The following is a 461373-nucleotide window of genomic DNA, read 5'->3' on the forward strand; positions in this document are numbered from 1 at the left end:
GGTCCTTCAGCAGCCTTGCCGAGAACCTCAGGTGCAGCAAGGAATTCAGTGCGCCCAGCGCCAGTGCCGCCAGGCCAACCCCAAAAAGGATGGCCACAAAAACCACAAGCGCGTGCTTGTCGCCGGCCATCAGGCCCCGGTCGATGACAAGCTTGGTCAGGTAAGGCGGCACAAGCGCCGCACCTGCCGCCACAAGGGATAACAGAAACAGCATTGCCAGCGGCCAGCGGTATGGCGCGACCAGCGGCACCAGCCACGCCGCCTCACGGGTGCCGAAGACCCGGTTGAACACCCCACGCAGCAGCGAAGGCCGGGTCGACATGGTCCCGGCCCGGTCTGCTCCTCTCAAGGAAACTGCCTGTTTCATCCGTGTTCCTTGTTTGCAACCTCCCCATTGTCATCCCCGCGAAATCGGGAACCCGGTAATCACCGGCAATGAGATGGGAGCACTTCAGTCGCCACCAGGAATACCGGGTCCCGATTTGCCGCTGACGCAGCAAACCGGGACGACAACCGGGATCCTCGCAGGTTCGGTTCTCTCCTAGCTTCCGGTGCTGATCACCTGCATCGTACCGGCGGCCATGTCGCCGCCCGAAGGCAGGAGGATTTCACCGATACGTTCCAGGGTTTCTGCATCATAGACGCCAATGTCGTCATTGGTGCCGCCGACATAGATCTCCTTGCCGTCGGACGAGATGTTCACACAGTAATAGGTGTGTGGCAGGTCGACCCGCTTGATCAGCTCTTTCTTCTCGACATCATGCTTGGAAAGCTGGGTGTAGACACCGTAAAGCTTGCTCTTGTCGTTGGGGTCACGCACGGCGGAGAACATGATCACTTCCAGGCTGGCGAAATCCTGGATATCGCTTTCCCCAGTCGTCAGATCGACCGACTGGTACCCCCAGACGAAATCGGCAATCTCGCTCATCGACTCGTCGGTGAACTTGGCGGCCGAATAAAGCAGCATGAACTCGTCTGCCTGTGTACCGATAGGCCAGAAGGCAAGGACGTCCGGCGGAGAATAGGTCGGACGGTCCCAGGTGGCATTCTTGATCTTGATGGAGATTTCGCCGGTCTTCGGGTCAATCGCATAGATCTCGTGCCCGGCGGCATAGAGCATGCCGTCGCGCCCGGTTGCCATCACCGTCATGCGGCGCGGGCTCGGGAACGTACGGGCCGGTTTGGCGTCAAGACCGGCTGCTGTCTCATAGACCGCGATTTCCGGTTCAAGAACCTCGTATCGGTCTGCAAGCAGCCGAACCGGATTGCGCACCGTGTAGACCTCCTTGCCATCCTTGGAGACGGCCAGCGAGGCGATCGACTTGCGCCGGATGTCGCTTTCTGACTGATGCGCGGAAAACACCGTCTCGCAGGTGGAAAGGTCAATACCGAAAACATCCTCCCAGCGATTGCCGAGGATATAGGCGATCTTGTTGTCGGGCGAGACAACGATGACACCGGGGATCAGGTTGAAGTCGAGCTTGCAGTCGGTCTCTATCGTCCGTGCCTTGGCGTCGATCACGTAAAGCCGGTCGGGCTTTGCGGCCGTGACAATCAGATCCTTGGCGAGGGCCGGCAGAGCGGTAAGGCTCAAGGCCAGGGCTGCGCTTGCCGCAGCAATAAGGTTTCGCATCGGGTTTCTCCGAATATCTTGAAGGGCGTCTGCCGGTCAGGTTTCGCTGTCGGACGGGAAAACCGTTCCGAGCGAGCGCCAGTCCTTGCCGGCATTGTCGGCATCGGCGTTCCAGTCCCGATAGGAATTGATCGTGTCCGGCACCTGGGCCGGCCACCAGCAAGGGTCCGAGCAGCCGTAAAGATCGGCCTCCATCGGTTGGCACAGGGCGGCGACACCGCCGAACGGGTCGACTTCCCAGCCGGGATCGAGGGTCGATGTGCAGCCAACCACAACGGTCTGCATGGCCCGCACTTCGTCCATCTTGTCGGTTTCGACCGCAGTGACGACGCGGTCGGCTTTCTGGTTCAGGGGTTTCAAGTGTCTCATTTGCCGAATGCCCTCCGAGGCATGATGTGATCCGAAAAGAAGGCCGGAGCGCCGGCGATCAACTCGCCATAGACGCCGATGCCGAAATCCACCCAGTCGCGCATGAGGTCGCAATAGTGGTAGGTCGGCTTCATCGGATCGGAGAAATGGGCGTAACTCTCGTGGTAACAGCCACCCGCGCAGATGTTGCGGATGCGGCAGGTGGAGCAGCCCTTGTCGGTGCGGTCCGCCCGGTCCTCGATGAAACGGGCGAGCTTCTGCTTTTCGATGCCGCCGTCGACCGTACCATAGGTCTCCATGTCGGACCCGGTGAACCGATGGCAGAGATTGAGACCGCCCTCGTGATCAACCGCCAGCATGCCGAGCCCTGCCCCGCAAGGCAGTGCCTTTGACCGGCCTTCGTAAAGGTCGTTCATGAGCTGGTGCATGTTGGAAAAGCCGATGTTGCGGCCAAGAAGCGCTTCATCCCGGTAGTGCCGTCCGAGACGTTTCATCTCGTCGAACACTGTCTGAAGCTCGTCGCCGGTCAGGTTGAACGGCGCGATGGGACCGGAGGTCACCGGCGAGAAGCCGACTTCATGAAAGCCGATTTCGTTTTTCAGGTGATCCCAGATCTCGTAGACGGCAGTCACGCCATGGGTCAGCGTCACTCGCCCGCCGACCGGGCGGGAGGTGTAGCGTTCCAGCAGCATCCTGGTCTTGGAGGCAACGACGTTGTAGGTGCCCTTGCCGCCTACGGTCTTGCGGTTCTTGTCGTGAAGCGCCTTCGGCCCGTCCATCGAAACGGTCAGACCGAACCGGTGGGTATTGAGCCAGTCGACGATTTCCTCGGTCAGAAGCGTCGCGTTTGTCGTCAGGGTAAAGTCGACACGCTTGCCGAGATTGCCGAAGCGGTCTTCCGCATAGGCAACGACTTCCTTGATCAGGGCCAGGTTGCTGAGCGGTTCGCCGCCGAAGAAGACAACATTGTAGCTGTCCCGGTCGGGGCTTTCCGCCAGCAATAGTTCGATCGAGCGCTTCGCCGTCTCGAACGCCATGCGCCGGCCCTTGGACGGCGTATCCAGATCCTCCTTGTAGCAATAGGTGCAGGAAAGATTGCAGCCCGTGTTGACGTTGAGAACGATCGTCGTCAGCGGGAAGTTCTGGATATGGATAGGCGGCCGTTCCGCCCGGGGCGGGCGGCCGTCGGTGATAATGTCGAGATCGAGAAACGAACGGATTCGCTCTGTCACCTCGAGCGGATCGACCCGGCCGCTGAACCGTTCCCGGACATCGGCTTCGGAAACCCTGGTCCGGTCTCTGAAGAGGTCGATCACGTCATTGTCGAGCCGGTCGATCTCGAACAGAGATGTCGTCGGCACGTGGAAGAGCAGATGGCGTCCGTCCACTTCGACCCGGTGCGCATTCTGCGGCTGAAAAAAGAGATATCCCATGATTACAAACTCCTGTTTCAGCGGATCGGGGGATCGTTCCAGCGCTGCACCGTGACGATGAGCTGACCTTCGCCGGTCGCCTCGCCGCTGGTTGCCAGCACCTTCAGATTGCCCGCATTGTTGGTGGAGAACGGACGCTCGGTATTCGGACCTGCAACGCCAGGCATGAAGATGCCGAGCGTTTCATCCATCACGCCTGCATATTCCGTATCTTTCAGGTGCTCGGCCTCTTCGTTGAAAGGCGCAACCGACCAGGATGCCGGCACGGAGCCGATGCGGATATCGTCCTCGGTCCCCGGCTGACCGTCCGGACCATTCCAGTAACCGACCGCATCGAAGCGGGCGGGAACCTTGCCGGCAGACCCGCCACCGCCGCCGACACGGGCAACGGCAAAGGCCGGCTCCACCTTGAGGCTGTCGACATGGCTATAGACCGCCAGCGTCTCATCCGTGGTGACGTCTCCGGACGCAACGGTGATCAGGCCATCGGTATCCGCCGCGGGAGAGACTTCAATTGCGGATCCATAGGCGTTGGTAGCGCCGCCGGTGGCTTCAAGCGCACCGCTGAGGGCAACATCGCCAAGCCCTGTGCCGACGATCTGGACCGTAGCGCTGCTGCCGGCCGGAACCGTGGACGGAACGACGCCGACGATCGCAGGAGCACCGCCAGCCCTGGCCGCCCTGAACGCACCACCGAGGCTGTCTTCGGCATGCAGGAACTGGCGGCCGCTCAGGCTGCTGCCGTCTTCGGAGATCGCCAGGATCTGCCGGTACTTCGTTCCGCCGATGTCCAGGTTGGCGCGCCATTCGTAGCCGGTATAGACGTTCAGCTTGCCCTCAAGGGTCAACTCCTCGCCGCCGACGGTCATCAGCGTACCGGAAACCGTATAGGGCTGGCTGTCACCGGAAACCTCAAGCGTGCCGTAGGCCTCGCCCTTCTCCGGCAGGCTGGTTGCGAACACCCAACTTCCAGCGGCCTCAGGCTTCTGTGCCTCGAGCCACGTGTTCCAGGCGTCGGACTCGAGCGGATAGCGCTCAGCCAATAGCGGCACCACTTCCTCGCGAGCCAGTTTCAGCCATTCACGATCACGCCCGAGCGCCTGATATTCCAGGGTTGGCCATTGACCGACATGGAAATCGATATGGAGCGCCCATTCCTCCTGGGTGCGCCGCTGAAGCTTGAAACGAGCGGCTGAATGGCAACGAGAGCACATTTCGCCGAGCGGGGCCTCGACCTCTTCCATATGCGCAGGTTCACGTTCCAGAACGTAACGCAGCCCTTCGGTCTCGCTGGGGGCAAGACCTTGCGTGTCCGATAGGTAGTGCACCAGCTCGCTCTGCACGGCAGGCTCTATTTCCATGCCATGGAAGAGCCGCATGCGCACGATGGTCATCAACCAGCCTTCCGGCGTCTTTCGCTGACCGCTGATGCGGCTGAGCGCACCATTGTCGTCGGCCATGTGACAGCCGCTGCAATTTTCTTCCAGAAGCGTGGCACCGTCCTGCGCCCCCGCCGGAAGAGGCATCAGAAGCATGAGTCCGGCAAGGCCGGCCAGATGCCCCTTTCGCATTCGTTTGATCATGCTGTTTCCCTCGTTTTGGTCTGCTGTTGTTTTGTGCGGCTCAGCGAGCCATGCAGTAGTCCGCGGCTCTCGAGCCAGCCGAAGGCGGCCTTGAGCGCGGGAGACGGTGCGCCTGGCGGCGGCTGCGCCAAGGCTGAAGACGGAAAGAAAGGCTTCAGGTCGCCCACCGGAATGCCCGCGACATAAGCAACGCCGCCGGGATCCTGCGGCGTCACCAGCACTTCGCGCTCGACCAGGCGGTTACTTTCGACGACAACGCGCTTGTGCAGGCTGGTTTCGAACACGGTCGGATGGGACGGTTCGTCATCCGGCCATGAGACCCGTTCCGCCCAGAAAGGATTGCCGGAAAGGCCTGTTTCCAACCGGTAGAAATCGCGCCCTGTTCGCGCCTGACGCCAGAAGGTTTCCACGACGCGGTCCCGGTAGAACCGGGAGGCAAGACGGCTTCCTTTCTCCACGTTCTCGAGAATGGTCAACACGCTCGGCACCGCAGAAAGTGCGGACGACAGGGCCCAGAACAGGCCGTGACCGGACAAGGGATCGATAGCAACCGCGGCATCGCCAACAGGGATTACCGGCAGCTTCAACCATGGAGCTGCCAGAACAAGGCCGGCCGAGCGGGCAATCAATGGGTCCTGGAAGACGAGGTCAGAGAACCGGCCAGCAAGTTGGTCCTGGGAAAGGAAACGGGCCATTCGGTCCCGCAAGGCTGCTTGTCCGGCTCCAGCGAGATCATCCGCGCCAACGGAAATCTGCAGCCAGCGGCCAAAACCCGGATCTTCCGCCACCCAGAGCCAGCCTTCAGGGGTGGCCTCCACATGGGTACCGGCGGCACCTGCAGCTTGCGTGGCCAATCCTGCAATTGCCAGGGTCTGTGGTCCCTTGAGGCGCTGGCCGGTAGAAGTCTGCCGTCCGCGTGCGTCGATCAACAGGCGTGCGCGAACCTCCTCACCAGTCGTAAGCTTCAACACGACGCCCTGCTGTTCGTCGGATTTCAGGATTCGGCCAAGGCGCGCCTGCCGGGTCTGTGCGCCTGCCTCAATAGCTGCACGCCTCAGGGCCTCGTCGAAGACATGACGTCGAACCAGCCGCTCGCCATTGGCCGTTCCGGTGAGGCCAGCCCATGTCACGTGTCGGGGTAAGGGGTCGCTGGCAGCACCCAGCGTGTTGCCAAGTCCCTTGGCAATAAGAAGCTGCGCCACCCGCTCGCCGAGGCCTTCCAGCCTGGGCCGGCAGGTTGCCGGGTCGATCAGGAGCACGCTGAGCCCGGCACAGGCCAGCTCACGCGCTGTGAATGCACCGGCGGGTCCACCGCCGGCCACTGCCACATCGATGCAGGTCACCAAATCTGTTCCCTCGTCCGGACGCCCAAGTTTTCAAGGTGCTGAACCGGATCTCTCTGTACCTGCCATTAGAGAGAGGGCTTTTTCGTACTTCTCGACAATTTCGGCCAATCTTTGCTGGCCTATTGAAATCCCGAACTGGTCAATTGCAACAACTCCGGAACTCTGCTGTAGTTGAAGCTTCCACTTGCCGTTTACTGCGGCAGGTGGGCCAAGCGGGACTTTCGGGAGAGGCGGGGGTCATGCCAACAGGTGCCACGATCATCGCAGGTGCCTTGAGCGGTCTGCAGTCAATGCTGATCGACAAGGGGCTGGAGCCGGCAGCTCTGGGACGCCAGAGCGGCGTGCCTGTCGACGCCTGGCAGGACGCACACTTCGAAATCCCGCTTTATGCGTTTGTCGAGATCTACGAGCACGGCGCCGCCATGCTTGGCCAGCCCGGCATCGGCTGGCAATCAGGCCCCAGGCTCAATCTTCACGACCTGGGCGAACTGGGCGAAGCCCTTCTGACTGCGTCCACCGTCGGTTCTGCTTTGCGCACGTTCGAACGCTTCATCAAATTCATCCAGAGCGAGACGGATCTGCAGCTGACCGTTGAAGACGGCGTTGCCACTCTCACCTACCGTATCCTCAATCCGGATATCTGGCCGCGCAGGCAGGATGCGGAATTCACGCTTTCCGTCCTGACAGAGCTCATCCGGCGTGGTGCCGGACCCAACTGGCAACCGGACCTCATCTGCTTCGAACACACTGCGGCGCGCCCGCTGTCGATCTGGGCGGAAACCGCGGGCAGCTTCTGCCTGTTCGACTGTGAAACGAACGCGCTCAGTTTTCCAGAAAAGGTCCTGTCCGCCTCAATGCCACGCGACAGTGGCGGTGGTCATCGCAACGCCCTTGCCAGCTTGAGCGAGGCACTTGCCAACAAGGCCCGCACCAAGTCTTTGACCGCACGCACACGCACAGCCATCTACGAAGGGCTCGGCGCCGGGACGTCCGACCAGGAAGCCGTTGCCCGGCGCCTCGGCCTGTCGCGCCGCAGCCTGCACAGGCATCTGGGTGAGGAAGGCTTGCGCTTCTCCACTCTCCTGGACGACTGCCGCTACCGCATAGCCCGCCATGCCCTTGTCGACACCAGCCATTCCCTGGCGCAGATCGCTTTCGAACTGGACTATTCCGACCAGACCGCTTTCGAGCGGGCGTTCAAGCGCAAGACCGGCATGACACCGAAGCAGTATCGGCAAAGCTACGGCCGAACGCCTGCGCGCTAGCTGACGCCTGAAAGACAGACCAACGACACGTATCTCGCCTCCACGCCACTTACAGCGCCCCTGCAAGTTCGGGATGCGAATAGGCCTGCGGGTAAGGCATTGGCCGGAACGGCCCTAGCGGCACGACGTTGTTCCAGGAGCGCCCGAAATACCCCTGCCTGCAATGGACAAGCGAAGAACTGTCGGCAACACCCGGCAATGCATGCACCCGGCACAGCCAGTGCCAGAGATTGGGATAGTCCAGGATCCGCGCGCCGTTCAACTTCATGCGCACAAAATAGACCGGGTCGTGCCGATAAAGCGTCGGAAACAGCCTCAGATCGGCTTCCGTAAAGCTCTCCCCGGTGAGAAACGGTCCACCATTCGCTGCCAGCCGGTCTTCCAGCTCTGCCAGCATGGTGAAGTAACTTTCGTATGCTGCCGCATAGACGCTCTGATCGGAAGAAAAACCGGCCTTGTAGGCACCATTGTTTATGCGTGTGTAGATTGCCTCGTTCAGGGCATCGATCTCCGACTGCAAATCCACATCGTTCGGATAAAGGTCAGGCCTTTTTTCCTGGACTATCGTACTGCCCAGCGCCCCCGCATGCGCGTTGAGCATGCGGATGATCTCGGCGCTTTCGTTGTTGACGATGCGCTGTTGCTTCTTGTCGTAAAGAACCGGGACGGATCGTTCATCAGATCCTTCGGCGCGGTATATCTGTTGCACCAGGCGCAGCCCCTCGCCCGTCGCCGTTTCCTCAGTGCATTCCGGCAAGGGCGTCCCCGTCAGGCTCGCAATCCGTCCGGGATTGAATTCCCAAAGGTTCTCCCCTGCCGGATCGTCTTTTTCAGTCCGGCCCGGAAAGGCGACATCCATGGAAACACCGGACTGAAGCCCGAGGATGTTTCGGGCAAGGGTTACACGGTGGCACCAGGGGCAATTGAGCGCGACAAAGAGATGATATCTCCCGGGTTCGGTCGGGAAATCCGCATCGCCGATAGCAGACCGAAAGCCGCTGACACCGCGCACGAACTCTCCTTGCGCACGTCGGCTGGCCACATCAGACTGGTTTTCTTCCTTGGACAAATCGGCATTCGGCTTGGGCATCATCTTCCTCCGGGGCTGTCAGTCTAGAACCAACTAGCGGCCGGGAGCAAAACCGCACCCGGCCGCTTGTTGCTGTTATCCGCGCAGGCGATGGTGAAGAATGATCGGCACTGCCAATTCCTCTTCATCACTCAGGTGGCGCGCCAGCAGGCTTTCAATCGTCCCGGTTACCGGCTGCAGCTTGCCGGCTTCCTCGCGCGCCTGCGCTTCGTCCAGCTGGACCAGCTTGATGGCGCGATTGGCGGTTCGCGAGAGCTGGAACAGCATCGTATCCAGCGCCCCGTGGTCCTTCTCCAGGATCTCCAGTCCCTTCTCGAAACGCGGGTCGGCCTCACAGAGTTCCGGAAAGTAGCTCTTGTCTTCCCAGGTGTGGTGGCCATGGAGATTGCGTACCAGCAGATCGCCGTAACGAGAGAGCCTTGCAGCAAAATCGTCCGGGTCTCTCAGCTTCTCCAGATAGGCTTCCGTTTCGAGACGAACCAGTTCCGCCAACTGCCGGAACATCACATGTGCCCCCAGCCAGTTGCTGGTTTTCTCCTTGAAACCGGGATGTGCCTCCCAGGTATCGCGCGGATACGCATCCAGCAGAATGCGCATGTCCGCGGGCATTTCCGTGGTGCGAATTTCAATATCTGCGTTCATGACGTTTCCAATCTGATTGTTGGCGGGCCGGATAAGAAGGCACCTGGCGTGAAACGATCCGGCACTTCAGGTCTTGCCACAGATAGGAAGTTGCATTTTTCATAACCAGATATCAAAATCAGGGATCAACGTTCTGATTTGGAGAACACTTGGGACAGATAGAAGACCTGCGCCTGTTCGTTCAGGTGGTTGCCAGTGGCAGCATCTCGAAAGCCGCTGGAGAACTCGGCATTGCCAAGTCGGCCGTCAGCCGTCGCCTGTCCCTCCTGGAAGATCGCTATGGGACCCGTCTTGTCGACCGCTCGCCCGGCCACTGGGACCTGACCGAGCCCGGGCGCGAACTCTTTCAGCGCGCGAACCGCGTCGTCAGCGATGTCGACGACATCGAGGACGATTTCCTGAGCAGCGGAACATCCCCTTCCGGACCCTTGTCGATTTCCATACCCAGAGATTTCGGCCACGGTTTCCTCAATGCGGCGCTGATCGATTTCCAGGCTCGTCACCCGGATATCCAGCTGACCGTGGATTTCGATGACCGGCTGGTCGATCTGGCCAGAGAGAACTACGACTTTGCGGTCCGTATCACCGAAACACGGCCCGAAGATGCCATCACGCTGAAACTGGGTACCGTGGAGCATTGCCTCTTTGCCAGCCCCGACTACTTGCGCCAGCACCCTGCGCCGCAATCGATCGAAGATCTGCAGCAGCACCGGCTTCTTCATTTCGGCTGGGCCAGGCGGATCGTTTGGGAGTTCCAAACGCAAAAAGGAAAGCGCCAGCAACTTGAGTTTCAGCCCGCACTCAATTCCAACAGTGGCGCGTTCCTGCTGGATGCAACCATCAAGGGGCATGGCATCAGCAGGCTGCCGGATTTCATCGTGACGGGCGCACTGGCAGCCGGAAAGCTGGTGCCCCTGCTACCGGACATCGCTGTGCCGGCATGGGGCATCTATCTGCTCCACGCCCGCGAGCGTCGTCTCAATCGCCGTATGCGCCTGTTTGCGGAGGAGATCCGGGCAGCTTGTCTTTCCGGCCTTGGCAACGAGCCGCAAGTCCCTGCCCCGGACTGAAACCCTTCCGCACTGAACCCATTGCAGCGCGAAGTCTCGATCAGCCACGCCCCACGAACGGCATGCCGGTTGCCATCACCGTCAACGTCAGCACATTGGCATCCAGCGGCAGGCTGGCCATGTAGGTGACGGCATTGGCGACGTGGGCCGGGTCAATGGTCGGCTCGGAAGCGGTTTCGCCATTTGCCTGCAGGACACCACCGCTCATCTTGGTCGTCATGTCACTGGCCGCGTTGCCGATGTCGATCTGGCCACAGGCAATATCGAAGGGACGTCCATCCAGTGCGGCCGATTTCGTCAGGCCGGTAATGGCATGTTTGGTCGAGGTGTAGGGAGCCGAATTCGGTCTTGGCGTCGTGGCCGAAATCGAACCGTTGTTGATGATGCGCCCGCCTCTTGGTTCCTGCGCCTTCATCAGCCGGAAGGCCTGCTGGGTGCACAGGAAGGCACCAGTCAGGTTTGCAGCCACGACAGCGCTCCATTCCTCGAAAGAAATATCTTCCAGTGGAACGGACGAATTCGAGATCCCTGCGTTGTTGACCAGGAGATCGAGCCTGCCGAAAGTCTTCGAGATCTCGTCAAAGAGCGCCTTCACAGATGCCGGGTCACCGACATCCGCGGCAATCCAAGAGACTTCATTGCCGCTGTTGCGGGAGAGTTCGGTCGCAGTCTTTTCCAGGACATCCTTGCGGCGGCCAGTGATCAGAACCCGCCAGCCGGCGCGGCTCAAACCAGCGGCAACTGCCTTGCCTACCCCCGTGCCGCCACCGGTCACAAGCGCGATCCTTCCCTTCACGTCAAATCCGTCTGCGGTCATGGATTTCTGCCTTCCAGTTCATCTTCGATATGTATGCGGATGATGTCGTCAAAGCTTGCTTCCGCCTGGAACCCAAGCTCCAGCGCACGCCTAGCATCGAAATTCCTCGGCCAGCCCTCAACGATACGTGCAATAGCCTCATCCGGTTCCCGGCGGATCAGCCTGACAGCCTTTTCCCCCGCGACCCGCCGCAAGGCCTCGATCTGCTCCCCGACAGTGGCGGAAAGACCCGGCAGCGTGACCGTTCTGCGTGGACCGATCCCAGCAGCGTCCATCCGTGCGGCATGAACGAAAAAGCCGACCGCGGCACGTGGGCTGGCAAACCAGTGGCGTACGCTGTCATCCACCGGCAGAACAGCTTCCTGCCCGGCAAGCGGCTCGCGCATGATGTTGGAGAAGAACCCCGAGGCCGCCTTGTTTGGCCTGCCCGGGCGAATGCAGATGGTCGGCAGGCGCAGGCCTATGCCGTCGAAAAAGCCCTTGCGGGAATAGTCGGCCAGCAGAAGCTCGGTGATCGCCTTTTGCGTGCCGTAGCTTGTCAGCGGCGTTGTAAAGAATTCATCGCCAATCTTTTCGGGAAACGGCTGACCGAACACTGCAATCGACGATGCGAAGATCACCTTCGGAAAATACGGCTCCCGTGCGCCTTCGATCCGGATCGCCTCAAACAATTCACGGCTGCCGTCGAGATTGACCGCATAGCCCTTTTCAAACTCCTGCTCCGCTTCGCCGGAGACGATCGCCGCCAGGTGAAAGATGACATCGGGGCGCGAAGCGACCAGCGTCCGGGCGGCTCCTGCCTTCGAAAGATCCACAGTGACTGCCTCGGCAATACCGGGCAGCGCCGCTGGTGCGGTTGGCGAAACAGCATCGGCCAGCGTCAGCCGGGATACCTCAAAACCAAGAATCTCCGGCTGCGCAGCCAGCTTTTCAACCAGCTTGCGGCCAACCATACCGGCAGCGCCGATGACGAGAACATGCATGGAGGGTCTCCGCGGAACTTGATGGCAGGAACGTTCCTCGGGAGACTTGCGGAGATTGGACGGAAGGGCAAGGCGGATTAAGCGGAAAGGTGTTCTCCCGGCCGAAACACAACCTGAAAGAATTTACATTCGGCCAGTGAGCGGCCCGAAAAAAAAGGTTATCCCCCTGAGCCGCTTGCGCAGATCAGGGGGACAACGCGGTGGCTCAACCCGCCTTGATGAAGTTTTCCAATTTGCCCAATGTCTGCTGTCCAAGTTCCACAGCGCCAAAGCCCTTGGCTTCCTGAAATTCCGCAGCAGTGCTGAAGACCATCCCGAGCGTGACCTTCGTTGCGCCGTTCTCTTCCTCGAACGAGGCCCAGGCGTCGGCATGCTTCGGGCCATTCTCGCCCCAGAGCAGCGTATAGCTGAGCCGTTCATTTGGCCGAACGTCCGTATAGAGATGGTGGTTCGGAAAAACCGTACCGTCAGGTGCGATCATGTCGAACACCCACTCGCCCCCTGCGCGCAGATCAATCCGGGTGGTGCGGCAGGAGAAGCCGTCCGGTCCCCACCATTGCGGCAGGGTTTCGGGGTTCATCCAGGCGCCCCAGACAACGGACCGCGGTGCACGGATCACCCGCTGCAAGATCATCGTGCGCTCGGCAGCGCCTGCCAGATTGTCCAGGCCCGCATTGAAGCCGTCCCGATATCCGCCTTCCATATTCGCGGCCAGCGAGGAAAGCTGCACGGTCACGGACAAGCGGCTGCTTTCACCCAGATCCGCGATCGACGCCGTAACCAGCGCGACGGACTGAGTTTCACCTTCGCACGAAATCACCTCGTAATTCACGCTGCGCAGAGGTGGCTGAAGGTCCAGCCAACCGCATTCGCAGCGCATATCCGGCTGACCATCCACCTTGCAGAGCGAAATTTCGCGTCCGCCCACCCTGGTATCGGCTTCGAGAAATTCCACGGTAACGGCAGGTGACGGTGCCGCCCAGACAGCTCTTGCCGCCGGAGCGGTCCAGGCCTGCCAGAGGGTTTCGGCAGGGGCGGCCATGTCGCGCTCGAAGACAAGCGTCGCAAATCCGTTTCTTCCCTCGCCAGCCGCGTTGGAGGCAGTGTTGTTCAGAACCACGCTCTGCGTCATTCTCCGTTCTCCTTCATCACGTTCATTACAAACGCATCCAACCTGTCGAGGCGAGCCTCCCAGATGGCGCGCTGTTCATCGATCCATGTCCGCACCGGCTCCATGGCCTCCGGAACGATGGCGCAGGTGCGTATGCGTCCATCCTTGGCGGTGGTGATGAAACCTGCCTCCTCCAGCACGGAAAGGTGCCTCATGACCGTCGGCAACTTCAGCCCGGTCGGCTCCGCGAGGTCCGTCACCCGCGCCGGGCCACTTGCGAGCCTTGTCAACATCGCGCGGCGCGTCGGGTCGGACAGCGCGTGGAACAACAGGGAGAGATCAGGATCATGCTTAGCCATATTGCTAAGTATTTCGAAATTCACATCAGGCGCAAGAAAAAACTTCGTCAATTGGCTAAGTTTCAACCTGCAACAGTCAACAGAAAGAAACAAAAGTCTTTTAAATCATATGTTTAGAACAGAACCCTGAAAACTAGCCGCAAGAACGAACCTGGCCATTCTGCCGTCCGTCCCCCTGGCTGCAGAAGCCAACGTCCATCGCACCCCGTCATCCCATCAGCAAAACCCGAGCCGGCATCCACAGCCCCATGGCCGTCATCATCAGGCTTTCGGTCAATGAAACAAAGCCGAGCGGAACGGAAGAACTGCCGCCGACGCAGGCGCATTTCAGTTCCCGTTTCTCCAGATAGACCGCCTTGAATATGCTGATAGCGCCGATAAGGCCAATAAAGAAGGAAACCGGCGCCGACAGCCAGACCAATGCACCGGCCGTCATCAGGATACCGGCGAAGGCTTCGGCATAGGGATAGATCCTGGAATAGGGAACCCAGCGCCGCGCCAGCAGGTCGTAGTTGAGAAACATCGTGGAAAAACTCTCCACGTCCTGCAGCTTCTGGATTGCGAGGATTGTCATGGAAAGCGACACGAACCATTCCAAGGCCCGCAAGCTGAGCAGGGTTCCATATTGATGCCAGGAGAGGCCAAGCGCCAGAAGCAGGGCCACTGAAAAGATGGCGATCACGGGCCGATAGGTCGTGTCGCTACGCTCTTCCTCTGGCGGATCAAGTTTGAAATAGACGCGCAAGGAGTCATAGCCCCCGATCCGCTGGTTGCCGACGAAGGTTTGTGGGGTCGTCTCGACGCCGTGTTTTTCCATGAAGGCGTCTGTCTCCTCACGGGTGGTGAGGTGATGATCTTCAACCTCGAAGCCCTGCCGTTCCAGAAGGTCCTTCGATTTCAGGCCATAGGGACAGATGTGGCCGGGCATGACCATTCGGTAAAGCCTGGCGGTCTTTTGCTCGTCAGTGCCGTTCATCGGAAAAGCTCCTCAGTCAAACGGGATCCGACCGGGAAACGACCACTCACTTCGACATGATATTGATTGCGCGAGCATGCCTGTTCCGCACCGGCCGGCTGTAGTTTTCTGACAGGCAAACGCGGCGAGCCACGGATGGTTGCGAGGCTCAGCCTCCAGCTGGCTTCATCGCGCTTTCCAGCACGTCATAAACCTGGCCCTCGCCCATCTGGCTGACATTGAACCTCAGGAACCCGGTCATCGTCTGCGAAACACTGAAGACGTTGCCGGGGGCGAGCACGACGTTCCGGCGCAGCGCGGAGCGGGCAATGGCGGCTGCATCCCGGCCGTCCGGCAGACTGCACCAGAGGTAAAAGCCACCCTTGGGGCTGAGCCAGGGCGTTATACCAAGCCGTTCCAGCCTGCCGGCAACCTCACGCCGCTTCTTCGCAAGGCGCACCCGCAAGGCTTCCATGTGCTTGCGATAACTGCCGTCGCTCAGGACGCCATAGACAAGATCGCTCGCGACCGGTCCCGGGCCACCGAAATTGGTGGCCACTTGCAGGTCAACAAGAGCCTCGATCCAGTCCGTTCGAGCGGCAATGTAACCGCAGCGCACGGAGGCAGACAGGGTCTTGGAAAAGCTGCCGATGCGGATGACACGCTCCAGTCCATCGAGAACGGCGAGGCTCGGCAGGGGGTCTGGCGCAAAGCTGCCGAAAATATCATCTTCTATCACCACCAGGCCGTGGGCTGTCACAAGGTTCAGGACCTTGTGCGCAACCTGGGGCGAGATCGTCGCGCCGGTGGGATTGTGAAGGCCGGAATTGGTGATGTAGAGCTTGGGCTTGTGCCGGGTCAGCGCTTCTTCGAACAGCTCGGTATCCGGTCCGCTGCGTGTGAACGGCACACCGGCAACCTCCACCCTGTGCGCCTTCAACAACGCTTGAAAGTTGAAGTAACACGGGTCATCGACCAGAACCGTGTCCCCCGGCCGCAAAAAGAAGCGGCAAATGAGGTCGATGGCCTGTGTACCCGATGGCGTGAGCAGCACCTGGCCCGGGTTCACCTCAAGGCCTTCTTCGGAGAACTGCCGGGCGAGCAGGTGGCGCAGGTTCAAAGCACCCCGTGTTTCGCCATAGTCGAACAAGTGGCCACCGCCGGTACGCGCCAGCGCTCGCAAGCCACGCTGCATGGCCTCGCTTGGCATCCAGTCCGCCGGCAGCCAGCCACAGCCGGGCTTCAGTACATCCGGCCCGGCATCGAGCGACTGGCGCGACACCCAGAACGGGTCGATTTCCCGGTCAAGCTGCGGTCCGACGTCGGCGACCGAGAACGGACGGGCGGCATCGGCAACATAAAAGCCGGAGCCTCGACGGGCATAAATGATGCCCTCTGCCGCCAGCCTGTCGTATGCGGTCACGACTGTTGACGGCGACACCCGCATGGTCGCGGCAAATCCGCGGATGGACGGCAGCTTTTCACCAGGTTGCAGCAAACGGCTGGCGATCTTCCGCTTGACGGCTTCCATTACCGTGGCCGTCCGTGTGTCCTGTTCCATTCGTTTGTCCGCTGAAGTGTATGGCAAGTGTGTACAGTACAGTTTTACAAAATTGTATTGCACTGTCTCTGTCCTGACCAGCCCCTCCGGATTATTCCTGCCCCTTGCAACGTGTCGTCATGGACGTTCAGGAAGGGGCTACGTTCGGCAAGCCTCGCTTTGTCTGCCTGCTTCTCGGCTTCGCAAGAGAGCAGCACGGATGCCGCAGCCTCCCTGACACGCCAGGAACCTTGAAAAACAAGACAGCAGAAAGACCAGACATGCAGGCATCGATGGCAGGATGGGGCAGCGGGCTCCTGGGCGTCCTCATTTTCAGTGGCTCCCTGCCGGCAACACGGGTTGCGCTCAGTGGTTTCAACCCGATGTTCCTGACGTCCGCCCGTGCCGTTGTCGCGGCGCTCCTTGGCATTGCCTTGCTGCTAGTGCTGCGGCAGGCCCGGCCGGAGCGGCGCGACGTGATCTCGCTGCTGATTGTTGCAGCCGGTGTCGTCGTCGGCTTTCCGCTGCTGACGGCGCTTGCCCTGCAACATGTCACTGCGGCCCATTCGATTGTCTTCATTGGCCTTCTGCCCCTGGCAACCGCCCTGTTCGGCATGTTGCGCGGGATGGAGCGCCCAAAGCCCCTGTTCTGGGTATTCTCCTGTACAGGCAGTGCGGCTGTCGGCGCCTATGCGCTGTCACAAAGTGCAGACCTTTCACTCAAGGGCGATCTCCTGATGCTGGCGGCGGTCATTGTCTGCGGCTTCGGTTATGCAGAAGGTGGCGCCCTCTCCCGCCGCCTTGGCGGCTGGCAGGTCATTTCCTGGGCGCTTGCCCTTTCGCTTCCCGTCATGGGAACACTTGCACTGCTGACATGGCCGGACAGTTTGACAGGTATCGAAATGCCTGCCTGGGTCGGGCTCGGCTATGTCTCGATTTTCTCGATGCTTGTGGGCTTCATCTTCTGGTACCGGGGCCTCGCCATCGGCGGCATCGCAGGTGTTGGCCAGTTGCAACTGCTGCAGCCCTTCTTCGGGCTGATGCTGGCCAGCCTGCTGCTGCATGAACCGGTGTCTTCAATCATGCTCCTCGTCACCACCCTGGTGGTGGGCTGCGTTGCCGGCGCCAAGCGCTTCGCCTGAAGCCTCTTTTTTCCGGCCCGCCGCACACGTCTTTCCCAACCGGAATTCGCTTCCGCCCCCCGGAGAATTTTGCAATATGGTTCCGTATCGTGAAATTGCCTCCGCAGGGGCGTACCGGCGGATTTCGGCTGAATTGACTTAAAGGAAAAATGACATGGGTTTCTTTGATTTCGTGAAGGATGCGGGAAAGAAGCTGTTCGGCGATGACGAAGCGCCGGAAGCAAGCGCTGGAGCCATCGAAAAGGAAGTTGCCGACCTCGGTCTCGATGGCGACGTCAAGGTTGAAGTCAGCGGCGACACCGTCAAGATCGCAGGCGCCGCCCCCACCCAGGAAGCCCGTGAAAAGCTGATCCTTGCCGTCGGCAACGTGCTTGGCATTTCCAAGGTCGAGGAAGAAATCACCGTCGAGAGCAGCGAACCGGAAGCCAAGTTCCACACGGTGGTCAAGGGCGATACGCTTTGGAAGGTTGCCGAGGCGGCCTATGGCAACGGCGCAAAGTACCAGGCGATCTTTGAAGCCAACAAGCCGATGTTGTCCGATCCGGACAAGATCTATCCGGGTCAGGTGCTGCGCATCCCCGCGCTCTAAGACCGAATTTCCGCAAGCCACGGCGTCCCCGTGGCTTGCCTCCTTTTCCCGCCGTTACCCGTTGCGCTCCATGTCCGCCCGCAGGGCCGGCACCGCTCAGAACCTCTCTCCAGGTATATTTTCCGAGACGCCCGGTCCCCATTCGTCTGGGGCAATCTGGCAGCTGCGCCCTCGACTTTTCCGCTTTTCAAAAGGCAGCACAAAACTGCCGGATAGAAATCTGAGTATTTTTTTCAAGTTTTTTACAAACCAGCCTCGACACCACCCGTAAAATTATGATTATAAAGCTCAAGTTTTCTCATTCAGTGGATTTGGGGCGGTTTTCGGATGGTGCGCCGGCTGAGCCACAGGCTTGTCCAATCGGTAATACTTCTGTTCCTGGTGTCCGTTGCCGGCTTCGCCCTGTTGCGCCTGTTGCCGGGGGATTTTGCTGAAGTACTGCTGTTGTCCCAGATGGACGGCACCTTGCCGGATGCGGCCGCGGTCGAGCGATTTTCAGCCGAAAACGGCTTTGACGATCCTCTGCCCGTTCAATACCTGCGCTGGCTTGGCAATGTGCTGACAGGGGATCTCGGCACTTCCTTCGTTACCGGAGAAAGCGTTTCCGCCGATATCCTGCTGCGGATACGCCAGTCACTGATCCTGGCACTGCTGTCGATCGGCCTTGCCCTTGTCCTTGCAGTGCCGATCGGCTGTTTTTGTGCCTATCACGCCGGCGGCCTTTCGGATCGTCTATTGGCGGCGGCAAGCGTTGCCGGCCTGTCCATTCCCAATTTCTGGTACGCGCTGCTGCTGGCGCTTCTGTTCTCGCTTACCCTCGGCTGGCTGCCGAGCTCGGGCCACGGCACGATTGCACATGCGGTGCTGCCGACGCTGGTCATCGCGACCACCATGACCGGCGTGATTGCGCGCTTCGTGCGGGCCAGGCTCTTGGACGAGTTCCACCACGCCTACATCCGCACGGCCAAGGCCAAGGGCCTCAGCCAGACTCGGATCCTGCTGCATCACGCCCTGCCCAACATCCTGCCTTCGCTCCTGACCCTGACCGGGCTGCAATTTGCCCGCGCCTTTGACGGCATGATTATCGTGGAAACGATCTTCGCCTGGCCGGGCATCGGCAGCCTGCTGGTCGCTTCGCTGCTCAACCGTGACTACCCGCTGATACAGATCTGCTTCCTGGTGATCGCCTGCGGCTACGTCATCATCAATCTCCTGGTCGATTACCTGGTGACGCTGGCAGACCCGCGCGTGCAGGAGGCGATCTGAATGGCAAGATCCCGACGCCTGTTTCAGACAAGACCTGATGCACAGAGCCGAGAAACGCGTGCAGGACTGCTGGCCCTTCTCATAGTTCTGATCGTGCTGGCACCGCTCGCAGCGCCCTACCCGCCGGACCAGATAGACATCCTGAACCGTCTTGCGCCTCCGGGCTGGCAGCATTTTCTGGGCACCGACCAGATGGGCCGTGACGTCTTTTCCCGCCTCCTTTACGCCGGCCGCCTCACAACCGGCGCGGCCCTGCTGGTGGTGCTGGCGTCCGCGCTCACCGGCACGCTGCTCGGCTGCATCGCCGGCTATCTCGGCGGCTGGCCGGATCAGCTTCTGATGCGCTTTTGCGAGGGACTTTCTGTCCTGCCAGCACTGGCGATTGCCATGATCATCGCCGGTGTCATGGGGCTTGGCCTTGCCGTCGTGCTTCTGGCGCTCACCGCCGTGCACTGGACCGAATATGCCCGGCTGGTGCGCAACATGATCCTGGTGGAACGGGCCAAACTTTATGTGCAGGCGGCTGAAGCGCTCGGTTCGTCACGCAAACGCATTGTCCATCGCCATCTGCTGCCGAACATTACGGCGCCTCTCCTGACCATGGCCGCCTATTCGCTCTCCTGGGTCATTCTCTCCTTTGCCGGGCTCAGCTTCCTTGGCCTTGGCGTGGAACCTGGAACAGCCGAATGGGGCCGGATGATCGCCGATGCGCGCAACCACATGCGCAGCCATCCGCATCTCGTCCTCGCCCCGGGCCTGACGATCACCGCCTTCGTCATGCTGGTGAACCTGCTGGGCGACGGCATCGGCGATCGGATGCGCGCCCGCCACACCAACCTTTTGACCCTTCGAAAAACAATTCTCAAACCAAGGAGCTGATCCTCATGATCTCCCGCAGAACCCTGGGCCGTCTTGCCGTTTCCGTGGCAACGGCCGCCATGCTGAGCCTGCCACACATGCCGGCGCAGGCCGAAGGCAGTTCAACACTGACCGTTGCCACCATGTGGGAAGCCCTGCCGCTGTCGATGAAACCGCGCCGCAGCCGGTTCTTCAACGAAAGCGAGATACTGGACACTCTGGTAAAACTCGATTTCGACATGAAGCTTGTGCCCGGTCTTGCCACGTCCTGGGAACGCGTTTCACCCAATGTCTGGCGCTTCCAACTGCGTGACGGCGTCACCTTCCATGACGGCAGCGCTTTCGACGCGGAAGCCGCAAAGTTCTCGCTGGAGCGAGTGATCGCGTTGCTGCCCTATGCATCCGACCTGCTCAACATCAAGGAAATCCGTGCCGTTTCCGGCCTTGAACTGGAAATCGAGACCAACGAACCTTTCACAGCCCTGCCAAACCAGCTGACCGACGCCATCACCGTCATCTACGGCAAGGCCTCGTTCGACGAGAACGGCGAGTTCGTGAAGCCTGTCGGCACCGGTCCCTGGGTGTTCAAGGAGTACCAGAAGCAAGACCGCACCACCGTTGTACGCAACGATGACTATTGGGGCGAAGTACCCAAGCTGGAAGAAATCGTCTACCGCTACATCCCGGACCACAATGCCCGCGCGCTGGCCCTGGAAACCGGCGAGGTCGACTTCGTCGTCCACCTGTTGCCTTCCGATGTGGAACGCATGAAGGCCGACGAGAAATTCGAAGTCTATGCCGAGCCGAGCGCCGGTCTTTATTACGGCGCTTTCAATGCCGGTGAAAACAGCGTGCTGCATGATCCGAAGGTCCGCCAGGCGGTCAACCTGATGGTTGACCGGGAAATCCTGGTCAAAGGGGCGCTTGACGGCATCGGCAAGCCGGCCTGGACGTTCTTTCCGCCGGAATTCCCGTGGGCCGCACCGGAACTTTCAGCCTATTCCTTCAACCCGGAAAAAGCAGCCGGGCTTCTGACCGAGGCCGGTTACGAGAAAGACGGCACCACCTGGCAGAAGGACGGCGAGCCTTTGAGCCTGCGTATCCTCAGCTATTCCAGCCGCGCCGAAATGGCCACGATCAGCGAGACAATGGCCGCGCTTCTGCAGCAGCAGGGCATTGCCACGAAGCTGGAAATGTACACCTGGGAAGGCATGCTCGATCTTGTCAAGCAGAGCGACTATGACGTTTCCGTCGTCTTCTGGACCCCGGAAATGACCGGTCATCCGGATCTGCACCTGAAGTCGCAGTTCCATTCCAAGGCGGGCCTCAACTACCAGAACTGGTCGAACCCGGAATTCGACGCGCTTGTCGACAAGGGCCGCACGCTGGAAGAAGGTCCGGAAGCTCTGGAAATCTACGCCAAGGCACAGGAAATCCTGCAGACCGACGCGCCGATTATCCCGCTGGTTCACAAGATCTATGTAGCTGCCTCTAGCGAGAACGTCAGTGGCTACAAGGTCCATCCCTCCGGCTTCTTCTACAATTTCAAGGCCGTCAGCAAACAGTAACTGCGCCTGACCTTTGCCCGGACGGTTATCCGTCCGGGCCTTTCCGGGAGACCCGAATGGCATCCTGCCTTTTTCTGAAACCGATCAAGGGCGCCGGCAACGACCTGCCCGATGTTGGTGATTATGTGCCCGACATCGACGTGATCGGCCATTACGACCTCGAAACCGCCGACCTGTCGCGCTATCCTGCACTCTGCCTGCCGGCCCATCTCGACCAGCGATTTTTCGGCAGCCTGACAGCGAAGATCGAACAGTTTCTGGATGCTGGCGGCACGCTGGTATTCAACGGCCATGTTGCCTGGCCAATGCTGCCCGAATTCCAGCCTTTCGTTCCCCTGAACCGCTTCTCGCTGGAAGACCTGCAAATCCACCGGTTGACCGACCACCCGGTGTTCGAAGGCGTTTCAACCGAGGAATTGACCTTTCGACGGGGCGTTGCCGGCTTCTACGCCCGCGGTTTCAACCCGCCACCGGAAGGCGCTGTTAGCCTTCACGGTGTCGGTCCGGACCACCTGCCCTGCGACTGGGTCTATGAGCGCCCGTCCGGCGGTCGCATCTTCATGCATGCCGGTAATGATCTTTGGATGTACGTCGGCTCCAGCGACACAACGGCGCGCATTGCCCCGCAACTCTGCGCCTGGGCCAGCGGAAAAGGACCCCAGCAATGACCACGCTCGCAGTGCTCGACGCCGGCACCTACTACCATCATCGCACCATTTACGAGCCACGCTACCGCGACTTTTTCGACGAGATCATCTACACGCGCGAGCTGCCGGAAGCAGATCTGTCCGGCGTCGACACCCTGCTTGTTTCCTGCCGCACCGATCCTTCGGTGCTGCGCCCCCGACGCAAACAAATCGCCGACTTTCTGGCAAGCGGCAAGACCGTTGTCGCCATGGGCTCCACCGGACATCCGGACTGGTTGCCCAATGTGAACTGGACGGACACACCGACCAATTTCTGGTGGTGGAAGGAAGGCGGCGAGATCGGCCTGAAGTTGGCAACACCCGACCATCCCCTCTTCAACCAACTCTCCCTGGCCGACGTCACCTGGCACTATCATGGTTATTTCCAGGTGCCAGACGGGGCGCAGTCGCTGGTCGATGTCGGAGATCTCGGCTCGATCTTCTACGAGGACACGGTTTCCACCCCTGGCCGCCTGCTGATCACGTCCCTCGACCCGATGTACCATCACGGCAGCTACTTCATGCCGGCGACAACCCGGTTTCTGGACGGGTTCCTGCCGTATCTGAAAGGGACTACCGCAGAGCTTGCGAAAACGACATAGGCCTCCTGCGCGCAGCCCGTTCCGCTGCGTTCCCGATGCGCTTCAAGTGAAACGACATTGTCAGAATTCGTCATGATTGTTCAGAATTGGTAGGTGGAACCAGCCAGTCGATCCCCGGTATTTACGAATATGTTGAGCGGCACTCACCTGTGTCGACGAAGTACATCAGGAACATACCGAGGAGTGGCGGCAGAGAAATTGGTTTCCGGCAATACCCAAGTCGCAGCTGGAAAAGACCATTCTCGTCCCCCCCACACGCAGATCCTGCGCTTAGACCGCCTCTCTTTTCCTGACGCTCTGACGATGGCGCTTGTGTCCCACGCCGCTCTGGCCGGCGACGCACTGCCAACTGGCGGTGCGTTCGCTGCCGGCACGGGCCGTTCGTGGATCTCTCACCTCGTCACAGGGTAAGCGCCCGGTCTGCACCACCCTGTCTCGTCAGCGGATACGGCCAGCCCTAGTCTGCCAAACCTTCGCGCGCCAGGGCATCGCGGACAGCCTGCCGCCCTGCAACGTCATCGGAATGTCGTTGCAGGGCTGGCCAGTCCGCAATCGAAAGCTTCTGATCGTCAAGCCAACGGCAAACGGTAAACAGATAGGCGTCGGACAGCGAAAAGGCTGGGCCCGTCAGGTACCTGTGCTGTTGGAGATGTCGCTCAATCACATTCAGCCGCAGCGACAAGTGCGCGCGGCCTGGGGACAGAAATGCCTCCGGCGTCTTTGGGCGAAACAGCGGGCTGAAGCTTTTGTGAACCTCGGTTGCAATGTAATTCAGCCATTCCAGGGCTCTCAGGCGCTCCAATGCTGCGTCCGGCAACAGGCCGGCCTCGGGACGGATCATGTCGATATATTGCAGGATCACGGGGACTTCGGTCAGAAGTTGGCCCTCCTTCAGTTCGAGTGCCGGAACGTACCCTTTGGGGTTGATCCGGCGAAAGTCGTCCCCTTCTTCAGTCCGTCGTGATTTGTAATCGACTTTTATCAATCGAAATTCCAGACCGGCCTCACGCAGAGCGATATGCGGTGCCAGCGAGCAGGCTCCCGGCATGAAATAGAGTTTCATTCCGATTGCCCTCCAGATCCCATGTCAGGAATGCCATCCAGCAGGACGAGCGCAAGGTCATAAGCCCGTCCGTTCGCTTCCTCCATCCTGTGTCCCAAGCCATGCAGGTCAGCAGCCAGAAACTGATCGCCGGGTGAAAGCAGCCGCGTGTCTCCATCGCTCGTTTCAATGCGGACCAAGCCACCGAGAACGGTTCCAAGAACAGGTGCAGGCGCGCAATGCCATTCGTCCTTGTAGCCGGGGGGGTGATGCATCATGAGAACGCCGGTTGCATCCATGGTTTCGGTGACACTGTAGCCCTTTGGCGAAGGCGGCGTGAAATCACCCTCCGAAAGCGTCCAGAACTCATCCGAAAAATGGGAGCCGCCGTTTGCGCATGCGCAGATTTTGACGAATTTCATTCTCTTGGTTCCTGTTCGAAACGTGTTGCGCCCGTTGCAGCCCGGGTTACCGACATGCCGGGCTTGCACCGGCCCCGGGCGGCTACATCAAGTGGATGCGTTTGCAGGGACGGACCCTCCGTTGTCGGCATGAACCTTCCGCGCTCCGTGGTCGTCAGAAGGTAAGCCACGCGTCGTTTCAGCGGCGATCCCGGCGGCAATCCTGTTGGCTGCGATCCCGGCGGCATCAAAGTAACCAGTGAAAATCGGCTTGAACCCGGTGAACCAGAGACCGGGATTTTCCGGGTCACGCTCGCCCATCGGGTAATGCGGCACCCCATTGGTGTCGAGCACGTCGAGATGTCCCAGCAGCGGTTCCAGCCCCGTGCGATAGCCCGTTGCCGCGATGACAACGTCGGGTGCGCAGCTTGAGCCATCCGTGAGGATGACGTTGTCCCCCTCGAAGCGGTCAACACCGGGAACCACCCGGAACCGCCCGGTCTTCAGGGCGGCCACAAATCCCTCATCGATCGCAAAGGTGACACCGTCCCGCAAAAGCCGGGTTCCGCCTCCTTCTGGATGGGTGCTCAGCCCGTATCGGCGAAGATTGCCAAGAAAAACCCGCTCGGTCAGCCGAAAGGCCGGATCCAGAACCCAGGCAGGAAGGGCCGCGAAAACCCGGGCCAGTCGGTGCAGCGGAAACCCGAAGATGCGCTGTGGTACGACTGCAGGCCCGTAGCGGACAGACACGATGACCTCTGCCGGGCGGTGCCGCGCGAGATGGTTGAGCGCGTCCGTGCCCGAATTCCCGGCGCCAACAACCAGAATGCGCTTGCCATCGAAGCGGGACACATCACCGAGGTTCGCCGTGTGCAGCAACTCGCCCGAAAACTGGTCGCGCCCCGGCCAGTCCGGAATGTGCGCAATGTTTTCGCGGCCCGTCGCGATTACCAGATTGTCTGCCTGATAGTCACCGGTCGCGGTGGAGACGTGCCACCCGTCTGGCGTACGGGCGACACTGGTTACCTTGCCACTGTATCGGACATGTTTGTCCAGTCCCGCTACATAGGCTTCAAGAAATTCCACTACGGTGTCACGCTTCAGAAAGACGCCATCGGTCTTGGGCGCCTTCCGGCCGGGCAGGCTGGCAAACTTGCGGTGTATGTTGAGCCGAAGCGCCGGATGCCGCGCCCGCCAGGGTTCAGCAACCCGGTCCCGTGCTTCCAGCACGGTGACCGGCAGGCCACGATCGGAAAGAGAGCGTGCCACGGCAAGACCCGAAAGTCCTGCTCCGATGACAAGCGTGTTGCTGTGTTGTTGGGACTTCATGATCAGTCCTTTCGGTGTCTTCTCAGCAAATGCTGAGGAAATTCAGGGTCACGCAGATGTGCGTATTGTTCGAGGCCCAAATCCTGCAGGAGATGGTCCGAAAGCCGCGAGAGGTCTCCGAAATTCCGGCGAAAGCGTCGTTGTTCGCGCGCTTCTCTGATCCGTTGCCAAAGGCTCTTCACGCGACTTGAGACAGTCCTGTGCACCCCGTCGACGAACGGCAATATCATCGTCATGTCATGTATCCTTGTCGGTGCCCGGTCAGATCCGGGCTATGAAATACGCGTTGATGGGATCGTGCGGCAGCCGGTGGGTTTCGACCGATGCGAAGCCGGTTTCGGCAAGGTACTCTTCGGCTGTCTCCACTCCCCACATCGCCCCCAGACCCGGACCACCCTGGCCGATGGAGACGGGTGTGCAGTGCATGCTCGAGATCGTGTACAAGAGCGGCGCGAAGGGATTTGCGATGTTCTTTTCAAGATCGCGCGACCCACCGATATCCTGCATCAGGAAGACGCCGCCCGGCCGCATTGACTGCCGTACGAGACGCAGAAACGCCTTGGGATCCGCCTGGTCGTGAACCGCATCGAAGGCGGTTACCAGATCGAACCGGCCCAACTCGTTTCCGGTCGACAGATCACGCACTTCGAAGTGCAGGTTCTTCAAACCTTTGGTTCTGGCTTCAGCGGCCGTCTCTGAGAAAGCGTCCTCGCAAAGATCGAAACCGTGAAAGCGACTGTTTGGATAAACGCTCGCCAGCGCCATCATCGCCAGACCTCGTCCGCAGCCGAAATCGGCCACGTCGATGCCGTCCTCCAACCGTTGGATCAGGCCCGGGACTACCGGCAGGATAGCGCTCACAAGGTTGGCGACGACCAACTGCGCACTGTCCTCGGCCATCACCTCGTGAAAGCGATCGAAATGGTGGTAGCAAAGGCCCTCGCCACTGCGGAAACGCTCCAGTAGTTCGTTTTCGATGGACGCCGCGATGCTGATGAACTGGGTCGTGACGGCCATGTTGTCCGGGCTGGCGCTACGGGTCAGAAACGCGGCATGCTCTGGCGGCAACGTGTAGCTTCTCGCCCGCGGGTCATAGTCGACGACACCCGCCGTCACCATCACGCCGAGCCATTCACGCAGGTAGCGTTCGTTGACAGCGGCCTTCTGCGAAAGCACCTGCGAATTGAGGCCGGGGTTGGCCCCAAGCGCATCGAACAGTCCTGCGCGGTGCCCGAGAGAGGTCATGATCGCGAGTGCCGCTTCGTTCAGCGTACCGACAAAGCGTTCGGCGAAGGCTTCGGCTTTCGCTTCGTTGAATGCAAGATTTGGGTTCTGGTAGGTCATCCGATGCTCCTGAAGTGGTAATGTGCAGCACGATCTGCCGCTGTCCTGACCATGGAGATGGACCAAATCCGCCAAGCACGTTAGAAGTGAAAAAGAATGAAACGGTGATAATCAGACTAAAGTTGAGGGGTTTTGTGCAATATGAGCTTGAACACGACCGTTATAGGAACACGCTTGACCGGAACGTCCGTGCTGTTCTCGATCCTTGACGTGCTGGCCTCCGTGGGTCGCGATTGGGAAATGTTGCACGGCTTGCCTGCGCAATCGCCGGTGTTTCAGGTCAGCCTCAGAACCCTCGATGGCGCACCTTATTGGGACGTGAACGGGCGCAAGATCACACCTGACGGGATGCTGACCGAAGCGCCGGAACCCGACTTGATTATCGTGTCCGATTTGCACCTCGACCCAAATGGCCACCTGCCGGAAGAGTTTAACCCGGTCGCGGACTGGCTCAGTGAAGCCTACGCACGCGGCGCAATTGTCACCTCCGTCTGCTCTGGCTCGATCCTTCTGGGTGCAGCAGGATTGTTGGACGGCAAGGAAGCGACGACGCATTGGGGCTATGCGGATATGCTTGGACGAAACTTCCCGAAGGTGAAGGTTTGCCGTGAACGCATTCTCGTCGCGGCGGGGGACGGTCACCAGGTGGTCACCGCAGGTGGTGCCTCGGCGTGGGCTGATCTCATGTTGTATCTGATCGGACGGTTCGCCGGAACAGAAGAAGCCCGCAGGATCGCGAAGATCTATTTGATCGATCCACATGACCAGGGCCAACTGACATACGCATCCCTTGCCTCCGGGCGACAACATGATGACCAGCTGATTGCAGAGGCGCAGGTCTGGGCCGCACGAAATTACCACAGATCAAGTCCCGTAACCGCCATGGCGGTAATGGCCCAAATGACCGAGCGCGGGTTTCTGCGTCGCTTCAGGAAGGCGACCGGACAGGCGCCAGCCGACTATGTGCAGACTTTGCGTGTCGAGGAAGCCAAACAGCTGCTGGAGACGACGGCGATGTCGATCGAGGAAATCTCAGCCGAGATCGGATACACCGAACCCTCGAGTTTCCGATCGGCATTCCGAAAGCGCGTCGGGACCTCGGCGTCTGCTTATCGAAAGAAATGGCAAGCGTTGGTTCCGGTTTCATCCTGAGTTTGCTCCCTATCCCTTACGAGCTGGGCCACCAGGTTTGCATCGCCATCTCTGCTGTTCCAGGCAACTGCCGTTCATGCGCATCGCAGCACGTGGCGAAATAGGCAAAGCAGTCTTTCGCTGCGAAGGACACCAACGGTATGTCTGGCTCAGGAACCGGTCGTCCGAAGGCCTGCGGCAGCAGGCAGGCGGAGGGGTTGAACGACAGCTAGCCGTTCGGCCACCAGCTGAAGCTGCGCGACGACACCAGATTCCTGATTGCCATCCGGGCTGCCGTCTTGCTGACCGTCAAGGCTAGCCGCATTGTTTGACAAATCATCAAATATTGACGTTACGGAAGTTATCGAATAAGTTGTAGATATAAGATTTATATCGTTTTTAAATATGGAGTTCGAGATGACGTGGAATATGCACACGTTTTTTGCAGTACTCTTTACCGCGACGATCGCCTTCACGACCATGTCTACGGTTCCGGTTGAAGCCTGCAACCCGAGATATCAGCGCTGTTAGTACAGCTGGTCTGGAGCCTTGTCCGTTTCAAAGGTTCGGCACGTTCAAGGCTTTCTCGAACTGGTGAGGAATAGGCGTGTCGTTCTGGTCGGGAAAGAAAGAGTCGCTCAATCAAAGCCTGGTGGAGATCACCTTCAGAGCGGTGCTCTCCGGCCTTGTGATCGTGTTTTTCGCGCAATTCCTGATCGCAAGGGTCGACAACCAAATCGAAGTCGCGTCGAAACGCGATGCGCTGAACACCTTCAGGAACAGCCATTTATCCAAGCTGACCACGCGGTTTTCAGACGCTTTTCTGGCCCTTGATTGTACGCGAAGCGTCAGCACCCTTTCGACGAATACCTGCAAAAGCGATATCGCGACCTTCCTGACGGAGTTGAATACGATTTTCCTGGAACTCAAGGCGATCTACCCGACTTCCGGGTTCCCGAAATTGGTCGAGCTGCAAGACCAGGCAGACCTGATGTACTCAACACCGTCGCAAGTGACCCAGCAGAACATAGACGGCTTCGCAGCCACCTTTGGAGCATCGCTGCACGAGATGGCGCAGAACTTCAGATAAGAAAGGATGCCTGATCATGAAATGTATGTTTCACAGCTTGCTTTTTATCTGCTCAATTTCTGTCGCATGTGCTCAGGACCCGACCGGCGATATTCCCGAAGGAGCACGCTGGGTCGTTGGCGGCACGTTCGCGCTGTCCAAAATTGGCGACAACGAGCTCAGAGGCAGCAAGAGTTATTCGGGCGCAGAAAAGGAGGCAAACAGACTTGCGACTTTCCTGCCCGGAATGACGATCATGTTCAATCTGGAAAGAAGCACGGTACCGGGACGATCAGAGTACCTTGAGGGCACCACACACTACGGGATCCCCGTAGCGGTTCTGGCCCGCGACATATCGGCAAACGACTTTGGAAACCGCGACACGACAGATGTGGTCACGCATCAATCCTATACGGGATGCCGGGATCTTGCCTGTACGCTGGAGGCTGAAGTCGGCATTGGCTATTCCTTCAAGATTGAAGAAGAAGACGATGAAAGGCTGGTTCTGTACAACCCGCAATCGGAACTGCGGATCATACACACTCTGGACGCTTTCGATCAGAATGAAGCGCGGGGATATTCCACACGCGTCAAGGACAGAGTGCACCCGCGCCTGAAGGTTCACGACGGATATGCTTCAGAGATTTCAACCGGTTGCGGGCTGACACGCCCGGTTCAACCGCTGATCAAGGTGCCGAAAGATCAATACGATACTCTGCCTCTGACCTGGGAGGTCAACAGCCTGAACTGGTCGTTGAAAGCGCTGGAGCTGTTTGATGTCGGCACGGTCGAGATGAACCCGGAAGGCACGCACTACGTCGGACGGCTGAATTCCGAGCTCGGGGTCGGTACCGAATCCGATGAGGGTCCCGTGGCGCTTGACTTCACTGTCTTTGCCTATCGCGATTCCGAATGGACAAATCCGGACTTCTATAAATTTGGCGGGTTGGCGCAGACCGTTACCTGCCGCAAACGCAACCCGATCGCCGGTCAACCTCTGCCGCGCTACGTCAAGAACGCCTTTCTCTATTTCGATATTCAGGAAGGCGAGCAACCCCAGGACTTTCCGCTGGACCCTGTCCAGTTGCCTGACCAGTTCAAGGACAACAAGGAACTACAGGACGAATTGCGAACCTATCTGCCCCGCGCCTTTTTCTACAGCGTGAACAACGCAAGGCAGTACAAAGAGCTGTTTGAATACATCGTGGAGGACACAAACATCGCCTTTCCGTCGGCAGTTGCCAACGTGATTGCGCGACTGAACGCCACCTGCGGACCTCAGAGCCGTGCCGAATGCGCAGATATCGTGGATCGTGTCGGCGCTTTGAGAAACGACTAGCAAGACATACCGCCGCAAGATTTTCACCTGGATCGTTCAGTAGGTCACGGCAATCGATGCCGAAGTGCATCCAGGACCAGCTTGAAGACGGGAAGGTTCTGTCGCCGGGTCGGGTAGTAGAGAAAGTAACCGTCGAAATACGGAGACCAGTCGTCGAGAAGCAATCTCAGATCACCAGACTCAACGTGTGGATCTGCAAGACTGTTCGGAACAAAGGCGACCCCCAAGCCATTTAGCACGGCGTCCATCATGGCGTAGGAATTGTTGAAGGTGAGTTGGCCGTCAACACGAACATTCACTTCCTGCCCCTCCTTCTCGAACTCCCAGGCATAAAGTCCGCCACGTGTTTCGTGCCGCATGTTGATGCAGTCATGATCGAGCAGATCACGCGGATGTTCCGGGCTTTTCCGCGACGCCAGATAAGCGGGAGAAGCCACGGCGACCATGCGCCAGTCAGGGCCGATGCGCGCGGCAATCATGTCTCTCTCCACACTTTCGCCCAAGCGCACTCCAGCATCAAAACCGTCCTCCACGATATTGCGAAAACCACTATCCAGACTGAACTCGATCCTGATGTCGTGATGGTGGTGAAGGAACGGCTTCAGCTTTGGCCAGACGACCGTTTGAAACGCGTGATCAGAAAGCGTCAGCCGGATTGATCCGGACGGCTTTTCACGCAAGGCCAGCAGTGCTGCAACTTCGTCCTCGATCTCTTCCAGTCGCGGCGCGACGGTTGCCAGCAGACGTTCGCCGGCGGGTGTGGTCGCTACATTGCGCGTCGTGCGGTTCAAGAGGCGCAGACCCAGGTTGGTCTCCAACCGCTTGATGGTGTGGCTCAATGTCGATTGCGCCACGCCAATCCTTGCGGCGGCGTTGGTAAAGCTCCGCTCTTCCGCAACGATGCGGAACCACATCAGATCATTGAAATCGGTTTTTGACATGGCGGCATCATTAATCGACCTGATCGATTAGTCCATGCCGTTTGTGACAGCTAATCACATAGACCGTTCGTCTCTATCTTCCCGGCAATACAAGAGACCGGAGAACCTAAATTGAGCGATGCGAGTGTCACCACGTCCCAAAGCCAGCCTCTTGCAGCCTGGGGTGCGGTCCTGTCCATGGCGCTTTGTGTCGCCATGCTGATCGCGTCGGAATTCATGCCGGTCAGCCTCCTGACGCTGATGGCGGAAGGACTGGGCTCGAGTGAAGGCCAGACGGGTCAGGCGATTTCGATTAGCGGATTATTCGCCGTTGGTGCGAGCTTGCTGATCACGACCACCGCGGGCCGCTTGAACCGCAAATGGGTGATGGTCGCATTGACCGGGCTGATGTTGATATCGCTGGTGATGGTTGCAATGGCACAGAGCTTTGCTGCGCTGATGTTCGCCCGCGCGCTTTTGGGTATCTGCATTGGTGGTTTCTGGGCCCTGGCAACTGCTGTCGTCATGCGGCTGGTTCCCGAAGCAGACGTTCCGCGTGCACTTTCGCTGATGTATGGAGGACAGGCAATCGCCGCGGCCTTCGCAGCCCCGCTTGGCAGCTACCTGGGAGATATCATCGGCTGGCGTAACGTCTTCTGGTCGCTGACACCCGCCGTCGCAATCAACCTGATCTGGCAACTGGTAGCGCTTCCTTCATTGCCTGCGCGCCGCAGTCGGAGTTTTGGAGCCCTGGTCGCGGTGTTGCGCCGCCGCTATTTCCTACGCGGCATCTTAGCGGCGATGCTGTCCTGGGGCGCAGCCTTCACCATGTTCACCTACCTGCGCCCGTACCTGGAACAGGTAACGCGGGTCGATGTGACCGCTTTGTCGATCCTTCTTCTGTTGCTGGGGGGCGCGGGCTTCGTCGGAACCTGGGCGGCGGGTCGTTTCATCGCGGGTAACGTGGCACGGCAATTGAAGTACCCGGCACTTATCATGGGCACAGTTACATTTGGCCTCCTGTTCACGGGAGGCTCGCCACTTCTGACCGGAATTCTGCTCTTCGTCTGGGGCGCGATGAACACCGCCATGTCTGTCATCTTCATGACCTGGATGGCGCAGAGCGTCGATGACGCTCCGGAAGAGGGCGGCAGCCTGATGGTAGCCTCGATCCAGGCCTCGATCCTGCTGGGCGCAGTCGTCGGTGGGGCGTTGCTGGACAGCTGGTCTATCACCGCAACCTTCGCCGGCAGCGTCATCCTGTCCGTCGCTGCCGTCGCCGTGATTGGCAACGGTCATCTCCTGCTCAAGCCCCAATCGGAAAAGCAATGAACCAACCGGAGAAAAAATGATCGACAAATCCAACGAACGGACCGCCGGCACGACGCTCGGTCGTCGTGCCATGCTGAAGATGACTGGTGCGGGTGTCGCCGCCATCGGCATGGCTTCAGCAATCAACATTTCAATAGCAAGGGCACAGACCATGACAGAAGTTTGGGACAAGACCTTCCCGCAAAGCGACCGTGTCGATCATGAAAAGGTTCGCTTTACCAACCGCTACGGTATCACCCTGACCGGTGATCTCTATTTACCCAAGGACCGTGCAAAGAGCGGCCTGCCAGCCCTGGCCATCAGCGGTCCGTTTGGCGCCGTCAAGGAGCAGTCCTCAGGCCTCTACGCCCAGACCATGGCCGAGCGTGGCTTCGTAACCTTGGCCTTCGATCCGTCTTACACCGGCGAGAGCGGCGGCGAACCGCGCAACGTCGCCTCGCCCGACATCAATACCGAAGACTTCATGGCAGCGGTCGATTACCTTGGCCTGCGTGGTTCAGTGGACCGCGAGCGTATCGGTGTTATCGGCATCTGCGGCTGGGGCGGCATGGCTCTGAATGCCGTCGCGGCTGACAAGCGTGTCAAGGCAGTCGTGGCCAGCACCATGTATGACATGACCCGTGTCATGTCCAAGGGTTACAATGACAGCGTGACCGCTGAACAGCGTGCGGCAACGCTGGAACAGCTGAGCCGCCAGCGTTGGGAAGATGCTGAAAACGGTGTCCCGGCAATGCAGCCGGCATACAACGAGCTACATGGTGGCGAGGCGCAGTTCATGGTCGATTACCACGACTATTACATGACATCGCGCGGCTACCATGAACGTGCGGTCAATTCCGGTAACTCCTGGACAATCACGACGCCGCTGTCCTTCATGAACATGCCGATCCTCAGCTATATCGCAGAGATAGCGCCACGTCCGGTCCTGTTCATCCACGGCGAGAATGCCCATTCGCGCTATTTCAGCGAAACCGCCTATGAAGCAGCAGCCGAACCGAAGGAGCTGCTGATCGTTCCTGGAGCTAACCACACGGATCTCTACGACAAGGTGGATGTAATTCCCTTTGACCGGATCGAGACCTTTTTTGAACAGGCACTCGCCTGATAGAGGGTCTGCCTCGCCACGGAATATCCGGGCGGGGCAGATCTGTGCCTTGTGCTGACATTCATCATCATCGCTGGTTCAGATTTTCAAGCTCTAACAGGTCCTTTTTTGCTCAGGACTTGCAGGTCAACTCCGGGCTGGTATTGCCGCTGCCTCCAGCACCGACAAATGTCAGCTACGCCATGGCTGAACCCGCAAGCAGGCAACCCGCTCCCGAGTCTTTTCAGCATCGCCCCTCGTCATACCCTTGCCGCCCCTGTACCCTACCCTTCATCCTCTAGACAGGATGATCCGGTAACGCCCACCACGGGAGGCGGTCGTGATTCAGCTTGCTTCGGTTTTTGCAAAACCCCTTTTGGGGAAACTTGGTGTCAGTGATGAGGCCAGGGAGCGGTTTGTGGCGTTACAGAAGGCCGTGACAGGGGAAACGGGCACGGCCTGGATCCCGCTGTCCCGACCTTCCGCAACACTCGATTTTTCCACGCACCGGCAGATGGCGTCCGACATCCACAACACCGGTGAAATCGGCCCGGAAAAGGAACCCGTGACCTGGAAGGAGTTCGTCTGGACATCGGACCAGACAATCAAGGACTGTGTCCTGCACAAGATCTCCTGGAGGTTCTACGAGAACGGGCTGATTTGCCTGGAGGTTTGTGGCAGCAAGGATGCGGTGGGGCTGGATGGCAGTGACCTGATCGGCCACCGGCTGGAGCTGCGCGACGATACCGGTTTTCTGATCGGCATCTGGGCCGCTGCCTTCCTGATCGTCAAGGACACCGAGAGGCGCAGTTTCCAGACGTCGACCGAGGATGACCACAAGCTGTTGAAACTGCATTTCGGCAAGCTGGCCGAACAGCAGACCGGCATCGCTTTCCGCATCTGATGCTGCCAGAAACTCGACCGGTCTGTCCCGCCAGATGCTTCCTCAGGCGGGGATCAGCGTTTCGGCGATGGCCCTTGCGGTTCTGGAGGCGGCCGGCATGCCGCGCACCTGTGCGGTAGCGATAGCGCCTTCCTTCAAAAGGGCAAGCTGTTCGGCAAGGGCTGCCGGGTCTTCAGCGCCGGCCTGACGACACAGGGGCTCAAGGTAATCGACGATCCGCTGTTTGTGCTCGGCCGCCGTGCGGTGGATCGGGTGCTGATGGTCGCCGAATTCGCTCGCCGCGTTGATGAAGGCGCAGCCGTTGAAGCCGAGCCCCTTGAAGGCACGGCCGTTGAACCAGTCCTCCAGCGCGTCGAACATGGCCAGAAGCCGTTCTCGCGGCCGCGGCGAGGCTTTTTCCATTTCGCCCATCAGCCAGTTGCGGAACTGCTCGTCCCGGCGGTTGAGCGCGGCCAGAATAAGCTCCTCCTTCGAGCGGAAGTGTTTGTAGAGCGTCATCTTGGCCACCCCCGCCTCGGCGAGGATCTTGTCTATTCCGGTCGCATTGAACCCGCGGGTGTAGAACAGCCTGAGCGCTGTATCCACGAGCTCGTCTCGGCGTGATTGCACCATCATCTCCATATACAGACAGGTTTGTCTACTTTACTATCCTGTTCGCCCCCTTCTCGTCCATCCTCACACGAGGTTATCACGGCTTATTGACATATAGACAGACCTGTCTGTATAAATTTCCTCAACGTCACGTTTTCGATAAGGGAGGCGGTAGTCATGTCCGGAAGTCAGATCGCGGTTCACATTCTTGCAGACACCGGCATTTGTTCCGGAAAACGGTCTCACTGGAACTTCGTGGCTCTTGCCAGCTGGTCTGTATCCAGTGCGCGCTCTGAACTGGCGCAAGGTCAAGCCCCTGTCCTGGCGCAACGTGCAGCAAGAGGGGTCTGACGATGGCGAGTGTCATTGCCGCCTTTGCGCACACCATGGCCGCTACCGCAGGACTGACCATGACCAGCGACGGCAAGCTGGTCGCAGCAGATGGAACCGTGCGCCATGAGGTGCGCACCGAGGACGGCCGCATACCGGACACAGCCCACTTCGAGCTGCTCGACTGGATACGCAGCTGGTATCCGGATGAAACAGGTCTGGTATTTGCCTATGCGCAGAATATCAAACCGGATGATCTCGGCGTTCTGGGTCTTGCCATCAAAACCGCGCCCACTCTTCGCACCACACTGCAATTGATCGAGCGCTACTTCCGGCTGGTGACCGACACCGCGGTATATTGCCTGGAGGAAGACGGGCCACTTGCCGTCTTCTCCATTGCCGGGCAGACCTCCCCTCAGCCGATCCTGCATCTTCGTAACGAATGTGCCCTTGCAGGCTTTGCTCATAATCTGGTGTCTCAAGTCGGTCCGCGCCTGAAAATTCAGGCTATCACCTTTCGCCATCCCTGCCGGGGCGATGCAGAGCGCTACGCGGCGTTTTTCGGCTGTCCGGTCCGCTTCGGTGAAGCGCAAGACGCAATTATAATGACCCAGCCGATGCTGGACCTGCCGAACCGGCTTGGAGATCAAGGCGTCTGCACTTTCCTGACCGATCATCTGGAGACGGAAATCGACGCCCTGCCTGCCGGCAGCGCGTTGACGCGCGATCTTCTGAACCGCCTGACGAAAACACTCAGCAGCGGCGTACCGTCCGCGGCTGCCATCGCGCGTGATCTCGGCATGAGCGAGCGCACCCTCTATCGCCGCCTGGCGGAGGAAGGGCTGACCTACCGCGACATGCTGCGCGAGGCACAGACGAAGCTGGCCCGGGAGCTGCTGGCAGGCAGCAGCTGTTCCATTGCCGAAATTGCCTTCCTCACAGGCTTCTCCGAACAGAGCACCTTCACCCGCGCGTTCAAGCGCTGGGTCGGCCAGCCACCGGCGCAATTCCGGCAACACAGCGCAACCGTCTGAGAACACACCCGCCCGACGCACTGGCTCGCGGCAACGGTCGCGGCCAGATCTGGCAAAACCCGAAACATTCGCAAATCCCGGAAGAGCCCGGCCAAACATGGCCAGGCTCAACCTGTTTTGCTGCCTTCTGGCAGGTCAGAACAGGCTTGGCAGATAGGGCCAAAACAGTGGCAGGCCCGGCCGATACCAAGAAGGCACTCCTCGCGTATTCAAAAGTCATCGAACGACGGAGCGGTCATCACCGGGCACTTTCCCGCAGCGCTCCAGGGCTTTTGAGACAAGGAGCGCCACATGATTATCGAACAGATCACGGCCCGCAGTCCGGCCAGGCATGACCATGCACCTTCGACTTTTCCGGCAGCGCTGCCGCATTCGGATAACGTGGCCGACAGCAACGCCTATGGCCGGACGCTTTCCATCGTCGCCCACGACCTGCGCGGCCCCCTTGCCAACCTCTCGCTGTTGATCGAGCACATTGCCCAATGCGCAACCTGGGAAGGTCAGCCCGCGATTGCGGATAACGCCGCAAAGGCCGACCGCATCCTCCAGCACCTGACCGGCAGTCTCAGCGCCCTGGTCAAGCGCGGCAAGGAAGGACGGGATCCGCTCTCCTGTGTGATGCGGCCAGTTGATCTGACCGAGGTTCTGGCGCTGGCGGTCGCCGTCAACCAACCGCGGGCTCGCCGCCATGCGGTCAGTCTGGAAATCGTATCCCTATCCCCCTGTCTGATCTGCGGCGATGCGGAGCTGTTGTTCGAGGCTTTCGACAATCTTATCGGCAATGCGGTGCGCCACAGCCCGGACGACGGCACCGTTCTTTGCGCTATCTCCCGGGAAGATGACGGTAATGTCTCCGTACGTATCAGCGACCAGGGTCAGGGCTTCACCGCTGCCGATCTTGCCCGGGCCTTCCGTCCCTTCACCCAGCTGTCCGCAAAGGCCGCCCGGCCTGGGCCGTCCTCGGGACTTGGCCTCTGGATCGCCCGACTGATCGCCGAACGCCATGGCGGCAAGATTGCGGCTCAGAACGGAGGCGGAAGCAGCAATAGAGGCGCTGTTCTGACCGTGCGCCTGCCGACCTTACCCGCAAATGATGCGAAACCGGCTTCAGTCCGCCGGAAGGTTCCCGAACGTGCCAGCAAGGCACCGGACCACGCAACTATCTGACCTCAGCTTTCTGACCTCAGCTTTCTGACCTCAGCTTTCTGGCACCGGCATGCCGGTGCCGCCCCCATGGAACGTGGCCAAATCCGACGCCAACCCGGCCCTGCGCCGGGAACGGGAGAGCCGTGCCTTCAGGCACCCGGTGATCGGCCGCGAACCTGACAGCGTTTCAAGTTGATGCGCTGCCCATCGCAACCCTGTCCAACACAAGCAATGGAGACTTCATATGGACAACGAACATGACAAGGCCTGCGCCTGCTGCGTAACACCTGAAACGGTTGATCACGCCCGCCGCCGCCTGCTTGCCGGGGCAGCCGGTGCGGCAACCGTGGGTGCCGTCGCCATGGCCACCGGTTCCGCCACCGCTGCAACAGAAGAAGCCCGTGCGCTCTATGCCGATCCGGAAAAACCGGGCCTGCCGCAGATCGACATGGAAATCGAAGCCGGCCGCACCGCGCTTGTCGTCACCGATCCGCAGATCGACTTCCTGTCCGAAGACGGCGTCACCTGGGGTGTCGTTGGCGAAAGCGTCACCGAGCAAGGCACCGTCGACAACATCGAACGCCTGTTCAAGGCGGCCAAGGCTGCCGCGATGCCGGTGTTCATCTCGCCCCACTACTATTATCCGCACGACCACAAGTGGCAGTTCGAAGGCACCTTGGAAAAGACCATGCATTCCATCGGCATGTTCGATCGCCCAGGCCCGCTCTCCCTGGAGAATTTCGAAGGGTCCGGCGCCGACTGGATGCCGCAGTACAAGAAATACATCGAGGACGGCGAAACCGTCATCTGCTCACCGCACAAGGTCTACAGCCCGGCGCAGAACGATCTGAACCTGCAGCTGCGCAAGCGCGGGATCGACAAGGTGATCCTGGCCGGCATGTCCGCAAACCTGTGCACGCAGGCCCATCTTTACGAGCTTCTGGAACTCGGCTTCGAAGTGGCCGTGGTTCGCGATGCGACCGCAGGCGCCAAGGTGCCCGAGGGCGACGGCTACCTCGCCGCCATCATCAATTTCCGCATGGTCGCCAACGGCGTCTGGTGGACCGACGACGCAGTCGAACGCATCGCCCGTTCCGCCTGACCGCCAGCTCTCTCCTCAAAACCGACTACCCCAACCCAAGACTGGATCAAACCGATGAAACTCAAATTCGCCCTTCCGGCCCTGGCCGCAGCCCTTGTTCTGTCCACCGCCGCCCTTGCTGCGGACGAATACAACGTTGCCAACGGCCTCACCCTCAACGGCAATCCGCTCGGCATGCACGGCATCGACCCTGTTTCCATGTTCGCAGGCGCAACCCCGGGCCTTGGCGATGCGGTCCACACTTCCAGCCATGATGGTGTCGACTATTATTTCGCCACGGCCGAAACCAAGGAGCAGTTCGACGCTGCTCCGGAAAGCTTCCTGCCGCAGTTCGGCGGCTTCTGCGCCTTCGGCATCTATGTCGGCAAGAAACTCGATGGCGACGTCCGCTTTGCCGATATCGTCGACGGCAAGCTCTATCTCTTCGTCAACGCGGTCATCTTCGACAAGTACCTGGAGCAGAAGGACGAGGTTCTCGCCGGCGCTTACGCCAAGTGGCCGGAAATTCGCGAGACAGCCATTGGCGATCTCTGATCACACATGAAGCCAAACAGAGACGAGCCCCGACCGGGGGCTCGTCTGCCGTTTTGGTGGTCGATAGCCTTATTGAGCTGTCCAGCCACCGTCGACGGGGATTGTCACGCCCGTCACGTTGTGCGCCACCGGGCTGCACAGCCAAAGCGCCAGCGCACCGATTTCAGACGGGTCGGACGTGCGGTGGGAAGGCTGTTTTTCCGCCAGAAGATCTGCAACGCCCTTGTCGCGATCGCCGCCATGAAGGGCGGCGCGGGCTGCCACCTGCGGCTCGATGATTGCGGTTTCCGTCCAGCCGGGCGCGATACAATTGACCGTCACCCCACCCGAGGCTCTGGAACCGCTTGCCGCATATTCAAGCGCGGCCACCTTGCTCATACCGACGACACCGAATTTCGAAGCCACGTAAGGCGCCTTGTTGACCGAGGCGACCAGCCCGTGCACCGAGGCAATGTTGATGACACGGCCAAAGCCGCGTTCGGCCATCGCCGGCAGGGCAAGACGCATCGTATGGTAGACGCCTGACAGATTGACGCCGATGATGGCATCCCATGTGGCAGCATCCGCCTCGGCAAAGCTGACAGTCTTCTGGATACCTGCATTGTTGACCAGGATATCCGGGCCGCCCCAGGCGGCAACGTCCGCCATCATCGTCTCGACAGCCGCCACGTCGCGCATGTCCGCAGAAAAGAACCGGGCGTCCGGTGCCCCGGCAGCCTTGATCTCTGCCACAGCCGCTTGCGCCTCTTCCAGGTTCGCCAGACCGTGGACGGCAACGCGTGCCCCTGCCCCCGCCAGTGCCTTGGCAATCGCCAGGCCGATCCCCTGAACGGACCCTGTGACGAGAGCTGTTTTTCCGGTGAGATCTGTCATGCCGTTTCCTCCGCTTCGAGCTGTTGTCTCAGGTACGTTTTAAGGATCTTGCCGTAGTTGTTTTTCGGCAGGGCAGCCGGGAAATGATAGTGTTTCGGCCGCTTGAACCGGGCGATCCGGTTCAGACAGAGCTTGTCGAGCTCAGCCTCGCTCACGCTCTGGCCCGGGTGACAGGCAACAAAGGCGACAACGATCTCTCCCCACTCCTGGTCCTGCCGGCCAACGACTGCCACCTCGTGCACAGCCGGGTGTGTCAGCAGCACCTCTTCGACCTCGCGCGGGTAGATATTGGAGCCACCGGAAATGATGACGTCCTTGGACCGGTCCTGCAGCGTAACGTAGCCGTCCTCATCCATCCGGCCAACGTCTCCGGTCCACAGCCAGCCGTCACGGATGGTCTGGGCTGTTGCCTCCTCGTTTTGCCAGTAGCCCTTCATCACCGTATCTCCGCGCACGGCAATTTCCCCGACTTCACCGCGTGGCAGCTCCCGGCCTTCGCCGTCGACGATCGCAACCCGCACGACGGACTGGGCCGTGCCGACGGAATTCAGCCTCTCGCGCCAACGTGGATGGGTGCGGTCACAAACTTCGGCACGCGGCAGTGCGGTGATGCCCATCGGGCATTCGCCCTGACCGTAGATCTGCACGAACCGTGCGCCCATCACTTCAACCGCTTCCAGAATATCCGCCTCATACATAGGCCCGCCGGCATAGACGATGGTCCGCAGCCCCCGGCCAGTGCCCCCCGAAGCCTTGGCGACATCCACCAGGCGGCGGACCATGGTGGGCGCGGCAAACATGGAGATGGAGCCGATCACAGGCGCGATCTGCAGGATTTCGGCGGCATCAAACCCGCCGCTGACCGGCACGACGTGACGCGCCCCTTTCATCACGTGCATGAAATTGTAGAGCCCGGCACCATGGCTCATCGGCGCGGCATAGAGGATCGCATCCTGCGGCTTGACGTCATCGACATCGACAAAGTAGCTCAGCGCCATCGAAGCAAGATTGCCGCAAGTCAGCATCACGCCCTTGGGCCTGCCGGTGGTGCCGGAGGTATAGAAAAGCCAGGCAAGATCTGCAGGATCCAGAGGTTCCGGCGTGGTGTGCGGTGCTGCCTGGCACATGGCGCCGAATTCAGGGCTGTCGAGTGAGACAAGACCCACGCCCTCCGGCAGATATGGCGCCAGAAGTTCGGCGGTCTTTTTGTCGGCGAACACAAATTCTGCACCGGAATTCTCCACCATCCAGGCGGCTTCCTTTTCGTGCAGCTTGGCGTTTATCGGCACGGCTGCGCCGCCACGCCACCAGATGCCGTAAAGCGCTTCCAGATAGCGCGTGGAATTTGCGGCAAAAAGTGCGACCCTGTCTCCCTTGCCGATGCCGTAGCCGGCAAGCGCAGCGCTTATGGCCCCGGCACTACGAGCAAACTCCAGATAGTTTGCCTTGCGCTCGGTCCCCTGCAGCAGCGCCGGGCTCTGCGGGTTTCTCGCCGCGCTCCGGTATAACCATTCTGCCGGATTCATCCTGTTTTTCTCCCCCCGATACGCCGTTTGGCGCAGTGCGACCGCGTTGGTCCGCCATCCCGCTTTTCTCATCCTGAGGAAGCGCCGAGCGCTGTCTCGCAGGACGGGCGGCATATTGCGGACAAGCAGCCCATCCTTCGAGACGCGAGCAAGGCTCGCTCCTCAGGACAAGAATGACCGACCGGGCATGCCCTCCTCCGGACACACCCCAGCCGGTCTCCTCCCGGCACCTCCCTCATCCCTTCGGCTCGCTGGTTCTTCCGGACCAGATGTGGTTTCCAGAAAAACGGCCGTGCGGGACAGCTATCTGATACTCTTCAGACCCTTAGAGCGAAAATTCCGTCAAAACACGTAACGGGGAGCCCATGGACGACTTCGCAGCGCTTGCTTTCGACAATGCGCCCGTCGGCCTGGCCTTGACGGAAGAGCGGCAGATCCGACGCTGCAATGCGCGTCTTGCCGATATGTTCGGCTTTGAGCCGGAGGAACTTTCCGGTGCCTCGCTGTCTGTCCTTTATCCCTCTTCGGAAGAGTTTCTCCGCATCGGCAAGATCGGACTGGAACGGATGAAAGGCAGTGGTCGCTACCGGGACGAACGCATCATGCGTCGCAAATCCGGAGATCTGTTCTGGTGCCGCGTGCGTGGCCAGTCTCTCAACCTTGAAGCCCCGTTCGCACGGGCGGTCTGGAGCTTTGCCGACATTTCCGAAGACCGGCCACTGGCTGAAATGAGCCTGCGAGAACGCCAGGTGGCCAAACTGCTGGCCGAAGGAAATACAACCAAGGAAATCGCCCGCCTGCTCGGGCTGTCACCGCGCACGGTCGAGGTCCACCGGGCCCGGCTGATGAAGAAATTCAGCGCCCGCAACAGCCTGGAACTCATCGCTCATATTGCGGGCATTCCGCTTTAGCGCCACTCTTGGGCAACAACTGCCGGGAGAACTGCGATGGACAAATGGGTGCGGGACGCTGTCGCCAGGATTAACGCGGATGCGCATCGGTCCGCCGACACGCATCTGTTCAAGCTGCATGGCCTCAGTTGCGCCGGTGTCGATATCTATCTGAAGGATGAAAGCACCCACCCGACCGGCAGCCTGAAGCACCGTCTCGCCCGGTCGCTGTTTCTTTATGCGCTGTGCAACGGCAGGATCCGCGAAGGCACACCGGTGATCGAAGCCTCGTCGGGCAGCACGGCCGTTTCGGAAGCCTACTTTGCGCAAATGATCGGCGTTCCATTCATTGCCGTGGTGCCGCAAAGCACCGCCCACAGCAAGATCGAGCAAATCCGGCTTTACGGCGGTGAACCGCATTTCGTCGGGTCAGCGCCCGAGATGCACGGCGCGGCGGTGGACCTTGCCGAACAGCTCGGCGGGCATTTCATGGACCAGTTCACCTATGCGGAGCGGGCAACCGACTGGCGCGGCAACAACAACATTGCCGAAAGCATCTTCAACCAGATGGAATTCGAGCCACATCCTGTGCCGAAGATGCTGGTGATGAGCGCCGGCACGGGTGGCACATCCGCAACGCTTGGCCGGTTTATCCGCTACCGGGGCTACGACACCGGCCTGACCGTGGTCGATCCGGAAAACTCGGTCTTCTATGATGCCTACCGTACCGGGAACCACGCTCTCACCGAAAACTGCTCAAGCCGGATCGAAGGCATTGGCCGGCCAAAGGTGGAACACTCGTTTCTGCCGGACGTCATCGACGACATGATCAAGGTGCCCGATGCCGCAAGCATTGCAACGATCCTGTGGCTGGAGAAACTGATCGGCCGCAAGGCGGGCGCTTCCACCGGCACAAATCTGTGGGGGGCGCTGCAAATCGCCGGCCGGATGATCGACAAAGGCGAGACAGGCTCGATCGTCACGCTGATGTGCGACAGCGGTCAGCGCTATCTCGATACCTACTACAATCCGGGCTGGGTCACGGCGAAGTTCGGCGATATCTCGCCCTACGAAGAGGAACTGGCACGCTGGGTCTAGACAAGGAGCAGGGCTGAGCGAGAAGGCAGGCCAAAGGAATGTCGTTCACTTTCACCGCAGCTAGCTCGCCACCCGCATCCTGTAGGCTTCATACGTCAGGACGTTTGCCCCGCTCTTCTTGGCTTCATACATGGCCTGGTCCGCGTGGGTGATCAGCGATTTGGCATCATCTGCATCATCGGGATAGAACGACACCCCGATGCTGATGCTGATGTTGATATCCTTGCCCTTGATTTCCATCGGCCGCGAGACCTCCCGGTAGATGCGGGTGGCACAGGCCAGAACATCCTTCTCTTCCGCATAATCGCCGATGATCACGGCAAACTCATCCCCGCCGATCCGGGTCACGACATCCCCTTCGCGCGTGCAGCGCTTGATGGTGGAGGCAACGGCCTGGAGCAGCGCGTCACCCACCGGATGCCCGTGGCTGTCGTTGACCGGCTTGAAGGTATCAAGGTCCAGCATCATCAGTGCAAACTTGCGGTTATCCCGATCTGCAATGGCGACGTTTTCCGCAAGGCTCTGGCTGAAATGTGCCCGGTTCGAAAGGCCTGTCAGATGGTCGGTCATCGCTAGCCGCCTGACAGCTTCTTCCGTCTTCTTCAGACGGGTAATGTCCGAATGCGTGCCGGACATGCGCAAAGGCTTGCCGTCTTTCGTCCATTCGACCACACGTCCCCTGTCGAGAACCCAGACCCACCTGCCCTCCTTGTGGCGCATGCGAATTTCGTTGTCGTAGGCTTCCCTTGCTCCGGAAAACACCTCTGCCAGCTTCTGCTCAGATTTTTCCACATCGTCCGGATGGGTCAGCCGGTACCAGGTCTGTCGGCTGAGCGGCTGCAACTCGGCCAGCGAATAGCCGAGAATTTCAGCCCAGCGTTCGTTGTAGACCACCTCCCCGGTCTGAACGTTGCATTCCCAGGTCCCGACGTTGGTGCCGAAGATGATCTCCCGCAAACGCTGCTCCGAGGATCGCAGCCGCTTGTGCGCGGTGTGTCTTTCAAGCAGCAGAAAACTGACGACGACAAGCGACAGACCAAGCGTGCCGACCAGGCCCAGCATCCACTGGTTCCGGGCGTTATAGGCAGAGGAAAGTTCGGCGCTCTTGCTGTCGACCATTTCCTCCAGGCGGTTCTTGTAGTGCCACAGTTCTTGTTCCCGCTGCCGGTCGTCGGAAATATCGTGCACCACGGAAAGCAAAGCCTTCCTGTCGTCGTAGTCCACCGGAGTTGAATGAACTTCCACGCTTCGAACGGAGCCATCTGCCAGCTTGTGGCGGAAGATGAAGAAATTTCGGTGTTCAGCCTTGGCAAGTTGACGTTCGGCTTCAACCTGCTCGGCCGTCAGCTGATTGATGTTCTGAATGGACATGCGGCGCAGCGTATCCCGGTCGAACCCGTAGAAGTCTGCCGCGGCATTGTTGGCATCAAGAATGCTTCCGGTATCCGGATCGATCAGCATCATGGTTGCGCTGTGACGCAGAAAGAACTGATCATAGGACAGGGATACCTGCTCGGCCTGGGCAGGCGTCGCCAGCCAGGACAAAAAGACAATCATTGCCGTTTTCAGCAGTATTTCCCCAAATTTCGTCAACATTTACCGCCTTTTGTTGCAGTAAAGACTCATCAGATTAAATTTTCGAGAACAAAAAACGTGCAATTGACCGACTTCCGCAACGACACGCGTATTGGTTTACCCAACGGGAAAATCGGTCAAATGTCGCCTCGCCCCATTCCGGTCCCACTCCGCCAGTATTCCGGCTTCAGATCTATGGGAGCTCTCACATGAAGCGGCGTACATTCCTGTTCGGAACCGGACTTCTGGCAGCAGGAGGCGCCTACGCGGCACACACCCTCCCCGCTTATCGGCTGCAAACCGGGTTGCAGCTCGTCAGCAAGGCAATTGCCGGACCGTCCACGCCGCCCACTGATGCAACGTCAAAAAGTTTTGCTTTGCCCAATCCGTGGGCGGGACAGCTGATTGAGGCGGCAGAAAGCCAGATCGGCGTTACGGTGGTCTACGATCCGGCCTATGTCTCGCTCCCGTTTCCAAATGGCGACCTGCCGCGCGAACGCGGTGTATGCACCGATGTGGTCGTCAGAGCCTACCGCGACGCTTTCGGCTACGATCTTCAGTCGGCCATTAATGCGGACATGAAGTCGGACTTTTCGTCCTATCCAAAGATCTGGGGTCTCAAACGCCCGGACAGGAACATCGACCACCGGCGGGTGCCAAACCTGCAGACCTTTTTCAGACGAAAAGGCGCAGCTCTTCCGGTCACTGCAAACGCCAAAGACTATCAGCCCGGCGACGTTGTTTCCCAGATGCTGCCTGGAAACCTGCCGCACATGGCGATTGTCAGTCACCGTGCCTCCGCAGACAGCGAACGACCAATGGTGGTCCACAACATTGGTGCTGGAACGCAGCTGGAAGACCGGCTGTTCGATTTCGAAATCACCGGCCACTACAGGTTCAAACCCGCCTGACGCTCCAGGGCTGAAGTTTGCCTTTGACGGGGGTCACCCCTCCGTAAGCGTCATCAGAATGTCCGCATACCAGGCGCAATTGAGGCCTAGCGCCTCATCCAGCACGAGATCGCGCGTGCCGACATCGAGGCGGGCGGAGTGAACGCCAAGCAGTTTCCACGGCAGTTCGCTTGCGCTGTCTGCCGTATTGCGCATGACCACCGGAGCCCCACTTGTGCCGCGATGCGTGCGGGCATCGGTCAGGAAATAGCCCATGCCCTGAAACCGGAAGCCGAAGGAGGAAGCCACGACCGCGTGGCGGACCACCGGCATGTGATGGAGCGTGTCATGAAACCCGAGCGGGAAACCGACAACCAGAATGGATGATCCGATCTCGACATGCTCTTGCGGGTCACTCAGGTGTTCGGGCCCGAAAGCCCGATAGACGATATTTTCAGGTAGCGCTGCCCGGTCAATCTCGATCACCGCAACGTCGATATCGCCTGCAGTGTCCTCTCCCTGGCGCCAGAGGCTTTTGCCATCCCGGAAAAGCGGGATCGAAAAAGCGATGGAGTCAGCGAGGTTTTCAGGATCGTTGTGGAGTTCTATTTCGATACGGGAGGGATGATGCCCGCTTGGCTCATCCACCATGACATGCCGGCTGGTCACGAGAAACAGGCGCTCATCACGCGCAAAGAAAAAGCTGCTGGCGTTCGTGAGATAGGTCTGGTCATCAAAGGTGGAAATACGGGGCGAGGTCAGCAGGACAGCGTCGATCATCGTCAATCGGTTCTCCAAAATAGCGGGAAGCCTTGCACACATGGACAGGCTGCTTGCTCAGCCAGCATAGGGCAGTATCGGGAAAACGACAGAGCTCCGGGTTTTGTTCCCGTCAGGAGACATTCGCAGTGCCGGAAACCTGCGGTGGCCGGGAAGCGGCCCAGGCCCCCTTGTCGCGCAGATCCAGGATAACCTCGCGCAGCAAAGCGTGCACCGCTTCCAGCGCCCGCGTCACCGATCGTCCACTCGGCGACATCAGATGAGCCCCGCGCCACAGCCCCGGCGCGGCAATGCGGCTGACACAAAGGGAACCTGCTGCCACCTCCTCCGTCACCGCGTAGAGCGGCAGGATCGACGGGCCAAACCCGGCCGCCACCAGGCGTTTGATGTTGTTGAAGGAGTCGATTTCCATCGCGATTTCTGGTGCAAAGCCCAGCGCCTGGAACGTCCTGTCAATCAGCACCCGCAAGCCGTGCGCTCCGCTTGGCAGCACCATTGGCACGTTGTCGAGTGCCTCCATGTTCATTTCCTGCGGACGTTCGGCATCGGCGGGCCACAGAACCACAAGCTCTTCTTCAAGCAATAATTCAGACCGGATGCGTGCATCCTTGGAACGGCTGTAAAGCACGGCAAGATCGATCTTGCCTTCGCTCAGCCAATCGCCAACAAAACCGCTCATGGCCTCGGTAATATTGAGCGTGATCCGCGGAAAGCGCTCACGCGCCGCCAGGATCAACGGTAGAGACACCATGGCACTGATCGTGCCCGGCAGGCCGATCCGCACGATGCCGGACGGATCGGTTTCCAGATTGCGGATATCGTCTTCCGTGCGCGCCAGATCCTCCAGAATTGCCCGCGCCCTTTGCAGCAGCAGCTCTCCCGCCTCCGTGGGCGTGACACCGGAGCGACTGCGCGTCAGCAGCCTGGTGTCAAGCTGCTCCTCCATGTTCTTCAGGTGCAGCGACAGGGCCGGTTGCGCCACATGCAGGCTTTCGGCAGCCCGCGTAAGCGAACCCTGCGCAACGATTTCCAGAAAATAGCGGAGTTGGCGGATGTCCATGGCAACAAGTTAGCATATAAAATTTATATGATACCAATCCAAAACATATATTTGTTCAATAGCAGTTCAGCGGCTTAACTGCGGTCAACAAACACGCCAGACGAAAAGCCCACATGACAAGCCAACCTGATAGCTACCAGGACATTCGTGACGGCATCCGCGCGCTATGTGCCCAGTTTCCCGCCGAATACCACCGCAAGATCGATGAGGACCGCTCCTATCCGGAAGAATTTGTCGACGCCCTGACACGCGAAGGCTGGATGGCCGCACTTATCCCGGAGGACTACGGCGGATCGGGCCTCGGGCTCACCGAAGCTTCGGTCATCATGGAAGAAATCAACCGTGTAGGCGGCAATTCCGGCGCTTGTCACGGCCAGATGTACAACATGAACACGCTCGTGCGGCATGGCTCGGAAGAACAGCGGCTGAAATATCTGCCGAAGATCGCAAGCGGCGAATTGCGGTTGCAGTCCATGGGCGTGACCGAGCCGACCACTGGCACGGACACCACCAGGATCAAGACCACCGCCGTGAAGAAGGGCGACCGCTACGTCGTCAACGGCCAGAAGGTCTGGATCAGCCGTGTGCAGCATTCCGACCTGATGATCCTCCTGGCGCGCACAACGCCGCTTGCCGACGTGCAGAAGAAATCGGAAGGCCTTTCGATCTTCCTGGTCGATATCAGGCAAGCCATGAAATCGGGCATGGAGGTTCGCCCGATCCTGAACATGGTCAACCACGAGACCAACGAACTCTTCTTCGACAATCTGGAAATCCCGGAAGAAAATCTCATCGGCGAGGAAGGAAAAGGCTTCAAATATATCCTTACCGGCCTCAACGCCGAACGCACGCTGATTGCCGCCGAATGTATCGGCGATGGCTACTGGTTCACCGACAAGGTGACTGACTATGTGCGAGAACGGGAAGTCTTCGGCCGTCCCATAGGCCAGAACCAGGGCGTCCAGTTTCCCATAGCTGAAGCCTATATCGAGATCGAGGCGGCCAACCTGATGCGCTACAAGGCCTGTAGCCTGTTTGATGCCGGCGCTCCCTGCGGCGCGGAGGCAAATATGGCCAAATACCTGGCCGCAAAGGCAAGTTGGGAAGCGGCAAATGCCTGCATCCAGTTCCATGGCGGCTTCGGTTTTGCCTGTGAATATGACGTCGAGCGCAAGTTCCGCGAGACGCGGCTCTACCAGGTAGCACCAATCTCCACCAACCTCATCCTGTCCTATGTTGCCGAGCATGTGCTTGGCCTGCCGAGGTCGTTCTGATGGTGTTGCCGCTGGAAGGATTGAACGTCGTCGCCATCGAACAGGCGGTGGCTGCTCCCTACGCCACGTCCCGGCTTGCAGATGCCGGAGCGACAGTCACAAAGATCGAACGGCCCGAAGGTGATTTTGCCCGGGGGTATGACGACGTAGCCAAGGGCCAGTCGAGTTACTTTGTCTGGCTGAACCGGGGCAAGGACAGCATCACGCTGGATCTTGGTTCCGACACGGGCAAGGAAAAGCTGGCGCAGCTGATCGCAGACGCCGATGTCCTGATCCAGAACCTCAAGCCTGGCGCCTTGGCCCGCCTTGGTTTTGATCCGGACAGGTTGGTGCTGGATTATCCGCGCCTTATTACCTGCTCCATCAGCGGTTTCGGCGAAACCGGACCGATGGCCGACCGCAAGGCCTATGATTTGCTGATCCAGGCTGAAACCGGTCTTTGTTCGATCACCGGCGGGCCGAACGAACCCGCGCGTGTCGGCATTTCCCTTGTCGACATCGCCACCGGGGCAACGGCCTACACCGCCATTCTGGAAGCCTTGATCCAGCGCGGGGTCACCGGCAAAGGCACGCAGATCTCGGTTTCCATGTTCGATGTTCTCGCCGACTGGCTGACCGTCCCCCTTCTCAACCATGAAGGCGGCAAGAGCCCCCAGCGGGTCGGCCTCGCCCATCCTTCGATTGCGCCCTATGGCGTCTTCCAGCCAAAGGAAGGTCCGGCAATTCTGATCGCCATTCAAAGCGACCGGGAATGGAGGACCCTTTGCAGCGACTTCATCGGAAAACCCGAACTCGGCACCAATCCAAGGTTCGCAACAAACGTCGCGCGGGTGAACAATCGCAGGGAAACGGATGCCGCTGTTGGCGAAGCCTTTGCGAAATTTGATGCCGAAACGGCCATCAGGTTGCTGACGGAGGCTAATATCGCATTGGCCTCCGTCAACGATATGGAAGGCCTGTCGACCCATCCGCACCTGAGGCGTATCACCGTCGACAGCCCGAATGGCCCGGTCTCCTTCCCCGCCCCTGCGGCCATCTTTTCGGGCGAACCGCGCAGCTACGGCCCGATCCCGGCCCTCAAGCCCCTGGAGGCGTGATCATGGACCTCGACATCGACCACCTGCGCAGCTGGATAGGGCGCGAAGACAGCGCCTCGGAGGTCTTGAGCCCCGCACTGGTTCGCCAGTTCAACGCGACCTTTGACCGGACATCAGGTGAAGCTCCAGGCGATGTCGCGCCGCTGCTGATCCATTTCTGTCTTGCTCAGCCGACCGTTCAGACCGCCGGTCTGGGACCGGACGGTCATGCAGCCCGTGGCGGCTTCCTGCCGCCCGTGCCCCTGCCCCGGCGCATGTGGGCAGGCGGCGAGTTTACCTTCCAGGGTGACATCCGGATTGGCGAAGAGGTCCGGCGGGTATCAACCGTCAGGGATGTGGTCCTGAAACAGGGCCGCACCGGGCCACTCTGTTTCGTCACGGTCAATCATGAAGTCACTTCTGACGGTCGACCTGTCTTGAACGAGCGTCAGGACATCGTCTACCGGGAGGCGCAGAACGTTGCGGGCATGAAGACGACCCCGGCGCCTGCGACGACTGGAGACGACGTCATGCAGATCACGCCATCGGCCGCTTACCTCTTCCGCTATTCGGCCATGACCTTCAACGGGCACCGCATCCACTACGACAAGGACTATGTCCGCGACGTGGAAGGCTATCCAGGGCTTATTGTTCACGGTCCCTTGCAGGCAACACTGCTTTGCCAGTTCGCTGCGGATCTCAAGGAAAGAGCACCGAAAACATTCCGGTTTCGAAGTCTGTCGACCATATTCGACACTGCGGACTTCACGGTGAACGCGCAAACGGAGGGAGAAACCATGAAGCTCTGGACTGCGCAGCTTGGCGGCCCGGTTGCCATGGAGGCCACGGCAGCATGGTAACGGCAGTCAGGACACCTCTGTTCGTGCCGGCAAATAGGCCCGACCGATTCCCCAAGGCAGCCGCAACCGAAGCCGACGCGATCATCCTGGATCTGGAAGACGCGGTCCCCGCATCGGAGAAAGAGGCCGCCCGCACCAATCTGACAATCGGCTTCACCGAAAAACCTGTCATCGTGCGCATCAACGCCGTTGGGACTTCGTGGCACCCGGAGGATGTAATGGCTCTTCGCAAGCTGGCACCGGATGCCGTCATGCTGCCGAAGACGGAGGCTCCCGGAGAGATTGCCACGCTCCACACTGCCCTGGGTGGCTCGGTCCCGGTTATCGCGCTCATTGAAAGTGCCAGGGGGCTTGCCAATGCCAGGAGCATTGCAAGCACCGATGGGGTGGTTCGACTGGCTTTCGGGTCCATCGACTATTGCGCCGATCTAGGCTGCGCGCATTTGAAAGACGTGCTCTTGCCCGTTCGCTCCGAACTGGTTCTGGCGTCCCGGCTTGCCGGCATCGCGGCCCCGATCGACGGCGTCACAGCACAGCTCGACAACCCTGCGCAGACATTTGAAGACGCCTGCCATGCACGCGATCTCGGTATGGCCGGCAAACTCTGCATTCACCCAAGACAGCTTGCCGAGATCAAACGCGCCTTCGCCCCGAGCCTCGACGAAATCGAGTGGGCCAGGCGTGTTCTCGCCTCGGGTGATGGCGCAGCCAATGTCGATGGCGCAATGGTCGACGAGCCGGTCCGCATCCGTGCCCGGACAATCCTCGCCTCCACGCAAGAGGCCGATGCATGAGCCTGCCGCAGATCGTCCTGATCCCGGGGCTCCTGAACGATGCGGATCTCTGGCGGGATCAGATCACCGGTCTCGCTGACATTGCTCGCCCCCGGGTTGCCGACATAACACGCGGTAGTTCGCTGGGGGCTCTGGCGGAGATGGTTTTGGCCACCAGCGAGGACCGCTTTGCACTGGCCGGGTTTTCGCTCGGCGGTATCGTCGCTCAGGAAATCCTGCGCCGCGCCCCGGAACGCGTGACCCATCTCGCCCTCCTCGACACCACCATGCTGCCTGACACGCCGGAACGCGCCGCAGAGCGCGAACAATTGATTGCCCAAGCGTCGAAACCGGGCCGTTTCCACGGCTTCGGCAGAAAACTCGCCCAGTCCTATCTTGCCCCGGAAAACCGGGACAATTCCGACATGATCAATCGGGTTCGTGCCATGACGCAGCGGCTTGGCCCGGACGTCTTCATTCGCCAGACCCGCATTGCTCGCCCCGACAGCCGCGCGTCGCTCACCGGCATTATCTGCCCGACACTGGTGCTGTGTGGCAATCATGATCAGTTGACGCCGCCGGAGCTTCATCGGTCCATGGCCAACCTGATCCCGTCAGCGGACCTTGTCGTCCTGGAACACAGTGGCCACCTGACACCGCTGGAAGAGCCGGAAAATGTTACTGATCACCTGAAACGCCTGCTCCAGCGCGACCCTGTCAGGAAGTGACAGCAGGCAATTGAAATTCTAGCGTGCACCGGGTGCTCTATACCTATATCTTTCCCGAAAATTAGTCGGGAAAGTTTTTGAATGCCAACGATTTACCAGCTGAAGTCCCGTTTTCAGGACCTGCTTCGCCCCGTGTGCAGATCGCTTGCGGCAAACGGGGTGACGGCCAATCAGGTAACCCTGGCCGCGCTTGGCCTGTCGATTGGCGAAGGCCTGCTGCTCTGGATCTTTCCCGGCGCTTTCCTGCCCCTGATCCTGCTGCCGCTGGTTCTGTTCATACGCATGGGCCTCAATGCCATCGACGGCATGCTCGCGCGGGAACACGACCAGAAATCCGACCTTGGCGCGGTGCTCAACGAACTGGGCGATGTGCTGTCAGACGCTGCGCTCTACCTACCCTTTGCACTCCTGCCTTTTGTCGATGGGCCGATTGTCGTCGGACTGGTCGTGCTTGCCGTCATCGGCGAAATGACCGGCGTGATCGCAGTCCAGATCGGTGCAAGCCGCCGGTATGACGGCCCCTTCGGCAAGAGCGATCGGGCAGCCCTGTTCGGTCTTTGCGGGTTCCTGATGGCCTTTGGACTGACCACGCCTCTCCTTTATCAGATCCTTTTCAGTGTCGGGCTGGCGCTGTCCGCGGTTACCATTTTCAACCGCGCCAGGGCGGCAATCAGGGAGAAACAATCCGCATGAACCTCCTGACCATCCATTGGGCCCTGATCGGCATCTGGGCCGTGCTGTGCGTTGCCAGCGCCATCGTCTTCGTGATTTCGAAACGCTCCGCCAAGAACATGAGCGAACTGGTTCAGCGCACCGTCAGCTGGTGGGTGATGGTGGCAATCTTCACCGTCTCCTTCCTGGTCAGCAACACGGTCTCGATCATTGTTTTCGCCCTCATCAGCTTCCTGGCGCTGAAGGAGTATTTCTCGATGATCCCCACCCGCCGGGCTGACAGGCGGGTGCTGTTCTGGGCGTATCTGTCGATCCCCGTGCAGTACTTCTGGGTCTACGACAGCTACTATGGCATGTTCGCGGTGTTCATCCCGGTCTACATGTTCCTGTTCCTGCCCTTCGTCAGCCTGCTGACCCAGCAGACCGAGGGCTTCCTGCGCGCTGTCGGCACCCTCAACTGGGGGCTAATGCTATGCGTCTTCTCCATCAGCCACGCGGCTTTCCTCCTGATCCTGCCGGCAACCGAGGCCAACAGCACCGGCGGTCCGGGTCTGCTGCTGTTCCTCCTGTTTCTGACCCAGTTCAACGACGTTGCCCAATACACCTGGGGCAAACTGTTTGGCCGTCACAAGATCATTCCGGGCGTCAGTCCCAACAAGACGTGGGAAGGCTTTCTTGGCGGCGTTGCAACCACTTTCGTTCTGTCCCTTCTGACGGCACCGCTGGTCACGCCCTTTGACATGATCCATGCCGCTGCCGCCGGCCTGCTGATCCCGGTCGCAGGGTTCGTTGGAGATGTCACCGTCTCGGCCCTGAAGCGGGATCTCGGGGTCAAGGACACCGGCAGTCTTATTCCCGGTCATGGTGGCATCCTCGACCGGATCGACAGCCTGACCTACACCGCGCCGCTGTTCTTCCACTTCACCCGCTATTTCTATTACTGAAGGGGGATGTCAGGATGACCGCTTTCACTCCGCGCACGCAGTCGGCAGGCTTCTCTTTTTCTCTTCTCCAAGCCCACGCGCCTCTCCTCTCGTCATCCCGGCCAAGCGCAGCGCGAGCCGGGATCGGGGAGCCTTTCAATCGGCTGAAAGGTTCAGCCACTGATCTTGCGCCTGGGTTCCCCGGCCCCGGATCTCCGCTTCGCTGCGTCCGGGGTGACCGAGGAGAGGACGACCCTGGAACAAGCGCTCGACCGTCAGCATTCAGGAACAATCACTAATGCTCCAGAAGATCTTCTACATTTTCGTCAAGATCGCGGTCCTGTTCCTGCTCGGGCTGAACGTGCGTCGCAAGGAACTGCTGCCGGCCAACGGTCCGGCGATCATTGTTGCCAACCACAACAGCCATCTGGATACGATGGTGCTGATGGCCTTGATGCCCCTGTCGAAGCTGAAGGACATCAAGCCGGTTGCGGCGGCAGATTATTTCTTCTCCTCCCCACTCAAGGCCTGGCTGTCGGAACATGTCCTCGGCATTATCCCGGTGGAGCGTGGCCGGAAAGAGAAGAACGTCGACCCGCTGGAAGGCTGCTACGAGGTTCTGCGTCAGGGCAAGGTTCTCATCCTGTTTCCGGAAGGTTCGCGCGGCGAACCGGAACAGATGACGGATCTCAAGAAAGGCGTTTCCTTTCTTGCCGAACGGTTCCCGGAAGCACCGGTCGTGCCCGTCTTCACCCACGGCCTCGGCAAGGCCTTGCCGAAGGGGTCGTTCCTGCTGGTGCCGTTCTTCTGCGATATTTTCGTCGGGGAACCAATTACTTGGAACGAGGACCGGACTCATTTTATGACCGGGTTGAAGGAGCGCTTTAACGCACTCTCGACGGAAAAGACCTTTGCATCCTGGGAATAGTAAGTTGGCACTTTTCTGCCTGGCTGCGCTCTGGAGCTTTGCCGAGGCAACGCTGTTCTTCATCGCTCCCGACGCGCTTTTGAGCATCATCGCGCTTCGCTCCCTGGGCAAGGCCATGATAGCGGCGCTTCTGGCATCCTTCGCGGCCGCGTTCGGCGGTCTGTTGGTCTGGACCTGCGCACAGCATTTTCCGGAAGAAACGCTTCAGGTGCTGCTGCTTGTGCCCGGGATTTCGGGATCAACATTTGAAATGGCCAGGCAGCTGTTGCAGGCAGGCCTGTTCGAGGGATTGCTCGGTGGAGCCTTCAGCGGCATCCCTTACAAGGTTCTTTCGGCTGAAGCGGGCTACGCCTCGATCCCCGCACAATCGCTTTTTCTTGTCTCGCCGGTGGCACGGCTACCAAGGTTTGTCCTTGTCGCCTTGATTTCCTGGTCAGTGTCCCGGCTTGTCGGTGCCCGTCTCAGCGACAGGAGAAAACTCGCCCTTTGCCTTGCAGTCTGGCCATTTGTCTATGCCAACTATTTTCTCACTGCGGGCTGGTGAGCGGGCACGCGTCCCCTCATCCCACTTGTGACAGCAGCACCCCGCCAAGTGCCGCCGTCAGCAGCACCCAGATCAGCCCCATGTGAAACCGCAGGAGCAACAGGCCACACAGGGCCGCGAGGACCGGCACGCGCCAGTCGAGGTTGGCAAGGTCCGGGATCCAGAGTGTCACGACACCCCACTTTGTCGCCGTGACCTCTTCGAAGAAGACATGCAGCGCGAACCAGACCGACAGATTGAGCACGACGCCGACCACCGCCGCTACGATGGCCGAAAGTGCCGACTTGAGCCTCGGCTGCGCCGAGATCCATTCGATGTATGGCGCCCCGGCAAAGATCCAGAGAAAACAGGGAGCAAAGGTCGCCCAGAGCGCAACCAGCCCCCCTGCGAGGCCAAGCAGAAGCCCACCTTCGTGAAAGGCCGCCAGAAAGCCGACGAACTGGGTCACCAGAATGAGCGGCCCCGGTGTTGTTTCCGCCAGACCCAGCCCGTCCATCATTTCACCGGCGCTCAGCCAGCCGTGAATGGCGACGACGTCCTGGGCCATATAGGCAAGCACCGCATAGGCGCCGCCAAAGGTGACGACAGCGAGCTTTGAAAAGAACCAGCCGATATCCGCCAGCAAGGGCACGTTGCCGGCCAGATCCAGCAGCGCCAGTGGCGCGATCCAGATGAAGGTCCAGAGAAACACCGTGCGGAGTGTTTTCGCAATCGGTCTGCCAATCGCAACACCAGGCTCACCGTGGCTTTCAGTCTGCGCCACGCTGAACGCGGCACCGTAAAGACCGGCGGCCAGAACAATCAGCGGGAACGGCAGAGCCAGAAAGAAAATTCCGACAAAGGCCAGAGCTGCAATGACCCATTGCCGCCTGATGGTGAGTGCCCGTTTGGAGAGGCGCAGCAACGCCTCCAGAACCACGATCAGGACGGCTGCCTTGATGCCCAGAAACAGCTGACTGACCAGCGGCACATTGCCGAAGGTTCCGTAAACCGCGGCAAGTGCGAAAATTGCGAGTGCGCCGGGAACGACAAACAGAAGGCCCGCCAGCAAGCCACCGGCAACGCCGCGCAGTTTCCAGCCACAGTACGTCGCCAGTTGCATGGCTTCCGGACCCGGCAGCAACATGCAGAACCCGAGAGCGTTGACGTAACTTTTTTCCGAAAGCCAGCCTGTCTCATCAACCAGCTTGCGGTGCATCAGCGCGATCTGTGCGGCCGGACCACCGAAAGACAGCAGACCAATGCTGCCAAAGACGGACATCAGCCGCCGCCAGGATGCTTCCTGGTCGAAAGCTGTTCCATCCTTGCCCGGAGCGCCTTCACCAGGTGCATGATGTGCGGTCAACGTGTCAGCCCTTTTCGTCGCAGACAGCCTGTCGTGACCTTCCTCTAACGCATTCGGGATGGAAGGGTAACTGCAATCCTTACCCAAATGCCGTCAGACCTGAACCGGTACAACACAGTGGCAGGCGGTAGCGACCAGAGCCTGTATCAAGCGCTATCCCTTGACCGGATAGCGGTCAGGCTCCTCGAAGACATCGATCACCTTGGTTCCGGCCTTGATAATCGCACTGTGCTCCGCCCCACTGGGAATATCGTAGACAGCGCCCGGACCCATCGTCCTTGTTTCACCAGCGATGGTGAATTCGATCTCGCCGCTCAGGACAGTACCCCATTGCGCCAGATGCGAATGCGGCGGCAGGACCATGTCTTTCACGAAATCGAAAAAAACGACCAGTCCGGCGTCCGAGCGCACTGCGTAGGATCTGACAACGTCCTCGGGAAAGGGAACATCGAGAGCTGGAAACTTTCGGATGAAATCTGGAAGCTGCATGGACCTCTTGCCTCAAACGGATGGTGTTGAGGCAAGTCTGGACCAGGTCGGCCTATCCGTTCAAGACATCCTTCACAGTCGTCGCAAGCTGCTTCAGCGTGAAAGGCTTGGGCAGGAAGAAGAACTGTTCGCCCGGTGGCAGGTTTTCCTCGAAGGCGTCCTCGGCATAACCGGACACGAAGATGATCTTGAGGTCCGGACGGGTCTTGCGCAGCTCGACCAGAAGCGTCGGCCCGTCCATTTCCGGCATGACCACATCGGAGACCACGAGGTCGATCTTGCCGTCTGTCTCTTCCATGACCTCCAGCGCCTCGTTGCCCGAGCCCGCCTCGTAGACGGTGTAGCCACGCGACGCGAGGGCACGGGCGCCAAAGGCACGCACGGCCTCCTCGTCTTCCACCAGCAGGATCGATGCGGAACCGGTCAGATCCTTGACCTTTTCCGGCTCGACTTCCTTCGGCTCCGGCTTTTTCTTCTCCACGACCTTCGGAATGTGGCGTGGCAGGAAAAGACGGAACGTCGTGCCGACATCGACTTCGGAGGTACAGAAGATGAAACCGCCGGTCTGTTTGACGATGCCGTAAACCGTCGACAGGCCAAGGCCCGTTCCCTTGCCGACTTCCTTGGTGGAGAAGAACGGATCGAAGATCTTCTCCATCACGTCGGGCGGAATGCCGTGACCCGTGTCGTCCACCTCGACAAGGGTGTACTCGCCCGGTGGCATGCCGCGGATGTTGTCGAACTGAGTGCTTTCGGCTTCGTTGACGTTGCGCGTGCGGATGGTCAGACGGCCACCGTCGGACATTGCATCGCCCGCGTTTACCGCCAGGTTGACGATCACCTGCTCCAGCTGGTTCAGGTCGGCCATGACCGGCCACAGGTCCCGGCCGTGGATCACCTTCAGTTCCACCTTCTCACCCAGCAGGCGGTCGAGCAGGATGGAGAGATCTGCCAGAACGTCGTTCAGCTCCAACTGCTGCGGACGCAGCGTCTGACGACGCGAGAAGGCCAGAAGCTGCCGCACGAGGCCGGCTGCACGGTTGGCGTTCTGCTTGATGTTCATGATGTCCTGGAAGGACGGATCGGTCGGTCTGTGGCTTGCCAGGAGCAGATCCGAGAAGCCGATGATCGCAGTCAGGACGTTGTTGAAGTCATGCGCGACGCCCCCGGCCAGCTGGCCGATGGCCTGCATCTTCTGGCTCTGGGCGAACTGGGCTTCCAGGGCTCGCTGCTGGGTGGTTTCAAGCGCGTAAACGATGGCGGCTTCGCCGTCACCCTCACCTTCCTGCACTGCGGAGACGTAGAAGGTTGCTGAACGCGGGTCATTGCCCTCGACCAGGGGAATGTCTATCGGCGCAATCTCGCCGATCCCGTTGGCAGCGGCCTGGAGAGACTTTGCCAGTTCCTGCCGCCCGCTCTCGGCCACATAAGCCTCCAGCTTGGGAGATTCGTCATCCGTGTCGACCGCACCGAACAGCTTCAGGAACGGCGCGTTGGTTCTCAGGACCCGGCCTTCCTTGTCGAGCGAGGCAATGGCGATCGGCGTGTTGTTGAAGAAACGGGCAAAGCGGACTTCAGCCGCCCGAAGCGCCTCGGAGGCTTCCTCACCGCGAGACCTGTTGAGAACCAATGTGCGGCTGTCACCCGGCTGGCCGTTTTCACCGAAAGGCACACGGTGGAGCAGTCGCACCGGCAGGCCGCGTCCGTTGCGGGTGACGAAGTCGAGATCAAAGGTTTCGCTCTTGACCTCGCCCGCCTGACCCTTGATCGAGCGGATCAGCTCGGTGCCGTCGCCGCGCACGATGCTCGAAAGATCGAGGTCGCCCGCGTCGAACTGGGCAAGATCGTAGCCAAGCCAGTCGGCCAGGGTGGCGTTGAGATAGACGATGCGGCCTTCCGCATCACAGGAAAAGAAACCGGCCGGCGCGTGATCCAGGAAATTTATGACGCGCTGCAGTTCCTGAAACGAGTTTTCCTGTTCGGCCCGGTCGCGGGTGATATCGGCCAGCTGCCAGACCGCCATGGGCTTGCCGCCACCGCGTTCCTTGGACACCTGCAACGGGCGGATCGACACCCGATACCAGCGCGCAGCGCCGTCGGCCCTGCCGAGCGGGAACGGCATGCGGATCTCTTCTTGCGCCCTGCGGCTGTCGCGCATGGCCTGGGACAGGCGGAAAATGGCGTCGGCGGCATCCGGATCGGAGGAAAACACACGCTCGACCACACGGATGTCGGCAGCGGTTTCAGCGCCGGTCAGATCCGCATAGGCCTTGTTGGCATAAACAAGCCGGCCGTCCAGGTCGGTAATGAGCGCTCCGTCTTCAAGGGTATCGACAAAAGCGGAGGCAAGCGGATTGGCTTCGCCTGGGCGGGCCGACAAACGCAGAAAGCCTATGGCTCCGGCAAACAGGCAGAAAACGCCGACGACGGCCAGGATACCGAGCAGCGCAAGAATAAACGGCTGCGCCACTTCGCGGTCCATGACCGCAAAGGCAGCAGCAGCGCCGACGAGCAGCAGTGCGAGGCCTATGAGAAGGCCTATATTACCGGAACGTTCCGGGCGGCTGATCATCGGCCCGCTCGGCGTCCCGTCCATGTCACTCATCAATCCTGTCTCCCGGGCCCGATTCGGTTCTTGAAGGGGCCGTACATAAGCATTCTGTGCTTAATAGCCGATTTCAACTGATATGCGACCAAGTCCTGTTGAAATTCACCTGTTTGCCGCGGACTTTTTCAGTCCGCTATCCTTGAGAGCAACTTAGTTGGCGCGCCAGGATGCGCGCTTGCGCATGCGGAAGACGAAGCCGATGACTTCGGCAACGGCCTTGTAGTGTTCTTCCGGAACTTCCTGGTCAATCTCGACTGTCGCATAAAGCGCGCGGGCCAGAGGCGGATTTTCGACGACAGGAATATCGCTTTCCTTGGCGAGCTCACGGATTTTGAGCGCGACCGCATCGGTACCTTTCGCAAGGCAGAGCGGTGCTCCCATGCCTTCTTCATACTTCAACGCCACAGCATAGTGCGTCGGGTTGGTCACGACCACTGTGGCCTGCGGCACCGCCGCCATCATGCGCTTGCGCGACCGCTCCATGCGCAGCTGGCGGATCTTGCCCTTGACCTGCGGATCACCTTCGGTCTGTTTGTATTCTTCCTTGACCTCGCGCAGGGACATCTTCTGCTTGTTGAACCATTTGTTGCGCTGGTAGATGAAGTCGGCCGCGGCAACCACCGTCATCACAGCCAGCACGGCAGCCAGAAGCTGCAGGATCAGGATCCTTGCCTCCTCCAGGATGATGTTCGTATCGGCGAACACCATAACTTCCGCTTCGTCGCGGTGCGGCCACATCACCGCCACCATGATGGCGCCGACAACGGCGATCTTCACCATCCCCTTGGCAAAGTTGACGAGACTGTCGGCGGAAAACAGCCGCTTGAAACCGGAGGCCGGTGAAACCTTCGAGAATTTCGGCTTGATCGTTTCCGCGGTCAGCAGTGGCTGATGCTGGACGAGATTGCCCGCCACAGCCATGATCACCAGCGCCAGCAACGGAATGCCGACGATAAGAGCCACCGACTGCCCCGTGTCCCGCCACAGGGCTTTCAGTGCGTAGCCGTCCACCGCAATCTGGTGGGCATGCTCCATGTAGCCCTTCATCAACTCGCCCAGCGACACGGCGGTGCTAGGCGCGAAAATGGCAATCATCAGCGTCGCACCGGCCAGTGTGAACCAGGTGCTGACTTCCTGAGATTTCGGTACGTCCCCCTTGTCATGCGCCTCTTTCAGGCGCTTGTGCGTGGGGTCCTCTGTTTTTTCCGAGTCGTCGGTATCGTCAGCCATAGCGCAGCGCTACCCCACGATGAACTTGCCGAGCGATTCCTGAAAATGATCCAGATAGAACATCATCAGGGTTGCGATCAGCACCATGAGCAGGAACAGCCCGATCGCGATATTCACGGGCATGGCGATAAAGAAGATCTGCATCTGCGGCATCAGCTTGTTGAGCAGGCCAAGGCCGAAATAGAAAACCAGACCGACCACCAGAAAAGGCGCGCTCATGCGCACCGCGATGGAAAACACATGCGCAACGGTTTCCGTAGCGTTCTGTGAGAAGTCCCCGACCGGCGGAGCAAGGCCAGGCGGAAAAATCGTGAAACTGTCGTGGAGCGCCGCGATCACCAGGAAGTGGCTGTCGCTGACGAAGACCAGCGTAATACCGAGAATGGACAGGAAGTTGCCGAACAGTGCCCCCTGCTGGCCCTGGTTGGCGAAATCCGTTCCAAGCGCGAAGGCAAGGCCGGACTGGTTGGCCATGATCATGCCGGCGATCTGCAAGACGGACGTGATCATCTTGGCGCACAGGCCGATACCGAAGCCGATGGCCAGTTCTCCGAACAGGAGCGCAATCATGCGATAGGTATTGGATATCAGGTCGGCAGGGTAATACTGCGAACCGACGGGGTAGAGAACAATCGTCAACGCCAGGGCAATGGTCAGCCGAAACCGTGTCGGGATCGTGCTTTCGCCCAGAGCCGGCAGCAACATGACCATCGTGCCCATACGTGCGAACATCAGCATGAAGATGGCTGCGATATTCGGCAGATAATCGAGCTGGATGGTCATGAAGGTCCACGTCCTAACCGGTGGTCAGGATCATTTCGGCAACCCTGCCCATGAAGGCCTCCAGAACCTGGCTCATGAAGGGCAGCGCAATCAGGATCGTCACGAAGATCGCGAGGATCTTGGGAACGAAAACCAGCGTCATTTCCTGGATCTGCGTCAGAGCCTGGAACAAGGCGATGACGACACCCACCAACAGACCGATGACCATGACCGGTCCGGCCACCAGGATCATGGTCCAAACGCCTTCACGGGCGAGATCGAGAACTTCACCAGCGGTCATCAAAGGCCCCCTTGCCGCATCGGATCAGATCGGCATCCGCATGATTTCCTCATAGGCGGAAATCACTCGATCGCGAACGGCGACCATCGTTTCCAGAGCAACTTCCGTTTCGGCGATCGCGGTGACAACGTCGACCACGTCAGCCTTGCCCTCGACAAGGCCGACAGCCTTGTCATCTGCGACACGGCCCTTGTCGACGACACCGCCGACAGCCTCTTCCACCAGCTTGGTAAAATCGAGACCGGCAGCTTCGGGAGCGCCCGCCTTGTCCTCGATCGCACGCGCCTGCTGCTGCAGCTTGGCGGCCATCTGGTAGGCATTATTTGCGATCGACGGAGTAGACATGACTAAGGCTCCCTTCCCGGATTAGGACTGCCGCTCAGGCGCGCAGGATATCGATGGTCCGCTGCAGCATCCGCCGCGTGGAATCGATGACGTTCAGATTGGCTTCATAGGATCGCTGCGCTTCGCGCATGTCCGTCGTTTCGATCAGCGTGTTGACGTTGGGCTGCAGCACGTAACCGTTGGCATCGGCCGCCGGGTGCCCGGGCATATGCACCGAACGGAAGTCCGTATTGTCTTCCGCGATCTTGCCAAGCTCGACCATATCAGCGCCCATTTCCCTGTCGAAATGGCTCTTGAAGGTCGGAATCTTGCGCCGGTACGGCAGTTCTTCAGGCGTCTTGGCAGTGGAGTTCGCATTCGCGATGTTCTCCGCGATGATGCGCATGCGCCCGTTCTGAGCTCTCAACCCGCTTGCCGAGATGAACAGGGATTTGATCAGGTCCATGTTATCGGTCCTCTAGCTTGTGCTGCCTTGCCTCATACACTCTTGGAAAGCGCGGTCCGGATCAGACCGAGCCCCTTGGTGTAAAGCGTTGTCGCAGCCTGGTAATCCATCTGGTTCTCGGTGATGTGCATCATCTGCTCTTCCAGATTGACGCTGTTGCCGCTCGGCGTGACTTCGAAGGTGTCGTCTTCCTCGATCTTGGCCGAACCGGTATTTCCCAGCTTCCCGGGAATGTGCCCGGCCACCGTCGTCGTCGTCGCCAGGTTCAGTGACTGCCGCCCGATGTGATCCTTGAAGGTATATTCCTTCACGTCCCGCGCCATGTATCCGGGCGTATCCGCGTTGGCGATATTCTGCGCCAGCACGCTCTGTCTCGTCTGGTGCCACTGCATCTTGGATTTCAATGCCTGGAACAGCGGCAGATCCGTTATGGCCATTCCGATTCACCATTCGTTAACCAACCCGGCAATGATTGCCGCTCAAATGGTTAATGAAAAGTTAACAGCCATTTACCTCTTCCGGCCCAAACCCTTCAAAAACCAGTGGAGGAGGCAACTTTCCTTTGCATTTCGCAAAAAGAGAGGCACCGCCAACAGGCAAAATTTGCCTGCCTCTGTTAACTTTAAGTCCTAGAGAGATTCGAAGCAGATCAGCAAGCGGCTGAACCGGTACCGACGGGGCAAAACATTCCCGCCGCAACGGGGAAAAACAAAAAAGCCGAGAGGTTTGCGAGACAGGAGCCTGCACAGGCTCAACCGCCGGAATTACTGGGGATAAAGGCAAACCTCCCCAATTGAGGCAAAAAACCGGAGTAACCGGCACACGCGATCAAACCGCAAGCGGGGCGGCACGAGGGTAAGATGTATAACTGGATTGAGACCACATTCAACGTGAGCGGGGGCATCACGCAGGCTATTGCAGTCATCCTGGCTTTGGCCGTCGTGCTGCTGCTGTTCGGACTGTTTATTTTCATTCTGAAGCGCCTGATGGGAGCAAGTGCTCCACAAAGCCGCAACCGGCAGCCCCGGATTGCCATCATGGACAGTGCTTCTGTCGACGCTCGCCGCCGGCTGCTGCTCATTCGCCGGGACAATATCGAGCATCTCATCCTGGTCGGCGGCCCGAGCGACGTGGTGGTGGAACAGAATATCGTTCGCAACACCCCGCTGGCCCAGGCCCGGCCCGGGCAACCGTCTCCCTCGAACATGCCGATGCCGGTCAAGGCCGCAGTCGCCCCAGGACCGGAGATCCCGGCCCGGCCCGACGACTTCCTCGAAGAACAGGAAGTCGCAGCGCCCGCAGTCCAGGCACGTACGCCGGTTCCGTCTGCCGCGCCGCTAGCGCAGCCGTCTCCACCGGCGCCACAGCAGGCCACCCCGGCACCGCAACCTGCCGCTCCGGTGGCACAGCCATCCGCACCGGCCTCACCTTCGTATCAGGCAGCAGCCACCCCGGTTGCCACGCCGGCAGCCCCCAGTGTGAGTTCGGCTGCACCGCAACGCAATTATTCGGAACCCGCTCCCTCCCGGCTTAGCGCCACGCGTGCGGCCGAGAGTGCTCCGGCAACCGTACAAGCCCCGACGCCCCCGGCCCAACAGGCAACGCCCCCCAAGACCACCCCCGACAAGCCGGAAAGCGGTGGAGGACTGGGCCGCGCGAGCGATCTGCTACGTGCCGCCACTCAGAACGGCTTCAACCGGGCCGCCACTAAACCAGCCGCTCCCGCGCCTGCTTCGCCGGAAGTTTCGCCTCCGCGAAGCACCGACGAAGGCAAGGTCGACATTGCTGCTGCCCTGGAAGCTGAGATGCAGGCAAGCGAACCTGCAACAGCACCCGTAAAAGCGCCGGAAGTGCGTCCTGCCGTTCCGGCTCCCTCTGCGCCGCAGGAAAGCAAGACAGCTTCCACATTGAAGTCCCTGGCACGCCCGTTCACGGCCCGTGATCGGCCTTCCTATGGCGGTACGATCTCCCCGCCCGCTTCCGGACCGGCGGCACGGGCCAAAACCGCTCTCTTGAAGCCGGTTGAGCAGGTTCTGCCGGAGCACAAGGTGGAGCCGGTGCTCGTTGCCGCAACATTGACCGCAGCATCCACACCTCAACAAGCCCCTGCGCAGGAAGATCCGGCGGAAGAAAGCATGCCGAAACCGGACCAGCCCGCCGACCTCGGCCAGGCGATGGCGGACACGGCGGACGAAAACGTCCAGATGGCCGATGCACAACACTCTTCAAGCGATGTTTCAGAGCCCGAAGTGACTGAAGCAATCGAACCTGCCGACGTCACGGCGGATGATGAAGCCCGGACAGCGGCTTACTTGGAAGGGGAAGGCGCCACAGCCGAAACGCAGTCGGTCGCAGAAGCCGCCCCTTCCAGGGAACTTTCGCTGGATATCGGCGATCTCCTGGAAGACGTGCCGGAAGCGTCCACCCCGGCTCAGGACAAGCCCGAAGCGTCTTCCGCAGCGGAAATGCCAGCTGACGAGGCATCTGCCGACGAGGCTGAAGAGGCGCAGGAAGAAACCGCAAGCGCTACTGCAACGGTCGCGCCGTCTGCTGTGGCATCGGTAGCAGCCCCTGCCCCGGTAACCAGCGGTCCCGTGACGAGCTCTGCACCACCGGTCAAGGCGCCCGTCAGGCCTTCCGCCGGTTTGGGCGACAGAAATCCGATCGAGGAAGAAATGGCGAAGATCCTGGACGAACTGGGTGGACAGTCAAACGGATGATGCGCTTGCAATCGCTCCTGCGGCCTGGCGGTCTGATCCGCCTGATGCTTTTGCTGACCGCATTGCTCGCGGTTCTGGCCGGACCGGCTGCTGCGCAAGAAATCTCGGTCGGTTTTGGCGATGACACCACCTTGACGGAACGCGCCGTCCAGATGGTTGTCCTTCTGACCATCCTGTCGCTGGCGCCTTCCATTCTCGTCATGGTGACCAGCTTCACCCGTATCGTGGTGGTGCTGTCGCTCTTGCGGTCTGCCATCGGCCTGCAGACGGCCCCGCCCAACATGGTGATGGTCAGCCTTGCACTGTTCCTGTCGGCCTTCATCATGATGCCTACCTTGCAGGCCTCCTATGATGCCGGCGTTCAACCACTCATCGACGGGGACATAGAATTCGAGCAGGCCTTCGAGCGTGCCTCCGATCCGTTCCGGACGTTCATGCTGTCCCAGGTCCGCGAAAAGGACCTCGCCCTGTTCGAGGAGCTCTCCGGCAGAGAAGAAGCACCGGAAGGCCCGGAAGACCTTTCCATGGCCACGCTCATTCCCGCTTTCATGATCTCCGAACTGCGACGTGCTTTCGAGATCGGCTTCCTGCTCTACCTGCCGTTTCTCATCATCGATCTCGTGATTGCATCCGTCTTGATGTCCATGGGTATGATGATGTTGCCGCCGGTGGTAATCTCTCTTCCGTTCAAGCTGATCTTCTTCGTACTTGTCGATGGCTGGAATCTGGTGGCAGGCTCGCTGGTCAAGAGCTTCGGCGGCGGCTAAAGCACCCGGCCAAGTCGTTAAAAGTAGAAGAAAATTAAGATAGGACTGTAATAGTTACAGCCGTGCGGGCCCGAATTGTGCCCCTTCGTTAATAGCGGCAGGACAGTGTTAAGAGAACAATTAGAACAGCTCGCCCGGATCAAAGAACCAGAGGCGAGATCAAAACTCATCCGCACGCTCGTCGGCGAATATGCGCGGTCGGAAGACCACGAGCCGACGGAGATGGAGCGGGAACTGTTTTCGCGAATTGTTCTCTCGGTTTTCGACCAGCTGGACCGCGCAGCACGTTACGAACTTGTCGTACGCCTTGCAAAAACCGACCGCATCATCCCCGACCTTGCGGACCGGCTCGCCCAGGAGGATTACGAGCTGTCGGAACCGGTGATCGAATGCTCGCCGATGATCAGCCAGAACGGTCTCATGCAGATCGCCAAAAACGGCGGCAACGACAAGCGCAAGTCAACGGCAAAGAGACCTGATCTTTCCGAAGAGATGACCGACACGATGATTGCGCGGGCCAGCCGGGATGTGGTCCACGAGCTCCTTCATAATATGGCAGCGCCCTTTTCTGTCCGAGGCACACTCGCCCTGCTGATCTTTGCAAACACGGAAGCAGACGTGCTCGCCGGCATTGCAAGGCGTGCGCTGGAAGACGAAGAATTTCTCCAAACCCAGATGGACATTCTGGAGACCAACTGTCCGCTGATCCCGCCTCCCCTCAAGAAGGCCCTGGAAACCGGCGAACTGCAGCGCCTGGCAAAGACCATCGAAGAACGACACGACGGCAGCATCGACCTCGATGGCATCACCTATTCGCGCCACGAAGCCAGCATCCAGATTGCCAACGGCGAGTTGTCCTTCGACGCAATTCTGCGAACTCTGTTCGAAGAAGGCCGCCTCGATGCGGCCATCTGGCTGATCAGCCGCAAGATCAACCTCGCCGACGAGGTTGTTTCCGACACGCTGAAATCCGATGCGGATGGTGCGATCATGCGCCTGATGCTGCAGACCGGCATCCATGAAAAGACCTATCGCGACTTCCTGAAAGCACGCTGCGAGTGGCTGGACCGGAGCACTCGGTCCATTCCCGAACTCGTCATGCGCTACAAGTCCGAACTCAAGAAACCGCATCAGAACCCTGGTCAGCCGCCGTCACAGTCGCTTCTGAAGGCAGTCACCTGACACGAGTGCGTGGTCAGCCCGCCGCCCTCGGCAAAGTCACGATGCCAGAAGATTTCTGTCCAGAAATGTCAGCAGGTTCTCGTGATGCTGGTTTTCTGCAGCACTGGTCGGGATATGGTCCTGGCCTTCGTAGATATGAACCTCCGGCTTCCGGCCATGGGCAAGAAGCCGCGCTTCCAGACGCTTTGTCATGTCCACTGACCAGACCCGGTCGGCCGACCCGTGACTCAGGAAAACCGGTCCGTCATAGCGTTCTATTTCGATCTGTTTCGTAGGAAGAAGGTTTTCGGAAGAGCCGCGCCAGGACCATGCCCGCTCACCGGGGTCCCATGGCTGCCAGCCTGGATCTCCAGCGTCGCGGTAAGCCTTGCTGTCGAACGCCCCGCACACAACGTCTGGCGGACTGTGCACTGCCACCGCGTCAGGCAGGCCGTCAAGACCCTCCTCCGCCATCAGGGCTGTCAGCAAAAGGGCATGTTCAGCCCCACGCGACACGCCGTAGAATGCCGCCTTTTCACCAACGGCCTCAAATGCACGCAGCGCCCGGAAGGCTTCCAGACTTCTGTCCAGTGACACGTTTTCAATGCTGCCGGCATTCCAGGCATTGCCCCCCTTCGAATAGCCGAAAGGAAAGGCCAGATAACCATGTGCTGCCAGGAGAACCGCATTTCGATGGCTCCAGCCTGACCATGCCCCCTCTGAGCCATGAAACACCATGACGGCAGGAAAGGGTCCCTCGCCTGCAGGACCATAGGTCGTGCCCCATTCCGGGATAAGACGCCGGACGATTTTCAAGGACATGAAGGAGTTCCTTTGTTCCGGTGTTCCAAAGCCATCGAACCGACACATCCACCGCTGCAAAGCGGATAGGTGGGGCCATGAGGCCGGATAATCAGGTTCTTTGTGAGAACGTGCGGCGGATCGCGACACGTGTGGAAGGTGAACGACCGCAACTGAACAGGAGTTGGCACCGGTGCGCAAGTCCCCCTGCAACCGGACAACATTCACACAGCGTCAGCTTCAGCCGGCATTTTCTTCCGTGACGGGCGCAGCGGCAGACTGATCCGGGCTGCGATCGGGAGACATGTACTGACGCCGGTATTCTTTCAGGAAGGTTTCCAGTGAATCGACATCGGCAAGCCTGTTGGCGACTTCGAGGAACTCGACACCCTGCGCCTCGATCGGCCGGGTCACGACCTCAAAGGACATTGCCTCGGGGCTGTCGGACATCTTGGACATGTACTTTGTCTGCAGGCGTTCCAGGCTGAGCTGGTCGCCCGCCAGCGAATAGGCGATGGCCGCCCGCAGGATGTCGCGGCGTTCAAGATCGTCGAGCGGAATGTTGTCGGACCAGCGCGAGCCATGCATCGCTTCCAGCTGTTCACCCGCATCCCGCCAGCTTTCGGCTGCCCAGAATGTATCTGCCCTCAACCTATCGACATCCGAGCCGCGCATGTTGCGAACCAGTTCCAGGGCAAGATCCGGGCGCCCGCTTTCGGTCAGGGCACGGGCTTCAACGATGTTGCGCTGACGCTCCAGGGTCGACGGAAGGCTCGCCTGCCGTGTCCGGTTGAGCACCCGCAGTGCTTCTTCAGCCTTGCGATCCATCAGGTAGATCGCCGCAAGATCCGCTGCAATCTGTGCCCGTGCCGCACCTTTCAAGCGGTTGTCAACCTGATGGCGCAGCAACTCGGTTGCCTGGTCCAGCAAGTCGACTTCCACCAGTCTCTTGGCCAGTAGGCGGACCATCTCGTCTCCCTGACGACCGATCGGCACAAGTTCGCGGAAATCATAAAAGAGTGCCAGCGCCTTCACCGGCTGCATCTCGTCCGCCTTGCCGTCCAGGAACAAGGCGTTGAAGAGGCCATTCATCTCTTCCTGCAGCAGCCGCGTGGTATCCGCATCGGGTTCAGCCTGAACGGCCGATTTCATGGCTTCGAACGCTTCGCGGTACTGGCCCTGCTCGGCATAGAGCTGTGCCAGGAACCTCAATGTCTTCAACTCGATTTCATCACCACGCCAGGACGTTGCCAGCCCGGCAAGCTGATCGATGGCCTGCTCCATGTTGAGTTCGCCATCCCGGTAACGGATCCGGAGCGCGCGGTATTCCGCTTCGGCCGCCCGCGGCCGATCGTCGGACCTGGTCACGAGATCGAACACGGTCAAGGCTTCCTGAGACCGCCCGGAGGCATCGGCAACACGGCCACGCAGGATATCGTAACGGGCAGCCTGCGTCCGGGTCACTTCGGCGGGCTCGATCTCGGCCAGCACGCTGTTGGCAACACCGAAATCATTGACCTCGACCATGGCCTGTGCGGCGGCGAGCTTGAATTCTGTCTGGATGGCTTCCGGGTAGTTGCCGACCACGGCACGTCCGCGCGGCATGGCAATGCGGGCGGACGTCCAGTTACCCAGTTTCACATCGACAATCGTCTGCCAGACAGCAGCATCGGGGCTGTTCTTCAGGTCTGGCCGGTTCAGATGCGCATAGGCCGCGTCGGGCCGGTTGGCCAGGGTCTGGGCCGCCCCCATCATCAGGTTGAAGGAACTGTCTTCGGCAAGTGCCGGCTCTTCTTCCAGCGCAAGCTTCATCAGCCCCAGCGCTTCCTGCGCAAACTGATGCGCCAGATAGAACCGCGACAAAGCCATCAAGGGTTTGCGGCGCTTGCCTGTCGGCGACTTCGCCAGCTTATCTTGCAGCTCCAGCAGGCGGGTGCGGTAAGCCCCCGGACCTTCGGTGCTCAGGGAAACGAACTCGATGAAATTGCTGTCTTCCGGATCGACGATTGTCTGGCTCGATCCGGATCCGCCTCGCAGATGCTGGCTGGAAAGCGCAAGACCGCCTTCCTTTTCGATGATCACGTCATCTCCAAGGATCTTCATCTTCAAGCCGTCAGACTTCGGCACGACGGCAATGCCCTGCGCGGAACTCAGGGCGTCCAGGTCGACAAATGTCTGAGGCTTCAACAGACCGCGTGGCGGACCGAAGCCGGTGACGAGAGATATCGTGTCGCCAACGAACGGGTCAGTAATCTGACGGATGTTCTGCGGATCCTGATAGAGCACACGCAGCACGGAGCCGCCATCGCCTCGCACAGTCCGTTCCAGCTGCAGCGGAATGGAGGGTTCCAGAATCAGGTCGCCAATAACGAGCGACCAGGCGTTGCCGTCAACACCCACCGTCGCCAGTACAGGATCGGTCATGTCCATCCGCAGGATCTGGTAATCGTCGAACTGCTGAACCTCGATCGTTTCCGCCGTTTCGGCCAGCGCCGAGACCATCCCCCGGGTGTCGATCGTGGCATCGGTATCGAAGATCAGCCAGATGCTGTCATTGCGCCGGAACACCGCGCTGGAAACCGGTTCGGAGAACGGAAACACAACGCGGACCGTGTTACCGATGCGCCGGGCTTCAGCAGAAACGAAATTGCGCACTTCCTCAGCGAAGTTTTCCGGCGGCTGCTCCGGTGAGGGACGCCCCTGGTTCAAATCCTGACCGCCGTTGGCGCGCCAGGTCTCCGGTGCTGATTGCTGCGTGCCGGGAAGCTGGATCCCGGCTGGAACGTCGCCGCTACCAAGCGTCGGCGTGTTCAGGATCTGCACTGGCGTTGCGCCATACGGCGCATTCGGCTGGCTACCCCGGTTGATTGTGTCGACCTGCTGCAGTGTCGGAATGCCGTTGTTTTCGGGCGCGGCTTCCTGTTGCTGGTCGCCGATCTGCTGCGTGGACAAGTCCAGCATCGGCGCTTCCCGGACGATTTCCTCATCCTCCGGCAGCACTTCGTTCAACGGCAAAGCACCGGGCTCAGCCTGGGCAACGGTTACCAGACCAGCGTTGGACGGGGCAACGGCGTCGTTTCCGTTGGTTGCTTCGGCCGCGGGAATGGCCGCTGTCGTCAGCAATTCAGCTGCGCCATCAGCCGAAATCGGCAGGACAGCGGTAGCAAGCTCTGGTGCAGGAAGCGTTTCGACCGCCAAGGCGGTCGGAGTGACGTCAACACCAGCGGCAGCGATCTCGGTTCCGCTACCTGGCCCTGGCAGCGCTTCTTCCCCGACCAACGGTTTGATGCGCGGGACCATGGCAAGCTGAGTTTCGGCCGGAGCGTTCGCACGTCCGGCTTCCGGATCGGGCTCGGCCGACAGTGCGGCGGACTGATCAGAATTTTCAACGGCTGACGGCTGGGGCACTTGCGGTGCCTCGGCCCCTTCATCCGTCTTGCCACCTCCCAGCGGAACAATCGTATAGGCCGGCGATTCATCGGCCTTGGATTCCTTCAGGACCCCGCCTCCGCTCGCCGTGCTCCCGCCGGACGTCGGATTCCCGCGCGGGTTCTTGACCTCACGCGTGTCGCGCAGACCCGGCGCGGTAATCATGTCCTTGCGGTTTTCGTTGTCCTCGACGGATAGTTCCTTGTTGATCAGCGCATTTGCCGGATCATTCACTTCCATGTTTTCCGGCGTCACGTCGATAACGTAGGTCTGTTCCTCCCGGAACGCCCGAATGTCGACCGACGGCTCGACGCGCATAAGGAATTTCAGCTTGCCCTGATCCAGGAAGGAGGTCGCGTCGATCACCCCTTGGGGCAGATGCGCGCGCAGGTGGGCAATGTCCAGCTGTGCCGGATGGTTGAACGTCACCTTGATGATGTCGTTTTCGCGCACGAAAGCGGTGTCGAACTTGATCGACCAGTCGAACACCAGACGGGTGAATGTCGGATGTTCACCCACATGCAGCGTCACCTCCGGCCCTTCCTGAGCCTTGAGTCGCGCCTGTTCGAGGGCACGAACCTTGCGCATCGCCTCTTCGGCACGCTTTGCAAGATCACGCACGACATCGTCGGGAAGTCCTGGCGGCAAGCCCTGCCAGTCCATCGGCAGGATATCGACAAACAGCTTTTCGCCGGCTTCCAGAGTATTGATCTGGAACTGGTTCTTCAGTGCAAAGCGGATGGCACTTCCGTCCGGATCTCGCCGGGCGATGGTCACGTAGTCGCCCAGGTCCAGCGGAACATCGTCAACGTTGATGTCGATCGGATCTTCAAATGAAATCCGCAGGACCCCGCCTGTGATGACCGCATCATAGATCGGAAGCAGCGTGCGGTCCTTGAACGTCAGGACGATACGGCCATAACCCTCCCCCGGAGAAACGGTCAGATCAACCGGTTCCAGATTGTCGGATTGGGCCAGCGCGGCACCCGTGACGCAGGCCAGAACAAGCCAGAACGAAACCAGCAGGCGCGCGAAAGTTCGCACCCTGTCCGAAAACGCGGGAGTTCCGCCGGTCTGGGATGTCAGGAACGGTCCTGGCAAGATGTTCTGTCCTCGGATGACGCCAACACACTATTGTTAGTCAGGTCTTGTTAACGTGCCCTTACGCGATACGCCGAAATCCGGTCTTCCCGGTCAGTTTGACGGAATTTTCGGCAAGGCCTCCGGCGCTTGCGCCTGTGCCTGCACCGGTTTTGTGTCCGCTGAGGGCAACGGAGAGGCGTTCGCGATTGCCACTGTCATGCGCTCGGCCGCTTCGGGATCCATTTTCCCGAGGATATCTGCCATCTTTCGAGGTTTCATCTGGCGCACCACCTTCAAAAGGACCGGCAGGCTCAAGCGATCGAAGATCCGGGCTGCATCTTTCGGCTTCATGCTTTCGTACATGGTCACGAGGCCGGCAATTTCGTTTTCTTCCTGCTCCTGCTTCTGTCCGACAGCTGCCTCGATGCGCTCTTCGAGCTTCTTCAGTTCATCAACGCGCTTTTGAATGCGCTCTTCGGTGGCCTGCAGAAGCTTTTCACGCAGGTCCAGCTGGCCTTCATGCTCCTGCAGCGACTCGCGCCGTCTGCCAAGACTTTCCAGAACAGCGCGCTCCGCGGCCGAACCACCGATTTCAAGACTGTCCGGAAGCACCGGCTGATCGGGCTGCCCGCCCCCCGGCGGCGGTGGCGGCGGCGGACCATCCGCGGCCATTTCAGCCGTTGGATCAGCCATGTCACCGCCGTCAGCCCCCGGCGTTTCCTGTGCGACTGCGCCATTGATGGGCAGGTTGCCGCTTTGCGGGCCCAGCGCGAAGCCAAGCAGCTTCAGGGCCAGCAGAGCGCTTGCCGAAACACCCAACAAAGGCAGCAGTCTCAAGTTCATGCAGCAGCACCGTTCCGTTTACGGAATTGTTCCAGCCGCGCCGTTGCTTCCGCCGCAGCACTGCGAATGTCGGAAGCCCGGCTGCTCCTGCGGCGCTCCGGCTCCACGGCCGGAGCTGCCTGGCCATAGCCTGCAGCCTGTTGCGCGTATTGTTGCGGTTCCGGTTGCGGCTGAGCCGCATAAGGATCGCTCCTCGTCACCGCCTCGCGCTGCGGCGCAGCCGAACGGGCCGCCTCCGCAATCTGCGAAATCCGCGTGAATACTATCTCACCTTCGCCGACTTGTTCGGCAAGAGTGTGAGACATGGTTTCCGCTTGCTTAAGACGGCTGCCAAGTGTCTTGTCAGCCTCCGCCGCGGTCGTCTTCAGACCGAGGATGGCACGCTCGGCAATTTCCGTGGCCGTCATGAGCTCCGAAATGGTCGCACGCAGCACTTCTTCGTCGGCCCGCAAGCGCTGCAGACGGCGGTTCAGCGTGAAGCAGTAGCCGATGGTAATCACCAGAAGAACCGCAACCAGTCCTTCAATGATCATTCCGAGTGGCAAAGTGCTCATTGGTCCCCCATTTCGCTTTGCATGGCGCGCTCGAAGGCGGCCAGCGTCATTTTTGGCTTGCGCAAATTCTTTGCGACACGGATGGCAATGGAATCCTCCACCTTGCCGAGCGTTCCCTCGGTCAGTGGAATGTTGCCGCATTTGATCGTCACCGGATCGGTCGGTTCCTTGTCGAAGACGAGCGTCTGGCCGACATCGAGGCTGAGCACCCGTCCGAGCGGCAGATAGGTCTCGTAAAGAACCGCATCGACCTCGACTTCCGCGGCATGAATTTCGGTCGCCAAATGGCCTTCCCAGATCGGATCCCGGCCGAATTTTTCCCCCATGAACATCTGCAGAAGCAGATCGCGGATCGGCTCCAGCGTTGCATAGGGCATCATGATTTCGACGGACCCGCCCCGGTCTTCCATGTCGATTCTGAGCTCGACGAGAATGGCGGCGTTTGCGGGCCGGGAAATCGCGGCAAAGCGCGGGTTCGTCTCAAGACGTTCCAGGTTGAAATGGACCGGAGAAAGCGGCGCGAAGGCGTGCTCGGCATCCTGAAGGATCAGCGCCACCATCTGCTGGACCAGACCGGTCTCGATCGTGGTGTAGGGCCGGCCCTCGACGCGCACGGCCGATGTTCCCCGACCTCCACCAAGAAGCACGTCGATAATCGAATAGATCAGGCTGGATTCAACGGTGATCAGACCAAACCCGTCCCATTCCTCGGCCTTGAAGACACCGAGAATGGCCGGCAGCGGGATGGAATTCAGGTAGTCGCCGAAACGAACCGAGCTGATGGAATCGAGCGACACTTCCACGTTGTCTGACGTGAAGTTGCGCAAGGACGTGGTCGTCAGACGCACGAGACGGTCGAACACGATTTCGAGCATCGGCAGACGCTCGTAGGAAACCATTGCCGAGTTGATCAGTGCGCGGATGCCGCTCTGGTCACCAGCAATCGTGTCCTCGATGTTGAAGCCGAGGAGGTTGTCGATTTCTTCCTGGTTCAGGACACGGTCAGCACCGCGCGTGGCATTTTCAAGGTCCGGTTCGCTGTCGTCGATCATGGCTGCCCACTGGGCCGCCATGTCGTCGGAACTGCCGGCGCCCTGCTCCTCTAGAGCAGCACCCCACGCCGCGGCGAGATCTTCGTCGTCGTCGCTGCCGGCACCCTGCTCTGCAAGAGCGGCGCCCCAGGCATCGGCCATGTCCTCTTCGGACAGGTCGTCATCGTCGTCGATATCAGCCATTCACAAAGTCACTGGACAAGGATTTCCTTGAACAGCACCCCTTCAACTTTCGCCGGATAAACCGACAGATTGATCCGTCTGAGCAATTCTTCCTTCAGGCGGAACAAACCGGCAGACCCTTCCAGGTCCGCAGGGCGAAGCTCGCGCAGATAGATCTGAAACGCATCCAGGATGCGCGGCAGATACGGCTGGATCTGATCGATCATCGCACGGTTCTCGACTTCCAGGGCAATCCTGACCTTCAGATAGGTCGTGCGCCCTTCCGTCGCCAAATTCACCGTCATTTCCGGAAGGTCATAGAAGACCACCGGCTTTTGCACTTCCTGCGGCGCTTCCGTCTCTCCGGGAACCGGTGCCGGTGCACTCGATCCCATCAGGAAATAATAGGCCGCCCCACCTGCGGCGAGCAGAACCACCAGACCGATGCCGCCGAACAGGATAAGCTTCTTCTTGCGGCCACCGCCACCAGCTTCAGCTCCATCCTCGCCGTCTTCTCCGGCTGCGGCGTTTTCGTCTGTCATTCCGCACTCCGATCTGCAGGCGCTCGCGCGCGCTTATTTATTACTAAAGTGTTAATGGTTAACGAATGGTTACCGAGCCATTAACGCGAGTCACCGGGCAAAAATTGCCAAGTGGTTAACTTCTGCCGGAATCTCTTGCCGCGTGCACCCGCCCCTTTTGATTTTTACCCAGATTTCCCAAGGATTTAAAAACTGGCACGCCTCGTGCATTAACCTTAACGAGCCAGCGGATCTGGGGAGATCGGCCGGCTTACTCGGGGAGCACGAAGGGAACCGTTCACTATGGAGAACGCTCAACTAGTTGCCTTATCAAGGCAATCGATCCTGCGGAACCATCTGGATGTGATCGCCAACAACATGGCGAACATCAATACGTCCGGGTTCAAGTCGCAGAATCTGCATTTTTCGGAATACATCATGCCGGTGGCAGACGGCTCGGCTTTTGAGCCGCAGGACCGCGCTATTTCCTATGTCGACATGTTCACGACACGGACCGACTTCACGCATGGCCCGATCAAGATGACGGGTAACGAATTCGACCTGTCCCTCAACAGTGATGGTTTTTTCGCGGTCCAGATGCCGGACGGCACCGAAGCCTATACGCGCAGCGGCGCGTTCAGGCTCGACTCGACCGGCCAGCTGATCTCGGCAGACGGCAGCCCTGTCATGACCGACCAGGGTCCGATCTCCTTCAACGAACAGGATGGCCGCGTCGAGATTGCCCAGGACGGCACGATCTCCACCCGTCTGGGCATTCGCGGCCGCATCAAGGTCGTCGACTTCGAAGACGTTCGGACGATGGAGAAGATCGGCAACACGATGTTCAAGGCTGATAACCCGATACCGGCCCAGGAAGTCCGCATGGTGCAGGGCGCCGTCGAAGGCTCCAACGTCTACGGCATCACGGAAGTCACGCGCCTCATCGAAGTGACGCGCGCTTACGACTCCACTTCCAAGATCGTGAAAGACCTGGATGAGTTGCGCCGGCAGGCGATCTCCACTCTCGGCAAGATTCAGGCCTAAGCGCCTTTAAGGGATCACTACCATGAAAGCACTTCATATCGCCGCAACTGGCATGAAGGCCCAGGAACTGAACGTCGAAGTCATTTCGAACAACGTCGCCAACATGCGCACGACAGGCTTCAAGAAGCAGCGGGCCGACTTTCAGGACCTGCTCTACCAGAACCTGCGTCGCATGGGCACGGAAACATCGGATTCCGGCACCATCGTCCCGACCGGTATCCAGATCGGTTCCGGCGTGAAGATCGCAGCCACCGGCCGCATCATGTCCCAGGGCTCTCTCGAGCAGACCGGCAAGGAACTGGATCTGGCCATCCGCGGCGAAGGCTTCTTCCAGATCGACATGCCGGACGGAACCACGGCCTATACCCGTGACGGTTCCTTCGAGCGCGATGCCAACGGACAGCTGGTGACCATCGACGGCTATTCCGTCAATCCGGGCATCACCATTCCGCAAACGGTCAAGGACGTCACCATTTCCAACACCGGTGTCGTTCAGGGCGTCGACCAGGGCGGCAATACTGTTCAGCTCGGCCAGATCCAGCTTGCCCGTTTCGTCAACAAGGCTGGTCTCGAAGCCATTGGCGACAACCTCTACCTGGAAACAGACGCCAGCGGCGCACCCGATACCAGCAATCCGGGCGACGAGAGCTATGGCACGGTGCAGCAGTATTTTCTTGAAATGGCCAACGTGGATGCAGTCACGGAAATCGCCGACCTGATTTCCGCACAGCGCGCCTATGAGATGAACTCACAGATCATCCAGGCAGCCGACGAGATGTATTCCACCACCACGAACCTCCGCTAAGACCGAGGCTTGAGACGATGATGAGACATCTGCTGAAAGTCGGGTTGCTGCTGGCGGGCTTGCTTTCCCTGCCTGCCCTGGCGGACGAAAAACCCGTGCTCCGGTCGCAGGTCATGACCCTGTCGGACATCGTGACGGTAGGCGACTTCTATTCCAATGCCGGGCTGCTGGCGTCCAAGCCGCTGTTCCGTTCACCGGATATGGGAACCTCCGGCAATGTGCCCGCGGATGTCGTCGCCGAACGCGCTCGCGCGGCCGGCCTCGAGACGGCAGGCACCGATGGCCTGCGAACCGTCGTCGTCTTTCGCGGGGCAACAAGGCTGAACCGGGACCAGCTTGCCGGCCTTGCCCGCAAGGCTCTGGCAGACCGCAATGCCGGCATTGATCCCGAGCGCCTGGATATCCGCTTGCTGCAGGCACCGGATCAGGTTCTCGCCGATCCCAAGGTACACGATCCGATCCGCATCGACCGGGTAGAATGGTCCCAGTCGAACGGCCGCTTCACCATCCACGCAGCCGTCGCGGTCGAGTTCGGAACCGAGCCTCTGACCCTGACCGGTGTTGCGACGGAAATGGTCGATGTGCTGGTTCTGGTGCAACCCGTGCGCCGGGGCGACATTGTTCGTGAAGAAGACCTGAACATCATTCGCGAAGCCCGCACCAAGGTACCGGCAGGTGCCCTCACCGAAATGGAAGACATTGTCGGCAAGCAGGCCCGCACCACCTTGCGTGCGAATTCGCCCCTGTCCCGAAATGACGTCCAGCGCCCGATCCTGATCGAACGCGGTGAGAAGATCACTGTCACCTATGTCATGCCGGGCATGAAGCTGACTTCACGGGCCCAGGCCATGGATACCGGCGCCAAGGGCGACGTGATCGACGTCATGAACCTGCAGTCGCGGCGCATCGTGCCGGCGACGATTACCTCCCGCGGCCAAGTACGCGTTCACGCCGCCAATCCGATTGTTGCAAGCTTGAACAGCGAGAAAAATTAAATGCTGAGCACCTTTCCCAGACACCTCCTGGCAAGCATCGCCCTTTCCGCCCTCGCCGCGGGTTGCGGCACTGCCGACAAACTCGCGAATGTTGGCCAGCAGCCAGCCCTGAACGCCATTCAGGATCCGACCACCACTCCGGGTTACCGGCCCGTGCAGATGCCCATGCCGGAACCGCAGCAGGCCCATTACAATCCGAATTCGCTGTGGCAGTCCGGCAGCCGCGCCTTCTTCAAGGACCAGCGCGCCAGCCAGGTTGGCGACATCCTGACGGTCGTCGTCACCATCGACGACCAGGCCGAGATCGACAACAAGACCGAGCGGAGCCGGTCTGAGTCCAGCGGTGCCGATGTTGGTGGCGCACTCGGAACGGCAATCGACACTATCTTCCTGCCGGCAAGTTCTGCCGCCAGCGACCTTGCCAACGTCAACAGCAACTCCAGCTTCTCGGGCGACGGCAGCGTTGACCGCAACGAAGTCCTGCAGACCACGGTCGCCGCCGTGGTGACCCAGGTTCTGCCGAACGGCAACATGGTGATCGAAGGCCGTCAGGAAGTTCGTGTGAACTTCGAAGTCCGCGAGCTGATCGTCGCCGGCATCGTCAGACCTGAAGACATTACGTCGGATAACCGCATCGCCAGCGAGCAGATCGCCGAAGCGCGGATCGGATATGGTGGCCGCGGCCAGATTACCGATGTCCAACAGCCACGGGTCGGCAACCAGGTGCTGGATATCCTGCTCCCCTTCTGATCCCCAACCTTTCACAGTCCCCCGGCCGAATCCGGCGACGCGTTCTAGAAGCGCCGCCGGCCCGGCTGATGACGGGCACGATGTCTCGCTCCCCGAGCATCGTGCCCGTTCTCATTTCCAGGCCGGAAAAGACCGTTTAGGGTGTGGCCCGTTACCTGATTTGTCGCTCATTCCGGAAGACCCTACCGCGTGACCACCACCCTCATCGTTCTCGCCCACCCTGCTCAGACTTCCTTCAACGCTGCCTGGGCGCGCGCAACCGAAGCCGCGTGCCGAGCTGAAGGCGATGAGGTGCTTTGGTCAGACCTCTACCAGCTTGGCTTTGATCCGGCGGAGCGCGCAGCGCACTATGTAGAGGAGATCGTCACCGAACCTTATGACGTCCTGAAAACGCAGGAAGCGGCCTCAAAAACCGGGAACCTTCCCGCGGTCATTACGGAAGAAGTCGAGAAGCTGCGCCAGGCGGACCGGATCGTGTTTCATTTTCCGGTCTGGTGGTTCGCCCCACCTGCCATCCTGAAGGGCTGGTGCGAGCGCGTGCTGGCCAACGGCGGCCTGCACGACACTTCCAACCGTTTCGATACCGGCCATTTCAGGAACAAGCCGGTTCTTTTCTGCGTCACGACCGGATCCAAGGCGAGCGAAAGTGCCCACAACGGCAAGGAAGGCGACATTCAGATGCTGCTTTGGCCGCTCGCCTACACACTGCGCTATCTGGGTTTCGATGTTCTGGTTCCCAGGATCGTCCACGGTGTTCACGGTTATCACAAGGGGGCGGCACGGGAAGACCTGGTAACGCGACTTCAAAACGAGATCGAAGGCCATCGGGAGACGATCGCAAGGTTCGCAACGCTGCCGAAGATCAGCTTCAATGCCGACAGCGAATTCGACCGCGCCGGCACCCTTAGCCCGGGTGCGCCATCTCACAGCCACTTCATCCGGCACGACCCCTGATTTTGCGGCAACCGGAAAAGACGAGACCGGATTTGTCCGCCCCCACCCCTCTTTTTCCTGTATCTGCCGGATGACGCTACCGCTTTTTCGGATAGAATGTCGGTAATCTTATATTGGCCCAGCGGGGATTCGATGCGCCTCCTTTCTGCATTCGTCTTTGGTTTTGTTCTTCTGTCCGCACCTTCTGCCTGGAGTGCAAGCTGCGGCAATGGCCCGGGTGGTTTTGAAGCCTGGAAACAGTCGTTCATTGCAAATTCCCAAAGCTACGGCCTTAAGAAAAGGGTCGTTGAATCGTCCCTCAAGAACGTGAAATACAACAAGAAGGTGGTCTCGCTCGACCGGAACCAGAAATCCTTCAAGCTCAGCTTCAACCAGTTCTATGCCAAGCGGGTCAACAACGCGATGATCCGGCGGGGCAAGCAGCTCGGCAAGACCTACGCCCGCATCTTCCGTGGCATCGAAAAGAAATACGGTGTTCCAGCACCTGTACTGCTGGCGATCTGGGGGCTTGAAACCAACTACGGCAGCTTCTCCGGCAACATGCCGGTCCTGCAATCCCTAGCCACGCTGGCCTATGATTGCCGCCGGTCCGATTTCTTCACCGCCGAACTGGTCGCCGCGCTCAAGATCGTGCAGGGCCGTGACATGCAGCCGGCCGAAATGAAGGGTGCCTGGGCCGGCGAACTCGGCCAGACCCAGTTTCTCGCCACCAGCTATGTCCGTTATGCGGTCGATTATGACCGCGACGGCCGCAAGGACCTGATCCGCTCCATTCCGGATGTGTTGGCTTCCACAGCAAATTATCTTGCCCAGAAAGGCTGGCGCCGCGGCCAGGGCTGGGGCCCGGGCACCGCCAATTACAACGTTCTCAAGCAATGGAACAAGGCCAGTGTCTACGTGGAAACGATCTCGGTCATGGCTGGCCAGATCAGCGAGTAGACCCCGCTCGACTCCCCATAAACCTGCTTGACAAAACTGACGATCCGGGCAGCAATTTGCGTCATACGGTTGTAATCCTTGCGGATCAAAACCGTGTGCCGCGGAAACATGCCGCCCGGCGGGCACCGGCAGCTGTCGGTCCGGCACGCACTGTTCCGCAAGGCTGAACAACACCAATCGCCGAGCGACCGAACAGGAGCCATTTCATGTCCAGTATCAAAGACTTTTCGATTTCACGGCGCACCCTTTTGATGGGCGCGGCGGCAACTGGCTTCACGGCAGCTCTGCACCCCTATTCGGTTCTGGCCAAGGAAGGTACGGCTCACCTTCGCCTGATGGAGACCACTGACCTCCATGTCCATGTTTTCCCTTACGACTATTACAGCGACAAACCTGTCGACACCGCCGGCCTCGCCCGAACAGCCACACTGATCCGCGATATCCGGAACGAGGCGACAAACTCGGTTCTGGTCGACAATGGCGACTTTCTGCAAGGCAACCCGATGGGGGACTATGTCGCCTATGAACGCGGCATGAGTGAAGGCGACCTGCACCCAGTCATCAAGGGCATGAACGTCCTTGAATTCGATGCGGCAACACTCGGCAACCACGAATTCAACTACGGTCTGGACTTCATGATGAAGGTGCTGGCCGGGGCCAATTTCCCCGTTGTCTGCGCCAATCTTGTCAAGGGCAGCACGCTGGCCGGCAACCCGCGAGACGACGCCCTTTTCCTGAAGCCCTACGTGATCGTTGAAAAACAGGTCACCGACGGTGCCGGCAAGTCCTATCCGATCAAGATCGGCTTCATCGGCTTCGTGCCACCGCAGATCATGAACTGGGACCGCCGCCACCTGGAAGGCAACGCCAATGCGCGTGACATTATCGAAACCGCCAAGGCCTTCGTTCCGGAAATGCGCGAACAGGGCTGCGACCTTGTAATCGCCCTCTCCCACTCGGGGATTGACGCCAACGATTATTCCGAAGGCATGGAAAACGCCTCCCTGCACCTTGCCGGCGTGGACGGGATCGACGCCGTCTTTACCGGTCACCAGCATCTGGTCTTCCCCGGTCCCCAGTATGAGGGGCTGCCGGGTATCGACAGCGAGAAAGGCACGTTGTTCGGCAAGCCTGCCGCGATGGGCGGTTTCTGGGGATCGCATCTGGGCGTCATCGACCTGATGATCGAGCGCGACGGCAACGGCTGGCGTGTCGCCAATTTCATGACCGAAGCACGCCCGATCTACGAAAAAGAAGGTCGAACCGTAACACCGCTGGTGGAGAGCCAGCAGGATGTACTCGATGCGGTGAAGGAAGATCACGAGGCAACCCTTGCCTATGTCCGCCGCCCCGTCGGCAAGACGTCGGCTCCCTTGCATTCCTATTTCGCCCTCGTGGCCGACGACCCGAGCGTCCAGATCGTTTCAAAGGCGCAGATCTGGTACATCGAACAGATGCTGAAGGGTACGGAATGGGAAGGCCTGCCGGTACTTTCCGCAGCAGCGCCTTTCAAGGCCGGCGGTCGTGGCGGCCCGGACTACTACACCGACGTTCCGGTCGGCGATGTCGCCATCAAGAACGTGGCCGATCTCTACCTGTATCCGAACACCATTCGCGCGGTCGCCATAAAGGGCAGCACGGTGAAGGAATGGCTGGAACGTTCAGCCGGAATTTTCCAGGAAGTCGAGCCGGGCAAGGCCGACCAGACACTGATCAACGCGGAGTTTCCAAGCTATAATTTTGATGTGATCGACGGTGTCACCTATCAGATAGACCTGAGCCAGCCATCGAAATACGACGCGAAAGGCGAGGTCCTCAATCCGGACGCCAGCCGCATCGTGAACCTGGAGTTCAACGGTGCACCGCTTGACCCTGAAGCAACCTTCGTGGTCGCGACCAACAATTACCGTGCAGGTGGCGGTGGCAATTTCCCCGGCATCAGCGACGACGTTGTCGTTTTCATCGGCCCGGACACCAATCGCGACGTCCTGGTGCGTTACATTGTCGAACAGGGCACGATCAACCCGTCGGCAGATGCCAACTGGTCGTTCAAACCGATGCCGGATACCAGCGTCCTGTTCGAAACCGGCCCGGGTGGCACGGAACACGCCGCCTCCGTGGAAGGTGTCCGGATTGAACCGGCAGGTGACGGCACAGGCGGCTTTGCCCGTTACAGGATCACGCTTTGAACGTCAGCACCTATTAACAAGCCCCGTTAGCCAAAATAGCGCCACAAAGAAATACAACCTGAAAGAGTTGTTTTTGTTCATTGTGGATTTTAGGGGCTGAAAATGCGCTATTTTTCTCTCGTTATGCTCGCCAGCATCCACCTGCTGGCGAGTGGCATAGACGCAAACGCTTGTATTACCTTCGCTCAAATGGACTTGAGTGACGTCAAATTTGCCGATGTTGTCGTTGTTGGAAAAATCCGAAACTACAAAATCGTTGAAGACCCCAAAGTCAGAGAAATCCAGAAAAAGCGCTGTGAAAACAAAAATACCGCGGACGACAGATACTGCAAAATGCGGAGCTTTCTTTCTGACTACGCCCAGTTTCAGATCGAAGTGGACACCGTGCTCAAAGGTGAGCCTGATGAGTCAGTTTCCGTGACGTGGGACAATTCGACCTTTGGTGAGCCGATCAGCCTGGGCGAAGAAAACGAGCGTTTTCTGATTGCGCTGAGAGCTGCGAATTCAAACATGCCGCCGTTGCGCGGACCAAGCGCCTTTATCTCCGCGAATCCAAGTCCGGAATTGCTGACGGTCTTGCAGGCGCCTTGCTCCTCCCCATTTATTTTCAAATTCCCCGGCGAAACAGCCTCCAAGGTCAAGGACATTCTGGACGGCAAAGATCCTGGCGACGCCGGAAGTACGACCCCAAGAAGCGGTCTCTATTGACGTTGACAGCATAAAAAAACCTTCCCACGAGGGGAAGGTCTTGAAAGTCGTTACGGATCTGCCGTCTGTGCGGCAAACCGGCCGTTTTCTGGAAATCAGTCGTCGCGATACACTTTTTCCCGACGCTCGTGGGCTTCCTGAGCCTCGATCGACAAAGTCGCGATCGGGCGCGCCTCGAGGCGCCGAAGAGAGATCGGCTCGCCGGTCTCTTCGCAATAGCCATAGCTTCCGTCTGTAATGCGTTCCAAGGCATCATCGATCTTCGAGATCAGTTTCCGCTGACGGTCCCTGGCGCGAAGTTCAATGGACCGATCCGTTTCGGACGACGCACGGTCGGCAAAGTCAGGATGGTTCTGGCTTTCCTCCTGAAGATTGGCGAGGGTTTCCTTGCTTTCCTTCAGGATCTCTTCTTTCCACACAAGCAGCTTGTTCCGAAAGTACTCGCGCTGCCTGTCATTCATGAACGGCTCGTCTTCCGAGGGTCGATATTCAGACTCAATTTCAACCGTCATCGATAGCTCCGGATTACCGTTATGCCGGGCGCAATATATAGGCGGTTCCGCCAGCGGACAACGGTTCATTTGCTAAAAATGGCGTCAAGGAAAGTTTATACCTTTCAAGACGTTGCGTAAATTTTGAACACTAAGCCGACAAATTTTGTCGATTTGTGTGCACGCTCAATCCTGGAATCGGCCGAGCTTTGCAAGCTCGACTTTGACCCGCAATTCGATCTCCTCGAGCACCGAATCAACCTCAGGATCACCACTCGACTGGCGTTTGGAAACCTGCCTGGCGAGCAGCTCCAGCCGGTCCTCCGACACGTGTCCGGCAAGCAGATCCGCCCGCACCGACTCCAGTGTGTCCAGCAGATTGTGCCCGTGCTTGGTAGCGCGGGATCGGCGCTCGGCGCGGTCGTCAACCTCCTGCAGGGCCAGCAAGGCATCCATGCCCTGAATGGACGCTCCGCCCGCGGTCTGGGAAGACTGTGAAACCTCCCCCCCAAGGTCCGGTGCGAACTGGTCGCCGCTTGAAGAAACGCTCTTCTTGGCGCCTCGTCCCTGAACGCCGGAAATGGGTTTATTGCCTGTAATACGCATGATCGATCTTCCAGTCGGACTGACGGCAATTCTGGCGCATGGGGTGGCTCTGCCCGTCAGATTCTGCCGAGAAGGGTAAATGAGTCCTTGGGGGTGAGGCAATATTTGCCGACCAACAGGTACATTTCTTTAACCTCAAGCGACAGTTTTGCGTGGATATGCTCGTGATCATACCAGCAAAGAGCCCGGATTTCCGCCACTTTTATGGAAAGAACCAACGCCTTTGTAAAAAGTGGCACGGCTCTCGCATTGCGCATTTCGAATATATGTATCCCGGCAGCAAAGCCGGAAACACGATGGCGGGCCAGATCGGTAATGCGAAAAATTGGTGAAATGATCTGCGGAGGGTTCAAGCGGCTGGCACTTCTGGGTGCTGCCGCCGCCGTTGCTGCAACAACCTTGCTGGCACCGGTACACGCCGCCTCCCGTATCAAGGATATTGCCGATTTCGAAGGCATTCGCGAAAACCAGCTCATTGGCTACGGCCTCGTGGTCGGCCTGAATGGCACCGGCGACTCGCTCAACAATTCGCCTTTCACGCAGCAGAGCCTGCAGGCCATGCTCGAACGTCTCGGCGTCAACACCCGCAACATCGACCTGAACACCAACACCGTCGCGGCCGTCATGGTGACTGCCAACCTGCCGCCCTTCTCCACACAGGGTACCCGGATCGACGTCAACGTCAGCGCCCTCGGCGATTCAGAATCGCTTCAGGGCGGCACGCTTCTGGTCACACCGCTGGTCGGTGCCGATGGTGAAGTCTACGCTATCGCCCAAGGTTCGATCGCGATCGGCGGCTTTTCGGCTCAGGCGGATGCCGCGTCGGTTGTTCGCGGTGTTCCCACCGCCGGACGGATCGCCAACGGCGGCCTTGTTGAACGCGAACTGGAATTCAAGCTGGCTTCGCTGACCACGCTTCGTCTCGCCCTGCGCAATCCGGATCTGACCACAGCGCGGCGCATCGCGCTCTCCGTCAACGAACTGATCGGCATGCCGACAGCCGAACCGCTTGATCCGGCAACCGTACGCATCGACCTGCCGCAGCAATATGATGGCAACATCGTCGACCTTCTGACGGACATCGAGCAGCTGATCGTCGAACCGGATCTGGCAGCCCGCATCGTCATCGACGAGAACTCCGGCATCATCGTCATGGGACAGGATGTGAAGGTTTCCATGGTCGCCGTTGCCCAGGGCAACCTGACCGTGACGATTGCTGAATCTCCGCAGGTCTCACAGCCGCTGCCTTTCGCAAACGGCCAGACCGCCGTGGTGCCGCGTTCCGACGTCACCGTGGATGAGGAAGGTTCCAAACTCGCCATCGTTCCACAAACCGTCACGCTGAAGCAGCTTGTTGATGGTTTGAACGCTCTCGGGATCGGTCCACGCGACATGATCTCGATCCTGCAGGCCATCAAGGCCGCAGGTGCCCTCCAGGCCGATATCGAGGTGCTGTGATGGCCGAGCTTGTTTCACCGACATCCTTTCAACAAAGCCCGCTGGACACGCTGCGCGGCGTTGACCGGACCAACAAGACGCGGGTTCGCGAGGCCGCCGAAGAGTTTGAGGCCGTTTTCCTGAACACCATGCTCCAGAACATGTTCACCGGCCTTGAAAACGGTGGCACCTGGGGCAAAGGCCACGGGGCGGATGCCTGGCAGAGCCTTCTGGTCGACGAATATGCACGCAACATCGCCCAAACAGGCGGCATCGGCCTTGCCGACAGCGTGGAACGTGAACTGCTCGCATTGCAGGAGGGGTCAAGATGACCGCACAACCCAACGCATCCACCTTTCCGTTTTCCCTTGAGCGGCCTACCAGCCAGCAGGAAGCCGAGCAGTTTTGCTCTGCCTTGTCCGGCACCATGGAAGCCCTCCTGTCCGTGATCGAAATGGAAACCGATCTGGTCAGGGCCGGTAAACTCCGGGAAGCCGGCGAGCTGCAGCCCGACAAGGCCCGGCTGATCCACGAATACACCCGCGGCATGATGACAGCGAAGGAACACGCGGTCGCCCTGGGCAATCTTTCCCCGGCATCCACCCAGTCGCTGCGTCGCCAGCACAGCGAATTCCAGCCGGTTCTGCGCATCAACCTGGCGGTGCTTTCAACGGCAAGAGACGTTGCCAATAACATCGTTGCAACCGTCGCGAAGGTCGCCGGCGCCAAGAATGCCAATGCACCGACCACCTACGGACGAAACGGTTCTGCGCCAACCGGACCGCAATCCGCTCGGGGCATCGCTGTCAATCAGTCGCTGTGATGATTGCTGATAGCTAGCAAGAACCACGCCGGGTATCCTGAAACGAAGAAAAGCTCCCCGCCGGGAGCTTTTCGTGTATTTATCCCCCTCGCGAAACCTGCCCAGAGGTTTCCCCGAACGGCAGGACGGGACTGCGAGAGCGAATCAGGAACAGGCGCAACCGGATAGATCGCAATCCTTAAAAGTCTAATCATTTCGTTAACAGACGATTCATTCCCTTACGTTATCTTTCCAGATTGATCGGGTAAAAGTTGTTAGTCACCCGGAGGAAAAGATGTTGGACACGGGATTGGCCCGGCCGCCATCGCCGACATATACGGCGATTACGCCGGTAGCGCGGGCTCCGGAGCGCAATGCTCCTTCAGTTGAGACGGACCTTCCGGTCGAAGAGACCGTAAGACCTTCTACCGAGACGCAAAACGCACAGCGCAGTGCGAACAACGAGCGCGACCAGCGTTCGTTTGGCGAACGGTTTTCTTCCACGGTCGAACGACAGAACATCATCGACCCGGAATACGACGCCCTGGTCTATGTCGCGACCAACACCGAAACCGGTCAGGTCGTCCGGCAGATACCTGCAGAGACATTGCTTCGTCTGCGGGCGTACAACGAGTCGATAGAAACCCGGCAAACCCAGCCCCAGGCAGAACCGGTTCAACGCGTTATCTGATCAGGCGCAGCCATCCACATACCCTGCCCGTTTCCCAGCGGCGCCCGGCTGTGCTGCGCCCTTGGCAGTCCCCTGCCTGCACGACTTTCCTCAATCCTCTCCCGCAGGTTTGCTGCCCTCCTCCAGCGACGCCTTCAGCTTCGCCCCCACACGGTCTTTGAACTGATCGCTTACAGCCTCCTCACGCCCCCTGACGCTTGCTCTATAAAGCTTGCTGGCAAACCCCACGTGCAATCTGCCTAACGCGTCTTGCCGGCGCATCTGTCTATCGTCCTCGATTTCGACACCTTCACCTGCCTCGTTCCGCACACGAGTTAACAAATCCGTCAGGTTTCAGACAAGCCGACCGCCTTTAGGGGAAATTTGTGCTGCCCGAGCACCTGGCAAGAGGCATCCTTCAAGCTTTCGCTGCGCCTTGTTAAGATCTTTACTCAGCTAAAATTAGTCTTTCAAAACAATATACTCAACTTTTTCTGGCAATGATTTTAGTTGCTCGGCTTAGGGGGCTGTTAAGGTTAATTTACGCTAACCATCTTTGTTTAGAACTTCTTACAAGAAAGCGCCGATAGATGTCCCTCGGACCCAGGAAGGGTCCTCGTATCTTGTACTCCTAGAAAGGACACAAAATGGCCGACATTACTCTGTCGAGCGCGGTTCGCGCGAACCTCAACACCCTTCAGTCCACCGCACAGTTCATGTCGGACGTCCAGAACAAACTGGCGACCGGTAAAAAAGTGAACTCCGCTCTGGACAATCCGAACAGCTTCTTCACGGCTTCCGGCCTGACCTCCCGTGCAAACGACCTGTCCACTCTTCTGGACGACATGGGCCAGTCCACGCAGACCCTGAAGGCAGCCGACCAGGGTATTTCGAGCATCACCAAGCTCGTTGAATCTGCAAAAGCAAAGGCCAACCAGGCCCTGCAGACCCAGAGCCAGTACGAGCGCAAGCAGTTTGCTGCTCAGTACAACGACCTGCTGACGCAGATCGAAGATCTGGCGAAGGACTCCGGTTATAAAGGCAAGAACCTGCTCGCAGGTGAAGGCAACGACCTGAGAACCATCTTCAACGAAGACTCCACTTCGAAGCTCGACATTGAAGCTGTTGACTACACGGACACCGCACTGTCCACCGGTCTGAACCTTTCCGACCTGGCAGAAGGCGAAGGCGCTTCCGCATCCCTGCAGCTGCAGGGCGGCAAGACCGTCATCACCCTGCAGGATTCTGGCGGTTCTGCTCTGAACACTTCCTCCACCCTGTCGGACTCCACTCTGATCTCCACGACCCAGAGCCTGTCCTTCGTCAACGACACTGCCACCAACCCGGCCGTGCTCTCCGGTGGTGTTTCCTCGACGGCTTCCGTTCAGGATCTGGTTGATGGCCTCAACGCCATTGCCGGTGTTCGTGCAGAATTCGACAACGGCACGGGCGAACTGACCATCTACTCCGATGAAGACTTCTACATCGGTGGCAACGGTTCTGCGACCACGAGCTTTGCAGGCACCCTCGTCGACGCGACTGCGTTCTCCTCGACCACGGATGCTCTGATCAACTCCGGTTCCTTCTCTGTTGGCGACACTCTGACGCTGACGGACGGCAACGGCTACGAGCTCGGCTCCTTCGAAGTTGAAGAAGACAGCACGGTTGATGATCTGGAAAACTTCATCAACGACTTCAACGGCGTCTCCGCTGACTTCGACACTGGCTCTGGCCGCATCACCATCACTTCGGAAACCGACTTGTCGCTGACCAGTGACAACGACGACTTTGCAAGCTCCGGCTTCACCGCAAACTCCACCGGTATCGGCATCTCGGCGATCTCCGACAGTGGCTTTGCGACGGATACGGACATCAACCGTACAGTTGACCGGTTGAACACTGCACTGTCGAACCTGAGAACGCAGGCTTCCTCCTTCGGTACCAACCTCTCCATCGTTGAAAACCGTCAGGACTTCACCAAGAACCTGATCAACACGCTGGAAGAAGGTGCTGGCAAGCTGACGCTGGCCGACACCAACGAAGAAGGTGCAAACCTGCTGGCCCTGCAGACTCGCCAGAGCCTGGCTTCTACCTCGCTGTCCTTCGCAGCACAGGCAGACCAGAACGTTCTGCGTCTCTTCTAAGCCAGACATTTCGGTTAGAACGACATTGGAAAGCGGGCCACGGCCCGCTTTTCTTGTTTCCGGATCCTCAAGCGCGTTTCCCGATCCAGCCGTTCGCGCCCGCGGAAAACTTTAAGCGCATCTATATTCGGCCCCACTCCCCAAGCTCACTCCCAAGACACGCCCCCAGCCCGAATCCTCCCCTCTTCACGAACATCGGTTTCAAAGCCTTGCCTGATCCCAATCGTTAAGATTCTGGCTCAGGTGGATATAAACGCAGCTCGGAGCCTGCGCCCATTCATTCAAATTGCCATGGCTGCTCGGGCCCTCTCTCGACGCCAGAGCAAACATGCAAGGCCGGCTTCGGCCTCCATGACGCCTCACATTGATTTTTTTGGAGATTGCCTGTCCCGCCAGAACCCGACGAGGACAAAACCCGCTGAACTCCGGGCTTTGCATCCCTGTCGCGGTAACCTGGCACCCTGCCCTCGCAGTAAAGACACTGGCACTTTTTGGAACCCTGCATCGGCACTTGAAGGCAATCGTCCTGACAGTTCAGACAGGGCGCAAAACGGCGTTAACCTCCTGATAACCCTATTTTTCAAGCGTTTAACCATTGATTAAGGTTAACGCTCGATGATCGGTCCCAACCTGCTCAGGAAGAGCAGTTGAAATTTGACCCAGGAAAGGGATAATTCGATGCGTGACATTACGCTGTCAGCCGCCGTGCGGCAAAACCTCCTCACACTTCAATCCACTGCAGACCTGATGTCGGGCGTCCAGAACAAGCTGGCAACCGGCATGAAGGTGAACTCCGCGCTGGACAATCCGAACAGCTTCTTCACGGCATCCGGACTGAACTCCCGCGCAGGCGATCTCAGCACCCTGCTGGACGATATGGGCCAGTCCCTGCAGACCATCAAAGCCGCGGACAAAGGCATTCAGACCATCACGGATCTGGTTGAAACCGCGAAGGCGAAAGCCAACCAGGCCCTGCAGACACAGAGCCAGTACGAGCGTAAAACCTACGCAGCACAGTACAACGCCCTGCTGGAACAGATCGAAGACGTCGCCAAGGACAGCTCGTACAAAGGCAAGAACCTGCTTGCAGGTGACGGCAACGACCTGACCACCATCTTCAACGAAGATGCGACCTCAAAGCTGACAATTGAAGCGGTCGACTACACCGACACCGCACTGTCCACCGGTCTGAACCTTTCCGACCTCGCAGAAGGCGAAGGTGCAACCTCTTCCCTGCAGCTGCAGGGCGGCAAGACCGTCATCACCCTGCAGGATGCAGGCGGTTCTGCCCTGAACACTTCCTCCACCCTGTCGGACTCCACTCTGATCTCCACGACCCAGAGCCTGTCCTTCGTCAACGACACTGCCACCAACCCGGCCGTGCTCTCCGGTGGTGTTTCCTCGACGGCTTCCGTTCAGGATCTGGTTGATGGCCTCAACGCCATTGCCGGTGTTCGTGCAGAATTCGACAACGGCACGGGCGAACTGACCATCTACTCCGATGAAGACTTCTACATCGGTGGTAACGGTTCTGCGACCACGAGCTTTGCAGGCACCCTCGTCGACGCAACCGCGTTCTCCTCGACCACGGATGCCCTGATCGACTCCGGTTCCTTCGCTGTTGGCGATACTCTGACGCTGACGGACGGTAACGGCTACGAGCTCGGCACCTTCGAAGTTGAAGCAGACAGCACCGTTGATGACCTGGAAAACTTCATCAACGACTTCAACGGCGTCTCGGCCAAGTTCGATGACGGCTCCGGTCGTATCACCATCACGTCGGAAACCGACCTGTCGCTGACCAGTGACAACACGGACTTCAACAGCTCCGGCTTTACCGCGGACACGGATGGCATCGTGATCGAAGCGATCTCAGACAGTGGGTTCGCAACGGATACGAACATCAACCGCGTCATAGACCGGTTGAACACCAGTCTGTCAAACCTGCGGTCCCAGGCTTCTGAATTCGGTACCAACCTCTCGACTGTTGAGATCCGGCAAGACTTCACGAAGACCTTGATCAATACTCTGCAGGAAGGTGCAGGTCTTTTGACCCTGGCCGACACCAACGAGGAAGGTGCAAACCTGCTGGCCCTTCAGACCCGTCAGCAGCTTGCTTCCACCTCTCTGTCCTTCGCCTCCCAGGCGGACCAGACCGTGCTATCCCTCTTCTAATTCAAAGAGAATCAGTCGGACGCACGACTCACAGACAAGCATCAGAAACGGCGGGCCACTGGTCCGCCGTTTTCGTTTACGCCGTGAATTACTGTCTGAACCCGAAATTTTTTATCATTGAGAATCAACATCTTAAAAGAAACCTTTTGGTAACTTTTATTTACGGGACGTTAATACGTGCATCAGTGATTAACTTTCCATTTAGATTTACGGCAAAGGTGCATGCTCGACTTGGATTACCCGCATGTTGCCTTTGGCGAGACCTGAATAGGGAAAGCGGTGAAGTCTGATGCCTGATATTGTTCTCTCCAGTGCTGTCCGGGACAATCTCCTGTCGCTGAAACAGACGGCGGATTTGCAGTCGATCACGCAAACGCGCCTGGCAACGGGCCTGAAGGTCAACACGGCGCTCGACAACCCGAACTCCTATTTCACGGCACAATCCCTGAACGACCGCGCGAGTGATCTGTCCAACCTCTTGGACAACATGGGCCAGGCGGTTCAGACGATCCGGGCAGCGGACAAGGGCATCACGTCGATCACCAAACTGGTGGAATCGGCCAAGGCCATCGCGAACCAGGCCTTGCAGACCTCCAGTGAATACGAACGCAAGCTGTTCACCAGCCAGTACAACGATCTGCTCGAGCAGATCGAGGATATGGCACGGGACTCCAGCTACAAGGGCAAGAACCTTCTTGCCGGTGCCGGCAACGAGCTGGAAGTTATCTTCAACGAAGACAGCACCTCGAATTTGACCGTTAATCCGGTAGATTTTACTGACACTTCACTCGATGACGGTCTCAATCTGGATGACCTGGATGCCGGAGGCACCGGCACCTCGTCCTTCAACCTCTTCAGCGGTACCACCTCCATTTCCCTGTCAGGCCTGCAAGCGTCCTCGAATCTGACGGACCTCGCCGACTGGGCAACCGGCAACGTTGTCAGCATCACGGATTCCTCCGGCACCACCAACCTGACGGTCGGTACCGACATCACCACGGTGCAGGACTACGTGGACGCATTGAACGATCTGAACGGCGTGCACGCCACTTTTGACGAAGCCACGGACTCCATCACCATCACGTCCGGTCTCGACAACCCTCTCTATATTTCCAAGGACAACACCGGTGGTGGCGCAGCGACGGACGGTGGCGACACCGGCGGCACAACGACCACGATGACGGTGTCTCCTCTCAGTTCCACGGCAACGCTGGTCTCCTCCGGCGGCTTCCAGGCCGGCGACACGATCACGATCACCGACGGCAACGGCTTCGAGCCGGCCTCTCTGGAGATCGACGAAGAAACCACGGTCAGCGATCTCGTGACCTTCATCAACAACGTAAAGGGCCTGGATGCCACCTTCTCGGGCGGCAGCATCAGCCTTATCGGCGAAGTCTCTTTCGACATTTCCAGCAGCAACAGCGACTTCAACCGAACGACGCTCGGATCGACGACAGGAATCGTGTCGCTGACGGCAGCGCCGTCCGAATTCAAGTCGGATACGGATATCGACCGAACGCTTCAGGCCATCAACGCGGCGCTCGACGAGCTTCGCAATGCGGCCCGTTCGATGGGTACGGCTCTTTCGACTGTGGAAATCCGGACCGATTTCACCCAAAATCTGATCAACACGCTGGAGGTTGGCGCTGGCCACCTAACTATTGCGGACATGAACGAAGAAGGTGCTAACATGCTGGCGCTGCAAACCCGTCAGCAGCTTTCTTCGACTGCTCTGTCTCTGGCCAACCAGGCAGATCAGAGCGTCTTGAGCCTGTTCGGTTAACACCGGCGGCAGTTATCATTAAGGTATCGGGGGCAAATCGTTAACGATTTCGTTAACGTTTCACAGCGATACTTCTGCGTGGAGGTCACGGAATGGCGCTCAAGGTCGAGCTGAAACCGGGCGAGCGAATTATCATTGGGGAAAGCGTTATCACCAATGACAATCAACGCACTCGCCTCTTTATCGAAGGCCAGGCTCCCATTCTGCGAGAAAAGGATATTCTCACGCCGGCCACTGCGGATACACCAGCCAAACGGGTCTACCTGGCCGTTCAGCTGATGTATCTGTCAACTGACTTGGAGAAGATACAGGAGAGTTACTTCAGCCTCGTCAATGACATAGTGAAAGCCGCGCCGAGTACGATCCCTTTTGTCACCAGGATTAGTAACGCCATACTAACCGGCGCCTTCTATAAAGCACTGAAAGAAGCACGTAAGCTCATCGAGTACGAAGGGACGCTGATCAGTCATGTACAAACAGGCAGCGCAGGCTTACCAGAAAACAAGCCAGGTGGCGATGTCACCGAGGGAGCTGGAAGCGAATCTGCTGATGAAGGCCGCAGCCCGGCTTCAGTTGATCAAGGATGAATGGGCAAATTCCTCGCTTGCGGAAAAAGATGACGCCCTGGTGTACAATCGCAAGCTCTGGACAATTCTCGTGACGTCCGCGACCAGTCCTGAAAGCGAACTGCCTCAGGACATCAAGAACAACATCGCCTCGCTGGGCGTGTTCGTGTTCAAGCAGACCATGACAGTCATGACGACTGACGACGAAAACAAGCTCGATACCCTCATCAGCATCAATCGCTCGATTGCCGAGGGTCTGAGGTCCTGATCCCGGCGCGGCCGGTTCAAGAACAGCCTCGGAAAACACGATAGAAGATCAAGAAAGGCCGCCAGGGTAACCTCGGCGGCCTTTCTCTTGACTGCAACGTTCACCTGCCCTCCTCCGGCAGAAACGGAGGAAGCCTCCACCGGAGATCAGCGGGTCCTCAAGCTGCGGGCAGGATTTGCAGCCATGAGATATTCAGCACCGGACCCGTGCGAGCCCGGCAATCCATTCAGAACCTCCGCGTTGGCCGGGCTTTGAAAGCCCAGCCTTCCGGAAGCCGGCCCTCACGGGACTACAGATTGCCGGCACTCATTTCCCGGGCGATATGATCGGCCTGACGGATGGCTAGTGCCACGATCGTCAGGGTCGGGTTTTCGGCAGCACCCGTGGTGAACTGGGACCCGTCCGACACGAACAGATTGGCAATGTCGTGGGTTTGCCCCCAGCGGTTGACCACCCCGTCCCGCGGATTTTCCGACATCCGGTTGGTACCCAGATTGTGGGTAGACGGGTAAGGCGGCGTCGGGAAGGTCCGGGTCGCCCCGACGGCATCGTAGATGGCCATTCCCTGCTTGTAGGCATGATTGCGCATTGCGACGTCATTGGGATGATCATCGAAATGGACATTCGCCACCGGCAGGCCAAAGCTGTCCTTCACATCATGATTGAGCGTGACCCGGTTGGTTTCCTGAGGCATGTCCTCACCGACGATCCACATGCCCGCCATGTTCTCGTAACCGTCGAGCGCACTTGTGAATTCCCGGCCCCACGACCCCGGATCAAGGAACGCCGCCATGAACGGCAGTCCAAGAGCCAGGGTTTCAAGTTCATATCCGCCAACAAAGCCACGGGACGGGTCGTGACGGGCTTCGTCCTGAATGATCCCCGCCATCGTTGTTCCACGCCACATCTTCACCGGCTGGTCGAAAATGGCATAGACCGAGCCTGTGGTATGGCGCATGTAATTGCGACCGACCTGGCCGGAGCTGTTGGCAAGACCGTCCGGGAACATGGAAGACGCTGAATTCAGCAACAGCCTCGGGCTTTCGAAGGAATTGCCGGCAACGCAGACGACACGGGCTTTCTGAAGCTGCAGATTGCCGTCCTTGTCGAAATATTCGACCCCGGTCACCTTGCCTGCATCGTCGTGCAGGATTCGTGCGACATGGGCCTTGTCGCGAACTTCCAGATTTCCGGTTGCCTCGCCCCGCGGAATATCCGTGTAGGCGGCGGACCACTTCGCTCCCCATTTGCAGCCCTGAAAACAGAAACCGGTCTGCTGGCAGGCAATACGCTCGTCGTAGTCGGCCGAGTTGATGGCCATCCGGCCTGTATGGACTTCCTTGTAGCCGAGCGCCTTGGCACCTTTTTCGAACACCAGGTAGTTGTTGTTGCCCGGCAGTCCGGCCCGCCCCCCTGTGCGCGTCACGCCCAGCTTTGTTTCGGCAAGCGTGTACCAGGGGTCCATTTCCTCCGCATCCAGCGGCCAATCGAGCAGATTGGCTCCCTGGACGTTGCCGTAGGACGTTTTTGCCTTCCACTCATGTGGCTGGAAGCGGATCGACGCCCCGGCCCAGTGAACGGTGGTCCCCCCGACGGCCTTGACGATCCAGGCCGGCAGGCCGGAAAAGTCCTTTGCAACCCGCCAGTCGCCCGACGTGGTTCTGGGGTCGACCCAGGCAAGCTGTCCGAAGCTTTCCCACTCGTCGTTGACATAATCATCCGGAAGATAGCGTCCGCCCGCCTCCAGAGCCACGACGCTTACGCCCTTCTGCGCCAGCTCGTTGGCAAGCACACCGCCACCGGCGCCCGTTCCGATCACGACAACAACCGTGTCGTCATTCAGGTCAAATGGTGCAGCCATGGTTTCCTCCCTAAGGCTCAAAGCCAGTTGATGTCGTTGAAGCCCCGGTCGATGTAGCCGCCCAGTTCGTAGGAAGCTCCCTCGTAGCCAAACAACGGCCAGACTGCTTTTTGATTGTAGAGACCCGTTACCAGTCCGCCCCTGACCCTTTGAAAGAACGGGCTGTCCTCCATGGACCGCAGCAGGTCCGCCCTGTCACGCTCCCAGCCGATCGCAAGATAGGAAGCATGCCCTCTCCCCTGGGCAGCTCCGTTCAGGGCCTCGATACCGGCCTCGATATCCTCGGCGTGGTCGGGCGTGTCATATCCCTTGACGGCAATGACATAGTATTCGTCGCCGACATGGTCGTGCGGGTAGATGTCCCGCGCCATCTGCACCAGCGTCGCGAAACTGTCCGGCTTGAGTGCCGTCAGCTCCGTCGCCCAGGCGCCGTCCCTTGCTGCCAGAAACCCGGTCCCGGTGACGAAGGCAGCGCCTGCCGCCGTCGCCCGGGCCAGAAGCTGTCGTCTGGTCAGACCTCTCGGACTGTTTTCGGTTTTCATGCTCTCCTCCCGTTCAATTCAATTCATTCGTATCGACCGCCGCGCTGAAGCACCTCGATCTGATAGCCATCGGGATCCGCAACGAAGAAGAAGCGCGCTATGACGTCTCCCGCCGGTGCGAAATCGACCAGTTTTCTTGGATTGAGACCTGCTGCTTCGAAGCGTGCGTGTTCGCTGTCGAGGTCATCGACACTGAACGCAAGATGCCCATAGCCATCGCCAAGGTCATAGGGTTCTGTCCGCCCCTTGTTGACGGTCAGTTCCAGCTCGAAGCCGGAGTCGCTGTTGCGCAGGTAGATCAGGGTAAAATCGGGAAAATCCAGACGATCCGCTACGGTCAGCCCGAATGCTTTTTCATAAAAGGAAAGAGACCTGTGCTCTTCCAGAACACGGATCATAGAATGTATTGCTTTCGCCACGCGTTACTCCGCTCTGCTTGTATTTGCATGACGGAAGCGTAGCGCGTGGCAACTATCGCCCGGGTAGTATGCTTATACTGCGAGCGGTAAAACTTGCGCTGCAGCGCAAAATGTCATTCAGCGGCAATCGAAGCCGCGTGCTGGTTCGACGAAATCTCGAGGAACTTCAGACAGGCGCAACGCAACAGCGATGTGAAATTCTTCGGTTCACCGCGCAGTTCGATCACTTCTGAATGCAGCGTCGAGATGAAATGTGGTGTCGTCACCCCTTCCGATGCGGCAATCTGATCCAGAATTGCCCAGAAGGAATTTTCCAGTCGGATGCTCGTGCTCTGTCCGTTGAGCCGCAACCGCCGGGTCTGGCTGGCATAGCGTTCCGGATCCTGTCCGGCAAATACGTGACACATCGGCTCTCCCTCCCATGGTGTCGATCTTTACGCGGTATGCCGCGATCTGTTTTTTGAAAAGGGATAATGAAAAGAACGCGCCGTTGCCAAAGGCCCCGGCGGCAAACCGGTTGGAACTGGACACCAGAAGATATCCGTCGGGAAGAAAGGCAACCAGGAGAGTGTTTCCCCAAAGGGGGAATATTTCAAGGCCTTTCCCGGCCTTGACCGGCAGTCCAGGCAGCAGTGAGCGAAGACCGCCCGGAGAAAAGCCGGAAGTTCCGTGCGATCCTAGAGGTAATCGGACAGGGTCAGATTGAACACGATCGACGAGGCCCTGTAGGAAACCTCGATATTGGTCTGCAATTGCAGGATCTCGGCGGCGACCTGATCCTGGTCGATACCCTCGATATCCGCGATCGTGCCTTCGTAGCTGCTCTTCATTTGCACGTGCCGGTCATCGGTCAGCGACACTGTCCGATGCGTGATGGCAATGTCCGTGGCAATATCGGTGATCCCGGACTGATCGACACCTGGCGGCTGCAAGGTCGTGCGCAGGTTGGTCGACAGGGTATTGTAATACTCTTCGTCGATAGTCGAGCCGCCCGAAAAATCCGCGGCAATGAAAGCCGCAAGCGACTGGACCAGTTCCTGCAGCGGTGTTTCATTGGCCCGAACGCCGTAGCTGACCGTGAGATTGCTGTCGATCACCGCGTTCTTGTCCGTGCGCGGATCGTCGGTGGCCGTGTTGCGGCCCGTATACCAGGCGACAGTCGTCGAGCCGCCACCGATCAGCGCGGTTGCGCTGTCGAAGGGAGGTCCGTCGACCCGCTGCGGCTCTTCCCCGCCGAACGTCCTGAAGAACTCTTCTGCCGCCCATTCGTCCGACACGGCGCGAAGGGTTGTCTGAGCCTGGTGCTCGATCTCCGCTTCCAGGGCATCGCGCAGGTTCTGCGCCGTTTCCTCAAGATCGGCGCCGATCGCGAAGGTTCCGTCTTCAGCCGTGCTGTTTGCTGCCGTCAGCTCGATGGAGATCGTCTCGCTGTGATCAGGCGGTAGGGAGAATTCCACCGTGATGGTCTCGCCAAGTTCCGGCTGACCGGTGAACTGAACGTCGAAGCTGTCCGGATCAGTGCCCGAAGGCCCGGTGATCGCGACGTTTGTCAGGGTCGAGGCAACCGATGCGATGTCGAAACCGAAATCATGTGCTCCATCTTCGGCAATGGTGAAGGTGGAATCCGTTGGCACGGGGCCGGCGTAGTTGGTTGTCAGCGCGGAGGTCGATGTGCGGCCATTGTTGCCGGCACCCAGATTTGCCTGGGAATACTCGCTCATGACGGTTTTCAGCCCGTCCCGGCCGTTCGCCCCTTCCAGAATGGCATCGATCTTTGCAACCGGGTCCTGAACGGCATCCGTGCCGCCAAAGACGTAAAATCCGGCGACTTCCGTGTTCAGGATGTTGAGCGCTTCGTTCAACAGCAGTTTGGCGCGGGACTGGGTCTGCGTCTGCCCGTCGTCCTGCAGCACGAAATCGTTGGTATCGAGCGCGGATTTCGCATCCTGCCGGATATCCTCCAGACGTTCCAGCGACATGGTCGAGGTCTGCAGGTGCAAGTTGGCGATGGTGATGGTGTCCTGGTAGCTCTCGATCATGCTGACTTTCTGGGTCAGCTGAATGTCCAGAAGCCGGCGGTCGCCTACTTCGCCGTATGTGGTACCGACCTTGCCTCTGGCGAGCTGGGTTGTCTTGCTTGCCAGCAGATCGTTGAGCTCGCCGAGCTGGCGGGTCAGGTAAGTCCGGGAGGTGGTGATATTCGAAACTGCCATAACGCACCCAACCTTAAACGATGTTCAGGAGCTCTTCGAAGAGATCCTTGATGGTCTGCATGACGCGGGCATTGGCCGCATAGGCGTTTTCCAGCTGAACCATGAAGGCCAGTTCGGCGTCGAGATCGACCGAGTAGCTCTGCTCGTAACGAATGGCGAGGTTCATGGTCAGCGCTTCCTTGGAATCCGCATATGTGGCTGCGTCTTCCGCCTGGTTGCCCTGAAACGCGACAGTCTGGTTGACAAAGCCCAGCAGCGTTCCCTGGAACGGTGTCGACGCGCTGCCGATACCCGAGCCCGGGTCATAGTGTTTCGTGCCGACGCTGAGAGCATCCGACAGGAACTGCGCACGCGCAGGATCGTTGGTCGTATTCGGTGTCGGCGTGGTCTGATAGTTCACCAGTAGCGCACTATCGGCCAGAAGATCCGGATTAACGCTGATTCCGGAGGCATAGCCGAGCCGCTGGCCACTGCCTTCAAGCGCATCGGTGAAGAGGTCCGTCCCAGCCCTCTGGTCAACGAAGATGGCAAGTCCCAGCCCCTGATCGGAATTCGCCGTCACGGTGACATTCGCACTCAGGCTTTCAACGCTGGTCGGCGCCGTGTTGTCGCCGAGAACCCGAAGGTTGTCCGACCCGTCGTTGCTGACAAGAAGACCGGTGCCGGCAAGTGCTGCGGTGATGTTGGTGATATAGGTTGCCGGTACACCGCTGGAAATGTCGATACCGAAGACCGTGTCGCCCGGATTTGCTGTAGCGGAGTTGTCCAGCGGCAGCAGGGCGGGATCGTCCACGGCCACGAGGGTGACTGTTTGCGGATTGCCGCTGCTGTCGGTGTAATCCAGCGTGATCGTGTTGCCCGGCTGAAGCGCGGACACATCGAGATCGAAACCGCTGTCCAGACCGACGGTCGCAGCTGTGCTTTCAACATTCACATTGGAAAAGGCAAGTGACAGTTCGGCAGCAATCGTGTCGAGCTGTGTCTGCGCCTCGACTAGGATATCATCGCGCAGTTCAGCAGTTGCCTGCATCGAACCAGATTTCGACGACGCGATGAGATCGAACTGGGTGCCGCCTGGCGTTCTCACCATCACCGAGTTGCCTGCCTGGCCCGGCTGCAGCAGATGCGTGGCATCGAAGGTCAGCGTCGATGCCTGGCCGTCTGCGTAAAGCTGGTCGCCGCTGGCGGTGCGGATGGAAATTGAATTGTTGTCGTTCTTGGTGACGTCGATATCGATATAACCGGACAACTGCTCAATCAGCCGGTCGCGCTCGTCTTCCATGTCGGCGGTCGAAACACCGGACTGGGTCGCGTTCTGGATCGCCTCGTCGATGTCTTCGATGCTTGAGAGCAGGCCATTCACGCTATCTGTCTGGGAAGCCAGTGCGTTGTCCGCTTCCTGGCGCAGGTCCGCGATCTGCTCATAGGATGAGTTGATTTCGCGCGCAAAAGCTTCTGCGGCCGAAACCACGTCCTTTTGAACGGCATAGTTGCCCGGATCGTTTACCAGGCCGGCAAGTGCTGCAGAAAGATTGCCTGCAAGGGACGACAACGAACTCTTGTCGTCGATCGTGCCGAAGATATCGTCCAGACGGTCGGTAAAATCCGCAATCTGCCGGGAGTAGCTGGTGTCGGCGAGAGAGTTGAAATAGTCGGACTGGATCTGCTCGTTGACAATCCGGCGCACTTCCGTCGCATTCATTCCGGCGACGTTGCCGTTGCCGTCGAAGTAGACATTCGCCGAAATTATTTTTTTCGAATAGCCGGCCGTATCCGCGTTCGCAATGTTGGACGCGGTGACGTCCAGCTGACGCTGATTGTAGGTGATTCCGAAAACCGCGGTATTCAGGGCACTTGTAAGACCCATGGCGGCTTCTCCTTCCTTATACGCGACCAGGCCAGGTGGCCGGCGGGTCAGTGCCCCGCCGGCCTAGGCGGTGTTACCGGACCATATTCAGGGCATCGTCGAGCATTTCGTCTGCTGAGGTGACGATCCTCGAGTTTGCCGAATAGGCCTGTTGGGTGATGATCAGTTTGGAAAACTCGTCCGCGATATCGGCGTTGGAGAGTTCCAGCTTCTTGGCCAGGATCTGCCCGCCTCCGGAAAGATCCGCGTCTCCCGATCCGGCTGTTGCCGCAAACGCGGCACCGTCAACGCGCTGCAGGTCCTGCTCGGCCTCGAACGTCGCAAGCGGGATCTGGTAAACGGGACGCTGCTGGTTGTTGGAATAGCTGGCAATGACTCGGCCGGAAGCGTCTACAGCCACCCCGATCAGCTCACCTGCAGGATAGCCATCCGGATCCAGCGACACGGAGCTGGCCCTGCCGTCCTTGTCGGAATACTGGGTCAGGGAGCCGTCGGCAAAGGAGAACTCGACGTCCGTTGCCGTTGTGCCGCCGATGGTCAGCGAGGAGATTGTAAAGCCGTCGCCCGTACCGTTCACTGCGGAACCGGCCATGGCACCGGCGGTCAGGGTCGTCATCTCGCCGGTATCGTCGAATTGGACGGTACCAACATCATACCAGGCATCGGTCGCATCGCCGCCAGTACCGATATACATCGACCAGGCGTCCTCAACGATGGGCGGGCCAGCATCGTAGTTCGCGGTCTTGGCATAACGGATTTCGACGTTCATCGCCGTACCGTTCTGATTATAGATCGTTGTGGATCCGCCGGAAATGGAGCTGTTCAGGAAGTCGGTTTCATCTGCAACGGCAACGTTACCGGCACCGACCGAAGCGTTCAGGAGGGCGGTGGTTTCATCCGTGCCATCATAGTCGGTAGTCGCGGGAACCCGTGGAAGGTTGGCCTGGTAGTCCACAGTCGTGGTTGCGGATGCTGCCAGCGGCTGGTTCTCGATCTGGATTACGGCTGGGTTGTCGCCGATCGCATTTCCGGTGTTCGGGTCCAGCGGGAAGCCCTGCAGGTAATAGCCGGAGCTGTTGATCAGATAACCTTCCTTGTCGCGCTCGAAGTCACCGGCGCGGGTGTAGTAGGTCTCATCTGCGAAGGTGGTCGAGCCATCGACCACGTCGGACGCCTTGGTCACGACGAAATAGCCAGCGCCGTTGATGGCCATGTAGGTATCGACGTCGACCGACGTGATATCACCCTGCACGGTGTTGGTGGCGCGGGATGTGGCGAAGGTGGTTCCGGAAACCTGCTGGGCCTGCTTGGCCCCACCCCCGGAAACCAGATCCGAAAAGGTCGTGTCGAGCCGTTTGTAACCGGTCGTCTGCGAGTTTGCGACGTTACCGGAAATATTCTCCAGAGCCGTAGCCTGCGCAGCCAGTCCGGAGACAGCCGAGTTGATAGCCCCATAAATACCCATTTGCGGTCCTCTTTATAGATCGGGCACTGCGACGCGGGCTTACGCCCATAATCGGCCTTCCTCCGCAAAGGCCGTGCCAGTTTGACAAGGACATAATTTATCGTTTTTTTTCATAAGCTTAGGGAATTTTCCTTTTCCAGAAGCGGAAAAAAGAACCCGGCAGGTCACGACCCGACAGGCAAAAACTTCCGCTCTAGCCGGTGGCAGATGTTCAAAATTGCCGTGCGCCGGCACTCCTGCCTTTTACGGGCTTGCACAGCCGCGCGCGGCCTGCCACCTTGCGGCCAACCTAGGAAAAACGGACGGCCAAATGCGCTTTGAAGGAACTGAAAGCTATATTGCCACGGAAGACCTGAGGGTCGCGGTCAACGCCGCAGTCGCCCTGGAGAGGCCGTTGCTGATCAAGGGTGAACCCGGCACCGGCAAGACCGTGCTCGCCGAACAGGTTGCGGTCGCCCTGAAAGCCCCGCTGATCGAATGGCATGTCAAATCCACCACCAAGGCTCAGCAGGGCCTGTATGAATATGACGCCGTTTCGCGCTTGCGCGACAGCCAGCTCGGTGACGAGCGCGTCAAGGACATCAACAACTACATCCGCAAGGGCAAGCTCTGGGAAGCATTCGACGCTGAAGAACGGCCGGTTCTGCTGATTGACGAAGTCGACAAGGCCGATATCGAGTTTCCGAACGATCTTCTCCTGGAACTCGACCGCATGGAGTTCCACGTCTACGAGACCGGTGAAACCGTCCGTGCAAAGCAGCGCCCGGTGGTCATCATCACATCAAACAACGAGAAGGACCTGCCCGACGCCTTCCTGCGCCGGTGCTTCTTCCATTTCATCAAGTTCCCCGATGCCGATACCATGGCGGAAATCGTTGAAGTGCATTTTCCCGGCATCAAGCAACAGCTCCTGTCGGAGGCGCTGCGCCTCTTCTATGACGTACGCGACGTCCCCGGACTGAAGAAGAAGCCCTCGACCTCGGAGCTGATCGACTGGATCAAGCTGCTGCTGAACGAAGACATCGATCCTGAAACCCTTCGTCAACAAGATAGCTCCAAACTGATACCGCCGCTGCATGGCGCGCTGTTGAAGAACGAACAGGACGTGCACCTGTTCGAACGCCTGGCATTCATGGCGCGGCGGGAACGGTCCTGAAGACCCGGGCCTGCCTCAACGTGAAAGCTGGTCGAGGCTGAGCGCCCGGGCGGCGGACCGGGCAAAACGCGATCTTCGGGTCGGGGTGACAAGGAGACTGACTTGGTGAAACAGGCCACCGCTCTTCTGGTGCTGGCGATGCTCACGCTGCCGATGGCAGCGAGCGGGCCTGTTCTTGCACAAGTGCCTCCCGAAAAGGACGCAGGCTGGCAAAGCGATGTCGGCGGATTGCGCCATTTCACCGGCCTGCGCTGCCCCGACATGATCGGCGATTACTACCGCATCAAGGTGATGGAGGGTGATGCCGTCAGCCAGGCGGGATGCATCTACACCGGCCGCGACGGCATTACCGCTGTCCTGCGCAAGCACCTGCAGGGCACTGGCCGCCGCGAAGCGCTGACATTTTCCCGCAATTACAAGGCAGCCGGATTCGAACCGATCAAGCTGACGGGCGCTGCCGCCTCCGGCATCTCGTTCCGGACCCGCAACTGGACGCCGACAAGCCTGTGCGAAACGATGTGGTACTTTTCCGGTGCCACATCGGACTATACATTGTGGCTGTCCTACACGCTGCCGACTCAGGAAGTGGAGATCGGACCGGCAGTAACCGCCTTCACCATGGCGCTTGCCAACCAGAACTGACCGGAAGTCCGGCTTTTGACCCGCCGGCACACTTTCCACTTTCAAGGAACCAGGAAAGACAATGCGGCTCCTTTTGTTCAGACACGCTAAATCAGACTGGGGCGACGCGAACCTGGCCGACATCGACCGGCCTCTGAACAGCCGCGGCAAGGCCGCCTCCGTCAAGATGGCCCGTTACATGAAGGAACAGGGCCTGCAGCCCAACCAGATCCTGTGCTCTACTGCACAGAGGACCCGGGAAACCCTGGCCCGCCTTCTGCCGACCCTCACACAGGAAACACAGATCCACCTGGTGTCCGACCTCTACCAGCAAAGCGAAGACGACTATGTCGGGCTGATCCGCCGCTATGGTGGCCGGGCCCAGAACCTCATGGTCATTGGCCATAATCCGGCTACCGAGGATACGGCGTTGAGCCTCAGCGGCACGGCATCCAGCGACGCGATTGCTGATATTCAGGAAAAGTTTCCGACTGGCGCTCTTGCCGTGATCGATTTCGACATTGCCGACTGGTCGGAGCTGCAGCCGAAGACCGGCCATCTGGAACGTTTCGTCAAACCACGGGACCTGAAGGAAGACCTCGACTAGAGCATCAGCCGAGTCCCGGATTGTACTTGTTCCCGCCTGCGCCTACATGAACGCGCTGGAGGCCCTTGTGAACCCATTGACGACACTTGCAGAAGAAACCCGGCTGACACTGGCCAATCTTGCCGATGCGGCAACCGATCTGGCAGTGCCGAGCGTCCGGCTGGGCGTGACCGGACTTGCGCGCGCAGGCAAGACCGTCTTTCTGACCGCGCTGGTGCACAACCTCGTTCATGGTGGCCGCCTGCCGCTCTTCAGCGCCGCTTCCGGGCACAGAATGACCGGTGCGAGGCTACAGCCGCAACCTGACGACGCCGTGCCGCGCTTCGACTATGAAGCGCACGTGCGTGCCCTGGTGAGTGAGCGTATCTGGCCGGAATCGACCCGTCAGGTCTCCGAGCTGCGCCTGACCATCGACTATGAGAGCGCCTCCTACTTCCACCGCAAGCTTGGTCCCGGCCGCCTTCATCTCGACCTGATCGACTATCCCGGCGAGTGGTTGCTGGATCTGCCGCTTCTCGGCAAGGACTATGCCACCTTTTCCGCCGAGGCAATGCGGCGCGCCCGGGCGGAAAACCGGGCGGACATCGCCGCGCCGTTTCTGAAAACCCTGGCCGCCACGGATGCGAACGCGGAGGAAAGCGAACCGGCGGCACAAGAGCTGGCGGCAAAGTTCAAAACCTATCTGGCTGCCTGCAGAGCCGACGCCCACGCCCTGTCCATGCTTCCCCCGGGACGCTTCCTGATGCCCGGGGATCTCGACGGCTCCCCGGCACTGACCTTCGCGCCGCTGAACATTCCGGCAGACGCCGCCCCGGCAAGGACAGGCACATTGCGGGCGATGATGGAGCGGCGATACGAGGCCTACAAGACCCACGTTGTGCGTCCGTTCTTCCGCAATCACTTCGCGCGCCTCGACCGCCAGATCGTGCTGGTCGATGTCCTTCATGCCCTGAACGCAGGGCCGCACGCGATTGCCGATCTGGAAACCGCCCTCACCGAAGTTCTCGGAGCTTTCCGTCCGGGCAAACGCAGCTGGCTGTCCTCCATCCTGTCGCGCCGGATCGACCGCATCCTGTTCGCGGCGACCAAGGCAGACCACCTGCACAGATCGGATCACGACCGACTGGAGCTGATCCTGAAGAGACTGGTTGCCCGAGCAGAAGAGAAGGCAACATTCAAGGGTGCGGAGGTCGAAGTGCTGGCCATGGCTGCGGTCCGTGCGACGCGTGAGGCAACGGTCAAACATCGCGGCGAAGCTCTGCCTGCGATCCTTGGAACACCGTTGCCGGGCGAACGGCTGAACGGTGACACCTACGACGGAAAAACCGAAATCGCCATGTTTCCCGGTGACTTGCCGGACGACCCTGAATCACTTTTTGGACAAGCTGACTCAGTTTCTGAAGCACTTCGAGCAAGCTTTCAAACCGCTCAGGCAGACCTTCAGTTCCTGAGGTTCCGGCCGCCGGAACTCGACAAGACCGCCGAAGGCCTGACTTTGTCTCTGCCGCATATCCGGCTTGACCGCGCCCTGGAATTCCTGATCGGAGATCGCCTGGCATGACCGGTTCCCAGCCCCCGTCCAATCGCAAACCGACCGCCTTCCGTCTCGATGATTCCAAGGTGCGGATGACCGATGACGAAACAAGGATGCCCTCGGCCGGCGAAGCCCTGGTCACCCAGGCCTTCATTGACGACGAAGAACCTCGCCTTCCCCGCGCTGCCAGCACTCCCAGATCCGGATTTCGGTTCGGCAAGTGGCTGATGATCGGCCTGTCCGGCCTCGTTTCGCTGGCTGTCGGCCTTGCGGTCGACAGCCTGATACGGGATCTCTTTGCCCGGACCGACTGGCTGGGATGGCTGGGTGTGGCTCTTGCCGTTCTGGCGGCCCTTGGCCTGCTCGGCCTGGTCATTCGCGAGATCGCGGGCCTCATGCGCCTTGGCCGAATAGACCACCTGCGAGACCGGCTGCAGAGCGCCGCCGAAGCAGATGACGCGAAGGCGGCATCAGTCGGCCTGAAGGAACTGCTCACACTCTACAAGGACCGTCCCGAAACGGCCCAGGGCCGCAAGGCGCTGGCAGGGCATATGCGGGAAGTCATCGACGGCCGGGATCTGGTGAAACTGGCCGAACGCGATCTGCTCAGCCCGCTCGACCTGGAAGCCCGGCGCATCGTGATGAACAGTGCAAAGCGCGTTTCCATCGTCACGGCCGTCAGCCCACGGGCACTGGTCGATCTGCTGGCGGTCCTTTTCGAGAACCTGCGCACGATCCGGCGCCTGTCCGCCCTTTACGGCGGGAGACCCGGCACACTTGGCTTTCTGCGCCTCGCAAAACACGTCATGGCACACCTGGCAGTGACCGGCGGCATGGCAGCAGGCGACAGCCTTGCCTCGCAGGTGCTGGGTCACGGTCTGGCGGCTCGACTTTCCGCCCGCCTGGGCGAAGGCGTGGTCAATGGACTGCTCACGGCCCGCATCGGCATTGCAGCAATTGCAGTCTGCAGGCCGGCACCGTTCGTGGCCGGCACTGGACCGACCATCTCGGACTTCATGGGTGAGCTTGTCTCGTTTGCCAAAAAAGAAGACCCGGCCGACAAGTCTTAAAGTTTAGATTTCAAATAATACACGGCATGGTTCTGCGCACAAAGCAACCAAACCGATTGCTATTTCTACCGATGACACATAAACGTTTCATTCGTTAAGGTTTCTGCGGACGAGCAGTGGCGTCTTCCTCGGAATACAACAATAATAGCCAGGTGAGACGTTAACTTGTGTAGCGACAGGCCGTTGCCAATCCAGACGAAATCCGCCCTTCAGCATCGCCGCCAACTCAAGGCTTTTCTGCTTTGCAGTTGCGCCCTGGTTTTGCTTGGTCCGGAAAAAGGCCTTGCCGGTGACATTACCATCGGCTCAGGCACCACGGTCACCACAACACAGACGCTGACGGACGTTGGCGATACCGGAACAGTCGAGAGCGGCGGCACCATCGAGGTTACCGATCAGGATGGCCTGGTTCTGGACAACGACGACCAGACAGCAACCAACAACGGCACCATTACAGTCACCAAGACAACAACAGGGATACCGAATTTCGCCGGTATCGGGTCCGATGAGGACAATGCCACCGTTCACAACAACGGAACCATTACTACCACGGGCAGCCGCGCCTTTGGCATTGCTGGAGACGGAGACGATTTCACGGTCACCAACTCGGGCACGATCACCACTTCGGGAGAGGAATCCGACGCCATTTTGTCCCTTGGCGCGAACACAAAGATCACCAACTTCGGAACGATTCTCACCACCGGGGAAGATGCCGATGGCATCAATGCGACTTCCAACAACCCAACGGTTTCCAATTCGGGTACCATTACTACCTCTGGCAAGGACTCGGACGGAATTCGGTCAGGGGGTACGGACGCGGAAATCACCAACTCCGGCACGATTTCCACAACCGGTGAAGGCGCCTATGGCATCAATGCCGTGGGAATCCGACCGACAGTTTTCAACTCAGGCACGATCACCACGACAGGTGACGACGCCTATGCCATCGACACCGATGAAGACGACGCGAAGATAACCAACACCGGAACGATTACAACGACTGGAGAGGACGCGGACGGCTTTGACAGCGACGGCGACGATGTCATCCTGATCAATACCGGTGTGATGACCATGTCCGGTACGCTGGCAGACGGCATCGACAATGACGGTGACCGCGCCGCGATCACCAACTCGGGCACCATCACCGTTTCGGGAGAAGACGCCAACCCGATCGAATCCAGTGGCGATGACGTCACCATCTCCAACAGCGGCACGCTACGTAACACTGGCACGATTTCCGGAGATCATGACGATGTCGGACATGGCATTGCCGTTGACGGCGACAATGTCACGATCACCAACTCCGGCGAGATCTACAGCAGCAACGGGTCCTCGATCTATGTCGATGGTTCTGATGCAACCGTTACCCTGAACAATGGCACCATACTTCAGGGTGTTCTGACCTTTACCGATCCGACCACAGCAACCCTGAACTACGCGACCGGGCGAACGGCGATCCTGACCTTCAGCAGCATCCCGGGAACGCTGACGACGGCAGGCCTCACTTCAGCGACCAACGGCAACACGATCACCATCCTCAATCCGGACGACTTCCGGCTGGACACGGTTGCCCAGACCTTCAACACCATGACGCGCGCTGTCACCGGCAGCCTTGAACAGCAGATGGACCTCAATCGACTGGGCGGCACGTCTTTCGTCGCAACCAACGGTCCGGCTCCAGAAGAGCAAAACGCCACCGCGCTTTGGGTCACGCCTCTTGGCGGTGTTTTTTCCAGGCAAGGCAGCGACGGGTTCGACCATACATTCGGCGGCATCACTGCCGGGGCTGAGAAGACATTCGCCGAAGGGCTTGCCGCCGGTATTGCCGGTGGTTTCACCATCGGCAGGACGACCAGCGACGGCGACATTCACTCGGCCTCCAGCTACAGCATCCACGCCGGTGGCTATCTCAGCCACTCCTGGCAGGCGACCTTTGCTCAATTCAGCCTTCTCGGCGGCTACCTGAAGAGCGATGAAGAGGTCACCGTCCTCAACAACATGGTTGTCGGTGGCCTGCAGGACCTTTCCATCGACTACGACTATGTCTACGTCACGCCCTCTGCACGCCTCGGCCATGCCTTCGCCCTGAGTGAGGGTACGCTGACACCCAGCGCTCGTGTGCGCTACTCGGGTCTCTGGCAAACGGGCGACGCCGATGAAAGCGCAACCGGCCTTTCGGTTTCCGGCCGGTCGCTGCACGTTCTGGAACTGCGCGCGCAGGCGACCTACGATCATGCCCCCATCGTCCAGAATGGCGGCACGCTCTATCTCAGTGCGAATGCGGGTATCGACGGCATCTTCACGCTAAACGACAGTGTCGACGGCACCCTGCAGGGAGCTGCCTTGAACCTGTCCGTCGACGACGACGATGCGGTGCTCCGCGGTTTTGCGGCAGCCGATGCCGTGTGGCAGGTCAATGACGGCACGAAATTTCTCGCCGGAATAGAAGGCGGTTACGACAGCGCCGACACACTATCCGCATCGGTTCGCCTGGGCGCCAAGATCAGTTTTTGAGGACTTGGGAAAGCCCCCTTCCCTCAAACGCTGTTCCGATGCCGGCCTCCACATCGTCGTGAAACCTGTTAGTCTGTCCCTGGGTCCGGATGGGCCGCGAAGCTTGCGCGAGAAAAACGGTCGTTGGGGTCTGGCAATTCGATGAAAACCGAAGAAACGTCAATTGAAGGCGTGATTGTCCATGACCTGGTCTCGCACATCGATGATCGCGGCAGTTTCACCGAAATCTACCGGGAGACCTGGCTCACCGGTTTCAAGTCGATCCAGTGGAACATCGTCACCTCGAAAGAAGACACATTGCGCGGTGTTCACGTGCACAAGGATCACTACGATTATCTGATGGTCCTGTCCGGAAAGATGCTGCTTGGTCTGCATGACATACGCCGCGACAGCCCGACCATTGGAACATCGCAGTTTCTCGATCTTTCAACGGAAAACAGACGAGCTGTTTCAATTCCGCCGGGTGTTTGCCACGGATTTTATTTTCCGCAAGCCGCGACGCATCTTTATTCCGTTTCCACCTACTTTGACCCGACGGACGAATTGGGCTGCAAGTTCGATTGTCCGGAACTGAACCTGTCTTGGCCAACGAAGGACCCTGTCCTTTCCGATAGAGACAGAACAGCCGACAACTATGCGCAGATGCTTGATAAATTCTATGCGGACGCCAATGCCTGATTACGCAGTCACCTGCAATTTCACATCGCCGGCTGTTGGACACAGCCATGACTGATATCGGTCTGGTTGGCTTTGGCCGGTGGGGAAAGCTCATCTTTCGCGATCTGCGCAGCTTGGGTGTAAACGTGCACGTGGCGGTGCCCGGTTCGGACAGCCAGCGCGCAGCCCGGGAGGCCGGAGCCGTTTCGGTGTGCGATAGCGCTGCCAAGCTTCCTGACTGCGCGGGATATGTCGTTGCGCCACCAACAGTGCTTCACGCGGCCTGCATCGACGCACTTGCACCGCGGAACCGGCCGATCTTCTGCGAGAAACCGGTCACCAACGACGCACAGGCGGCGCAAAGACTTGCCGATACGCTGCACGAACGTCTCTTCGTCATGGACAAGTGGCGCTATCATCCCGGCATTTTGAAACTTGCGGAACTGGCAAAATCCGGCGCCCTGGGCCAGATCGAAGCGGTGCGCACTTATCGGCTCGGCTGGGGCAATCCTCACAAGGATGTCGACAGCCTCTGGATCCTGATGCCGCATGATCTTTCGATCGCACTCGAAATCCTGGGAACATTGCCCAAGGCACATTCGGCGATCGCCCAGATCCCGGGCCTGGGTGGTGAGGACCTGATTGCCCGTCTTCAAAACGATGGCGAACCGCTCACCGTCACCATGGAGATCTCTTCCCTCCATCCGGCCCCAAAACGCTCCGCCGTCGTGATCGGCAGCAAGGCGGTGGCCCAACTGGCCTCATCCTATGACGATCGCATTCTCCTTGCCCCGAGAGATCAAGGCCAGAAGCCTCAGCAAATCGAGGTTGGCACGAAGATGCCTCTTCTGGCCGAACTGGAAGCATTCGTCGCGCATCTGGAAGGGGGGGCTGCTCCAAAGTCCTCGGCTGCAGAAGGCGCATTGATCGTCAGGCGCATTGCCGAACTCAGAGCGCTCGCAGGATTGCCGTGACCCATCCGCGCTTCACCGTCCTGCTGCCGGTCAACAGACCTCCCGCGCTTCTGCCATTCGCCGTCGAGAGTGTTCTGGGCCAGTCCCTGCAAGATTTCGAACTGTTCATCGTATGTGACGGCGCCCCCCAAGAGACCGTGCAGGAAGCGGAGAAGCTGGCCGGGCGTGACGAGAGGATCCGTGTTTTTTCCTTCCCCAAGGGAGAACGGCACGGCGAAGCTCATCGGGACACGGCTCTCAAGCAAGCAAACGGCAAATTTGTTGCCCAGATCGGCGATGACGACATCTGGTTTCCCGAACATCTGTCGGAACTGGGCCGCCTACTGCAAACCTGCGACTTCGGTAATCTGCTTCAGGCTGAAATTCTGCCTGACGGGGCGTTCAAGGTTCATATCGGAGATCTGTCGGACGCGGACACGCGCCGCAAGATGCTGGAGACGCGTTGGAACTTCTTCGGCCCGTCGACGGTTGGCTATTCCCTTGAGGCCTATCAGTCTCTGGATGTTGGCTGGAGCCCGGCACCACCTGACTTCTGGACCGACCTCTTCATGTGGCGGAAGTTTCTGGCACGCCCGGACTTCACCTTTGCAACACGGCCCACGGTTCAATGCATCAAGCCTTCCGCCGTGCACCGTCAGGACATGTCGCTTGCCGAGAGGCAGGGTGAAATGATGGCGCTGATGCAAAGGTTTGCCGATCCGGCGGAAAGGCAGGATTTCCAGACCAGCTGCAATGAAATGCTGATCAGCCACCTCAGGTCCGAAAGCCGGCAGCATGCGGACAACGCGGCCCGGCAGACGCAAACGGTTTCCGCCCAGCAGGGGAAGATCCGAGAATTGCAGGCCGAACTCGACCTGCAGAAACGCCGTTACGACGCAATCCTCGCCTCGTCTTCCTGGAAGATGACGGCGCCCTTTCGCAAAAGTGGCAAGCTGCTTCGTAAACTCCTGTCGAAGCGACCTTTTTGACCCCTCGACAGGCAACTGCCGGGAACTTACCTTTCGCACATGTTCATTACCTTCTTCACCGAACTGAAATCGGCCGGCATCCCGGTCTCGCTCCGCGAATATCTGACGCTGATGGAAGCGTTGGATAAGGATCTGGCGGAAAAGAGCGTCGAGGATTTCTACTATCTCGCCCGGCTCACGCTGGTGAAGGACGAGAGCAACCTGGACAAGTTCGACCGCGTCTTCGGCCACGTCTTCAAGGGGCTCGACCTCATGAGCGAGGTTGCCACCACCGAAATACCGGAGGAATGGCTGCGCCGCCTGGCGGAAAAGCACCTCAGTGAAGAGGAAAAGGCCCAGATCGAGGCACTCGGCGGCTTTGAAAAGCTGATGGAGACCCTGCGCGAACGCCTCAAGGAGCAGCAAAAGCGCCACCAGGGTGGCAACAAATGGATCGGGACAGCCGGCACGTCGCCGTTCGGTGCCTATGGCTACAATCCGGAAGGTGTACGCATCGGCCAGCACGAAAGCCGGCACCGTCGTGCGGTCAAGGTCTGGGACAAGCGCGAATTCAAGGATCTCGACGACACCCAGTTGCTAGGCACCCGCAACATCCAGGTTGCCCTGAAGCGACTGCGCAACTTCGCACGAACGGGTGCTGCTGAAGAACTGGACCTCGACGACACCATCCGCGCAACAGCCCACAAGGGCCTTCTGGACATCAAGATGCGGCCGGAACGCCACAACGCGGTCAAGGTGTTGTTGTTTTTCGATATCGGCGGGTCGATGGACGATCATATCCGGGTCTGTGAGGAGCTGTTTTCAGCCGCACGTTCCGAATTCAAGGTGATGGAACACTTCTACTTCCACAACTGCCTTTACGAGTATGTCTGGAAGGAAAACCGCCGCCGCCACACAGAGCGCATGCCGACGATGGACGTGCTGCACAAGTACCCAGCCGACTACAAGATCATCTTTGTCGGCGATGCGTCCATGAGCCCCTACGAGATTGCCTATCCCGGTGGCTCGGTTGAGCACTGGAACGAGGAAGCCGGAGCCGACTGGATGCAGCGGATCACCGGGCTTTACAAGAGCGCGGTCTGGCTGAACCCGGTTCGGCAGGAACACTGGCACTACACGCATTCCATCCAGATGTTGAACGAACTCATGGAAGGCCGCATGTTTCCCATGACCGTCGAAGGTCTGACGGACGCCATGAAGGAATTGGCCAGGTAGATTTTCCGCACAAAAGGCGCAGAAAGGGAACACATGGAACCGCCCCCAAAACCCGATCACCCTTTCGCGCAACCTGTTTCCCACGCAACCACCACCGGCATGTCCGGCGGGGGATTTTACAACGCCAACTCGGCTGCCCAATGGTCTGCCATCGAACAGATATTGCCACTCGTTGAAGAGGCGATTGCGAACCTGCCGGTTGAGGGTACCGGCCCCGTCGGCATTGCTGACTACGGCTGCTCGGAGGGCCGCAATTCTGTTGCGGTCATGAAACACGCCCTCCCGGCATTGCTTGCGCGCACTGAACGGCCAATCCAGACCATCCATTCAGACCTTCCCACAAACGACTTTTCTGAACTTTTCCGCAGTCTCAGACCGGATGGCGGCTCGGTCTTCGGGTCTGACAGGATTTATTCGGCCGCAACCGGTGGCTCGATGTACGATCAGCTCTGCCCGCCGCAGAGCTTGCACCTTGCCACCACCTTCAACGCCATCGGCTTTCTCTCCTGCCGCCCTGTCGACACGTTGCCCGGCTATATCCTGCCCAACGGCCCAAGTGTGGCACGGGCAAATGGTTATGTTTCCGAAGAAGACCGGCATGCCTTTGCCGAACAGGCGAAGAACGATATCGCCCGTTTCCTCACCGTCCGCGCAAGGGAACTGGTTCCAGGTGGCAAGCTGCTGGTTCAGGTGTTTGGCTCCAAAGGACCGGCTCGAACCTGTGACGGCCTTTATGATCTTCTGAACGACGCGGTTCTGGACTTCGTCGAGGCCGGAGACATCAGCAGGGAGGTCTACGACCGCTATTACCAGCCGGTGTACATGCGGGACCTGCAAGAACTTGCAGACCCGGTCACCAACGATACGTATGGAGCTGCCGGCCTCTATTCACTCGACCGGTCAATGGAGTACGAAATTGCGGTCCCGTTCGTCGACCGCTTCAAGCAGGACGGCGATCTTGACCGCTATGCCCGCGACTATGTCAATTTCTTCCGCGCCTTCACCGAAGCGGTGTTGCGCGCCGCCCTGCCTGAAAGCCCATCACGGAAGGATCTGATCAACCGGATCTTTGCAAGGGCCGAAGACCGCCTGAAGGCTGACACCAGCCTCTACCCCTTCCGTTATGCAGCCGTCGCCATGCTGCTGACGCGCAACGGCTGACGGCTGGGGTTCACGAGCCGATCGACCTTTCAAGGCCCTACAGCATCGAACGGCATGATCGCTGCTTGTCGCTCTAGCTGCGCAGCACCATGACCGAGCACGGTGCGTGGCGGACAATGTGGGCGGCATTCGAGCCGATGAAGTAGGTCGACAGGCCGGGCTTGTGCGATGTCATCAGCACCAGGTCACAATTCGCCTTTTCGGCTTCCTCGATCACTTCATGATACACCGACCCCATACGCACGGTCACATCGACAGTGCCTTCGGGAACGTCCAGATCAGATGCGATCTTGTCGAGGATTTTCGCGGTTTCCTCGAATTCCCGCTTTTGCCAGCCTTCCGGAAGCTGACTCGCCACGAAGCTTTGAACTTCCGGGCAAACCGCCATCAGGTGGATCTTGGAGCCATAGTCGCGGGCAAACTGCGAGGCTTTGGCAAGCGCCTCCGTGGCAAAGCCGCTTTCGGCCGGGTCAACGGGAACGAGGATTTTCTTGAACATGTCTTGTCTCCCCAAAAAATCAGGTCGACTTTTTGTGCGCCCGGAAAACATGCACCGCCATGACAAGGATCAATCGGCTTCGACACCGTCAAAGTATCGGCCGGGTGTCACGCCGAAGGCCTTCTTGAAGGTCGAGACGAAGGCACTCGGCCCCTCGTAACCGAGCTTGTGGGAGACGTCGGAAACGCTTCGCCCGGACGCCAGCAACTCCAGAGCCCGGAACAGTTTCACCTGGCGGCACCAGGTTCGGTAGCTGAGCCCCGTCTCCGCTTTTATGCGCCGCTCGAAAGAACGCACGGAAGTCGCACACCGGTCCGCGGCCTCGCTGAGCGAGGGAATATGTGCCGGGCATCGGACGACGCCTTCGCACAGGTCGCGCAGCCGGGCATCCTGCGGCATCGGCAGTTGCAGGGGTGCAACCGGCAGCATCTTCAGCTGATCCAGGATTACCGCGGCGATCCGTGCCGCCGGTCCCTTGTCCGTCTCGGAACGCGGATAGGACATGAACTCGAGAATGAGTGCCCTGAGCAGGGTCGTCACCTGCATCACCTGCGGTGTTTGCGGCAGATCCCTTGTGTAATCATACTGGACATAGATGTAACGCAGCTCCGTGTCGGTCAGATACCGGGTCTGGTGGCTGACCCTGGGTGGCAACCACACCGCCCGCTCGGGTGGCACGAAATAGGTGCCCATCTCCGTGTCGATGGCAATCGATCCCCTGATCACATGGAAGAGCTGCGCTGCATCATGCGAATGCCAGCCATTGTTCCGGCCCTGCAACTGGGTCCGCGCGTATCCGATAATCGGCGCGGCGACAGCCTCTTTTGGAAACTCGGCAAGTTCGGGATGAATGCTCATGCGCCGGATCGTATACCTTCACCCCGATATTGCACAGAGGGCCAATAGCACCGGCGGACCCGGCAACGCAGCACAATCGCGGCAACTATGCCCAGTTCCTGCCGGAAAGGTGAAAGGCTTTCCCTGCGCCAAGCCATGATCGACAAGGATCATTTCGCGTTTTTGCCGGATACCAAGCGCTGCACCAGCCAGAATTTGGCGCGTCGGAAACATCTCATGACAAAACAGCGCTAACACGCAAACCGCAATTGGCGTTAGAAACAGCTCGCAACTCTGCCGAACGTTTTCTTTTTCCACGGCCACACAATGTCTTACTTCACCCAGAATGCGCACCCGAACGAGGCGACCGGCTGGCGGTCTCCTGTGGTTCTCCTGATGATCATGGCAGGTGCCATGCAGCTCTCCTTTGCTGCCTGGTGGAACCTGATGAACAACTTCGCCGTCCAGGAGCTGGATTTCACCGGCCGGGAGATCGGCATTCAGCAATCGATCCGGGAAATCCCGGGCTTCCTGAGCTTCCTTGCGGTCTATCTCTTGTTGATGATGCGCGAGCAGACGCTCGCCTATGTGTCGCTGCTGCTCCTGGGCGTCGGCGTTGCCGTCACGGGCTATTTTCCGACCGCGATCGGCTTTTATGTAACGACGCTGATCATGTCGATCGGCTTCCATTACTATGAGACTATGGCGCAGTCGCTGTCGCTGCAATGGCTGCCCAAGGCAACGGCCGCTGCAAGCATGGGCAAGATCCTGGCCGTTGGCGCCTTCGCCCAGTTGATCGCCTATGGTGTCATCTTCCTGGCGTGGAAGATGTTCGAATTGTCCTTCACGGTGGTTTTCGCCATTGCCGGTGGCCTGACGCTGGTCGTTCTTGTTTTCCTGATTTTCGCCTATCCGCATTTCCGTGAAGGCGTGCCGCAGCACAAGAAGCTGATCCTGAGAAAACGCTACTGGCTCTATTATGCCCTCACCTTCATGGCTGGTGCGCGGCGGCAGATCTTTACGGTTTTCGCCGGCTTCCTGATGGTCGAACGCTTCGGCTATGACGTTCACGAAGTCGCAGGTCTGTTCCTCCTGAACGGCGCCTTCAATATGGTGCTGGCACCCAAGATCGGAAAACTGATTGTTCGCTTCGGCGAGCGCAAGGCGCTGGTTCTGGAGTATGTCGGCCTGGTCCTGGTGTTCATCTGCTATGCCTTCGTCACCAACGCGACACTGGCGGCCAGCCTTTATGTGATCGATCACGCCTTCTTCGCGATCGCCATCGCCATCAAGACCTACTTCCAGAAGATCGCCGACCCTGCCGATATCGCCCCCACCGCCGGTGTCGCCTTCACGATCAACCACATCGCTGCGGTGTTCATTCCGGTGGTATTCGGCTTCATCTGGCTGGTGTCCCCGGCTGCGGTCTTCCTGGCTGGCGCTGCCATGGCCCTGGTCAGCCTTGTGCTGGCAACGCTGATCCCGAGCAATCCGGAAGAAGGCCATGAAGTGGACTTCTGGTACCGCAAGCCTTCTGCCCAACCTGCAGAGTAAACTCTGTACCTGGACAAAACAAAACGCCCGCCGGAGTGATCCGGCGGGCGTTTTGTTTGAAATCCTGTCTGAACGGACCTGATCAGGCCTGCCGCTCAGGCACATGCACCACAAGGCCGTCGAGATCGGACGTCACCTTGATCTGGCAGGACAGGCGCGAGGTCGGCTTAACGTCGTAGGCAAAGTCGAGCATGTCCTCTTCCATCGGCTCCGGAGATCCGGTCTTGCCGCTCCAGGCATCATCTACGTAAACGTGGCAGGTAGCGCAGGCGCAAGCACCGCCGCATTCCGCTTCGATACCCTGGACCATGTTCTTGATGGCGTTTTCCATCACCGTAGAGCCTTCAGCGGCGTCAACGTCGGTCCGGGTTCCATCGGCGGTAACAAATGTGATTTTCGGCATATGTCGCGTCCAAGCCTGAATTTGCGGGTCTTCGAAGCACGACATAAAGATTTACGGCAAAAGGTCAAGGACCGTGCCATTTCCACGCGGCAATCTGCCTCTCCCGTTCTGGCCGGGGTCTGTCCTTTAACCTTCCAGAAGGTCCCGGATGTATCGGTTCGCCTCATCGACCGCCGCAATCAGGCCTTCTGTGGCCGTATCGGTGCTCGAGCGCATCTTGCCTTCCAGATTTTCGCAAACGATCGCGACCCGCTCCGCGCCGATGGCCCGGGCGGACCCTTTCAGGGTATGCACGAGGTCGAGGCGAACGGAATTGTCGGTTTCCTGTTTCAACCGCTCAAGCGTCGAGATGGACTGTGACTTGAACAGATGCAGGACCTGCACTTCTAGATCCCGGTTACCCAGCGTATTGGTTGCCAGTTGCACCAGATCGATCGGTGCCTCCGGACCGGCGCGTCCGGCGACGCGGGCCATGGAAGAAGGGGCCATAAGGGTGCTCCACATTACTCGATACCTGCCTGACGGCACCCCGCCGCAAGCTGTAGAGCCACAACAATGCGCCCCAAGCCCAAACACCCGGTTAAACCGGTTGCTCAAACCGTCCCTTTCGGCCCATGTCCCCAAAAAATTGATTTCATGGTTAATGCGTTTTAACGCAGGTTACGAAACAGGATTAAAAAAGTCCTTGCGTTTCCGCCGATTTCCTGAATCGCTAAAATTTTAATGATCTGATTCGCCGTTAACTTTTTTTGACTTTTTGACTTGCAGAAAGTGCTTCGATGGCGGCGGGCGTGAGCTTGCAGACCAGCCAGTCGGGCTTGATTGGGTTGGAAAACCAAGGCTCTGCCCAACCTGCATCGATGCAGGCGCGGATTGTACGTGCCGGAATTTCCCGGCCGTTGTCATCGAACAGAGGCAGCTTGCCCCCCGCCTGCCCGAGCCCTTTTTGCAACCAACGCTTTTGCGCAGCCGTCAACTTTCCCGCTTTGAGAGTAACTTCCAGAACCGTATTTTCAGCATCTGCCGATGCGTCAACCTGCTTTGAATCCGGCATCCAATCCGCCCCCTAAGTGACTCACGCTATTGCCGTTTCTTGTTCGTTAGGAGAGATTGTGCCATTACAGTTACTGATGCGGCAAGGTGGGGAGTGTACCGTCGAACGGAAAGTTCACGGTCGGTCAGCGGCGGCCCTCTCGCACGAACAGGTTTTGCGGCGTTGCCACAGCTGGGCAACGCTCGCAACGAGGACGCATCCGGTAGATAACTGTAAGGAGCTGCGCCAGCGGCTCTGCACGATTACCGGTGTGTAATGAGTACGGATGTGAGGCGACCCTAAATGGCAAATCCGACAAAGGCGAAAGATCCGGCAGAAGCGGCTCTCTCAGCAGTTGAAGAAGCCCTGAAACTTGATTTCGGCGGCCCGGATACCACAGAAACAACCTCCGCGGCAGAGGCTAGCCCTGCCCAGGCGGAACCGGCACGCCGGTCCCAGGGGGAAACGCGAGGCCAGTCCCAGCGCGAAGAGCAGCGTCAGTCAAGACGCCGTGGCCGCGGCGGACGCCCGCCGGCAGCCAACGACGATCGCCGGAACATCGGCAACCTGATCTACTCCTTGCAGCGCCGTCCCTCGTCCGCGCCGTTCTGGGGCGCCCTCGCCCTCAGCGCCCTTTGGGCCGCGCTTGGCAGCAGCCTCTTCATGACAGCGTTCCCCGACAAGGTCGGATCGCTGACCGATCCCCAGACGCTGCTCAGCTCTCCTGAAATGATCCTGGCCGTCGTCGGCATCGTCGTTCCGATCATCTTCTTCTTCGTCATGGCCATGATGATCTGGCGCGCGCAGGAAATGCGCATTGTCGCCCGTGGCATGACCGAAGTGGCCCTGCGTCTTGCCGAACCGGAAGACATGGCCAAGGAAAGCATCCTCAGCGTTGGCCAGGCCATCCGCCGCGAAGTCGCCGCCATGGGCGACGGCATCGAACGCGCGATCGCGCGCGCAAGCGAGCTGGAAGTCCTTGTCCATAATGAAGTGTCTTCGCTGGAACGCTCCTATAATGACAACGAACTGAAGATCCGCGCCCTGATCGACGAACTGATCAGCCAGCGCGAGTCCATCGTCATGAACGCCGAGCGCGTGCGCGAAACCATCGCCGGTGCCCATGAGAGCTTCGCCTCACAGCTCTCCAGCACCTCCGGTGAACTCGGCAGCACCGTGGACCATGCAACCCAGCGCATGATCGATGCGGTCAACAGCCGTGTTGAAGAACTCACATCCACCGTCGACAGCCGCATCGAGTCTCTCGGTGCAACGCTGAACGCCTCCGGCAATGAACTGGTCGACAGCCTCACGGTCCGCGCGGAAGACTATGTTGCCCGCCTCTCGTCTACCGGCAACGACCTGGTCGACAGCCTGGCGGAAACCGGTTCCACCATGTGGGAAACGCTCACGGCACGTGGCAACGAGGTCAACGAACGCTTCGCGGACACCGCGAACACCTTCGTGGAAACCCTGTCCGCTCGCAGCACGACGATCAACGAGACCCTGGCAACCTCCAGCAACTCGGTGATCAACACCTTGAGCGAAAAGGCGGACGAGTTCCGGCTCACCCTGGAAACGACCGGCAACAACGTCGGCGAAGTGATCACGGCGCGTGGCGAGGAAATCAACGCCAACCTGTCGCTCACCTCCGGCCGTCTCATCGACACCATCACCTCGCGCACCGAGGAACTGGTGGCAACCGTCGACAACCGCGTCACCACGCTGGACGAGTCCCTTGCCGAGACCGGCAACCGTGTGGTCGAGAGCATTTCCGAAAAAGGCCAGGCAGTTACCGACACCATCTCGATCCGGGGTGCGGAAATCGTCGAGACCCTGTCCAGCCGGTCTACGGAAGTTGCGGAAATCCTGCGCGGCACGGGCGAGAGCATCGTGGTCGATCTGTCGCTGCGCGGTGGTGAAATCGCCTCCAAGCTCGACGAAACCGCAGGGTCCCTCACCCAGACCATCTCCGTTCGTGGTGGAGAGCTGGCCGAGAAACTCGACAACATCTCCGAACGTATCTACACCGCCATCTCCATCAACGGCAGCGAACTGGACGAACGTCTGGCTGCCCGCAGCAACGAGATGGCCACCATCCTGGAACAGCAGACCATTGGCTTCCGGGAGACCCTGGAAAGCGTCTCCGGCGAATTCTCTGCGAGCCTCGGCGACCAGACCGGTGCACTTACCCAGAAACTGGCGGAAACCGGAACCCAGCTTGCCGAACTCATCGGCAGCCGCGGCGACCGTGTCGCCGGCGACATCAACCAGATCAGCGGCAAGATCGCCGAAACTCTGGAAGTACGTGGCCAGGCGCTGCAGGACGGCCTGTCGAGCCGCCTCACCGAGCTGGAAACCATCGTCACCGATCGCGGCGGCCAGCTGATCGACGCTTTCGACACCAAGACCCTGCTGTTGTCCGAAGCGCTGGATTCACGCCTGTCCACGCTGGACACGACGTTCGCCACCCGTATCGACTCCATGGACGCCTCTCTGGGCGATCGCATCGCGACAATGGATGCATCGCTCGACCAGCGCTATTCGGCAATCGATGCAACCCTGACCGACCGTATCGCGGCCATGGATGCGACCCTCGAGCAGCGTTACACCGCCATCGACACGACCCTGACCGATCGTATCGCCACCATGGATGCGACCCTCGAGCAGCGTTACACCGCCATCGACACGACCTTGACCGACCGTATCGCCACCATGGACAGCTCTCTGGAGCACCGCTTCACCACCATGGATGCGGGCCTTGGCGAGCGGATCGGCACCATGGACGCTTCGCTGGAACAGCGCTACGCCCTGATGGACGCCACCCTCACCGATCGCATCAGCACGCTGGACAATTCGCTTGAGCATCGCCTCTCGTCGATGGACAGCTCGCTCAGCGAGCGGATCTCCACGATGGACTCCTCTCTCGGCAGTCACATCAACACCCTGGACCTGACGCTCGATCAGCGGACCGCGGCCTTCGAGGCAACCCTGGAAGCCCGTACGCAGATCCTGTCCGATGCCATCGAGAACCGCACCACCGGCATCAGCGATGCGCTGGAGGAAAAGACCCGCAACATCACCGATGTACTTGCGGACCGTTCCGACGCCATCACGCTGCAGCTTGGTCAGCGCATCGAAGCGGCCGGCAATACCCTTGCCGAGCGCGCCGAGGAAATCGGCCAGTCCCTGTCGCAGCGCGTTGATACAGCAACGTCTGCAATGGCTGACAAGGCCGAGCTGATCTCCGCCTCCATGACCAGCGGTACCGACCGGATCGACGAGACCCTCGATGCGCGTGCACGCCAGATCTCCGAAACCCTGATTTCCCGCACAAAGGAAATCGCCAAGGCCTTTGTCGACGGTCAGGACGAGATGACCTCTGCCCTCGACAACCGTCTGGCGGAAGCAGGCAGCGTGCTGGGCAAGCAGAGCGAGCAGCTGACGGAATCCCTGTCCGAGCGGATCGCCGAGATCAACGTCTCCCTGGGTGCCAAGGTGTTCGAGGTTGCCGAAACCCTCGACAGCCGCGCCACCCAGCTGGAAACGCTGCTGAACGAGCGTCTGGAAAGCATTTCCGGCACCCTCACCGGCGAGAGCGAGCGTGCCCGTGACATTCTCACGGCCGTTATCTCCGAAGCCGGAGCAACGCTCTCCACCGAAAGCACGCGTCTGCGTGATGTGGTTCAGGAAGCGGTCACCGCCGCTGTCCAGACCCTCTCCGACGAACGCAATCGTACGGTCGAAATCGTCGACAGTGCTCTCAGCCAGGCGACGGAGAAGCTCTCCGGTGAAGGCGATCGCATGCGCCAGATCGTCCTGGGCTCCGTCGGCGAAGCTCGCGGCGTCCTGGTTGGCGAAAGCCAGAAGGCAGCCGATGCGGTTACCTCTGCAATGAGCCAGGCTACCGGCGCAATGTCCGGTGAAAGCGGCAAGATCCGCGAGCTGGTGCTCAGCGCGGTTGGCGATGCCGCCCGTGCCATGGCCGCCGAAAGCGAAAAGGCCCGTACACTCTACGCTGGCACCCTGGCCGAGTTCTCCGGTTCGCTGACCGGCGAAAGCGACAAGGTCCGCAACGAACTGTCCGGCCTGATTGCCGAAATCTCCGGTAACCTGTCCGCCGAAAGCGAGCAGGCCCGCATGACACTGGCAAAAACGCTGGAGGAAATCCGCGGCCAGATGTCGAGCGAAGCCGGCATGGTTCGTGCCCGAGTCAACAGCGCCGTTACCGAAGCAGCAGATCTTCTGGTCGGCCGCGGCAACGAGGTCGCCAACGAACTGCTGGACAAGGCAACCGCGCTCAACGAAGCCTTCGGCGCCCGTTCCGGCGAGCTGGCGAAGATCGTCGGCACCGACGGCAACGAACTCATCAGCGCCATCGAACTGCGTGCCAACGACCTTACCGGACGCCTGTCCGAGGTCCACACGGCGATCCTGGAAGCCATCACGGTCAAGGGCCGCGATGTCACCGATACATTCGCCCATACCGGCCTCGACGCGACCCGCTCGCTGGTGGAAGCCGGCGACCGTATCGTCGCCAGCATCAACGAGCGCAGCGAACAGGCAACCACCCTGCTCACCGACACCAAGCGTCGGCTGGAAGCGGACGTTACCGAGATCCTCAACAAGATCGAGACGTCCAACAGCAACCTGCAGGGTATCGTCGCGACTGCGGGCGAGAACCTCAACGAAGTGGAGGGCAATCTGGCCCGCCGCGCCGGCGAGTTCCGCTCTGCCGTCGACCGGGCGGTTTCGGAAACCAACTCCACCACGGCCCTCATCACCGAACAGGTTGCAAACCTGCGCGATGTGACGGACACCACGCTGGCGGACATCAAGAACCTCACCGGCCGCTTCGGCGACCAGTCGGAGGAACTGACCAAGGCAGCCCGTCACCTGGAAGACACCAACCGCTCCGTCGAGAGCCGTGTCTCCGAGCGCCGGACCGCGATCGAGGACGTTGCGGACACGCTTCTGGCGAAGACCGAAGCCGTCGACACGCTCATGCGCTCCTTCACCAAGACCCTGTCCGAAACGCTGGAAACGGCAGACGACAAGGCACGCGATGCAGCCAACATGCTGTCCGCGGCGGCTGAAGCAGCATCCAAGCAGGTGTCCGAGCAGTTCGAATCCATGCGCCTCACGGCAGGCATGGAGGGCCAGAAGGCCCGTGAAGCTATCCGCTCCGCACAGGACGACATCATCGCCGAGATGACCCGCACCGTTACCGAAGCGTCCGATCGCTTCAACGATGCGGCCGCCCGGATGCGCGATGTTGCCCGCGACGTTCACCGCGAGCTGGAAGCAACCCGCAGCGAACTGAAACAGGGTGTCCTGAACCTGCCGGAAGAAGCGGAAGAATCTTCCGCAGCGCTGCGCAAGGTGGTCAACGAGCAGATCCGCGCTCTGACGGAACTCTCCGAGATTGTCGCCAAGCAGTCCAACGCGCTCGACATCTCCCGGCCGCAGGCTCAGGCAGCAGTGGCAAGCGCCGCTCCTGCTCCTGCCCCGCAGCAGCAGGCTCCGGTGAACTATGCTCCGGCAGCCCCTGCCCGTCAGCAGAGCGCCCCGGCAAGCGAACCGCGTCCGGCACCGGTCCCCACTCGCCGGCAGCAGCCGGCTCCTGCCGAAACCACCAGTTCCGGTGGCAAGGGTTGGGTTGCCGACCTGCTGCGCCGCGCCTCGCGCGACGACGATGCCGGTTCGGACACGGACATGAGCCGCACGCCGCTGCACACGGTTGAAAGCCTCAACTCGCTGTCGGTCGACATTGCCCGCGCCATCGATCACGAAACCTTCGTCGATCTGTGGAATCGCTACCGCAATGGCGAACGCCACGTGTTCACCCGCCGCCTCTACACACTGCAGGGTCAGCAGACCTTCGACGAAATCCGTCAGAAGTACTCTCGCGATCCGGAGTTCCGCACTGCCGTCGAGCGGTATGTGGCAGACTTCGAGCAGCTCCTGGCCCAGGTATCGCGCAACGACCGCGACAACATGCTCGGCCAGACGTACCTGACGTCGGACACCGGCAAGGTCTACACCATGCTGGCCCACGCCAGCGGCCGGCTCGACTAAGAGACGGACAGTCAGACACGAAAAAGGCGGCCACTGGCCGCCTTTTTTATTTGCAGGGGCAAAAAACGGCCGCCGACTTCATCGCTGGACGCAAGCAACCCGTTCAAGGCCAATTACCTGCATGAGTTCAAAACGGCATCAATATCCTCCCAAGCGAAGCGGAGCGTCGGGGGACACCCGCATTTCCGCTTGGATAGGACTGCGGGCATTCCAAAGTAACGCCCGCACCGACCCACCAACGCTCTGCGAACGAGTAGGCCCCGGGTCTCACTTCGTTCGCCCGGGGTGACGCCCTGCCTGGATTGATCCAGGGACGCAAAGCGACCGACGCCGCTTGACTTGAAGATGCAAAACGGTTGTACCGTCAAATGCAATTCACTTCAGAGGTGAAGCTTGACCTATTACGTTTACATCCTGGCAAGCCGGATGAACGGCACGCTCTACATCGGGGTGACAAACGATCTTGCCCGGCGCGTTGAGGAGCATCGCGGTGGGGCAGGCGGCGATTTCACCCGCAAGCACGGCATCGGCAATTTGGTATTTGCAGAAGCGTTCGACGATGTGAGCGAAGCCATCGCCATGGAGAAACGCCTCAAGAAATGGCGCAGATCCTGGAAAGTTCAACTAATCGAGAAGTCCAATCCCGAGTGGCATGATTTAATGGCACCCTAACCCCGGTGTCACCCCGGGCGAGCAGCGCGAGACCCGGGGCCTACTCGTTTGCAGAGCGTATGAGAGTTGGATGAGGCGATGCCTCTTTCAAGTCGGACGCAAGATCCGGCACGCAATGCCGTCTTAGGGCATCGCCCGGCCGCGGGAAGTCGAATGACCACCGCCTCTCAATCGCTCACCCCGTCCAGCTCGTCCGAGAGGTTTTCCCGGATCCGCCGGGTAACCGCGAGAAAACCCTCGATTTCCGCTGGTGAGAGGCCGCTGAGCATTTTCTGTTCGACGGCTTTCAGCTTGGGAGCAAGATCCTCGAAAGCCGCGCGTCCTTCCTCTGAAAGCTGCAATAGAAAACTGCGGCCGTCGGCCTCGTTGCTTTCGCGGGTCAGAAAGCCACGCTCTTCCATGCGTTTCACGGCCCGGCTGACAACGACCTTGTCCATGCTGGAGCGTGCAACGATCTCGCTTGCCTGCAGTCCGCCAGAGGCCGAGCCGAGAATGGCCATAGTGCGCCATTCGGCAGGCATCATGCCGTAATCGCGCTGGTAAACCGCTGAAAGAGCCCGTGTGACGTCGGAATAAAAGACACGCACCCGATAGGGAAAAAATGTTTCCAGCTCGAAGTCGGGCAATGGCATCTCCGGCGTTTCGCTCGCAATCCCAATGGCTTCTTGGGTCTCGGTCTCCGGATCGGTCAGCTTGGTCATCGGCGCTCAACAGTATTGGTTAGGTCGTCTGCACGATTTTACGATTGACTTGGTTTCATGTGTAACTATTTTGTTGCATATGTAACTATGTTTGGCATCACGTTTCAAGTCCGGGATCATACCGGCAAGAACGGCCTTCATGAAATGAAGGGGAGGAGAAAATCGTGAAACAGTTGAAGTGTCTTTCCATTCTCGCAGGTGTGGCAGCGTCCGCATTGACCGGTTTCATCGCCAGCGCATCTGCCGACGAACTGGTTCTGTCGTCCTGGCTGCCGCCGAAACACCCGCTCGTTACCGACGTGATGGAGCCTTGGGCAGCAGAAGTTGCCAAGGCTACCGATGGCCGCGTAACCGTGCGCATTCTGCCCAAGCCGGTCGGCTCGCCGCCCGAGCATTTCGACCTTGCCGCCGAAGGCATCGTCGACATCACCTACGGCCTGCATTCCTTCACGCGCGACGACCGTTTCCTGCGTTCGCGCATTGGCCAGTTCTCCTTCATCGCAAACACCGCAACCGAAGGCTCCAAGGCCTATTGGGACGTCTATGGCGGTACTCTGGACGCGCAAGGTGAACACAAGGGCACCAAGCTGCTCGGCCTTTGGGTTCACGGCCCCGGCATGTTCCACAACAACCAGCGCAAGATCGAAAAGCCTGAAGATTTTGCCGGTCTGAAGATCCGCACTCCGGGCGGCTATGTTGCGGACCTGTCTCAGGAACTTGACATCATCACCCAGTTCATGGGCCCGGGCGAAGTCTACGAGAAGCTGTCCCGCGGTGTCATCGATGGTGTCACCTTCCCCATGGAAGCGTTGCAGGCCTTCAATCTGACCGACTACACCAAATACTCCATGAGCCTGCCGGGCGGCTTCTACAACACCTCCTGGTTCATGGTCATGAATGAAGATGTCTGGGACGGCCTGTCGGAAGAAGACCAGGCGGCCATCGACAAGATTTCCGGTGAAGCCCTTGCCGAAATGGCCGGCGGCGTCTGGGATGGCGCGGATGCCCGTGCGGCTTCCTACATTGCCGACAAGGACATTGAGGTCTACGACGCACCGGCCCCGGTTCTGGAGGCGGTCAAGGAACTTGCAGCCAAGCATGAAGCTACCTGGGCCGCTGCCGTTGCCGAAACCGGCTTTGACGGCACCGCCGCTCTGGCCGAGTTCCGCGACAAGACCGGCATCAAGCACTAAGCATGTCTGCCGAATCCAACGGCCAGGCCCCTCGCCGGATCGATACGATCCGGCGAGGGGCCGGTTTCCTGCTCGGGCTGGCCTGTTTATGTGTGCTGGCCGCCCTGATCGGGCTAACCTGTGTCGACGTCGTCGCACGCTATGCCTTCAACAGCCCCGTGAACGGTGCCTATGAGCTGACGGAGCTGCTGCTGGCCACGCTGATCTTCCTGGCCCTGCCACTGACGACCGCTGCCGGCGAACATATCGAGGTGGAGCTGCTCGACGGGCTCAAGAGCGTCCTTCTCAAACGGCTCGGCACCTTGGTTGCCGCTGTTTGCACGGTCGGTGTCCTGGCCCTGATCGCGTTCAAGCTGTTCGAGCATGCCGAGAAGATGGACCGTCGTGGACAAGTGACGGATTCCCTTCAGATCCCGCTCTCGCTGATCGGTTGGCTGGGAGCTGCCTCCTTCGCGCTCTCCGCCATCGCCGCCATAGTCTTCGCGGCCAGGCGATTCCGCGAAAAAGCTTGATACCAGTGAGTATTGAATATGCTTGAAGCTCTGATCGGTTTCGTTGCGCTCTTTGCGCTCGTGCTGCTGCGCGTGCCCATTGCCATTGCAATGATCATTGTCGGCACTGCCGGGTTCGCGGCCCTGCGCAACTGGAATGCTGCGCTGAACCTGCTCGGAAATGCGGCCTTCGAAACCGGCCTTTCGTTCACCCTTTCGGTGATCCCGTTGTTCATTCTGATGGGCAACCTCCTGACCATTTCCGGTGTCAGCCAGTCCCTGTTCTCGACCGCTCACCACATGCTTCACCGCATGCGTGGTGGCCTTGCCATGGCGGCCATTGTCGCCTGTGGCGGCTTTTCGGCAGTTTGCGGCTCGTCTCTGGCAACGGCCGCCACAATGTCCAAGGTGGCCATGCCTTCCATGCGCAAGGCAGGCTATGCCGACAGTCTGGCAACCGGCTCCATCGCTGCCGGTGGCACGCTTGGCATCCTGATCCCGCCTTCTGTCATCCTGATCATCTACGGCCTGCTGACCGAGGCCGACATCGGCAAGTTGTTCATTGCCGGCATCATCCCGGGCCTGCTGGGCGTATTGTTCTATCTCGGCGCCATTTACGTCACGGTTCTGCTGAAACCCGAGCTTGCGCCAACCGCGTCCGAAGACATGAAGCTCGAAAAGCGTGACGTCTGGGGTGTTCTGGCAGTTGTCGGGCTATTTGCCGTGATCATGATCGGCATCTACGGCGGCTTCTTCACGCCGACAGAAGCAGCCGGCATCGGTGCTGCCGCCGCCTTCGTGATCGCGCTCGTGTCCGGTGGTCTGACGTTTGAAAAGCTCTACACCGCCGCGCTCAACTGCGCGCGTACCACGGCGATGATCTTCGCGATCATCATCGGCGCGGAAGTCTTTTCCAACTTCATCAGCTATGCCGGTGTGCCTGACGCATTGTTGACCTTCGTTCAGTCGCTCGACGTCAACGCCTATGTCGTTATTCTGGTTCTGGTACTGATCTACGTGGTGCTGGGGGCAGTGCTGGAAAGCCTGTCGATGATCCTGCTGACGGTCCCGGTCTTCTTCCCGCTGGTCAGCTCGCTCGATTTTGGTGGCGGTTTGCTGGCAGATCCGGAGATGGTGCTGATCTGGTTCGGCATCATCGTGGTGGTGGTCACCGAAATCAGCCTCATCTCGCCGCCGATAGGCCTCAACGTCTTCGTACTTCGCTCTGTGCTGACGGACGTGCCGTTGAGGACGATGTTCGCCGGCATTCTGCCGTTCTGGCTGGCCGACATCCTGCGACTGGCGCTGTTGATTGCTGTTCCTCTGCTGTCACTGGCGCTCATCTGAGGCTTCACCAACCGGTGCATGGCCAGGAAAACCGAACTCCAAAGAATTGCCGGACGGTGGCCACACCGCCCGGCATACCTTTCATCAGGCCGCCAGCGCCTCTGCGTCGCTGCCGGCAGGAAGGTGGGCGGGACACGACGGATCGGTTACCGCCTGCCAGATGGCTTTGACCACATCTTCCGACCGGGTCGGTTCCTTGTCGGCATCTGCCATGAAGGCTCCCATCACCTCCTCGACAAAGGGCTTGTAGGCCGCAGGCGCCTCCATCGCGTCCGCCATCAACGCTCGTGCATTCGTGCCAAAGCTGGTCGAAGGTGCGCGGCCCGGCAAAACCAGCTGGACGCGGATACCAAGCGGCGCAAGCTCCAGAGCCAGGCAATCGGTATAGGCATTCACGGCCGCCTTGCTGGCGGTATAGACCGGTAGCAGCGGCAAGGACTTCAGCGTGACACTGGACGACACGTTGACGATAACGCCCTCGCCCTTCTCCCGCATCTGCGGCAGCACCGCACGGATCATCTCGAACGTCCCGAAGGTGTTGGTATCGAATATCCTGCGCACCACGTCTTCCGACGTTGCCTCGAAGGGCGACAACCAGCCAACACCAGCATTGTTGACCAGCACGTCAACCGGACCGGCGGCAGCCACCGCCTCGGCAATGCTGGTGTGATCTGTCACGTCCAGCGGCAGTATGCGCAAATGTTCGGAGGCCGGCAGCAAGGTGGCGTCGGGTTTGCGCATGGTCGCAACCACCCGCCAGCCCTCATTCAGAAAATGCCGCGCCGTTTCCAGCCCGAAGCCGGAGGAACATCCAGTAATCATGATGGTCTTCATGACAAAGTCTCCTGTTGTTGGATGCTCCCCATATCGACATGACGGACAAAACTTTCTATCATGAGAAGTCTCAGTCTTTTTATCGAAAGTCCGAAATGGCAGATCCCCTGTCCGAAGTGATCACACTTCTGCGGCCCAGAGCCCCCTTCTCGAAAATCGGGGAAGCCTCCGGCCCCTTCCGGGTGCGACGGGATGATGTCAACGAAGCGTTCTATTGCCTGGTGCTGATGGGGCGGCTCAACCTGGAAGTCGACGGTAGAGCACCGGTGATATTGTCAGCGGGTGATTTTGCGCTGCTGCCCGCTGTTGGCGGACTGACTGTCACCAGTCTCGATCCTCCACCACCTCCAGGCTATTTCAGCCAGCCTGTTTACGGGGAAGATGGTGTTGTGCGCGTCGGCATGCTGGACCCGCGTGAAACCCCGCCCCAGGTTCAGCAGCTGGTTGGCCATTGCAGCTTCGGCAGTCCGGATGCCGAGCTGCTGGTCTCTCTTCTGCCGGAGATGGTGGTTGTGCGCGGCGAAGATCGTCTGGCGTCGCTGGCAGCCCTGGTACGCGACGAGGCACGGGCCGATCGCCCTGCAAGGGATGTGGTGCTGGAAAACCTTCTACAGGTCCTCCTGATCGAGGCTTTCCGTTCAAGCGTCCAGTCCACCGCTTCCACCGGGCTTCTCAGCGGCCTGGCGGATGCTCGGGTGGCCCCTGCCCTGCGTGCCATGCACGGCGCGCCGCAACAGGCCTGGTCGATCCGGGCGCTGGCCGGCGAGGCAGGCCTCTCCCGCTCCGCGTTCTTTACCCGTTTCAACCGCATTGTCGGCCTGCCGCCAATGAGTTACCTGCTCAACTGGCGCATGACGCTAGCCAAGCACATGCTGCGCTCAGGTCTCCACAGCATCGGCGAGATTTCCAGCCGGACCGGCTATGGCTCCACCAGCGCCTTCAGCACAGCCTTTACCCGGCACGTAGGCTGCCCGCCCGTCAGATACGGCAAGGCAGGTGCAACGACCTGAACACCGTCTATTGTTCCGAGAAACCCTCCCAGGATGGCTTCACCCGGCGCGTAATCGGCAGAAATTGACCGGCTTCGTAGTAAAGGTTCGGCGATATGTATCGGGCGCTGACCCAACCTGTATGCCCTTCGAACTGTCCCTGGTACCAGATGCCGACCTTGTCTGCGCGGATCATGCAACCGGTCAAGGAGAGCGTGGCGCCGGCAGGCAACATACCCAGTACCTGCCCCCCCACATCAGGGCTGGAGCGGAAATTCACATTGCTTTTCACCCGGCCCGACGGGCCACCGTTTTCGCCAGCCCAGCTGTTTTTGGAAACAAGCCTGTTGTCCGAGCACCCAAGGACGTTCCCCATCAGACCCAGGGTTACAGGGGCTGAAACGACTTTCCTGGAAGCACACCAGCCCTGCAAGCCACCGTTGACCTCCTCGTTTCCGGGGCCCTGTTGCAGACAAAGAGGTTTGCCACGCCAGAGTGCAACGGACAGAGCCCCTTCTGGCGTCATCGACAGCTGGCACGAGAACGTATCGGTATAGAGAGTTGCCGTTCTGCCTTTCAAAGCTTTCAAGTCCGAAAGCGAGAACTCCGAGTTCATAAACTGAAACAGGTCGGCGACCTCGTAGTAGGCCTTGAAGGATCGCCCCGCCACGTTGACGGTGTTGCAGATTTCGTTGGCATCGTAGTCGACACCATCTCCCACATAGACAAGGTTTGCTTCAGCTTCGTTGGAAACGGGAGAAAAGCCGAGGTTCCAGGTGTTAATTCCGCCGCGCAGATAGAAGAAGCTGTCTGCCGTCGAATGCTTCAGGGCTTCCATCATCAGTTCAGGCGGATTGATGTTGAAGCCAATCAGCTTGCTGTATTGTTCGGTCACCTGATAGCCAAAGGCCAGGATCTTGTCGATACGCTCGACTTGCGCGCCCTGATTTCCGGCCAGATATGCCATGTGAAAGCCCAGTTCCGCACCTTTTTCAACGTAGCGGGCATCGCTGGCAAAGGGGTGCACCATGTCCACGGACAGAGAGAATGCCAGAGCACAGGCAGACACACAGCTGGTATTCTTCAGCACGAAGACGCCACCAATGTCCGGGTCCTGACTTTCAAGATTGTACCGGATGCTGTCAGCGATCTTGAACCCTTCGAGGAAATCGCCACCAGGACTGTTGAAAACGAGGTAGCGCATCGACGGGCCACTTATGCTGTCCAGAAAGGCAGACAACTTGCCGGCATCGCCCTTCACGATCGGGCCTGAAAGCTCGATCACATGCGTTGCCATTTCCGGTTCCGCAGGATAAAGCGCAAACTGATCGATCTGCCTAACCTCCCCGTCTTCCAAGTTCGGAAGCTGCGCCAGAACGCTGTGCGGTCCCTCAGGGGGATAGATAAGTTTGAGGCTTCTCAGGTGCGGCTCGAGATCCGGCCGCAGCCTGAATTCGGCTGCATTTGCAAAGGGCATGGAAAACACCCCCAGCAGAATTATGAAAAGCACGGCACCAGCCTTGCACCAGAGATCACCCGCAACTCTCGTCATGTCTCGTCTCACGTTGAACATTGGCCACCTGACTAGCAGGCAGCCGCCTTGTTCACTGCCCCCAGATAGGGAAGACGGCAACGATTATTTTTTCAGGACGCTGGATGTCAAACTGCATCAAGCAGACAAGCGCACACCGGAGAACGAGGATCATTCTCCGCCGCATGAGAGCCGGAGGTAACATGCGGATAAGGTTTCCAATTGCGGCTGTTAAGGGTACCCGCCTCAGACGTTCTGCAGCGTCCAGGCAGCCATTTCTGCAAACACCCGGTCCGCTGAAGCGTTCATCGCCTCGACCGCCTTGTCGACGGTCGTGCTACCGGAAGACGTTTCCGCCCGGAAGACCTTGTTGGCAACTGTGCGACCGTTGCGGTCGTTGACGATGCGGGCCGAAATTTCGACGACACCTCGATTGGCACCCGCCACCTGCAGTTCGAAGGCACGGATTTCCGTCTGAAGCTGATAATCGATCAGCAGGCCGTCGCCCGGCAGGCCAACCCCGCGCAGGCGGTTGGTGTTCTGCAGGGTTTCGACCAGTTTCAGCTGCACCACGTTGGGCAGCGTGTCGGCCCAGGCAGAATCCGGGAAGTAGCTGTAGACCGGCCCCTTGTCGACAACCGCGATGTAACTGGTGTCGAGTGCTTTCAGCGCCCGGGGTGCGGAAACGAGAACCTGAACACGGCTGGACCGGCCCTGAAGGCCACCGACGTCGGCCGCACCGATGCTGTAGTAGGCCGACGGCGCGGAACTGGCGCATCCGGACACAAGCACGCCGAGCCCGAGAGCGGTCAAGACGCCCCGGCGGGTCATGTCAGTGGTTGCCTTCGTCATACGCCCCTGCCTCTGCACATTCAGTCTCACCGGCGCCGCCCGCCGGAATATGTCGGCACATCTTCACCGCCGAAGATCACCCGGTTCGGACTGCGTTCAAAGCTTTCCGCCGCCCGCTGGATCGAGATCAGTGTCCGGTTAACCTGCGCCAGCGCCGCAGCGAAATCCGCAGAGCCCTGGGTCGCAAACTTGGAAAGCCCGCCGGCGATCGAATCTGCCCGGCTTTCAAACGCAACCGCAACCTTCCGGATTGCCTGCGCGGCCAACGTCGCTTCCTTGATCAAGCCTTCACCATCGCCGTCCACCATGGTGGAAACCTTCTCAACCAGGCTTTCGACGCGCACCGAGGTGGAATTCAGCGTCGCGGTCATCTGCTTGGCATCGGTGATGATCTGGTCGACGTCAGGTGTCCGCTTGGAGAGATCGTCCGTCATCTGCTGAACGTTGTCCGCAGCCTTGCGGGCACTTTCCAGGATGGCCGGAATGCCGTCTTCCGGGTTTGCAAGACCTGCTGTCGCCGTTTCGACGGAACCGACGATATTCGCAACCTTTTCCGGATCCACGGCCTTCATAAGATCATTCGCGGTCTGAAGCGTCGTCGCAAAACGTTCGGCAGCCGCCTGAACATCCGTTATCAGCGCCGCGATCCGGTCATCCTGGCCGCGAACCGTCGCTGAAACCGCCTCGAAGTTCTGAACGGTGGACTTGGTGGAAGCGATGATCTCGTTGATCTGCGTCTGCTGATTGTTGAAGTTGTCGATGATGCTGGAAACATTGTCGACGGCCTTGCTGACCTTCTGCGGATCGACACTCGCCACAAGCTCGTCGACCTTACCCAGCGATGCATTGAGGCTGTCGGTGAAGGTGCTGACATTGGCAACCACTTCCTCGACCTTCAGCGGATCAATGGCAGCGGCAATTTCCACGCCGCGCGTCATGATGGCATCCACCTTGACCACGACATCACGCCCGCCTTGCACGATATCCTTGATCGCGCCTTCCTGGTTCCTGATGTTTTCCACCACTGCATTGACGTTCTGCATGGTTTCGCTGGTGGAACTGATCAGCTTGTCGATGTCCCCGGTGCGCTTCTGCAGCACCTCGCCAAGGGCTGCGGCCCCTTGCACCACCTTCTGAACATCTTCAGGATCAACGGCGCCAACAATCTTGTGAACGCGATCCAGCCCTTCATTCAGGTTCACAGTAAAGGTCTGCAGTTCCTTGGCCGCGCTCTGGGCATCGGCCATCAGGAGATCGATGTCGCTGCTGGCCTTGCCGAGACTTGCAGAAAACTTGGAAAGGTCATCGACAATGGCAGTGACCTTGTCGGAAGGCACGGCAGCCAGCAGGCGTTCACCTTCCTGCACCAGCGTCTCAAGCCGGCCGGACAGGCTGGAAAACGCATCGGAAGCCTTGCCGATGCTGGCCATGAAATCCTTCACGCCATCGGAATTGGCGGCCAGCGCGGCCGAAAAGGTCTCTGCGTTGTTGACGATCTCGGTGATTGCTGGACCGTTGTCCTTCAGCAGGTCGTCGACCGTCTTCATGGTCGAATCCGCACGCTTGAGAACATCGCGGGCACCATCAACGATGTCATCGAAGAAGGACCGTTCGGCGTAGATGACCGGAACTTTGTCCTCGTCCTGGTCGTCGGCCATGCTCAGCAGAAGCGGCGATTCAGATGTTCCGCCACTGAGGTCGACATAGGCGACACCTGTCAGACCGGTAAAATTCAGCGTTGCCTTGGTATCTTCGCGCAAGGGCGTCGAGGGCTTGATGCCAACGGTGGCCACAACCTTGGTCGGATCCCCCGGTGCAAAGTCCAGCGATTTCACATCGCCGACCTTGATGCCGTTGAAAAGCACCTGCCCCCCGACCGGAAGCCCCGTCACAGGTCCGGGATAGACGATCTTCAGTTCAACATTCTGCCTGGATTCCGCGGTGACGGCGAGCCAATACACAAAGCCGAACGCACCGATCAGGATTGCGACCATGAAGGCGCCGATCAGAATATAGTTCGCGCGGGTTTCCATTCAGTCCAACCTATACTCGGCGCAGGGCCCGTTCACCCCTGAAGTAAGATTTAATCCAGGGATCATCATTTTTCATCATATCGTCCATCGTGCCGATGGCCAGAACCCGCTTTTTCCCAAGAACAGCAATCCGATCACAGATAGAATGCAAACTATCAAGATCATGGGTGACCATATAAACGGTCAGTCCGAGGGTCGAACTGAGATTTGCAATAAGCGAATCAAAGGCCGCCGCCCCGATCGGATCGAGTCCGGACGTCGGTTCGTCCAGAAACACCAAATCCGGGTCGAGTGCAAGGGCGCGAGCCAGGCTGGCCCTTTTGATCATTCCCCCTGAAAGTTCAGACGGCAGCTTGTCGGCGGCATCTTGCGGCAGCCCGACCAGTTCCAGTTTCAGGGTCGCCAGTTCGTCCATCAATTGCGGTGAAAGTTTCAGGTGCTCCCGCATCGGCACCTGAATGTTCTGCTTGACCGAAAGCGAGGAAAACAGCGCGCCCTGCTGAAAAAGCACCCCCCAGCGGCGTTCGATTGCCGTGCGTTCCTTCGGGCTCGCGGTCGACAGGTCGTGTCCGAAAACCGAAATCTGCCCGGTTCGCTTGGGAGTCAGGCCCAGGATTGTGCGCATAAGCACGGACTTGCCGGTTCCCGATCCACCGACGAAACCAAGCACTTCGCCCCGGCGCACATCCAGGTCGAGATCCTGCAGAATGATCTTGGAACCGAATCCAACGGTGATATCGCGCACGGACAGGACATTGTCCGACTTTTCGCCCGTCGCGGCGGTCTCTTTTGCAGGCGTCACGCTTTGGCTTGGCGTCATCGGTCGGTCAAACTCCAATCGCGGCAAAGAATATGGCGAAGAAACCATCCACCACGATGACTAGAAAAATCGCTTTCACCACCGACATGGTGGTGTGACGGCCAAGAGATTCGGAGGAGCCTTCGACTTTCAGCCCTTCCACACAGGCAATCAGGCCGACGATCAGCGCCATGAAAGGCGCCTTCACCAGACCCACGACCAGCGTATTGATCGTGATGGCCGCCTGCAACTGGGTCAAGAAGGCGGCCGGTGGAATGTCCAGATAGGCCCATGTCACGATGCCGGACCCCAGCAGTGCCGCGAGATCGGAAATGAACGTCAGGATCGGAAGAGCAATCATTAGCGCCAGAATTCGTGGCAAAACGAGGACTTCAGTCACACTGAGGCCGATGACATGCAGTGCGTCGACTTCCTCCTGCATCCGCATCGCCCCAAGTTCCGCCGTGAAGGCGGATCCCGAGCGCCCTGCCACCATGATGGCGGTCAGGATCACGCCGATTTCCCTGAGGACCAGGATGCCTGCAAGGTCGACCACGAAGATATCGGCACCGAATTGCCTGAGGTAGAAGCCACCCTGCTGCGAGATGATGGCACCGATGAGAAAACTCATCAGCGCGACGATCGGCACGGCTCCAATGCAGCTCCGGTCGAACTGAACCGCGATCGATATGCTGCGCAGGCGTTTGGGCTGCAGCAGAACTGTCGACAGAACCAGGCCGAGCGAGCCGAGAATATGCAGCATCGCCAGGGCGTCGTGATAGACGTCCACCATCTGACGACCCGTGGCTTCCAGGAAGCCGGCAATCGAAAATCCGTTCCTGTCAGGCTTGTATCTGGGAGGATGGTGGCTCTCGATTTCCTCGAACAGGGTCTGGCGGACGGGAGAGACACCGGTCAGGCCAACCTTGCGTCCCTCGAATTCCAGTCGGCCGCGCGTGCGGTGGATCAGCCAAGCGCCGCTCGTATCCAGATGCTCGATCTGGGACACATCGATGCAGGTCAGGCTTTTTTTGTCGATCGTGAGGCTGTTCAGCTCTTTTTCTGCGTCGGCGATGGTGCTGACAGTCCAGTCGCCGGAAAGGGCAAGGTATTGATGATCCGGCCCGTCTGCTTCCAGAACCATCTCCGGTGCGATGTTTTTTTCCAAGAATGCCATTCCGGCTGGCTGCCCTCTTGCCGCTGGTTCACCATCCCTCGTATACCTGATGGAGAAGTTCAATACCAACCGTCATTCACCATGAAGTTGGTAAACCCTCCAGCAGCCACTTGAAAGCTTAATCCATGGAAATTGCACGTCCTTACCTGTTGTTTCTCGGTGATGTTCCCGATGCCCTCGCCGCCAAGACCGCGATCGGCATCGTCGATTGGCGCAAGGACTGGTGCCTGGGCCAGGTCCGCATGCCCGGATGCGCCGCCGACACAGGCCTTGCCGACATGTCGATTGCAGAGGGGGCGGAAGCTGGCGCCAAGACGTTCATCATCGGAGCTGTGAATGCCGGTGGGCGCCTGCCGGAGCACTGGGTCGAATCTGTCGTCGAAGCACTCGATGCCGGCATGGACGTCGCTTCCGGCCTCCATGTGCGCCTTGCCAGCGTGCCGGCGATCAAGGAAGCCGCAGAACGGAACGGTCGACAGCTCCACGACGTGCGTCACAGCAGCATGGCTTTTGCCACCGGCAAGGGCACCAAACGCGCCGGCAAACGGATCCTGGCCGTCGGTACCGATTGTTCCGTCGGCAAGAAATACACCGCCCTTGCCATGGACAAGGCAATGAACGACCGGGGCTATTCCAGCACCTTCTGCGCCACCGGCCAGACCGGCGTGTTCATTTCCGGCCGCGGTGTCGCACTTGACGCGGTGATTGCCGACTTCATTTCCGGAGCTGCCGAGTGGATCTCTCCGGAGACCGATCCCGATAACTGGCAGATCATCGAAGGCCAGGGTTCCCTATTCCATCCGTCCTTCGCCGGCGTCACCCTTGGTCTTCTGCACGGCTCCCAGCCGGACGGTTTCATCGTCTGCCATGAACCGACACGCACCAAGATGCGCGGCGTCGAAGCGGCACTTCCGACGATCCAGCAGGTCATCGACATGACCATTGCCTGCGGCAAACTCACCAATCCGGACATCCGCTGCGTCGGTATTGCGGTGAACACCACCGCACTCGATGACGATGAGGCCCTCGCGTACCTGGCAAAGGTCGGCGAAAAGCACGGCCTGCCGGCAACCGATCCGGTCCGCTACGGCATGGAAGCCATCGTTGACAAGGTCTCGGCGGAATTCGGTGCGCCATGAGCCTTGAGGTCAGCATCGAAGCGCAACGCTTCGAAATCGCGGGAGGTTTCAGGATCTCCCGCGAGACCCGGACCCATGCCCAGGTCGTGGTCGTCACCCTGAGTGACGGCAAGGCAATCGGCCATGGCGAAAGCGTGCCCTATCCGCGTTACGGCGAATCGCTCGAAACCGTTCAGACGCAGATCGAGGAAATCGCGCCCCTTTTGAAAAACGGCCTCAGCCGGGAACAGCTTCTGGAGGCGATGCCCGCCGGAGCAGCCCGCAATGCCGTCGACTGCGCTCTTTGGGACCTGGAAGCAAAACGATCCGGAACACCGGCAACGGACATTGCCGGTGTCGGTCCGCTGAAGCCGGTCACGACAGCCTTCACCATTAGCGTCGACACGCCGGAAAAGATGGCTGAAAAGACCCGCGCAGCAGCTCACCGCCCGCTTTTGAAGATCAAGCTTGCCGGGCCCGGTGATGACGAACGGATTGCCGCCGTACGCCTAGCTGCGCCTGACAGCACCCTGATCGTCGATGCCAACGAAGCCTGGGACGAAAGCTGCTTTGAGATCAACATGGCCGCCTGCGAAGCTGCGGGCGTTGCCCTGATCGAACAACCATTGCCGTCAAAGAATGATGGCTTGTTGGCAGGGCTCGAGCGGCGTGTTGTGATCTGCGCGGACGAAAGCCTTCATCCGGGCAAGAGCATCGATGGGCTGCGCGCAAAATATGACGCGGTCAACATCAAGCTCGACAAGGCAGGTGGTCTGACGGCTGCGCTGAAGCTCTGCGATGAAGCGCGCGCCCGGGATCTCAAGGTCATGATCGGATGCATGCTCGGCACGTCTCTCGCGATGGCGCCTGCGGTCCTGATCGCCCAGAAGGCGGATTTTGTCGACCTCGACGGACCTCTGCTCCTGGCCGAAGACCGCTCACCGGGACTGAAGTTCGAAGGCAGCACGCTCTATCCGCCTCAGCCGGAGCTGTGGGGGTAAGCGCTTCGACCTCGGAGAACAGAAAAAGGACGGTTCCTTGTCATTGGGCCGGCGTTTTTTGTGGGCATGCGTATCTGCACTACCGAAGGGCGCTGAAATCCCTCTTCAGCGGGAGAATACGGACATTCCCCAACCTCACTCCGCCGCCATGCGACTTCGCAGCATTGGCGTCATCGCCAGTGTCAACAGCGTGCCGATTGCCGCAACCACGGACATCACGAAAAAGGGCCAGTCCGGATTGATCTCGTAAATGGCGCCGGAAATGCTGAGGCCGATCGCCATCTGGATGCCTACGGAAGTCGCAAGCAGCCCCTGCCCCGTTCCCGCCCAACGGCTCGGCACGACCCGTGCAAGGATCGCGACGGCCCCCAGATGGGCCGCGCCGAAAGATAGGCCGTGCAAAGTCTGCAAGGCAGCCATGGCGGGGAGCGTGTCGGCGAAGGGGAACAGCAGCCAACGCAAGGTTGCCGCTACCCCGGCAGCCAGCAGAAAGATTGGCGGATCAAACCGTTGCGCCAGTTTTCCGGCAACCGTGAACAGGGCGATTTCAGCCGCAACACCCGTCGCCCACAAGAGACCGATCGCAAAGTCAGGCACATCCATCGCCTGCCAGTAGAGCGTTCCGAAGCCGTAAAAGGCTGAGTGGCTCGCCTGGTACAATCCAAGCACCATCAACAACGGCCAGAACCAGACGCTTTTGAACGGCGTGTCCTTGTGGTTGTCCGAAGTCCCGTCAGCCGCTTCGGAAGGCGTTTCACCACGTTTTTGCCGGGGAAGCGACATGGCAACAGCACCCGTTGCCAGGGACGCAAGGCCGACGGCAACCACGATGAGCCAGGACGTACCTTCCGCAGCCAGCGAACCTCCGAAGATGCTGGCAACCACGAAACCGGCTGAACCCCATAGCCGCATGCGGGCGTAATCCGCTCCCGTATTGCGCTGGACATCCAGCGCGTAGGCATCGCTGAGCGGCACCACTGGCGCATTCATGACCATGTAGCCGATCACCGCGACGGACAGGAACACCAGCCCTAACGGCAGAAAGTAGAGCCCGATGAAAAACGCGGCGGCCAGGGCATAGATCAGGATCGACAGCCTGCGCTGCCCGGTGCGGTCGGAGAGATTCGACAGAAGCGGGCTTGCTCCGATACGCGCAATAGTACCTATCCCCAGAACAAGTCCGATCTCGGCAGCAGTCAGCCCGCGGAACCCGAGCACCACCGGAAAAAACGGCAGAAACAAGCCAACGCCAATGAAATGGCTGGCGAACAGGGCCGAGACACGGCTGCTGATACTGGAACGGTCGAGCGACATGGGATACCGGGCGAAGTAGCGCCCTAAAAGGATGTTAACGTTTTCCGCCTTACCTTGGGGGCGAAGTTGTCCGTGTTACGGCAATAAACGACCCTTAGGCAAGTTGAGATTCGCGTCCACATGAAAGCGGAAGCAGCACAGGAACAGCCGGAGCTGATCGGCGAAGCCGAATACCAGACTCTCGAACAGACCCTGATGGAGTCCGATCGCGGGCGCAGGTTTCTGAAAGAGTTTCTCAATCGCAACAAGACCCCGGAAACCACCGAGATCCTGACCGCGATTGGCCGGCTAGAGAAAATGATGACCCGGCAGCGCAAGGTGCCGGATCTCGACAAGATCCGTCTCGACATTGCCGACATGCACGAGGCTATCGAGCGTACCAAGGCCGAGATTGCCAACATCAAGGCGGAAGGCGAGGAAAGCAACCGCTTTGTCGACGCCTCTCACGAACTCGATGCCATCGTCACCCAGACCGAAGGCGCGACCCAATCCATTCTGGAAGCTGCAGAGCAGATTCAGGAGAAGGCCTGGGTCCTGCGCGAGAATGGTGCGGACGATGCCGTGTGCGACGACATCGATGCCAAGGCGACCGAAATCTTCATGGCCTGTTCCTTCCAGGATCTGACCGGCCAGCGGACCAACAAGGTTGTTCAGGTACTGCGCTATCTTGAAAGCCGCATCAACCTGATGATCAACATCTGGGGCATCCAGGAGCTGGAAGCCGAAGCAACGGCTGGCCCGGTCGACACTCGTCCGGATGCACATCTCCTGAACGGCCCGCAGCTTGCGGGCGGCGTTTCCCAGAACAACGTTGATGAGCTGATGTCCGTCAGCGACGACGTGTTTGACGCCGCACTGAAGGAAACCGGCGCGGAAGCAGCCCCGGCAGAAGCTCCGAAGCATGCCAGCGAAGCTGATGTTGATGCCATTATGGCAAGCGAAGCCGACGTCGATGCCATCATGGCCGGCGGTGACGAGCCGATGGACGCAGCCGCTATCGACGACATGTTCGCCTCCGCTCCTGCTGTCGACGACGAGGAAGAAGACGACGAATTCGCCGGTGCCGACCCGGACGCCACTCTGGATGAAGCTGCCATCGAACGCCTGTTCGACAGCGAAGTGGGTGGTGGCACTCATGAAGCGGCAGACGAAGCCGAGGCCGACGCCGAATGGGAGCTGACCGAGGAAGTCAGTGAAGAAGATGGTGAAGATCCGCTGAAGCAGCTGTCCGAAGCCGAGCGCCAGGCACTCTTCAACTAAGTCTGCATCCGGCAGGAAATTCGAAAAAGGCGCCCGTTGCGGCGCCTTTTTTGTTGCCGTTCCTATCGGTTCTTGCGGATGGAACGCTACGGATTTCCAGGATCGGTGAACTGAAAGCTGGCGATAGTAAGGTCGCGAAAACGGTTGCGCCTCGGCTCTCCGGTCCCGGCTCGCGCTATGCTCGGCCGGGATGACGATGGGGAGGCTGGTTTTCCGGGCAAGCTAAGGTTTGGCGCTTATTCCGCTTCTCACACTCCCCCCCTCTCAGTCGGTCATCCCGGTCGCAGCGCAGCGGAGGTCCGGGTTCGGAGAGCCGGGGTGCGTGAGCGGAAAACCCTTTGCCTCCGAGGTCCCGGCGCAAGGCCGGGACAGCAAGGTGGCGGTCAGCGGCCGAAATTGATCTTGGCGAAGAACTGTTCCGCCTGCAGACCAAGCTGACCGGCCTGGTCTTTCAGCGCCGTCGACATATCCTGAATGGTGCCGACAGCCCCCTCGACATTTTCGACCGACCCGCGCACAGCGGTAATCTCGTCGGTAAAGGCTTGGGTGCCCTGTGCAGCGATCTGGACGTTGGCCGAGATTTCTGCCGTTGCCGACGCCTGTTGCTCCACCGCGGAGGCAATGCCGGTCGCGATTTCGGACAGGGCACCGATTATCGAGGTGATGCCTTCGATATCCTGCACAGACTGTCTGGTCGCCTGCTGAATGCTGGCGACCTGTTCGGTGATTTCTTCCGTCGCCTTGGTGGTCTGGCTGGCGAGTTCCTTCACTTCGGCTGCGACAACCGCAAATCCGCGGCCCATGTCCCCGGCACGCGCCGCTTCAATGGTGGCGTTCAGTGCCAGCAGGTTGGTCTGTTCGGCAATTTCAGAGATCAGCCCGATCACTGATCCGACCTGATCCGCGAAGCCGGCAAGTTTCGTTACGGAGTCGTTTGTGCTGCGTGCACCTTCCACGGCCTTCAGCGCCATCTCGCGGGACTGGCCTGCCTGGCGACCGATCTCGGTGATGGAAGCGGACATTTCCTCCGTTGCCGTCGCGCTTGACTGGACACCGCTTGCGGTTTCGGCAGACGTGTTGTCCATCTTGACCATCCGCTCGCCGATGGAGCCCGTCTCGCGGCGCAGACTGCCCGAAGACACTTCAAGTTGTTCGGATGCCGAGCCAAGCGTGCCGACCGTACCGCCCAGAACGCCCTGAAACTCCTGGATGGCGGCCTTCAGTTCGGTCTCGCGTCCGACAGCGTCTGCCACCATTTTCTCGTGATAGGTGGAGATCGCGACATCCATGTCCAGCATGACCAGCTTCGTCATCACCTGCATGGCCCGAACGCGCTTGCCGGTCGACATGAAGCGCTTCTTCAGGACCGTCTCCGTCAGTTGCGTGAGGGCGAAGGAATAGCCACCGATGTACCAGCTGGGATCGAGGCCGATCCGCACATGTGTGAGGCCGATCTGCACAGCGCGCTTGTGGTAGGCTTCATCCGGGCCCGTTGCAAACAGCCCTTCCCAGTGGCTCATCTGTGCCTTCACCAGGCGCGACTGCTGGTTACCGACCAGTGCCGCCAGATGCGGCACGGTTTTAACGTGTGCGTAGAACCCGTCCAGAACGCTCGGCAAGGCTTCCTTGATTGCCGGCCACATGGACTGGGCCACAGCCCGATCCTCGTCCGTGAAACGGAAAAACTTCAGCCGATCTTTCAAGGTGTTTGTCTGCATGAATGCCTCTTGGATCAGCCGATGGAGGTCCGGTTTGACGGGCCCGTGAGCTGATCGCTCTTCAGTTGCCGGACCTCCGAGCCTCACAGTGAAGAGGCAGGAGATCCTGATTCAATAAAGCACGTGTCACCTGTTCCCTCGCGAACCCAAGTGGGCTGTTGAAAGGCACAACAAGGCGTTCCGCGCCATGCTCGATGCATCGGTACGCTGGCAATGTTCAGGTGATGAAAGGAGAAGACGCGGCGCCGTTGCCTGGCAATCCACGCTGGAATTCAATTTTCAGCAGCCCTGTTCGCGCCGTCCCGACGAAAAGGCAAACAGGACTGCCTGGTCCGGTCTCCTCCACCCGACTTCGGCAAGTCATGCTTGTGGAACCGCTCTAGCGGGTAGCCCCCTAAAGGCGCGTTAACGGGAAAGCGCAGTCTTTAGCATTTGTGGATCGATGTTTCCGCCCGTCAAAACGATACCGACGGTCTTGCCCCTGAAAGGCAGCTTTCCGGCCAAAAGTGCTGCAAGTGCAACTGCTCCGCCGGGCTCAACGACGAGCTTCAGTTCGGTGAACGCAAAGGCGACGGCAGCCAGAGCTTCCTCGTCCGTGACAGTCACGCCTTCGCCCGCTACGCGGCTCAGAATTGAAAAGCCGATATCACCCGGCGAATCAGACAGAAGCGCATCGCAGACAGAGCCAGTCTTTACGGCATTGGAAAGCCGCTCACCGGCGTCAAGCGAGCGCTTGTAGTCGTCGAACAGCTCCGGTTCAGCAGTATGGAAGACCGTACCGGGCGACTTGGCTTCCAGCGCCAGGGCAATACCGCTGGACAATCCGCCACCGCCGGTGCAGGCGAGCACATCGTCCAGTTGCAGGCCCAGCGCAGCTGCCTGGGCTGCCATCTCCAGTCCGACTGTACCCTGCCCTGCGATGACACCGACATCGTTGTAGGGGTGGACAAACGTCGCTCCTGACTTGGAACACAGGTCTCCTGCAATCGCGTCACGGTCTTCGGTCTCACGATCGTAAGTGATGACGGTCGCCCCGTAGCCGCGTGTGCGCTCCAGCTTGATCCTTGGAGCGTCGGACGGCATGACGATGGTTGCGGGCATGCCGAGCAGCTGCGCGCTTGCAGCAACGCCCTGCGCGTGGTTTCCGGACGAACAGGCCACAACGCCCCTGGGTCGGTCTGCCAGCGGGATGAGGCTGAGGCGGTTGAAGGCGCCGCGAAACTTGAACGAGCCGCTGCGTTGCAGGTTTTCCGGTTTCACGACGACAGTTGCCCCGGTTACCTCATCCAGCAACGGATGTCTCAGGAGCGGTGTCACCAGCGCCTCGCTTCGGATCCTCTCCGCTGCGGCTTCAACATCTTCTATGGAAACGGTTTTACCAGCCAACTTCGAACCTGCTTCAGACACAGGCAGCGATTGCATATTCGTCATCGGAACTCGCTCTAAACGTCAAACAACTGCTTGGAGGCCTGCCGCAGAAGCGTACAAGGCAATGCCTCGGCCTCTTTCAGGGCCGGGTCTCGATGCAAGTGTTTTCACAGGAAAGCGGGCAGTTCCAGCGGGAACTTGTCTTGGTGTCAATTTCGTTTGCCGCACTGCGCGACGTCATCGCACATCAGGGCAGCCGCCTTATTCGGCGGCTTTTCCCTGCGTCGTACGGGCGTTGTGTATGTCCTGGGCTTCAATGCAATTGTCCAGGAACTGGCGTGCGCTGGCCGCCCAGGTGTAATTCATGGCAATCGTGCGGCAATGTTCGCGTGGGATATCCAGCGCGGCTTCAGCCGCTTCGCGCAGATCTTCCGACAAGACACCCGCCCCCGTATCGCTGATGACGTCGAGCGGGCCCATTACCGGGAAAGCGGCAACCGGCACGCCGCAGGCCAGGGCCTCAAGCATCACGTTGCCGAAGGTGTCGGTGAGTGAGGGAAACACGAAGACATCCGCGTCGGAATAATGCCTTGCGAGATCTTCGCCCACCTTGGAACCGGTAAAATGCACCCCCGGGTACTCCCGGCGCAGACTGTCGAGCTGCGGGCCACCACCGACCACCACTTTCGATCCCGGCAGGTCGAGATCCAGAAACGCCTTGATGTTCTTTTCGATTGCGACCCGGCCGACATACATGAACACCGGGCGCGGCAGGTCGGCTGGCAGAACGGAACCCTCGTAAGGCTTGAACTGCTGCTCATCCACACCGCGCGACCAACGCATCAGATTGGTAAAACCACGGTCACGCAGATCCTGCTCCAGCGACCGTGTTGCGACCATGCAGCCGCAGCCGGAATTGTGAAACCGGCGCAGCCAGCTGTAGGACCAAGTCAGCGGAACCGGCAGCCGGGCTGAAACATATTCGGGAAACCGGGTGTGGTAACTCGTGGTGAACGGACGCCCAGCCTTCTTGGCGACGCTTGCCGCCAGAAGCCCGAGCGGGCCTTCCGTTGCAATGTGCAGATGCTCGCAGCCGTAATCCTCGATCTTCCGACGCACGATGCCGCGATGGGTCAACGACAGGCGAATTTCCGGATAGGTCGGACACGGCAGCGTCGTGAATTCCTGAGGGGTCAGGAATTCCACCCGCACACCGATCTTCTCGAGTTCTTCGGCCGTGCGCTCCAGCGAGCGAACCACACCGTTTATCTGGGGATGCCAGGCATCCGTCACAATCAGAATGGAACTCATGCGGCGACCGGTGCTTCCTTGGCTTTCGCCGGCACGGCCTCCTCCTGGGTACGGTCCACCCATCGGATCACCTCAAATGTTCCATCGTGGTGCTCGGCAACCGCAGTGCAGCTTTCCACCCAGTCACCCGTGTTGATGTAGTGAATGCCGTTCATATCACGGTCCGCGGCGTGGTGAATATGACCGCAAATGACGCCATCGACGCCCTGCCGGCGCGCCTCGTCGGACAGGGCTTCTTCGAAACGTCCGATAAAGCTGACCGCGTTCTTGACCTTCAACTTGGCCCAGGCGGACAATGACCAGTAGGTCAGGCCGAGACGGCGCCGGACCACATTGAGCCAGGTGTTGACGCCGAGCGCGGTCACATAGGCCTTGTCGCCAAAGAAGGCCAGCCACTTGGCATGGCGGATCACCACGTCGAACTGGTCACCATGAATGACCAGGTAGCGTTTGCCGTTGGCAGCTTCGTGAATGATACTGTCGGTCACTTCCACACCGCCGAAATGCGTACCGAGGAAGCTGCGCAGAAACTCGTCGTGATTTCCCGGAATATAGATGACCCGGGCTCCCTTGCGCCCCTTGCGCAGGATCTTCTGCACCACGTCGTTGTGAAGCTGTGGCCAGTACCAGGACCGCCGCAGACGCCAGCCATCGGCAATGTCGCCGACCAGGTAGATGGTCTCGGCTTCATTGTCCTTCAGAAAGTCCAGCAGCATCTCCGCCTGACAACCGCGCGTGCCAAGATGGACGTCGGAAATAAACAAGGCCCGGTAATGCCGCGATGCCTCAGCGGTAGACATAGCACTTCTCCAAATTCCCTTTGGAGCGCTATAGACGCGATTCAAGTATCACTATTATGACAAACGGCGTGACTTCGCCGGGCCTGTTTGTTTTCCAGCTTAATGATTAACACCGGCACGGATCGCGTATTGGCCTTCTTCACTTCATTCCGTTGCTTCACGAACATCTTGCGGGATGCTGACCGGCTCCATATGTCCCTGACGGCATTTGACAGCATCGGGTTTTGCCAGCCACAAAGCATGTCCAACCTGCATCAAGGAGAACGTTCATGGACCTCGGCCTCAAGGGCAAAAAGGCAATCATCTGTGCGTCAAGCCGCGGCCTCGGCAAGGGCTGCGCCGAAGCACTGGCGGAAGCAGGCTGCGACATCGTCCTGAACGGACGTAACGAAACGGTTCTGGAAGAAACCCGCACCCTGCTGCAGAACCGCTTCGGCGTGAGCGTTGCCGCCATCGCAGCGGATGTTTCCACACGGGAGGGACAAGAAGCGCTTCTGGCGGCCTGCCCGGATCCGGACATCCTGGTCAACAACAATGGTGGCCCACCCCGGCGCGACTATTCCGAGCTGGACCGTGCGGCGCTCATGGAAGGTGTGGTGCAGAATTTCGTCACCCCCATCGAGCTGATCCAGGCGGTTGTTCCCGGCATGAAGGAGCGCGGTTTCGGCCGCATCGTCAACATCACTTCGCTTTCGGTAAAGATGCCGATCGAAGGTCTCGATCTGTCCAGCGGTGCTCGGGCGGGGCTCACGGCATTCCTGGCTGGCGTCTGCCGCCAGCTTGCCCCCCACGGCGTGACGGTCAACAACTTGCTGCCCGGCAAGATGGACACCGATCGTCTGAAAGGCGGCTTCGAGCGCGCCGCGCAGCAGTCAGGCAAAAGCATCGAGGATGTCCGGGCGGCACAGGCAGCGGAAATCCCAGCAAGACGTTTCGGTTCAGCCGAGGAGTTCGGCCAGACCTGCGCTTTCCTGTGCTCTCGCCACGCCGGTTACATCACCGGCCAGAACATCCTGATGGATGGCGGGCTCTATCCGGCGGCGTTCTAAGGTCCTGCCGAAACAAAAAAGGCCGGAGCATATGCCCCGGCCTTTCCTGAGCGGCTAATCTTTCTGATCAGAACTTGTAGCGCAGCGCGGCAGAGATGATGTTGACGCTGCTGTCGACATCCCCCGAATAGGTACCGAATGCCGCATTGTAGTCCTGGTGACTGGAATCGATGTTGATATCGGTCGATTCCGGAATGATGTGCGTGTAGCCGACATCGAACGCCAGGTGCTCGTTGAAGGTATAGCTGGCACCAGCCGACAGCCACCAGCGGTTATTGTCCGGCAGACGCGTGGAGCGGATCTTTTCATCAATCGGCGAGATTTCGTAACCGACGCCACCGCGGAAGGTCAGCTTTTCGTTGAAGTCGTATTCACCGCCCAGAGAGAAGAACCAGCCGTCGTCATAGTTGAAGTGCAGGACGGTGGCCTCTGCGCCGGTTGCGTCGTTGATCGCACGTGGCGACTTGAGCCGGCTCCAGTTGGTCCATTCCACCGTTCCAAGAACGCGGATCTTGTCGGTCACCTTCTGTTTTGCGGAAAGGTTGATCATGTCCGGCGTAACGACACCCAGGCCGATCGCCGTTGTGACACCACCGGCGAACAGGTCGCCGTCGAGATCGTGACCTACACCGGAGCGATATCCAAGTCCGATTTCAGTCCCCTCGAACGGTCGCACCGTCAGACCAGCCGTCACACCGAAACCGATGTCATCACCAGTGATCTGGTTCGAACGGGGGAAGCCCGCTCCGGAAGTGGCGTCGGCGGATTTCAGCGACACGTCCAGGTATTGCGCCTGAACACCGATCGCGATCGCGAACATATCGTTGATCTGAAGCGCAACCGTCGGGTTGACGTTCAACGAGAACACGGAAGACGAACGGGAATAGAACTGGGCCGCCCAGTTCTGCTCCGGTTTTGTCGACAGGCCGAAGGGTGCGTTGATACCGACACCGAAGATCAGCTTTTCATTCAGCCGGTAGGCTGCGTACGAAGCGGGAATGAACGCGTCGGAAGCAATGTCGCCACTGCCGATTGAAGACGTACCGAGGAACCCGCCGGACAGCGTGCCGTTGATATCTGAACTTGGAAAGAGCCCCGTATTATGCGCTTCGATGGTGAGACCCTGCTGAGCGCCGATAAGCGACGCCGGGTTCCAGTACATCGAAGAGATCGAACCGCCGGACGTACCATACCCGGCAAAAGACATGCCCTGAAAGTACGAGCTCTGCTCTCTAAGTGCGAAACCACCTGCGAACGCAGAACTCGCAACCATTGATAGAGCTACAGCTGTAGAAGCAAGTAGAACTGATTTCTTGTTTACCCACGGCATTGAGTTTCCTCCCATCCCCTAGCCACCGGATGTGTGATGACAACCTGAGACAGGGTTTTAGGAGAATGCCGTCCGTTTCAACTGAATATTTACGTCAGTTATGCGGTCGTTTTTTCATGCTGCAATGCGAAATGCGCGGCTTTTCTGGTAGGTATTGCTGCGTAGACATTCAAAACACTTCAAAAACGACAGGTTCAGAGTCTCTTCGTCATCGCACCGACACACTTTCAGACATTTGCCTAAAAAACAGGCACCCGAAATGTCAGTTTCCGATAACGTAATTTAACAGTGAATCGTTGCGGCTTTGCCACAGGTTTCGTGACGGAATGTGGATCTTTTGTAGGACAAGTTCCTTGATATTCCTTGGTAAAAACGCCAATCACCTTTCCTAACGGAAACCGCGTCGGCACACCTTTGCGCGGTAGCCTTTCCTTTCGAAATTGAATTTTTGTCAGGAAGTTTGTCAGCAGGCGACGCGCCACGGTCCGGCCAATTACAGCTTTTCCGGCAAGGCGGGTTGCAAGCTGCGAACCGGTGGGTTGCACCGGCTCGCAGCAAGAGATGGTCTAAGACCGCACTCCATTCCTTGTTTGCAGCCTCAAGCGGCAAGCCTAGCTGTCGCGAGCTTCGAGAAAGCGGCGCATGGCAACGTCACTCCAGGGGGCAAGGCGTGCCCGCGCAGCCATATGACTGTCGTAGATCCTCTGGCTAAGCGCATCCTTGCTCGCGAACTCGGACAGCACGACTGCCGAAGTCTCCCGCAAAGCATCCAGAACGTCGTCCGGATAAGGACGGACGGTAACGCCGTCCTCTTCCTGCAGGAGCTTCAGTGCGCCTGCATTCTCCCAATCGCTTTCTGCAAGCGAGCGGCCGTTTTCTGCCTTGCAGGCCTCCAGAACGATGGCGCCAAGGTCTTCCGGCAGACCTTCCAGCGCCACCTTGTTGAACAGCGCTTCACCGGTGCCGTTGGGTTCATGGAACCCCGGCGTGTAGTAGGACTTGGCTGCTTTCTGGAAACCCATTGCCCTGTCCGACCAGGGACCCAGGAATTCCGTCGCATCCAGCACACCGCTGTCCAACGCCTGGAACAACTCTGCAGGCGGCAGGCTGACTGGCGTCGCTCCAAGCCGATGCATCACTTCGCCGCCAAGGCCCGGCATACGGATCTTCAGTCCCTTGAGATCGTCAAGAGTGTTGATTTCGCGCTTGAACCAGCCCCCCATCTGGACGCCGGTGTTGCCGGCCATTACGGGCCTTAGTCCGAACGGGGCATAAAGTTCGTCCCAAAGCGCCTGGCCGCCCCCCTGCTCAATCCAGGTGATATGCTCATGCGGCAGCAAACCGAAAGGGATCGCGGTGAAATAGACCGAAGCCGGGATCTTGCCCTGCCAGAAAAACGAGGCCGTGTGCGCCATCTGCGCCGTCCCCGCCGAGACAGCCTCGAACACGCCCAGAGCCGGCACCAGTTCCCCTGCAGCATAAAGCCGAACGCGCAGGCGACCGCCGGACATCAGCTCGATCCTGTCGGCAATGCGCTGCGCCGTGATCCCGGGCCCCGGCAGGTTCTTTGGCCAGGATGTGACCATCTTCCATTCCAGCGTCGCCTGCTCCTGCGCCACCGCCGGGGCGGCCAATGCGCTTGCACCGGCGGCGGCGGAAGCCCCCAGAAGTCCGCGACGGCTGATCCGTCCGGTTTCGGTTTTTGGCTGATCGGTCATCTCACTTGCTCCAGAACGCGTGGAAATGATGGACTGGCCCGTGACCACTGCCGATGAGAAGCGTGTCGGCAGCGGCGATGGCAGCCTGAATATAGGACTTGGCAGACCTGACCGCCGCTTCCATCTCCTGCCCCTTGGCGAGACCCGAGGCAATCGCGGATGACAGGGTGCAACCGGTGCCATGCGTGTTGTCGGTCTTGATCCGCTCTGACCTGAGCCAGACCGCATTGCCTTTGTGATCCAGAAGCAGATCGGCGCTATTCGCGCCAGACCCGTGCCCGCCCTTGAGCAGAACCGCGTTGGCTCCAAGACCAAGCAGACGTTCTGCCTGCGCCTGCATTTGCGTTTCGTCTGCGGCGACGTCGCCCTGCAACATGCGGGCAGCTTCATGCAGGTTCGGGGTAACAATATCGGCCAGCGGCAGCAGCAAGGCAATCAGCGTGTCGACCGCACTGTCGGCAAGCAACGGGTCACCGGAGGCAGCCACCATCACCGGGTCAAGCACAACCGGGCCAGTCTCATGTGCACGAAGCCCTTCAGCTACCACCTCGATCGTATCGACACGCGACAGCATGCCGATCTTTGTCGCCTTGACGGCAAGGTCGGAAAAGACGGCCGTCATCTGGGCCCGCACGAACTCCGGCGGCACATCATGGATGGCGCTGACGCCAAGCGTGTTCTGCGCCGTCAGGGCTGCAATAACACTGGCACCAAAGACGCCGTTTGCGGAAAAGGTCTTGAGATCAGCCTGAATGCCGGCTCCGCCGCCGGAATCCGATCCTGCAATGGTTACCGCAATTGCGGTCATGGGAACCTCCTGGGAGTAGATGCCGAAAAGGCGGCGTCAGCCGGTCTTGAGACGGGCTTCAATGTCGCGGTCAGTCAGGCAGTAGAGTGTGTCGAGCAACTCCGGCACCAGACTGCCTGGCCCGCCTGACCGGCTGGCCGCGATTTCGCCGGCAATGTTGAAGACGGACAGTCCGCAAGCAGCTGCAAGCGCCCTGTCCTTTTCGATGCTCAGGAACGCCGCCAGAACCGCACCGCCGGCACAGCCGGTGGCCGTCACGCGTGACATCAGCGGATCGCCGTTGCGCAGCAGGAAATCCTCGCCGCGGCTCTCGACCCTGTCTTCCGGGCCAGTGACCGCAAAAACCGTTCCGGCCTCGATCAATGCATCGGCATCCGCCCGCTCCGGCAGGAGAGCGTTGAGTTCTTCCGGATTGAGCCGCACCAGATCCGGCTTCAGGCCCAGCAATTCGCGTGCATAGGCGCAGCGCACGGGAGACCGGTTGACGAAAACCGGATCGACACAAACCGGACGTCCGGCAGTCCTGGCAGCTTCGATCGCTAGCGGAATGGCTGCACGGCGTTCCTCGTCAAGGGTGCCGAGGTTCACCAGCAGTGCATCAGCCCCACCGGCAAAAGCCGCAACTTCCTCCCGCGCGATGGTCATGGAAGGAACGGCGCCGAGCGCAAGCAGCACATTGGCGGTGAAACTCTGGGCGACCGCATTGGTGATGGCGTGAACGCGCGGCGTTTTCTGTCGCACCCTTTCCAGAAGGGTGAAGACCTGTTCGGCGCTCAGGGCTTGCGTGGAAGCAGCAACGGAAAGGCTCATGACGGCTCTCCTGCGACAGAAAGCCCGTTGCCGGTATTCCGGAAAGGACGTGTTGAAGGGAGTGGTGTGTGCATCATGATCTCAAATCCCTCCGCCGGTATCAGCCGGATCAGGTTCAAGGAGTTGGCAGGCCGCCTCTCAGCCCGGTCCAGAATGGCCAGGCACCCCCATGAGATGATTGCACTGCTAACAAGCCGGCCGTGCGATTGCAAGACCCGGCTTGTGCAGAGCGGCTACTCGGCAATTGACTGGCGGGAGGAGATAGGCGATGTCCTAGTCTGCTTTCGTGAATCTGTTGCCCGGCATGCTTGGCTGACCGAACAGCCCGGCTGATGGTTCAGGTGACACGTTCGCCCCCTTCAAACACCAACTGCCCGGAGCGCCCCATGGTACCGTTTTTCGTGATGATCAAATGCCAGTTGGGCAAGACCTACCAGGTCGCCAATGCGATCGCCGATGCGGAAATTGCGTCCGAAGTCTACTCCACCTCCGGCGACTACGATCTTCTGGTGAAATTCTATGTCGACGACGGTTCGGACATTGGCCACTTCGTGAACGAGAAGGTCCACCCGATCGACGGCATTCAGGACACCAAAACCATCATTACCTTCAAGGCCTTCTGAACTCAGACCCGGAAATTTTCCATGAAACTCATTAAAATCGCCGCCCTTTGCCTGCCCCTCGCTCTTGCTCCGATCGGATCGACCGCGTCCGCGCAAGGCATGCCGCCGGAGCAGATCAAGCAGATCCTGGACCTTACCAAGGCCAACTGGGTGTCATTCCGCGACTGGCAGGGCCAGGAGCTGATCTATTTCACCCACCTGGAATCCTGGAAGTGCGGCATCGACTATGTCTTCTACGGACTGAACGACGATCCGATTGAGCAGGAATGGCAACTGGAAGCCTGTGACCCGGACAACCAGAATGTCGTTCTGAAGGACAAGCCCTACCTGGAGCTGCCCCTGGGGTCGGCACAGTCGATCAGCGTGCAGCTGATCTTCAAGGACGGCACAAAGAGCGCTGTTGAGCGGTTCGAATACAAGTCGCAGTAAGGCCGATTTCGGAAACCACCCGCATTCGCCGTCATTCCGGACAAGCGCAGTAAAGCTGCGTGCCGATCCGGGATCCAGCGCATCAGCGTGAGCAAAGCGAACTCTTCTCTCTTTGTCTAATGCCGCGCCTAAAGCGCGAAATAAGTCTGGATTCCGGATCTGCGCACAGCATTGCTGTGCTTGTCCGGAATGACGGGGAAGACAGCAGGCCCCGCCCTCTTGTCTCCCCCCCTACGAACGCGAGGGCGATGACGCCCGGCGTGCCTTTGTCCGGTCCAGCCCGAGCTTGTGTTCGCGGTAGATGACGAAAATACCGGCGGCAATCACGATCAGCGCCCCCAGCACCACTGCAGGCAAAGGCGTTTCGCTGAACACCACCCAACCGACAATGATCGCCCACAGCATGTTGACATAGTCGAACGGGGCAATGGTGGAGGCATCCGCGAACCGGTAGCTCTGCGTCAGCAGGATCTGGCCGACACCGCCCGCAAGGCCGATCAGCAGAAGCAGACCTGCCGTGGGCAGGTCCGGAATGATCCAGGCCTGACCCGGCAGCAGAAAGCCCAGCGGCAGCGTGAGCAGCGACAATACGGACGACATGCCCGCAAACCAGGTAACGATCGTGGACGTGCGCTCCGTCTCGCACAATTTGCGCACGGTGATCATGGCGAGCGCGGCAAAGCCGGCTCCTGTCAGGCCGATCAGGGCCCCGATCATCGAGTTGCTGTCCAACTCCGCGTCACCCAGATGCGGTGACAGCACAACCAGAATGCCGACAAAGCCGACACCGACTGCGCTCCAGCGATAGACCCGCACCTTTTCGCCAAGGAGCAGAAACGCCAGCACCACCACGAAGAGCGGCGATGCAAAGCCGATCGCCGTCGCATCCGGCAAGGGCAGCAGAGACAACGCGGTGAAGCCGCAAACCATCGCCGTCAGGCCGACGGACGCCCGGGTAAGATGTCCCAGCGGGTTGGCCGTTCGAAAGGCGAGCCCCAACTCCCGGCGCATCGCCACCATGATCAGCACCGGAAACAGCCCGAAGAAATTCCGTGCGAACACAAGCTCACCGATCGGCACCGTCTCTGCGGCGATCTTGAGGGCCGTTGCCATGACGAAGAACACCATGGTGGAGGCCACTTTCAGCGATATTCCGATAAGAGGTGCCTGCCGGGTCATCCCGGTAGGCGCCGGAGGTCCGGAGAAACGGGACTTCTGGCTCAAGAACGCCATGACAACTTCCAGGCCCGGCGCTCTTCATGAAGCCACGGGCGGTGCGTCGGACCGCGGAACCGCCGGGACAGAAAACTGGCTTGAACGTCTTGCGCAGACCTGACCTTAAGCTTGCGCCCCCGGTTCAGGAGTGGTGCCACCGGCAACCGCGAGCTCCCGCTCGGCAATGGAGACCTCAAAGCCTTTCAGACGTTTGTAGATGGACAGGAGCTCGATGATCGTCGTCCAGGAATTCACCAGGAACTGGAAGGACGAGGACACCTGGCTGAAGGCCGTCAGGATTTGCTGCACGATACCAAAGGTGATCTTGCCCACCACAATCGTCGGAATGAGGATGAAATAGGAGAAGATGTTGTCCGACTGAAGGTAAATGCCGCGGGCCAGGTTAAAATAGAGATAGTGGAAGTAGAGCCGGAAATAGTTTTGACGGACAAAACCGAACAGCTCGCGCAAGGTCGCCGGATTGGCGCGATCTTCATGATCTTCCCCGTACACAAGTTCCTTACGGTAGGCTGCCTCAACGCGCTGGTTGTGGAACTCCAGTCCGGGCAGCTTGATGCCGACAAGGCCGAGCAAAACCGTCCCAAACAGCGACCAGATGATTGCCGCGGTGAACAATGGCGCTGGAATTTCGCCTACGATCGGCAGGGACGAGACGTGACTTGAAAGCGCAAACAGCACCGGCAAGAAGGCAATCAGTGTCATGATCGAGTCGATGAATGCAACGCCAAGCCCTTCCATGATGGAAGCAAAGCGCATCGTGTCTTCCTGAATACGCTGCGAGGCACCTTCGATGTGGCGCACATTCGACCACTTTTCGACGTAGTAGTCGTTCATCGCCGTACGCCAGCGGAAGACGTAGTGGCTGACGAAGAAGCGCGTGAAGATGTAGAGAATGACCCAGACCGATGTAATCTGCGCGAAGATCAGCATCAGGTTGTAGAAGTCTGCTGCGGTGACACCGCTTTCCTCTCCATTGAGCGCGTTTTGCAGCGTATCGAAGAACGGTCTGCGCCAGTTGTTGATCGCGACTGACACCTGAACGCTGTAGTAGGTCATGAAAATGATCAGGGACGAGCCCCAGATCGACCAGATCTGCCAGCGGTGGTCGCGAGAGAACATCCACCAGAAACCGCCGAAGAGCAGCGTGCAGATGCCGTAATAGATATAGAACCAAAGAAAATCAGGTGTGACGAAATAGGGCAGCCCGATGGGTGGCTGCTCACCCTGTGGCGGCGTGCCGAAGCCCAGTGTTTCTGTCAGTCCTTCAGCAAACCCGTACCAGGCAAGGATTGCGGCGAGTGACCAGAGTAAGGCAGACAGGAAGAAAAGTTTGGGCTTGGGAAAGAAGGACTGAAACAACGGGAGGATCCTATTTCTTGAAGCGGAAGGATTCGCGCCACGCACCGATGAACCGCAAGATTGCGGCAAGAACCGGATAATTCATACGTTTATTTAAAAGAAACCACAGACACAATCTTGAGAACCGGGCTTTACCGGTGTCAACTTGCTGCCTGAAAGATAAAAGGCGCCTCGAAAGGGCGCCTTTTTCAGTTTCCGTTATTTTGCTGCCTGGATGGCTTCCCACACGCGAAGCGGGGTCGCCGGCATGTCGATCAGCTCGCTGACCCCTGCCCCGTCCTTCAGCGCCTTCTGCACCGCATTCATGACCGATGCACAGCCGCCGATGGTTCCCGCTTCACCCGCGCCCTTGATGCCCATGGCATTGGTGGTCGAAGGAACGTTGCGAGTCTCGAAATGAATGTCCGGCAGGTCTGCCGCACGGATCATGCGGTAGTCGAGCAGCGAAGCCGTCAGAAGCTGGCCGTCTTTGTCGTAGATCGTCTGTTCGCACAGAGCCTGACTGAGTGCGGAGGCCGCACCGCCATGCACCTGACCGGCCAGAAGAAGCGGGTTCACCGTGACACCGAAATCATCGACGATCACGTAGTTGACGATGGCAACGTCACCGGTATCCGGATCGATTTCCACCTCGCACACATGGGTGCCGTTCGGATAGGTCGCCTCAGTCTGATTGACCTCTTCGCGGGCGGTCAGGGTTTCCCCGGCGCCTGCTGCAATCTCGGCTAGTGTCACCTGCTGGTCGGTTCCGACCACACGAACCATGCCACCGTCGAGTTCAAGATCCTCGATCCCGGCCTCAAGCCGGTCAGCGGCAAGTTCCTTCACCTTCTTGACCAGCGCAATGCCCGCATCGCGGACAGACGGCAGGCCGATGGGGATGGAGCGCGACCCACCCGTGCCGCCCCCCTTGCGCACCCGGTCGGTGTCGCCCTGGATAACGTCGATGTCCTCGATGGAGATGCCGAACTGTTCCGCGATCACCTGGCTGTAGGCCGTCGCATGGCCCTGGCCGTTGGTCTGCGTACCGATCAGCAACGTCAACGTACCCTTGTCGTTGAGCTCAAGGGTGGCTTCCTCGCTGCCAGGGAAGGCACAGGCCTCGATATAGGAACAGATGCCGATGCCGCGGTACTTGCCGTGCTTCGCGCTGTCGTCCTGCCGGGCCTTGAAGCCGTCCCAGTCGGCAACTTCCAGCGCCTTTTGCAGGTGGCCGGAAAAATCGCCGGTGTCGTACATTCGCCCGGTCTGGGTCGTGTAAGGCAGTTGCTCCGGCTTGATGAAATTGCGCTTGCGGATCTCTACCGATCCGACACCGGTTTCCTCTCCCGCCTTCTCGATCAGGCGCTCGATCAGATAGGCAGCTTCCGGACGGCCCGCGCCGCGGAAGGCATCCGTCGGCACCGTATGCATGTAGACGCCCTCGACCTTCGCAAAGACGGCCGGAATGTCGTAGAGACCGGAGGTCATCGATGTGCCGACGAAGGGAATGAACGGGCCGAACTGGTGCAGATAGGCACCCATGGCAGCCTTGACGTGCACCTTGAGCCCCAGGATCCGGCAGTCGGCGTCCAGCGCCAGTTCCGCGTGGGTGACGTTGTCCCGGCCATGCGCATCCGTCACGAAGTGGTCCATGCGCTCACCCGTCCAGCGCACTGGCCGTCCAAGTTCGCGAGCCGCGACCATGCTCAGTGGGTATTCGCGGTAGCAGAACATCTTGGTACCGAAGCCACCACCGACTTCCGGCGTGATCACCTGCAGTTTGTCAGCTTCCAGATCCAGAATGCTGCAGATGATGTCACGCAGTCCGTGACCGCCCTGGGTGCCGACCGTCAGCTTGAACCGATCGCTCGCAGCGTCGAATTCGGCAACGCAGCCACGCAGTTCCATGTAGTTGGCGACGATCCGGTTGTTGACGACGTCGATGGAAACGACCTTGTCAGCCTTTTCGAAGGCAGCGTCGGCCTTGGACTGATCACCCTGACCGTATGTGAAGGCAACGTTGGTGCCGAACTCCGGCCAGACCTTCACGGCGTCCGGTGCAAGGGCCTGCTCGATCCCGACGACAACGTCCAGCGGGTCGTAGTCGATTTCCAGCATCTCGGCGGCATTCCGGGCTGCGTTGACATCGTCCGCGACGATGAAGGCAATCGCATCGCCCACATAGCGTACTTCGTCGGAGCACAGGACAGGCTGATCGGGCGCTGCGAAATTGGAGCCGTCGATCTGCTTCGGACGCGCCCGGCAAGGCATCGTCCGGCCTTCCAGCTCGGCTCCGGTGAGCACCAGCCGGACACCGTCCATCTCACGGATCTCGTCCACATTTCCAAGGCTGATGCGCGCATGCGCCATGGCGGACCGAACGACGACCCCGTGCAGGCAGCCTTCCGGCATGTAATCGCCCGTATAGATGCCCTTGCCCGTTATGAGCGGCTCATCTTCCTTGCGGCGCAATGGGGCGCCAACACCGAACTTCGGAGTGACCATCTGGTTCATGAATCTGGACCTGCTTTTATTGGGAAGACTTTCCCTTGGGAAATATCCACGCGCCGGGAGCGCCGGTTTTGTTCAACATAGTGCCCGAAAGCCGACGTGGCCAGAGGTTTGGACAATTCTGCTTCGCACAATTGTTTTTCCGGGCAAGCTGTGGGGGCTGAGACGGCTTGCTCATTCGGTGCCAGTGGCCCATCCATCGACATGAGCCAGCCCCTCCCCTGAAGCATGCGATAGGTGGGTGAGCTGCTGTACACGCGGAGAAACGCTGAAACCAAGCCGCCTCTAGATGATTTCGTCTTCGTCGAACAGCGGATCGGCCTCAAGCTGGGAAGCCAGGCTGTCGAGGGTCGTTTCAGCGTCGTATCGTTCGTTGAACTCGGCGATATGAAACAGCCCGTCCCCTTCGTTGACCACCGGAAGGTTCGTTCTGCCCACAATGAGCCCACCCAGTTCGGCCAGCACGTTCCGTTCCTTCTCGCCGAACGGATCAGAGGTGATGCCAAGCAGCATACCGGGTTCGACAACATCGCCGACCGATTTGAACGGCCGCAACAATCCCCCGGCTGGCGAACGGACCCAGTAGCTCGTCTTGCTGAGGATCGAACGGGCCTTTGGCCGCGTGATGCCCTTGGCTCCCAACATCTTCAAGGACCGCATCACGCGCAAGACCCCGGAAACGCCGGCTCTGATCGCCATTTCGTCAAACCGCAGGCCTTCGCCCGCCTCGAACACCAGGACGTCGGTTCCCTTCAGTTGCGCGGCCTGTCGCAACGACCCATCGCGCACCTTGGAAGTCAGGATGACCGGAGCACCGAAAGCTTTCGCGAGCGACAGCGTGTCTGCACGTGAAGGCGAAACGCGGATCTGCGGCAGGTTGGTCCGGTGAATGGCCGCCGAATGCAGGTCGATGCCATAATCGGACCGGTTGACGATCTCGCTCATGAAAAGATGCGCCAGCCGCCCGGCCAGCGAGCCGCGCAGGCTACCGGGGAACGAGCGGTTCAGGTCACGCCGGTCGGGCAGATAGCGCGAATGGTTCAGAAAACCGAACGCGTTGACGATCGGGATGACCATCAGCGTGCCCTTCAGCTTGTCCAGTTCCTGGATTTCAAGCTGTGGCGCTTTCAGGACACGGCGTGCGATCTCCACACCGATGACCTCGTCACCATGCACGGCCGCACTGACGAACATGACCGGCCCGGGTTTGCTTCCATGCAGGACATGCACGGACATCGTCACGGGCGTGTGGTCCGACAGCACGCTGACCGGCAGATCGATCGTACGCCGGGTTCCCGGTGCGATCTTGTGGTCGCCGATCTCGAAGGCTTTCACTTTTGTGGTCAACCGCGTCCCTTGGTCTTGGTTTTGCCAACCTGGGCATTCTTGGCAATAAAGTCGATGATCTTGCCGGCAACATCAATACCCGTTGCCTTTTCAACGCCCTCCAGCCCGGGCGAGGAGTTGACCTCCATCACCACCGGGCCATGGTTGGACCGCAGCATATCGACACCGCAGACGTTCAGCCCCATGGTCTTTGCCGCGCGAATGGCCGTCGAACGTTCCTCGGGAGAAATCTTGATGGCGGCCGCACTGCCGCCGCGGTGCAGGTTGGAACGGAATTCGCCCTCCGCACCCGTCCGCTTCATGGCCGCAATCACCTTGCCGCCAACCACCAGCGCGCGGATGTCGGTGCCGCCGGCTTCCTTGATGAATTCCTGCACCAGGATGTTCACGTTGGCACCGCGAAACGCCTCGATCACCGATTTGGCAGACCGCTCCGTATCGGCAAGAACCACACCGATGCCCTGCGTGCCCTCCAGCAGCTTGATCACAACCGGCGCACCGCCAGCGGTCGCCAGCACTTCCTCGGTCATCTTCGGATCGTGGGCGAAGGTCGTTACCGGCAGGCCGATCCCGTCGCGGGCAAGCAGCTGCATCGACCGAAGCTTGTCGCGCGACCGTCCGATGGCAACGGATTCGTTCAGCGGGTAGACGCCCATCATCTCGAACTGGCGCAACACGGCCAGACCGTAAAAAGTGACCGATGCGCCGATCCTCGGAATAACCGCGTCGAAGCCGGTCAGCTTGCTGCCGTTGTAATAGATTTCCGGCCGCCGCGAGGCGATGTTCATGTAGCAGCGCAGGGTGTTGATGATTTCCAGTTCGTGACCGCGCTCCTCGGCAGCGTCCTTCAGGCGCTTGTGCGAATAGAGCTCGGGATTCCGTGCCATCATAGCAATTTTCATTGGTTCAAGTCCCTCGGTCTCAGCCTCGTTCCGACCGGTGTTGCGACACCGAATTTTCAGTGATTGTTTCCTGCCGCTTAAACGCGCAGCTTAGTGTTTTGTTGCCAGTGCGGGCTTTCCCGCCAGGAAAGACCGGCCCGCATGCACCAGCACGTTGTGCCGCCTGATCGCCGTCCGGCCGAGGATCATGTCGAACCCCATGTTCGACCTGTCCGCCAGCGACACATCCACATGCCAGTGATGTTTTCCAAGATGAAGTAACGTCCGGATGACAATGCGCCGCTCGGGAACACCGCTGGTGTTCTTGATGTTGCGCTCGTCCAGAACCGGAACCTCCGCCCGGAAATCGCTGTGATGACGCGAGGCAGGCACCCGGAAACGTACCCAGGTCCGGCCGTCGCGTTCGAACACTTCCTGTTCTTCGGCATGGAGCGCCGAGGTGCGTGCGCCGGTGTCGATCTTGGCACGCATATCGAAAACGCCCAGTTCGGGAAGGCTCACGATTTCACGCCAGCCGATGATATCGGCAGCGGCCAAGGGACGCCCCTTCTTAGCCATTGTCATTCAAAAAAACCCTGGAGCCCCCTTGCTGGGGCCTTTCCCAAACGACCTTGTTAACCGAGCATTGCATGGCCCGCCGGAGAGCGCAACTGAGGTTGCGGTCCGGTCTGAAAACAAGATTTCGGACGCAGCTCATCATCATGATTCACAGCGGCGCGCAAGCGAATTTGCGAGCGAGGTGCAACACCCGGATGACGCCCTACCGCTTGTACGGGTTCTTCGGGCTCCGGTCGTCAGACAGGCTGCGTCTCGTTTCGCGCGTCAACTGCTCGATGGCATCGGCAAGATGGACTTCCTGAATGTTGTAGTCGCCCCGCGCCACCCGGATCTTGTGTGCTTCCAGCATGACCTCGCCCATGGCCACGCCTTCCGGCGGTACGAAGCGATAGCTGGCCAGTTCGATCAGCAGCCCGAGCGGGTCACGGAAATAGATGGAATCCATGAAGCCGCGATCCTTCGGACCGCTGTGCGATATGCCGCGTGCATCAAGCCGCTCGGCAATCTGCCGAAAGGTTGCCTGCGATACGGCAAGTGCCAGGTGATGAACGCAGCCGATTGTCTGGGGAGCCGGCTCCGGGTCCGGTTTGCGGTCTTCGTTGGTGAAGATCGTGATGAGACGGCCATCGCCCGGATCGAAATAGAGATGGCTCTGGTTTTCATCGTCCAGATTGGGCTGCTCGAACACGAAAGGCATTCCCAGCAGCCCTTCCCAGAAATCGATGGAAGTCTGCCTGTCGGCCCCGACAAGAGTGATGTGATGCACGCCCTGCGTCTGGATTTTTTCCATGGAAGTCCTCCCCGTTCGGCGCAGTTTAAATTGCATCCGCTTGCAATGGCAAACTGCCGCCCTCTTTCCTTCTCAGCGAAAAGCGCTAAGCTTGTTTCAACTGCAACAAACAGCCTTATCCGAGTCTTGCCTGTGCTCCGGCCCCATTGCGCCGCCGCATCCGCATACCCTCCGGCAAGGATTCACTATGGACATGCCCACCCAACAGCCGGAGCCTTCCGAGGCAACCGGCAACCGTCTTCGGCGCAAGGTGACCAGCCTGACGGAGAACCTGCCGTCGAACACCATCGGCGCGCTCTGGATCCTTCTGGCCGCCTTTCTGTTCTCGATCATGGTCACCCTGATCAAGCTGCTCGGCAAGGACCTGACGGTGTTCCAGATCCTGGTGATCCGCCAGGGCATCATGCTTGCCATCGTTGCCCCGAAGATCCTCAGCGGATTGCCGACCTCCCTGGCAACAAAACGTCCCGGACTTCAGCTGACCCGTATCGTGGTTGCCGCGACCGCCATGCTCTGCGGCTTCACGGCCGTCATCGAACTGCCGTTGGCCGATGCCACGGCAATCAGCTTCTCCAAGACGTTCTTCCTCACGATCTTCGCCATCTGGTTGCTGGGAGAAACGGTCGGTGTTCACCGCTGGGGCGCAACCATCGTCGGCTTTCTGGGGGTTGTTCTGATGCTTCGCCCGCAAGGCGACGGGCTGATCGATCCCTTTGCGCTACTCGCCATCGCCGGGGCGGCCTGCGCCGGCCTGGTGATGATTGTCGTCCGCCTGCTGACGCGCACCGATCCCCCGGTCACCATCCTGACCTACCAGGCTTTCGGCGTCGGGCTGATCATGATCATCCCCGCTATCCTGACCTGGCAGAGCCCGACCCTGGCACAATGGGGAATTCTTCTTGGGATCGGCATCGTGTCCTGGGCAGCCCAGATGGCCAATATCCAGGCATTCCGCGCCGGCGAAGCCACCGCAATTGCCTCGCTGGACTACACCAGGCTGCTCTATGCCACCGTGTTCGGTGCGCTGGTGTTCCACCAGTGGCCGCGTGTGGAAACACTGGTGGGCGCTGCCGTCATCATCGCCGCGTCGATCTACACGGTCCGCCGCGAGGCCAAACGCGGCCAGAAACTGGCAAGGGCCTCGGACGGTCGCGGTTACAATAGCTAGTGCGTCAGGCAATTAGGTCCCCTGCCGGCTCAGGCAATAAGGTCGCCTGCCGGCTCAGGCAAGCACGTGCCAGAAATCCAGATCGACGCTGGCGGGATCAAACAGACTCAAAAGCGGCGCACAGGCCGCGTTCGACACATAGCCTCCGCAGATCTCCCTGGCAGCACCTTCCGTTTCCACAAAGCAGATCTCCGAATAGGTATCCTCCCCTGCCCGCGCCATCAGATGCGCCCTGGTTTCCGGCAAGGGGGCAAGATACTCCCTCTCGATCCGTCCGGACGCAGCCATCAGCGCCTCTTCTGAAAAGCTGCCGTCGTCCCTGGGACGAAACGTACCGAATTCGATGGCGGAAAATCCGTCCGGCACCGCTGTGAGGTCTTTCATCAGACGGTTGAGACACAGGCGAATGCTGCCGGGCTCCAGCAGTTCCATGAATGCCCTTGAGCTTGCTGCCTGCATATGCGCCTCGGACATGGCTGCGAAACTGGCCTCGTCCCTTGCCAGAATTGCATCGGCATAACCGCCTGTTGCATTGCCTAAGAAGCAGTGAAAGGCAATGCCTGGCTGGTTGCTCAGGAATTCCTTCTGCCACAGGCGGGCGGCCGCTATCAGTTCCGGCGCGCCAACGCCTGGTTTCGCCTCGTAGCGGGCAAACCCCATCACTTTCATCGGTCCCAGTTCTTTTCGCAGCATGAGATGTCCTTCCGTGTTTCTGCTGCCAGCTCTATAGAAGAGGTCAGAGACAGTTTTTGTCAGGGAGGTGCGTCTATGGTCGCCAGAAACTGGACCGCAGCGAGCGCCTTGCAGAAACCTGCTGGAGACCGACACCCATGCGAACCATCAGGCTGTTTTCCATCCTGGATACCCTGCGCAGCCGCAGAGGCGCCGTTCCGGCCGCCATGCTTGCGGAGCTGCTGGGCGTGACGGAACGCACCATTTATCGGGACATGGCCACGCTTAAGGCGATGGGCGCGCCCATTCGCGGTGAAGGCGGTGTCGGCTACGTTCTCGAACGCGGCTATTTTCTGCCGCCAATGCAGTTCGATCCGGACGAGCTGGATGTCATCCTGCTCGGCATTCGCATGGTCAAGGCACGTGGCGACAAAACCATGCGCGAAACGGCCGAGCGGGTGCTCGGCAAGCTTGGAGCAGTTCTGTCCGAAGGCGAACGCTCGCTGAACCGTCCGTTGCTTGCGGTCGGCAAGGCCTCCTCGGCACAAGGACATGACGCCCTGTCTCCGCTGCGCGATGCCATCCGCAAACGGCGCAAGGTGCAACTCGGCTACAGCGACCTGCAGGACCGCGTCAGTGAACGCCTCACCCGCCCGCTGGGACTGACCGCCTTCGAAAGTGTCTGGGTGCTGACTGCGTGGTGCGAAGTACGGAACGGCTTCCGGAATTTCCGGCTCGACCGCATCAGGTCATTTGCGATCACCGACACACGGTTTCCGAAAGAACCGGGCAAGGAATTTCAGGACTATTTGAAGACGCTGTGAGGCAATCACGCCGCTTCGTTGCAACGGGTTTATGCGACAGCAGTGTGACCGCTTGTCAGGTGGAAACCCGCTCTGCGTGACTTGAAAATTGTGCCGGTTTAGACAGAAAGCATTGCACGGAAGCGCTCGATTGAGAGCGCTTCCGGTGTTTTCAGGAACGGTGCGCTCAGGCGCTCCGGGCTTCCGCCGCTGCCCGCTTCTGGGCTTCTTCCTCGACCAGTTCCTTCTTCGACAATTTGCCGACCATGGTTTTCGGCAACTCGTCACGGAACTCATAGTCTCTTGGCAGTTCGATCGTCGACAGATGGTCCTTCAGGAAGGCCTTCATGTCATCGGCGGTGAGTGAATGGCCTTCCTTCAGCTTGATGAAGGCCTTCGGGCTCTGGCCGCGATAGGCATCAGGCACGGCAATGACGATGGTCTCGTCCACGGCCTCGTGCTGGTAGATCGCTTCCTCGATGACACGCGGATAGACGTTGTATCCAGAGCACAGGATCAGGTCCTTGATCCTGTCGACCAGATAGATGAAGCCGCCATCATCCTGATAACCGACGTCACCCGTATGCAGATAGCCGTCATGGGTGATGGTCTCGGCGGTCGCGTCCTCGCGCTTCCAGTAGCCCTTCATCACCTGGGGCCCGTGCAGCAGCAACTCGCCCTTCTCGCCTGCCGGAACCACGGTTTCGCGGTCCACGATGCTCACGAAGCGGGCACTGGTCCCCGGCACCAGCCTTCCGATGGAACCCGCCCGGCGGCTGTCGTCCAGCGGGTTGACCGCGGCAACTGGCGACGTTTCGGTGAGGCCGTATCCTTCCACCAGAATGCAGCCCGTGATCTTTTCAAAGCTTTCCTTGACCTCCACCGGCAAAGGCGCGCCGCCCGACAAGCAGATCCTGATGCTGGTGAGATCGTAATTCGCCGTCATGGGCGAGTTGTTGATGGCCGTGTAGATCGTCGGTACGCCCGGAAAGAGGGTCACTTTCTTGCGCTTGACCGCTTCGAGCAGTGACTTCAGCTCAAAGCGCGGCTGCAGCACCATTTCAGCGCCCAGAATGATTGACAGGTTCTGCCCCACCGTCATTGCGAAGACGTGGAAGAACGGCAGAACGCACAGCATCTTTTCTTGGCCCGGCCGCGCCTTTTCGAAGACGCAGCGCATCTGCTCGATATTGGCCGACAGGTTTCTGTGCGTCAGCATCGCGCCCTTGGGAACGCCGGTGGTGCCCCCGGTATACTGCAACACCGCAATATCGTTTGCCGGATCGATTGCGACCGGCCTGGGCTTGTCTCCCCTCGTCTGCAGGTCTTCGAAACGAATGTGGGCGTCATCACGGGGAATGTCCGCCAGTTCCTTTCGCTTGAACAGACTGAACAGCACCTTCTTGATCGTCGGCAGACACCAGGCCATCGGGCAGACAATGATCTTGTCGAGCGCCCGTTCCCTGCGAACCTCCTCGACCTTGTCGTAGATCACCTTCAGATCCATGGTCACCATGATGCGCACATCGGCATCTCGCGCCTGGAACGACAGTTCGCGCTCGACGTAGAGCGGATTGAAGTTGGCGACCGTGGCGCCGATCTTCAGAACCGCGAAATAGAAGATCGTGTAGAAAGGCGTGTTTGGCAGGCACAGGCCGACGTGAACACCCGGGCCGACGCCCATCGCCTGCAGTCCGGCAGCCGTCCTGTCGACCAGCGCGCCGAACTCGGCATAAGTCCACACCTTGCCCATGAAATCACAGGCAGGACGGGTCCCGTATTGGGCAACGGTCGTCTCGAGATACTCGTGTACTGGACGGGGCTTGAACGCCGCGTTCCACTCCTCCGCAGTCGTCATTACGTTCTCCAACGCGTTTTATCGCTTCACTGCGCGGACGGGCCTTTATCCTGAAATTTCGTGATCCGGACAAAATCCGTACCGCGAAATGGTCCTCCTCAAGGGCCCGGCCACCAATGAGGCGTCACCTCTTTGGGTCTCTTCTGACATGACGCAACCTTCCGTTCACGTCAACTCGCGACGTAACGACACCTCGTCGTTTTTTTGCGCGTGAAGAACCATCCGCTTAAGATAAGCCAGCTGAGCCGGTTGGCAATAGAGACGTCAAATCAAAAACTTATAGACAACTCCGCAAAACAGGCGGTTTATCTCTTTGGCCAGTTCCAGCGAGGTGTATCAGCGCTATCCACAACCGTCTCGCCAAGTTCCTTGCGCAGATCGTAGCGCATGCAGCCTCTTTCCGACGACAGCACGGACACCAGTTCTTCCGCATGGGAAACGACGATCACCTGCGTCTTTTCCGCGGCCCGTGCAATCAGCCGGGCGAGAGGCTCCAGCAATGCCGGGTGGAGGCTTGTCTCGGGCTCGTTCAGCACCACCAAGGGCGCCGGGCGCGGCGACAGGAGCGCCGCCGTCAACAGGAGATACCGGAGCGTTCCGTCAGACAATTCACTGGCCCGTAGCTCGCGCAACAGCCCCTTCTGCTGCATCAGCAGTTCAAAATAGCCGTCATTGACCGAAATCCTGACGGATGCTCCGGGGAACGCATCATCGACAGCCTCTTCCAGGGCCCGCTCGTCACCAATTTCCAGGATGGTCTGAAGAGCGGCTGCCAGATCCCCGCCATCCCCGCTCAGCACAGGTGTCCGTGTTCCTATCTTGGGAAACCGTGCGGGAGCGTCCCTGTCGGTGCGCAGGTGATCATAAAAACGCCAGGCGCGCATGCGCTCACGCATGACCAGAAGTTCCAGACCGTCTTTCGGATCGGCGGCATGGGTCATCATGCTGTCGAAGCGTGCAAGGTTCTGGAAAACCGGTATGCGCTGCCCGTGGGCATTGAGAACCCTTACCGTCGGGCCGTTTCTGGCTGCAATCTCGTTCGAGCGGGACAAGGCTTCGCCGGCCCACAGGGCCTCGGCCTTGATTTCCGGATCCATGGAAAACAGCGAACGCCCGGCGTCCGCCGGCAGACCGAGATCTATCGCATAGCCGTAGTCCTCATCGGCAAAGCCAAGCTTCAGACTGACCACACCCTTGCGCACGGTTCCCTGAACCGGCACTTCGCCCTGTTTCATTGCCCTGGAAAAAGCTTCAGGCCCCGCCCAGAGCGTCGAATTGAGGCCACCTTCCGCAGCCAGCGAGGCAATCGCCTGGCCTTGCGAGACTTCCGCCAGCAAACGGATCGACCGGTAAAGGCTCGACTTACCGCTGCCGTTCGCACCCGTCACCAGGGTGATGCGGTCGAGAGGCAAGACGATGTCGCGTAGCGAGCGGTATCCGGAAACGGCAAGAGTGAGGATCATCGAAAGACCTGTTTCAGCTCCCCTGATCCACCAGTTCGAGCTTGTTGACATCGAAGAAACCGAATTCGGTGATCTTCAGATGCGAAATGCCCGGCAAAGGCAGGAAGGTGTCGCGCGCATTCCGAACGCTGGAGCGAACCAGACCCATAGATTTTGTCTTGAGGAATTGCGTCACTGCTACTTTTAGGTGCATATCTTGGTGCAATACTCGAACGAAAGGTGTTGCCTTTGTATAACCCGAAAGAAGCGGCAGAAGACAGCCACGCGCTTCACCTGGCCATCCTGTTTTTTGTAGCTAGCGCTGTCGCGATCTCAATTTATTTCCACCACGACAGCGGTTTGAAGTACTGGCTTCTGAAGGGCTTTGGCGAAACCACCCCCGGCAAGGTTCTGGTCATTATCAACGACACGCCCGATGGGGACAAGGCTTGGGCGCATTATCGTTCCAATTACCGGAACACTTTCAAGAACTTCAAAAGCTGGCACGACGAAAGGATCGTCGTTGAAATCAACCCAACGAACGCACCGGCCCAAACTCTGGATTTCAGGATAAAGCCTGGGGAGATCATCCGAGAGACAGACGGCGCTCTGAACGTCACTTATTTGCCACTCAATCCGAAGATTGCCTATCCCACCCGCAGTTTGGACAGGTTTTCTCTCGACAGCCAGATCCTGTTCTGGTCCCTTGTTGCCGGAGCAGTCCTCCTGTTTCTGGCGTTGCGATCCGCGCGGAAATGGGCACGTTTTCGAGCACGATTGCGCCAGTACTGAAGGCGCGCATCAACTCCCCTGATCGATCAGTTCGAATTTGTTGACATCGAAGACGCCAAAATCGGTGATCTTCAGATGCGGAATGACCGGCAAAGGCAGGAAGGCGACCTGCAGAAACGGTTCGGCCAGCGTACAGCCGAGATCCTTGGCGGCGGCGCGCAGGTGCTCCAGTTCCTCCTTCACCGTTTCGAACGGCTCCAGGCTCATCAGTCCCGCCAGCGGCAGGGCAAGTTCGGCTTTCACACCATCCTTGTCGGCAACGGCAAATCCGCCCTTCATGGCGATCACCCGGTTGACCGCGTGGGCCATGGCTTCCTCATCCGCGCCAACCACGCAGATGTTGTGGCTGTCATGGCCGACGGACGAAGCAATTGCGCCCTGTTTCATGCCGAAACCATTGACGAAACCGAGGCCAATGTTGCCAGTGCCCTTGTGCCGCTCCACGACGGCGACCTTCAGCACATCCTGATCAAGATCGGCCAGCGTCTTGCCGCCGGTCACCGGCAAGGTGCGCTTCAGGTGTTCGGTGATGATCCTGCCCGGCACCACACCGATAACGTCGGCCTCGCTGTTGCGCGCCGGTATATCGAACTTTGACGCGGTGACCTGGCCGACATGCACGCTGTCGAGGCCAACCGGCGGGACGATGGTTCTATTTGCAAATGCTTCGTCCGTCGCCAGAACACCGCCGCAGATCACTTGCGCCACACGGCAATCGGCAAAGTCGCTCAACAGCGCAATGTCTGCGCGCTTGCCCGGTGCAATCACGCCCCTGTCTTTCAGGCCAAAGGCATTGGCCGCCGACCAGCTTGCGGCCCGATAGGCGTCCAGCGGACGGATACCCTTGGCGATCAGGCGGCGGATCATGCTGTCGAGGTGGCCTTCCTCGGCAATATCGAGCGGATTGCGGTCGTCCGTGCACAGCGCGACGAAAGCCGAAACATCCGGTGTCAGGATCGGAGCCAGCGCTTCCAGGTCCTTGGAAACGGAGCCTTCCCGCATCAGGATCGTCATGCCTTTGGCGAGCTTTTCCAGCGCCTCCTCGGCGGAGGTTGCCTCGTGGTCGGTGCGGATGCCTGCGGCCAGATAACCGTTGAGGCCAATGCCCTGAAGCAGAGGCGCATGGCCGTCGATATGACCGTCCTGAAAGGCGGCAAGCTTCGCCAGCACCTTGGGATCGCGCGCAAGCACACCTGGAAAATTCATGAATTCGGCAAGGCCGATCACGCTTGGATGATCGCGGAACGGCAGCAGGTCCTCGATCTCCAGGCAGGCCCCGGCTGTCTCGAAAGCCGTTGCGGGAACGCAGGACGAGAGATTAACCTTGAGGTCCATCACCGTTTCCAGCGAACTGTCCAGGAAATATCGGATCCCTTCGGCACCCAGAACGTTGGCAATCTCATGCGGATCGCAAATGGCTGTGGTGACACCGTGCGGCAGCACGCAGCGGTCAAATTCAAACGGCGTGACCAGAGACGATTCCACATGAAGATGCGTGTCGATGAAACCGGGAACGGCGGTCAGTCCGCTGCCGTCGATGGTTTCCTCGGCTTCATACTGCCCGTGTGTGCCGACGATCCTGTCACCGACGATCGCAATATCCGTTTCGACAGTGGATCCATTGACAACGCTGAACAGGCTGACGTTCCTGATCACCAGATCGGCAGGACGCTCTCCTGCCCCGGCAGCAATTGCCCGCTCCAGAAACGCTTCATCATGTGTGGCCGGCATTTTTTGTCTCCGATTCTCGTCCCTCCCCGACAATACGGATGTTGAAAGCTCCGGCAACGATTTCGCGAAGGTGTGTTAGGATGTCCTGCACGAAAGAGCTGAAACACGGATCGCCCGTCAATCCCGCGCGCACCCAGGCTGCGCGGATGTGCCAGACCGGCCCCTGCCGGAAAAATGTTACCGAGGCAGGCGAGAATTTTTCGTGTTGTTGCGCAGAGACTTACCGCGCCACAATATCGAAAACGTGCGTTGCAAAACAGATTGCGATTGACAGCCGGGCCACTTGGGCGAATAATTTTATCAAACTTATTTATTCTGGTGCCGCCGACGAGAGCAGGCAGTTCCTGGGGAGGAGCAAGACCGGTGGAGGACACGCCAAAAAGCGGCCGTGGTTCGAATTCCGCGCAATTGCGCCGGTACAACGAACGCATCGTACTTCAGATCCTTCGGCGTGCCGGTGAGGCCTCCAAGGCGGAACTCGCCCGGGCGGTACAGCTGACCAACGCGGCCATCGGCGCCATCATCCAGAACCTCATCGAGGAAGGGTTGATCGTGGAAGCCGGCAAGCGCCACGACGGCAGCCGCGGGCAACCGGCAACCATTCTCCGGCTTGCCCCGCGCGGCGCCTATTCCTTCGGGGTGCGGCTGGACCGGACCAACATGGAAACCGTGTTGATGGATTTTTCCGGCCAGCTGATTGCCCGCCGGCTTCATGACATGATCCTGCCTGCGCCCGAAGAGGCCATGGAAATCCTCAAGGACGATCTGGAATTCCTGCGCCAGCATCTGAGCAAGGAAGACCAGTCCCGCATCACCGGCATTGGCCTGGCGCAACCGTTCAACCTCGGTGCCTGGCTGCATGAATTGGGCCTGCCCCAGGCCGATTTCATGAAGTGGGAAGACTTCGACCTGACCGACGCCCTTGAAAAGGCAACCGGCCTGCCGGTGTTCAGCGAGAACGACGGCACGGCAGCCGCGGTGGCCGAACTCTTCTACGGTCTGGGCCGGCAAAACGACAATTTCGTCTATCTTTTCCTTGGACCTGCGATCGGTGGCGGCCTGATCCTGAAGGGCGATGTGGTGCGCGGTGTATCCGGCAACGCAGGCGACGTCGCCATGATCCCCGTCCCGCCAAGCACGTTGACCACCGCACCAAAGGCCCGCAATTCCTGGGACCTGCTGCTGACCCGCGCATCGCTGGTGGCACTCGCCCGGCACATGTCGCCGGAAGATTTTCCAAAGCTCAACCGTTCCGATTTGCAGCACGCGGTTGAAACCGGAGATCCGAAATACACCGAGTGGCTGGAAGACTGCGCCGAAGCGCTCGCACTTGCCCTGCGCTCGGCCTATGCGCTTCTGGATGTTCCGCTGGTCGTCCTCGACGGCGACCTTGGTGGCCCGTTCCCGGAAACGTTCCGGGCCGCCTTGAAAAAGGCCGTGGAAAAGGCCGCGCCTGAGAAACGCCATTCACCCGACATCGAAATCGGCAGCTTTGGCCACGACGCAGGCGCCATCGGCGCAGCCAGCCTGCCGCAATTCTTCAATTTCTCGCCCAGGGCAGCAATCCTGACGGGCGGGAAAGACACCGGACCCGCCGGGGCTGGCAGCTCGGAGGATAGAGCCAGCTTTCCGGCACGGGCAGCACGGTTGGGGTCACATCTGGCCACACCCAACCGTTCAACCTGAATTGGCCAGGGAGGAAAAACACAAATGATCCGCAAACTACTCGCGACCGGTTCCGTTCTCGCCGCCATGGCTGCCACTCCGGCAGTCGCAGCAGACATCTCCGCCTGCCTGATCACCAAGACGGACACCAACCCGTTCTTCGTGAAAATGAAGGAAGGCGCTACCGCAAAGGCTGAAGAACTCGGCATCGAACTGAAGTCCTTCGCAGGCAAGATCGACGGCGACCATGAAACCCAGGTGGCAGCGATCGAAACCTGCATTGCTGACGGTGCCAAGGGCATCCTGCTGACCGCATCCGACACGTCGTCCATCGTGCCGGCTGTCCAGCAGGCGCGCGACGCCGGCCTTCTGGTGATTGCACTCGACACGCCGCTCGATCCCATCGACGCAGCCGACGCAACCTTCGCCACCGACAACTTCAAGGCAGGTGAGCTGATCGGCCAGTGGGCCGCGGCCAGCCTGGGCGACGAGGCAGCCAATGCCAAGATCGCCATGCTTGATCTCGGCATCAGCCAGCCAACCGTCGGCGTGCTGCGTGACCAGGGCTTCCTGCAGGGCTTCGGCATCGAGCTTGGCGACCCGAACAAGTGGGGTGACGAAACCGATCCGCGCATCGTCGGCAACGACGTGACCGCAGGTAACGAGGAAGGTGGCCGCAAGGCCATGGAAAACCTGCTTGCCAAGGATCCGATGGTCAACGTGGTCTACACGATCAACGAACCCGCTGCTGCCGGCGCCTATGAAGCACTGAAGGCCATCGGCCGCGAAAACGACGTGCTGATCGTTTCTGTCGACGGCGGTTGCCCGGGTGTTCAGAACGTCAAGGACGGTGTTATCGGCGCCACCTCGCAGCAGTATCCGCTGCTGATGGCATCGCTCGGCATCGAGGCCATCAAGGCCTGGGCCGACAATGGCACCAAGCCGGAGCCGACCGAAGGCAAGGACTTCTTCGATACCGGTGTTGCCCTTGTGACCGACAAGCCGGTTGAAGGCGTCGAATCCATCGACACCGCCAAGGGAACGGATCTCTGCTGGGGCTAAGACACCCCTGGACGAGATCAAAAGGGGCATGGGCGACCTTGCCCCTTTTTTCAAAACCGGCGCAAAGAAGGTTAAACGGGCATGACCTTAGAAAGCAAAACGGCCAAGGGGCCGGCGGACTACGAATCCGCTGCCACCTCCGGACCGCAAGCTGTCGCCTCATTCGATGACGAACGTCATGGGATCGGGCAAAAAATCCAGCACACGCTGCACCAGACCCCATCACTGGTTCCGCTGATCGTCCTGGTACTCTCCCTTGTCGTTTTCGGGCTGCTGCTCGGATCGAAACTGTTCTCCCCCTTCGCACTGACGCTGATCCTGCAGCAGGTCCAGATCATCGGCATCGTGGCGGCAGCACAGAGCATCGTCATCCTGACCGCCGGCATCGATCTGTCGGTCGGCGCGATCATGGTGCTGTCCTCCGTTGTCATGGGGCAGTTCACCTTCCGCTATGGTTTGCCGGTGGAGGTCTCCATCGTCTGCGGCCTTATTTGCGGTACCTTTTGCGGGTATCTCAACGGCTTCCTTGTCGCCATCGTCAAGCTGCCCCCCTTCATCGTGACGCTCGGCATGTGGCAGATCGTGCTTGCCACCAACTTCCTTTATTCGGCCAATGAGACCATCCGGTCTCAGGAAATCGCCGAAGTGGCACCACTGCTTCAGTTCTTCGGCAACAAGGTCAATGTCGGCGGCGCAGTCTTCACCTACGGCGTCATCTTCATGGTGCTTCTGGTGCTGGTGCTGGCCTACGCCCTGCGTCAGACAGCCTGGGGCAGGCATGTTTACGCCGTTGGCGACGATCCGGAAGCCGCGCAGCTTTCGGGCGTGCAGGTGAAGAAGGTTCTGATATCGGTCTACATGCTGTCCGGGCTTATCTGCGCCTTCGCCGGCTGGGCGATGATCGGCCGCATCGGTTCGGTCTCCCCGACCACGGGGCAGCTCGCCAACATCGAATCCATCACGGCCGTGGTGATCGGCGGCATCTCGCTCTTCGGCGGACGTGGATCCGTGCTCGGCACCCTGTTCGGCGCACTCATCGTCGGTGTGTTCACGCTCAGCCTGCGCCTGCTCGGCGCCGATGCGCAGTGGACCTACCTGCTGATCGGCATCCTCATCATCGGCGCGGTCGCGATCGACCAATGGATCAGAAAGGTATCTGTGTAATGGAACCTGTCCTGCAAGCGCGTAAACTGGTCAAGCGCTACGGCCGTGTCGTGGCCATGGACCGAGCCGATTTCGAACTCTATCCCGGCGAGATCCTCGCCGTGATCGGCGACAACGGGGCCGGCAAATCCACCTTGATCAAGGCTCTCAGCGGAGCCGTGCAGCCTGATGGCGGAGAGATCCTGCTCGATGGCAAGCCCGTCCACTTCACCTCGCCCATCGACGCCCGCGAAGCCGGGATCGAGACGGTGTACCAGACCCTGGCCATGTCCCCTGCCCTGTCGATCACCGACAACATGTTCATGGGCCGTGAGTTGAAGAAACCTGGCTTCCGCGGCACCTGGCTGCGCCAGCTGGACCGAAAGAAGATGGAAGAGATCGCCCGCGAAAAGCTGAACGAACTGGGGCTGCTCACTATTCAGAACATCAACCAGGCCGTTGAAACGCTTTCCGGCGGTCAGCGGCAGGGGGTGGCGGTGGCACGGGCGGCCGCTTTCGGCTCCAAGGTCGTGATCATGGACGAGCCGACCGCCGCTCTCGGCGTCAAGGAAAGCCGGCGCGTGCTGGAGCTGATCAAGGATGTCAGGGCCAGGGGCTTGCCCATCGTACTGATCAGTCACAACATGCCCCATGTCTTCGAGGTTGCCGACCGTATCCACATTCATCGGCTGGGCAGTCGGGCTTGTGTCATCAAACCGTCGGACTTTTCCATGTCCGATGCGGTGGCGATCATGACCGGAGCCATGGATCCGCCGGACAGCATGGCGGCCTAGGCCAGGGTAGAAAAACGGGAGGTGCCTTTCATCCGGCGCCTCCTACCCGGGACCTCATCCCGAAGAGAACCGAAAGGCTCGTCCCGAAAGATGGGCAGCAAATTCGGTGCTTGTGGCCCATCCTTCGAGACGGGCCCATGGCCCTCCTCAGGATGAGGTGGTGGTTTGATAAGCCGCTGTAGGGAGGAGAAAGGTCATTCAACGGGTGCCATTGGCAGGCCTCGTTGGAACAAATAAGGGAGCGGGAGAATCCGGGTTCAGCACCTCTCCCACCCGAACCCTCGTCCCGAAGAGAACCGAAAGGTTCGTCTCGAAGGATGGGCGGCAAATTCAGCACCCGTGGCCCATCCTTCGAGACGGGCCTATAGCCCTCCTCAGGATGAGGTGGTGGTTTGATGAGCCGTTGTGGGGGCAGAGAAGACACATGCAACGAGCGCCATTGGCGCGCCTCGTTGAAACCAATAAGGTGGCGGGAGACACCGGGTTCAGCCCACTCCTACCCACACCCTCATCCTGAGGAGAACCGAAAGGTTCGTCTCGAAGGATGGGCGGCGAGTTCGGCGCCTTGCGGGCCTCCTTCGGATGAGGCGGTGGTCTCAAAGGCCGCTGCCGCGAAATGACACAAAGCCATGAATCCGCCGTCGATGCGGTTCCTGACAAACGACGAAAGACCAGAACGTATATGTTTTTGATTTGCGGCGAAGCACTGTTCGATCTCTTTGGAGAAGCCGGTTCCGGCGACAGTGTTTCTTTCGACGCCCGTATCGGCGGATCCCCCTTCAACGTGGCCATGGGGCTGGCGCGCCTTGAAGAGGGCGCCGGGTTTTTCGGCGGCATTTCACGCGATGCCCTTGGCGAACGTCTGGTCCAGAAGTTCCGCAGTGAAGGCGTTTCGGAACGCTATATCCTGAGGACTGACTACCTGACGACGCTCAGCCTCGTCCAGAAGGATGAGCATGGCTCTCCTGCCTATACGTTCTACGGCGAGAACGCGGCTGACCGCATGGTGACCGTCGATGACCTGCCGCAGTTCGACGAACCGCTATTGTTTCTGCACATCGGGTCCTACACGGCACTGGTCGAGCCGGTTTCGGCCGCCTTCAGGGCTCTGATCGAACGCGAGCGAGACCATACGCTGGTCTCCTTCGACCCGAACATACGCCCGACCGTGGTGCCGGACATGGCGCTCTGGCGCCGCAATACGGAAAGCCTTGTTCCGTTGACGGATGTCGTCAAAGTGTCGGACGAAGACCTTGCCCTGATCGCTCCCGGTGAACCCGTTGAAACCATTGCCCGCGCCTGGCTCGGCATGGGGGCTTCGCTGGTCATCGTCACACGGGGCGGCGACGGTGCAACCGCATTTGCCGAAGGCATCGAAGTCAGCCGTCCGGGCATCAAGGTAACCGTTGAAGACACCGTTGGCGCGGGCGACACCTTCCAGGCAGCCCTGCTTGCAGGGCTGAAACATCTAGGTGCAACCAACCGTGATGCGCTTGCAGCCCTTGACGCCGGCCAGCTAAATCGTCTTCTTGACTTCGCTGTCGGGGCAGCTGCCATCACTTGCTCCCGGAGGGGAGCGGATCTGCCGCGCAGGAGCGAATTGGAAAAAGAGTGGTCGGCCCTGAAATGAGGGGCTGACAAGAGAATTAAATCGATTTAAAAGGCAGTCGAAAACGGTCCAGGCCGGAGCGGCCCATCGGACTGGCAGCTGTGAGAAGGGATGTTTTATGGCGGTACGCGTCATTGAAGTTGAAGAATTCGACCTCGTCGTTTTCGGAGCCTCCGGAGACCTCGCCCACCGCAAGCTTCTGCCTGCCCTTTACCACCGCGACGCGGACGGCCAGATGCCGGAAAACGCCCGCATCATCTGCAGTGCTCGCCGGGACTATTCCGACGACGATTATCGCGACTATGCCAAGGCCGCGCTTGAAGAACACGTCAAGGATCTGGACGACGAGCATCTTCAGCAGTTCCTGAAGCGCCTGCGCTACGTCAAGATCGACATCGCCACAGGCGATGGCTTTGAAGATCTGAGAACCATCCTGGACGAACGCCCTGAAGTCATCCGCGCCTTCTATCTTGCGGTCGGCCCGGACCTCTTCGGCACAATCTGCGAGAACCTCGGCCGTATCGGCGTCGTCAACGATCATTCCCGCGTCGTCATGGAAAAGCCCATCGGCAAGGACGGCAAGTCCGCCAGGGCGCTCAACGACACGGTCGGTGCTGTGTTCAACGAACACCAGATCTTCCGTATCGACCACTATCTCGGCAAGGAAACGGTGCAGAACCTGATGGCCCTGCGCTTTGCCAATGCCCTGTTCGAACCGCTGTGGAACGCGGCCCATATCGATCACGTCCAGATCACCGTGGCCGAGTCGCTCGGCACCGGTGGCCGTGCCGGCTACTACGACACTGCGGGTGCCCTGCGCGACATGGTGCAGAACCACATCCTGCAGTTGCTCTGCCTTGTTGCGATGGAGCCGCCGGAAAGCATGAACGCCGACAGCGTGCGCGACGAAAAGCTGAAGGTTCTGAAAGCTCTTGCCCCGATCGACGAGCAGAGCATCGACAAGCTGACCGTGCGCGGCCAGTACCGCGCAGGGGCTTCGGCCGGAGGTGCGGTTCCCGGTTACCTGGAAGAGCTCGGCAACAACGAAAGCCGGACGGAAACCTTCGTCGCCCTGAAGGCGGAAATCGCCAACTGGCGTTGGGCCGGCGTGCCCTTCTACCTGCGCACCGGCAAGCGTCTGGCGCAGCGTGTATCAGAAATCGTCGTCCAGTTCCGCCCGATCCCGCATTCGATTTTCGACGCGGAAGCCGGGGCGATCACCGCCAACCGCCTCATCATCCGTCTGCAGCCGGATGAAGGCGTCCAGATGCAGATCATGATCAAGGACCCCGGCCCCGGCGGCATGCGCCTGCGTCAGGTTCCGCTCGACATGAGTTTTGCCGAAGCCTTCAAGGTGCGTAACCCGGATGCCTACGAACGCCTGATCATGGACGTGATCCGCGGCAACCAGACCCTGTTCATGCGCCGTGACGAAGTTGACGCCGCCTGGGCTTGGATCGACCCGATCCAGGCTGCATGGGCAGCCTCCAAGGAAACGCCGAAAGGCTACACCGCCGGCACCTGGGGTCCGTCCGCCTCCATCGCTCTGGTCGAGCGTGACGGCCGCACCTGGGCCGAAGACGACAGCAACTGATATCACTCGCGCAAGGCCCGGCCTTGCGCGTTTCCGGCCTCTTAAATCGATTAGAGAGCGGCAAGCTCGCCGCAACGCCCTATGTGCCGGACATAGGACCAGCCAGGCCGCGGCGCGGCTAGCAAAGGATTTGAAGCAATGACCATCCAGGATCGCATTGGCGACGTCACCGAACGGATCGTCAAACGCAGTCACGACAGCCGCTCAAGATATCTGGACCGCATCGGCAAGGCCGCCGACAAGGGCCCGCAGCGTTCGCGCCTGTCCTGTGGCAACCTCGCCCATGGGTTCGCCGCCTGTGGCCTCTCCGACAAGCAGGCCCTTTCCGGCGACGTGGTACCGAACCTCGGCATCATCACCTCCTATAACGACATGCTGTCGGCCCACCAGCCCTATGAGACCTATCCGGCCCTGATCCGCGAAGCCGCACACGAAATCGGCGCGGTTGCCCAGGTTGCCGGTGGCGTTCCGGCCATGTGCGACGGTGTCACCCAGGGGCAGGACGGCATGGAACTGTCGCTGTTTTCCCGCGATGTGATCGCCATGGCTGCTGCCGTCGGCCTGTCGCATCAGATGTTCGATGCAGCGGTCTTTCTCGGCATCTGCGACAAGATCGTGCCCGGTCTTGCCATCGCGGCCCTCTCCTTTGGCCATCTGCCGGCCGTGTTCGTTCCCGCTGGTCCGATGCCGACAGGCATTTCCAACGACGAGAAGGCCAAGATCCGCCAGCTCTATGCCGAAGGCAAAGTCGGCCGTGACGCCCTGCTGGAAAGCGAGTCCCGCGCCTATCATTCGCCGGGCACCTGCACCTTCTACGGCACGGCCAACTCCAACCAGATGCTGATGGAGATCATGGGCCTGCATATGCCGGGTGCCTCCTTCGTCAATCCGGGCACGCCCCTGCGCGACGCCCTGACCAGGGAAGCGGCCAAGCGCGCCATCGCGATTTCCGCTCTCGGCAACGAGTTCACCCCCGCCGGTGAAGTCATCAGCGAAAAGGCGATCGTCAACGGCGTTGTCGGCCTGCACGCCACGGGTGGGTCGACCAACCACACCATGCATCTGGTGGCAATTGCCGCTGCTGCAGGCATCAGGCTGACCTGGGACGACATCTCCGATCTCTCCGATGTCGTGCCGCTTCTGGCCCGCGTCTATCCGAACGGCAAAGCCGATGTGAACCACTTCCAGGCCGCCGGTGGCCTTGCCTTCCTGATCCGTGAACTGCTGGGTGACGGTTACCTGCACCAGGACGTGAAGACCGTCTACGGCACAGACCTCTCCGGTTACACCGTGGAAGCGAAACTCGACGCAGACGGCAACGTGCAACGCGAAGAGGTTCCTGAGACCTCCGGTGACGAAACGGTGCTGGCTCCCGTTGCCAAGGCCTTCCAGCCGACGGGCGGCCTGAAGATGCTCACCGGCAATATGGGCAAGGCCGTCATCAAGATCTCGGCTGTTGCCAAGGAACGCCACATCATCGAGGCACCTGCCCGCGTCTTCCACGACCAGAACGATTTCCTGACCGCCTTCAACAACAAGGAACTGACCGGCGATGTTGCCGCCGTGGTCCGGTTCCAGGGCCCGAAGGCCATCGGCATGCCCGAACTGCATAAGCTGACGCCCTGCCTCGGCATCCTTCAGGATCGCGGCCACAAGGTCGCCCTGATTACCGACGGCCGCATGTCTGGTGCTTCCGGCAAGGTCCCGGCGGCAATCCATGTGACCCCGGAAGCTGCGGCCGGCGGCCCGATCGCCAAAATCCGTGACGGAGACATGATCCGCGTCGATGCGGTGACGGGTAAATTGGAAGTGCTGGTCGACGAAGCCGAATTCAACGCCCGCCCGCTGGCGGAAGCTGACCTGAGCCAGAGCCAGTTCGGCACCGGCCGGGACCTTTTCGCCGCCTTCCGCGGTGCGGTTGGTTCGGCCGACACTGGCGCGCATGTGTTTGGTGAGTAAGGATCAGGTCCCGAACGGCCAGGTGAATTCGGCACGATAGAGTCTGCGATCTGCTCCGGCTGCTGCGGTCGGTGCAGGGACGACAAGAAAGAGATTTTGGAGGCGATATGGCCCAGGACATTGAAAAGATCGAGAAGGTAATGTGCGCGGCACCGGTGATACCGGTGCTGATCGTGGAGGATCCCAGGAAGGCCGTCGCCATGGCCGAAGCGCTTGTGCGCGGCGGCCTGCCTGCCATCGAGATCACCTTGCGCACGGCCCATGCCCTGGAAGCGATCAACGCGGTCAACGAGCACGTGGAAGGCGCGATTGTGGGTGCCGGCACGGTGCTGGACGGCAAGCAATATGATGCCGCCGTTTCTGCAGGTGCCCGTTTCATCGTCTCCCCTGGCGCAACCGCCAACCTGCTGGACGCAGCCGACCAGCACAGCGTGCCTCTGCTTCCAGGTGCAGCCACTGCATCGGAAGTCATGTTCCTGCTGGAACGTGGCTATGAGCGGCTGAAGTTCTTCCCCGCCGAACAGGCAGGCGGTGCGTCCTACCTCAAGTCTCTCTCCTCCCCGCTGGCGGCGGCCAAATTCTGCCCCACCGGCGGCGTCAGCCTCGACAAGGCTCCGGACTATCTGAAACTGCCGAACGTCCTGTGCGTTGGCGGTTCCTGGATTGCCGACGCAAAGGCGATTGCGGAGGACGACTGGTCCGGCATTGAAACCCGTGCAAAGGCGGCAGCCGCCCTCAAAATCTGATCAGCAACCAGCAGATCAGCAATTTCGAACGAAAAGAGCCGGGCGACGGATCGCCCGGCTCTTTTTCATCTGTTCGACGATCAGTGGCGACTTGCCCACTCATCGACTTCGCGCTCTGCTTCGTCGCGCGACTTGCCGTAGAGCTCCTGGATCTTGCCGGCAAGCTGGTCGCGATTGCCTTCGATCCGGTCCAGATCGTCGTTGGTCAGCTTGCCCCACTGTTCCTGGGCCTTGCCTTTAACCTGTTTCCAATTGCCTTCGATAATGTCCCAGTTCATTTTCATCACTCCAGTCAGGGTGCAGTCAGCTTCTCGACCGGAGGCTTCCGGCCAACTGCTGCATGTGTTGAGGTTTGAGAAAGTGACAGACGCCTGTTGAAGCCATCTGTCTCGGGATAGGCGTCCGGATATCGGGAAGGATCTCGATAGAACCGGACGCTGTGTCAGGCTGCCCCGGGTGATGACACCCGGAGCAGTCCACTACTCTTACTCAGCGACGTAGTCCGGCTGAGCTTCCAGTTCTTCCTTGGTGGCGCCTACATAGACGCGCAGGTCGGAACCGTCTTCGTTGCGAATGATCTGCAGCTCGTCAAAGGTGACGGCAACTTCACGCTCGCCGATACCCAGGAAGCCGCCAACATCAAGGATCACCTTTTCGATGGTACCGTCCTGGCTCACGATGAGTGAATCGATTTCACCGATGTCTTCATCGTTGGCGTCGTAGATGGTGGCACCTTCAAGATCGTCGGCCGTAAGTTCGGCAACGACCGCTTCGGTGTAGCCTTCACGCTCGACTTCGGCACGCGGCAGAAGCGCACGACCATCAGCATCGGTCTGGGGCGCCATTGCAGTTTCCGGAGCAGCCGTCACGCCGGCGTCGCTATCCTGGCTCATCGCGGTTTCGGTCGACGTGTCGGTTTCCGTCGTCATTGCCGTATCAGCAGGCTTCTCCATACCTTCAGAAGTCTGTGTGGCAGCCGTTTCCGCTTCGTCAGCATACGGGTTCTCATACGCCGCAGCATTGGTCAGCACGTCCTTGTTGGCGTTGACCACCAGGAAGTAGCTATCGGCGTCATCCTGCTCGCGGACGACCTTCAGCTGCTCCATCGGAAGGGCGATGTCTTTCTCGCCAATACCAAGGAAGCCACCGACACCCAGGATAACGGCCTTTACCGAGCCGTCGAAGCCAAGGATCACATCGTTGACTTCACCGATGTCGTCCCAGTCTTTTTCTTCGTCAGCCTGAGCCTGATAGTCTTCGTTGAACCGGTCATAGTTTTCTTCGACCGAGTAGATCCGCATGCCAATCAGATCAGATGCAAGAACATCACTCATGTTTGCAGACTCATTGAATTCATAAGTCTGGAGCGGTTTTACTTCGTTTGCCGCGTAAAGTGATGTTGTCAGCATCAAGGACATCGCGGTAGCGGTGATAATCCGTTTCATAATATTATTTCCTCTCACTGTGATTTCCCAAGCCGGCAACATCAGTATTGCTATTGATGAGGCGGTTACTGTGAGAACAACCGAGAGAGAAAGAAGTTCCGGATTAAAAACTAAATTTTTGAAAAAAGTGACAATCCCCTTTTCGAAGACAGGCCGAACACTCGCCCAGTCCCCAAGGTACGGATGGACGCGTGAAACCACCGCTCGCCGCGTTTCCTTCACGTCCTCGCGGGAAGTTCAGTCAATTGTGGGAAGTTGATTGGGACACACGCCGACCGCAGTATAAGCGGGCCATGTCAGACGCTCTGGGCTTCTTCGGTATCCGTTTCTGAGGTGACGTCGGTCTCGTCGTCGTCTCCGTGATCGTCGTCCTGCTCAAGCGTCCGATCCCACAAGAGACGCATGCCGGCAGAGGTGTCATTGCGCCAGGCGAATTCGGCGACGACCGGCCTTTCGAATTTTTTCATCGTCAGCAGAACTTCCTCTGGAAGCGCTGTCAGACCTTTGGCAGTTATGCGGCAACCGTTCTTGCCGGCATCAACGATCGTGCCACTGATTTCCGTAATTCCGTCCAAGTCCGCGATCTTTACCGGAATGCTGACGTTGTTCCGTTTCTCGCGGCGCTTGTCCGAAACGGATTTCTCGCTCTTGGCGAAGACCACAGCAGCATCATTGCCCTTCACGGAAGTGACGTGGGCCTTCACCAGTTTGCTAGCATCCTTGGGCCGAACCCCGATGTTCTTGTAAAGCTCGCCGATATCCGGAGAGGTCAACCGGAAGCCCCACTCGCTGACGTTGGATGCAACCGCGTTGATGACCGAGAGATTGTCGAAATCAACCACGAGGACTTCTTCCTCGGCATCAGGTTGATCGAGCAGATGGGTCAGACCGTGTGATTTGTTTTCGGAATTCATAGATTTAGTTTACCTTGAGCAAACTTTCATTTCACTTAAAATACAGTCAGACAATTCAATTTATCGTTGTTTTCCGCCAACTTCGGAGCTTTTTGCCCTGAACGGTGATCTACCCTGAGCAATTTTTGCAATTGGCGTTCCTTTCAAATGCGCGTTCAAATCATCCTCGCCTCTTCGGCTACCTTTTCTTGAATGCGCCCAACAGCCTGCCTCAACAACATTCGCAGGAGACTACCATGGCGAAATACATCGGACTTACATTTGCGGCCCTCGCAGGCCTCGGTTTTCTCTCCCAGGCTCAGGCAGAAGAGCTCTGTCAGGGTTTCGGCCCACAAACTCCACGCGATATCTCTCAGACTGCGGGGCTGAACACCTCCTCTGTCTCGATAGCGCCATCCGCCGACAAGCTGAACCTGTGCAACATCCACACGCATACCAACGCGGAACACAAGGGGCCTGGCTTCACCGTTTTTGCCGGCGATGGAGATCATGGCGGATACAAGTGCAACGAGACCGCCGACCTGACCGAGGCTGAACTGGCAGAACCCGCTGGGTCAGCTTTCCATGGCGTCAAGCCCGGCGACACGATCGAAGTCCACTGGGTGCATACATCCTGCAACATCACCCCGGGTGAAGGACTTGGCTCTTGCCTGAGCGATGCCTGCGCCAATCCGCAACTTCGTGTCGAGGCTCAGGTCTTCCTCGTCGTGAATGATCCCGAGGCACTGAGCTTCCTCGACTTCGATTATGACGGCAACATCGTGAATAGCCTGCATCAGGCCAAGTCATTGCCGGAAGGCACGGGCACACCGGTCACCTTCATCGGGTCGACAACAGGTCCCAGCTTCACCCAGTCGACATGCTCCCCGCTTCAGGTGACCTGGAGCGTGCATCCGCAATGCGCCAAGCTGGACATCAACTCGCTCAACGCCTGGGCGGAAAAAGGCAACGTCTTCAAGGAAGATCATTCCCACGGCATTCGCCAACTTGTGACAGCCCCTGAATTGCTGGCCCCGATTTCCAACTGATTGGCCTCAGCCGCCGGAATCCACCTGCCTGTTTCCGGCGGCATTCTCCTTGAATTTCCTCTCCCCCTCGCCGGGCGGGTATGCTAATGGATGCCCCGCGCGCGTCAGCGCGAAAACAAGCTGTTAAATCGATTTAAGAGGATTGTTCATGGCGCTAGAAGCAGCATTTGAGGCTCTCAACCGGCAGGCGGAACAATTGAAGGGTACCTCCCTGCGGCAACTGTTTGCGGCCGCCCCCGACCGGTTCGACACATTCTCCGCCAGGACAGACGACCTGTTGCTCGATTATTCCAAGTCCCGGATCGACGACAAGGCGTTCAACCTGCTGCTCGACCTTGCCCGCGCTGCGGATGTGGAAGGCAAACGTGCGGCCATGTTTGCCGGCGAGAAGATCAACGGCACCGAAAAGCGCGCCGTCCTGCACACAGCGCTTCGCAACCAGTCGGACCAGCCGGTTCTGGTCGACGGTGCCGATGTGATGCCCGATGTACGTGCGGTTCTGGACGCGATGGCAGATTTTGCCGAAGCGGTCCGCTCCGGCGATCTGACCTCCTCCACCGGCGACGCCTTTACCGACGTGGTCAACATTGGCATCGGCGGCTCGGACCTTGGGCCAGTCATGACGACAATCGCGCTCAGCCCCTATCATGATGGTCCGGAGCTGCACTACGTCTCGAATGTGGACGGCGCTCATATTGCCGATACGCTGGAAAAACTCGACCCGGCCACAACGCTGATCATCGTCGCTTCGAAAACCTTCACCACCATCGAGACCATGACCAACGCGCAGACCGCGCGCAAATGGATTGCGGGCACTCTTGGCGAAGAGGCTGTCGGCGACCACTTCGCAGCCGTTTCCACCGCCCTCGACAAGGTAGCCGCCTTCGGCATCGACGAAAGCCGCGTCTTCGGTTTCTGGGACTGGGTCGGCGGCCGGTATTCCGTCTGGTCGGCCATCGGCCTGCCCCTCATGATCGCCATCGGACCGGACGCCTTCAGTGACTTTCTGTCCGGCGCCCATGCGATGGACACACATTTCGCCGAAGCACCGCTTGAAAAAAACCTGCCGGTGCTGATGGCGTTGATCGGCGTCTGGAACCGGGACGCGCTTGGCCTTTCCGCCCGCGCCGTTCTGCCCTACGACCAGCGCCTGTCTCGCCTGCCCGCGTACCTGCAGCAGCTCGACATGGAATCAAACGGCAAGCGCGTGAAGCTGGACGGCAGTCCCGTGACCGAGGAAACCGGTCCACTGGTCTGGGGCGAACCAGGCACGAATGGTCAGCACGCGTTCTATCAGCTCCTGCACCAGGGCACGACTGTCATCCCGTGTGAATTCCTGATTGCCGCCAACGGCCATGAAGAAGACCTGAAACATCATCACGACCTTCTGGTTGCGAACTGCCTGGCCCAGTCCGAAGCCCTGATGCTCGGCCGGACGCTTGACGAGGCAAAGGCACTCCTCAACGCTTCCGGAATGGCTGCAGACGAAGTCGATCGTCTGGCACCCCACAAGGTGTTCCCGGGCGACAGGCCGTCCATGACCCTTGTCTATGACCAGCTGACACCCTTCGCACTCGGCCGTCTGATCGCCCTTTACGAGCACCGGGTTTTTGTCGAAGGCGTCATCTGGGGAATCAACTCCTTCGACCAGTGGGGTGTGGAACTGGGCAAGGAACTGGCCACTGCCCTGCTTCCTATGGTCAAGGGCGAAGTCTCTGCAGATTCCAAGGACGCCTCGACAAAAGGCTTGCTTGCCGCCCTGAAAAGTTGACGCGGGAACCACACCTTTGTTTACGCGTTAATACGTGAGGCGTTCTCGTCATAATTTTGCCCAACCGGCCCTATCTGGTTCACATCGTTGAAGAACTCTAATTGGTATTCACGATGAACACGGGCCGGCTGTGGCAAACAGAGATTGCCCCAACGTGCAAAGCAGCTTAGGCTTGGAAAGATTTTATACATTCGACCCGCCAAGGTTGCGGTCCGACAGGGAGACTGATTTCATGAAAAAACTAGTTCTGCTCGCAGCAGTAGGCCTTGCCCTGGCGGGCTGCCAATCCGATAGCTCACGCGACCGCGCCCTCGTAGGCGGTGGTCTTGGCGCGGCAACCGGTGCAGCAATCGGTGCTGCGGCAACCGGCGATGTCGGCGGCGCCCTGGTTGGTGGTGCAATCGGTGCAGCCGGTGGTGCAATTGTCGGCAGCGCAACGACTCCGAAGAATTGCGTTGCCTATGACCGCTACGGCAATCCTTACCGGGTCGCTTGCCCGTAATCGGGAGCGATCCTTTTTCGTTTCGGTAATAGACCGTTGGGAAGAAAACTATGAAGAAACTCCTTCTGATTGCCGCTTCGGCCGCATTTCTGGCAGGCTGCCAGTCTGACAGTCAAAGAGACCGCGCGCTTGTTGGCGGCGGTCTTGGCGCGGCAACCGGTGCCGTGATCGGTGCTGCCGCCGGTAACGGCGTCGGCCCGGCACTCGCCGGTGCGGCAATCGGTGCTGCAGGCGGTGCCATCATCGGCTCCGCAACGACACCCAAGAACTGTGTCGCCTACGACCGGTATGGCAACCCGTACCGCGTCGCCTGCCCCTGATCTCAACTGACCTGAGTCGATCGGGTCTTCACAGGTTTACGAAATGAAAAAGATCCTGCTGGTGGCCCTTGCGGCCATCGCCCTCGCCGGCTGTCAGTCAAGCAGCCAGAGAGACCGCGCGCTTGTCGGCGGTGGACTTGGTGCCGCGACCGGCGCCATTGTCGGTGCCGCTGCCGGTGCCGGTGCAGCTCCGGTTCTCGCCGGTGCCGCTATCGGTGCTGCGGGTGGCGCTGTTATCGGCGCTGCGACCACACCGAAAAACTGCGTGGCGCATGACCGGTATGGCAACCCCTACCGAGTCGCCTGCCCGTAAGGCCAGGTTCTCTGTCGTCCTGACCATCGTCAGAGCGGACGAATTTAACGACAATACCGGGCATGCCCATGGATTCATGGGCATGCCCGCTTTGCTTTCAGGATCTGCCTTGGATAAATCCGCCTTGGTAAGAAACTGTTAACCATAGATCTCCACCCTTGGTAGACACATGTTTTTCGCCAAGGGGTTCTGGATGAGATCCGTCCTTGCAGCCGCAAGTCTCGCCATTGTGCTGACAGGCTGCGCCAACACCGAAAGTCAACGGGACAGGATGCTGATCGGGGCAGGTCTCGGTGCTGCAACCGGTGCCACGATCGGCGCCGTTGCCGGTTCCACGGTGAACGCGACCCTTGCAGGCGCCGCTCTCGGCGCCGTCGGTGGTGGCCTGATCGGTGTCGTCACCACCCCGCGCAACTGCATTGCCACGGATGAACAGGGCACACCTTACAAGGTCCGCTGCCCGTAACCCCTTTCGCACAGCAAATAAGGTTTGATTGCTCCCCTGTGAAATCAGGAATGCAATAACCTGCGAAACAGACCGACATTTTCAACGCGAGTTGCGCCGAACAGCAGGTCACGGGCTCACCGCTGTCACGTCAGTCCAAAATCCCGTTGAGAAAGCAAAAAGCCGGCCCAACGGACCGGCTTTTCTCATCTTTGAAGCGAAGTCCCCTTATCAGGCAGCAGCGCTTTCCTTGGCCTGCTCAAGAGCAACCTTCGGATCGACGTAGGCATAGCCGAGAGCGGTTGCGACCGCCTCACATGTCACCTGACCGCCGATCACGTTAAGGCCCGGCAGGAAGTGCGGATCATCGAGCAGCGCCTTCTTGGCCCCCTTGTCTGCCAGTGCGAGAGCGAACGGCAGGGTGGCGTTGTTCAGCGCGTAGGTGGACGTCTTCGGCACGGCGCCCGGCATGTTGGCGACGCAGTAGTGAACGACTTCATCGATGATGTAGGTCGGCTCGGAATGCGTCGTTGCCTTGGAGGTTTCGAAGCAGCCGCCCTGGTCGATGGCGACATCAACGAGAACCGAGCCCGGCTTCATGCGGCTGACCAGCTCGCGCGAAACCAGCTTTGGTGCCGCCGCACCGGCAACCAGCACCGCACCGACGACCATGTCGGCTTCCAGCACATGTTTCTCCAGGGCAGCCTTGGTCGAATAGACGGTTTTCAGTGCCGGACCGAACGTCTGTGAGAGATTGCCCAGAACGGCGGTAGACCGGTCGAGAACGGTGACATCGGCTCCGAGGCCAAGCGCCATGGTAATGGCATGCGAGCCGACCACACCGCCGCCGATGACAACGACCTTGGCCGGTTCGACACCGGGAACACCACCCACGAGCGTGCCGGAGCCACCCTGGGCCTTTTCCAGCGCCTTGGCACCGGCAATCACCGACAGGCGGCCGGCAACCTGGGACATCGGCACCAGAAGCGGCAGACCGCCACGAGCATCGACAACGGTTTCATAGGCAATGCAGGTCGCACCGGACTTTACCAGGTCCGCGGTCTGCTCCGCGTCTGGCGCCAGATGCAGATAGGTGAAGAGAATGTGGTCGGGGCGCAGCATGGCGCGTTCGACGGCCTGCGGTTCCTTGACCTTCACGATCATGTTCGCGGCATCGAAGACTTCCTTGGCTGTCGCCAGGATCTTCGCGCCTGCTGCTTCGTAGTCGGCATCACTGGCGCCGATGCCGACACCGGCATTGGTTTCAACGACAACTTCGTGGCCATGAGCCACCATTTCAAGAACACTGTTCGGGGTCAGACCAACCCGATACTCGTGGTTTTTGATTTCTTTCGGCACACCAATGCGCATAACTCGACTCCTCTGGAAGCATTATTGATTGCCGATTATTTTACGCCTGTTTTCGTCGAATGTGCTTGCGTTCCCGGGGGACTCCATTCAAATACGCGCAATTTTATTGTGTCGAATTGATATTTCTTCAAATTATCTGCTATGTATTATCTTGAACTCGGCATTATGTGCGGTGCAGCAAAAATGAAACTCGATCGCCTCGACCAGAAGATCCTGAACGTTCTGCAAAGCGACGGCCGCATCGCCAACGCGGACCTAGCGGAAAAGGTGGGGCTTTCCCCTTCCGCTTGTTTGCGGCGCATGCGCGCGCTGGAGGAAGCCGGCATCATCGAAAAATACGTCGCGCTTCTGGACCAGAAGAAACTCGGCCGGCACATGGACGTTTTCGTGGAAATCTCGCTGACCGGCCAGTCCAAGGAAACGCTTGAGAATTTCGAACGCGCCGTGGCCCGGTCCGGCGAAATCATGGAGTGTTTCCTGATGGCGGGTGATGCCGATTACATCCTGCGCCTCTCGGCCCGGGACCCGATCGACTTCGAACGCATCCACCGCGACCACCTTGCCCAGCTTCCAGGCGTTCTCAGAATGAAATCGTCCTTCGCCATCCGGCCGATCGTCAGACGCACGGCGATTCCCCTGAACGGCGAAACATGAGTTCCCTTCAGGACCGGTCCACAACCAAACCGCCTGCAATTCCGCCACTAAATCCAGCGTCTCGACGCAGCCAGCACTGGCAGGTATAGTCCGCATCCATTCAAGTGCCCGGCTTTTCAAGGAACCCGCTCCGGTGACCCATACGATCACCCGTTTCATCGATACGACTTACCAGCTTGCAGAATGTCCGACTTGGGACGACAGATTGAACCGCTTGCTCTGGGCCGACATCCAGGGCCGCTCCATCCAGTCCATGGATTGGGCCAGCCGCGAGATCACCACATGGCAATTCGACAATGAGGTCGGTTCCTTCGGCCTGACGGATGACAATCGCCTGATTGTCAGCGTGTGGGACAAGATCGTTCTGTTCGATCCCGAAAGCGGTGCCAGCGAGGTTCTGGCGGAAGTTCAGGCGGATGAGCCGCGCACACGGCTGAACGACGGCAAGGTCGGCCCGGATGGGGCCTTCTGGGTCGGCACCATGGACACCAGCTCACCGCGTGAACCGATTGCCGGTCTTTACCGGGTCGACGGCAGCGGCGACGTTGCCGAGATCCGTGACGAACTGCAATGCTCCAACGGGCTCGCGTGGACGCCGGACGGCACCTACATGTACCACTCCGACACCTCCCCCGGCTGGATCGAATATTACGGCTTCGACCCGGAGACCGGTGCACTTGGCTCCAAGATGCTGTACGCCCAGCAGACCAACGACACCGGACGGCCGGATGGCGCAGCGGTCGACACCGAAGGCAACTATTGGAGCGCAGGGGTATCCGCCGGCGTGCTCAACTGCTTTGCCCCGGACGGCAATCTGCTTGCCGCCATCAAGCTTCCGGTCGACAAGCCCACCATGCCCTGCTTTTGCGGCCCGGATCTGGACCATTTGATCGTTACCAGCATCAAGCAGCCCGCCGACCCGACCGCAGTCGAACCCGACACATTGTCAGGCGGCCTGTTCCTGGTGGAAGGTCACGGCAAGATCGGCTTGAAGACCTACCGGTTCAGGACAGCAAAAAGCTGATCAAAAGCAACGCATTGGGCAAGTCGGTTTCTGTTGTAACCGGCTTCTGCCGCACATTTGGCCTGTCATCCGTTCCGCCGACCCGGGCACAACATCAGGGTGAAGATAAACATCCCTCCTCCTCAGGATGAGGGAGAGCCTTTGGCTCGGAGGCCATGCCGGGACGAGTTTTTGAGCGGCCCGCCTGACGATTGTCTGTCGACGGCAGTTGTTTAGGGCCGGTTATTCAGCATCCTTCGGAGGCTGGCAGTCCCTGAGAGCCTCGATGATCTGCTCCGCTTTCACACCCGGTACCTGGATTTTCGTTTCCCCGTAAAGGTGAACGACGGCCCCTTCCCCCTTCACCGATTGCTCGTTGAAAATGCGGACCGACTGGTTTTCGGGAATGAGCACGGCCATGGAGCCGTCCTCCATGCTGAGCAGGATGGAAGACGCAATCAATGTGCAAATCATGTTTCAGCCCCACAACTGGTCAGGTAACCGGCTTTCAGCCTGCTCCGGAAAACGGACAGAGGACCGATCTTGACCCAGTCACCTAGTAGCGGCAACCCCGCACCTTTACGGGCTTCCAGACTGTCTGGGCGGGTTGAACCAGCACCTGGCGGCTGACCGTCTGGTAAACCGCGGGCTTTTGCACCCGGTAGCTCGTGGCAGGCTGAACCAGCACCTTTTCCTTCACGGAGCTGTAAATGGCAGGCTGGCGTACAGCGACACGTGAGGCCGACTGCACGAGAACCTTCTGGCTGACGGTTCGATAAACAGCGGGGTTCTGCACCTTGCACAGGATGTTGCGGCCGTTAATGACCCGGTATTCCCAGCCGACGCTGGCGGGTTGAACCAGAACCCGGCTCTGCCGTGTCTGGTAGACGGCAGGCGATGTACGATAGCTGACCCGCTCCGGCTGCACCAGAACACGCCGGGCCTGATAACTGTAGACGGCCGGCTTCTGCACCACGTAGCTGGATGCCGGCTGGACGAGCACTCGCTCGTTCACAGTTTTGTAGACGGCCGGCACTGTGGCCTGTTCATAGCAGGACAGTGCCTTGCCTCCGGCCAGCACGGACGTGCTGACCAACGGACTTACGATCAGCGCGGCAAGCGCGCTCCAGAAGCTGTGACGCATGTACTTTCCCCCAGTCTGGCGCAGGAGATCTCCCGCAACCCTGACTTTAGGGAAGTTCCACAAGGCATTAAAGCGAAAAAGTTAATATCCGTTAAGAAACGGCCCTGACGATCTGCTGTTCGCCCTCTTCGTCATCAGCTTCAGCGCGGGCACTCTTCTCGTAGTCGGTGTCCTCGTTGATGATGTGACGGGCCTCTTCGGGGATCCATTCTCCCCAGCGTGGCTGCAGCTGATGGTCGACGGACACCCGGTCGTCGAAGACGAAACATTCGCCCTTCCAGAGGCTGTCGGCTTCCGGCACCTTCTCCAGATAGTTCAGGATGCCGCCTTCCAGGTGATAGACTTCCTCGAAGCCGTTTTTCAGCATCCAGGCCGTCGCCTTTTCACAGCGGATGCCACCGGTGCAGAACATGGCGACCTTCGGCTTTTTCTGAAGCTCGTCTTCGCCGTCCACCCAGGCCGGGAATTCCCGGAACGACTGGGTTTTCGGATTGAGCGCCCGCTCGAACGTGCCAAAGGCGAATTCGTAGTCGTTGCGCGTGTCGATGACGACGACATCCGGATCGGAGATCAGGGCATTCCAGTCTTCCGGCTTGACGTATTCGCCGACGATCTCATTCGGGTCGATCCCGTCAACCGCAAGCCGCACGATCTCCTGTTTGAGCCTCACCTTCATGCGCTTGAAGACATGTCGGTGGGTCCAGGCTTCCTTGTGGTTCAGCCCGGCAAGCCGCGGGTCCGACCGCAGATGCGCAAGGACCTCACGCACACCGGCTTCCGGCCCGCAAATCGTGCCGTTGATACCCTCCCCTGCAAGCAGCAGGCTCCCGCGCACATCCCGTTCCTCGCAATAGGCCTTGAGTGGACTGCGCATGGCCTCGAAGTCGTCGAGCGGCGTAAACATATAAAGGGCGGCAACGAGAAATTCGTTCATGGGGCTTGTTCTGTTTCTTGAAAGACGCCGGGCCCAAGGGGCAAAAGCACCACCCGGCTATTGGCGCCCTCTATACAGCCTAAGCCCCCCTTCTGAAAAGTCCGCAGTTTCTCGGACCCGGTTCTCTGCAGGCGATGCCGCCCTGCAGGTTTTGCTTGAGCACAACCGAACATGCGCCAGGGGCCATGCAACGCGGAACTTGCCGATTGAAGTTCCTCCAAAGGAACATCGCCCAAACCCTTCGGAAGAATCGAAGAATAGCGTCAGAGTAACAAATAGATCGGCAACAATTCGCCTCAACAAACCTCTCTACAGCGAAAGATGACATCGTTAGAAATACGAATGAATTCATATAGTTAAAAATCAAACCTCATCCGCTTTCATTTAAGGATCATTAAGCACGCAACCGTACCCTAACCCTGAATTGCCAACATGAGCGGGCGCACCAAGGATGACCCAGTACAAGGTCACCCCGACGGGGGTGGAACGGTTCTTTTCCGAACGGGACCTGATCGTCTCGAAAACAGACACGCGCGGGCGCATCACCTACGCCAACAACATCTTTCGGGATATTGCGGGTTTCGATGGCAAGGCTCTGGAGAATGCGCCGCACAGCCTCATCCGTCACCCGGACATGCCACGCTGTGTCTTCAAGCTGCTGTGGGACACGATAGAGGCCGGCGGAGAAATCTTCGCCTATGTGGTCAACATGTCCGCGAACGGCGATCACTACTGGGTGCTGGCCCATGTCACGCCGTCCTATGGCGAGAGCGGCAAGATCATCGGCTACCATTCCAATCGCCGGGTGCCCAACCGCCGTATCGTCGACGACATCATCACCCCGCTTTACGCCCAGTTGCGACAGACAGAACAGCAGGCGGACAACCGCAAGACCGGCATGCAGGCCGGTCACGATCAGCTGGTATCGATCCTTCAATCGAAAGGCGTGAGCTATGATGAGCTCATTCACACTCTTTAACGCCACGATCGCGTCGGGTGTCGCACTTGTGGGCGGCGCGGCGACGGTGGTCTGCGCCCTGCTGGGCCTGACCATGGCTACAGTCTTCTGTGGCGCCATCGTAATGCTGGCCATGCTTTTCGCGCTGCCCGCTGTACATCGGACCCGGCGGGGGCTTGGTGCTGCGACGGAGGTCTGCAGCCAGATCGGCTGGGGCAACTTCGAGGTGAGAGCCAAGGATTACACCGAAGCCGGTGAAGTTCGTGAGCTGATGACTTCCATGAACCACATGATCGACCGGACGGACGCCTTCCTGCGTGAAGCTGCCGCCTCGATGACGGCAATCGAGAACAACCGCTACTACCGCCGCATCCAGCCAGGTGGCCTTAATGGCAGCTATCTGCAGAATGCGGAAATCATGAACATGGCCATCGAGACCATCAAGGGCCGGGTCGGAGCCTTCCGCCAGTCGACGGATTCCTTTGAAAGCCAGATCAGCCAGATTGCCCAGAGCCTGATGGCTTCCGCCGAGCAGATGACAGGAACGGCCGAGGAAATGGAAACCTCTGCCGTTTCCAATTCGGAAGTCGTGACCGCCATTGCCGACGCGGCCGACCTGACAGCCGAAAATGTGAATGCGGCAGCATCTGCTGCCGATCATCTGTCCTCGACGGCCAGCGAAATCAGCGGCCAGATCGAACGCTCCATCGAAATCGCCCGTGCTGCCGTTTCCCAGGTCACGCAAGGCCAGGACAAGGCAAACAGCCTTCGGACTTCCGCCGAAGCGATCGGCGAGATCATCGACCTGATTTCCTCCATTGCCGACCAGACAAACCTGCTGGCACTCAATGCCACCATCGAGGCGGCCCGTGCCGGTGAAATGGGCAAGGGCTTTGCGGTGGTTGCTGCCGAGGTGAAGGAACTGGCAACGCAGACAGCCAAGGCGACACAGGAGATCACCCAGTCTTTGGAGGAAGTCGACGCGGCCAGCCGTGATACGGCTCAGTCCTTCGACACGATTTCCAAAACCATTACGGAAATCGAATCCATTACCACGATGATTTCCAACGCCTCGGTAAAGCAGGCGGAAGCGACACAGGCCATACAGGAGAACGTGACCAACACCGTGGCCTGCACCAACAAGGTGACCGGAATTGTAGACGGTGTCGCCCAGAATGCGGCAACCACTCACGCGGCCTCCAAGACCGTGCTGAGCTCCGCGGAAAGCATGTCCTCCAATGCCGGGCAGCTCACCGAAGCAGTGGCGGCCTTCTTCAAATCGCTGAAGAAAGGCCCGCTCGAGCAGCAGAACAGCGAAGCCGCCTAGGCACACTGGCTGTTAGGCAATCCAACCCGGGCGTTCGTGCCCGGATTGCCTCTTTTGGGGAATTGGGTCAAAGCCTCACACCTCTTATCTTCAGGACAGAGCCCACCCCTCACTGGACGTTCTGGAGGCCCACATGACCATTCTCGGCGACCTGCTGTCGACCATCTTCGAGCGCCGCTATCGCACAGCGGCGCCGGACCGGCGCGACAATCGGCCGATGGAGGATCTGGTCAGCGCACTTGTCGGCACAGCTGGCGACGTGACGGGCCTTGCCGCGGCCAGCACGCTCCTGCAGCGGTTTCAGGAAATGGAGGACAGCGACAAGCTACAGTTCTTCCGCCACCTTGCCCACGACATGAACATAGATCCGGCCGGCGTGCGCACTGCCCTTGATGCCTATGAGGCGAGCCCGAACCGGAAGACATACACGGCGTTCATGGCGGCTGTGGAGCCCAAGCGTCAGGAATTGATCCGACGGCTGAACCAGATTCCCGGTGCCACCGAGCAACTGGTGCGCATGCGCGCCGACCTCCTGCGTCTCGGCGGCGCCGATCCGGAATTGCAGGCGCTCGACCAGGATTTCCGACACCTGTTCATTTCCTGGTTCAACCGGGGCTTTCTGGTGCTGCGGCCGATCAGCTGGGAAAGTCCGGCACATATCCTTGAAAAAATCATCGCCTATGAGGCCGTGCACGAAATCACCAGCTGGGAAGACCTGCGCAGCCGCCTGGCCCCTGGCGACCGCAGATGCTTCGCCTTTTTCCACCCGTCCATGCCCGACGAACCGCTGATCTTCGTGGAAGTCGCGCTCACCGCAGACATCCCGGGTTCCATCCAGGACCTTCTGGCAGGTGACAGGGAACCCATCACAGCGGCCACGGCCCGTACCGCCGTGTTTTATTCGATTTCCAATTGCCAGGAAGGCCTGGCCCGCATTTCCTTCGGCAACTCCCTGATCAAGCAGGTGGCGGCCGATCTTTCGGCAGAATTGCCGGGACTGAAAACCTTCGTCACCCTGTCGCCGATCCCTGGCCTGACGAAATGGCTGTCGGCGGAAGGCATTGCTTTCCAGGACGCGGACCCGAAGTTGCTGCGCACCCTCGCCGCGCATTATCTTCTGTCAGCCCGCCGCGAGGACGGACAACCGGTTGACCCGGTGGCCCGCTTCCATCTGGGCAACGGCGCACTGGTGCATGCCGTCCACGCAGAAGCGGACACCTCCGCAAAGGGCCGTGCCCAATCTGCCGGCGTGATGGTGAATTACCTCTACGATCTCGGCAAGGTGGCCCAGAACCACGACCGCTATGCGGCGGCAGGGGAAATCGCCGCCTCTTCGGACATCAGGTCTCTGGACACGGCCGCAAAGAAACTGGATTTGCGCGAAGCGGAAGCTGCACAACAGGCCTGAAGGCGCAAGGGTCGGGAGCCAATCGCAGCACATGCTGCCGGTGCCCTGCCCGCCGAGCTAGCGCCATTCGTCCACCCTGGCGCGCTAACTGTCCTGATCAGAACGACAGCTGGAACCGGGCTCGACGCATCACTGGTCAACGCGATTCCCGCCGCCCCCTCCCCAACCGATAGCTATCGGTTCCGGCGTTTTCCTGACGCTGCCGGAAAGGTGGATTTCGGCTGTCTTGGCCTTGTCTTCGGCTTGAAAACCGTCAACTTGCAGGTGACGTGACAGTGCACGGGCGACTACTTCTGCGCTTCTTGGGTAACACCTAAGGAAAGTTGAAGAAGAAATCTCGCGTGCAGCAAAATTCTTTGCTAATCTGCGATTGGCGAAACGGGATCCATACCAATCTCGGATTGAAGCGGCCTCTGCACATCAGGGGACGCCTGTAAGATGTACCGGCGCGAAAAGCCGGCCGCTTTCCAGGCGAGCAGACCGTTCAATGGGTTTCTCGACGCCGGAAATTGTCTGAAAGGCAAAACAAAAAATGACATGTAAAGACAAGGCGGCAGGGATGAGCGAAGATCAATACACCAAAGAGCAGCTCGAATTCCTGGAAATATTTGAAATTGCAGCAAGATATGACTGTCTGTTCCTGCTCGATTTCCATTGCTTCGATCTGTTCGACCACGACCAGACCAGCCTGCTGAGCGACGGCGAACGTGCCCAGTTGGCGGCAGCGGCAAGATATGACATCTATGCCGAAGCCATGCAGAAGGGGTTTCTTCCGAAATCCAGTCCCTTTGGAGGCGTCCATGAGCATCAACACTTTTGTTGAGCCGCTACCCTTCTCGCTGATCGAAAACGGATTGGCGGGAGACAAGACGCAGTTTCTGTTCAAGACCTGGCGCGAAAACGAAGGCATCATCGTGCAGGACAGCCGCATGACGCAGCTGAGCCCGTATCTGCTGATGACGTTGCCGACCGCCGAGCCGGGCGACGTGCCGCCGCTGACCTTTGTGGGCAAGCACAGCACCTTCCGCCGGTTCTTTCCACAGGCTCTTGACCCGGAAACACCACGTCCGCCGACCAGCTTCCTTCCCTCAGTCTACCGCCAGGGCGTTGCTGATGCCTACCAGATTGCCATGGAAGGCGAGCCCTGGTTCGATATCCAGCGCACAGGCAACAAGCTGGGCGAAGGTGTGCCGGACATGACGCTGCAGCGTCTCCTCGTGAAATTCCGCACCAGTGCCGGGTTCACGCGGATTTTCTGCCTCATGACTTTGCTTGAAGTCCATTCGCGATCCTATCAATCAGATCGCACACATCGTCAGCTGTGTTCGCAACAAAAATCAGATTGGCATCCAGCGTACCAGGCAGCGGTTCAACCCAGTTCAGTGCATGAAAGTGTGCACGGGTAAAGCCGCAGTCGCGCCAGAAGCCGTCCATGAAGTTGAAACCCTGCACCCAGCCGTAATAGAAGCCGGCGCCCCACTCATCCAATGCCTCGATCTGGGCCATCTGGTTGAGCAGGCCGCCGAGCTTCGAACCGCGCCACTCCTTGGCAACTTCCGTTCCGCCCAGATATACAACGTCGCCGGTAATGCGCCGGCCAACGCGCGGCTGCTTGTCACTCAGCACAACCTTGCCGCCTTCCGCGTCCGGGTAGCAGCGATGAAAATACTTGCGCCAGAAATCGGTCAGCGTCATCGGATAGGCCATTCTGTCGAAACGGGCGCACACCCGCCCGACCATCCGGTCTTCCTCGTCCACCAGCGCCAGCCAGAATGCCTGTGAAGGCGTATAGGTGTTGAGACTGGGGGTGAAATGCCCCTCCAGTCGCTTCAGGCCGCTGGCCGCTGCCATGGCCTCGACAACATCGAAATCCGACCCGCGGCGCAGCATCAGCCCCAGGCGTTGAAACTCCCTGTCTATAACGCCCCAGGCACGTTTCAGCTGTGCCTTGTCCAACTCGAAATCCAGTTTATGCATGGATGTCCCGTCTGATGTTGCCCTTCATCCGCATCCTGCAAAGAGCGGCCGCGTCAAACGCGGCGATCGCCTTGTTTGCCAATAGATTAAATAGGCACCGATTTTCCCTGCTTGGCAGCACGTTAAGTTGTCTGCCAAGGCGGTCAAACAAGAAAAAATATCAAGGTTAAAACTTGCGGGTACCGGTTTGAAAGAACGGGAGTTTTCAACCGGAGATTCACAACCTTGGACAAGGCATGGAAAGGACACGCCTAGTACCACTGGGACGAACGACCACCTCGCATATGGAAAAGAACATTGCACCGAGATGCAGACACATTGCATTCGCTGCCAGAAGATGACGATTGTCAGTTGTGATCTGTTCCAGGACGAAAGGTCGGTTATGGATCTGCCGAAGCGCCGGCGCTTTCGCTGCACTAGGCGCGGCGGGGCGCGGGTGGAACCCGACCGAATTATCCGTCAAAGGATCATCGCAGCAGCTGGTATGGGCTTGAAAAGCGGAAATGATTCGGTCTGCCAAACAGAACTTTACTCAGATTAGCCTGAGAACATTAGCAGTTTTCACAAGGTTTTTGTGCCAAACTTGTTGATGACCACTATATATAGGTGACCGGACTGATTTTAACTGCATGTTAGGAATTGCCTCGTGCGACGGGGGCCAATGATCAGGAGCACCACCTCCGTAAATCATCGGCCCGCCTTTATGGCCCACAGGCTGGCGAACTCCAATTGCGGAGCCCTTCGAATGCTTGCCGTCGGAGCTTCGTCGTAGGCCAAATCACTATGGGAAAGTTCCCACCGCTTCACCATTGTCCGTGTAAACGTGCAATGCAAGACCAACGGCAGAAATTTCTACACATTTCGTGAAACAGGCATCTTCGCGCGTGGAACACCCCATGAAGCGAAGCGACCGTCCCCGCTTCCCTTCCACATGCTTGTCATAGGCCGACAGGTCGGTCAGCAGGCAGTGCGTTGCCGATCGATCGATCTTGATCACCTGCTTGTTGCCAAGGCCGCGCAGCACGCTTGTCTCCAGCGCCTGTCTCAGCGCTGTCGACCAGCTGCCCTCAAGTAATTCGCCATGGCGCGCCGATCTACTATTTTGGTTGGCACCACGCGTCAACTTATCGGGACAGACAAATAAATCCTATTGGTGCCAGACATGCTTAGGCATGCTTCAGGCAATTGGATTGGCCGTTCTCGATGCCCTGAACACGTCACCAGCAGCGGCCTCGTCAATCACCGAGGGTACTAATGAACAGGCGGACACGAGGGGCTCTATTTGCTGTCATGCCAGGTCGAACAGGAACTTGCAGGCGCACGGAAGGTCATTGATGCCGAGTTGTCCCAACCAAAATAGTAGACCGCCACGCAGGCAACTTCACTAGATATGCTAGCAACGAGCCTATGGGATTATTGATCGTCACGCCCTGTTATTGCGGGACGTAGAACATCAACCCAAAACCAACCGAAGCCGACTGCAAGAAGTAAACCTACAGCCATTAGAGCCATCGCGTGAATATAGCCCCAAACAAACAGCTGAAAATAAAGAAGCAATAGACCAGAGCTTCCAATTGCGAGCGAAACGATTGCAATCAATACTTTCCGCATAATGACTATCCTTAATTTTTCAATCCGGTAATTCTGAAAGACGCGACACGGATAATAGAATCTCGTTCAACGCCCCGGCCAATCTGGGCTGGGTTCTAGATAAACGGCGTGAAGATGATGTAAAGGTGTTTCACAGCTTCAGCACGTTTGCTCACTGTTGCCTGCCGCTTCGCATCACCGAACGAACCGCGCGACGCCGCACGCGATCTCAATGCTCACGGCGCAGGAATTGCGCTTTACCGCAATTTCTTCAGCAATTTCAAAGGAAGGTTGATGGTGGGTGAGTGGGGGCTCGAACCCCAGACCCGCTGATTAAGAGTCAGCTGCTCTACCAACTGAGCTACACACCCAAAGCGACAGGGCCGCGAGAACCGCGCGGCACGTCGGATGGCGGGTGTATATAGTGCGATCCGATTTGGCGCAACGGTTTTTATGACAATTTTTTATCATGGCCGGTCTGCGAGGAACGCAACCCGGAGAAAATCCGCAGCCGCCGGAAGGAAAGCTCGTTAACGCCGCCCAAAAGGCAACTTTCAGAAACATCTTCGATCTTTTGCGCAATTTTCGAAATTAAGGCTTGACCGGTTTTATCCGCCTGACTAGGGTGCGGCGCATCAAGACCGGGGCAGACGTGACGGGCTTGGGCCAGCTTGTTGAAGTCGCTGTCATATCGGCTTGCCTCAGGTTGGCGGGACAAACCCGGTTCCGGGAGTTCCACAACGACGTCGAACCGGGCCAGACGGCCTGCAGCATCAAAGGACCGGGACGACATGGCAATGTCGCTCATTCTAGTAGTAGTAGGAAAGCGCGCCTCCGCGGCGGGATAACCCCGTACGGACAGGATGGCGCGCGACCAAGGCTCCCAAAGGGGCCTTTTTTTGTACCCGCCTCCTGACCACGCATTTTCCACCACTGCCCGGATCTTTGACGCCGCATGCGTCAGGCCAGACAGACAGTGTTGTATCAGTCCGCGCCCGATCGGGCGGGATTGACAGAAGAACAAACAGTTATGTGAGCCAAAGCCTGATCCACAGGCGAGAATGCAAGGACGAAACGAATGACACGGGAAATGACCGGCGCCGAAATGGTCATCCAGGCGCTGAAAGACCAGGGAGTTGACACGATCTTCGGCTACCCGGGCGGTGCTGTGCTTCCCATTTACGACGAGATCATTCAGCAGGAAGGTCTGGAGCATATTCTCGTACGGCACGAACAGGGTGCAGGCCATGCCGCCGAAGGCTATGCCCGCTCCACCGGCAAACCGGGCGTTGCCCTGGTCACCTCCGGTCCAGGCGCCACCAACATGGTGACTGCCCTGACCGACGCCATGCTGGATTCCATTCCGCTTGTCTGCATTTCCGGCCAGGTACCAACCCATCTGATCGGCAACGATGCCTTCCAGGAGTGCGACACGGTCGGGATCACCCGCCCCTGCACAAAGCACAACTGGCTGGTTCGCGATGTCGACGACCTGCCGCGCATCCTGCATGAAGCCTTCTATGTCGCCACTTCCGGCCGTCCGGGCCCGGTTGTCGTCGACATTCCGAAGGACGTTCAGTTCGCGACCGGCACATACCAGGGCCCGACGCCGAACCCGGCTGCCGCGCACAAGAGCTACCGTCCGCAATTGAAGGGCGATGCCTCCAGCATCCGCATGGCCGCCGAATTGATGGCCAACGCCAAGAAGCCGGTTCTCTATACCGGCGGCGGTGTGATCAACTCCGGCCCGCAGGCCTGCCAGTTGCTGCGCGAACTGGTGTCGCTGACCGGCTTCCCGATCACCTCCACGCTGATGGGCCTCGGCGCCTATCCGGCGTCCGGCGACAACTGGCTCGGCATGCTGGGCATGCATGGCACCTACGAAGCCAACATGACCATGCACGACTGCGATGTGATGATCTGCATCGGGGCTCGCTTCGACGACCGCATCACCGGCCGGACCGATGCCTTCTCGCCGAACTCGAAGAAGATTCATATCGACATCGATCCGTCCTCCATCAACAAGACGATCAATGTCGACCTGCCGATCATCGGCGATGTCGCCCACGTGCTGGAAGACCTTGTGCGGATCTGGCGGTCCTCTTCGCTGAAATCCGACGCCAAGGCCATGAAGGACTGGTGGACGCAGATCGATCAGTGGCGCGCACGCAACTCGCTGGCCTACAAGCCGAACAGCGACGTCATCATGCCGCAATACGCGATCCAGCGGCTCTATGAACTGACCAAACACCGCAAGACCTTCATTTCCACCGAAGTCGGCCAGCACCAGATGTGGGCAGCCCAGTTCTACGGCTTCGAGGAGCCGAACCACTGGCTCACCTCCGGCGGCCTCGGCACCATGGGCTACGGCCTGCCGGCTGCCATCGGTGCGCAGGTGGCCCACCGCGACGCGCTGTGCGTGGACATTGCCGGCGATGCATCGATCCTGATGAACATCCAGGAAATGTCGACTGCCGTTCAGTTCGGCCTGCCGGTCAAGGTGTTCATCCTCAACAACCAGTACATGGGCATGGTGCGCCAGTGGCAGCAGCTGTTGCACGGCAACCGTCTGTCCCATTCCTACACCGACAGCCTGCCGGACTTCGTCAAGCTGGCCGAGGCCTACGGCGGGGTTGGGTTCCGGGTCGAAAAGCCGGGCGATCTGGACGGGGCAATCGAGGAAATGATTGCGGTCGACAAGCCTGTCCTGTTCGACTGCCGCGTTGCCAATCTGACCAACTGTTTCCCGATGATCCCCTCGGGCAAGGCTCACAACGAAATGCTGCTGCCGGACGAAGCCAACGACGAAGCGGTTGCCAACGCCATCAGCGCCGAAGGCAAGTCGCTCGTTTAAGGTGAAATAGGCAAAAGGACTTTAAGAAAATGAACGCACAGAATGTTGATGCGCCTTCCGCCTATTTCCTGGCCGAAGTCAGCAACGAAATCGAAACCCACACCCTATCGCTCCTCGTCGACAACGAGCCGGGTGTCCTTGCCCGCGTGATCGGCCTGTTCTCCGGCCGTGGCTACAACATCGACAGCCTGACCGTGTCGGAAACCGAACACGAGAAACACCTGTCCCGCATCACCATCGTGACCACCGGTACGCCGATGATCATCGAGCAGATCCGCCATCAGCTCGACCGGCTGGTGCCGGTGCACCGGGTGACCGACCTGACCGTTCGCGCCAAACGCACCAACCAGGACAAGCCGCTGGAACGTGAGCTTGCCCTGGTGAAGGTGGCAGGCACCGGTGAAAAGCGCCTGGAGGCCCTGCGCCTTGCAGATGCCTTTCGCACCACCGTGATCGACGCGACGACGGAACATTTCGTCTTCGAGATCACCGGCCGGACCTCCAAGATCGAGCAGTTCATCTCCATCATGAAACCGCTCGGTCTGGTCGAAGTCTCCCGCACCGGCGTCGCTGCCGTTCAGCGTGGACCGGAAGGCCTTTAAGAGATCGGTTTCTGATCGCAAGGCCCGTCGCATCCGGTGTGGCGGGCCTTTTTTGTTTTCCTGCGCATGTTGAGGCACGGCACACAGCAGAACGGGCGAACTCCCGCCGTCGTGTTCCTTGGCAACAGCCGAAGACTTGCCTACATGCATCGGACACCTCGAAACCGGACAGAACTACCGATGCCCTTCGATCTTAATTTCTATCTTGAGCGGATTGGCCTGGAGACGTGCCCGGCCACCCTGGACGGCTTGCGGGCCCTGCAGGCAGCCCAGATCAGCGCCATCCCGTTCGAAAACGTTCTGCCTTTTCTTGGCAAGGTTCCAGAGCTTGGCCGGGACAGCCTCTGGCAGAAGCTCGTTCAACACCGTTGCGGCGGTTACTGCTTCGAGCTGAACTCTCTGCTGGGTGACGCACTGGCAGCCATCGGCTTTTCCTCCCGGCAGGTGCTTGCCCGGGTGCGCATGGGGGCGGCGGAGGGTGGAGCACGCTCACACCTTGCCCATGTCGTGACGTGTGATGGCAGCGAATGGCTGGTCGATACCGGGTTCGGCGGCCAGGCCCCAGCCGAGCCTGTGCGCATTTCAGAGGAACGCCAGCAGATCCGCGACCAGGTCTACAGGATACGCTTTGAAGCTGTGTCAGGAGAGCACGTACTGGAACGACAGACTGAGGAGGGTTGGTTCGCGCTCTACGGATTTGACCGGGTAGACGTCCGCCCTGTCGACATTGAAGCCGCCAATTTCCTGTGCGCCGCCTCGCCCAGGCAGTCCTTTGCGGGCAGCATGAAATTCTACCGGCTGACGGATCGGGGTTTCATCAGTTTTCTGGACGGCCGGGCCCGGTTTGTCGGTGGCGGCAACAAGCGGGAGTGGCTGATCGAGGAAGCCGAAGACCTTGGCCGTTTCATGCGCAACGACCTTGGCCTCGGATATGACGACGACACGGTCCACGCCATTGCCTTGCGATTGAGGGATCTGCGCCGCCTCGACTGAATTGGGAGCAACAGCACCGCAATACCGAGAGGCCTGCGGCTTTTCCACAGGCCTCGCCCTCCCTAAAGCTTGCTCTCGATATTGATCGTCAGCGTCTTGCGCAAGGGTGCGTCGTCCGGTCCGGTCATCGGCGCGACGTGGTGCCAGGAATTGTAGGTCTTCACGAACAGGACACACTGGTTTTCCTCAAACGGGAACGTCTTCAGCGTTTCAACATCCTCGAGGGGCATCGCCTTGTTGATGTGGTTGAAGACCTTCGTCCGGTCCTTGGGAAGGCAAACCGCCGTGCCACCACCCCATGCGGGATCCCAGGCTCCCGGCTCCATCATGGACAGAACCAGCGTGATCAATTTATGCGGAGCGTCGGTGTGCGGCAGGATCTGACCGCCGTTTGCCGGCATCATCGAGAACTCGAACCGGGCGCTGATCTCGGTCTGGCGACGGAGGCGACTCAGCAGGCTGGCCTTCCGCTGCCCGTCCTTCGCAATCACCTTGAGCCTGCGCAGGCCCAGGTCGATATTGTTGGCGACCAACATATCCAGCACATTGTTTATGAAGTTCTCGGATTTCACATGATCGTAAAACGCTTTCCAATCAGGTTTTTCTGACAGGAACTTGTAGTAGTTATCCGGATTATTGATGTCGGACAGAGAATATTTGTGTCCGAGGTTTGGCATGTATTTGAACAGTTCCCTGTCAGGATAGCTCTCGACGAGTGACCGGTACATTTCCGGCGGCAATACATCTGTTACATAGCAAACGGGATATGGCTCGTAATCGAATTGAGGCCCGCTCAAATTCAACATGGATCGGGGTCCCTGCTCTCGCTTGGTGTTGGATATTATTCAAGCAGCCGGTTGGAGATCCGGCCGAAACGCGCCCCCGCCGCTTATTGGCACAGGCTGGCGTCCGTCAGCAACCGCTTTCACAAACACCGGGGTGACAAAACGCGCGGTGTCGGCTTGCGTTCCATCAAAATGGCGCCCTAGACGCGACGTGAACGAGCGCGTATACGACACGCGCGCTGTTAGCGCCGATCCGGCGCGATTCAAACCAATCAGACCAAAAGGCATTTCGCCATGATTCACGGTCTCTCCCGGCCGAAAAACCAGATCCGCTGGCTGCTGCTGGAAGGCATTTCGCCGACCGCGCGCGCGGTTCTTGAAAAACACGGTTATACAAACGTTGAAGTCCTGTCCGGAGCCCTGGAAAAGGACGCGTTGATCGACAAGCTGCAGGGCGTCCAGATGCTCGGCATTCGCTCCCGCACCCAGGTCACCGAAGAGGTTCTGGAAGCGGCCAAGAGCCTGGTTGCTGTCGGCTGCTTCTCCGTCGGCACCAACCAGGTCGACCTCAAGGGCGCGCTTACGCGCGGCATCCCGGTGTTCAATGCCCCCTTCTCCAACACGAGATCCGTGGCCGAACTCACCGTTGCCGAAATCGTCATGCTGATGCGCGGCGTCTTCCCGAAATCCACCGCGGCCCACGAAGGCCGCTGGATGAAAAGCGCTGCCGGTTCCCACGAAGTTCGCGGCAAGACACTTGGTATCGTCGGCTACGGCAATATCGGCACGCAGTTGTCGAACCTGGCCGAGGCCATGGGCTTGCGGGTGATCTACTTCGATCTCGTCGACAAGCTGCAGCACGGCAACGTGATGCCGTCCGAAAGCCTCGATGGCCTGCTGGCTGAATCCGATGTCGTGTCCCTGCATGTTCCCGATACGCCGGAAACGCGCGACATGTTCGGTGCTGACCAGATTTCGAAGATGAAGAAGGGCGCGTTCCTGATCAACAACGCCCGCGGAAAGGTTGTCGATATCGACGCTCTGGCCGCCGCGCTGAAGTCCGGTCACCTGGCAGGCGCTGCCATCGACGTCTTCCCGGTCGAGCCGAAGTCCAACAAGGACGAATTCCTGTCGCCTCTGCGCGGCCTCGACAACGTCATCCTGACCCCGCACGTGGGTGGTTCGACGGAAGAGGCCCAGGACCGGATCGGCGAGGAAGTCTCCAAGCGACTGGTGGAATACTCCGATGTCGGGTCCACCATCGGCGCCGTCTCGTTCCCGCAGGTTCAACTGCCCAAGGGCACGTCGGCCACGCGTTTCATCCAGGTGCACCACAATGCTCCCGGTGCCATGCGCACGCTGAACGACCTCTTCACCCGGCACAACCTCAACATCTGTGCCCAGTACATGCAGTCCCATCTGGACATCGGCTACGTCGTTCTGGATGTCGACAGCCCGGTGGAAGATCCGGTCAGCATTCTGGAAGAGATCCGCACCCTGCCCAACACCATCCGGGCAAGGCTGCTTAACCGGGTCTGATCGTCCTGGCCTTCAGAAACGACAAAAGCCCTGGAGCATTTCCAGGGCTTTTTCTTTTTCAAATGCTTTGGCTTACCAGATTGCTCTAATCCACCGTGACCGGACTGAAGACCCGGTTGCGCCCCTGTTTCTTGGCTTCATAAAGCCGAAGGTCCGCCTGCCGGAACAGGGCCTCCATTGTGTCGCCATCCTGCGGCGCACTGGCCAGACCGATGCTGACCGTTACCTTTTCCGGAAGATAGATCTTGCTGAAGCGCTCGATCGCCTTGCGCAACCGCTCGGCCATGGAGGTTGCGCCTTCCACCGACAGCTTCTCGCACAGAAGCACGAACTCTTCGCCGCCCACCCTGTAGAGGTGATCGTCGGAACGCAGGTTGTCGGCCAGAAGCCGGGCAACCATCTTCAGGATCTCGTCACCGGCCTGGTGGCCATGCCGGTCGTTCACCTGCTTGAAGTGATCGATGTCGATCACAAGCAGGGACAGGGGCCGGTTTTCCTGCAGGTTCTTGGCAAGGATCTTGGGCGCATTCTGGTCGTACTGGCTGCGGTGAAGCGTGCCGGTCAGGTGATCGCGAATGGAAGCTTCCAGAAGCTTGTGATAGCGCTCCCGGTAGGTCAGCACCTGAAACACGTCCTTGAAGGACCTGTTGGTGAGCCAGCTGCTCTCGTTGTCGAAATACTTCAGGTAGAGGATGAACAGCGCCGTATAGACCAGCGTAGCCACCATCTTGGCTGCCCAGCCGCCGACAAACACATGCCAGGGTGCACCGGAAACATAATGCAGCGCCAGGAAGAACCCGGCCTGGTCGAAAGTCAGCACTGCCGCGCCGCAGATCAGGAAACGCAGACCCAGGTGCCGCCCGACCCAATTGCCGATCCGCTCATAAAGCACGATGATCGCGATCGCGTCGACAAACAGCAAGATGGTGCCCCAGACCATCAGCAGTCCCATTTCATCGATAAAGGCGAAATCCGGATTGCGGCCGTCCGTGACCGAGATGGTATCGTGGTTCCGCAGGATCATCACCAGTGCGACGATCAGGAAGTTGCCGATCAACAGGCCGTAGATCGGCTGGCGGACGATCAGCGCATCCTCGCGGATGTAGAGCAGCAGGATCATCAGAAGCTTGCCGGAAAAGAGCACAGTCGACCCGGGGGAGACGATGCCGAACGGCAACTCGATGTAAAAGACGCTGGCGAGATATGTTTCCAGGAAATGCATCACACCAAGCGCGCACATGAAGACGCCGATACCGATCACCTGACGAGCCCGCAGAAGGCTCATCATGACGATGAAATAAACGGCTGCCTGGGCCAAGAGGAGGAGCGCGTTGGAGATGGCCATGGATTACCTGGTAGTTTTCTCGATCCGAGACCTCGATGTATGCATTGATTCTCGTTCGGATCGACACCGAAATCGGTTTCAGTCCGGAACAAGCTTAAGAATCGGGCCCCTTGCGGCCAGTCTTAGAGGAAACGGCGGAACCTGAAAACCTAGTCGTAATACTGTACTGCGACCTTGTGCGGGCTCGCCGAACCCTGCGTTGCAACACTACATGAGAGGCGGAAACCTGTCATTGCCCGCGAAAGCCCCAAGACGATGGAAACCAGACGCAACGTCAAACCGGCCCCGCCTGCCCTTGCACATCTTCCCGACAACCTGATCGTCTTTGATGGCATTTGCGTTCTGTGCTCCGGCTTTGCCCGGTTCGTCGCCAGGCACGACCGGACAGCAGGCTTTCGCTTTGTCGACGCCCACTCGGACATCGGTCAGGCACTCTACCGGCACCATGGGCTCGACCCGCAGAAGATGGAAACCAACATCGTTATCTGCCGTGGCCGGGCCTACACCAAAATGGCGTCCTTCACCGCAGCCATGAAAAGTCTCGGCTGGCCCTGGAAGGCGCTCACGGTGCTGGATCGTCTGCCGCGCAGGCTCGCGGACTGGACTTATGACAGGATTGCCCAAAACCGCTATCGGCTCGGCAGACGAACCTGTCCCCTGCCGTCGGCTGCGCTGAAGGAACGGCTCCTTGACTGAACTTTCCCGAAGGAAGCGGATTGTCGTACTCGGTGGCTATGGCGTTTTCGGCGGAAAGCTGGCCGAGGCGCTGCTCAGACACGAGCATCTGGAGGTCATCGTTGCAGGCCGCAGCCAACAAAAGGCTGAAGACTTCTGTCGCCGGCATGGTGGCACTGCCGCCGTTCTGGATCGTACGGCACCTGATTTCGCTGCTGCCCTTCTCGCCCTTCGCCCGTTCGTCACCGTCGACGCCGCCGGACCGTTTCAGGCCTACCGGCAATCCCCCTACGCTGTTGCGGAAGCAGCGCTTGCCGCCGGGAGCCATTATCTGGATCTTTCCGACGATGCCGGGTTCACCAGCGGTATTACTGTGCTCGACGAGCAGGCACGCTTGAGCGGACTGACCGTGCTGTCTGGCGTTTCCAGCGTACCGGCCCTCTCTTCGGTTGCGGTCGAAGCTCTTCGGCATGAGTTCTCACAGGTCGACCTGATCGAAAGCACCATCCTGCCGGGCAATCGTGCACCTCGTGGCCTCTCCGTCATCGAAGCGATCCTGACCCAGTCCGGCAAGCCCGTTTCCGTCTACCGCGATGGCGGATGGACAAAAGTCATCGGCTGGTCCGATCTCTCCCGGCGCTGGATCGGCCCTGAAGGCAGCAGCGGCCTTTCAAAGCGCTGGTCGAGTTTCATCGGCGCGCCGGATCTGACACTCTTTCCCAGGGTCTACAACGCCCGAACGGTGCTGTTCCGGGCGGGACTTGAACTCTCCCTCCTTCATCTGGGCCTCTGGGCTCTCTCCTGGCTGGTGCGTCTTCGCCTTGTCAGGTCACTGCAAGCTGCCGCTCCACTCCTTCGTACTGTCGCGGGCTGGTTCGAACGGTTCGGGTCCGACCGCGGCGGCATGGAAGTCCGGCTTGCCGGGCTTGGCAAGGACGGCCAGCCGTTGTCCGCCAGCTGGACACTGATTGCGGAAGCCGGCGACGGGCCGCATATCCCGGCAGTCCCGGGCGCTATCTTGTGCAAGCACCTTGTTGAAGGTGTTGTTCCAGCCGGAGCGCGGCCAAGCCTTGGTGAATTCAAGCTGGCAGACGTCGAGGAGGCCACCGCTCATCTGAACGTCCGCACCTTCACTGCAAAGCAGGCTGAACCGGTCTTGTTCCAGCAGGCACTCGGCAGCAGCACCTTCAAAGCTTTGCCTGAAGAGATCCGCTCCCTTCACACAGTGTTTGACCACCGGCAATGGATCGGTGAGGCAAAGGTCACGCGCGGCACCTCGCGGCTCGGCCAGTTGCTGTGCCGTATCGTCGGCTTTCCACCTGAAGCAGATGCCACTCCGGTGAAAGTGACCATCAAGCGGCAGGGCGACAAGGAAATCTGGCAGCGCAATTTCGGCGGCAAGACTTTCCGGTCCGTGCTCAGCCTGTCAGGTGCACCGGGCTCCGGCGTGGTTCAGGAGCGTTTCGGACCAACAACGTTCAACATTCACCTGAACCTGAAGGGCGATGCACTCGCCTATCCCGTTCGCAGTGGCAAGCTGTTTGGCATTCCCTTGCCGCGCTGGTTGTTGCCGATCAGCGAAACAGCCGAGACGGCACCGGATGGCATCTTCCGCTTCGACGTCGAGATCTCCCTGCCTGGTCTTGGGCGGCTCGTGCGATATCAAGGGTGGCTGAAGCCCCACCAACACTGAAAAACATTGTCTCTAGTGACAATTCCTCGTTTGACTTCAACGGCTTTTGACACAATCTTGCGAACCTGACCCAGTCTCTTAAAGCCAGATCAGAACCGTTTTCACCGGACTATCAATCATGCCTGCCGTTTCGCGCCTTTCCGTCAATGTCAACGCCATCGCCATGTTGCGAAATCGCCGGGATCTGCCCTGGCCGAGCGTGACTGGCCTTGCGGCCATCGCGATGGAAGCCGGCGCCAAGGGCATCACCGTGCATCCTCGTCCGGACGAACGCCATATCCGCAAGAAGGACGTGTTCGAGCTGTCCGAGCTGATCGAGGACCGGTTCCCGAACAAGGAACTGTGCCTGGAAGGCTATCCGGCCCCCGATTTCATGAAGCTGGTGGAGGAAGCTCGCCCCGAACAGGTCCTGTTCGTGCCGGACGACCCGCAGCAATCCACCTCGGACCATGGCTGGGACTTTTCGAAAGACACCAGCGCGCTGGAAACGGCGATTGCCGCCGCCAAGGAGTGGGCGGTTACGGTCTCGCTCTTCTGCGATCCGGACCCGGCTGTCCCCGAACACGCTGCCAGGCTCGGGGCGGAACGTATCGAGATCTACACCGGCCCCTATGGCGCCTGCTACGACGACCCGGCACGCGCCGAAAAGGAACTCGACATGATTGTCGCCACGGCGGAAGCCGCCCAGGCCTGTGGGCTCGGCGTCAATGCCGGGCATGATCTGACCGTCGAAAACATTCCTGCTCTGATGGCACGCGCCCCCTTCATTCGGGAAATGTCGATCGGCCACGGCTTTACCGCCGATGCGCTGATCCATGGCTTTGCCGAAAGCGTTGCCCGCTTCCGCCGGGCCATGGGCGAAATCTGATGAACGACACTTTGGCGAAGCAGGTCGCGTTTCTTCTGGAAACCGACAAGCTGAAGGAAGTCGTCCGGCTGAACCAGCTCACGGGTGGCGCCCGGCGCGAGACCACGGCCGAGCACTGCTGGCACGTGATCCTGCAGACGCTTACGCTTGCCGAGCACGCCCCTGCCGGCACCGACATCAACCACGTCGTCAAACTGCTCGCCGTTCACGACCTGGTCGAGATCGACGCAGGCGACCACTGGGTCACTGACGACAATCGGGCCGGCATCAAGGATCTGGAACAGGCAGCCGCAAGCCGACTGTTCGCCCTGCTTCCCTCATCGCAAGGCCTGGATTTCAAGGCTCTTTGGCTGGAGTTTGAAGCCAACGAAACACCGGAAGCCAAATTCGCCAACGCGATGGACGCGCTGCATCCGATGGTGTTGGTCTTTGCATCCGGCCTGGACGACCCGACCCATGAACCCATTTCCGCCGAAGCGTTGAAGCTGACGAAGGAATCCCGCCTGTCTCCCTTCCCGGGTCTTTGGGATTTTGCCCAGGACCTGCTGAACAAGGCCGTACGCGACGGCCGGCTGCTGCCCTGAAACATCCTTCCGGCTGCACCCCGCAGCCTTTTCTCGAGAACCGAAATGCCGATAGATCTTTGGCTCGTCTTTATTGCTGTCTCGCTCCTGCCTGCCGTCAGTCCCGGCCCTGCAGTCATGCTGGCCATTTCCAACACGCTCCGGTTCGGCCGTAACGCGACCCTCGCTTCCGCGGCAGGCAATGCCACGGGACTGGTAATCCTGGGATACGCGGTCGCCCTCGGCTTCGGCGCCCTGATGACAGCCTCCGCTGTGGCCTTCACGGTGCTGAAGGTCATTGGTGCCGCCTATCTCATATTCATCGGCCTCAAGATCTGGCGCGACAAGTCTGCCTTTCACGTGGAAGATGGTGTCCTGATTGCCCGCAAAAGCCCCAGAAAGCTGTTCCTGGAGGCACTGCTCGTTTCCGTCACCAATCCAAAGGCCATTCTGGTCATCACCGCGCTGTTCCCGCAATTCATGCGCGCCGACGGCATCGATCTCACGGAGATCTCGGTGCTGTCCTTCACCTACGCCGCATTGTGTTTCGCCAACCATGCCGCAATTGCCTACGCAGGCGGTCACATGCGCCGCTTCCTGACGTCTGCAAAGCGCATGCTGTGGGTACGCCGGATCACAGGCACGCTCTTTGTCGGCTTTGGTGCAGCACTGGCCGCTGCCAGCCGGTAAAAGGCGCAAACTGGTCGGTCGTTGGGGGATCACGATACGGGGCGAATCCGATAGGCTCGCCCCTAGCCTCCTTCAACCGGATCAGTCCCTTGCCCTTCAGGATCCTTACATTTTGCGGCAGTCTTCGTGCCGCATCGTCCAATCTGGCCCTGCTGAGCGCAGCAGAACGACTGGCGCCCGACGGGCTCGTTCTCAACCGCTATGACCGCATCGGCGATCTGCCGCATTTCGTGCCGGATCTGGATATTACCGACCACCTGCCGGAGATCGTCACCGACCTGCGCGAACAGGTTGCGCGCGCCGACGGGCTGCTGTTCGCCGTGCCGGAATACATGCATGCACTGCCCGGCAGTTTCAAAAACACTCTCGACTGGATGGTTGGTTGTCAGAAGTTTCCGGGCAAGCCGGTCGCCCTTGCCCACGTCACCTCCCGCCACGCCTTTGCCCCGGTTCAGCTGGAAGAGATCCTCCGGACCATGTCCGCCGAAATCGTCAGCGAAGCCGGATTTTCGCTTGGCCTCACCAGCAATGCCATCACCCCTGAGATGATCTGTACGGATGCCTCCCTTGCCGCGATCGTCACGCGACACCTGGACCGATATCAAACCTGGCTAAGCCGAGAGCGTGGCTGAACCCCCTTCGGAAATCCAGCCCGCCTAGTCTGCCGGATCGATCACCAGAAGAAGCCGCGGTCCACCTGCCAGAGTTGCGGCCGGAGACCGGTGCAAGAGAGCGGTTCTTTCGCCGCAAGACCATTGCCGGCCGCGAAAAACGGCAACGCCCCCGGGCGGCACCTGACGGATGCGACCAGGCTCCTCGGCCACATTTTCCGGCACATATTCCGTTCCCGCCCCGCGATACGTGCACAACAACCGGGCGCGAACATTGTCCAGGTGGAACTTCGGACACATGACGTCTTCCGAAACATCCAGCCGCAATCGCAGCAGACGCACTGTCAGCGTCTTTGCCAGCATCAGGGCAAGTGCCCCGACATCGCTTGCCAGCATGTCCCTCTCCCGACACGCAGGAAGTCCATGGCTCTCGCAAGCCGCCCGGACAGCCGCCTCAGCCAGATGCACAGGCACCACCGTGCGCAGGTCCGGCAGGTTGTCTTTCTGCAAGGCATTCACCCACCTCTGAAATTCGGGATCCGGCGTTCGACGCCAGATAGCGGCGGCGATGCCCGGATCGCGAATGTCGGCGAGAATGTCCGGATCCCGGCCGATAATCACATCCCGTGCGGCAGGCCCGTTCGAAAGGGAGCCCAACTTCGGTTCCAGCGCTGTCATGCTGCGCGGTCCGCATGGCGGAAGGCTGGAAAGGGATCCGGCAGTTGCGCAAAGGCCGAAAGTTCGTCACCCGCGTTTTCGCCGATCAGGCACGCGTCGAGCCGGCTTTTCAGAAGCGGCCAGTCGATGCCCGCACCGATAAAGACAATTTCCTGCCGCCGGTCGCCAAACGGTTCGACCCAGAGCGACTTCGCATAGGCCCGGGCGCGGTCGTCATCCGGCCAACGCTCCTTCGGCACCGACGCCCACCAGGTGCCAAGCGGACTGATGCTGGAGAGCGCCCCGGCCAGCGAGAACTCGATCACCCACTGCGGCCGGCTGCCGATCCAGAAATGGCCCTTGGCGCGGATTACCCCCGGCAACTGCCCGTTGAGCAGCTCATGGATCTTTTCCGGATCGAACGGCCGCCGTGCCCGGTAGACATAGGAGGCAACACCATATTCCTCGGTTTCGGGAATATGGTCGGCAAAGCCGTAAAGCTCCTTGGCCCACATCGGGTGTTCATGAGCCTTTTCAAAATTGAAGAGCCCCGTGTTCAGGATGTCGGAAGGCGAGACTTCCGAGTAGTCGGTCTCGATAATCTTCGCATCCGCGTTGAGACTGCGGATTATCTTGCGGGCAGCATCCACCTGTCCGGCCGACGCGGCACCCACCTTGTTGAGAACCACCACATCGGCAAACTCTATCTGGTCCGTCAGGAGATGCACCAGCGTGCGTTCGTCCTCCTCGCCCAGCGTCTCTCCCCGATCGCTCAGGAAATCATGGCTGGAGTAATCCTTCAGCAGATTGACCGCATCGACCACCGTCACCATCGTGTCGAGCCTTGCCACATCGGCAAGGCTGTCGCCGGCTTCGTCTCGGAATTCGAAAGTCGCTGCCACCGGCAACGGTTCGGATATCCCCGTTGATTCAATAAGCAGGTAGTCGAACCGCCCTTCGCCAGCCAGGCGGCGAACCTCGTTCAGCAGATCGTCGCGCAAGGTGCAGCAGATGCAGCCGTTGGACATCTCGACAAGGGTTTCTTCGGTCTTGCTCAGCTCCGCACCACCTGCCCGCACCAGGTCTGCATCGATATTCACCTCCGACATGTCGTTGACGATTACAGCCACCTTCAACCCGGAACGGTTGTTGAGGATGCGATTGAGCAAGGTGGTCTTTCCCGCTCCAAGGAACCCGGACAGAACGGTTACAGGCAGGCGTCGATCGGACATAAGGCCTCCAGCAAGTTTGATATGTTATGTTATTACATATCAAATCTGTACTTTATTGTCGGCGACCAAGGCAACCGTTTTTTAAGCCAGGGCGATCGAGGCTCACTGACGGCAGAACAATGGAAGGGAATTTCAGGCAGCAGATCAGGGGCGCTCATCAGTCGTCCGGTCTGCGAGGCCGGCGACCGGCCGGCCAGGGAAGCCGAACTGTTTCAGAAAGGCAGCGGCGCGTTGTCCGTCACTTCCTTCATGACAAAAAACGTTCGGGTCTGGCGCACACCCGGCAGCGCAATCAGCTTTTCGCCGTGCAGCTTGTTGAAGTCCGCCATGTCCCGTGTGCGGATCTTCAGGAAGTAATCGAAGTCGCCCGCCACCAGGTGGCAGTCGAGAACAAAGTCCGCCTTGCGAACCACCTCTTCAAACTCCGCAAAACTTTGTGGCGTCGACCGGTCCAGCACCACACCCACGATCACAAGGGCAGATCTGTCGACCTTTTGCGGATCGATATGCGCGCGCACGCCCTGAATGAAACCCTCGTCGAACAGCCGCTGCGTCCGTCTGTGACAGGTGGCCGGGCTGACATTTACCAGACCGGCAAGTTCGGCGTTGCTGAGACGGCCATCTTCCTGCAGCAGCTTGAGAATTTTGCGGTCAATCCGGTCGAGCTCACCAGCCATGGAAGAATCTTTCAGTTTTTTGACCTTAGTTCGATGATTGATGAATCAATATACGCTTCAAGTTCTCAATAACAGAAAAAATACATCAAACTTTGAAAGCACCTTTCTGAAAATTTCTGCAAGGCTCAAAGGGTCAACAATCAATCCGGTGTGCTCCATGAACCTCAGCAAGTTTGAACGCTATCCCCTCACCTTCGGCCCAACGCCCATCGAACCTCTACCCCGGCTTTCCGAAGCGCTTGGCGGCAAGGTGGACATTTATGCAAAGCGGGACGACTGCAACTCCGGCCTTGCCTTTGGCGGCAACAAGCTGCGGAAACTGGAATATATCGTACCCGACGCGATCGCTTCCGGCGCGGACACGCTGGTTTCCATCGGCGGTGTCCAATCCAACCACACCCGCATGGTTGCAGCCACCGCCGCCAAGATCGGCATGAAATGCGTTGTGGTGCAGGAAAAATGGGTACCGCACTACGATGCGGTCTACGACCGGGTCGGCAACATTTTGCTGACGCGTCTGATGGGGGCGGATTCCCGTCTGGTCGACGACGGTTTCGATATCGGCATTCGCCAGAGCTGGGAAGACGCAATGCAGTCCGTCCGCGATGCGGGTGGCACGCCTTACGGCATTCCTGCCGGGGCATCCGTCCATAAATACGGTGGCCTTGGTTACGTGCGCTTTGCCGAGGAAGTGAAGCAGCAGGAAGAAGAGCTTGGTTTCACGTTCGACTACATCATCGTCTGCGTGGTTACCGGCTCCACCCAGGCCGGAATGATCGTGGGCTTCGCCGACCAGAACCGGGCGGACCGCGTAATCGGCATCGACGCCTCCGGCACCCTTGACCAGACCCGTGCGCAGGTTCGCCAGATCGTCGACAACACGGCCTCCCTTGTGGAACTTGGCCGCGCGGTCCGGGACGACGAGATCGTGATCAATCCTGACTACGCCTACCCGGCATATGGTGTTCCCTCTGAAGAGACAAACGACGCAATCCGGCTTGCCGCCAAGACCGAGGCAATGATCACCGACCCGGTCTACGAGGGCAAATCCATGCAAGGCATGATCGACCTGGTCAAGCTTGGCAAGATTCCCGCCGGATCGAAGGTACTCTATGCGCACCTCGGCGGCGCCCCCGCCCTCAATGGCTATAGCTACTATTACAAGGACGGCTGATTATGAGCAGGCGGCCGCTGCCTTATCGCAACGGCCGACTTTTTTCTGCGGTCTGACAGGCGGTCAAAGGCCTGTCAGCTTCGCACCTTGCAATCGAAAGACGTGCCCTGAGGCCAGTCCACCATGGCCTCGTCTCCCTTGATCCAGAATAGAATGCCGAAATCGCCTTCGTAGCGCGCGCCGGATCCGCTCGGACCCTGCACCACGATCTCGGTCGTGTCACCGCGCTCCAACCGTGCAGACGGTGGCTCGGTATCGAAGAAGGTCGCCACGATCTCATCTGCCGGGTTTTCGTTGCAGGTGTAAAAGACCGGGGCCTGTCCCTTGATCAGTTGATAGCGCGCTGTCAGTTCCGCGATCCGGCGTTCATAGGCCGAGCGGACGCAGGAGAGTTCGTCGTCACTCTTCCAGCATTCGTCGCGCCCTTTCACCCAGCCGCGCTGATAGGCCTTCAGCGTGTTGAGTTCCTCTTCGGCGCCCGCATCAAGCGACTTCACGACGCCAACCGCACCTTCATAGATATCAGCCAGTTTCTGGTCCAGTGTTCCAAGATCATCATTCGAACAGACCAGCTTTTCGGCCGAACTTTCCGCCTTCGCACAATCGAAGGCCGGGCCGGCGGCCCAGGCCGCCGGCACAAAGGCGAACCCGGCAACAACGAGCCCAAGACCAACTGCAAAACCACGCATGAGAATGCCTCCCGAAAGACCTGTAACAACAGATCTAACGGATCTCAGGTTGATGGCAAGATTTGGGTCGCAGGCAGATATTCGACCACACGGTCAGACCGGCCTTCTGCATCCCCCCGGTTGGAGCGAGCCCAACCGGCGAGAAGTGCGCTATTCCAGCAAGAGGCCTCAGGCGGCTTCCGCCCGTTTGAGCTGCTGATGCTCGTCCTCGACAAGTCCGATTTTCCAGTAGCCGGAAATGTAGGTGTCCGCCTTCGGCACTTTCCGTTCGTTGTGAAGATGATCCCGAAGGGCCCGAATGACGGAGCTTTCACCTGCAATGCAGGTCTGGATTGTTCCCGCAGGCCATTCCAGAGATTTTACGAGGTCAACCTGCGCGGTTGAAGGCAGATGCGGCTTATCCTGGACCAGCCATCTGATTTCCACGCCTTCTGGTGCTGCAATCTCGCGCTTGTCGGCTTCTGACGGAACTTCGAACAGCACGAGACCGCTTGCCTCGCGCGGCATAGCCTCCAGCGTCGCTTCGACCACCGGCATTGCCGAAAGGTCTGCGGCCAGCAAATACCAGTCGGCATGAAACTCGGTGATTTTCGGCTGGCTTGGGCCGAGAAAGCCCAGGAAATCTCCCTCTGCCGCCCGCTGTGCCCAGCGCGTTGCAGGCCCTTCGTCGCCGTGAGCAACAAAGTCGATATCGAGTTCCAGCGTATCCCGGCGGAAAGAACGGACAGTATAGGTGCGAACCGGATGGACGCGCTCGGAAGGCCTGTCCGGCGCATAATGCGCTTCAAAGGCCTCGCGGCTTTCGCCGTCGCGCGGCAACAACAACTTGCAGTTCGCGCCCTCGTGCCCTTCGGGAAAACCCTGCAACTCCGGGCCGGCAAAGGTGACACGGATAAGATTTGGACTGAGGTAGTGCGTCGACTTGACGGTTAGAAATCTGGGCTGGCGTTTCGCAGGAGTGGCCAAGGAGGACCTCATAAATCTTGAGTTATAATCTCAAGATTTAACATCGACGATAGCCGATTTAAAGATCTGCCTTTCGGAAAAGTGTAACGGCGCCTTGCAGAAGGGACCTGCGCGGTTCCGAGCCAGGTTCGCGCTGCGCCTGACCTGGATGGCGCGTGCGCGGTTCATGTTATTCCGGAAAAAAGCCTGAGCCCGCCGATTGACGGGCTCAGGCCATGAAAACACTCGGCAGATCAGTCGCGGATGATCGGCTCTTTCAGATCGCCCGGGTTCTTCTCCTTGATGATGTCCCAATTGAGGGTCGCCTTGCGGATATATCCCGGCACATCTTCCTCGAACCGCTCCTGCACCTTCAGGGAGTTGTTCAGGTAAAGCTTGCCGTCGACGATCGACCAGGCTTCCGGCACCACCGGCACCTTGAAACCCATGGCGGCACCGAAAGCACAAAAGCCGCCGTATTGAGGGGCATATTTCGCCGGGTCGGCAACGAACTTGTCACGGTTTTCCGCGGACGAGAACTTCCAGGTCACATCGTCATACTCTGCGGTGAATTCATCGGAGCCGGCAACAGGCTTGCCGTCCGTGAAATAGGCAACCGGATCGGTGCCGCCGATTGCAGCCCCGCCTTTGGTAAAAGTGGTGATCTCATCAGCGGAAGCGGTAAAGGCAGCAGCGGAGAAGAGCGCGGTCAGTCCCAGCAGAACGGATTTGGACGTATAGAGCGGCATGTGCGTCTCCATTGGGGTGTGAATGGCGTGATCAGGTGAAGCCTAACGCTCCACGCGGAAAAAAACATGTCTTCTGCCGCAGAATTTGGCCAATCACCCTTGATCACAGAGCCGCTAACGGCGAGCGAGAAAATCGTGATGGCGGCTGTCTTCACAATCCGGGGAGGCCCGGCAGATCCGGGCGTGGTACGGGTTGGCGCGGTGCCACCAGCCCCAGCACCAGATAGATGGCCGTTTCTATGTCCCTCGTCTCGATCCTGATATTGCGGATCAGCAGGCGGAAATAGATGAGGCCGAGAAGCAAGTCGATCCGTGCTTCCATGTCAGCTTCGAACGGGGTCGCGATGAAGATCTGCCGCAGGACCAGACGTCTGGCAGCTTCCGCCTCATCGAGGACGCCGGCAAGGTCCGGCCTGCTTCGATAGGGAACCAGTGCCCGAACCGCCGCGCCCAACGCGGTATCCTGCAAGGCCGCAACGGTGTTCGACAGACACTGCCGCAGATCCTCCGCAACGCTGCCCCGCTGAGGCGGTGCCGGGTTTACGCTGGCAAGAGCTGCTTCGACAGACGCCGCAATCAGCGCCCCCTTGTCCGCATAGCGCCGGTAGACCGCCTGCTTGCTGGTGCGCGCTCGCGCCGCAATGGCGGCAATCGTCGTCTTTTCGTAGCCGTTTTCGGCAAGCTCAATCAGCGTGGCCTCCAGAAGCGCCTTGCTGACCCTGCCCTCCCGCGGCCGGCCGGCATTGCCTTCCTCAGGCATCTCCAGCCTCCGCAACCACAGCACTTTGAAGATTTGCCTCGTAGTCCTGAAAGCCATTCTCGATGCCGGTGGTCACGTTGACGATCCGCGCATAGGGTTTTGAGAAGATCACCGTGTCGCGCAGTTCCTCCCACAAGTGATGATAGGCGCGCATGTCGGAAAACCGGCAGATCGCGAAATCCGAAAACCCGCCAGCCAGGGCATCGGCGTCAAACCATTCGAAAGCAACCTCTGGATGACGCGCCAGGATTGTGCCGATCTGGCCGGCAATCTCGCCTCTTTCCTTGCGGCTGAGCGCCAGCCAGGCTGGTTCGAAAGCCAGATAGACGATGGCCGCCATCGGCAATGGCCGGATCGTTTCGCAAGACTGGATCACGTGCAAATTCCTATTTCGGTTCCCATTGGTACCGATTTATTCTTATTTCTCCCGCAAGGCAAGCCTGCGCTCTTGCCTTCCCCGCGCGGCCGCCGCAAGAAGAGCGCAAGCCATGAGCGGATTTCCGCTTCAGGCACCAGTAACGACGAGGAACACATGTCTGTTGATACCGATACGGTGAAACGCGTTGCCCGGCTGGCGCGCATCAAGGTGAGCGAAGAAGACGCGACCCGCATGACTGGCGAATTGAACGCCATTCTCGGCTTTGTCGAGCAACTGGACGAAGTCGATATTTCCGGCGTCGAACCGCTGACGTCCGTGGTTGAACAGACCATGAAAAAGCGCGCCGACGGCGTGACCGACGGCAACAAGGCTGCCGACATCACCCTGAACGCACCGGCCTCCGAAGATAATTTCTTCATGGTGCCGAAAGTCGTCGAATAAGCGGACCAACCCGGATGATCGCACCCGTTCCAGCTATTGCCGTCGAAACGCCCCTGTCTGCCGACATGGGTGAGATGATTGCCGAGCTGAACGACCTGCTGCTGACACTTAGCCCGCCCGAGGCCTGCTACCACATGACGGCTGAAGAGATGTCCGGCGAGGCAACGACTGTCTTCGTTGCACGGATTGACGGCAAGGCAGCTGCCTGCGGTGCCCTGCACCGGCACGCTGACGGCATTGCCGAGGTCAAGCGCATGTACACCAGACCGACCTTTCAGGGCCTCGGCCTGGGAAGCAGCATTCTGGACCGGATCATTGAGCTGGCAACCCGGGAGGGCATTTCCATGCTCGTTCTGGAAACCGGCGACAAACACCCGGCAGCCTGGCGCATCTATGAACGAGCCGGCTTCAGCCGCTGCGGACCGGTGCTCGATTATCCCGACAGTCCCTATTCCATCTTCTATTCCCGGCCGCTGGCGGCCGCCTGAGAGTTCAAATCCATGACCGATCTGACCAAACTGACCATTGCCGAGGCCCGCGAAGGCCTCAAAAACAAGGACTACACGTCCCTGGAACTGACCGATGCCTTCATCAAGAACATCGAAGCCGCCAATGAAAAGCTGAATGCCTATGTCACCGTGACCACCGACAAGGCGCGCGACATGGCAAAGGCATCCGACGCCAAGCTTGCCAAGGGCGAAGGCGGTGCGCTGGAAGGCATCCCTCTTGGCATCAAGGACCTTTTCGCCACCCAGGGCGTACACACCCAGGCCTGCAGCCACATTCTGGACGGCTTCAAACCCGCTTATGAATCCACCGTTACGTCCAACCTGTGGGCCGACGGCGCGGTCATGCTCGGCAAGCTGAACATGGACGAGTTCGCCATGGGCTCCTCCAACGAGACCTCCTATTACGGGCCGGTGATCAACCCATGGCGGAAGAAGAACTCGAACCAGGATCTCGTCCCCGGCGGGTCTTCCGGTGGTTCTGCCGCCGCCGTTGCCGCCCGCATGTGCATGGGTGCCACCGCAACCGACACCGGCGGCTCCATCCGTCAGCCAGCCGCGTTCACTGGCACTGTCGGCATCAAGCCGACCTATGGCCGTTGTTCCCGCTGGGGCGTTGTTGCCTTTGCTTCCTCGCTCGACCAGGCCGGCCCGATTGCTCACACCGTTCGTGACAGCGCGATCATGCTGAAATCCATGGCCTCCGTCGACGCCAAGGACACCACCTCGGTCGATCTGCCTGTGCCGGACTATGAAGCGGCCATCGGCAAATCCGTGAAGGGCCTCAAGATCGGCATTCCGGCAGAATATCGTCTGGACGGCATGCCTGCCGACATCGAAGCGCTCTGGCAGAAGGGTATCGACTGGCTGAAGGACGCCGGTGCGGAAATCGTCGACATTGCGATGCCGCACACCAAATACGCCCTGCCGGCCTACTACATCGTGGCACCGGCGGAAGCTTCCTCGAACCTCGCCCGTTACGACGGTGTGCGCTACGGCCTTCGCGTTCCGGGCAAGGACATCGTCGAGATGTACGAGAACACCCGTGCAGCGGGCTTCGGGGAAGAGGTCAAGCGCCGTATCCTGATTGGCACCTATGTGCTGTCCGCCGGTTACTACGATGCCTACTATCTGAAGGCCCAGAAGGTTCGCACCCTCATCAAGCGCGACTTCGACCTGGCCTGGGAAAACGGCGTCGACGCGATCCTGACCCCGGCAACTCCGTCCGCCGCCTTCGGCGTTGCCGACCAGGATCTTCATTCCGACCCGGTGAAAATGTACCTCAACGACATCTTCACCGTGACCGTCAACATGGCCGGTCTTCCAGGCATTTCCGTCCCGGCTGGCCTCGACAACAATGGCCTGCCGCTCGGTCTTCAGCTGATCGGCAAACCCTTTGAGGAAAGCACCCTGTTCCAGGTCGGTCAGGTCATCGAAGATGCCGCCGGCTCGTTCTCACCGGAAGCCTGGTGGAACTGATCCCGTTTGTTGATATGCGCCCCGGACCTTTCATCGGCCCGGGGCTGCACACCCGATTTTCTCCGGTCCGTCACAGCCTGACCATAACATTGCCGTCGCTTTGAGCCGGCAGTCCGCGCCAGAGCATGTTCCTGGCGTGAACTGGGTTGGAGCAAACGTCGCTCCATCGTCACGACATGGCTCAAACGTGGCATTGAAGCCGCGCCCTTTCATCGTTATTCGCTGATGCTTGCGGCTCCTCATACGAACCGGATGGATTGCCGGGTCGAGCCCGGCAACAACGGAGCGTGGATTATGGGTTTCAATCCAAGGCAGAGCGAAGTTCGTTGATTTGACTTCCAGGCCTTTGTTGCCATCCGCAATTCCAGCATCGACGTCTGGAGCAAGCCGTGGCATGACGGGCTGACAAGGAAAAGAACGCGCGACCAGGATTGCCGGCAACACCATGCATGACATTGAAACCCTCGTTATCGGTGCCGGTGCCGTTGGACTTGCGATTGCACGTGAGCTGGCGCTGACCGGCCGCGAGGTCATGGTGCTGGAACAGCATGGCCTGATCGGATCGGAAACCAGCGCCCGCAATTCGGAAGTCATCCACGCGGGCATCTACTATCCCACGGGCAGCCTGAAGGCTCGGTTTTGTGTGGAGGGCAAAGAACGGCTTTACCGGTTTTGTGCCGAGAATGGCGTCGGTTTCGAGCAGATTGGAAAACTGATCGTTGCGTCCAATAACGATCAGTTGGAGCAACTGCAGTCAATCCGTAGCAAAGCGGCGGAAAACGGCGTTACAGATCTCGTATTCCTGGACCAGGACAGCCTGAACGAAGCCGAACCGGAGCTTGCCTGCATCGGCGCACTGCATTCCCCCTCCACAGGCATCGTCGACAGTCACGGTTTCATGCTGGCTCTCCAGGGAGAGCTCGAGGCTAACGGCGGTCAGGTTGTGCTGAACACGAGAGTTGCGCGCCTCGAGCGCCTGGCTGATGGCGGTTACCGGGTGCATGCGGAAACGGAGGGAACGGAAACCTATGCCCTCACCTGCAAGGAGTTGATCCTGTCCGCAGGCCACGGCGCACCTGCCCTGGCTGCCGGGCTTGAGGGTGCCAATCCACCGGCCGCCTACCTCGCAAAAGGCAGTTATTTCAAGCTTCAGGGCAAGGCTCCTTTTTCCAAGCTCATCTACCCCGTGCCGGAACCCGGCGGGCTCGGTGTTCACCTGACACTCGACCTGCAGCACCAGGCACGCTTCGGTCCGGATGTCGAATGGGTGGAGGTTGCCGACTACAGGGTGGATCCCGCCCGGGGCGACAAGTTCTATGCCGCCATCCGCAGCTACTGGCCCGGCCTGCCGGACGATGCACTTTTGCCAGACTACTCCGGCATCCGGCCCAAGATCGCCGGTCCGGGTGAACCTGCGGCCGATTTCCGAATTGATGGGCCGTCAGATCATGGCCTTGCGGGTCTGGTCACGCTCTACGGAATCGAATCCCCCGGCCTCACATCGGCCATGGCAATCGGAAGTTACGTCGCCCGGCTGATTACAATCGGCATCTGAGCGGAACTTTTTTCAAAAAAATATGAAACCAACCGGCTGTTTGGACGTTTGAAAGTCGAACGAACAAGCGTACGATGTTGCATTGCACAGGAATGCCATTTTTTGGACCGGTTTTCTCCATAAAATTGCTGCAGTGCGCGTGCTCATTCAAAAGTGAACCAAAAAGAACACTTTAATTTCAACAAGGTGGCCAATCGTCGTGATCAATCGGCGCACGTTTTTATCGGCAACGGCCCTGGCGGCCGGTGCTCTGGCAGGCGCGGACATCCGCACTGCACTCGCAGCAGAGAATACCGCACCTGCACAAACAGGCGGAGCCTTTGCGGCAGGCGAAGAGTTTAACTTTTCCGCGCTCGTCGAGCGCATGAAAGAAAAGGCCGGGAACGCATTTGCGCCCGATGTACCGGCTCTTCCCGAAATCCTCGCCAATCTCGATTATGACCAGCATCGTGCAATCCGGTTCAATCCCGACAAGTCCGTCTGGAAGGACACCGGCAGCAACTATCAGCTTCAGGCGTTCCACCCGGGCTGGCTCTACAAGGAGCCGGTGGAACTTTATGAGATCGTCGACGGCAATATCAGCGAACTGCACTTCACCGGCGCGGACTTTGAGTATCGCGAGCCGCTGGATCCGGAAAAATTCAAGGATGTGGATCTGCCGGGTATCGCCGGCTTCCGCCTGCACCATCCGCTGAACACTCCGGAGTATTTCGACGAGTTGGTGGTGTTCCTGGGGGCAAGCTATTTCCGTGCGCTCGGCAAGGGCAACGTCTACGGCCTGTCCGCACGCGGACTTGCGATCGATACGGCCATCGCCGGACCGGAAGAGTTTCCACGTTTCACGAAGTTCTATCTGGAGCGGCCGACGGACGGCGCTGCCGAAATGCGGCTCTATGCCGAACTGGAAAGCGAGCGCGTTGCCGGTGCCTACCAGTTCACGATCAAGCCGGGCATCAACACGGTTGTGGAAGTGGATGCGCACATTTTCCTGCGCGACGATGTCGAACGCCTCGGAATTGCGCCACTGACTTCGATGTATCTGTTCGGCGAGAACGACCGCACCAACTTCGACGACTATCGCCCGGAAGTTCATGACAATGACGGTCTCCTGATCCTGCGCCAGAATGGCCAGCGTCTGTGGCGGCCGGCCCGCAATCCGGAAAAGCTTGCCCTGTCCTTCTTCAACGAGGAGAACCCGGCAGGCTTTGGCCTGTTGCAGCGGGACCGGAATTTCGATCATTACCAGGACACGGAAGCCAAGTATCAGCGCCGCCCGTCGCTGTGGATCGAGCCGATCAACGACTGGGGCAACGGCCAGGTCATGCTGGCGGAAATCCCGGCCGAAAAAGAGATCTACGACAACCTCGTTGCTTGCTGGGTGCCGGAAAACGGCGCCAAGGCAGGCTCCGAACATCGCTTTGCCTATCGGATGATCTGGGGCCGTGAACCGGAACCGGGAACCGAGCTGGCACAGGTAATCGCGACCAGTACAGGGCATGGTGGCGCGGCCGCCTCGGATCCGGACCCGAAACTGCGCAAGTTCGTCGTGGAATTTGCCGGCGGAAATCTGGGTGACATGGGTGCGGAAGCTCCTCTGACACCGAGACTGACCCTGCAGAACGGCAAGGTGGAGCATCAGTTCGTCCAGCGGCTGGAAAGCGGCAGCTGGCGTGCCGTGCTCGATATCGCACGGGACGACGAGGAAATACCGGTCGAGTTCATTCTCGCCCTGCAACTCGACGGCACCGATGTAACGGAAACCTGGATGTATCAGTGGAGTGGGAACAGATGACATCGCATGTGAGTATCGATCAGACGACCAGTCCGACCCTTTTTGCCGACAGTAAGCTGCTTGAAGAAATCAGGACTGTCCTGAAGCGGCCCGACCTTGGCGACGACGTCCTCTTGTCCGTTCTGTCCGGTTCTGCCGCCACGCGCCGTGGTATCGACCATTTTGCCGGCACGCCGCGAGACCGGGCTGCCTTCATCAGAACATTGCCGGTGCCTGCACCCCGTCACGGGCTGGAAATGCCCCATCACGACCTCAACCCGCCACTGGCCGTGCGCTTTGCCCCGCTTGTCGCCCTGTGGCAACGGGCCGTGCAGCCGCTTGCTCCGCAGTTGAAGCGCGTTCCGGTTCCAGCCAAGGACCGCTGACATGAAGAAGGCCAGCTCCGAAGCCTGGTCGACGGCCTTCCGGCGGCTGGCCATGGCAGTGATCGCCCTGTGCCTGACCACGGGCGCTTCGTACATGTTTGCCATTGTTGTCCAGTCGGACGGTTTCGACTGGCTGGACATCGTCCGCATCGCGCTGATGGCGGTAGCAAGCTTCTGGCTGGCCTGGGGCGGATGTATCGCTCTCTTCGGCATCCTGTTTCCGCCTGAGGAAAGGGCAACTGCAGAAGCTTTGCCCGAAGGTCGCACCGCCGTTCTTCTGCCGATCTACAACGAAGCAACCGGTCCGGTGTTCGCCCGCCTGGAAGCCATCATGAAATCGGTTGCCGCCCTGCCCGCGGCGGACCGCTTCGATTTTTTCGTCCTGTCCGACACCACCAAGGCGGATGTCGGCGAGGAAGAACAGCGTGCCTATGAGCGACTGCTTGTTCGCCAGAACGCCGGCGGACGCCTGTTCTATCGGCGGCGCGAACAGAACATTGGCCGCAAGGCAGGCAACATTGCCGACTTCCTGACGACATCAGGCGGTGCCTACGACTACATGCTGGTGCTTGATGCCGACAGCCTGATGGATGGCAAGACCATCCTGGAAATGGTCCGGCGCATGGAAGCCGATCCGCGCCTGGGGCTGCTGCAGTCGCTGCCGCAGATCATCGGACTTTCCACCCTGTTCGGACGCCTCTTGCAGTTCGCGACCGGTCTCTACGGGCCTTACTTCGCGCGCGGCCTTGCCGCCGTTCAGGGCGAGGAAGGCACCTTCTGGGGACACAATGCGCTGATCCGCACCCGCGCATTTGCAGCTGCCTGCGGCATGGCTCCGCTTACCGGCAAACCGCCCTTTGGTGGTCACATCCTCAGCCATGACACCGTTGAAGCTGCGCTCCTGGCGCGCGACGGCTGGAAGGTCCGTCTCGACCCGGACCTGACGGGCTCCTACGAGGAAGCCCCCGCCAACATGGTCGACTACGCCAAGCGTGACCGGCGCTGGTGTCAGGGCAACCTGCAGCACAGCCGCATTCTGGCGGCCCCACGCTTCCGCTTCTGGAGCCGGATTTCGATCCTGCAAGGTGTCTTTGCCTACCTGGCCTCGCCGATCTGGTGCATCTTCCTGCTGGCAAGCCTTGCGGCTCCGCTGGTCGCTCCGCCCCCGGTCTACTTCGACGGTCATTCGCCATTCCCGGTCTTTCCGCATCCGGAAACGACCACGGCGCTCGCCCTGCTGTTCGGTCTGGTGGCTTTGTTGATCCTGCCCAAGCTGCTGCTTGTTGCCCGGGCGCTCTTTGGCGGCAACTCGGCGGACTTCGGCGGCCCGGTGCGGCTTCTGATCAGCTTTCTTCTTGAAATCCTGCTGACCTCGATCCTTGCGCCGATCCACATGATGTTTCACTGCCGCTCGGTGTTTCAGGTGCTGACGGGTGCTGACAGCGGCTGGCCGACAGCCGATCGGGACGACGGTTCGCTGCCGATCACCGCGGCGTTTTCCGCCACCTGGTGGATGAGCATTGCAGGCGCCGGTGCAATCGCCTTCTCGCACACCTATGCGCCGGAGATGTTCTACTGGCTGCTACCTGTTGCCCTGCCACTGGTTGTCGCTCCGCTCCTGGTCTGGATGACGGCATCGGTGCTGCTGGGCAAGGTCACGAAGAAACTGGGGCTCTTCCAGGTCCCGACCGAGGCAGGCCCGGTCGCGGTCGCCGAAGACATGCGTCTGGCGCTTTCGCAAGAAGCGGCTGCCTGACAAGGCGCTGTGTCACCAGCACAGGATCAGTCATCCCGGCAGCGTGGTGCTCGGCCGGGATGACCAGGGAAAGCTCCTGAACTCATTTCAGCGCATGTCTCAATGAATACGGCCGGTTTCGGCTTCCAGAATACCGTCCGCATCCAGGCCCGCGATGGGCAGGCGCTTGTCGGTCGGCACATCGCCAGACAGCTGCAAGGCCAGGTATCGCCCGCAGCAAACGCGCAGGAAGCTTGTGAAATTTCCGAGATCATGCCCCGCGTCGATGCTCTCGTGGTGAAGCTTGGTAATCAGTTGCACCACATTCATGCCGTCCCGTCCGGCGATCTCGTCCAGAACCTTCCAGAAGAAGGTTTCCAGCCGCACCGATGTCACCATGCCGTCAATGCGCAGCGACTTTGTCGTGCTTTCCCAAAGCGTGGAATCTGCCTCGATGAAGAGCTTGCACATGATGTTTCCTTCGTGACGGACTGGCGAGCTGAAATCGCGGAGCTGTCTCGGTATATCAACGCCCGTTATTAGAACTCAGCCTAGTCCGCTTCCCGCGTGCGGGAAAGAGGTCAGGTAGCGTGTAAGTGGCGGGCCCGGGACTTGTCGCGCCCCCTTCGGGGCACCACTCTTGCGTTTTCTCGGACAAGGCAAACGGAGTTGATGGTGCGGGCAATTTGTTGGCCCGCACCGTTTGTTTGCCTCAGGCAGCCAGGGAACCCTCGGCCGCACCACTCAGAACCGCATGGAACTGCGACAGCCATGCCGGATGCGCCGGCCATGCAGGAGCGGTAACAAGGTTGCCGTCGGTCACGGCGCCGTCGATTGCGATCTCGGCATAGGTGGCGCCTGCAAGCTCCACTTCCGGACGGCAGGCCGGATAAGCCGAAACGGTGCGGCCCTCGATCACCTTGGCTGCAGTCAGGATCTGAGCGCCGTGACAGATTGCGGCAACGGGCTTGGCCGCGTCCATGAAATGCTTCACGGCATCGATGACAGCCGCATCAAGACGCAGATATTCCGGAGCCCGTCCACCCGGGATTACCAGGGCATCGTAACCGGCAACGTCGACATCGGCGAAGGTCGCGTTCAGCGTGAAGTTATGGCCGCGCTTTTCCGAATAGGTCTGGTCACCTTCGAAATCGTGGATACAGGTGGCGACCGTCTCGCCGGCCTTCTTGCCGGGGCATACCGCATCGACCGCGTAACCCATGGCAAGCAACGTCTGAAACGGCACCATGGTCTCATAATCTTCGGTGAAATCGCCCGTGATCATCAGGATCTTCTTCGCGCTCATGCTCTGTCCTCCAGCTTGGCAAATTGCGATGGAGAAAGGCTAGCAGTCCGCGGGTTTGAACGGGTATTAGGTCGCTACTACAGGTGAGATTTCTCCAGTTTTGGCGGTTTATCGCAGGAATATTTGCCCGCCCGTCATTCCGGACAAGTGAGGCGGAAGCCGAACGCTGATCCGAACGCAGACATATTTTGCGACAACGCCGCTCCTGCTCAAAATTGAAAGATGATCAATGATCAGAAGCTCGCTGAAGCTCGCACTGACATCTGATTTCCAGCTCACGCGATGCCGCTATGTGCGTTGCGAAAAGGCCCCGGATCTGCGCTGCGTTTGTCCGGGGCGACACCAAGAAGGATTGCTATGCTTTGCCCAAATGCATTGCGCCTCCCCGCATTGGAGAGGCGAAGGCAAGTCGGCATCGATGGATCTCAGTTGCGGTAATCCGGCTCGCTCCGGTCAAGATCACGCTTCCAATAGTCGAAATGGGCATAGCCCATGCCAACATAGGGCTCCCATTCGGCAGCCGTCTTGGCGGCCAGGTTGTCCGACATGATAGCCAGCGGCTGACCGGTCCCATAGGCTTTCAATAGCGTTTCAGCAGCCCGTTCGAAGAAATAGAGATGCTCGAAGGCTTCAGCGACAGTAACGGCGGAAATCGACACCCCGTGATTGCCCATTACAAGAACCGGTTTGTCGCCGAGTGTTTCGGCAATCCGCCTGCCCTCCTCCGCCTCGTCAGCCATGCCGCCGAAGCCGAGATCAACCGCAACCTTGCCGAAGAAACGGGCGGTGTTCAGGTCGATCGGTTTCATCGACGGATCCTGCAGCGTCGCCAGCGCGGTCGCATTGGGCGGGTGACAGTGGAACAGCACTCGCGCCTTGGGATTTTCCCGGTGAACCGTTCCGTGAATGCACCAGGCGGATGGGTCCGGGGCATTTTCGCCCGCCATCACGGTGTCATCATTGGCATCGAGCAGCAACAGGTCGCTGGCCCTGATTTCCCCGAAATGTCGCCATTTGGGGTTCATCAGGAATTTCGAACCATCTTCGGAAACCGCGGCACTGAAATGATTGCCGACGGATTCGCTCCAGCCGAATTTTACCGCCAGACGAAAGGCAGCTGCGAGGTCTTCCCGCAGGGCCTGTTCGCTTTGCCGGTCCGGGTCAGCCCCGAAGCGTACATCCGTAACGACACTCATTTGAAACGTCCTTCCCCGGACAGGATCCGGTAAGTGGAGCGCAGCTCGCCCCTGTCGGTATAGCAGCCACGCAGGTGCCGATTGCCGCTGGTTGCCGAATAGGCAGCGCGACCGTGCACGATGCGGTGATTATCGAAGACAATACATTCGCCCGCATTCAGACGGAACCGCATCAGGTATTTGTCGTCCCGCATCATCCGTCCGAAGCGGCAGAAGGCCGGGTAGTAACGGTCGAGTTCGTGTTGCGGCATATCGAAGATATCGGCATGGTGCTGGCTGATCGTGACACCCGAAATATTGCCGTGCTCATCCAGCTCGATCACCCGCTGGCGGGACCGCATGTCGAACGTGTCATGCTCGCAGAAATAGGGCACATCCACGGTGATCAGAAGTTCGAAGTCTTCCGGATAGGCCTTGCGGAAGTCTTCGGCGACAGCCAGTCCGTCCACAAAGATGCTGTTGCCGCCCTCGACCGAATTGGCCCGGCAATGCAGGAACTGCACGCCCGGCGCAAGATCTTCGTCCGGCAAGTCCGTGTGAAGCGGCAGGGCCTTGGCAGTGAAGGCAAGGTTGGTCGGCTTGATGTGGGTTTTTACTTCAAACGTCAGGCCGAAGTAGCTCGGACGCACATAGCCGATCAGGCCGGCCGTATCGGTGAGCGCTTCATCCGTATCCGGCAAGCCGGTCAAGAGCGCGACACCATCCGTCAGCATCGCCTTGGCCCAGTCGCGCCGACGCGCGGTGTCGTTGGTAACCTCGTCATAGGAAAAACGGGCCATCTTCGGATAGTGGTCAGCGTACCAGGGCACTCTTTGAAGGTTGGCGATATCGGGGCGCTTTTCGCCATTGGAATAGGCATTGAGCAGGGACAGCGGCAGTCGGGAGACGTCGTTTGTGCCGGCCCAGGCGATTTCCAGATCGCCTCCCACGATGGCGGCCGAGGCTGCTTTTGGCGCTTCGTCCAGGGCAAAGATGTCGTTGACGCGTTCGCGGGTTTCCGGGTCGAAGGAACTCGGGCAATTGTCGCGCAGCCAGTAGTAATTGAAATAGGCGGTTTGCCCGTTGCTCAGCGGCACATCGAGGCCTTTTTCCTGCAGCAACACACCTGCATCACCAGTTCCAAGCATCAGATCCGTCCTTAAGTTTAGCTCATCAGCCTTGCAGACACTTCGCACAAGTCACCGCAAAGCTCTGCGTTCCAGTTACTTTCTGTGAAGTTGCTCTTGCACTGGCGATTTGGAAAGGCGATAAAATCGAAACTTAACTTAAGCATTCACTTAACTTGGACAGACAAATGCTCCGCTTCCCCCCGCTCAGGCTGCTCACCGTCTTCGAGACGGTTCAACGCGCGGGAGGCACCAAGGCGGCGGCGGGCGAATTGAATGTATCCATGTCGGCGATCAGCCAGTCCTTGCGACAGTTGGAAGAACACGTCGGCACCGCCCTGATCGATCGCAGCACAAGGCCGGCCGGCCTCACTGCCGCTGGTGAGATCCTGCTGAAAGCAGTGATCGAAAACCGCGAACGGCTGAGCGAAGCCCTGAACGACATCCAGACACTTGCCGATCCCGCCAGTGCCTCTGTCACTGTTGCCTGCACCGTCGGCTTCGCCACCTACTGGCTCATGCCCCGGCTTGAGGCGTTTTATCTGGACCACCCGGAAATCCCGGTGAACGTTCACACCACGCAGCAGGAGGTCCCCCGGCTTGGCCAGGGGACCGATATCGCCATGCGCTATGGCGACGGCCGCTGGGACGACGGCACGGTCGAACAATTGTTCCGCGAGCTGGTTGAGCCCGTGTGCGCCCCTTCCCTTGCCGAGCGTATCCGCGCCGATGGCGGCAGCCTGGCTTCGGCCTTCCTGATCCATGTGGATACCAGCGATCGCCGCTGGATTTCCTGGCAGGAGTATCTAGCCCGCACGGGGCAAAAGGCTGCCGGTTCGGCCAAAGGCCTCCGGTTTTCCAACTATGTCCAGGCCACCCAGGCGGCCTTGTCGGGCCACGGGGTCATGCTCGGCTGGCGCTCGATCACCGGTGACCACGTACAAAACGGCCTGCTGGTCCCTGCTGGTCTGCCGCCGCTGCAGCCAAACAACGCCTATCATGCCGTGCTGTCGCACCGCAGCCGGAACCGGGAAACGGCCGCCATTGTCGTTGACTGGTTGAGGGCTGCCGCGCAGCCACAGCTCTAGGGAATGGCTCCTAGCGCTCGTCGCCGAAGTAGCGCACGCGCAGTTGCTCGATCATGTCCGTCTCATGCGCCGTCAGCAATTCCAGCGTCAACGGCCGTGTCCACGGACTGCCGTGCGCAAGGGCAAAGCCGTATTTGTCCGGTTCGAAGATCGGGCCGATCACCTCGACATTCGCCCGCGGGTGACTGTGAGCGTAATACTCAAGGACAGGCGCATCGCCCACAACGGCGTCAATCTCATCATTGCGCAGAGCAGCGACTGCACCTTCGATGTCGTCAAATGACCGGTGCGACCAACCGGATGCTTCTGCAAACTCCTCGGCCACGCTGCCGGCGAAGACGCCGATACTCTTGCCCGGCAGATCGGCAACACTGTTGATCTGGTTCGTGAGTGAAAGGGTTGTCATGACGCTGGTCACCGACGAGGTCACATAGGCCATCACCGCAATACCGCAGACCAGCCAGAGCGCCTGCCAGATGCGGCCTGGCCAACCAAACAGGTTCTTGCGTGAAGGCGCCTTGCCGGATGTCACCACGGACATGACCGCATAAAAGCTCTCCGACACGCCTTCCGGCCAGCCCCGGGGAAAGTTCTTGTCGAAACGCCGGTCGAACAGCGTCATCAGAGCCGTTGCAAACACGATCACAAGCGCCAGCCAGCCATAGGCTCTCAGGTAACCGGATTCCTGCAGGCCCGTTATCACCTCGCTGAAACTCGCTCCCTGACTGTCAGGCACGAGAATGCGCAGGCCCGCATCGAACCAGGGCTGGGTAAAGTCGATCCTGTCGGCACGCTTGCGGGTGATCGTCAGGTTGGTGACGGCAATACCGATGGATTTGTCCGCCGCTGCATCCACCAGCTCCCGGATGGTCGGGAAGAGCCGATATTCGTAGAGAATTCCGTTTTTCTGCGCCAGTGCTTCCCAAAGGTCCACCGCCATGCCGGAATAGACACCCGGCTCTTCCTCCATGACAAAGGGCGGGCTGATATAGAGGCCAACGCTGACCGGCGAGCCCGGCAGCGGCGGATTGTCGTCCCCCTCCGCCGTCTGCCCCAATGCCGGCAGCGCGAGAAAAATCGAAAGGCACAGCACAAGGGCAGCTGACAGGCATCGACAGAAATTCGAGCAGGCGGTCACGATGGCCTCCGCTTTGCAGAAGGGGAATCACCCAGAAGGTTCCTGAAGGGTAAGCCGCCACGCCAAAACCATGCAACCTGTGCCCACACAGGCTGTTCATGAATACGGCCGGTGGTAGCAACGGATGAATTGCCCCCTCAACTCACCGCGTGATCACGATCCTCGTGTCGGCGCGGCCGACCTTTCGCACTAGATTGAAAAGCTGAGCGGCATTCTTGGGATGAAGCCGGATGCATCCGTGCGAGGCAGGACGGCCCAGCCGCTTGAGATCGTTGGTGCCGTGTATGGCGTATCCGCCGAGAAAGAAGACCGAATAGGGCATGGGAGCCCAGTTGTACTTGCGCGAGTGCCAGTCGCGTTCCAGCCGGGTCGGGCGCCAGCTTCCCGTTGGTGTGCGATATCCCTTGCGTGCCGTCGAAACCGGCCATTTGTTTCGCAAACGCCCGTCGACGTACAAATAAAGCCGCTGTTCGGAAAGATCGATCTTTGCGGTTACCCGAGGTGCAGCGCTTGCACTGGTGTCAGCCAAGAAAAGAAAGGCCAGCAACAACGGCCCGGCAATGAGTTTTCTGATGATCAACATCTCAAAGACACCCAAGAAAAAACAGGACAACAAAATTGAATACGAAAATCTAATCCGCACTTTCTTCGAGACGCAAGCCAAACTTGAAGTAAGCGTAAACGTCTACTCCGATTACGCTTTGAAGCGCGCGTTCCAGAGTGCTTGCCCAGATACGCACCTACGCCGAATAGGTGCAAAATTACCCTTGACCTGCCCTGCCGCCGGTGCCATAACCACACCCGAACCGTACCGTACGGTTCCCTACTGACAATCAACGATCCGACCTGAGACATGACAGCGACCGCTTACGATATTGCCACCTCCCGCCCGGATGCAGCGCCCGAATTTTCGCCGCGCCAGCAGGTGGTGTTGCAACATGCGCTGACGCTGCTGGTCGAAGGTGGAGAGAAGGCGCTGACGACGGCAGGCTTAGCCCGCACGGCAAGCTGCTCGAAGGAAAGCCTCTACAAGTGGTTCGGCGACCGTGACGGCCTGCTGGCTGCGGTTGTCGCCTTCCAGGCCAGCCAGGTTCAGTTTCCTTCCGAGGCCGGCGCCACCGCCGATGCGGCGACGTTCCGGGCACATGTGACGGCCTTTGTCGAAGCCCTGCTGGGTGTCCTGTTTTCAGAAACCTCGCTGGCGTTGAACCGGCTGTCGATCGGCCAGTCCAACACCAATTCCAACCGCCTCGGCCAGCTTCTGCTTGTGCGCGGCAAACACATGATTTCCGCCCGCGCGCGCGCCATGCTGGACAGCGGCCGCCGCCACGGCCTTCTGAAATTCGACGAATCCGTAGACGCCTACCAGGTGCTTTACGGCCTTGCCATTCGGGACGTCCATATCCGCCTCCTTCTGGGTGAGACCGCCGGTCCTGCCGAGAAGGACCTGAAATCGCAGGCCGAAGTGGCCGTCGATCGCTTTTACCGTCTGTTCGGGGCCTGATCGCCGCGAACCTTCGGAACCACTGGGAAACACCAGAACCAATCAAGACCGGAAAACCGGCCTTCAAACGACAGAATGCAGACGGGAGAAAGGAACCCATGCGCGTTTATTACGATCGTGATGCTGATCTTAACCTGATCAAGTCCAAAAAAGTCGCCATCATCGGCTACGGCTCGCAGGGCCGCGCCCATGCCATGAACCTCAAGGACAGCGGCTGCACGGAGATCGCCGTTGCCCTGCGCGAGGGCTCCACGACCGCTCTGAAGGCAGAAGCTGACGGCTTCAAGGTCATGAACGTGGCTGACGCCGCTGCCTGGGCCGACCTGATGATGATGGCAACCCCGGACGAACTGCAGGCCGACATCTACAAGGACCACATCGCAGCCAACATCCGTGACGGCGCTGCAATCGCCTTCGCACATGGCCTCAACGTTCACTTCGGCCTGATCGAGGCAAAGTCGACCGTTGATGTTCTGATGGTTGCACCGAAGGGCCCGGGCCACACCGTGCGCGGCGAATACATGAAGGGTGGCGGCGTGCCGTGCCTGATCGCTGTTCACCAGGACGCTTCCGGCAATGCCCATGACCTCGGCCTGTCCTACGCCTGTGGCGTTGGCGGCGGCCGTTCGGGCATCATCGAAACCACCTTCAAGGAAGAGTGCGAAACCGACCTCTTCGGCGAACAGGCTGTTCTGTGCGGCGGTCTCGTCGAACTGATCCGCGCTGGTTTCGAAACCCTGGTCGAAGCCGGATACGCTCCGGAAATGGCCTACTTCGAGTGCCTGCACGAAGTGAAGCTGATCGTCGACCTGATCTACGAAGGCGGCATCGCCAACATGAACTACTCCATCTCCAACACTGCAGAGTGGGGTGAGTACGTGACTGGTCCGCGCATCGTGACGCCGGAAACCAAGGCGGAAATGAAGCGCGTCCTGACAGACATCCAGACCGGCAAGTTCACGTCCGATTGGATGCAGGAATACCGTGCAGGCGCTGCCAAGTTCAAGGCAACCCGCCGCCTGAACGACGCACACCAGATCGAGGAAGTTGGCGAAAAGCTCCGTGGCATGATGCCGTGGATCAAGTCCAACGCGCTCGTCGACAAGACCAAGAACTAACAAGGTTCGCCCCATCGACCCGAAACGAGACCCCGCTGGCAACAGCGGGGTTTCTTTTTGCCGGTTCCTGCAGGTCGTCAAATAGAAATCCGGATGCGGGCGTTATAAATAAGCCGCCCGCGACCACATCCGCCCAGCCGCCCCAAAGATGCCGCATTGCCTCCGCAAATTTCACAGGTATCGTAAACGGGACCAAAGCGTTGAATTCCCTATTTGATAAAAGTTTTTTTATCGCGGCTAACCGGATTGCAAGACCCTATCCCGTAACGTAATCACTATCCTTTGTGAGATTGAGGGACCGGTTCCGGAGACTGCCTTGATGGATCTATCGACACTCTTTTCGGCAAATGTGCTTCTGCTGTCGATTTTTGCCATCTGCTTCCTGGCCATTTCCCTGCAGACCAGTCCGCGTGCTCACTGGTTGAGCTGGGCCGCTGCAAATACACTGTTGGCGTCGTCTCTGGTCTGCTTTGCGCTCAGCAGCATGCTGCCGCCCCTGGTCGCCTATCTGCTCCCCAACACCCTGTTGCTGCTCGGTTTTGGCTGTCACTGGCACGCGGCACGCCTTCTGGCGGATATGCCGAGCAAGCTCAGCAATGTTGTCGCGCCCGCCTTTGCCTACGGCATCGTCGCAGGCTGCGCGTATCTGCTTTCCAACTACGCCCTTGCGTACATGGCCTCCAACGTGGTGTTCACGCTGCTGTCCGTCGCAACCATTACCGTCTACGCGTCAAGGCCGTTCCGGGGTCTGATTTCCAATATCGGCCTCATCCTGGCGTTCTTCTTTCTGGCTGCCGAAGGTGTGCTGCGCACAGTGCACGGACTTGTTTCCGGCGGCCCGCAAGGGCCCGGCATGATCGACGACTTGATTGTCGACATTCACCTGATGTGCGCACTCGTCTTCGTCAGCCTGACCGGCGCCTTCTCCCTTGCGCTGTCGTTCGAGCTCGTGGCGAACCGGAACCGGGAAGCGGCACGACGCGACCCCCTGACCGGCGCCTTCAACCGCAGGGAGTTTCAGACACGTCTGGAAAGCCTCCTGCAGGAAACGCAGAAGGACGACTTCGGCTTGGTCCACTTCGACCTCGATCACTTCAAGCAGGTGAACGACAGGTTCGGACACGTTGCAGGCGACGAAGCGCTTGTGAAGGTCTGTTCGGAAGTGAAGGCGCATCTGCGCCAGAACGACTGCTTTGCCCGCCTCGGCGGCGAGGAATTCGCGGTGCTTCTGCCGTCCATCTCGCGCGAGAACGCCTTCCGGGTTGCCGATCGCCTGCGCGAGCGCATTTCCGACCTGCGGTTCGAATTCGCACCGCAGGACTTCAACCTGACGGCGTCGGCAGGTGTCTATCACGGCGACGGCAGCCAGCTGCCGTCAGCCGAGTTGCTCAAGACAGTCGATGAGAGCCTCTACCTGTCCAAACGGACCGGACGCAATCGGGTCTCGGTTGTCGAGAAGGTTTCCGGAGCAATACCAGCCGAACCTTTGCGGGCCGCTCAGGAATAGGCTTCGATCAGCCGCGTCACTTCCTTGTCCCGCGCCGCCTCGCTCGCCCCGCCCATGACGACGACGATCAGTCGCTTCCCGCCACGGTTGGCGGTCGCGACCAGATTGTAGCCGGACATGCGGATATAGCCCGTCTTCAGACCATCCACACCGGCAACCTTGCCGACCAGGTTGTTGGTGGCCCGGAAGGTGCGGCCGTTGTAGTCGAACGACTTGGCCCGGTAATAGCTGCCGTATTGTGGGAACCGCCGCTTCAGGGCGAGACCAAGCACTGCCATGTCACGCGCCGACGACACCTGCGCGGGATCCGGCAGGCCCGTGGCATTGACGAAACGGGTACGCGACAGGCCAAGAGCCCGCGCCTGGGACGTCATCTGCCGAGCGAAGGCCGCTTCGCTACCGGCCAGATTTTCGGCAACGGCGATGGCGACGTCATTGGCCGACTTGACCGCAAGCGCCCTTGCCGCCTGCTCGACCGTGATGGTCGACCCTGCCTTGATGCCGATCTTTGCCGGCGGCTGCGATGCTGCCTTGGCCGAAACGCTCAAGGGGGTGGAAAGCGTGTAACGCCCTTGCAAAACCGCATCAAAGAGCAGGTAGAGCGTCATCATCTTGCTCAGCGAAGCGGGATACCGCGGTGCATCCGCATCGACCGCATAAAGCTCTTCGCCGGTCGACGCATTCAGCACCAGCGCGGAGAACCCGCGCTCAACTGCCGTTTCCGGCGCATAGGCAACGGCAGGAAGAGGTGCCGTCTGAACGGCAGGCGCTGCACTTGTAACGGGCGCCGGGGCTGGCCCCTGCCCCGTCTGACAGGCGGCCAGAAACCCGGCCAGAACGAAGATCGAAGCCTTCTTCAAAAGGACAGACGCACGCATTCCCGCTCTCTTAAACTCGCGTTTCGGCCGGATACCTCAAGCCTTCAGGCGGTATCCGGTCTTGAAAATCCAATGTATGACGGCCAGTGAACCGCCGAGGAAGATCATCGTTGCCAGCAGCGACAACCAAAGGCTGACGTCCGCCTGACCATAGAAGCTCCAGCGGAACCCGGAAATCAGGTAGACCACCGGGTTGATCAGCGTGATCTTCTGCCAGATATCCGGCAACATGTTGATGGAATAGAAGCTGCCGCCCAGAAAAGCCAGAGGCGTGACAATCAACAGCGGTACAAACTGCAGTTTTTCGAAATTGTCGGCCCAGATGCCGATGATGAAGCCGAGCAAGGCGAATGTAACAGCCGTCAAGAGGAAGAACGCGGCCATCCAGACCGGGTGCTGGATTTCCAGCGGAACGAAGAAACTCGCCGTTATCAGGATGATCAACCCGACCAGGATCGACTTCGTAGCCGCCGCCCCGACATAGGCAACGGTGATTTCCAGGAACGACACGGGCGCCGACAGCACCTCGAAGATCGTGCCCGTAAACCGCGGGAAATAGATGCCGAAGGAGGCGTTGGAGAGGCTCTGTGTCATCAGGGACAGCATGATCAGCCCGGGCACGATGAAGGCGCCGTAGCTGACACCGTCGACCTCGGAGATCCGAGAGCCGATGGCTGCCCCGAAGACAACGAAATAGAGCACCGTGGAAATCACCGGCGAGATGATGCTCTGCATGATCGTGCGGCGGGTGCGGGCCATTTCGGCCAGGTAGATGACTTTGATCGCTTCGAAATTCATGTGCCCTGCTGCCCCGAAATCAGAATGAGTTCCATTCGGGGCAACGTGCGCCCCGGGATCGAGCCGGATGGAGACCGGCCAATGGTCTTGAAGCCCATGCGGGCATAGAAAGGTTCTGCAAAAGGATCCGCATCGAGACCGATCCTCACCAGACCAAGGCTCCGCGCTCTTTCGTGAAGCGCTTCGAACAGCGCCCGGCCGACGCGGCGTCCCTGCCAGGCAGGGTCGACAAAACAGGTCTCCAGTTCCCCTGTTTCGCCGTCGTCTTCCATGGACAGCCGGATACAGCCGACCGGCTCACCGTCTGCGTCCTGCGCCAGCCAGAAATCGTGCTCCTCGATCCAGCTGTCGCGGACCTTGAGTTCTTCGGCGCACATGGCCATGAAAGCGTCGTCATAGCCGTTCGACTGCTTGGAGCGCATGCACAGGTCCGTCAGTGCCGTGCAGTCGTTCAGTGTCGCCTTGCGAATGGTGAAACCGGTGTCCATCGCCGCCTCATCCCTGACTGACCAGACCGACGAAGATGTCCTCGAGCGACGACTGATCCGTCTGCAGATCGTGAAAACGCACGCCGGACTGGGAGAGATCGGTCAGAAGCGATGTGATGCCAGTCCGGTCAGCCTGGGTATCGTAGGTGTAGACCAGGCTGCGGCCGTCATCCTCGAGCTTCAGATCGTAGCGGGCAAGACTGCCGGGAATCTCGATGAGTGGCTCCGTCAAGCTGAGCGACAGCAACTTGCGCCCGAGCTTGCGCATGAGCTCTGCCTTCTCTTCCACGAGGATGATCTCACCATTGTTGATCACCCCGACACGATCGGCCATTTCTTCGGCCTCCTCGATGTAGTGGGTGGTCAGGATGATGGTGACGCCCTTCTGCTTGAGCTCCCCAACGATGCGCCACATGTCGTGCCTTAGTTCCACATCCACACCGGCTGTCGGCTCGTCCAGGAACAGGATCTTCGGCTCGTGCGCCAGCGCCTTGGCGACCAGCAGGCGGCGTTTCATGCCCCCGGACAGGGCCATGATGGGGTTGTTGCGCTTTTCCCAGAGCGTCAGGTCCTTGAGAATGCTCTCGATCCGTGCCGGATCGGGTTTCATGCCGAACAGGCCGCGGCTGAAGGCGACGGTATCACCGACCATTTCGAAAGGCGCCGTCGGCATTTCCTGAGGTACCAGACCGATCATCTGCCGGGCAGCGCGGTACTCGCTCAAGGCGTCATGGCCGCACACGTGAATACTGCCGGAGGTCGGCCGCACCAGGCCGCAAATCGTGCTGATCAATGTCGTCTTCCCGGCGCCATTCGGCCCGAGCAACGCAAACACCTCTCCTTGCTGGATATCCAGAGACACGGATTTGAGAGCCTGGAAGCCACCTTCATAGGTTTTTTCCAGGTCGCGTACGGAAAGTATCGGGGCCATCGTTTCAACCGGTTCGGAATTGGGGATTTGACCAGACGGCCAAACAGGCGTGCACACTTGCATGTGGGCGGACCGTCCGCAAGATGCAACCCTTTGGCCGTAAGCCACCGTCCGGTCGGGCCTTATCCGGATGACGACATCACTGTTTCGTCTTTCGAAACACTGCGTCTGCAGAGCCAAGACTAGGTTTTGCCCTGCGAGCCGCTATCTTTCCCTCAAAGTAAATCCGCATCAGGAACCAAGTCATGTCCATCCGCCCCGTAACCCACATCGGCAGCACACAATCAACCATGGAAGGCGCCGGCGTCCGGCTGGAGCGAGCGTTCGGATTTCAGGATCCGGAAATGCTGGATCCTTTCCTGCTGCTGGACGATTTCCGCAACGAACGTCCCGAGGACTATCTGAAGGGCTTTCCCTGGCATCCCCATCGCGGCATCGAAACCATTACCTACGTGCTGGCCGGCACCGTTGAACACGGTGACAGCCTGGGCAACAGCGGCAACCTGGGTGCGGGCGACGTCCAGTGGATGACAGCAGGGCGTGGGATCATGCATCAGGAGATGCCCAAGGGCGACGCCAATGGCCGCATGCACGGTTTCCAGCTCTGGGCGAACCTGCCGTCCTCGCTGAAGATGACCGCTCCGCGCTACCAGGATGTCGCGTCGAACGAGATCCCGGTTGTGACCGATGACGACGGCACTTCCGCACGGATCATCTGTGGCGAGTTCTGGGGCAAGCGCGGCCCGGTCGACGGCATTGCCGCGGATCCGCAATATCTCGACATCCATGTGCCGGCAGGTCACAAGAAACGCTTCAAGGTCGACACCTACAAGCAGACCTTTGCCTACATTTTCGAAGGCTCCGGCACGTTCGAAGGAGCATCCGACCCGTTCGGGGTTCTGACGGAAAAGGAATTCGGCGGAGAGGAACTGAAGATCCGTGACGAGACCGGCAACCGTTCTCTGGTGATCTTCGGCTCCGGTGACGAGATCGTCGTTCACGCAGGCGAGGAAGGCATCCGTTTCCTTTTGGTCTCCGGCGCACCGATCAAGGAACCCGTGGCCTGGCACGGCCCCATCGTGATGAACACCCGCCAGGAGCTGATCCAGGCGGTAACCGAACTGCAGAACGGCACATTTATCCGGTAGGGCTGAAAAGAACCTGCTGCCTTGTAACTTTCACAAAGTCTGGCTAGGGCTGTCCGGGATACAATCGATCTGGACAGCCCATGCCATTGAAACTCCGCCCGGCCACAGAGGCCGACGCCCCTGCTCTCACCGATATCCTCCATCGCGCCAAGGCCTCCTGGGGCTATCCGGAGGACAAGATGGCAGAGTTTCGCGACTACTGGCGAATTTCCGAGGCAACCATCCAGTCGCTGACGCTCACTGTTGCAGAGCGGGACGGTCAGCCCATAGCCTTTTCCGGGCTCTCGCCCCAAAGCGAAGATACGCTGCTTGTCGATTTCCTGTTCGTTGCCCCTGAAGCCCAGCGTCAGGGCATTGGCGACCTTCTGCTGAAGCGCGCGGAGGATCATGCCCACCGACAGGGATTGAGCCGGCTTTATCTGGAAAGCGACGCCAACGCGGGCCCCTTTTACGAAAAGCGCGGGTTTCGGACGATGGCGACACGACCAAGCGAGATGTCGCCCGGCGGGGAAATCCCCCTGATGGAAAAACCGCTGGCACCTGCGGTCTACCGGGTGGAAGCGCTGAACATCGAGGTTTCGGACAAACCCTGGGCTTTCGAAACGAAGCATGCAGATGCGATCGATGCGTATTTCGAGGAAGCCAGGAAGCGCATTCCCATGCTTTGGAATGGCCGAACCATGAAGTTGACCGGGTTCGAGTTCAAGGATGGCACCTTTAACGGCACCTGCGCGGAGTGTTCCTTTGCCGCTTTCCTGGCGTGGCGCGACTGGGGTGCGCCCGATGCAAGCTCGTTCAATCTCTTCGGCTCCGCCATCCTGAGGTCCGCCGAGGGCGCACTGCTCTATGGTGTCATGTCTCGAAAGACCGCCACGGCGGGCATGATCTACCCTCCCGGAGGCAATCTCGACCCGACCGACCTGACCGAAGATGGCAAGGTCGACGTTGTCGGGGCGATCTACCGGGAACTTGAAGAGGAAACAGGCCTCAAACGAGACGACGTCCAGCCTGCCGAGCTGCTGGTGACATTCGACGGCTGGCGGATTTCCATCGGCCAGGTGATGGATGTCCCCCGCCCTGCGGAAGAGTTGCGCACGGAGATCCTGCGTTTTTCAGAGGCGTCGGAAGAACAGGAGCTTGCCGATATGCGCATCATTCGCACGCGCGCGGACCTTGAGGACAGTGCCATCGTGCCTTACGCCCGTTCGCTCGGCAAATATCTGCTGCCATGAAGGGCACTCGGCGAGACGGCCGGGAACGGCAATATTTTGTTCACCAAGAATGCGCACTAAGCACTGGCAGGACTTGCCTGAAAATGCAAAAGTCCGCTCACCTTTGAAGCCGGCACCGTGGTTTGCGCGGGCCGTCCGATGCGGACAGGTTGGTTGTTTTACAACGTTTGAGCCCCTCGCCTGACTTCGTTTGAAGGCCGGCAGGCGGCGACAGGGAGAAGAGAAGTATGAGCCGCCGCTACGCGATCCTGGATGTCTTCACGAACACGAGCCTTGCCGGGAACCCCCTGGCGGTGGTTCTGGACTCCGAGGGGCTGAGCGACGAGCAGATGCAGAAGATCGCCGGTGAGTTCAATCTTTCCGAAACGGTCTTTGTCTTCCCGCCCGAAAAGCCCGGGCATTCTGCCACCATACGGATCTTCACTCCCAAGATGGAATTGCCGTTCGCCGGACACCCGACCGTCGGTACCGCCATCCTTCTGGCAACGGAACGCTTCGGTGATATTTCGGGCGAGCAGGATGCCGTTGTTGTTCTGAAGCAGCAGATCGGCACCGTTCGCTGCGCGGTCATCCTGCGCGAGCACGCCGCCGCCTTTGCCGAGTTCGACGTTCCCAGCCTGCCGGAACCCGCCGGACCGACCCACAACGTCGAACTGATCGCCGCCGCGCTCAACCTGGAGCCGAGTGACATCGGGTTCGAGAACCATGGCCCCTCCCGCTTCCGCGTGGGCCCTCCGTTCACCTTCGTGCCGGTGCGCGATCTGGATGCCTTGGCGCGCGCCAAACCGGTACCGGCCATGTGGAACGCGGGCTTCGGCAAGAACGGCAATACGGACGCTTATGTCTATTGCCGCGAAACCCGCTCCCATGACAGCGCTTTCCACGCCCGCCTGTTTGCGCCCGACATGGGCATTCCCGAAGATCCCGCGACAGGTTCTGCCGCAGCGGCTTTCGCAGGTGTCGTCGACTATTACGACGACCTTCCCAACGGCACGCACCATATCCGCATCGAGCAGGGTTTCGAGATGGGACGGCCATCCCTGATCGACTTGGAAATCGACATCGAGGGCGGCAAGATGCATGCGGTCAGGATCGGCGGTCAGGCGACGCTTGTCGCTCGGGGCGAACTGTTCCTCTAATCAAATCAGACGCTGCCCGGACGGTCAGAAGGCCGCCTGGGCAGGGTCGTTCGCCTTGTCGGCGCGTGGCGGCAGACCGAAATGCCGGGCGTACTCTCGGCTGAACTGGGTCGCGCTTTCGTAACCCACCTGGAACGCGGCGCGCGAGACGGACAGTTTTTCGGCCTGCAGCAGCCGGCGCGCCTCCATCAGCCGCAACTGCTTTTGAAACTGCAGCGGACTGGTGCCGGTAATATCCTTGAAGTGCGCATGGAAGGCAGACACGCTCATGCCTGCCTCGCCGGCAAGATCGTCCACCCGCAAGGACGCCGCAATGTCCCGGCGAATACCGGCAATGACCTTGGCGATGCGCGCCGCGTGACTGTCCTGCTCTGAAATCTGACGCAGGATCGCGCCATGTTCTGCCGTCAGCAGCCAGTAATGGATCTCTCGCAGGATCAACGGCAGCAACACCTTGCCTGCCTCCGGCATCTCCGCAAGTTCGAACAGGCGCCGCATCGCATCGACGATTGCCGCGTCTGCCCTGCCGCTTGCCACGGCGCGTGCAGCAATAGATGTTTTACCCGGCCGGTCCAGCTCCGAAGCAAGTTCGCGGATCAGAGCCATGTCCAGTGGAATGGCGAGCGCAACATACGGCTCGGCCTGGCTCGCACGCACGACCCGTGCCTGCGCGGGCAGATCCAGCCCGACAATCAGTGACTGCATGGCACCGAACCGGACGGTATTCGATCCGAGATATGTCTGCTTCTCTCCCTGGAGAACCAGGCAGAAAATCGGTTGGTAGACGATCGGATAGATCAGGGTTGGCCGGCGTTGACGCACCAGCGTCATGCCACCAGTACCAACAGGAAAAGGATCGCCACCCGCGCCATGATCATCAGCAAATGCAACAACTTTCCGGATAAGCTCGTCTGCCTGCATGGTTCCCTCCGTCAAGAACCCAGCGATACGCCCGCCGGTTGGTGATGGCAAGCATGCAGGTTGCCTGATTTGTAGGATCAGGCAAGTCTTCTGGAGAAACCGGCACACAACACATCTCGCTACGGACTATCTCATGGTCATCGCCATCACGCCCCACAACACTGGAGCCAATAACATGACCACCTCCCCCAAGATCGCCCTCATCACCGGCGGCAGCCGCGGCCTTGGCCGCAACACTGTTCTTCATCTTGCCAAGAACGGTATCGACACGGTCCTGACATACAGGACCAGCAAGGAAGAGGCCGAACAGGTCGTTGCCGAAGTGGAAGCGCTGGGGGCAAAAGCTGTTGCCCTGCAGCTCGATACTGCCGACACGTCCGGCTTCCCCGCATTCACGGACGCATTGAAAACCGTGCTACAGCAGACCTGGCAGCGTGACAGTTTCGATTTCCTGGTCAACAACGCCGGCACGGGCATTCACAAGCCCTTCGCCGAGACGACTGAGACCGATTTCGACCAGTTGATGAATGTTCACGTGAAGGGAGTCTTTTTCCTGACCCAGCAGTTGCTGCCGCTGATCGCGGATGGCGGCCGCATTCTGAACGTATCGTCCGGCCTTGCCCGGTTCTCCCTGCCCGGCTATTCCGCCTACGCAACGATGAAAGGCGCGATTGAAGTTCTGACCCGCTATCTGGCCAAGGAACTGGGACCTCGTCACATCGCCGTCAACACGCTGGCGCCTGGTGCCATCGAAACGGATTTCGGTGGCGGTGCCGTGCGTGACAATCCGGAACTCAACAAGGTGGTCGCCTCCATGACAGCCATGGGCCGTGCCGGCCTTCCGGATGACATTGGCGGAGCCATCACCGCGCTTTTGAGCGGCAATACCGGCTGGATGACCGGCCAGCGCATTGAAGTCTCGGGCGGTCAGAACCTCTGACACCCCAAATCAGCAGTGTGCCGCGGCGGCCGGATCCCGGCCGCCGCTTGCATTGGCCTATTCGGCAGCTTCCATCAGGCGTGCAGGCGCCGTCACGGCCCAGCTCGGCACTGCTTCCAGCCGCTGATACCAGGCAATGATGTTGGCATAGCCTTCCAGCGGCATACGTGACTGCGGGTTCAACGCCAACGCCGACAAGGCACCGACCGCAAAATCGGTTACGGTCACCCTGTCCCCAAGCATGTAGGCCCGCCCCTCCAGGCGGGTGTCGAGAACTGCAGCGAAGCGATGGAAGTTTTCGCTTGCCGCTTCAATCCTGGCTTCGTCCGGTTCCCCCAGACCGAAAAGCGGCTTGACCATCGTTTCCCAGGCAATGTCCCTTGCGACCTGGTTGTAATGCTGCACCTCCCAGGACATCCAGCGCAGGATCTCAAAGCGCGATTTGGCATCCGTCGGGCAAAACGCTTCGGCTCCTGCCCGGTCACTCAGGTAGATCATGGTCGGGTTGGCTTCCCACAGGTTCATGTCACCCACCACGAGCGTCGGAACCTTCAAGTTGGGATTGGCGGCCTTCAGGTCATCCCGGTGATGCTCACCCGCCATCATGTTCAACCTGTGAACCTCGACCTCATCGAACAGTCCGAGATGATGCAGCACCGCCTCGACACGGCGGCAATTGGGCGAAATGTCTGCTGTGAACAGTTTCATGTCCGTCTCTCCACTTTCTTAAGTCCGGTCCTCAGCTCCAGGTTCGGCCGGAAACCTGTGCTGCGCGACCATGGGAAAATTGAGCCGGTGTCGCGCGCCACCCATTTACTCAACCATTTAGTTGACTATAATGAAGTCAGGTGATAGTCAACCAAAAGGTTCACTTTATGAATGCAGCTGAAATGCCTCAACTCGATGCCACCTTCGCCGCCCTTAGCGACGGCACACGCCGTGCGATCGTAGCCAGGCTTGCCGACGGTGAGACATCGCTTTCGGACCTCGCCGAACCGTTCGACATGTCGTTGACAGCGGTTTCCAAACACCTGCGGGTGCTCTCGGATGCCGGGCTGGTGGATATCGAAAAACGCGGACGTACCCGCCATTGCCGGCTGCGCGGCGCACCAATCAAGGAAGCCGTGGACTGGCTGAGCAAATATGAAGCGTTCTGGATCGACCGTTTCGATGCTCTTGCCCGTCACCTCGCCAAGGATAGCGAAAAATGACCATACAACAGCAGCCCGAAGCGTTCCTGAAATCCAATCCCGGCCAGGAGCCGGTGCTCGTGGAAGGCCTGTTCCGGGCCGACCCGGGGCGGGTCTTCCGCGCCTTTACCGAACCCGATGAGGTACGTTGCTGGTTCGTACCCAAGTCCGGTGCGCTGGTTTCGGCGGAGATCGATCTTCAGGTTGGTGGGCGCTGGTGTTTCGTCATCGAGAAAACCCCAGAAAAGCAGATCCACTTTGAAGGCGAATATCTGGCCATCGAAGCGCCGAATCGTCTTGAGTTTTCCTGGCGCCATGTTCAGGAATATGCCGACGGCACACGGGAAGCGACAGACACTTCAAGGGTATCCGTTACCTTTACCGAAGTCGGCAAGGCGACGGAGGTCAAGTTACGTCACGAGGCCATCAAGACCGAAGATGCCCGCCGCGGTGTCGGCGGCGGCTGGAACGGCTGCTTTGGCCGACTGGCTGATCTCGTCGTCCCCAGGAACGGATAAGAAGCAGGACACCAACGCTAGCTCCGGCGCCGGCCGTTGCCGGTTGCCGGCCTCTCCGACACCCATGGGCGACTATTTGCCCAACGGCAGCGTTTCGGCGCAATCCTGCTGAAGCGCCGCTCGGATCGTCGCTTCTGGAGCGCCATTTCCTCGCATCCGAATGAGGCCTAGCCGCTTAAACGCGCATTGCCATTGGATAGTAAAAAATCGCAATACTTTACCTGCTTGCAGCGAGCCATCACTGCGTCATTTCCTCGTACTCGAATTAAATAAATTCATCACATCGCAACCTTTTAAGATATTGATTTAAAATACATAAATGACAAAAATATTTAATTTACTTGATGAAATTAACCAGATGTTTGCCCATTTAATTTGCATTTGATTAAAGGCTCTTGGTGTATCCAAGTTCCGCAGAGGAACTAATGAAAACAAGTTTACTGTCAAAAATTACAGTAACGCACAAGTAAACAGGGAAACGCCATGAAAACCTTACTGAGCCTCCTGGCTGGGGCACTGATGATCAGCTCTGCCGTTCAGGCTGCCAACCTTCCGGCACCAACAGGTGATGTCGTCCTCGTTGTGACCGGAAACATCAAGAACACCAACAAAGGTGACAGCGCCGAATTTGACATGAAGATGCTGGAAGGCCTTACAGAAATCTCCAAGACGCTCGAGACTCCCTGGACTGAAGGCACCACTGCCTTTTCCGGCCCTCAGCTGCGCGCAGTGCTGGAGGAAGTTGGCGCACGCGGTTCCAAACTGATCGTCAAGGCTCTCAACGACTACAGTGCAGAAGTGCCGGTAGAAGATGCCGAGAACTTCGACACGATGCTGGCGACCAAAATGAACGGCGACTACATGTCCGTTCGCGACAAGGGCCCCCTGTTCCTGGTCTACCCTTTCGACACGAACCCGGAACTCTTCAACGAGAAATACTTTTCCCGTTCGGTCTGGCAAATCCGTGAAGTTGAAGTGGTAGAGTGAAAAACCAGCTCGAAATAGGCGGCAAGGCCGTTGAACAGGCTGCAAGGGCGACGAAATCCGTTCTCGTCGTCCAGATCTTTCTTGTCTGTACGGTCCTTGCCATCTTTTCAATGCTGGTCAAACGTGAAGGCCAGTTGCATGACGCTATCCGCGAAGACGCAATCTGGGCTGTCTATCAGCTCGACCGCGAAACACGTGCCGTCTACGAGCTGGTGCAACACGTCAAATATCGTATCGGCGAGGCAGGTGTCGAAGCGGCGCAGGAAGCCGTAGCACCGCGAGATCTCGTAACGCGTTACGACATCCTCTATTCGCGTCTCTCGGTCCTCGCCAACTCCAAATACAACGTCTTCTTCGAGCAAAGTCCGAACTTCAGATCCAGGATCACGACCATTCAGACCAAGATCCTGGCCATCGAACCTGTCTTCAACGAAATCGCAGCGAAAAAGAATTACACCGACATCGACTTTGCGCCTGTCGAAGAAACGCTCGGAAAAATTCGTAGCGCCACGAACGAATTTCTTGTCCGCACGAACGCGACGATTTCAGAAGCGCGCGCCGAAGCCCGCAACGACGTCTTCCATGTACAGATGCTGGCCTTCCTCTTCATGTTCGCGATTGTCGTCGCCGCACTCTTTCTCGCCCTGCATATGCTTCTGCAGGTCCGCATCGTGAAACAGACGCGAGAAGGGATGAACAGGGCCGCAGCCGAATTCGAAAAGGCCTATGAAGCAGCAGAAGCCGGCAACAAGGCCAAGTCGGAGTTTCTGGCCACGATCGGACACGAAATCCGCACCCCGCTGAACGGCATTCTCGGCATGGCCGAACTTCTGGCACAAAAGCAGCTTCCGGAAGAAGAAACCGGCTACGTCCGCACCATCACGAGTTCCGGCAATACACTGCTGGAGATGATCAACGAGATCCTCGACTTTGCGAAGATCGAATACGGATCCCTTGAGACCGAACAGATTGGCTTCCGGCTCGACGAACTGGTGCAAGAGGCGGCAGCTGTCGTGGAAGGCAAGGCGCTCGAGCAGAATGACGAGCTCAAGCTAAATATCGACCCGACACTTGAAAAAGCTTTCATCAAGAGCGACCCCACCCGGCTGAAGCGCGTCCTGCTCAACCTGCTGTCCAATGCCGTGAAATTCACTGAAAACGGCTCAATCCACGTCGATGTGGTTGCCGGAAAAGTTGTCGCCGAGACCCTGGAACTCAAGATCAGCGTCAAGGATTCCGGTATCGGCATTGCCGAAGAGGCACAAAAGCAGCTCTTTACCGCATTCCACCAGGTCGATTCCTCGATCAGCCGGCGCTTTGGCGGCACGGGCCTCGGCCTTGCCATCTGCAAACAGATCGTCGAGGCGATGGGTGGATCGATAGGTGTGTTCAGTATTCCTGGCGAAGGCGCGACCTTCAGCTTCACCTTGCCGGTTCAACTGGCACATGCCCCTGCTGCGAATCTCACCGGTTTGGATAGCGGTTCGACCCCAACTGCATTGATCCCCCGTCTGCGTATCCTGCTCGTGGAAGACAACGTCATAAACCAGCGTGTCGCAACGAAGTTGCTGGAGAGACTGGGTCAGGAAGTTATCGTTGCCAGCGACGGCAGAGAGGCGATCAAACATGTGCAGGACGCCACTTTCGATCTCGTACTGATGGACGTGCAGATGCCTGATCTCGACGGGATCGCGGCAACACGGCTGATACGGAACATCGGCGCTCCATTCGACAAGCTGCCCATCGTTGCAATGACGGCAAATGCTTCCGACCGGCACCGCCAGGACTGCCTGGACGCGGGCATGAATGCCTTCGAGTCCAAGCCCGTCACCTTCCAGAGGCTTGCGACCATCCTGCGTGAATATGGTCCTTCGGACACTTCAGCAGAAGGCATCACCGACCTGCCGACATCCCCAGGTTCTCCGGAACCGACGGAACAGAGGCATGCGGCTCAATCCGACGCAGCGACACCAAACGCCAACGTGGTTCGCCTTGCCGGAGAAGAGAAAGGGGATGCCAGACGAGCTGAACTGCGGGAGGAACTTGGCGAGGAGGTCTTCCATTCTCTGGTGAATGCCTTCTTTGAAAATGCCGACACTCTCGTTGTGCAAGTCACCGAGGCAGCAAGCTCGGGTGATGGGGAAAGCTACGACCGGCTGCTGCACACACTGAAAGGTGCGGCGGACAATCTCGGATTTACGACCCTCTCAAAAACTGCGGACGCACTTCGCACCAGCATCGAAACCTCCAACCAGGTGACACTCCTGACGGTGGAGCTGGAAAAAGCAAAAAACAGATACCGGAAGATTGCGATATGACCGACACACCGCTTGCCGACACCGATTTCCGCATCCTGCTGGTCGAAGACGATCCCACCAACCGCATGATCATGGAACGGCTTGTGGAGCGCATCCCCGGATGCCACGCAGTCAGCTTTTCCCATCCCATCGACCTGATCGCGGCGCTCGACAAGGTCGAATTCGATGTGGCGATCGTCGACTATCAATTGCCGGGCCTCAACGGCATCGAGCTGATCAAGGAAATTCATCAACACCCCGCCCATACTGACAAGCCGATGGTGATCGTCACGGCAGACAAGGACCGGGACACGCGCATCGAGGCCCTGACCTCCGGTGCTGTCGATTTTCTGAACAAGCCGCTCGAGGTGGTGGAATTCAAGGCCCGTGTCCGGAACCTGACCAAGCTGGCCGAGGCACAGCGCAAACTCGCCACCCGGGCGGAATGGCTGAAAGAGGAAGTCGACAGGGCAACGACCGAACTCAGGAAGCGCGGCGAGGAAATCGTTCACCGGCTGATCCTTGCTTCCGAATACAAGGACCTCGACACGGCCATGCATACCCTTCGCATGGCGAACTTCTGCGAGTTGATTGCCGAAGAACTCGGCATGAGCATGGAGTTCCGGCGAGACCTCAAGATGGCCGCACCAATGCACGACATCGGCAAGGTTGGCATTCCGGACAGGATCATGCTGAAACGCGGTCCCCTCACCCCGGAAGAACGCGAGGAAATCAACCGGCACACGGAAATCGGAGCCGGCATCCTCAAGGGCTCCAGCTGCCGGCTGCTGCAGGTCGCGACCCAGATTGCCGCGACACACCACGAACGCTGGGACGGCAGCGGTTACCCCAATGGCCTGCGTGGAGAAGAAATTCCACTTGTCGGCCGGATAGCGGCCGTTGCCGACGTCTTCGACGCGCTGACGACGGAACGCCCCTACAAGTCCGCGTGGACCAACGAACGGGCCTTCAGCTTTCTGGAAGAAAAATCAGGCAGCGACTTCGACCCGGAGTGCATTGCCGCCTTTCTGAGCAAGAAGAAGGAAGTGGAGGAGATCCAGGCCAGGTTTGCCGACGAGCCCATTCCCCTGGCCAAAAACGGCTAAGGCGGTCAGTCCGCAAGACGTCTACCACAGACGCCGGCAATCGCCCTGGATTGGGTGCGATCAACGCGGCGGGAGAGGAACCGCTTTGGGCACAATGCCTTTGCCTCCTGCCTTTGCAGCGGCTCAGATCTTGTTTGCGCAAGCTATCGCCGATCCCTGAAACGCCAGGCCAAGGGGGCTCCAAATGTGCAAGCTTCGGAAAAGCTGGTTGCATCATGGTTCATCCTGACTTATGAACAGTCCCCATTAACCGTCAGGTCACGCTTTTGCGCCACGCTTGGCGGACCAGTTGAAAAGACGACCAAAGGCCAAGACAGACCCATGATCGCGGTTCGCGACATTTCTGGATCTTCTCGCAACGCGCTGGCTCAGCGCGGCGGCCTCATTCTACTTGGCGATCTCCTCCTTCTTAGATGCCCCTGAGCGTCGGCTGCTTCGCTTGTCTTTAGGCGGAACGGGCACTTAGGGGAGAGTTTTCAAAAAACCGCATCACGACCATCGGATCGCGCCACGCCTTTCCTTACCCGAGCGACCTAAGGCCCGATCCAAGCCAGGGACGAAACGACATGACTGCCACTTCCGAGAAGGACCAGGTCCGGATCTTCGACACCACATTGCGCGACGGCGAACAATCGCCCGGCGCCTCCATGACGTTGGAAGAAAAGCTGCAGATCGCGGAAATTCTCGACGACATGGGTGTCGACATCATCGAAGCCGGTTTTCCGATTGCCTCGAACGGCGATTTTGAAGCCGTCAGCGAAATTGCCAAGCGCTCGAAAAACTCGGTCATTGCCGGTCTGGCCCGCGCCATCCACGCTGATATCGACCGCTGCGGCGAAGCCGTGAAACACGCCGGCAAGGGCCGCATCCACACCTTCGTTTCCACTTCGCCGATCCATCTGAAATTCCAGATGAACAAGACCGAAGAACAGGTGCTGGAAATCATCACCGACACGGTGACACGGTCGCGCAACCTGATCGACGATGTCGAATGGTCCGCAATGGACGCAACGCGCACGCCGATCGAATACCTGTGCCGCTGCGTGGAAGCCGCAATCAAGTGCGGTGCCACCACCATCAACCTGCCGGATACGGTCGGCTACGCCACCCCGGACGAATACAAGTCCATGTTCGAGCAGATCCGTGAGCGCGTGCCGAATGCCGACCAGGCGATCTTCTCGGTCCACTGCCACAACGACCTGGGCCTGGCCGTTGCCAACTCGCTGGCCGGTGTCGCCGGCGGTGCCCGCCAGATCGAATGCACCATCAACGGCCTGGGCGAACGCGCCGGCAATGCTGCCCTGGAAGAGATCGTCATGGCGATCCGCACCCGCAGCGACGTCCTGCCCTACATGACCCAGATCGACCCGAAATTCATGGTTCGCGCTTCCAAGATGGTGGCGGGCGCGTCCGGGTTCGCGGTTCAGTACAACAAGGCCATCGTCGGCAAGAACGCCTTTGCCCACGAGAGTGGCATCCACCAGGACGGCATGCTGAAAAACGCCGAAACCTATGAAATCATGCGCCCGGAAGACGTTGGCGTGAAAGCCACCTCGCTGGTCATGGGCAAGCATTCCGGCCGCCACGCCTTCCGCGACAAGCTGAAAGAACTGGGCTTCGAACTGGGCGACAATGCCCTGCAGGATGCCTTCCGCCGTTTCAAGGACCTCGCCGACCGCAAGAAACACGTCTACGACGAGGACATTGAAGCCCTGGTCGAGGACGAAATCAGCATCCTGGGCGAAAGCACCAAGGTGATTGCGCTGACGGTAATTGCCGGTACGGGTGGCCCGCAGAAGGCGATCCTGACCATGGACGTCAACGGCCAGCACGTCACCAAGGAAGCCACGGGCGACGGTCCTGTCGACGCCACGTTCAACGCCATCAAGGCTATCGTGCCGCATGAAGCCAAGCTGTCGCTGTACCAGGTGCATGCGGTGACAGAAGGCACCGACGCACAGGCCGAAGTGTCCGTGCGCCTGGAGGCCGGCGGCCGCATTGCCACGGGCAAGGGAGCGGACACCGACACGCTGGTCGCTTCCGCCCGTGCCTATGTTTCGGCCATGAACAAGCTGGCCCTGCGCCAGCAGACCGGCAATCCGGGCGCGCTTGCTGCCGTCTAACGCCGGAACCACCAAAAGCTCCGGATCAAGGTGACTGCATTATCGCCCGATTTCGGACCTGACACGAAAAGCCTCCTGCACCACCGATTTTCCGGTAAGGTTCAGGAGGCTTTGTTTTGTCGGGGAGGACAAACGGGTGGAAAGCCCTGGCACAGACGGAGAGATGAAGCGCGTGGTGATCGCCGGATGCCCGGGGGCCGGCAAGTCCCGTGCGGCCCGAACCTTGAGCGATCTGACCGGCCTGCCCGTCATTCATCTGGACAGTCATTACTGGCAACCGGGTTGGCAGCGCCCTTCCCCCGAAACCTGGCGCGCCACCATGAAAGAGCTGATCGCTCGCCCGCGCTGGATCATGGACGGCAACTACGGCAGCACCCTGGACCTTCGCCTGAAAGCAGCTGATACGCTCATCTATCTCGATTTTAAGACGTTTCTCTGTGCGACGAGAGTGCTTAAGCGCTCCGTTCTCGGCCGCGGAGGCACCCGCAGCGGCGAATTGCCGGACGGCTGCCTGGAGCGCTTCGACTGGCCGTTTTTCAAGTTCGTTCTGAACTACAGGCGGACGCGGCGGGAACGTGATCTGGAAAGCATCAGGGTGTTCTCCGGAGTGAGCCATGTCTTCATCCGTCCACGCCAGTTGAAGCGATTTCTCGGCTCACTCGAGAGCGGACCGGTTTCCTGAATTCCCCCGTTGCCTGCCGGCAAAAAGCCCCTGGATCCGCCAAAAGGGCCGCAGAAGCGGCCCCTTTTCAATCCGTGTTGTGACGTCAACCCTGCGAAATCCGTTCGGAAAGCTGGCTGTTGGTCATGGCTTCGCCGTCCAGGTTCCAGGTCCCGTCCACAGTGTGCACCACGTTTGAATAGATGCGGTCCCGTGGCAAACGACCTTCTGCCGCCGCGGCGATGATGTCTGTTGCTTCCTTGAAGAACCCGACCTGAACGTCCCGCGCAGCCAGGGCAAAACTTGGCGTCTTGCATTCCAGCCAGGCCCCTTCCACCGGCTCTCCGCCGGACAGCGCCCCGTTCTTCGGCAGTGCCTGTATCTGCATGGTCACGTTGGGGGTCATGACCTTGTTGCCGCCAAGCCCGTGCCATTTCAGGAAGGCTTCGGTGATTTTCCTGCCTGCTTTCAAACCGGCATCTTCGCTCATCACGCCCTGGGTGTAATTGAGTGCAAGTGGCATTTCCGTTCCTCTCAATTAAATATAACGTTCGCTATATTCTCTGACGCACTCTATTTATGTAACGATCGTTATGAAGTCAACAAAATATATAACGATCGTTCTTTAATCGAGAGAACCGCATGGCAAAACAACAACTTCGCAAGGCAGAAACCCAAAAAGCCTTGCTCAACGCATCAAGCAGGGCCTTCCGGAGCGAAGGATATTCCGGGGTTGGTGTCGACGCGATCGCAAAGGCAGCGGGTGCTACTTCGGGTGCATTCTACGCGCACCTGGGATCAAAGGACGGGGCCTTTCATGCTGCGCTGGAACAGGGACTGGACGAAGTAATCACCACCATTCCTGACTACCGGGAACGTTTCGGCGACAAATGGGTCGAGGCATTTGCACGGTATTATCTCGGCACGGCGCATCGGCAGGACCGCGCCTGCGGCTGTGCGATGACCGCACTGTCGCCCGATGTCGCACGGGCCAAGCCTGAGACCCGCAAACTCTATGATGACAAGATGCAGGAAATAGCGTCACTCGTTGCCGAGGGGCTCAAGGAAGGCACCCCGTCTGAACGGCGGAACCGCGCCTGGGTTTTTCTCAGTCTCCTGATTGGAGGACTGACCACGGCACGGGCCATGTCGGATGAGGCCCTTGCCGAAGCCGTGACAGCGGCCGCCCTGCCCGCCGCCTTGCAGGCTGCCGGCGTTTGATGGCGACCAATCACTCAGGCGATCAACCGCCCGTGCCAGACTCCGGAGACTGAAGATATTGCCGGCGCGTGATCCGGTAGAACCGGCAATGCAATCCGTGCTTTCGTATTTCCCGCCAGAAACGCAGTCCTGCCTTCTGCATCACCCGCTGCGAAGCCTTATGTTCCGCAACTGCATAGGCAAGCATGTGATCGTTCTGTGTCGTGTCGAAGAACCAGCCGACAAGAGCCCGCGCGATCTCGCTCGCATAGCCCTTCCCCCAGGCTGACCGTTTCAGGCTGTAGCCAAGTTCATAGCCTTCCGGGTTCCTTTCGAAGGAGAACCCCGCCCGGCCGATAAAGGCTCCCTCAACCGTCTCCAGTTTCCATTTGGACATCCCGGTGACCCGGTGATCGCCGACGTAATTCGCCAGCCGCCGGCGCACTTCCTCCGGATCCATGATCGCCGGTCCCGGAGACAGATAGCGATTGACCTCCGGATCTGAATGAAGGTCTTGCAACAATGGGAAGTCATCTTCGGAAAAAGGCAACAGGCGCAGCCTGCCTGTTGTCAGAATGGGTGTGTTCAAATGGGTCACTCTCAAAAAAAGGGACCGTGGCAGACACGGTCCCGACGCATTTCTCGAGGTCCCGTAAGCCCCGAAAATGCCTAAGCACTCATGAGATAGGATTGCATGGACGGGCTCAGGAGCTGAAACACGTCCGCCTGCATGCCTTCGATAACTTTGCTCTCGCGGTGATAGAAACCGTTGCCCTTGACCACTTCTCGCATGGTCCGGTTGTCGGTGCGCACGACAGCGACCAGATGGGAAAAATAGGTGTTTTCGAAGAACCAGTCTGACAAGGCGGCACAAAGGCGCTTGGGCAGATCCGGGTCCTGATCCAGCACGTCGAGACGCAGGCAATAGTTCAGACTGATCTCGGAAGTTTCGCTGACAGGCGTAAACCCGGCCCAGCCGAGAAATGCCCCGTCGGAAGACACCGCCTTCCACTTGGCAAACCCGAGGTCATCCTGGTTCTGCTGAGCAGACCGCACCAGTTCTTCCGCATCAACGACGGTGCAATTGGTGGAATATTCTGTACATCGGTTGCCGTAAGGATCGGAGTGAAGATCTTTGACGAGATGAATATCGGTTGGCTTGAAAGGGACGAGCCGCACTGAACCGCATTCGAGTATGATCGTCTGCACCGTGACCTCCCAGTCTAGGATTTCTTCAGGCCTTACAAGCGGCGGCGAATCCCACCACCGAACGCATGTTAGCCATGTAACCCTGAATTGTGCCATTGCCATGGCAGACAAAAGTATAAGATCAATTTTGACAAAAATATATTCGCAATACCAAAGAGTTACGCTCACACCACTGCTGCACCGCACACATCAAGAAGTTGACGCTGAGCCGTCAAACTGTTCGGAGAAAGGCCTCCATCTCAATTAGGTTTGAAGGATCAACCCGTTGCCAATCCGACATCTGGTTGCGAAACCAGGTTTCCTGACGCTTTGCGTATTGACGCGTTGCAACAGTCAGCCTGTGGATGGTTTCTGCATAATCGGCTTTTCCGGCAAGATAGGCGCCAAGTTCCGGCACGCCGATTGCCCTCATCGCTGGCAACTTATCCGATAGGCCTTGTTCAAGCAGCGCCCGCACTTCATTGAAGCCTTCTTCGCAAACCATCAACCTGGCCCGTTGCTCGATACGTTCATGCAGCCAGGGCCGCGGAGGTGCCAGAACGATCCGGTGACACGCCTGCGGCTTGAGAAGAGGCGATGACTGGGCGTGCTGTTGCCACGCCTTCAGAGGGCGGCCGGTTGCCAGCAAAACCTCCAGTGCACGGGCAAGACGTTGCGGATCAACCAGCGCCTCGGCAGACTCAGGATCCCCCCCGGCAATCAGGTGCTGCCTCAAACCTTCCACACCTTGCGTGTCGGCAATGGATCTCGCCCTGGCACGGATCTCTTCCGGAATGCCAGGCATTTCCGCAAAGCCTTCCGTCAGCCCCTTGAAGTAGAGGCCAGTGCCACCGACGAGGATAGGCATCTGGCCGTTTCCCCAGGCATCTTGCAGTTCCCGTTCCGCCAGGCGCAGCCAGTCGCCGGTCGAAAAGGCAGTCGATGCAGGCAACACGCCGTATAGCCTGTGAGGTGCTTCAGCCTCCTCCGCCACGCTGGGGCGTGCGCTCACCAGTCGCAAGTCTTCGTAAAGCTGCATGGAATCTGCATTCACGATGACTCCATTCAGCCTTTTGGCCAGCGTCAACGCCAAAGCGGACTTGCCGCTGGCTGTCGGCCCGGCTATCAGAATGGCGCGCCTTGCAGTTGCGGGCGTGCCGTCATCGTCGTCCAGGGAACCGTCCATGTCTTTTGTTGCCACTTTGGTGTCCACTCCTGCTGCGCCTGCAGTCGACGAGGATCTGGTTCGGCGAGCATCCGACGCACTTGGCGTTACCGGAACCTCGACACGTCTTTCTGCAGGTGTCGCAGCGGATATCCGCTTTGAGGGTCTGGATGCAAGTGCCGCGGACGGTATCTTGCGCGAAGTGATTGGCCGTGCCCCCGTCGACGTCTTTGTGCAGAAGGAAGCCGGCCGCCGCAAGCACCTGCTGATCGCCGACATGGATTCCACCATGATCCGCCAGGAATGCATCGACGAACTGGCGGCTGAACTTGGCCTCAAGGATCGCATATCGGAAATTACCGAGCGGGCGATGCGCGGCGAGATCGATTTTGAACCGGCCCTGCGCGAACGTGTTGGCCTTCTCGCCGGATTGCCGGTGTCGGCCATTGAAACGGTGCTCAGCAAGCGGATCCAGCTGATGCCGGGCGGCCGTACGCTGGTCCAGACGATGAAGGCGAACGGCGCTTACTGCGCCCTTGTTTCCGGTGGCTTCACCCATTTCACATCTGCTGTCGCGACGCTGATCGGGTTTGACGAGAACCAGGCCAACACCCTGCTGGAAGTGGACGGAAAACTGTCAGGCAAGGTCGGAGAGCCGATTCTCGGACGCGAAGCCAAACGCACCCGCCTGGAATATCTCGTCGCGGAACGAGGCCTGGAATTCGCAGATACGCTTGCGGTCGGAGATGGCGCAAACGACCTCGCCATGATCGAACGCGCTGGAGCCGGTGTCGCTTACAGGGCCAAACCGGCAGTCGCCGCCGCCGCCGACTTCCGCATCGACCACGGCGACCTCACAGCCCTGCTCTACCTGCAAGGCTACGCGGAGAGCGATTTCGTTCTGAGTTAAGGCGCGGGTCTGCGGCAATCCTGATTTGAGCGGTTTCGAATCCTCGCCTCGCGCGGGCGGTCCTTCCTTCCTGTCTTTCAAGGAATGAACCTTTCGACGGAGTATGCAGCCCATCCTTCGAGACAGGCCTCCGGCCTTCCTCAGGATGAGGGAGAGTATGTGGGGATACCGAATACAAAACTCTTCGAAATGGTTAGGGCACACACTGTCAATTCGCCCCACGGCACATCCAACTCGCCAAGGCCATCAACATCCTCCAAGCCCCCAACTCCACCCCACTACCAACCTCATCCTGAGGAAGCGCGGAGCGCTGTCTCGAAGGATAGGCCCCTTGCTCCAAAGCATCCCCCTTCCCGTTCCAGACAGACCTTCAGCCGTCTTCAGGAAGAGCGTGCAGGAGACTGAAAGCAGAAAAAAAGGGCGCCTCACGGCGCCCTTCTGCATTCAGCTTCCGAAGTCTGGAAGGATTACTCGTCTTCGATCCGCACCGGAACGAAGCGGACATCACCCGTCGGATTGGCCAGCAGAAGCAGGGCCGAGCGGCGGTTGTCCTTTTTCAGCTTGTCGATCTCGGCCATGACGTCTTCCGGCGTCTCGACCGTTTCCTGAGCGACTTCCTTGATAACATCGCCAGCCATCACGCGCTTTTCCTCGGCAGATGTGCCTGGCTTCACTTCCGTGACCACAACACCGCTGACGTCTTCATCGATGGAAAACTGCTTGCGCAAGGCGTCGTCCAGAACGGCAAGCGACATGCCGAGCACTTCGCTCTTTTCGACCGGCTTTTCCGCAGGCTCTTCTTCCTCGGTTGCGCTGGCTTCGGTCACCTCGGTTTCAACGAGCTGCTCGAGGATCACGCTGATGGCGACTTCCTCGCCCTTGCGCAGAACCGTGACCTCGACTTCCTTGCCGATTTCAGTTTCCGCCACCATGCGCGGAAGTTCGCGCATCGTGTCGACATCCTTGCCGTCGAACTTGATGATCACGTCACCCGGTTCGATTTTCGCCTTGGCCGCCGGACCATCGTCGGTCACACCGGCAACCAGCGCGCCCATGGCCTTGTCCATTGCCAGGCTGTCGGCAATCTCGTCCGTGACTTCCTGAATGCGAACACCCAGCCAGCCGCGGCGGGTTTCGCCGAACTTGCGCAGCTGATCGATCACGTTCATGGCGGTGTTGGCCGGGATCGCAAAGCCGATGCCGATGGAGCCGCCGGACGGCGAGATGATGGCCGTGTTGATGCCGATCACGTTGCCTTCCATGTCGAACAGCGGTCCGCCCGAGTTACCCCGGTTGATGGAGGCATCCGTCTGGATGAAGTTGTCGTACGGACCGGAGTTGATGTCGCGGTTTCGTGCCGACACGATACCGACGGTCACCGTGCCGCCCAGACCAAACGGGTTGCCGATCGCCATCACCCAGTCGCCGACGCGAATAGCGTCGCTATCGCCGAAACTGACGGCCTTCAGCGGCGTGGTCGGCTCCACCTGCAGCACTGCGAGATCGGTTTTCTCGTCGGTGCCGAGGAGCGTCGCCTTCAGCTTGGTGCCGTCGTTGAAGTTGGCGGTGATTTCGTCCGCCCCTTCGATAACGTGATTGTTGGTGATAATGATGCCGGCTTCCCCGTCGATGACGAAGCCCGAACCCAGCGACTGAACCCGCCGCGGCTGGTCGTCGTCCCGGTTCTGCCGGTTGAAGAATTCTTCAAAAAACTCCTGGAAGGGCGAACCTTCCGGAACCTGCGGCATCGGCACCGAACGGCGGCCCTGCACGGTTTGAGCGGTGGAAATATTCACCACTGCATCCGCGAGGCCTTCCGCCAGATCCGCGACGGACACAGGTCCTTGTGCGTATGCTGCCTGGATAGGCTGAAAAGCTGCCATTCCACCGATTACGATGCCCGCCGCGACTGCGGCGATCCTGGTCATCCGACGGCGAATACTTAGTGGAGCCATAGGGCTTTCTCCTCATCCCAGCCGGTTGGACTGCAGTCAGAATGCTGACAGTCGATGGGTTTGTTCCGGTCCTTGGTTCAGAATATAGAACGGGCGGGAAGATTTTGCGCCTCCCGCCCGAAAACTTTTCGTTATCCGCGAATGATCCACACAAGAAATACGCCGATAACCGCCACGATCAGGCCAGTTGCCCGCAAGGTCTGGTCCGGTGTCTCCAGCGCGCTGCGCATGATGGACTTCATGCCACCGGGCACAAGCGCGTAGAGAACACCTTCAAGCACCAGGACCAGGCCGAGCGCCGTTACCAGTTCGCTCATTGTGCAGCGAGCGACGGATTCCGGTCGGATACGCCCTGGCTACCGTTTCCATCGGCACCCGGAGCCGGCAAGATACCGGTCGGGTCCTTGAAGAAGCGGAAGAAGCTTGAATCAGGCGACAGCACCAGGCTGGTATCGCCGGACCGCAATCCTGCCTCATAGGCCTGCATGGACCGGTAGAAGGCGAAGAATTCCGGATCGGCACCGAATGCCTCGGCAAAGATCCTGTTTCTTTCAGCGTCACCGGTACCACGCATGATTTCCGAGTCACGGCGTGCTTCAGCAACAAGAACGGTCGCGTCGCGATCCGCACGGGACCGGATCCTGCGGGCAGCTTCTTCACCCTGTGCACGGATTTCCGTGGCTTCCTGCTGACGCTCGGTCTGCATACGGGCGTAGATTGCCTGTGAGTTGGCGTCCGGCAGATCCGCACGGCGGATCTTCACGTCGATCACCTCGATGCCGAGCTGTTCGGCATTGGCATCGATATCGCGGCGAATGTTTTCCATCACGCCGGTACGGTCGTCGCGAACAAGTGCCACGAAGCTGGTGCGGCCGACTTCCGAACGCAGCGAGGACTGCAGGAACGTCGACAGGCGCCGGTTGGCGGTCTGGATGTTCTGGACACGCTGATAGAACAGCACCGGATTGGAGATCTGGTACCGCGCGAAGGCATCCACGATCAAACGCTTCTTGTCCGAGGTGATCGGCTCAAGCGGCGGCATGTTCAGGTTCAGGATGCGCTTGTCGAAGTAGACGACGTTCTGAACGAACGGGATCTTGAAGTAGAGACCCGGTTCCTTCTTCGGCTGTTCGACGATCTTACCGAACTGCAGGACAAGTGCCTGCTGGGTCGGATTGACGATGAAGACCGAGAGATAGGCGACGACCGCTGCGATCAGCAGGACGATTGCAAGAATACCACTACGCATGATCAGTTGCCTCCCGCGCGCTGTGCAGGGGCGGTCTGACGCCCGTTCAGGTCATTCAGCGGCAGGTACGGCAACACGCCGGAGCCTGTCGAGTCGCTGTCGATGATGATCTTGTTGTTCGAGCCCAAAACTTTTTCCAGGGTTTCGAGATACAGACGCTCACGGGTCACGTCCGGTGCTTTCCTGTATTCTTCGTAGATCTTGGTGAAACGCTGGGACTGACCGGTTGCCTCGGCAATGGTCTGGTCCTTGTAGGCGTTTGCCGCTTCCAGAACGCGTGCTGCTTCACCGCGCGCTTCCGGGACCACCCGGTTGGCGTAGGCCTTGGCTTCGTTGCTGATGCGCTCTTCGTCGGCGCGTGCGGCCTGCACGTCGCGGAAGGCGTCGATAACCTGCGCAGGCGGGTCAACGCGCTGCATCTGGACTTCGCCGATCTCGATACCCGACTGATAGCTGTCGAGTGTCTTCTGCATCAGGCTGGCAACGTCGTTCTGGATGGAAACACGATTTTCCGTCAGGATGGAGTCGATCTTCGATCCGCCAACAACCTCACGCATCGCGCTTTCGGCCACGGCTTTCACGGTCGCTTCCGGATCCTGGATATTGAACAGGAAGTCGGCAATACCCTCGTTGGTATTCCGGATACGCCACAGGACCTTGAAACCGACGTCGACGATGTTTTCGTCGCCGGTCAGCATCAGGCTTTCTTCCTGAACGTCGCGTGCGCGCACAACGCCGGAGCTGCTGACGTTTTCTTCGGTGCCAACAGTGGTTTCGCGCTGCAGTTCGACTTTCGGGGTGTAAACTTCACCGATCGGATAAGGCCAGTTGTAGTTCAGGCCAGGAGGGGTCTGATCCTCGACCTTGCCGAGTACCAATTCGACACCGACCTCGCCTTCATCGACAACATAGAAGCCGAAAGCCAGCCAGACGATAAGCGCCACGCCGACCACGATCCCGCCGCCGATGAAACCCAGGCCGCCGCCGCCACCGCCCGGAAGGACGTTGCGCATGCGGTCTTGGGTACGTTTCAGGAGCTCTTCAAGATCGGGTGGGTTTCCGCCTCCACGGTTGGAGCCTCCACCCCACGGGCCGTTGCCGTTACCGCCGCCGCCACCGCCGCTGCCCCAAGGGCCGCCGTTGTTTCCGCCACCTTTCCAGGGGCCACCGCCACCTGACTGATTGCTCCAAGGCATCAAAACTTCCTTCTTTGTCGTCCGGCACGTTATCCCGGACAGGGATTTTCACCCGTTCTGACTCACCGTTGGTTATAGGGAGGTTACCGTATGCTTTCAACGGAAAGCCCCACGTAAAAACCTCCCAAAACCCGCGTGTTCCCGTGCCGCAGGTGGTGGTAAACGGAGAGACTGTCAAGACCGACGGAACATTTGGCCGCACCCCGCCGGAATTTGCCCCGAAAAGACGGGCTCAGTTCACGTTGGCGGAACGGATCATGTCGACATGCAGAATACCATCCTCAATGTATTCTTCAGACACCGTCGCAAAGCCCAGGGAGCCGTAGAAAGCCTCCAGGTAAGCCTGTGCGGAAACGTGGATCTCGCACCCCGGAACCAGGGCCTCCGCCTTGTCGATGCCGGCCTGCATCATGAGACGCCCGAGCCCGCTCCCCCTGCCTGCCTTGGCAATGACCACCCTGCCGATGCGGGCACGGCCCTGCTGAGGTTCTGTGAACAGGCGGATTGCGCCCATAAGCGCTCCGGCCTCCTCGTCTTTGATGAGGTAATGCAGCGCCGTCTGGTCCTTGCCGTCGATGTCGGCGTAAAAAGACGCCTGCTCCAGAATGAATATATCCTGGCGCAGTTTGAGCACTCCATAGAGGTCGTTGAGGCTTAGCTCATCGAAAGTGGCCCATCTGGCCGTCAGATTGGCGGGTAAACTCATGACAACGGATCCGATAGGTATTCAAGCCTTGCGGCGGTAGGAGACGAAGGTGAAATCTGCGCTGTCGCGTTCGGTGCGCTGGCCCGGCTCGCGACCGACTTCCTGCCACACCGCCGGATCGATGTCCGGAAAGCGGGTGTCTCCCGCCGGCTGCGCGTCCACCTCGGTGATCTCGAGACGGTCGGCTTTGCCGATCGCCTGGGCATAAAGCTGCCCCCCGCCGATGCACATGACCTGGTCGACGCCAAGATCCGCTGCCAGTTCCGCTCCCCGTCGCAGCGCCTCTTCGAGGGACGTCGCAGCTTCCGCACCTTCCGGCGCATATTCCGGATCCCTGGAAACAATCACATGCGGACGTCCCGGCAAGGGCTTGCCGCCGAACGACAGAAACGTCTTGCGCCCCATGATCACCGGCTTTCCAAGCGTCAGTCGCTTGAAATACTTCAGATCCGACGGCAACCGCCAGGGCATGTCATTATCGGACCCGATAATCCCGTTTCGTGCCACCGCGGCAATCAAGACAAGTTCCGGCAAAGCCATCTCCGAATCCGGTTTTCAATTCCTCAAACGCCTCCTAGCATGGAAACGCGAGCCAGGAAAAATCGCAGACATTTTTCTTGCCAGGCTGTCGGATAAGCGCCCCTTGGCACGTCCTTGAAACTGGACCGCCACGACAAGGAGATTTCCGGAATGTCCGACCTGATGGAAACCGTCTTGATCGAACGCACCCGCGCGTTGATCCCGGATGAAAATGTCGAGCAAAGGCGCATGTTCGGCTCCACCTGCTTCATGGTCCACGGCAACATGCTGGTCTGCGCCTCCAAACGCGGGCTGATGGCACGTGTGGGAACCGCACAGCAGGAAGAGGCGGTAGCAAGGCCCTTTGCCTCTGTCTGCAACATGGGTGGCCGGCCCATGCCCGGCTTTATCCGGGTCGAGCCGGAGGGGATCGAAAGCGACGAAGACCTGAAGAGCTGGATCGATATGGCCAGATCCTATGTCGGCGCACTGCCGCCCAAGACTGCCAGGCCCAAGAAGCCGAAAACCGGAAAGACGGCAAAATGAACGGCTCCGGTTTTCAGCCAGAAACCTTCCGTTTTCTGGAACAGCTTGCCGCCAACAACACCAGGGACTGGTTTGAAGCGCACAAGGCCGATTACCAGCGCTTCGTCAGGGATCCGGCCGACGCGGTTCGCGGCAGGCTTGCCGAAACGCTCTCGCGGCTTTGCGGACACGACCTCACCTCGAAGCAATTTCGCATCAACAGGGACCTACGCTTTACCAGGGACAAGACACCCTATAACACCCACGTCCGCATGGCCTTCTGGCCGCAGGACACCGCTTTCCAGGGCAAGGACGCGCAACCGCCCAGCTTCTTCCTGTCCGTGGAAGCTGATCATGTGCGCACCGGCGCAGGGTGCATGCGGTTTTCAAAACCGGTGCTCGGATCGTTTCTCCAGACACTCGAGACGGACAACGGCGAGGACATTGGAGATCTGATCGCCCATATGACGGCTGCCGGGTTTGAAATGTCCGCCCCAGATCTTGCCAAGGTTCCTCGCGGCTTTCCCGCGGACCACCCGCGCAGTGGTCTCGCCCGGCACAAGGGCCTCGCCGTTTGGCGAGACGTCAGCGACATCGGGTCGCTTCAGGGGGCAAACGGCCACGAAGCGATTGCAAGGCTCTTTGAACCTGCACTCCCCTTCTGGCGCTGGCTGATGACACTTCACGCGCACCGGACCTGACACATTGGCTGCGGAGAATACCCAGAACGCAAGGCGAAATCACTTGATCCAAAGCGCTTTGGAAACTATGACCATCGCATTCGCGTTTCCACTCCAGATGAGTTCCCATGGCACTTCCCAAAGACCTTGCGCTCCGTTTTCCCGGCGATTTTCTGTTCGGTGTTGCAACCGCGGCCTATCAGATCGAGGGCGCAACCAGCGAAGATGGCCGCAAACCCAGCATCTGGGATGCCTTTTCGAAGATGCCCGGTCGCGTTTACCAGAGGCATTCCGGAGATATGGCTTGCGACCACTATCATCTTTGGGAAAGCGATCTGGATCTGATCAAGTCACTCGGCGTCGACGCCTACCGATTTTCCATCGCCTGGCCGCGCATTCTTCCCGATGGCCGAGGCCCGGTGAACGAGAAGGGTCTCGACTTCTACGACCGGCTGATCGATGGCATGGTTGCCCGTGGTCTGAAGGTCTATCCGACGCTGTACCACTGGGATCTGCCGCTGACCCTGGCGGGCGATGGCGGCTGGACCGCCCGCAGCACGGCAGAAGCGTTTGCGGACTATGCGGAGATTGTCGTCAAACGGCTCGGCGACCGGATGGAGGCACTCGCGACCATCAACGAGCCATGGTGCATCTGTCATCTCAGCCATCTCTACGGCATCCATGCTCCCGGTGAAAAAAGCATCGAGGCGTTCGCAGCCAGTGTGCACACGCTGAACCTGGCACATGGCCTGGGCGTTCAGGCTGCCCGGTCCGTAAAGCCGAACCTGCCGATGGGCATCGTCATCAACGCCCATTCCGTCTATCCGGTCAGCGACACACCACAGGATAGGCAAGCGGCAGACCGGGCCTTCCAGTTCAACAACGGCATTTTCTTCGAACCGATGTTCGAGGGCAGTTATCCGGCGGATGTGCTCAGCGCCTTTGGCGACCACATGGACATTCGCGACGGTGACCTTGAAACCATTCACCAGCCTCTCGACTGGTGGGGGCTGAACTACTACACGCCGCTACGCGTGAAAGCAGACACCAATGCCAGCGCGGTCTATCCAATGGCCGAGACGGTTCCCCCAACTCCAGGGCCGGAGCTGACCGATATCGGCTGGGAAGTCTATGAAAAGGGCCTGTCGGATCTCCTGAAGGAACTCGACACCCGTTACCCGCTTCCGGACTGCTACATCACTGAAAACGGTGCCTGTTACAACGACGAGCCGCAGGACGGTGTGGTCAACGACCAACGCCGGATCGACTATCTGGAAAAACATTTCGGTGCCATTGCCGATGCACGCGAGGCAGGCGTTCCGGTGAAGGGCTATTTCCTCTGGAGCCTGATGGACAATTTCGAGTGGGCCGAAGGCTACAAGATGCGCTTCGGCATTGTTCACGTGGATTATGGCACCCAGGTCCGTACGCTGAAGAACAGTGCCCTGTGGTACCGGGACTTCTTGGAAGCGCATCGGCAGGGGTGAAAACGCTTCAAGCATTCGCCCTGCATTGCGGATCAGTGCAACCAGCGCGCACGCTTAACTTAACCTAGCCTAGCCTCCTCTCCCCTCATCCTGAGGAGCGAGCCTGCTCGCGTCTCGAAGGATGGGCGGCATATTCAGCGTGTGGGGCCCATCCTTCGAGACAGCGCTGCGCGCTTCCTCATCCTGAGGATGTATTGGTGTCAGGATCAGGCGTTCAAAGGCGAGGCTACGCTTCCCGTAAATTCGCCAGAATGATCTCGCTCCAGACCCGGGTCGGCGGGATCCAGGCCGACCAGTCGTTGTAATTGCCGGAATAGATGACGGCCGCAACATCTGCCTTGGGGCACAGCCAGAGCCGCTGGCCACCATTACCGAAGCCGGCAAACCAGGGTGTCGGGCCGCCAAGAGCCGGAACAGGAACCTGGCCGCAAAACCAGAAATAGCCGTATCCCGGCCCTTCGCTGGTTTCGATGATTGGCTGCAGTGAAGCCCGGATCCAGGCTTCGGGAACAATCTCCCGGCCCTGCCAGATACCGTTGTCAAGAACGAGACGTCCGATCTTGAGCAGGTCCGGCGCAGCCAACCTCAGCCCGGATGCCGGCGAATAGGCCCCATCCCGGCCGATAGACCAATCGAACTGATTTATGCCAAGTGGCGAAAACAGGCGTTCCCTTGCATAATCGGCCAGCTTCTGCCCCGTTCCCCGTTGCAGGATCTCGCCCACCAGCGCGGTGGCTCCGCCGCTGTAGATCCATCGGGTGCCGGGGTCTCCCACCAGCTGCCGCTCCAGAATGTAACGGTACCTGTCCGGGGCCATTTCCATGGCGATTTCGCTGTTTTCCGGATCGGTATAGGGGCGGGACTCGTCCCACTCCATGCCGAGCGACATGGTCAAGGCGTGCTCCACGGTCCGCTCCATGCGTTTCGGATCCGCGGCAAGGTCGGCATATTCGGGAAAAAGCTCCAGGACCGGCGTATCGAGCGTCGGCACCTCGCCCCGCTCCAGCGCAATGCCATAGAGCAAGCTGACGATGGATTTGGTGATAGAACGCAGATCGTGAAGGGTCTCGGGGCCGAAGGCTACCACACCGATCGGACGGCCCCAGTTTTCGTCCTCTCCCTTGCCATAACTTTCCAGAACCGTCTCACCACCGCGTTCTGCAATCACGACATGAAGATGCGGCAACAAACCTGCCTCGGCACCGGCGCAGAGCTTGCGGCCAAGGGACGTATCGAACCCGCGACGCTCGGCAGCCGCCGCGTGAGGTGAGAGCGAAAGACCGTCGGTTGACTTCATGGAGAGCTCCCTTGCGTGAAACCTGAAGGAAGTGTCGGCAGTTTCATCGCCAAATGCGAGCGTTATTTGAAAGGTTTATTGCCGTGCGAGGAGCTTGACCTTCCACCAACTGGAACCACCATAGTGACAGGGAGAAGCAACTTGCGTCAGGAAGGTGGGAGAGTGGATCGGCGTTCGTTCTTGAAAGCATCGGTGGCAGGAGGTCTTGCTGCCTTGTCACCAGCCTTTGCTCTGGCAAAAACGGAAGAAGGTTTCTTCGACCTTGCGGCGGTCAAGGGACAGGCCCGACTTTATGGCAAGGATGGCGGCCTCTCGGATCTCTGGCTCTATAACGACCGGCTGCCCGGTCCGCAGATACGGGTCAAGCGCGGCGAACGCGTCAGAGTGCGCTTCACCAACAACCTCGACGAACCCACCTCGGTCCATTGGCACGGCATCCGCATCGACAATGCCATGGATGGTGTTGCCGGCCTCACCCAGCCCCCCGTCGCCCCCGGTGAAAGCTTCGTCTACGACTTTGTCGTGCCGGAAGCAGGCACCTTCTGGTACCACGCCCACAACATGAGCTGGAACCAGGTGCCGCGCGGCCTCGCGGGCGCACTGATAGTCGAGGACGACGAGCAGTCCTTCGACCCCGATTGCGACATCACGCTGATCCTCAACGATTGGCGTCTGGACGAAAACGGTATCCTGGAAACCGCAAGCTTCGGTGCCATGCACGACTTTGCCCATGCCGGACGTCTGGGCAACTGGCTCACCATCAACGGCGCTTCGATGCCCGACATTGCGTTGAAGAAGGACCGCTGGCACCGGCTGCGCCTTATCAACGCCTCCACGGCGCGTATCCTTGATCTGGCTCCGGCGCGGTTTGGCGCGAAGATAGTCGGGCTTGATGGGCAGGCCTTTGAAACCGCGCGGGAGGTCGAGGGCACTGTGCAACTGGCGCCGGCACAGCGCATGGATCTGGTGCTTCGACCTCAGGTAACCGGCAAGCTGCCATTCGAGATGATGACCGGCAAGCCGTTCACCTTCGCCAACTTCGTCGTCTCGGAAACCGAAAGCGAAGACCTGCCACTCGTGCTGCCACCGCCGAACCGGTTGCCTGAACCCGATCTGAGCTCTCCCTGGGAACTGCCATTAGTGATGGCGGGTGGAGCCATGGGCGGCATGCAGTCAATGATGAGACACGGCGTCGAGATGGACATGCGCCAGATGATGTCCGAGGGGCTCTTCTGGGCTTTCAACGGTGTGGCCGGTATGGAAGATGATCCGATGTTTTCCGCCAAGCGCGGCGACACGATCCTTCTGGAAAGCCGGAACGACACGGCTTTCCCGCATGCGATCCACCTGCATGGCCATCATTTCCGCGTCATCGAGCGCGATGGCACGAAACTGGAGAACCCCGACTGGCGCGACACCTTCACAAGCCAGCCGCGCGAGACGGTCAAGATCGCCTTTGTTGCGGACAATCCCGGGAAATGGCTGATCCACTGCCACATGCTCGGTCATGCGGCATCGGGCATGATGACCTGGTTCGAAGTGAGCTGAACAACACAACCTGAAGATCCTAAAAAATCAAAAAGTAATCGATGTAAGAATACTCTTTGCATTTATCAAATTCAGCCTCGTCTCTTCACTACCCCACTCCACCTTCTCATCTATTGAAAGATTCTCCAATTCCGATATAAGTAATTCAATATTAAATGTTAGCGAAACGGCTTCCCCCTTACTTAAATCTACGCCTCTTTTTCTAAGAAAATTCTCAAATTTATTCAAAACTTTAAGAACATGCCCACGATGATTGCCTTCGGAAATCATCTCCTTTGATTTCTGTGTAAGTTCAATTATCGTTTCAATTCGAACCACCGCACTACCTAGTGGCTCTTTCATTTCCATTTCGAAGCACAATCCCAAGTAGTTAGTGTCGAGTTGATAAGTTAGAAAACCTGGATTTTCTTCGGCACGCTTATAAGCTGTCTCCAAATGTCTTTCCGCGACGCTCCATTCTCCGCAATCCTGCATAAAAATACTGTACTGCAGCCAAAACAACGGCTCGCGACTAATGTATATATCTCTTCTTCCACTCTCGAATATTTCCTGAATATGCGAAGCGCGATCGGGTTGCGAATTTAACAATCCATCCAGGAAACTGAATCTTAGCAGTCCGCCAAGAGCCGCTCGCGCAAACCTCACCCTTTCTGACTGAGTATTTGAGTCTTCATTTTTCCGCCTAGCAGCCTCAGAAGCCATTCGAAAAATAGCACCTGCGAGTTCATAAGGTTTCAGATACCTTCGAATTAGGAACTCAGAAAAAATTGATGAATGAGGCTCGACACGATCGTGAGAAAAATCGACGAATTCAAACGCCCCTTCGCCCAGTTTGTTTAGAACGGCGAAGGCATCGACCTTTGAAATCGCCCTCAAAAAACTAGGATCAGTATTTAATCCCAACGCTTTCAAAATAGAGGAACAAAGCAATACCAATTTTGCATCCGAATCCCTAACTAGCGGCTCTACAAGGTTATCTATCTTCTTCACAAGATTAGGATTTTCAAAAACAGATAAAACTATATCTCTAAACTCAGCAGAATGAGAAAACTTGCTCTTAAATTCCTTTGGCGCTATCCCAGCTTGATCCAAAAGTGCGTACAATACATTTATATCGCTTTGGGAAATCTTATTTAGATCAATGCGAGATTGAGGAGAGACCAATCTTTTCGAAACTTCGGAAAATCGGACCTGTAGCGTTCCGGTCGCCATCTCGACTATGAACCTAGAACTTTCCTTCATGGAAGCGAAAAGATGCATGTTAGAGTAAGCAGAGTCGTAACTAGGAAATACTAGAACCACTTTTTCTAAGTTTGAAAGATAATCAATTTCTTCACCTGGTACATCAACATCTTCACGCACCTCAAAGCACAAATAATCCTCTTTAGCCAAAGACAACAATAGCGACTGGCGAAAAATTGTCTTTCCGTTACCAATTTTTGAATGCAAAATGAGTGTTTTATTTTCCCTCAAAGAATCTACTGCATCATGAAGCTCTTCTTTTCTCACCAATATGTACTTCGAATTCGGAAAGGTTGATAACAAACGCTGTATCTGAAACTTACCGAAAGCAAATAGATATTGAATATCGACTGGAGTAGGGTTGATGCTGGTTTTATTATCCTTAAGAAGCTCCAAAAACCTAAATGCACGCAACGAGTTAGCGTGTTCCGGCCGATCTTTTATCTTCGAATACCTGCACTTCTCAGCGAAACCTTCGACGGCAAACGAGTGACGTTCACCGTATTCCCTTAATCGCCCTTCTATAACCGGACTATTAGTAGGAGTAAGTATAAAATGCACCTTCTTTGAAATAGAAGGGATTTTACTAAGATATGAAGCTGGCTCGAAATCGTTTAATTCGTATCCTAGGAAGAAAATATTCTTCGCAACTCTGATGTCTCGCTCAAAAATATCCCACCAAGGAGAAGTAATCGCCCTTTGTTGCGCATAAGAATAATGCGAAAGGATCAATTGCTTCAGTATTTCTGATTCAGTACATTTATGAATGTATCCATGTAAATGTACTACTGATCCAGGTCTCAGTTGGTTTGGTGGAGTGTCATCTAGCGAATATGAACTAAAATGAAGTCTGTTCTTCTTCCAAAAAAACTCAACAATATCATCATAATTTGTAGTATAAATACGCAACCATTTTTGACTTAATATTTCCTCTTGAACATCTGATATTGAAGATACCGTATAAATATTATTTAAAAGACCAAACAAATCCTTATTATTACTTACGGCATGTGCGGATAAATCTTGAATTCCGGATGGGTCATCAGAAGGGAGCTCACACAGTTTTTTGAGTTCAATTTCTAGTCCCTTTCCAATAGGTGGGGGCATTCCAAGGCGATTACTTGCAGTACGAGAGAAACCCGCGCCGAGAAACAGAATTGACACGGTTGGATCGAATTCATCTGGAAATGCCATCGTTTCAAATCCTTGTTTTGGTCTTTTTGACCATCGACCTAGACCGCGATCGGTGCGGCAATGTGCGGGAGCGGATCGTAGCCGGTCAGTTCGAAGTCTTCGAACTTGAACGCAAAGAGATCCGTGACATCCGGATTGATTTTCATTTCCGGCAAGGGCCGCGGCGAACGTGTGAGCTGCTCACGGGCTTGGTCGAAGTGGTTGGCATAAAGATGCGCATCACCGAACGTGTGCACAAAGTCGCCGGGCTTCAGGCCGGTCACCTGGGCTACCATCATGGTCAGCAGCGCATAGGAGGCGATGTTGAAGGGCACGCCCAGGAACACATCCGCCGACCTCTGGTAAAGCTGGCAGGAAAGCTTGCCGTCAGCCACGTAGAACTGGAACAGCGAATGGCACGGCGGCAGCGCCATCTCGTCAACCAGAGCCGGGTTCCACGCCGAGACGATCAGCCGCCGGCTTTCCGGGTTGGTCCGGATCATCTTCAGCAGATTGGCGATCTGGTCGATGGACTTGCCGTCCGGCGCGGGCCATGACCGCCACTGGTAGCCATAGACCGGTCCGAGATTGCCGTTCTCGTCCGCCCAGTCGTCCCAGATCTTCACCCCGTTTTCTTTCAGATACCGAATGTTGGTATCGCCTGCGAGGAACCACAGCAGCTCGTGAATGATCGACTTCAGGTGCAGCTTCTTTGTCGTGACACAGGGAAAGCCCTGCGAGAGATCGAAGCGCATCTGGTGGCCGAAGATCGAGCGCGTGCCCGTTCCGGTCCTGTCGCCCCGATCAACGCCTTCGTCCAGGATTTTCGACAAGAGATCGAGATATTGCTGCACGGCGGAAGCCTTCGCGGTCAGGAGATCTGGAGTTTGTGGTTAACTTGGCAGATTTTTCCGAAAAGACAGCCCCTCCCCCGCACTTTCCCCAACTTGGCACGTGCTGTGGAAGAATGGCCATGAACCAAGCCGGCAAACGACATGCTTTGCCAGAAGCCTCTTTCATTTCAGGGCCGAAGACCTTATATCAGGGCTGCTGGTTCGCCAGCTATGGCAATAAATGGTCAGTGCAATAAACCTATCGGACCCGGGGGCGGTACCCGGCGCCTCCACCCAAGCCCATGGGGCTAAGCTATGGAAACTCCATGGGTTTCGGCGGGGGCGAAATAGGATCGACGAGGGCGTAAAGACTGTGCTTTTGCTCGGCATTGTACCACCGTTATCGGGCTTTCTTAATAGTTGCAAATGACAACTATGCTATGGACAACGCTGTCGCAGCGTAACGCTGCGCCGGTAGTCCACTAAGTCCTTTGAGGTAGCACTCACGGGCGGGGTTCGGAGGCACCTGGCAACAGAAGCCTCCACTTGATCTTCCCATGTATTTGCAGCGTCCTACATAGGTTGCATGACCAATGAGCGATGATTGCCGGGTTGCACACATTAATCTGGGTTCACTTGGAAAAGAGCCTTTTCTTTTTGATCTCGGCCCGTCAATGTGCTCCTGATAGTGGACTTTTCCAGCGAGATTCGACGAAAACCGATGTCTGAAGACCTTCTGCGATACGATATTCTGATCCAGGACGCGCTGCGTGGAGCGGTGAAGAAAATACTTGCCGAAGTCGGTCGTACCGGGCTGCCCGGAGACCATCACTTCTACATCGCGTTCGACACCAATGCCCCTGGCGTGCGCATTTCCCAGCGGCTCAAGGAGCGCTATCCGCAGGAAATGACCATCGTGCTGCAGCACCAGTTCTGGGATCTTGCCATCGGCGAACATGCGTTCGAGGTTGGCCTGTCCTTTGGCGGCGTGCCGGAAAAGCTGCTGGTGCCTTTTTCTGCCATCAAGGGTTTCTTCGATCCGTCCGTACAGTTCGCGCTGGAGTTCGATCCCGGCAAGACGGCGGAAGAACTGCCGGAAGAGCTGCTGGAAGCCGTGGAAGAACTTGCCAGGGCCGAGCAGGAACATGCCGATAACGAAGCCAGGCAGGACGACGGCGCAGGCGACAAGGAAGCTGCAACTGCAGACACCAAGGCGAAACCTGCCGTGCAAGCTGCCGAAAGCAGTGACGGTGGCGGCGAAGTCGTTTCCCTGGATGCATTCCGCAAGAAGACCTGAGATCGGGAGCCTTTCCCATGAGCGCGGAGATCATCAATCTGCGCATGGTGCGCAAGCAGAAGAACCGTCAGGACAAGGAAAAGACGGCCGAGGACAACCGGCGCAAGTATGGCCGGTCCAAAGCCGAACGTGAGGCGGCCCGCCAACGCCGGGAAACGCTGGATGCCCATGTCGACGGGCATCTTCTGGAAAAACCTGACGGCCCGGATGCCGAACCATCCGATAAAGCAACAACAGATGCGGACAAAACCGAAGCCGAACCTTCTGGCCCGAGCTCTTCCGGCGATCGCGGCTGACCGCCAATGGCTCTGTTAAAGCGCTCCCTCTCCCTTCATGGCCACCGCACCAGCCTCGCGCTGGAACCGGAATTCTGGGACGTCGTCGACGCCTACGCCGACGCCGCGAACAAGTCCCTCGCCGGACTGATTGCCGAAATCGACGACAACCGCGACCCCGATGATCCGCTCTCTTCCGCTGTCAGGATCTGGGCCTTGAAACGGGTCCAAATGGAAGCTGGTCTGATTTCGGAGGGATGAATGGCTGACAATCTGATTTCCAGTCCCCTGCTTTTCGCCTGCCCACAGCGCTGCTAGAAGTGCCCGGACTGCGTCCGAGCTTCAGCCCTCTTGCCGCCTCTGCAACATACATCTCCCTCATCCTGAGGAGAGATTGCTGAAACTTTGAGTGAAAAGGACTGGCGGCTTCTTTTCCGATCGCCGTTCAATGGGCTTCAGGCAACACCTGCCCAATATCGACGAGCGAAGGCCCGTCGTACCAGCCTGTCACTGCGCGCCGGGCAGGACCAGCGGCGAGCCGACGTCGCGTGTCAGAAGGTCTTCAATGGAGACCGGCGGGTCCAGGGGTGGCAGGCTGTTCGAAGGATTGGTGACCGGGGCAGTATCTGGCGCTGCGGTCAGATCTTCCAGGTCCGGCGTCTCCAACACGGCCCGAATGCGCTCTGCAAAGGGAGCCGCGGCAACAGCCGGGGCCGGTGCCGGGGCTGGCGCAGGCACTGGCGGCGGCGCGGCGCGGGTTTCCCTGCGCGGCGCATCGTTGGTCTTTTGCGGAAGGGCTGAATTTTCCTGCTTGTCCGGATCCGGCTGAGGCTGAATGTCTTCGCCGGACTGCTCTTGCTCAAGACGAAGCTGCTCCTCTTCGGCCGCCCGGGCTGCCTGACGTTCCCGGCGGGCTTCGCCTTCCCGCTGGTTTTTCAGTTCCCGCACAAGCCGGTCACGTTCCAGAATTTCCGCCTGAAGCTTCTCGACGCGTTCAACCTCCCGCTCAAAGGCACGCAGGGTGAGATAGGCGGTAAACGGCGCGATGTCGATGCGGCGTTCCGGAGCCTCGACCGCCCCCTCGAACAACAGCCCGACCTGCGGTTCAGCACCGGTGACCGCGTCCTCGCCCGGATCGACTTTCAACGAGAAATCCGCATCGAGATCGTAACTGGCGAGATTGACTTCGGCACTACCGAAGATCTCCGCCTTTTCGGCATCGACAACAACGTTACGAGCGCTCAGTCGTCCACCCACCATTGTCAACGTGCCGTCAACGCGCTTGAACGGAAGACTTCCCGCCGCCATGTGGCTGACGAAAACGTCACGGATCTTGTTCTCCTGAAGGTCCAGTCCCGCATCCACCGCGCGTGTCACCAGCGGGAAGGCCTGCGGATTGAGACCGCGGAAGTCGCCGTTTTCCATCGAGAACGTGCCGCCGCCGTTGAGGCCTGACACGATTGCCGAGATCGAGCGACCCGCCCCTTCGAATTCCAGATAAAGGTCGAGCGTGCCGGAAGCGACCGCCCTGTTGTCCGGCCGCCAGGACACCTGCCTCAGATCGGCATTGTCCAGTTTCACCCGGCCGGAAGCCGCGGCCTCCGCCTCGGTCCGGCGTATCGAGAGGCTGCCGTCAAGCTGACCACCGGCAAAGGCCCCCTGCAGACCGTCGAGGCGGAACAGGCTGGGAGACAGACGAATTTCGGCACTCGGACCGGTAATGGCGGTGTCCTCGTCCAGCAGCATTTTATCTGCCTTGAACTGCATGGTCAGGTCGAGGCCATCCAGAAGCGGCGATCCGAACGGGGTTGTCGGCCAGATGCTTGAACCGTCCCCCGCCGAGAACCACTGATCGGGACCAAGGACCAGTTCCGTCATTGTGCGCAGATCTGCCTCGGAGACCGTTATCTCACCGGAAAAACGTCTGTTACGTTCGCCCGGTGCCGGTTCAAGGTCGCCTTCCAGACGACCTTCGAACGTCGTCGTTCCGAGCGAGCCTTCAGCCCTGCTGACAGCCATCGAGCTGCCAATCCCTTCGACATCGAGCGAAAGCGCTGCAGGGATCGTGCCGCTCATGACCGGCAGGACCCGACCGGCCATCAACGCCACCGGACCAAGGTCCGCTGTCTCTGCGGTCACCGAAACAAGGTATTCCGGCGCCTCATCCTTTTTCAGGGTCAAGGTTCCGTTGGCTTCAACGCTGGATCCGCCGATCTCCGTGGAAAGGTCGGTGGCCAGCCCCTTTGCCGGGATGCCGGAAACATTCAGCGCCAGATGGCCTGTTCCGGCAGCTTCCAGAGGAATGACATCAAACCCGAGCTGCTGCAGAAGCCGGCCGCCATCCGGGCCCTTCAGTTCCACACCGACGGCAACTTCGGCATCGTGCCACTGGTCGACACGGCCCTTGAGCTCGGCATTGATCGCAGCGTCGGCGCCGCCCGCGCTCCCATCCAGGCGCAGTGTCATATCCGTTGCTTCGCCAACCGCAGCCGCCTTCAACTCGGCATCGAACTTGGCAGGCACCAGACTTGCGGCTGCGCGCTCCAGCCGTTCAACAAAGACGGTTTCGGGAAACAACCCGCCTGCCAGCGCAACAAGACCGGAGAGGTCCCGGGCGTCGAGCGTTCCGGACACAGCTCCCTCAGGTGCTGAAAAGAGATTGCGGATATCGCCGGAGACATCGAGCCGGGCGCCTGCAAGGTCATTTGCAAACAGCCTGTCGATCCTGACACCGCCGTCCGAATACTCTGCCTCCAGCGCCAGACCTTCGCCCTCGACGCCGCGTGCCACCACCTGTTTGGCACGAAGGCGCAAGGAAACATCGAGGCCTTTGGGATCTGCCGGTTCTCCCGCTTCGACAGCCTGAGGGTGAAGCAGCGCAGCCAAGTTTTCGATCTGGTCCAGATCGAGCCGGTCAGCTTCCAGAGAGAGCGAGAATTCCGAATTGCCGCTGCGTGGAATGCGGTAAGCCAGGCCGCCGCGGGCTTCGGAACCGGCAATGGTCAGACGCAGATTGTCCAGCGCCGCTCCTTCGGGCACCAGGTTCAAGCGTCCTTCCAGGGAAACTGGTTCGATAGTACCGACGCCGGCTTCCTTCTGCCGCCACCAGCTGAGAAGCGACCCCGGCTGGTCCGAGCTGATAGACACCGCACCGCGATAGGTCAAAGACGGCTCGAGGCCGAGGTCGCCCTGGGTGGCAACCGTCGTGCGGCCCGGCAGGCGTCCGGCAAGGCGCGCGACGCGCCAGCCGCCCAGCATGGTTTCAAGATCCAGGCGAACATTCTGGATGATGCCGCCACCGGCCACCAGCGCCGGAACATCCATGGATACAGCACCGTCGATGGACGGCAGCGGCACGACGCGCAGGGCAGCAATTAGCCGTGTCGCCGCCTCGTTGATGTCGACGGGGGATTGCGGTCCACCGCCCAGCAACCTGTCCAGATCGACCTGCTTCGACTTCGCACGGATTTCAAAACGCTTTTCGCCGGCATAGATCAGATCCGCATTCCCTGTCATGCTCAGGCGCCGGTCTTCGGGACCATAGCGGAACTCGAATTCGGGAACCGCCACCTCGGCGATATCGGCAGTGAACTGCCCTTCCGCCTGCCAGATGTTCGGATCGTTTTCTTCCAGCGCAACAGAGGCGATGGTGAAGCGGCCGTCGAATTCGGGCGCGGCGTCGGCCACCTGAAGCTGACCGTCGAAAGCAAAGTTCACCGGCCTGTTGGTGGGCGTGACTTCGCCTTTGACGCGCAGTCCCGCGTTTTCCTGTGCGCGGCCCGTTGCAAGACTGACCGTATAGGGCGCACCATTCAGCGTGAGGCTGCCGGCGCCCCGGAACGGGCCTTCCAGCGAGCGTGCGGACACGACCAGATTTCCGTCATCGATCCGGTTGGTTTCACCAGACCGCGCATCAACGATCGTCAATGCGCCGTCACGGATCGTCACCTTTTCGAAGGACAGGTCATCCGGTGCCAGTTTGGCAATGGCGCCGCTCGACGTCATGGCCGTCAGCCAGTCCAGTCGACCAGCCTCATCAAGTGAAAGTGACAGGTGCGGACGGTCGAGCTCCATGTCGAGAACCCGAATCTCGCCCTTCAGCAGCGACGGAAGCTCGATGCGCATGTCGAAGCGCGAGACCACCAGCAGCGGATCTTCAGCACCACCGACACGCACGTCGGAAAAACTGATGGAGGGCGCAGGCAGAAGCCGCAGGTCCGCTTCCCCCAGCACAGTCACCCTGTGCCCGAGCGCGCGCTCCGCATAGCTTTCGAAAGTCGACCGATAGACGGTCCAGTCGATAAAGAACGGCCCGACCAGCGCTGCCACCAGCACCAGAATGACTGTTACACCCAACGTGATGTAGACGGAGTTCAGGCCTTGTCTCCTTGTTCTCCAAAGTCACCGGATATCGTACCGGATAGATGTAGCCGATCCGTGCTGCAGTGCAAACACAGGATTTCCGGCGCCGGCCGGATCGCCGCCCTGCGGCGTCTGGCGGAGCAAAACGAGCTTATTGAACTGATTCGATACAATATCATGACTGCGGCAGGATCTTGCCGGGATTCATCAAATTGTGAGGATCAAGCGCCTGTTTGACAGCGCGCATCACATCAAGCGCCTCGCCATGTTCCTTGGCCATGTATTTCTGCTTGCCCTGGCCGACACCGTGTTCGCCGGTGCAGGTGCCCCCCATGGCGATCGCCCTGAGCGCAAGCCGTCCGACAAAGTCTTCCGTCCGCTGCTTTTCTTCCGGATCGTCCAGGTTGACCAGGATCTGAACGTGGAAATTACCGTCACCCACGTGCCCAACGATCGGCGCCAGGAAACCTTCGTTGCGGATATCCTCGGCCGTGGCGGCAACGCAGTCCGCAAGCCGCGAGATCGGCACGCACACGTCCGTCACCATGATGCTGGCTTCAGGCTTCAGCGACTTGCCAGCCCAATAGGCGTCATGCCGGGCTGCCCAAAGTTTCGTCCGGTCTTCGGCCGCTGTCGCCCATTTGAACGGCCCGCCGCCAAACTCCTCGGCAATCGCCGAAAAAGTTTCCGACTGCTCTTGCACGCCGGCTTCAGATCCATGGAACTCAAGGAAAAGCGTCGGAGTTTCAGGCAGATCCAGCTTGGAATAGATGTTGCAGCCGCGCACCTGAACTTCATCCAGAAGCTCGATACGCGCGACAGGCAGCCCCATCTGGATGGTGGTGATCACAGCATTGCAGGCGGATGCAACATCCGGGAACGGGCAGACGCCGCCGGAAATGGCTTCCGGTTGACCGTTCAGGCGCAAGGTCAACTCGGTGATGATGCCGAGCGTGCCTTCCGAGCCGACAAAAAGCCGCGTCAGATCATAACCCGCCGAGGACTTCTTCGCCCGTCCCCCCGTCTTGATGATCCGTCCGTCCGCGGTCACCACGGTGAGGCCGAGGACTGCGTCTTTCATCGTGCCGTATCGAACAGCGTTGGTGCCCGATGCACGGGTGGCCGCCATGCCGCCGATGCTGGCATCCGCCCCCGGGTCGATCGGAAAGAACAGGCCGGTGTCGCGAATAAAGCTGTTGAGCTGCTTGCGCGTTACCCCGGCCTCGACCCGGCAATCCAGATCCTGCGCATTGACCTCCAGAATGTTGTTCATGCGGGACAGGTCTATGGAAACGCCGCCGAACGGTGCATTCACATGCCCTTCAAGCGAGGACCCCGTGCCGAACGCGATCACGGGAACCTTGTGAGCTGCGCAAATCTTGACGGCTTCGGCGACTTCCTCGGTCGTCTCCGCAAAGACAACTGCATCGGGCGGCTGATTCTTCAACCAGGTGGTGGTGTGGCCATGCTGTTCCCGCAGAGCCATGGACGTGGAGCAACGGTCCTTGAACAGGCCCGTCAGCTTTTCGATGGCAGCGCCGATCGCGCCATTCTTTTCAAGGACTTGCGCTCCGTCGGACGCGGTTGCCAATTCCGGCATTCTCTTTCCTCCTGGGGCCGCGACTTTGTCTGCGCGGTAAAAAACCGAATATGTTAGCCCCGGCCCGAAAGGTCAAAGCCTAATGGGCATTTCCCGCAAGGTTGGACACAATGGCGCAAGGAGGATTGTGAAGGTGACTTGGGACGCAAAGCCGGTGGAAAGCGAAATCATGACGGTCAGGGACGACTGGATCGATTACAACGGCCATCTGAACATGGCCTATTACAACGTCCTGTTCGATACGGCTGTCGATGAGGTCTTTCACCGTCTCGGCATGGGTCCCGACTATGTGAAGACCCGTGGTGGCTCGTTCTTCACCGCAGAGGTACATGTGTGCTACCTGCGCGAACTCAGCGCCGGTATGAAGGTGATCGCGACGCTTCAGCTTGTCGATTTCGACGCCAAGCGTGCGCATTTCTATCAGGAACTGCGCCACGCCGAGGAAGGCTGGCTGTCGGCGACATCAGAACAACTGAGCCTTCATGTCGACATGAACGCCCGCAAGGTCGCTCCCTGGCCGGAGGACATTGCGGCCAACCTGACGGCCCTGTCGCAAGCTCATGCCAGTCTGCCGCGCCCGGAACGGGCGGGACGCCATATCGAGATCCGCAAGAAGCCCTGAGCAACTGATCGACGCGAAAACAAAAGCCCGTGGAGCGGCAAACCACTCCACGGGCTGACATCCGAACCGATGGCCTCAGCCGTAGTGGTTGGAGACGACGACGCCGGCGATTTCCTTGGAATCGACCACCCCGACCACATCATCCGGACGCGGAATACGGCCATCGCCCGACACGATGATCGCGCAACTGCGGTTGCGGTTGTTCATGCGCGTGATCACCGAATTCATGATGTTGGTTGCCGGTGCAATCACGAAATCGCTTGAGAGGATCGCGCGCAGCGTTTGCCCGGCAAAGCGGTCGGCCTGGTAAGGAATGGTGCCGAGGCGCACAAAGCCGGCAATCCGGGGCCCGTCGGACGCAATGATGTGGGATCCGCCATCGGCACTCACGGCGGAAATCGCTTCCTGGACAGGTGTATCGAGCGGCAGAATCACGAAGTTCTTTGCCATCACTTCCTTGATCGGCTGCACCAGATACATGTTGGTGTGCCGGTTGAGCGGAATCGGTTTGCCGCGATGGCGCAGCTTGACCGTGTAGATGTTGTCCTTGATAAGCCAGCGCCGGACACCGACCGCAATCGCGACCGCCAGAACCAGCGGCACGATGACGTTATAGTCCCGGGTCATCTCGAAGATCATCACGATGGCAGTCATCGATGCGCCGGTTGCACCGCCCACGAGCGCTCCCATGCCAACAAGGGCGAATTCCACCGCCGTAAATCCGCTGTCCGGGAACAGGTAGGAACAAAGGACACCGACCATGCCGCCAAGCGTCGCACCGATAAACAGCGACGGCGAGAAGACACCGCCGGATGCCCCCGCACCAAGGCTGATCGATGTCGCGATGATTTTCGCAATGAAGAGAACAGCCAGCAGTATGAATGTGTATGGGGTCGAATTCAGGATATCCTGGATCGTGGCATAGCCGACGCCTGCGGTGTGGTAATGCCCCGTGGTGAGCATCAGGACATAGCTGAGCGTGCCGATGATCAGCATACCGATGATGTTCTGGGTGTAATCATTGCCTGGGAGCTTAGGGAACAGGTCCTCGCACCAGGCGAGCGTGCGAATGAAAGCCCAGGAGGCAATGCCGGCCAGGACGCCGAGCAGTGCATAGGCGCCCAGCTGGATCGGCGCGATGGCTTCGATAGCCTCTTCCGCGGAGATCGGCACGATAAAGGCCGGGTCGAGACCAAAGGCAATCCGGCCGACGTATGTGGCTGTCGCCGTGGCAACGACCACGGGCAGGAATGTCCGGTTGCTGACCTCGGGCAACAGCATCTCGACAGCAAAGAGCACCCCGCCAAGCGGCGTATTGAAGGTGGCGGCAATCCCCGCCCCTGCCCCAGCAGAAAGCAGCGTGATCTTTTGCCAGCGCGGCAGATGCAGCGCCCGGGCGATCGTCGAACCGAAGGAAGCTCCGATCTGGATGATCGGCCCCTCGCGGCCGACGGATGCACCGGTTCCGATGGAAATCGCAGAGGCAAAGGATTTCACCAGCGCCACCACGCCGCGAACGTCGCCCTTCTTGTGGTAGACCGCGAACATCACCTCCGGCACGCCGTGCCCCTTGGCCTCCGGAGCGAAGGTCTTCACCAGAAACACCACGATCAAACCACCGACGACGGGTACGAGAATGACCAGAGCGCCAAGAGGACTGGCGTCGGCAAACTGGTTGGCGTCGTAAACGGTCGAAAATTTTCCGTAGTAGAAAAGATTGTGAACGACCGAGATCAGATATCGGAAGAAAACCGCGCCAATGGCTGCGACGATCCCGATAAAGAACGCCACAAGACACAACATGGGCACAGAAAATACGCGTTCTTCGCGCGCGTCTGGGGGGCCGTCACCGGACAGTGACGGTGTATCGGACGGTTCAACAACGGACATGGCAGGCCAACACTTCTTGGCTGAGAGGGCTACTTCTGGCGATTTGCCGGAGCCCAAAACAGCCGGTCTAGGCGACCGGGATGGCGACATGGCCTGAAGGCTTCGACACCCCCTCCTTAAACCTGAACACATGAAAATCAAGGGACAAGCCGGATTTTTTCAATTTTGACGGTGAAGTGACGCGGTTCCTCCGTAAAATGGGGCCGTAATCCAGATTGGCTTTTAATCTCAGTTGAGTCACGCCGACCAAATGCCAGACCGATTGAACTTTCTTTACAGGCTCGCCCCTTCCATTCGTTCCGGCATCGCCGGACTTCTCGCTGGCATCGGGTTCAACTTCAGGGAATTTCTGCGCCAGAAAAGCCATATCGTCTGGCTGCTGGCCCTTCTGATCGGCTCTTTCGTCTCCTGGGCGGCCATCATCTTCCGTGAGATCATCAGCCTGGTGCAGCTGCCCTGGCTTGGCACGGCGACGGAACGTGTCGTCAGCGCCGCCGCGACCCTTCCGTGGTACATGATCGTTGCCGGGCCCACCATTGGCGGATTGCTGGTTGGTCTGCTGCTTCAGTACATGCAACCGATGCAGAGAACGTTCAGCGTGGCGGACGTGATCGAGGCTCGTGTCAAAGGCGGACGCGGGCTGCCGTTCTGGCCGGGCATATCATCAGCCCTTATAACGGCGTTATCGCTCGGTTCCGGCGCCAGTGCCGGGCGTGAAGGCCCCGTCGTGCACCTGGGAGCAACCATCGGTGCATCGGTCGGGCGCCTGTTTCAGCTACCGGATTCCGCGCATCGCATTCTGCTGGCCTGCGGCGTTGCCAGTGCGGTATCCGCCTCTTTCAACGCGCCTATCGCAGGCGTTCTGTTCGCACACGAGGTCATTCTCGGGCACTATGCGATGTCGGCCATTTCGCCCATCGCGATTGCCGCCGTAACGGGAACCGTATTCTCCCGGCTCTGGTTCGGCGACGTTGCCGCCTTCGTCATCCCGGGACACCAGATTACCTCCTATTGGGAGTTTCCGGCCTTTGCGCTTCTGGGCCTGGTTTCCGCCCTCGTGGCAATCCTGTTCCAGTTTGCATTGATCGGAACGGATTGGGTTGCCCGGAACATTTCGATGCCAGTCTGGCTGCGGCCTGTTGTCGGCGGTTTCGCGGTCGGGCTCATTGCTCTGGTCTTTCCCGACGTGCTTGGCGTCGGCTACGAGACCACGGACGCCGCCCTCAAGGACCAGTTGCCCCTTGCGATGCTGTTCGCTCTGCTGTTTGCGAAAACAGCCGCGACCGCGATCACGCTGGCGTCCCGTTTTGGTGGCGGCATCTTCTCCCCATCGCTCTATCTGGGGGCAATGACCGGAGGCGCCTTCGGGCTGATTGCCGCCTCCGTCTTTCCCGAACTGGCTTCAAGCGAGGGGTTATACGCGATCCTGGGAATGGGGGCCGTTGCAGCAGCAGTTCTCGGCGCGCCCTTTTCAACAACCATGATCGTTTTCGAATTGACCGGCGGCTACACGCTCTCGATCGCCCTGCTGCTGACCGTGTCGATTGCAACGGGCCTGACGCAGGCCGTTCATGGCAAATCCTATTTCCACTGGCTACTTGGCTTGCGCGGCTATTTCGTGAATGACGGCATCCACCGCTTTCTGGGAGAAACGGTCAAGGTGAAGGATTTCATGGACCCTCCCCCGGCCAATGAGGAGGATTGCATTTTCCGCCCCGGTCAGGACGGCAGCTACCTTCATGATACAGACTCGCTTGAAAGCGCACTGAAAAGCTTCGATTCCTGCGGAGAAGCCTCGCTTCCGGTCGTCAGCACCAAAGATGCAACCAGGATCGTCGGACAGGCGCGCCACGTAAAGGCGCTCAATCACTTCAACTCGGAGCTGATCAAGGCCAACGAGGAAGAGCACCACTAACGGAGACCTGCAGGAATCCCGCCTAGAGGATTGTCCGCAAGGTCAGAATTTCGAAGGTTCCGTTACCAGGATCTTGCCCGCATAGCGATGCGATGCCTTGCCTTTCAGGCGGAATTGCAGATCCTTCTGGGCCATGTAGAACCGGGCCTGACGCCCTCTGAGGCCTGGCAGATCGAACGGGTCAAGCCCCGCCCACGGCAGGAATGGATTTCGACGCAGCGAGCCATAAATGCCCACGCGAACCGACGGCCGCTTGCTGGCGGCACGGGCGTGGAAGCCGTGGGTATCGGCAACGACCAGCGTGTTGCCGGGAACCGCAAACCTCACCGGCTCGGGATATTTCAGCCGACCCAGTTCTTCCGGAGCAAGGCGGAAGGAACCACGAGCATGCAGCGTATTCTTGTCGCCACAGGCCGACAGGCTCTGTTCACGTTCCCATTCCAGCCGTTCCGGCGTCAGCCGGTGCGATCCGGGAATATACGTGAAAGGTCCCTCGGCATCATCGATGTCATAGAGGAAGAACCACGATTTCGCGGTCTGATGGAAGGTGTCGGAATGGAACGCCGTTTGCGGGTCGGCCTTCCGCTTGGTGTCCGGATTGGTCATGACGATATGCAGGTAGACCAGTGGATCACCATTGGTCGACCCGACATAACGCAGACCGTTCTGGAACGGCTTGCTCCAGACGAAGGCCTTCAGATGAGGCAAATCTGCAAGCACACTGGGCGGCAGGGGAACGAACCGCGTGACGGCATTGCCCTGGCGCATGTCCCAGGCATCGAAGCGCGTTGTTTCGACTTCCTTGCGCAGCGCCGCCAGTTCATCTTCCGGCAGAAGGTTGCGGGTGGCGATAAATCCGTCTCTTGCATAAGCTGCGCGGTCAGCTTCCGGCAGCAGGTGTTCCAACCTGCGGCGGCGCGAATCCGCCATGGATTCCGCCAGCTTGATGCGCTTGGCGTGCAACCCGGCCTCGTTCAGCCGGCGGCTGCCAATCAGCGGGTTGTCCCGAAACGACTTGGCTCCGGTTGCCAGCTCGGCAGCGTAGAGCGGCATCTTGAGAACATCCGCGGCGCGCATTGAAAAACCTCAGCTCGATAAACAAGAATTCAAAATAGGAAGGCCGGTCGAAACCGGCCTTCAGGATCTTTTAGATCGCTTTTGTCGCCTGTTCCAGCCAGATCCGCTCTTTCGCGCCCACAAGGGGGCCGATCTCGGCACGGACCCTCTCATGATACCGGTTCAACCAGTCGCACTCGGCCGCCGTCAGCAGAGCAGGCTCAATCAACCGAAGATCCATGGGCACAAGGGTAATCGTTTCGAAGCCGAGCATCGGGCGTTCCCCACCCGGCAAATCACGCGCAGGCGTGACGACTTCCAGGTTTTCGATCCGGATGCCGTATTCGCCCGCCGGATAGTAGCCCGGCTCATTCGACAGGATCATGCCCGGTTTCAGCGGCACCGTGCCGGTTTTGGCAATGCGCTGTGGTCCTTCGTGAACGCTGAGGTAGGCTCCGACGCCGTGACCGGTGCCATGGTCGAAATCAAGACCGGCCTTCCACAGATCGATCCGGGCAAGCGTATCGAGCTGCGCACCAGTGGTGCCTTCCGGGAACTTTGCCGTCGAGATCGCAATATGTCCCTTCAGCACCAGCGTGTAGTGCTTCTTCATCTCCGTGCCGACTTCCCCGACCGCAAGTGTGCGGGTGATGTCGGTGGTACCGTCTTCGTACTGGGCACCCGAATCGATCAGGAACGGTTTGCCGACCGGGATCTTGAGATTGCTGGACCGGCTGACCCTGTAATGGCAAATCGCCCCGTTCGGGCCCGCACCGGAAATCGTATCGAAGGAAATATCCTTCAGAACGCCGGTTTCCTGGCGGAACTGTTCAAGCTTTTCCGCAGCGGCGATCTCATCGAGATCGCCCTTGGGGGCAACTTCGTCAAACCAGCACAGAAAATTGACGAAAGCAGCTGCATCGCGGACATGCGCGGTGCGCGCGCCTTTCAGTTCCGTCTCGTTCTTGATCGCCTTCGGCAGCAGGATCGGGTCTTGCGCTTCCAGCAAGGTTCCACCTGCCTTGGTGATGGCGTCGGCGATGCCGATCCCCGCCAGGCCCGGATCAATCATCACCCTGGCACCAGCCTTGCCGAGCCCCCCCAGCCCCGGCTTGAAATCAGCCGGTTCACTGAGGTCCGTCAGATCGGCGAGTGCATCGCGAACGGAATTGGACAACTTGCGGCCATCAATGAACAGGGACGGCTTGCCTTCTGCCGGAACCGTGGCGAAGGAAAGCGGCAACGGCGTATGGGTGACGTCAGACCCACGGATATTGAACAGCCAGGCAATCGAGTCGGGCTGAGTCAGCACGCAGGCATCCGCCTTCTTGTCTGCGAGGGACGACTGGATTTCGGCAATCTTGTCCTTCGCACCGCGTCCGGCAAGCTCAACCGGATAGAGAAAAACCTGACCAAGCGGCGGCTCCGGACGGTCCTTCCAGACACTGTCAACCGGGTTGTCGTTCAGCTTGACCAAAGTGGCGCCGGCCGACTCACAAATCTCCTCGAGACGGCGAACCTCTCGCACCGTGTGCAGCATGGCATCGATGCCCAGTTTCTGCCCCGGCTGCAGTCGTTCGGCCAGCCAGTCAGTCACGGGCTCATTGACAAGATGGCGCGCCGGAAAGACCGCCATGTCGACCTGGTCACGCACCTGAATGGTGTATCGGCCATCAACGAAAATCGCGGCTTCCTCCCCCAGAACCCCCGCCATGCCGGCAGATCCCGTAAAGCCTGTCAGCCACTGCAGGCGGCAATCATGCGGCGGAACATATTCGCCCTGATGCGCATCGGCGCGCGGCACGAGAAAGCCGTCGAGACCGCGGCGGGAGAGTTCGGCTCTGAGAAGCGCCGCATGCGGCGCACCACAGGAAGGATCACTGAGATCGTCAAAGGTCTGGAACATGGCCGCAAGATAATTTCGCGGCCCCATCCGATCAAGCTGGATAATTATTCCGCTTGAATTGGTTCAGCAGCATAATCTTCCCCACATTTCGCACCGCAGCAAAATCTTTCGCATATGCGAAGAGCGCAAGGCTGGCATGCGTTTCAAGGCCTACCTGAGGTCCCGGCAAAAGCGCATATAGAGGTCACACAAGAAAAAGACGTTCTCCCTAGGGAAGCTCTTAACCTTCAAATGGGATTGATCACGATGACCATGAAAACAACCACCTCGACCCGCGCCGGCGGCAGCTTCATGCGCCGCGCTTTCGACCGCATGATTGAAGCCCGCTCCATCCAGGCACGCCGCTATGTCAACGGCTACCTGCTGTCACTGGACGACGCGACCCTGGCCTCCCACGGCTACGACCGCGCCCAGCTCGAGCGCGAAGGCACCTCTACCAGCGCGTTCTAAGGGGCTCAGGACGGTTTAAGTAAAAACCACTGTGCACAAGAAAAGACCCGCCGAAAATTTCGGCGGGTCTTTTTGTATCTGCAGTCAAGATTTCCGGGCACCGGAATATAAGAAACGGCTCTCGCCTTCCCTCATCCCTCATCCCTCATCCTGCGGAGTCTGGCGACGACAAGCACCTTGCAGGCGAGGACATGATCATCGCTGTTTCCTGGCAGCTGGCGGGAGCAGTCAGGCCTGTTTACGTCCCCGCACAAGTGTAAGCGTCAACCAGCCGTCCTTTTCGCCGCGCCTGTCCAGAATGAACCCCTGACAACCGTAGGCGAACAGGATCCGGGGACCGTCTTCCACCCTGAGGCCGGACAGCACGAGGGTTGCGGTCGGCGTCATGCGTTCACCGATGGACTTCGCCATCTTCATAAGCGGCCGCGCCAGGATGTTGGCGATCACCAGGTCGAACGGACCAAAGAGACGGAAGCGGCGGTCTTCAATTCCATTGGCGGTAAACCCACGAACAAGATGCCCCGCACCGTTGAGCCGGGCGTTTTCCAGCGCCGTTTTCGTCGCAACAGGGTCGATATCGGTTGCAAGAACCAACTGGCGGGATTGAAGCGCAGCGGCGATTGCCAGCACGCCTGTTCCCGTTCCAAGATCGAGAATGCTGTCATACGCGCGCATGGACAAAAGCCTGTCGATTTCCTCCAGGCAACCCGCGGTCGTGCCATGGTGACCGGTTCCGAAGGCAAGCGCTGCTTCGATCTCGATGCCGATGGCCCCACCTGGAACCTTGTCTCTATCGTGGCTGCCGTGAACAACGAAACGACCGGCCTTTACCGGCTTCAGCCCTTCCAGGCTCTTCTCGACCCAATTGATATCCGGCAGTTCTTCTGCTTCCAGCGGCGCGGCAAATGCATCGGCACCGACACGGTCGCGCACCGTCGCAGCCGCCTCTTCCGGCTCCATGTCGAACAGCAGAATTTCAGCCGCCCACAGGCGTCCGTCCGGCGTTGCTTCGTAGATGGTCACCGGATTGCCGTCGTCCTCAAACGCCCGTTCAAGAATCTCGGAGATCCGCTTGGCTTCCAGTTCTTCAGCCGTGATCCGCACCCGGATGGTTTTCATCGCCGCTCGCGCCTGTGGTTATTGGGGTCAAGGCGTGCGGTATAGCGGGAAGCGGCCAGCGATGCCAGCTTGAAACGGTCCCGGGACTGGGCAAACCGGGTCTGTGCCCCATTTCATTTGGAAATGCGAGGAAACACCCATGACTTGCCCCCGTTCGCACCTAAACTGGCTGCAAGTGACCGGATGTCTGGTTGCTGCCCTTCTTTGCCTCCAGCTTCTCATCCTCCCCGCCTGGGCAACGTCCGAGCAGGATCAACTGTTTGAAGCCTTGAAGAACGCTCCGAATGAAGAGGCGGCCAGCAAGATCGAAGATAGCATCTGGCACACCTGGCTGGATGCCGCCCCCACGCCGGAGATCCGGCAGAAGGTGGACGAGGCCATGCGTAAACGAGGATCCTATGACTTTCAGGGTGCGAAGGATCTGCTCGACACGGTCGTGGAAGAGGCACCGGATTACTCGGAAGGCTGGAACCAGCGTGCCTTCATCCTCTTCCTGCAGGGTAATTACGAAGCCAGCCTCGAAGATATCGAACGCGCCCTTAGCCTGGAACCACGGCACTTTGGTGCCTTGTCCGGCAAGGCAATCATCTTCATGACGCTCGGCAGGGTGCAAATGGGCCAGGAAGTGCTGCGTGAGGCCGTCGGTATACATCCCTACCTGAAGGAACGCGACATGCTGATCAAACCGCAAGGTGTCGATCTCTAGAACGGCCCCAGGCGCAAAGTGTCTCAGGCTTTGGGGCCAACCCAAGGATACATCAGGTGCGAGACCAAATTCCCGGTTCTATTGGAGCGTAGCCGTCAGAAGCAGTTCTCCGTACAAGTTCTTGCAACCAGCCGGTCAGTGCCGTTCGACGAAACTGTCGATGACCTTCTTCACCCCTGCCTTTTCAAAGTCGATGGTCAGCTTGTTTCCCTCGATCGACTTGATGGCGCCATAGCCGAACTTGATGTGGAACACGCGCTCGCCCAGAGAGAATTGCGATGGCGTGTCACTGACGGATTTCGCCACCAGCTCTCCTTCGATGGTCAACGGCCCCTGACGCTTTTGCCGCGCGGACTGATACCCACGGCCGCCGCCATCGGAAAATCCGCTGGAGGACTGCTTGGCACGCTGCGCACGTTGCCAGCCCGGCGTGGAGTAGCTGCCCTTGTCGAAGGGATCATGACTGTCGAACCGGGACGGTCCGTAACCGCCACCGCCATAGCCGCCATAGCTGGACGAAGCTTCGGCAATCTCGACATGGTCCGGCGGCAGCTCGTCCAGAAACCGTGAGGGAACGGTGGACTGCCAGAGGCCGTGAATGCGCCGGTTGGACGCGAAATAGAGCTTTGCGCGTTTCTTCGCCCGGGTGATGCCGACATAGGCCAGCCGGCGCTCTTCCTCCAGACCGGCGCGACCGGATTCATCCAGCGCGCGTTGGTGGGGAAACAGCCCCTCTTCCCAGCCGGGCAGGAAAACCGTGTCGAATTCCAGCCCCTTGGCCGAGTGCAGCGTCATGATGGATACGGCGTCAGTCGCATCCGCGCTGTCCCGGTCCATGACGAGGGAAATATGCTCCAGGAAACCGGCCATGGATTCAAATTCGTCCATCGACCGGATCAGTTCCTTCAGGTTGTCGAGCCGTCCGGGCGCTTCCGCCGAGCGGTCCTGCCGCCACATCTCGGTGTAACCGCTCTCATCGAGGATGATTTCCGCCAGTTCGGTGTGTTTCATCTGGTCGAGCTGGCGCCTCCAGCGCTCGAAGTTGTCGAGCACGGACTTCAGCGCGTTGCGTGGCTTTGGCTTCAGTTCTTCGGTATCGATAAGCTGGCTTGCCGCCTGCATCAGTGGAATACGCTCTGCCCGGGCAACGCCATGGACCAGTTTCAGCGTCGCATCGCCAAGACCGCGCTTCGGCGTGTTGACGATGCGCTCAAACGCCAGATCGTCCGCGGGCTGCGCGACACAGCGGAAATACGCCATGGCGTCGCGGATTTCCATGCGCTCATAAAATCGCGGACCGCCGATGACCCTGTAATTAAGCCCCAGCGTCACAAACCGGTCTTCGAACTCGCGCATCTGGAAGGATGCCCGCACCAAAACCGCCATTTCATTGAGCGAATGACCTCGCGACTGAAGCGTCTCGATCTCGTCGCCGATGGTGCGCGCTTCTTCTTCGCTGTCCCAGACGGAGGCCACCGACACCAGGTCGTGGTCGGGTTCCTCGAAATCGGTGAACAGGGTCTTGCCGAGCCGGCCTTCGTTGAAGGCAATCAGATGGGATGCGGCAGCCAGGATATGACTGGTCGAGCGGTAATTGCGCTCCAGGCGAATGACGACGGCGCCCTTGAAGTCATGTTCGAAGCGCAGGATGTTATCGACTTCCGCGCCGCGCCAGCCGTAGATCGACTGGTCATCATCACCGACACAGCAGACATTCGGGTTGCCCTGGGCCAGCAGCCGCAGCCACAGGTACTGCGCGATGTTGGTGTCCTGATATTCGTCCACCAGCATATAGCGGAAGCGGCGCTGATATTCCTTGAGGACATCCGGCTGGGTCTTGAACAGCGTGATGACATGCAAAAGCAGGTCACCGAAATCGGCCGCGTTCAGGATCGACAGGCGCTCCTGATATTCCTCGTAAAGCTTTCGGCCCTTGCCGTTGGCAAACGCCCGCGCCTCGCCTTCCGGGATGTCCTTCGGCCCAAGAGCCCGGTTTTTCCAACCATCCAGCATCCCGGCAAAGGCCTTGGCCGTCCAGCGCTTGTCGTCCAGCCCCTCGGCCTGGATGATCTGCTTGATAAGGCGGATCTGGTCGTCGGTATCGAGAATCGAGAAGGACGATTTCAAGCCGACAAGTTCGGCATGCTTGCGCAGGATCTTCACACAGATGGAATGGAACGTGCCGAGCCACGCCATGCCTTCCACATTGCCGCCGACAAAACCGGCAATGCGTTCCTTCATCTCGCGCGATGCCTTGTTGGTGAACGTGACAGCCAGAATTTCGGACGGCCGCGCCAAGCCGGTTGCCAGGATATGGGCGATGCGTGTTGTCAGCACGCGGGTCTTGCCCGTACCGGCACCAGCCAACACCAGAACCGGCCCTTCGGTCGTTTCCACCGCCAGCCGCTGCTCCGGGTTCAGCCCCGTCAGATAGTCCGGTGCCCGCCGTGCCGCCATCGCCCTGGCCGCGATCCCTCCTTGCGGCCGCACGGGAGCAGGCGCGGACTCCGCCCGCGTGCCGATAGGCTGGAATGGATCGTCAAAGGAATCGTCGTACCCGTCCGGGTCGGTCATGGTTTACTGGTCCGGTTTCAAGCGCTTGTTTTGAGAACAATATAGCAACATACCGGCGCTGGCGAGGCAGGAATGACCGATTTGGTGGGGACAAGAAGCGGGCTTTTCTTATTTGAACCGGCAACTGCGTGAGGCCGCCTCCTTTGACAAAGCCGCGACAGATTTCAGGAACCCCAGAGGTTTGCGGTTCCAGCCAGCACAGGGGTTACTGGATCCCGGTCTTGCCGCTACGCGTCAAACCGGGATGACAAGAAGCAAAGCCATGCCCTGAAGCCTCTCTCTTGTCATCCCCGCGCAGGCGGGGATCCAGTAAACAAGGGAGCCTGTTGCTTGACCAAGCGGCGGGAGAACTGGCAATGCCCAGAAAACGATCGAACCAACGTAAAAGTGTCAAGCCAGTTTAGCAAACAGGTCGTCCCAGTTTGGGTTCCGTTCTTCGATCAAACGGATCTTCCAGGCACGATTCCAGCGTTTGAGCTGTTTTTCCCGCTTGATCGCCCACTCGATTTCCTCGTGGACTTCGTAATACACCAAGCGATGCACGCCATATTTCGCGGTAAACTGGCTTCCGAGGCCTTCACGGTGCTGCGAAACCCTGCCCAACAGGTCATTCGTCACCCCGACATAGAGCGTGCCGCCCAGTCCGCTTGCAAGAATGTAGACATAGTATTGCTGATCGAGGTGCAACGTGGAGCCTTCGTTGAAATTTTTCCCGGATAAACGTTAGTCCTGCTGATATGACGCAGCCGATACCGGTTTCGGGAAACCCGGAGGTTTGTGGTTCCAGCGAGCACAGGGGGTACTGGATCCCGGTCTTGCCGCTACGCGTCAAACCGGGATGACAAGAAGCAAAGGCATATCTTGAAGCCTATCTTGTCATCCCCGCGCAGGCGGGGATCCAGTAAACGCAGGCACCGGTGGAGCAAAATGCCTCTGCCTCGGGCCTTTCGTCAAAAAAACCCGGATGACAAAACACGAAGGGAATACCCGCTCAGGCCCCCACCAGATCGAACCAGTCATCCTCGGAGATAACCTCGATCTCCAGCTCCTGGGCCTTTTTCAGCTTTGAACCAGCTCCAGGTCCGGCCACCACCAGGTCGGTCTTTTTCGACACGGACCCGGCTGTCTTGGCACCAAAGCGTTCTGCCATGGCCTTGGCTTCGTCGCGGGTCATGCGCTCCAGCGAGCCGGTGAAAACCACTGTCTTGCCTGCGACCGGTGAGCCGGAGGCGTTGATCTTTTCAGCGTCCTTGGGTGATACCTCGACCAGAAGTGCGTCGAGTTGGTCGAGATTGTGTTGCTCGGCAAAGAACTCCGCCAGCGCCTCGGCAACGATATGGCCGATGCCGTCGATGTCATTGAGCTCTGTCCAGGCTTCGCCCGCCGTGTCATGCGCCGCCTTCATGGCTGCATAAAACGCCACCCAGGAGCCATAGGCACGTGCCAGAAGCTTGGCGTTGCCCTCGCCCACGTGACGGATGCCAAGGGCGAAGATGAAACGATGAAGGTCAATCTCTCGCCGCGCGTTGATTGCCTCGAAAAGGTTCTTCGCCGAAACGGCCCCCCAACCTTCCCGGTTGCGCAACTTGGTGAGAGAGCGCTTGTCCCGCTCCTCCAGCGTGAAGATGTCCGCCGGTGCCATCACAAGGCCTTCCTTGTAGAAGGCGTCGACCTGCTTGTCGCCGAAGCCTTCGATGTCGAAGGCATTGCGCGAGACGAAATGCTTGAGCTTTTCCGTTGCCTGGGCCGGGCAGATCAGACCGCCGGTGCAGCGGCGCACCGCATCACGGCGCCCGGTTTTTTCCTTTTCCTCGCGCACCGCGTGGCTACCGCAGGCGGGGCAGACAGTCGGAAACTCGAAGGCTTCCGCCCCATCGGGGCGTTTGTCCAGGTCGATATCGACAATCTGCGGAATGACGTCGCCGGCACGCTGGATCTTCACCGTGTCACCGATACGAAGATCCTTGCCGCCGCGGATCGACTCTCCGTCCTGGCCAATGCCCTTGATATAGTCTTCGTTGTGGAGGGTCGCGTTTGAAACGACGACACCGCCCACCGTAATCGGCTCCAGCTTGGCAACCGGCGTCAGGGCACCTGTTCGGCCAACCTGGATCTCGATATCGTTGAGAATGGTGTAGGCCTGTTCGGCCGGGAACTTGTGAGCGATCGCCCACCGGGGTGACCGCGAAACAAAGCCGAGGCGTTCCTGCAGGTCCAGCCGGTCGACCTTGTAGACCACACCATCGATATCATAATCGAGCTGGGCACGGCTTTCCTCGATGCCGTGATAGACCCCGAGAAGCTCTTCCACGGTTTCACAGCGTTTCATCAGCGGGTTGACCTGGAAGCCCCAGGCTTCCAGCTGCTTGACCATGCCGAACTGGGTGTCTTCCGGCAGCTCGCTCATCTCGCCCCAGGCATAAGCGAAGAACCGCAGCGGGCGGGAGGCCGTGATTTCGGATTTCAGCTGGCGCAACGAACCCGCCGCCGCGTTGCGCGGGTTGGCGAAAACCTTGCCGCCATTGGCTGCCATGCGCTCGTTCAGCGCCTGAAAATCCTTGTGCGCCATATAGACTTCGCCGCGCACTTCAACGACACCCGGCACCGTGCCGGACAGCTTCTCCGGAATATCCTTGATCGTCTTCGCGTTCTCGGTGACGTTTTCACCTGTGGTGCCGTCACCTCGCGTTGCGGCGTAAACCAGAGTGCCGTTTTCATACCGAAGAGACAGCGACAGACCGTCGATCTTCGGCTCCGCGGTAACCGCCAGAGCCCCCATCAATGGATCGAACTTCAGAAACCGGCGCACGCGGCCGACGAAGTCCCGGACGTCGTCATCGTTGAAGGCATTGTCCAGCGACAGCATCGGCACCCGGTGAGTAATCTTGCCGAAACCGGACGCCGGGGCCGCCCCTACCTGGGCAGAGGGACCGTCTTCAAGAATGAGATTGGGAAACCGGGCCTCGATGGACGCGTTCCGCCGGCGCAGGGCGTCATAGTCCGCATCCGAGATCACCGGGGCATCTTCCTGGTGATAGCGGCGGTCGTGCTCGGCGATTTCCGCCGCCAGCCGTTTCAGCTCAACCTGTGCTTCCTCCTGCGTCAGGGCGTCGATGTCGGTTTGGGCGAAGGAAGTGTCAGTCATGATGTCTTCACGAAATGTGTCAGCGGGACAGGCCGAGTTGATGACCGGATTAAATCGGATACCGGAACCGAATGGCGGGCTCAAGCGTTGATAGCACATCGAACCGGCAAAACTCGATGCTGGTCAATGTTGGAATGAGGAGACACGAATGGCTTATCAGGACCGTGAAACGCATTATGTCGAGAAGACGAACGGCAACAGCGCTGGCTGGTTTATGGCCGGAGCGCTTGTCGTCGCGCTGATCGCAGGCGGCCTGCTCTATGCCAATGGCTTTTTCACGAACGACGAAGAGCTGAGCATCGAGCTGAATGTCCCCAATCTGGGAGAAGGTGAACTGAAGCTGCCCGACATGAAGGAAGCACCGCTCGTCAAGGAGCCGTAAGTCCATTTCTCATTTGAAAACTGCACCACAGGGCGGGAGCTTCGGCTAACCCGCCCTTTTTTTGTCCACCGCGCCGGATCCTATTTCCTATTCCGCAGCCGTCAGCAGCCGGCGCGCTGCGGCGCGGGCTTCTTCCGTGATAACGCTGCCGGCAAGCATCCGGGCAATTTCCTCGCTGCGGTGGTCTTCATCAATACGCTGAACGCGCGTTGCCACCCGGTCCTTCTTGGTCGCTTCCTTGGCGATCAGGAAATGCCCTGCAGCGCGAGCTGCCACCTGCGGGGCGTGGGTAACCGTCAGAACCTGAACGCTGCCGGCAAGTCGTGCCAGACGCAGGCCGATGGCCTCGGCCACTGCACCGCCCACCCCTGTGTCGATCTCGTCAAAAACCAGCGTCGGGGCAGAGTCCTTGTCGGCGAGAGACACCTTCAGTGCCAAGAGGAAACGGGAAAGCTCGCCACCGGACGCAACCTTCATCATCGGCCCCGGCTTCGTACCTGGGTTCGTCTGGACATGGAACTCCAGCTGATCGATGCCCGAACGGCTGCGGCTTTCCGGATTGCTTTCCACTTCGACGATGAATTTTGCCCGCTCCAGCTTTAGGTCGGGCAGCTCCATTTCAACAGCCTTTTCCAGTGCCTTGGCTGTCTTTCGCCGCTTGTCCGAGAGGCTGGCTGCCTTCTTGTCGTATTCGGCGCGGGCCTTTCCGGCAGCACTCACCAGCGCCGCCAACTTGTCTTCACCCGCATCGAGATCGGCCAGATCGCCGTTCATGCGGGCACACAGGGCGGACAGTTCGTCAACCGGCACCGAGAACTTGCGGGAGGCAGCACGAAGCGCAAACAGCCGCTCTTCGACAGCTTCCAGTTCGCGCGGATCATATTCGGTCTCACGCAATGCGCTTTCCAGTCCGCCGCGCGTTTCTTCCAGAAGATCCATCGCCTCGGCAAGCGTGCGGACGGGCTGGCCGAGAAGATTGGGCACCTGGTCGGCCTTGCGTTCCAGACGTCGCAGCAAGCTGGCCAGTTCCGGGATTGGCGACGCAGTGCCGTTCAAGGTTTCAAAGGCTTCGTTCAGATCACCGGCGATCTTCTCGACCGCCATCATGTCCGTTCGCCGGGTAGCCAGTTGCTCCTCTTCGCCGGTTTCCGGCTTGAGGGCCGACAGTTCATCGACGGCAGCACGCAGGAAATCAGCCTCGTTGCGCGCGGCTTCTATACGTTTCTCGTGATCTGTCACCGCCTTGTCGGCAGCGCGATAGGTGGCAAAGGCCTGTGTTACGGCCTCGGCTTCGGCCGTCAGCCCTCCGAAAACATCAATGAGGGCCCGGTGGCTTTCCGGGTCAACCAGGGCGCGGTCATCGTGCTGTCCGTGGATTTCCACCAGCAGCGCGCCCGCCTGGCGCAGCAGTCCTGCACTGACGGGCTGATCGTTGACGAAGGCCCGGGTGCGGCCATCGGAGGTCTGGATACGGCGCAGGATGATGTCGCCATCGTCATCGACATCGTTCTCGCGCAGGAACATGCGAACGGGATGATCCGCCGCCACATCAAAGACAGCCGTCACCTGTCCTTGCGCCTCGCCATGCCGCACGAGATCGGCATCACCACGCGCGCCGAGTGCCAGCGACAAGGAGTCGAGAAGGATGGATTTGCCCGCACCGGTTTCGCCGGTGAGAACCGACATGCCGGCGGCAAATTCGAGGTCAAGACGGTCGATCAGAACGATGTCACGAATAGACAGCGCGACCAGCATGAAGGGATGCTCCTTAAAGTTCGGCCCACCATATAGGAGGACCGAAGCGTCTTGAAAGAGCCTGTTTGGGCCTTTTCAACCTCATTTGCGAGGCTGAAGCCATTTCGGGATTAAACCAGGCGTCAGATGCTCTTGAAGGCGCGGCTGATCCAGCTGCCGCTGTCTTCGGAAGGCTCGTACCCACCCTTGTTGAGCAGCGAATAGGCATCCTTGTACCACTGGCTGTCCGGGTAGTTGTGCCCGAGCACGGCTGCGGCCGTCTGCGCTTCGTTGACGACACCAAGCGCGTAGTAGGCTTCGGTCAGGCGGAACAGAGCTTCTTCCACGTGCCGCGTGGTCTGGTAATCGACGACAACCGTCTTGAAGCGGTTGATCCCCGCGATGTAGTTGCGCTTCTTCAGGTAGAAGCGACCGACCTGCATTTCCTTGCCACCAAGCTGGTCATGCACGATGCGCAGCTTGCTTTCGGCATCCGGCACATATTCCGATTCCGGGAAGCGCTGAATCAGCTCGTTGAACGCACCAGCTGCCTTCCGGGTCACGGCCTGGTCGCGGGTAATGTCCGGCATCTGGCGGAAATAGGCCTGACCGGCGAGGTACAGCATGTAGGCTGAATCCTCGTCCCCCGGATAGAGCGTCACGAACCGCTTCGCCGCAGTTACGGTTTCCGTGTACTTGCCGCGCGAGTAGTTCAGGAACGCCAGGTTCACCAGCGACTTCTTGGAGTATTCAGAATAGGGATAGAGCTTGTCGAGCTCTTCGAATTTCTGGGTCGAATCGCGCAGTTTGCCTTGCGCGCGCAGGGACAGGCCTTCGTTGAACAGAACTTCCGGCGGCGTATCGTTGAGTGCCAGCTCATCCAGATCGTCCTTGCCGCCGCATGCGGCAAGCGCAAGCGGTACAGCCAGAACGGCCAATCTCAGGAAGGTTTTCATGTGTTTGGCTCTGTTCACTTCAGAACCAGTATCCATTCCGTTCACGCCTATACTCCCGGACCTTTCCGGCCCCTAAGGCCCATGTCATGCGGCCTTGCAAATTTATCGACAGGAGTGTTTAGCGGAAATCACCGGTCCCCGTCACGTCCTCATCGGCCATCTGACGGTTTTTTTGAGCAATTTTATGGCAACCGGTCCAAATAGGTTCCGAATTCCGCCGAAAAGAAAACGGCCGCTTCATCAAAGCGGCCGATCAAAATTATATCAGGAGACGTCAGGCCCGAAAGCAGCAGCGGCTGCGATACCGCCCTTGTCGACCTGGCCGACCTTGCGGAATGCGGGCGACTCGACGATTTCGAACGCGCTCGGATCTTCAAACAGCTTGACCAGGATCGCATGGTTCATCTTGTGCCCGCCCTTGTAGGAGCGGTAGAGACCCAGGATCGGCAGACCGGCAAGAGCCAGGTCGCCAACCGCGTCCAGCGCCTTGTGACGTGCAAACTCGTCCGGCCAGCGGGTGCCTTCCGGATTGAGAACCTTGTCCTCGGCAATCGCCACGGAATTTTCCAGCGACGAACCCAGGGCGAAGCCCATCTTCCAAAGCTGCTCGACATCCTTCACGTAGCCGAAGGTGCGCGCACGGGAAAGCTCGTCACGGAACACGTCCGGCGTGATGTCGGAAGAGAACTGCTGGCGACCGATCAGCGGCGTGTCGAAGTCGATGGTGATATCGAACTTGGTGCCGTTGTAGGGGTGCAGTTCGCACCATGCCGTGCCGTTGTCGACACGAACGGTCTTCTTCACCTTCAGGTACCGGCGTCCCCGGTCCAGGCGTTTCAGGCCGATTTGCTCGATTGCTTCGACAAACGCAACGCTGCTGCCGTCCATGACCGGCATTTCCGGACCGTCGATTTCCACGATCAGGTTGTCGACACCCATGCCGAAAAGAGCTGCCATGAGATGTTCAACGGTCGCGACGCCTTCACTGGAAGGATCGCCGAGAACGGTGCAAAGTGCTGTTGCGGATACCTTGTTCCAGAGGGCCGGAACTTCGGTGGAGTTTTCCTGGTCGGTGCGGGTGAACACAATCCCCACACCAGCTTCGGCCGGTACGAGAGTGATCGACGCGGGTTTGCCCGAATGAACGCCAATCCCGGTCAGGGTCACCTGATCGGCTAGCGTCGTCTGTCGGTCAACATATGCGGTCATAAAACCCTGCCCTTCCGGTTTGCGGCGGAAACAAGCCCTCTATTTGCCCTTAAAGGGTTACGGACTTTTAACGATCCCGCGTTGGCTGGGAACATAGTCCCGAACCCCAATTGGGCGAAATAAAGCTTTATTACGATTTGTAACGATTCACAGGCTTTCAAATCACTGAATTAAAACGGGAATTTGTTCCGTTACGGAAACAGCCCGGAGCGTGAACTCCGGGCTGTAACGATCAGGGAAGATGATCGGGTCTCGAATCAGTTGGCCTGGCGGCGAAGAAACGCCGGAATTTCCAACTGTTCGTCTTCTGTTGCAGTTACCGGCTTCGGCGTTGCCCGCCCGGTGTTGTCCAGCTGGCCTGCAGCGCCATGGGCTGCGGGACGTTGCTGGGGCGCACGCGGGGCGGCCTGCTGGGCCGGCTGCATCTGCGGAGCAGGACGGGCAACCGGTGCGGCAGCCATGTCATGTTCCTGATCTTCTTCGTGATGGCGGCCAAGGCCGCTTGCAAGGCGACGCAGCAACCCCATCGGGCGGCGGTCGTCTTCGACGTGCTCTTCATAGCTCGGTGCCGGAGCAGGCTGCTGAGGACGCTGCTGGGCAACGGCCTGCTGAGGCTGGGCTACATTTGCAGTCTGCTGCTTTGCCTGGATTTCACGCTGAGCGATCGGCGGGAAATCCTCCACCCGCGGCATGCGCGGTGCAGGGTTATGCTCGGCGGCAACCGGCGGAATGTAAGGCTGGCTGACCGGCATGTCTTCTGCGACAGGTGCCCGGGCTTCGTCTTCGATGTCGAGCATCTGCGGCTTGGCTGCAAGCGAACCTGCTGCCGGCTGCACTTTCTTGATCTCGACAGCCGGATCGCTTGCAACGGCGACCGGCTGCGGATCCGGAATGGCAAGTTCCCGTTCCAGATTGGCAACGGCCTTGGCAGCGGCATTTTCGGCGTGGGCCTTTTCAGCCAGAGCGGCCGGGCGTTGAGTATTGATTTCCGGCGTCCGGCTTACCGCCGGAGCTTCGGCCTTTACAGGCTGAGATGCTGTTCCGGGAAACGTGTTGGCCGCAAGGCCTTCCTCCCTGTCAATGCCGGTTGCAACGACAGACACGCGGATGAGTCCATCCAGCGTCTCGTCGAAGGTCGCGCCCAGAATGATGTTGGCGTCGGCGTCAACTTCTTCTCGGATGCGGGTAGCTGCTTCATCCACTTCGAACAGCGTCAGGTCGTTGCCGCCCGTAATGGAGATGAGCAGGCCTCTTGCGCCCTTCATCGAGGATTCGTCGAGCAGCGGGTTGGCAATGGCCGCTTCCGCCGCCTGCTGTGCACGCTTTTCACCGCTGGCTTCGCCGGTGCCCATCATGGCCTTGCCCATGCCGCGCATCACGGAGCGAACGTCGGCGAAGTCGAGGTTGATGAGACCTTCCTTCACCATCAGGTCAGTGATGCAGGCAACACCAGAGTAGAGCACCTGGTCGGCCATCGCGAATGCGTCGGCGAAGGTGGTCTGGGCATTGGCAATCCGGAACAGGTTCTGGTTCGGAATGACGATCAGTGTGTCGACACTCCGCTGCAGTTCCTCGATACCGGAATCGGCGATCCGCATACGGCGAGCGCCTTCGAACTGGAACGGTTTGGTCACCACACCTACCGTCAGTATACCCTGCTCGCGTGCCGCCCGTGCGATAACGGGTGCGGCACCGGTGCCGGTTCCACCGCCCATACCGGCGGTGATGAACACCATGTGCGATCCGGACAGGTGATCGTTGATTTCGTCGATCACTTCCTCGGCAGCTGCGCAGCCGACTTCCGGCTGGGAGCCTGCACCAAGACCTTCAGTCACGGCCACGCCCATCTGGACGAGCCTGTCTGAATGGTTCATGGCCAGTGCCTGGGCATCCGTGTTGGCAACGACGAAGTCGCAGCCCTGGAGACCTGCAGTGATCATGTTATTGACGGCGTTTCCGCCCGCGCCGCCGACGCCGAAGACCGTAATGCGTGGCTTCAGCTCCTGAATGTCGGGCATCTTCAGGTTGATGGTCATATTATCCTCGCGACCCACTGGCGCCCCCGGTACGGGAGTAGCCTCTTCTTCCCTAATCTCCTCTGCCATTTCTGGCAGCTCAACTTCCTGGATGTCGTCTTCTTGGCTCATGTCGTCAGAAGCTTTCCCTGATCCATTGGCCCACGCGGGCCAGGTAACCAGATTGCCCGCCCCACCCTGATCTCCGGTTCTTGTGTTCGAACTGTTCGATCTGAGCGACCTGCGGATAAATCAAGAGACCGACAGCGGCGGCAAAAGCCGGACCTTTGGCAGCCTCGGGAAGACCGGCGACGCCTAGAGGCCGGCCAAGACGGACGTTGCGCCCCAGGATGTGACGCGCAACTTCTCCAAGACCCGTGAGCTGACTTGCGCCCCCGGTCAGAACGATCTGCTTACCGACACGCCCGGCAAAGCCGGACGCCGTAAGCCGATCCCTCACGAGTTCAAGGATTTCTTCCACGCGCGGCCGGATAACCCGGGTCAACGCCGAGCGTGGGATCTGGTTCGGCAGGTCGCTGTCGCTTTCCAGCGGCGGTACCGTGAGCATGTCACGATCGTCCGAGCTGGACGCCAGCGGCGAGCCATAAAGGGTTTTCAGGCGCTCCGCATCCTGCAGACGGGTTGCGAAAGCGCGGGCGATATCGGTAGTGACGTGATTGCCGCCAACGGCAATCGCATCCAGGTGCACCATGTGGCCATCGACGAAGACCGACAGTGTCGTCGTGCCGCCGCCCATGTCGATGCAGGCGACGCCAAGCTCGGCTTCGTCATCCACGATGGTGGACAGGCCACTGGCAAACGGCGTCGCCACCATGGTTTCCACATGAAGGTGACCGCGGTTGATGCACAGTTCCAGATTGCGCACAGGCGGAACTTCCGCCGTCACGACCTGCATGTCGACGCCCAGCTTGTGGCCCATCATGCCACGCGGATCGCGGATGCCGCGGCTGCCGTCCAGCGAATAGGAGATCGGCAAGGCGTGTGTGACGGCCCGGCCGTCGGTTACTGAATGGCTGGAGCCGGCGGAAAGCACCCGCTGGATATCGGCTTCAGACACGCTGTCGCCTGCCAGCGGAACGTTGGCGCTGTAGATCTCGCTCTGCAGGCGTCCGCAGCTGATGTTTGCGATCAGCGACTCGACCGTCACGCCGGCCATGCGCTCGGCACTGTCGACTGCCAGACGGATGGCCTGTTCGGCAGCATCCATGTCGACAACGACGCCGGACTTGATCCCGCGCGAGCGCTGATAACCGTACCCCAGCACTTCCACCTTATGGGAGCGGCTGGAGAGAATTGCCTTTTCTTCCTGCGGCACCAGTTTGGCGATCAGGCAGCAGACCTTCGTGGAGCCCACGTCCAGAACCGACATGATGACGGCACGGCGGCTCGGCAGCGGCCGCATCTTCGGCAGGTAGAGGTTGTTGTCGGAGCGGCTCATGTGTCACGCTCCTTTTTGCCTGAGCGGCCCTTGCCGCCCGTCATGACCTTGCGCTGTTCGGCAGCCTCGTCGGAGAGACGCACGGTCACGCGGTCTGCCAGACGCATGTCGATGGCAACGATATCCCGGGACAGAAGCCCGCTTTCTTCATCCATTTTCACCAGATCTGCCAAGGCGGCGTCGATGTTGTCTTGGGGCAAGCGGATCGAAATCCCGTTCTCGAGCTGCAGGTCCCAGCGGCGATCGCTGATCAGGAACGCCGCGCGCACGCGCGGACGCAGGCCCGGGACCTTCTCCAGCGCGGTGTTGATCTCGGATGCCCGGCGCTGAGCACCGTGGTTCACGACAAGCAGCAGATTGGCATAACGCCCATCCACCTCGTCGGTGATCACGTCACCTGATTCGTTTACGATCGAGACCATGTCGCCGCGCTGCCACAGCGCATAGGGCACGCGTTCCTCGATGTTGATCTGCAGCGTGCTCGGATAGAGCTTCATCACCGAAGCGCTCTTCACCCAGGCCATCTCGTTAAGACGCTCGCGAGCGCTATTGGCGTCGAACAGGGCGAGCGAGGAACCCTCGTGAATTTCCAGCGCTTCCAGGATCTGGAACTCGTTGATTTCACGCTGGCCGGACAGCTTGACGGCCTCGATGCCGAAACCAGCAGCGGACAGGAGGCTGTCGGCTACAAGCCGGCCGTGCCCCCCTATGACTATTCCATAACCAATTGTTAAGGTTAAGAAAGTCAGTGCAGCAGCAGATCCGGACCAGCGTGGCAGATCTGCCAGGCGCCCGGCCGAACGCCACACCGGCTGGCGGTGCAAACGCGGCACACCGCGCCCGCGCGGAGCCAGCTCGGCCTCCAGCGGGGTCATCGCGTCCCGGTAATGTTTGCGCCTTATCGACAGCAACTCGCGTCCTCAACCATCCAGCTGACCAGGTCCTTGAAACTCATCCCCTTGTGGGCCGCCATTTCGGGCACAAGAGAAGTCGGCGTCATGCCTGGCTGCGTGTTCACTTCTAGGCAAATCAGCTCTCCGGATCCGTCTTCCTTTTCATCGAATCGGAAGTCGGCGCGGGAAACACCGCGGCAACCCAGAGCCTGATGCGCCTTAACTGCTAGTGTCTCTATGGTTTGGTAAACAATCGGTGAAATTTTTGCAGGAAGAATGTGTTTTGAACCGCCTTGTGCATATTTTGCGTCGTAATCGTAGAAGCCGTGACCTAACGGCACTATGTCGATGACACCCAGGGCAGTGTCATCCATGACGGCACAGGTCAGCTCCCGCCCGCTGATGAACTTTTCGCACATCAGAACGTCAGGGTAAGGCCAGTCCTCCCGACCCAGTTCCTGTGGCGGAAACTCTTGATCTTCCTTGACAATCAGCACCCCGAAGCTCGATCCCTCGTTGATGGGTTTCAGCACATATGGCGGCTTCATCGGATGCTCGCGGGTGATCTCCCGGCGGTTGACAACAAGGTGTTCCGTGACTGGAATTCCGGCTGCATTCATCACCGCTTTTGCCTTCACCTTGTTCATTGCAAGGCTCGAGGCGAGCACACCGGAATGTGTGTACGGGATGTTAAGAACTTCTAATATTCCCTGAACGCAGCCATCCTCGCCGAAGGGACCGTGAAGAGCGTTAAAGACCACATCGGGCTTCAAATCTTTGAGAACAGCGGAAATATTGCGGTCAACATCGACCCTGGTGACCCGGTAGCCGGCTTCTTCCAGCGCATCGGCGCAGCCCTTGCCGCTGGCGAGGCTTACAGGACGCTCGTTAACCCAGCCCCCCATCAGAACAGCGACATGTTTGCTTGCCATCAGGCAGCCTCCCCTTCCTTGCCCAGAAATGGCTCGATAGCCCCCTGTGAACCGAATTCACCCAGGCGCTTGATCTCCCACTCCAGGCGGATACCGCTGTGCGCCAGCACGCGCGCGCGCACGGTTTCCCCCAGCAGTTCGAGATCATGTCCGGTGGCCGTTCCGGTATTGATCATGAAGTTGCAATGCATTTCGGACATTTGCGCTCCACCGACGGTCAGGCCACGGCAGCCTGCCGCGTCGACCTCTTTCCATGCCGACGTACCGGGCGGGTTCTTGAAGGTGGATCCGCCGGTCTTTTCACGGATCGGTTGCGCCCGTTCACGGTGGGCGACAACGTCGGCCATTTCCTGCCGGATCGAGGCTTCGTCCTGCGGCACGCCTTCAAAGACGGCGGAGGTAAAGATCAGGTCTTTCGAAGCCTCCGAGTGGCGATAGGCATAGCCCATGTCCTCATTCGTCAGAACGTGGCGGTTACCGTCCCGGTCGACCGCGGTCAGCTCCACCATGCGCTCGCGGGTTTCCGTGCCGTGAGCGCCCGCATTCATGCGCAGCGCACCGCCCAGACCGCCAGGAATACCTGTGTAAAACGCAAAACCGCCGAGACCGGCCTTGGCCGCAGCCTCCGCCAGACGCTTGTCCGGCACGGCCGCCCCTGCCCTCAACCTGTTACCGCCGACTTCCTCGATGGAACCGAAGCCCTTTGCACTCAGGCGAATGACAACGCCCTTCAGGCCGCCGTCACGGATCAGCAGGTTGGAACCCAGCCCTACCGGCAGCACCGGAACATCTTTCGGAAGCTTTTTCAGGAAGGCAGCAAGGTCGTCTTCATCCGCCGGCTGGAACATCAACTGCGCGGGACCACCAGTGCGGAACCACGTGACTGCAGACAGTGGCTGGTTGGCCGTCAGCTTGCCGCCGATACCTTCGGCAAGCTCCGGATACTGCTCCAGCAGATCGGGAAACGCCATGTGACGTCCTCCTTAAAGCTCTTCCAGCTGTTTCGGCAGCGCGTATGCCCACTGGGTGATGTTGCCGGCCCCGAGGCAAACCACGAAGTCGCCCGGCTCGGCCAGTTCCTTGACAAGCGCCGGCAGTTCTTCCGGGCCCTCGATCGCCCGAACGTTCCTGTGACCGCGGGTCTTCATGCCCGAGACGAGATCGGTATGTGCCGCTCCCTCGATCGGCTGCTCCCCCGCGGCGTAGACAGGAGCGATAATCACCGCGTCCGCATCGTTGAAGCAGTTCGAGAAATCATCGAACAGGCTGTGCAGGCGCGAATAGCGATGCGGCTGCATCACCGCGATTACCTTGCCTTTTGTCGACTCGCGCGCCGCATGGAGCACGGCCTTGATTTCAACAGGGTGGTGGCCGTAATCGTCGAAAATCTGAACGCCGCCCACCGTGCCGGTGTGCGTGAAGCGCCGCTTGACCCCGCCGAAGGCGGCAATGCCTTTTCTGAGATCGTCCGCCTCGACACCAAGCTGTGAGGCAACCGCGATGGCCGCGGTGGCATTCGAAACGTTGTGAAGGCCCGGCATCGGCAGCGTCAGATCGTTCAGTTCGATCACCTGCCCGCTGCGGCGGTCACGAAGGGTCACGGAGAAGATCGACTTGCCGCCGTCCATCGAGACATCCGTGTAACGCACGTCGGCCTGCGGGTTGGCGCCATAAGTCACGACACGCCGGTCTTCGATGGTCCCGATCATCGTCTGGACTTCGGGATGGTCGAGACACATCACCGCAAAGCCATAGAAGGGAACATTTTCAACGAACTGCCGGAAGGCAGCGCGTACGCCGGCGAAGTCGCCGTAGTGATCCAGATGCTCCGGGTCGATGTTGGTGACGATGGCGACATCAGCCGGCAGCTTGACGAAGGTGCCGTCGCTCTCGTCTGCCTCGACAACCATCCAGTCACCCTCGCCCATGCGGGCATTGGTGCCATAGGCATTGATGATACCGCCGTTGATCACCGTCGGATCCAGACCGCCGGCATCGAGAAGTGCGGCAACCATCGACGTGGTCGTGGTCTTGCCGTGTGTGCCGCCAACGGCGATCGCCTGCTTGAAGCGCATCAGCTCGGCCAGCATTTCCGCCCGCCGCACCACAGGGATCAGCTTTTCGCGGGCCGCGACCAGTTCCGGGTTGTCCTTCTTGATGGCGGAAGACACGACCAGCACCTCGGCATCGCCGAGGTTTTCTGCGGCGTGGCCAATGGACACGTTGATGCCGTTGTCACGAAGTCGCTGAACATTGGCGTTTTCCGCCATGTCCGAGCCTTGTACCGTGTAGCCGAGGGTCTTCAGCACTTCGGCAATCCCGCTCATGCCGATACCGCCGATGCCGACAAAATGAACCGGTCCGATGTCCTGCGGCATCTTCATGGCCGTTCTCCTTGTTTTGCTGCGACCTTCTCGACGAGGTCGGCAAGTCTCTTCACCGCGTCAGGCCTGGCGACGCTGCGCGCCTTTAGCGCTGCTTCGCCCAGCATTTCGGGTGCATTCATGAATCGGGTGATTTCCTGGGCCAACCGCTCCGGATAAAGGTCGACCTGACGGATCGGCCAGGCCCCACCTGCTTTTTCAAGCACCTTGGCATTGGCAGCCTGGTCCTGATCAATGGCTCCGGGCAACGGCACCAGAATGGAGGGACGGCCAAGCACACTGAGCTCGCTGACCGACGACGCACCGGACCGGCAGATCACCAGATGCGCCTGGGCAATCCGCTGTGGCATGTCCTGGAAGAACGGCGCGCATTCGGCCTGAACGCCCAGACTGTCGTAAACTGCCTGTACCCGCTCCATGTCCTCCGGACGGCACTGCTGCACGATCCGCAAACGGGCGCGGATGTCGGCAGGCAGTTTTTCAAGCGCCGGCGGCAACAGGTCGGAAAAGAAGCGTGCGCCCTGGGATCCGCCGAAGACCAGCAGGTTGAACGTTCCACCAGTGAGCGGTGCCGAGTAGGGCAACTCCGCAGCCGCGAGGACGGCGTCCCGAACAGGGTTGCCCGTTTCAGTCAGCTTGGCCTTGAAATCCGCCGGCAGATCTTCGATCGGCACGCTTGTGGCAATGGCGGTCACGCCCTTCGCCAACAGGCGGTTGGCCCGCCCCATGACGCCGTTTGCTTCGTGCAGGATGGAGGGCGTGCCCGTGAGCCGGGCAGCATACATCGGCGGAAACGTCGGATAACCACCAAACCCGGCCACGACATCCGGCTTCAAGGCCTTGATCACCTTGCGTGCCTGCAGCGTTCCAAGAAACAGTTTTACTGCAGTCTTCGCCAGCAGGAAAGGATTGCGCCCCCGGATGGTCTCTGAGGCGATGATGTGAACCTTGCGAGCGGGAAAGGCGCTGCCGTATTTGTCGGCCCGTTCGTCGGTTGCAAGTTCCACGGTCCAGCCTCGCCGGATCAACTCGCTGGCCAGCGCCTGTGCGGGGAAGAGGTGGCCGCCCGTTCCGCCGGCCGTCAGTAAAACAGTTTTGCTCATGAGTGCGGCTTGGGGCCTTACATCAGGGAAGAGGGTGAAAGCCGGCTCACCGTGACGACATCACCGCGCGACGGCTGCGGCCGCCTGCGCGTGAGCGCCAGAATGGCACCAGCGGTCATGGCGGACGACAAGAGCGACGACCCGCCGTAGGAAACGAAAGGCAGGGTCATGCCCTTGGACGGAATGAGGTGAAGGTTCACCGCGAGATTGATCGTGGCCTGCAGGCCGAACAGCACGGTCAGTCCTGCTGTGGCAAGACGACTGAAGGCATCCTGATCACGGCTGGCGTGACGCAGGCCTCTCAAGACAATGAATGCAAAGACGGAGACAAGCAGCAGACAGGCGATTACGCCGAACTCCTCGCCGACAACGGCGAAGATGAAGTCTGTGTGGCTGTCCGGCAGGATCCGCTTGACGGTGCCCTCCCCCGGACCACGGCCCAGCCACCCACCTGCAAGAAAGGAATCCTTGGCCGTATCGATCTGGAAGGTGTCACCGGAGCTCGGGTCCAGGAACCGGTCCACGCGGTTGGTCACGTGCGGCAGGAAGGCATAGGCGGCAAACAGGCCGACGATCCCGATGACGCCAAGCGCCATGATGATGAGCCAGGAAATCCCGTTCAGAAAGAACAGCCCTGCCCAGACCAGGCCGAGTAGCATGGTCTGACCGAAGTCCGGCTGGGCGATCAGGAGAGCCGCGCAAACCGCAAAGAGTACAAAGGCGAAGAGCACTCCAGGCACCTCGCGTCGGCGGCCACTTTCCGACAGAAGGAAGGCGATCAGGATCACGAAGGCAGGCTTCAGGAATTCGGACGGCTGTATCGACAACCCGGCGATATAGATCCAGCGCCGCGCACCCTTGGCCTCAAACCCCAGGAACAGGGTGGCAACCATCATCAGCAGCGACACGATGAACAGGATGAGTGCCGCTCGCCGGACCATGCGCGGCGTCATAAGCGAGCCGGCAAGCATGATCGTCAGGGCCGGTATCAGGAACATGGCCTGTCGCTTGACGAAATAGAAGGTTTCAACGCCGATGCGTTCGGCAACCGGTGGACTGGCTGCAAACGAAAGCACCACACCGCCAACCATCAGCAGGCTGAAGGCGGCAAGCAGATAGTGGTCCACTGTCCAGAGCCATTCCGCAAAGCGGCTGCGATCGGCGCGCGAAACCATATCAGGCGACCTCCTGGGTATTGCCGGAATTGGGCAAGGCACGCACCGCATCTACAAAAGCAGCGCCCCGCAGTTCAAAATTCGGGAATTGATCGAAGCTCGCACAGGCGGGCGACAAAAGTATGGCGATTTCCGCCGCACCGTCCTCTGCCGCCTCGGCAGCGGCGTCCTGCACGGCCTCGGTCAGCGTTCCGCTGATCTTGAAGGGCACGCGGCCATCCAGCGTCTTGGCGAAATCCTGAGCCGCCTCTCCGATCAGAAAGGTCTTGGCGATCTTCGGGAAATATTCGTCAAGCGAGGAGATCCCGCCTGCCTTGGCCCGGCCACCCGCGATCCAGTAGATCCGATCGAAACTTGCCAATGCTCTGGCCGCAGCGTCAGCGTTGGTAGCCTTGGAATCGTTGATATAGAGAACCCGGCCCTTCTTCTCCACCACTTCCATGCGGTGATGAAGTCCCGGGAAGGTCTTGAGGGCTTCTGCGATCTGCGCTGCCGGAATTTCCAGCGCACGCAGAGCCGCGAAGGCGGCCGCCGCATTCTGTCCGTTGTGGTCACCGCGGAGGCTGTCGATCCCGCCAAGCAGGGCTACTTCGATCTGGCTACCGTCATGCGCCTCGATCAGTCTCCCGTGGCAAGCGTAGATACCGTTGGTGAGTTCCTTCTCACCAGCGATCCGGCACACGGGCTTGCGTGCAAGTTCAAGCCTGTCGGCAATTGCTGAGGACAACCGGTCGTCAACTCCCACAACCGCGACCTTGGCACCGGCAACAAGCCGCTCCTTGATAGCGGCGTAGTTTTCCATGGACCCGTGACGATCGAGATGATCCGGTGACAGGTTCATGTGAATGCCGACCGTTGCATCCAGGGTCGGCGCCAGATCGATCTGGTAGGAAGAGCACTCCACCACATAGTGCCGACCGGGTTGCGGAGGATCGAGCTCCAGAACCGGCGTCCCGATGTTGCCGCCGAGTTGCACGTCCCGGCCCAGGGCCTTCAGGAGATGCGCGATCAGGGCGGTGGTCGTCGACTTGCCATTGGTACCGGTAATCGCAATCAGCGGCGCGGACGGGCATTGTTTGCGCCGCTCACGGCAGAAAAGCTCGACATCGCCGACAATCTCGACTCCCGCATCACGCGCCAGCTCCACCGACCAGTGCGGCACCGGATGGGTCAGCGGTACCCCCGGAGCAAGAACCAGTGCGGCAACGTCCGACCAGTCAAGGTCCCGAAGGTCTTGGGTTGCAAGCCCCTCGCCGGCAGCTTGTGCGACCCGGGTTTCGTTGTCGTCGAAACAGACCACATCCGCACCACCTGCCTTCAGCGCGCGCGCCGTTGCAAGCCCGGACCCGCCGAGCCCGAACAGGGCAACCTTTCTGCCGTCGAATGTGGTGACCGGGATCATGCGCCTACCTCAGCTTCAAGGTTGCGAGGCCGAGCAGGGCAAGCACGACGGAAATGATCCAGAAGCGGATCACCACCTGGCTTTCGGTCCAGCCCATGATCTCGAAATGATGGTGGATCGGCGCCATGCGGAAGACCCGCTTGCCGGTCAGCTTGAAGGAGAACACCTGCACGATGACCGACACGGCTTCGAGCACGAAGAGGCCTCCAATGATGGCCAGAACAATCTCGTGCTTGGTGGCAACCGCGATCGCGCCGATCATGCCGCCGAGAGCAAGTGATCCTGTGTCACCCATGAAGATGGCCGCCGGAGGGGCGTTGAACCACAGGAAGCCGAGACCCGCGCCGATCACGGCACCACAGATGACGGCAAGTTCACCAGTGCCGGCAACGTGGTGGATCTGGAGATAGCTGGCAAATACCGCATTACCGGAAAGATAGGCAATCAGGCCGAAGGAAGCGCAGGCGATCATCACCGGTACGATTGCCAGACCATCGAGACCGTCGGTCAGGTTGACCGCGTTCCCCGCGCCAACCATCACGAAGGCCGCGAAGGGAATGAAGAAAAGACCGAGATTGAGAGTCAGATCCTTGATGAAGGGAAAGGTGATCGCTTCCGAGTATTCGGACACATCCAGAAGGGTAACCGCGAAGGCCGCGCCGCCCGCGATCAGGAACTCCAGGCCCAACCGGGCCTTGCCGCCAAATCCCTTGTGCGAGGACTTGGTGACCTTCAGGTAGTCATCATAAAAACCGATGCCGCCGAACCCGAGGGTGACGCCAATGACCACCCAGACGTAAGGGTTGGAAAGATCCGACCAAAGCAATGCCGCGACCAGGGCCCCTGACAGGATCATCAACCCGCCCATAGTGGGCGTGCCTTTCTTGGTCAGGAGATGGCTTTCAGGTCCGTCGGCGCGGATCGGCTGCCCATGCCCTTGCCGGATCCGAAGACTGGCGATGATTTTCGGACCGAACAGGAAAACGAAAAACAGCGCGGTCATGATCGCGCCACCGGTTCGGAAAGTGATGTAACGGAACACGTTCAGCGCTGAAATCTGATCCGCGAATTGCCCCAAGAAATAAAACATCCAATGCCCCTTACGCCGCTGCGGTGTCGTCCGCAGGCGGATATTCTTTTTTCAAGGCCTCGACAAGCGGGCCCATCCGGGTTCCGAGCGATCCCTTGATCATAACAACATCACCGGAACGGACGTCGCCCAAAAGCACGTCTTCCAGATCTTTTGCTTCTTCGCAGTAGTGTCCGCGCAGGTCATGCGGCAGCAGCTTCCAGAGCGCATGCATATGCGGTCCCGCGCAATAGACCGCGTCGATATCGGCGTCGGTAATCGGCTGGAGCAACTCCGCGTGCAAACGGTCGGCATCGGTCCCCAGTTCGCGCATGTCTCCAATGACGGCAATACGGCGACCCGGCCTTGTGACAGGCGCCTCGCCCAGCACGGCAAGTGCTGCCTTCATAGAGGCGGGATTGGCGTTGTAGCTCTCGTCGATAAGGTTGAACTCGCCCTTCTGAATGGGCAGACGGGTCACCTCGCCGCGACCCTTGGGTGCGCGCATGGAATCGAGTGCCAGTCCTGCTTTTGCAAGATCCGCCCCCAGATCCACGACCGCGGTCAGAACCGCCAGGCTGTTCTTGACGTGGTGTTTGCCCGACGCCCCGATCTTGTAGGTGATTTCCTGGCCCAGAATGCTGGCATCGACACTCGATCCGGCCGGATAGGAAACGGCCTTCTGGAGATGGCTGTCTGCCGAAGGGTCTTCGCCAAATGTTTGGATTTTGGAAACACCCGCAGCAGCCGCCAGAAACTTCAGCAGGTCGAATTGCAGATTGTCCTTGTTCAGGATCGCAATTCCACCAGGCTCCAGTCCGTCGAAAATTTCGGCCTTTGCCTTGGCTATCTGCTCGACGCTGTCGAAGAATTCCAGGTGTACCGGCTGAACGGTGGTGATGATCACCACGTGCGGGCGCACCATCTTTACCAGCGGCGAGATTTCGCCCGCATGGTTCATGCCGATCTCGAAGACACCGAAATCCGTGTCGGCGGGCATGCGTGCCAATGTCAGCGGTACGCCCCAATGGTTGTTGAAAGAGGCAACCGAGGCATGAACCTTGCCGGATTCTGTCAGTGTCAGGCGCAGCGCTTCCTTCGTGCCGGTCTTGCCGACAGAACCGGTGACCGCGACAATGCGGGCATTGCTGCGGGCCCGCGCTGCGACACCGAGCTTGCGCATGGCTTCAAGCGGATCATCCACAACCACATAGCGGCCATCTTCGGGCAGATCGGACAAGCGATCCTCGCCAACCAGCGCCACAGATGCGCCGGCTTCCAGTGCGGCGGCAACATAATCGTGCCCGTCCAGACGGTCGCCGGTGATCGCGACGAATGCATCACCCGGCTCCAGCGTCCGGCTGTCTATGGATATACCGGTAATTTCAGCGCCAGCATCACCCTGAAGGCGGCCACCGGCAGCTTCAACAAAGGCATCAAGGGTCCAAAGCGGGTCGCTCATGTGTTTCCTTCAAGACTGATGGCGCGCTTTACGGCTTCGTGATCGGAAAAGGGAATCACTGTGTCGCCAACAATCTGGCCCGTTTCGTGACCTTTTCCGGCCACACACAGGATATCGCCATCCTTTAGGCGGCGAACTCCCTCTGCGATCGCTTCATACCGGTCGCCAATCTCCATTGCATCGGGTGCGCCACCCAACACCGCCTTGCGAATGGTCGCCGGATCTTCCGAGCGGGGATTGTCGTCCGTGACGATAACCAGATCGGCCCTGCGAGCTGCGACTTCCCCCATCAACTCGCGTTTTCCGGGGTCCCTGTCGCCACCGGCGCCGATGATCACGGACAGCTTGCCACGGGCAAACGGCTTCAAAGCCGCAAGGGCGTTATCAAGCGCGTCCGGCTTGTGGGCGTAATCGACAAAAACCAACCCGCCTGCTGGCGTCTTGCCGGCAAGTTCAAGACGGCCTGGAGCCCCCTTCAGGTTTTCAAGGGCGCGCAAGGCAGTTCCCGTGTCGATGCCAGCGGCAATCGCGAGACCCGCAGCAATGAGTGCGTTGGAAACCTGGAAGCGACCGATCAGGGGCAGCGTCACCTTGTATTCGCCGCGCGCACTCTGGATCGTCAGTTCCTGCCCTGCCCCCATCGGCTTCAGGCCGGTCAGGGTGAGGTTCCGGCCGGTTTCTCCGACCGTGAAGAGCGGCAATCCTCGCTCCTGCGCGACCGCCATGACCCTGTCAGCATATTTCTCACCCGGATCGCAGACCACTGTGCCGCCTGACGGAAGCAACTCTTTGAACAGGCGAAGTTTTGCATTCAGGTAATGCTCGATCGTCGGATGATAATCCATGTGATCGCGGCCAAGATTGGTGAAGGCAGCCGCCGTCAGCCGAACACCGTCCAGCCGGTACTGATCGAGACCGTGCGAAGAGGCCTCAAGCGCCGCGTGATTGACACCTTCTTCTTCCAGCTCCGCCAACTGCTTGTGCAAGGCAACCGGGTCCGGCGTTGTCAGGCCGCCGTAGCTTTCCCCATCCGGCTTGATAACGCCCAGTGTACCAAGACTTGCGGCAGGATGGCCTGCAGACTGGAAAATCTGGCGGGCGAAATGAGCAACGGATGTCTTGCCCGCAGTTCCGGTGACGGCAACGATAGTGTCGGGTTGAGCTCCGTAGAAACGGGCCGCCATTCTTGCAAAAACCTGACGAGGCTCTGCGGCACTGACAACGGCAACCGTGTTCGGCACCTGTGCACGCACTGCATCTGCGGCCTCTTCAGCACACAGAATGGCAATTGCCCCGGCCGCTGCTGCGTCCGGGGCGAATTTTGTCCCGTCGACGGAAGCCCCCTTGAAGGCGGCAAACAAGAAGCCCGGCTGAACTTTGCGGCTATCAGCCGTCAGCCCCGTAATTTTCCGGGCCTCTGCCGCTTCGGGCAAGGTCAGCCCGGCAGCTAAATACTCAAGATCCATCTCACCCGATCATCCGGTTTGTGCGTCGTCATTAATGAGCTTTTTCGGAAAACCGGATTTCGGCTGCGACCCCGCCGGTTTTCAAAGCTCAACTCGTCTCCTTAATAGGAAATCTCGATTGGTTCATCCCCTTTGCTGAACCGCGGCATCACACCAAGCATGGGAGCCGAGCGGCGAACGATTGCGCCAACCATCGGCGCAGCGTTCAGACCAGCCGTCGCACCAATGCCGTCGCGTTCCGGTTTCGGCTCGTCGATAACGACCAGAACCACGTAGCGCGGGTCGTCCATCGGGAAGGCCGACAGGAACGAGTTGCGGCGCTTGTTGTTGACATATCGACCGTTCTCGATCTTCTCCGCAGTGCCCGTCTTGCCACCGACCGTGTACCCCGGGACATCGGCCCGGCGGCCCGAACCGGAGAGCACGTTCAGCCTGAAGAGATAACGCATCATGCGGCTCGTTTCCGGAGAAACGACTTGTTTGCCAAGCTTTTGCACGTCTTCGGGGCTTCTCGGCAGGAAGGTTGGCGGAAGCAGGACGCCACCATTCACCAGCGCCGCGGCGGCAACGGCGGTCTGCATCGGCGTTACCGAGATACCGTGCCCGAACGAGATGGTCATCGCCGCCAGCTCGTTCCACTTCGGCGGCAGCAGCGGCGCTGCATTTTCCGGCAACTCGGTCTGCAGACGATCAGTCAGGTGCAGGCGCTTCAGGAAGTCCTGCTGGCGCGCAATACCGGTCGCCAGCATCATTTTTGCGGTGCCGATGTTGGATGAATAGATGAAGATTTCAGGCACCGACAGGATGCGGTGTTTCCCGTGGAAATCCGAAATCGTGCGGCCGCCAGCCCTGATCGGACGGGTCGCATCGAAGCTGTCATTGATCGAGACAGCCCCCGAATCCAGTGCCATCGCGGTCGTGAAGGTCTTGAAGACCGATCCCATTTCAAAGACACCACCGGTCGCCCGGTTCAGGCGGTCCTTTTCCAGGGCCTGGGCCCGGTCGTTCGGGTCATAGTCCGGCAGCGAGGACATGGCGACCACTTCGCCGGTCTTCACATCCAGAACGATACCGGCCGCGGCGATCGCCTTGTAGCGTTCCATCGCCTTCACGAGCTCATCGCGCACGACATGCTGGACGCGCAGGTCAACGGACAGCTTCACCGGCTCCATCGTACGGTCGGACGTAAAGCCAAGCGACTGAAGGTCCCTCAACCAGGAGTCATCGATGTATTTTTCGATCCCGGCGAGGCCCTGATTGTCGACGTTGACGGAACCAACGATATGGCCCGCGGTCGGCCCACCCGGATAGAAACGCTGGTTTTCCGAAAGGAAGCCGATACCCGGCAGGCCGAGATTGTGAACTCTTTCGGCCTGCTGCGGGGTCATTTCACGCTTCAGCCAGACGAAGCCGGCGCCGCTTTCCAGACGACGACGCACGAGACCCTCGTTCAGATCCGGCACGATACGGATCAACCCCTCGACCGCCTCATCCACATCCATGATGCGGCGTGGTTCAGCGTAAAGCGAAGCCGTCTTGATGTCGGTAGCAAGGATCTCGCCGTTCCTGTCGATCAGGTCCGGACGGGAGGCAGCAACGGAATCCTGCGCCGAAATCCAGGCATGGGACGGCGCCTCTTCCATTTGCGCCAGCATGACCAGCCGGCCCGCGATCGCAACATAGACGCAGGCAAAGGCAAGCATGGCCACATAGACACGGGATTTGACCGCGCTGGCGGAGACGGAGTCCCTTGTCGCCCGCGGATGAGCCCGTCTTACCTGAAGGAAGCTGGCCGGTTCACTAACCATCGTCATGACCGCGCCCTCACTGGATCACAGCAGACGAGCCGGCATAGCCGCCCATCTGACTGCCACCGATTGGCTCCAGCATCACAGGACGCGCCGGGAGATCTTCCGTTGTCACGATCTGCTTCACATCAAGCGGTTCAAGAAGAAGATAATCGTTATAGCGTTCGACAAGGGACTGCAGCCGGTCCGGCTTGTTGAGAAGGCTCCACTCCGCCTTCAGATGACGAATGGAGTCGCGCTCCTCATCGATCTGCCGCTTCAGATCGGCAACCTTCTCCGCAGACTTCGTCGCCGCGAGCTTCATGTCATAGACCGTCGCCGCGCCGATCACGACCGCCAGTATGAACACGATGTTCAGCGTTCGAACCATATTAGCCCCCTAGCCCATGGAAGGCTGCGAGACGTGGGACACCCGCCTGATGGATGTCCAGCTCTCGCGCCTCAGCTTCGGTCCGCCGCCCGGCCCGAAGCTTCGCGGATCTTGCCCGCGGATTGATGTCCGTTTCAGCGCCGGCAGCTTCCACCGCCTTGCGCGTCAACAATTCGAATGTCGCCGGAGGCACGTCTTCCTCCGGCATATGTCGTGATCCGCCACCGCGGGTCCGGGTCCGATCCTGGAAGAACCGCTTGACGATACGGTCTTCGAGGGAATGGAAACTCACCAGCACAAGGCGTCCGCCCGGCTTCAGAATCCGCTCGGCCGCGCCCAGCGCTTCAGCCGCCTGATGCAACTCGCCGTTCACATAGATCCGCAGCGCCTGGAAGGTTCGCGTTGCCGGATGGATCTGAGCCTTCTTGGGCGACCGGCCAAGCACCTTTTCGATCAGGTTCGCCAGCTCCAGGGTCCGGGTAAATGGCTTTTCCTTGCGGGACCTGTCGATGGCGTGCGCAACTGTCGTCGCCCGCTTTTCCTCGCCCAACAGACCGATGACGCGGATCAGATCCTTCACTGGCAGCTCATTCACGACATCCGCAGCCGATGGCCCGGCCTGCTCCATACGCATGTCCAAAGGTCCATCGCGCAGGAATGAAAAGCCGCGATCAGCCTCATCAAGCTGCATGGAAGAAACGCCGAGATCGAGAACCACACCGTCGACACCATCGAAACCGCAACCGCGGGCATGCGTTTCAAGACCCGCAAATTGACCCGGCACGAGCATCAGCCGGCCTTCGGAAGCTTTCACAAGCTCCTGCCCGCCGGCAATCGCGTCCGGATCCCGGTCGATACCGATCACATGGGCACCACGTTCCAGAATTGCGCGGGAATAACCTCCGGCACCGAAAGTACCGTCGACAATCACCTCGCCGGGCTGCGGCGCAAGCCACTCCAGAACCTCTTTCAGGAGAACCGGCACATGGCGCTCGGGTCCGCCAGCGTCAGAAGCAACGTCTCTGTCGCCGAGCGCCATCATACCGGCTCTCCCTGAGAGGATGCGGAGCTTTGCCCCGACAGCATCGCGAGCGCACGCCGTTGGGCCTCTGCGCGGTACTCGCGAAACTTTTCAGGTTCCCAGATCTGGAACTTGTAATTCATGCCGACGAAGGTGACCTGGTCGGTAATTCCGGTGTGTTCGCGGATCATGTCGGAAATGGTCATGCGGCCATCCCCATCGATCCTCGGGTTTTCACTGGCGCCGAACAGGGCGATCGCCAGTGCATCATGATCGGGAGAGAGCTTTGCAAAGGCTTCCGAGCGCTTGTTGATTTCAGCAAGCAGATCGTTTCCGCCCGCATCGACAGCCGCGCAGTGTGAAGAAGCAATGCAATATAGGCCTTCAAATCCATCTCTCGCCAATACCGTACGGAAGGGCGCCGGGATCGACACGCGACCCTTGGCATCCAGCCGGTTGGTAAAGTGAGAAACAAAGCCGGCCATTCATCCCCTCGAAACGGGTCCCCACCCGTTCAAATCCCAAGTTCACCCGCAAATGAGAGGAAGGCCGGCAACTTGCCCGGACACGCAATTTGCAAAAACGGCACTTTCAGAACCGTTAAATCGATGTCCATGACCCTACTGAGATGGGCCTGCGCTCCCCATTCTGGGTATTTATGGGATACCATGGGAAATCATGGGCGGTCAATGGAATCTCACGGATTCCGGCTCGATTTGATCGCACACGCCCCCGTCGAGAGACCTTAAGGCAAACATGCTTAATGAAGCCTTGACACAATAGGAGAATCGGATTCGCAGGAATACGGAGGTTTTCCGCATCGAAGCCCAGAAAACCGGCAATTTCTGCCTATCTGGAAAGACTTGTGGAGAAAGAAAACCGCCTTCGTGGCGAGTGTCTCAACCGAACCTGAGCGCCCGACCCGTGGCCCCTGGTGTCTCGCCGAACCGCTCCCGGTAGGCAACCGAGAACCGGCCCAGGTGCCGGTGGCCGGACCGGTAGGCCACCTCTGCCACGGGCAGACTGTGCCCCTCCGACAACAACAGGTGCCGTGCGTAACTCAACCGGACGTCCTGAAGGTACTGAAGCGGAGTACAGCCGTATTCCTGCCGGAACTGCAATTGAAGGTTCCGGGGCGAGGTTCCTGCGTGGGTACTGATATCCAGAAGACTGATGTCGTCGGCAAAACGCTCGCCGATCAGGCTGACCGCACGCTTCAGGATGGCCGGTGACCTGCCGGTCTCCCGCCGTTCCAGCAGCGGGGACGCGGTGTTCGGCTGAAATTCCAGCAGCGCTCCGACAAGGGCTTCTTCCAGGTGGCGTTGTTCCGGGCTCCCGCCCTCCTGAAAAACCCGCCCTTCCTCGACTGCGCCCAGAACACCGCGCAAGCGACGGCGCCAGGCAGCACCCGCGCGAGACAGAAGATTGAATTCGGGTTCGAAGCGAACCTGACCAACACTCACACCGGCCATTCTGCTTGCAACTTCCTGCAGGAAACCGGTCTCGATCTGAAGAAGGATCTGCTGGCAGCCGGCATGCCAGCGCATGGCTGTGTGCCGGTCCGGATTGAGAATGGAGGCAACCTTCGGCGTGGACACCATGGAACGACAACCATTGCGGACCTCAGCCGTGCCGGCAATTGGAAGCTGGATCAGGTAGAACTCGGCAAGTTCTCCTGGCTCGATCGCCACATCAGCGCCATACCGCAGGTAGTTGAGGGAAAGATGCTGCCCACGCACCCGGTTCTGGCAGGCATCAAACCTGTCGGATGCCGAAAAACGCCCCAGGCGATGATTGCAGAAGTGACGGGCAACGATTTCCCTGGCTTCGTCCACATCCGTGGTTTCGAAGCATTTGAAGCGATCGAGCGGCGTTTTGCTTTCTGCCTGAGACAACATTGTGGAAGCATGCCGCTGCTGCGAGGCCCTTTCAAGCGCCACCTTGTGTGCCATGCGTCATTTTACTGCATCCAGCCAAGTAATTTCGCTTTCTGGATAAAGAAATCCATCGAGCCGCGCTTAGCCTTTCTCCTGTCGAAAGACCAAAGCGCACCAAATGAGCGATGAGGGGAACAATCATGCAAGATGGCGCAGGCATTACCGCAGCTAACGCGGGACTGGACAATATCAGCTGGAATGTGGTCGGGCACACCTATACGCCGAAACTCCTGAGCGGCAACGCCTTCATCTGGCATGCGCTCATTCCGGCGGAGACCTTTGTCCCGCCTCACATACATCCGACCCAGGACGAATGGATCGTGATGCTGGATGGGGAGCTGGAAGTCGAAATGGGTGGTCAGACCCACAAGGCAAAGGCAGGCGACACGATCCGCATGCCGATGGGTGAAGCCCACGGCATCTTCAACAGGTCCGGCAAGACGGCCACCTGTGTCTTCGGCGTTGCGCCGTCCCGTAAACTCTTCGAACTCTTCGGCGCGCTCGACGGCGTGACAGATCCGGCTGAACTGGTCCGGCTTTCCGCCTTGCATGAGGTCGACTTTCTGCCGCCTCCCGATCAGGCCTGAGCCAACACGGCCAGATCCAGCTTTTGAAGTGACGGGGTGGATTGCCGGCAGATACCACACTGCCGGCGCCCCCTGAGGCGAGAGGACATCGAGAATGACGAAACGCAAGACTGTCGCCGTAATCGGCGGCGGCGTGAGCGGGCTTGCGGCTGCAAAAGCCTTTGACGAACGCGGGCACAGGGTGATGGGCTTCGAGCGAAGCCACGATTTCGGTGGTGTCTGGGAACTGTCGCGGTCCTATCCGGACGTGCAGACCCAGTCGCCCAAGGACCTTTACCGCTTCACCGACCTGCCCATGCCGGACGACTATCCTGAATGGCCGAAAGGGCCCCAGGTACATGCCTATTTGCATGCCTATGCGACTAAACACAAACTCGGCCGCCTGTTCCGGCTGAACACCAACGTCCTGTCCATGGATCGCCGCAAGGATGGCAATCCGGGCTGGACACTAACACTTGAGGCGGCCGGCAGAACCTGGTGCGAAGACTTCGACTTCGTCGCCATCTGCACCGGCCAGTTTTCGGACAAGAACGTCATTTCCCACCCTGGGCAAGAAGCCTTTGAGGCCGCCGGCGGCCAGGTGCTGCACAGCTCGGACTATACCGACAGCAGCATGGCGCAGGGCAAACATGTGATCGTCCTCGGCGGCTCCAAATCCGCGACCGACCTGGTGGTCAACGCCGCCAGAAACGGTGCGAAATCGGTCACGCTGGTTTACAGGGAACCGGTCTGGCGGGTGCCCTATTTTGTCGGCGGCATCAATTTCAAGCGCCTGCTCTACATGCGCGCCCAGGAACAGCAGTTCAACGGCTGGGGCCGGACCGGCCTTGCAAAAGCGGTCTCTGCTGCCTTCAAGCCATTGATCTGGGCAAATTTCAGAGGGCTGGAAACCCTGCTCAAGTTTCAGCTCAAGTTGAAGAAATGGGACATGGTTCCGGATATCCCGATCGAAAAGGACGCCTCCTGTTCGTTGCCGATCGTGACACCGGGACTTTTCGAAGGTTTTGAAGCGGGCAGCATCCGCCCGGTTCGGGGAACCTTCGCGCGCTATGAGAATGGCCAGGTCATCCTGTCCACGGGAGAAGCACTGCCCTGTGATCTGGCTGTGCTGGCCGTGGGCTGGAAACTCGGCATTCCCTATCTGGCGAAGGAATACCGAGACAAACTGATTGAGCCCGACGGGCAATACAGGGTCTACCGTTTGTCCGTGAACCCGGACCTGCCCGACATGGGGTTTGTCGGCTTCAACTCCAGTTTTTGCACCGTGTTGTCGGCAGAAATGATTGCCAACTGGCTGGTTCGCTATGCCGACGGGCAACTGGCTCATCAGCCGACGGATAGGGAAATGCGCACCAACATCGACCAGATGCTCCACTGGCGGCGGCAGGAACGGCCGGCTGCCCAGGTCTATGGCGGTCTTTGCTCTGCCCCCTTCCACTTCCGGCACTTCGACGAACTGCTGGCGGATATGGGGGCTGCCAAGCGAAAACGCGCAAACCCGTTGGCGGAGCAGTTTTCCTACCCGAACGCAGAAGCTTACGGGACATTTCTTGGCAGCACGCCGCAATATGCAACGGGCTGAACAGGGAAGGTTAAGAGCCAGCCGGCCTGTAAGCCGGGTTCTGTATGGCCCGGCCAGATACGAGACCTGACGCGGACGTGACAGCCATTCATCTGTGACGTCTGTTGCCAGACGCCTATCGCAACCAACCCGGACAACTGGCCTGGAAACCGGCCTGAACCGGATCGCTCCGGTTCGCGCTGTCCCTATTCGGTTTTGCTCCCGGTGGGGTTTACCATGCCGCCGCTGTTGCCAGTTGCGCGGTGGGCTCTTACCCCACCCTTTCACCCTTACCCCGGGAAAATCTCTCGATCTGTCCGGGGCGGTTTGCTTTCTGTGGCACTTTCCCTAAGGTCGCCCTCGCCGGGCGTTACCCGGCACCGTGTTTCCATGGAGCCCGGACTTTCCTCCCCCGCGGCCTTTCGGCACTTGCGGCAGCGGCTGTCCGACCGACTGGCGCATGGGACTTAGGAGGCTTTGCGGGCGAGGTCAAGCGACAGTCGATGCCGTGCTGCGCGAATTCCCGGGATAGCGTCCCGGTCCTGTGTCATTCCGCCAACCTGCCGTCTACTGGCGGCTGCGACTTCGCGCCCCGCCTCACCCGTTCGCACGCTTCACAATCCTCACGCAAGCTAGCTCTTGCAGGGCTATAGGCTGGCAAAACTGTCAAGGTGCCATTGGGCCAGGCACCCAAGAGCCTGCGGCAAAACCCGCCAATCCCGGAACGGCGAAAAGAGGAAAGTAATTCTAATTACTGTAAAAATTATCAATATAAATTTTTACTAGATCTTCGAAAGATAAAAACTTTTTCCCGCCATTGCCCAAATATTAAGCAATAAGAAACCCATGTGACGGAAGGTAATGGGAACAAACATGGAGCTAAAAATGCGTCAACTGTGCGTCTTCCTGCCTGCGATCATGCTGGCAACTGCAGCCCAGGCTGCGGAAACACCGCCCGATGCGAAAGCGTTGATCCAGCCGGAGATCGTGGAAGCCGTTGCCGAATGGCTTTCCAACCCGATTGTGGCCTTGTCGATCAACGCACAAAACAATTTGCGCGGATCTCTTTCCCAGGCAGACATCGACGCACTGGACGCCCAATGGCGACAGGAACGCGAGGCAGCGGACAAGCCTCTGATTTCCGCGACCTTGTCCGCCCCCTTGTCGATCTATCTCCTGCGCGTTCAGGCAGGGTCCCTCGGCCTCTATCCTGAAATCTTCGTCATGGACGCGAACGGTCTGAACGTCGGGCAAAGTGCGATTACCAGCGACTACTGGCAGGGAGACGAGGCCAAGTTCCAGAAGACCTTCCCGAACGGCCCTGAAACCGTTTTCATCGACGAACCGGAATGGGACGACGGCAGCAAGATCTGGCGTGCCCAGCTCAACATGACGATCACTGACCCCGAAACCAAGAAAGCCATCGGGGCTGCAACAGTCGAATTCAACCTGACCGAACTGATGCGTCGTCAGGGTACGGGATCTTAAGCGGGAAATACCATGTTCAAAAATCTATCCGTCAGCAAAAAGATCGCCGCAGGGTTCCTGACGCTCGCATTGGTCGGCGCAGTGGCCGGGGGCATGAGTGCCTACCAGACGCATTCGGCTCTGGATGAAGTCAAGACAGCAAACAACCTGTCGGATCTCAACGTGGAAACGGCTGAACTCACGGAAAAGATCGCAGCGCAGGCTTTGTCGGTCAAATCCTTCCTGCTCACCGGCAACCGTGATCTTCTCACCCGGTCCCAGGATCTGAACGATGAAATTCAGACAGGATTTTCGGAAGTCGGCTCACTTGTCGACGCAAGCCTGCCTGAGTTTCAAAGCCATCTCTCCGAACTGAAATCAAGCTGGGAAACCTGGTACAGCCAGATTGCCGCGCGCCAGATCGAACTGATGCGCACACCGGAGACGGTCGACATGGCGCGTGCGATTGACCTGACACCGGAAAGCTCGGGTCTCTTGACAGCTGTACAGCAGCAAAGCCGACAGCTTGCCGACGCAGTTGATGCGGAACGGCAGAAATCGGTTATTGCCCAGAACACGTCACTGAACACGGTCCAGATCGTCTCGCTTTCCAGCACACTGATCCTCACCGTGCTTGCGATGATCCTCGGCTTCCTCAATCACATCGCGATTTCAGCGCCGCTATCGAGACTGTCCGTCATAACCGACAAGCTGTCGGCCGGAGACACGTCTCAGACGGTTGATATCAGCGACCGTAAGGACGAAATCGGTCTTCTCGGCCGCGCGCTCGGCGTCTTCCGCGAAAACCTGATCCGCACACGCGAACTTGAGCAACAGGCTGAAGCGGAACGCATCAACGCCGAACGCATCAAGCGCGAGGAAATGGAGAAGGTTGCCAGCGACTTCGAAGCAACTGTCCTCAACATCTGCGACGGGATGATTACACGACTGGATGCGCTGACCAGTTCCGCCGGATCACTGTCAACGATTGCCAACAATACCACGGACCAGGCCCTGGCCGTTTCGGCAGCAGCAGAACAGGCAACCACCAACGTGAATACCGTTGCCAGTGCGACAGAGGAACTTTCAGCTTCCATCCGTGCAATCACGGAACAGGTGCGATCATCCTCGGAAATCGCCCAGGAAGCGGAACATGAAGTCGGGCGATCCAACGAAGCCGTGGCGACGGTACAGCAGGTGGTTTCGCGCATCGGCGACGTTACCAAGCTGATCACCGATATTGCCGAACAGACCAACCTGCTCGCCCTCAACGCGACCATTGAAGCTGCCCGTGCCGGCGAGGCCGGAAAGGGCTTTGCCGTTGTTGCATCCGAGGTCAAGGCACTCGCGGAACAGACATCCAAGGCGACGGAGGAAATCGACCGGCAGATCACGGAAATGCGCCAGGCCGCGGATGCTTCGACAGAAGCAACCGAGTCTGTTGCCGGTCTCGTCCAGAAGATTTCGGAAAACACGCACGCCATGTCCGGTGCAGCGGAAGAACAGAACCTGGCAACGACCGAAATCGCCAGCAGCGTCTCCGAAGCCGCACAGGGTACCGAAAGCGTTTCGAGATCCATTTCCGAGGTCAGTGGCGCTGCCAGCGAAACGGCAAACCTGAGCTCGGACATGAATGCGGCTGTCGGCGAATTGCATGAACAGTCCAATACACTGCGCCACGCCATGCAGGACTTCCTGGGCAAGGTGCGGGCAGCGTAACCAGCCTTGATCGAGCCCTGTAATGGGTTCACGGTCTCGGTAATAATACTGCGTCGCACAAACTTCATTTCTCTTGTGCGACGCCAACGGCTAACGTCCCCTTAGGATTTCATTCCGGGGGACGTTTTCGTGAAACACGCGATCAAGACGCAGGAAGCTGCGGACCTCATTCCAGACGGAGCCACCCTGCTGGTGGGAGGTTTCATGGGGGTGGGTTCGCCCCACCGGTTGATTGACGCCATCGTGGCGAAAGGCACCAGAAACCTGACGATTGTGGCCAATGACACGGCCATGCCGGGTCGTGGCATCGGCAAGCTCGTCAGCGCAGGTTCGGTTTCAAGGGTGATCGCTTCGCACATCGGCCTCAACCCGGAAACCCAGCAGAAGATGATATCCGGCGAGATTGATGTCGAACTGGTTCCCCAGGGAACCTTGGTCGAACGCATCCGGGCGGCCGGCGTCGGTCTGGGTGGCATCCTGACCCCGACCGGCATTGGCACGCTCGTCGAGGAAGGCAAGCAAAAGATCACCGTCGACGGCAAGGACTATCTTCTGGAGACCCCCATCCATGGCGATTTCGCCCTTTTGGCCGCCTACCGGGCGGACTACGTCGGCAATCTGGAGTATTCCCTCACCGCTCACAATTTCAACCCGATCATGGCACTGGCGGGCAAGACCGTTATCGCGGAACCGCACACGATCGTACCCGTGGGTGTGATTTCGCCAGATAGCGTGAAAACACCCGGCATTCTCGTCGATCATCTTCTGGAAAGGGCCGCCTGATGGACGACAAGGAAATCATCGCCCGCCGCGTGGCACAGGAAATCAAGGCCGGTACGCTGGTCAATCTCGGCATCGGCCTGCCGTCACTTGTGGCCAACTACCTGCCGAAGGAAGTGCATGTCTTCTTTCAGGCCGAAAACGGTGTGATCGGTCTGGGTGCCCGCCCGCCGGAAGGGATGGAAGACCCCGACCTCACCGATGCCGGCGGCGGTTTCGTGACCGCCGTTCCGGGAGCTGCCTCCATCGACAGCGCCATGAGCTTCGGCCTGATCCGCGGCGGCCATCTGGACATGACCGTTCTCGGCGGCTTGCAGGTGGACGAACGTGGCTATCTCGCGAACTGGATGATCCCGGGCAAGATGGTTCCGGGCATGGGCGGTGCAATGGATCTTGTGGCCGGCGCCAAACAGGTGATCGTCGCAATGGTTCACACGGCCAAGGGCCACCCCAAGATCCTGAAGGAATGCACACTTCCCCTGACAGCTCGCCGTCGTGTCAGCCTGATCGTGACGGAAATGGCCGTGATCGAACCGACCGACGACGGCCTCGTCTTGCGAGAAACGGGCCCCGGCCTGAGTGTCGATGATGTCATCTCCGCAACAGAAGCCTCGCTGATCGTTCACGGGGACGTCCCGACCATGCGGCTTTGAAGGAAGACTGGTCAATACGCGTGTCCAGTACCAAGCAAACCGGCAAGGGCGTCCACGCCCTCCTCGATCTGCCGTGCATTTGCACCGGCAAAGCCGACAATAAGCCCCGGCCGCCCTCCTTCGGCTAGATAACAATTGCTGAGCGGTGAAACGGCAAAGCCGCGGTCCTGCATGGCGACTGCAAGGGCAATATCGTTGACGGGCTCCCGGAACATGACCGTCAACTGCACATTGCCTGTAAGAGGCGCAACTTCGACACGATTGCCCAGCCTCTGCCGTAACGCGCCGGCGAGCATCGTCCCCCGCTCCAGATAGACCGGACGGATCTGTTTCAGGTGCTTCTGATAGGCCCCGCAATCCATGAAGTGGGCGAGTGCAGCCTGGGCCTGAACATTGGCAGAACAGCCGATATTGCGCATGGTTTGGGTGAGCGGGGCCACAAGAACCTCAGGCACGACGCAATAGGCAATCCGGAGCCCGGGGAGCAGGCTCTTCGCGAACGTGCCCATGTAGACAACCTGTCCCTCATCCGCCAGTCCGTGCAGCGCAGCCACAGGCCGGCCCTCGAACAGGAACTCGCTGTCATAGTCGTCTTCCAGGATCACCGCGCCGCAGGTACGGGCAACATCAAGAAGCATCAGACGCCTCGCCAGGGGCATGCGTGCCCCAAGGGGATAGTGATGGGACGGTGTGACATAGATCAGCTTCGGCGGCTGATCCAGATGAGCCATCTTCGACGCGTCTGCGCCCTCGCCGTCGGTTGGCAGCGGCCGGATCGTCAGACCTGCCCCGGAAAAGGCCGTCCGCGCACCGAGGTAGCCTGGTTCTTCCAGCCAGACGTCGTCACCCGGATCAGTAAGCACCTGGCTGAGCATCGTCAGGCTGGCCTGTGTTGAACTGGTGACAAGAATCCGATGAGGGTCAGCCCGAACCCCGCGTTCGGCCGCAAGGTGCCGGGCGATCTGCCGCTTAAGCACCTCAAGACCGGCAAAATTCTGATAGTGGAGATCCGCGCTGCGCTCGAGCCGGGCGGCCCTGCGCAGTGATCTTGCCCATTCCTCGTAGGGAAACAGATCAAGTGCCGGCGCACCCGGTTGCAAGCCTCCCTGGCGATAGGCCCACCCCTCGCCGCGCAAGTTGGCACTCAATGTCCTGCCTCGTTGCGACAGCTTCAGCCCGAATGCTTCCACCTTGCGCTGCGCCTGCACACCTTCCAGCACCAGCCCTTCGGTAATGCGGGGAGCAGCGCCGGTACGCACGGTGATCACGCCTTCGGCTTGCAGTAGGTCATAAGCCGTGTTGACGGTGTTGCGTCCAACGTTGAGCGACGCTGCCAACCGCCGCGTGGATGGCAACTTTGTTCCCGACCGCAGCAAGCCTGTGCGCACGGCGTCACGAAAGCCGCGATAGATCTGTTCCGCCAATGGCACGTCAGCCGACCGCTCAAGAGACAGGATGCCTTCAGGAAAAACTGGTTCTGTCATTTTCCAAAAACCGGACCTTCTTTGGAGCCAATTTATCGGACAAACAGCACAACACAAGACAAACAGTCAATTGGAGACGAGACCATGTCCACTCTGGAAAAACGCCAGGCAGCGGATCTGCCCCGTTATGCCAAGATCCGCCAGATGAACCGCGGCGGATACGACAGGACCGTTGCCTACGACATCCTGGATGCGGGCCTTGTCGCCCATTGCGGCTTCATTCACGAAGACCGACCGATGGTGATCCCGATGGCATATGCCCGGATCGACGACCGCATCTATATTCATGGAGCGAGCACCACCCGCATCATCAAGTCAAACGCGGAAGGCGTACCGGCGAGCCTTACCGTGACACTTATAGATGGTCTGGTGGTCGCGCGTTCCGCTTTCCATCATTCCATGAACTATCGCTGCGCGATCGTGCATGGCACGGCGAGGCTTGTCGAAAGCGAACAGGAACAGATCGATGCCCTGGCCGCTATCACCGACCATCTTCTGCCTGGCCGCTGGGATGAATGCCGCGAAATGATGCCGAAGGAACACAAGGCAACCGGTGTGCTTGTCATGGATATCGACCATGTCAGCACGAAGGTCCGCACCGGCGGACCGGTGGACGACAAGGATGATCTCGGGACCGATATATGGGCTGGTGTGGTGCCTGTGGTGACCGCACTCGGCCAGCCCCTATCGGCTCCTGATGTATCTGCCGAAACGCCGGTTCCCGCCTCGGTTCCAGCCGCCCGCAGGAAGTTCGCATAAGCTGGCAGCCTTCAGCACACAAAAAGAAAACCCCGCCGGAAATCCCGACGGGGTTTTCAGTTTGCCCACGGCTGACCGCCCTGCTGCTTTTAGCTGGAGGCCAGGATCTGCTTGACCTTGGAACAGTAGCGCTTGCTGACCGGGTTCATCCGTTTTGCGAAATGACCGGCATTGTAGCGCAAGATGGTGCCACAAACGTCGCCGCCCGCCTTCTTGTGCGCGCCGGCAAGGTATTTCATGCCCCATTCCAGATTGGTTTCGGGATCATAGAGCGCCTTGGTCGACCCGCGGTAGCCGATGCCACGCGCGGTTGCCGGCTTGATCTGCATCAGACCGACTTCACCGGCGCTGCCGCGTGCACGCGGATTGAAGTTGCTCTCCACCTGGACCACTGCCTTGGCGATCTTGACCGGCACACCATGTTTGGCGGCGGCCTTACGGATGAGCTTGGCGTATTTGTCGTTGCTGACAACAGCCGTCCGCTTCGGGGACACCTTACGCGTCAGGCTTGCAGTTCTTGTCTTCTTGGCAGGTTTTTCCTGCGTTTCCTGCTTGCTCGATTCAATGATGTGCAGGATCGGTTTGGAACCAGAGCCGACCGACGGCTTGGCTTCGGCAGGTTCGCTCTTCTTGTCCGGGTCGATGATATGGAGGATCGGCTCCGACCCGGAACCCGTACCTTTAGCCATTGCAGCCGGTGCTGCAAGAGTGGTTGCATAGGCGAAAAGGCACAGCGCCCCAGTAAGTGTCTTGAATGACCGTAACATTCAGTCCAGCCCTTTTGGTTTTCGTTGCGTTGAAATCAGGCGGGAGAAATGCCGGAGCTATTGGACGAAAATGGGCGCTAATACATCACGAATTATTTCAAATTATTACATAAAATTACAGGAATTTAATGCTGTTCTTAGTCATTTTCTGTAGTTTGTGGCCAAAATTAGCAAGCAATTCGGCAATGGATGGGCCATCAGAAGAAATTCTGTGACCACTCGTGGCGCAGAGCCGCCTAAAAATGCTGCGTTGCGGGAACTAATTTTGTTGACTGCGCGTTTATTTCGTTGGTCCGAACTCGCAACCGTACAAGAAAACCATACCGACCGTTCGATCAGGCCGACAGGGAAGGCAGCTTGCGCAGCAGCGCATGCAACGTTTCGATGGTCGATTGATCGACGACACCGTCCACCTTCTCTGGTCGGAAATGGCGTTGAAACGCGGCAACCACCTGGCGTGTCTTCAAGTCGAAGTCCCCGGTGATGTCCAGCTCGTAGCCGTAGAGTGCGAGCATCGACTGCACCGCTTCAACAGGCTGGCCGCTATCGCCCTCCTGCATCAGCAGACCCGCCCCGAGTGGAAACGGTTTTGCATATAAACCGATGCCGGCTTCTGACAGGCGATCCCATGGGAACAGTTCACCCGGGTCTTCCTTCCGGGCAGGAGCAATATCCGAATGCGCCAGGACCATCCACGGATGGATCCCGTGACGGGCACAGATATCGCCAACGAGCGCGACAACGGCTTCGATCTGTGGCTCCGGAAACGGTTGATAGCCGTGCTCATGCCCCGGATTGACGATCTCGACGCCGATCGATCGGGAATTGATATCGGTCTCGCCTTTCCAGAAGCTACGCCCCGCATGCCAGGCCCTGCGGGATTCCGGCACGCATTGAAGGATGCTGCCATCCTCGTTGACGAAATAGTGGGCGGAGACTTCCGAACGAGGATCACACAGGCGCTGCAAGGCTTCTTCGCCTGTCGGCATGCCGGTGTAATGGAGCACGACCATATCCACAGGGGCTCCCTGCGCCCGCTGTCCGTGGTTGGGAGACGGATGGACCCTGGCCTTCACACCGGTATCAGTCGCAACGCTCATATGCCTCTTTCCGCGCAGATCTTCGCCCATGCTTCGTTCAGCGCCGCAAGACGATCATTCGCAATCCTGACGAACTCCTCCGGAACGCCTCTTGCGATCAGCCGGTCGGGATGCGTTTCCTGGACCTCGCGGCGGTAATGGGACTTGAGTTCCCCGTCACTTGCCTCCGGTCCCAAACCCAGCACCTCGTAGGGGTTGCCATCATTGCGCACATGTCTGGCGAGTATCCTGGAAAACTCCCGGTCATCGATCCCGAAGACCTCCGCCACTCTGGAAAGGTAGCCTATTTCGCTTTCGTGGACGACGCCGTCAGCTTTCGCAATGTGAAAAAGCCCATCCAGAATGTCGAGCAGCGTCTTGCGGTCGTATGGGAACAGATCCGCCAGTTTCTTGGCATAGACCTCGAAGCCGGCAATGTCTTCCTGCGCCAGATTGAACAGGCGGGCGACATTGCGTTCTTCGTTGGGCGGTACATCGAAAAGTTCGCGGAAAGCGATAATTTCATCGGTGGTCACCACACCATCGGCCTTGGCCATCTTGGCCGACAGCGCAATCATCGCAACGGTGAAGCCGACACTATTGGTCCCCTCCGGCCGCGCAAGCACGAGCTGGACCAGGCGGTCGACGATCTGCGCCCCTCCTGATCCGATCGAACTTACAATAGCGCCGAGGCTACTCCAGACACTCACACTTCAGCTCCCGCTGGGCCGGTGGGAAAAGGCAGGCAGGAAAGCTTGCCGTGAACCGCATGAATCGATGCGTTGCAGACTCTTATCGGCATGGGCCGGATTTGACCAGATCAACGCTTGCCTGTCCCCATTGGTGCTTCAGCTGGTCGCGCCCCTGGACAAGCGAAACCGAGTTCCCGAGCGCGAATGTTTTGGACCTTCGAATGGACCACTGCAACGCAGCTCCGCAGTTTGCGGACAGCCAGTCCTACCCCGCCATTTTCCGCGGGTTTCCCTTGGGTTTGAGCAAGCTTGCGATTCATGATGGTTAAAGGAATTACGCTTAGCCTTTCGCGACTCGTGTTCGCAAGATGGTTCCTCGCCGGATGGCAGTCCCCCTGGGAAGAAGCAACATTGTCATTTTTTTCATTTCCATGTCGCTGGTGCTGACGCTGGCGCTGGGTGTCTACGCGAGCAATCGTCTTCTAACGCACTGGCTGGTCGTCCGGGGTCTTGAGCAGGCTTTCCTGCCGCAGGAAAAGACTTTCAACTCGATCCTGCAGGCATTGGCGAGCCGGATCGAAACCGAACCGGCAGCCGACATGTCCGCATTGCGGCTGACTGAAGAGGCTTCTGCCGACAGCCGCAGGTCGAACGACCTGGTTGGCGAATTGCAACGCAATGCCGGCCAGGCTCTGGACACATCCGCGGTACTGGACGCGGTCGCGATCTTCCCTGCGCCAACCGGATCCAGCCTCCAGCGCCCCTCACCGGTGCAAATTCACTGGCATAGTGAAGGGCGGCTTCGTACCAGCAATACGATCTCGCAGGCCAAGGCCGCTCTGAACGGCAACAGCCCGCTCGTTGCCATCCCGGACATGTCGTGGCACGGAACGTTTGGGGCGAATGCACTGATTGCCTACCGTCCCGAAGGAGCCTCCCCGGACTTTCCGGGGCTCTTGCTGTTGGTGACCCAGTCGGAAATCCTGAATGGCCTCACGCCGCTGATCTGGTTGATCAGTGCCGCGATTGGCGGCCTTTGCCTGGCCTCCTTCATGTTTGCTGGCATTCTCCTCTGGCTGCGCTTCTATGACCAGCTCCAGACCAGCAGAGACATTCAGTATCTGGCGCATCACGACACGCTGACCGGTTTACCGAACCGCGCCGTCTTCAACGCGCGCCTGACCGAAGCGCTGCGCCTTGCACAGGCCAAGGCCTCCAATATCGGCGTCATGCTGATCGACGTCGACAAGTTCAAGGAAATCAACGACACCTATGGTCATGGTATCGGCGACGTTTTTCTTCAGATCGTGGGGGAGCGACTGAAGGCGGTTTTCGGAAACCACCTGGTCGCCCGCCTTTCAGGCGATGAATTTGCTGTCATGCTGACATCCTTGTCCGACCCCGCCCGCATGACCCGACTTGCAACGGACATGATTGCCGCAACCGAAGCTCCCTGCACGATCGACGGCAAGGACATCAGGATTTCGCTGTCCATTGGTCTAGCAAGGGCAACCGACGGCTCCTGGCGCTCCTCTCGTTTGCTTCATTGCGCGGACCTTGCTCTATATCGGGCCAAACACAGCGGGCGCTCCACCTTCTCGTGGTACACACAAAGCCTTGATGCAGAGGCGCAGAAACGCAAGGAAGTGGAAGAAGGACTCGCCAAAGCGCTCAAGTTCAACCAGTTCAAGTTGCTCTATCAGCCGCAATATGCGCTGAAGGACGGAACACTGAAAGGCTATGAGGCGCTGATCCGCTGGGACCATCCCACCAAGGGTATCATCCGGCCGGACGATTTCATCCCGATAGCAGAAGACACGGGCCTTATCGAGGAAATCGGAACATGGGTCCTCAACCACGCCTGCCGCGAAGCAGCGTTATGGCAGGACCGCTCGCGCAAGGTCGCAGTCAATGTTTCTCCCGCTCAGTTCATTGCCGGCGAAACCCAGAAACGCGTTGCCCAGGCGCTTCAGAATTCCCGTCTAGACCCCAAGCGGCTTGAAATTGAAATCACCGAGAGCCTGCTGATTTCGAACACGGACGCCGTCATCGAGACACTTCAGCAGATCCGCGACATGGGTGTTTCTATCGCCATGGACGATTTCGGAACCGGCTATTCATCTCTGAGCTACCTGAGCCTGTTTCCCTTCGACAAGATCAAGATCGACAAGGCCTTCATCCAGAACCTCGGCAAGGATGCCAGTACCGACGCCATCGTGACGTCGATCGTGGGCCTCGGCCGCTCGCTGGATGTTACGATTACCGCGGAAGGTGTCGAAACCGAGGAACAGGCCATTTTGCTGAGCGCAGCCGGATGCGATCTCGTCCAGGGTTTCCTGTTCGGCAAGCCTGATACGGTTGCAAAACACGAGGCCGCGTATCCGGTGTTTCCACTCAGCCCAGCCGGTAGACGCTGGTTCCCCCGAATGCAGCAACAAGCGACGTCGGCCCAGGTGCCACCGCGCATTCGCCTTGCCCCCAAACTTGCCAAGAGCGTGAGGCCCGCTGCCCCGCTACCGGCAACTGGTGGGAACAGCGAAGACCCGACGCCGCAGATTGAGCAGGTCCCCTTGCAGACTGCAGGCTGAAACCGCGATTGCAGGTTTTCAGAGGCTGACCCCGGCTGCGGCATCCTGAGCGGCCGACTGCCGTTCGCGGTCTGCCTTGCGTTCGGAGTAACGATCGACGAGATAGTCCGATCGGCCACGAACCAGCAGCGTGAACTTGACGAGCTCTTCCATGACATCGACCACCCGGTCGTAAAGGGCCGATGGTTTCATCCGGCCATCGTCGTCAAATTCCTGGTAGGCCTTGGGCACCGACGACTGATTGGGGATGGTAACCATCCGCATCCAGCGGCCGAGGACACGCATCTGGTTGACTGCATTGAAAGACTGCGAACCTCCCGAAACCTGCATCAAGGCCAGTGTCTTGCCCTGTGTCGGCCGGATTGCGCCAAAACTCAGCGGGATCCAGTCAATCTGCGACTTGAGTACACCGGTCATTGCACCATGGCGTTCGGGAGAGCACCAGACCTGTCCTTCGGACCAGGCACATAGATTTCTCAGTTCGGTGACTTTGGGATGATCGGCACCGCTGTCATCGGGAAGCGGCAGACCTGATGGATCATAGATCCGGGTCTCAGCACCATAAGCCTGCAGCAGCCTTTGTGCTTCGTGTACGAGGAAGCGGCTGTAGGACCGCTCGCGCAGGGAACCGTAGAGCAGCAATATCCGCGGTGGATGCGACGGCCCCGTTGGAACCTGCAACTTCTCCCGGTCGATTTCCTGAAAGTCTGCCGCCGTCACGTTCTTCAAGTCTGCATGCGAACTTTTCGGCTCAGGCATCTGGCGCTCCGGACGAAACCACTTCGCCGTCTTCCTTGGTGAAAGACCCGATATCCTTTGGCAACAGGTCCAGCACCTTCTCGGACGGACGGCACAGGCGGACGCCTTTTTCCGACACCACGATCGGCCTGTTGATCAGGATCGGGTGTTCCATCATGAAATCGATCAGTTGGTCGTCCGTCCACTTGTCCTCACCGAGACCCAATTCATCATAGGGCGTTCCCTTCTGGCGAAGGATGTCCCGCACCGGAAGACCGATGCGCTTGATCAGGTCAACGAGTTCTTCGCGGCTCGGCGGCGTTTTCAGATATTCGATAACCTGCGGCTCAATGCCGGATTTACGGATCATTTCCAGCGTGTTGCGGGACGTGCCGCATTTCGGGTTGTGATAAATCGTCATGCTCATGTGAGGTATCGTCCTGTCAAAGTCCCGAAGGTTTCTTAAAATCTGCTGCCGGAAAACAGCAGACAGCGGGATCGTTGCCGCAGCAGTCTTCCATCAGAAAACCCAGAAGGTTCCGCATGCGGTCATAGTCGACCGCATAAAGAATATGCCTGCCTTCCCGGCGGGTCGTCAGCAGCCCGGCCCGTTCCAACGTGGTCAGATGAAACGACATCCTGGTTGGCTGTATGTCCAGTCGCTCGGCAACCGAGCCGGACGGCAAGCCATCTGGCCCAACCGTCATCAGCAACCGGAACGCCGCCAGCCGATCTTCCTGTGCCAAGGCACCCAATGCAGAGACTGCTTCCTGATCTTCCATAATTCGATACTACAAGAAATTTTGGAATATTCAACAAATGAAAGCGAACGCCCCCCCCTGTGCGCGATATCACATGGCTGCAGCGGCGCGAGCGGCCTGATCGTAGTTGCCGGACACCAGTCGCAATGTAGCGGCAAGTTTGGAGAGTTCGTTTTCGTCGAGGCCCAGCGCTTTCATTGGCTTGACCAGGAGAGCCTCGCGCAGACGCCGGTACTCAAGGCAGGCAGTTTCGCCTGATTTCGTGATTTCGGCGGTCTTTTCCTTGCCCCGACGGCCAGATGAAATGAGGCCAGCCTTTTCAAGCTTCTTCAGCGCATAGGTAACCGTGTGAGTGTCTTCGATGTTCAGCACAAGACAGATGTCTGACAGTGTCTTGGCTCGGCCACGGTGATTGACCGAATGAAGCACAAGCACATCCAGAGGTCCAAGCCCCTGCGACCCGCTGGCCGCCATACAGCGTACCATCCATCGGTGATAGGCATTGACCATCATGGTCACTGCGAATTCGATCTCCGAAAGCGCAGGCATTGCACCGGAGGCAAGATGCGCTGCAGAGACAACAGGCCCGATGGGGGCATCGCTTCTGGAGTCGGGATTATCCGTCACATCTGATCTCCGGCACAGTTTGGTTTTTCAGCGGGCCTCCAACCGAAACCGGTCGAAGGCCCTTTTCTGATCGTTTCAAAGGTGTGCGTACATCCGCCCCTATTCGTTCACGGGAAGGAATGCACTAGTTGCTCAACATCGTCTGCGGCAACCAAAGAGCCAAGCCCGGAAAGGCCACAATCAAGACGATTGCCAGGATCATCAACAGGAAGAACGGCAAGGCCATGCGGGCAACCTTGAAGATATTGTACCCGGTCATGCCTTGCAGCACGAACAAGTTGAACCCGACGGGTGGCGTGATCTGGCTCATTTCAACGACCAGAACCAGATAGATGCCGAACCAGATGAGATCCAGGCCGGCCTGCTCCACCATTGGCAGGATCACGGACGTCGTCAGCACCACCACCGAAATGCCATCCAGAAAGCAGCCGAGGACCACGAAGAACAGGGTCAGGGCGATCAGGAGTGCATAGGGTGACAGGTTCAGAGAGCCGATCCACGCTGCCAGTTCGCGCGGGATGCCGGTGTACCCCATGGCAACGGTCAGGAATGCTGCCCCCGCCAGGATGAACGCAATCATGCAGGATGTCCGCGTTGCGCCCATCAACGCTTCAGCGAAGCTCTTGCGGTTCAACGTTCCGCTTACCCAGGACAGAAGCAAGGCCAGCATGACGCCGATGGCCGCCGCCTCTGTGGGCGAAGCAAGACCCGCATAGATCGAGCCGATCACACCCACGATCAGACCGATCACCGGAAACAGCCTGCGCGTTGCAAGAAGTCGCTCGATGAAGGGAATGACTTCCTCCTTCGCAGGCATCTTCTCCTTGTTCAGCAGTGCCCAGATCGCGACATAGCCCATGAACAGGAGGCAAAGCATTGCCCCTGGCAGAACGCCTGCCATGAACAACCGGGCAATCGACTGCTCGGTCGCAGCGCCATAAACAATCAGGATGATCGATGGCGGAATGAGCAGGCCCAGTGTACCCGACCCTGCCAGTGTGCCGATCGCCATGCGTTCGTCATACCCGCGCTGCTTCAGTTCGGGCAGAGACATACGACCGATGGTGGCGGTGGTAGCGGCTGAAGAACCCGACACGGCGGCAAAGATACCGCACCCGAGAATGTTCACATGCAGCAGCCGGCCCGGCAGATTGCGCATCCAGGGAGAAAGACCGGCGAACATGTCCTCCGACAGACGAGATCGGAACAGGATTTCACCCATCCAGATGAACATGGGCAGCGCCGTCAGATCCCAGGAGTTCGATGCTCCCCAAACCGTCGTTGCCAGAACGGGACCGGCAGGCGCGGACACAAGAACCATCATTGCGGCAAGCGCGACGGCAAACAGCGCAACAGCTACCCAGATACCGGTTGCAAGCGCCGCCAGCATTCCAATGCCGAGCAGGAGGGCGACAAGGGAGAGATCCATTATTCTTTCCCCTCTATCGGATCGGCCTTCACGACCGATTCAAAACTCGGCGCCTTGCCAGTGAGCGCCATTATCAGGTCGTCCAGCAAAGCGATTGAGAACACCAGCAGTCCGAAAGTCATCACCGACTGCGGAAAGACAAGCGGGATCGGAATGACGCCGTAGGAGGTTTCGTTGAATTTGAAGCTGTCGAGCGCAAGCTGTCCGGCGTTCCACGTGAAGAATGCCGCCAGCGCAAGAGCGACCGCAACCGCCCAGACATTCAGGATACGCGCCCCAGCTTTGGGCACGGACTGCAGCAGGATCGCGACCCTGATGTGATCACCGTTGCGCAGCGTCCCGGACAGGGCAAGAAAGGATGCCCCCACCAGCAGAAAACCTGCAATTTCAGCAAGTGAAGGAACCTGCAGCCCGAGTGGCTCAAGACCAAAGACCGTTCGAGACCAGTCGAATATACGTCCAAACACCTGAAGAACAACGAGACTGGCAATGACAACGAGACAACACGCAGCCATAGCCGTTGACGCTTGATAAAGCGTATTCAAAGCCTTTCGCATCGGCTTCCCCTACCGGATGTGCAGCTGATATTAAAAAAACGCCGGACTTGTTAGGTCCGGCGCTTCTTTAGCTGTTTAGTTTTTATAGGCTTCGAGAACGGCTTGGCCGGTTTCACCGGCTTCCTCTTGCCATTCGGCAGCCATCGTCTCGCCGATTGCTGCGAGATCCTGGATCAGCTGGCTGCTCGGCTGAACGACAGTGATGCCGTTGTCGACCAGAACCTGGGTCTGCGTCTTGGTTTCTACCTTGGAAGCTTCCCAGCCGCGCTTCTCAGCAACATCGGCGGCTTCAAGGACAGCTGCCTTTTCGTCGTCGCTCAGGGCGTCGAAAGCACCCTTGTTGACGAACACCATGTTTTTCGGCAGCCAGGCCTGGGTGTCATGATAGTGGCTCAGGAAGTCCCAGGCCTTGGAATTCGCACCGGTGGACGGTGACGTGATCATGGCTTCGACACGACCGGTGGAAAAGGCGGTGGGAATATCCGGCACTTCAACCTGCGTCGGCACGGCGCCAGCCAGCTGGGCCAGGCGTTCAGTCGCTGTGTTGTAGGCACGGAATTTCAAACCCTTGAGATCATCACCCTTTGTGATTTCCTTCTTGGCGTAGATACCCTGGGGCGGCCACGGCACGGCATACAGCAGCTGCAGTCCCTGCTCGCCGAGCTTTTCTTCCAGTGCAGGCTTCGACGCCTGGTAAAGCTTCCAGGCCTGATCATAGGACGGAGCCAGGAAAGGTACGGAATCCACTCCGAAGACCGCGTCTTCGTTGGAAAGGCGAGACACCAGAATTTCGCCGATCGGGGCAAGCCCCTTGCGGACCGAGTTCTTGATTTCCGGATGTTTGAACAGCGATCCCGCAGAGTGGATCTGGATGACCAGCGAGCCGTCAGTCTTTTCCTTCACTTCTTCAGCGAAGGCAGCAATGTTCTGTGTGTGAAAGTTGCTGTCACCATAAGGTGTCGGCATATCCCACTTGGTCTCAGCGGAAGCAGCGGTGAAACCCGCAAGGCCGAATGCGGCGGCAGCAGCCAGATGGATTCCGGCACGTGTCAGGGAACGAGATTGCAGCATGATTTTCTCCTCTAGGAAGCGGGGATTACCCGTCGGGATGCTGCTCGAGGTGCATTCTTCGAACACCTTGTGGAGCACATCTTCACAAACACTAGACTCAAAAACCACCAACATCAACAATTTATCGATAAATTGTGATTGTCATCTTCAAAACCAAAGCGTCCTTCCCTCCGCGAAAAGGATTGGCTAGCGTTCCGGCCAGACAACCTGGAAACCTGAATTCGTGCCAAACACCAACCACCCCCTCTTGAATGGCAACAGCGCCAACCGCCTGATTTTGGCACTCATTTTGGTAGTGGCGGCCTTGCTACGCTTTCAGAACCTGGACAGGACGAGCCTTTGGTACGATGAAGCCGTCAGCTGGAGCCAGTCCAAGGGAACCATCGCCGAGCTGTTGACCGCCGTTGCAGCTGACAATTATCCGCCGCTGCATAATATTTTGCTCTGGCTGACGATGCCCTTGGCAGGTGACAGTGAAACGGCATTGCGCTTGCCATCCGTGCTGTTGGGTGTTCTTGCCGTCTGGCTAATCTATCTGACTGGCAAGACGCTGGCCGGAAACACCACTGGCCTGCTTGCTGCCGCTCTCCTGACCGTCTCTCCGTTCCACATCTGGTATTCGACAGAAGCCCGCATGTATGCCCTGCTGGCAACATGCGGGCTCGCCTTTCTGCTCCTGGTTCTGAAAAACCTTGAAAGGCCATCGGCCTGGCGGCTGGTGGCGCTTGGAGTGGTTGGAGCCCTGTTCCTCTACAGTCACATCTACGCCCTTCTGGGCTTCGCATCCGTTGGTGTGGTCTGCGGCATCCTGGCATTGACCGGCATTTTGAAATCCGGCCGCATCAGTCTCACCAATGCGGTTCTTGTCTGCCTTGCAATGGCAGCAAGCGCGGTTGCCTTTTTACCCTGGTTGATCATCCTGGCGATGCGAGCAAGGTCGGTAGCCGAAGAAGGCTTCTGGATTGCTTATCCTGATCCGACGTTTCTCATCAACATCGCTTTCAGCATGGCCGGGTCGCTGCCATTGTTCTGGGTGCTGGCAGGTTTGGCTGTCGCCAGTCTCCTGACCGTCGTTCACCTTCCAGGCAGGTACTTCGGCAAACCGCAAAGTGCGGATGCAATCCTCGTTTGCCTTGCCTACACCGTTGGTCCACCGCTTTTGGCCTATCTCTATTCCATAAGCGTGCAGCCGATCCTTTTTGATCGATACCTGATCGCGGCATGGCCAGGGCTTATCCTGCTCGCCTCGGTAACAGCCCAGCGCCTGGCGCCACAGGTTGCACCGATCGCATTGTTTGCTGCAGCGATATGGTTGAGTTTCCCCGAATTGAAATTCACGCTGCTGGAGAGAATACGCCCCGAATGGCGCTTGATCGCACGGGACTATCTGGAACAGAAAGCCGATGGCGATCATCTCTTGCTGTTCAAGGGATTTGCCGCACCGGCCCTGTCTTATTACCTGCGCGACCCCAGCACCTTCACGCCAGTTGATACAATTGCCGAAATAAACAAGGGCACCGCTGATGCCCGATGGCTATTGATCGTCCACACAAGCAGTGAGGAACTAAGCAAAGCGCAAGAAGCCTTTGCCCCGCGGGAAGGCACTCCGGCAGCCACGCGCTTTGGCTGGGGAGCCAGTGGCCTGACACTTTTGGAGCGAGGCCCTGTCGAATAATCTCACTCGCCTGGATGCAAGTCGCAAAACAACCAGAAACAGACAGCAACAGCCGCAAGTACCCCTGCACCAATTGCAACTTCCAGCAAAAGCCCAAGCAGGGAAACGCCGAGAAGCAGGGCGACAAGCAGGAAGATGCCAACGAACCAGAGGTCTGCTGTCAGTATACTGATTGTGAAGTCGACAGCCTCCCCCAGACGCAGCAGAAACGGATCCCGTTCTTCTGATTTATCGTTTTCCGACATCGCCAGCTTTCTGTTTTCCCTTTTAACACAAGATCATATGGGGGTACCGCAGGCGATAAAAAGATCAAATAACAACCCATTCAGATTTTTTCATCGACATTTTATCGATAAAATGTCAGCATAAATTCACTTGCTATCAAAACGCTAATTATCGGCATGGAATCGCGTGTTCCTTAAAGCCGGCAGCATCAGAGGGAAGATCATGACAGCCAAGTGGGATTTCTGGATCGACCGTGGCGGCACCTTTACCGACATCGTCGGCAGGTCACCGGACGGCACGCTGCATCCGCACAAGGTGCTCTCCGAAAATCCGGAAGCCTATCGTGATGCCGCCATTCAAGGCATCCGGGAATTGCTTGGTGTGGAAAAAGGCGCGACTATTCCCTCGGACAAGATCGCGACCGTAAAGATGGGCACGACCGTTGCCACCAATGCACTTCTGGAGCGCAAGGGTGAGCGAACAGCTCTGTTCATCACGAAAGGCTTTCGGGATGCGCTCGAGATCGGCTACCAGGCGCGACCGCATATTTTTGCCAAGGAAATCATAAAGCCTGAGCTGCTCTATGAGAGCGTCCACGAGATCGTCGAACGTGTCCGCGCCGATGGCGAACTGGAACTCGCTCTGGACGAAGGACAGGCCCGTAGTGCAATGCAGGCCGCATGGGATGACGGCATTCGCTCCATCGCAATCGTGCTGATGCACGCTTACGCCTATCCGGCCCATGAACAACTTCTGAAAAAGATTGCTGAAGACATAGGCTTCCCGCAGATCTCTGTGTCCCATGAAGTGTCACCGCTGATGAAGCTGGTGGGACGCGGCGACACCACTGTGGTCGACGCCTATCTGTCACCCATCCTGCGCCGCTATGTGAACCAGGTACAGGAAGAACTGGGCGAAGGTCCGCGGCTGATGTTCATGCAGTCTTCCGGAGGTCTCACCGCAGCCGATCTGTTCCAGGGCAAGGACGCAATCCTGTCCGGCCCGGCCGGAGGTGTTGTCGGAGCAGTCGAAACCTCACGCATGGCCGGTTTCGAAAAGATCATCGGTTTTGACATGGGCGGCACGTCTACAGACGTCTGTCACTACGACGGCGACTACGAACGCGCATTCGAAACGGAAGTCGCCGGTGTGCGCATGCGCGCTCCGATGATGATGATCCATACGGTTGCAGCTGGCGGCGGTTCGATCCTTCATTATGCCGACGGCCGCTTTCAGGTGGGCCCCGATTCAGCCGGGGCAAATCCGGGTCCGGCCTGTTACCGACGCGGCGGGCCTCTCACCGTTACAGACGCCAACCTGATGACAGGCAAACTGGCACCGGAATTCTTTCCGAAGATCTTTGGCCCGGACCAGGATCAGCCGCTTGACGGCGATGTAGTTCGCAAACGTTTCACTGATCTGGCTGTGCGCATTGGCGATGGACGCACCCCGGAAGATGTTGCAGACGGCTTTTTGAAAATCGCCGTCGAGAACATGGCCAATGCCATCAAGAAGATTTCGGTCCAACGCGGCTACGACGTGACCGAATACGCGTTGACCTGCTTCGGTGGCGCTGGTGGCCAGACCGGCTGCCGCGTTGCCGACAGTCTCGGCATGAAGACCGTCATTCTGCACCCGTTCTCGGGCATCCTGTCGGCATACGGCATGGGACTGGCCGATATCCGCGCAGACCGGCAACAGGCCGTCGTCAAGACACTTACGGACGACTTGATCCCTGAACTGCAGGCGCTTCGTGATCAGCTTGCCAGCCAGACGGAAGCAGAACTCGACAGGCAGTCGATCACTGCCGCCGCGCGCCGCACGACCGCAACCGCACACTTGCGTTACGACGGCACGGACACGCCGCTACCGGTCCCCCTCGGGTCCGTCTCTGAAATGCGGGCAGCCTTTGAGGATGCACACAAGAAACAATTCGGCTTTGCCTATGAAAAAAAGCCGGTCGTCGTTGAAGCCCTGGAAGTCGAAACGGCCGGTGGCGGCGCCGGTCTCACCGAGCCGGATCTGACATTGGCCACAGGGACGCCCTCCCCGGCAACCTCCACAAGCATTTACTCCGAAGGCACCTGGCACAAGGCCGGTATCTTCAAACGCGAAGTGCTGAAACCGGGCATGAAGGTGACCGGACCTGCGGTGATCATCGAACCACATGCCACGATCGCTGTTGAAGACGGCTGGCAGGCAGAGATCAATTCAAAGGATCACGTGATTCTGAAGCGTATCGTGCCGTTGAAACGCGCAGAAGCCATCGGAACGCACGCCGACCCGGTCATGCTCGAAGTGTTCAACAACCTGTTCATGTCTATTGCGGAACAGATGGGGGTCACCCTTCAGAACACCGCATACTCGGTCAACATCAAGGAACGTCTTGATTTCTCTTGTGCCGTCTTCGACGCAGACGGTGCCCTGGTTGCCAACGCACCACACATGCCGGTTCATCTGGGGTCCATGGACCGTTCGGTGGAAACGGTCATCAAGCTCAACAAGGGCAAGATCAAGCCGGGCGACGTGTTTGCATTGAACGCCCCGTACAACGGTGGCACGCACTTACCGGATATCACAGTTGTGTCGCCGGTCTTCGATGACGAAGGCAAGGAGATCCTTTTCTGGTCGGCGTCCCGTGGCCACCATGCTGATGTCGGCGGCTCTGCCCCAGGCTCCATGACGCCGCGCGCGACCAACGTAGACGAGGAAGGTGTTCTGTTCGACAACTTCAAGATCGTCGACGAAGGACGTTTCTGCGAACAGGAACTGGTTGAGCTTCTGACCAACCATCCCTACCCCGCCCGCAACCCGCATCAGAACGTCGCCGATTTGTCTGCACAGATCGCCGCAAACGAAAAGGGTATCCAGGAACTTCGGAAGATGGTCACCCACTTCGGACTGGACGTGGTCCAGGCTTATATGGGGCACGTCCAGGACAACGCGGAAGAAAGCGTTCGCCGCGTGATCGAAGCGCTGAAGGACTCCGAATACGAGTATCCGACTGACCAGGGCTCCGTGATCAAGGTCAAGATTACCGTCGACAAATCAAAGCGCGAGGCAACGGTCGACTTTACCGGGACCTCCGGCGTCAAGCCGAACAACTTCAATGCGCCGGAACCTGTGACCCGTGCGGCAATCCTTTATTGCTTCCGGGTGATGGTAGACGGCGACATTCCGATGAACGCCGGCTGTCTCAAACCGATCAACATCATCATCCCGGATGACTGCATGTTGCGGCCTTCCTATCCGGCTGCGGTCGTGGCGGGTAACGTGGAAACGTCCCAGCATGTCACCAATGCCGTCTTCGCAGCTCTTGGTGCCATGGCCAATGCTCAGGGAACGATGAACAACCTGACATTTGGCAACAACACGTATCAGTACTATGAAACCATCTGTTCCGGCTCGCCGGCAGGGCCTGGCTTCAATGGTACGGATGGTGTCCATACCCACATGACCAACTCCCGGCTAACCGACCCAGAAGTATTGGAGTTCCGTTTCCCGGTTCTCCTGGAGGATTTCCATATCCGCAAGGGGTCCGGTGGCAAAGGCAAGTGGTCAGCGGGTGACGGCACCAGGCGGACCTTGCGTTTCCTTGAGAAAATGGACTGCGCGATCCTGGCGTCTCATCGTACTGTTCCGCCGAAAGGATTGGACGGTGGCAGCGACGGTGAACTCGGCCGCACCGAAGTTCGGCGGCTGAATGGCGAGATCCAACAACTGGAGGGCTGTGATCAGACGGTTCTTGAGGCAGGAGAAGCGGTCACCGTTATCACGCCCACGGCGGGTGGTTGGGGTCACGCCTGAGCCAAATACTCGGTAGATCGAAGAAAAAGAACGGCCACCTGATTGGGTGGCCGTTCTTTTGTTATTTCGCTGCAGATATACACATCGTCACTTCTACCTATACGAGAATTATTCTTTCCCTCAGGGACAAAGTTTACCGTTTTTTCAATCTGAGTCCGCCTAAACTGACACAACCTCAACTCTGGCGCTGCCTATGGCGCTGAGAAACTCGGGCTTTTGAGAAATGTTTGCATCAAATCCCATTGCAACTTCGGTTGCGGCAAAAATTCTAGCACTGGTTGCCTTCCTCAGTCTTGGCCTGCTTGTTGTGGCCGCAGTTGCCATCGTTCAGATGGGAATGATCGGGAAGGAACTCCAAAACATTGCGGAAAAGGATATTCCACTCACGCAAGCAATCAGTCAGGTTGCCAATCATCAACTACAGCAGGCAGCGGTGATTGAACGGATCATGCGCGTCTCCGGCCTGACCTCCGGCGAAGATGCTGAATCAACCGCGGCCTTAAAATCCACTTTGGCCGCTCTGAACGAGCAGGTTTCCGATGAAATTCTGAAAGCGGAAGCACTCGCCCTTTCGGCACTGGAAAAGTCGGCATCCGATACGCAAAGGGACGAGTTTTCCCAAACGCTCGAACAGCTCAAACGCATCGAGAACGAGTACCAAACCTATTCTGCAGAAATAGCTGGTATCTTGGCGAAGATCGAACAGAACAACCTCTCCGATGCGAGCACCCTTCTCGTTGAGTTGGAAAAGGAACAGACCCGCCTCGACCATGAACTGGTGTCGCTACTCACCGAGATCGAGCGTTTTACGCAAACGGCAGCGTCATCTGCAGAAGAACACGAGAAACAGGCCTTTCAGCAAATCGCGATCACCGCGGCGCTGACTTTGATTTTGTGCCTTGTCGGCTCAGTCCTTTTCGCCAGATATCTGATTTCCCGTCCCTTGCACCAGGTCACCGCAGGCCTTCTGGAGCTCGCTAGAGGCAACACGGATGTGGAAGTCAATGTACGCACGAATGACGAAATCGGTCAGGTGGCAAGCGCATTCGAAACCTTCCGTGAAAACACGATCGAGATGAAGCGCCTGCAGGAACAGGCTCGCGAAGAAGAAATGCAGGCAGAAGCGGATCGTCGCGATACGAGATTGCGGTTGGCCGACGAGCTTGAAAGGCTCCTGATGACCAGCTGCGACACAGCGGTTTCTGCATTGAGTGAACTTGCGTCCGGTGCCGACGAATTGGCGCGCAACAGTCATGAGACCATTGAAAGGTCCAACACGGTTGCCGCTGCAGCCGAACAGGCCACAGCATCGGTCCAATCTGTTGCATCCGCGTCTGAGGAACTGGCGAGTTCAATTCACGAAATCAGCCGCCAGATTACACTCGCGAATTCCTCCACCTCTCGTACATCTGAACAGGCCGAAGTTTCCGGAGAGACAGTCGGAAAACTGTCTACATCGGCAGAGGAGATCACGGATGTCCTGAAACTGATCAGCGACATTGCTGCCCAGACCAATCTGCTGGCCTTGAACGCAACTATCGAAGCAGCGAGAGCTGGCGAAGCAGGCAAGGGATTTGCCGTCGTGGCTTCTGAAGTAAAGGCGCTAGCCACGCAAACCGGACAGGCAACCGATCAGATTGGTTCACAGCTGAGCGGTGTCCAGTCCGGGGCGGCAACCTGTTCTGATGCAATTACCACGGTTGTCAAAGCCATGATGGAAATTCGCGAACAGATTTCCGGAATTGCCTCTGCGATTGAAGAGCAAAACGCAGTTACGTCAGAAATAGCCAAAAACGCGCATCAGGTCGCGCAAGGCAGTGCCGACATTACCTTCAATATCTCCGAAGTGAACCAGGCAGCGCAGGTATCCGGCGACAGGGTGCAGGAAGTCGTGGGAGGCATTCAGAACATTTCCTCCCAGATAACGACAATTCGCGACGGGTTGGGCGATTTTCTCGGTCATCTGCGCGCAGCTTGACAACTGCTCGCCACGCTCACCGGAACACCTGCCAAAACGACTGACCGCTGCCCCGTGTCCGCAACGCGGACACGGGATCTGGAGCCACCCGGTTTCCAACTCCCGCTCCTACGGTTAATTCATGCAGACCAGATAATTCCAAAAGACCGATCTGTCGCTTGCCGGACCAATGCAAAGTTCGATACAGATCTTGTCGGGAACCCGTCTCTTCAAGATCTTCACATTGTTCATGGGAAATCTCAGCGATCCTTGCTCCACCAGGAGCAGAACGCGGTTGCGCGAGAGACCAAGCCCTTTTGCAAGGACCTTATCCAGACGAACCTGGACGTGATCCGAATTCAGGATTGTCAGCGCCACTTTGCAGGCATCTGCACAATCGCTGGCAACCATTCGTCGTTTCAGGCTGAAATCAGTGCCCCCCTTGCCTCCGCCTCTCTCTCTGGTGTTGCAGGCGAAGGCGCTCGCCACTCCCTCATCGTTCCGCTGCAAGGCTTCCATGAGTTCTGCCGAAAGGCTGCTCACGGCTCGACGTTCAAAAATGGCCCTGTTCCATCTGCTTCCACAGTCGTCGCAACGATAGATCAGCCAGGCGTCAAGCTGGCTTCCATTCGCGTTCAACCGGAATTTGCCCGTCGAACCAAAAGGTTTCACAAATCCGCATCGTTGGCAGGGACGCTTTATTCTAGGTGTCTGAGAACGGACAACGGACCATTCCATGTTCAATATAGACGACATTCCGTGGGTCTTCCTCGCACGGGAAGTCCGTCACAGGCAGTCGGGACGGCCGGACAGCGTCAGCTATCGGCACTCAGTCTGGCTGGAAGCTTTTTCGAAATGTATGCAGTGAACCGAAACAGGATCAGATGCGCATGGCCAAGCCACACCGGCCCCAATCCGCCGCCAGGACGAACAAAGTTCATGACGCATTCGAGCGAATGCATGGCGGGATCGATGACCGGTCAGAGTGTTGGCAAAACAAACGTCCAAATTGAAACAGATGAGCCTCGATAGCGCTTACGAAAATGACAAGCAAGCTCAACTTGGAGTTTCGACGAGACGTCGTTTGAATTGTGTTCAGGTGTTGCGCGCCTGCAAAGCCAGAGCGACCAGTGCAGGCCTCAGTTCAGAAGGATCTTCCAATGGATCTGCAAACCAGAGACGTTCAACCTTATCTCCAGCCACAAGATCAACGCCTTCGGGATCCAGACAGGCAAGCCGCCAATTGGCCTCTCCGGCCTTCAGCAAATTCTGCGCATAAAGTTTCACCGCATCCCTATGGTCTGCGTTCATATGCGCAACCGCTCCGGCTTCCATTGAAGACCAGTCACCAGGCGAACTAACTTTTGCCAATAAGTCCTCTTCCTCCAATTCAAAAGCCTTGCCAAAGCCTCCATTCAGGCTGGCCCTGGAGAGCTCCAACCTGAAAAAGGAAAAGTCTCCGAAATCGACATAAAGTTCGGCTTTGGGATGACGAGAGAGGTAACGGTTGCGCAACCGCTCATGATCCGAACTTCCTCTCGATATCTTCAGTGCCTTGCAGAAAAGAGAAATTCTCGGATGAGCGAGCGGATCGCCTTTTCCAGGTTCGCCCAACAATAGCGAACATGAAGGGTTCTCCAGAATTGCCGCCGTGTGTCCGGACAATGTACTTGTAAGGATGACAGGTGCACCATCCAAATCGGTCGCCACCGCAACCCGACTGGCAAGTGGATGCCGCGTTTCGGCTTCGAGCACCGCCAAAGCACCAAACCTCGCGGTTCTGATCAACTCCTTGGCCAATTTTCTGGCTTGATCATCAGTCGGCCGGATTACTGATTTCGGTTCTTTTTCCAGGCTCACGACCCCTCCAAGTTCTGTCTTCTGTCGGCGCAGACAAGTTGCATTCCACGGTTTTCGCCTTCACCCGAATTCTGAACGTCAGATGAACAGACATCTCAGAACCGGTTCAGGGCGCCTATGCGATTGTCTCACCATCAGATACGGCGCCAATCGAGAACAGCGCCTGCCTTTGGAGAAAACCAATGAAGACCATGAGCAAACGTCTTGTTGCCGCCGCCCTCACGGGCGCCCTTCTTTTGCCGACCTTCGCGGCTGCTGAAGCCGGCTCGCGCAACGGTTGGCGTGACCACCGTGGCGGCCACCACCATAACCAGAGACACAATAATCGAAATCATAACCGACACAAAAACAATGATAATCTTGGCGCGGCTGTCGCGGCAGGTGTCATCGGCCTCGCTGCAGGAGCAATTCTGCTGGGTGCGACCCGCCAGCCGAGCTACGCAGGCCCGCCGCCGGTAAATCACTACCCGCCGGCTCCCTATCCCGGTCGCGTCAACACGGCCATCGGTTATCAGCCGTGGAGCCCAGCCTGGTACCAGTACTGCTCTTCGAAATACCGGTCGTTCAACCCGTCGACCGGTACCTATACCACCTACCAGGGTGAACAGCGTTTCTGCCAATAAGCTTGCGCCCGCCTGGTGGTACTGAAGAACTCGTGGCAACAAACGACCGACCGGCCGAACCGGTCACCCGTTTGTTGTCATTCTTTTCAGAAGGGTCATGCTCCAAGGGAACTGAACAGCCTCGGTGGGCAAGTGCAACCAGGTTGTTTCGGTCTATCAGCCTGTTTGCATCAATCCGCCATGGTTTCAATTGAAGCGAAGCCTTCCGGCGCAGCACCGAAATCGAACGGCGTGTCGACTTCAATGACCTTGTCGGGATAAAATCCATTGAACCTTGTGCGAAGCGACAAGCTGTAGGCACCGATATGGCCAATCTCGATCCAGTCTCCCGTGTCGACTGTCTCCGGCAGCCAGAAAGGCCTGGAAAGAATATCAACGCTGTCGCAGGTTGCGCCGCAGACCTTGAAGGGAACAATCTTGTCGGGCTGACCAGCCCGTGTTTTGCGAGCCGGATCCGGAATGAAACGAGCCGGCAGCGTGATCTTTCCGGTCCAACTGTCGGAAAGAGACGCCCAGATGCCATCATTGATGTAAAGACGGCGCCCCTTTTTCAACAGTACTCTGACAATGAGAGAGATCGATCGGGCCACGATCACTCTGCCTGGCTCGGCGACAAGAGGCAGGTCATCAAATTGCCAATCAGCGATATCGGCTTTCAACTGCCCCATCAATTCCACGAGCGAGGGCATCTCAGGCGCTTTGCGGCGCGGATCGTGACCATAAACGGCCGGAAACCCTCCCCCGACATCAAGCTCCACAACGGGAACGCCAGCACGTGACCTGATCCAATCGGCAGAAGCCAGCGCTCGCTCATAGGTTTCCGGTTCTTCGATCTGGCTTCCAACGTGAAAACACAATCCGCATTTGAACCCGATACGGTCGATCCGTTGCAGCAACTCAACGGCGTGACCTGGAGCCGCGCCAAACTTCTTCGACAACTCGTAAGCAGCATGCCCCTTGGTGGCGATACGAACGAAGAGTGTGATCGTTCCAGGATCTATATCAAGGGCCCTAACAACACGCAGGATCTTCGCGACTTCGTCTTCGTGGTCGAGCGAAAGGGTTCGAATACCGTAGGTTTCCAAAGCTAGCCGAATGTCCGACTGTGCCTTGATAGGATGCATGTAAAGCATCTCAGCCTTCGGCGCTGCCTCTTTCACCGCGGCGAACTCTGCAGGCGATGCGACATCGAAACAACTGATCCCGGCCTTTGCCAGTGCCTCAAGGACAAATGGCTCACCATTCGTCTTGACCGCGTAAGCCGTCTTGCCGGGGAAGAGCGACTGGAATTGCTGTGCGTCATGCCTGAGCACGTCCGGCCGGAAACAATACACAGGCTGATCGGGACGAAGATCCAAGGCGGCGTCAATAGCTGTTTTATAACGTTCCATCAGTCCTTCCGGCGTTAGAAGTCATCGAATAGAAAGGAACAAGCTTGAGGCTGATTTGCAAGCCGGGATTGGGTTATTGGCAGATAATGTAATTACAGCTCTTGCCGTGGCATCCGATATCGAGATGGAAGTGAGACTTGTGATTTGGGTCTGCATCGGGGCCGAGAACGGTGGTGAACCTTTTACAGGCCGCCTTGTGTATGGCGGACAGGAAGCTTCCGCTCTGCGTGTTGCGCGCCCAATCCTTTTCAACTGAGATCTCAGTACCGTCACTTAATCGGAAGGCCACAATATCAATGGCTTTGCCAAGCGCATGTTCGGAGAGCTTTCCATCTGGAAGATTGTTTCGTCGGCGACACTGATATCCAGGGCCTGTGAGAAACTCGGACACTGGTTTCCCGAACTGTGCTTGTGCAATGGGCAAGACATCTTCAATCACCCACGCTGTAAGTGACGTCGCAAAACCGCACGATAGCGTGGCTTTCATCGGGAAGGTCACTTCGGCATCCTCGCCACGTAACCCAGAAAGGTTGACAGGTACGGTGATCCCGCATTCCTCATCAGCTTGATCCCCTTGCATGGGAGCAAGTTGTTCAAACGTAGCACCCGGAATATCGCAAGTTGCCGGTGTGGAGAATTCGCCCGCAGAAGCTTTTCTGCCACTGTCGTCCGGCCCTGCCAAAAGCTCTTCCGGAAGAGTAGCTGGTTTGATCGCCGGCACATCCACCCCCTCGATGAATTGCGAATTACCGAGGCCTGGAAGCGGCTTTTCCTGCGGCAATGGAGGATTTGCGTAAACATCCAAAGGCAGCAGGCAACACAACGCGAGAGCAGTACAAATCGACACGACGTTTAAGTGCATTCCCAACTCCGCACATTGTACTTGCCAGCGCCCCTCATGATTGATCAACGCTTGTCCTGCGTCTATGGTTGCATGACCCCAAAAGTGGATGGCTCCCCATGACTTTAGAACTCTTTTTCGCCTATGTGATTGCCACATTGATCGTCCTCGCCATCCCGGGTCCGACGATCATGCTTGTTGTCAGCTATGCTTTGACCCAGGGACGCAAGTCTGCGGTTGCCAGCGTATTGGGTGTTGGCTTGGGGGACGCGACAGCAGCTGCTGCGTCGCTGATGGGTCTCGGTGCCATTCTGGCGACGTCTGCAACAGCATTCACCGTGCTCAAATGGGTAGGGGCGATCTACCTGGTCTGGCTTGGTCTGAAAATGTGGAGAAGCCGGCCAACTGCACTTGGGCCGCATCAGGTTGCCGATGTTCCCCCCAGAAAAATATTCTGGCATGCATATGTGGTCACAGCGCTCAATCCAAAAGGCATTGTTTTCTTTATGGCTTTCCTGCCACACTTCATCGCACCTCACGCCCCAGTTGTCCCGCAGCTCACACTTCTGGGAACGACCTTCGTCGCATTGGGTGTTTTGAATGCAGCTGTTTACGCCTATGCAGCAGCAGCCCTCGGTCAAAAACTGAGAAGTCCTTCCCTGCTTAGACTGGTAAACAAGGTGGGCGGCGCATTCCTGATCTCCGCTGCGGCGATGACAGCAACATTGCAGAGATCTGCGAACTGAAAAAAATCAGCGACTTGATGCGAAGGGAATGTTCTTTTTCGACCGTACGGCTTCCGCTTCGGTTTTTTCTTCTTCAGTTTTCAAACCGAAATTAGCACCGGATTGCTTCAAGGTTTCGAGTGATCTCCGTGCGCCATCTTCACTAAGCGCTGCATAACGCTGGATGGCAGCATTCAGCTCCAATCCGCCAATGCGCAACCGCCTGGCCCTCATCGTGAGGATATCCTTGTAGGCTTCGGCCGTAACGCCGTTCGCCTTGCAAAGAATTATCAATGGCTTGTCGCTTGCGCTGAACAAGAGCTGGGATACCGCACTGGGCGGCAGATTGCTTACCTTAGCAAGCAACATCCCCAGCTCCGCTGTTCGATCCGAACGGGCGAACAAGGTCACGGCATCATCGATTTTGGTCTTCTTGCTGACCACGTCGCGGATCAATGCGTTGGATTGTTCACGAGCCTCTTCAAGCTTGTGCGCACGAGCGGCCACTTCGGTCGCGGCACGTTCAGCCAGGAGCTGAACAAGCGTGCTGTCGGCACCGAGTGCACTGACCCTTTCTTTCAACTCTTCTGTCAAGAAAGGCAGCAAGGCATGAGCAGCTGCGTCCGGCAAGTCGGTGCGGTTGATCAAGGCAGCCTGGATTGCTTCACTCGATCGGGCTTTTTCCACCAATTTCAGGAAGGATGCATCAGCGAACTCTGCACCCTGGTTTTCAGCGACTTTACTTAAAACCGCCGTATCCCCCCGATCCACCAATACAGTGGTAACTGCCTTGTCGACGGTTTCACGCCCGGCAATCGCCCCCAGATGCTCCATCGACGCAGAACATGCGATCTCGACCAGGTCTGCTGAGGTGAGTGCAGGTGAGTTTTCCAGAACAGGGCCGGCAACCGGAAATTCATCCTGTGCGAGCTTCACCATCAGTTCACGAGGAGCGTCTTTCTCCTTGCAAACTCGTTTGGACAGAATGATCCTGGTTTCTTCCTCCAGCTGTCCGAGAACTTTGAGAACAATGTCGCCAAATAGCAGGCTGATCTGCTCGTCACGGTCGTCACCGGAGTTCACGAACAGGTCCGTCAGCATGCTGACCAGGCTTTTGCGCCCTCCAGCACTTGTGTCCCTCGCCAGATCAGCAAGTTTTGCAAGATTGATCATCGACACTCCGGCGCGACAGTCGCGTAAGCCTCGACATTATCAGCAGGCCCTTAACATTAAGCTACCGTTGATCGCTGCATAAACTGGAGAAACGGCCAGCAGCAGGAAGGCCTCTCCACAAATAATTCGACGCGCCAAATAAATATCTGCAACCCTGGATCGCGTCTCCAGGACAAATTAGTTCTGTTTTTTCGCAAAAGGCAGTGAACGTTTCCAATCAAGGCTTTACTTAATGCTTCCTCAACAAACACAACCCTGGAATGCAATTCTCCGCTGCGCTGCAGCATCTTTTTTGCTTCGCTTCGGCATTATGCTGACTTAGTATCACCCCGTCAGAAAGAGGTAATCGGGAGCGGACATATGACCCTTGTACGGAACCTGAACATGATTGCCTTCCTAGCAGCCTTTGCGTTTTTGGCTGCAATTGTAGTTGGTGCAATCTGAACCAAACGGCAAGAAATCAAAGAAAACGAGCTGCGCCGAGCAGACAGCAGGACAATTCAACAAACAATTTTAGATTCCCGGCGTAGTCGGCTGCACCAGAAGGTGCAGCCGCCGAAGACGCTGTGCTGATTCCAGAATTGATCGCTCGTACGGGTGTCGAGGGTGAGAAATAGCGCCCGAACGTACTGGAGACTGGGCAATTGACGCAGCTGCCCAGACACAACCAAAAATTTTACTTCACAGGAAGCCAGTTGCATTCCGCAATTTCAAACGCTGGTATGTCTGGCCTAAACACAGGGTCCGCTCATGCGGCCAGCTCAATCGTTTGAGCCAGTGCTGCATCACGGTTTTCCGGTTCGATCATCAATTGATCTGCCGCGATCATTGTCACATCGGAGATACCGATAAAGCCAAGAATATGCTTCAGGTAATTTCCGGCAAAGTCGATCTCTGATCCTATTTTGGTTCCACCAGAGGCAATGATGACGTACGCCTTTTTACCCTGAAGCAGACCGACAGGTCCGTTCTCAGTGTACTGAAACGTCTCTCTTGCTCGCGCGATCATATCAACCCAGGCTTTTAGCGTAGCCGGAATAGAAAAGTTGTAAACAGGCGTCCCAATTACGATGGTGTCTGCCTCCTTCAATTCTCCAACAAGCGTGTCGGACAGAGCAAGCACCATTTTTTGTTCTGCACTTCGTGCAGCAGGATCTGTAAAAGTCGCGCCAATCCACTCTTCGCTCAGGAACGGTACCCCTTGGGAAACATCGCGAGTAAGGACTTTTGCATCTGGTGATTTTGCCAGCAAACGTGTCACGAAGGTCTGCCCGAGGTCACGCGTCACTGAACCGGCGGTACGTGCTGAGGCATTGACATGCAGAATTGATTTCAATGGTGAGGACATCTTGATCTCCAAAGTTTCAAAACCGGCATCGGCGTTTGTTCGTTAATTGGAGATAGTTTTGATATTTTCGAATAACTAGCATCAAAATGGTGAACAGTATGTCAAGTTAACGAACAATGCCTTTTTGAGAATTCAAGCCCCCCATCTAATTCCCGACAGAAGCTTGTAGAGGCCAGCCAGCGCCAACGCCCCTACTACGGTATTGATCACCTTGCCTTTGACGCTGGACGTTCCTTTGCGCAGATCACGCAGAAAATGCATGTCTTTCTGAGCTTCGATGGCGTTCTCGATGTCGACGCCGAGTGCCTTGAGCACTTCTTGAGCAGCCTCCCGGCCGCCTTCTTTGCCACCTTCACGGGCGATTTCCCGCATCTGATCTTCGTTCATTGCACGCCCCCTGCGTAGCCCTGTTTGATTTCGTCGAACCACCGGCTGCACCGCAACACGCGGGCATTGGCACGGCCAAGCGCCTGGTCTGTCCGGATCAGGGCAATGTCCAGCGGCTCCCCGACCCGAACGCCGGACGCTTCTTTCCGCCTGCAGTCCTCCGGATAGCCCGGCAACTCTTTCGAGGCTTCCACCTGCGCCGAGAGTGCGGCGGCAGTTCGCAACCGCTCGTCATTGGTTGCGCAAGCGCTCAAAAAAATCAGGCTGCAAAGTGCAGCCATCCCCAACGGTCGAAACATAGTGTTCCAACTCCTGTGCTGCGGCTTCCGCTTCCGCGTTGGCCTGATCGATAAGGGAGAGGAAACGCCGGCTTGCCCGTTCCGTGACAACCTTCCGGCGTTTCAGTTCATCAAGCTGCACCCGGGCTGCGGTCAATTCCGCGTCGGCCACATACTCGACAACGGCCCGGCGAACCGCGCTCGACTTGTCGACCTTGTGCCAAACAAAAAAGCCGCCCAGAACGGCGGCAATGGCGAGGGCAGCACACGCGGCGCGGCTTTGGAGTATCCAGGCGATCACCGGCATTACCTCAGCCCTTCCAGGCATAGCGAATGCTCGGCCGCACGGCGGTTTACAAGTCCCCGGATCGTCCGGCCGCCTGCCTTGTTGAACCATTTGGCTGCGTTACAGGCGCCGCGCACGTCCCCGGCATCGAGACGCTTGCGCGCAGTGGACCGGCAAAAGCCCCCTACCCCGATGTTGTAGGTGAGACTGACGAACGCGACATAGGACTTTGCGGGAATGGCATCCGGCCGCTTGAGGCACTTTCTCATTCCGGCTTCATGCCGCTGCAACGAGGCCAACAGCATTGCGTCACACTCGGCCTTTGTGTGCTTGTCCCCAAGCTTCACCCCGAGCGTTTCGCCGTAACAGACGGTTGGAACACCTACAACGTCCCGGTATGCCGTCAGGCGCAGACCTTCCCAGGCACCGACCAGCGCGATCGCAGTCGCGCCTATGCCGCCGACAAGGCGGGTTTTACGTCCCATCTTTCATGTTCCTTTGTGCGAGAAGCCGGGCCACGAACGCGGCCGACACGGTGAACGCCGACAGGGCAGCGAGTAAGCCCGGCGCAATGAAGTCGCCCAGAAAGGGCAACGCCACTTCCGCGCCAGAGAGCAGCGCAGCAAGCAGCATAAGGCGCACGCTCCAAGCCCTTTGCAGGACCGCGCGCCAGTCTGAAACCAGTTTCATTGGACTGCCTTTCAGGCATACAAAAACCGCCTCAAGGGCAGTGCGTGTTTCGGTCGGTTTGGCCGAGTTTATTCAGACGCAGGCGGAACCCATTCCGGAATGAACCCGCCGGAGTTTCGCCAGGCCTGCGCTGCTTGGATTACCTTAATGCTCCACCCGAAGTTTTCGCCTGGCCGCAAGCCGGTTTCGAGTGTTTCCGTGTACCCATTTGCGTGTTGCACATCATAGGAGCACGCGCCGACGATCTTGGACATATCGGTTAGATTGTGGTCGGTTTCGTGGCTTGGAAAGAAGCCATGGAAATTGGTGATGACGGTTGTCTTGACGTTGATTTCTGTCATTCCTTTTCCTCACGCGACACGCTGATAGATGGCGACAGCACCGGCTTGCCCTCGGCATCGCCACGTGCCCGATAAGCCGGAAGATCTGTTACCGTCCGAACTGTCGGCATAGCCCGTTGATGCTGTGTGCAAATAGCAGGCTCGTGAAGCGTTTCTGTTGATCCCGGCGGGTGCAGATGCCCAGATGATGTGCCCAATTGGAAAGATGGTTTCGTTTACATTTGAGCCGTCGTAGACCATCCCAACCTTATGAAACCCACCGTCGTTCTCTTCTGCGACGAGAGCGTTGGCGCTGTCATCCCAGCCAAAGTACCTGTCCGTATTGCTGTTCGCGTCTCGGAAAATCAGCCAGTTATCACCGGCCCCGGCACGGCCAAGATAAATATGGTTGTTCGACAGAAGCTGCCCGGTTGCCGTGAGGTTGCCATTTATCGTCCCGCTTACATCAGACCGCAGAAGCTGGCCCGACGTCAGACCGCCGACGGTCCCAGCGTCGTAGCTGGTTGAACCTTGTGGCCCTTCCGGACCCGTTGCACCAACCGGACCCACATCACCCTTGGCAGCAAGCAGGCCCCAATCATCCGGAGATACACTCGGGTTCTGACCGATATTCACCCTCAACGAGATATACGAAGATCCGTTGTAGGTGACCGTTTCGTCAGAATTGTAAGTGTCGCCAGAAGACCAGAAGCCGCGATAGATCAACCCGGGATCGCCCTGCGGGCCTTGCGGACCTTCCGCACCCGTCGACCCCTGCGCACCGGTATCACCTTTCGAGCCTTGGATGCCTTCCGGACCTTGCACGCCCTGCGGGCCTTCCGGACCCTGAATGCCCTGCAAGCCGCGTTCTCCTTTGGCGGTGACAATGTCCCATTCGCCCGCAGCATCTTCCGGAGTAACGCCGGTATGAGCCGCCACGCAGATGAAGTAAGACCCGTCATGGCTGACCGTATCCCGCTCAACGTAAGCGGTTGCCACGTTCCACGTTCCACGGTGGTTCAGCCCGACCGGACCGGCCGGGCCTTGAATGCCCTGCGGCCCCTGCAAACCCTGCGGCCCGCGCCCGAAGTTGACGCCCGTCGACCAGGCGCCGGCCGCATTGGAGAGCTTCCAATAAACAATCCCCGCCTCGGTATCGAGAAAGGACGTGTCTTTCGGTTCGGCGTCATAGGCTGCACGGTCGGCCGTCAGGCCGGTGTAATCCGGGTCGAATGACTTGCCAATCGGTCCCTCGGGACCCTGCGGGCCTTGCGGTCCAATCGGTCCTTGCGAGCCAGTCGGACCGGATGGCCCTTCAGGACCACGCGGGCCTTCCGGACCTTGATAGCCGGTTGGGCCTCGCGGACCTTCATAGCCGAGCGGGCCGCGTTCCCCCTGTGGTCCCTGCGGACCCGCAGGACCTTGCGGACCGGCCGGACCCGTGGGGCCTTGGTTGCCGACCGGGCCTTTCGGCCCTTGCGCGCCTGGTAGCGAGGCGATTTCAAGAACCTGCTGCAGCGTCGGCAAGTCCTGATTGTCGGCCGCATCAAGCGCGTTGATCATCCGCCGGCCTTTCAGGTCAAAGCCACCGTTGAACTCGATCAGCGCCCGAGTGGCGACCGACTGCATGTTGATCGCCGTCCGGTCCATGGCGCGTTCCATGACCGCCGGGTCAATCTCTCCGCCTGCCAGGCTGTAAGGCTGATCGTATTTGCTCACCAGCAAAACCGTCAGCGTTTCCCCTGCCTGCAATGCGCTGGCGTCAAAGAGCACGGTACCGGTGCCGAAGTTGCCGCCGGTAAAGTGCCAGTTGCCCGGGCTTTGCTGATACTGCCAAACGGTAATCACGCCGGTTGTTGTCCGGTGCGATACCTGCAGGTTGTTCTGGTCGACAAACTGGAATGGCAAGTCGACACGATCCGTCACGCCGTCGCCCGTGATCTGGGCGCGGCCTTCGGTCAAGGCTGCTACTGTCATGGAGTTCCCTGGTAAAATTTGAGATCAGAAATTGAGCCACGGTCACATTGGCGGCTCGAAAAGGCTCTCGCCGGATTGAACCTGTTGCGCTTATCCGCCAGATCCTTCTGGAATTCTTGTATCTGCAGGTGTCAGCAACTCTTTCAAGGTCTGGCTGCCGAGGTCTTTCCTTTCCCAATCAGGAAACTGCCGGTCAAAAGCCGCTTCCAGACTATGCCCTGAACGAGGGTCATTGCCTTTCGCCAGCGTCTCCGCGGCTTCCTCCGGACTCAGCCCATAGCCTTTTGTCAAAAGGGTCCACTTTTCAAACCTGTCGACAAGATTGCGTTCTCTTTTTGCCAACACCGCCGACTGCGGTGCCAACGCCAGAACCTTTGTGAGGTTTTCGTATGCTCGTAAAATGACCTCGGGTTCGTTGCTCCGAGTTCCCTTGCTCAAAGCGGCGGCATAACTCTCCGGAACAACGCCCTTCGTTTCCACAATCTTGAGTGCAAGTGTGTCCCGGTCGATTTCGCCATTATCCAGAAAGGTGAACGCCCGGTCTGCGTTCTTCTGGCGCTGCGGTCCCCGATCCCCTTCTTCAGAAGACAAGAGCCAGTTCGCAGCTTCAATGTTCGCGATATGCTCCTTTTTTGCGACTTCAAGCTGGCCGATCAGTCGTGTTTTCTGCCTTGGGTCGAGCAAGCCGTTTGCTTCGATCTCGGATTTGTCGAACTGGCCAAAACTCGCCTCGATGCGGCGTTCGATCTTGCCAACTTCCCCAGCAGCAATCGCCGCTCTGCTTTTAACGGCATTTACCTGCATTCGGCCCAGTGTTTCACCAGGCAGCAGTTTCAGCCGCTCTGCCAGAACCTGGCTTTCGTCCGCAAACGCCTCCGGCCCGTCGGGGCCATTGACGGCCTCACCCACCTGGTCGAGCTCATTTCCTAAACCTTCCGGTCCTGCAAACTCTCGCCTTGCAAGTTCGTCGCCTATTGCTGGTAGCAGTTCTTCAAGCGGTCTTGTCTTCGCCCACGCCTCTGCCAGTGTCTCGCTTATTTTCGCATAGGCTGCCTTTTTGCCTACGGCCGGCAAGGGAGCAGCCGACAGCAACGTTCTTGCCTGTTCGAATGCTTCTTCGAGACCATCCGGGTTCTCGCGCACCTCTGATGCCAGCCGGATGCCTTCTTCTTCCAAACCCTGCTGGAAATAGCGTTCGTTTTCTCCCGCCTCAATTGCAGCAAAGCCGTTGATATAGCGGTCGCGCTGCGCCTCCACGTGGCGGTTGAACGCATCTCTTGAACCTGCAGGCAGTTCCTTGAGCGCCTGCTCTCTAGACTTTTCAAGATGAGCCATCATGGCCTCGGTGAAGCCGAAGCCGCCTGGTTGCGCCTGCCGCTGTTCCTCCGCAGCCCTTTCCTTCAACCTGGCGTCAAATTCCCGTTGAGCCATTTGAACTTGAAAGTCCTCAATTCGCCTGCGTCTTTGAGCAGCAGTCTCGGCAAGATCACCGAAAGCCCCTGCCGAACGGCGGATTTGTTGTCCCAGCCCTGCCGCAGCTTCTCCAACCGCGGTGTCAGCGACAACTTGCGGACTACCAACGCCCGGAAGGCTGTCGGCACCATTGAATTTCTGCAATCTCGCCATTGTCAGAACCGTTTTGTCTCTAGAATTTGAAAGCACCGTTGTAGGCAGCATTGCCAAGCGTCGTGAAAGCCTGAGTAACACCACCAAGCATGGCGCCGGTGGCGCTGATACGCCCCGCGCGGCGGCTCGAATGTGCCCGCTCCCGGGCCGTTTTCGCCTCGAAGGTCAGATTGTCCCGCTTGCCTTCCGCGCCATACCGAATTGCCTCGATGCTTTGTGCCGCTTCAAAGGCATTGTCGTCCGCAACGTCAGTCAGCGAACCGGTTTGCGATAGCCCGCGTTCGGCTCCGGCAGCCCGGTTGAAGCCGAGTGCTCTTTCGTATTTGTCCAGGGTCCGTTTTCGCTCAAAAGAAGCCTGGGTCTGGTTAACCGCCTTCTGGCGGTCGGCCAGTTCTGCACGGCGCTCTTCCGCCTTTGCCTGGGCATCTGCCTGCTGGCGCGCGCCCTGCGCTTGCACGGCGCCGCCGGCCAGCGATCCCGCAACGGAGACCGCAGCCAATATTGCTGGGTGACACATGAATTAAGGCTCCGCGTCTCGGCCGAAATTGACGGCCAGGATGGTGCAGGGTTTGCCGCCGCTGGCCATCAGCGTCAGCTGTCCCCCGTCTTCCCATCGCGTTTCGATTGGCTGGTCGAGCACGCCAGTGCGCAAGGGCGCTGGCTCTCCGGCGGTGTCACCCGCACGGTAGTAGATCAGCTCGTCCAGAAAGGTTTCGTCTGACCCGGCCTTCAGGGTCCCTGTGTCCAGAACCGCGATGCCGCAACTGTCCACGCGCATCTTGCGGCCCATGGCCGAACCATCCTGCGCATTAACGGGAAACGGCAGCGTTTTCGCCCTCGCCTCCACGTTCAGCCCGACCAGGATCTTTTCCGCTGTCTGGCCATTCGGCAGGCTCGCTTCTCCGGCGGTGACAGTTGCCGGATAGTCGGTCCCATCGGCATAAAGGATCACCTCTTCGCCTTCCAGATGCTGAAGTCCCGAGACCGTGTTTGCCGGCAGGCCTTCGTAGCGCGCACCGCAATCGAGATGCCATGCGTCCTCGATAGCGTCGCACAGAAAAGGCCGCTGCATGATTTCGATATACCGCCTTCTCTGTCCATTGATGGTCCGCTTCACGATCATCCAGACCGTATCCGCCCCGGCCCCCGAAAGATCGGCCATACATTCCACCACACCACCGAAATCGTGGCGCTGCATGCCATAAACCTGCTGCTGGCGTTCATAGGTGAAGCCGATCCCACGGCCTTTCTGGTCCCACTGCCAGATGACGCTATCGGGATATTGCTGGTAGCAGGCCCCGGCGATACCGCTTTGAAACAGATGCGACTGCACCTCGCTCAGCGCCTGAGACACCCGGCCATCGGAGCCGAAGTCATAGGCCATTTCGCGCATGTCGGTTCCATAAGGGCCGTAGTAGATCAGCACCGACCCCACCTTGATCGGGCTGACATCATTGGTACCGAAATTCGTCTCAGGCTTCTGGTCGACATTCTCCGGCCCGTAAGGGTCCTGATCGGTCGCCTTGCCGACGGCACGCACCGCGCGGGTCGTGCCGACAATCAGATCGTTGTCGTCGACCAGCCACTTGATCCGGTTCACCTGTCCGGAAAGAATGCCCGCGGTCACCGCGTCGGATGCCTTCAGGACATGGGATACGGAAAAATTGGTGAAGTCCTCCGTCTGGCTTTCCCAGATCTTCTGTGGTTCCTCGCTGGTGCCCGCGAAGGCGAGACGGTTCTTGTGCCAGCCGATCGTTTCCGGCCATCCCGTCGTGCCGGACCATGCCCCCAACCGCCAGATGCTTTGTGCCTTGGTGTCCTGCAGCGCCTGGCCGAAAAGCTGCACCTTGACCGAGGTTGCCGACTGGCGGCTGTGGATCCGGAACCAGCGCCAGAACCCGTCCGACCCGCGAAACCGGATATGCCGCCCGACGTCAGACGACTGAAAGCCGGCACCTCCATTGATCCCTGCAGTGCCTGATGCGGTCAGCGTGAAGGGGTTCTGATCGTTGCCAGCCTGGTGAAACACCAGTTGCCCGATCGCGGAATTGTCCGAAGCCGATCCGCCTCCTTGCGTGAAGCTCAGCCGGTAATGAGTAAAGGCGGTTTCGTTGTGAAAATCATATTCCCGCCATTCGTTGGAGGCCCAGGTATCCTGACCGTCCTGCGTATCCAGAATTGTCCAGTCGGAGCCGTTGTTCGACGCCTCGATGTTCCACTGCCAGGGCATGTCGTCATTCTGGCTGTTGTCGTTCGGCGCCTGCAGCATGTAGGCGTCGATCACGACACTGCCGGGGAACTGGTATTGCACCCAACCCGTTGCCCCGGATGAAAGCACTGTCTTGCCCTCCGACCGGCTGAACACCTGCCACGCCGAAGCGCTGCCGTTGGAGGCAGACACCGTCCCGCTCGGGGCTGTATTTGATGTCATTTTCGGAACGGCATTGCCCGTGCCGGCCGGTTTCAGGTTCGTCGGCGAGATATTGACGTCCAGATAGGGCCCGTCCCTGAACGACATCGGTTCGATCGCCCAGGAAAGTTCCGACAACCGCTTGAGCGCCTGCGGGGCAACGCCGCCACCAGCGATGAACAGCGTGTCGGTCGACTGTACGAATTTCAGCCGTGGCAAAACCTCGGAGGAATAGGGTGTCGCAACCTCCACGGTGCCGACCCGCCCCTCGCTGGTGAATATTCGAAACATGTGGTCGCCGAACTCAAGCATGTAATATTGACCGTTTCCGAACTCGAACGGGATCAACCAGCCTTGCCGACTGCTGTCCTTCAGCTCTGCAATAAATTTGGTGCCGCCGCGCCGGCGCAGGCCGCCGCGTTTCAGTGTCAGAAAATTCCGGCATTCGGCCAGGGAGGACCGGAACAGCTCCAGGTCCGAACGATAGATCAGCTCCGGGTCGAGTTCCCCCCTGCTGAACGTGGCTTGAAGGTGATAGCTCATCTGTTTGCAATGATATCCAGGTCAATCATGGGCAGCGGCGTGCCCTGCAGGGCATCGGATGTTCCGGCCTGGTCGAAGGCTTCCCGCGCCGCCTGGCGCAAGGCTTCCGCACGGCTGTTCTTTCCGGTGATCGAATGGGCGCAGCCCGCCGCCAGAAACAGGGCGAACCCGTTCACGAACAGCGGGGCGAATTCGGCCTCCCGCACCACCCGGCGCACATGGCGGAGCGGAAACGGCGGCGGATGATCCGACATGATGCGCTGGCCCACCACTTCGAAGGGAATGATCGTCCCTCCCGGCGATCCGCCAACACTCTGCTGCGGAATGCGAAGCGTGTCGGCCGGCAGCTTGTACTGGTAGGCCCAGCGAAACGGCGGTTTTTCGGTTTCCGCAGGCAGGTTCACCAGCTCGATGGCAAAGTCCCAGTCGTGCATGGCCAAATAGGCATCCCGGTGCGCTGCATAATGGTTCCTGAACCAGCGCGACGCCACGGAGGAAAAATCGAAGTCGCGGATGGGCGCTTCCTTCAGATGCGCAAGCGCAAGGTTCGCCATCTCAACGGCTGTGTTGACGGTTCCCGACATGAAACAGTTTCCTTGAAAGGGTCAGGCGGCGGCAAGGTCGCCGGCTTTGGCCTCATAGGCAGCAAGCGCCTGAACAGCCTCGTATTTGTTGGCGGCCTTCACGCCGGCATAATCCGCGGCCATGGCCTGCTGGGTCTTCCAGTGCTCCTTGCGCCAGCCTTTGGGCAGCGGCTTTTCGGCCTGTGGCTGCCTTGCTGCCCTTTGCTTGCGGTTCCAGTCCGCGGCCAGCGCATCCGCCAGGTGTTCCTGCCGCTTTTCGGCCTCGGTTTTGGGTGGGGCGCACCGGGCCAGAAAATCGGCTTCGTGTTGTTCTTCCAGGCGCTGGAGATGCCGCAAGCGGCGCATGATGATCTCGTCCATGTCTGGCCTCTTTTTCGAGAAAATGAAAAAGGGCGGCAAACGCCGCCCGAAGAAGTTTGGCAGGCCCTGACTTGATCAGGCCCATGAGGGGTCGAACCGACCAAACAAAAAGCCCGCAGGAAAGGCTAAGGGCAGAAACGTCGATCGGTCCAAAAACGTTGGGGTGGATGTCTGCGGTCGCTCGCCTCCAGACTGCCCGCTGGGTACGCTGTCAGATGTTCACCTTCAGGCAGGCCAGCTTCACGTTCTTGCGGTTGTATTTCCGGTCCCAGTTGGCCGCGTTGCGCAGTTCGGCCAGGCTCGCTCCCTGGGATTTGGCAAGAGAAGACGCCGTGAAATCCATTCCGGCCGGATGGATCAGCTCGAAACGGCGGGTGGTCAGATAGTCGGCACCGCCGCCGTCGCCAATGTCCGGATCACGAGTGATTTCTGTGCCTTCGTTGCCGTAGATCGTCGAGCGGCTCGGCACTTCGTCGATATGCATGAAAGCACCCGGCGCGAACAGGAAGCAGGAATATTCGTCCGAATTGGCCCCGGCCGTCACCGGCATCATTTCCGAATGCACCACCATCATGCCAGCGTAGTAAGGCACCTCGAACGGCGCTTCGGACGGTTTCTTGAACTCGATCTTTTCGTCGTCCAGAAGCGTGCCGTAAACGAAGCTGTGCATGGCGATCACGCGCAGGTCGTCCAGGTTCTCACCCATGGTCAGGCGCGCCCGGTTGATCGCCTGATAGCTGATGCGGTTGGCGGCCGTCGGCGAACCGACATCGGAATAGATGGAATAGACCATGTCGCCGCTGTCATTGGCCACATTGTCGGCGATCACGCCTTCTGCCGTCGCGATGATGCGCTCTTCCTTGCGGCGCCCCCAGTAGGCGCTGATCCGTTCGGCCACCCGGTTCATGGCGCTGTCGCCTCGCCCCGTTGCGGCATAGCTTGCCACCGTCTTGGCACCGTATTTCTTGGCCAGGCGGTGCTTGTAGGCCTTCATGTCACTGGCGGTGATCTTGCTGACACCGATCTTGTTATCACTGTCGTCGATCACCGTCGGCTCGGCATCGTCGAGGTCTTCCCAATAGGGCACTTCAATCTGGTTGCCACCGGCCTTGAAGCGCTTGCCGATTTCCGGTGCCGGACCGGCCAGAATGCCGGATTTTTCCAGCATGATCAGCTTGGCCGGCTTGTTCTCCGCCATATAGGGGGTGAACACACGCGGGACGACGATGTCTGAAATTTGAGATGTCATTGAATTTCCTTTGATTTTGACAATTTTCCGGCTCTAACGGACTGCTGTCGATGGCGCACGTTTCCTCGCCATGGCCGCAGGCAATTTGCCAAAAAGTCGCCCCTTCCAATTTTGAAGTAGCTGAAGCAACGTTCCGGTTGAAAAAAGAAATACGCAGTTTTGGAGGACTTCCGTTTCCTCGATTAACGGGGCAGAAATCGCTCAAAGCGGGTAAGATCGCTCAGCCGAGGTGGCAATATCGCGATGACAGTCACAGGCCTGCGTTGCTTTGACGGCAAAGCGCACAAAGGACTTCGCAAGTGAGCAAGGATCTGGCGTCTGATGGATCCGATTTGTGAGGTAATGCATCGGACCACGTAAATTTGAGGGGTCGTTCAGTTAAACGACAACACCCTTGAACCCGAACAACTCCGGGTTTCGTCCAGCAGAAAGGATAAGCTGCTTCGCCTTCGTCGGCTGATGGTCCAAAAGGAAGGCCTGCTGTTTGAGGTCGGGTTTTCTCACGTCGAATGGATTTGCATTCTTCAGATTATCAGGCTGGAGCATAGAGCGAGCTCTACTCGGTTTGGCGCTCGGAATGGGACCGTTCTCAAAAGCCTCACCGCTCTTCGGTTCGCTCAAGGATGGCGGCGGAATATCACTTTCGCCACGCAACGCGGGCTGACTATCCCTCGAACGGTTGTCATCCGCTGCCAAATGAGGTCTCGGCATCGGAAACGGAGCAGCAACATGGTTTCGTAATCTGTTGCCATGCGCCGACTGACCATCCAATTCAGGATCTGACTGCGCCGATCCTGCAGGTAAGACATCTTTGTTGCCGATCAGATCTTCGGTAAAGCCTGGGACTGGTTTTTCAAATTGATGCCTTGTTGAATTCAGCAATTCCTGTGGCGAAATCCCGAAAGACTTCAGGACCGTCCCCGCCACGCTGTTGCTATTTTGGTTGTCGATTCTGTAATCAAGGTTTTGAGCATTGATCCGATCAATAGCCCTGCGAGCTCTTATCCTGTATGCCTCGATTTCAGCCGGCGTCCCCGCGATAATTGTTGTCTGGTTGTCGACGAGATGCCCCATCCTTGAAAAATTATCCAAGTGACCTTTGATCGTATCGCTTCCGTCCCAGGGTTTTCCTATTGGAATTATATTATTTTGCCTGTCATGTGAAAGTCCGTTGACTTCCCAGATCTGCTTGCCGGTTTCATCATGAGCTGTGATGACAATATGTGAGGCAACTCCAAACAGCTTGTACTCACCGATACGTATCGTTTGCTGTCCGTGATTATCCATTACTTGGCCCTTATCTAAATGTTGTCAGACCAACCGCCCTTTTCGCAATACCATTTCGGTGCGGAAATCAACGAACTTTCCGAGCCCTCCCGACTGAGGCAAAGCTCACCTTTTCGGGATTTTTTTTGCGTATAAATATACGGGGGAGGCGGTGGAAAACCGAGAAATGCGGCGGTTCTTTTGTCGGCATATTCTTGCTTCACGACATAAGTCATATCTTGAGTTTTGTCGCAAATTCTCACTATTCGAAAATATTCGTTGTATACGCGAGAAATCCTCTCCTGATCCGCGCCAGCAAGACCGGTTTTCATTTCTTTCTCAAGCCGTTCGAAAATCGGTCCGGGATCACAGGCCGAAACCACCGTTTTCCCGTTTGCACCTGATAAATTTCTCTCTTCATCTGACGCACAGGCAACGAGAAACAGGCCCAACAAAATGCCCGATAGTCTTGATAGTTTCACAATCGAACTCTCCGATTTCGATCTTTTGATACCGGCATATTGTTCATGATATGTTCCAAAAAACAACCATTAATTGCATCCGGTTAGAAAGCCAGGCCTTCGCACCGGAGACTGAAAAGATCGCCAGATTTTTCTGCCGGGGTGTCTGACCTGCTCCACAGACGGATTGCTGGCATCAGTTGGCACGATTGCTCATGGCACAGCACGACTTTGCAGGCAGGTGTCAGCTTGTGCAGGTTTATGGAAATGCGCAATAAACCGACACCTGCCAGCGAGTTTCATCTCTCTTCGAGCGCTGTGGAAAGTGGTAGGCTCGCAGGCCGCAGGAAGACCAAAGACTGCATCTTCAGGCACTGGAGCTGGTCGGCAGAACCGGGTTCGGCGCCGGAATAGACAACCATGGTATTTTCCTGTCCGCCGTCGTCAGACCCGGCGAACTCGAAGACCGATGTGCAAGGCGTTTCGAGAACCTTGTCCCGAAAGGAAAACTCGAAATCGCCGAACTTCGTCATTGGCGGCCCGAATTCGACGAGGGTGCCTCGACCGTCCGTGACCTTCATCAACTCAAAAATCGATAATCCGAGCGACTGAAAGAACTCTCCTTTCGGTGCAAGGACTTCAGTCAATTCCGTGCTGTTCTCGCCACTACCTTCTCCCGACCCCGGCTTCTTGGCCAGATCGACATTGAGAACGGTAATCGTGTTGGAAAGCTGGTAATCCAACACATCCACCGGAATGCTGTAATAGTCATTCCGTCCATAGGGCAGGTGCGAAATGCGATGCCCCGGGACATCCGGAAACTGCTCCGCATTTTGGTCGATTTCCTCAGGCGAGAAGCCCAGATAAACCACGCGGACGTCCTCCGCGACCCGCACCTTGAACGTGGCGGGATCGAGGCTTGATTTGACATAGCCCTCAATCTCCGATCGAAGAATTTCAGGCTGCTGTTCCCACGGGATGGCGGAACCATCTGCAGCCAGGCAAACCGACGGGAGAACAATGATCCCGGTCACTTTGAGAATTGCCCCTAATCCTTTGAAACAACGAAAGGTGCTTGTTTTCATTCCGGATCCCTCAAAATATGATCGCTCGCGAAGAAAAGCGTCGAAACGCTGAACAATCAGAATATGTTCATTATTTGTTCCAGATCAACCCTTAATTGAAATCGGCACGAAAACCTCTTCCGAAATCGGCGGCATTTTCAGAGACCGAACAACCGTGGATCCCGCCCCGCCGCGACGATCATCTGCCGCGCCCGCAAGGGGCTGTTTTCCAGAAGGTCCGACTGCTGCCTGAGGTCCGGATTGCCGGTCTCGAAGGGGTTGCCGCCCTCCCCACCCGCGCCGAAACCGTTCAGGCCGTCTTCCGCAAAGGCGCTGTCGTGGATGAAGGCGAGCAGCTTTACCGCCACGGGGTCCGTCACCTGCTGCAAACCGTCGCTGCCAGCCGTGGTCAGGGCGCCTTTTTCCGCAAACCATCCTGTCAGGTCCACCCCGGCCGTCTTCAGGGTGCTCAGCGCCCGGTCGGCCTTGGCAATGGCGTTCTGATAGCCGTCGCTGTCCGGTTCGCCATATTCCCTGACCAGGGACATGTGCGCGGCCTCGGCGGCCTCGCCCTGTTTCTGCGCTGCGTCAAAAGCCGCTTCCTCATGGGCGGAAAACTGCTCTGCCATCTTGCCCACCCACCGGTCGTGCAGCTTCTGCGCTGCCTCAGGGTGAAGCCCCGCCTCCTTGAACCAGTCTCCGGCTTCCCGCGCAAAGGCCTGGTCGTAGGGAAAGTTTTCCGGCAGCGTCTCGGGCATCTTGAAGCGATAGCCGTCCTTCGGCGTCCAACGGCTGGAAACATCGGCATAAAAGGCCGCCTGTTCCTCGCTGCCGGCATCTTCGCCCGGAACCTGAAGCGCCCCGGAAAGTCTGTCTTCCAGCGAGCGATAGCCTTCCAGAATGCCGGCGGTATCGCGCCAGCCATAGCTGGCGGCCATGTCCCGGTCGGCCTCGCTCAGGCTGTCGATGAAACCTCCCCCCTCCGAAGGGCGATGTGCCATACCATCGTGTCCAGAACCGGCGTGCCCGCCGGCCTCCGGTCCTGCTGCCGGCTCAATCGCGTCGTACATCGTCAATATTCCTCGTCAGTTTCGAACTCGGGCAGCATTTCCAGCCGGGCAGCTTCCTGCAGCGCGGCGTGCTCTTCCGGCGGAATGCGGATCATCGACAGGATGCGGGCATAAAGTGCCTTGCGCCCATCCAGATAACCGCCCGCCCTCGGCTCCAGGTTCACCGGGGGCGCCTGGTAGATGCCGCATTCGGCAGCCAGGTCCGCCAGCACGATTTCGCCGTCCGGACACAAAAAAACGGACCGATAGGCCCGTTCCAGCACTCCAGCCCGCTCCCGGCGCCGCCGGGCGGCTCGTTTGAGGCTACGCCAGACCATCCAGCCCTCCCTCGCCGCCCAGGGTCTGCAGAAGCGGCGCCCCGTCGCGGGCGATCCGCGCCATGCTTTCGCCTGTCGCAAGCTGCTGCTGTTGCTGCTGCTCGGCCGCCCGTTCCTGCCGCAGTGCCTCCACCTCTTCCGGTCGCCGCCTCAGCTTGGCGGGCAGCCCCAGCGCGCAGCGAGTCAGGTCATATTCGGCTTCCCGGTCGTGCAGATCCAGAATGGAGGGATCGGCCCCTGCTGCGATGCCGAGATATTCCTGGAAGCCCATGATCGCCTCGAAATGCCCGGCCTCGCGCATCTGGTCGATGGGTGCCGTCGGCGTCAGGGTCACATCGCCCTCCAGTACGCTTTGCGGCGGGGCAAGGGGCGACCCGGGGGCAAAAGCGCCCCTTCGGCCCAGAATGCCGATCTCCCGTTCGAACAAGGCTTCATTTCCGGCCATGATGTTGGTGGAGAACGGCCCGATCATGTCGGCCATTTCCTTGCGGCGGATATTGGCTTCCGTTGCCGTGCGGCCATTGCCTTCCAGCAGCGTCTGCCACAGGTCGCCATAAAGTCCCACCCGCAGCTTTTCGCGGATGGTCTCGATCTGCGCATCCGCCGCCCCCGGGTTCACCGTGTCAATCATCGGCCGGAACAGCGGCCTACCCTGCTCGTCGATCAGCCCGGGGTTGATCCGGCCGGGGTTGAGGTCAAGCTGGCGCTCCTGCGCATGGGTGGCGATCGGCGGGCGCACCGCCTGCGAACTGGCAATCAGCCCGTCTCGTGCCAGGCTCTGCAGGCTCTTGATGTCGCTCATCAGCTTTGCCTGCGGCGGCGAGCCATAGGGCGACAGCCCGTCCCGGTCCCACCGGCTGATCACCAGCGGATATTCGAAGAAGCCGCCCCGCCGGCAGATATGCCCGCTGTCTTCCTCGAAGTGGATGCTCTCGAACCGGGATTTCCTGGTGTCGGTTGCCTGGGCGTGACCGCCTTCGCGCACAAAGCAGGCATGCACGAAAGTGTAGTCCGTGTTCTTGCGCTTCGCGTCGGCCGCGTCTTCCTTCACCTTGGGCGACACCTTGCCGGCGTATTCCTTCACCGCCTGCCACGCCTTCAGCGTGCGCACCCGAAAGAACCCGCAATCGTTGCCCTGGGCATCGATGACCAGGTAAATCTCGTAAAGCGGCACATAGCGGTAGTGAACCGGCGTGCGGATATCGGCCAGGCTGTCCTCGTTTTCGACCGGAAACAGCACACCCGTTCCCAGTTTCACGGTGGACAGCAGGCGCGAGCGGTTGGCCAGCGCAAAGCCGGAACGCCCCGAATACCGCACACGGAACAGGTGATCGCGCACCAGTTCGAAAAACTCCTCGTCCGCCTGGCTGGGCGCCGGCGCAAACGGATCGCCGAAGCCGACCCCATGCCAGGGAAAGCCTTCGGGCATGGTCAGCGAGCCGATGCCGGAGGCAAGCCTGTCCAGCAGCCAGACGGCGGTCGGGTCGTACAGCTTGCGTGACCGGTCCCGGGCGGCAGACCCGCGCAGGGCGCTCATGCCATCCCGGGCGCTCACGCCGCCGGGCAGGTTGAAGGCCCGCTCCATGTCCGGCGCCGTATAGGTGACATAGTCCTGCCAGTCCGCCTCCACCCATTGGCGCTCCGCCCGGGCCGATTGCAGCTCGGTTTTCAGATCGTCGACAACTCCCATCACGCACGCCCCAAAAGTGTGACACCGGGCCGCGAGGCACTGCCGTAATCGGCAACGCCCAACGGGCCGGTCAGGTTGGTGGCCCGGGTGTTATAGGCGGCGGCCCGGCGCCGGCGCCCGTTTTCCTGCAGGTTGCGCGCCTGCCGCTGCGGGTCGGGTTCGCGCGGCGGCGGCGGTGTCGGTTCCGGGTCCGGCTGCTTGGAGCCTCCCCCACCAAACATGCACATGGGTGGTCCCTTTCTCTCAATGTCTTGAAAACGTGTAATCAGCGCCGCCTGCCGGCACGGCGGCAGCGCCTCAAGGCCGGTCCGCGCAAGCGGCCGGAAAAAGATCGAACGGACGTATCCGGCAGCGCCAAGGCGTTCCTGCCGGCCAAGCCGCAATTTTCCAAAGTACCGGTATGAGGTCTGTTTTAGCCCTGTTTTGACGAAGCGTCCAGCAAGGCCAGATGTCTGAACCTGTTGTTCAGACACGCATTTCCGGAAAGCTCTTGCCACTCAAAGGCTTTTTGAAGCTTCCCGGTTGTGCGCCCGAGGCGGTGTTTTTCACCGCGCCCCGGAGGAAGCTCCATCCACCGGCGCAGCTTTACCGGGCGCTGCGGCAGCCAGCGCCGCCGGAACGTTTCCAGCCGGTGCGGCAGGGGCCTGCCGCGCGGCCCGCCTGCTGTTGTTTGGGATGTGCGCCTGCCACGCCCTGTCCCGAACCCGGCCGACATTTGCCTGAAAGTCTTCCGTCAGCAAATGGCGCTGTCCGGTCTCGTCGTCATAGGTCAATGTCATGCGCGGGCCGTAGCCGTCCTCGTCCGCCGGGGCCTGCTGCCTGTCCCGGCCGGTCTTGTCATTTGGCATCAGATGCCATTTCGCGGCGCGCACACCCTGTGCTTTCAGCAGGTCCTCAACGTCCTTGCGCACGTAACCATGGCCGTCTTTTTCAAGATCCGGATAGGCTGTCTCGACCGGATATTTCAATACGGTTCCTGCCGCCTCCGGCGCGAAGGCCGAAAGACCCCACATCTGCTTGAACCGGTAAATCGCATAGTCCCGGGCAGCCTCCTTGTGGCCGCCCAGTTCGACATAGCTTTGCCTGAACAGCCTTTCGTAATCCGCAAGCGCTTCCGCCTCTTCGGCGGCAGTTCTGCCGATCTGCCGATATCGGTCATAGGAACTTTTCCGGGCCAGATCAGCAGATGCAGCCAAACCGGCCGAGGCGTCAGCAACATCGGCCGCCGTTGTGGCACTCACGCCGTCCAGCTTGCCGGTGCCCACTTCGGCCCCAACTGCGCTGGCTCCAGACACGCTGCCCTCAGACACGCCGTTTTGGCGCGCCTCCTCAAAACCAGGGGCCAGAATGGCGGAAGAGCCTGGCAGAACCGGCTTCTCGCCCAATGGCACTTGCCCGCCATCCATCAGGATGGTTTCAGAAGAAAGACTGCCGTCCTCCAGCCGCGGTGCCGTAAGCGGCGCATCTGTCGCCGCCACCGGGGCCGCCGACAACAGTTGCCTGACCTGTCCCCGGTGCAGCTCTGCGTCTCTCGTCAGGGTGTCAGTCAATTCTTCGCGTGTTGCGCCGCGGTTTGCGGCCTGCTCCACGGCTCCGCCGGCCTCAAGCGCGTTCTGTATCCCCTGCAGCGCCTGCAAGGCCTCTTCCTCACCCTCGCTGCCGGCAAACGCCCAGTCGATTGCGCTGCCCACCGCGCCTGTCAGCGCGTCCCGGCCATAAACGTAAGCGCCAAATGCCTCCGATCCTTCGACGGTTGTAGCAATTTCGGCCATTTTCCGGATCACCAGGTTGTCCGGATAGGCTTCGCCATAAAGCTGGGTCAAGGCGATAATGTCGTCCAGATTGCCCAGAACGTCCCAGGCCTTTTTCAGCGGCCCGACAGGCGTCAGCGAAACGGCCAGGTCGAGGCCCGCCTCCGCCGCCATGGACTTCAGATCGTCCTCTGTAAACTCCAGCCCCAGCTCTCTTGCCGCCTGCGCAAACGGTATGTTCCGCTCGTCCGCACGTGCCTGAACCTTGTTGAATATCACCGGCGCGGCAAGGCCAAGAACGAAAACCGGCGCGCCGTTCTTGACCAACTTCTTAAACCGCTTGCCAACGTTGAGTTCAATCGGTCGGTGAGCGTTCTTAATCTCGAGCGCTGCCTCGAAGCTTTCAGGAATCTTCGGGTGACTTTGCTCTAGATTGTGAAAAGCACCAAATTTTTGGCTAGTCGAGTTCGCTGCGTGAACAATTGTGTCGTGCTGTTGCGGTGTCAGCGGTACATCCGGATGGGTGAGCATCGAGATCATCAGGGATTTGAAACTCATCCGTCTGAATTTCATGCGCTCAAGTGCATTGTCGGCATTGAATTTGTTATCTAGAAAAGCACCGTCCGCACTAATAACGAGAAAATCGTACTTCTCTCTGTTGTTTCTATTCAGCATGAACTGCCGGACATCCATATCCCAGCCTTCATACCCCCCTCTGGACGAGTTTCGCCTATTATCCGGATCGAATTTCTTCTTGGCCCGCTCGGATTTCACCTCGGATGCTGTGAGGATCTTGTTGTTGTAAGTTCTTTTTTTCAACCAGCCATCGAAATGCGGCAGATATTCAATCGCAATATTGTTTGTGAGTTCTGTTGTTCCAACGCTTGGTACATAGAGAACCTTGTCGCCCAATCCAGCAACGGCATCAAGAACAGAAAATACTTTGTTCCTTATTTGTTCTTTTGGTAATTTTTTTTCGACAGTATAGGCGAGCAACGTCCCGACCTTGGCATGGTCGAGTGCAACGACTGTTTGCTTGCTCATCACAAGCCTCCTTCGTCTTGCTCGATGTAACCACTATCTAGCAAAAATTCGACACACGCCTTTGACCGAACAGATTCGTATTTTCCCGCAAGGACATCGCAGGCAGTAAACATACCAAAACTATACAGGTGCCTGGCTTCGTGAGGATACCCGGATTTCAGGCAGTACCATTCGTAAAAGTCTCCCATGAGTATGTGAGCCTCTAGTGGCCGGTTGTCCCATTCCGGATCCCCCCTGCCAACGGCTCCCCCATTGGCGTCAACAACTTTCAACCACTCCATTTGCTGAGCAGTCGCATCTCTAAGTTCCGGGTCTTTTAGCAGAAGTTCAGCAAAACGCTGCACTTGGGAGAGCCTGGTACTCACAAGGAAGACCTCTGGATCATGTCGATAGATATAATCGACCGCCTCTTGCCCCCCTTCTTCGTAATATGCCTGCAATTCTTCCCGCCAGCCGGTAATATCTTCAAAATCCGCCATGGGTGCTGTGTCCAAATTATCTCAAATGTTACTAATTGTTCCGAAACTCTCTCAGCCCCGTTTTGCGGTGGCGATCAATCCTTCCAGCCCGAAGTTTTTCATAATCGGGCTGATTTCATTGGCATCTATCGCAACAATCTTCTCCATCACGCCTCCTCCCCCGGAAAGGAGACAAAAGACGCATAGTTTTCCTTGATGAAGTCTCGGGCCTGTTCAGTTCTGAGTGATGTCAGCCTGCCCTCCTCCAAATCGATGGCCAGCCATGTCGCAACGATCATGTCCCTTTTGTCAAAGCGAACCGGAGCTTTCATCAGGTACCATTTCCTGAAATCGATAATGGTGTCATGAGCCTCGAGCGGGTTCAGCTCTACAAACTCATCATCGTGAACCTCCAGATCATGCTTTTCGGCATAGGCCGCAAACCAGATTTTCTTCCGTAAAGCCTCGTGCAGCTCTTCATCCCCGCGGATCAGTTCAACCATCTGCACGACGTTCTCATATGGAACTTTAATGCCACCGTAGCGCTTGTTGCCGGCAAAGAAGGCCCTGCCTTCTTCCGTTTTCTCAAATGCGGCCAGCTCTTCCCGCCAGCCGGTAATGTCGTCAAAATCCGCCATGGGTCCTATGTCCAAATCCATACCAAATGTTCATCAATTGTTCCGAAACACTCTTGCACACGACAGAAGCACTGCGTCTGCTTACGTCCGGAAAAATAACCTTCTCTCTCATTTCGCCCCCTTGTCTGAAAAGGCGATATCCGTCGAATGCTCTCTTTCAGCGTAAGCCCGGGTCTCCGGAGCCGCCAGGGATGGAAGCTCTCCGATCGCAACCCTGTAGGCTAAGCGCCGGCCGGGATCGAGGTTACCGTCATAGGGGATCTGCGTTTTCATCGCATACCAGCGTTCGAAGTCGTACACGGTTTCGTTGTCCGCCCACGGGCAAAGCTCATCAAACCCCTCATCATCCCGGCCAAAATCCGGATTGGCATTCAGATAATCGCGCCAAGCACCTGATTTCTTCAGCGCCTCAAGAACTTCCGGATGCCTGAGGAATAACTCTGCGAAATGGAGGATTGTTTCATATGGCAATTTGGGTGCCCGGGGTCTTGTTGGGCTCCACGAACTGTATTTGTCGAAAAAGGCCCTGCCTTCTTCCGTTTTCTCAAATGCGGCCAGCTCTTCCCGCCAGCCGGTAATGTCGTCAAAATCCGCCATGGGTCCTGTTTCCAAACTCGTCTCAAATGTTCACTAATTGTTCCAAAGCTCTTTCAGCCCCGTTTTGCGGTGGCGATCAATCCTTCCAGCCCGAAGTTTTTCATGATCGGGCTGATTTCACTGGCATCTATCGCAACAACCTTCTCCATCACGTCTCCTCCCCCGGAAAGGACACATAAAGCGGATAATTTTCCTTGATGAAGTCTCGGGCCTGCTCAGTTCTGAGTGATGTCAGCCTGCCCTCCTCCAAATCGATGGCCAGCCATGTCGCAACCATCATGTCCCTTTTGTCAAAGCGAACCGGAGCTTTCATCAGGTACCACCGTTCAAATGCAATAATGGTGTCATGAGCCTCGAGCGGGTTCAGCTCTACAAACTCATCATCGTGAACTTCCAGATCATGCTTTTCGGCATAGGCCGCAAACCAGATTTTCTTCCGTAAAGCCTCGTGCAGCTCTTCATCACCACGGATCAGTTCAACCATCTGCACAACGTTCTCATATGGAACTTTGATGCCACCGTAGCGCTTGTTGCCGGCAAAGAAGGCCCTGCCTTCTTCCGTTTTCTCAAATGCGGCCAGCTCTTCCCGCCAGCCGGTCAAATCTTCAAAATCCGCCATGGGTCCTGCGTCCAAATTCCCTAAAAAATGTTCATTCTTTGTTCCTGAGAGGATTGTGGTTGATCCAGTGAATTTTTGCAACCTGCCGCTGGAGCTTTCCTGAAGGCTTCCCTTGCCGCGGCCCTGGCTATCTTTTCTCTTCGACCGATGCTGCTGGTAATGCCCCCGCCTGACCGGCCAAAGCAGGCAGGGTCAGGCAGGCAGGGGCTCTTGCTGCGGCTCAGCTCATGAATTACCGGTTGCCAGCTCAAAACCTTCGTCGATCCAGCCGGTCACGCCACCTGCCATGATCTTCACCGGGCGTCCCAGTTCCGCAAGCCGCAACGCCCCCCGTGCGGCACCGTTGCAATGCGGGCCGGCGCAATAGGTCACGAACAATGTCTCCTCCGGCCACCTGGCCATCTTGGAACGGATGATCTTGCCGTGGGGAAGGTTGATCGCGCCGGGCACATGGCCTTTTTCGAACAGCGCCGGACTGCGCACATCCAGCAACACAAAGCCAGGCTCGCCCTGAAGGGCGTCGTGCACATCCCAGCAATCGGCCTCGAAGGTAAATTCAGCGGCAAAATGTTCCCTGGCGAGATCGCTCGGTGCGGCCGGAATAGCGGTGACATTGTTGGTCATGAAGGTCTCCTTTCCCGCTGTTTCTCGCCCGTCTGAACGCCGATTGGCAATTGGCGTGATTGACTATATACGTAAATATCATGACAAAAGACACAGCCCCTCAAACCGCGGCCCCCTCAGCTCTGGAAGGCCCGCTTGTTGTCGCCCTGCTGTACGATGGGCTCTGCACGTTCGAGTTCGGTATCGTCGCCGAGATATTCGGTCTGGCCCGCCCCGAATTCGGCGCCGACTGGTACCGCTTCGCCAGTTGCCCGGTCGAGGAAGGCCCCTTACGCGCCCATGGCGGTCTGACACTTGTGCCAGACCATGGTCCGGAACGCATAGCCGAGGCGGACGTCATCGTCGTACCCGGTTGGAAAGGGGCGGATTGCCCGGTTCCCCAAGCGCTTGCCGAACGGCTTTGCGAGGCCCACAGCCGGGGCGCGCGGCTCGTGTCCATCTGTTCCGGTGCATTCGTGCTGGCAGCCACCGGTCTGCTCGACGGTCGCTCCGCCACCACCCATTGGCGCTACGCGAACAAGCTGCGCGAGCGGCACCCCGCCGTCACCGTCGACGAGGCCTCGCTCTACCGTCAGGAAAACCGGATCTACACGTCTGCGGGCAGCGCCGCCGGCATCGATCTGATGATCGAAATCATCCGCCAGGATTACGGGGCAGACAAGGCCAACTCCGTTGCGCGCCGCCTCGTCGTTCCCGCCCACCGCACCGGCGACCAGGCTCAGTTCCTGGAACGCCCCGTCGCTCATCGCGAGGGCAGCGAAATCGCACCGATTCTGGAGCGAGTCAGGCAGGCGCTGCAGACGGCCTGGACCATTGAAACCATGGCGGCCCTCTGCCGCCTCAGCCCGCGCACCTTCCAGCGCCGCTTCACCGAAGCAACGGGAATGACGCCGGGCGAGTGGCTGGTACAGGAGCGTCTGGAAGCCGCCAAGGAGATCCTCAGCCGGGGCGACGACGACATGGAAACGATCGCGGCCCGCGTCGGCTTCGGCAGCGCCCACGCGCTCCGCCACCACTTCCGCAAGAAACTCGGCCTGCGCCCGACCGACTACCGCATCCGCTTCGCTGCCCGCACGGCCTGATGCCAGCGGCCCTGCCCCAGCAGTATTGTCCCAGCAGACTTATCAAAGCGGCGGACCATGGACATATTTCCCGAACGCGACAACCTTCCCAAACGTAATCTAAGTATTTCCTCCGAACCGGATCCTTGTTAGCCTGATTTTGAATAATTCAACCGGCGGGGAAAGCCATGAAACCGGATATTTTTCACCTGGTTCTTATCAGGCCAACGAAATATGACGACAACGGCTATCCGATTCACTGGCACAAAACTTCGATACCGGCCAATTCACTTTCCTGTCTTCTCGGAATTTCCAGGGATTGCGAACATAGGCAGGTTCTGGGGCCTGAGGTGGAAATGGTCATCCAGGCAATTGACGAAGGCAACAGCCGCATCCGACCGGATCAGTTGATCGCCGGTATTCAGCGGCGGGGCGGTAAGGCCCTCATCTGCTTCACCGGCGTCCAGAGCAACCAGTTTCCGAGAGCTGTCGATCTTGCTCGCCCATTTCTCCTGGCCGGCCTCCCGGTTTGCATCGGCGGCTTTCACATCACCGGCTGCATGGCCATGCTGCCGCAGATGCCTGCCGATATGCGCGAAGCCGCAGATCTCGGCATCAGTTTTTTTCTGGGCGAGGCCGAAGGCGGCCGGTTCGACCCGGTCCTGCGCGACGCCTATGCAGGCAAGCTGAAACCCATCTACGATCACCTGAAGGACTTGCCGTCCCTGCCCGGTGAGCCGGTGCCCGTTGTCGATCGGGCGCAGGTCGAAAAATCGACTCTTGGCTATGGCAGTTTCGATCTCGGCCGTGGCTGCCCCTTCGAGTGCAGCTTCTGCTGCATCATCAACGTCCAGGGGCGCGGCAGCCGGTTCCGATCGACGGAGGATCTGGAGAATATCATCCGCGACCACGCAAGAATCGGGGTCACCAAGTTCTTTGTCACCGACGACAATTTCGCCCGAAATCGCAACTGGGAAGCCTTTCTCAACACGCTCATCCGCATGCGGGAAGACGAAGGTCACACATTCACGCTGATCATCCAGGTTGACACCCTCTGTCACAAGATCCCGAATTTTATCGAGAAATGCGTACGTGCCGGTGTTGATCAGGTTTTTATCGGCCTGGAAAACATCAATCCGGACAATCTGGCAGGCTCCAAGAAACGGCAAAACAAGATCACCGACTACCGGGAGATGTTCCTGGCCTGGAAGAAACACCCGGTCATCCTGACCGCCGGTTACATCATCGGCTTTCCCAACGACACCCGCGCCTCGGTCCTTCACGATATCGACGTCCTCAAGCGGGAGCTTGCCGTCGATATCCTGTCGCTCTCCATCCTGACGCCCTTGCCCGGCTCGGAGGATCACCGCGATGCGGTCGCCGCCGGCACCTGGATCCATCCGGACCTCAACCGGTACGACCTCACACACAATGTCATCCGCCATCCGAACCTGCCCGGGGAGGAACTGGACAAGCTCTATCTGGATGCCTGGGCCAGCTTCTATTCACCGGACCATTGCCGCACGATTCTGCGCCGGGCTGCCGCCCTCGGCAGCAACAAGAAGATCGCCACCATGAATCGGCTGATCATTTACGGAACCGCGTCCCGGCTGCACAATGTGTTTTCGCTCGATGGCGGCTTTCTGCGACTGAAATACCGCAAGGACCGCCGCCAGGGCCTGCCTCTGGAAAATCCGTTGATCTTCTATCCGAAATATTATCTCGAAACCCTGCGGAACCTTGCCATCCTGACTGCCACCCACTGGCGCTATCTGCGTTTCATCAGGAAACTCTGGTCAGATCCGAACCGCTTCGCCTATTCCGATCAGGCAATTGCATCGGTGGAAAAGGCCGAGTTCGAAACGCTGGAACTCTACACCGCGACCCGCGGCGGCCGTCAGGCAGTTGCCACCCATCGGAAAATGGAAGGCATCAAGCAGCGCGCGCGCGGAACGAAGGTGGCAAAAGCTTAAATCGTCTGCAGATACTTCTGCAGTTTCTCGCGTTGCGGATAGTCCGCGAGGAAGTTGTCCGAGTTCACCTGAAATATGCCGTCCACGGTCACCACCGTGCCGCCCGGTTTGAAATGCGCCGCGCAGAAAAACGGCAAGCCGGGCTTCTTCAGGTCCCACTGCAGAAAACCGCCGCCCATCGGATATTGATCGCGCGGGGCCATATGTTCGTCATGCCGGATCGTGGGCATGACCTTCACCAGACGCTTCGGCCCGGTCACGGTTGCAAGGCTCAGGGCGCGGGTCTGCAGATCGCGGTATCCCGCAGCGCCGCGGTCCGCCAGAATGCCGTCATGCACGGTCGCGCGCCGCCTGTCCGCCTCCTGCGTTTCCTCCGGCAGGCCATACCGCCCGCCTGATCGCAAGGTCGTGCCCTGAAACTCGAACACTTCCGGCAGCGGCAAGTGCTTGAGGACCAGCAGCTTGAACCCCTGGTCCAGGCGGCCCTTGTGATAACCGATGTTTTCCTCGGTCCTGCGATAATCGGACAGAACGATGGCATTCAGTTGAGAGATATTGCCTGCGAAATGTTTCGTCATCTGCCCGACGGGCAGATCATCCTTGGATGAAGACAAGGCTGAGCCTCCAGATAAAAACGTCAAAATAGCAATGGCCGGACGCTACCAGCCTTCCCGGTTTCGAACAACGCTCATGGCCGCTTGTCCCCCCTTGCCCAGGCATAGACATAAAAGTCCTCCCCGCCCCGGCCATAGGCTCTCAGCCGCCCTTCCCGTGTTGCGCCCAGCGCCTCGATCCAGCCGTGGGCAATGTCATGATTTTCCAGCGTAATCACCTGCAGCCGCCGGCAATCCCGTTCCACAATCTGCCGGAGATCCAGCAAGTGCCGTGTGATCGCCGGCACACATCGGCGGAATCGGTCCGTGCCGAAGGCCCAGGCCTGCCAGTGGTCCGGATCGAAGGCGGATGCCCGGCTGAAGCCATAGGCCGCCGCCGGCTGGCCGTCGTACCAGAGCGACCACACCATGCCCGGCACCGCCGTCTGCAACGCGCAGGCCGCCAGTGCGCGCGTGTCCCATTCCTTCCACAGACAGGCGATCTCGCGCAGGTCCTGATCGCGCATGTTGGCCGCAATGAAGCTGGCATCCCGCAGGCAAAGGTCGCGGATCAGAAACCGTCCAGCGGGTCGCCCAGTGGCGCCATCCGGCTTTCGGCCCCGGTTCTCAGAACCTTCTTCAGCTCCGCTTTCTGTTTCCATCCCAATGCCTCGACAATCGCATCCGCCTCGTCCGGGGAAGAGCCCAGCCGTTCCTTGATCTGTTCCTTGCTCTCAATCAGGATTTTTCCGTTTCGCATCTTCCAGCGATGCGCCGTCAACTGCGCCTTCACCGTCGCCGACCGCCGGATTGCCAGCCCCAGCCCGCTCTTGGGGTGCAAGGCCTCGCGCAAGCGCCAGTAAAGTTCGGCGCGCAAATTGTAGAACGGGATCCTGCTGTCCTTCGCGCTCTCGCCCGACTGGGCGGAGAAGATGCATTTTTCCGCCGGAATGTTGTTTTCCCGCTTCAGGAAGCCAACCGTGTCCCCGCCCCAGCCGCCCGTGCAGTCCACCACGATCATCGCATTGTCGCGCCGCTCGCGGATGATCAGCGAACCGACATCGGCGCCGTCTTTCGTGTCGGTGCCCTTGCGCACGATGTTGGTTTCAAAGCGCCGGCCATGCAGCGGCTGCAGCACCGTCCGGTCCTTGCCGCCCTGGGCAACATCCACCGCCAGCACTGTCATCGGTTCGTCCCGATCGATGCCCTGGTCGTATCGCTCGAAGGCAAGGTCCACCCAGCCGGACGGGATCACCTGCCACTCGTGGTCTTGACGGGCCGCCAGAAAGTCTCCGGTCTTCAGCGCCGTGCGCATCGGCTCTGGCATCTGGTCAAGCTGGGCATCGTAGTCCGTTCCCAGAAAGCGGTTGTCCTGCCGCCGCGCGGGAATGAAGGTCCGGCTCTTTGGGGTGCGGACTTCGCCTTCGATCTCCACCGGCTCCGGCCCGTCCACCCACACCGTGCGAATGGCATCGCCGTCGTCAATGAAAACCGCCCACAGGATCTCGCCCGGCTGCACCTTGCCGTAAAGCGGATGCAGCGGATCGAGCCAGGGCGCGAACCAGTCGCTCAGGTAGTCCCCCTGCCCGCCCAGCGGCGGATTGGTGGCAATCAAACCGCGGCAACGCTGGCCCTTTCGCGTCGTGCGCAACCAGCCGAGCACGAAGATGATCTTGCGCGGGTCCATCTGCGCGCCCTCGTCAAAGGCTTTCAGGTCATGGTCGCGCCCCTGCCAGTCCTCTTCCGCCCCCGGCAGCCCCAGATGCCCGAATTCGATCAGCCGCTCGTCGGGCCCGGTCCACCTTGGCGGATTGCCGGAAATCTTGCCCATGCCCGCCTGGCGCATCAGCGCGTTCATGCGTTCGCTCAAGCCCTTCAGGGACTTGAGCGACTGGCGGAAGATCGCTGCCTTGTGGTGGGCAAACAGCGCCAGTCCGGCAATCAGATCCGTCTTGCCGCCGCCAGCCGCACCGCCGTAAAGCGTCAGATCAGCTTTTGAGAAATAGCCTTCCGTTTGCGGTCCGGGTTGAGGCCGCCAGACGGAAAACTGGTCCAGCACGCCCGCCTCATCCAGTTGTTTCTGCAAGGCAACCCGCTCGTCCGCAGGCATCTGGTCGATGTGGTCAATCAGCGTTTCGAGGGCCGTCGCCATCCTTTGGCATATCCTTTCCGGTCAGCAATGCCATCACGCCCAGAGCGATTTCCTCCGAGCTGCGCGGTTTCAGTGTCTCGAGTGTCTGGCTGTCTTCCGGCCCGCTCCAGACCGGCCATGCTTCCGGCTCCGTCCGGTCCCGCCAGCCGGCGCGATTCTTCATGGCAAAGGTCCAGGCGCTGGCGTTGAATTTCGCCAGCTCTCCCCTTGCGCCGTCCTTGCCGATCCGCTCCCACTCCAGAAGGCCGCGCCGGGCGGCTTCTTCCAGCCTTGCGGGCGGAAAGTCCTCGGGAAACTGTTCGGCGTAATAGCGGATCGTCCGGCGGTCGGCGTCCGGGAAACTGTCGATCGAATATCCGGCGGCAATATGCGCGCAAAACTCCGCGCACACCTTCCGGCGCGCTCTGGCTGTCGGCCACTTCAGCGCGCTGCCGCCCCCTTCTGGCAAAGTCATGGGTCGCACTTTCCTGCAAGTCGTCTGGAGGTCAGTTCAAGACACGGTCCGCAGCTTCCCCATCGCCGGTCCTTGGCCCTGGCGCTCGAAGCACCAGATGCAAAAGCCTGCGCCTTGCTGAAATTGTCTTTGGTTTTGGGAAGAAGCGTAAAACCGGTACCAGGCCTCTTGGGCACACTGATCCACGGTAAAATAAGGAAGCCCCTTTTTGCCCGGTTTTGTCGAAGCTGTCCACGTCGCCCCAATGTCTGAAGCCACTGTTTAGACCGCATTTTTCAAAAGCACCCTTGCAAACAGAAACTTGGTGACAGCCTCCGTTGTGCGCATCGGATCATTTTTTTTCGGCTCTTGCCGCCCCACCCGCAACTGCCTTCACGCGCTTGTCTTTTCGATTGCTCAGACATCATTTTTCTCTCGCCGCCCCCTCAACCTGCTTTCAATCTCTCCCGATTTTTCAATGCACCGCTTGACTCGTGTCTCAAAATCTAATTAGTTCGGTGACAGAACGAACTAATGGAGCGTAGCCTTGGCAGACCCCTCGAACATCTCCAGACGCATGTCCTTGAGTGCCATCGTCCAGGCGATTGCCAGCTACAGCCCGATCTCCCGGGCGAGCGTCTCCAAGATCACCGGCCTGTCGAAACAGACGGTTTCGGAAATCGTCGGCAATCTGGAAGAAGAAGGCTGGGTGCGCACGGTTGGCCAGACCGAAGGCCACATCGGCCGCCGTGCCGTGGTTTATGAAATCGTGCCGGATGCGGCATCCGTTGCCAGCGTCGATCTCGGCGGCACCAAGATCCGTGTTGCCATCTGCAACCTGACCGGGGCCGTCGTCTCGGAGCTGGTGGAGCCGACCGACAGGCAGGGCGGCATTGCCGTCGTCAATCAGGTCGCGGACCTCATCCGCCGGGCAGCGACCGAAGCCAGCCCCTCGCTCAAGCTGCCTCGTGTCGCCGTCATTGGCGTACCAGGCGCTCCGGACCCGGCTACCGGCCACATCCGCATGGCCCCGAACATCCCCGGCATCGGCGACATCGACGCCCCTGGTCTCTGGCGCGAGATCCTCGGCATTGAGGTCTTTATCGAAAACGACGTCAACCTTGCTGCCCTGGGTGAACACTGGCTCACCAAACGCGGCGACAAGGACGACCTGATCTACGTCTCCATCGGCACCGGTATCGGTGCGGGCATCGTCATCGGCGGCCAGCTCCACCGGGGCATGAACGGCGCTGCCGGTGAAATCGGCTACCTGCCCTTCGGCGCTGATCCGTTCGAACCGGAAAGCCTGGAAGTCGGTGCCCTGGAACGTGTCGCCGCCACCCACGCCATCACCGATCTCTATAAAAGCAAGACCGGCAAGACGCTGGACGTGCCGGACATCTTCGACGCCGCAAACACAGGCGACACTGCCGCCACTGAAACACTGGAAGAAATCGCCCGCCAGGTTGCCCGCGTCATGGCAGCGCTGGCAGCGGTCATGGACCCGTCCTGCATCGTCATCGGCGGTTCCATCGGCACGCGGGACGAGCTCTTCGTCAATGTCCGCAAATTCATTTCCAGATGCTTTCCGCGCCCGGTGCTGATCGAGAAGTCGACGCTCGGCAATCACGCAGCCCTTGCCGGCGGTGCCTCCGTCGCCCTCTCCCGTCTGCACCTGTCGCTGTTCACCGAAGGCCTCAAGGGCGTTGAAATCGCCGTTCCGCCGCCGTCCATCGAAACCTTCAAGAAGGGAGCGGCCTGATGGTTTCCTCAAACCTGCATGAAAAGCTGCTGGCCACGCAGGACCGGGACGCCGATATCGACCTGCTTCGCGGGGCTCTGTCGATTGACAGCGTCACCGGCAACGAAACCGGCTTTGCCACCTTCCTGAAATCGCAAATGGAAACGCTCGGTCTTGAAACCGGCTCCGGCGAATTCCTGCCCGGCCGCCTCAACGTCTGGGGCCAGCACCAGCCGGTCACCGGTCACGATACCCCCCACCTCCTCTTCGTCGGCCACACCGACACCGTGCATGTGCGCGGCTGGCAGGAAGCCTGGCAGGGCAAGCCGCAGGAAAGCCCCTTCGGCGGTGCCTTGATAGACGGTGAGATCTGGGGCCGTGGCGCCTGCGATCTCAAGGGCGGCATCTGCGCCGCACTTGGCGGCCTCAGGCTCTTGCAGAAGGCAGGCTACCGTCCCGCCGGCGGCCTCTCCTTCGCTTTCATCGGCGATGAGGAAAGCGGCGAACCGGGCACCGGCGTCAGCGCCGGCGCTCACGATCTTGTCAAAAGGGTCAAGGACGGCACCATCGCAAAGCCGGATTTCGCGGTCTATGTCGAACCGACCAGGCTGGATGTCTATACGGCCCAGATCGGCTTCTTCATTGCCGAGATCACCATAACCGGCAAATCCGCCTATTTCGGCACGCCGGAGCTCGGCGTCGATGCCCTGAAGGCAACCCACGCAATTCTGGGCAACCTCTGGCAACATGAGGCGGAACTGGCAGCAGGACCGAAGCACGATCTGGTCGGCGCTTCCTCCATCCTCGTCACGCATATCAATGGCGGCGGCTATATTGCCGTTCCGGGCGAGTGCAAGCTCTCCCTGATCCGCAAGCTCCGCCCCGGCGAGAACCTGGATGAGGCGGTCGCCGCCTTTGAAGCGGTCGTCCGGTCGGCGCCAGTGGCCGACGGCATCGGCATCGGGATTGCGTACCCCGCCGGCCGTGATCACCGCTTCGGCGGCTCACCCGTCGAGATCTCCCGCGAAACCCCCGCCGCCCTGCAGCTGTCCCGCTGCGTCGAGGTTGCCACGAACGGCCAGAACCTTTCCGGCGGCGCCATCGGCGGTGCACCTTACTGGTCGGAATCTCCCTTTCTTGTCAACGAGATCGGGTGTCCCGCGGTCTACTGCGCACCTGGGGACATCAGCGTCGCACACACATTCGAAGAGCGCATCGAGGTGGAAAGCTATCTGGCAGCCGTCAGGGCTTTCGCGCTGTTCGTGGCCGACTATTGCGGCCTGGAAGAAGAAGCAGACTGAACCAAACATAACAGAGGGTTAGAAATGAAACTGCTAGTCAAACATCTGGCGACATCCGCCCTTCTCGGGCTGATGTCCGTCTCTGCCATGGCCCAGACGGTCGGCCCCAAGGGCGAAGCGGCAACGCTTTCCGCCGAGGTGACGGTTCCCGACGATGCCGTCGCCGCCATCAAGGACGCAAAATACAAGGCCGCCCTGCTCTGGCACGACCAATCCGATTTCGTGAACGCGGTTTCAGCCGGTGCAACGGACGAGTTCAAGCGCCTCGGCATCGAGGTTGTCGCAACCACCAGCGCCGGCTTTGATGCCGCCAAGCAGCGCAGCGACGTTGAAACGGCCATGGCCAAGGAACCCAACATCATCCTGTCGCTACCGCTTGACCCGGTCACATCCGCCGCCGCCTTCAAGGAAGCCCGCGATGCCGGTGTTTCCCTGGTTTTCCTGTCCAACCTGCCCGCCGATTATGAGCACCCGCGCGACTATGCGGCCATCGTGACCGACGATCTCTACCAGATGGGCAAACAGGCTGCCGACGCGCTCGCCAGCGCCATGGGCGGCAAGGGCACCGTCGGCTGGATTTTCCACGACGCCGACTATTACGTGACCAACCAGCGTGACAACGCCTTCAAGTCGACCATCGAAAACGACTATCCGGACATCAAGATCGTTGCGGAACAAGGCATCAGCGACCCGGCTCGCGCTGAGGAAATCGCCAACGCCATGCTGCTCAAGAACCCGGATCTCGGCGGCATCTATGTGACCTGGGCCGGCCCGGCCGAAGGTGTGCTCGCAGCTTTGCGTGCCAACGGCAACAAGGACACCAAGATCGTCACGCTCGATCTGTCCGAGCCGGTAGCTCTCGACATGGTCCGCGGCGGCAACGTCGCAGCCATTGTTGCGGACGAAGCCTATGAACTCGGCCGCGCCATGGCAGCTGCCGCAGCCCTGCGCCTCGTCGACAAGGACGTTCCGCCCTTCATCGCGGCACCGGCCATCACCGTGACTGCAGACAACGTTGCCGAGGGCTGGAAGAAATCCCTCAACATCGACCCGCCGGCAAGCGTTACCTCCGCGAATTGACCCGGCATTCCGGCAGGCTGCCCCATCACAGCCTGCCGGCCAACAGGTCCTCACAACAACTCTAAAAACCCGCACGGACCTCCGAGAAGCAACACCGTCTTTCCGACGGTTAATACCGAACCTTACGGAGAAGTCGCATGTTCAAGTTACAGACACTCCTGGCGTCGACACTGCTGGTCGGCATGACCGCCTTGGCCTCGGCTGCTGACCGCCCGCAAACGGTTGGCCCGAAGGGCGAAGCCCCGACCCCGGTCGCAACGCTCGAGCTGACCGATGCCGAAGTCGCGAAAGTGGCCGAAGGCAATTATACGGCCGCCTTTGCCTGGCACGAGCTCTACGACTGGTCCAACGCGGTCGCACGCGGCGCCAAGGACGAGTTCGAACGGCTCGGCATCAAGGTCGTTGCCGAGACCGACGCCGGCTTTGACTCTGCCCGCCAGAAGTCCGACGTCGAGACGATCATGGCCAACCAGCCGTCGATCATCGTATCCCTGCCGATCGACCCGACCACAGCACAGACCGTTTACGGCATTGCCCGCGATGCCGGCGTGAAGCTTGTCTTCGTCGACAACGCCGTCGACGGCTTCACCCATGGCAAGGACTATGTCACCGTCGTCTCCGCCGACCTGGTTCAGATCGGCGAAAAGGCCGCCCGGGCACTCGCTGCGTCCATGGGCGAGACGGGTACCGTCGGCTACATGTTCCACGATGCGGATTTCCCGGTCACCAACCAGCGTGACCAGGCGTTCAAGTGGACCATCGAAAACGAGTTTCCGAACATGGAAATCGCCATCGAGTCCGGCATGACCGATCCCGCAAACGCCGAAGACATCGCCCGGGCGATGTTGTCGCGGAACCCGGATCTCGGCGGCATCTATACGCCGTGGGCGGAACCAGCCCTTGGTGTCCTCTCGGTTCTGCGCCAGCAGGGCAACGACACCACCAGGGTGGTCACCATCGACCTCAACGAGCCGGTTGCCCTCGACATGCTGAAGGGTGGCAACACCGCGGCAATCATCGCGGACGAAGCCTACAGCATCGGCGTCTACGCGGCCCGATCCGCTGCGGCCAGCCTTCTCGGCAAGTCCGTCGATCCGTTCCTGGTGGTCGACGCCATCACGGTTGGCACGGATAATGTCACCGAAGGCTGGAACAAGTCCATGAAGATGGATCCGCCCGAAAGCGTTGCCGAAGCAGCCAAGTAAATCCCTTTCCGTGCAGGCCGCGCCTTGCGGCCTGCCGTCACCTACCTCTTCGAACTTGAGGCAATCCATGACCCAGGCGGTTTCGAGACTAAGACAACTCGATTACAAGCAAGGCGTGATCTATTTCGGGTTTCTCGGAATCTTTCTTTTCTTTGCTCTCACCCTTCACGACGTCGGCTTCCTGTCGCCCCGCAACCTGACCAACATCGTTCTGCAGACCGCACCGGCAACGATCATGGCCATCGGTCTGGTCTTCGCGCTGTCCGCCGGGGAAATCGACCTCAGCTTCGGCTCAGTCGTTGCCGTCTCGGCGCTCGCCGCAGCGCTTGCCCTGCAAAGCTACCCGCTGGTCGTCGGCGTCATCGCCGGCATCGGCGCCGGTGCCTTGATCGGCGCCATGAACGGCGTCCTTGTCGCCTATCTGCGCCTGCCGTCCTTCCTGGTGACGCTGGCCACCATGGGCCTCTTCGCCGGTATCGCCCGCTCCATGACGGACCTGCGCTCGATCCCGGTGCTGAATGACACCTTCGCAGGCATCTTCGGCTCCGGCAGCCTGTTTTCCATCCCCTCACTGGTCATCTGGACCATCGCTGCCGTCGTCATCGGCCATATCGTCTACCGCAACACCCGCTTTGGCGCCCATGTGGTGGCAACGGGCGACAATCCCCGCGCCGCCCAGGTTTCCGGCATCAAGGTTCCGCGCATCCGCCTCAGCGTGCTGACGCTGTGCGGCGCCATGGCCGGGCTTGCCGGCCTGCTCTACGCCGGCCGCCTTCAGGCTGCCAAATACACGCTCGGCGAAAGCGACCTGATGACGGTCATCGCAGCCGTCATCGTCGGGGGCACCGCCCTCAACGGCGGCAAGGGCTCCGTCATCGGAGCGCTGCTCGGCTCGCTGCTGATGGGCATGCTCAACAACGGACTGATCCTGATGGGGCTTGATGTCTCCGACCAGATGATCGTCCGCGGTCTCATCATTCTCGTCGCAGTCGCCGTCTCCTTGCGCGACACCAGCCGGTAATCTGGAGGACCACGATGTTTCTCGACGTTCTCATGCGCCGCAATCCGGCCTTCATCGAAGCCGCCATGGCGCTGCATCAGGCCGGCAAGATCCCTGCCAATGCCTATGTTCTCGATCTGGACGCGGTCGAACGCAACGCTCGCCTTTTCAAGGGCGAGGCCGACAAGCACGGCCTGAAAACCTTCGCCATGACCAAACAGGTCGGACGCCATTCCGGTTTCTGCCAGGCGGTCATGCGCGGCGGCATCGAAAGATCCGTTGCGGTCGACATGGCCTGCGCCCTCGCCTGCGACCGGGCCGGCCTCAAGACCGGGCATCTCGGCCACCTGGTCCAGGTTCCGAGGCAGGAAGCCGCTTTTGCCGCTGCGAAACTGCAACCGGATTACTGGACGGTCTTCTCGGCTGAGAAAGCACAGGAAGCCGCCGCTGCCGCCAAAGCCGCCGGCAGGACACAGAATCTTCTCGCCCGGATCCAGACAGAGGGCGACACGTTCTATCGTGGCCATGAAGGCGGCTTTGACGCGCAAGACATCGTCGCCGTAGCAGAGCAGCTTGACGCCCTGGAAGGTGGAGCCTTTGCCGGCATCACGACCTTCCCCGCCCTGCTTTTCGATCTGGAAACGCGCAAGGTCAAACCGACACCAAACCTGTCGACCCTCGCCCGTGCCGCCGAAGCACTGGCAAGCGCAGGTCGCGGCCGTATCGAGATCAACGCTCCTGGCACCACGTCCTCCGCAGTGCTCGGCGCCCTTGCCGAAGCCGGTGCCACCCAGTGCGAACCGGGCAACGGTCTCCACGGCACGACACCTCTTCATGCAGTGGAAGACCTGCCGGAAGATCCTGCCGTGCTCTATCTCTCGGAAGTCTCCCACCACCACGGTGGCAAGGCCTACTGCTTCGGTGGTGGCCTCTACATCGATCCGGTCTTCCCGAAGTACCCGGTCAAAGCCCTCGTCTCCTCGGAGCCGACTTCCCGCCAGTCTGATCTGCTTGAAGTCGAAATACCCGACTATTCCGCGATCGACTATTACGCGATGATCGACGCCACCTCGCCCAAACCCGTGCGCGCCGGTGACACGGTGGTCTTCGGCTTCCGCGGTCAGGCCTTCGTCACACGGGCGCTTGTCGTCGGCATTTCCGGTGTCAGCGCTGGCACGCCTGCCGTCACCACAATCGAAAATGGCTTCGGAGATGCCGTCTCCTGGCCGGGAGCGTTCCAGCAATGACCGCCGACAATCCCGTTCTGTCCCTGAAGAACATCCACAAGGCGTTCGGTGGCGTGGTCGCCATCGAGAACTTCTCACTCGACCTTCACGCGGGAGAGATCGTTGCTCTTGTCGGCGACAACGGCGCCGGCAAGTCGACGCTGGTCAAGATCATCTCCGGTGTCCATAAGCCAACCTCGGGTGACATCCTGCTGGATGGCACGCCGGCATCCTTCTCCGACGCCAGCTCGGCCCGCAGTCTCGGCATCGAGGTCGTCTACCAGGACCTTGCCCTTGCCGACCAGCAGCCGGTCTACATGAACATGTTCCTCGGCCGCGAACTGACCAAGCCGCCGTTCGGGCTGCTCGACAAGAAGCGCATGCGCCGGGAATGCCAGGAACTGGTCGACGAACTCGATGTCCGCATCCCCTCCGCCGGCTCTGTCATTCGAGATCTCAGTGGCGGCCAGCGCCAGGGCATAGCCATTGCGCGGGCCACCCACTGGGCCAGCAAGCTGGTTCTGCTGGACGAACCGACGGCGGCCCTGGGCGTCGCGGAAACGGCCAAGGTCGAACAGCTGGTCGCATCGCTGAAGGAAAAGAACCTCGCCATCCTGATCATCAGCCACAGTCTGGATCAGGTCTTCCGCCTCTCCGACCGCATCTGCGTCCTGCGCCGTGGTCAGCAGATCGGCGTTCGCAAGACCAGCGAGACAGACAAGAACGAAATCGTCTCCATGATTACCGGCGTTTCCGGCCAGGCAGCCTGAACCTTCAGCCAGAACAATCAGCCTCCGGCAACTGCCGGAGGCTGGTCTGTTCACATCAGAACGGAATGGTGACGTTAAGCGTCGCACCATACGAGCGGAAGTCGGACGTCCCGATCCCGTCGTAAAAGCCCTCCCCGGAAATCTGGATGTTACGGCCAGGCACCAGCAGGCCCGCACCGGCTTCCACACGTGCCCGCAGATCTTCATCGGAAGAGGCAAGCGTCGCATCCGTCGGGGTATCGTCCTGCAACTTGTTGAAGTCGTAGATCCCGGAGAGCGACAGGAACGGCGAGAACAACAGCTCGTTCAACTGCAGGTCCCAGGAGACCTTTGGTCCGAACTCGAGCCGCCCCAGATCGAAATCCTGCGACGGGATCAGCCGCCCCAATGTGTCCGTGTAGCTTTCCTGTTCTTCGTAGTAATAGGTGATGCGGGCAAATGGACTGACCCTGGTCGTTTCACTGAGCTTGAAGTCGCCTGTCAAACCACCCTGCAACAGAAACCGCTGCGTTTTGAAATCATCTTCGAAAAGCCCAAGCGCGTTCACGGTGTTGTAGGACTGGCCATACGTCGCCAGACCATCCAGATAGAAATTCTGATGAACCCGGAGAACAGCATAAGGGCCAGCCATCCAGCCGACGCCGTCGGCGGAGGTATCTGCGGCACCGTTTCTTTCCTCGGTCAGGTCGAGCTGCCCCAACAAGCCCAGGACGGCCCGGTCCTTGTAGCGATAGTCGACCCCGGCAAAAAACAGCCCGGTCTTGCTGTTGCTGCTGTTGTTGTCGGTAATTGCATACGTTCCCTGGGCCCAGAAGTCCCATCCCGACTGCCACTCGGCACTGCCCTCGCCGCCTGAAGGTGCATCTCCGTTGGTGCCGCTCAGGATCGCGAGGGTATCATCCTGCATCACCTGCGGACCGACGGCCGTGTAACTCATCGTGCCGGAGGAGGTGAAATTGTCGAAGACCGCGTACCGTTCCGGCTCGGCATTTGCCGCGCGAACGCCGCTCCCGGCTCCTGCCATTGCCGCACTGTTTCCTGTGCCACCACCTTGTTGAAGAGAATTGGCAAAGGCGCGCAGGGAGAACTGGAAGTTTCCGGACTGCGAGGTAGGCGTAACGTCGAAATTGAACCCGTTGCGCCCACGCTGCCGCCCAAAGGGGCCGCTGGTCAGGCGCGAGACGATATCAGGCTGTCCGGACACGATTGCATTGGCCCGGCTTGTCACGAAGGAGGCAATCACTTCCTTCGTTTTCTGGATATCGGCCGATGCATCCCGGTCATTGGTGAGAGAGAAGCTGACGCTGCTCAGCCCCGTGGCACTCGCCGTCACCGAATATGGCGTGAGAGCACCACCGCCGTTATAGGACGAGGCAACCGCGTTTGCGGTCATGACGGAACTGGTCGCCGTTCCGTCCGCAGCGGTGGTCACCGTTTCTGTGTTGGTGCCCGTGCTCGCAAATGTCAGTGACGCGCCACCGGCCGGTGCAGTGAATGTTACGCTGACACCTGCAGCAGCGTTGTTGTTGACGTCTGTCGCTCTCGCGACGAGAACTGCCTCGAACCGGGTTCCGACTTCGGAACTTTGCCCGGATCCCGACACGACCGACAGCGCCGCCGCCGCCCCGCTTGCCGTCCCGCTCACCGATACGTTGAAGGGGTTTTCGTCCGCATCGTCATTGGCGAAGTTGAAGTCGAACCCGAACGCTCCAGGCGCTGTTGGCGTATAGGCCACAGCCAGCGTCGCCGTTCCACCACCGCTGCTTACGGTGTTGGAACTCAATGTGAAGCTGTTGACTGTGACGTTGCTTGTGCCGGTAACATTCGCACCAACCGTTGGAGTTGTGAGGTTGAGCACGGCCGACCCGGTGTTCGTGATCGTGTAAGTGATGGTCGACGTTGTTCCCGGCATGACAATTCCGGGAACGGTGTCTGTCCCCCCGTCCGATACGGCATTGCCTGTCGACGATGAAACCTCGATTTCCGGACTGCCAATCGCAGTACCGCTCACCAGAATGTCATACGTGGGTTCGTCGGCGTCATCGCTGAGAATATCGAGTTCGAACGAAAAATTGCCAATTGCACTAGGCGTGTAGAGAACAGTGAAGGTGGTCGATGCACCACCCGCGAGCGTTGTGAGCCCCGGCGCGGAGATTGAATCGACCGAAACATTGCTTGCCGAGGCACTGGTTGGCGTTCCAGTCAGGGTGAGCGTCGCGGTACCCGTGTTTTCGATCGTGTAGACCAGTGTTTGCTGGTCTCCCACGTTTACTGTTCCCTGAGCATCCGTTCCGTTATCCGCAATAGAGTTTCCTGCGGGACGCTGCACGTCGATTTCAGGAGTAGCAACCGTCAGAGTGCTTGAAGACGTTCCGGAGTTTCCAAGGCTGGAGGTCAGGTCTCCAGTTGTGTTCGCGAAGGAACCATCTGTGGAGCCGGTAACGTCCGCGCTCAAGGAACAGCTGCCCCCGGCCGCAACGGTGCCTCCGGTGTAGGAAATCACACCAGAACCAGTCGTCGCCGTTATCGTTCCCCCGGTACAGGTGGTTGAGGCGTTTGCAGGCGAGGCAACTGACAATCCTGCGGGGAGATTGTCGGTGAAATCCAGCGAGGTAGCGGCGACCGCGTTGGCGGAGTTGTTGATGACGAAGGAAACCGTCGAGGTTCCACCTGACAGAATGGTCGCTGGAGCAAAGGACTGCGTGAAACTCGGCGTGGACGTTCCCGTGCCCTGTACCCTGAATGTGTAGGTTCCCTCGTCGGCATCGTTGGAGTCAATCGTGATCGTCGACGTTTGGGTTCCAAGCGCATTGGGATCAAAAGTGACCGTGAACGTCACCGACCCCAGGGCTGCTATCGAACCGCTCGTCGTGCCCGACACCGCAAATTGCGTATTGTCCGAGGATGTCACGCTCGTCAGCGTCAGCGTGTCCGTACCGGTGTTCTGGATCGTGAAGACATTCGCATTGGTTCCGCTGGACACTGAAACGCTACCGAAGTCGGTGTCGTCCGCAGCCGACGGCGTCGTATCACCACTGGCGATACTCGTGCCGTTCCCCTGGACGTTGATCTCCGGTGCCACACCCGTGCCTTGAACAGTAAAGGTGTATGTTCCTTCGTCGGGATCGTTAGATTCAATCGTGATTGTCGACGTCTGCGTTCCCAGGGCATTGGGATCAAAAGTGACCGTGAACGTTGCAGACCCCAAGGCGGCGATCGAGCCGCTGGTCGTCCCGGATAATGCGAATTGCGTGTTGTCGGAAGATGTCACGCTCGTCAGCGTCAGCGCATCTGTTCCGGTGTTCTGGATCGTGAACGTATTTGCGTTGGATCCGCTTGCAACCGAAACGTTGCCGAAGTCGGTATCATCCGCTGCGGACGGCGTCGTATCGCCACTCACGATACTTGTCCCGTTTCCCTGAACGTTGATCTCTGGTGCGATACCAGTCCCCTGTACCGTGAACGTGTACGTCCCTTCATCGATGTCATCGGAAACGATGGTGATCGTCGCAGTCTGGTTCCCACCGGCGTTGGGATCAAAAGTGACGGTAAAGGTCGAAGACCCCAAAGATGCGATCGAACCGCTTGTCGTACCGGAAATGGCGAACTGCGTGTTGTCCGACGACGTTACACTTGTAAGCGTCAGCGTGTCGGTTCCTGTGTTCTCGATGGTGAACGTATTCGCCACAGATCCGCTCGAAACCGCAACACTCCCGAAGTCGGTATCATCCGCCGCACTCGGAGACGTATCCCCGCTGGCAATACTGACACCGTTTCCCTGGACGTCGATCTCGGGTGCAATGCCTGTTCCTTGAACCCTAAATGTATAGGGACTCTCGTCCGCGTCGCTCGAGACGATCGTAATCGTTGACGTTTGCAAGCCCGTCGCGGACGGATCGAAGGTGACCGTGAAGGTTACAGATCCCAAAGACGGTATCGAACCGGCCGTTGTCCCCGACACAGCGAATTGTGCATTATCAGAGGACGTCACACTGGTCAGTGAGAGCGTTCCATTACCCGTGTTCTGGATTGTGAAGGTATTTGGATTTGTACCGCTCGAAACAGAGACGCTGCCGAATTCGGTATCATCTGCCGCCGAAGGGGTCGTGTCCCCACTGGCAATGCTTACCCCGTTGCCCTGAACGTTGATTTCAGGAGAGGCAACCGTCAGCGTGGCAGATGACGTCCCGGAATTTCCCAGCGATGATGTGAGATCACCTGTGGTGTTGACGTAACTTCCGTCACTTGCAGACGTCACATCGGCACTGACTGTACAAGTCGCACCCGCCGCAGCGGTTCCGCCAGTGTAACTGATTACACCCGATCCGCTGGTCGCCGTAAGTGTGCCACCGGTACACGTCGTGGCAGCGTTCGACGGAGAGGCGACGGTCACTCCCGAAGGCAAGTTGTCGGTGAAATCAAGAGATGTCGCGTCCACACCGTTCGCAGAGTTGTTGATCGTGAATGTGACGGTCGAGGTGCCGTTTGCCACGATCGTACTGGGGGCGAATGACTGGGTGAATGTTGGAGGCGTCGTCGGTGGAGTAACTTCGCCACTGGAACCGGCATCAAGATAGGTGAAATTAATGCCTGTAGCACCGTAGGATCCGGTGATTGTGCATGTCGTGGTACAATCGATCGTCTGAATACCAGGCGACGTTACGTTGATGGTATCCGTTCCATTGGTAACGGAATACGAGAGTACATTCCCCGGGTCGTTTGGTCCGTTGTTGATATCGAAATTGGTGAGACTGCTTCCAGAACCCTGATCCTGGATCAATATCCAGTCGTCGTCCGCCGTCGTAGGTCCGATGCCACTTTCCCGCGTGCATTCATCCAGCGTGAGGTTCAACACGAGAGGATCGAGCGGGACAGAATTGCTTGGACAGTCTGTATAGGCCGCCTTCGCGTCGTCAGGCAGGGCTCCCAGAAAAAGCATCAGAAACGCCAGCTGCACAAAGCGCAACAAGACGCCTGCGCGCGCGGCTTTGCTGAGCCTGGTTCCCCATACGTCACAAATCATCAAATCACCACAGAGCGAACCACGGTCGCTGCACCCCAAAAAGAAAGAACCAAGGCTCGAAGGCCCGGTTTTTGTTAGCTGCCAAACACAACTATAACGTGATTTTTATCAAAACAATCTTTGGTTTAAATTCTTCTACGCTCAAACTTAAATAGAATTCAAGCGCAAATCCGATCACATTTTTGACTGACCACATCTGCGTCAGGAAAAAGGATTCAATTCTGACAAATTCTAACTATGGTTGAAAGATTTGGTCAGAATTGATTTTCATCCTCTTTAAGGCGAATAATTCCCTTAAAAATTGCAGAATTTGGCGATCTTTAACACTATTTCCAGTAACGAACACTCAACAATTCAGGAACTGATTTCAAAATTTTATAATTGCATTTTGAAATACATGTATGTGAAGGTTGCAATGTAATTTGAGTCCAATTTCTCTTTCATGCAACCTGTGATTCGCAAGAGCAGGAAATCCAGACAACATCTGCAAGACCGAAACTTCCTTCGGAAGCAACGGGAGGAAACATGTCAGAACCATTTCTCGCCGAAATACGGATTGTCGGCTTCAATTTCGCACCACGCGGCTGGGCTTTTACCGACGGACAGATTTTGCCGATCAATCAGAACCAGTCGCTCTATTCGCTGCTGGGCACGACCTATGGCGGAGATGGGCGGACGACATTCGCCCTGCCCGACCTGCGCAGCCGGACGCCGATCCACGAGGGCGCCGGATATCAGCTCGGCCAGAAGGGGGGAGCGGAAACCGTCACACTTACGGCAGCTGAAATCCCGGAACATTCCCACCCGGTGAAAGCGGTCTCCACCGCAGGAAACAGCAGAACGCCCAACATGGCCCTGTTTGGATCCGAAATCGCACCGGACAAGGCCTATCGGCCTTACGAAGTCGGCACGATGACGCAGATGAGATCAGGGACCGTGACCAACGCAGGTGGCGGGCAGGCGCACAACAACATGCAGCCCTACCTGACGCTCAATTTCTGCATCGCCCTTCAAGGCCTGTTTCCGTCCCGCAACTAATCTCCGAAAGGACATAGAATGTCTGAACCTTTCGTCGGTGAAATCCGCATGTTTGCGGGTAATTTCGCACCGCGCGGCTGGGCCTACTGCGACGGTCAGCTGCTGGCAGTTTCCCAAAACGATGCCCTGTTTTCACTCCTTGGAACCATCTACGGCGGAGATGGCCGAACCACATTCGGTCTGCCGGACATGCGCGGACGAATTCCGCTCCATGCGGGCACCGGCCCCGGCCTCAGCCCGCGGCGGCTCGGCTCCAAAAGCGGGTCGGAAAAGGAAACGCTCACGGTCAACCAGCTTGCCAGTCACTCGCACGGCTTCAATGCCAACACCGGCCTGGCCGACCAGACGTCGCCGGCGATGCATGTTCCGGCAGCCGGTGCAGGCGTGAGCTTCTACGCCGATGCCAGTCAGGACATTTCCATGGCGCAAGACATGATTTCAAACTCTGGCGGCTCCCGGTCGCACACCAACCTGATGCCGACAATATGCGTGCATTTCATCATCGCGCTCTACGGCGTTTACCCCAGCAGGCATTAGGAGGCGAACCATGTCGGAACCCTTTATCGCTGAAATCCGAATTTTCGCAGGCAATTTCGCTCCTCGAAGCTGGGCCTTTTGTGACGGCCAGCTCCTTCCCATCTCCCAGAACACGGCGTTGTTCTCGCTTATTGGAACGACCTACGGCGGCGATGGACGCAGCACCATGGGTCTGCCGGATCTGCAGGGCCGTGCCCCGATGCATCCAGGCAGAGGCCCTGGCCTCACATCCCGCAGACTGGGGGAAAAGGTTGGTGTTACGACCGTCACCCTGACGGAAGCGCAGATCCCCTCACATTCTCATACGGCACGAGCAACCAGTGGCAGCGGCGGCGTTCCCGGCCCCTCGTCATCGACGTCCTTTTCCAGCTCCGGCCTGGATTCGCTTTACCACACGGACACTCAGACGAACCAGGTCGACATGGCCATGGAAACACTGTCCGCCACCGGCGGCAGCCAGTCACACGACAATGTTCAGCCGTATCTGACGCTGAACTTCATTATTGCGCTCCAGGGGCTTTACCCCTCCCGCGGCTAACCAATGCAGGACGTTGCCGGACAGGCCAGGCCGCCGGCTTCAGATCAGCAAGAGGAAACGCATCATGTCAGTCGAAGAAGCAGTTCCCGAGGAATTTGAAGGGAACGTGACGGCCGATCCGGTCTATTTCCGGATTTTCTTTGCCGCAATCACACCGGACGGGGCACTTGAGTACAAGGATCAGACGTCTGAGAACGGCGCTTTCAGTGCCTCCTTTACCCAACTTACCAATGCAAGCTTTGCCACGGAACGGCTCAACGCATCCGTGACCCAGGAAGGCTACGTTGCCCTGCTTGCGCAAGACAGCGGGTCCGGAAACCTGGCCTATATCCGGGAAAACCGGGACGAAAACGCACCACAGCGTTTTGCTGACCCGCTTGATCTCGGCAAACCGGCCGGCGTTCCAGGTTTCAATGATACGCTGCTGATCAACGGCGTCACCGGTCGGCAGAACATTTTCGTCACAAGTTCGGCGCCGGACAACGCCATCTGGTGGCGCTTCCAGAACAACAACACCGTACAGATGGAAACCATCACGGTGGTCCCGCCGGGCACAACGACACCAATTGAAGTTACGGTGCCGGTCGAAATTCCACCGAGCCAGCCCTGGGCGGACTGGCAACAAATGGCCGGGGCGCTGCGAAGCCTCGCCGCAACCCAGAATGCCGATGGCCGCATCATTCTCACCGGCATCAATTCGGACAGCGTGCCTTATCTGAACTTCCAGTCCACCGACAGGCCGCTTCTGCCGGAGGGCTGGGAAGGTTGGCAAGATATCAGCGGTGGCCTGACCGGCTTCGAACAGCTTGTCCTTTGCATCGACGGCAATGCGCTCGTTCACATCTTTGCCCGCATCGGAAACAAGATTTACATGAAAGCCCAGGACGAAGTCAGCTCACTCGACTTCTCCGACTGGGCACTGTTTGCAACGTTTGATGCGCCTGTCGGCAGCATGGCCGCTTCCAACTCCTCCAACGGAGGAATTTATCTGGTTGCGCTGACTGTCTCAGGATCCGACAGTCCGGTATACGCCAGTTACCAGACCAGTTCCGTGGAAACCTCCTGGACGGCTCCACGGGTCATTGCCCATGTGGATGGCGGCAGCACGCTCAAACTTCAGCCGAATGCCAATACGCTCCTGAGCCTTTTCGCCCTCGATCCGGCGTCAAGCATGGCTTCCTACCTGCCGCAGGTATCGCTTGATCACTGGTCGGCAACCTGGACTTCCCTGGGCGGACCGCTTTCCGTAAGCGCGCTGACCCGGGACGTCACGCCGAACACCGAATGACGACCGCGCTTGCGATCGATCTGCCGATGCCGCAGACAGACAAGTCCCTGGCCCCGCGCGCACGCGCGGCGGCCCGGGGCATCACCTACCGGGCCTTGCATTCGGGCGATCTTCCGTTTCTGGCAAGCCTATACCGTTCGACGCGCGAGGCCGAGCTTGCGCGCACCCCATGGACGGAAGCCGAAAAGCAGGCCTTTATCGCGATGCAATTCGAGGCCCAGCACAGACATTATCAGGAGCATTATCCTGATGCCCTCTGGCTGGTGATAGAACGAGACGCCAGACCTGTTGGCAGGCTTTATCTGGAACGCCGGACCCGCGAACACCGGATTATCGACATCGCCTTGATACCCGAAGTACAAGGACAAGGCCTTGGCAGCGCCGTTTTGCAGGACCTGATGGAAGAGGCGCGAGACGCTGGAAAAGCGCTTTCCATTCATGTCGAAAAGGAAAATCCTGCCATGCGGCTCTATCACCGCCTCGGCTTCGAAAAGCGGGAAGACAAGGGCGTGTATGACCTCATGGAATACCCCTGCCAAACCTGAAGTACCGAGCCCGGCCACCAGACTGCGGCGGCCACCGGCCTGTCAGACAGTGCGCGATCAGGTGAACACAGCTTCATACTGAATGCCGGCTTCCTTCTGCGCGACCGGAACCAGAAACACGTCCTGCTCGCCGAAATCCGGCCGATAGAGCCTGTAGATGGATTGCTCCAGCAAAGGCTCCTGCGGACCTTGCCACAACGTGGAAAAAGCCCCTCCCTGCCGCTCGCCGGAGCCCATCAATTTGACCTCCACGAGGGACAACTGGATATCAGCCGGAACCGACCTGACCTCGAACACCTGATCCAGCAGCTTTTCAAAGTCGTGAAGGGTCAGTGTTTTCAAGTCGGTCATCAATTTCTCCAAACCATCTGTCCAAATGTCCCGGCGTCGACGCGGGGACGAGCAATTAAAAAGTTGTAGTTCAAACATCCAACAACCGTAAAGGGGCGATTGCAAAACCTGCTGCAAACCTTTTGAGAACAAGGGCAAAGCCCGCCAATCAAGCCGTGCATTCCTCCTGCATTGGCGCAACGCAGGAGGAATGACATCTTCTTTCAAAAGCCAATTCCCGGATCAGCAAGGCACCAGCCCGCCTCCGGTCTGACGTCGTAGCGTTCAGTGATCGACGGAGCTTTCCTCACCAAGCCTTTTCGCCAGCCGGCGCAGAACGGCCTTGTTGCGGCTGGTAACCGTCGAGCGTTTCCAGCCGTATTTTTCGCAGATCCGGGAAAACTTGCCGCCGCCCGCCTTGCACATCACTTCAAACTGCAGGGCGCGGCGCGCATCCGGGTCCTCGATCAGGGAGAACCAGGTGATCGCCTCTTCAGCCCGGCTGATCGCCCGGGGCGGGTAGGTGCGCCGACGCCGGGCGATCTTGCCCTGGCATTCGGGCCAGCTTGCCAGGACCGCCCGCGGTCCGTCACCCTTTCCGGTTACCGCAATCACTTCGACAGCCTCCGTCAACCGGGCCAGGATCTGGTCAGGTACGCTTGTTTCCATATCGTCTCTCTTGAAACTGTAGTGGGCACAGAACCGCGCGGCCGCTCAAACGGCCCCGCGGCAGCAAAGATGCAGGCCTGAGGCGGTTATTTGCCCTGGCCCTCACGCTCTTTCTGGTAGCCCTCTTCCCACAAACCGAAATAATCGGCCTTGGGCGGATAAGGATTGTCCTCACGGGACTTGCCTTCCCGGCACGCGGTCGCTCCGCGTTCGAAGGCAAAAATCTGCGCCTTCGTCAGGTAACCGTTCATGTTCAAAACCCCTTCTCTCAAAATACCGGTGAAAGATCCGTCCGGCGCCGCTTCCCCCGAGCGCGGCAAGCCAAGCGTGCAATCCCTGAGCGACTCAATACAGCCGAAGATTGACGGCCGCAGTGTAATCAACCGACACCAACTGACAATAGTGCTCATGCAGCGATCCCCTCCCGGCCCGTTTCCAGGAGTTTGTCAAGTTCGTAGGAGAGCAGCACGGCGAGCGTAAGGGTCGGAGCGGATGGGTTTATATGTCTTGCACTGCCAAGCAACACCTCCAGATCGATCCTGTCGAACTGGTCCAGAAAACCTCGCCGCTCCACCCAGTCCGGCTTGTTCAAGACAAGCCAGGAAACGGCAGTAAAGCATGGCGCAGACCAGTTCCCCCGGTTCTCGGCGGTGTTGATCAAACCGAAGACGAGGCGCAGATGTTCCGCCCCGTGTTTCGTCAGCAGGGTCTGGCAAGTTCTACGGGCCTTCGACTGGTGCCGCCCTTGCACCCGTCTGGTGTGGCTGATGAAATGAACGCCATACTCGGCAGCGATCCTGTCGACCAGTCCTCCCGAAGCCATCAGACCCGACCTTTCTTTTCCGCCGATATACCTTGCACCGCTGCAAAAGCCGCTTCTGCCTTTTCCCTGGCCGTACGCGGCAAATGTTCACTATTTGTTCTTTTTGCGAAGGGCGCTTGCCTCATGTGCTGCCTGCTCCCGACAACACCCGGATTGCCCTTCGGGCTGGAACTGCCGCGCACGTCCCTGCCCTGCTTCAGGTTCCGCAACTCCAGAGTCAGCAACCTGTTGCGCGCTTTTTCCAACGCGAACTCGTCTTCCAGCCGGGCACTCGGTCGTTCCGCCCTGATCCTCAGATGCGCGACCTTTGCCTGCGCTTCCTCAATTTCGTCCTTCAGGTCCCTCATCGGCCGGTCTCCTCTGCCATTTGTCGAAGGATTGTCTGAGCTTCCATCGTCACTCCCACGCATTCACTTGATGACTCAAATTTCGTACGCTTATTGCGTACGCATGTCAACTGGACTCCGTACGTTTTTACTGCTAACACGTATGCATCTTACGTGACCTGGTGACCGAATAATGGATATGGACGAACAATCTGCAGTCTCCCGCCAGCTTGTGGACCTGAAGGACCGCAGTGGCCTGTCGATCCGCGCCATCGCACGGGCCATGGGCTATCAGAACGCCTCTTCCATCCAGCGCTACTTCAGCGCCGACTACCTGAAACCTGCACTGCCGTCGGATTTCGTGGCGAAGCTTCTTCCTGTCCTCCTGGGCAAGGGCGAGCAACCGATCACCCGGGAAGACATTCTTGCGCTCGCCCCCGATTCCATCACCGATCTGGATGCCTCCAGCGCACCGTCAAGAGCCGCCACACCTCTGGAGATCAAGGGCCAGGTAGCTGCCGGCCTCTGGATGGAGTCCGGACTGTTCGAGACAGACGCCACCAAGAAAACCAGTTTCGCGGGAGACCTTCGCTTTCCGAGCGAAAGCCAATATCTGTTGCAAATCAATGGCGAAAGCCTCAACCGGATCGCCTGGAGCGGCGATTTGATCCTGTGCGTCGACTATCTGGAAGCTGGCATCGAGATCAAGTCGGGAGACCTTGCCGTCGTGGAGCGGACCAGAGATGGTGGCCATACCATCGAACGCACCGCCAAGCGGATCATTCGCCGGAACGGCCAGATAGAACTGCAACCGGAATCCAATGATCCGCGCTTTCAGGAGCCGGTCATCTTCAACGAGCACGATGAAGAGGCAACGGAAGTCCGCATCATAGCCAAGGTATTGAGCGTCATCCGGCAGGTCGTCTAGCGCCGCTGACCCCGCCTCCACTTCTTCTCAGGCCGAAATTCGGCCCGCCCCCTCGCGCATTTCGCGCAACCGGTCTACCGCGACCGATCACGTCTTGACGCGACGCCAACACTTCAGGGCAGTCATACGCTTTTGTCATATAGCCGATTAACGAAGATTTGACATGTACGCAATTTGCGTATACGCTTTCAACGTATTTTAGATGGAGGCTTTTTTGGCTTTGAACCTCGACATGTCGTTCTATTCAGTGATTTGCGAACTCGGAAACTGCTTCTATACGCCGGAAACCGGTCTGGCAGACATGAGCCTGCACAGGAACATCGAGGATCTTCAGGCCGGGCAACTCGAGAAGGTTCAGGCGGTTCTGGAATTCAATCCCGCAGAAGGCTGGTGCAACGACATCACCAGCGCGGTCCTGTCCGCCGCCTTCCCCGAGATCGGGGAAGACGATGAGGAAACCGCGGAAAACTGGTCAGACTATCGAACCGAACGTCTGACCGCCCAGCTTGCCGGTGTCACCGCCAGGGTCGCGGCCTGACGCCGAAAGACAAGGCGAAGCGACTGCCGGTGGTCAGACGGCAGCAAGCAGGTGCCGCGCCCTGGAGAGCCGGCTTTTCACCGTTCCGACGGCCACACCTGTCTGCTTTGCAATTTGCCCGGTGGACAGGCCCGAAAACACCCGCAATTCGAGAGCATCCCTGTCTTCCGGTCGAAGTCCGGCGATGACCCTGGCAACATCTTCCAGCTCCAGATGCTTTTCCTGAGCGGGCGCTGCCTGGGTTTCCTGAAGCCAGTCCTCGATGGGCAGGTGGTCACCCCGCCGGGCAAGCCATTTGCGTTCGTCGCGATAGGCATTGCGAGCAATCGTGAACAGCCAGCGGCGCAGCTGCGTACCGCAGTGGAAGCTGGCGTGATGCCGCAGCGCCTTTTCCAGCGAGGTCTGCATCAGATCATCACCGGCTTCAGGGTTTCGCGTAAGAGAGCGGGCGTATCTGCGCAGATGCGGGATTTCGCTCTGAAGGTCTCTGGTGAAGTCGTCCTTGGTGCAGGCCATCGTGACATTCCTGTTCTGCCGTTTCTGGACGAGATGTAAGAGGTGACGGCGTTGGCAGAAGCGCGCTCAAGACCTTGTCATCGCGGTTTGAAAAACAGATGCAAAACGGCCTCTCCGGCTCCCACGCCTTTCACGGGTCGGTGAGCCGGGCACCGCTTGCCGAATGATCATGATGAACGCGTGCGTGGTGTCAAAACACGCGCCTCGCAAGGCTTGAACCCTCTCACAGGGCCTCATGTTTTTGTGTTGATGTTATTACCGCCACCGCCGCAACCGATCAGCATTCGTGTCGTTGTTCCCGGCATGAACAGCCTGCGGGGCAAACAGCGCTCTGCAGTCATTCATGAGTTTAAACAGACACATGGAGCAAGATCATGCGTACTTCTAAGAAAATTCTGTCGACCCTGCTGACCGCAGCCTTTGTATCCGGCGCGCTGGCCGGCAACGCCTTCGCCATCGACCCGGACGACACCCGCGGCGATCTCAATGGCGACAAGCCTGTTTCCGTCCGTATTCAACAGACCGTCAATGCAAAGGCTCTGGCTGAAGCACGCAGTGGCAATCTGCTGATCCTGCCGGTTGTCGGCAGTTACAATGGCGAAGAGCGGCTGACAGTTGCCCAGCAGCAGGTCGCCGGTGCAAGGGCACAGGGCGCCAGGGCGAAGAAGCCGCTGCATATCCTGCCTTTCCAGGGCGACTGGAACGGTACAGCAAAAGCCGGTTTCCCGCACAAGTAAGGTCTTTTCAAACCTTCCAAGAAAGGGCCGCGCGTTTAGCGCGGCCTTTCTCGTTTATCGGCCGGGACTACCTGCGTCGCCGGTGCTCGCGCGGCGACTGGCCGAATTCCTGCCGGTAGGCCCGGGTCATTGCACTCGCGTTGCGATAGCCGCAACGCTCTGCAATTTCCGCAATCCCCAGCATGGTCAATTCCACAAGCCGGCGAGCCTCGCGCAGGCGGATCGCCTTGTAGACCCCCAGTGGCGTCATCGACATTTCCCGCTGGAACCGGTGTTCCAGGGTACGCTGGTCCACCTTCAGCTGCCGGGCAAGATCTTCAATCGGCATCGGTGCCTCGATGGTCCGCCGCATCAGCGCAGTCGCGCTGCGCACCAGGGCATCCGCCGACAGGCGCTTGTGCGGATCGTGCATGTCCAGCTTGTCGCCATACATGAACAGGGCTGCCACCTCGAGCGCGAACATCGGGCTGTGATGCCGCTTGATCAGTTCCAGCGCCAGTTCGAACGTTGTCGACGCCCCGCCGCAGGTGCAGATGTTGCCATCAAGCACAAAACGGTCCTCCACTGCATCGACATCCGGAAATCTTTCGGCAAATCCCGTCAGTTCATCCCAGTGGATCGTTGCCTTGCGTCCCTCCAGCAATCCGGCGGCCGCCAACAGCCATGCGCCGGTATCCATGCCGACCAACGTGCCGAACCGTTGCCTTGCGGCCTTCAAGGCGCGCACGGTTGACTGACCTGCAAAGGCCTCGAAACCGTAGCTCGGCATGATGAAGAGATAATCGCCACCAGGCTTTGCCTCCGACCAGGCAGACGTCGCCACCGGCAGACCGCTGGACGACGTGACGGTCCCTCCGGCAAGGCTCACGTGCTGCCAGGAATAGAGCTGCTTTCGGGCAATCGTGTTTGCTGCCCGAAACGGCTCGATCGCATTCGCCAGGCAGTGGTTCGAAAAGCTTTCGAACAACAGCACGCAGATTTTTCGAACCGAATTCGATTTTTGTGAAATCGGCATGATTTCAAACCAAAATTGCACAATGGAGCAAGCCCGTTTGTCTCACTCTCGTCGGCCTGAGGCAAGAGGAGATTCCGATGCATTTTGGGCTGAGCGAAGAACAGGAGATGATCGTCTCCACGGTCCGGTCCTTCGTTGAAAACGAGATTTACCCGCATGAGGAACTTGTCGAGAAGACGGGCCAGGTGCCCGCCGAACTCGGCGAGGAGATCAAGCGCAAATGTATCGATCTCGGCTTCTACGCCTGTAACTTCCCGGAAGAAGTGGGCGGCGCCGGCCTGAGCCATCTTGATTTCACCCTGGTGGAACGGGAACTGGGGCGTGGATCGATGGCGCTGAACCACTTTTTCGGCCGTCCCCAGAACATCCTGATGGCCTGCAAGGGCGAGCAGATCGAGCGCTATCTGCTGCCGGCCGTGCGCGGCGAGAAGATGGATGCGCTGGCCATGACCGAACCCGATGCCGGCTCGGATGTGCGCGGCATGAAATGCCAGGCGGTACGCGACGGAGGAGACTGGGTGGTCTCCGGCTCCAAGCATTTCATCTCCGGCGCCGAACACGCGGATTTCTTCATCGTGTTTGTGGCGACCGGCGTTGACGAAACACCAAAAGGCCCCAAGAAGCGCATCACCTGTTTTCTGGTCGACCGGGGCACACCCGGCTTCGAGGTGCGCGACGGCTATCGCTCCGTCAGCCATCGGGGCTACAAGAACTGCATTCTTTATTTCGACAATTGCCGCCTGCCGGACAGCCAGGTGCTCGGCGAAGTCGACGGTGGCTTCGAGGTGATGAACGAATGGCTTTATGCCACCCGTCTGACGGTTGCCACCATGAGCGTTGGCCGCGCCCGCCGCTGTTTCGACTATGCGGTGAACTATGCCGCCGAGCGCAAGCAGTTCGGCCAGGCGATCGCCAAGTTCCAGGGCGTCAGCTTCCAGGTGGCCGACATGATCACCGAGATCGATGCAGCCGACTGGTTGACGCTTGCCGGAGCCTGGCGTCTCGACCAGGGTTTGCCCGCCAACCGCGAGATTGCGAGTGCCAAGGTTTACGCGACCGAAATGCTGGCGCGCGTCACCGACACGACGCTGCAGATCTTCGGCGGCATGGGTTTGATGGACGACTTCCCCATCGAACGTTTCTGGCGCGACGCCCGCGTGGAACGGATCTGGGATGGCACCAGCGAGATTCAGCGCCACATCATCAGCCGCGACATCTTCCGCCCGCTCGGAGCCTGATCCATGCGCTCACTCGAACGCCTGCTCCGGCCACGCACGGTCGCTGTTATCGGTGGCGGTTCCTGGTGCCGGAACGTGCTCCGGGAATGCCGCAAGGCCGGTTTTGAAGGTGATCTCTGGCCGATCCACCCAAGCCGTGAAGAGATCGACGGCTGCAGGGCCTATGCCACTGTGGAAGATCTTCCCGCCGCCCCCGACGCGGTCTTTATCGGCGTCAACCGGCACGTGACGGTCGAGATTGTCCGCTCGCTTTCACGCCTCGGCGCCGGTGGTGCCATCTGCTTTGCCTCCGGTTTCAGCGAAGCAATCCGGGAGCTTGCCGACGGCGCGGATCTTCAGGCCGCCCTGATCGAGGCGGCAGGCGAGATGCCGATCCTCGGTCCCAACTGCTATGGCTTTCTCAATGCGCTCGACGGCGCGGCCCTGTGGCCGGATCAGCATGGCCTGACCCCGGTCGACCGCGGCGTTGCGATCATCGCGCAATCGTCCAACATCGCGCTGAACCTGACCATGCAGACACGCGGCCTGCCGATTGCCTATCTGATGACCGCCGGCAACCAGGCCCAAACGGGCCTGTCCGCCATTGGCAGCGCCCTCCTGGACGATGACCGGGTCACCGCCATCGGTCTGCACATCGAAGGGCTCGATGATCTTGCCGCCTTTGAGGCTTTCGCACGCAAAGCGCACGCACTCGGCAAACCGGTTGTGGCCGTCAAGGTCGGCAGATCCGAGGCCGCCCAAGCCGCAACAGTCTCCCATACGGCCGCCCTTGCCGGTAGCACGGCAGGTTCCGACGCTCTTTTTAACCGGCTGGGCATTGCCCGAGTCGGCAGCCTGACAGCCCTTCTGGAAACCCTGAAGCTGGTCCACGTCGCAGGTCCTTTGCCGAGCACCAACATTGTGTCCATGTCCTGCTCGGGCGGTGAAGCCAGCCTGATTGCCGACACCGCCGTCGGCCGTCGGATCACTTTCCCGCCGCTCGTTCCCGCGCAAAGAACCGCGCTGTCAGAGGCCCTCGGCCCCAAGGTCGCTCTCGCCAATCCACTCGACTACCACACCTACATCTGGGGTGATGGCGAGGCCATGACCCGGTGCTACACTGCCATGATGCAGGCGGACATCGCCCTTGGCATCGTCATTCTCGATATTCCGAGAATGGATCGCTGTGACCCGGAAGACTGGTTGAAGGTGATCGAGCCGGTGGAAGCGGCGATGAAAGCGTCCGGCAAACCGATGGCGATCCTGAGTTCGCTCCCCGAAACCATGCCGGAAGCCTTTGCAGCCGATCTGATGAAGCGTGGTCTCGTGCCTCTCTGCGGGCTGGACGATGCACTGACGGCCATTGAGGCGGCTGCCTTTCTGGCAAGACCACTTTCGCCGGAACCGATCCGGGTTCCTCAAGCTGTGGCTGATCCCCGCCTTCTTTCCGAGCACGAGGCAAAAGCCTTGCTGCAAAAGCATGGCCTCAAGGTTCCCGCGAGCACTTTTGCAGAAGGTCCGGAAGCGGCAGCCCGGGCTGCCGAAGATATCGGATACCCCGTGGTGCTGAAGGGCACCGGCATTGCCCACAAGACCGAAGCCGGAGCAGTCGCCCTCAATTTGCAATCGGCTTGCGAGGTCCACTCCGCCGCAAGCGGGATGCCGGCCTCGTCGTTTCTGGTGGAAGAGATGATCACCGCCAGCCTTGGCGAACTGCTGGTCGGCATTGTGCGGGATCCGGCTCACGGCTACGTCCTGACGCTCGCAGCAGGCGGCATCCTGACCGAACTTCTGGAAGACAGCACCTCGCTGATCGTTCCAGCAGGCGGGGACGAGATCACGAAGGCCCTTGAAAATCTGAAGATCGGCCGTGTCCTGACCGGATATCGCGGCAAGCCGCCTTGCGATCTGGGAGCGATTGTTGAAGCTGTGCAGGCAGTGCAGAGCTTTGTTCTGTCGGCACCGGTCGAAGAAGTAGAAATCAACCCGTTGCTCTGCGGTGCGGACTTTGCCGTCGCCGCCGATGCACTGGTAAGAATGGGAGGGAACTGATGGAAAACCCCATCAAGACCGAAAGACGCGGCCACATACTGGCTGTCACGCTCGACCGGCCGAAGGCCAACGCCATTGACCTGATGACCAGCCGGATCATGGGAGACGTCTTCACCGACTTCCGGGACGATCCGGACCTGCGCGTTGCCATCGTGACCGGTGCCGGAGAAAAATTCTTCTGCCCCGGCTGGGACCTGAAGGCGGCCGCAGGTGGCGATGCCGTCGACGGAGATTACGGCAAGGGTGGTTTCGGTGGCCTGCAGGAGCTGCGCGGCCTGAACAAGCCAGTCATAGCAGCCGTCAACGGCATTTGCTGTGGCGGCGGGCTCGAGCTTGCCCTGTCTGCCGATATTATTCTGGCGGCGGAGCACGCCTCTTTCGCCCTGCCGGAAATTCGCTCAGGCACCGTGGCCGATGCCGCCAGCATCAAGCTGCCGAAGCGCATTCCCTATCACATCGCCATGGAGATGCTGCTGACCGGCCGCTGGATCGAAGCAGAGGAAGCCGCTCGCTGGGGCCTGATCAACCACATCTATCCTGGAAAGGACCTGATGGCGGAAGCCTGGAAACTGGCCGAGCTGCTCGCTTCCGGCCCCCCGCTTGTCTATGCGGCGCTGAAGGAAATCGTGCGCGAGGCAGAAGACATGAAATTCCAGGACGCGCTCAACCGCATCACCGGAAGCCAGTTCGAAACGGTCGAAAAGCTCTATCGCTCTGAAGACCAGAAGGAAGGCGCCCGCGCCTTTGCCGAAAAACGAGACCCGGTCTGGAAGGGCCGCTAGATTATCCTGCTTCGGCATGAACGCCAACAAGATGACCTGACACGTTAAAAACAATCAGTTTCCGGCAGTTCAATCGGTTCCGGTTGAACTGTCGCTGATCCAGGAGAACCAAATGCCATTGACCATGAACCGCGAAGTCTTCATCACCTGCGCCGTCACCGGGTCGGGCGGTACCCAGGACAAGTCTCCGCATGTGCCGCGCAGCCCGAAGCAGATCGCCGACAGCGCCATTGACGCCGCCAAGGCGGGGGCCGCCGTCGTCCATTGCCATGTGCGCGATCCGGAAACCGGCACCCCCTCCCGCCGGCTCGACCTCTACCGGGAAGTCACGGATCTCATCCGCGCCGCCGATGTGGATGTGGTCCTGAACCTCACCGCAGGCATGGGCGGCGACATCGTGTTCGGGTCCACGGAAAGCCCGTTGCCGCTGGTTGAAAAGGGAACCGACATGGTCGGCGCAACCGAGCGCATGGCCCATATTCGCGAGTGCCTGCCTGAAATCTGCACGCTCGACTGCGGCACCATGAATTTCGCCGAAGCCGACTATGTCATGACCAACACCCCCGGCATGCTGCGTGCCATGGGGGCCATGATGACCGAACTTGGCGTGAAGCCGGAAATCGAAGCCTTCGACACCGGCCACCTCTGGTTTGCCAAGCAGCTCGTCAAGGAAGGCACGCTTGCCTCTCCGGCATTGGTGCAGCTGTGCATGGGTGTACCCTGGGGCGCGCCGAACGACCTCAACACCTTCATGGCCATGGTCAACGCCATTCCGGATGACTGGGCCTGGTCGGCCTTCAGTCTCGGCCGCGATCAGATGCCCTATGTGGCGGCCTCCATCCTGGCCGGTGGCAACGTCCGTGTTGGCCTCGAGGACAACATCTTCCTCGAAAAAGGCGTTCTTGCCACCAATGCACAGCTGGTCGAGAAGGCCGTCGGCGTTGTCGAAGGCATGGGCGCCAAGATCATCGGCCCGCAGGCCGTTCGTGAAAAGCTTGGCCTGACCAAACGCGCGCCGGTGAGCGCCTGAGATGAGCCGCAGGGTCCTCGTCACGGCCGGGGCGTCCGGGATCGGCCGCGCCATTGCGGAACGCTTCCTGGCAGACGGAGACGAAGTCGCGATCTGTGATGCGGATCCTGCAGCCGTTTCCGCATTCTCGCAAGCCAATGGCAACGCGATCGCTGCTGTTGCCGATGTTACCAGCGAAGCGGAAATGTCCGCGTTCCTGAACGACCTCGAACACCGCTGGAAAGGCATCGACGTGGTTTGCGCCAATGCCGGCACCGGCGGTCCTGCAGGGGCGATCGAGACGCTGGACTACGCGGAATGGCAAAGCTGCGTCGCGACCAATCTCCACGGAGCCTTCCTGACCTGCCGCTGGGCGGCCAGAGTGCTGAAAGCTCAGGGGCACGGTCTGATCACGCTCACCTCGTCGACCGCCGGACTTTACGGCTACCCGTTCCGCTCGCCCTACGCCTCCGCCAAATGGGCGATTGTCGGCCTCACCAAGACGCTCGCAATGGAGCTCGGCCCCCACGGCATTCGCGTCAACGCGGTCTGCCCGGGCGCGGTGGAAGGGGAGCGGATGGATCGGGTCGTCGCGATGGAAGCAAGGGCGCGCGGCGAGACCGAAGAGGCCATTCGAGAGAGCTACGTCAAGGGTGTTTCACTCAAGACCTGGGTCACTGCCCAGGATGTAGCAAACACCATTCACTTTCTGGCGTCCGAAGCAGGCGCCCGCATTTCAGGACAGATCCTGGCCATCGACGGCCACACGGAGACACTTGCACCATGACCCAAAAAGCATGCATCGTCGGCGGCGGCGTGATCGGTGGCGGCTGGGCCGCCCGTTTCCTTTTGAACGGTTGGGACGTTGCCGTCTTCGACCCCGACCCGGAAGCCGAACGCAAGATCGGCGAAGTCATCGACAATGCGCGCCGCAGCCTGCCCGCGCTTTATGACAAGCGCCTGCCGGACGAAGGCAAACTGTCGTTCCATTCAGATCTTGCCGAGGCAGCCGCTGGTGCTGACTGGGTGCAGGAAAGCGTTCCCGAACGCCTCGACCTGAAACACAAAGTCCTGGGCAGCCTGACGGAGCTCGCGCCCAAGACCGCAGTCATCGGCTCGTCGACATCCGGCTTCAAGCCGTCCGAACTGACCAGCGAAGGCGCGCGCGCCGTCGTCGCCCACCCGTTCAACCCGGTCTATCTGCTGCCGCTGGTGGAACTTGTCGGTGATGCTGCCGAAACCGCTCGCGCGGCCGAGGTCCTGCGCAGCATCGGCATGTTCCCGCTTCATGTCCGCAAGGAGATCGACGCCCACATTGCCGACCGGTTCCTGGAAGCTGTCTGGCGCGAGGCGCTCTGGCTGGTGAAGGACGGCATTGCCACGACCGAAGAAATCGACGAGGCAATCCGCATGGGCTTCGGCCTGCGCTGGGCGCAGATGGGCCTTTTTGAGACCTATCGTATCGCCGGCGGGGAAGCCGGCATGAAGCACTTCATGGCCCAGTTCGGTCCATGCCTCTCCTGGCCCTGGACCAAACTGATGGACGTGCCGGAGTTCACCGACGAGCTGGTCGACCTGATCGCCGGTCAGTCCGATGCCCAGTCCGGCCATCGCTCCATTCGCGAGCTGGAACGCCTGCGCGACGACAATCTCGTCGGCATGATGCGAGCGCTAAAGAAAAGCGGCAGCGGTGCAGGCGGCGTTCTCAACACCCATGAACGGGCTTTGGCGGCACCGGCGGAGGCTGAACTGCCGATCACGGGAGACCGCCAGATCCCGCAGAGCTGGACCGACTACAACGGCCACATGAACGAGGCCCACTACCTTGAAGCAGGTGCTGCCGCAACCGACCGGTTCATGGAGCTGATCGGCGCGGATGCCGACTATATCGCGTCCGGCAAGAGCTACTTCACCGTTGAAAATCACCTGCGCTATCTGGACGAGCTTCTGGCGGGTGAACGCCTGACGGTCACGACCCAGGTGCTCCAGGGGGAAGGCAAGAAGATGCAGCTGTTCCACTTCCTGAAAAACGCTGACGGCAAACTTGCCGCGACCATGGAGACCCTTCTGCTCCATGTCGATCTCAACACCCGCGCCAGTTCCCTGCCGGGAGCGGAAGTCGGCGAGAAGCTCAAGGCCTTCGCCGATGCCCACAAGGCCCTGCCTTTTCCGGAAGGTGCCGGCCGCTTCGTCGGACAGAAAGCAGTCTGATCAGACACCGTCCGCGGTCAACGGAACCGCGGACGGGCCTGTTTTGTTGGTCGGTCTTACTGGGCGGTCTTATTGGGCCGGCTGAACCATGAACCCGGCCACGATACCTTCGGCGTCGGAATAGACACCCGGCCGCGCGAACAGATCGCATCTTCCCGACCCGGCAGACCAGTTGAACCCGAGGCAGGTGCGTTCCGTGCAGAGCGTCTCGCACTGGCCGGCCGATCCCGCCTGCAGGCTTTCATCCGGCTGTCCGGGAAAGCCCTTGTTCTGTTTGGTGAACGTCTGGACAGGCACACTCAGATTGGGTTTGAGAGACCCGGCGGCGGCCCGCTGCACATAGGTGTCGGCCTTGGAAAGAAGATTGAGCCTGCCATTGCTGTCACCGACGGACTTTTGAATGCAGATCCGGTTCCATCGGTCATGGGTCACGGCATCGCAGCCGCTTCTGGCGCTACAGGACGAGATACAGTCCTCCGCGCTCATGTTGCGGAGCACACCATCCGGCAGATCTCCACCGTAAAGATCATAGCCGCTCAGGCGAACGAAACCGCCCTCGCCTGACGCAGCAGGCGCAGACGTGGGCGCATTGGCACTCTGTTCGGCAACGTTTCTTTCGGCCTGCTGGTCTAGCTTCAGGGAAGCCGGCAGCAGATACCAGTAAGGCGCGGAAAATTCCTCGGCCTCCCCGTCACCGAAATCGTCACCAACGGAATACTGCTCGAAACGGACGCTGAGCGGGCTGTAATCGGTATCCCAGAACCGTTTCCAGTCGTCGGATATCCGGACCGAACAGCCAAGCGCAGAGAATTTGCTCGGAGTATCATAATTGAAGACCTTGCCGACCAGGTCCTCTCCCTGCCTGGTCAGCACCACTTTCCGGTCTCCATCCGGATCGCCGATCAGGATTTCGTCGTAGTATTGTGAACTGGTCGTATATCCCGGCCGACCATCCATCAGATTGGCCGCATAGGCGTTGTCGCAGATATTTGCGATTTCCCGTTCCGTAATCGAGGCTGGCGGTGTCAGTCCGGTGACGGTGATATTGGCCAGCACCGCATCGCCGATGCTCTCTATGTGGAACATGTTTTCGGGGCGCGTGCCGAGGATCCGCTGATAGAGGAAATCCGTCATGGCCTCGACGTCGTGCTCTTCGCTCAGCTTGATATCGAAAAAGGATTCGGCAGCCTTCAGCGCAATCGCAAAGGCAGTCTGGACTTCGCTGGCAGGGTAACTGTTCTCGTTGGGCAGGTTGAGGCTGGGCGAATGGAAACCGAGCTTGCCCCCTGGACGCAGAGAGCGCATCTGAAAGCGGATCACGGCTGTCCCGATCCGCATGCTGCCGCCAAGGAAAGCCAGCGAGCAGGCGGATTCGCACCGTTCTCCCGAACGCACCATGGTTGCGATATCCTGGTCCCAGATCGTGTCGAACAGCCGCTTTCCTTCGGCAAAGCTGCCCCCGGGGCTATCAAGGCACAGCGTGATGCCTTGCGAGTTGATCGGCAGAACCTTGAGCTTTTCCGCATCCCCCGAGACGATCTGACCCCGCAAATGATAGTCGCAACCTTCCGCGTTCGACGGAAACACGTCGGCCGCTTTCGCCACCGTTGCGGCAAGACAGAACAGGATAAACACCAGGCATCTCGAAATCATGGGCACTCCTTCTCCAGGCAGTCCGTTTTAATAGTTTTGGCAGGGCTGATCGGGCATCCGAAAAAACCGGGGCCTCAGGTCGACCGGTACGGCCGGTCCGGGAATGAAATCGTCATCTCGAAATCGTTTTTCAAAACAGGCGACGAAGCAGCAATAGACCAAATATCGAAGCGTGTCTTCAACCTGCCGGTTGCGGTGACCGGCCCGCTTTCAGGTACCTCACCAGACGCCCGATTGGGGTATCGACCCCATACTGACACCCCGCTCGTTCTGGCACCTTTCTCTCATCGAAAGATCGATACCCCCTCCGAAAGGAGATTATTCAAGAGAAAGGAATTGACCAATGAAAGCCCTTGCCAAAACCGCAGCAGCCGCCACCGTTCTTGCCATTGCAGGTGTTGCCTCCATCGGAGCCGTGACCCCGGCCGCCGCCCTGTTCGACATTTGCAAGAAGGTCAACATCACGGTGAAGAACAACACCGGCCAGCCGATCCAGCTTTACGATCTCGATTACCGTGACCTCGGTTCCAACCGCTGGCGCTCGGAAAACATTTCCAACCGCGTCATCGCCCACGGTGGCACCTACAAGGTCACCCGGAACCTGGAAGGCGTGAACAACGCCAGCACCTTTGTCCGGGTCCAGTTCCGCAAGCTGAAGTCCAACGGCCGCTGGAACCTGCTGAAAACCTGGTACGCGGACTCCAGCACCTCGGTCTGCCGCAAGGGCGCAAGCTACCGCATCGTGTTCCGGTAACACCCGGCAAACACACCAAGGCCGCGCCGCAAGGGCGCGGCTCTTGCCCGGCACATTACCCAACCTTTCCCCATCACCCCGACACCCGGACCTTTCCTCCGGGCGACGAAAAGGATTTGTCTCATGTTTGGCAAACACATGCCCAGAACCTTGCTGATCAGCTCCGCTTCGCTGATGACAATCGCCTTCGCCGGCATCGCCTCGCAAACCATCGATTGGCAGGAGCTCGGGAAAAAGCTCACAAGCCCGGCGGAAGAAGCCGGCCGGATGACCATTGCAGGTGAGCGAGACGATGATGCCTCGGTTTCGACAACCCAGCGCAGGAAACAGGAGGAAAGCCACTCCGTCATCGCGGACATCTCCCGTCCGGCCGTAGCCCCGCAGCCTGCCCCGGCGCCCGCTTTTCAGGACAGACTAATGATTGGCTCGGAGACCGCCACCGGCGGCTTGATGTCGCTTTCCTCCGGCAGTGGCGGCTCTGCCCCGAGAAAGGTGGCTCAGTCCGAACCACCGGCAATGCCAGCCGTTCAGCCTGCAGATCGGGAACGGTTTGCATCCGCAGAAGTAAACCCGCTGAAACGCACGAGCGCGGACCCGGTATCGACCTTCTCCGTCGATGTCGACACCGCTTCCTATTCCTATGTCCGCAGCACGCTGTCCGGCGGCCGATTGCCGAACCCGGATGCCGTGCGCGTGGAAGAAATGGTCAACTACTTCGATTACAGTTATCCCGTGCCCGAAAAGGGCGGTCACCCCTTCTCCACAAATGTTTCCGTGATCGACACCCCGTGGAACGAACACACCAGGCTGATGCAGGTCGGCATCCAGGGCTATAAGGTGCCGCTCGATGACCTTCCCCCGCAGAACCTGGTGTTCCTGATCGACACGTCCGGCTCCATGGCCGATGCCAACAAGTTGCCGCTGTTGCAGCAATCCTTCCGCCTGCTGCTGTCCACGCTCCGTGACGAGGACGAAGTGGCGATCGTCACATACGCCGGCAGCTCCGGTGTTCTGCTGGAGCCGACCAAGGTAACCGACAAGAGCCGGATCCTGGAAAAGATCAACGCGTTGACCTCCGGAGGCTCAACGGCAGGTCATGAAGGTCTGAAAGGAGCCTACGCCCTGGCCGAAACAATGACCGGCGACGGCGAGCAGACCAGGATCATCCTGGCCACCGACGGCGACTTCAACGTCGGCCTGTCCGATCCGGACAGCCTGAAACGCTATGTCTCTGAACAGCGGGAAAACGGCACAGCGCTCTCCGTTCTCGGCTTCGGCCGCGGCAACTACAACGATGAACTGATGCAGACCCTTGCGCAGAACGGACAGGGCGTTGCCGCCTACATCGACACGCTGTCCGAAGCCCGCAAGGTGCTGGTGGACCAGGTGGTCAGCTCCATCTCCATGATCGCCCAGGACGTCAAGATCCAGGTCGAGTTCAACCCGGAGACCGTCGCCGAATACCGCCTGATCGGTTACGAAACCCGGGCGCTCAGAACTGAGGATTTCAGGAACGACAAGGTCGATGCGGGAGATATCGGCGCGGGCCACAACGTCACGGCCCTTTATGAAATCACCCCTGTCGGCTCGCCGGCGGAAAAGTTCTCGGACCTGCGCTACGGCCCCAAGGAGAAGATCGAACCCGTTCGTGCTTCCTATTCGGGTGAACTCGCCTTCGTGAAGCTGCGCTACAAGCTGCCCGGAGACAAGGAAAGTACCCTGATCGAGACACCGGTCATGGCAGACACAAGCGGTATACCGATGTCGGAAACCCTCTTTGCCGCGTCAGTTGCCGCCTTCGGGCAGAAACTGAAAGGCACCGATCACCTGGGAGATTGGGATTTCAAGGCGATTGAAAAACTCGCCAGTGAAAACAAGGGCGCTGATCGCTTCGGCTACCGGTCTGAATTCCTGACCCTCGTCCGTCTCGCGGACGTCGCCGAGCGCTAGGTTCCCCCACAGCCCGCACAGAAACCGGCAGGCCCGCCTGCCGGTTTCGAGTTGTCATTCTCCCCTCCCTTGGCCATCTCTCCATTCGCCATCCATCCATTGGACAGCCCTCAATTGGTCAGCCCCCGAATGGCCCCCAATGGTCACCCCTCCGTTCGTCATCCCGGACGCAGCGCAGCGAAGATCCGGGACCGGGGAGCCGAGGGTCAGCGAAATGGGCACCCGAAAAACAAAAGAAGCCTGTGCCTCCCCGATCCCGGGTCTCGCGCTGCTCGCCCGGGATGACATTCGGGGAACTTCTCCCTCGTCATCCTGGCCAAGCGGAGCGAGAGCCGGGATCCACTCATTCCCAGAGCCCTGCGGACGACTGACAAATTCGAGAATAAATCCGGTGGCAGCGCGATTGCACTGTCGGGCCGGTTATCGGTCCCGCAACCAGTCCAGGGACACTTGCGTCCCGTCTGCCTCGACCAGATCAAGACGGCTGGAGAGGATCAGCGACAGGGCGCCCAGGTCGTTGGTCTTCCAGAGATAGATCGTATGGCGCGTCGGCTCGAAGCGGGCACAGGCCGTCGCGCCGACATCGGCAACATAGCGCGGCGGACCATCTCGCCGGATATCAAAGCCCTTGGCGCCGCTGGCATCGTCCGGATTGGTCAGGCAGACCGTCACCAGCCGCGCGGAAATCGTATCATCGGCATCTGCGGCTTCCTCCAGTGGAGCCGGTTCCTGAGCACGCCTTGCGGCGGACTTTTCGATGGCAGAGTTCAAGCCTTGAGCGTCCGCACCAGTGGCTTCCCGTTTTTGCGAATTTTGCTTCGGTGCTGCAGCCGGCGCAACCCGTTCCCTCTGGGGGACAGTCCGGTCGATGGCCCGATCTAACTCCGGACTCATGCGGTCGGTCCAGGATGGGGCGTCGGAGGGTGCAGGTGCATGCGCCGGTGGTCGTGGCCGTGGCTGCGCTGGCGGCGGAGGGGCAATCTCGGCAGCAGCCCCCTCGCTGTCCATCAGCCGGTGCTCGGGCGCACGCATCTCGGCAGGTTCTACCGGTTCCGGAGCGGCTGACGGGGCGGCCTCCAGCGGAACCGGCGGTGCGGGCACCTCGCCTTTCTGAAAGCGGATCAGGTCGTTGCTGCCGCTTTCCAGGAATGTCGGCTCCGGCAAGCTGCTGGCCAGAACCGCGACAGTTGCGCAAGACATCAGCAAGCCTCCGATGAAAAGGCTTTTGGCAGATCTGCGTTGATGCTGATTTCTGACCGGCATGGGGCTCGTCGATATGTCTTTCAATTGGCGGGCTCAAGGTAACGGGTATTCACCCATCCGGACACCGCGCCCGAACGGATTTCACACCAGCTTCCCTCACAGCTCTCGAAAAGTTCCACATTACAGGTTCCCGCCGCAAGAGCGCCGGTAACGGCATGCCGTGTTCCGGGGCCCTGCCGTACATTCAGAACATCGTCCTGCGCAATGCTGACGCACATCAACCGGCCATCAACGGCGCCGGAAGACCGGAACATGGCAGGTGGTGCTGCGGATGCGGTGCAGATCCCCCCGACATTCACACCACGTGCGCACAAGGGTTTGACCTTCATCTGCAGAAGCTCCCATTCGCCCGTCGCCGTGTGAACAACGGTGCCCCTGTAATGCTCACCTGAAAGGCTGTCATCAAGATATCCCGTCATGACGATATCGACACTGTAGCCGCTGTCGGCCTTGCGCACCTTCAGGTCGAGCGCAGCATTGCCTTCGTCACTCTCCGGATGGCCTTGCAGAAACGGCATCAGCACATCCATGAAATTGGCGGCGACCGCCGTGCCGGGAGCAACACGGATCTCGCGAAAACCGTCATCCTGCGCCTGGACCGAGCCCGTGATCAGCATGCTGGCAACGGGTATCGCGGCAAGCGAGGTGGCTGAAAGTCTGAAACAGGGGCGCATAGCACAATCCTTTTACGGGTCACTTGCAGCAGTAACGCATGGCGGCTGACTGCCGGCCATGGGGCCGATCCCCCATTCCGGCCAGAACACAGGCAGTCTCCGGTCAAAGTTCCCGCGATGGATCAATCATGCCTTCCTTCAGCGCCTTGGCCATCAGCTGCGGCACCGAATGCACGTTCAGCTTCTGCATCAGGCTGGTGCGGTGCTTGTCGACGGTCTTGACGCTGATGCCAAGTCCTTCGGCAATTTCCTTGTTGGACCGCCCCGCGAGGATCAGGTTCAGCGTTTGCCGTTCCCGGTCCGTCAGAACCGGTGGCGCGGGCGTCTCTTCCAGGATCTTCAGGAACACATCCGAAATATGCCGCTGTCCGCGCAGGATACCTGGTAGTTTCTGGTAGAACTCGGCATTGTCCGACGCCTTCGAGAACAGGCCATCGACCCCGGCCTCGATGAGATCCGATATCAGCCCGACAGCGGAAATGCCTGTCAGCACGACCACCCTCGTTTCCTTCGACCAGCGCCTTGCCTCGATCAGCACTTCCACGCCGCCTGCCATCGGCATGGAGACATCCAGCAACAGGAGGTCTGGCCGCTGCTTGCGCACTTCGGCTATCGCGCTGAGACCGTCGCCGGCTTCCGCCAGCACGTTGATCCCCTCCGGTTCGATCAGGCCCGGCTTTTCCAGAGCGTCGCGCAAGCCCGAGCGAACGATTGCGTGATCATCTGCAATGATGGCACTATATCTTTGATCTTTCACGGCTCTCGATCCAGCAGCTGCAGTCCTTCTATCTGACATGCCTTTGGGGAAATGACCAGAATTCTGCACCTGTGGGCCCTTCTGTTTTTCAGCCTTCTCGTGACCGGCATCGCCCGGGCAGAAACTGTGCGCCTCGAGCCCGGCCAGGGGATTGGCGACCTGAAGCCGCATCTGGTCTATGAGAGCGATCCGTCAGCGTCTCTTGCCGACATTTTGAACCGCTTCCGCTCCGGCAAATTCTCTCCGACCCTCAAGGCCTCTCTGCTGGAAACGAACTATGCGCCGGAAGCCTGGGCCGCTGTCGAGATCGTCAACGCAACACTGAACGATGGCCGTGCGCCGGATCCTTTCGTGCTGACGATCGACCTGCCGCTGGTCAGCGAACTGGATGCCTATGTCATCCGCGAAAGCGGCTTTACCGAAAGCCTGATCAGTTATTCGATTTTCGAACCCTTCGCACCGGAAGACCATTCGGTCACGAGGTTGCGCACACCCGTCTTCGACATCGCGCCGCAAGAGCGGGTCACCCTCCTGGTCAATTTCAAGTTCGGGCCTTTCCAGTCCTTCAAGATGGCGCTGGAAACACCGGTGGAGCTTGAAGCCTCAGCCTTTGCGTCCGGCATCACCCATACGGCGTTCTACGCCTTCACGATCTCCTGCCTGATTTTCTTCTTCGGCTTTCATCTGGCCATGAAAAACTGGATCGGCATGCTCTATGCCGTCCAGTTCGGGCTCGGGCTTGCTTTCATCGCTTATATTGACGGCCTCTGGTTCCGGTTCTTCTTTCCCGACAGGCCTGAACTCCAGTCTCCGACAGGCTTCTTCCTGCTCTTCTCCCTATCCGGCCTCGGCTTCGTCATTTCCGGCCGCTCTGTCGCCACCGCGGGCCGCGAGACAAGACTTTCCATCGGCCTGACAGCCCTGTCCGCCCTATCGATCGCCGGTTTCGGGTTGTCTTTCTTTTCGCCCGGCACCTATGTCGCGTTTTTCGGCTATGTGCTGCTGGCGCTGATGTTCATTTCCGTTTTCATGGCAGGCCGCAGCTGGCGACGCAGCGAAGGCGCGGCACATGTCAGCTCGGAACTGGTTTCAGCCTTTGGCACCGTGCTGGTCGTTGGGCTGATTGCCTTGATGGTCGTTGGCCTCGAGACTGAAATCCTGCCAGTTGCGAGCACGGTCAAGGGTATTTTCTCCTGCCTGCTGGTTGCCACCATGACCGGTTTGACCGCCCATATCGTTGCCTTGCGCCACAAACACGCAAATGCCGTTCAGGCCGAAATCGCTGCCCTTGAAGCGGAAGCAAAGCGCAGTCGGGAGCTGCTCGTGGCGGAGCGCAATTACACGCGTGCCCGCGATCTGGCCAGCCTGCGTCAGCGGCAACTGGCGACCGCTTCCCATGATCTGAAACAGCCGATCACTTCACTGAGGCTCAGCTTCGACCATCTTGCCGACCATATGGAACCGCCGGTTCGCCAACGTCTTGCAGAGGCATTCGACTACATGGAGGCCCTGTCGAATTCCTACCTGGCGGAAACGGCACCGCGGAACGATGGCACAGAGACAGCTGAAGGCTCCGACCCTACCGGCGAAGAAGACCACGCCAAGAAAGACATCGCCATCACCCGCGCAGAACCGGCGGAAACCGAAAGCTACGAACTTTCGCTTGTTCTCGACACGGTCCAGCAGATGTTTGGCGAGGAAGCGATCTCAAAAGGCCTGAAGTTGCGACGGGTTACATCAACCCGCAAGACCGCCGTGCCGCCCATGGTCCTGATGCGCATCGCCAGCAATCTGGTCTCCAACGCGGTCAAATACACCGAAAAAGGCCAGGTCCTGATTGGCGTCCGTAACCGTGGACAGGCCCTGGAGCTTTGTGTACTCGATACGGGACCAGGCCTGACCGAGATAGAACAGCAAACCTTCCTGAAGGCCTACAAGAAAGGCAGCACGTCCAGCGGACATGGCCTTGGTCTTTCGGTCTGTCACGACCTTGCGCGTGAACACGGGCTTGCGTTCACCTGCCAGTCTGTAAAAGGCAGGGGAACGCAATTCAGGCTGTCCTTGCCGGCCTCAAGCTGAGCAAAGCCCGCAGGGTCTCACGTCAGGCGGTCGCCCCGCGCGTGCCTGTTTCGTGGATTTCGATCAGGCTTGGTCCGGACAGGTCTGAAAACCGCTTCAGAGCGGCCCCGAGCTCCGAGACGTCATCAAGACGCACGGACGGCAAACCATAGGCGTCGGCGATCTTGCCAAAATCGGGTGCTGATGGCGTCACGCCTTCCGGTTCAATCCCGCAATCCAGCATGTAGGTGCGGATTTCGCCATAACCGTCGTTGTTCCAGACCAGGAAAATCACCTTGGCTCCGCAATCCCTGGCTGAGCCAATTTCGGCAAGCGAGAACTGAAGCCCGCCATCACCCACAAGGCAGATCACAGGCGTTTCAGGTTCGCCGATGCTGGCACCGATCGCGGCCGGAGGGCCATACCCAAGTGCACCGAACCCTGTTGCCGCGTTGAACCAGCCATGCGGCCGGCCTGCTTCAAAGGACAAGTTGCCGGAATAGATGGCCTGCGTGCTGTCGCCGACGATGATGCAGCCGGGCAGCGTTTCGCGGATCGTCTCCAGAACGCCGATTTCCGCCTGCATCTTGGGGCTCAACCAGGTTGAAACCGCCTCTCGGCAAGCCTTGGCCCGTTCAGCACCGTCCGCCGCCGTACCGGGACCTTCAAGCAGCGGCAGAAGGTCGTCCAGCAACTGGTCGACACTGGAGAGAACCGGCAGCGCAGCCTCAGGCCCCCGGGCAAGCTGGTCTGCATCGATGTCCACCCGCACCAGATCGGCAAGCTCCGGAAAGCCGCCATCGGCATACATGTCGTAATCCGTCTGTCCCATCTGCGTACCGAGCGCAATCACCAGATCGGAGGCTGCAAGCAGGTCGCGGACGGCGGCAAGGCTTGGGCTGGCCGGAACGGAGAGCGGATGTCCCGCAAACATGCCCCGCGCGTTGACGGTGGTGATCAGCGGCGCATCAATTCGCTCCGCCAGCAAACGGATCTTGTCTGCGGCAGCAACAGAACCGCCACCGCACAGGACTGCCGGGCGCTGGGCCTTGCGACATTTTTCGGCAAGCTCCAGCACCTGTGCCTGAGCCGCCCGCGGGCCGCAGGCCTTTGAGGGGCGCAGGTCGCCAACGGCAATCTTTTCCACCATCACATCGGTTGGAATTTCGATATGGACCGGCCCCGGACGCCGCGACTGCAGGATCGCGAAGGCACGGTCCATGACAGCCGGAAGGTCCGAGGGCTCCAGCAACGTGTGTGTCATCAGCGCAAGCGGCGCCATCATGGCGCGCTGGTCCGGCAACTCGTGCAGCTTGCCCCTGCCATGGCCAAGGCTTGCACGTGCATTGACGCCCGAGATCACCAGCATCGGCACGGAATCCTGATAGGCCTGCGCCATCGCGGTGATCGTATTGGTCAGGCCCGGGCCGGTGATCACCAGCGCGACACCGGGTTTCCCGGTCACGCGGGCATATCCGTCCGCCATGAACCCGGCCCCCTGTTCGTGGCGCGGGGTGATGTGGCGGATTTCGGAGGCAGCCAGCCCCCGATAAAGCTCGACCGTGTGCACGCCGGGAATGCCGAAGACGGCTTCCACGCCATTGGCTTCAAGAATATCGATCAGGGCCTCACCGACCGTTTTGGTCACTACGCCCATTTGCGGCTCTCCTCGTCGTCGAGACTGTCCGCAAAGGCCGCGATGCGGTCTGTTGCTTCGGAAAGCGTTTCATCGGCTACCGTCAACGACAACCGGATGAAATTCGTCGCCTGATCGCCGAAGGAGGCCCCAGGCATCACCGCGACCTGCTTTTCCTCCAGCAGCCTTTCGGCAAAGGTGGCGCCATCCAGTCCCGTTGCACTGACATCCACCAGCAGGAACATGCCGGCTTCCGGCATCATGGGCTTAAGGGCGCCGTGTCCGGACAGATGCCCGATGATGAGCTTCGCCCGCCGCAGATAACTCTCCCGCATGCGCTCGGCAGTGTCGAAATTCCCGGCAATCGCCATGGCTGTCATGTCCGCGATGAACGGCTGTCCGCCAAAAAGCATGGTTTCGGACACCGCCAGCAATCGCGTGCAGAATTCTTCCGGACCGATTGCCCAACCGGACCGGAAGCCGGGGGCGGCGTGAGATTTGGAGATAGAGGACACCACGATGGTCCGGTCCGCCAGCGCCGGCTGGTCGAAGGGGGAAGCGAAACTTCCCTTAAAGATCAGCTTTTCATACACCTCGTCGCAGACGATCCAGAGGTCGTGCTTGATGCAAACCTCACCGATGGCGGCAATTTCCTCAGCCGTCAGCGTCGCCCCGGTCGGATTGTGCGGCGTATTGAGCAGGAGCACCCGGCTGTCCGGAGTGACTGCCTTCTCAAGATCTTCCGCCTGAAGGTGAAAACCCTTTTCAGGGCGGAGCGGCACCTGCACCATGTGCGCACCGGTCGCGGCAATAACGCCTTCGTAGGTGGCATAGAGGGGATCACCTGCCAGAACGGCGTCGCCGGCCTCCACAAGGCCCAGCATCACCGCAAAAAGGGCAGTCTGCGTGCCTGGGAAACACAGGACGTTCTGCTCGTTCACGTCAGGCCGGCGCTTGCGATATTTTTCCGTCAATGCAGCAACGATACCCGGCTCGCCCCGACCGTTGGAATAACGGATACGGCCGGCCCTCATCGCCCGGTTGGCTTCCTCGAACAAGGCTTCGTCGGGCAGGATGTCCGGCTCGCCGATCGTCAGCTCGATAACGGGAACGCCCGCAGCCGCCATTTCGCGCGCCTTGATGTGGACAGTCCATTTTCCCGAGCCCAGGTGGGCAAGGCGGTCGGTGATCGACGCATAACGCATAGTCGGTCTCTCAGTTTGAGTGTGGTTTGGCGGCAAGGCTTATTCCGCCAAGCAATGCCTCGACGGACCGGATGGCAACGCCCGGAAGGGGCGTTTCGGAAAAGAGGTGACCCACCAGCGTGCCTTCGATCCACAGACCGTCGATCACGCCGTTGATCGCAATTGCCAGCTCCCGGCACCGCTTTGCATCGGGTGGCTCACCAGATTCGGCCAGCACCTCGGCGACGAGGGTTTCCAGCACAGACCGAAACGCGAGATAGCTCTCAAGGTGAATTTCGGCAAAGGCCGGATCGACGCGCACATGACTGATGAACGCAGCCCAGAGCGACAACGTCCGTGGGTTGGCAACCGGCGGCGTCAGGTTGGCCACGATGAAATCGTGCAGTCGTGCCCTGGGGCTCTGCTGATCACCATCGGCAGCCGCCGCCACAGTGGATGTCATTCCGGTCATGACTTCCCGATAGGCATCCTGCAGCATCTGGTCCTTGCTGGAAAAATAATGGCGGATCAGGCCGGGAGTGACACCGGCACGTGCTGCGATTTCACGAACGGTTGCACCGCGCAGACCAAATTCGGAAATGCAATCCAGCGTCGCCCGGATGAGATCCTGACGCCGCTCGGCCTCACTTGCGCGATGGAACGGACGACGGCTCATGACAGGCTCCGGACCGGCAGAATCCCGCGCACTGACGGGTTCGCAGGCGAAGTCAGGCACCATGCTGCAGCCATCGCTTTCGCCTCCCGCGCCATTCTTGTGTCCTCCGCCATGATCTCCGGTCGCCTGACGCACCGGCATCGATTTTTTCGTTATTATACGGTTGAATAATTACGAGACAAGTGCAAAGCTGACAACACTTACCGGGCGGAGAGCTGACGCCGCACCGGCAAAAAAGACGAGGTCAGCGGGGAACAGAAACAACAGTGCACCGGCTCAGGCCGGGCAATGGCGGTAGGATGGAACCAGCGGCGCCAGCCATCGAGGTATGCGACCTCTTTAAACGTTTCGGAGCTCTTGAGGTGCTCAAGGGTGTCTCGCTCACGGCCCGGCAGGGCGACGTGATTGCGATCATCGGCGGATCGGGCTCCGGCAAATCAACCTTTCTGCGCTGCATCAACATGCTTGAGATGCCCAGCGCCGGGTCGGTCACCATCCATGGTGAGACAATCGACCTGAAAAACGACGGCCACCATGGCCTGCGCCCTGCCAACCGCAGGCAGATCGAGCGCATTCGCAGCCAGCTTGCGATGGTTTTCCAGAGCTTCAATCTGTGGCAGCATATGACAGTGCTTCAAAATGTGATTGAAGTGCCTATCCACGTTCTGGGCATGAAACGCGACGAGGCCGTCGGCATCGCCGAAACCTTGCTGCGCCGTGTCGGACTGCACGAGAAGCAGGATGCCTATCCGGCCTTCCTGTCCGGTGGTCAGCAGCAGCGTGCAGCCATCGCCCGTGCTCTTGCCGTCCAGCCGCTCGCCATGTTGTTCGACGAGCCGACATCCGCTCTCGATCCGGAACTGGTCGGAGAGGTCCTCGGCGTCATCGGCGATCTGGCCCGTGAACAGCGGACAATGATCCTGGTTACCCACGAGATGAAATTCGCGCGGGAAGTCGCCAGTCACGTCATCTTTCTGCACAACGGCATCATTGAGGAACAGGGCCCGCCGGACCAGGTGTTCGGTGACCCGAAATCGGAGCGGCTGAAGAAATTCATCAGCTCGATCAACTAGACCCTCCCGCAGACGTTTCGCGGGGAGGTCCTGCCGGAAGGTCCGGCACGAGAAGTCTAAAAAACAGGGGAACAGCATGAAACATATTCTGAAGACAGCATTCGCAGCCGCCGCACTGGCCACCACCGCGTTCACCGGCGCCATGGCTGAGGAAGTAAAGGTCGGCGTCGCAGCCGAGCCCTACCCGCCGTTCACCTCTCCCGATTCCAGCGGCAAGTGGATCGGTTGGGAAATCGAATTCATGGACGCGATCTGCGCGGAAGCCAAACTCGACTGCGTCGTCACGCCAGTTGCCTGGGACGGCATCATCCCGGCCCTGACATCCGGCAAGATCGACATGATCATCGGCTCCATGTCCATCACCGAAGAGCGCCTGAAGGCCATCGATTTCTCTGACAAGTATTACAACACTCCGACCGGCATCATCGGTGCCAAGGGTGACGATTTCGACGCGACTCCGGAAGGCCTGTCCGGCAAGATCATCGGCGTTCAGGTTTCGACCATTCATGCCGACTATGCCGAAAAGTACTTCGGCGAAGGCGCTGCCGAGATCAAGCAGTACCAGACCCAGGATGAAGCCAACCAGGATCTCGCCGCTGGCCGCCTCGACGCCGTCCAGGCGGACGCCATCGCGCTCGACGCCTTCCTGAAGTCCGATGCTGGTGCCTGCTGCGAACTGAAGGGCAACGTCCAGGACGATCCGGCGATCCTCGGTGCCGGCGTTGGCGTCGGCCTGCGCAAGGGCGACACGGAACTGAAGGACAAGGTCAACGCCGCAATCAAGGCGATCCGCGAGAACGGGACCTATGAAACGTTCTCCAAGAACTGGTTCGACTTCGACATCTACGGCGGCTAAGCGGCCGGATCACCCTTAGGAAACCGTCCCGCGCCCTCGGGCGCGGGCGGACACTTTCAAAGCAAGGTTGACCGCTGCCGATGGCTGCCCCTTCCGGATTTCTCAATCTCGATCTGCTCGCCCTGTCGCCACCGGGCTGGGGCGGAGTTCTACTCGCCGGCTTCGCAGCCTCGCTGCAGCTCGCCGTCGGCGGTTTTGGCCTGGGTCTGCTGATCGGTATCGGCGGCGCCTTCGGAAAGCTTTACGGTGGCCCGATCCTGCGCGACCTGCTTGAGGTCTACACCACCGTCATCCGAGCCGTTCCCGAGCTTGTCCTCATCCTGTTGCTTTATTACGCCGGAACAGACGCGGTGAATTCGCTGCTGATGCTGGTCGGTCTGCCAAGGGTCGACATCAGCGGCCTTGCCGCCGGCATCTTCGTCATCGGCGTCGTCCAGGGCGCTTACTCGACCGAAGTCCTGCGTGGTGCCATCAAGGCAGTACCGCCCGGACAGATAGAGGCAGCCCGTGCCTACGGCATGTCGCCCTTCAAGACACTGCGCCGCATCACCTTGCCGGCCATGTTGCCCTATGCCATTCCGGGTCTTTCAAATCTCTGGCTCATCGCCACCAAGGATACTGCCCTTCTGGCCGTGGTCGGCTTCTCGGAACTGACGCTTGTGACCCGCCAGGCAGCCGGCAGCACCAAGGCCTACATGCTGTTCTATTGCGCCGCCGGCGTGATGTATCTCACGCTGACGCTGGTTTCGAACCGCGTCATCGCCCATATCGAAAAACGCGCAAGGCGCGGCATTGCGGGGCCTGTGTGAGATGAGCGAAACCAAGATCACAATGCCCGCCTATGTTCCGCCGCCGCCACGCCGGCTGCTGGAACCGCACAGGATCTTCCTGCTTGCCGTCTTCGCAGGCATCGTCTTCTGCGCGATCTGGTTCCTGAGGTGGGACTGGTTGCCGAAATACCAATGGAAGCTCCTCCACGGCATCTGGGAAACATTGTTTCTGCTGTTTTCGACGGCAGCCGTCGGCTTTCTCCTTGCCATAGGCCTGGGCCTTGTCCAGGTCACCGGACCAAGACCGCTCGCCTGGCTGGCCCGTGGTTTCTGCACATTGATCCGCGGCACACCGCTGCTTCTGCAACTCTGGCTGCTCTACTACGGCCTCGGCTCGGTGTTCGCGCAGTATCCGGAAATCCGGCAGTCGATGTTCTGGCCCTATCTGCGCCAGGCCTGGCCGTATGGCTTCACGGCCTTGATGCTGTCATTTGCCGCCTATGAGGGGGAAGTGATGCGCGGAGCGTTTGCCGGTGTGCCAAGGGGCGAACTGGAAGCCGCGCGTGCCTTTGGCATGGGCCGCTTCACCATGTTCCGCCGCATCTGGCTACCGCGCGCCATCTACCGTGCCTTGCCGACCTTGAGCGGCGAAACCGTGCTGCAGCTGAAATCGACACCGCTTGTCGCGACCATCACGGTGGTCGATGTCTATGCGATCATTTCAAGAGTTCGGCAGGATACATATCTCACATATGAGCCTCTGCTGCTGCTTGCACTGATCTATATGTGTCTCACCGGGATTCTGGTATTGCTGTTCCGCTTCCTGGAAAACCGTATCCCCAGCCGTGGTGCGTAAATGACCGTTCAGTCGTCCAACTTTCTTCCCGAAATCGTCGCCACAAGGCGCCATCTGCATACGATTCCCGAGATCGGCCTGTCGGAATTCAAGACCTCGGACTACGTCGCCAGTGAACTGGCTGCGATGGGCTACGAGGTTACGCGTGGCCTGGCAAAAACCGGCATTGTCGCAACCCTGCGCAATGGTACGTCTTCGAAAAGCATCGGCATTCGTGCGGATTTCGACGCCCTGCCGATCCTGGAGGAAACCGGGGCGGACTATGCCAGCACCCATCCCGGCGTCATGCACGCCTGCGGCCATGACGGCCACACGGCCATGCTGCTCGGCGCCGCGAAAATCCTCTCGGAACGCAGGCAGTTCGACGGAACGGTGCACCTGATCTTCCAGCCGGCGGAAGAAAACTTCGGCGGCGCAAGGCTGATGATGGACGACGGGCTGTTCGAGCGGTTCCCCTGCGATGCCGTATTCGGCCTTCACAATGACCCGAGCCTGCCCTTCGGCCAATTCGCCTTCCGGGACGGCCCGATGATGGCAGCTGCCGACGAGTGCAAGATTACCGTTGTCGGCCACGGAGGCCATGGTGCAGAACCGCAGGCGGCATCCGACCCGATCGTGTGCGGCGCCAGCATCATCATGGCACTGCAGACCATCGCCGCGCGCAACATCCACCCGCTGCAGTCTGCCGTGATCACGGTCGGTGCCTTCAACAGCGGTATCGCCAGCAACGTGATCCCCGAGCGGGCGGAAATGAGCCTGACCGTTCGAGCTTTGGAACCGGATGTGCGCGACGAGCTGGAACGGCGTATCCGCATGATTGCCGAAGGACAGGCTGCCAGCTACGGCATGCGGGCCGAGGTCGATTATGAGCGCGGTTATCCGCCGATGATCAACCACACGGCCGAGACCGGCTACCTGCGTGACCTTGCCAGGCGCTTTGCGGGCGAGGAAAAAGTCACAGACCTCACCCGTCCGTTCATGGGCAGCGAGGACTTTGCCTATTTCCTGGAAGAACGGCCCGGCTGCTACTTCATGCTCGGCACTGCCAGAACCGATCGCGACCCGCCCCTGCATCACCCCAAGTACGACTTCAATGACGACATCCTGCCTATCGGCACGAGTTTTTGGGTGGAGCTGGCGGAAGATTTCCTGTCGAGCAAGTAACGCACCGGAAATCACCACAATTTGAACCAGCCTGCAAACGGAGCGTCTGGTGCAATTTCACCGGCCATAAGCCTTCATATTGCAACGGGACGACATTTCCCGAATAGTGGGCAGGCCACCTGGTCTGCCCTATCCTGTTGTTTTGCGACAGGAAACCCTTCTCGACCGGAGCATTACGCTTCACCTGCGAAATTCAATCGCACACACGTCTGGTCACCACCGCTTCAAAGCTCTCACAGCAGACTCATGGGACGGCAAGCCCGATCGCCGGGCAGGCGGTGGCGCGAATTTTTGCTTCACTAAACCTCTGCACTTGATAGGATGTAGTGAGCCGCCGACAATGCAAATTTTATCAATTATCTGATGAAAGTGTCATAGAACGCTAAGTCAGTTTAAAAAATTCGGTGAAGTATGGCAGAGATTACCAAGCGTAAGATGCTCGGTTTCCTATCATTTATTGCGTCTATTTTGGTGGCCTGGCTAACAGGCGCGACAAGTTCGGCCAAGGCCAGCACCCAGGTCCTGAACGATCCTGTCAAGAATACGTCCTGGCAGCTTTCGAACGCACAGCAGATTTTTTCAAGGAGCACGATGCTGCCCTTTGATGAGTCATTTGACCCGTCAGCCGCAGGCAGCAAGCTGGAAAATCCAAACGGCAAGCCGATCACCATCGCCGCTTACGAAAGCGAATCCCCAAGCGTCAAGGCAGGCTCCGGCAAGGAAGCGGTCAGACCGTTTTTCTTCATTCCGAAAGGCGACGGAGAACCGACAACCGTAGCCCGGGAACGAGCCATTCTCGAGCGATTCCTGAACAACCGTGTTCGGGTCAACAACGCCTGTGAACGCTGCAAGCAGAAGGTATTGCGCGGTATCGAACCCGTTCGATGCATTACCGAAGTCCTGCAGGATCTGGAAAATCGGCTGGCGCGGGAAGCGGAAAACGGAAGCGCCGTTGCACAGTCGGCCCTGCCGATTGTTCGCGAAATGGTCGTCAAAGTCGAGCAGGCCGAAAGTGGCGAAGCAGCTCTTGAAGCGGTTCGCGAAGGCATCAGCAAGGTTCAGCGTATTCAGATCGTCCGGTCCCAGGACACTGTGATCACGAACCTGCAGCAGCAACAGCGAGCTGTCCTGACCGAGACCATCGCGGCGGTCGAAGTCAATCTGGCGTCCATGATTTCAATTTGATCGGAATGCGGTTCCAAACCATGAAATTGCATTTGGTCCGGCAACTTCTCGAGAAGGTCCTGCTTCTGTCAGGCCTGATACTCGTTGTCTCGGTTTCCTTACCTGAAACCTCACGAGCCCAGCAGCTTGTACCCGACACGCGTATGGCGCTGATCGTCGGCAATTCCAACTACAATGGCGAGAAACTCCCCAATGCGCGTAATGATGCGGAGAGTATCGCTGCAACCCTGCAGACCCTTCGCTTCGACGTCACCTTGATCCTGGATGCAACGCAGGAGGACTTCTTGAAGAAGGCCGAAGCGTTCTCCCAGGCAACCATTCGGCGCAACGCGAACGTCGTGCTGGTCTATTACGCCGGGCATGGCGTTCAACTGGCGGGCAAGAACTATCTCATTCCGGTTGATTCACGGATCAGTGACATCGATACGCTTGTCAGCGACAGCATTCATTTCGATGAGCTGCTCAAGCTTGTCGGGCGCAGCAGCGCCTTCAAGATGGTCTTCCTGGACGCCTGCCAGAACAATCCGTTTCAGGATCGCATCAAGAGCCTGGAAGTGGGCCTGGCACCACCGCCGGATGTCAGCGGGTTTCTGATCGGCTACGCCACACAACCGGGCAAGGTTGCCTATGATGGCGCGGGTGACAACAGTCCCTACGCGACGGCGCTCCTGTCCTACATGCACTCCTCCGGACGCGAGGTCCTGTCCGTGCTGGCGGACGTAAACCAGAACGTACGCAAGGAAACCGGTGGCGCCCAGGTGCCTTACGTGCAGTTCTCGGTCAAACCCGATTTCTATTTCAAGCCGGGTCCGGAGTCGGACGGCGACCTGGAAGCGGGCCTGTGGAAGCTGTCGGTGCAGCAGGAAGATCCAAGGCTGATCCAGCTGTACCTGCAGCGCTATCCGGAAGGCAGGTTTGTCGATGAAGCGCAAACGATCCTCGAAAGAGCGCTGAAGGACACGAACGGCGTCCTGCCGACGCCATCGGTCGGCCTCGCAAGTCTGGAAGAGGAAATCTGGTCCAACGCCCTGGCCTCCCGTAACCGGGCCCTGCTGCAATATTACATCGAGCGATTTCCGGACGGGCAATATCTGGAGCAGGCCAAAACGCTTGTCACCCAGATGATGCCCGACAATCCGAACAATCTGACGCAATCCGAACTGTGCAGGCGGTTCGCCACACACCCGAACGATTCAACCGTCATCTACCGGGGCGTCTCTCTCAACCTTCTGGCAAAGAACTCCGGGGCGGCCATTCATTCCTGCGAGCAGGCCGTCAAGGACTATCCGGATGTGCCGCACTACAAGGCCCTGCTCGCGCGGGCACGGGCAGCCGCCGGCGATACCAAGATTGCCGTCGATCTCTATCAGCAGGCAGCAGCTGCCGGGGACACAAGGGCACTCGTCAGCCTTGGCCTCCTCTACGAACTCGGCCAGGGGCTGCCCAAGGACCTGTTGAAAGCCCGCGAATTGTTCGAACGCGCCTATGCCAACGGCAGCGCCGACGGGGCCATCAACCTTGCAGTTTCCCTCTATAACGGCACAGGTGGCGCGCGCGACGTTCCGCGTGCAATTACTCTTCTGGAATATGCCTCATCGGAAGGCGCCGCCAGAGCGACCTACAATCTGGGCGTCTTTGCCAAGGAAGGCATTTACAAGACCCCGGAAGACGCCGCGGCCTATTTCGAATTGGCGGCGCAGCAGGGATACGCGGAAGGCGCCCTTGCCGCCGCTGCAATTTACGACGAAGGCTTCCACACCGACAAATCACCACAAAAGGCATCGAAACTGTTGTTGTCCGCATTGACGGTGGACAGCGGCGAAACACTTGCGAAGATTTCCTCCGACGCCCGCAGCTGGTCGCGCGATACCATCCTTGAGATCCAGACCAGATTGCAGTCTGCCGGATACTACGAGGGCACGCTGGATGGTGTTCCGGGCCCTCTGTTCAACCGCGGACTGGAGTCCTGGCGGCTCTATGGTGGCTCCCCATCGTGATTTCCGGCAAGATCGATTGATGGATTTCCTGGGGGGCCGACCGGCACATGGAATTTGACGTCCTTTACCTGGCCGACCTGCGCTTTCCCGGCGGGACGTCCACATCGCTCAAATATGATCTTCGCGCCTGCAATCAAGCCGGGCTGAAAGCCGGGATCATACCGCTGTGTTCCCCCTTTTTTTCCCGAAACCGGACCTTGAACGCATCCGTGCTCGCCGAGATCAGGGCTACCGGCACCGTCATTGTTCCGCAGAACGAAAGACCGCGGTCCAGGGTCGCGCTTTTGTATCACCCGACCTTGCTGGACAAACGGGTGCAATGCCGAACCCGTTTCGATGCGGATGCCTGCTACCTTGTCGTGCACCAGACGATACGAAACCGGGACGGACAACGTGCCTTTCCGGCAGATCACTGGTCGGCGCTCATCTCCGACTGGTATGGCCACTCGCTCAAACTCCTGCCGGTGAGCGAGATCGTGCGCGAAGACCTTGTGATGAACGGCCTGTCCCATGCCGTTCACCAGGGCAACTGGGCCAATCTGATCGATCTGGCCGACTATCCGGAGAAACAATCCCGGGAACCGAAATCCCCTCTGGTCATCGGCCGCCACAGTCGCCCCAGCGCTGACAAATGGCCGTCTCTATCGGTCGCTACGACCTGCTATCCGCAATCCACTGACTTTGCCTTCCGCATGATGGGCGTGCCGCAGAGCTTCGTGGACCAGTTCGAGGACCTGCCGTCCAACTGGCAGGTTCTGCCGTTCTCGAAGGGACCGATTTCCGGATTTCTTCAAGGGCTCGACATCTACAGCTATTTCCATTCCAAAGCGCTGATCGAGGCGTTCGGATATTGTGTGCTCGAAGCCCTTGCCACCGGACTGCCCTGCGTCGTTCCACGCTATATGGAAACCAGTTTTTCCGATGCCTGCCTTTATGCCGAGCCGGACGAAGCACCACTGGTCTATGAGCAGCTTCGAACGGATCCTCAGCTTTATGAAACGACCTCCCGAAAGGCACGTACATTTGTGGAGGAGCGGTTTGGCCTGGACCAGTTCACCGCGAAATTCGAAAAAATCGCCGAACCCTCCGTCGCCGCCCTGCCCGCCCCGAAAACACGCAGACCCGCCCCTGCCCCGGTCGTGCTTACGATCACTTCCAACGGCGTCGGCCTCGGGCATCTCTCCCGGCAGCTTGCCATCGCCAGGGCGATCGGCCCGCGTGCGAATGTCGTTTTCTTCTCGCTTTCCGAAGCAATCGAAATCGCAAGATCCATGGGATACCTAGCCGAATTCCGGCCTTTCCGGCAGAGACTGGAATTGGATTTCAAAGCCTGGAACAGCTATTTCTTTCAGGAAATGCGCGAGGCGCTCAGCCACTACAAGCCTTGCCTCACACTGTTTGACGGCAACTTGCCGTACGCAGGTTTCGTGGACGCGGTTGAAAGCTACGGCCGCGCCACCAGCGTCTGGATCCGGCGCGGCCTCTGGCGCACGCCCCAGCCCAACAGCATCTCCCGGGAAGGCTTCTTCGATGCGATCATCGAACCCGGGGAACTCTGCGCGCCCCTGGACGAAGGCTATTCACGCCCCAACCCGAACAGCGTCACCCGGGTCGATCCGGTGTTGATGACGCCAAGAGATCAGCTCTTTGACAGAACCACCGCAAGACGGGCGCTGAACCTGCCGGACGACGCGATCCTTTGTCTCGTGCAACTTGGCTCGGAAGCAAATTTCGACATGTCCCTTCCCCGGGCACGTCTGCTGGAGTTTCTGGACAGGCATCCGCAGGTGATCGCGGTCGACGTCAGGTCCCCGCTTCATTTCGAGGAGCACGCGGATTTCCATGAGCGCCTGGTGATGCGGAAGGTCTATCCGCTCGGGCAGTATCTGAAAGCCTTCGACTTTGCCGTCTGCGCGGCCGGATACAATACCTTTCACGAAAACATTGCAGCCGCGCTGCCGTCGATCTTCATTCCAAACAGCAACCCGATCATGGATGTGCAGGAAGCTCGCGCAGAATATGGAGCGCGCGCAGGGTGGAACCTCACCTCACCTGCCGAGGATCCATACGCAATTGGAGACCATCTTTTGCAGATGCTCGATCCCGATTTCCGCCAATCGCTGGCTCGGTCGTGCCTCAGAAAGTCCGGCTGGTGGAACGGTGCGCAGCAGACTGCGCATCTGCTGCAGGCGGTCGCTCAGCTTCCCGCAAATCCCCTGGAGGAGCGTTGAACCGTGTCTTTCAAACGCAACCTTCGCAAGATCGGACTACGGGTTGCCCTCGGCAGCATCCGGAAACTTGAAACCAACACGAAGGACAACGCCGCCCTTTTGTCGGAACACCGCAGGCAAGGGACAGTCGCGCTTGTCTGGGCGCTCGATGAGGCAGACGATCACCTGTCCAACGCGCTGAAAAGCCAGTTGGAGAAGCTCGCGGCGTTTGAAACGATCGTCGTCGTGTGCCCGCCCAGGTACTTCTCCGCACTCAGAAGCAGAGGCCTCTTTTTCGAAACCCTGCCGATGTCGTCGGATCTTCCCCGTTATGGTGCCTCGGCCAACTGGGACCTCTATCTCCAACGCCGGATAGCCCGCATCCGGGAGAGCTGGTCGCCGGATTTCGAGTTCACCATCGGCACGTCGCCGGAAGGCTATGTTCAATCGCTGCCGAAAGGGGATCAGACATAACTATCCGCTGAAAAGACGGAGGGCTCGGCAAAGGCATAATCGAGCAAGGAAGCTTGATGAAGTGCGTCCCGCATATGCTCGCCGTTGCCAATCGACCGGAAAGGATCGGCCTCCCGTTCCTGCTTGAAATCCGGGATCAGGCTGAAATCGAAGGCGGATAGCTCGCAGATGCCTTCATACTTCCGCTGCAGGCTGTAAAAGGCGGTCCGGGCTGGTTGGTTGAGATCAGCGCCATAGGAAAGATGCCGAACGTCCAGCCCCGCGGACAGCGCCCTTTCCGACAGGAACTGAAACCAGTCGTCAGTGGAACGGGCGTCTTCCAGAAACCCTTCCATCGTTATTTCCGGTTTCAGGGACGTGGTATCGACCCACTTCCAGGCCCCGAGCTGCCGCGCCTTTACGAGAGAGACATATCTGGCAAACCTCTGCCTTGTGAGAAAGGTGCAGGAGCAGTCAAACCGGAACAGAATGTCTTCGATCGGCCTGCCGGCCAATTGCTTCGGCAGGATCGAATAGCACAGATACTCATGCCCAAGGCGGTCGCAAACCCTGGCGAGGGCACTCAGCATGAAGACCGGATCGTCCCTGAAAAAGTTGGCCAGCGCTCTCGCCTTGCCCGGATCGACTTCAATGCCGCTTTCTTCTTCCAGCATTGCGATGAAGTCCGGCGTCTGGGCTTCAAGACCAAACGGGCACGATGGGTTGAACAGCTCGCCAAGAACGACAGCCTTTTCAAGTCCGTTCCGCATCATCGTCTGGTGCAGATGCGTGCCGCTTCTTCCCGATGAAAGCAGGATGAGATGATGCACCATGGACTTCAGCCTTGCCGAACCTGATCAGGCGTTGCGCCTGAACACGCTGCCCCGGAAACGTCCCTGTGCCGTGGAGCAAGTTTCAGATCAACCAATTCGACGTCCTGCGCGTTCAGAACCGGGTCTTCGAGGATCAACTGCAACGCTTCATGATCAAAATGGCGAGGGTCCGCAACGTCGACCGCAGGACAGTCACCTTCCTCCCGAACCTGCTGATCGCGAACCCGTTGGAACAGAACACCTGTTGCCCCGACCCGGCGCGCAAGACGGACAAAGTCCGGCATGTCTGTGTAGTTTTCCTGCCGGACGACAAACTCCATTTGGAAGGTGTCTATGGCTTTCAGCCTGCGCAAGTGGCCGAGAAATGACAGATTGGGCAGGAGCTGAACCAACTGCCTGCCTGGCCGCAGTTCATTATAGGTTTCCGGGGTCGCGGCATCGACAGACACATGAACGCTGCCGACATGCCCCCAAAGATCGAGCCGGTTCCAGACAGCTTCCGTCAGCAGCAGGCCATTGGTGTGGAGGTCCAGCGCCTTTCTCGGCTCTGCCACACGACAAAAATTCTTCAGAAAGTTCAGGAAATGCCGGCTGGCAAAAGGTTCGCCTTCACGGCCGATGGTTATTCGGTCTGCTTTCGCCAGAAAGCGCGCGTACGGCTCGTTGAAGATCCAGTCGAGCCGGTCGGCATCGTATTTTTTCAGTTGAACCGGTTTTGTCGCTCGGGAAGGACAGGCGGTGTTGCTGCTCAAGTCGTGACCGAGGCTGGCGCAGGCTGGAGGCTTGTCCAGCCGGGTCCTGTCAGTCTTGATGATCTCCCGATAGTAGGCCACCGCAGGAGACGGGTCTTTTTCCGACAGGATCTCCTCGCGCGCTGGAAGATCACGCCCTGTGATACGCGGGCATTCCAGATGGCAGCAATGCGAGAAGTCGCCCGCAAGGATCGATCGCCGTATTTCCTGGGCCTTGGGCGAGTTCCAGGCGGTTTCAGGATCGTCAGACAGACTGCCGATTGCAGCCGGTTGCCAGGCTGCGGGACAGAAGTGAATGTCCTGGTTCGGCTGGGTTTCGATCCGCTCGAACGGATTGGAACAGAAGCGCTGGCTCAGCCAGGTGTCGTCAGGCCTATCCATGCAGTTTGCCCGGAAAGGTCTTGATCGCGTTCCCGCGTGCGAATGGCGCATTCGTTGACGTGTCAGACTGCATCCGTCTTCTCAACTTCCTTGAAGGCGACGGCAACCCGGTCCTTGTCGATTCCCTTGAACGCAAGATACCTGTCCGAAAGCTGAAGCTTCTCCACCTTCTGCAACCGCTGCCGGTCGTCTCCGGCATAGTCGTGACGCATCACTGCGCCGGGCTGATACAGGAACTGCTTCGCATCCGTCTCGCCCAGCATCCGGCAACAAATATCCATGCCTTCGTGCCCCGCCAGAAGCGGATCAAATCCGCCGTATTTTTCGAAGGCTGCCGCCTGCCAGGCGGAAAACCCCTCCGTTGTGGGCGGTGCGGGTTTCAGACTGTCACCGAGATTGTAGTGGTTGCCCGTCAATCCGGCACCGGACTTCGGCGCAATGCGACCGCGCACAGCCTTGGCCCCGCGCTCGATACAGGTGCCGGCAAGCAGATCAAGATCTGCAACGCCCGTCGATGCATCATCGTCCAGAAACAGAAGGCAGCTCCCCCGCGCGACATAGGCACCGACGTTTCGCGCCGCCGAACAGCCGATATTCCCCGGCAAGCCGAACACCCGCGCCTTGTCAGCATACGGGCCGGATGCCCCCTCAGCGGCTCCGGGCCCATTGCCGACGAAAATCAATTCGACGTCCGGACGGCGGATGAAATCTTCGATACCCCGGCCAACCTCGCAGGCCTCAAGGCCGCTCCGATGGGAAACGACAATCACCGAAACCTTCGTGCCATATATGTTTTGAATGTTTTCCTTCATGACGAAGCGATGAATATTCGCGTAGATCTCCTGCAGGCAGGCGGAAACGGCATGCTGCGCCTTTGCAAATTCGCCGTTCTCGAAATGCCCTGTTGCCTGCGTGTAGGAAGCCAAACTCACGTTCCCGTTCATGCCCGATCATGAAGCCCGTCGAGTGTGTACACATCCGTTCATCGTTGCAGCACGTGGCTGACTTGATCGACGATGTGGCCCACGTGGGGCCCCCTCGGGCCGTCCGAATAAAGCTAAGCGCCTAACATGGCCTCGTCCAGCATTGCGGGGCATCTTTCGTTCCCGTCAGCCATTTCTATCGGGATCGACAAGACTGCATAAACCCATGCCTACCTCCTTGGAACTTTGCCCTGAGTTTCGCCGCGAAAGTCTGGTCCTGCAGGCGCTCACCGAAGGAGCCGGTCTAGTCGGCAGTGATATTGAGGTTGTCAGTCACACCGAAATTCAGCCCCGCATCGACAAGCGCCACATCCCGGTCCAGCGCCGCACCGGTGATCGAGAACGGCGAACTGCCGGTCCTCCCCAATGCCGCAACAGCGCCAGGCAGACGCCGGCGATTGAGCAATTCCGGGACTGCACATCAGCAGAACAGGACCAACTTTCTTCGGCCGGCAAATGCAAGTGGGAGAAAAGAAAAATGGTGGGCCCGGAGGGAGTTCTAGGGCCTCTTCCCGCAACAAATTGATTTCATTTACTTTTTCAGAACGGCCCGAAACCCGGAACGGCGCCGGATGATCCGACGTGCACCTTTGTGTGTACGCTCCACCCCATTTTGTCAACTTTCTGAATCCCTGTCGGCGGGTTCGCGAGCGCTCGAGTCCTTGAACGAGTCCTTGCGCCATGCCCTTAGCGGGCGCAAGCCGCGCACCGAGTCCTTCGTGAAGTTAAATCGAATCCTTTAAATGTATTCGAATCCTTAAAGGCATAATACTTGAATCCTTCATGTAGTTCAAAAGGATTAGCAGAGAAGAAATTTTATTAAAATGCCTTTCTAAAAAATATTCATTTCAACAATTATTTTTAGTTGACATTTTGCTCAGGCAGAAAAACCATAAGAAAGTCAAATTTATCGACGAATACACGAAATCGAAAGCACAGGAGGCTTCATGAATGCAGATATTAGGGAATATCTCATCAAGCGGGACGACGGACCGGACTTGCGGTTTCAGGGAGAGTTGATTGCGTCCGTTGAATCCAGCCAAGACCGCCAGAGCAGGCTCTACAGCGGTCAGACCGGCAACTGGGATGAGCTCGAGCTATACCGAACTGCCGCCGGCAACTTCGTTTGTGTGATCGAAAATTGCACGGCCTGGGCGGGGGAACGCAACACCCGGCAAGCCGCCGTTGTAAGTGACGCGGCCGGGGTCATTGAGTTCTTCGGTCAAGAATGGCTCGCGAAATTGATCTACAGCGAGGCAGGCCTAGCGAACGTCCAAGACGTTGCTTGATCCCTCGACAGCTGGGAGTCGGGTTTCCGGCTCCCTCAGGACACTGGAGTGAATGTCCCATGGACGAAAAGATAGTAGAACTACTCAATCAAATAAGGCAGGCGATCAACAATCTTCAAAACCTCAACGAGGATCTTCCCGCCGAGTTCATCCGTATATTCGAGCGTATTGAAGGCCGACTCCCAAATCCGGGGCAAAAACTCAAACTGAGTTCCGAAATAAATCATAGCGAACTTAACTATGACGGAATGCGGGAAAACTGGGATGGCCCCTTAATTGCCAAGTTTCTTCCGGAAGGTCGGAAGTTCGCAGATTGGCACGGCAGAACTAACTACCGCTATTTGCGCAAAAAAAGCCTCGAACTTTCAGTGCAAATTGATCGAACGTTCAGAAGGCCTCCAGAGAGCAGTGAGGCAGACGATCGATGAAACCCAGTTGGACGCCGGGTGTTCCCCGCCCGGCACCTCTCTCCGGTCCTGGTGGCCCAGATTTCTATTCCGCCGATTCTGGAATCTACGAGCTCTGGGTCGAGCGACTTCGAGATTATCCAGGTGGCCGGAGATGGATCTGGATGCTCGACGGCCCCGGTGAAGACGGGTTCGTGAAGACCCTTGCGGTCGGCATTGAGGACAGTGCCGACGATGCCCGCCGGGCTGCGGAAAGCGCGGTTCACCTCAGGCAACATGGTGTGACATCGGACGTCACGGGCATAACGGACATCGCCATCGAAATGGCGGATCTCTACAGGGAAAGTGTCGCGGCGATCCTCGAAGACGACACCATGGTGTTCCACGTCCTCCCGATGACGGACGTCGCGGGGACATTCATCAGCAGTATGGGGGTCGATCCGGATCTCGATAAGTCTGCCGAAGCGATTTGCGGGACGACACTCAACTACATGGACTGCGTGGTCGTCCTCGGTTCGGACATCCTTCGGGAACACCGGACTGGCGAGGAGATGGCCGAAATTGCCATCGGCCACATCGAACAGCACATCAATACGGTCTGGCCACCTGAGGCTGCGAAAGCAGCTCGATTGGCCCCATCGGATCTGGGTAGGAGACTCGAAGTGACCGCGTACCTCACCCCTTCTAAAATCGCGCTTGCAGACATTGATGCAAACCTCCGCGAAGAAATGGATGCCGTTGGCTTCACGGCTTATAGGGCCGATGAAATGAATGCGGATGGATTCCTGACCGGAAACGCGATCCACATTATCTACCACGACGAAGCCGGTCGCGCCGGCCTAGTCTATGTGGGCAGTGGCTCGTCCGGTCTTACTGGCTGGACCGACGCCTCATCTCCCGAAGACGCGCTGCGGCGATACCTTGTAGACGACATGGTGGAGTAGCGACGTACATCTGGGTCCTGATAACCGCACAGGTCCTCAGACGATATAGCCCCCGGAGGTCCAAACTCCGGGGGCTTTCCTATTTTGGCACTCCGGTAGGCCGAAGGGAGGGAACGGAGCGCGCTCCCAATCAAGCGCCGAAGCGAGTGACCGACCGGAGGCCGGGCGTTTCGTGAGTCACAGAATGAAATCGATCTTCTTCCCTGACTTCACAGCCCGGGCGGAGATACCGGAGAACCACCGTCGCCTTCGTCGTCGCCGTCATCTTCGGCACGCTTCCGGGGAGGCTTGTAATTCGGATTCAGCTTCGGGTGCAGTCGGTCACGCTTGTCGCGCCAATGCTCGATATATGCCTCATCGGAACCCCCGCGGCCGCCGCGGAGGTGCCACGGTTCCCGGATCGTGAATAGGATGTACGAGTACCAGGTTTTCAGATCGGGCGGCAATCGATCGTCGATTTCGACGACCTCGTATGACACCAGGGGATCGCGGTGCGACGACGAGCTGGTCACCCTCTTGACCAGTGTGTCCATCGACATCTGCCGCAAGCGATGCGCTCTCTTCAATTCTTTCATTCGGCTTCGGTCCCTTCGCATGTTGTGATATTCGCGTGAAACTCGGCGCGGGCCGGAGCGCAAAACTCAGGACAACACTCAATAATAACGCCAAAAGCGTGCGGGCCGGATCACGCCGACGGCGGATGAAGACGGCCATCCGGGCGCGGTCTCGGCAGTCCCGACGCCTGTCTTTGCGGCCGCGATGAGTGGCATTTTTATTGTGCGATTTCAAAGGCGATCCCATGAGTCCACCAGACAACCAGTCTGACACGTTCGAAAAACTCCTCGTCGCTCATATGGGCAAAACCGCCATTTTTAGGGGTCTGATCCTGACTTGATGACGCATATCGCTGAGAGCTCTCCCAAAGCACGGCGTACCAGGACCCGGGCAGGCGGATGATTTTCAAGCGCGCCGGAAACGGCTCGCCGTGACTGGTAACTCTGACGGTCAGATCGTACTCGTGCATGCTCGGCTCCTGAAAACATTGACCACTCTCAAGATGAGCCGGCCGGCGCATTTGCGGAAATGCCGCTGGGGACATGTCCCTTGGTGAGCCAGAGCACTTTTTACCTACCCGGAGCCGGAGCCGATTGCTTCCGGCGAGATGCTTCCAGTTCGGGGCGCTCTTCCGCTCTGCGCTCGGCCTGGCGTCGGCGCGCGGCTTCGGCGAGGGCTTTTCCTCCGCCCTGAGCAATCGCCGGATTGGCAGCCAGCACGGCACGGGCGTCGGGGAGTAGCTTCAGTTCATTTTTCAGGCGGGCGAGTTCACGGCGCCGGGTGTCGTCGTGTACGGCCTGTCGAGACGCCTGCGTAGTCTCAAAGATCCGGACTTCCCGGCGCATTTTTGAGACAGGCCGCAAAAGGGGCTCGCGCTCGGCATAGAGCCCGGACAGCTCGCGCGACGCCACTTTGTATCGCGCCGCACGGCCAGACAGCAGAGCAATCCAGCCTTCCGGGCGTCCGTCGGATGTCACCTCGCGCAGGGCGGAGATGCGCGAGGCGTGCTGCGCCTCCCAGGCAGCAAGGGCGCGGGCGGCGCTAGACAGGCGACGTCGCGTGTCGATCAACTCGGCGGGATCGGCGAGCGTATCCGGCCGTTCAAGATCGGCAATACGCGCGTTTAAGCGCGTCTCAAGACGATCGAGAAACCCGGTCGCGGCCTTGAATGCGGCTTCTGGCGAGCGGCTGCGGGGTGCTGCTGCCAAGGGTTCGGCGGGCACTTGGACTGACACAGCGGCGTCGGGACTGATCTCCGACGTCATCACGCTCTGCATGTCCGCGCGGCGCTCATCAGCCAGTGTGTGCAGAGTTCCTATCGGTGCGCCTTCGCGGAGGACGCGCCAAGAACCGTCCCGGCCGGGGGCGATCTCGTAGCCAGCGGCGCGAATGCCTGCGACGCCGCCGGATTTCCACGCGGTCCGGATTTCATCCTTCGTCGTCGCAGCCTGCTCGGCACGCAGACGACGGGCGGTGCCCATCAAAGCTTTTTCGCCGCCAAACGCCAACGTCGGGTCCGCGCGAAGGGCGGATTCGGCGGCGTCGAGAACCGCGAGTTCGCGACGGCTCCGGGCTACCTCGCGGCGGGCTCCGGCGTCGTCGGGAGACTGCGAGGGTTCAAGGATCTCCCCCTTGTGAGTCGCACGGCGGTCTTCAATCCAGCGACGGGCCGCAGCAACGGCAAGGCGGTCGTCGAGCCGAGCTTTGAATCCCTCGGCAAATTTGAGCGCTTGCTCGGCAGCCGCTTCGGAGACCAGTTCGGCGCCGGATTTTTTTCGCCCGTACAAAGGATCACGCGACCGACCCAATTCGGATCGCCCCAGGCGGAAAGACGCCGGTTTTTCGGGTGATGGATCACCCCCGCCCCCTTCGCGCCTGCTCTCTACGGGCTTTATATTGCGTTGAGTTGTTTCGGTTCTGCTATCTTTGCGAGAGATTTTATCCGGACCAGCTTCCATGGCGGTCTGGATCTCGGCGCGCTTCTGCCCGATGATGCGGTCCAGAGAACCGATATCAATGCCGTCACGCGCGACGATCCAAAGTCCTTCTTTCCTCCCGGGCACGATGCTGTAACCGGCTTCCCAGACGGCCTCGGCTCCTCCGTCCTTCCATGCGGCCCGGATCTCGGCGCGGGCTTCGGACAAGTCGATACCCTGGCGGACAAGAGCTTGCCTACGGTCGGGCGAGGCTGCGGATTGCGGCCGATCCGGATTCGGACCGTGAGCGGCTTCCAGCCAATCCGCCACGTCGGCGCGGCCGTGCGCGCGCAGCCATTTGACGGCGCTGGTGTGATGTCGACCAAGGGTCGCAGGCTCACCAAGCTCGTGCTCGATGATCCGCGCGGCCGTCTCAATCTTGATTCTCTCGAATCCGGATTCGAGGACACGACCCTCCGGCGAGACTCGGCCAAGAACAAGATGCCCATGGCGGTGTCCGTCGCCCTCGCGGCGCTCTTTATCATGGAACACGAGCGCGGCGGGATGCCCCTCGGCGCCGAAGTGGCCGATCACGATCTCAGCAGCGCGAGCAAGCTCGTCGTCAGACATCGCGTGGGAGGGAGAAAGAAAGATGTGCAGAACGGCAGCGTCTGCATTCGACGTATTCCGGAGCCTTTCCATGTCTCGGACGGCACTGGGAAGATCAGAGGCGAGCGTACCGCTGAGAATGCGGACGCGCGGATTGTTCTCGGGCTTGAGGAGGTGCGTTACCAGTGCGCGGGAATCACGGCGCGTGCGTGCGTGACGCCCGACGCCCGCGATCATGCCTCCTCCGATCCGCCCTCATCGTGCGCGGTGACGGCGGAATGAAGTGCGACTACCTCGGCCCTAAGGCGGTCGAGCGCAGCGGCATCGACACGGCCGCCGGAGTTCGCTACGCGAGCAAGTTGATTGAGATTGTTGCCGAGCTTTCCTGCCTCGCCCGTCCATTTCCCGATTGCGCGGGAGAGCTCAGTCCGGGCGACGCCGCGGGACGGAACCGGGGCGCCGGCGGCACGAGTCAGCGTCTCGCGAGCCCACGTGCCCGGCCCGCAACCGGCAGCCTCGGCCGCGCGCTCTATCGCTTGACGCTCGGAGGGCAGGAGACGGGCGCTCACGCTCGCCGTGCGTTGTCGTGTCTCGGAACGACGACGGCGGGAAACGGCCGTCGTGGCGGGTGTAATGTCGTCGGGCGTCACGGCGGCGTCTCCTTTTCTCGGCGCTTGCAGGGGGCCTGGTGGGGGTCAACGGGGGAGGCTTGCCTACCCCTTGCCAGATCGGGCGGTAACGGAGTTGCCGCCCGCTGCTGGCTCCCTTCCGGAAGGAAGGGCTTTGGCCTCCAAAAGAATTGTTCCGCGGGATCTCAGTCCAGGCAAACCGCCGGCGGAAATGCCACTCGACTGCGCGCAGGCGATTGGTCGCCCACCCAACGGAAGCGATGCACGCCGAATCTGCTATTTTGCCTCGTTGCAACCCAAGTCTTGGACTGAGAAATATGTTTGACGTCACGCCTGATGAAATCGCTGAACTGAACGATTCCGATCTGCGGGAACTGGTCGGACTGCTTTGTGAGGCCGAGCTTGAGCAACGCGGCCTTTCGTCCTCTGCGGTTACCTATGGCGGCAATCAAAATGCGCCGGACGGAGGTATCGACGTCAGAGTGGCATTGCCAGCCGGTACTGAAATTGACGGTTTCATTCCAAGATATTCCACCGGTATTCAGGTCAAAAAACCTGATATGGCGAGGCAGGACATTATCGATGAAATGCGGCCAGGTGGTTTCATCCGGCCTTCGATCCAAAATCTTGTGAATGAGGCCGGCGCCTACCTAATTGTAAGTTCTGGAGCTTCGACATCCGATATCGTGCTCCAAGAACGCCGCACCGAAGGCATGCGTGAGGCTCTTGAAGACGTAGAAAACTCTGGCCACCTCGCAACCGATTTCTATGACCGGACACGCCTCGCTAGTTGGGTCCGGCGACATCCGGGTTACATCGCTTGGGTCAAGGAGAAGATCGGGAGAGCGTTTTCTGGTTGGCGCGCCTATGGACCTTGGAGTGGTACCGCTGAGGGCATGGACGCCGAATATCTGTTGGATGACAAGTTACGGCTTCACATTGGCCAACGTGGAGAACCCCGGCCTGTTTCGAACGCCTTGGACGAACTCAGGGATACACTCGCGGAGCCCGGAAAAGTCGTTCGATTGGTAGGTCTGTCCGGCGTCGGGAAAACGCGCTTGGTCCAGGCTCTGTTCGACGATCGAGTGGGAGAACGTCCCTTGGCGCCGGCGTTGGCAGTTTACGCAAACATGAACGACAATCCGGATCCCCAACCGACGGGGCTCGCATCCGACCTTTTGGCAAAAGGCGCGCGTGCCATCCTCATCGTCGACAACTGCACCCCGGATCTGCACGGGAGATTGACGGACCTATGTCGAGGCAGTGGCAGTACGATCAGTTTGCTCACCGTTGAATACGATATACGCGACGACCAGCCGGAGGGAACTGAAGTCGTCAGACTGGATACGTCCTCCACGGAATTGATTGAGAATTTGGTCCGCCGTCGATACCCGCACTTGTCGCAGGTCGATGCCAGAACCATCGCTGAAGCCTCTGGCGGAAACGCCCGAATTGCAATTGCTTTGGCCGAGACGGTCGAGCAAACCGAGTCAATTGCGGGAATATCAAATGATGATCTTTTCCAACGGCTCTTCCGACAACGCAATGAAACGAACAATGCGCTGCTTCTTGCGGCGCAGGCTTGCTCTCTCGTTTATTCATTCGATGTGGAAACGATGACGGGAGATGGTGCGGAGCTTGTCCGTTTGGGGGAGCTCGCCGAATTGGGCCCTGTGGCGATGTACCGTCATGTCAGGGAACTCCTCAGGCGCGACCTTGTGCAAGAGCGTGGTGTTTGGCGCGCCGTACTGCCGCATGCGATAGCCAATCGACTTGCTGCGCGAGCACTCGAAGATACTCCCTACGAGTTCATCCATCGTAAGATTCTCGAAAGCGGGAATGACCGCCTCGCAAGATCCTTCTCTCGCAGGATTATGTTCCTCCACGATCATCCACAAGCTGTTGCCGTCGTGGAAAGATGGTTGGCTCCTGAAGGGCTGCTGGGAGACGTCGCATCTCTCAACGAGATGAAACGGGCAATGTTCGAGAACGTCGCTCCGGTCCTTCCCGCGAGAGCCTTGGAAGCCTTGGAAAGAGTTGCTGATAGTGCACCCGAAGGCGCTCCACAAGTGTTGCGGCGGCACACGAGTTTGTTGCGTTCTCTCGCATACGATCCGGAACTGTTCGAGCGAACCGTCCGCATTCTTTCCTGTATCGCACTCGACGGAGACAATGAGCACGGCGAAAAGGAAGCAGCGGACGCCTTCGTTTCACTGTTCGGGCTCTACCTATCCGGAACGCACGCCACTATCGAACAGCGCTTAAGGGTTATCGACGAATTGCTTCGATCCCCAGACGAAAGTGCTTGGGCATTAGCTGCTTCAGCGTTGGATGCCGTGTTGGAGGCGACCCACTTCAGTTCTGGGTTTCAGTTTGAATTCGGAGCTCGGTCCCGGAACTACGGGTTTGAACCCCAGAATGCCGAACAAGCCTCCCACTGGTATTCCGCGGCCCTGGGAATGATAGAACGTCTGGCGTTTGACGAAAATTTACATAACGAAAGACTTCGTGACACTCTCGCAGGAAACCTGCGTGGCTTGTGGTCGTCGGCTTGTCCACCCGATCAACTGGACCATCTTGCTCGCAGGTTCGCTGGAAACGGTTTCTGGCGTCGCGGTTGGTTAGCTTGCCGGGAAGTCCTCCGTTACGATGCGGAGGGAATGCCGCCTGAATTCATTTCCCGCATCTCGACCCTTGAGGCGGCACTGAGGCCGACGAACCTTTCTGAACAAGTGCGGGCAATTGTTCTCGGTAACAATTTTCATGACTTCGATTTGGGAGATGACGATCCCGAAGACGATGGCATGAGAGGACATGAACGCGTAATGCGGCGGAGCCAAGAGCTTGGCGAGGCGGTCGCTCTTGACCGACCAGCATTTGCTGAATTGCTTCCGGACCTGCTTCGAGGAGGGGAAAGAGTTTGGCCATTTGGACGGGGCCTGGCCGGAGCTGCGCCGGATCTCCGCAACGTATGGAACCTCTTTTTGGAAATGCTGGACGGTATTCCTGAAGCGGACCGCAACGTCGGGGTTGTTCTGGGCTTTCTTCAGGTGGTGAAGGAACGAGACGGCGAACTCCTTGAGGAGTTTCTCGATCAGGCCGTAGATCGACCTGCACTGGTCCCGTTCTTGCCCTCCCTACACATGGCTGTCCAACTCAACGAACGTGGAGTAGAGCGTCTGACAGGAGCTCTGACCTCCGGACAAGTGCCAGTCGGGAAATTCGCGATATTGGCTGGAGGGCGAGCCACCGATCAAGTGGACGACGGCATTCTCAGGGATTTTCTCTTCCTCATAGCGGATCAGCCTGAGGGCTGGGATGTGGCCATCCATATTCTTCGGATGCGGTTCTTCTCTGACCGTTCCGTACAACGCGCACATGCTCCAGGGCTCTTGGAGGCGGGTCAAGAACTGCTTCGCCGAGCAATCTTCGACAGGAACCAGCGGCGTCGGGACAGTCACCTTGGAGAGGTTGCCGAGATCTGTTTGCGGGACGGAGATTGCGGGCCACTCGCATTTGAGATCGCCGGACGATTAAGGCAGGCCGTGGCGGCTTACGAAACCTTTGCGACCCAAAACGATGGACTGTTGAGAGCGCTGTTGAATACTCAACCCGTCCCAGTTTTGGAAGCTCTTCTAATAGGCGATGATGCGGAGATCAGGGCCGGTCAAAAACTTTTCAAGGACGTCGGGCGACGTGGAAGTAATCCTGCGTATGTCATTTCAGGCCCTGTTTTCATTGAATGGTGCGAAGTAGATCCCGCGGCGAGGTATCCGATCGCGGCATCGGTCGTGCCGCTTTCTAGTCGTTCCGAAGAGACTAGAATGCCGATATGGACGGAGGCGGCTCAAGCGTTGATTAGAGGTGCGCGAGAGCCCCAACGGGTACTGGAAGCGTTGATATCACGCTTCCGACCGAGCGGTGGCGTTGGGTCCTTGGCGGCAATAATGGAGTCAAATGCCCATTTGTTCGACCAATTGGAGGCGTTTGTCTCTCCTGAACTTCTGCCTTTCATCGTCGAGGCAAGAGCGAGATTCGCTGAAGACATCGAAAGAATGAGGAGCTTGGAAACAGAAATTGACCGAGGTCGGGACGAGCGGTTTGAATGACCGTCGATGTTCAGCGCCTGGTGCTGGCGTCGCATGGTCTGGCTTTTTTTCTATACACTGAATTGAACACTTTCTGACCTCACACTCGCGACGGTTCGGGAACTCAAGCTGACAGTGCCGAGTTCCAGTGTGCATGGACCGTCGTTCTCGACATCCCCGTTCGTCGGGATACTTCGGATTTCGAAATTTTCCGCCCTTCGACACGCAGTTTGGCGATCGCCTCCTGGATCGCCTGAACCGACTTCCGCGCCCGCTCTGCGGCACCATACCGCCCTCCGACAACTTGGCGTTCGTGAAGATCAAGACCGATCACCTCAGCCGCGCAGGCGCCCAGATCCTTCCGGTCATCGCGGGAAGCCCGTGCCGGGTCCCAGCGCGCCGCCGCGAAGGGAGTTACGCGATATAGGATCGCCATGGCTTGCTTTGGATTCGGCGCCATGGAGATGGCTTCCGGAATAAGACGGTCAAACAAGGCTTCGGCCAGCTTGTCCCGGTCTCCGGATGAAATTGTTTCGAAGTAGATCGGATTATTCGCCGAGCGCATTTCCCTCAGCACGTCGAATGCGCGTCTCTGGAGGGTCGTGAAAAGAGTGTTGGAGGCTTTCTTGTCGAGCTTGGAGAGCTTCTCCGCACTTTCGCGGATCATTGCGTCCCGGGAGGTGGAAGTATCGACCCAAGTGGCCCATTCAGCCATGTCAGGAAACGTCTGCTCGTTCCAAACCCGAATGTCCCAGAAGGGGCTCAATGGATTTTTGACGCGCATGGGATTTGACAGGGCGCCGGGGTCGGCGCCGAGCGGCAGGAATTGCCTCGTGATTCCGGCATGGACGCCGCGCCACAAGCTCATGATGTCCTTCCGGCAGCGCGGATCCTCCGGATCGAACCACACTTCTGAACCATGCGGCAAGAGGTAGAGCACATGAGGCCGCTCGATCGTCCCATCCGGGAGTTCGTGCCCGACGACGACATGCGGCAGGCACGGCAATGACAGCTGCTCGATTTCGTATCGGAGCGTATCCCAGCCACGAAACGTAATATCAAGGTCGATCCGGAAAACGCCTCGGACTTTGCCGTTGAGCACCAGCCAGGGCTCGTCCAACGCGAGAACCTTCGCGTCAGTTCCCAGCATTACAGCCTTGTCCCTGCCGGACTGGAGATGCGACGTCCGGGGCGTCAGGTGAACGAGTCGGCGCAGGACATGATAATCATCCGAGCGAAGGCCATGCTCGGTGAAGGGGACGCGATACCGTCCACCGACGGTTTCGCCGAAACACTGGAAACCCTCATTCAGTCGGCGTAGCACCGCATCGCGCCGGCTGGTCGCCCGGTCGATGTAAAATTGGTCTACGGGGCCTGCTCTGCGCTTTGAGGACTTGAACTCAGCCCGCAGTTCCCGAAGCCACTGCGCTTCAGACCACGCCGTTTCGAAACTCAGGACTGACGCTACATCGCTTTCGCTGCCTGCACTGGAGTGGTGACCCCAAAACACCGGAGCCGAAACTTCGGCTGAGCTGTGAGCCACTACACCTTGTGGTTCGCGGGCGTTGGAAGCGGATAATTGTTGACAATTTTTTTCTAGACTGGGGCGTTGACGGTCCGGCCTTATGCCGAACCTTGCGCTCACCGATCAACCGCAATCCGGTTGACGGTCATGTCTGCAAATGCGATCATGAACTCGTCCTAAATGATGCCCCGGGGAGCGCCTGCAAGCGCAAAGATCCGGGGCCTTCATATATGCTGTCCGTCGGCGGATCTTCCGTCAAGGTGTCCCATACGGTACAAGGTTTTCTGGAGCGACCGGACAACGAAAATGTGAAGGGCGCCACCGATAACCGAGACGCTCTTCAAATTGCTCTCCCGCAGATGGGGATATTTAGCCGTCATCGCAGTAGAAGCGGTGCTACACTTGGCGGTTTGGGGACGTCTAATCCAGATGCTGACGGATCGCTGCCAACCATTCGACGATTTCGTTTCCTTCAACACCAGTATCCGGATCGACGTAGGTACCGCGTGCTTTTATTTCGCCGGCCGTCATATTGCGCATAATGTAGGACGTAATGATTTTTTTCGATTTCGATGATCCGGTCCCCAGCGGGAGCCTATTGCCGAAATGATCGTCTGGCGCGAAGCCCAGATTCGCGCCGTGGAGTTGCTTCGCTGCGTTAAGTGCTGCCCCGAAGGCGCCCGCCATATCCCCAAAATCAGGATCGACCGCAGCATCGATATTGATTCTGCCATTCGATAAACGGCCTATTGCGTCGGTATGCAGGTAGTTTTCGATCGTCCGTTTGCGGGAAAGGAAGCCAGTCGCATCAGCTCGGGCGTTGATTTCTGCCACCCGATCCAGCTTTTCCTGCGAAGGCGGCAAGACGGCAGAAGTCCGATCGGAATCGAAGATGAAAACCTGAGGCACGCCCAAGCTATCTAGGTAGCGACGCTCAACCCAATCTTTCAGTGTCGAGCCGCCTCCGATGGTCCAGAAGACCTTCGCCTGATCGAACCCATCCAGATCGCCAGCCGCGGCCAAGACGCCGGAAAACGAAATCAGGGCGTCTACATCGGTAAAGCCCTCGACAGCAACCGCTACCTGAATACCTGTTCGGCCGGCCGCTTCGGGCAGAACACCGAGACTAGCGGCGACTTCTCCGAACACTTCAGCCGTGCCAGCCCGTACGCGTTGGTCACGAGTAGCTGGATCGCTATCCACAAAGCGAAGGCTTTCTATTGGAACAAGGCCTGCCAAAGCCGGAACATGCGTCGTAATTAGAACCTGATCACCCCCCTGTGCAATTTCCAGGAAAGCTCTAATAATGCGTTCCTGATGGTCTGGGTGCTGTGAGGTCTCCGGCTCCTCAATCGCGTAAATGACCGGTACGCCATGTGCACCACCGTCTGCACGTTCTTGTTGAAGGCGCGCCGCCTCGGCCTGGAAGAAACTTAGCAGGACCATCCGGCGAACGCCTGACCCACGCTTATTCAGCGGAATGCCGTCATCACTTTCCAGATCGAGCTTGAAGACGGTACCCCAGCTGGGCTTGCGGAACATCGGCTTCAGGACCGAGGCCAGCTCCATGTCCGGGTATGCTGCCTGCATCTGATCGAGGGTACGCCTGGCGGTTTCTTCCGCCATGGCTTCGACCTTCCTCGAGACTTCCTCGAGATCGTCGTTGATCTCAGCCAACGCCTTCTGGATCGCCAGCTTCATCGGGTTCTGAACTTCCGGATCTTGGTCGCTGCTGGCGCGGTCCGATTTGAATAGGGCATAGACAGGGAGTTGGCGTCTAATCGCATCCCATAGCTTTCCCGCATCCTCGTCCTTTAGCGGCACGTCCTGTTCGGTTAACACCAGATCGTCGGCGGCAGCGTATAGAGCTTGGCGCATCGAAGGTTTGTTGTTCTGTTGGCAATTGGCTTCGACGCCAGCATCCCTCACAAGCTTTCTAAGGTCTGCGATTTTCTTTTGAAGGAGATCGTCTACGCCATCGGCTGAAGGATGCAAGGCGCGGGCGAACACCTTGGGTGCACCAACCTTCGATTGGACCGCACAGTTGTAGACCTTTATGATTTCGAGGTCCCCATCCGAGTTTAGCAAATGCTCGGCGGCCAGCGTAGTCTGTGCCCCTGCATCCAGATCGAGCGCCGCCGGGACGTCACTGAAGATCGCGCCGATGCGCACGTTCGCGCTTTCCCCGCCTATGTTGGCATCGCCCGGATCTATTTTGACGGTATCGCCTTCAAAAAAAATATCTAGAGCTTCTAGGATCGTGGACTTACCGGCATCGTTCCGACCAATGAAAGCAGTGAGGCCATCGATCGGAATTACAGTTCGCTGCCTGTAACGTCGGAAATTCTGGAGAATAACGGCCTTGAGACGCATTTACGGATCCCCCTTTTTCAATAGTCGCTCAGGAGCAGATCAGCGATCGGATTCAGCTGCGATTTTCCATGCGCCGTCGTCGGCCATTTGTTCTGACAGTCGCTGCATCACGCACAGCATCTCGACTAGACGGACGCCATCGATCGGGCGGATGTGCATCGTCGGACGCCGAGCTGCGATCAGTTTCTGCATATCGTGATCGAACGCGGCGCGATTGATAAAGACGTCACCGAAAATCTCGTCCCAATTCTTTGGGCTAAGGATGATTCCAGCGAGCTCACCCAGTTCTACGAACTCGATGAGCGGAGCGAAGGTTTCGCCGCGCTCCATCGCAGCCTTACGGATGACTTTGGCCTTGCCAATCAGGTTAGAAGCCCGCACTTTGAACCAGTCGGGACCGAACTGCTCCTCAAGCTTCCGGCTGATGTAGGCGCGCAGTTCTTGCTCGAACCGTTCGAGCGCGGCATAGGCATCCTTTCGTGTGCCACGTGAACGTATTGTCATCGATACTTCGCCGAGCGCGAACACTGCTACAGCATTCGCATCGGAACGCAGGCCTGCGGTAAGACCACTCTCAATCATGATCTCCACGGCCACGCCAGGAGTCGCTGCTATGAGCCCTTCATCGACCTCGGCCTCACGATACATGCGCTTGCGTATCCGCGCATCGTGCCAAAATTTCTCGGGAAGGTCAGGGCTGCTGCGCCAGTCTCCGAACAGTGAGTGATAGGCGTCCATCCGAAGGTTGCTGCTCGGATCGAACATCTCTCCGATCCCTGCGAGCGCCGACATCTTGAGCCGTGTGGTCTCAAACTCAGCCTCAAGCCGCGTGTTGAGGCCGAGCAACGTGCTCATCTTCACCTGATCCGCGGCGATCGCCCCAGTGAAGTTCCGGTCTATTGCCGAGCGCAAATTGTCGACCGCAGTGCCGAGACTTCCGCCAAGTAGGCTTGCAAACTCGAACGTGTTTATCTTACCTAATGCGCTCACCCATTGTCCGGTTCTGGCGATATCGCCGAGCGGTCCAGCGAGCGAAGCGACCAACGACTTCTGAACGGCGCTCTGATGCTCCTCGAAAAGTTTTAAGGCCGAACGAATTCCGCCGAGCTGCCGCATTGCATCTTCCAACGGCTTATGCGCTTCCTGTAGGGCGCGGCCGAAAGCTGGATCGATGGTAACCGGCTGGATGCCTTCGATCGCCTTAATCATCAACGCATCGGTAGGCAGCGTGATCGCGCTGAGCGCCGAAAGTTGGGAGGCGAGGCTTGCGGGCGGCTCTAGTGCCCTGCGCATCTCCTCCATGCCGGCGATTTCAGCAGCGATCCCCAAATTTGGCCTCACCCCAAGCAGAGCTTGTTTGGCGATTTGTTGCGTCGGCGAGTTGGTGAAGTCGCTTATGAGTTTTGCGGCAGGCGAGTCGAGATAATCCCGCGCCAACTTGACCGCAGGTGACTGCAAATGATCGC

General features: G+C 59.1%; 431 protein-coding genes, 1 tRNA gene, 2 other RNA genes, 1 pseudogene and 1 riboswitch (2 of these 436 running past the window's edge). Of the genes and pseudogenes, 198 read left to right on the forward strand and 237 right to left on the reverse strand.

The genetic code is table 11. From position 1 onward, the window contains the following. From ACVDG9_RS16210 to qhpG, 6 genes are all read right to left on the reverse strand, one after another. Positions 1–367 carry the 5' end (the start) of an ABC transporter ATP-binding protein gene (locus ACVDG9_RS16210; protein ID WP_447238465.1) on the reverse strand. It extends 1376 nt beyond the left edge of the window, so only the first 367 of its 1743 coding nucleotides appear in the window; its start codon is at positions 365–367; the stop codon falls past the left edge of the window. Between the two features lie 174 nt (positions 368–541). Then, positions 542–1633, reverse strand: a complete 1092-nt coding sequence (gene peaD / locus ACVDG9_RS16215; protein WP_023000784.1) for a quinohemoprotein amine dehydrogenase subunit beta — start codon at positions 1631–1633, stop codon at positions 542–544. 36 nt (positions 1634–1669) lie between these two features. Further along, the gene (qhpC, locus tag ACVDG9_RS16220; protein ID WP_006932572.1) at positions 1670–2002 is read right to left on the reverse strand and encodes a quinohemoprotein amine dehydrogenase subunit gamma; all 333 of its coding nucleotides are present in this window, start codon (positions 2000–2002) and stop codon (positions 1670–1672) included. After that, on the reverse strand, positions 1999–3435 hold the full coding sequence (peaB, locus tag ACVDG9_RS16225; protein WP_209169563.1) for a quinohemoprotein amine dehydrogenase maturation protein: 1437 nt from the start codon (positions 3433–3435) through the stop codon (positions 1999–2001). The genes qhpC and peaB overlap by 4 nt, the downstream gene beginning before the upstream one ends. Before the next feature lie 17 nt (positions 3436–3452). Beyond that, positions 3453–5018 carry a quinohemoprotein amine dehydrogenase subunit alpha gene (peaA, locus tag ACVDG9_RS16230; protein ID WP_447238466.1) on the reverse strand — a complete coding sequence of 522 codons (1566 nt, stop codon included), beginning with the start codon at positions 5016–5018 and terminating at the stop codon, positions 3453–3455. Beyond that, complete coding sequence (gene qhpG / locus ACVDG9_RS16235) at positions 5015–6361, reverse strand: flavin-dependent monooxygenase QhpG (protein WP_447238467.1); 1347 nt, start codon at positions 6359–6361, stop codon at positions 5015–5017. Before qhpG ends, peaA begins: the two co-directional genes overlap by 4 nt. Before the next feature lie 242 nt (positions 6362–6603). On the opposite strand from qhpG, the gene qhpR reads away from it, so the two are divergent. Next, positions 6604–7629 (forward strand): AraC-like transcriptional regulator QhpR, encoded by a 1026-nt coding sequence (gene qhpR / locus ACVDG9_RS16240; RefSeq protein ID WP_062488315.1) that lies wholly within the window; start codon positions 6604–6606, stop codon positions 7627–7629. A gap of 49 nt (positions 7630–7678) precedes the next feature. On the opposite strand, the gene ACVDG9_RS16245 is transcribed toward qhpR, so the two are convergent. Together ACVDG9_RS16245 and ACVDG9_RS16250 are read right to left on the reverse strand one after the other, a co-directional pair. After that, positions 7679–8719, reverse strand: coding sequence for a glutathione S-transferase C-terminal domain-containing protein (locus ACVDG9_RS16245; RefSeq protein ID WP_447238468.1), 1041 nt, complete (start codon positions 8717–8719; stop codon positions 7679–7681). 75 nt (positions 8720–8794) lie between these two features. Continuing rightward, the gene (locus ACVDG9_RS16250; RefSeq protein ID WP_023000778.1) at positions 8795–9361 is read right to left on the reverse strand and encodes a hemerythrin domain-containing protein; all 567 of its coding nucleotides are present in this window, start codon (positions 9359–9361) and stop codon (positions 8795–8797) included. A gap of 149 nt (positions 9362–9510) precedes the next feature. Here ACVDG9_RS16250 and ACVDG9_RS16255 point away from each other — a divergent pair, with 149 nt between their 5' ends. After that, complete coding sequence (locus ACVDG9_RS16255; protein ID WP_447238469.1) at positions 9511–10431, forward strand: LysR family transcriptional regulator; 921 nt, start codon at positions 9511–9513, stop codon at positions 10429–10431. A gap of 40 nt (positions 10432–10471) precedes the next feature. Here the strand turns inward: ACVDG9_RS16255 and ACVDG9_RS16260 are convergent, their stop codons facing one another. The 6 genes from ACVDG9_RS16260 to ACVDG9_RS16285 form a co-directional block, all read right to left on the reverse strand. Beyond that, complete coding sequence (locus tag ACVDG9_RS16260) at positions 10472–11248, reverse strand: SDR family oxidoreductase (RefSeq protein WP_447238470.1); 777 nt, start codon at positions 11246–11248, stop codon at positions 10472–10474. After that, positions 11245–12231 carry a D-erythronate dehydrogenase gene (denD, locus tag ACVDG9_RS16265; protein ID WP_447238471.1) on the reverse strand — a complete coding sequence of 329 codons (987 nt, stop codon included), beginning with the start codon at positions 12229–12231 and terminating at the stop codon, positions 11245–11247. Before denD ends, ACVDG9_RS16260 begins: the two co-directional genes overlap by 4 nt. Positions 12232–12436: 205 nt before the next feature. Continuing rightward, the gene (locus tag ACVDG9_RS16270) at positions 12437–13363 is read right to left on the reverse strand and encodes an SRPBCC family protein (RefSeq protein WP_367020814.1); all 927 of its coding nucleotides are present in this window, start codon (positions 13361–13363) and stop codon (positions 12437–12439) included. Next, a complete protein-coding gene (locus tag ACVDG9_RS16275) occupies positions 13360–13701 on the reverse strand; it encodes an ArsR/SmtB family transcription factor (RefSeq protein WP_023000773.1) in 342 nt (113 codons plus the stop codon). Before ACVDG9_RS16275 ends, ACVDG9_RS16270 begins: the two co-directional genes overlap by 4 nt. A 208-nt stretch (positions 13702–13909) precedes the next feature. After that, complete coding sequence (locus ACVDG9_RS16280; protein WP_367020812.1) at positions 13910–14677, reverse strand: MauE/DoxX family redox-associated membrane protein; 768 nt, start codon at positions 14675–14677, stop codon at positions 13910–13912. Between the two features lie 148 nt (positions 14678–14825). Next, on the reverse strand, positions 14826–16217 hold the full coding sequence (locus ACVDG9_RS16285; RefSeq protein ID WP_447238472.1) for an aminotransferase-like domain-containing protein: 1392 nt from the start codon (positions 16215–16217) through the stop codon (positions 14826–14828). Between the two features lie 260 nt (positions 16218–16477). Here ACVDG9_RS16285 and ACVDG9_RS16290 point away from each other — a divergent pair, with 260 nt between their 5' ends. The 7 genes from ACVDG9_RS16290 (at position 16478) to ACVDG9_RS16320 (ending at position 22907) form a co-directional block, all read left to right on the forward strand. Continuing rightward, the gene (locus ACVDG9_RS16290) at positions 16478–17338 is read left to right on the forward strand and encodes a DMT family transporter (protein ID WP_447238473.1); all 861 of its coding nucleotides are present in this window, start codon (positions 16478–16480) and stop codon (positions 17336–17338) included. Positions 17339–17492: 154 nt separating this feature from the next. Further along, positions 17493–17927: a peptidoglycan-binding protein LysM gene (gene lysM, locus ACVDG9_RS16295; protein ID WP_023000769.1), complete on the forward strand. Its 435-nt coding sequence runs from the start codon at positions 17493–17495 to the stop codon at positions 17925–17927. Positions 17928–18254: 327 nt separating this feature from the next. Continuing rightward, the gene (locus tag ACVDG9_RS16300; protein WP_447238474.1) at positions 18255–19193 is read left to right on the forward strand and encodes an ABC transporter permease; all 939 of its coding nucleotides are present in this window, start codon (positions 18255–18257) and stop codon (positions 19191–19193) included. Next, the gene (locus tag ACVDG9_RS16305; RefSeq protein WP_447238475.1) at positions 19194–20072 is read left to right on the forward strand and encodes an ABC transporter permease; all 879 of its coding nucleotides are present in this window, start codon (positions 19194–19196) and stop codon (positions 20070–20072) included. 5 nt (positions 20073–20077) lie between these two features. Then, positions 20078–21619: an ABC transporter substrate-binding protein gene (locus ACVDG9_RS16310; protein WP_447238476.1), complete on the forward strand. Its 1542-nt coding sequence runs from the start codon at positions 20078–20080 to the stop codon at positions 21617–21619. A gap of 56 nt (positions 21620–21675) precedes the next feature. Then, positions 21676–22287, forward strand: a complete 612-nt coding sequence (locus ACVDG9_RS16315) for a hypothetical protein (RefSeq protein WP_447238477.1) — start codon at positions 21676–21678, stop codon at positions 22285–22287. Next, positions 22284–22907: a hypothetical protein gene (locus tag ACVDG9_RS16320; RefSeq protein ID WP_447238478.1), complete on the forward strand. Its 624-nt coding sequence runs from the start codon at positions 22284–22286 to the stop codon at positions 22905–22907. Before ACVDG9_RS16315 ends, ACVDG9_RS16320 begins: the two co-directional genes overlap by 4 nt. Before the next feature lie 457 nt (positions 22908–23364). Here ACVDG9_RS16320 and gstA read toward each other — a convergent pair whose 3' ends face one another. From gstA to ACVDG9_RS16340, 4 genes are all read right to left on the reverse strand, one after another. Beyond that, positions 23365–23970 (reverse strand): glutathione transferase GstA, encoded by a 606-nt coding sequence (gstA, locus tag ACVDG9_RS16325; protein WP_447238479.1) that lies wholly within the window; start codon positions 23968–23970, stop codon positions 23365–23367. Further along, on the reverse strand, positions 23967–24371 hold the full coding sequence (locus ACVDG9_RS16330) for a cupin domain-containing protein (protein ID WP_447238480.1): 405 nt from the start codon (positions 24369–24371) through the stop codon (positions 23967–23969). The genes gstA and ACVDG9_RS16330 overlap by 4 nt, the downstream gene beginning before the upstream one ends. 87 nt (positions 24372–24458) lie before the next feature. After that, positions 24459–25679 carry a flavin-containing monooxygenase gene (locus tag ACVDG9_RS16335; protein ID WP_447238481.1) on the reverse strand — a complete coding sequence of 407 codons (1221 nt, stop codon included), beginning with the start codon at positions 25677–25679 and terminating at the stop codon, positions 24459–24461. Positions 25680–25940: 261 nt separating this feature from the next. After that, on the reverse strand, positions 25941–27023 hold the full coding sequence (locus ACVDG9_RS16340; RefSeq protein ID WP_447238482.1) for a class I SAM-dependent methyltransferase: 1083 nt from the start codon (positions 27021–27023) through the stop codon (positions 25941–25943). A 189-nt stretch (positions 27024–27212) separates the two neighbouring features. Here ACVDG9_RS16340 and ACVDG9_RS16345 point away from each other — a divergent pair, with 189 nt between their 5' ends. Continuing rightward, positions 27213–28175, forward strand: a complete 963-nt coding sequence (locus ACVDG9_RS16345; protein ID WP_447238483.1) for a GlxA family transcriptional regulator — start codon at positions 27213–27215, stop codon at positions 28173–28175. A 149-nt stretch (positions 28176–28324) separates the two neighbouring features. Here ACVDG9_RS16345 and ACVDG9_RS16350 read toward each other — a convergent pair whose 3' ends face one another. Continuing rightward, on the reverse strand, positions 28325–28636 hold the full coding sequence (locus ACVDG9_RS16350) for a hypothetical protein (RefSeq protein ID WP_447238484.1): 312 nt from the start codon (positions 28634–28636) through the stop codon (positions 28325–28327). 125 nt (positions 28637–28761) lie between these two features. Here ACVDG9_RS16350 and ACVDG9_RS16355 point away from each other — a divergent pair, with 125 nt between their 5' ends. Next, positions 28762–29244 carry a hypothetical protein gene (locus ACVDG9_RS16355; protein WP_447238485.1) on the forward strand — a complete coding sequence of 161 codons (483 nt, stop codon included), beginning with the start codon at positions 28762–28764 and terminating at the stop codon, positions 29242–29244. Between the two features lie 16 nt (positions 29245–29260). Then, the gene (locus tag ACVDG9_RS16360; RefSeq protein WP_447238486.1) at positions 29261–30562 is read left to right on the forward strand and encodes a hypothetical protein; all 1302 of its coding nucleotides are present in this window, start codon (positions 29261–29263) and stop codon (positions 30560–30562) included. Positions 30563–30606: 44 nt separating this feature from the next. Here ACVDG9_RS16360 and ACVDG9_RS16365 read toward each other — a convergent pair whose 3' ends face one another. After that, positions 30607–31503 (reverse strand): LysR family transcriptional regulator, encoded by an 897-nt coding sequence (locus tag ACVDG9_RS16365; RefSeq protein WP_447238487.1) that lies wholly within the window; start codon positions 31501–31503, stop codon positions 30607–30609. A gap of 111 nt (positions 31504–31614) precedes the next feature. Between ACVDG9_RS16365 and ACVDG9_RS16370 the strand changes: the two genes are divergently transcribed. The 3 genes from ACVDG9_RS16370 to ACVDG9_RS16380 all read left to right on the forward strand — a co-directional run bounded on the left by ACVDG9_RS16370 (position 31615) and on the right by ACVDG9_RS16380 (position 34802). Continuing rightward, positions 31615–32814, forward strand: a complete 1200-nt coding sequence (locus ACVDG9_RS16370; protein WP_447238488.1) for an MFS transporter — start codon at positions 31615–31617, stop codon at positions 32812–32814. Between the two features lie 16 nt (positions 32815–32830). Then, a complete protein-coding gene (locus ACVDG9_RS16375; protein WP_447238489.1) occupies positions 32831–33919 on the forward strand; it encodes an alpha/beta hydrolase in 1089 nt (362 codons plus the stop codon). A gap of 397 nt (positions 33920–34316) precedes the next feature. Further along, positions 34317–34802, forward strand: a complete 486-nt coding sequence (locus ACVDG9_RS16380) for a hypothetical protein (protein WP_208984206.1) — start codon at positions 34317–34319, stop codon at positions 34800–34802. Positions 34803–34844: 42 nt separating this feature from the next. Here ACVDG9_RS16380 and ACVDG9_RS16385 read toward each other — a convergent pair whose 3' ends face one another. Further along, positions 34845–35387, reverse strand: a complete 543-nt coding sequence (locus ACVDG9_RS16385; protein ID WP_208993499.1) for a TetR/AcrR family transcriptional regulator — start codon at positions 35385–35387, stop codon at positions 34845–34847. A 183-nt stretch (positions 35388–35570) separates the two neighbouring features. On the opposite strand from ACVDG9_RS16385, the gene ACVDG9_RS16390 reads away from it, so the two are divergent. The 5 genes from ACVDG9_RS16390 (at position 35571) to ACVDG9_RS16410 (ending at position 39539) form a co-directional block, all read left to right on the forward strand. Beyond that, the gene (locus tag ACVDG9_RS16390; protein WP_447238490.1) at positions 35571–35744 is read left to right on the forward strand and encodes a hypothetical protein; all 174 of its coding nucleotides are present in this window, start codon (positions 35571–35573) and stop codon (positions 35742–35744) included. 2 nt (positions 35745–35746) lie between these two features. Continuing rightward, complete coding sequence (locus tag ACVDG9_RS16395; RefSeq protein ID WP_447238491.1) at positions 35747–36757, forward strand: AraC family transcriptional regulator; 1011 nt, start codon at positions 35747–35749, stop codon at positions 36755–36757. Between the two features lie 291 nt (positions 36758–37048). Continuing rightward, entirely contained in the window at positions 37049–37924 is an 876-nt protein-coding gene (locus ACVDG9_RS16400) for a sensor histidine kinase (protein WP_447238492.1), read from the forward strand. A gap of 223 nt (positions 37925–38147) precedes the next feature. Further along, positions 38148–39005, forward strand: coding sequence for a cysteine hydrolase family protein (locus ACVDG9_RS16405; RefSeq protein WP_370197720.1), 858 nt, complete (start codon positions 38148–38150; stop codon positions 39003–39005). 54 nt (positions 39006–39059) lie between these two features. Then, positions 39060–39539, forward strand: coding sequence for a YHS domain-containing (seleno)protein (locus ACVDG9_RS16410; RefSeq protein WP_055655209.1), 480 nt, complete (start codon positions 39060–39062; stop codon positions 39537–39539). A gap of 69 nt (positions 39540–39608) precedes the next feature. Here ACVDG9_RS16410 and ACVDG9_RS16415 read toward each other — a convergent pair whose 3' ends face one another. Both ACVDG9_RS16415 and ACVDG9_RS16420 read right to left on the reverse strand, forming a co-directional pair. Next, on the reverse strand, positions 39609–40412 hold the full coding sequence (locus ACVDG9_RS16415) for an SDR family NAD(P)-dependent oxidoreductase (RefSeq protein WP_447238493.1): 804 nt from the start codon (positions 40410–40412) through the stop codon (positions 39609–39611). Continuing rightward, on the reverse strand, positions 40409–41938 hold the full coding sequence (locus ACVDG9_RS16420; protein WP_447238494.1) for an AMP-binding protein: 1530 nt from the start codon (positions 41936–41938) through the stop codon (positions 40409–40411). Before ACVDG9_RS16420 ends, ACVDG9_RS16415 begins: the two co-directional genes overlap by 4 nt. Before the next feature lie 365 nt (positions 41939–42303). Here ACVDG9_RS16420 and ACVDG9_RS16425 point away from each other — a divergent pair, with 365 nt between their 5' ends. Together ACVDG9_RS16425 and ACVDG9_RS16430 are read left to right on the forward strand one after the other, a co-directional pair. Beyond that, positions 42304–42849, forward strand: coding sequence for a helix-turn-helix domain-containing protein (locus ACVDG9_RS16425; RefSeq protein WP_023000745.1), 546 nt, complete (start codon positions 42304–42306; stop codon positions 42847–42849). A gap of 36 nt (positions 42850–42885) precedes the next feature. Continuing rightward, a complete protein-coding gene (locus ACVDG9_RS16430) occupies positions 42886–43926 on the forward strand; it encodes a PLP-dependent cysteine synthase family protein (RefSeq protein ID WP_447238495.1) in 1041 nt (346 codons plus the stop codon). Between the two features lie 60 nt (positions 43927–43986). Here ACVDG9_RS16430 and ACVDG9_RS16435 read toward each other — a convergent pair whose 3' ends face one another. Then, positions 43987–45522: a diguanylate cyclase domain-containing protein gene (locus tag ACVDG9_RS16435; RefSeq protein WP_447238496.1), complete on the reverse strand. Its 1536-nt coding sequence runs from the start codon at positions 45520–45522 to the stop codon at positions 43987–43989. A gap of 188 nt (positions 45523–45710) precedes the next feature. Between ACVDG9_RS16435 and ACVDG9_RS16440 the strand changes: the two genes are divergently transcribed. Further along, positions 45711–46412 carry a DUF1287 domain-containing protein gene (locus tag ACVDG9_RS16440; protein ID WP_447238497.1) on the forward strand — a complete coding sequence of 234 codons (702 nt, stop codon included), beginning with the start codon at positions 45711–45713 and terminating at the stop codon, positions 46410–46412. Between the two features lie 33 nt (positions 46413–46445). Here the strand turns inward: ACVDG9_RS16440 and ACVDG9_RS16445 are convergent, their stop codons facing one another. After that, on the reverse strand, positions 46446–47171 hold the full coding sequence (locus ACVDG9_RS16445; RefSeq protein WP_055655218.1) for a S1 family peptidase: 726 nt from the start codon (positions 47169–47171) through the stop codon (positions 46446–46448). A 112-nt stretch (positions 47172–47283) separates the two neighbouring features. Further along, on the reverse strand, positions 47284–48231 hold the full coding sequence (locus tag ACVDG9_RS16450) for a LysR family transcriptional regulator (RefSeq protein ID WP_447238498.1): 948 nt from the start codon (positions 48229–48231) through the stop codon (positions 47284–47286). Positions 48232–48344: 113 nt separating this feature from the next. Here ACVDG9_RS16450 and ACVDG9_RS16455 point away from each other — a divergent pair, with 113 nt between their 5' ends. From ACVDG9_RS16455 to ACVDG9_RS16495, 9 genes are all read left to right on the forward strand, one after another. Further along, on the forward strand, positions 48345–49505 hold the full coding sequence (locus ACVDG9_RS16455; RefSeq protein WP_447238499.1) for an acyl-CoA dehydrogenase family protein: 1161 nt from the start codon (positions 48345–48347) through the stop codon (positions 49503–49505). Then, positions 49505–50602, forward strand: a complete 1098-nt coding sequence (locus ACVDG9_RS16460; protein WP_447238500.1) for a CaiB/BaiF CoA transferase family protein — start codon at positions 49505–49507, stop codon at positions 50600–50602. Before ACVDG9_RS16455 ends, ACVDG9_RS16460 begins: the two co-directional genes overlap by 1 nt. A 2-nt stretch (positions 50603–50604) precedes the next feature. After that, positions 50605–51441, forward strand: a complete 837-nt coding sequence (locus ACVDG9_RS16465) for an HTD2 family dehydratase (RefSeq protein ID WP_447238501.1) — start codon at positions 50605–50607, stop codon at positions 51439–51441. Beyond that, positions 51435–52235 carry an HpcH/HpaI aldolase/citrate lyase family protein gene (locus tag ACVDG9_RS16470; protein ID WP_447238502.1) on the forward strand — a complete coding sequence of 267 codons (801 nt, stop codon included), beginning with the start codon at positions 51435–51437 and terminating at the stop codon, positions 52233–52235. The genes ACVDG9_RS16465 and ACVDG9_RS16470 overlap by 7 nt, the downstream gene beginning before the upstream one ends. Continuing rightward, the gene (locus tag ACVDG9_RS16475; RefSeq protein WP_447238503.1) at positions 52232–52942 is read left to right on the forward strand and encodes an alpha/beta fold hydrolase; all 711 of its coding nucleotides are present in this window, start codon (positions 52232–52234) and stop codon (positions 52940–52942) included. The genes ACVDG9_RS16470 and ACVDG9_RS16475 overlap by 4 nt, the downstream gene beginning before the upstream one ends. Positions 52943–53023: 81 nt before the next feature. Next, positions 53024–53635 (forward strand): CDP-alcohol phosphatidyltransferase family protein, encoded by a 612-nt coding sequence (locus tag ACVDG9_RS16480; RefSeq protein WP_152510277.1) that lies wholly within the window; start codon positions 53024–53026, stop codon positions 53633–53635. Then, positions 53632–54558 (forward strand): phosphatidate cytidylyltransferase, encoded by a 927-nt coding sequence (locus ACVDG9_RS16485; protein ID WP_023000733.1) that lies wholly within the window; start codon positions 53632–53634, stop codon positions 54556–54558. The genes ACVDG9_RS16480 and ACVDG9_RS16485 overlap by 4 nt, the downstream gene beginning before the upstream one ends. Before the next feature lie 277 nt (positions 54559–54835). Further along, entirely contained in the window at positions 54836–55465 is a 630-nt protein-coding gene (locus ACVDG9_RS16490; RefSeq protein WP_023000732.1) for a lysophospholipid acyltransferase family protein, read from the forward strand. 4 nt (positions 55466–55469) lie between these two features. Next, positions 55470–56009 (forward strand): hypothetical protein, encoded by a 540-nt coding sequence (locus ACVDG9_RS16495; RefSeq protein ID WP_062488279.1) that lies wholly within the window; start codon positions 55470–55472, stop codon positions 56007–56009. Positions 56010–56025: 16 nt separating this feature from the next. On the opposite strand, the gene chrA is transcribed toward ACVDG9_RS16495, so the two are convergent. The 9 genes from chrA to flgB form a co-directional block, all read right to left on the reverse strand. Continuing rightward, positions 56026–57354 (reverse strand): chromate efflux transporter, encoded by a 1329-nt coding sequence (chrA, locus tag ACVDG9_RS16500; RefSeq protein ID WP_447238504.1) that lies wholly within the window; start codon positions 57352–57354, stop codon positions 56026–56028. Between the two features lie 153 nt (positions 57355–57507). Further along, the gene (locus ACVDG9_RS16505) at positions 57508–57843 is read right to left on the reverse strand and encodes a cupin domain-containing protein (RefSeq protein ID WP_370197707.1); all 336 of its coding nucleotides are present in this window, start codon (positions 57841–57843) and stop codon (positions 57508–57510) included. A gap of 52 nt (positions 57844–57895) precedes the next feature. Next, the gene (gene cckA / locus ACVDG9_RS16510) at positions 57896–60448 is read right to left on the reverse strand and encodes a cell cycle histidine kinase CckA (RefSeq protein WP_023000728.1); all 2553 of its coding nucleotides are present in this window, start codon (positions 60446–60448) and stop codon (positions 57896–57898) included. A gap of 153 nt (positions 60449–60601) precedes the next feature. After that, positions 60602–61681 carry a flagellar biosynthesis protein FlhB gene (gene flhB / locus ACVDG9_RS16515; RefSeq protein WP_023000727.1) on the reverse strand — a complete coding sequence of 360 codons (1080 nt, stop codon included), beginning with the start codon at positions 61679–61681 and terminating at the stop codon, positions 60602–60604. Positions 61682–61690: 9 nt separating this feature from the next. After that, positions 61691–62464, reverse strand: a complete 774-nt coding sequence (gene fliR, locus ACVDG9_RS16520) for a flagellar biosynthetic protein FliR (RefSeq protein ID WP_447238505.1) — start codon at positions 62462–62464, stop codon at positions 61691–61693. A 13-nt stretch (positions 62465–62477) separates the two neighbouring features. Further along, entirely contained in the window at positions 62478–62744 is a 267-nt protein-coding gene (gene fliQ / locus ACVDG9_RS16525) for a flagellar biosynthesis protein FliQ (RefSeq protein WP_023000725.1), read from the reverse strand. Positions 62745–62768: 24 nt separating this feature from the next. Then, positions 62769–63089 (reverse strand): flagellar hook-basal body complex protein FliE, encoded by a 321-nt coding sequence (gene fliE / locus ACVDG9_RS16530; protein WP_031269190.1) that lies wholly within the window; start codon positions 63087–63089, stop codon positions 62769–62771. A 34-nt stretch (positions 63090–63123) separates the two neighbouring features. After that, positions 63124–63534 (reverse strand): flagellar basal body rod protein FlgC, encoded by a 411-nt coding sequence (gene flgC, locus ACVDG9_RS16535; RefSeq protein ID WP_023000723.1) that lies wholly within the window; start codon positions 63532–63534, stop codon positions 63124–63126. 32 nt (positions 63535–63566) lie between these two features. Next, positions 63567–63971 carry a flagellar basal body rod protein FlgB gene (flgB, locus tag ACVDG9_RS16540; RefSeq protein ID WP_023000722.1) on the reverse strand — a complete coding sequence of 135 codons (405 nt, stop codon included), beginning with the start codon at positions 63969–63971 and terminating at the stop codon, positions 63567–63569. Between the two features lie 423 nt (positions 63972–64394). Between flgB and ACVDG9_RS16545 the strand changes: the two genes are divergently transcribed. From ACVDG9_RS16545 to ACVDG9_RS16555, 3 genes are all read left to right on the forward strand, one after another. Beyond that, positions 64395–66254, forward strand: coding sequence for a hypothetical protein (locus ACVDG9_RS16545; RefSeq protein WP_447238506.1), 1860 nt, complete (start codon positions 64395–64397; stop codon positions 66252–66254). Positions 66255–66298: 44 nt separating this feature from the next. Then, a complete protein-coding gene (gene fliP, locus ACVDG9_RS16550; protein ID WP_055656672.1) occupies positions 66299–67021 on the forward strand; it encodes a flagellar type III secretion system pore protein FliP in 723 nt (240 codons plus the stop codon). A gap of 222 nt (positions 67022–67243) precedes the next feature. Then, positions 67244–68203 (forward strand): DUF2336 domain-containing protein, encoded by a 960-nt coding sequence (locus tag ACVDG9_RS16555; protein ID WP_023000718.1) that lies wholly within the window; start codon positions 67244–67246, stop codon positions 68201–68203. Between the two features lie 36 nt (positions 68204–68239). Here the strand turns inward: ACVDG9_RS16555 and ACVDG9_RS16560 are convergent, their stop codons facing one another. From ACVDG9_RS16560 to ACVDG9_RS16585, 6 genes are all read right to left on the reverse strand, one after another. Beyond that, positions 68240–69004 (reverse strand): alpha/beta hydrolase family protein, encoded by a 765-nt coding sequence (locus ACVDG9_RS16560; RefSeq protein WP_229004376.1) that lies wholly within the window; start codon positions 69002–69004, stop codon positions 68240–68242. A 219-nt stretch (positions 69005–69223) separates the two neighbouring features. Beyond that, positions 69224–73456, reverse strand: coding sequence for a tetratricopeptide repeat protein (locus ACVDG9_RS16565; RefSeq protein WP_447239038.1), 4233 nt, complete (start codon positions 73454–73456; stop codon positions 69224–69226). Between the two features lie 150 nt (positions 73457–73606). Further along, on the reverse strand, positions 73607–74338 hold the full coding sequence (locus ACVDG9_RS16570; RefSeq protein WP_447238507.1) for a MotE family protein: 732 nt from the start codon (positions 74336–74338) through the stop codon (positions 73607–73609). Further along, a complete protein-coding gene (locus ACVDG9_RS16575) occupies positions 74335–74892 on the reverse strand; it encodes a DUF6468 domain-containing protein (protein WP_031269186.1) in 558 nt (185 codons plus the stop codon). Before ACVDG9_RS16575 ends, ACVDG9_RS16570 begins: the two co-directional genes overlap by 4 nt. Next, the gene (gene fliM / locus ACVDG9_RS16580; protein WP_228872743.1) at positions 74889–76085 is read right to left on the reverse strand and encodes a flagellar motor switch protein FliM; all 1197 of its coding nucleotides are present in this window, start codon (positions 76083–76085) and stop codon (positions 74889–74891) included. The genes ACVDG9_RS16575 and fliM overlap by 4 nt, the downstream gene beginning before the upstream one ends. Before the next feature lie 50 nt (positions 76086–76135). Further along, complete coding sequence (locus tag ACVDG9_RS16585; protein WP_023000711.1) at positions 76136–76648, reverse strand: flagellar basal body-associated FliL family protein; 513 nt, start codon at positions 76646–76648, stop codon at positions 76136–76138. Between the two features lie 282 nt (positions 76649–76930). On the opposite strand from ACVDG9_RS16585, the gene flgF reads away from it, so the two are divergent. The 8 genes from flgF to ACVDG9_RS16625 all read left to right on the forward strand — a co-directional run bounded on the left by flgF (position 76931) and on the right by ACVDG9_RS16625 (position 85011). Next, positions 76931–77671, forward strand: coding sequence for a flagellar basal-body rod protein FlgF (gene flgF / locus ACVDG9_RS16590; RefSeq protein ID WP_075284327.1), 741 nt, complete (start codon positions 76931–76933; stop codon positions 77669–77671). Positions 77672–77693: 22 nt separating this feature from the next. Further along, positions 77694–78476 carry a flagellar basal-body rod protein FlgG gene (flgG, locus tag ACVDG9_RS16595; RefSeq protein WP_023000709.1) on the forward strand — a complete coding sequence of 261 codons (783 nt, stop codon included), beginning with the start codon at positions 77694–77696 and terminating at the stop codon, positions 78474–78476. 17 nt (positions 78477–78493) lie between these two features. Beyond that, positions 78494–79471, forward strand: a complete 978-nt coding sequence (gene flgA / locus ACVDG9_RS16600) for a flagellar basal body P-ring formation chaperone FlgA (protein ID WP_152510266.1) — start codon at positions 78494–78496, stop codon at positions 79469–79471. After that, positions 79472–80221: a flagellar basal body L-ring protein FlgH gene (gene flgH, locus ACVDG9_RS16605; protein WP_023000707.1), complete on the forward strand. Its 750-nt coding sequence runs from the start codon at positions 79472–79474 to the stop codon at positions 80219–80221. It abuts the gene before it with no gap. A 189-nt stretch (positions 80222–80410) separates the two neighbouring features. Beyond that, the gene (locus tag ACVDG9_RS16610; RefSeq protein ID WP_447238508.1) at positions 80411–81175 is read left to right on the forward strand and encodes an NAD(P)H-dependent oxidoreductase; all 765 of its coding nucleotides are present in this window, start codon (positions 80411–80413) and stop codon (positions 81173–81175) included. Positions 81176–81307: 132 nt separating this feature from the next. Next, a complete protein-coding gene (locus ACVDG9_RS16615) occupies positions 81308–82114 on the forward strand; it encodes a lytic murein transglycosylase (RefSeq protein ID WP_023000705.1) in 807 nt (268 codons plus the stop codon). A 206-nt stretch (positions 82115–82320) separates the two neighbouring features. Then, positions 82321–84303: a bifunctional 2',3'-cyclic-nucleotide 2'-phosphodiesterase/3'-nucleotidase gene (locus ACVDG9_RS16620; protein WP_447238509.1), complete on the forward strand. Its 1983-nt coding sequence runs from the start codon at positions 82321–82323 to the stop codon at positions 84301–84303. 102 nt (positions 84304–84405) lie between these two features. Continuing rightward, on the forward strand, positions 84406–85011 hold the full coding sequence (locus ACVDG9_RS16625) for a hypothetical protein (RefSeq protein ID WP_447238510.1): 606 nt from the start codon (positions 84406–84408) through the stop codon (positions 85009–85011). Positions 85012–85106: 95 nt separating this feature from the next. Here ACVDG9_RS16625 and dksA read toward each other — a convergent pair whose 3' ends face one another. The 3 genes from dksA to ACVDG9_RS16640 all read right to left on the reverse strand — a co-directional run bounded on the left by dksA (position 85107) and on the right by ACVDG9_RS16640 (position 86461). Continuing rightward, the gene (dksA, locus tag ACVDG9_RS16630; protein WP_006932683.1) at positions 85107–85523 is read right to left on the reverse strand and encodes an RNA polymerase-binding protein DksA; all 417 of its coding nucleotides are present in this window, start codon (positions 85521–85523) and stop codon (positions 85107–85109) included. Between the two features lie 165 nt (positions 85524–85688). Then, on the reverse strand, positions 85689–86108 hold the full coding sequence (locus ACVDG9_RS16635; RefSeq protein WP_075284324.1) for a flagellar assembly protein FliX: 420 nt from the start codon (positions 86106–86108) through the stop codon (positions 85689–85691). Positions 86109–86164: 56 nt separating this feature from the next. After that, on the reverse strand, positions 86165–86461 hold the full coding sequence (locus tag ACVDG9_RS16640) for a hypothetical protein (protein ID WP_139314277.1): 297 nt from the start codon (positions 86459–86461) through the stop codon (positions 86165–86167). Between ACVDG9_RS16640 and ACVDG9_RS16645 the strand changes: the two genes are divergently transcribed. The 9 genes from ACVDG9_RS16645 (at position 86442) to flaF (ending at position 95953) form a co-directional block, all read left to right on the forward strand. Continuing rightward, positions 86442–87566, forward strand: a complete 1125-nt coding sequence (locus ACVDG9_RS16645) for a flagellar basal body P-ring protein FlgI (protein ID WP_023000701.1) — start codon at positions 86442–86444, stop codon at positions 87564–87566. The two genes, ACVDG9_RS16640 and ACVDG9_RS16645, sit on opposite strands and share 20 nt — an antisense overlap. Further along, positions 87566–87877, forward strand: coding sequence for a rod-binding protein (locus ACVDG9_RS16650; protein WP_023000700.1), 312 nt, complete (start codon positions 87566–87568; stop codon positions 87875–87877). The genes ACVDG9_RS16645 and ACVDG9_RS16650 overlap by 1 nt, the downstream gene beginning before the upstream one ends. Continuing rightward, positions 87874–88368 (forward strand): hypothetical protein, encoded by a 495-nt coding sequence (locus tag ACVDG9_RS16655; RefSeq protein ID WP_023000699.1) that lies wholly within the window; start codon positions 87874–87876, stop codon positions 88366–88368. The genes ACVDG9_RS16650 and ACVDG9_RS16655 overlap by 4 nt, the downstream gene beginning before the upstream one ends. 274 nt (positions 88369–88642) lie before the next feature. Continuing rightward, positions 88643–89038 carry a hypothetical protein gene (locus tag ACVDG9_RS16660; RefSeq protein ID WP_062488262.1) on the forward strand — a complete coding sequence of 132 codons (396 nt, stop codon included), beginning with the start codon at positions 88643–88645 and terminating at the stop codon, positions 89036–89038. A gap of 626 nt (positions 89039–89664) precedes the next feature. Then, positions 89665–91161 carry a flagellin N-terminal helical domain-containing protein gene (locus ACVDG9_RS16665; protein ID WP_023000696.1) on the forward strand — a complete coding sequence of 499 codons (1497 nt, stop codon included), beginning with the start codon at positions 89665–89667 and terminating at the stop codon, positions 91159–91161. Between the two features lie 678 nt (positions 91162–91839). Further along, entirely contained in the window at positions 91840–93336 is a 1497-nt protein-coding gene (locus tag ACVDG9_RS16670; RefSeq protein WP_023000695.1) for a flagellin N-terminal helical domain-containing protein, read from the forward strand. 289 nt (positions 93337–93625) lie between these two features. Continuing rightward, entirely contained in the window at positions 93626–95119 is a 1494-nt protein-coding gene (locus tag ACVDG9_RS16675; RefSeq protein WP_023000694.1) for a flagellin N-terminal helical domain-containing protein, read from the forward strand. A 92-nt stretch (positions 95120–95211) separates the two neighbouring features. Then, entirely contained in the window at positions 95212–95706 is a 495-nt protein-coding gene (flbT, locus tag ACVDG9_RS16680; RefSeq protein ID WP_006932693.1) for a flagellar biosynthesis repressor FlbT, read from the forward strand. After that, positions 95636–95953: a flagellar biosynthesis regulator FlaF gene (flaF, locus tag ACVDG9_RS16685; RefSeq protein WP_077292437.1), complete on the forward strand. Its 318-nt coding sequence runs from the start codon at positions 95636–95638 to the stop codon at positions 95951–95953. The genes flbT and flaF overlap by 71 nt, the downstream gene beginning before the upstream one ends. Before the next feature lie 289 nt (positions 95954–96242). Here flaF and ACVDG9_RS16690 read toward each other — a convergent pair whose 3' ends face one another. From ACVDG9_RS16690 to ACVDG9_RS16720, 7 genes are all read right to left on the reverse strand, one after another. Then, positions 96243–97814, reverse strand: coding sequence for a GMC family oxidoreductase (locus ACVDG9_RS16690; protein ID WP_447238511.1), 1572 nt, complete (start codon positions 97812–97814; stop codon positions 96243–96245). Between the two features lie 17 nt (positions 97815–97831). Beyond that, entirely contained in the window at positions 97832–98356 is a 525-nt protein-coding gene (locus tag ACVDG9_RS16695) for a twin-arginine translocation pathway signal (RefSeq protein ID WP_023000691.1), read from the reverse strand. Positions 98357–98379: 23 nt separating this feature from the next. After that, positions 98380–98775 (reverse strand): VOC family protein, encoded by a 396-nt coding sequence (locus ACVDG9_RS16700; RefSeq protein WP_031269183.1) that lies wholly within the window; start codon positions 98773–98775, stop codon positions 98380–98382. A 113-nt stretch (positions 98776–98888) separates the two neighbouring features. Then, positions 98889–99182, reverse strand: a complete 294-nt coding sequence (locus ACVDG9_RS16705; protein WP_006932702.1) for a ribbon-helix-helix domain-containing protein — start codon at positions 99180–99182, stop codon at positions 98889–98891. A gap of 270 nt (positions 99183–99452) precedes the next feature. Continuing rightward, on the reverse strand, positions 99453–100988 hold the full coding sequence (locus tag ACVDG9_RS16710) for a flagellin family protein (protein ID WP_023000689.1): 1536 nt from the start codon (positions 100986–100988) through the stop codon (positions 99453–99455). Positions 100989–101001: 13 nt separating this feature from the next. Further along, the gene (gene flgK, locus ACVDG9_RS16715; RefSeq protein ID WP_296601898.1) at positions 101002–102855 is read right to left on the reverse strand and encodes a flagellar hook-associated protein FlgK; all 1854 of its coding nucleotides are present in this window, start codon (positions 102853–102855) and stop codon (positions 101002–101004) included. A 73-nt stretch (positions 102856–102928) separates the two neighbouring features. Next, the gene (locus tag ACVDG9_RS16720) at positions 102929–104320 is read right to left on the reverse strand and encodes a flagellar hook protein FlgE (RefSeq protein ID WP_075284272.1); all 1392 of its coding nucleotides are present in this window, start codon (positions 104318–104320) and stop codon (positions 102929–102931) included. A 310-nt stretch (positions 104321–104630) separates the two neighbouring features. On the opposite strand from ACVDG9_RS16720, the gene ACVDG9_RS16725 reads away from it, so the two are divergent. The 11 genes from ACVDG9_RS16725 (at position 104631) to ACVDG9_RS16775 (ending at position 116797) form a co-directional block, all read left to right on the forward strand. Continuing rightward, a complete protein-coding gene (locus tag ACVDG9_RS16725) occupies positions 104631–105476 on the forward strand; it encodes an AAA family ATPase (protein WP_447238512.1) in 846 nt (281 codons plus the stop codon). 105 nt (positions 105477–105581) lie between these two features. Then, a complete protein-coding gene (locus ACVDG9_RS16730) occupies positions 105582–106118 on the forward strand; it encodes a hypothetical protein (protein ID WP_209017877.1) in 537 nt (178 codons plus the stop codon). 61 nt (positions 106119–106179) lie between these two features. Beyond that, positions 106180–106704 carry a SixA phosphatase family protein gene (locus ACVDG9_RS16735; RefSeq protein ID WP_055655271.1) on the forward strand — a complete coding sequence of 175 codons (525 nt, stop codon included), beginning with the start codon at positions 106180–106182 and terminating at the stop codon, positions 106702–106704. Between the two features lie 46 nt (positions 106705–106750). Next, a complete protein-coding gene (locus ACVDG9_RS16740; protein ID WP_447238513.1) occupies positions 106751–108265 on the forward strand; it encodes a YcjX family GTP-binding protein in 1515 nt (504 codons plus the stop codon). Next, positions 108262–109308, forward strand: a complete 1047-nt coding sequence (locus ACVDG9_RS16745) for a YcjF family protein (protein WP_062488255.1) — start codon at positions 108262–108264, stop codon at positions 109306–109308. Before ACVDG9_RS16740 ends, ACVDG9_RS16745 begins: the two co-directional genes overlap by 4 nt. Positions 109309–109491: 183 nt before the next feature. Further along, positions 109492–111822, forward strand: coding sequence for an autotransporter family protein (locus ACVDG9_RS16750; protein ID WP_447238514.1), 2331 nt, complete (start codon positions 109492–109494; stop codon positions 111820–111822). Between the two features lie 141 nt (positions 111823–111963). Next, positions 111964–112500: a dTDP-4-dehydrorhamnose 3,5-epimerase family protein gene (locus ACVDG9_RS16755; protein ID WP_447238515.1), complete on the forward strand. Its 537-nt coding sequence runs from the start codon at positions 111964–111966 to the stop codon at positions 112498–112500. 47 nt (positions 112501–112547) lie between these two features. Beyond that, positions 112548–113453, forward strand: a complete 906-nt coding sequence (locus ACVDG9_RS16760; RefSeq protein ID WP_447238516.1) for a Gfo/Idh/MocA family protein — start codon at positions 112548–112550, stop codon at positions 113451–113453. Then, positions 113450–114421, forward strand: a complete 972-nt coding sequence (locus ACVDG9_RS16765) for a glycosyltransferase family 2 protein (RefSeq protein WP_055655282.1) — start codon at positions 113450–113452, stop codon at positions 114419–114421. Before ACVDG9_RS16760 ends, ACVDG9_RS16765 begins: the two co-directional genes overlap by 4 nt. A gap of 39 nt (positions 114422–114460) precedes the next feature. Further along, a complete protein-coding gene (locus ACVDG9_RS16770; RefSeq protein ID WP_023000677.1) occupies positions 114461–115636 on the forward strand; it encodes a vWA domain-containing protein in 1176 nt (391 codons plus the stop codon). Between the two features lie 33 nt (positions 115637–115669). Beyond that, positions 115670–116797, forward strand: a complete 1128-nt coding sequence (locus ACVDG9_RS16775) for a class I SAM-dependent methyltransferase (protein ID WP_447238517.1) — start codon at positions 115670–115672, stop codon at positions 116795–116797. 73 nt (positions 116798–116870) lie between these two features. Here the strand turns inward: ACVDG9_RS16775 and ACVDG9_RS16780 are convergent, their stop codons facing one another. Further along, positions 116871–117296, reverse strand: a complete 426-nt coding sequence (locus ACVDG9_RS16780; protein WP_023000675.1) for a universal stress protein — start codon at positions 117294–117296, stop codon at positions 116871–116873. A 69-nt stretch (positions 117297–117365) separates the two neighbouring features. Then, entirely contained in the window at positions 117366–118154 is a 789-nt protein-coding gene (locus ACVDG9_RS16785; protein ID WP_023000674.1) for an AraC family transcriptional regulator, read from the reverse strand. Positions 118155–118460: 306 nt separating this feature from the next. On the opposite strand from ACVDG9_RS16785, the gene ACVDG9_RS16790 reads away from it, so the two are divergent. Then, complete coding sequence (locus ACVDG9_RS16790) at positions 118461–119687, forward strand: MFS transporter (protein ID WP_023000673.1); 1227 nt, start codon at positions 118461–118463, stop codon at positions 119685–119687. 82 nt (positions 119688–119769) lie between these two features. Here ACVDG9_RS16790 and ACVDG9_RS16795 read toward each other — a convergent pair whose 3' ends face one another. From ACVDG9_RS16795 to ACVDG9_RS16805, 3 genes are all read right to left on the reverse strand, one after another. Continuing rightward, a complete protein-coding gene (locus ACVDG9_RS16795) occupies positions 119770–120090 on the reverse strand; it encodes a 2Fe-2S iron-sulfur cluster-binding protein (protein ID WP_023000672.1) in 321 nt (106 codons plus the stop codon). Between the two features lie 126 nt (positions 120091–120216). Next, positions 120217–120579, reverse strand: coding sequence for an Hpt domain-containing protein (locus ACVDG9_RS16800; RefSeq protein WP_208984210.1), 363 nt, complete (start codon positions 120577–120579; stop codon positions 120217–120219). A 250-nt stretch (positions 120580–120829) separates the two neighbouring features. After that, positions 120830–121144: a hypothetical protein gene (locus ACVDG9_RS16805; protein ID WP_023000670.1), complete on the reverse strand. Its 315-nt coding sequence runs from the start codon at positions 121142–121144 to the stop codon at positions 120830–120832. A 282-nt stretch (positions 121145–121426) separates the two neighbouring features. Between ACVDG9_RS16805 and ACVDG9_RS16810 the strand changes: the two genes are divergently transcribed. Continuing rightward, positions 121427–127201 (forward strand): apolipoprotein A-IV repeat region-like domain-containing protein, encoded by a 5775-nt coding sequence (locus ACVDG9_RS16810; protein WP_447238518.1) that lies wholly within the window; start codon positions 121427–121429, stop codon positions 127199–127201. Positions 127202–127594: 393 nt separating this feature from the next. Then, positions 127595–127873, forward strand: a complete 279-nt coding sequence (locus tag ACVDG9_RS16815) for a GIY-YIG nuclease family protein (protein ID WP_267480467.1) — start codon at positions 127595–127597, stop codon at positions 127871–127873. 167 nt (positions 127874–128040) lie between these two features. Here ACVDG9_RS16815 and ACVDG9_RS16820 read toward each other — a convergent pair whose 3' ends face one another. Then, positions 128041–128574, reverse strand: coding sequence for a MarR family winged helix-turn-helix transcriptional regulator (locus ACVDG9_RS16820; RefSeq protein WP_447238519.1), 534 nt, complete (start codon positions 128572–128574; stop codon positions 128041–128043). 164 nt (positions 128575–128738) lie between these two features. Between ACVDG9_RS16820 and ACVDG9_RS16825 the strand changes: the two genes are divergently transcribed. Genes ACVDG9_RS16825 through ACVDG9_RS16835 form a run of 3 tightly spaced genes read left to right on the forward strand, consistent with a single transcriptional unit; the run spans position 128739 to position 131605 of the window. Next, positions 128739–129767 carry a TRAP transporter substrate-binding protein gene (locus ACVDG9_RS16825; RefSeq protein ID WP_228148033.1) on the forward strand — a complete coding sequence of 343 codons (1029 nt, stop codon included), beginning with the start codon at positions 128739–128741 and terminating at the stop codon, positions 129765–129767. Between the two features lie 2 nt (positions 129768–129769). Further along, complete coding sequence (locus ACVDG9_RS16830) at positions 129770–130279, forward strand: TRAP transporter small permease (RefSeq protein ID WP_077292422.1); 510 nt, start codon at positions 129770–129772, stop codon at positions 130277–130279. Positions 130280–130297: 18 nt separating this feature from the next. Beyond that, positions 130298–131605: a TRAP transporter large permease gene (locus ACVDG9_RS16835; protein ID WP_055655294.1), complete on the forward strand. Its 1308-nt coding sequence runs from the start codon at positions 130298–130300 to the stop codon at positions 131603–131605. Between the two features lie 84 nt (positions 131606–131689). Here the strand turns inward: ACVDG9_RS16835 and ACVDG9_RS16840 are convergent, their stop codons facing one another. Further along, on the reverse strand, positions 131690–132439 hold the full coding sequence (locus tag ACVDG9_RS16840) for an SDR family oxidoreductase (protein WP_062488241.1): 750 nt from the start codon (positions 132437–132439) through the stop codon (positions 131690–131692). 95 nt (positions 132440–132534) lie between these two features. On the opposite strand from ACVDG9_RS16840, the gene ACVDG9_RS16845 reads away from it, so the two are divergent. Beyond that, positions 132535–133449 (forward strand): AraC family transcriptional regulator, encoded by a 915-nt coding sequence (locus ACVDG9_RS16845; protein ID WP_209169615.1) that lies wholly within the window; start codon positions 132535–132537, stop codon positions 133447–133449. 7 nt (positions 133450–133456) lie between these two features. Here the strand turns inward: ACVDG9_RS16845 and ACVDG9_RS16850 are convergent, their stop codons facing one another. The 5 genes from ACVDG9_RS16850 to ACVDG9_RS16870 all read right to left on the reverse strand — a co-directional run bounded on the left by ACVDG9_RS16850 (position 133457) and on the right by ACVDG9_RS16870 (position 139820). After that, positions 133457–134980: an SH3 domain-containing protein gene (locus ACVDG9_RS16850; protein ID WP_447238520.1), complete on the reverse strand. Its 1524-nt coding sequence runs from the start codon at positions 134978–134980 to the stop codon at positions 133457–133459. A 225-nt stretch (positions 134981–135205) separates the two neighbouring features. Further along, complete coding sequence (locus tag ACVDG9_RS16855) at positions 135206–135811, reverse strand: ABC-type transport auxiliary lipoprotein family protein (RefSeq protein ID WP_023014540.1); 606 nt, start codon at positions 135809–135811, stop codon at positions 135206–135208. Positions 135812–135837: 26 nt separating this feature from the next. After that, the gene (locus tag ACVDG9_RS16860; RefSeq protein ID WP_206907289.1) at positions 135838–137844 is read right to left on the reverse strand and encodes an MlaD family protein; all 2007 of its coding nucleotides are present in this window, start codon (positions 137842–137844) and stop codon (positions 135838–135840) included. 10 nt (positions 137845–137854) lie between these two features. After that, complete coding sequence (locus ACVDG9_RS16865) at positions 137855–138664, reverse strand: ABC transporter ATP-binding protein (protein ID WP_023000657.1); 810 nt, start codon at positions 138662–138664, stop codon at positions 137855–137857. Positions 138665–138671: 7 nt separating this feature from the next. Further along, positions 138672–139820, reverse strand: a complete 1149-nt coding sequence (locus ACVDG9_RS16870; protein ID WP_023000656.1) for an ABC transporter permease — start codon at positions 139818–139820, stop codon at positions 138672–138674. A 125-nt stretch (positions 139821–139945) separates the two neighbouring features. Here ACVDG9_RS16870 and dgcN point away from each other — a divergent pair, with 125 nt between their 5' ends. Beyond that, complete coding sequence (gene dgcN / locus ACVDG9_RS16875; RefSeq protein WP_062488239.1) at positions 139946–140959, forward strand: N-acetyltransferase DgcN; 1014 nt, start codon at positions 139946–139948, stop codon at positions 140957–140959. Further along, a complete protein-coding gene (dgcA, locus tag ACVDG9_RS16880; RefSeq protein ID WP_447238521.1) occupies positions 140956–141939 on the forward strand; it encodes an N-acetyl-D-Glu racemase DgcA in 984 nt (327 codons plus the stop codon). Before dgcN ends, dgcA begins: the two co-directional genes overlap by 4 nt. 135 nt (positions 141940–142074) lie before the next feature. Here dgcA and ACVDG9_RS16885 read toward each other — a convergent pair whose 3' ends face one another. Then, positions 142075–143253: an MFS transporter gene (locus tag ACVDG9_RS16885; RefSeq protein WP_447238522.1), complete on the reverse strand. Its 1179-nt coding sequence runs from the start codon at positions 143251–143253 to the stop codon at positions 142075–142077. Between the two features lie 120 nt (positions 143254–143373). Here ACVDG9_RS16885 and ACVDG9_RS16890 point away from each other — a divergent pair, with 120 nt between their 5' ends. Next, positions 143374–144513 carry a protein phosphatase CheZ gene (locus ACVDG9_RS16890; RefSeq protein ID WP_447238523.1) on the forward strand — a complete coding sequence of 380 codons (1140 nt, stop codon included), beginning with the start codon at positions 143374–143376 and terminating at the stop codon, positions 144511–144513. 383 nt (positions 144514–144896) lie between these two features. Here the strand turns inward: ACVDG9_RS16890 and ACVDG9_RS16895 are convergent, their stop codons facing one another. The 4 genes from ACVDG9_RS16895 to ACVDG9_RS16910 form a co-directional block, all read right to left on the reverse strand. Beyond that, positions 144897–146231 carry a protoglobin domain-containing protein gene (locus ACVDG9_RS16895; RefSeq protein WP_447238524.1) on the reverse strand — a complete coding sequence of 445 codons (1335 nt, stop codon included), beginning with the start codon at positions 146229–146231 and terminating at the stop codon, positions 144897–144899. Between the two features lie 405 nt (positions 146232–146636). Further along, on the reverse strand, positions 146637–147662 hold the full coding sequence (locus ACVDG9_RS16900) for a threonine ammonia-lyase (protein ID WP_447238525.1): 1026 nt from the start codon (positions 147660–147662) through the stop codon (positions 146637–146639). A gap of 198 nt (positions 147663–147860) precedes the next feature. Continuing rightward, entirely contained in the window at positions 147861–148910 is a 1050-nt protein-coding gene (locus tag ACVDG9_RS16905; protein ID WP_055655308.1) for a glycosyltransferase family 4 protein, read from the reverse strand. Then, complete coding sequence (locus tag ACVDG9_RS16910; RefSeq protein ID WP_023000648.1) at positions 148907–149710, reverse strand: UDP-2,3-diacylglucosamine diphosphatase; 804 nt, start codon at positions 149708–149710, stop codon at positions 148907–148909. The genes ACVDG9_RS16905 and ACVDG9_RS16910 overlap by 4 nt, the downstream gene beginning before the upstream one ends. Before the next feature lie 269 nt (positions 149711–149979). Between ACVDG9_RS16910 and ACVDG9_RS16915 the strand changes: the two genes are divergently transcribed. Continuing rightward, positions 149980–150759 carry an SDR family oxidoreductase gene (locus ACVDG9_RS16915; protein WP_075284099.1) on the forward strand — a complete coding sequence of 260 codons (780 nt, stop codon included), beginning with the start codon at positions 149980–149982 and terminating at the stop codon, positions 150757–150759. A gap of 67 nt (positions 150760–150826) precedes the next feature. Here ACVDG9_RS16915 and ACVDG9_RS16920 read toward each other — a convergent pair whose 3' ends face one another. The 4 genes from ACVDG9_RS16920 to thiM form a co-directional block, all read right to left on the reverse strand. After that, positions 150827–152032 carry an OmpP1/FadL family transporter gene (locus tag ACVDG9_RS16920; RefSeq protein ID WP_208992425.1) on the reverse strand — a complete coding sequence of 402 codons (1206 nt, stop codon included), beginning with the start codon at positions 152030–152032 and terminating at the stop codon, positions 150827–150829. 668 nt (positions 152033–152700) lie between these two features. Then, positions 152701–153807 (reverse strand): TRAP transporter substrate-binding protein, encoded by a 1107-nt coding sequence (locus ACVDG9_RS16925; protein ID WP_062488233.1) that lies wholly within the window; start codon positions 153805–153807, stop codon positions 152701–152703. Between the two features lies 1 nt (position 153808). Next, positions 153809–154615, reverse strand: coding sequence for a bifunctional hydroxymethylpyrimidine kinase/phosphomethylpyrimidine kinase (thiD, locus tag ACVDG9_RS16930; protein ID WP_447238526.1), 807 nt, complete (start codon positions 154613–154615; stop codon positions 153809–153811). A 36-nt stretch (positions 154616–154651) separates the two neighbouring features. Continuing rightward, positions 154652–155425: a hydroxyethylthiazole kinase gene (thiM, locus tag ACVDG9_RS16935; protein ID WP_447238527.1), complete on the reverse strand. Its 774-nt coding sequence runs from the start codon at positions 155423–155425 to the stop codon at positions 154652–154654. 68 nt (positions 155426–155493) lie between these two features. Then, a riboswitch (TPP riboswitch) is annotated at positions 155494–155604 on the reverse strand. Positions 155605–155811: 207 nt separating this feature from the next. On the opposite strand from thiM, the gene ACVDG9_RS16940 reads away from it, so the two are divergent. Both ACVDG9_RS16940 and ACVDG9_RS16945 read left to right on the forward strand, forming a co-directional pair. Then, positions 155812–156048 carry an Lrp/AsnC ligand binding domain-containing protein gene (locus ACVDG9_RS16940; RefSeq protein ID WP_023000641.1) on the forward strand — a complete coding sequence of 79 codons (237 nt, stop codon included), beginning with the start codon at positions 155812–155814 and terminating at the stop codon, positions 156046–156048. A 21-nt stretch (positions 156049–156069) separates the two neighbouring features. Next, positions 156070–156477, forward strand: coding sequence for a hypothetical protein (locus ACVDG9_RS16945; RefSeq protein ID WP_023000640.1), 408 nt, complete (start codon positions 156070–156072; stop codon positions 156475–156477). Between the two features lie 231 nt (positions 156478–156708). Here the strand turns inward: ACVDG9_RS16945 and ACVDG9_RS16950 are convergent, their stop codons facing one another. From ACVDG9_RS16950 to ACVDG9_RS16980, 7 genes are all read right to left on the reverse strand, one after another. Beyond that, the gene (locus ACVDG9_RS16950; protein ID WP_051990128.1) at positions 156709–157710 is read right to left on the reverse strand and encodes a DMT family transporter; all 1002 of its coding nucleotides are present in this window, start codon (positions 157708–157710) and stop codon (positions 156709–156711) included. A gap of 105 nt (positions 157711–157815) precedes the next feature. Beyond that, positions 157816–159072: a peptide antibiotic transporter SbmA gene (sbmA, locus tag ACVDG9_RS16955; RefSeq protein ID WP_447238528.1), complete on the reverse strand. Its 1257-nt coding sequence runs from the start codon at positions 159070–159072 to the stop codon at positions 157816–157818. Positions 159073–159270: 198 nt separating this feature from the next. Further along, positions 159271–161568 (reverse strand): xanthine dehydrogenase family protein molybdopterin-binding subunit, encoded by a 2298-nt coding sequence (locus tag ACVDG9_RS16960; RefSeq protein ID WP_447238529.1) that lies wholly within the window; start codon positions 161566–161568, stop codon positions 159271–159273. Positions 161569–161850: 282 nt separating this feature from the next. Beyond that, complete coding sequence (locus ACVDG9_RS16965; protein WP_023000635.1) at positions 161851–162912, reverse strand: succinylglutamate desuccinylase/aspartoacylase family protein; 1062 nt, start codon at positions 162910–162912, stop codon at positions 161851–161853. Beyond that, positions 162909–163814 (reverse strand): 30S ribosomal protein S6--L-glutamate ligase, encoded by a 906-nt coding sequence (gene rimK / locus ACVDG9_RS16970; RefSeq protein ID WP_006932769.1) that lies wholly within the window; start codon positions 163812–163814, stop codon positions 162909–162911. Before rimK ends, ACVDG9_RS16965 begins: the two co-directional genes overlap by 4 nt. A 90-nt stretch (positions 163815–163904) precedes the next feature. Continuing rightward, positions 163905–164378: an ATP-dependent zinc protease family protein gene (locus tag ACVDG9_RS16975; protein ID WP_208984212.1), complete on the reverse strand. Its 474-nt coding sequence runs from the start codon at positions 164376–164378 to the stop codon at positions 163905–163907. A 196-nt stretch (positions 164379–164574) separates the two neighbouring features. After that, entirely contained in the window at positions 164575–165162 is a 588-nt protein-coding gene (locus ACVDG9_RS16980) for a VOC family protein (RefSeq protein ID WP_023000632.1), read from the reverse strand. Positions 165163–165355: 193 nt separating this feature from the next. Between ACVDG9_RS16980 and ACVDG9_RS16985 the strand changes: the two genes are divergently transcribed. Beyond that, positions 165356–166330: a DMT family transporter gene (locus tag ACVDG9_RS16985; RefSeq protein WP_208993494.1), complete on the forward strand. Its 975-nt coding sequence runs from the start codon at positions 165356–165358 to the stop codon at positions 166328–166330. A gap of 54 nt (positions 166331–166384) precedes the next feature. On the opposite strand, the gene ACVDG9_RS16990 is transcribed toward ACVDG9_RS16985, so the two are convergent. Next, complete coding sequence (locus tag ACVDG9_RS16990) at positions 166385–167023, reverse strand: hypothetical protein (protein ID WP_447238530.1); 639 nt, start codon at positions 167021–167023, stop codon at positions 166385–166387. Positions 167024–167160: 137 nt separating this feature from the next. Here ACVDG9_RS16990 and ACVDG9_RS16995 point away from each other — a divergent pair, with 137 nt between their 5' ends. After that, positions 167161–167826 carry a helix-turn-helix transcriptional regulator gene (locus ACVDG9_RS16995; protein ID WP_077292412.1) on the forward strand — a complete coding sequence of 222 codons (666 nt, stop codon included), beginning with the start codon at positions 167161–167163 and terminating at the stop codon, positions 167824–167826. Positions 167827–167992: 166 nt separating this feature from the next. Here the strand turns inward: ACVDG9_RS16995 and ACVDG9_RS17000 are convergent, their stop codons facing one another. The 3 genes from ACVDG9_RS17000 to ACVDG9_RS17010 all read right to left on the reverse strand — a co-directional run bounded on the left by ACVDG9_RS17000 (position 167993) and on the right by ACVDG9_RS17010 (position 171274). Further along, positions 167993–169663, reverse strand: a complete 1671-nt coding sequence (locus ACVDG9_RS17000) for a long-chain-fatty-acid--CoA ligase (RefSeq protein WP_447238531.1) — start codon at positions 169661–169663, stop codon at positions 167993–167995. Between the two features lie 305 nt (positions 169664–169968). Continuing rightward, complete coding sequence (locus tag ACVDG9_RS17005; RefSeq protein ID WP_228932890.1) at positions 169969–171126, reverse strand: AAA family ATPase; 1158 nt, start codon at positions 171124–171126, stop codon at positions 169969–169971. 13 nt (positions 171127–171139) lie between these two features. Next, positions 171140–171274, reverse strand: coding sequence for a hypothetical protein (locus ACVDG9_RS17010; protein ID WP_023000626.1), 135 nt, complete (start codon positions 171272–171274; stop codon positions 171140–171142). 71 nt (positions 171275–171345) lie between these two features. On the opposite strand from ACVDG9_RS17010, the gene ACVDG9_RS17015 reads away from it, so the two are divergent. Beyond that, entirely contained in the window at positions 171346–171897 is a 552-nt protein-coding gene (locus ACVDG9_RS17015) for a hypothetical protein (protein WP_296602271.1), read from the forward strand. Between the two features lie 9 nt (positions 171898–171906). On the opposite strand, the gene ade is transcribed toward ACVDG9_RS17015, so the two are convergent. Continuing rightward, entirely contained in the window at positions 171907–173628 is a 1722-nt protein-coding gene (gene ade / locus ACVDG9_RS17020; protein WP_447238532.1) for an adenine deaminase, read from the reverse strand. A gap of 363 nt (positions 173629–173991) precedes the next feature. Between ade and ACVDG9_RS17025 the strand changes: the two genes are divergently transcribed. From ACVDG9_RS17025 to eda, 8 genes are all read left to right on the forward strand, one after another. Continuing rightward, positions 173992–175314, forward strand: coding sequence for an ROK family transcriptional regulator (locus ACVDG9_RS17025; RefSeq protein ID WP_201030462.1), 1323 nt, complete (start codon positions 173992–173994; stop codon positions 175312–175314). A gap of 24 nt (positions 175315–175338) precedes the next feature. Continuing rightward, positions 175339–176355 carry a sugar ABC transporter substrate-binding protein gene (locus tag ACVDG9_RS17030; protein ID WP_023000622.1) on the forward strand — a complete coding sequence of 339 codons (1017 nt, stop codon included), beginning with the start codon at positions 175339–175341 and terminating at the stop codon, positions 176353–176355. Positions 176356–176436: 81 nt separating this feature from the next. Further along, positions 176437–177519, forward strand: coding sequence for an ABC transporter permease (locus ACVDG9_RS17035; protein WP_152510206.1), 1083 nt, complete (start codon positions 176437–176439; stop codon positions 177517–177519). Continuing rightward, positions 177519–178292 (forward strand): ATP-binding cassette domain-containing protein, encoded by a 774-nt coding sequence (locus ACVDG9_RS17040; RefSeq protein WP_023000620.1) that lies wholly within the window; start codon positions 177519–177521, stop codon positions 178290–178292. Before ACVDG9_RS17035 ends, ACVDG9_RS17040 begins: the two co-directional genes overlap by 1 nt. 682 nt (positions 178293–178974) lie before the next feature. Beyond that, a complete protein-coding gene (locus tag ACVDG9_RS17045; RefSeq protein WP_447238533.1) occupies positions 178975–179922 on the forward strand; it encodes a carbohydrate kinase family protein in 948 nt (315 codons plus the stop codon). A 97-nt stretch (positions 179923–180019) separates the two neighbouring features. Continuing rightward, the gene (gene zwf / locus ACVDG9_RS17050) at positions 180020–181495 is read left to right on the forward strand and encodes a glucose-6-phosphate dehydrogenase (RefSeq protein WP_055655338.1); all 1476 of its coding nucleotides are present in this window, start codon (positions 180020–180022) and stop codon (positions 181493–181495) included. A 138-nt stretch (positions 181496–181633) separates the two neighbouring features. Further along, complete coding sequence (edd, locus tag ACVDG9_RS17055) at positions 181634–183454, forward strand: phosphogluconate dehydratase (protein ID WP_062488222.1); 1821 nt, start codon at positions 181634–181636, stop codon at positions 183452–183454. A gap of 107 nt (positions 183455–183561) precedes the next feature. After that, positions 183562–184200 (forward strand): bifunctional 4-hydroxy-2-oxoglutarate aldolase/2-dehydro-3-deoxy-phosphogluconate aldolase, encoded by a 639-nt coding sequence (gene eda, locus ACVDG9_RS17060; protein ID WP_447238534.1) that lies wholly within the window; start codon positions 183562–183564, stop codon positions 184198–184200. A gap of 80 nt (positions 184201–184280) precedes the next feature. On the opposite strand, the gene ACVDG9_RS17065 is transcribed toward eda, so the two are convergent. The 3 genes from ACVDG9_RS17065 to ACVDG9_RS17075 form a co-directional block, all read right to left on the reverse strand. Next, positions 184281–184478: a CsbD family protein gene (locus ACVDG9_RS17065; protein WP_031269168.1), complete on the reverse strand. Its 198-nt coding sequence runs from the start codon at positions 184476–184478 to the stop codon at positions 184281–184283. Between the two features lie 207 nt (positions 184479–184685). Next, positions 184686–185645, reverse strand: a complete 960-nt coding sequence (locus ACVDG9_RS17070) for a PRC-barrel domain-containing protein (RefSeq protein WP_075284425.1) — start codon at positions 185643–185645, stop codon at positions 184686–184688. A 296-nt stretch (positions 185646–185941) separates the two neighbouring features. After that, a complete protein-coding gene (locus ACVDG9_RS17075; RefSeq protein ID WP_208997681.1) occupies positions 185942–186559 on the reverse strand; it encodes a PilZ domain-containing protein in 618 nt (205 codons plus the stop codon). A 236-nt stretch (positions 186560–186795) separates the two neighbouring features. Here ACVDG9_RS17075 and ACVDG9_RS17080 point away from each other — a divergent pair, with 236 nt between their 5' ends. The 6 genes from ACVDG9_RS17080 to ACVDG9_RS17105 all read left to right on the forward strand — a co-directional run bounded on the left by ACVDG9_RS17080 (position 186796) and on the right by ACVDG9_RS17105 (position 190959). Then, a complete protein-coding gene (locus ACVDG9_RS17080) occupies positions 186796–187587 on the forward strand; it encodes a delta-class carbonic anhydrase (protein WP_447238535.1) in 792 nt (263 codons plus the stop codon). 148 nt (positions 187588–187735) lie between these two features. Continuing rightward, positions 187736–189358, forward strand: coding sequence for a glucose-6-phosphate isomerase (pgi, locus tag ACVDG9_RS17085; protein ID WP_447238536.1), 1623 nt, complete (start codon positions 187736–187738; stop codon positions 189356–189358). Positions 189359–189590: 232 nt separating this feature from the next. After that, complete coding sequence (locus tag ACVDG9_RS17090; RefSeq protein WP_055655348.1) at positions 189591–189860, forward strand: YMGG-like glycine zipper-containing protein; 270 nt, start codon at positions 189591–189593, stop codon at positions 189858–189860. 50 nt (positions 189861–189910) lie between these two features. Beyond that, positions 189911–190180 (forward strand): YMGG-like glycine zipper-containing protein, encoded by a 270-nt coding sequence (locus ACVDG9_RS17095; protein ID WP_023000609.1) that lies wholly within the window; start codon positions 189911–189913, stop codon positions 190178–190180. A 43-nt stretch (positions 190181–190223) separates the two neighbouring features. Next, a complete protein-coding gene (locus ACVDG9_RS17100) occupies positions 190224–190493 on the forward strand; it encodes a YMGG-like glycine zipper-containing protein (protein WP_023000608.1) in 270 nt (89 codons plus the stop codon). A 193-nt stretch (positions 190494–190686) separates the two neighbouring features. After that, entirely contained in the window at positions 190687–190959 is a 273-nt protein-coding gene (locus ACVDG9_RS17105) for a YMGG-like glycine zipper-containing protein (RefSeq protein ID WP_006932815.1), read from the forward strand. Between the two features lie 210 nt (positions 190960–191169). Here ACVDG9_RS17105 and ald read toward each other — a convergent pair whose 3' ends face one another. After that, positions 191170–192309 (reverse strand): alanine dehydrogenase, encoded by a 1140-nt coding sequence (gene ald, locus ACVDG9_RS17110; RefSeq protein WP_023000606.1) that lies wholly within the window; start codon positions 192307–192309, stop codon positions 191170–191172. Between the two features lie 183 nt (positions 192310–192492). On the opposite strand from ald, the gene ACVDG9_RS17115 reads away from it, so the two are divergent. Beyond that, the gene (locus tag ACVDG9_RS17115; protein ID WP_023000605.1) at positions 192493–192963 is read left to right on the forward strand and encodes an Lrp/AsnC family transcriptional regulator; all 471 of its coding nucleotides are present in this window, start codon (positions 192493–192495) and stop codon (positions 192961–192963) included. A 133-nt stretch (positions 192964–193096) separates the two neighbouring features. After that, complete coding sequence (locus tag ACVDG9_RS17120; protein WP_447238537.1) at positions 193097–193987, forward strand: SMP-30/gluconolactonase/LRE family protein; 891 nt, start codon at positions 193097–193099, stop codon at positions 193985–193987. A 222-nt stretch (positions 193988–194209) separates the two neighbouring features. On the opposite strand, the gene ACVDG9_RS17125 is transcribed toward ACVDG9_RS17120, so the two are convergent. The 3 genes from ACVDG9_RS17125 to trhO form a co-directional block, all read right to left on the reverse strand. Continuing rightward, complete coding sequence (locus tag ACVDG9_RS17125; RefSeq protein WP_023000603.1) at positions 194210–194440, reverse strand: hypothetical protein; 231 nt, start codon at positions 194438–194440, stop codon at positions 194210–194212. 82 nt (positions 194441–194522) lie between these two features. Then, positions 194523–195110 (reverse strand): hypothetical protein, encoded by a 588-nt coding sequence (locus tag ACVDG9_RS17130; RefSeq protein WP_023000602.1) that lies wholly within the window; start codon positions 195108–195110, stop codon positions 194523–194525. Positions 195111–195201: 91 nt separating this feature from the next. Next, on the reverse strand, positions 195202–196044 hold the full coding sequence (gene trhO, locus ACVDG9_RS17135) for an oxygen-dependent tRNA uridine(34) hydroxylase TrhO (RefSeq protein ID WP_023000601.1): 843 nt from the start codon (positions 196042–196044) through the stop codon (positions 195202–195204). A 451-nt stretch (positions 196045–196495) separates the two neighbouring features. Here trhO and ACVDG9_RS17140 point away from each other — a divergent pair, with 451 nt between their 5' ends. From ACVDG9_RS17140 to ACVDG9_RS17150, 3 genes are all read left to right on the forward strand, one after another. Next, complete coding sequence (locus ACVDG9_RS17140) at positions 196496–197023, forward strand: PAS domain-containing protein (RefSeq protein ID WP_023000600.1); 528 nt, start codon at positions 196496–196498, stop codon at positions 197021–197023. Then, the gene (locus ACVDG9_RS17145) at positions 196998–198329 is read left to right on the forward strand and encodes a methyl-accepting chemotaxis protein (RefSeq protein ID WP_447238538.1); all 1332 of its coding nucleotides are present in this window, start codon (positions 196998–197000) and stop codon (positions 198327–198329) included. Before ACVDG9_RS17140 ends, ACVDG9_RS17145 begins: the two co-directional genes overlap by 26 nt. Before the next feature lie 133 nt (positions 198330–198462). Continuing rightward, the gene (locus ACVDG9_RS17150) at positions 198463–199737 is read left to right on the forward strand and encodes a malonyl-CoA decarboxylase (RefSeq protein ID WP_062488210.1); all 1275 of its coding nucleotides are present in this window, start codon (positions 198463–198465) and stop codon (positions 199735–199737) included. A 484-nt stretch (positions 199738–200221) separates the two neighbouring features. Here the strand turns inward: ACVDG9_RS17150 and ACVDG9_RS17155 are convergent, their stop codons facing one another. The 6 genes from ACVDG9_RS17155 to ACVDG9_RS17180 form a co-directional block, all read right to left on the reverse strand. Then, the gene (locus tag ACVDG9_RS17155; RefSeq protein ID WP_447238539.1) at positions 200222–200749 is read right to left on the reverse strand and encodes a hypothetical protein; all 528 of its coding nucleotides are present in this window, start codon (positions 200747–200749) and stop codon (positions 200222–200224) included. Between the two features lie 76 nt (positions 200750–200825). Further along, a complete protein-coding gene (locus ACVDG9_RS17160; protein ID WP_447238540.1) occupies positions 200826–201020 on the reverse strand; it encodes a hypothetical protein in 195 nt (64 codons plus the stop codon). Next, complete coding sequence (locus ACVDG9_RS17165; protein WP_023000594.1) at positions 200998–201714, reverse strand: hypothetical protein; 717 nt, start codon at positions 201712–201714, stop codon at positions 200998–201000. Before ACVDG9_RS17165 ends, ACVDG9_RS17160 begins: the two co-directional genes overlap by 23 nt. A 781-nt stretch (positions 201715–202495) precedes the next feature. After that, positions 202496–202738 (reverse strand): hypothetical protein, encoded by a 243-nt coding sequence (locus ACVDG9_RS17170; RefSeq protein WP_152510194.1) that lies wholly within the window; start codon positions 202736–202738, stop codon positions 202496–202498. Between the two features lie 861 nt (positions 202739–203599). After that, positions 203600–203675 (reverse strand) — tRNA-Lys (locus ACVDG9_RS17175). Positions 203676–203755: 80 nt separating this feature from the next. Beyond that, positions 203756–204112: a hypothetical protein gene (locus tag ACVDG9_RS17180; protein ID WP_075283518.1), complete on the reverse strand. Its 357-nt coding sequence runs from the start codon at positions 204110–204112 to the stop codon at positions 203756–203758. Between the two features lie 270 nt (positions 204113–204382). On the opposite strand from ACVDG9_RS17180, the gene ACVDG9_RS17185 reads away from it, so the two are divergent. The 3 genes from ACVDG9_RS17185 (at position 204383) to ACVDG9_RS17195 (ending at position 207753) form a co-directional block, all read left to right on the forward strand. Then, entirely contained in the window at positions 204383–206158 is a 1776-nt protein-coding gene (locus ACVDG9_RS17185) for an acetolactate synthase 3 large subunit (RefSeq protein ID WP_055655364.1), read from the forward strand. Positions 206159–206187: 29 nt separating this feature from the next. Continuing rightward, on the forward strand, positions 206188–206760 hold the full coding sequence (ilvN, locus tag ACVDG9_RS17190) for an acetolactate synthase small subunit (protein ID WP_023000590.1): 573 nt from the start codon (positions 206188–206190) through the stop codon (positions 206758–206760). Positions 206761–206940: 180 nt separating this feature from the next. Next, entirely contained in the window at positions 206941–207753 is an 813-nt protein-coding gene (locus ACVDG9_RS17195; protein ID WP_447238541.1) for an arylamine N-acetyltransferase family protein, read from the forward strand. Positions 207754–207815: 62 nt separating this feature from the next. Here ACVDG9_RS17195 and ACVDG9_RS17200 read toward each other — a convergent pair whose 3' ends face one another. Then, positions 207816–208559: a hypothetical protein gene (locus ACVDG9_RS17200; RefSeq protein WP_447238542.1), complete on the reverse strand. Its 744-nt coding sequence runs from the start codon at positions 208557–208559 to the stop codon at positions 207816–207818. A gap of 273 nt (positions 208560–208832) precedes the next feature. Here ACVDG9_RS17200 and serA point away from each other — a divergent pair, with 273 nt between their 5' ends. Then, positions 208833–210077, forward strand: a complete 1245-nt coding sequence (gene serA, locus ACVDG9_RS17205; RefSeq protein WP_023000587.1) for a phosphoglycerate dehydrogenase — start codon at positions 208833–208835, stop codon at positions 210075–210077. An 85-nt stretch (positions 210078–210162) separates the two neighbouring features. On the opposite strand, the gene ACVDG9_RS17210 is transcribed toward serA, so the two are convergent. After that, complete coding sequence (locus tag ACVDG9_RS17210) at positions 210163–211422, reverse strand: GGDEF domain-containing protein (protein WP_023000586.1); 1260 nt, start codon at positions 211420–211422, stop codon at positions 210163–210165. Positions 211423–211677: 255 nt separating this feature from the next. Here ACVDG9_RS17210 and ACVDG9_RS17215 point away from each other — a divergent pair, with 255 nt between their 5' ends. The 6 genes from ACVDG9_RS17215 (at position 211678) to ACVDG9_RS17240 (ending at position 216543) form a co-directional block, all read left to right on the forward strand. Continuing rightward, a complete protein-coding gene (locus tag ACVDG9_RS17215; RefSeq protein WP_447238543.1) occupies positions 211678–212118 on the forward strand; it encodes a thiol-disulfide oxidoreductase DCC family protein in 441 nt (146 codons plus the stop codon). Further along, on the forward strand, positions 212111–213790 hold the full coding sequence (locus ACVDG9_RS17220; RefSeq protein WP_447238544.1) for a saccharopine dehydrogenase family protein: 1680 nt from the start codon (positions 212111–212113) through the stop codon (positions 213788–213790). Before ACVDG9_RS17215 ends, ACVDG9_RS17220 begins: the two co-directional genes overlap by 8 nt. A gap of 118 nt (positions 213791–213908) precedes the next feature. Next, on the forward strand, positions 213909–214658 hold the full coding sequence (locus ACVDG9_RS17225; RefSeq protein ID WP_447238545.1) for a pyridoxine 5'-phosphate synthase: 750 nt from the start codon (positions 213909–213911) through the stop codon (positions 214656–214658). Beyond that, on the forward strand, positions 214658–215242 hold the full coding sequence (locus ACVDG9_RS17230) for an HD domain-containing protein (protein ID WP_075283522.1): 585 nt from the start codon (positions 214658–214660) through the stop codon (positions 215240–215242). The genes ACVDG9_RS17225 and ACVDG9_RS17230 overlap by 1 nt, the downstream gene beginning before the upstream one ends. A gap of 45 nt (positions 215243–215287) precedes the next feature. Beyond that, on the forward strand, positions 215288–215911 hold the full coding sequence (locus tag ACVDG9_RS17235) for a LysE family translocator (RefSeq protein ID WP_447238546.1): 624 nt from the start codon (positions 215288–215290) through the stop codon (positions 215909–215911). Positions 215912–216000: 89 nt separating this feature from the next. Beyond that, entirely contained in the window at positions 216001–216543 is a 543-nt protein-coding gene (locus ACVDG9_RS17240; RefSeq protein ID WP_447238547.1) for an NADPH-dependent FMN reductase, read from the forward strand. Between the two features lie 24 nt (positions 216544–216567). Here ACVDG9_RS17240 and ACVDG9_RS17245 read toward each other — a convergent pair whose 3' ends face one another. The 3 genes from ACVDG9_RS17245 to ACVDG9_RS17255 all read right to left on the reverse strand — a co-directional run bounded on the left by ACVDG9_RS17245 (position 216568) and on the right by ACVDG9_RS17255 (position 219088). After that, entirely contained in the window at positions 216568–217200 is a 633-nt protein-coding gene (locus tag ACVDG9_RS17245; RefSeq protein ID WP_447238548.1) for a DUF1826 domain-containing protein, read from the reverse strand. Further along, positions 217197–218411 carry a GTP-binding protein gene (locus tag ACVDG9_RS17250; protein ID WP_209169646.1) on the reverse strand — a complete coding sequence of 405 codons (1215 nt, stop codon included), beginning with the start codon at positions 218409–218411 and terminating at the stop codon, positions 217197–217199. The genes ACVDG9_RS17245 and ACVDG9_RS17250 overlap by 4 nt, the downstream gene beginning before the upstream one ends. A gap of 212 nt (positions 218412–218623) precedes the next feature. Then, positions 218624–219088 (reverse strand): Lrp/AsnC family transcriptional regulator, encoded by a 465-nt coding sequence (locus ACVDG9_RS17255; RefSeq protein WP_075283526.1) that lies wholly within the window; start codon positions 219086–219088, stop codon positions 218624–218626. A 157-nt stretch (positions 219089–219245) separates the two neighbouring features. Between ACVDG9_RS17255 and ACVDG9_RS17260 the strand changes: the two genes are divergently transcribed. Beyond that, entirely contained in the window at positions 219246–220262 is a 1017-nt protein-coding gene (locus ACVDG9_RS17260) for a 1-aminocyclopropane-1-carboxylate deaminase (protein WP_023000576.1), read from the forward strand. 74 nt (positions 220263–220336) lie between these two features. On the opposite strand, the gene ACVDG9_RS17265 is transcribed toward ACVDG9_RS17260, so the two are convergent. The 5 genes from ACVDG9_RS17265 to ACVDG9_RS17285 form a co-directional block, all read right to left on the reverse strand. Then, positions 220337–220951, reverse strand: a complete 615-nt coding sequence (locus ACVDG9_RS17265; RefSeq protein WP_023000575.1) for an MliC family protein — start codon at positions 220949–220951, stop codon at positions 220337–220339. Between the two features lie 168 nt (positions 220952–221119). Next, positions 221120–221917 (reverse strand): siderophore-interacting protein, encoded by a 798-nt coding sequence (locus ACVDG9_RS17270; protein WP_187306536.1) that lies wholly within the window; start codon positions 221915–221917, stop codon positions 221120–221122. A gap of 233 nt (positions 221918–222150) precedes the next feature. After that, positions 222151–222645, reverse strand: a complete 495-nt coding sequence (locus ACVDG9_RS17275) for a YHS domain-containing (seleno)protein (protein WP_031269160.1) — start codon at positions 222643–222645, stop codon at positions 222151–222153. A gap of 151 nt (positions 222646–222796) precedes the next feature. Beyond that, complete coding sequence (locus ACVDG9_RS17280; RefSeq protein ID WP_209169648.1) at positions 222797–223405, reverse strand: TetR-like C-terminal domain-containing protein; 609 nt, start codon at positions 223403–223405, stop codon at positions 222797–222799. Next, positions 223398–223781 carry a darcynin family protein gene (locus ACVDG9_RS17285; protein WP_168684490.1) on the reverse strand — a complete coding sequence of 128 codons (384 nt, stop codon included), beginning with the start codon at positions 223779–223781 and terminating at the stop codon, positions 223398–223400. The genes ACVDG9_RS17280 and ACVDG9_RS17285 overlap by 8 nt, the downstream gene beginning before the upstream one ends. 156 nt (positions 223782–223937) lie before the next feature. On the opposite strand from ACVDG9_RS17285, the gene gatC reads away from it, so the two are divergent. The 7 genes from gatC to mdoH all read left to right on the forward strand — a co-directional run bounded on the left by gatC (position 223938) and on the right by mdoH (position 231678). After that, positions 223938–224225 (forward strand): Asp-tRNA(Asn)/Glu-tRNA(Gln) amidotransferase subunit GatC, encoded by a 288-nt coding sequence (gatC, locus tag ACVDG9_RS17290; RefSeq protein WP_152506052.1) that lies wholly within the window; start codon positions 223938–223940, stop codon positions 224223–224225. Positions 224226–224239: 14 nt separating this feature from the next. After that, positions 224240–224713 (forward strand): GNAT family N-acetyltransferase, encoded by a 474-nt coding sequence (locus tag ACVDG9_RS17295; protein WP_168684492.1) that lies wholly within the window; start codon positions 224240–224242, stop codon positions 224711–224713. A gap of 12 nt (positions 224714–224725) precedes the next feature. After that, positions 224726–226210 (forward strand): Asp-tRNA(Asn)/Glu-tRNA(Gln) amidotransferase subunit GatA, encoded by a 1485-nt coding sequence (gene gatA, locus ACVDG9_RS17300; RefSeq protein ID WP_209169649.1) that lies wholly within the window; start codon positions 224726–224728, stop codon positions 226208–226210. Positions 226211–226655: 445 nt separating this feature from the next. Beyond that, complete coding sequence (locus ACVDG9_RS17305; RefSeq protein ID WP_447238549.1) at positions 226656–227765, forward strand: NAD(P)/FAD-dependent oxidoreductase; 1110 nt, start codon at positions 226656–226658, stop codon at positions 227763–227765. Positions 227766–227964: 199 nt separating this feature from the next. Beyond that, positions 227965–229557, forward strand: a complete 1593-nt coding sequence (locus ACVDG9_RS17310; protein ID WP_447238550.1) for an OpgD/OpgG family glucan biosynthesis protein — start codon at positions 227965–227967, stop codon at positions 229555–229557. Then, positions 229554–229922, forward strand: coding sequence for a hypothetical protein (locus ACVDG9_RS17315; protein ID WP_152506049.1), 369 nt, complete (start codon positions 229554–229556; stop codon positions 229920–229922). The genes ACVDG9_RS17310 and ACVDG9_RS17315 overlap by 4 nt, the downstream gene beginning before the upstream one ends. A gap of 1 nt (position 229923) precedes the next feature. Continuing rightward, positions 229924–231678, forward strand: a complete 1755-nt coding sequence (gene mdoH / locus ACVDG9_RS17320; RefSeq protein WP_023000564.1) for a glucans biosynthesis glucosyltransferase MdoH — start codon at positions 229924–229926, stop codon at positions 231676–231678. Between the two features lie 99 nt (positions 231679–231777). Here the strand turns inward: mdoH and ACVDG9_RS17325 are convergent, their stop codons facing one another. From ACVDG9_RS17325 to ACVDG9_RS17340, 4 genes are all read right to left on the reverse strand, one after another. After that, complete coding sequence (locus ACVDG9_RS17325) at positions 231778–232128, reverse strand: ribbon-helix-helix domain-containing protein (protein ID WP_023000563.1); 351 nt, start codon at positions 232126–232128, stop codon at positions 231778–231780. 241 nt (positions 232129–232369) lie between these two features. Further along, on the reverse strand, positions 232370–232963 hold the full coding sequence (locus ACVDG9_RS17330) for a DJ-1/PfpI family protein (protein ID WP_447238551.1): 594 nt from the start codon (positions 232961–232963) through the stop codon (positions 232370–232372). Between the two features lie 425 nt (positions 232964–233388). Further along, positions 233389–234159, reverse strand: coding sequence for a class II aldolase/adducin family protein (locus ACVDG9_RS17335; protein ID WP_447238552.1), 771 nt, complete (start codon positions 234157–234159; stop codon positions 233389–233391). Then, positions 234156–235286 (reverse strand): TauD/TfdA family dioxygenase, encoded by a 1131-nt coding sequence (locus ACVDG9_RS17340; protein ID WP_023000560.1) that lies wholly within the window; start codon positions 235284–235286, stop codon positions 234156–234158. The genes ACVDG9_RS17335 and ACVDG9_RS17340 overlap by 4 nt, the downstream gene beginning before the upstream one ends. A 167-nt stretch (positions 235287–235453) precedes the next feature. On the opposite strand from ACVDG9_RS17340, the gene ACVDG9_RS17345 reads away from it, so the two are divergent. Next, a complete protein-coding gene (locus tag ACVDG9_RS17345; RefSeq protein ID WP_447238553.1) occupies positions 235454–236353 on the forward strand; it encodes a LysR substrate-binding domain-containing protein in 900 nt (299 codons plus the stop codon). Positions 236354–236363: 10 nt separating this feature from the next. Here the strand turns inward: ACVDG9_RS17345 and ACVDG9_RS17350 are convergent, their stop codons facing one another. Together ACVDG9_RS17350 and ACVDG9_RS17355 are read right to left on the reverse strand one after the other, a co-directional pair. Beyond that, positions 236364–237491: a transporter substrate-binding domain-containing protein gene (locus ACVDG9_RS17350; protein WP_209169655.1), complete on the reverse strand. Its 1128-nt coding sequence runs from the start codon at positions 237489–237491 to the stop codon at positions 236364–236366. Between the two features lie 142 nt (positions 237492–237633). Next, entirely contained in the window at positions 237634–238074 is a 441-nt protein-coding gene (locus ACVDG9_RS17355) for a L,D-transpeptidase (RefSeq protein ID WP_447238554.1), read from the reverse strand. Positions 238075–238344: 270 nt separating this feature from the next. Here ACVDG9_RS17355 and ACVDG9_RS17360 point away from each other — a divergent pair, with 270 nt between their 5' ends. The 3 genes from ACVDG9_RS17360 (at position 238345) to ACVDG9_RS17370 (ending at position 241620) form a co-directional block, all read left to right on the forward strand. Beyond that, on the forward strand, positions 238345–238995 hold the full coding sequence (locus tag ACVDG9_RS17360) for a TetR/AcrR family transcriptional regulator (RefSeq protein ID WP_447238555.1): 651 nt from the start codon (positions 238345–238347) through the stop codon (positions 238993–238995). 98 nt (positions 238996–239093) lie between these two features. After that, on the forward strand, positions 239094–240113 hold the full coding sequence (gene ilvC, locus ACVDG9_RS17365; protein ID WP_006935853.1) for a ketol-acid reductoisomerase: 1020 nt from the start codon (positions 239094–239096) through the stop codon (positions 240111–240113). Between the two features lie 319 nt (positions 240114–240432). Continuing rightward, positions 240433–241620 carry a GGDEF domain-containing protein gene (locus ACVDG9_RS17370; RefSeq protein WP_367020720.1) on the forward strand — a complete coding sequence of 396 codons (1188 nt, stop codon included), beginning with the start codon at positions 240433–240435 and terminating at the stop codon, positions 241618–241620. Here ACVDG9_RS17370 and ACVDG9_RS17375 read toward each other — a convergent pair. Genes ACVDG9_RS17375 through ACVDG9_RS17390 form a run of 4 tightly spaced genes read right to left on the reverse strand, consistent with a single transcriptional unit; the run spans position 241611 to position 244715 of the window. Beyond that, a complete protein-coding gene (locus ACVDG9_RS17375) occupies positions 241611–242498 on the reverse strand; it encodes a D-alanyl-D-alanine carboxypeptidase family protein (RefSeq protein WP_447238556.1) in 888 nt (295 codons plus the stop codon). The genes ACVDG9_RS17370 and ACVDG9_RS17375 overlap by 10 nt on opposite strands. A 36-nt stretch (positions 242499–242534) precedes the next feature. Then, positions 242535–243296, reverse strand: a complete 762-nt coding sequence (locus ACVDG9_RS17380) for an ABC transporter permease (protein ID WP_023000553.1) — start codon at positions 243294–243296, stop codon at positions 242535–242537. Continuing rightward, positions 243293–243784 carry a GNAT family N-acetyltransferase gene (locus ACVDG9_RS17385; protein ID WP_447238557.1) on the reverse strand — a complete coding sequence of 164 codons (492 nt, stop codon included), beginning with the start codon at positions 243782–243784 and terminating at the stop codon, positions 243293–243295. Before ACVDG9_RS17385 ends, ACVDG9_RS17380 begins: the two co-directional genes overlap by 4 nt. A gap of 7 nt (positions 243785–243791) precedes the next feature. After that, positions 243792–244715, reverse strand: a complete 924-nt coding sequence (locus tag ACVDG9_RS17390) for an ABC transporter ATP-binding protein (RefSeq protein ID WP_152510122.1) — start codon at positions 244713–244715, stop codon at positions 243792–243794. 245 nt (positions 244716–244960) lie between these two features. On the opposite strand from ACVDG9_RS17390, the gene ACVDG9_RS17395 reads away from it, so the two are divergent. The 3 genes from ACVDG9_RS17395 to ACVDG9_RS17405 all read left to right on the forward strand — a co-directional run bounded on the left by ACVDG9_RS17395 (position 244961) and on the right by ACVDG9_RS17405 (position 248234). Continuing rightward, entirely contained in the window at positions 244961–245863 is a 903-nt protein-coding gene (locus ACVDG9_RS17395) for a pirin family protein (RefSeq protein ID WP_297836513.1), read from the forward strand. An 80-nt stretch (positions 245864–245943) separates the two neighbouring features. Then, positions 245944–247095 (forward strand): GNAT family N-acetyltransferase, encoded by a 1152-nt coding sequence (locus ACVDG9_RS17400; protein WP_447238558.1) that lies wholly within the window; start codon positions 245944–245946, stop codon positions 247093–247095. 227 nt (positions 247096–247322) lie between these two features. Beyond that, a complete protein-coding gene (locus ACVDG9_RS17405) occupies positions 247323–248234 on the forward strand; it encodes a PhzF family protein (protein ID WP_152510119.1) in 912 nt (303 codons plus the stop codon). Between the two features lie 24 nt (positions 248235–248258). On the opposite strand, the gene ACVDG9_RS17410 is transcribed toward ACVDG9_RS17405, so the two are convergent. Then, the gene (locus ACVDG9_RS17410; RefSeq protein ID WP_447238559.1) at positions 248259–249155 is read right to left on the reverse strand and encodes an AraC family transcriptional regulator; all 897 of its coding nucleotides are present in this window, start codon (positions 249153–249155) and stop codon (positions 248259–248261) included. Between the two features lie 175 nt (positions 249156–249330). Between ACVDG9_RS17410 and ACVDG9_RS17415 the strand changes: the two genes are divergently transcribed. Continuing rightward, positions 249331–250095 (forward strand): SDR family NAD(P)-dependent oxidoreductase, encoded by a 765-nt coding sequence (locus ACVDG9_RS17415; protein WP_447238560.1) that lies wholly within the window; start codon positions 249331–249333, stop codon positions 250093–250095. A 57-nt stretch (positions 250096–250152) separates the two neighbouring features. On the opposite strand, the gene ACVDG9_RS17420 is transcribed toward ACVDG9_RS17415, so the two are convergent. Continuing rightward, entirely contained in the window at positions 250153–250803 is a 651-nt protein-coding gene (locus ACVDG9_RS17420; RefSeq protein ID WP_447238561.1) for a glutathione S-transferase family protein, read from the reverse strand. Positions 250804–250985: 182 nt separating this feature from the next. Here ACVDG9_RS17420 and ACVDG9_RS17425 point away from each other — a divergent pair, with 182 nt between their 5' ends. The 7 genes from ACVDG9_RS17425 to ACVDG9_RS17455 all read left to right on the forward strand — a co-directional run bounded on the left by ACVDG9_RS17425 (position 250986) and on the right by ACVDG9_RS17455 (position 258998). Further along, positions 250986–251306, forward strand: coding sequence for an ArsR/SmtB family transcription factor (locus tag ACVDG9_RS17425; RefSeq protein WP_208984306.1), 321 nt, complete (start codon positions 250986–250988; stop codon positions 251304–251306). Next, complete coding sequence (locus tag ACVDG9_RS17430; protein WP_447238562.1) at positions 251303–251803, forward strand: SRPBCC family protein; 501 nt, start codon at positions 251303–251305, stop codon at positions 251801–251803. Before ACVDG9_RS17425 ends, ACVDG9_RS17430 begins: the two co-directional genes overlap by 4 nt. A 483-nt stretch (positions 251804–252286) precedes the next feature. After that, positions 252287–252790 (forward strand): putative pterin-binding protein, encoded by a 504-nt coding sequence (locus ACVDG9_RS17435; protein ID WP_075283544.1) that lies wholly within the window; start codon positions 252287–252289, stop codon positions 252788–252790. Continuing rightward, a complete protein-coding gene (locus ACVDG9_RS17440) occupies positions 252787–255108 on the forward strand; it encodes an ATP-binding protein (protein ID WP_447238563.1) in 2322 nt (773 codons plus the stop codon). The genes ACVDG9_RS17435 and ACVDG9_RS17440 overlap by 4 nt, the downstream gene beginning before the upstream one ends. After that, positions 255105–256193: an HD domain-containing phosphohydrolase gene (locus tag ACVDG9_RS17445; RefSeq protein ID WP_055655419.1), complete on the forward strand. Its 1089-nt coding sequence runs from the start codon at positions 255105–255107 to the stop codon at positions 256191–256193. Before ACVDG9_RS17440 ends, ACVDG9_RS17445 begins: the two co-directional genes overlap by 4 nt. Before the next feature lie 566 nt (positions 256194–256759). Further along, a complete protein-coding gene (locus ACVDG9_RS17450; protein WP_023000539.1) occupies positions 256760–258316 on the forward strand; it encodes a 2-isopropylmalate synthase in 1557 nt (518 codons plus the stop codon). Positions 258317–258452: 136 nt separating this feature from the next. Then, the gene (locus ACVDG9_RS17455; RefSeq protein WP_447238564.1) at positions 258453–258998 is read left to right on the forward strand and encodes a P-loop NTPase family protein; all 546 of its coding nucleotides are present in this window, start codon (positions 258453–258455) and stop codon (positions 258996–258998) included. Between the two features lie 85 nt (positions 258999–259083). Here the strand turns inward: ACVDG9_RS17455 and ACVDG9_RS17460 are convergent, their stop codons facing one another. Then, positions 259084–259500: a hypothetical protein gene (locus ACVDG9_RS17460; protein WP_023000537.1), complete on the reverse strand. Its 417-nt coding sequence runs from the start codon at positions 259498–259500 to the stop codon at positions 259084–259086. Between the two features lie 119 nt (positions 259501–259619). On the opposite strand from ACVDG9_RS17460, the gene ACVDG9_RS17465 reads away from it, so the two are divergent. Continuing rightward, the gene (locus tag ACVDG9_RS17465) at positions 259620–260198 is read left to right on the forward strand and encodes a TetR/AcrR family transcriptional regulator (protein ID WP_168684518.1); all 579 of its coding nucleotides are present in this window, start codon (positions 259620–259622) and stop codon (positions 260196–260198) included. 22 nt (positions 260199–260220) lie between these two features. Here ACVDG9_RS17465 and ACVDG9_RS17470 read toward each other — a convergent pair whose 3' ends face one another. The 3 genes from ACVDG9_RS17470 to miaA form a co-directional block, all read right to left on the reverse strand. Next, on the reverse strand, positions 260221–260766 hold the full coding sequence (locus ACVDG9_RS17470) for a GNAT family N-acetyltransferase (protein ID WP_447238565.1): 546 nt from the start codon (positions 260764–260766) through the stop codon (positions 260221–260223). Between the two features lie 80 nt (positions 260767–260846). Beyond that, positions 260847–261386 (reverse strand): GNAT family N-acetyltransferase, encoded by a 540-nt coding sequence (locus ACVDG9_RS17475; protein ID WP_023000534.1) that lies wholly within the window; start codon positions 261384–261386, stop codon positions 260847–260849. A gap of 211 nt (positions 261387–261597) precedes the next feature. After that, positions 261598–262551: a tRNA (adenosine(37)-N6)-dimethylallyltransferase MiaA gene (gene miaA, locus ACVDG9_RS17480; protein WP_447239039.1), complete on the reverse strand. Its 954-nt coding sequence runs from the start codon at positions 262549–262551 to the stop codon at positions 261598–261600. On the opposite strand from miaA, the gene serB reads away from it, so the two are divergent. Beyond that, a complete protein-coding gene (serB, locus tag ACVDG9_RS17485; RefSeq protein ID WP_228872245.1) occupies positions 262550–263440 on the forward strand; it encodes a phosphoserine phosphatase SerB in 891 nt (296 codons plus the stop codon). The two genes, miaA and serB, sit on opposite strands and share 2 nt — an antisense overlap. Positions 263441–263907: 467 nt before the next feature. Here the strand turns inward: serB and ACVDG9_RS17490 are convergent, their stop codons facing one another. The 6 genes from ACVDG9_RS17490 to ACVDG9_RS17515 form a co-directional block, all read right to left on the reverse strand. After that, complete coding sequence (locus ACVDG9_RS17490; RefSeq protein ID WP_031269138.1) at positions 263908–265395, reverse strand: DegQ family serine endoprotease; 1488 nt, start codon at positions 265393–265395, stop codon at positions 263908–263910. 131 nt (positions 265396–265526) lie between these two features. Beyond that, on the reverse strand, positions 265527–265712 hold the full coding sequence (locus tag ACVDG9_RS17495; protein WP_023000530.1) for a DUF2065 domain-containing protein: 186 nt from the start codon (positions 265710–265712) through the stop codon (positions 265527–265529). Next, positions 265709–266644 carry a protease modulator HflC gene (hflC, locus tag ACVDG9_RS17500; RefSeq protein ID WP_023000529.1) on the reverse strand — a complete coding sequence of 312 codons (936 nt, stop codon included), beginning with the start codon at positions 266642–266644 and terminating at the stop codon, positions 265709–265711. The genes ACVDG9_RS17495 and hflC overlap by 4 nt, the downstream gene beginning before the upstream one ends. 2 nt (positions 266645–266646) lie before the next feature. Then, the gene (gene hflK, locus ACVDG9_RS17505) at positions 266647–267840 is read right to left on the reverse strand and encodes an FtsH protease activity modulator HflK (RefSeq protein WP_023000528.1); all 1194 of its coding nucleotides are present in this window, start codon (positions 267838–267840) and stop codon (positions 266647–266649) included. A 232-nt stretch (positions 267841–268072) separates the two neighbouring features. Then, on the reverse strand, positions 268073–268546 hold the full coding sequence (locus tag ACVDG9_RS17510) for a GNAT family N-acetyltransferase (protein ID WP_447238566.1): 474 nt from the start codon (positions 268544–268546) through the stop codon (positions 268073–268075). A gap of 21 nt (positions 268547–268567) precedes the next feature. Further along, a complete protein-coding gene (locus ACVDG9_RS17515; protein ID WP_168692551.1) occupies positions 268568–269086 on the reverse strand; it encodes a dihydrofolate reductase in 519 nt (172 codons plus the stop codon). Between the two features lie 150 nt (positions 269087–269236). Between ACVDG9_RS17515 and ACVDG9_RS17520 the strand changes: the two genes are divergently transcribed. The 3 genes from ACVDG9_RS17520 to ACVDG9_RS17530 all read left to right on the forward strand — a co-directional run bounded on the left by ACVDG9_RS17520 (position 269237) and on the right by ACVDG9_RS17530 (position 271757). Beyond that, entirely contained in the window at positions 269237–269611 is a 375-nt protein-coding gene (locus tag ACVDG9_RS17520) for a TfoX/Sxy family protein (RefSeq protein ID WP_447238567.1), read from the forward strand. Next, entirely contained in the window at positions 269608–270291 is a 684-nt protein-coding gene (locus tag ACVDG9_RS17525; protein ID WP_447238568.1) for a DUF2461 domain-containing protein, read from the forward strand. Before ACVDG9_RS17520 ends, ACVDG9_RS17525 begins: the two co-directional genes overlap by 4 nt. Before the next feature lie 107 nt (positions 270292–270398). Next, complete coding sequence (locus tag ACVDG9_RS17530; protein WP_447238569.1) at positions 270399–271757, forward strand: GH1 family beta-glucosidase; 1359 nt, start codon at positions 270399–270401, stop codon at positions 271755–271757. Between the two features lie 226 nt (positions 271758–271983). On the opposite strand, the gene ACVDG9_RS17535 is transcribed toward ACVDG9_RS17530, so the two are convergent. Next, positions 271984–273054, reverse strand: coding sequence for a serine hydrolase domain-containing protein (locus ACVDG9_RS17535; RefSeq protein ID WP_447238570.1), 1071 nt, complete (start codon positions 273052–273054; stop codon positions 271984–271986). Between the two features lie 162 nt (positions 273055–273216). Here ACVDG9_RS17535 and ACVDG9_RS17540 point away from each other — a divergent pair, with 162 nt between their 5' ends. Continuing rightward, complete coding sequence (locus ACVDG9_RS17540) at positions 273217–274602, forward strand: multicopper oxidase domain-containing protein (protein WP_447238571.1); 1386 nt, start codon at positions 273217–273219, stop codon at positions 274600–274602. A 27-nt stretch (positions 274603–274629) separates the two neighbouring features. Here the strand turns inward: ACVDG9_RS17540 and ACVDG9_RS17545 are convergent, their stop codons facing one another. Beyond that, the gene (locus ACVDG9_RS17545) at positions 274630–277038 is read right to left on the reverse strand and encodes an SIR2 family protein (RefSeq protein WP_447238572.1); all 2409 of its coding nucleotides are present in this window, start codon (positions 277036–277038) and stop codon (positions 274630–274632) included. Between the two features lie 38 nt (positions 277039–277076). Continuing rightward, complete coding sequence (locus tag ACVDG9_RS17550; RefSeq protein WP_447238573.1) at positions 277077–277871, reverse strand: thymidylate synthase; 795 nt, start codon at positions 277869–277871, stop codon at positions 277077–277079. Positions 277872–278027: 156 nt separating this feature from the next. On the opposite strand from ACVDG9_RS17550, the gene ssrA reads away from it, so the two are divergent. The 4 genes from ssrA to ACVDG9_RS17570 all read left to right on the forward strand — a co-directional run bounded on the left by ssrA (position 278028) and on the right by ACVDG9_RS17570 (position 279683). After that, positions 278028–278397, forward strand: a transfer-messenger RNA (tmRNA) gene (ssrA, locus tag ACVDG9_RS17555). 174 nt (positions 278398–278571) lie between these two features. Then, entirely contained in the window at positions 278572–279147 is a 576-nt protein-coding gene (locus ACVDG9_RS17560; RefSeq protein WP_023000519.1) for an SspB family protein, read from the forward strand. Between the two features lie 17 nt (positions 279148–279164). After that, complete coding sequence (locus tag ACVDG9_RS17565; protein ID WP_168684535.1) at positions 279165–279443, forward strand: DUF4169 family protein; 279 nt, start codon at positions 279165–279167, stop codon at positions 279441–279443. 6 nt (positions 279444–279449) lie between these two features. Next, the gene (locus tag ACVDG9_RS17570; protein WP_152506015.1) at positions 279450–279683 is read left to right on the forward strand and encodes a ribbon-helix-helix domain-containing protein; all 234 of its coding nucleotides are present in this window, start codon (positions 279450–279452) and stop codon (positions 279681–279683) included. A gap of 246 nt (positions 279684–279929) precedes the next feature. On the opposite strand, the gene ACVDG9_RS17575 is transcribed toward ACVDG9_RS17570, so the two are convergent. Together ACVDG9_RS17575 and ACVDG9_RS17580 are read right to left on the reverse strand one after the other, a co-directional pair. Next, positions 279930–283778, reverse strand: a complete 3849-nt coding sequence (locus ACVDG9_RS17575) for an AsmA family protein (protein ID WP_447238574.1) — start codon at positions 283776–283778, stop codon at positions 279930–279932. Positions 283779–283959: 181 nt separating this feature from the next. Beyond that, positions 283960–285384, reverse strand: a complete 1425-nt coding sequence (locus tag ACVDG9_RS17580; protein ID WP_152506013.1) for an FAD-binding oxidoreductase — start codon at positions 285382–285384, stop codon at positions 283960–283962. Positions 285385–285466: 82 nt separating this feature from the next. On the opposite strand from ACVDG9_RS17580, the gene ACVDG9_RS17585 reads away from it, so the two are divergent. After that, positions 285467–286006 (forward strand): thioesterase family protein, encoded by a 540-nt coding sequence (locus tag ACVDG9_RS17585; protein WP_023000514.1) that lies wholly within the window; start codon positions 285467–285469, stop codon positions 286004–286006. A gap of 75 nt (positions 286007–286081) precedes the next feature. Here ACVDG9_RS17585 and ACVDG9_RS17590 read toward each other — a convergent pair whose 3' ends face one another. Then, entirely contained in the window at positions 286082–287896 is a 1815-nt protein-coding gene (locus ACVDG9_RS17590) for a chloride channel protein (protein ID WP_023014552.1), read from the reverse strand. 250 nt (positions 287897–288146) lie between these two features. Between ACVDG9_RS17590 and ACVDG9_RS17595 the strand changes: the two genes are divergently transcribed. Further along, entirely contained in the window at positions 288147–289811 is a 1665-nt protein-coding gene (locus ACVDG9_RS17595) for a chloride channel protein (RefSeq protein WP_447238575.1), read from the forward strand. Between the two features lie 42 nt (positions 289812–289853). Here ACVDG9_RS17595 and ACVDG9_RS17600 read toward each other — a convergent pair whose 3' ends face one another. After that, positions 289854–290888, reverse strand: coding sequence for a phytanoyl-CoA dioxygenase family protein (locus tag ACVDG9_RS17600; protein ID WP_055655452.1), 1035 nt, complete (start codon positions 290886–290888; stop codon positions 289854–289856). 70 nt (positions 290889–290958) lie between these two features. Continuing rightward, on the reverse strand, positions 290959–292773 hold the full coding sequence (locus ACVDG9_RS17605) for an aminopeptidase P family protein (RefSeq protein WP_447238576.1): 1815 nt from the start codon (positions 292771–292773) through the stop codon (positions 290959–290961). Between the two features lie 246 nt (positions 292774–293019). On the opposite strand from ACVDG9_RS17605, the gene ACVDG9_RS17610 reads away from it, so the two are divergent. After that, positions 293020–293223: a hypothetical protein gene (locus tag ACVDG9_RS17610; RefSeq protein WP_051990144.1), complete on the forward strand. Its 204-nt coding sequence runs from the start codon at positions 293020–293022 to the stop codon at positions 293221–293223. 228 nt (positions 293224–293451) lie between these two features. Here the strand turns inward: ACVDG9_RS17610 and ACVDG9_RS17615 are convergent, their stop codons facing one another. Continuing rightward, positions 293452–294342 (reverse strand): 50S ribosomal protein L11 methyltransferase, encoded by an 891-nt coding sequence (locus ACVDG9_RS17615; protein WP_023000508.1) that lies wholly within the window; start codon positions 294340–294342, stop codon positions 293452–293454. 139 nt (positions 294343–294481) lie between these two features. Between ACVDG9_RS17615 and ACVDG9_RS17620 the strand changes: the two genes are divergently transcribed. Continuing rightward, a complete protein-coding gene (locus ACVDG9_RS17620) occupies positions 294482–295048 on the forward strand; it encodes a tetratricopeptide repeat protein (RefSeq protein ID WP_447238577.1) in 567 nt (188 codons plus the stop codon). Positions 295049–295183: 135 nt separating this feature from the next. Here the strand turns inward: ACVDG9_RS17620 and ACVDG9_RS17625 are convergent, their stop codons facing one another. The 3 genes from ACVDG9_RS17625 to ligA form a co-directional block, all read right to left on the reverse strand. After that, complete coding sequence (locus ACVDG9_RS17625) at positions 295184–297622, reverse strand: ATP-dependent helicase (protein WP_023000506.1); 2439 nt, start codon at positions 297620–297622, stop codon at positions 295184–295186. A 390-nt stretch (positions 297623–298012) separates the two neighbouring features. Beyond that, positions 298013–298309, reverse strand: coding sequence for a GIY-YIG nuclease family protein (locus ACVDG9_RS17630; RefSeq protein WP_447238578.1), 297 nt, complete (start codon positions 298307–298309; stop codon positions 298013–298015). 304 nt (positions 298310–298613) lie between these two features. Then, a complete protein-coding gene (gene ligA, locus ACVDG9_RS17635; protein WP_447238579.1) occupies positions 298614–300767 on the reverse strand; it encodes an NAD-dependent DNA ligase LigA in 2154 nt (717 codons plus the stop codon). Between the two features lie 148 nt (positions 300768–300915). On the opposite strand from ligA, the gene ACVDG9_RS17640 reads away from it, so the two are divergent. After that, the gene (locus ACVDG9_RS17640; protein WP_023000503.1) at positions 300916–301149 is read left to right on the forward strand and encodes a hypothetical protein; all 234 of its coding nucleotides are present in this window, start codon (positions 300916–300918) and stop codon (positions 301147–301149) included. An 87-nt stretch (positions 301150–301236) separates the two neighbouring features. Here the strand turns inward: ACVDG9_RS17640 and recN are convergent, their stop codons facing one another. The 20 genes from recN to ACVDG9_RS17740 form a co-directional block, all read right to left on the reverse strand. Beyond that, entirely contained in the window at positions 301237–302904 is a 1668-nt protein-coding gene (gene recN / locus ACVDG9_RS17645) for a DNA repair protein RecN (RefSeq protein WP_447238580.1), read from the reverse strand. A 122-nt stretch (positions 302905–303026) separates the two neighbouring features. Then, positions 303027–303839: an outer membrane protein assembly factor BamD gene (locus tag ACVDG9_RS17650; protein ID WP_023000501.1), complete on the reverse strand. Its 813-nt coding sequence runs from the start codon at positions 303837–303839 to the stop codon at positions 303027–303029. 264 nt (positions 303840–304103) lie between these two features. Next, the gene (gene lpxC / locus ACVDG9_RS17655) at positions 304104–305048 is read right to left on the reverse strand and encodes a UDP-3-O-acyl-N-acetylglucosamine deacetylase (RefSeq protein ID WP_023000500.1); all 945 of its coding nucleotides are present in this window, start codon (positions 305046–305048) and stop codon (positions 304104–304106) included. 257 nt (positions 305049–305305) lie between these two features. After that, positions 305306–307084, reverse strand: a complete 1779-nt coding sequence (gene ftsZ, locus ACVDG9_RS17660) for a cell division protein FtsZ (protein WP_062491483.1) — start codon at positions 307082–307084, stop codon at positions 305306–305308. A 115-nt stretch (positions 307085–307199) separates the two neighbouring features. Beyond that, positions 307200–308522 carry a cell division protein FtsA gene (gene ftsA, locus ACVDG9_RS17665; protein ID WP_023000498.1) on the reverse strand — a complete coding sequence of 441 codons (1323 nt, stop codon included), beginning with the start codon at positions 308520–308522 and terminating at the stop codon, positions 307200–307202. Then, positions 308519–309397, reverse strand: coding sequence for a cell division protein FtsQ/DivIB (locus tag ACVDG9_RS17670; RefSeq protein ID WP_023000497.1), 879 nt, complete (start codon positions 309395–309397; stop codon positions 308519–308521). The genes ftsA and ACVDG9_RS17670 overlap by 4 nt, the downstream gene beginning before the upstream one ends. A 23-nt stretch (positions 309398–309420) precedes the next feature. After that, positions 309421–310347: a D-alanine--D-alanine ligase gene (locus ACVDG9_RS17675; RefSeq protein ID WP_023000496.1), complete on the reverse strand. Its 927-nt coding sequence runs from the start codon at positions 310345–310347 to the stop codon at positions 309421–309423. After that, positions 310347–311318 (reverse strand): UDP-N-acetylmuramate dehydrogenase, encoded by a 972-nt coding sequence (gene murB / locus ACVDG9_RS17680; RefSeq protein ID WP_447238581.1) that lies wholly within the window; start codon positions 311316–311318, stop codon positions 310347–310349. The genes ACVDG9_RS17675 and murB overlap by 1 nt, the downstream gene beginning before the upstream one ends. Before the next feature lie 12 nt (positions 311319–311330). Continuing rightward, positions 311331–312731, reverse strand: coding sequence for a UDP-N-acetylmuramate--L-alanine ligase (murC, locus tag ACVDG9_RS17685; protein WP_447238582.1), 1401 nt, complete (start codon positions 312729–312731; stop codon positions 311331–311333). Then, positions 312728–313834: an undecaprenyldiphospho-muramoylpentapeptide beta-N-acetylglucosaminyltransferase gene (murG, locus tag ACVDG9_RS17690; protein ID WP_447238583.1), complete on the reverse strand. Its 1107-nt coding sequence runs from the start codon at positions 313832–313834 to the stop codon at positions 312728–312730. The genes murC and murG overlap by 4 nt, the downstream gene beginning before the upstream one ends. Positions 313835–313851: 17 nt before the next feature. Beyond that, a complete protein-coding gene (gene ftsW / locus ACVDG9_RS17695; protein ID WP_023000492.1) occupies positions 313852–315009 on the reverse strand; it encodes a putative lipid II flippase FtsW in 1158 nt (385 codons plus the stop codon). Position 315010: 1 nt separating this feature from the next. Continuing rightward, the gene (gene murD / locus ACVDG9_RS17700; protein ID WP_447238584.1) at positions 315011–316411 is read right to left on the reverse strand and encodes a UDP-N-acetylmuramoyl-L-alanine--D-glutamate ligase; all 1401 of its coding nucleotides are present in this window, start codon (positions 316409–316411) and stop codon (positions 315011–315013) included. Positions 316412–316415: 4 nt separating this feature from the next. Then, the gene (gene mraY / locus ACVDG9_RS17705; protein WP_023000490.1) at positions 316416–317501 is read right to left on the reverse strand and encodes a phospho-N-acetylmuramoyl-pentapeptide-transferase; all 1086 of its coding nucleotides are present in this window, start codon (positions 317499–317501) and stop codon (positions 316416–316418) included. Between the two features lie 10 nt (positions 317502–317511). Next, on the reverse strand, positions 317512–318942 hold the full coding sequence (locus tag ACVDG9_RS17710) for a UDP-N-acetylmuramoylalanyl-D-glutamyl-2,6-diaminopimelate--D-alanyl-D-alanine ligase (RefSeq protein ID WP_447238585.1): 1431 nt from the start codon (positions 318940–318942) through the stop codon (positions 317512–317514). Beyond that, complete coding sequence (locus ACVDG9_RS17715; protein ID WP_062488123.1) at positions 318939–320408, reverse strand: UDP-N-acetylmuramoyl-L-alanyl-D-glutamate--2,6-diaminopimelate ligase; 1470 nt, start codon at positions 320406–320408, stop codon at positions 318939–318941. The genes ACVDG9_RS17710 and ACVDG9_RS17715 overlap by 4 nt, the downstream gene beginning before the upstream one ends. A gap of 101 nt (positions 320409–320509) precedes the next feature. Further along, positions 320510–322222, reverse strand: a complete 1713-nt coding sequence (locus tag ACVDG9_RS17720) for a peptidoglycan D,D-transpeptidase FtsI family protein (RefSeq protein WP_023014553.1) — start codon at positions 322220–322222, stop codon at positions 320510–320512. A gap of 10 nt (positions 322223–322232) precedes the next feature. Then, positions 322233–322586: a cell division protein FtsL gene (gene ftsL / locus ACVDG9_RS17725; RefSeq protein WP_023000486.1), complete on the reverse strand. Its 354-nt coding sequence runs from the start codon at positions 322584–322586 to the stop codon at positions 322233–322235. 1 nt (position 322587) lies between these two features. Next, positions 322588–323625 carry a 16S rRNA (cytosine(1402)-N(4))-methyltransferase RsmH gene (rsmH, locus tag ACVDG9_RS17730; RefSeq protein ID WP_522731720.1) on the reverse strand — a complete coding sequence of 346 codons (1038 nt, stop codon included), beginning with the start codon at positions 323623–323625 and terminating at the stop codon, positions 322588–322590. After that, a complete protein-coding gene (locus ACVDG9_RS17735; RefSeq protein WP_023000484.1) occupies positions 323625–324092 on the reverse strand; it encodes a division/cell wall cluster transcriptional repressor MraZ in 468 nt (155 codons plus the stop codon). Before ACVDG9_RS17735 ends, rsmH begins: the two co-directional genes overlap by 1 nt. Before the next feature lie 414 nt (positions 324093–324506). After that, a complete protein-coding gene (locus tag ACVDG9_RS17740) occupies positions 324507–325559 on the reverse strand; it encodes an AraC family transcriptional regulator (protein ID WP_447238587.1) in 1053 nt (350 codons plus the stop codon). 125 nt (positions 325560–325684) lie between these two features. Here ACVDG9_RS17740 and ACVDG9_RS17745 point away from each other — a divergent pair, with 125 nt between their 5' ends. Both ACVDG9_RS17745 and ACVDG9_RS17750 read left to right on the forward strand, forming a co-directional pair. Further along, a complete protein-coding gene (locus ACVDG9_RS17745) occupies positions 325685–326131 on the forward strand; it encodes a cupin domain-containing protein (protein WP_370198412.1) in 447 nt (148 codons plus the stop codon). A 94-nt stretch (positions 326132–326225) separates the two neighbouring features. After that, positions 326226–327713, forward strand: coding sequence for a flavin-containing monooxygenase (locus tag ACVDG9_RS17750; protein ID WP_447238588.1), 1488 nt, complete (start codon positions 326226–326228; stop codon positions 327711–327713). Positions 327714–327726: 13 nt separating this feature from the next. On the opposite strand, the gene rnpB is transcribed toward ACVDG9_RS17750, so the two are convergent. Further along, positions 327727–328149, reverse strand: an RNA gene (gene rnpB, locus ACVDG9_RS17755) — RNase P RNA component class A. A 428-nt stretch (positions 328150–328577) separates the two neighbouring features. Here rnpB and ACVDG9_RS17760 point away from each other — a divergent pair. The 4 genes from ACVDG9_RS17760 to ACVDG9_RS17775 all read left to right on the forward strand — a co-directional run bounded on the left by ACVDG9_RS17760 (position 328578) and on the right by ACVDG9_RS17775 (position 332311). Next, positions 328578–329180 carry a hypothetical protein gene (locus ACVDG9_RS17760; protein ID WP_035908842.1) on the forward strand — a complete coding sequence of 201 codons (603 nt, stop codon included), beginning with the start codon at positions 328578–328580 and terminating at the stop codon, positions 329178–329180. 12 nt (positions 329181–329192) lie between these two features. Continuing rightward, positions 329193–330878 carry a methyl-accepting chemotaxis protein gene (locus ACVDG9_RS17765; protein WP_447238589.1) on the forward strand — a complete coding sequence of 562 codons (1686 nt, stop codon included), beginning with the start codon at positions 329193–329195 and terminating at the stop codon, positions 330876–330878. Between the two features lie 129 nt (positions 330879–331007). Then, a complete protein-coding gene (locus ACVDG9_RS17770) occupies positions 331008–331661 on the forward strand; it encodes a CoA transferase subunit A (protein ID WP_062488116.1) in 654 nt (217 codons plus the stop codon). After that, on the forward strand, positions 331661–332311 hold the full coding sequence (locus tag ACVDG9_RS17775) for a 3-oxoacid CoA-transferase subunit B (protein WP_023000476.1): 651 nt from the start codon (positions 331661–331663) through the stop codon (positions 332309–332311). Before ACVDG9_RS17770 ends, ACVDG9_RS17775 begins: the two co-directional genes overlap by 1 nt. A gap of 11 nt (positions 332312–332322) precedes the next feature. Here ACVDG9_RS17775 and pdxR read toward each other — a convergent pair whose 3' ends face one another. Beyond that, positions 332323–333795, reverse strand: a complete 1473-nt coding sequence (gene pdxR / locus ACVDG9_RS17780) for a MocR-like pyridoxine biosynthesis transcription factor PdxR (protein WP_447238590.1) — start codon at positions 333793–333795, stop codon at positions 332323–332325. Positions 333796–333879: 84 nt separating this feature from the next. Here pdxR and ACVDG9_RS17785 point away from each other — a divergent pair, with 84 nt between their 5' ends. Then, a complete protein-coding gene (locus ACVDG9_RS17785; RefSeq protein ID WP_447238591.1) occupies positions 333880–334554 on the forward strand; it encodes a pyridoxamine 5'-phosphate oxidase family protein in 675 nt (224 codons plus the stop codon). Between the two features lie 89 nt (positions 334555–334643). Here the strand turns inward: ACVDG9_RS17785 and ACVDG9_RS17790 are convergent, their stop codons facing one another. The 3 genes from ACVDG9_RS17790 to ACVDG9_RS17800 form a co-directional block, all read right to left on the reverse strand. Further along, a complete protein-coding gene (locus ACVDG9_RS17790) occupies positions 334644–335243 on the reverse strand; it encodes a lytic transglycosylase domain-containing protein (RefSeq protein ID WP_023000473.1) in 600 nt (199 codons plus the stop codon). A 413-nt stretch (positions 335244–335656) separates the two neighbouring features. Then, positions 335657–336421, reverse strand: a complete 765-nt coding sequence (locus tag ACVDG9_RS17795) for an N-acetylmuramoyl-L-alanine amidase (RefSeq protein ID WP_447238592.1) — start codon at positions 336419–336421, stop codon at positions 335657–335659. Next, positions 336418–337110, reverse strand: a complete 693-nt coding sequence (locus tag ACVDG9_RS17800; RefSeq protein WP_077292335.1) for a J domain-containing protein — start codon at positions 337108–337110, stop codon at positions 336418–336420. Before ACVDG9_RS17800 ends, ACVDG9_RS17795 begins: the two co-directional genes overlap by 4 nt. Positions 337111–337475: 365 nt before the next feature. Between ACVDG9_RS17800 and ACVDG9_RS17805 the strand changes: the two genes are divergently transcribed. After that, positions 337476–339680 (forward strand): putative bifunctional diguanylate cyclase/phosphodiesterase, encoded by a 2205-nt coding sequence (locus ACVDG9_RS17805; RefSeq protein WP_447238593.1) that lies wholly within the window; start codon positions 337476–337478, stop codon positions 339678–339680. Between the two features lie 18 nt (positions 339681–339698). Here the strand turns inward: ACVDG9_RS17805 and arsH are convergent, their stop codons facing one another. The 7 genes from arsH to ACVDG9_RS17840 form a co-directional block, all read right to left on the reverse strand. After that, positions 339699–340439, reverse strand: coding sequence for an arsenical resistance protein ArsH (gene arsH / locus ACVDG9_RS17810; protein ID WP_187306537.1), 741 nt, complete (start codon positions 340437–340439; stop codon positions 339699–339701). Next, the gene (gene arsC, locus ACVDG9_RS17815; protein WP_447238594.1) at positions 340432–340845 is read right to left on the reverse strand and encodes an arsenate reductase (glutaredoxin); all 414 of its coding nucleotides are present in this window, start codon (positions 340843–340845) and stop codon (positions 340432–340434) included. Before arsC ends, arsH begins: the two co-directional genes overlap by 8 nt. A 16-nt stretch (positions 340846–340861) precedes the next feature. Then, positions 340862–341200, reverse strand: coding sequence for an ArsR/SmtB family transcription factor (locus ACVDG9_RS17820; protein WP_023000467.1), 339 nt, complete (start codon positions 341198–341200; stop codon positions 340862–340864). A gap of 69 nt (positions 341201–341269) precedes the next feature. Further along, the gene (locus tag ACVDG9_RS17825; RefSeq protein WP_208984317.1) at positions 341270–341728 is read right to left on the reverse strand and encodes a winged helix DNA-binding protein; all 459 of its coding nucleotides are present in this window, start codon (positions 341726–341728) and stop codon (positions 341270–341272) included. 202 nt (positions 341729–341930) lie between these two features. After that, on the reverse strand, positions 341931–343235 hold the full coding sequence (locus ACVDG9_RS17830; protein ID WP_152505992.1) for a TRAP transporter large permease: 1305 nt from the start codon (positions 343233–343235) through the stop codon (positions 341931–341933). Next, positions 343235–343792, reverse strand: coding sequence for a TRAP transporter small permease (locus tag ACVDG9_RS17835; protein ID WP_031269105.1), 558 nt, complete (start codon positions 343790–343792; stop codon positions 343235–343237). The genes ACVDG9_RS17830 and ACVDG9_RS17835 overlap by 1 nt, the downstream gene beginning before the upstream one ends. Positions 343793–343867: 75 nt before the next feature. Next, complete coding sequence (locus tag ACVDG9_RS17840; RefSeq protein ID WP_023000463.1) at positions 343868–344863, reverse strand: TRAP transporter substrate-binding protein; 996 nt, start codon at positions 344861–344863, stop codon at positions 343868–343870. A gap of 223 nt (positions 344864–345086) precedes the next feature. Here ACVDG9_RS17840 and ACVDG9_RS17845 point away from each other — a divergent pair, with 223 nt between their 5' ends. Beyond that, complete coding sequence (locus tag ACVDG9_RS17845) at positions 345087–346538, forward strand: glycosyltransferase family 39 protein (protein ID WP_447238595.1); 1452 nt, start codon at positions 345087–345089, stop codon at positions 346536–346538. Between the two features lie 2 nt (positions 346539–346540). Here the strand turns inward: ACVDG9_RS17845 and ACVDG9_RS17850 are convergent, their stop codons facing one another. Further along, entirely contained in the window at positions 346541–346783 is a 243-nt protein-coding gene (locus tag ACVDG9_RS17850) for a hypothetical protein (protein ID WP_447238596.1), read from the reverse strand. A 202-nt stretch (positions 346784–346985) separates the two neighbouring features. On the opposite strand from ACVDG9_RS17850, the gene ACVDG9_RS17855 reads away from it, so the two are divergent. Further along, positions 346986–350570 carry a hydantoinase B/oxoprolinase family protein gene (locus ACVDG9_RS17855; protein WP_055656718.1) on the forward strand — a complete coding sequence of 1195 codons (3585 nt, stop codon included), beginning with the start codon at positions 346986–346988 and terminating at the stop codon, positions 350568–350570. A 223-nt stretch (positions 350571–350793) separates the two neighbouring features. Continuing rightward, positions 350794–352548 (forward strand): methyl-accepting chemotaxis protein, encoded by a 1755-nt coding sequence (locus ACVDG9_RS17860; RefSeq protein WP_447238597.1) that lies wholly within the window; start codon positions 350794–350796, stop codon positions 352546–352548. 114 nt (positions 352549–352662) lie between these two features. On the opposite strand, the gene ACVDG9_RS17865 is transcribed toward ACVDG9_RS17860, so the two are convergent. Both ACVDG9_RS17865 and ACVDG9_RS17870 read right to left on the reverse strand, forming a co-directional pair. Further along, positions 352663–353199: a DUF1062 domain-containing protein gene (locus ACVDG9_RS17865; protein WP_447238598.1), complete on the reverse strand. Its 537-nt coding sequence runs from the start codon at positions 353197–353199 to the stop codon at positions 352663–352665. 423 nt (positions 353200–353622) lie between these two features. Further along, positions 353623–354387, reverse strand: a complete 765-nt coding sequence (locus tag ACVDG9_RS17870) for a HugZ family pyridoxamine 5'-phosphate oxidase (protein ID WP_447238599.1) — start codon at positions 354385–354387, stop codon at positions 353623–353625. Positions 354388–354569: 182 nt separating this feature from the next. Between ACVDG9_RS17870 and ACVDG9_RS17875 the strand changes: the two genes are divergently transcribed. Next, on the forward strand, positions 354570–355010 hold the full coding sequence (locus ACVDG9_RS17875) for a BA14K family protein (protein ID WP_062488097.1): 441 nt from the start codon (positions 354570–354572) through the stop codon (positions 355008–355010). Positions 355011–355180: 170 nt separating this feature from the next. On the opposite strand, the gene ACVDG9_RS17880 is transcribed toward ACVDG9_RS17875, so the two are convergent. Beyond that, the gene (locus tag ACVDG9_RS17880) at positions 355181–356401 is read right to left on the reverse strand and encodes an alanine racemase (RefSeq protein WP_055655505.1); all 1221 of its coding nucleotides are present in this window, start codon (positions 356399–356401) and stop codon (positions 355181–355183) included. A gap of 73 nt (positions 356402–356474) precedes the next feature. Next, positions 356475–357263, reverse strand: a complete 789-nt coding sequence (locus tag ACVDG9_RS17885) for an extensin-like domain-containing protein (protein ID WP_447238600.1) — start codon at positions 357261–357263, stop codon at positions 356475–356477. Positions 357264–357361: 98 nt separating this feature from the next. Between ACVDG9_RS17885 and ACVDG9_RS17890 the strand changes: the two genes are divergently transcribed. Beyond that, the gene (locus ACVDG9_RS17890; RefSeq protein WP_152505981.1) at positions 357362–357988 is read left to right on the forward strand and encodes a LysE family translocator; all 627 of its coding nucleotides are present in this window, start codon (positions 357362–357364) and stop codon (positions 357986–357988) included. Positions 357989–357994: 6 nt separating this feature from the next. On the opposite strand, the gene ACVDG9_RS17895 is transcribed toward ACVDG9_RS17890, so the two are convergent. The 28 genes from ACVDG9_RS17895 to ACVDG9_RS18030 form a co-directional block, all read right to left on the reverse strand. Then, positions 357995–359140, reverse strand: coding sequence for a DUF2336 domain-containing protein (locus tag ACVDG9_RS17895; RefSeq protein WP_055655513.1), 1146 nt, complete (start codon positions 359138–359140; stop codon positions 357995–357997). A 748-nt stretch (positions 359141–359888) separates the two neighbouring features. After that, positions 359889–360488 carry an FMN-dependent NADH-azoreductase gene (locus ACVDG9_RS17900; protein ID WP_031269103.1) on the reverse strand — a complete coding sequence of 200 codons (600 nt, stop codon included), beginning with the start codon at positions 360486–360488 and terminating at the stop codon, positions 359889–359891. 132 nt (positions 360489–360620) lie between these two features. Next, positions 360621–360875 (reverse strand): hypothetical protein, encoded by a 255-nt coding sequence (locus ACVDG9_RS17905; RefSeq protein ID WP_447238601.1) that lies wholly within the window; start codon positions 360873–360875, stop codon positions 360621–360623. Then, entirely contained in the window at positions 360872–361099 is a 228-nt protein-coding gene (locus ACVDG9_RS17910) for a hypothetical protein (RefSeq protein ID WP_447238602.1), read from the reverse strand. Before ACVDG9_RS17910 ends, ACVDG9_RS17905 begins: the two co-directional genes overlap by 4 nt. 7 nt (positions 361100–361106) lie before the next feature. Further along, positions 361107–361460 (reverse strand): hypothetical protein, encoded by a 354-nt coding sequence (locus ACVDG9_RS17915; RefSeq protein ID WP_447238603.1) that lies wholly within the window; start codon positions 361458–361460, stop codon positions 361107–361109. Continuing rightward, positions 361460–361924: a lysozyme gene (locus ACVDG9_RS17920; protein ID WP_168684597.1), complete on the reverse strand. Its 465-nt coding sequence runs from the start codon at positions 361922–361924 to the stop codon at positions 361460–361462. Before ACVDG9_RS17920 ends, ACVDG9_RS17915 begins: the two co-directional genes overlap by 1 nt. Continuing rightward, positions 361914–362129: a DUF7940 domain-containing protein gene (locus ACVDG9_RS17925; protein ID WP_168684599.1), complete on the reverse strand. Its 216-nt coding sequence runs from the start codon at positions 362127–362129 to the stop codon at positions 361914–361916. Before ACVDG9_RS17925 ends, ACVDG9_RS17920 begins: the two co-directional genes overlap by 11 nt. A 68-nt stretch (positions 362130–362197) precedes the next feature. Further along, positions 362198–362470 (reverse strand): hypothetical protein, encoded by a 273-nt coding sequence (locus tag ACVDG9_RS17930; RefSeq protein ID WP_168684601.1) that lies wholly within the window; start codon positions 362468–362470, stop codon positions 362198–362200. 9 nt (positions 362471–362479) lie between these two features. Then, positions 362480–364426, reverse strand: coding sequence for a collagen-like domain-containing protein (locus ACVDG9_RS17935; RefSeq protein ID WP_447238604.1), 1947 nt, complete (start codon positions 364424–364426; stop codon positions 362480–362482). A 90-nt stretch (positions 364427–364516) separates the two neighbouring features. After that, positions 364517–366139 carry a hypothetical protein gene (locus ACVDG9_RS17940; RefSeq protein ID WP_447238605.1) on the reverse strand — a complete coding sequence of 541 codons (1623 nt, stop codon included), beginning with the start codon at positions 366137–366139 and terminating at the stop codon, positions 364517–364519. Beyond that, positions 366072–366569, reverse strand: coding sequence for a virion core protein, T7 gp14 family (locus ACVDG9_RS17945; RefSeq protein WP_447238606.1), 498 nt, complete (start codon positions 366567–366569; stop codon positions 366072–366074). Before ACVDG9_RS17945 ends, ACVDG9_RS17940 begins: the two co-directional genes overlap by 68 nt. Positions 366570–366572: 3 nt before the next feature. Next, positions 366573–369005, reverse strand: a complete 2433-nt coding sequence (locus ACVDG9_RS17950) for a phage tail protein (protein WP_447238607.1) — start codon at positions 369003–369005, stop codon at positions 366573–366575. Continuing rightward, positions 369002–369589 (reverse strand): phage connector family protein, encoded by a 588-nt coding sequence (locus ACVDG9_RS17955; RefSeq protein ID WP_055655535.1) that lies wholly within the window; start codon positions 369587–369589, stop codon positions 369002–369004. Before ACVDG9_RS17955 ends, ACVDG9_RS17950 begins: the two co-directional genes overlap by 4 nt. Before the next feature lie 21 nt (positions 369590–369610). Then, a complete protein-coding gene (locus ACVDG9_RS17960) occupies positions 369611–369949 on the reverse strand; it encodes a hypothetical protein (protein WP_062488068.1) in 339 nt (112 codons plus the stop codon). Between the two features lie 211 nt (positions 369950–370160). Then, positions 370161–371198: a hypothetical protein gene (locus ACVDG9_RS17965; RefSeq protein WP_139314137.1), complete on the reverse strand. Its 1038-nt coding sequence runs from the start codon at positions 371196–371198 to the stop codon at positions 370161–370163. 378 nt (positions 371199–371576) lie between these two features. Beyond that, positions 371577–372485, reverse strand: a complete 909-nt coding sequence (locus tag ACVDG9_RS17970; protein WP_075282661.1) for a hypothetical protein — start codon at positions 372483–372485, stop codon at positions 371577–371579. A gap of 14 nt (positions 372486–372499) precedes the next feature. Continuing rightward, the gene (locus tag ACVDG9_RS17975; RefSeq protein ID WP_139314136.1) at positions 372500–372946 is read right to left on the reverse strand and encodes a hypothetical protein; all 447 of its coding nucleotides are present in this window, start codon (positions 372944–372946) and stop codon (positions 372500–372502) included. Between the two features lie 278 nt (positions 372947–373224). Next, positions 373225–374010: a hypothetical protein gene (locus ACVDG9_RS17980; protein WP_139314135.1), complete on the reverse strand. Its 786-nt coding sequence runs from the start codon at positions 374008–374010 to the stop codon at positions 373225–373227. A gap of 137 nt (positions 374011–374147) precedes the next feature. Beyond that, positions 374148–374990, reverse strand: coding sequence for a hypothetical protein (locus ACVDG9_RS17985; protein ID WP_447238608.1), 843 nt, complete (start codon positions 374988–374990; stop codon positions 374148–374150). Positions 374991–375061: 71 nt separating this feature from the next. Then, positions 375062–375376: a Bbp19 family protein gene (locus ACVDG9_RS17990; RefSeq protein ID WP_006936039.1), complete on the reverse strand. Its 315-nt coding sequence runs from the start codon at positions 375374–375376 to the stop codon at positions 375062–375064. Further along, the gene (locus tag ACVDG9_RS17995) at positions 375363–377066 is read right to left on the reverse strand and encodes a portal protein (RefSeq protein WP_447238609.1); all 1704 of its coding nucleotides are present in this window, start codon (positions 377064–377066) and stop codon (positions 375363–375365) included. The genes ACVDG9_RS17990 and ACVDG9_RS17995 overlap by 14 nt, the downstream gene beginning before the upstream one ends. Beyond that, a complete protein-coding gene (locus tag ACVDG9_RS18000) occupies positions 377066–377287 on the reverse strand; it encodes a hypothetical protein (RefSeq protein WP_006936041.1) in 222 nt (73 codons plus the stop codon). Before ACVDG9_RS18000 ends, ACVDG9_RS17995 begins: the two co-directional genes overlap by 1 nt. A 324-nt stretch (positions 377288–377611) precedes the next feature. Then, positions 377612–379861 (reverse strand): hypothetical protein, encoded by a 2250-nt coding sequence (locus ACVDG9_RS18005; RefSeq protein WP_447238610.1) that lies wholly within the window; start codon positions 379859–379861, stop codon positions 377612–377614. Beyond that, positions 379861–380340, reverse strand: coding sequence for a hypothetical protein (locus ACVDG9_RS18010; RefSeq protein WP_023000427.1), 480 nt, complete (start codon positions 380338–380340; stop codon positions 379861–379863). The genes ACVDG9_RS18005 and ACVDG9_RS18010 overlap by 1 nt, the downstream gene beginning before the upstream one ends. 146 nt (positions 380341–380486) lie before the next feature. Then, positions 380487–380957, reverse strand: coding sequence for a hypothetical protein (locus ACVDG9_RS18015; RefSeq protein ID WP_075282655.1), 471 nt, complete (start codon positions 380955–380957; stop codon positions 380487–380489). Positions 380958–381065: 108 nt separating this feature from the next. Further along, a complete protein-coding gene (locus ACVDG9_RS18020) occupies positions 381066–381554 on the reverse strand; it encodes a hypothetical protein (RefSeq protein ID WP_152505966.1) in 489 nt (162 codons plus the stop codon). A gap of 148 nt (positions 381555–381702) precedes the next feature. Further along, positions 381703–382173 (reverse strand): hypothetical protein, encoded by a 471-nt coding sequence (locus tag ACVDG9_RS18025; protein WP_296602900.1) that lies wholly within the window; start codon positions 382171–382173, stop codon positions 381703–381705. Between the two features lie 225 nt (positions 382174–382398). Continuing rightward, positions 382399–382797, reverse strand: coding sequence for a rhodanese-like domain-containing protein (locus ACVDG9_RS18030; protein ID WP_168684617.1), 399 nt, complete (start codon positions 382795–382797; stop codon positions 382399–382401). An 80-nt stretch (positions 382798–382877) separates the two neighbouring features. On the opposite strand from ACVDG9_RS18030, the gene ftrA reads away from it, so the two are divergent. Together ftrA and ACVDG9_RS18040 are read left to right on the forward strand one after the other, a co-directional pair. Further along, positions 382878–383879, forward strand: a complete 1002-nt coding sequence (ftrA, locus tag ACVDG9_RS18035) for a transcriptional regulator FtrA (protein WP_447238611.1) — start codon at positions 382878–382880, stop codon at positions 383877–383879. 167 nt (positions 383880–384046) lie between these two features. Continuing rightward, complete coding sequence (locus ACVDG9_RS18040; RefSeq protein WP_055655571.1) at positions 384047–385831, forward strand: B12-binding domain-containing radical SAM protein; 1785 nt, start codon at positions 384047–384049, stop codon at positions 385829–385831. Here ACVDG9_RS18040 and ACVDG9_RS18045 read toward each other — a convergent pair. From ACVDG9_RS18045 to ACVDG9_RS18060, 4 genes are all read right to left on the reverse strand, one after another. Beyond that, complete coding sequence (locus tag ACVDG9_RS18045) at positions 385828–386445, reverse strand: hypothetical protein (protein ID WP_023000419.1); 618 nt, start codon at positions 386443–386445, stop codon at positions 385828–385830. The genes ACVDG9_RS18040 and ACVDG9_RS18045 overlap by 4 nt on opposite strands. A 74-nt stretch (positions 386446–386519) precedes the next feature. Then, the gene (locus tag ACVDG9_RS18050) at positions 386520–386951 is read right to left on the reverse strand and encodes a hypothetical protein (protein ID WP_447238612.1); all 432 of its coding nucleotides are present in this window, start codon (positions 386949–386951) and stop codon (positions 386520–386522) included. Between the two features lie 44 nt (positions 386952–386995). Next, positions 386996–388576, reverse strand: a complete 1581-nt coding sequence (locus ACVDG9_RS18055) for a hypothetical protein (RefSeq protein WP_447238613.1) — start codon at positions 388574–388576, stop codon at positions 386996–386998. Continuing rightward, a complete protein-coding gene (locus ACVDG9_RS18060; protein WP_075282647.1) occupies positions 388548–389030 on the reverse strand; it encodes a hypothetical protein in 483 nt (160 codons plus the stop codon). The genes ACVDG9_RS18055 and ACVDG9_RS18060 overlap by 29 nt, the downstream gene beginning before the upstream one ends. A 526-nt stretch (positions 389031–389556) precedes the next feature. Here ACVDG9_RS18060 and ACVDG9_RS18065 point away from each other — a divergent pair. From ACVDG9_RS18065 to ACVDG9_RS18095, 7 genes are all read left to right on the forward strand, one after another. Next, entirely contained in the window at positions 389557–390771 is a 1215-nt protein-coding gene (locus ACVDG9_RS18065) for an ROK family transcriptional regulator (RefSeq protein ID WP_447238614.1), read from the forward strand. Beyond that, a complete protein-coding gene (locus ACVDG9_RS18070) occupies positions 390771–392051 on the forward strand; it encodes a M20 family metallopeptidase (protein WP_447238615.1) in 1281 nt (426 codons plus the stop codon). The genes ACVDG9_RS18065 and ACVDG9_RS18070 overlap by 1 nt, the downstream gene beginning before the upstream one ends. 24 nt (positions 392052–392075) lie before the next feature. Beyond that, positions 392076–393131 carry a substrate-binding domain-containing protein gene (locus tag ACVDG9_RS18075; protein WP_077292318.1) on the forward strand — a complete coding sequence of 352 codons (1056 nt, stop codon included), beginning with the start codon at positions 392076–392078 and terminating at the stop codon, positions 393129–393131. A 137-nt stretch (positions 393132–393268) separates the two neighbouring features. Further along, the gene (locus ACVDG9_RS18080; RefSeq protein ID WP_055655587.1) at positions 393269–394336 is read left to right on the forward strand and encodes a substrate-binding domain-containing protein; all 1068 of its coding nucleotides are present in this window, start codon (positions 393269–393271) and stop codon (positions 394334–394336) included. A 67-nt stretch (positions 394337–394403) separates the two neighbouring features. Beyond that, a complete protein-coding gene (locus ACVDG9_RS18085; protein WP_031269094.1) occupies positions 394404–395357 on the forward strand; it encodes an ABC transporter permease in 954 nt (317 codons plus the stop codon). A gap of 14 nt (positions 395358–395371) precedes the next feature. Continuing rightward, a complete protein-coding gene (locus ACVDG9_RS18090; protein WP_447238616.1) occupies positions 395372–396583 on the forward strand; it encodes an alanine racemase in 1212 nt (403 codons plus the stop codon). After that, positions 396580–397332: an ATP-binding cassette domain-containing protein gene (locus ACVDG9_RS18095; protein ID WP_023000409.1), complete on the forward strand. Its 753-nt coding sequence runs from the start codon at positions 396580–396582 to the stop codon at positions 397330–397332. The genes ACVDG9_RS18090 and ACVDG9_RS18095 overlap by 4 nt, the downstream gene beginning before the upstream one ends. A gap of 55 nt (positions 397333–397387) precedes the next feature. On the opposite strand, the gene ACVDG9_RS18100 is transcribed toward ACVDG9_RS18095, so the two are convergent. Then, the gene (locus ACVDG9_RS18100; protein WP_447238617.1) at positions 397388–402271 is read right to left on the reverse strand and encodes a choice-of-anchor D domain-containing protein; all 4884 of its coding nucleotides are present in this window, start codon (positions 402269–402271) and stop codon (positions 397388–397390) included. A gap of 609 nt (positions 402272–402880) precedes the next feature. On the opposite strand from ACVDG9_RS18100, the gene ACVDG9_RS18105 reads away from it, so the two are divergent. The 5 genes from ACVDG9_RS18105 (at position 402881) to ACVDG9_RS18125 (ending at position 406301) form a co-directional block, all read left to right on the forward strand. Then, a complete protein-coding gene (locus ACVDG9_RS18105) occupies positions 402881–403393 on the forward strand; it encodes a phage tail protein (protein ID WP_023000407.1) in 513 nt (170 codons plus the stop codon). An 18-nt stretch (positions 403394–403411) separates the two neighbouring features. Next, on the forward strand, positions 403412–403930 hold the full coding sequence (locus ACVDG9_RS18110; RefSeq protein WP_447238618.1) for a phage tail protein: 519 nt from the start codon (positions 403412–403414) through the stop codon (positions 403928–403930). Between the two features lie 10 nt (positions 403931–403940). Next, complete coding sequence (locus ACVDG9_RS18115; protein WP_023000405.1) at positions 403941–404468, forward strand: phage tail protein; 528 nt, start codon at positions 403941–403943, stop codon at positions 404466–404468. Positions 404469–404532: 64 nt separating this feature from the next. Continuing rightward, on the forward strand, positions 404533–405756 hold the full coding sequence (locus ACVDG9_RS18120) for a DUF8189 domain-containing protein (RefSeq protein WP_447238619.1): 1224 nt from the start codon (positions 404533–404535) through the stop codon (positions 405754–405756). After that, complete coding sequence (locus ACVDG9_RS18125) at positions 405753–406301, forward strand: GNAT family N-acetyltransferase (RefSeq protein WP_447238620.1); 549 nt, start codon at positions 405753–405755, stop codon at positions 406299–406301. The genes ACVDG9_RS18120 and ACVDG9_RS18125 overlap by 4 nt, the downstream gene beginning before the upstream one ends. Before the next feature lie 57 nt (positions 406302–406358). Here the strand turns inward: ACVDG9_RS18125 and ACVDG9_RS18130 are convergent, their stop codons facing one another. From ACVDG9_RS18130 to ACVDG9_RS18150, 5 genes are all read right to left on the reverse strand, one after another. After that, the gene (locus tag ACVDG9_RS18130; RefSeq protein WP_031269092.1) at positions 406359–406652 is read right to left on the reverse strand and encodes a DUF6916 family protein; all 294 of its coding nucleotides are present in this window, start codon (positions 406650–406652) and stop codon (positions 406359–406361) included. A 264-nt stretch (positions 406653–406916) separates the two neighbouring features. Continuing rightward, complete coding sequence (locus ACVDG9_RS18135; protein ID WP_075282637.1) at positions 406917–407300, reverse strand: DUF6362 family protein; 384 nt, start codon at positions 407298–407300, stop codon at positions 406917–406919. Between the two features lie 86 nt (positions 407301–407386). After that, entirely contained in the window at positions 407387–407551 is a 165-nt protein-coding gene (locus tag ACVDG9_RS18140) for a ribosome modulation factor (RefSeq protein ID WP_023000400.1), read from the reverse strand. 155 nt (positions 407552–407706) lie between these two features. Further along, complete coding sequence (locus ACVDG9_RS18145) at positions 407707–408123, reverse strand: hypothetical protein (RefSeq protein ID WP_447238621.1); 417 nt, start codon at positions 408121–408123, stop codon at positions 407707–407709. Beyond that, on the reverse strand, positions 408123–408470 hold the full coding sequence (locus ACVDG9_RS18150) for a hypothetical protein (RefSeq protein ID WP_447238622.1): 348 nt from the start codon (positions 408468–408470) through the stop codon (positions 408123–408125). Before ACVDG9_RS18150 ends, ACVDG9_RS18145 begins: the two co-directional genes overlap by 1 nt. Positions 408471–408648: 178 nt before the next feature. On the opposite strand from ACVDG9_RS18150, the gene ACVDG9_RS18155 reads away from it, so the two are divergent. Together ACVDG9_RS18155 and ACVDG9_RS18160 are read left to right on the forward strand one after the other, a co-directional pair. Then, complete coding sequence (locus tag ACVDG9_RS18155; protein WP_167579577.1) at positions 408649–409377, forward strand: LexA family protein; 729 nt, start codon at positions 408649–408651, stop codon at positions 409375–409377. 214 nt (positions 409378–409591) lie between these two features. Continuing rightward, complete coding sequence (locus ACVDG9_RS18160; RefSeq protein ID WP_447238623.1) at positions 409592–409915, forward strand: hypothetical protein; 324 nt, start codon at positions 409592–409594, stop codon at positions 409913–409915. Between the two features lie 33 nt (positions 409916–409948). Here ACVDG9_RS18160 and ACVDG9_RS18165 read toward each other — a convergent pair whose 3' ends face one another. Beyond that, a complete protein-coding gene (locus tag ACVDG9_RS18165) occupies positions 409949–410431 on the reverse strand; it encodes an RNA polymerase sigma factor (RefSeq protein WP_447238624.1) in 483 nt (160 codons plus the stop codon). A gap of 374 nt (positions 410432–410805) precedes the next feature. Between ACVDG9_RS18165 and ACVDG9_RS18170 the strand changes: the two genes are divergently transcribed. After that, positions 410806–411168 (forward strand): hypothetical protein, encoded by a 363-nt coding sequence (locus ACVDG9_RS18170; RefSeq protein ID WP_023000394.1) that lies wholly within the window; start codon positions 410806–410808, stop codon positions 411166–411168. A gap of 67 nt (positions 411169–411235) precedes the next feature. Here ACVDG9_RS18170 and ACVDG9_RS18175 read toward each other — a convergent pair whose 3' ends face one another. Continuing rightward, positions 411236–412183 carry a GlxA family transcriptional regulator gene (locus tag ACVDG9_RS18175; protein ID WP_447238625.1) on the reverse strand — a complete coding sequence of 316 codons (948 nt, stop codon included), beginning with the start codon at positions 412181–412183 and terminating at the stop codon, positions 411236–411238. 77 nt (positions 412184–412260) lie between these two features. On the opposite strand from ACVDG9_RS18175, the gene ACVDG9_RS18180 reads away from it, so the two are divergent. The 6 genes from ACVDG9_RS18180 to ACVDG9_RS18205 all read left to right on the forward strand — a co-directional run bounded on the left by ACVDG9_RS18180 (position 412261) and on the right by ACVDG9_RS18205 (position 419454). Beyond that, positions 412261–413421 carry an acyl-CoA dehydrogenase family protein gene (locus ACVDG9_RS18180; protein WP_023000392.1) on the forward strand — a complete coding sequence of 387 codons (1161 nt, stop codon included), beginning with the start codon at positions 412261–412263 and terminating at the stop codon, positions 413419–413421. Between the two features lie 3 nt (positions 413422–413424). Continuing rightward, entirely contained in the window at positions 413425–415452 is a 2028-nt protein-coding gene (locus ACVDG9_RS18185; RefSeq protein WP_447238626.1) for an acetate--CoA ligase family protein, read from the forward strand. Next, the gene (locus ACVDG9_RS18190) at positions 415452–416234 is read left to right on the forward strand and encodes a carnitinyl-CoA dehydratase (protein ID WP_023000390.1); all 783 of its coding nucleotides are present in this window, start codon (positions 415452–415454) and stop codon (positions 416232–416234) included. Before ACVDG9_RS18185 ends, ACVDG9_RS18190 begins: the two co-directional genes overlap by 1 nt. 112 nt (positions 416235–416346) lie before the next feature. Further along, the gene (gene bcoG, locus ACVDG9_RS18195; protein ID WP_031269089.1) at positions 416347–417264 is read left to right on the forward strand and encodes a 3-dehydrocarnitine:acetyl-CoA trimethylamine transferase BcoG; all 918 of its coding nucleotides are present in this window, start codon (positions 416347–416349) and stop codon (positions 417262–417264) included. 1 nt (position 417265) lies between these two features. After that, the gene (locus tag ACVDG9_RS18200) at positions 417266–418030 is read left to right on the forward strand and encodes an SDR family oxidoreductase (protein ID WP_447238627.1); all 765 of its coding nucleotides are present in this window, start codon (positions 417266–417268) and stop codon (positions 418028–418030) included. After that, positions 418027–419454 carry a carnitine 3-dehydrogenase gene (locus ACVDG9_RS18205; RefSeq protein WP_023000387.1) on the forward strand — a complete coding sequence of 476 codons (1428 nt, stop codon included), beginning with the start codon at positions 418027–418029 and terminating at the stop codon, positions 419452–419454. Before ACVDG9_RS18200 ends, ACVDG9_RS18205 begins: the two co-directional genes overlap by 4 nt. Before the next feature lie 69 nt (positions 419455–419523). Here ACVDG9_RS18205 and ACVDG9_RS18210 read toward each other — a convergent pair whose 3' ends face one another. Then, positions 419524–421107, reverse strand: coding sequence for a PAN domain-containing protein (locus ACVDG9_RS18210; protein WP_447238628.1), 1584 nt, complete (start codon positions 421105–421107; stop codon positions 419524–419526). Between the two features lie 343 nt (positions 421108–421450). Here ACVDG9_RS18210 and ACVDG9_RS18215 point away from each other — a divergent pair, with 343 nt between their 5' ends. Both ACVDG9_RS18215 and ACVDG9_RS18220 read left to right on the forward strand, forming a co-directional pair. Further along, positions 421451–421861, forward strand: coding sequence for a hypothetical protein (locus ACVDG9_RS18215; protein ID WP_447238629.1), 411 nt, complete (start codon positions 421451–421453; stop codon positions 421859–421861). Between the two features lie 123 nt (positions 421862–421984). Beyond that, positions 421985–423811, forward strand: coding sequence for a vWA domain-containing protein (locus tag ACVDG9_RS18220; protein ID WP_447238630.1), 1827 nt, complete (start codon positions 421985–421987; stop codon positions 423809–423811). Between the two features lie 420 nt (positions 423812–424231). Here ACVDG9_RS18220 and ACVDG9_RS18225 read toward each other — a convergent pair whose 3' ends face one another. The 3 genes from ACVDG9_RS18225 to ACVDG9_RS18235 form a co-directional block, all read right to left on the reverse strand. Beyond that, the gene (locus ACVDG9_RS18225) at positions 424232–425011 is read right to left on the reverse strand and encodes a hypothetical protein (protein ID WP_447238631.1); all 780 of its coding nucleotides are present in this window, start codon (positions 425009–425011) and stop codon (positions 424232–424234) included. Between the two features lie 83 nt (positions 425012–425094). Then, positions 425095–425748: an SH3 domain-containing protein gene (locus ACVDG9_RS18230; protein WP_447238632.1), complete on the reverse strand. Its 654-nt coding sequence runs from the start codon at positions 425746–425748 to the stop codon at positions 425095–425097. Between the two features lie 103 nt (positions 425749–425851). Continuing rightward, on the reverse strand, positions 425852–426505 hold the full coding sequence (locus ACVDG9_RS18235) for a response regulator (RefSeq protein WP_077292299.1): 654 nt from the start codon (positions 426503–426505) through the stop codon (positions 425852–425854). Positions 426506–426556: 51 nt separating this feature from the next. Between ACVDG9_RS18235 and ACVDG9_RS18240 the strand changes: the two genes are divergently transcribed. Then, positions 426557–428584 carry a sensor histidine kinase gene (locus ACVDG9_RS18240; protein ID WP_447238633.1) on the forward strand — a complete coding sequence of 676 codons (2028 nt, stop codon included), beginning with the start codon at positions 426557–426559 and terminating at the stop codon, positions 428582–428584. Between the two features lie 22 nt (positions 428585–428606). On the opposite strand, the gene ACVDG9_RS18245 is transcribed toward ACVDG9_RS18240, so the two are convergent. Genes ACVDG9_RS18245 through ACVDG9_RS18255 form a run of 3 tightly spaced genes read right to left on the reverse strand, consistent with a single transcriptional unit; the run spans position 428607 to position 432059 of the window. Beyond that, on the reverse strand, positions 428607–430220 hold the full coding sequence (locus ACVDG9_RS18245; protein WP_447238634.1) for a 5-guanidino-2-oxopentanoate decarboxylase: 1614 nt from the start codon (positions 430218–430220) through the stop codon (positions 428607–428609). Further along, entirely contained in the window at positions 430211–431404 is a 1194-nt protein-coding gene (locus tag ACVDG9_RS18250) for a pyridoxal phosphate-dependent aminotransferase (RefSeq protein ID WP_447238635.1), read from the reverse strand. The genes ACVDG9_RS18245 and ACVDG9_RS18250 overlap by 10 nt, the downstream gene beginning before the upstream one ends. 10 nt (positions 431405–431414) lie before the next feature. Then, positions 431415–432059 carry a TetR family transcriptional regulator C-terminal domain-containing protein gene (locus ACVDG9_RS18255; protein ID WP_062491469.1) on the reverse strand — a complete coding sequence of 215 codons (645 nt, stop codon included), beginning with the start codon at positions 432057–432059 and terminating at the stop codon, positions 431415–431417. A 299-nt stretch (positions 432060–432358) separates the two neighbouring features. Here ACVDG9_RS18255 and ACVDG9_RS18260 point away from each other — a divergent pair, with 299 nt between their 5' ends. The 9 genes from ACVDG9_RS18260 (at position 432359) to ACVDG9_RS18300 (ending at position 442644) form a co-directional block, all read left to right on the forward strand. Next, positions 432359–433132, forward strand: a complete 774-nt coding sequence (locus ACVDG9_RS18260; protein ID WP_031269084.1) for an ABC transporter ATP-binding protein — start codon at positions 432359–432361, stop codon at positions 433130–433132. Between the two features lie 76 nt (positions 433133–433208). Further along, positions 433209–433988: a transporter substrate-binding domain-containing protein gene (locus ACVDG9_RS18265; RefSeq protein WP_447238636.1), complete on the forward strand. Its 780-nt coding sequence runs from the start codon at positions 433209–433211 to the stop codon at positions 433986–433988. Between the two features lie 80 nt (positions 433989–434068). Further along, the gene (locus tag ACVDG9_RS18270; RefSeq protein ID WP_023000374.1) at positions 434069–434797 is read left to right on the forward strand and encodes an ABC transporter permease; all 729 of its coding nucleotides are present in this window, start codon (positions 434069–434071) and stop codon (positions 434795–434797) included. Position 434798: 1 nt separating this feature from the next. Continuing rightward, on the forward strand, positions 434799–435614 hold the full coding sequence (locus tag ACVDG9_RS18275) for an ABC transporter permease (protein ID WP_062487980.1): 816 nt from the start codon (positions 434799–434801) through the stop codon (positions 435612–435614). Beyond that, positions 435615–436778: a M20 aminoacylase family protein gene (locus ACVDG9_RS18280; RefSeq protein WP_206906950.1), complete on the forward strand. Its 1164-nt coding sequence runs from the start codon at positions 435615–435617 to the stop codon at positions 436776–436778. It begins immediately after the preceding gene. A gap of 591 nt (positions 436779–437369) precedes the next feature. Further along, a complete protein-coding gene (locus ACVDG9_RS18285) occupies positions 437370–437963 on the forward strand; it encodes a hypothetical protein (RefSeq protein WP_139314270.1) in 594 nt (197 codons plus the stop codon). A 20-nt stretch (positions 437964–437983) separates the two neighbouring features. After that, entirely contained in the window at positions 437984–439960 is a 1977-nt protein-coding gene (locus ACVDG9_RS18290) for a caspase family protein (protein WP_447238637.1), read from the forward strand. 47 nt (positions 439961–440007) lie between these two features. Beyond that, positions 440008–442191, forward strand: coding sequence for a hypothetical protein (locus ACVDG9_RS18295; protein ID WP_447238638.1), 2184 nt, complete (start codon positions 440008–440010; stop codon positions 442189–442191). A 3-nt stretch (positions 442192–442194) separates the two neighbouring features. Then, the gene (locus tag ACVDG9_RS18300; RefSeq protein ID WP_447238639.1) at positions 442195–442644 is read left to right on the forward strand and encodes a hypothetical protein; all 450 of its coding nucleotides are present in this window, start codon (positions 442195–442197) and stop codon (positions 442642–442644) included. On the opposite strand, the gene ACVDG9_RS18305 is transcribed toward ACVDG9_RS18300, so the two are convergent. The 4 genes from ACVDG9_RS18305 to ACVDG9_RS18320 all read right to left on the reverse strand — a co-directional run bounded on the left by ACVDG9_RS18305 (position 442635) and on the right by ACVDG9_RS18320 (position 445978). After that, positions 442635–443456, reverse strand: a complete 822-nt coding sequence (locus ACVDG9_RS18305; RefSeq protein WP_447238640.1) for a hypothetical protein — start codon at positions 443454–443456, stop codon at positions 442635–442637. The genes ACVDG9_RS18300 and ACVDG9_RS18305 overlap by 10 nt on opposite strands. 5 nt (positions 443457–443461) lie before the next feature. Continuing rightward, positions 443462–444589, reverse strand: coding sequence for a hypothetical protein (locus tag ACVDG9_RS18310; RefSeq protein ID WP_447238641.1), 1128 nt, complete (start codon positions 444587–444589; stop codon positions 443462–443464). A 62-nt stretch (positions 444590–444651) separates the two neighbouring features. Further along, positions 444652–445515, reverse strand: a complete 864-nt coding sequence (locus ACVDG9_RS18315; RefSeq protein ID WP_447238642.1) for a glycosyltransferase family 2 protein — start codon at positions 445513–445515, stop codon at positions 444652–444654. A gap of 301 nt (positions 445516–445816) precedes the next feature. Further along, positions 445817–445978 carry a hypothetical protein gene (locus tag ACVDG9_RS18320; RefSeq protein ID WP_447238643.1) on the reverse strand — a complete coding sequence of 54 codons (162 nt, stop codon included), beginning with the start codon at positions 445976–445978 and terminating at the stop codon, positions 445817–445819. 541 nt (positions 445979–446519) lie between these two features. On the opposite strand from ACVDG9_RS18320, the gene ACVDG9_RS18325 reads away from it, so the two are divergent. The 3 genes from ACVDG9_RS18325 to ACVDG9_RS18335 all read left to right on the forward strand — a co-directional run bounded on the left by ACVDG9_RS18325 (position 446520) and on the right by ACVDG9_RS18335 (position 448212). Continuing rightward, entirely contained in the window at positions 446520–446861 is a 342-nt protein-coding gene (locus ACVDG9_RS18325) for a hypothetical protein (RefSeq protein ID WP_447238644.1), read from the forward strand. Between the two features lie 59 nt (positions 446862–446920). Then, positions 446921–447289 (forward strand): hypothetical protein, encoded by a 369-nt coding sequence (locus tag ACVDG9_RS18330; protein ID WP_447238645.1) that lies wholly within the window; start codon positions 446921–446923, stop codon positions 447287–447289. A 143-nt stretch (positions 447290–447432) separates the two neighbouring features. After that, the gene (locus tag ACVDG9_RS18335) at positions 447433–448212 is read left to right on the forward strand and encodes a hypothetical protein (protein WP_447238646.1); all 780 of its coding nucleotides are present in this window, start codon (positions 447433–447435) and stop codon (positions 448210–448212) included. A 209-nt stretch (positions 448213–448421) separates the two neighbouring features. On the opposite strand, the gene ACVDG9_RS18340 is transcribed toward ACVDG9_RS18335, so the two are convergent. The 5 genes and pseudogenes from ACVDG9_RS18340 to ACVDG9_RS18360 form a co-directional block, all read right to left on the reverse strand. Beyond that, entirely contained in the window at positions 448422–448787 is a 366-nt protein-coding gene (locus ACVDG9_RS18340) for a hypothetical protein (protein WP_447238647.1), read from the reverse strand. A gap of 197 nt (positions 448788–448984) precedes the next feature. After that, the gene (locus ACVDG9_RS18345) at positions 448985–449236 is read right to left on the reverse strand and encodes a hypothetical protein (protein ID WP_447238648.1); all 252 of its coding nucleotides are present in this window, start codon (positions 449234–449236) and stop codon (positions 448985–448987) included. 100 nt (positions 449237–449336) lie between these two features. Next, positions 449337–450911 (reverse strand): hypothetical protein, encoded by a 1575-nt coding sequence (locus tag ACVDG9_RS18350; RefSeq protein WP_447239052.1) that lies wholly within the window; start codon positions 450909–450911, stop codon positions 449337–449339. A 231-nt stretch (positions 450912–451142) separates the two neighbouring features. Next, positions 451143–451529 (reverse strand): annotated as a pseudogene (locus tag ACVDG9_RS18355) (relaxase/mobilization nuclease domain-containing protein); the annotation flags it as partial. After that, positions 451526–451942, reverse strand: coding sequence for a plasmid mobilization protein (locus ACVDG9_RS18360; RefSeq protein ID WP_447238649.1), 417 nt, complete (start codon positions 451940–451942; stop codon positions 451526–451528). The pseudogene ACVDG9_RS18355 and the gene ACVDG9_RS18360, both read right to left, overlap by 4 nt. A gap of 239 nt (positions 451943–452181) precedes the next feature. On the opposite strand from ACVDG9_RS18360, the gene ACVDG9_RS18365 reads away from it, so the two are divergent. Beyond that, a complete protein-coding gene (locus tag ACVDG9_RS18365; protein ID WP_447238650.1) occupies positions 452182–456030 on the forward strand; it encodes a hypothetical protein in 3849 nt (1282 codons plus the stop codon). A gap of 103 nt (positions 456031–456133) precedes the next feature. Here ACVDG9_RS18365 and ACVDG9_RS18370 read toward each other — a convergent pair whose 3' ends face one another. The 3 genes from ACVDG9_RS18370 to ACVDG9_RS18380 all read right to left on the reverse strand — a co-directional run. Beyond that, positions 456134–457159, reverse strand: a complete 1026-nt coding sequence (locus tag ACVDG9_RS18370) for a hypothetical protein (RefSeq protein WP_447238651.1) — start codon at positions 457157–457159, stop codon at positions 456134–456136. A 795-nt stretch (positions 457160–457954) separates the two neighbouring features. Beyond that, a complete protein-coding gene (locus ACVDG9_RS18375; protein ID WP_447238652.1) occupies positions 457955–459907 on the reverse strand; it encodes an ATP-binding protein in 1953 nt (650 codons plus the stop codon). Positions 459908–459946: 39 nt separating this feature from the next. Then, a protein-coding gene (locus ACVDG9_RS18380; protein WP_447238653.1) for a Swt1 family HEPN domain-containing protein crosses the window boundary here: on the reverse strand, positions 459947–461373 show its 3' portion. Its footprint extends 136 nt past the window's final position; 1427 of the gene's 1563 nt are visible here — the last part of the coding sequence; its start codon lies beyond the right edge, outside the window; its stop codon occupies positions 459947–459949.

Source organism: Roseibium sp. RP-7 (genome assembly GCF_053005225.1).

Coding starts and splice junctions, on each gene's coding strand:
- peaD (WP_023000784.1), bottom strand. CDS start 1,633: ATGCGAAACCTTATTGCTGCGGCAAGCGCAGCCCTGGCCTTGAGCCTT.
- qhpC (WP_006932572.1), bottom strand. CDS start 2,002: ATGAGACACTTGAAACCCCTGAACCAGAAAGCCGACCGCGTCGTCACT.
- peaB (WP_209169563.1), bottom strand. CDS start 3,435: ATGGGATATCTCTTTTTTCAGCCGCAGAATGCGCACCGGGTCGAAGTG.
- peaA (WP_447238466.1), bottom strand. CDS start 5,018: ATGATCAAACGAATGCGAAAGGGGCATCTGGCCGGCCTTGCCGGACTC.
- qhpR (WP_062488315.1), top strand. CDS start 6,604: ATGCCAACAGGTGCCACGATCATCGCAGGTGCCTTGAGCGGTCTGCAG.
- ACVDG9_RS16245 (WP_447238468.1), bottom strand. CDS start 8,719: ATGCCCAAGCCGAATGCCGATTTGTCCAAGGAAGAAAACCAGTCTGAT.
- ACVDG9_RS16250 (WP_023000778.1), bottom strand. CDS start 9,361: ATGAACGCAGATATTGAAATTCGCACCACGGAAATGCCCGCGGACATG.
- ACVDG9_RS16260 (WP_447238470.1), bottom strand. CDS start 11,248: ATGACCGCAGACGGATTTGACGTGAAGGGAAGGATCGCGCTTGTGACC.
- denD (WP_447238471.1), bottom strand. CDS start 12,231: ATGCATGTTCTCGTCATCGGCGCTGCCGGTATGGTTGGCCGCAAGCTG.
- ACVDG9_RS16270 (WP_367020814.1), bottom strand. CDS start 13,363: ATGACGCAGAGCGTGGTTCTGAACAACACTGCCTCCAACGCGGCTGGC.
- ACVDG9_RS16275 (WP_023000773.1), bottom strand. CDS start 13,701: ATGGCTAAGCATGATCCTGATCTCTCCCTGTTGTTCCACGCGCTGTCC.
- ACVDG9_RS16280 (WP_367020812.1), bottom strand. CDS start 14,677: ATGAACGGCACTGACGAGCAAAAGACCGCCAGGCTTTACCGAATGGTC.
- ACVDG9_RS16285 (WP_447238472.1), bottom strand. CDS start 16,217: ATGGAACAGGACACACGGACGGCCACGGTAATGGAAGCCGTCAAGCGG.
- ACVDG9_RS16290 (WP_447238473.1), top strand. CDS start 16,478: ATGCAGGCATCGATGGCAGGATGGGGCAGCGGGCTCCTGGGCGTCCTC.
- lysM (WP_023000769.1), top strand. CDS start 17,493: ATGGGTTTCTTTGATTTCGTGAAGGATGCGGGAAAGAAGCTGTTCGGC.
- ACVDG9_RS16300 (WP_447238474.1), top strand. CDS start 18,255: ATGGTGCGCCGGCTGAGCCACAGGCTTGTCCAATCGGTAATACTTCTG.
- ACVDG9_RS16305 (WP_447238475.1), top strand. CDS start 19,194: ATGGCAAGATCCCGACGCCTGTTTCAGACAAGACCTGATGCACAGAGC.
- ACVDG9_RS16310 (WP_447238476.1), top strand. CDS start 20,078: ATGATCTCCCGCAGAACCCTGGGCCGTCTTGCCGTTTCCGTGGCAACG.
- ACVDG9_RS16315 (WP_447238477.1), top strand. CDS start 21,676: ATGGCATCCTGCCTTTTTCTGAAACCGATCAAGGGCGCCGGCAACGAC.
- ACVDG9_RS16320 (WP_447238478.1), top strand. CDS start 22,284: ATGACCACGCTCGCAGTGCTCGACGCCGGCACCTACTACCATCATCGC.
- gstA (WP_447238479.1), bottom strand. CDS start 23,970: ATGAAACTCTATTTCATGCCGGGAGCCTGCTCGCTGGCACCGCATATC.
- ACVDG9_RS16330 (WP_447238480.1), bottom strand. CDS start 24,371: ATGAAATTCGTCAAAATCTGCGCATGCGCAAACGGCGGCTCCCATTTT.
- ACVDG9_RS16335 (WP_447238481.1), bottom strand. CDS start 25,679: ATGAAGTCCCAACAACACAGCAACACGCTTGTCATCGGAGCAGGACTT.
- ACVDG9_RS16340 (WP_447238482.1), bottom strand. CDS start 27,023: ATGACCTACCAGAACCCAAATCTTGCATTCAACGAAGCGAAAGCCGAA.
- ACVDG9_RS16350 (WP_447238484.1), bottom strand. CDS start 28,636: ATGGTCGTGAAGGCGATCGTCGCGGTAAAGAGTACTGCAAAAAACGTG.
- ACVDG9_RS16360 (WP_447238486.1), top strand. CDS start 29,261: ATGAAATGTATGTTTCACAGCTTGCTTTTTATCTGCTCAATTTCTGTC.
- ACVDG9_RS16365 (WP_447238487.1), bottom strand. CDS start 31,503: ATGTCAAAAACCGATTTCAATGATCTGATGTGGTTCCGCATCGTTGCG.
- ACVDG9_RS16375 (WP_447238489.1), top strand. CDS start 32,831: ATGATCGACAAATCCAACGAACGGACCGCCGGCACGACGCTCGGTCGT.
- ACVDG9_RS16390 (WP_447238490.1), top strand. CDS start 35,571: ATGTCCGGAAGTCAGATCGCGGTTCACATTCTTGCAGACACCGGCATT.
- ACVDG9_RS16395 (WP_447238491.1), top strand. CDS start 35,747: ATGGCGAGTGTCATTGCCGCCTTTGCGCACACCATGGCCGCTACCGCA.
- ACVDG9_RS16400 (WP_447238492.1), top strand. CDS start 37,049: ATGATTATCGAACAGATCACGGCCCGCAGTCCGGCCAGGCATGACCAT.
- ACVDG9_RS16405 (WP_370197720.1), top strand. CDS start 38,148: ATGGACAACGAACATGACAAGGCCTGCGCCTGCTGCGTAACACCTGAA.
- ACVDG9_RS16410 (WP_055655209.1), top strand. CDS start 39,060: ATGAAACTCAAATTCGCCCTTCCGGCCCTGGCCGCAGCCCTTGTTCTG.
- ACVDG9_RS16415 (WP_447238493.1), bottom strand. CDS start 40,412: ATGACAGATCTCACCGGAAAAACAGCTCTCGTCACAGGGTCCGTTCAG.
- ACVDG9_RS16420 (WP_447238494.1), bottom strand. CDS start 41,938: ATGAATCCGGCAGAATGGTTATACCGGAGCGCGGCGAGAAACCCGCAG.
- ACVDG9_RS16425 (WP_023000745.1), top strand. CDS start 42,304: ATGGACGACTTCGCAGCGCTTGCTTTCGACAATGCGCCCGTCGGCCTG.
- ACVDG9_RS16430 (WP_447238495.1), top strand. CDS start 42,886: ATGGACAAATGGGTGCGGGACGCTGTCGCCAGGATTAACGCGGATGCG.
- ACVDG9_RS16435 (WP_447238496.1), bottom strand. CDS start 45,522: ATGTTGACGAAATTTGGGGAAATACTGCTGAAAACGGCAATGATTGTC.
- ACVDG9_RS16440 (WP_447238497.1), top strand. CDS start 45,711: ATGAAGCGGCGTACATTCCTGTTCGGAACCGGACTTCTGGCAGCAGGA.
- ACVDG9_RS16445 (WP_055655218.1), bottom strand. CDS start 47,171: ATGATCGACGCTGTCCTGCTGACCTCGCCCCGTATTTCCACCTTTGAT.
- ACVDG9_RS16450 (WP_447238498.1), bottom strand. CDS start 48,231: ATGGACATCCGCCAACTCCGCTATTTTCTGGAAATCGTTGCGCAGGGT.
- ACVDG9_RS16455 (WP_447238499.1), top strand. CDS start 48,345: ATGACAAGCCAACCTGATAGCTACCAGGACATTCGTGACGGCATCCGC.
- ACVDG9_RS16460 (WP_447238500.1), top strand. CDS start 49,505: ATGGTGTTGCCGCTGGAAGGATTGAACGTCGTCGCCATCGAACAGGCG.
- ACVDG9_RS16465 (WP_447238501.1), top strand. CDS start 50,605: ATGGACCTCGACATCGACCACCTGCGCAGCTGGATAGGGCGCGAAGAC.
- ACVDG9_RS16470 (WP_447238502.1), top strand. CDS start 51,435: ATGGTAACGGCAGTCAGGACACCTCTGTTCGTGCCGGCAAATAGGCCC.
- ACVDG9_RS16475 (WP_447238503.1), top strand. CDS start 52,232: ATGAGCCTGCCGCAGATCGTCCTGATCCCGGGGCTCCTGAACGATGCG.
- ACVDG9_RS16480 (WP_152510277.1), top strand. CDS start 53,024: ATGCCAACGATTTACCAGCTGAAGTCCCGTTTTCAGGACCTGCTTCGC.
- ACVDG9_RS16485 (WP_023000733.1), top strand. CDS start 53,632: ATGAACCTCCTGACCATCCATTGGGCCCTGATCGGCATCTGGGCCGTG.
- ACVDG9_RS16490 (WP_023000732.1), top strand. CDS start 54,836: ATGCTCCAGAAGATCTTCTACATTTTCGTCAAGATCGCGGTCCTGTTC.
- ACVDG9_RS16505 (WP_370197707.1), bottom strand. CDS start 57,843: ATGCAGCTTCCAGATTTCATCCGAAAGTTTCCAGCTCTCGATGTTCCC.
- cckA (WP_023000728.1), bottom strand. CDS start 60,448: ATGAGTGACATGGACGGGACGCCGAGCGGGCCGATGATCAGCCGCCCG.
- flhB (WP_023000727.1), bottom strand. CDS start 61,681: ATGGCTGACGATACCGACGACTCGGAAAAAACAGAGGACCCCACGCAC.
- fliR (WP_447238505.1), bottom strand. CDS start 62,464: ATGACCATCCAGCTCGATTATCTGCCGAATATCGCAGCCATCTTCATG.
- fliQ (WP_023000725.1), bottom strand. CDS start 62,744: ATGACCGCTGGTGAAGTTCTCGATCTCGCCCGTGAAGGCGTTTGGACC.
- fliE (WP_031269190.1), bottom strand. CDS start 63,089: ATGTCTACTCCGTCGATCGCAAATAATGCCTACCAGATGGCCGCCAAG.
- flgC (WP_023000723.1), bottom strand. CDS start 63,534: ATGGACCTGATCAAATCCCTGTTCATCTCGGCAAGCGGGTTGAGAGCT.
- flgB (WP_023000722.1), bottom strand. CDS start 63,971: ATGGCCATAACGGATCTGCCGCTGTTCCAGGCATTGAAATCCAAGATG.
- ACVDG9_RS16545 (WP_447238506.1), top strand. CDS start 64,395: ATGTATAACTGGATTGAGACCACATTCAACGTGAGCGGGGGCATCACG.
- fliP (WP_055656672.1), top strand. CDS start 66,299: ATGCTTTTGCTGACCGCATTGCTCGCGGTTCTGGCCGGACCGGCTGCT.
- ACVDG9_RS16555 (WP_023000718.1), top strand. CDS start 67,244: ATGGAGCGGGAACTGTTTTCGCGAATTGTTCTCTCGGTTTTCGACCAG.
- ACVDG9_RS16560 (WP_229004376.1), bottom strand. CDS start 69,004: ATGTCCTTGAAAATCGTCCGGCGTCTTATCCCGGAATGGGGCACGACC.
- ACVDG9_RS16570 (WP_447238507.1), bottom strand. CDS start 74,338: ATGAACTTGAGACTGCTGCCTTTGTTGGGTGTTTCGGCAAGCGCTCTG.
- ACVDG9_RS16575 (WP_031269186.1), bottom strand. CDS start 74,892: ATGAGCACTTTGCCACTCGGAATGATCATTGAAGGACTGGTTGCGGTT.
- fliM (WP_228872743.1), bottom strand. CDS start 76,085: ATGGCCGATGCCTGGGGCGCCGCTCTTGCAGAGCAGGGTGCCGGCAGC.
- ACVDG9_RS16585 (WP_023000711.1), bottom strand. CDS start 76,648: ATGACAGACGAAAACGCCGCAGCCGGAGAAGACGGCGAGGATGGAGCT.
- flgF (WP_075284327.1), top strand. CDS start 76,931: ATGGAGAACGCTCAACTAGTTGCCTTATCAAGGCAATCGATCCTGCGG.
- flgG (WP_023000709.1), top strand. CDS start 77,694: ATGAAAGCACTTCATATCGCCGCAACTGGCATGAAGGCCCAGGAACTG.
- flgA (WP_152510266.1), top strand. CDS start 78,494: ATGATGAGACATCTGCTGAAAGTCGGGTTGCTGCTGGCGGGCTTGCTT.
- flgH (WP_023000707.1), top strand. CDS start 79,472: ATGCTGAGCACCTTTCCCAGACACCTCCTGGCAAGCATCGCCCTTTCC.
- ACVDG9_RS16615 (WP_023000705.1), top strand. CDS start 81,308: ATGCGCCTCCTTTCTGCATTCGTCTTTGGTTTTGTTCTTCTGTCCGCA.
- ACVDG9_RS16620 (WP_447238509.1), top strand. CDS start 82,321: ATGTCCAGTATCAAAGACTTTTCGATTTCACGGCGCACCCTTTTGATG.
- ACVDG9_RS16625 (WP_447238510.1), top strand. CDS start 84,406: ATGCGCTATTTTTCTCTCGTTATGCTCGCCAGCATCCACCTGCTGGCG.
- dksA (WP_006932683.1), bottom strand. CDS start 85,523: ATGACGGTTGAAATTGAGTCTGAATATCGACCCTCGGAAGACGAGCCG.
- ACVDG9_RS16635 (WP_075284324.1), bottom strand. CDS start 86,108: ATGCGTATTACAGGCAATAAACCCATTTCCGGCGTTCAGGGACGAGGC.
- ACVDG9_RS16645 (WP_023000701.1), top strand. CDS start 86,442: ATGATCTGCGGAGGGTTCAAGCGGCTGGCACTTCTGGGTGCTGCCGCC.
- ACVDG9_RS16650 (WP_023000700.1), top strand. CDS start 87,566: ATGGCCGAGCTTGTTTCACCGACATCCTTTCAACAAAGCCCGCTGGAC.
- ACVDG9_RS16655 (WP_023000699.1), top strand. CDS start 87,874: ATGACCGCACAACCCAACGCATCCACCTTTCCGTTTTCCCTTGAGCGG.
- ACVDG9_RS16660 (WP_062488262.1), top strand. CDS start 88,643: ATGTTGGACACGGGATTGGCCCGGCCGCCATCGCCGACATATACGGCG.
- ACVDG9_RS16665 (WP_023000696.1), top strand. CDS start 89,665: ATGGCCGACATTACTCTGTCGAGCGCGGTTCGCGCGAACCTCAACACC.
- ACVDG9_RS16670 (WP_023000695.1), top strand. CDS start 91,840: ATGCGTGACATTACGCTGTCAGCCGCCGTGCGGCAAAACCTCCTCACA.
- ACVDG9_RS16675 (WP_023000694.1), top strand. CDS start 93,626: ATGCCTGATATTGTTCTCTCCAGTGCTGTCCGGGACAATCTCCTGTCG.
- flbT (WP_006932693.1), top strand. CDS start 95,212: ATGGCGCTCAAGGTCGAGCTGAAACCGGGCGAGCGAATTATCATTGGG.
- flaF (WP_077292437.1), top strand. CDS start 95,636: ATGTCACCGAGGGAGCTGGAAGCGAATCTGCTGATGAAGGCCGCAGCC.
- ACVDG9_RS16690 (WP_447238511.1), bottom strand. CDS start 97,814: ATGGCTGCACCATTTGACCTGAATGACGACACGGTTGTTGTCGTGATC.
- ACVDG9_RS16695 (WP_023000691.1), bottom strand. CDS start 98,356: ATGAAAACCGAAAACAGTCCGAGAGGTCTGACCAGACGACAGCTTCTG.
- ACVDG9_RS16705 (WP_006932702.1), bottom strand. CDS start 99,182: ATGTGTCACGTATTTGCCGGACAGGATCCGGAACGCTATGCCAGCCAG.
- ACVDG9_RS16710 (WP_023000689.1), bottom strand. CDS start 100,988: ATGGCAGTTTCGAATATCACCACCTCCCGGACTTACCTGACCCGCCAG.
- flgK (WP_296601898.1), bottom strand. CDS start 102,855: ATGGGTCTTACAAGTGCCCTGAATACCGCGGTTTTCGGAATCACCTAC.
- ACVDG9_RS16720 (WP_075284272.1), bottom strand. CDS start 104,320: ATGGGTATTTATGGGGCTATCAACTCGGCTGTCTCCGGACTGGCTGCG.
- ACVDG9_RS16725 (WP_447238512.1), top strand. CDS start 104,631: ATGCGCTTTGAAGGAACTGAAAGCTATATTGCCACGGAAGACCTGAGG.
- ACVDG9_RS16735 (WP_055655271.1), top strand. CDS start 106,180: ATGCGGCTCCTTTTGTTCAGACACGCTAAATCAGACTGGGGCGACGCG.
- ACVDG9_RS16740 (WP_447238513.1), top strand. CDS start 106,751: ATGAACGCGCTGGAGGCCCTTGTGAACCCATTGACGACACTTGCAGAA.
- ACVDG9_RS16745 (WP_062488255.1), top strand. CDS start 108,262: ATGACCGGTTCCCAGCCCCCGTCCAATCGCAAACCGACCGCCTTCCGT.
- ACVDG9_RS16755 (WP_447238515.1), top strand. CDS start 111,964: ATGAAAACCGAAGAAACGTCAATTGAAGGCGTGATTGTCCATGACCTG.
- ACVDG9_RS16760 (WP_447238516.1), top strand. CDS start 112,548: ATGACTGATATCGGTCTGGTTGGCTTTGGCCGGTGGGGAAAGCTCATC.
- ACVDG9_RS16770 (WP_023000677.1), top strand. CDS start 114,461: ATGTTCATTACCTTCTTCACCGAACTGAAATCGGCCGGCATCCCGGTC.
- ACVDG9_RS16775 (WP_447238517.1), top strand. CDS start 115,670: ATGGAACCGCCCCCAAAACCCGATCACCCTTTCGCGCAACCTGTTTCC.
- ACVDG9_RS16780 (WP_023000675.1), bottom strand. CDS start 117,296: ATGTTCAAGAAAATCCTCGTTCCCGTTGACCCGGCCGAAAGCGGCTTT.
- ACVDG9_RS16785 (WP_023000674.1), bottom strand. CDS start 118,154: ATGAGCATTCATCCCGAACTTGCCGAGTTTCCAAAAGAGGCTGTCGCC.
- ACVDG9_RS16790 (WP_023000673.1), top strand. CDS start 118,461: ATGTCTTACTTCACCCAGAATGCGCACCCGAACGAGGCGACCGGCTGG.
- ACVDG9_RS16795 (WP_023000672.1), bottom strand. CDS start 120,090: ATGCCGAAAATCACATTTGTTACCGCCGATGGAACCCGGACCGACGTT.
- ACVDG9_RS16800 (WP_208984210.1), bottom strand. CDS start 120,579: ATGGCCCCTTCTTCCATGGCCCGCGTCGCCGGACGCGCCGGTCCGGAG.
- ACVDG9_RS16805 (WP_023000670.1), bottom strand. CDS start 121,144: ATGCCGGATTCAAAGCAGGTTGACGCATCGGCAGATGCTGAAAATACG.
- ACVDG9_RS16810 (WP_447238518.1), top strand. CDS start 121,427: ATGGCAAATCCGACAAAGGCGAAAGATCCGGCAGAAGCGGCTCTCTCA.
- ACVDG9_RS16820 (WP_447238519.1), bottom strand. CDS start 128,574: ATGACCAAGCTGACCGATCCGGAGACCGAGACCCAAGAAGCCATTGGG.
- ACVDG9_RS16830 (WP_077292422.1), top strand. CDS start 129,770: ATGTCTGCCGAATCCAACGGCCAGGCCCCTCGCCGGATCGATACGATC.
- ACVDG9_RS16835 (WP_055655294.1), top strand. CDS start 130,298: ATGCTTGAAGCTCTGATCGGTTTCGTTGCGCTCTTTGCGCTCGTGCTG.
- ACVDG9_RS16840 (WP_062488241.1), bottom strand. CDS start 132,439: ATGAAGACCATCATGATTACTGGATGTTCCTCCGGCTTCGGGCTGGAA.
- ACVDG9_RS16845 (WP_209169615.1), top strand. CDS start 132,535: ATGGCAGATCCCCTGTCCGAAGTGATCACACTTCTGCGGCCCAGAGCC.
- ACVDG9_RS16850 (WP_447238520.1), bottom strand. CDS start 134,980: ATGACGAGAGTTGCGGGTGATCTCTGGTGCAAGGCTGGTGCCGTGCTT.
- ACVDG9_RS16855 (WP_023014540.1), bottom strand. CDS start 135,811: ATGACGAAGGCAACCACTGACATGACCCGCCGGGGCGTCTTGACCGCT.
- ACVDG9_RS16860 (WP_206907289.1), bottom strand. CDS start 137,844: ATGGAAACCCGCGCGAACTATATTCTGATCGGCGCCTTCATGGTCGCA.
- ACVDG9_RS16865 (WP_023000657.1), bottom strand. CDS start 138,664: ATGACGCCAAGCCAAAGCGTGACGCCTGCAAAAGAGACCGCCGCGACG.
- ACVDG9_RS16870 (WP_023000656.1), bottom strand. CDS start 139,820: ATGGCATTCTTGGAAAAAAACATCGCACCGGAGATGGTTCTGGAAGCA.
- dgcN (WP_062488239.1), top strand. CDS start 139,946: ATGGAAATTGCACGTCCTTACCTGTTGTTTCTCGGTGATGTTCCCGAT.
- dgcA (WP_447238521.1), top strand. CDS start 140,956: ATGAGCCTTGAGGTCAGCATCGAAGCGCAACGCTTCGAAATCGCGGGA.
- ACVDG9_RS16885 (WP_447238522.1), bottom strand. CDS start 143,253: ATGTCGCTCGACCGTTCCAGTATCAGCAGCCGTGTCTCGGCCCTGTTC.
- ACVDG9_RS16890 (WP_447238523.1), top strand. CDS start 143,374: ATGAAAGCGGAAGCAGCACAGGAACAGCCGGAGCTGATCGGCGAAGCC.
- ACVDG9_RS16895 (WP_447238524.1), bottom strand. CDS start 146,231: ATGCAGACAAACACCTTGAAAGATCGGCTGAAGTTTTTCCGTTTCACG.
- ACVDG9_RS16900 (WP_447238525.1), bottom strand. CDS start 147,662: ATGACGAATATGCAATCGCTGCCTGTGTCTGAAGCAGGTTCGAAGTTG.
- ACVDG9_RS16905 (WP_055655308.1), bottom strand. CDS start 148,910: ATGAGTTCCATTCTGATTGTGACGGATGCCTGGCATCCCCAGATAAAC.
- ACVDG9_RS16910 (WP_023000648.1), bottom strand. CDS start 149,710: ATGTCTACCGCTGAGGCATCGCGGCATTACCGGGCCTTGTTTATTTCC.
- ACVDG9_RS16915 (WP_075284099.1), top strand. CDS start 149,980: ATGGACCTCGGCCTCAAGGGCAAAAAGGCAATCATCTGTGCGTCAAGC.
- ACVDG9_RS16920 (WP_208992425.1), bottom strand. CDS start 152,032: ATGGTTGCGAGTTCTGCGTTCGCAGGTGGTTTCGCACTTAGAGAGCAG.
- ACVDG9_RS16925 (WP_062488233.1), bottom strand. CDS start 153,807: ATGACCGATCAGCCAAAAACCGAAACCGGACGGATCAGCCGTCGCGGA.
- thiD (WP_447238526.1), bottom strand. CDS start 154,615: ATGACCGCAATTGCGGTAACCATTGCAGGATCGGATTCCGGCGGCGGA.
- thiM (WP_447238527.1), bottom strand. CDS start 155,425: ATGAGCCTTTCCGTTGCTGCTTCCACGCAAGCCCTGAGCGCCGAACAG.
- ACVDG9_RS16940 (WP_023000641.1), top strand. CDS start 155,812: ATGGTACCGTTTTTCGTGATGATCAAATGCCAGTTGGGCAAGACCTAC.
- ACVDG9_RS16945 (WP_023000640.1), top strand. CDS start 156,070: ATGAAACTCATTAAAATCGCCGCCCTTTGCCTGCCCCTCGCTCTTGCT.
- ACVDG9_RS16950 (WP_051990128.1), bottom strand. CDS start 157,710: ATGGCGTTCTTGAGCCAGAAGTCCCGTTTCTCCGGACCTCCGGCGCCT.
- ACVDG9_RS16960 (WP_447238529.1), bottom strand. CDS start 161,568: ATGAACCAGATGGTCACTCCGAAGTTCGGTGTTGGCGCCCCATTGCGC.
- rimK (WP_006932769.1), bottom strand. CDS start 163,814: ATGAAAATTGCTATGATGGCACGGAATCCCGAGCTCTATTCGCACAAG.
- ACVDG9_RS16975 (WP_208984212.1), bottom strand. CDS start 164,378: ATGACAATGGCTAAGAAGGGGCGTCCCTTGGCCGCTGCCGATATCATC.
- ACVDG9_RS16980 (WP_023000632.1), bottom strand. CDS start 165,162: ATGGAAAAAATCCAGACGCAGGGCGTGCATCACATCACTCTTGTCGGG.
- ACVDG9_RS16985 (WP_208993494.1), top strand. CDS start 165,356: ATGCCCACCCAACAGCCGGAGCCTTCCGAGGCAACCGGCAACCGTCTT.
- ACVDG9_RS16990 (WP_447238530.1), bottom strand. CDS start 167,023: ATGCTGCGAAAAGAACTGGGACCGATGAAAGTGATGGGGTTTGCCCGC.
- ACVDG9_RS16995 (WP_077292412.1), top strand. CDS start 167,161: ATGCGAACCATCAGGCTGTTTTCCATCCTGGATACCCTGCGCAGCCGC.
- ACVDG9_RS17000 (WP_447238531.1), bottom strand. CDS start 169,663: ATGACGACTGCGGAGGAGTGGAACGCGGCGTTCAAGCCCCGTCCAGTA.
- ACVDG9_RS17005 (WP_228932890.1), bottom strand. CDS start 171,126: ATGATCCTCACTCTTGCCGTTTCCGGATACCGCTCGCTACGCGACATC.
- ACVDG9_RS17010 (WP_023000626.1), bottom strand. CDS start 171,274: ATGGGTCTGGTTCGCTCCAGCGTTCGGAATGCGCGCGACACCTTCCTG.
- ade (WP_447238532.1), bottom strand. CDS start 173,628: ATGCCGGCCACACATGATGAAGCGTTTCTGGAGCGGGCAATTGCTGCC.
- ACVDG9_RS17030 (WP_023000622.1), top strand. CDS start 175,339: ATGATCCGCAAACTACTCGCGACCGGTTCCGTTCTCGCCGCCATGGCT.
- ACVDG9_RS17035 (WP_152510206.1), top strand. CDS start 176,437: ATGACCTTAGAAAGCAAAACGGCCAAGGGGCCGGCGGACTACGAATCC.
- ACVDG9_RS17040 (WP_023000620.1), top strand. CDS start 177,519: ATGGAACCTGTCCTGCAAGCGCGTAAACTGGTCAAGCGCTACGGCCGT.
- ACVDG9_RS17045 (WP_447238533.1), top strand. CDS start 178,975: ATGTTTTTGATTTGCGGCGAAGCACTGTTCGATCTCTTTGGAGAAGCC.
- zwf (WP_055655338.1), top strand. CDS start 180,020: ATGGCGGTACGCGTCATTGAAGTTGAAGAATTCGACCTCGTCGTTTTC.
- edd (WP_062488222.1), top strand. CDS start 181,634: ATGACCATCCAGGATCGCATTGGCGACGTCACCGAACGGATCGTCAAA.
- eda (WP_447238534.1), top strand. CDS start 183,562: ATGGCCCAGGACATTGAAAAGATCGAGAAGGTAATGTGCGCGGCACCG.
- ACVDG9_RS17065 (WP_031269168.1), bottom strand. CDS start 184,478: ATGAACTGGGACATTATCGAAGGCAATTGGAAACAGGTTAAAGGCAAG.
- ACVDG9_RS17070 (WP_075284425.1), bottom strand. CDS start 185,645: ATGAAACGGATTATCACCGCTACCGCGATGTCCTTGATGCTGACAACA.
- ACVDG9_RS17075 (WP_208997681.1), bottom strand. CDS start 186,559: ATGAATTCCGAAAACAAATCACACGGTCTGACCCATCTGCTCGATCAA.
- ACVDG9_RS17080 (WP_447238535.1), top strand. CDS start 186,796: ATGGCGAAATACATCGGACTTACATTTGCGGCCCTCGCAGGCCTCGGT.
- pgi (WP_447238536.1), top strand. CDS start 187,736: ATGGCGCTAGAAGCAGCATTTGAGGCTCTCAACCGGCAGGCGGAACAA.
- ACVDG9_RS17090 (WP_055655348.1), top strand. CDS start 189,591: ATGAAAAAACTAGTTCTGCTCGCAGCAGTAGGCCTTGCCCTGGCGGGC.
- ACVDG9_RS17095 (WP_023000609.1), top strand. CDS start 189,911: ATGAAGAAACTCCTTCTGATTGCCGCTTCGGCCGCATTTCTGGCAGGC.
- ACVDG9_RS17100 (WP_023000608.1), top strand. CDS start 190,224: ATGAAAAAGATCCTGCTGGTGGCCCTTGCGGCCATCGCCCTCGCCGGC.
- ACVDG9_RS17105 (WP_006932815.1), top strand. CDS start 190,687: ATGAGATCCGTCCTTGCAGCCGCAAGTCTCGCCATTGTGCTGACAGGC.
- ald (WP_023000606.1), bottom strand. CDS start 192,309: ATGCGCATTGGTGTGCCGAAAGAAATCAAAAACCACGAGTATCGGGTT.
- ACVDG9_RS17115 (WP_023000605.1), top strand. CDS start 192,493: ATGAAACTCGATCGCCTCGACCAGAAGATCCTGAACGTTCTGCAAAGC.
- ACVDG9_RS17125 (WP_023000603.1), bottom strand. CDS start 194,440: ATGATTTGCACATTGATTGCGTCTTCCATCCTGCTCAGCATGGAGGAC.
- ACVDG9_RS17130 (WP_023000602.1), bottom strand. CDS start 195,110: ATGCGTCACAGCTTCTGGAGCGCGCTTGCCGCGCTGATCGTAAGTCCG.
- trhO (WP_023000601.1), bottom strand. CDS start 196,044: ATGAACGAATTTCTCGTTGCCGCCCTTTATATGTTTACGCCGCTCGAC.
- ACVDG9_RS17140 (WP_023000600.1), top strand. CDS start 196,496: ATGACCCAGTACAAGGTCACCCCGACGGGGGTGGAACGGTTCTTTTCC.
- ACVDG9_RS17145 (WP_447238538.1), top strand. CDS start 196,998: ATGATGAGCTCATTCACACTCTTTAACGCCACGATCGCGTCGGGTGTC.
- ACVDG9_RS17150 (WP_062488210.1), top strand. CDS start 198,463: ATGACCATTCTCGGCGACCTGCTGTCGACCATCTTCGAGCGCCGCTAT.
- ACVDG9_RS17160 (WP_447238540.1), bottom strand. CDS start 201,020: ATGGACTTCAAGCAAAGTCATGAGGCAGAAAATCCGCGTGAACCCGGC.
- ACVDG9_RS17165 (WP_023000594.1), bottom strand. CDS start 201,714: ATGCATAAACTGGATTTCGAGTTGGACAAGGCACAGCTGAAACGTGCC.
- ACVDG9_RS17180 (WP_075283518.1), bottom strand. CDS start 204,112: ATGAGCGACATTGCCATGTCGTCCCGGTCCTTTGATGCTGCAGGCCGT.
- ACVDG9_RS17185 (WP_055655364.1), top strand. CDS start 204,383: ATGACACGGGAAATGACCGGCGCCGAAATGGTCATCCAGGCGCTGAAA.
- ilvN (WP_023000590.1), top strand. CDS start 206,188: ATGAACGCACAGAATGTTGATGCGCCTTCCGCCTATTTCCTGGCCGAA.
- ACVDG9_RS17195 (WP_447238541.1), top strand. CDS start 206,941: ATGCCCTTCGATCTTAATTTCTATCTTGAGCGGATTGGCCTGGAGACG.
- ACVDG9_RS17200 (WP_447238542.1), bottom strand. CDS start 208,559: ATGTTGAATTTGAGCGGGCCTCAATTCGATTACGAGCCATATCCCGTT.
- serA (WP_023000587.1), top strand. CDS start 208,833: ATGATTCACGGTCTCTCCCGGCCGAAAAACCAGATCCGCTGGCTGCTG.
- ACVDG9_RS17210 (WP_023000586.1), bottom strand. CDS start 211,422: ATGGCCATCTCCAACGCGCTCCTCCTCTTGGCCCAGGCAGCCGTTTAT.
- ACVDG9_RS17215 (WP_447238543.1), top strand. CDS start 211,678: ATGGAAACCAGACGCAACGTCAAACCGGCCCCGCCTGCCCTTGCACAT.
- ACVDG9_RS17225 (WP_447238545.1), top strand. CDS start 213,909: ATGCCTGCCGTTTCGCGCCTTTCCGTCAATGTCAACGCCATCGCCATG.
- ACVDG9_RS17230 (WP_075283522.1), top strand. CDS start 214,658: ATGAACGACACTTTGGCGAAGCAGGTCGCGTTTCTTCTGGAAACCGAC.
- ACVDG9_RS17235 (WP_447238546.1), top strand. CDS start 215,288: ATGCCGATAGATCTTTGGCTCGTCTTTATTGCTGTCTCGCTCCTGCCT.
- ACVDG9_RS17245 (WP_447238548.1), bottom strand. CDS start 217,200: ATGACAGCGCTGGAACCGAAGTTGGGCTCCCTTTCGAACGGGCCTGCC.
- ACVDG9_RS17250 (WP_209169646.1), bottom strand. CDS start 218,411: ATGTCCGATCGACGCCTGCCTGTAACCGTTCTGTCCGGGTTCCTTGGA.
- ACVDG9_RS17255 (WP_075283526.1), bottom strand. CDS start 219,088: ATGGCTGGTGAGCTCGACCGGATTGACCGCAAAATTCTCAAGCTGCTG.
- ACVDG9_RS17260 (WP_023000576.1), top strand. CDS start 219,246: ATGAACCTCAGCAAGTTTGAACGCTATCCCCTCACCTTCGGCCCAACG.
- ACVDG9_RS17265 (WP_023000575.1), bottom strand. CDS start 220,951: ATGCGTGGTTTTGCAGTTGGTCTTGGGCTCGTTGTTGCCGGGTTCGCC.
- ACVDG9_RS17275 (WP_031269160.1), bottom strand. CDS start 222,645: ATGCCGCTCTATACGTCCAAATCCGTTCTGCTGGGACTGACCGCGCTC.
- ACVDG9_RS17280 (WP_209169648.1), bottom strand. CDS start 223,405: ATGCCTGAGGAAGGCAATGCCGGCCGGCCGCGGGAGGGCAGGGTCAGC.
- gatC (WP_152506052.1), top strand. CDS start 223,938: ATGTCTGTTGATACCGATACGGTGAAACGCGTTGCCCGGCTGGCGCGC.
- ACVDG9_RS17295 (WP_168684492.1), top strand. CDS start 224,240: ATGATCGCACCCGTTCCAGCTATTGCCGTCGAAACGCCCCTGTCTGCC.
- gatA (WP_209169649.1), top strand. CDS start 224,726: ATGACCGATCTGACCAAACTGACCATTGCCGAGGCCCGCGAAGGCCTC.
- ACVDG9_RS17305 (WP_447238549.1), top strand. CDS start 226,656: ATGCATGACATTGAAACCCTCGTTATCGGTGCCGGTGCCGTTGGACTT.
- ACVDG9_RS17315 (WP_152506049.1), top strand. CDS start 229,554: ATGACATCGCATGTGAGTATCGATCAGACGACCAGTCCGACCCTTTTT.
- mdoH (WP_023000564.1), top strand. CDS start 229,924: ATGAAGAAGGCCAGCTCCGAAGCCTGGTCGACGGCCTTCCGGCGGCTG.
- ACVDG9_RS17325 (WP_023000563.1), bottom strand. CDS start 232,128: ATGTGCAAGCTCTTCATCGAGGCAGATTCCACGCTTTGGGAAAGCACG.
- ACVDG9_RS17330 (WP_447238551.1), bottom strand. CDS start 232,963: ATGAGCGCGAAGAAGATCCTGATGATCACGGGCGATTTCACCGAAGAT.
- ACVDG9_RS17335 (WP_447238552.1), bottom strand. CDS start 234,159: ATGAGTGTCGTTACGGATGTACGCTTCGGGGCTGACCCGGACCGGCAA.
- ACVDG9_RS17340 (WP_023000560.1), bottom strand. CDS start 235,286: ATGCTTGGAACTGGTGATGCAGGTGTGTTGCTGCAGGAAAAAGGCCTC.
- ACVDG9_RS17345 (WP_447238553.1), top strand. CDS start 235,454: ATGCTCCGCTTCCCCCCGCTCAGGCTGCTCACCGTCTTCGAGACGGTT.
- ACVDG9_RS17355 (WP_447238554.1), bottom strand. CDS start 238,074: ATGTTGATCATCAGAAAACTCATTGCCGGGCCGTTGTTGCTGGCCTTT.
- ACVDG9_RS17360 (WP_447238555.1), top strand. CDS start 238,345: ATGACAGCGACCGCTTACGATATTGCCACCTCCCGCCCGGATGCAGCG.
- ilvC (WP_006935853.1), top strand. CDS start 239,094: ATGCGCGTTTATTACGATCGTGATGCTGATCTTAACCTGATCAAGTCC.
- ACVDG9_RS17370 (WP_367020720.1), top strand. CDS start 240,433: ATGGATCTATCGACACTCTTTTCGGCAAATGTGCTTCTGCTGTCGATT.
- ACVDG9_RS17375 (WP_447238556.1), bottom strand. CDS start 242,498: ATGCGTGCGTCTGTCCTTTTGAAGAAGGCTTCGATCTTCGTTCTGGCC.
- ACVDG9_RS17380 (WP_023000553.1), bottom strand. CDS start 243,296: ATGAATTTCGAAGCGATCAAAGTCATCTACCTGGCCGAAATGGCCCGC.
- ACVDG9_RS17385 (WP_447238557.1), bottom strand. CDS start 243,784: ATGGACACCGGTTTCACCATTCGCAAGGCGACACTGAACGACTGCACG.
- ACVDG9_RS17390 (WP_152510122.1), bottom strand. CDS start 244,715: ATGGCCCCGATACTTTCCGTACGCGACCTGGAAAAAACCTATGAAGGT.
- ACVDG9_RS17395 (WP_297836513.1), top strand. CDS start 244,961: ATGTCCATCCGCCCCGTAACCCACATCGGCAGCACACAATCAACCATG.
- ACVDG9_RS17400 (WP_447238558.1), top strand. CDS start 245,944: ATGCCATTGAAACTCCGCCCGGCCACAGAGGCCGACGCCCCTGCTCTC.
- ACVDG9_RS17405 (WP_152510119.1), top strand. CDS start 247,323: ATGAGCCGCCGCTACGCGATCCTGGATGTCTTCACGAACACGAGCCTT.
- ACVDG9_RS17410 (WP_447238559.1), bottom strand. CDS start 249,155: ATGCAGGCAGACGAGCTTATCCGGAAAGTTGTTGCATTTGCTGATGAT.
- ACVDG9_RS17415 (WP_447238560.1), top strand. CDS start 249,331: ATGACCACCTCCCCCAAGATCGCCCTCATCACCGGCGGCAGCCGCGGC.
- ACVDG9_RS17420 (WP_447238561.1), bottom strand. CDS start 250,803: ATGAAACTGTTCACAGCAGACATTTCGCCCAATTGCCGCCGTGTCGAG.
- ACVDG9_RS17425 (WP_208984306.1), top strand. CDS start 250,986: ATGCCTCAACTCGATGCCACCTTCGCCGCCCTTAGCGACGGCACACGC.
- ACVDG9_RS17430 (WP_447238562.1), top strand. CDS start 251,303: ATGACCATACAACAGCAGCCCGAAGCGTTCCTGAAATCCAATCCCGGC.
- ACVDG9_RS17435 (WP_075283544.1), top strand. CDS start 252,287: ATGAAAACCTTACTGAGCCTCCTGGCTGGGGCACTGATGATCAGCTCT.
- ACVDG9_RS17445 (WP_055655419.1), top strand. CDS start 255,105: ATGACCGACACACCGCTTGCCGACACCGATTTCCGCATCCTGCTGGTC.
- ACVDG9_RS17450 (WP_023000539.1), top strand. CDS start 256,760: ATGACTGCCACTTCCGAGAAGGACCAGGTCCGGATCTTCGACACCACA.
- ACVDG9_RS17460 (WP_023000537.1), bottom strand. CDS start 259,500: ATGCCACTTGCACTCAATTACACCCAGGGCGTGATGAGCGAAGATGCC.
- ACVDG9_RS17465 (WP_168684518.1), top strand. CDS start 259,620: ATGGCAAAACAACAACTTCGCAAGGCAGAAACCCAAAAAGCCTTGCTC.
- serB (WP_228872245.1), top strand. CDS start 262,550: ATGTCTTTTGTTGCCACTTTGGTGTCCACTCCTGCTGCGCCTGCAGTC.
- miaA (WP_447239039.1), bottom strand. CDS start 262,551: ATGGACGGTTCCCTGGACGACGATGACGGCACGCCCGCAACTGCAAGG.
- ACVDG9_RS17490 (WP_031269138.1), bottom strand. CDS start 265,395: ATGGCTCCACTAAGTATTCGCCGTCGGATGACCAGGATCGCCGCAGTC.
- ACVDG9_RS17495 (WP_023000530.1), bottom strand. CDS start 265,712: ATGAGCGAACTGGTAACGGCGCTCGGCCTGGTCCTGGTGCTTGAAGGT.
- hflC (WP_023000529.1), bottom strand. CDS start 266,644: ATGCGTAGTGGTATTCTTGCAATCGTCCTGCTGATCGCAGCGGTCGTC.
- hflK (WP_023000528.1), bottom strand. CDS start 267,840: ATGCCTTGGAGCAATCAGTCAGGTGGCGGTGGCCCCTGGAAAGGTGGC.
- ACVDG9_RS17510 (WP_447238566.1), bottom strand. CDS start 268,546: ATGAGTTTACCCGCCAATCTGACGGCCAGATGGGCCACTTTCGATGAG.
- ACVDG9_RS17515 (WP_168692551.1), bottom strand. CDS start 269,086: ATGGCTTTGCCGGAACTTGTCTTGATTGCCGCGGTGGCACGAAACGGG.
- ACVDG9_RS17520 (WP_447238567.1), top strand. CDS start 269,237: ATGTCCGACCTGATGGAAACCGTCTTGATCGAACGCACCCGCGCGTTG.
- ACVDG9_RS17525 (WP_447238568.1), top strand. CDS start 269,608: ATGAACGGCTCCGGTTTTCAGCCAGAAACCTTCCGTTTTCTGGAACAG.
- ACVDG9_RS17530 (WP_447238569.1), top strand. CDS start 270,399: ATGGCACTTCCCAAAGACCTTGCGCTCCGTTTTCCCGGCGATTTTCTG.
- ACVDG9_RS17535 (WP_447238570.1), bottom strand. CDS start 273,054: ATGAAGTCAACCGACGGTCTTTCGCTCTCACCTCACGCGGCGGCTGCC.
- ACVDG9_RS17545 (WP_447238572.1), bottom strand. CDS start 277,038: ATGGCATTTCCAGATGAATTCGATCCAACCGTGTCAATTCTGTTTCTC.
- ACVDG9_RS17560 (WP_023000519.1), top strand. CDS start 278,572: ATGTCTGAAGACCTTCTGCGATACGATATTCTGATCCAGGACGCGCTG.
- ACVDG9_RS17565 (WP_168684535.1), top strand. CDS start 279,165: ATGAGCGCGGAGATCATCAATCTGCGCATGGTGCGCAAGCAGAAGAAC.
- ACVDG9_RS17570 (WP_152506015.1), top strand. CDS start 279,450: ATGGCTCTGTTAAAGCGCTCCCTCTCCCTTCATGGCCACCGCACCAGC.
- ACVDG9_RS17580 (WP_152506013.1), bottom strand. CDS start 285,384: ATGCCGGAATTGGCAACCGCGTCCGACGGAGCGCAAGTCCTTGAAAAG.
- ACVDG9_RS17585 (WP_023000514.1), top strand. CDS start 285,467: ATGGGCATTTCCCGCAAGGTTGGACACAATGGCGCAAGGAGGATTGTG.
- ACVDG9_RS17590 (WP_023014552.1), bottom strand. CDS start 287,896: ATGTCCGTTGTTGAACCGTCCGATACACCGTCACTGTCCGGTGACGGC.
- ACVDG9_RS17595 (WP_447238575.1), top strand. CDS start 288,147: ATGCCAGACCGATTGAACTTTCTTTACAGGCTCGCCCCTTCCATTCGT.
- ACVDG9_RS17600 (WP_055655452.1), bottom strand. CDS start 290,888: ATGCGCGCCGCGGATGTTCTCAAGATGCCGCTCTACGCTGCCGAGCTG.
- ACVDG9_RS17605 (WP_447238576.1), bottom strand. CDS start 292,773: ATGTTCCAGACCTTTGACGATCTCAGTGATCCTTCCTGTGGTGCGCCG.
- ACVDG9_RS17610 (WP_051990144.1), top strand. CDS start 293,020: ATGACCATGAAAACAACCACCTCGACCCGCGCCGGCGGCAGCTTCATG.
- ACVDG9_RS17615 (WP_023000508.1), bottom strand. CDS start 294,342: ATGAAAACCATCCGGGTGCGGATCACGGCTGAAGAACTGGAAGCCAAG.
- ACVDG9_RS17620 (WP_447238577.1), top strand. CDS start 294,482: ATGACTTGCCCCCGTTCGCACCTAAACTGGCTGCAAGTGACCGGATGT.
- ACVDG9_RS17625 (WP_023000506.1), bottom strand. CDS start 297,622: ATGACCGACCCGGACGGGTACGACGATTCCTTTGACGATCCATTCCAG.
- ligA (WP_447238579.1), bottom strand. CDS start 300,767: ATGACTGACACTTCCTTCGCCCAAACCGACATCGACGCCCTGACGCAG.
- ACVDG9_RS17640 (WP_023000503.1), top strand. CDS start 300,916: ATGGCTTATCAGGACCGTGAAACGCATTATGTCGAGAAGACGAACGGC.
- recN (WP_447238580.1), bottom strand. CDS start 302,904: ATGCTGGTCGCGCTGTCTATTCGTGACATCGTTCTGATCGACCGTCTT.
- ACVDG9_RS17650 (WP_023000501.1), bottom strand. CDS start 303,839: ATGAAAACCTTCCTGAGATTGGCCGTTCTGGCTGTACCGCTTGCGCTT.
- lpxC (WP_023000500.1), bottom strand. CDS start 305,048: ATGACCGCATATGTTGACCGACAGACGACGCTAGCCGATCAGGTGACC.
- ftsZ (WP_062491483.1), bottom strand. CDS start 307,084: ATGACCATCAACCTGAAGATGCCCGACATTCAGGAGCTGAAGCCACGC.
- ftsA (WP_023000498.1), bottom strand. CDS start 308,522: ATGAGCCGCTCCGACAACAACCTCTACCTGCCGAAGATGCGGCCGCTG.
- ACVDG9_RS17670 (WP_023000497.1), bottom strand. CDS start 309,397: ATGACCCCGCTGGAGGCCGAGCTGGCTCCGCGCGGGCGCGGTGTGCCG.
- ACVDG9_RS17675 (WP_023000496.1), bottom strand. CDS start 310,347: ATGGCAAGCAAACATGTCGCTGTTCTGATGGGGGGCTGGGTTAACGAG.
- murB (WP_447238581.1), bottom strand. CDS start 311,318: ATGGCGTTTCCCGATCTGCTGGAGCAGTATCCGGAGCTTGCCGAAGGT.
- murC (WP_447238582.1), bottom strand. CDS start 312,731: ATGAAGATGCCGCAGGACATCGGACCGGTTCATTTTGTCGGCATCGGC.
- murG (WP_447238583.1), bottom strand. CDS start 313,834: ATGAGCAAAACTGTTTTACTGACGGCCGGCGGAACGGGCGGCCACCTC.
- ftsW (WP_023000492.1), bottom strand. CDS start 315,009: ATGGTTTCGCGCGCCGATCGCAGCCGCTTTGCGGAATGGCTCTGGACA.
- murD (WP_447238584.1), bottom strand. CDS start 316,411: ATGATCCCGGTCACCACATTCGACGGCAGAAAGGTTGCCCTGTTCGGG.
- mraY (WP_023000490.1), bottom strand. CDS start 317,501: ATGTTTTATTTCTTGGGGCAATTCGCGGATCAGATTTCAGCGCTGAAC.
- ACVDG9_RS17710 (WP_447238585.1), bottom strand. CDS start 318,942: ATGAGCGACCCGCTTTGGACCCTTGATGCCTTTGTTGAAGCTGCCGGT.
- ACVDG9_RS17715 (WP_062488123.1), bottom strand. CDS start 320,408: ATGGATCTTGAGTATTTAGCTGCCGGGCTGACCTTGCCCGAAGCGGCA.
- ACVDG9_RS17720 (WP_023014553.1), bottom strand. CDS start 322,222: ATGACGATGGTTAGTGAACCGGCCAGCTTCCTTCAGGTAAGACGGGCT.
- ftsL (WP_023000486.1), bottom strand. CDS start 322,586: ATGGTTCGAACGCTGAACATCGTGTTCATACTGGCGGTCGTGATCGGC.
- rsmH (WP_522731720.1), bottom strand. CDS start 323,625: ATGGCGCTCGGCGACAGAGACGTTGCTTCTGACGCTGGCGGACCCGAG.
- ACVDG9_RS17735 (WP_023000484.1), bottom strand. CDS start 324,092: ATGGCCGGCTTTGTTTCTCACTTTACCAACCGGCTGGATGCCAAGGGT.
- ACVDG9_RS17740 (WP_447238587.1), bottom strand. CDS start 325,559: ATGGCACACAAGGTGGCGCTTGAAAGGGCCTCGCAGCAGCGGCATGCT.
- ACVDG9_RS17745 (WP_370198412.1), top strand. CDS start 325,685: ATGCAAGATGGCGCAGGCATTACCGCAGCTAACGCGGGACTGGACAAT.
- ACVDG9_RS17750 (WP_447238588.1), top strand. CDS start 326,226: ATGACGAAACGCAAGACTGTCGCCGTAATCGGCGGCGGCGTGAGCGGG.
- ACVDG9_RS17760 (WP_035908842.1), top strand. CDS start 328,578: ATGCGTCAACTGTGCGTCTTCCTGCCTGCGATCATGCTGGCAACTGCA.
- ACVDG9_RS17765 (WP_447238589.1), top strand. CDS start 329,193: ATGTTCAAAAATCTATCCGTCAGCAAAAAGATCGCCGCAGGGTTCCTG.
- ACVDG9_RS17775 (WP_023000476.1), top strand. CDS start 331,661: ATGGACGACAAGGAAATCATCGCCCGCCGCGTGGCACAGGAAATCAAG.
- pdxR (WP_447238590.1), bottom strand. CDS start 333,795: ATGACAGAACCAGTTTTTCCTGAAGGCATCCTGTCTCTTGAGCGGTCG.
- ACVDG9_RS17785 (WP_447238591.1), top strand. CDS start 333,880: ATGTCCACTCTGGAAAAACGCCAGGCAGCGGATCTGCCCCGTTATGCC.
- ACVDG9_RS17790 (WP_023000473.1), bottom strand. CDS start 335,243: ATGGCTAAAGGTACGGGTTCCGGGTCGGAGCCGATCCTCCATATCATC.
- ACVDG9_RS17795 (WP_447238592.1), bottom strand. CDS start 336,421: ATGAGCGTTGCGACTGATACCGGTGTGAAGGCCAGGGTCCATCCGTCT.
- ACVDG9_RS17805 (WP_447238593.1), top strand. CDS start 337,476: ATGGCAGTCCCCCTGGGAAGAAGCAACATTGTCATTTTTTTCATTTCC.
- arsH (WP_187306537.1), bottom strand. CDS start 340,439: ATGCCTGAGCCGAAAAGTTCGCATGCAGACTTGAAGAACGTGACGGCG.
- arsC (WP_447238594.1), bottom strand. CDS start 340,845: ATGAGCATGACGATTTATCACAACCCGAAATGCGGCACGTCCCGCAAC.
- ACVDG9_RS17820 (WP_023000467.1), bottom strand. CDS start 341,200: ATGGAAGATCAGGAAGCAGTCTCTGCATTGGGTGCCTTGGCACAGGAA.
- ACVDG9_RS17825 (WP_208984317.1), bottom strand. CDS start 341,728: ATGCCTGCGCTTTCGGAGATCGAATTCGCAGTGACCATGATGGTCAAT.
- ACVDG9_RS17830 (WP_152505992.1), bottom strand. CDS start 343,235: ATGGATCTCTCCCTTGTCGCCCTCCTGCTCGGCATTGGAATGCTGGCG.
- ACVDG9_RS17835 (WP_031269105.1), bottom strand. CDS start 343,792: ATGCGAAAGGCTTTGAATACGCTTTATCAAGCGTCAACGGCTATGGCT.
- ACVDG9_RS17840 (WP_023000463.1), bottom strand. CDS start 344,863: ATGCTGCAATCTCGTTCCCTGACACGTGCCGGAATCCATCTGGCTGCT.
- ACVDG9_RS17850 (WP_447238596.1), bottom strand. CDS start 346,783: ATGTCGGAAAACGATAAATCAGAAGAACGGGATCCGTTTCTGCTGCGT.
- ACVDG9_RS17855 (WP_055656718.1), top strand. CDS start 346,986: ATGACAGCCAAGTGGGATTTCTGGATCGACCGTGGCGGCACCTTTACC.
- ACVDG9_RS17860 (WP_447238597.1), top strand. CDS start 350,794: ATGTTTGCATCAAATCCCATTGCAACTTCGGTTGCGGCAAAAATTCTA.
- ACVDG9_RS17875 (WP_062488097.1), top strand. CDS start 354,570: ATGAAGACCATGAGCAAACGTCTTGTTGCCGCCGCCCTCACGGGCGCC.
- ACVDG9_RS17880 (WP_055655505.1), bottom strand. CDS start 356,401: ATGGAACGTTATAAAACAGCTATTGACGCCGCCTTGGATCTTCGTCCC.
- ACVDG9_RS17885 (WP_447238600.1), bottom strand. CDS start 357,263: ATGCACTTAAACGTCGTGTCGATTTGTACTGCTCTCGCGTTGTGTTGC.
- ACVDG9_RS17890 (WP_152505981.1), top strand. CDS start 357,362: ATGACTTTAGAACTCTTTTTCGCCTATGTGATTGCCACATTGATCGTC.
- ACVDG9_RS17895 (WP_055655513.1), bottom strand. CDS start 359,140: ATGATCAATCTTGCAAAACTTGCTGATCTGGCGAGGGACACAAGTGCT.
- ACVDG9_RS17900 (WP_031269103.1), bottom strand. CDS start 360,488: ATGTCCTCACCATTGAAATCAATTCTGCATGTCAATGCCTCAGCACGT.
- ACVDG9_RS17905 (WP_447238601.1), bottom strand. CDS start 360,875: ATGAACGAAGATCAGATGCGGGAAATCGCCCGTGAAGGTGGCAAAGAA.
- ACVDG9_RS17915 (WP_447238603.1), bottom strand. CDS start 361,460: ATGCCGGTGATCGCCTGGATACTCCAAAGCCGCGCCGCGTGTGCTGCC.
- ACVDG9_RS17920 (WP_168684597.1), bottom strand. CDS start 361,924: ATGGGACGTAAAACCCGCCTTGTCGGCGGCATAGGCGCGACTGCGATC.
- ACVDG9_RS17925 (WP_168684599.1), bottom strand. CDS start 362,129: ATGAAACTGGTTTCAGACTGGCGCGCGGTCCTGCAAAGGGCTTGGAGC.
- ACVDG9_RS17930 (WP_168684601.1), bottom strand. CDS start 362,470: ATGACAGAAATCAACGTCAAGACAACCGTCATCACCAATTTCCATGGC.
- ACVDG9_RS17935 (WP_447238604.1), bottom strand. CDS start 364,426: ATGACAGTAGCAGCCTTGACCGAAGGCCGCGCCCAGATCACGGGCGAC.
- ACVDG9_RS17945 (WP_447238606.1), bottom strand. CDS start 366,569: ATGTGTCACCCAGCAATATTGGCTGCGGTCTCCGTTGCGGGATCGCTG.
- ACVDG9_RS17950 (WP_447238607.1), bottom strand. CDS start 369,005: ATGAGCTATCACCTTCAAGCCACGTTCAGCAGGGGGGAACTCGACCCG.
- ACVDG9_RS17955 (WP_055655535.1), bottom strand. CDS start 369,589: ATGTCGGGAACCGTCAACACAGCCGTTGAGATGGCGAACCTTGCGCTT.
- ACVDG9_RS17960 (WP_062488068.1), bottom strand. CDS start 369,949: ATGGACGAGATCATCATGCGCCGCTTGCGGCATCTCCAGCGCCTGGAA.
- ACVDG9_RS17965 (WP_139314137.1), bottom strand. CDS start 371,198: ATGACATCTCAAATTTCAGACATCGTCGTCCCGCGTGTGTTCACCCCC.
- ACVDG9_RS17970 (WP_075282661.1), bottom strand. CDS start 372,485: ATGGATAATCACGGACAGCAAACGATACGTATCGGTGAGTACAAGCTG.
- ACVDG9_RS17980 (WP_139314135.1), bottom strand. CDS start 374,010: ATGAAAACAAGCACCTTTCGTTGTTTCAAAGGATTAGGGGCAATTCTC.
- ACVDG9_RS17985 (WP_447238608.1), bottom strand. CDS start 374,990: ATGGCACATCGCCCTTCGGAGGGGGGAGGTTTCATCGACAGCCTGAGC.
- ACVDG9_RS17990 (WP_006936039.1), bottom strand. CDS start 375,376: ATGGTCTGGCGTAGCCTCAAACGAGCCGCCCGGCGGCGCCGGGAGCGG.
- ACVDG9_RS17995 (WP_447238609.1), bottom strand. CDS start 377,066: ATGGGAGTTGTCGACGATCTGAAAACCGAGCTGCAATCGGCCCGGGCG.
- ACVDG9_RS18000 (WP_006936041.1), bottom strand. CDS start 377,287: ATGTTTGGTGGGGGAGGCTCCAAGCAGCCGGACCCGGAACCGACACCG.
- ACVDG9_RS18005 (WP_447238610.1), bottom strand. CDS start 379,861: ATGAGCAAGCAAACAGTCGTTGCACTCGACCATGCCAAGGTCGGGACG.
- ACVDG9_RS18010 (WP_023000427.1), bottom strand. CDS start 380,340: ATGGCGGATTTTGAAGATATTACCGGCTGGCGGGAAGAATTGCAGGCA.
- ACVDG9_RS18015 (WP_075282655.1), bottom strand. CDS start 380,957: ATGGCGGATTTTGACGACATTACCGGCTGGCGGGAAGAGCTGGCCGCA.
- ACVDG9_RS18020 (WP_152505966.1), bottom strand. CDS start 381,554: ATGGCGGATTTTGACGACATTACCGGCTGGCGGGAAGAGCTGGCCGCA.
- ACVDG9_RS18025 (WP_296602900.1), bottom strand. CDS start 382,173: ATGGCGGATTTTGAAGATTTGACCGGCTGGCGGGAAGAGCTGGCCGCA.
- ACVDG9_RS18030 (WP_168684617.1), bottom strand. CDS start 382,797: ATGACCAACAATGTCACCGCTATTCCGGCCGCACCGAGCGATCTCGCC.
- ftrA (WP_447238611.1), top strand. CDS start 382,878: ATGACAAAAGACACAGCCCCTCAAACCGCGGCCCCCTCAGCTCTGGAA.
- ACVDG9_RS18040 (WP_055655571.1), top strand. CDS start 384,047: ATGAAACCGGATATTTTTCACCTGGTTCTTATCAGGCCAACGAAATAT.
- ACVDG9_RS18050 (WP_447238612.1), bottom strand. CDS start 386,951: ATGCGCGATCAGGACCTGCGCGAGATCGCCTGTCTGTGGAAGGAATGG.
- ACVDG9_RS18055 (WP_447238613.1), bottom strand. CDS start 388,576: ATGGCGACGGCCCTCGAAACGCTGATTGACCACATCGACCAGATGCCT.
- ACVDG9_RS18060 (WP_075282647.1), bottom strand. CDS start 389,030: ATGACTTTGCCAGAAGGGGGCGGCAGCGCGCTGAAGTGGCCGACAGCC.
- ACVDG9_RS18070 (WP_447238615.1), top strand. CDS start 390,771: ATGGTTTCCTCAAACCTGCATGAAAAGCTGCTGGCCACGCAGGACCGG.
- ACVDG9_RS18075 (WP_077292318.1), top strand. CDS start 392,076: ATGAAACTGCTAGTCAAACATCTGGCGACATCCGCCCTTCTCGGGCTG.
- ACVDG9_RS18080 (WP_055655587.1), top strand. CDS start 393,269: ATGTTCAAGTTACAGACACTCCTGGCGTCGACACTGCTGGTCGGCATG.
- ACVDG9_RS18085 (WP_031269094.1), top strand. CDS start 394,404: ATGACCCAGGCGGTTTCGAGACTAAGACAACTCGATTACAAGCAAGGC.
- ACVDG9_RS18090 (WP_447238616.1), top strand. CDS start 395,372: ATGTTTCTCGACGTTCTCATGCGCCGCAATCCGGCCTTCATCGAAGCC.
- ACVDG9_RS18095 (WP_023000409.1), top strand. CDS start 396,580: ATGACCGCCGACAATCCCGTTCTGTCCCTGAAGAACATCCACAAGGCG.
- ACVDG9_RS18100 (WP_447238617.1), bottom strand. CDS start 402,271: ATGCTTTTTCTGGGAGCCCTGCCTGACGACGCGAAGGCGGCCTATACA.
- ACVDG9_RS18105 (WP_023000407.1), top strand. CDS start 402,881: ATGTCAGAACCATTTCTCGCCGAAATACGGATTGTCGGCTTCAATTTC.
- ACVDG9_RS18110 (WP_447238618.1), top strand. CDS start 403,412: ATGTCTGAACCTTTCGTCGGTGAAATCCGCATGTTTGCGGGTAATTTC.
- ACVDG9_RS18115 (WP_023000405.1), top strand. CDS start 403,941: ATGTCGGAACCCTTTATCGCTGAAATCCGAATTTTCGCAGGCAATTTC.
- ACVDG9_RS18120 (WP_447238619.1), top strand. CDS start 404,533: ATGTCAGTCGAAGAAGCAGTTCCCGAGGAATTTGAAGGGAACGTGACG.
- ACVDG9_RS18125 (WP_447238620.1), top strand. CDS start 405,753: ATGACGACCGCGCTTGCGATCGATCTGCCGATGCCGCAGACAGACAAG.
- ACVDG9_RS18130 (WP_031269092.1), bottom strand. CDS start 406,652: ATGACCGACTTGAAAACACTGACCCTTCACGACTTTGAAAAGCTGCTG.
- ACVDG9_RS18135 (WP_075282637.1), bottom strand. CDS start 407,300: ATGGAAACAAGCGTACCTGACCAGATCCTGGCCCGGTTGACGGAGGCT.
- ACVDG9_RS18140 (WP_023000400.1), bottom strand. CDS start 407,551: ATGAACGGTTACCTGACGAAGGCGCAGATTTTTGCCTTCGAACGCGGA.
- ACVDG9_RS18145 (WP_447238621.1), bottom strand. CDS start 408,123: ATGGCTTCGGGAGGACTGGTCGACAGGATCGCTGCCGAGTATGGCGTT.
- ACVDG9_RS18150 (WP_447238622.1), bottom strand. CDS start 408,470: ATGAGGGACCTGAAGGACGAAATTGAGGAAGCGCAGGCAAAGGTCGCG.
- ACVDG9_RS18155 (WP_167579577.1), top strand. CDS start 408,649: ATGGACGAACAATCTGCAGTCTCCCGCCAGCTTGTGGACCTGAAGGAC.
- ACVDG9_RS18165 (WP_447238624.1), bottom strand. CDS start 410,431: ATGGCCTGCACCAAGGACGACTTCACCAGAGACCTTCAGAGCGAAATC.
- ACVDG9_RS18170 (WP_023000394.1), top strand. CDS start 410,806: ATGCGTACTTCTAAGAAAATTCTGTCGACCCTGCTGACCGCAGCCTTT.
- ACVDG9_RS18175 (WP_447238625.1), bottom strand. CDS start 412,183: ATGCCGATTTCACAAAAATCGAATTCGGTTCGAAAAATCTGCGTGCTG.
- ACVDG9_RS18180 (WP_023000392.1), top strand. CDS start 412,261: ATGCATTTTGGGCTGAGCGAAGAACAGGAGATGATCGTCTCCACGGTC.
- ACVDG9_RS18185 (WP_447238626.1), top strand. CDS start 413,425: ATGCGCTCACTCGAACGCCTGCTCCGGCCACGCACGGTCGCTGTTATC.
- ACVDG9_RS18190 (WP_023000390.1), top strand. CDS start 415,452: ATGGAAAACCCCATCAAGACCGAAAGACGCGGCCACATACTGGCTGTC.
- bcoG (WP_031269089.1), top strand. CDS start 416,347: ATGCCATTGACCATGAACCGCGAAGTCTTCATCACCTGCGCCGTCACC.
- ACVDG9_RS18200 (WP_447238627.1), top strand. CDS start 417,266: ATGAGCCGCAGGGTCCTCGTCACGGCCGGGGCGTCCGGGATCGGCCGC.
- ACVDG9_RS18205 (WP_023000387.1), top strand. CDS start 418,027: ATGACCCAAAAAGCATGCATCGTCGGCGGCGGCGTGATCGGTGGCGGC.
- ACVDG9_RS18210 (WP_447238628.1), bottom strand. CDS start 421,107: ATGATTTCGAGATGCCTGGTGTTTATCCTGTTCTGTCTTGCCGCAACG.
- ACVDG9_RS18215 (WP_447238629.1), top strand. CDS start 421,451: ATGAAAGCCCTTGCCAAAACCGCAGCAGCCGCCACCGTTCTTGCCATT.
- ACVDG9_RS18220 (WP_447238630.1), top strand. CDS start 421,985: ATGTTTGGCAAACACATGCCCAGAACCTTGCTGATCAGCTCCGCTTCG.
- ACVDG9_RS18225 (WP_447238631.1), bottom strand. CDS start 425,011: ATGTCTTGCGCAACTGTCGCGGTTCTGGCCAGCAGCTTGCCGGAGCCG.
- ACVDG9_RS18230 (WP_447238632.1), bottom strand. CDS start 425,748: ATGCGCCCCTGTTTCAGACTTTCAGCCACCTCGCTTGCCGCGATACCC.
- ACVDG9_RS18240 (WP_447238633.1), top strand. CDS start 426,557: ATGACCAGAATTCTGCACCTGTGGGCCCTTCTGTTTTTCAGCCTTCTC.
- ACVDG9_RS18245 (WP_447238634.1), bottom strand. CDS start 430,220: ATGGGCGTAGTGACCAAAACGGTCGGTGAGGCCCTGATCGATATTCTT.
- ACVDG9_RS18250 (WP_447238635.1), bottom strand. CDS start 431,404: ATGCGTTATGCGTCGATCACCGACCGCCTTGCCCACCTGGGCTCGGGA.
- ACVDG9_RS18255 (WP_062491469.1), bottom strand. CDS start 432,059: ATGAGCCGTCGTCCGTTCCATCGCGCAAGTGAGGCCGAGCGGCGTCAG.
- ACVDG9_RS18260 (WP_031269084.1), top strand. CDS start 432,359: ATGGAACCAGCGGCGCCAGCCATCGAGGTATGCGACCTCTTTAAACGT.
- ACVDG9_RS18265 (WP_447238636.1), top strand. CDS start 433,209: ATGAAACATATTCTGAAGACAGCATTCGCAGCCGCCGCACTGGCCACC.
- ACVDG9_RS18270 (WP_023000374.1), top strand. CDS start 434,069: ATGGCTGCCCCTTCCGGATTTCTCAATCTCGATCTGCTCGCCCTGTCG.
- ACVDG9_RS18275 (WP_062487980.1), top strand. CDS start 434,799: ATGAGCGAAACCAAGATCACAATGCCCGCCTATGTTCCGCCGCCGCCA.
- ACVDG9_RS18280 (WP_206906950.1), top strand. CDS start 435,615: ATGACCGTTCAGTCGTCCAACTTTCTTCCCGAAATCGTCGCCACAAGG.
- ACVDG9_RS18285 (WP_139314270.1), top strand. CDS start 437,370: ATGCTGCCCTTTGATGAGTCATTTGACCCGTCAGCCGCAGGCAGCAAG.
- ACVDG9_RS18290 (WP_447238637.1), top strand. CDS start 437,984: ATGAAATTGCATTTGGTCCGGCAACTTCTCGAGAAGGTCCTGCTTCTG.
- ACVDG9_RS18295 (WP_447238638.1), top strand. CDS start 440,008: ATGGAATTTGACGTCCTTTACCTGGCCGACCTGCGCTTTCCCGGCGGG.
- ACVDG9_RS18305 (WP_447238640.1), bottom strand. CDS start 443,456: ATGGTGCATCATCTCATCCTGCTTTCATCGGGAAGAAGCGGCACGCAT.
- ACVDG9_RS18310 (WP_447238641.1), bottom strand. CDS start 444,589: ATGGATAGGCCTGACGACACCTGGCTGAGCCAGCGCTTCTGTTCCAAT.
- ACVDG9_RS18325 (WP_447238644.1), top strand. CDS start 446,520: ATGAATGCAGATATTAGGGAATATCTCATCAAGCGGGACGACGGACCG.
- ACVDG9_RS18330 (WP_447238645.1), top strand. CDS start 446,921: ATGGACGAAAAGATAGTAGAACTACTCAATCAAATAAGGCAGGCGATC.
- ACVDG9_RS18335 (WP_447238646.1), top strand. CDS start 447,433: ATGCTCGACGGCCCCGGTGAAGACGGGTTCGTGAAGACCCTTGCGGTC.
- ACVDG9_RS18340 (WP_447238647.1), bottom strand. CDS start 448,787: ATGAAAGAATTGAAGAGAGCGCATCGCTTGCGGCAGATGTCGATGGAC.
- ACVDG9_RS18345 (WP_447238648.1), bottom strand. CDS start 449,236: ATGCACGAGTACGATCTGACCGTCAGAGTTACCAGTCACGGCGAGCCG.
- ACVDG9_RS18365 (WP_447238650.1), top strand. CDS start 452,182: ATGCACGCCGAATCTGCTATTTTGCCTCGTTGCAACCCAAGTCTTGGA.
- ACVDG9_RS18370 (WP_447238651.1), bottom strand. CDS start 457,159: ATGCTGGGAACTGACGCGAAGGTTCTCGCGTTGGACGAGCCCTGGCTG.
- ACVDG9_RS18375 (WP_447238652.1), bottom strand. CDS start 459,907: ATGCGTCTCAAGGCCGTTATTCTCCAGAATTTCCGACGTTACAGGCAG.